Genomic DNA, 461,373 nt, shown 5'->3' on the forward strand with positions numbered 1-461,373 from the left:
ATTTCAGCCGAAACCGTCTGCTTCTTGTCGATCTCATAGGACAGGCCGGTGCTGCCCTTGACCGAGAAATGGTCGTAGGCATCGGGATGTTCGAGGACGGTCTTGACGCTGGCGATGAATTTCGAAGCCGGCCCGATCACGCCCGGCTTCTCGAACATGATGCCGGCATTGTAGTTGAGCTCGCTGAGATCGTTGCTGCCGATGCCGCTGATCTTGCCCTCGATGCGCAGCTTTTCGGCCCGGCCGAACAGATTTCGGTGGCCCCAATAGCCTTCCAGGCCTAGCCCTTCGGTGTTGGAGAAAGTGCCGCCGACGCCGAAATAGCGTGGTTTGCGCTCGCTGACCTGAACGCCGATCGGAATGTTGCCGTCGGCGTCGAGACTGTCGGCTTCCTTCAGCGTCACGCTGTTGAACACTTCGAGCCTCAGCAGCCGGTCGCGGGCATCGTCGATCTCGTCAGGCGAATATTGCCGGCCGCGTTTCAGCCCGGTCATATATTCGGTGAACTCGCGATCGACCTTCTCGGTGTCATCGACGGTGGTGTCGCCATAACCGGCAACCGGCCCGGCGGCCACCGTCAGCGTCACGTCTAGCGTCGAGGTGGTGTGCTCGGCCACGACTTGCCGGTCAGTGATCCGGGCCAGCGGCCGGCCCTCCTGCTTCAGCGCCCGCACGATCAGCGCCTCCGCCTTGAGCACGGCGCCCGAGCCGGCATCGCCGCCGGCTATCAGGCCGAAATCGGCGCTCGCAAGCCCGGCGGCATCGCCCTCCAGCCTGATATTGCCGAGTGTGAATTTGGGCCCGCTGGCGATGCTGACCACCACGGGGATCGGCTGCGGACCAGTGAATTCGGCATCGGGCGGCAAATCGTCGAGCGCCTTGCCCTGGATGGTGATGGTGACGACGCCTTCATAGCGGGCGTCGGCATAAAGCGCGGCGACCAGCTGTTCGCGGTCGCTACGCGCCTTGGCCAATAGGCCGAGCGAGCCGGAAACCGGGCGGTCCTCGTCGGATTTCAGCGACGAGGCGTTTTCGAGCTTCTTGACCAGGTCCTTGTCGGCATCGGGCGCTTCGATGGTCACCGCATAGCGCAGCGGGTCGACGATATCGGCGTCCTCGTCATTCGAAGAGCCCCACAATTTGATGCCGAAGAGCTCGAAGGCGGCTGCCGACCCTGATTCGGCAACGAGCACGCTCGAGCACGCCAACGCCACAATCAGCGCACGCGAAAGCGTGCGCCGTGGCGCACTTACCTTCGACATCTGCGCTTCATACGCCGGCATCAGGACAACCTAGGTTACAAAACTAAAATTGGAATGAAGTTTTGAAGCGCTCGTAAAGGGGCCACAATCCAATTGTCTGAAATAGGCAGGGCTTGGAATTCACACCTTCTGCGTTTTCGCAAGAATGCGTGATCCCTTTCCCGTGGATGAACTATCGGCATACCGGTCATTGGCCGGTTTGGGAACCGTTGGCGGGCGGAAACCTGCCCGTCCTCGTGTTGACAAGCTTGACTGAAGCTTGAACATGCCGCGGACGTAGCAGTGTCTGGAGGGTGTTATGGCGATGCGCGCGGCGGCTCGTGGTCTGTCGATCTTGATTCTTCTCATTTTCGCCTGGGGGTCTGTAGCGCAAGCGGCCGAAGCCCGCCGGGTGGTGACCTCAAATAATTCCGACTATTTCGGGTTCGATCTCAGATCGGACCAGAATGTCAGCCTCGATCAGTGCAAGACGACATGCCTCGGCGACCCCGCCTGCCGCGCCTTTACTTACAACAACAAGGCCAAATGGTGCTTCCTAAAATCCGACTATAACCAGTTGAAACCCTTCAGCGGCGCGGTCGCGGGCAAGGTCGTCAATGTCGATGGCGACCCCGATATCGGCGCCCCGCCGGAACTCGCCTTCTTCCCCAACTGGATGGCCGACCAGGCCCAGCAATACCGCAACAAGCTGACCGATCCGGCCTATGACAAGCCGACCGACGGGCTGGAATCACTCCGCGCCGCCGCCGAACAGGCTGCACTGACCGGCGACCATGGCCAAGCCATGAACAAATACGAGGCCGCGGTCTCGGTCCTGCCTGACGACGGCCAGCTTTGGCTCGGTCTGGCGCGTGAAACGCTTGCCATACAGCCGGCCAGCGGCACCTCCGAATCCTACAATCTGCCGGTCAAAGGCACCTCCGCCGCCATCAACGCCTACAAGTTGCTGCGCACCACCAAGACCCGCGCCGAAGTGCTGGCGCTGCTCGGCAACGGCCTCGACCGCCGCGATCTCTACCGTCCAGCCCTGCAGGCCTATGAAGCCAGCCTCGCGCTGGTCAGTTCGCCGGCGGTCAAGGCCGAATATGAGGATCTCAAGGCCCGCAAGGGCTTCCGCGTCATCGATCACTCGATCGACGCCGACACCAGCGCGCCGCGCATTTGCGCGCAGTTTTCCGAGGAGCTGGTGAAGACCGGCGTCGACTACGCCCAGTTCGTCACCGTCGACAACCAGCCGCCCAAGGGCGTCGAGGCCAAGGACAAGCAGATCTGCGTCGAAGGCCTGGAACACGGCCAGCATTACGAAGTGACCTTCCGCGCCGGCCTGCCGGCCGCAATTGGCGAGGTCACCGCCGCTCCGGTCGTGCTGTCGATCTATGTGCAGGACCGCGCGCCGTCCGCCCGTTTCACCGGCGACAGCTTCGTGCTGCCCGCCGGCGCCCGCCGCGGCATCCCGGTCGTCACCGTCAACATGAACGCCGCGCAGATGAAGCTCTACCGCATCGGCGATCGTTCGCTCGCGCAGCTTCTGTCCGGCTATCAGTTCCTGAAGCAGCTCGACGGCTATGATATCTCCAGCATTTCCGACCAGATGGGTGAGCCGGTCTGGCAGGGGCAGCTCGATATCGCCAACGACCTCAACAACGACGTCACGACTTCGTTCCCGGTCGACGAAGCCTTGCCGCAGCGCAAGCCCGGCGTCTACGTGCTGACCGCGCAAGCGGTAAATGAAAATGACGAGGACAATTACAATTCGCTTGCCACGCAGTGGTTCGTCGTCTCGGACATCGGCCTGTCGACCTATACCGGCCAGGATGGCCTCAATGTCTTTGCCCGCTCGCTCGGAACCGCCAAGCCGATCGCCGGCGCCGAACTGACGCTGCTGGCCAGGAACAATGAAATCCTCGGCACAGCCACGTCGGACGCCGAAGGCCATGCTGTCTTCAACCCCGGCCTGACGCGCGGCGACGGCGGCATGGTGCCGGCCGTTCTGATGGCCAAGCAGGGCGACAACGATTTCGTCTTCCTCGACATGGGCCGCGCTGGCTTCGATCTGTCCGATCGCGGCGTCGCCGGACGCGCCGCACCGGGCGCGCTCGATGTCTATGCCTGGACCGAACGCGGCATCTACCGCGCCGGCGAGGATGTGCATGTCGCAGCCCTTGCCCGCGACGGCGCCTCCAAAGCGGTGGAAAACCTGCCGCTGACCTTCATCTTCACCCGTCCCGACGGCGTCGAGAACCGCCGCATCGTTGCCGATGGCGTCTCGGCCGGCGGCTATGCCGTCGACCTGCCGCTGGAAGCCAACGCCATGCGCGGCACCTGGACGGTGTCGATCTATACCGATCCCAAGCAGGCGGCCGTTTCCAGCCAGATGTTCCTGGTCGAAGACTTCGTGCCGGATCGCATCGAGTTCGATATGAAGTCCGACAAGCAGGAGATCGCCCAGGGCGAAACCGCCAACATCGACATTGACGGCCGCTTCCTCTATGGCGCGCCGGCCGCCGGCCTCGCGCTCGAAGGCGAGCTGACGCTGTCGACGGCGCGCGACTGGGACCGTTTCGCCGGCTATTCGTTCGGCCTTGCCGACGAGCAGTCGGCCGAGCCTTCGGTCACCCCGTTCACCGGTCTGCCGGTGGTCGGCGACGACGGCAAGGCGACCTTCCCGGTCACGGTCGACCAATTGCCCGCGACCACCAAGCTGGTCGACGCCAAGGTCACGGTTCGCATGCGCGAAACCGGCGGCCGCGCCATCGAGCGCTCGATCAACATCGGCATCCGCCCGCAAGGCCACATGATCGGCATTCGTCCGGATTTCGCCGACAATGAGGTGCCGCAGGGCGGCACCGCCAAATTCAGCCTCATCGCGGTCGATCCCGACGGCAAGCGCGAGACGCTGAAGGGCGCGCAGTGGTCGCTGGTCAAGGTCGAACGCAATTACCAGTGGTATCGCAACAACAACTCGTGGAACTACGAACCGGTCACCTTCACCAAGTCGATCGCCAACGGCCAGGTCGATCTCAGCGCCGATGCCGAGGCGACCGTGACGATGCCGGTCGACTGGGGCCAGTACCGGCTCGAGATCGAGACTGCCGATCCCGAGGGCCCGGCGACCAGCTATGAGTTCGACGCCGGCTGGTATGTCTCCTCGACCTCCACCGAAACGCCTGACGGGCTCGAGATCGCTCTCGACAAGGACAGCTATGCCGTCGGCGACGTGGCCAAGCTGAAAGTGTCGCCGCATTTTGCCGGCGAACTGCTGGTCACCATTGGCGCCGACAAGCTGCTCAAGACCGTCACGGCAACCATGCCGGCCGGCGGCAGCACGGTCGATATCCCGGTCGGTGACGACTGGGGCGCCGGCGCCTACATCACCGCAACCCTGTTCCGGCCCGGCGATGCGCAGGAAACCCGCATGCCGGCGCGCGCCATCGGCGTAAAATGGCTGACGGTCGACCCAGGCTCGAAAAAGCTCGCCGTCACCCTGACGCCGCCGGTCAAGACGATGCCGCGCCAGCAGTTGTCGATCCCGGTTTCGGTCGCCGGCGTAGCACCGGGCAGCAATGCCTATGTGACGGTTGCTGCCGTGGATGTCGGCATTTTGAACCTCACCAACTACAAGGCGCCGGATCCGGAGGGCTGGTATTTCGGCCAGCGCATGCTCGGGCTTGAAGTCCGCGACATCTATGGCCGTCTCATCGACGGCTCGCTCGGCACCACCGGCAAGCTCAGGACCGGCGGCGACGGCGCCTCGATGCAGCCGCAAGGCAGTCCGCCGACCGAAAAGCTGGTCGCCTTCTTCTCCGGCCCGGTCCAGCTCGACGCCGACGGCAAGGCGAGGATCGACTTCGACATCCCGCAGTTCAACGGCACCGTGCGCGTCATGGCCGTCGCCTGGACCAAGGAGGCCGTCGGCCATGCCACGACCGATGTCATCGTGCGCGATCCGGTGGTGATCACCGCCGGCCTGCCCCGCTTCCTGGCGCCTGGAGATGCAGCGATCATGCGGCTCGATGTCGCCGACACCGACGGTCCGGAGGGCGACTATGCCCTGTCGATCGCCACGACCGGCGACCTCTCGACCGGCGACAAGCCGTTGCCCGAAAAGCTGACTCTCGCCAAGGGCAAGCGCCAGACGCTGACTGTGCCGCTGGTTGCACAGACGGCGGGTAATGCCTCGATCACCATCAAGCTCGCCCATGGCGACGGCACCTCCGTCGAGCAGACGCTGTATGTTCCGGTGCGTCCGGCGCAATTGCCGGTCACCACCCGTCTGGTCGTCGACCTCAAGGGCAATGGCGGCTCGCTGCGCGTCGACAAGGAGCTGCTCGCGGCAAGCCTGCTCGACGGCGCCTCGATCAGCGTCGGCGTTTCGCAGGCTGCCGCATTCGACGTGCCGTCGCTGCTGATGACGCTCGACCGCTACCCCTATGGTTGCGCCGAGCAGACCACCAGCCGCGCCATGCCGCTTCTCTACGTCAACGATCTGGCGTCCGGCGTCGGCATGCAAAGCGATCCCGAACTGCACGACCGCGTTCAGGCGGCCATCTACAAGGTGCTGAGCTACCAGGCTTCGGCCGGCAGCTTCGGCCTGTGGGGTCCGGGCTCCGGCGATCTGTGGCTCGACTCTTACGTCACCGACTTCCTGACCCGGGCGCGCGAGCAGAACTACGACGTGCCGGCCCTGGCGATGAGCCAGGCGCTGAGCAATCTGCAAAACTCGGTCGGTTACGACCAGGACGTCCAGGATCGCGGCAGCGAAATCGCCTACGCGCTCTATGTTCTGGCCCGCAACAAGAAGGCCTCGGTCGGCGATCTGCGCTACTACGCCGACACCAAGCTCGAAGCCTTCTCGAGCCCGATGGCCGTCGCCCAGTTGGCGGCGAGCCTGGCGCTCTACGGCGACGCGCAGCGTTCGGAAGCAACCTTCCAGACGGCGCTGCAGCTGGCCAAGTCGACCACCGAATACGACTACTACCGGTCCGACTATGGCTCGCGGCTGCGTGATGGCGCCGCGATCCTGGCGCTCGCCGCCGAATCGAAGCCGGTGCCGACCATCGTGCCGGAGCTGATCCGGCTGGTGGCAAGGGAACGCGCCGATGCCCGCTGGACCAGCACGCAGGACGAGTCCTGGATGCTTCTGGCGGCCCGCGCGCTGAAGTCGGGCAACGACTCGATCACGCTCTCGGTCAACGGCGCGCCGCATGCCGGTGGGTATTCCAACCACCTCAGCGGCACCGACATTGCCGACAGCCCGCTGACCATCGCCAACACCGGCGCCACGCCGCTGCAGGCGGTCGTCACCACGGTCGCCTCGCCGGTAGAGCCCTTGCCGGCCGGCGGCGACGGCTTCACCATCGACCGCACCTACTACAAGCTCGATGGCACCGAAGCCAACGTCACCGAGGCGACGCAGAACGAACGCTACGTGGTCGTGCTCAAGGTTTACGAGCAGAACCGCTGGCCTTCGCGCCTGCTGATCACCGACCTGTTGCCGGCCGGCTTCGAGATCGACAATCCGGGCCTTGTTTCCAGCGCCCAGCTGTCGAACTTCACCTGGCTGGCGCAAACCGACGCCGCCCATCTCGAATTCCGCGACGACCGTTTCGTCGCGGCATTCAATCCCAATGACGGCGATGGCGACCGCAACATCATGCTGGCCTATGTCGTGCGTGCGGTGACGCCGGGCACCTACGCCCATCCGGCGGCCACGGTGGAGGACATGTACCGGCCGCAATATTCGGCCCGCACCGCCACCGGTATGATGGAGATCAAGGCGCCGTAAGGCGCCTTGACGAAGATGAACACGCCGATGTCCGCGACCATCTCCTTCTTCCCGCTATGCGGAGAGAAGGAGCCGGCAGGCGGATGAAGGGCACCACCATGCTCTCCAGAAAATTTCTCCGTCGAACAGGCATCGCCGCCGCCTCCCTCGTCGGCTTTGCGGCGATCGCTGCCGCTTCTCTCTGGGAACTCGACCGCGCTTTTCCGCCGCCGCTGCCCGGAAGGCTCACCGTCTCCACCGAGGTCCAGGACCGCGACGGCCAGCTGTTGCGCGCCTTCGCCACGCCGGACGGTTACTGGCGGCTCGACACTCATCTCGACCAGGTCGACAAGCAGTTCGTCGACATGCTGGTCACCTATGAAGACAAGCGCTTCTGGGACCATGATGGCGTCGATGTGCTGGCGCTGGCGCGCGCCGCCGGCCAGTTCGCCACCAGCGGCCATATCGTCTCCGGCGGCTCGACCCTGTCGATGCAGCTTGCCCGGCTGATCGAGCCACGCGAAAACCGCAGCCTCGGCTCGAAGATCAAGCAGATGCTGCGTGCCATCCAGATCGAGCGGCGGCTGTCCAAGCAGGAGATCCTCGAACGCTACCTGACCTTGGCGCCCTATGGCGGCAATCTTGAAGGTGTGCGCGCCGCCTCGCTCGCCTATTTCGGCAAAGAGCCGAAGCGGCTGACGGTCTCGGAAGCAGCACTGCTCGTCGCCTTGCCGCAATTGCCGGAAAAGCGCCGGCCCGACCGCAATCTCACCATCGCTCATGCCGCCCGCGACCGCGTGCTGACCCGCATGGTTTCGGCAGGCCTGCTTGGCGAGCGCGAGGCCGCGCGCGCCGCCCTCGACGATGTCTCGGGCCTGCGCCGCAAATTGCCGGCGCTGGCGCCGCACGCCGCCTACGCCATGCTGCCCAAGGCTGTGCCCGGCAAGCCACTGCAGCTTACGATCCGCAAAAGCGTCCAGCAAGGGCTGGAACAGGTGGCGCGCGATGCCGCGATCAAGCTTGGCCCGCGCCTGTCGGTCGCCATGGTGATGGCGGACGCACGCACCGGCGACATTCTTGGCGAAGTCGGCTCGGCCGATTTCTTCGATGCCAGCCGCTCCGGCTGGATCGACATGACCAGGATCGTGCGTTCGCCCGGTTCGACGCTGAAGCCGTTCATCTATGGCCTCGCCTTCGAGCAAGGGCTGGTGGCGCAGGAAATGCTGATCGAGGACAGTCCGGTCGATTTCGGCGGCTACCGGCCAAAGAATTTCGACATGGGCTATCAGGGGGATGTCTCGATCCGCCAGGCGCTGCAGCTGTCGCTCAACGTTCCGGCGATCCGCGTGCTCGACTCGGTCGGCCCGGCACGGCTGATGGCGCGCTTCCGCCAGGCCGGCGTCAGCCCGGTGCTACCGGTCAACGAGGCGCCGGGCCTCGCCATCGGCCTCGGAGGCGTCGGCGTAACGCTGCGCGATCTCGTCCAGCTCTATACCGGCCTCGCCAATGGCGGCAAGGCAAACACGCTGCATGACGGCACCGAGCCGGCCAACCACGAGCGCGCCACCGCCACCATCCTCGACGCCCAGGCGAACTGGCAGATCACCGACATATTGTCGGGCGTAAAGCCGCCTGAGGGCGCCTTGCAGCGCGGCATCGCCTACAAGACCGGCACGTCCTACGGCTATCGCGATGCCTGGTCGGTCGGCTTCGACGGCCGCTACGTGCTGGGTGTGTGGGTCGGCCGCGCCGATGCCGGTGCGGTGCCCGGCCTGTCCGGCTATGTCTCGGCCGCCCCCATCCTGTTCGAGGGCTTCGTCCGTTCAGGCCTCACCGCCGTCCCGTTGCCCAGCCAGCCGGCCGGCGTCGTCAAGGCCAGGCGCGAAGACCTGCCGGTGACATTGGCGCGCTTCGGCGCCGGCGCCGACGGACTGGTGCAGGCAGGCCCGACGGAACCGGCGCCAACGATCATTTTCCCGCCCAACGGCGCCCGCGTCGATCTCGCCACCAATTCCGCCGAGGCCTCGCCGCTGGTGCTGAAACTGCAAGGCGGCCGCGCGCCGTTCCGCTGGCTGGCCAATGGCAAGCCGCTCGTCGGCATCGACCGCCGCCGCACCGCGACCTGGCTGCCCGACGGCGCCGGCTATTCGACGCTCACCGTCATCGACGCCGTGGGACGCGCGGCAAGCGTGAAGGTGTTCGTTGAATAGATGGCGCCAAGCGATTCAGGGGATTGGGCTTCTTCGCCCGAGACCCGGCGCGAGGCACCCCCCTCTGGCCTGCCGGCCAATGGCCGGCAGGCCAGAGGGGGGTGTGCCGAAGCGCTTGCATCGAGGATTGGCCTTAGCCCTATCCATGTTCGTTTCGACTTGCTCCCCCGCCTCCGCCGATCCCCTGCCCGCCGGCTTTGTCCGCCTGGCCGATGTCGATCCCTCGATCCGCCAGGACATCCGCTATGCCGGCCTGGAAAATTTCCTGCATCGCAAGGCCGATGGCTACGACGCCCCAGTCTGCATCCTCACGAAGCAAGCTGCGCAAACGCTGTCCGGCGTGCAGAAAGCGCTCGCCGCCGACGGCCTGACGCTGGTCGTCTTCGACTGCTACCGCCCGGCCCGCGCCGTTGCCGACATGGGCAAATGGACCAGAGAGGGCGGCCCGCCCGATCCGCAATGGTACCCTCAGGTGCAGCGCGGCGACCTCATCGCCAAGGGCTATATCGGCGAATTGTCCACCCATTCGCGCGGCTCGACCGTCGATGTCGCCATCGCCCGCAGCGACGGCAAGAACAAGTCATCCGCCGCTTGCGGCGCGGCCGGCGCCGGCACGCTCGACTTCGGCACCAGCTTCGACTGTTTCGACCCGGCGAGCGAAACCGCCCATCGCCCATTGGCGGCAGAAGCAGCGGCAAACCGCAAAAAGCTGCTCGACGCCATGCGCGCCGGCGGCTTCAAGAATTATGCGCGCGAGTGGTGGCACTACACGCTTCGGGATGAGCCGTTTCCAAAACTGCGCTTCGATTTTCCCATCACTGCGGGCTGAACCGCCCGGTGCTACAGCGAGCCTTCCCTCGCTCGGCCTTGCTTCTGCGCTGTCAGCTCCTAGATAGCGTCAAACCGGCCGGATTCGGGTTAGACCAATATGAGGAAAATATTTCCTTCCGAAACCCAATATCGGCGAAAATTTCCTTCGAGCGGACAAAAAATGCAACGTTGAATGCATCTAATTTCTATCAATTCGATAGAGTTCAGCCGTCATCAACGGAGGCGGGAATGACCAAACCTCATTTCAAGAAACTGCTCGGCGCACTGGTCGCCACATCGATCCAGTTCGGCACGCTCGGTTTCGCGTTTGCCGATACGACCATTCTGAACGTGTCCTACGACCCGACACGCGAACTCTACAAGGCCTATGACGAAGCCTTCGTCGCACACTGGAAGGCCGAGACCGGCGAGACGGTCACCATCCAGCAATCGCATGGCGGCTCCGGCGCCCAGGCCCGCGCCGTGATCGACGGCCTCGATGCCGATGTGGTGACGCTGGCGCTCGAAGGCGACATCAACGCCATCGTCACCAAGTCGAAGAAGATCAATCCGGACTGGCGCAAGAAATTCGAAAACAATTCGGCGCCTTACACCTCGACCATCATCTTCCTGGTCCGCAAGGGCAACCCGAAGGGCATCCACGACTGGAGCGATCTGGTCAAGGACGGCGTCCAGGTGATCACGCCGAACCCCAAGACCTCCGGCGGTGCGCGCTGGAACTACCTTGCCGCCTGGGCCTATGCCAACGCCAATGATGGCGGCGACGAAGCCAAGAACAAGGAATTCGTCGGCAAGCTCTACGCCAATGCTCCGGTGCTCGACACCGGTGCACGCGGCTCGACGGTCACCTTCGCGCAAAAGGGCATCGGCGACGTGCTGATCGGCTGGGAAAACGACGCCTATCTGGCGCTCAATGAATTCGGAGCCGACAATTTCGAGATCGTCTATCCCCCGACCTCGATCCTGGCCGAGCCGCCGGTGGCGATCGTCGACGCCAATGTCGATGCCAAGGGCACCCGCAAGGTCGCCGAAGCCTATCTCGGCTGGCTCTATTCCAAGGAAGCCCAGACGATCATCGCCAAGAACCACTATCGTCCGGCCAAGCCCGAGCTGGTGGATGCGGCTGACATTCCGAAGACGCCCGAAATCAAGCTGATCTCCATCGACGATCCGCTTTTTGGCGGCTGGAAGAAGGCACAGCCTTATCATTTCGGCGATGGTGGTATATTCGACCAGATCTACAAGCCGGCCCAGTAGGATTTAGATCAGGACGACATGACCATAGCACCCGCCAAGGCGGGGTGGCGATTCAGACAGCCGAGTGTCATTCCGGGTTTCGGATTGACGCTCGGCTTCTCGCTTGCCTACCTCACGCTCATCATCCTCATCCCCCTGTCGGGCCTGATCTGGCGCTCGGCAGCCCTCGGCTGGACCGATTTCTGGGCGATCGCCACCGACCGCCGGACCATCAACGCACTCGAAATCAGCTTCGGCACAGCCTTCATCGCAGCCGCCGTCAACGTCGTCTTCGGCACGCTCGTCGCCTGGGTGCTGGTGCGCTACCGCTTCCCCGGCCGCCGCGTCGTCGACGCCATGGTCGACCTGCCCTTCGCGCTGCCGACGGCAGTGGCCGGTATCGCGCTGACCACTCTTTATGCGCCCAATGGCTGGATCGGCCATCTCCTGGCGCCGCTCGGCATCAAGGTCGCCTACACGCCGCTCGGCATTGTCGTGGCGCTTGTCTTCATCGGCCTGCCGTTTGTCGTGCGCACGGTGCAGCCGATCATGGAGGAGATCGACAAGGAAGTGGAGGAAGCCGCCGCGACGCTCGGCGCCAACCGCTTCCAGATCATCACCCGCATCCTGTTTCCCGGCCTGGCGCCGGCCATCATCACCGGCTTCTCACTCGCCTTCGCGCGCGGCGTCGGCGAATACGGCTCGGTCATCTTCATCGCCGGCAACCTTCCCTACAAGTCGGAGATCGCACCGCTTCTGATCGTCATCCGGCTCGAGGAGTACAATTATCCGGCGGCCACCGCGATCGCGGCGATCATGCTTTTGCTGTCGTTCGTGATGCTGCTGGTCATCAACCTGGCGCAGTCATGGAGTCGCAAGCGCTATGGCTGACCCCGAGATCAAATCCTACGAACCGCATCACGAGAGCCGGTCGGCGGCGGTGACCGAAAGCCGGCCGGTGCGGCTGCTGCTGATGGCGGTGGCCTTCGCCTTCCTCGCCATCTTCCTGCTGCTGCCGCTGATCATCGTCTTCCACGAGGCGCTGGCGAAAGGCATTGGCGCCTACACGGAATCGCTCTCCAATCCCGATACGCGCTCGGCGATCCGGCTGACTCTGCTGGTGGCGGTGATCGCCGTGCCGCTCAACGTCGTCTTCGGCATTTCGGCTGCCTGGGCGATCGCCAAGTTCGAGTTCAAGGGCAAGGCTTTTCTAACCACGCTGATCGACCTGCCCTTCTCGGTCTCGCCGGTCATTTCCGGCCTGGTCTATGTGCTTTTGTTTGGCGCTCAGGGACTGTTCGGTGAATGGCTGAAGGCGCACGGCATCCAGATCCTGTTCGCCGTGCCCGGCATCGTGCTCGCGACCATCTTCGTCACCTTCCCCTTCGTTGCCCGCGAACTGATCCCGCTGATGCAGGAACAGGGCAACGGCGACGAGGAAGCCGCGCTCTCTCTGGGCGCCAATGGCTGGCAGACCTTCTGGTACGTGACGCTGCCCAACGTCAAATGGGGATTGCTCTACGGCGTGCTTCTGTGCAACGCCCGCTCGATGGGCGAATTCGGCGCGGTCTCGGTCGTGTCGGGCCACATACGCGGGCTGACCAACACCATGCCGTTGCATGTCGAAATCCTCTACAACGAGTACAACGCCGTCGGCGCTTTTGCCGTCGCTTCGCTGCTTGCCGGCCTGGCGCTGGTCACGCTGGTCTTGAAAACACTTCTCGAGATGCGCTACGGCGCCGAGATCGCCGCGACGCGCGGGCACTGACTAAATGCATGTCGCCCAAGACTGGGAACCGGTTTTGGGACAACGACATGCACCAAATTACTGAGGGATCTACATGGAAGTTCGCGTTGCCAACGTACGCAAGGAGTTTGACCGGTTTCCGGCCCTCCATGACGTATCGCTTGACATCAAGTCGGGTGAGCTGATCGCGCTGCTTGGGCCATCCGGCTCCGGCAAGACGACGCTGCTGAGGCTTATCGCCGGCCTGGAGCGGCCGACGCGCGGAAAGATCTTCTTCGGCGACGAGGACGCCTCGCACCGCTCGATCCAGGAGCGCAATGTCGGCTTCGTCTTCCAGCACTATGCGCTCTTCCGGCACATGACGGTCGCCGACAATATCGGCTTCGGCCTCAAGGTGCGGCATGGACCGTCGCGACCACCGGCGGCCGAAATCCGCCGACGCGCCTCCGAACTGCTCGATCTCGTTCAGCTTTCCGGCCTGGAAAAGCGCTATCCGGCGCAACTTTCCGGTGGCCAGCGCCAGCGCGTGGCGCTGGCGCGCGCCATGGCCATCGAGCCCAAGGTGCTGTTGCTCGACGAGCCGTTCGGCGCGCTCGATGCGCAGGTGCGCCGGGAACTGCGCCGCTGGCTGCGCGAGATCCATGACCGTACCGGCCACACCACCGTCTTCGTCACCCACGACCAGGAAGAGGCGCTCGAGCTTGCCGACCGCGTCGTGGTGATGAGCCAGGGCCGCATCGAGCAGGTCGGCTCCGCCGACGAGATCTACGACACGCCGAACTCGCCGTTCGTCTACTCCTTCATCGGTGAATCGAGCATGCTGCCGGTCAAGGTTGAGAATGGCGAGATCTGGCTCGCCGACCGTCCGATCGGCGTGTCGGCGCCGCACGCACCCGAGGGCGATGCAACGCTGTATTTCCGCCCGCACGATATCGAACTGCTCGACGGCTGCAGCGGCTGCATCGCCGGCACGGTCGCCGCCAGCCGCCGCGTCGCCGGCACAAGACGCGTCGAACTGGAAATCGGCGGCGAGCGCCAGCGCGTCGAGATCGAACTGCCTGTGGACCATCCTGCGGCGCAGAAGAGCCGGGTGGCGTTCAGGCCAAGGCGCTGGAAGCTTTTCCCGGCGGCATAGACATCGATCCGGCGCTACTCCAGCCAGTTCTCGACCGTCAGGCCCTTGATCCGACGGAACTCAGCGGTGTTGGCCGTCACCAGTGTCGTCCCCAACACACAGGCATGGGCAGCAATGAAAAGATCATTGTGGCCGATGACCTGGCCCCTTGCTTCCAGTTCGGCACGAAGTGCGCCGTATTCGGCATCCACCGGCACGTCGAGCGGCAGCACAGGTAACTCGGCGAGCAATTCCTCCACCTTGGCGAGCAGCTTGGCCGATCCCTTGCGGGCGCAGCCATAGCGCAGCTCCGAGGCGACAACGATGCTGGTGCACAGGGCACCGTCTCCCGCGCGAACCGCCGCACTGGCAGCCTTGCCGGCAGGGTTTCGGATCATGTCGCTGAGAATGTTGGTGTCCAGCATGAACCGCATCAAAAGATATCCTCAGGCCCCACGGGCGCATCATGGATCTCGGGAAAGTCGTCTTCAGGACCAAGCGGCGGCTCTTTCGCCCATTGGGTGAGCAAGGCGGTGAGGCCTGGTTGACGGACCGGCTCGATGATCAGCCGGTCGCCATCGCGGCTGATCAGGACCTTCTCGCCAGGCAGCTCGAATTCGACAGGGATGCGAACCGCCTGACTGCGGTTGTTGCGAAACAACTTCGCCTCCCTGGGCGGTGGTATTGAGTGACGGTGCTGCGGCATGGCAGCCTCCCCTGTCTGTTCCACTTGTATATGCCATTTGTATATGCCACTCGGCCTCGAGTTGCAAACCACAGAAAACCCCAACGCATCGGCATTTCGACTGGAATGAAATTTCGCCGATAACCTGCTTCAGCGATTTCTTTTTCGCTGTAACGCCATACGTCTGCCCCGTGTGCCTCGCAGTACACCCTCCGGCCCGGCTATGTTCTGGCAACGCATTGCACATCGGAGCCTGTTTTCATGAAGCGATTTTTCCTCAGCGTCGCCACTGTCGCCGGCCTGATCCTCGCCTGTTCGCAGGCCTGGTCGGCCGACAAATTGCTCAACGCTTCCTATGATGTCGGCCGCGAATTGTTCGCCCAGGTGAACAAGGCTTTCGTCGCCGGCCATCCGGGCGTCACCGTCGACCAGTCGCACGCCGGCACCTCGGCGCAGGCGCGCGCCATTGCCGAAGGCCTCGGCGCCGATGTCGTCACCTTCAACCAGGTCACCGACATCGACTTTCTGGTCAAGAAAGGCCTTGTCTCCGCCGACTGGCAGAAGGATTTCCCCGACAACGCCTCGCCCTTCTATTCGCTCCCATCCTTTCTCGTCCGCGCGGGCAACCCCAAGCACATCAAGGACTGGAACGACCTCGTGAGCGACGACGTGCAGGTGATCTTCCCCAACCCCAAGACCTCGGGCAATGCGCGCTACACCTATCTGGCCGCAACCGCCTACGCCAAGGAAGCCTTCAAGGGCGACGACGCCAAGGTGAAGGAGTTCGTCACCAAGCTGTTCAACAACGTGCCGATCTTCGACACCGGCGGGCGCGCCGCCACCACCACCTTCGTGCAACGCGAGATCGGCGACGTGCTGATCACCTTCGAGTCGGAAACGCGCGGCATCCGCAAGGAGTATGGCAACGACAAGTTCGAACAGGTCACGCCAGCGGTCAGCCTGCTCGCCGAATTCCCGGTGGCGATCGTCGACAAGGTCGCCGACGAGCACGGCAGCCGTGACCTCGCCAAGACCTATCTCGATTTCCTCTACACGCCCGAGGGCCAGACCATCGCGGCTGAAAATGGCCTGCGCGCCCGCAACGCTGAAGTCGCGGCAAAATACAAGGCCGACTTCCCCGATGTCCGCCTGCTGACTGTGGAAGACGTCTTCGGCGGCTGGGACAAGGTACAGAAGGAGCACTTCGCCGCCGGCGGTCTGCTCGACCAGACCTATGGCAGCCGCTGATATCAGCAGCGTTCGACCTCACCTCACAAGAAAGCCGGCGCTTTGCCGGCTTTTTTGATTTCGCGCGCCGACAAACGGCTTTCAGGCGGAATCTGTCGCGATCGGCGAAAACGTTACAAAGAATCAACGCCTTTGTGCCTAACATCTCAACCGGGCGGCTTGTTCTACGCGAAACCGGGTTGTTCAGGCGAAACGTCATGATTTGCACACAAACAACCGCCAGATGCGGGTGGTTGGGGTTTTCATGAACTGAAGCGGGCATGCTTACCAAAAAAGGCAAATACGGCCTCAAGGCCCTCGTGCATCTTTCCGGCCTGCCGGTCGGCCAGCTTGCATTCGTCAACGACATCGCGATCGCCAACAACATCCCGAAGAAATTTCTGGATGCCATTCTGGGCGAGCTGCGCAATGCCGGCTTCGTCCTCAGCCGCAAGGGCAAGGAAGGCGGTTATCGCCTCGCCCGGCGGGCTTCCGAAATCAAGATCGGCCACGTCGTGCGCGTGCTGGACGGCCCGCTCGCTCCCATACCCTGCGCCAGCCGCACGCAATACCAGCGCTGCGAGGATTGCGACGAGGCGACCTGCCAGGTCCGGCACATGATGCTGGAAGTGCGCCAGGCGATCGCCGAAGTGCTGGACAATCGCAGCCTCGCCGCCATGCGCGACGCCGACAATGATGATTTTCCGGTCGAGCTGACGTCGCAGATCTAAATTTTAGCATGATCCCGAAAAGTGGGAACCGGTTCGGACAAGATTATGCTCAAATGAGAGTACTCAGACCAGGCCGAGCTTGCCGGCCAGGCCGACGCGCTGGATCTTGCCGGTGGGACCCTTGGGTATCTCCTGGAGAAACAGGATGTGGCGCGGCACCTTGAACTCGACGATCCGGCTGCGCGCGAAATCGCGTATCTGCTCGGCATCGGCGGTGGCGCCCTCGGCCAGCACGATGGCCGCACCCACCTCTTCGCCGAGCATGGCGTGCGGCACGGCAAAGGTCACCGCCTGCGCCACCAGCGGATGATCGAGCAGGACATTGTCGACTTCGAGCGGCGAGATCTTTTCGCCGCCGCGATTGATGATCTCCTTCAGCCGCCCGGTGATCTTCAGATCGCCATCCTCGTCGATCAGGCCCTGGTCGCCGGTGCGGAACCAGCCATCGCTGAAGGCAGCTTCATTGGCCACCGGATTGTTGAGATAGCCATCATGGATGTTGGCGCCGCGCACCGCGATCTCGCCCTTTTCACCCGCCGGAAGGATCGTCCCCTTGTCGTCCAGGATCGTCACCTGCGGACCCGCAGGCAGGCCGACCGAGCCTGGCTTGCGGCGCGCAGGCGGCAGGCCGTTGGATGTCATCTGGTGCGCCGCCTCGGTCATGCCATAGGCCTCGACCACCGGACAGCCGAAGACGCGCTCGAGGTCGCGGAACACGGTGTCGGGAAGCGCTGCCGAAGACGAGCGGATGAAGCGCAGCCGCGCAGCCGCGATGGTTTTGCCATTGCGGGCGGCGCGCGCCAGGATCGCCTGATGCATGGTCGGCACCGTGCTGTACCAGCTCGGCCTGAAGTCGCCCAGCCAGCCGTAGAATTTGAGCGGGTTGAAGCCCGGCGTGCAGACAACAGCGCCGCCGACTGCCAGCTGTGCGCTGAGCGCCGCCATCAGCCCGTGAATGTGGAACAGCGGCATCACGTTGAGACAGATATCGTCTGCCGAAAGCGCCAAGGTGCGGGCGATGTTGGCCATTGATGCCTGCAGATTGCGCTGCCGCAAGCCGACGATCTTCGGCCGCGCCGTGGTTCCCGATGTGTGCAGGACAAGCGCGAAATCGTCCGGCCCGTTGAGCTGCATATCGTCGAGGCGAGCCTCGCTGGCAGCCTCCACCTCGGCGTCGCCCGCCAGCAGAAACTCGCCGGCCTTGGCGCCGTCAGTCACGACGACGTCGAGCACCGCAATGCCGAGCCCCTTTGCGGCGTTGCGCGCGGCATCGCCCATGCCTTGTCCGCACAGCAGCAGCTTCACATCGAGATCGCCGAGATAGAAGCGGAATTCGTCTTCGCCGTAAGCCGGATTGAGCGGCGCCGCCGTCGCCAACGCCGAGACCGCCAGGAAACAGGCCGCCATTTCCGGGCCGTTGGGCAAGACGATGCCGACGGCCGTGCCGCGGGCAACGCCACGCCTGGCGAGATCGCCGCAGAGCTTGTCGACAAGATTGGCGAGGCCGGCAAAGCTCAGGGATGGCCGGTCCGGCGCCATCAGCGCCACCGCAGCCGGCCGCCAGGGCGCCAGTTGGGGAAGTGCTACCGATAGGGCCTGTTTCAAGTTCGAACCCTGAATGGCGTTCACCATGGCCTTGCCGGCGCGATTGCGCGCCCGTGGCAGACGCAGTAAAGCGATTTCCGGACGCACGCAAGAACAGGTGGACACCGATCGGATGAGGCTGCCGTGGTTGGGAAAATCCCGGAAAGCCGACCGGACACCATCTTCCGCCGTCATTTATCATACGGAAATCATCGCCGACATCCTGGTGCCCGAACGCGCCGAGCATGTCCGCTTCTTCAGCCGCAAGCAGGTCCGCGCCGGCAAGTTGCGCACCTTCAACAACAGGGATCTCCGCGAGCTGCTGCTGGCCGCCTTCTACATCGGCGTCGCGGCATCGCTGCCGGTCGATTGGTGGGCCGCGGTCTGCAGCCGCGTATCGGGGCTGCGCCTCAAGCGCCATATCCGCAAGGATTTCGTGCGCTACGCCGCCGCGACGCGCGCCGTGCTCGGCAATGGCATCGATGCGCAAAGGCAGTTCAGGGCCTTGCGCTGCGCCAACCACCGCCGGCGTTTGCTGCTTGCCGCGCATCTCATCGGCCGCCGCTGGTCACCTGATATCCGGCTGGAGGGCCTGGAAGGCCTGCAAGCGGCGCTGAAGCGCGGCCACGGCGCTATCATCTGGTGCGATCAGTTCACGGCACAGACCATCATCGGCAAACGCGCTCTCCATGAGGCCGGTATCGAGACACACCAGCTCAGCGTCAGGGCTCACGGCATATCCGATTCGACCTTCGGCTTGCGCTTCCTGAACCCGCCGATGGTTCGGGTCGAGAACCGTTTCCTGAAAAGCCGGATCGTGTTCGACCGCAGCGACGCCTACCAGGTCACCGGCCGGATCCAGAAGATCCTTGGCAACAACGGCGTCGTATTGGTGACCAACACCGTGCATGCCGGCTCGACATTCACCGAAGTCGGCCTTGGCGAGAGCGGCTGGACTCACCTCGCCTCGGCGCCGACGAATTTCGCTGCCAGAGGCAAGGCGGCGCTGTTTTCCATGTCGACCTTCGAGACCGATCCGTTCCGCCAATACCGCGCCGTCCTAAGTCCCGAACTGGTGCCGGCCCCGGCAGAGGCCGGCGAGCGCGCGGCCAGAGCCGGCGCCAAGAACATGGCGCTGCAGGCCGAGTACATATTGCTCAAGCGCGACCGCTTGCTGGAGGCGCTGAAACTCTATCCCGAGCAAATGATGGTCTGGTCCGGCGCCGACCGGTTCACCGAACGGCCGGAAACCGCCTTGCCCGACGAGGGTGGTTCATGATTTTGCGCCGGCCAGCAGGCTGGCAACGGCGGTGACGATCTCAGCCACTGGAAGTGTGGCGTCGGCCGTCAGCGCCCGCTCGTCGGCGCCAGGCGGCTCAAGGATGGCGAACTGGCTTTCGACCAGGCTTGCCGGCATGAAATGGCCCTTGCGGTTGGCGACACGCTGCTTGGCGGTTGCGGGATCGATCTTCAGATAGATGAAATCGATATCCCGGCGGAAGCCACGCAGACGATCGCGGTAGCTGCGCTTCAGCGCCGAGCAGGCGGCAACCACGCTTTGGCCGCTGCCGGTCAGGTCGGCGATCCGCTCGCCGATGGCATCGAGCCAGCCCTCACGCAGTTGATCTGTGAGCGGCTCGCCGCTCGCCATGCGGGCGACGTTTTCGGGTGGGTGCAGCCTGTCGCCTTCGACAAAGACGGCCCCTTCCTCTGCTGCCAATGCTTTGCCGACAGCCGATTTTCCGCAGCCGGCGACGCCCATCACCACAATGGCCCGAGGCACTGAGCCGGTAGCGCCCATTGGCGCCTTTGCGGTCTTTTCGTCCATGGTCAGCGGCTTGCCGGCGCGCGGCCGTAGAGCAGGAGCATGGCAACGATGACCAGGCCATAGACGATCTGCCGCCCCGCCTCCGGCATCTGCATGACCGAAAGGATGGACTGCAGGAGCGTGATCAGGATGACACCGGCGACGGTGCCGAGATAGGAGCCGCGGCCACCCAGGATCGAGGTGCCGCCCAGAACCACGGCGGCGATCGACGGCAGGAGATAGGCATCGCCCATCGATTGCGCCGCCTTGGAGGCATAGCCGGCGAGAAGCACTCCGCCAAAGGCGGACAGCCCGCCTGAGATAGCGAAGGCGATCATCACCACGCGCCTTGTATCGATGCCGGAGAGATAGGCGGCACGCTCGCGGTTGCCGATGCCGTAGACGGTGCGGCCGAAGCTGGTGCGGGACAGCACGAACACCATCGCAGCGCCAATCAGCGCCCAGATGATGACGGCGTTAGGCACGCCAGGAATGGTAAAACCTGTCGCAAGATAGCGCATGGCGCCGGTGGCCGAATCCTGTGGCGAGTAGCCGCCGGTATAAACGACCATGAGCCCTTGCGCGACAGCGTTGGTGGCGAGCGTGATGATCATCGAGGGTATGCGCAGATAGGCGACGCCAAAGCCGTTGACGATGCCGATCAGCACCCCGCAGAAGATGCCGAACGGGATGGCCAGCGCCACACCGATCGGGCCATAGGCCGCAGCCGCACACGCCATCATCGCGCCCGCCGCCACCGCCCACGGCACCGACAGGTCGATCTGGCCTAGCAGGATGACCAGCATCATGCCTGTGGCGATGACGCCGAGGAACGAGGCCACCTTGAGCTGCTGCAAGAGATATTCAGGCGACAGAAAGCTCCTGGAATAGAGGCTGCCTAGGAACAGCAACAGCACGATGCAGGCGAAGGCCGTCAGCACCGCCGGATCGGCGCGGCGGATGAATTTCGGCATGCGGCCGGCTATGCCGCCCAACGTCGTTTCGCTCACAGGAACCACTCCAGCCGGTTGCGGACCCGAAACAGTGCGAAGGCGCCGAGGCTGACCGCAACCAGCAGGATAACGCCCTGGAACAGTGGCTGCCATAGCGGGTCGAAATCGAACACGAACAACAGGTCGCCGATGGTGCGGAAGGCCAGCGCGCCGAAGATGGCGCCGATGGCGCCGCCTTTGCCGCCGAACAGCGAGACGCCGCCCAGCACCACCGCGGCGATTGAAAACAGCGTATAGGCGTTGCCGCTGGCATAGGCTGCATCGCCCGTATAGGTGAAGAAGGTCAGGAACAGTCCGCCGATCGCGGCCAACAGGCCTGCGAGCGCGTAGGCAGCGAACTTGCCGCGCCTTATCGGCACACCGGACATGTAGGCCGCCGTCTCCGAGGACCCGGCCGCATAGGCCGCGCGCCCGAGCACCGAGCGGCTGAACGGTACCCAGACCACGAGCACGACGGCGAGCAGCACGACCAGGCTCGCCGGCACCACGCCCAACAGGCGTCCGGTCAGCGCGTCGGCGAGACCTTCGTTGACCGAACCGCCGGGAAACGGCCTCAGCAGCAGCGCGATGCCGAAATAGACCGCACCCGTGGCGATCGTGGCGACGATCGGCTGCAGGCGGCCGTAGATGACGATGGCGCCGTTGATCGCTCCGCAAAGGAGCCCGGTGCCGAGCACGGCGATGACGCCGAAAGCGGTCTCGAGGCCGGTGCCGATGACCAGCCAGGAGGCGAGGCAATTGGTCAGCGTGAAGATCATGCCGACGGAGAGGTCGATGCCGGCGGTGATCACGACCAGTGTCTGCGCCATGGCGACGAAGGCGAGCAGCACGCCCTTGTTGGACGCCGTCTGCACGACATTGGCGGTGAAGCCCGCCGGATGGTTCGAGGTGTAGATGACGAACATGACAATGAATATGCCGAGTGCCATCAGTGTTCCGCGCTGCTCGGCCAGCCGGTAGCGCCACTCTTTCACGCGTCCGCTCCCTGTCTTGCGCCGGCATCGTCTCTCGCGCCGGCGTCATCGCCGTGGATGTTGAGCGCGCTTGCAATGAGCGCCCGCTCGGTGATCTCGGCCCCGACCAGCTCGCGCTTGACCGCGCCGTCATAGAGCACCAGCACGCGGTCGCAGCAGCCGATCAGTTCGTCATAGTCGGTCGAATAGAACAGGATCGCCGCCCCCGCATCCGCCAGCTTGCGCATCAGTTGATAGAGTTCCTGCTTGGTGCCGACGTCGATGCCGCGCGTCGGATCGTTGAGCAGGATGATACGCGGCTGGCGCATCAGCCATTTGGCGATGACCACCTTCTGCTGGTTGCCCCCCGACAGCGCACCGACCGGAATGTCGAGGCCGGCCGTCTTGATCGCCAGCAGCCCGACCATGTCGTCGATCAGCCGCTGTTCGGCGGCGCGGTCGATGATGCCGGCCTTGGACAGCCGGTCTAGGGCGGCAAAGGAGAGGTTCTCGCGCACCGTCATCGGCAGCATCAGGCCTTCGGTCTTGCGGTCCTCCGGGATCAGCGCCATGCCGATGCGGTCGTCGCGCGCCGCTTGGGGGCTGGCGATCGAAACAGGCTTGCCGTCGATAAGGATCTGGCCGCCGAGGCCGCGCAGCACACCGAAAAAGGCAAGCAGCAATTCGCGCTGGCCCTGGCCGTCCAGGCCGCCAAGGCCGACGACCTCGCCTGCCCCGACCGTCAGCGAGACATTGTCCAGCCGGTCCGTCCAGGACAGCTTGCGCGCCTCCAGCACAGGAACGGCGGCGGCTGCGGTGCGCGCGGGTTTCGGCGGGAAAATATGGCTGTATTCGCGCCCGATCATCAGTTCGACGACTTCGTTGTCGCTCTTTGTGCCTGCCTTGTAGCTGGCGACATTGCGGCCGTTGCGAAACACCGTGCAGTGGTCGGCAAGCTCGGCGATCTCGTTCATGCGGTGCGAAATGTAAAGCAGCGCCAGCCCTTCCGAGCGCAATCGCTTGAGCACGCTGAATATCCTGGCGACGTCCGTCGCGGTCAGCGCCGAGGTCGCCTCGTCGAGGATCAGGATGCGCGGCTTCCTGGCCAATGCCTTGGCGATCTCGACCATCTGTCTTCTTGAAAGCGGAAGATCCTTGACCAGCGCCAATGGATGGATGTCGGCCGCACCTGCGCGTGCCAGCGCATCCTCGGCAATGCGGCGCTGCGCCTTGCGGTCGATCATGCCGAAACGCTTCGGCGGATCGGAGATGACGATGTTGTCGGCAACGCTGAGTTCGGGAACCAGCGACAGCTCCTGGAAGATGCAGACGATGCCGGACTTGTTTGCAGCAGCAGGCGAAGCGAACGTCACCTCGCTGCCGTTCAGCATCATGCGGCCTTCGTCGGGCGCGACGACGCCCGCCATGACCTTGATCAGCGTCGATTTGCCGGCGCCGTTTTCGCCGAGAATGGCGTGGATGCTACCGGACGAGACCGAAAGCTCGGCCTTTTCCAGCGCCCGCACACCACCATAGCGCTTGGATATGCCTTCCATCCGGAAGAGCGGAACCGCACCGTCCATCGGCCCTCCCGAGGCAGTTTGACTTCAAGGGATATCGAGTGGCCGGCGCCGCGGAGATCCCGCGGCGCCGGATATGCCGCCTATTGGTCAGCCCTATTGGTCAGCTTTGGTCTGGCCCATAATTTCCTGCGCGGTGAAATTGATGCCGCAGGTCGGGAAGGAATTGCCGACGAAGAAATTGTCGGACTGGTCGGGGAAGAAATCCTGACCGGCCTTGAAGTTCGGATCCTCGACGATCGCCAGTGGCAGTTTCACTGCCTGCGGCACGACGTTGCCTTCGAGCGCGGCAATCGCCGTCTTGATGGCGACCGCGACCTGCGCCGGACCGGTGCCGGCCGATGAGCATTTCAGCCCGTCGCCGGCATGTGCCGCGCAGAACTTGCGGAAACCGTTCTCGGTCTCCCCGCCGAACGGCACGAAAGCATGCTTGGCATCGATCATCGCCTGCACGATGCCGGTGTCGCCGCCTTGCCCGGTGATGCCGTCGAACGGGCCGTTGGTGGCAATGGCGTCGGCCGTGGCTTTCTGCGCCACGCCGTCGTCCCATTTGCCGACCACCTCGGTGACGTCCCATTTCTTGCCGGAGGCATCGAGCGCTTCATGGATGCCGTTGTGACGGTCGGTGTCCACGGAAGTTCCGGCAACGCCGCGCACTTCGAGCACCTTGCCGCCATTCGGCACATGGCCGACCAGCCATTTGCCCCACAATTCGCCAAGGCCCTTCTGGTCGACATTGACGTTGATGGCGTCCTTGGTGTCGAGAATATTGTCGAAGGCGACGAGGATGACGCCAGCTTCCCTGGCGCGCTTGATGACCGGCCCGAAAGCGGTCGGGTTCTGGGCGTTGACGACGATCGCGTCATAGCCGGAATCGATGAAGTTGTTGATCGCCGAAATCTGAGCCGGCACGTCCTCGCCGGTCGAGACGACCTTGAATTCCTTCAGTTTCGCGGCGACCTCCGGCTGGGCCGCATAGGCCTTGGCGGTCTGCACCATCTGGATGCGCCAGGTGTTGGCGATATAGCCATTGGCGAGCGCGATGCGGTATGGGCCGTCTTTCTTGGGGTACTTGAAGAACTGCGTATCGGCCGCCCAGGGCGCAAAGCAATCCGGCTCAGCCGACGGTCCCTTGACAACTTCCGGGTCGGCCATGGCCGACGAACTCAGCATGACGAATGCAGTGGCGGCAACGATGCCACCAACAAGTGACTTGATCATCGATATTCCTCCCAGTTGTAGTTTTGTTTGCTGCTGCTTGTTTATTTGATGCTGTTTGTCGTGGTGTGTTTTCCACGCCTGCCGAAGGCCCTCCAGCCTGGCCGGCGCCACGTCTCAAGGGCCCGAAGCCGGCCCGATCCCCTCCCCCTCGCCGCTTCACAGGCGAGAAACGAAACTAGCATATTATACATAATAAACAAGCATGAGCTGTTGCTTATGTATAATAAACAGGGGCGGCCTTTCATCAAAACGTCTGCCCGACGAAAATGGTAGCGCTACCATGACGTTGTGTAAAGCACCATTTGCTGAGGCAGCCAAAGCGTGTTCAGCGTGCGGTGCTCTCGCGGGGCTTGAGTTCGAAACCGAGATCGACGACCCGCTGCTCAGGCCTTCGTCCTGCGATCGCCGCCAGCGCCATGGCGACAGACCGACGGCCGATTTCATAGCGAGGGGTGCGGATACTGGTGAGCGGCGGGAACGCCGCCTGCATCATTTCGAGGTCGTTGAAGCCGACAATGCCGATTGTTTTCGGCACGTTGAGCGCGGCGCTATGGCATTCGAACAAAACGCCGAGCGCGATGTCGTCATTGTTGCAGAAAACGCCGTCGAGCGCCGGCATCTTGGCCAGCGCATCGCGAAGCAGCTCGCGGCCGAGCGTCACGCTGGACAGTAGCGGAGTGGTGGTGACGAGCCGCGGGTCGAACAGGCCGGCCTTCTCCATTGCCGCGCGATAGCCGGCAAGCCGCCGCTGCGAGCGCGGGTCCATGCGTGCGCCGATGAAGCCGATCCGCCGGCAGCCCGCCTCGATCAGATGCTCGGTCGCGGTGCGGCCGCCGTCGAAATGCGAGAAGCCGACCAGCATGTCGACCGGATCGGGCCCGGTCTCCATCACCTGCACCACCGGGCAGCCCGCGCTCTCCAGCAGCTTTCGCGAGGTCGGCGTCTGGTCGATGCCGGCCACGATCAGCGCCGCCGGGCGCTGCGGTGCGAACACCTGCAGCAGGCGCTCCTCCTCGAGGCCGGAATAATGGGTGTTGCCGAGCTGGACGCGGAACGGGCCGTCCGACAGGCTGTCATAGATGCCGCGCACCACTTCTGCGAAGACGTTGTTGGTCAGCGACGGCACCAGCACGCCGAACACATCGGCGCGCGCCGAGGCCAGTGCCCGTGCATTGGGATCCGGGACATAACCAAGTTCGTCGACAGCGGCCTGGATCTGGCGCCGCAGATCCTGGCTGACGCGTTCCGGTTCGCGCAGCGCCCGCGACACGGTAATGGCGCCGACGCCGGCCTTGCGCGCCACATCTGATAGGGTCGGGCGGCCGCCCCCACGACGCGAGCGCGGCTTGGTCATGGACATCCTCCACGTGCCAGGCCCCGGCCGCTGCGCCCTTGCGAAACCATGTTCAGCTTTTCCACTGCCACCATGCCAACCGGCTGCTGCCGCACCCACTCGCCTGCTGGCGTCGCGCAGCCAATCGCCCTTGTCAAGCAACAGGGCAATCCTGCCTTCCTAAGCCATCAGGGCAGCACTGCGTTTTGCTTTCCACAGCAGCAGCCCGATGGCCACTATGTTCAGCAAGTTCCACGCGATCCCGTTGAGGAACGCGGCGGCGTAAGAGCCGGTCAGGTCGTAGATCCAGCCCGACATCCAGCCACCGATCGCCATGCCGAAGATGGTCGCCATCATGACGATGCCGATACGCTGGCCGGCCTCCCTGGCGGGCAGGTATTCGCGCACGATGATGGCATAGCAAGGCACGATGCCGCCTTGCGACAGGCCGAACACCAGCGACACGACATAGAGCGAGGCAAGCCCATCGAACGGGATGTAAAACAAAAGCGACAGGCATTGCAGCACGGAACCGATAAGCAGGGTTTTCACGCCGCCGATGCGGTCGGCGACAAAGCCGGAGGCGAGCCGGCTGACGACACCCGCCGCCATCATGATCGACAGCATGTCGGCGCCATGCGCAATGCCGTAGCCAAGATCCATGCAATAGGCGACGATGTGCACCTGCGGCATCGACATCGCCACGCAGCAGCCGAGACCGGCAACGATCAGCAGCACCTGTAACGCCGCCGGCGACAGCGAAATCGACTGCACTGGCCGGCTTCCGGGCGAACCGGCGGCAGCCGCCGCCGGAGCAGCGCGCCGCAACAACAGCACCAGTGGCACCATGGTGACCAGGCAGAAGACACCGATGCCGGCATAGGTGAAGCGCCAGCCTTCCGCCTTGATCAGTGTCGGCATGATGGTTGGCCAGAGCGCTCCGGCGAGATAGTTGCCAGCCGCCGCAGCTGTGACGGCGACGCCGCGCCGACGGTTGAACCAGTGCGAGATGTCGGCGATCAGCGGCCCGAAGATCACCGATGTGCCGACACCAATCAGCACGCCCTGGGCAAGGGTGAATTGCAGGATAGAGGTCGACAGCGCGGCGAGCAGCAGGCCGGCGGCGAGAGCCACCGAGGATAGCAGTGCCGGGATCCAATACCCCATGCGATCGACCGCGCGGCCAACCAGCACATTGCCGGCGGCGAAGCCGACCATGGTTGCGGTGTAGGGCATCGATGCCGCGGCGCGGTCAACGCCGAACTCGGCCTGCACGGCCGGCAGCACGACGACGACGGCCCACATGCCGACCGCACCGATCGTCGCCAGCAGCATGGAGATGGCAAGCCGCATCCAGGCGTAGCTGCTGTCGATGCCGGGGCTATCCGCCTGATTGGCGACGATCGGGGTCAAGGCGTTTCCTGTTTACGGTCCTGGGAAGTCGACCGTTGTGTCGCCACTATCGGCGCATTCACCGCGACGGGCAGCGCCACAGGGCCATGATCCGTGGCTCCAGCGGCCCGGCGACTTTCTCGGGAACCGGCGGCGGCCTGCTCGAGTTTTTGCGACAGGAAGGAGTTTGTCATGACCGCGAAAAAGAAATGGTCGGCCGAGGTGACCGAGCACAGCGATGCGATGGACCTCGAGGACCACATCTTCGAAGCCGACGACGCCAGGAAGATCGCGGCCTCGCTCAAGCGCTCGGCCGAGCACAGCGACCGCCGCAAGGCCGAGCCGTTTCAGTCGGCCATGTCGATGCTGAATTTCTACATCAACCGCGCCGGCAAGAACCTGCCGCAGGCGCGCCGGAAAGTGCTCGAGGACGCCAAGGACGAACTGCGCGCGGCCTTCGGAAGGCCGCAGCAGGATTAATGCATGTCGCTCAAAAGTGGCGCCGGTTTTGAGACAACGACATGCAAAGACCTAAGCGCGTCGACTTAGTCCGTTCAAACGGGACGCGCTTTAGCGCTCCCGATTGGCTCTACCAAATTCACCTCAACTGGACCTAGTGACAGGTCCTCTTTCCCCTCAGTTTGCCGGCCTCGGCTTTGTGTTTCCCCGAGCCCTTTGAAGTAGCGGCATGACGGTCAAGATCGGCATCAATCCCATCACCTGGAGCAATGACGATGTTCCCGCACTCGGCGGCGATACGCCGCTCGCGACATGCCTGTCGGAAACCAGGCAGGCCGGCTATCGCGGCACCGAACTCGGCGGCAAATTCCCCAGGCGAAGCGACGAGCTTGGACCGATCCTGTCTTCTTACGGACTGGAACTCGTCTCCGGCTGGTATGACGGCCGCATTCTGGACCGCACGGTCGACGAGGAATTCGCCGCCCTCACCTCGCATCTGACCCTGCTGCGCGACCTCGGCGCCAAGGTCGTCGTCTATGCCGACACCTCGCGCGGCCGTCATGACGGCATTTTCGCGCCGATCTCACAGCGTCCGCGCCTCGCTGACGGCGAATGGACCGCCTATGGCGAGAAGCTGACCGAACTCGCCGACCGCATGGCTGCCTTCGGCGTCGGCATGGCTTTCCATCACCATATGGGCACGATCGTCGAGAGCGATGACGAGGTCGACAGGCTGATGGCCGCAACCGGCAAGAGCGTCGGCCTGCTGTTCGATACCGGCCATTGTCTGTTCTCAGGCGGCGACCCGGCCTCCCTCCTGAACCGGCATCTCGACCGCATCGTGCATTTCCATTGCAAGGACGTCCGCGCGGCCGTGCTGGAGAAGGCACGGCGCGAGGACATGAGTTTCATGGCGGCAGTGATGGAAGGAATCTTCACCGTGCCCGGCGATGGCTCCGTCGATTTCCTGTCGCTGCTGCAGCCTCTGGCCAGCCATGGCTTCGAAGGCTGGATCGTCGTCGAGGCCGAGCAGGATCCGGCCAAGGCACACCCCTTGACCTATGCCACGAAAGGTTACGCTTCGCTTCTCAAAACGGCCTGCGCGGCCGGGTTCGACGTGGCAATACGAGACATGGCCTAACCACCGCCGGGGGGCTGGTGGTTGGGCCGGTTGGGCGCGCGCCTCGGTAGGGGTAGCGACGCGAAAGCGCCCGGCGATCCGCGCCGCCGCCCTCCCTTGGCGGCGCGGATCGCACAGTTCTTGGCATCGAAATTTTTGCCCCCGAGTTGCCGGCCCGGCGTTTCCAGCTTGAGGCTGGGGACGAGGCATGCCTTGATGCAGATGGAGGAGCGACATGGCATTCGAGGCGGCACTCGGCATGGAACGGCTTTGCACCATCCGTGAGATCGCCGAGAAGGCGGAACTCGGCGCGGCAACCGTTCACCGCGCGCTGAAGAACAGCCGCGAGGTCCGTCCCGAAACCAGACGGCTGGTGCTGGAGACTGTCTGCCTGCTTAACGAAGAGAAGATCGCCCGCGCCGCCAGGTTGGTCGGAGACTAGCTTGGCCGACCATATGCGCCTTTCCCTCGACATCATGTCGGTCGACCGCGGCTCGGACGAACCGATGCACCGGCAGATCTACGGCGCCTTGCGGCGCTTCATCCTCGACGGCCAGATCCAGCAGAACACGCTGCTTCCTTCGACACGCTCGCTGGCCGAGGATCTCAAGGTCGGCCGCAACACGGTGATCGCCGCCTACGACCAGCTGCTCGCCGAAGGGTTTATAGAGGCGCGCGCCGGGTCCGGCACCTGGGTGGCGCCGATCCAGCAGAAACGCCCGCCGGCCGCGCTGCGCGCCGGCCTCGCCGCCCCGCAAAAACTCTCGCGGCGCGGTCAGACCATCGTCAACGGCCCGCAGCCGCCACGCAATGCCGGCGTCATCAACTTCCATCCGGGCGTGCCGGAATCGGCATCCTTTCCCTTCACCATCTGGTCGAGCCTTCTGGTGCGCAATGCGCGCAGCCGCGATGAGAATTTGCTCGGCTATATCTCCTTTGCCGGCCATCCCGGCCTGCGCCAGGCCATCGCCTCGACCATAAGCCTGTCGCGCGGCATCAATTGCACCGCCGACCAGGTCATCATCGTCACCGGCGCGCAGGCAGCACTCGACCTCGCTTCGCGCGTGCTGATGGACGAAGGCGACCATGTCTGGATGGAGGAGCCCGGCTATCTCGGCGCCAAGAGCGCCTTTCTCGCCAGCGGCGCGCAGCTTGCGCCCTTGAAGGTCGATCGCCTTGGATGGCATCTCGCAGACCCAGAGCTGCCGCCGCCGCGCCTGATCTATGTGACGCCATCCTGCCAGTGGCCGTTCGGCACCATCATGCGCATCGAGGAACGGCTGCAGCTGCTCGACATCGCCGAGCGCCACGGCGCCTGGATCGTCGAGGATGATTATGACGGCGAGTACCGGTACCGTGGCCGGCCGGTACCGGCGCTGCGCGGCCTCGATCACGCCGACCGGGTCGTCTATATCGGCTCCTTCGGCAAGACGCTGATCCCGGCGCTCCGCATCGGCTATCTCATCGTGCCGCGCGAACTGTCGGTCCCCTTCGACCGCGCCGTCTCGATCACCGGCCAGTTCGCGCCGCTGATCCTGCAGGCGACGGTCAACGACTTCATCACGCAAGGCTATTTCGCCACGCATCTGAAGCGTATGCGCCGGCTCTATGCGCGCCGGCAGGCCAATTTCGTAAAACTGTGCCAGGAGCATCTGGCCGAATGGCTGACTGTGACCGAGAACGATTCCGGCATGCAGCTGCTGGCCAGTTTTATCCGACCCTACAAGGACAGCGACGTCGTCGCCGCTGCCGTCAAGGAGGGCCTCGACGTGCAGGGCATCTCGATCAACTACCATTCGAGCGAGCCGGAACACGGCCTGCTGCTCGGCTATGCCGCGATGGACGAACGCCAGATCCTGCGCGCAGTGCTGGCGCTGCGCGCCGCCTTTATGCGACTGGACCGGCAATAAGCCGGTCCAACGCGGCTCTTCAATTCACGCTGTCGAATTTCTGCAGGTCCACCGGTGCTGCCTTGCGCACCTCGACATCGTCCAGCGAGGCATTCTCCAGCGCCACACGGGCCGCCGCATCGATGTTATGGATCATGTCGTCGATGTCGGCGTCGCCATGCGCCGGATTCATCGCGATCATCACCGTGCGGTTGAGGATGTCGAGAGAACCCTTGCCGAGGTCGTCGGCATAGGTCAGCCGCAGGCCCTTGTTTTCCGGCAGCGTGTACGGATTGAGCGCCGGATGATGCGCGCCCTCATGCATCAGCACCTGGTCCCACTGGGTGAAATTGTGGCGGCCGGTCTTGCCGGCAATGACGCTCGGAATGGTCTTCGAAAAAGTCTGCGCCGCCTGTTCGCTGGGCAGCAGATACATTACCTGTGCCGCGCAATCGTCGTCGGGGCTGTTCATCGGCGACGGCGTCAGGCCGAGATTGCCGAGATGGCGCGTGCCGGCCAGCACCTTCTTCTTCTCCGCCCGCATCGCCTCGATGATGCCGTCCAGACGGTCGAGCTGGACATTGAGCATTGCACCCATCAGTTCCGAGGCGCGCGCCCCGATGCCGGCGAACGGCTTGATGCTGTCGCTGCGGCCCTGCCAGTAGAAGTGGCAGGGGTCGATGGCGCAGCGCGCGCGCTCGGCCACTTTCGGATCGCTGGTGGCGATGCCGCCGCCCTCGCCCGACGTGATGTTCTTGAAGTAGTTGAAGGAGTAGGCGCCGGCATGGCCGATGGAGCCGAGCTTCTTGCCCTCATAGCCGCCGCCAATGCCCTGGCAGACATCTTCCAGCACGAGCAGACCGCGTTTTTTAGCGATATCCATGATCGCGTTCATGTTGCAGGCCGCACCCCACATATGCACCGGGATGACCGCCTTGGTGCGCGGGCCGATGGCGTCGCGCAGAGCGGCCGGGTCAATGGTCAGGCTCTCGTCGATGTCGACAATGACCGGAATGGCGCCGACCGACAGCACTGCCGTTGCGGTCGCCATATAGGTGTGCGCCGGCACCAGCACCTCATCGCCCGGGCCGATGCCGAGGCCGATCAGGCCGGCGGCGAGCCCATAGGTGCCGCTGGCGGCCAGCGCAAAATGCTCGACGCCGAGATGCCTGGCATAGCGGGCCTCGAAGCGGTTGCACTCGCTGTTCTCGCCATAGCGAAACAGCGCACCCGAGCGGATCACCCTGGCAATGGCTTCGATCTCTTCTTCGCCGGCAGTGTACATGGCAAGTCTCCACATCGCTGATGGTATGAAAGCAGTACGCCTGCGGCCGCTGTTTGAAAGAACCACTCCGCTGCGATCTGACCAAGCCATCCCGGTTGCTTGATGGCCGGGTTTGACGCCGAATGTGGGCATATCGAATGAAATCGACATTCCAGAATGCAGGCCCGCGGAAAAATCGTACCCATCCGAATTCGTCGAAGTGGCCCTGTCGGAAAGCCGGCATTGGGCGTTCCATCGCGTCCAGTTGGGCAAACGGTCGGTTCCATGCAGCACGGGACACACTTTGGAAGACCCTCGAAACCGGCGTGCCGGCAAGATGGTGGCCGGCAAGATGGTGGCCGGCAAGACGGTGGCCGTCCATGACGCGACAGCTCGTCCTGCATGAAGACGATGTCGGCATGTGCCATGGCGCCAACAGCGCCTTCCTCGAACTGACCGCACACGGCGCCTGCAGCTCCGGCGCCGTGATGGTGCCGTGCCCATGGTTCCCTGAGATGGCCGAAGCGGCAGCCGCCGATCCCCGGCTCGATCTCGGCGTCCACCTGACGCTGAACAGCGAAAAGCAGCACTACAAATGGCGGCCGCTGACGTCGCCGTCGCGCGCGGCCGGCCTGACGGACGAGTTCGGCTATTTCTGGCCCGATGTAGCGACCACCCGCCGCAAGGCAGCACCGCAAGCGGTGGAAACCGAGCTTCGCGCGCAGATCGACACCGCCTACCGCGCCGGCATCGACGTCACTCATCTTGACGCCCATATGGGGGCAGCGCTGTCGCCGGAGTTTTGCGACGTCTACATCAAGCTCGGCCTGGAATATCGGCTGCCGGTGCTGTTGACCAAAACGCTGTCGGCCTATTCGCCCAACGACAATCTGGTCGGCGTCACCGAAGCGGCGTTCCAGCGCGGCGTCACTGGAGCCCGCGCCAAAGGCTTTGTCATCTTCGACGCCGCCATTCAGACGACCTGGGGCCGTCCACGCTCCAAGCCGATAGAGCCAGCCTACAAGGCATTGGTCGAAGGGGTCCGTGAAGGCCTGACCTTCTTTTGCCTGCACTTCAACGCGCCGGGCGAGCTCGAACTGATCGAGCCGCGCTCCGCCTATATCCGCACCGAGGAATATGAACTCTTCCGCGACCAGGCTTTTCGCGACTGGCTCGGCGCGCAGGACATCGACATCATCGGCATGAAGCCGTTGCGCGAGGAACTGCGTGCACGGCTCGGGGCATCGACACCGGCAAAGGCCCGCAAAGCGGCCACCCGGTCAGCGCCGTAAGCCGATCCGTCGGCCAACAGCGCAAAGAGGGATTTGGAACTGCAACGACAATGGGAGAATGACATGAAGACTGTTCTGAAACTGGCGCTCGGCGCGCTTGTCTCGATGAGTATGCTGGCGGGCGTCGTGCAGGCCGCGGGCCTGAAGGACCCGAAGGATGTCCGCATCACCTTCGTGGTGCATGGCTCGGCCTCCGATCCCTACTGGTCGGTGGTCAAGCGCGGCGTCGACGATGCGGCGGCGCTCACCGGCGCCAAGGTCGAATATTATGCGCCGCAAGTGTTCGACGTGGTCGAACAGGCCCGCCTGCTCGACGCGGCCATCGCCACCAATCCCGACGGCATCGCCGTCTCCATTGCCGACGCCAATGCGCTTGGTAAATCGGTCAAGGCCGGCCTTGCCGCCAACATTCCGATGGTCGTCCTGGATTCCGGCGAGAAGGAAGGCGCCGAACTCGGCACCTCTCTCTACGTCGGCACAGTCTCCGAATATGATTCCGGCAAGAAGGCGGGCGAGCGGCTGGCCAAGGAAGGCACGCTCAAGGTCGTCTGCATCAACCACGAGGTCGGCAATGTCAGCCTCGACCAGCGCTGCCAGGGGTTGAATGACGGGCTGAAGCCGTCAGGCGGCGGCACCGAGGTGCTTACCGTGTCGCCCGATCCGGCCGACATCCAGCGCCGCACCGAGGCCTATCTGTCGGCGCATCCCGACACCCAGGCGGTGTTTGCGCTCGGCGCCACCGCCGCCAATCCGCTGATCCCGTTCTTCCGGCAGAAGGAACTGTTCGGCAAGATCAAGCTCTACACCTTCGACATCAGCCCCGAAGTCCTGGATTCCGTCGTCGCCGGCGAAATGGGCTTCGGCATGGACGCCCAGCAATATCTGATGGGATACCTGCCGGTGATCTATCTGGTCGAGCATGCCACACATGGCTTCTGGCCGCAGAACAACGCCTACACCGGGCCGCTGTTCATCGACTCGCCCGACAAGGCCAAGGCGATCCTGGCGCTCGCCAAGGACGGCATCCGCTAAGGCAAGACCAAAACGGATCGGGGAGCCGCCATGCGCTCCCCGTCTCTGGTCGAGATTGCGAAGTGAGCGATTGGGGAGCCTAATGGCTGTTGTGGAAGACAAGGCGATACCTCCAGAAGCGCCGGCCCCCGGGGTACTGGGCAAGGACCGTTTCGGCATGACGTCGAAACGGGCTGCCGGCACTGACGAGCGGCTGGCCAGCACCGGCCGGCTGACGCAATGGCTGCGCCGGCCCGAAGCCGGTGCCGCCGGCGGCCTCATCGCCACCGTCATCATCTTCGCCCTGCTGCCGGGTGCGTCGAACCTCTATTCGCTACAGGGGTCGATGACCTTCCTGACGCTGGCAGCCGAACTCGGCATCATCGCCACGGCCGCAGCCCTTCTCATCATCGCCGGCGAGTTCGATCTCTCCGTCGGCTCGATGGTCGGCTTCGCCGGCGTCGTCATCGGCCTGACCGTCAAATACTGGGGCTTGCCGCTGTGGGGCGGCATCGCCTGCGCCTTCGCTGTCGCCATCCTCACCGGCTACGTCAACGGCCTGATCGTGGTGAAGACCCGCCTGCCCTCCTTCATCGTGACGCTGGCGTCGCTCTACATCCTGCGCGGCCTGTCGATCGGCATCACCCGCGCCGTCACCGGCCGCACGCAGATCCCCTACATCCTCGACGGCGCGCCGGACCCGGCAACCGCGGGCCTGTTCAACGGCCATCTCCTGACCGGCTTCTTCCAATGGATGGGCACGCAAGGTTGGATCGCCACCCGCACCGACGGCATTCCCTTCGTCGTCGGCATTCCGATGTCGATCGTCTGGTGGCTCGGACTGACAGCGCTTGCCGGCTATGTCTTGACCCAGACCAAATACGGCAACTGGATCTTCGCCACCGGCGGCGACCTCAATGCCGCCCGCAATGTCGGCGTGCCGGTCGACCGGGTTAAGATCGCGCTGTTCATCTACACCGCCTGTGCCGCGACCTTGCTTGCCACCATCCAGGTGATGGAGGCCGGCTCCGCCGACACCACGCGCGGCCTGCTCAAGGAATTCGAGGCGATCATCGCCGCGGTCATCGGCGGCGTGCTGCTCACCGGCGGCTACGGCACCGTCTATGGCGTGCTGTTCGGCGCGCTGATCTTCGGCCTGGTGCAGATGGGCATCTTCTACACCGGCATCGACACCGACTGGTTCAAGGTCTTCCTCGGCATCGTCATTTTGATGGCCGTGCTGGTCAACAACTACATCCGCCTCAAGGCGCTCGGACGCGGAGGCGGCAAATGACCTACCCAAACCCGTCCCCGGCCATCCAGCCAGCCATGGAATTGCGTGGTGTGTCGGTCAATTTCGGCTCGGTGCGCGCGCTGCAGGATATCGACATCAAGGTCTATCCCGGCGAGGTGCACTGCTTGCTGGGCGACAACGGCGCCGGCAAGTCGACGCTGATCAAGGTTCTGTCGGGCGTGCACCGGCCGACCAAGGGCGAGATTTTCGTCGACGGCAAGCCCGTCACGTTCCGCAGCCCGCGCGACGCGCAGGACCTCGGCGTCGCGACGGTCTTCCAGGACCTCGGCATGATCTCGCTGATGTCGATCACGCGCAATTTCTTCCTCGGCCGCGAGCCGACCAGAAGCCGCCTGCCCTTCTCGCGCTTCGACAAGGAGCGCGCCAACACAATTGCCCGCCAGGCGATGGCCGATATCGGCATCGACGTGCGCGACCCGACGCAGGCCGTCGGCACGCTGTCGGGCGGCGAGCGCCAATCGGTGGCAATCGCGCGCGCAGTCCACTTCGGCGCAAAGGTGCTGATCCTTGACGAGCCGACCTCGGCGCTCGGCGTGCATCAGGCGGCCATGGTGCTGAAATTCATCATCGAGGCGCGCATGCGCGGGCTGGCGGTGATCTTCATCAGCCACAACATCCACCACGCCTACCCTGTCGGTGACACTTTCACGCTGCTCAACCGCGGCCGCAATCGCGGCACATACGCAAAGTCCGAGATCTCGCGCGACGAGGTGATTTCCATCATGTCGGGCGGCGAGGATCTGAAGGCGGTGGAAGCTGAGATTGCCGGGCTGTTGGCGCAGATCGGCAACCGGCCGGCCGCCGCACCCTGAGCCTGGAACACTTTTGCAGAGAGTATTAACAGCATGAGCAGGATACGCGTCGGCGTCATCGGCGCCGGCATGATTTCGCAGGTCGAGCATATTCCAAACCTGTTGCGGCTCGGCGACCTGTTCGAACTGGTCGGCGTTGCCGACCCGTCAAGGATTTCGCGGGAATATGTCAGCGAAATTCACGGCATCGCCAATTTCGAAACGCCGGAGCAACTGTTCGGCCAGAAGCTCGACGCCGTCGTCATCGGCTCGCCCGACCCGCTGCATCACGAGCAGGTACTGGCCGCACTCGGGCGCGGCCTGCATGTCTTCTGCGAAAAGCCGCTCTGCTATTCCCCGGCGGAAATCGCCGAGATCATCGCCGCGCGGGACAAGGCCGGCAAGGTCATGCAGGTCGGCTATATGAAGCGCTTCGATCCGAGCTACCGGCTGGCGCTGGCCTCGCTGCCCGGCACGGCAAAGACGTTGCGGTCCGTCTCGGTCGAGGTCAACGATCCCGATGCCTGGCCGTTCATCGCCCACCAGCGCTACAAGCGCGGCAACGACATTCCCGAGGAGCTGATTGCCGCCGCGCAAAGCAAGCAGAAACAACAGGTCGAGCGCGCCATCGGCCAGCCCATGACCGATCTGGCTTTCCGTGGGTTTACCGGCGCTTACAGCTCCGCCTTGATTCACGATGTGAATGCCGTGCACGGCCTGCTCGACGCGCTCAGCGTGCCGGAGGGCGAGGTTGTCGGCGCGCAGATCTTCGCCAATGGCGATGGCGGCCAGGGCGCGGTAAAACTGCTCGACGGCCAGGCGCTGTGGACGATGACGCATCTCACCGTGCCGAAGCTCGCCGACTACAAGGAACGCATCACGCTCTTCTTCGACGATGCCAGCCTCGAGCTCGAATTCCCCTCGCCCTGGCTCAACCATCATCCGACCCGGCTGACTGTGAAGACCTCGGACGGCCACACACTGTCGACAAAGGATCTGCGTGCCGGCTACGGCGAAGCCTTCGTCGAGGAACTGCGCGGCTTCTGGGGTGCGATCGTCAATGGCGACGAGGTGGTCAACCGCCCCGAGCACGCCGCCCGCGACCAGGCGCTGCTGGTCGCGCTGACCAGGCAGCACCTGGCCACTTCGCAGGCCGGCTGAGCGCTCGCAGGATGTGTTGAGATTCAGGTCAGGCCGCGCCGAAAACGTTGGATTTCGAGAACCGGAGCGGAGCGTACTTAAGTACGTGAAGCGCGCAAGCCGGCGTTTGCAGGCCGGCCTCACCTGAATATCAGCATATCCTACCGGGTGTTGATGACGCCGTCGGTATTGGCGAGCAGCTTGCGCACCACGTTGCGGGCCGCCTCCGGCCGCTGCAGGCGGATGGCCTTCTCGATCGCCTCGTGCAGTTGCTGTGCATGCTGCAGATCGTCGAGTTCGCGCGTCGTATAGGTGAACAGATGATCGAAGGCGGATTCGATCAGCACGCCGAGCGGCACCAGCAGATCGTTGCCGGAGGCGCGCAGGATGGCCAGATGGAAACGCGTATCGGCGCGCGTGCGCTCCTGCAGGCTCGGCGCCTCGCCCATCTCGCGGCAGGCCTGGCTGATCTCGGCCATCTGCTCCTCGGTGCGTCGCATGGCGGCGAAGGCAGTCGCTTCCGGCTCGATGATATGGCGGAATTCCTGCACCGTCTTCAGGAACACCTCACGGTCGGGCGCGGTCGCGTACCAGGCGAGCACATCGCGATCGAGCAGGTTCCAGCGCTCCCTGGGCTCCACCCAGCTGCCGATCTTGGGGCGCGATGCCAGAAGGCTTTTGGCCATCAGCATCTTGATCGCCTCACGCACCGCCGAGCGGCTGACGTTGAAGGTTTCGGACCATTTGGCTTCATTGGGCAGGATGGTGCCCGGCGGATAGTCGCCGCGCACGATCCGAAGCCCGATTTCGCTGGCCAGTGACGCATGCACGCTGGTGCCGGGCATCCGGGTCGCGTCAGCCCGGCGAAGGGCCGCCGGGCGCTCGGCGGATGCCCCCTTTTCAGGCTTCGTTCCCTTATTCGGCTTTCCGTCCCTCATGCCTCCACAAAGTCCGGATTTCGAAAGCTGTCAAGCAGAGTGCCGGGCGCAGACGGCAAAGCCTGCGCCTGTGCACAGATCAGGTTACAACCTTGCCCCAAAGCCCAATTTGCCAGCCCTATTTGACGTATTTGCGCCAGCTGTGCTCGGGACGGAAGCCGAGCATGTCCCTGGCCTTGCGGTTCGAGAGCAGCGTTTCATATTCGCCGAGATCCGCCTTGACCGGCACGTCGGGGTAAAACCGCTTCAAAAGTTCGGCCGTCGGCAGGTCGGACGAGGTGTCGTCATTGGCGGCGTTGAACACCTGGAAGCCGAGCCCGTCCGTTTCAACGGCGCGCAGCGTGATCTGGCCGAGATCGCGCGCGTCGACATAGCTCCAGGCGATGCGCTTGCGAAAGCCCGGATCGGCAAACCACTTCGGAAACAGCGAATATTCGTGCGGCTCGATGACGTTGCCGATGCGCAAGGCATAGATATCGGTGCCGTTGCGCTGCGCAAAGGCGCGCGCCGTGTGCTCGTTGACGACCTTGGACAGAGCATAGCTGTCCATCGGATCGACGTCGTATTCTTCATCGAGGGGAAAATATTTGGGGTCGCGCGGTTCATTGGCGAACACCACGCCGTAGGTGGTCTCGCTGGACGCGATCACCACCTTGGGGATGCCAAGCTTCACCGCCGCCTCGATGACGTTGTAGGTGCCCATCGCATTGATGCGGAACACCTCATTGTCGGTCGTGATCATGATGCGCGGTATGGCGGCGAAATGCACCACGGCATCGACCGGCTGCGGCCGCAGCGACGGGTCGAATTCATGCAGGCCCATATAGCTCGACAGCGCGTTGAACACCTGGCCGCTGTCGGTGATGTCGGTGATCAGCGTGCGCACCTTGGGATTGTCGAGCGGCTTGGTGTCGATGTTGAGCACCTGGCAGCCCTGTTCGACCAGATATTGCACGACATGGCGACCGGCCTTGCCGCTGCCGCCGGTGAACATGATCCGCTTCGTCATTTTCGTCTCCAATGCCTAGGATTTCCGTGTATTGTCAGACAATATGGCATTCCGCAACCACCCTCGCCCGCCAGACGGCGGCGCCCAATATCAATCATCGCAACAGGACTTCAAGACATGACCACGACCGCCGCGAGCGAAAAGATCGGCTTTATCGGCCTTGGCCTGATGGGGCACGGCATTGCCAAGAACATCGTCGACAAGGGCTATGGCCTGACCTTCCTCGGCCGCAAGAACCGCAAGCCGGCGGAGGACCTGATTGGCCGGGGCGCCAAGGAGGCGGCGACTTCGCGCGACGTGGCGGCGGCGTCCGACATCGTCTTCATCTGCGTCACCGGCTCGCGCGAAGTGGAAGCCATCATCCGCGGCCCCGGCGGCCTCAAGGAGGGCTTGAAGAAGGGTTCGGTCGTCGTCGACTGCTCGACCGCCGATCCGGTCTCGACGGTGGCGCTGGCGGCGGAACTGAAGGAGATCGGCGTCGACTTCGTCGATGCACCGCTCAGCCGCACCCCGAAGGAAGCCTGGGAAGGCACGCTCGACGCCATGGTCGGCGCGCCCGACGCGCTGTTTGCCCGTGTGAAGCCGGTCATCGAAACCTGGGCCGGCCGCATCGTCCATATTGGCGATACCGGTGACGGCCACCGCATGAAGCTGCTCAACAACTTCATCTCGCTGGGCTATGCCGCGATCTATTCCGAGGCGCTGGCGCTGGCCGAAAAGGTCGGCATCTCGCCACCGCGTTTCGACAGCGTCATCCGCAACGGCCGCATGGATTGCGGGTTCTACCAGACCTTCATGCGCTGGACGCTGGAGGGCGACCGCGACGCACATAAATTCACCATCGCCAACGCCTTCAAGGACCTGACCTATCTGGAATCGATGGCGGGTGCGGCCGGCATCGCCAACCCGCTCGGCAACGCCACCAAGAACTCCTTCGCCGGTGCCTATGCCACTGGCCCGGCCGAGCAATTCGTGCCGATGCTGGCGACATATATCGGCAAGGTCAACGGCGTCGACCTGATGCCCAGCAAGGACGGCAAGAAGCAGACGATTTGAAGGCGGCGAAAAGCCTGTGTCAGCGCCTCGACCGGCCGATAACATCGTCGGTGTTGGCGAGCAGTTTGTGCACCGCATTGCGCGCGGCCGCAGGGCGCTGCAGGCGGATGTTCTTCTCGATCGCCTCATGCAGCGCCTGCGCCCGCCGCTGATCGCTGGTCTCGCGTGTGACGAAGACAAAGAGATGATCGAGCGCCGACTCGATCAGAACGCCAAGCGGCACCAGCAGATCGTTGCCCGAGGCGCGTAGTATGGCGAGGTGAAAACGCGTATCGGCGCGGATACGCTCCTGCAGGTTCAGAGCCTCGCCCATCTCACGACAGGCCTGGCTGATCTCGTCCATCTGCTCGTCGCTGCGCCGCGTGGCGGCAAAGGCCGACGCTTCCGGCTCGATGATGTGACGGAACTCCTGCACCGTGCGCAGGAAGGCCTCCCGGTCCGGCCCGGTCGCGTACCAGGCCAGCACATCGCGGTCGAGCAGGTTCCAGCGTTCCCTGGGCTCGACCCAGCTGCCGATCTTGGGCCGTGAAGCCAGCAGGCTTTTGGCCATCAGCATCTTGATGGCTTCGCGCACCGCCGAACGACTGACATCGAAGGTCTCGGCCCATTTGGCCTCGTTGGGCAGAATGGTGCCGGGCGGATAGTCGCCACGCACGATTCTGAGGCCGATCTCGCCGGCCAGCGAGACATGGACGCTCGCTCCCGGAAAATGCGCGGCACCGGCCCTGCGCATGACAGCCGGACCGCGGCTGGCTTGTGCCTTGGCCCGCTCGGCTCGCTTCTTTGATTTCTCGTCCGGCATTCACGTTCCAATGCGTCGGCCGTCTGCGTCCGGACTGGTCCGAACCTGCACGGCGCGCCGATCTCGTTGCCGAAAATCCAAACTACAAGCGCGTCAAAGCCGGAGCCTGCTGCCCCAACCGTTGCGTCCGTTCGGGAAGAGACGGGGCGCCCGTCAAAGGGCGCCCCGAAATCGAGAACCTACTTCTGGATGCAGGTGTCGACCGTGTCCTTGGTGCATTCGTCGAGGCCGGTGAACACCGGATCGGCGACGGCCTTGCCTTCGACCAGATCGATCATCACCGATGGTGCCTTGTAGCCCATTTCGAACGGCCGCTGACCGACCAGAGCGGTCACAAGGCCGTCACGGGCGATCGCCACTTCATCGCCGATCGTGTCGGCGGCGCCGATGACGAAGTCGTTGCTGGCGATGCGGTCCTTGAGCGGCCCGAACAAGTCACGATAGGGCTGCGGTGCGCCAAACAGCGGCCAGCCGCCCATGATGCCGAAGGCGTCGAGCTTGGGGTTGGCGGCGAGGATGTCGGTCATCGCCTGCACGCCCTTGGCGCCGTCGTCATTGGTGAACACCGGGCAACCGGCAACTTCGGTCCAGCCGCCTTCGCCGGCAAGTGCCGCCAGGCCTTCCTTGCCCGACAGCGCGTCACGCATGCCCTGCGCCCGGCGCAGGATGTTGTCGGCCGCGGGATTGCCTTCGATGGTACAGATCGTGCCGCCGTTCGGCTTGCCCTTCTTGATGTACTCGCCGATCTTGTGACCCATCAAATAATTGTCGGTGCCGAGATAGGTCTTGCGCAGCGCGGCATCTTCCTTGCTGAGATCGGCGTCGAGCGTCATGATCGGGATCGTCGGATTGGCGGTCTTGATCGTCTGCGCGATCAGCGGCGCGTTGGATGGCGAAATCGCCATTGCCACCGTGTCGGCCTTGCTCAGCATGTCCTGAACGATCTGCGCCTCGCCGGCCTCGTCGGAGGTCGATGCCGGGCCGGTGTAGAAGCATTCATATTCCGAGCTGGCATTTTCCTTGTTCCATTTCTCGCAGCCCTGGTGGATGGCTTCGAAGAATGGATTGTCGAGACCCTTCACCACGATGACGAGCTGTTTCTTGGCCAAAGCCGGCCCGGCGCCCAGCGCCATGGCGGCGACGGCGGCGAGCAAAAGTGTTTTCCTCATGTCAGTCCTCCCTTGAAACAGACGGACACGGCGTGCCCGCCACACAGATCGACCGGATGCTTAATGACCGAGGTTCGTTTCACGAGCACTCGTGTCGCCAAGACAGATCGATAAGCATTTCCAGATGCGGCATTGGCCGGCTCAACACATGGGTGGCGCCGCAACCTCGACCGATAAACCTCCGCCGATTCCGCCCGGCTAACCGCCAGCGGCATCGGCATAATCTCCTCCGACGCTTAGCTAATATCGGCTTGCGGCCAACGTCAATGCTATTTGTCCTACAAAACGGATTTTTGGATAACCAAGGCTTCAATTCGTCCGACAATTGATTGACGAGCGCCGGCTTTTGCGTAAAAGAACGCTGACGCTGTTTCCGGGAGGAGATGGGGAGAGCGGGGCCAAAGCAGCGCCGGCATTCACGCCGGGAACAGCAGCGGGTCGCAAAACACGGGGAGGCAAAGACTGGTGGCGGTTCTCGAACTCACCAATATCTCGAGGCATTTCGGCGCCATCCAGGCGGTCAACGACGTATCGCTGTCGATCGAGCCCGGACAGGTGGTCGGCCTGATGGGCGACAACGGCGCCGGCAAGTCGACGCTGGTCAAGATGATCGCCGGCAATTTCCGCCCCAGCCATGGCGTCATGCGCATGGACGGCAAGGAGTTGATCCTGCACAAGCCGGCGGAAGCTCGCCAGCACGGCATCGAGATCGTCCACCAGGACCTGGCGCTGTGCAACAATCTGACCGCCGCCGCCAATGTCTATCTCGGCCGTGAATTGCGCCGCGGCCTCGGCCCTTTACGCATCCTCGACTATGCCGCCATGTACAAGCGCGCCGGCCAGCTCTTCGCCGAGTTGAAGTCCGAGACCCGTCCGCGCGACCTCGTCAAGCAGATGTCGGGCGGCCAGCGCCAGGCAGTAGCGATTGCGCGCACCATGCTGTCGCAGGCCAAGATCGTGTTGATGGACGAACCGACGGCCGCGATCTCGGTGCGCCAGGTCGCCGAAGTGCTGAACCTGATCCGCCATTTGCGCGACCAAGGCATCGCAGTGGTGCTGATCAGCCACCGCATGCCTGACGTGTTCACCGTCGCCGACCGCGTCATCGTCATGCGGCGCGGCCGCAAGGTCGCCGACAAGACGATTGCGTCAAGTTCGCCCGAGGAAGTCACCGGGCTGATCACCGGCGCCATCGAACAGGTTTGATCTCAGCGAATTTCACCACGCACAGCAGATGAAGGTCGACGATGGCACTGACAATTGACCAGCCGATCGAACAAAAACAGCAATCCTTGCCGGCAAGACTGTTTGCCAGCCAGACCTTCTGGGTGGTGATCGCGGTCATCCTGGCCTGCCTGTTCCTGTCTTTTGCCACCGACGCCTTCGCCACGTCGAAGAACCTTTACAACATTACCCGCAACATCACCTTCGTCGCCATCATCGCGCTCGGCATGACCTTCGTCATCATCACCGGCGGCATCGACCTGTCGGTGGGTTCGGTGCTCTGCCTGTCGTCGATGGTGCTGGCCGTCACCATGCATGCCGGCTACTCCATAGAAGTCGGCATCCTCGCCTCGATCGCCACCGCGCTCGCCATAGGCGCCTTCAACGGCATCATGATTGCCTATCTCGGCTTTCCACCCTTCGTGGTGACGCTCGGCATGCTGTCGATTGCCCGCAGCCTCGCCATGGTCGCCTCCAACAACACCGTCGTCTTCCAGTTCGGCCCGGATCACGACAAGCTTCTGGCGCTGGGCGGCGGCGCCTGGGTGTTCGGCATCGCCAATCCGGTCCTCTACATGATCCTTCTGGCGCTGATCACCGGATTCACGCTGCGCTGGACCAAGTTTGGCCGCCACATCTTCGCCATTGGCGGCAATGAGCACGCGGCGACGCTGACCGGCGTTCCCGTCAAGCAGATCAAGGTCGCCGTCTATATGATCTCGGCGCTGGCGGCGGGCATTGCCGGCATCATCCAGACCGGATGGCTGGGCGCCGTCACCACCAATCTCGGAACCGGCATGGAACTGCAGGTCATCGCCGCCACGGTCATTGGCGGCGCCAATCTCGCCGGCGGCGTCGGCACCGCCTTCGGCGCCATTGTCGGTGCCGCGCTCATCGAAGTGATCCGCAACAGCCTTGGTCTGCTCGGCATCAATGCTTTCTGGCAAGGCGTGTTCATCGGCGGCGCCATCCTGCTCGCGGTGCTGTTCGACCGGATCCGCAACTTCAGGCGCAATGACTGAATGTTTTTGGACTGAACCTTTCGGCTGGAAACCGTTGCCTTGACATCGAAATCCCTGTTCGAGCTCAACGGCCGGCTGGCGCTGATCACCGGCTCCGGCCAGGGCATCGGCCTGGCGCTGGCGCGCGGCCTTGCCGAGCATGGCGCAAGTGTCGTGCTCAACGGCCGCGATGCCGGCAAGGTTGCCGGTGCTGTCGCCGGCTTGCGCGACGCCGGCTTCAAAGCGCACCCCTCGACCTTCGACGTGACGGATTTTCGCGCGGTCGATGCCGATGTCGCCCGCATCGAGGCCGAGATCGGCGCCATCGACATCCTGATCAACAATGCCGGCGTGCAGTTCCGCGCTCCGCTCGAGGACTTTCCCGAGGAGCAGTGGGAGCGGCTGTTCAAGACCAATGTCTCCGGCGCCTTCCATGCCGGCAAGGCGGTCGCCCGCAACATGATCGCGCGCGGCAAGGGCAAGATCATCAACATCGGCTCGGTGCAGAGCGAACTCGCCCGGCCCAACATCGCGCCCTATACGGCCACCAAGGGCGCAATCCGCAATTTGACACGTGGCATGTGCACCGACTGGGCGAAATACGGCTTGCAGATCAATGCCATCGCCCCCGGCTATTTCCGCACCGAGATGAACCAGGCGCTGGTCGACAACCAGGAATTCTCCGCCTGGCTGGAAAAGCGCACGCCGGCCGGCCGCTGGGGGTATGTCGACGAACTGATCGGCGCCGCCGTGTTCCTCGCCTCCGACGCCTCGTCCTTCGTCAACGGCCATACGCTTTATGTCGACGGCGGCATGACGGCTTCGGTTTGACGGGAAACCCTATCGCTCAGTCTGAAAATCCGTCGGCATAAGCGGCCCCCCAAGCTCACCACACCTCCCAGCCTTGACGCGACCCCGAACTCAGCCGCACAATCCCGTTGCAGGCGAAGGGAGGCCAGTCGTCTGCGGGAGGTATACCCATGACGGACGCGATCAGGCTCTATTGGGGCCGGTTCGGACATGTTTCTGTCCTGAATGTCGCCAGCGACTTCGTCACCCATGCGCATGTCGAGGCCCACATCATCATCTGGCTGGAGGGCACGGCCGGCGAGATGACCGTCGGCCGCGAGACGGTGCCGCTGGGTCCCGGCACCGCCGCCGGCATCAATTCCTACCAGCCGCACAGCCACATTCTGTCGCAGAACGGCAGGCCCGGCCTGTTCCTCGCCTTCTACATCGATCCGGATTGGGCGCGCCGGCGCCGCGACCTGCCTTCGTCGGCGCCGTTGTTTGCACAGGCCGCAATCACGCTCGAACCATGGCTGCACCAGGCCGCCGCCAATCTGCTCGACCATTTGAGCGAAAATGAAAGCATCGACGACGTCGCCAATTACGAGATCGAGCGCTTCATCGATAGCGTGCTCGACGCCGCCGACGCCTCGGCGCCGCCGGAGGTACGCATCCGCATCAACACCATGCAGGACTTTCGCGTCCGCAAGGCAATCCAGCTGATGAAGGCCAATGTCTGCGAACGCATCTCGTTCGACGACGTCGCCCGCAGCGTTGGCTTGTCGCGGCCGCATTTCTTCGCTTTGTTCAAGGAACAGACCAATTTGACGCCCAATGTCTACTGGAACACGCTGCGCATGGAGGAAGCCGTGCGGCAGCTGCAGTGGTCGCAGGAGCCGCTGATCTCGGTCGCCTGCAATCTCGGCTTCACCACCCAGGGCAATTTCTCGCGCTTCTTCCGCGACCATGTCGGCGTGCCGCCGACGCTTTACCGCGAAGCGGCGCGTGCCATGGCCTGAACGGGCCGTTCTTTTTCAGACTCCTTGATAGGGCCGCAAGACCCATTGATAAGCGCAGCGCCGGCCGCCGCCCTACCCTGCAGCGTATCGAATTCGTAGGGGAATGATCATATGGCTGAAGTCACCGTCTCCAGCGTCATCGACGCGCCGGTCGAAAAGGTCTGGGCGCGCATACGCGACTTCAACGGCCTGCCGGGCTGGCATCCGCGCATGGTCAAGAGCCATATCGAAGACGGCAAGAGCGCCGAAACCATCGGCTGCGTGCGTAATTTCGAGCTCGCCAGCGGCGCGCGTATCCGCGAGAAACTGCTCGACTTCTCCGATTCGAATTTCCGCGTCAGCTACTCCATCCTGGAGACGCCGCAGCCGCTGACCAATCACAAGGCAACGCTGCAATTGCGCCGCGTGACCGACGGCAACCGCACCTATGCTGAATGGACCGCAACTTTCGACGCGGCGCCCGAAGAGGCCGACAAGATCGCCGCCGGCATGGCCGCCAATGTCTTCCAGGGTGGCTTCAATGCGTTGAAGAGCCATTTTTCTGGCCAGAGCTGAGTCAGGGGAGACTGCCATGGCGCTTGCCCTCCAGACCTTTTCGGCCGTCAGGGATGCCAACGCGGCGCTGAAGGCGCCCGGCACCCGCTATCTCGGCGGCGGCACGCTGGTCGTGCGCGCCGCCAATGAAGGCGATGTCTCCGTCACCGGCCTCGTCCGCTCGACCGATCCGACCCTCTCCGGGATCACCGTTGCCGGCGGCAAGGTCCGCATAGGCGCTTCGGTGACGATGGCGGCTATCGCCCGCCATCCGGAGCTTGCGGCGCTGTCCAAGGCCGCACGCGCCGTCGGCGGCCCGGCAATCCGCAATATGGCGACTGTCGGCGGCAATCTGTTCGCACCCGCGCCCTACGGTGATTTCGCTGTCGCCCTGCTGGCGTTGGATGCGACGGTCGGCACCGATGATGGGGAATTGCCTATCGAGGATTTTCTGGCCAGGCGGGACGACAGCCGCGCCATCGTCACATCAGTCGCCTTCGCGTTGCCGAAGGCCGAGAATTTCCGCTTCCTGAAAGTGTCGCGGGTCAAGCCGAAGGGCGTCTCCGTGCTCAGCATCGCCGCCGTTCTCGAACAGGCCGGCGACGGCACTGTCTCCTCGGCGCGGATCGCGCTCGGCTGCATGGCAGACCGGCCGATGCGCGCCCGTGCTGCGGAAAAGGCACTGATCGGCAGCAGGCTCGAGCAGGACGGCGTCGCAGCGGCGCTGGCTGCAGCCGGTGAAGGCACCTCGCCAATCACCGACCCGATCGCCAGCGCCTGGTATCGCGCCGAGGTTCTGCCGGTCCATCTCGGCCGGCTGCTGCTTACTTAACCACCGCTTGGGGGGCGCGCGTCTGTCCGATCAACCGGGCAGGCGCGCTGGGAGGAAAAACATGGCAAAGGTTCCGGTTCAGTTCACGCTCAACGGCTCGGAGAAGGCCGAATTTGTCGACAGCGGCACGACACTGCTGCACGCGCTGCGCGACAAGATCGGCGACACCTCGCCCAAGGGCGGCTGCCACCAGGGCACCTGCGGCGCCTGTTCGGTCATCATCGACGGCGAACTCCGGCTCTCTTGCCTGACCCTGGCCGAGACCTGCAGCGGCGCCGACATCCGCACCACATCGGGCCTCGCTGAGGCCGGCGTGCTGCACCCGCTGCAGCGTGCCTTCCTCGATGCCTTCGCCACGCAATGCGGTTTCTGCACGCCGGGCATGATCATGGCCGCCAAGGTGCTGCTCGACCACACGCCCAATCCGAGCCGCGAGGACGTGATCGAGGCGCTGTCCGGCAATATCTGCCGCTGCACCGGCCACGAGCCGATCATCGAGGCGGTGCTGACGGCGGCCCGAGCCAATTCGCAGAACGCGGCCTAAGGACAAAAAGAATGGAACTGCGCAAAAACTATTTCGCCGATCAGCGCAAGGACGGCCTGCACGAGATCGGCCATGGGCGGCCGCGGCTGGATTCGCCGGGACATGTGACGGGCAAGACCGTCTATTTCGCCGACCGCAACGTCCCGAATATGCTTCACCTGAAAATGGTGCGCAGTCCGCACCACCATGCCCGCATCCGTTCGATCGACACTTCCGAAGCGGAGAAGCATCCCGGCGTGGTGAAAATCCTCACCGCCAAGGATGTGCCGCACAATGTCTACACCATCCTGATCCTGATCCAGGTCGGACCGGAAGACGAGACGGTGCTGGCCGACGGCAAGGTACGCTGGAAGGGCGAGGCGGTGGTGGCGGTGCTGGCCGAGACCGAGCGCGCGGCTCAGGAAGCGGCAGCCAAGGTCAAGGTCGACTACGAGGTGCTGCCGGCCGTCTTCGACATGGAAGAAGCGCTGAAGCCTGGCGCGCCTTTGGTCAACGAATATCACGGCCAGAACTATTATCTCTATGACAGCGGCGAATGCCGCAAGGTGCGCTTCGGCGATGTCGAGGCGAGCTTCGCCGGCGCCGACCACATCCTCGAACAGAGTTATCAATCCTCGCCCATCGAGCATGCGCCGACCGAGACCACCGGTTGCGTCGTGGTGCCCGAAGGCAATGACCGCTTCACCTGCTACACCAACACCCAGGCGATGTTCTTCACCCTCGACAACGCCTCGATCATCCTGCAGATGCCCGGCTCAAAACTGCATTTCGTCGGCGGCACCGTCGGCGGCGGCTTTGGCGGCAAGGTCGACGTCATCGTCGAGCCGATCGCCATTCTTGGCGCCAAGCTCACAGGACGTCCCGTCTCCTTCATCTACAGCCGCGAGGAGGAGATGCAGATCTCGTCACCCCGAGCGGCCGAAAAGATAATCATCAAGGATGGCGTGATGAACGATGGCCGCATCGTGGCTCGCAAGGTGACCGGCTACACCGATGCCGGCGCCTATTCGCGCCACTCGCCTTATGGCGCGCAGAAGGGAGCGGCGCACTATCCCGGCCCCTACACCATTCCCAATGTCTGGATCGACACCTACTGCGTCTACACCAACCGCACCCCCTCCTCCGCGATGCGCGGCTTCGGCGTCACCATCGGCGACTTCGCGCTTGAGGTGCAGATGGACAAGCTGGCGCGGCTGATCGGCATGGACCCGCTCGAATTCCGCTTCATCAACGCCTATCGCGATGGCGACATGAAGGCGCATCGCCAGCCGACCGAAGGAGCGGCGCTGATCGAGTGCATGCAGGAGGCGTCGCGCGCCGCCAACTGGCCGGTGGCGGAGAAGTATATGGCGATGTCCTCCTACACGAAGGGAGCTTGAGATGGCGATAAGGCGCGGACGCGGCGTCGCCGCGATCAACTACCCGACGGGCATGAACCTTGGCGGCGACCCGACGCAGGCGCTGGTGCATTCGACGCCGACCGGCAATTTTATGGTCACACTTTCGTCGGTCGATCTCGGCCAGGGCCTGAAGCAGATCATGGCGCAGATCTGCGCCGAGACCATCGGCGTGCCGACCGACCGGGTCACCATCGACACCGCCGACACCGACACCGGCCCGCACTGCATGGGTACCTTCGCCTCGCGCGGCACCCACCGCGCCGGCAATGCCGTCATCCAGGCGGCCAAGGAAGCGCGCCAGGTGATGTTGGAAGTGGCGGCGGAAGAGCTGGAGGTCAACGCTTCCGACCTTGAGACTGACGGCCAGGGCAATATTCTGGTCAAGGGCGCGCCGCAAAAGTCGATCTCGATCTTCGATGTCGCCTTGTCGGCGCATTTCAAGCGCGGGCGCTCGATATCCGGGCGCGGCATGTTCCTGATCCCGCGCTCCTATCCGGAGAAAGAGACCGGCGCGATGAAGCCGTCGACCTGCTACGCCCATGCCTGCACGGTGGCCGAGGTCGAGGTGGATGACGAGACGGGCGAGGTTACGGTGCTGACCGTCAAGAACGTCTTCGAGATCGGCCGCGCGCTGAACCCGAAAATGGTCGAGCAGCAACTGGTCGGCGGTTCCTGGATGGGCATCAGCCACGCGCTCTACGAAACGACCGAGCCCTATTATCCCAACCGCGACCATGGCGGCACCGACTTCAACCAGTATCTGATGCCGGGACCGGGCGATCTCGCCCAAACCGAGATCATCGTGCTGGAGCGGCCTTCGGCCGACGGGCCTTATGGCGCCAAAGGGCCAGGCGAAATGTGCGCGAACCCGCAGATCCCCGCGGTTGCCAATGCCGTCTTCGACGCCGTCGGCGTGCGCATCGACACGCTGCCGATCACGCCGGAACGCATCTTGCGCGCGCTGAAAGCGCAAGCGGCGAACTGAGGATGCCAGAGGTGAACGCCGAGACTGTCGCGACCTCACCGGAGGCGGTGGCACGCCACCTCGCTGGATCGCGCTATCTCGCCGACGACAGCCTGGCGACTGCGATCTTCCTGGCCATACGGCTGGGCAAGCCGTTGCTGCTCGAAGGCGCGCCCGGCGTCGGCAAGACCGAAGCGGCCAAGGCGATCGCGCAGCTGCTGGGCCGCGATCTGGTGCGGCTGCAATGCTATGAGGGAATCGACGCAGCACACGCGCTCTATGAATGGAACTACCAGCGCCAGTTGCTCGCCATCCGCCATGCCGGCGAGCACGAGATCGACATCTATGACGACCGCTTTCTGATCGCGCGGCCATTGCTGCAGGTGCTGCGGGCGCCGGAGCAGCGCGTGCTGCTGGTAGACGAGATCGACCGCTCCGACCACGAATTCGAAGCGCTACTGCTGGAATTCCTCTCCGACTTCCAGATCAGCATTCCCGAACGCGGCACCATCCGCGCCGAAGCGCAGCCGATCGTCATCCTGACGTCGAACCGCACCCGCGAACTCGCCGAAGCGCTCCGGCGCCGCTGCGTCTATCACTGGATCGGCTATCCCGACGCCGAGCGCGAAGCCGCCATCATCATGCTGCGCGCCGGCGATGTCGCCGAGACCACCGCCCGCGCCGTGGCGGCCGCTGTGCAGGAGATCCGCGTCCGCCCGCTGGCCAAGCCGCCCGGCATCTCCGAGGCCGTAGAATGGGCCAACGCCGCCACCATACTGGAGAAAGGCGGCAGCCCATGGCCGCAAGCCTTCCGCCGAGCCATCGGTGTGCTTATCAAGGACGAGGAGGATTTGTCCGCGATCGCGCCGGAGCTTGGCCAGATTGTCGAGGAGGCGCTGGGGTGACGTGTGAGGTCAACAGCTCGTTCACAGCGAGGTGGCCTCACCTGGGCACTCTGCAACGCTGGCGGGACAGCGCCCCCCTCTGTCCTGCCGGACATCTCCCCCACAAGGGGGGAGATCAGCCGTCATCCTGGCTTTCGCCAATCTCCAGCGGCGCAGAAAGAACCGAAGCGCCAAAGCTGCTGATCTCCCGCCTTGTGGGGGAGATGTCCGGCAGGACAGAGGGGGGCGCGAAGGAATGATGCGTCAGGGAACCCTTCCTCTCGCCTCCGCGCCCTTCCTCGACTTCGCCCGGCTGCTGCGCCGCCACGCCTTTGCCGTCGCCCCCGAGCAGGTCTGCAGCCTCATGCAGGCCATAACCCTGCTCGGCCCGCGCTCCATGGCCGACATCCGCGAGGCGGCGCTCGCAACGCTTGCCCCCCCGCCCGACCGCCGCGGCGAATTCGAGGCGCATTTTCGCAATCACTTCCATGGCGATGGCCAACCCTCGATCGAAGGCGAGGAAGACGAGGAAACCCGCATCAAAGGCGATCACGGCACGCGCCAGGAGGAGAAACAGACGACGCGCCAGGAGAAAGGCGGCGAGCTGTCGTCGGGCCTGGAGCAACTGAGCACGCGCGATTTTCAGCGCGACGATGACAGGCTGACCGCCTTTCGCCGCAAGCTGTCGGCTGCCCTGCCCGCCCGCCGCTCCTTCCGCACCGTGCGCACCCATTCGCGCGGCAAGCTCGACCTGCGCCGCTCGCTCAGGGAAATCGTCAGCGCCGATGGCGATATCCCCTCGCCGCAGCTCCGCCGCCGCCAGACGGTGCCGCGCAAACTGCTGATCCTCATCGACGTCTCCGGCTCGATGAGGCTGCACACATCGGACTATCTCAAATTGGCGCACGCCGCCGTACAAGGTGCTGACCGTGCCGAAATCTTCACCTTCGGCACGCAGCTCACCCGAATCACGTCCGCACTGCGTATCCGCGATCGCGACCAGGCTCTCGCCCGAGCGGCGGCACTCGTAGACGACTGGGACGGCGGCACGCGCATGGGACCGACCCTGCTCGCCTTCCTCTCGGTGCCGCGGTTCTCGGCCTTCGCGCGCGGTGCCGCTGTGATCATCCTGTCGGACGCGCTGGAGCGCGGCGACCATGCCGATCTCGAGACCGCGATACGCCGCCTGAGCGCCCGCGCCTTTCGCCTGTCGCTGGCCACACCTTTGGCCGGCGATCCGCGCTTCCAGCCGGCAACGGCGGCGTTGCGCGCCATCTTGCCCGATCTCGACGATCTCATCGACGGCTCTTCGCTCGGGAGTCTCACCGATTTCATCCTGTCGCTCGCCCGCCCTGCCCCGGCGTCGTCGGCAATCTGGAAAAGGGTATCGTGATGCAGAAAGCCATCGACGCGCATTTCCACATCTGGCGCCAGCAGGATCAGCCCTGGCTGGTCGGCCCGATGGTGCCGCGCATTTTTGGCCCCTACGAGCCGATTCGCCGCGACTATCCGATCGAGGAATTTCTCGCCGATCAGCAAGGCGCAGGTGTCGAGAAGGCCGTCTATGTCCAGACCAACTGGGCCAAGGAGGATTTCGAAAAAGAAGTCGCCTTCCTGCAGAAGACTGCCGACGAGACCGGCTGGCCGCACGCTATCGTCGGCTATACCGATATGACTGTCGACGATGTCCGGCCCCAGATCGATCGATTGAAAAAGTACCCGCTGCTGCGCGGCGTGCGCATGCAGTTACACTGGCACGAGACGCCGGCCTTCCGCTTCGCTGCCTCGGCCGATCAAGTCATCGACCCCAAGGTACGCGCTAATGTGGCGCGGCTGAAAGACTATGGCTTGTCCTTCGACCTGCAGCTTTTCCCTGCCCAGATGAAGGATGGGCTGACGCTGGTCGGCGAGAATCCTGAGACCAACTTCATCCTCACCCATGCCGGCATGCTGACCGGCATGGAGCCGGAAACCACCGAGGCCTGGAAAGCCGGCCTGAGTACTCTATCAACAGCGCCGAACTTCTACGCCAAGCTGTCGGGCCTCGGCACCTTCGCCCACCGCAACGATCCGGCGTTGATTGCCTACATCGTCGACAATGCCATCGACATTCTGGGCGCTGACCACCTGATGTTCGGCTCCAACTTCCCGATCGAAAAACTCTGGACGACCCATGCCGAACTAATCAAGGCGCACCGCGCCGCGGTAGGCAAGCATGGCGCGGCCGCCGAGGCGGATATCTTCTGGAACACGGCGGAGAAGGTTTACAGACCGGCATAGCGCACGCTTCCCCTTCTCCCACAGGGGAGAAGGGAAATCCGCCCCTCACTTCACTTCAAACTCAGGATCGACCGGAATCTGCATCGCAGTCACCAGATGGTTGGTCTGCCCGGCCAGCCCGATGATCGACACCAGCTCGCCATGCTGCGCATCGGTCAAGCCTTTGGCGCGGGCGGCTGCCGTATGCGAATGGACGCAGTAGGAGCAGCCATTGGCGGTCGACACCGCGATATAGATCATTTCCTTGGTCAGCGGGTCGATGGCGCTCTCCGTGGCCATCACCACCTTCACCTGTTCCCATGTCCGTTTCAGCAAGGCCGGATCGTTGGCGAGCCCACGCCAGAAATTGTTGACGAAATCCGATTTGCGCGTCGCGCGGATGTCATCGAACACAGCCTTCGCAACCGGGATTTTTTCGACCTCAGCATCGCTGAGGAGTTTTGTGGCGGCCATGGCGTTTCCTTTCGTTGAATCGGTGGATCAGGTGGTTGAATCAGGTCTCGAGCAAGGGCGGCTAACCGGCTATTCCGATTCAGTTTTTGATGCTGACAGAACCATGGCGATTGGCCGAAGCATCTCAGCTTCGTCATTCACGGGCGAAGCAGGCGCGAAGCGCCGTCGCGGAGAGACCCGAGGATGACGAAGGCGCTGAGGCCTTCGCCAATTGGCGACGTATGCGCACCCTCAAACACCGACCAGAAACCTAATGAACCGCCGCATACATGATCTTCTCCTCCGTCGCCTCGGCGGGCGAAAACTCCTCGACCATGCGGCCCTGCCGGCACACCAGAATCCGGTCCGACAGGTTCATGATTTCCGGCAGGTACGACGAGATAACGACGACGGCCAATCCCTCGTCGGCCAGCCGGTTGATGATCTGGTGGATCTCGGCGATGGCGCCGACATCGACGCCGCGCGTCGGCTCGTCGAAGATCACGATACGCGGCTGCTGCACCAGCCCCTTGCCGATCACCACCTTTTGCTGGTTGCCGCCGGAAAGCTCGACCACGCGGGCATTGTCGTTGATCGCCTTGATGTTCAGCGTCTTCGTCCATTCAGCGGAAAGCGTGCGCATCTCCTGCTGGTTGATCACCCAGGCCTTTTCGCGGCCCGCCGCCAGCAGCCCGCCGAACAGGTTCTCGGCGATGCCCATCGTCTCGAAAATGCCCTCGCTCTTGCGGTCCTCGGTAACATAGACGATGCCGTCGGCGACCGCCTCACTGGGCACGAGATAGCGCACCGGCCTGTCGTCGAGTTCAATCGCGCCACCGCGCAAAAAATCGCGCTTGTAGATGCCGGAGACGATCTTGAAGGTCTCGGTGCGGCCGGAGCCGATCAGCCCGAACACGCCGGTGATCTGTCCCTCGAAGATCGAGAAGGAGGTGTTGCGCACGACATTGCTCATCGAAATGTCCTGCACCGACAGCACCTTCTTGCCGGCCTTGCGCAGCCTGGCCTCGTCGCGCTGGCGATAGATCTGTCCCGACAGTGTACGCCCGACCATGGCGGCGACGATCTTGTCGCGATCGAAGGCCGATGTGTCGTCGGTTATGACCAGCTCGCCATCGCGCAGGATTGTGATGCGGTCGGCGATCATCAGCGCCTCTTCCAATGCATGGCTGATGAAGACGATCGAGACGCCGTTCGCCTTCAGCCGCCGGATCAGTGCGAAAAAGTGCCGCTTCTCCTCCGGCGTCAGCGTCGCCGTCGGCTCGTCGAAGATGATGATCTCGGCATTGTGGTGAACGGCGCGCGCGATCTCGACCATCTGACGCTTGGCCGCGCCCAGCGTCGCCACCATGGCGTTGGGGTCGACCGGAAAGTTCAGCGACTGCAAAAACTGCTGCGCCGAAATGTAGGTGCCGCGCAGCCGGTTGAGGAATTTTTCGGTGCCGAGATAGAGGTTTTGCGCCACCGTCATCGACGGCACCAGGCTGGTCTCCTGGAACACCATGGCGATGCCGGCCTCGAGCGCCGCATGCGGCGAGGCGTAGGCGATCTCGCGGCCTTTGTGGAACATCTTGCCTGAGGTGGCGTCGACGACGCCGGCGATGATCTTGGTCAGCGTGGATTTGCCGGCGCCGTTCTCGCCGAGCAGCGCGTGGATTTCGCCCTTGCGCAGTTCGAAGCTGACTTGTCTGACCGCGGGCACGCCGCGATAGTTCTTGGTGACATTTTCCAGGCGCACGATCGGTTCCATCAGAGACCTCCTGCGTCGATGACCAGCACGCAATCGCCGCCCCTGGAGGCGATGAACAGGCGGCCGTCCGTTTCCGCCACGCTGCAGATGCCATGGCGCGTGCCGTCGGCGCGGCTGTGCAGGCTGAATTGCGGCTGCATGTTCTGATCGAGCCTGACCACCAGCCCATAGGAGCGGCTCGGCGACCAGGGCTTGTGGATGCCCATGGTGCGGATGCCGCCGCATTGCAGCGGTTCGAGGAAGCTGCGATTGGAGGCCAAAGCCGGCGCGATCCAGTAGGCCGGCGCCACCTGGTCTAGCATGTCGCGCCGATAGTGGGTTTCCTGGAGAACGAATTCGATCAGCCGGTTGCGTGGCGCGAACAGAGCCAGCCACGCGCCGCCATCGCCGGCCGGCGCGAGGCGCGCGGGATAGCCGGGCAGATGCGTCAGCACGGTCGAGCGGCTACCGGTCGCACCATCGAAGCGAACGAGCTGATGGCGCCAGCTTTCGCTGACCAGCACATCCCGCCCAATGGGATGCAGCCCATAGGGAAAGGCGATATCGCCGGCCACTTTGCGGAACTCGGCGGCGGCCGCGTCCCGCCTCCAAAGCGAACCGGACGCGCCCTTCTTCATCAGGTCGGCGGCCCATTGCGACGGCGTGTGCTCAGCCGAGCCATTGGCCAGCCACAACGTGCCGTCGTCTGCATAGGCAAGCGCGGTGATGCAGCTGACGCCAGACGGCAGCGAAACCTCCTTGCCGGCGACCAGCAGCTTGCCGCTCTCAAGTCCGACCGTCAGTTCTCCCGACAGTGATAGAGCCAGCGCAGTGATGGGGGAAGGAAAGGTCCCGACAACCTTCGGCCCCACTCCTGCGGCAAGCGAATAGATGGCGTTGCCGCTGGAAGCGAGCAGCCGGCCATCGGCAACCAGCAGATTGTCGGGTTCGATCAGTCCGGCAAAAACCGGCGCATCATCGAGCCGCGTGTTGGGCCGGAAGGCGCCGTCGAGCGGCGGGATGGTGACGGCCTTGCCGCGAAACATGTCCAAGATAGGATCGAGGATCATGGCTGCGTTCCCCAATAAGAAGCGGAGCTGGTCCAGGTCGGGTCCGCGCCCGCAATCTTGTAGCGGCCGATGCGGTTGTTGAGGATGCCGCCGACGAACAGGAAACCCTTGTGCTCGCGCATCGAGGTGACCATCGGATGCGCGCCGCCGGTGAGGTCGCCCATCGCCTCGATAATGCCGCCCTTGTCGTTGAATTTCACCACGCCGCCGGTGTTGATGTTGGGGAACAGCCACTCGTCCTGCGGCAGCCGGCGCGTCATGCGCTTGCGCATATCGGGATGGCGCAGCGACAGGTCGAAGCTCGGCGTGCGCATGCCGAGCCATGCCATCCAGTAATTGCCGTCGGAGGCGCGGTTGATGTTGTCGGGATAGCCCGGCATGTCGCGGATGACGCATTCGGCGGCGCCCGCCTTCGGCCCTTCCAGCCAGTAGCGATGCACGCGGCAGGCCCAGCTCTCAGCGAAGAACAGCGACTTGCCGTCATGCGCCATGCACACACCGTTGGTGTAGCGGTAGCCGTCGAGCAGTGTCTTCGTCGAACCGTCCTTCGGGTCATAGACCAGCAGCCGGCCGGTGGCGCGGTTCTCGATCGAGTCCAGTGCCCAATCGTGGGCGTCATAGCGCTTGGTGGAATCAGTGAAATAGATGCGCCCGTCCGGCGCGATGTCGCAATCATTGGGGTCGCGCAGCCGCGCATCGTCGACGATCGAGGTCCAGGAGCGCGACGTCTCGGCCGACAGGCGCTTCACTTCCCGATCCGGCGAGACGGAATAGAGCCCCATGGCGCCGACGCAGCTGATCAGATTGCCCGATTTGTCGAAGGCCAGGCCCAGCGGAAAGCCGCCGATGTGGGCAAACACCTCCGATTTCACATAGTCCGGCGCGAAGAAGCGGACGATCTCGCCATGGCGCGTGCCGCAATAGAGGTGATCGTCGCGGTCGAGGATGACGTCTTCCGGCCCTTCCAACTCGCCGAGCCCGATATGGTCGGCCGCCGACAGCCGGTTGTCGAGCGCGTAGGGCGTGCCTGAGCCCGGCACCGCAGACTGTGTCTCGCCCATCTTGAGATAGACCGGCGCGACATAGACTTCGTTGAGCACCTTATGGCGGTTCTTCAGCCAGCGGATGTCGATCGTCACCGCCACCGCCAGCATGATGCCCAGCACCATCTGGTTGGTGCCGGTGCCATAGCCCAGCCGGATCAGCCCGTTGGTCATGGTCAGCACGATGATGGCGCCCATCAGCCCCTTGATGACCGAGCCGCGGCCACCACCCAGGCTGACGCCGCCGACCACCGCCGCCGTCAGAGCCATGATCTCCAGGTTGAGGCCGGTGCCCGGCCCTGCCCCACTCAGGCGGCAAGCGATGAGGAAGCCGCCGATCGAGGCGCAGAAGCCGGAAAAGACATAGGTCATGAACACGGTGCGGCGCACGCGAATGCCGGCATTGTGCGCCGAGCGCCTGGAGCCGCCGACCGCCAGCACATGCCAGCCCGGCCGTGAGCGCGTCAGCGCGATATGCGTGACGATGGCAAGAATGATCGCCAGCCACACCGAGACCGAAAGCCCCCAGAAGGTGCTGTCGCCGATGAAGTCGAGCACATCCGATGTCGCCTGGGAAAGCTGCACGTCGGCGGCATAGGTGGTGACGAGAATATCGAACAGCGCCCGGCCAAAAATGAAGGTGACCAGCGTAGTCAGAAAGGCGCGCAGCCTGAGATAGCCGACGAGGTAGCCGTTGACGGCGCCGAAGATGAGCCCGGTGGCAAGCGATGCCGCCAGCGCCAGCCAGATAGACTGTTCGAGGATGAAGAAGACATAGACGGCGGAGAAGCAGGACAGCGCGAAGATCGAACCGACGGACAGATCGATGCCGCCGCCCAGCATCACCACCGTCATGCCGGTGACCACCATCGAGAACTCGCCGAGCTGGCGGGTCGATTCCTGTAGCGAGGTCAGCTTGAAGAAGCCGGGAATGATCGAGCCGAACACGCTGAGCGTCGCCACCAGCGCCAGGAACGGAATGGCGTTGTCGGTCCAGCGTTTTGTCAGGATTTCGCCGACCAGATGGTCGGGCACGAGATTGTAGCGCCAGGACTGGAGGCGTTCGCGAAAGGACATCGGCGGCTGCTATTCCATGAGGGAACGAGGTGACCGGATTGTCCAGCCACCTCGTTTATTTCAGTCGAAAAAGCGCGGCTTACTTCGCCGCCGCTTCGGCCTGCAGTGCCTTCAGGTCCCAGCAGCTGTCGGGCTTGAGGTCGGCCTTGGTCGTAGCCTTCTCCAGTGTGTAGATGTAGGTGTGCGACGTGCCGGCCGGCTGGCCGCTCTGCAGCAGGAACTTGATGATAGCGTTCATGTCGCCGGACTGGCGAGCCAGATCGGTCATCACCACGGCGCCGTAAGTTCCGTCCTGCAATTTGTCGCAATCGGCCGCCTTCTCGCCGCCGCCGGTGGTGACCAAAAAGACCTTGCCGTCGAGCTTGGCGTCGCGGATGGCGGCGGATGCGCCGGTGGCGTCACCATCCCAGAAGTCGATGATCGAGCAGATGTCGGGGTTCTGCTGCAGCATTGTCGTCGTCACGTTGCGCGACGTCGTCGGATCCCAGTTGGAGTCGGGCTTGGCCACGACTTTGAAGTCGGGGTGCTTCTCCAGCACCTTCATGATGCCGGCATACTGGTAGAGACTGGACGAGTTGGCCTGATCACCCTGCACAAGGCCGATCTTCTTCGACGAATTCTCGCCGCAGCCCTTGATCGCCGCTTCGGCCTCGAGTTGGCCGAGCCGGTCCCAGTCACTGCCGACAAAGGCGTCGGCCGGGAAGTTGGCGGGATTGTCGACCAGTATGACGTAGGTTCCGGCAGCCTGCGCCTTCTTCATCAGCTTGGAATAGGAGTTGAGATCCGGCGCATGGATGATCAGCACGTCCGGCCTTGTGTCGGACGAGATCGCGTCGGTGATCGCCTGTGCACCGGCATCGACGACCCAGTTCGGATCGCGTGTTTCGAAGGTGCCGCCCCAGGCCTCGACTTCCGTCTTCAGATAGTGCGACCAGCCCTGCGCAAGGTCGAAGCCCATCGCCAGCGGCACCAGCATGACGCGCTTGCCCTTGAGCGCCTGCGCGTATGCGGCCGGGCCCGGATCGTCGGCGGCGAAGGTCGGCGCGACGAAGGCGGTAGCGGCAAGCGCCGTGGCGGCCGCCATCAGTGTTCTGATCAGTTTCATGTCACATCCTCTGTTTTTCACTTATTGCCGGCCGGTCGGCATGACCCGGTCGGGTACCCCTTAGATGTCGCCCTGCTGCGCAGTCTGTTCGTCGCGCGGGTTGATGATGCCGTCGACGATGATGGCTCCGAGCAGGATCGCCGCCTTGATCAGGTTTTGATACAGCAGCGGAATGTCGATGATCGTCATCGCGTTCGACAGGATGCCGATCAGTGCAGCGCCCACCAGCACGTTGCGCACCCCGCCCCGCCCGCCGGAAAGGCCGATGCCGCCGATCACCGCCACCAGCACGATGTCATAGAGCAGCGTCGAGTTGACGACGCGGGTGTTGATCGAATGCAGGCTTGCCGCCGTAAGCAGGCCGGCGATCAGCGCGACAAAGGCCGAAACCACATAACGCAGCACCAGCATTGGCCGCACCGGAATGCCGATATTGCGCGCGGCGACCGGATTGTCGCCGGCGAAATAGATGTAGCGGCCCCATTTGGTGTAGCGCAGGAACACGAAGAACAGGAAGGCGAGCCCGGCGAAGACGAACACTTCGATCGGAATGTCGAGGAAACGCAGGCCGCCGAGCAGCTCCACCCAATGGCCCTGAGGCACCGGCACCGCATCCTGCGTGATCAGTTGCGAGCGGACATAGCCGAAGACAAAGGAGCCGGTCGCCAGCGTCACGAAGATCGCCGGCACGTCGGCATAAGCGACGAGAAAACCGTTGAGCAGGCCGATGGCGAGCACGCCTGCCAGCACATAGGCGAAGGCGAGCCCATCAGGCGTTCCGGCGTTGAGCAATTGTAGATACCAGGCGACCGACATCGCCATGATCGCCACCGCCGACAGGTCGATGCCCCTGCCGATTATGACGACCGCCATGCCGAGCGCCAAAATGCCCAGCACCGACACCGAGCGGACGATGGCAACGAGATTGTTGGCAGCGATGAAACCAGGCAGCCCAATGGCAGCGGCGACGAACAGCACCACGGCGATGGCAAAGACAATGCCTTCCTGATTCAGGCTCCTGACATTTGGCCAGCCAATCGTGTTCATGTCTGCATTCGCCCCGATGGCAGCTCTGCCACCCCTTCCGAAGAAAGCTAATCGGCTCGGCGCCGCTTCGTCAAATGAATCCGCGCTCGGAACGCCCGTTGGCAGTGATAATCTTCCAGTGGACGCACCGATTGCTAGAACTGGCGCAATCCTAGGAAAAGGCTGCGCTTTTGGCATTTGGTTGCGCCATTGCGTGTATGCGCGAAGGTGCCGTTCTGAGGCGAAAGCACGAGGCGGAATTAATTGCCGCCTGAGCGGCGAAAATTGCGAATTCAGGTCCTGGTCATGTGGCCTGAAACTTCGGCGCCTGCACCGGGCGGCAGCACGAGGAACCGCAACGCCGCCACCAGCCCGATGGCGCCGATGATCAGGAAGGCGATGCGAAAATCGACGAGGTCGAGCGCCGGCCGGTCCCTGACGATCTGCGACAGGTTGAGAATGGCAGCCGCCACCGCCACGCCGAACAGCATCGATATCTGCTGCAGCATGGACGACAAAGTCGCCGCCGAGCTGCGCTGCGCCGCATCGATATCGGCGAAGGCCAGAGTATTCAGCGCTGTGAACTGCATCGAGCGCGTCAGGCCGGCGATCAGCATCAGCGCTACCACCAGCGCCTGCGGCGTCTCCGGCGAGATCGCCGCGCAGGCCATGATCGAGGCCGAGGCGATCAGGCCGTTGACGACCATGACCGTGCGAAAACCAAAGCGCCGCAGCGTCGGCGTCGTCACCGTCTTCATGCCGAGATTGCCGAGGAAATAGGCCAGGATCATCAAGCCGGCATCGACCGGCGAAAGGCCAAAGCCGACCTGAAACAGCAGCGGCAAAAGGAACGGCGTGGCGTTGATCGCCACGCGAAAAATGGTGCCGGCGGCAAGCGTAGAGATGGCGAAGGTCTGCACCCTGAACGCGCTGAGATCGAGCAGCGGATGCGGCGCGCGCCGGAGATGCCGCACCGCCAGCCAGCCGATGACGATGCCGGCGGCAATCAGCAGCACGGCGGGCAAAGCGCCGTCTTCCGGATGTGCGATGCGCTCAAGGCCGTAGAGCAGCAGCGCGAGCCCCAGCGACGTGAGGAAAAACCCCGGCCAATCCAGCGGCTTGGGATCGGCCGCGCGGTCGCCCGGAATGAAGCGCGCGACCAGCGCCAGCCCGACCAGCCCAAGCGGGATGTTGATGAAGAAATTCCAGTGCCAGGAGAGATAGGTTGTGATGAAGCCGCCAAGCACCGGCCCGACCACGGGCGCAAACAACGCCGGCCAGGTGATCAGCGCCGTGGCGTTGAGCAGCTCCGACTTCGACGCATTGCGCAGCACCAGAATGCGCCCGACCGGCGTCATCAGCGCGCTGCCCAGGCCTTGCACGACACGGGCGGCAACGAACTGAGGCAGATTTTGCGAGAAGCCGCAGGCCAGCGAGGCCAGCGTGAACAGCACAATCGCCAGCAGGAAGATGTTGCGCGCGCCGAAGCGGTCGGCAAGCCAGCCCGACAGCGGCACGAACACCGCCATGGTCAGCATGTAGGCGGTGATGCCGATGCTCATCGCCACCGCCGTCACGCCGAAGGATTGTCCCATCTGCGGCAGCGAGGTCGAGATGATCGTCGAATCCAGCAGCTGCATGAAAAACGCGATGGCAACGATCAACGCCACGCGCCGCGCATTGCTGGCGGTTGCGGCGGAGGCCTCGGTGTCGGGAACGGCAGTCATAGCGAACCGCGTTGAACAGCATATGGCTGGCCCCGTCCAGAGCTTATCCAACAAACTTCCGTGTCGGCTCGCAGCCTGTTATGGATGGGCGGGCGGCCAAGGACATTGCATGAAGCCTATCTATATCGACTACCTCAATGCCCTAGATATCGAAGCCCTGGAGATGACCGACGGCGAAATCATTGCCGCTGTCGAAGCCGGGCTTATCGCGCAAGGCAATGGCCAGACGGTGATCGAGCCGCGCGTCCATCTTGAACCCGACCCTTCCTTCCATGGCCATTTCAACGTTCTGCGCGGCTACGTTGCGCCGCTCGATACGGCGGGCGTGAAAATCGTCGGCGACTATGTCGACAATTATCTGCACGGGCTCCCTTCAGAATTTGGCATTCTAAACCTGTTCGATCCGCGCACCGGCACGCCGCGCGCCATTCTCGACGCCACCGTCATCACCGACATGCGCACCGGCGCCGTCACCGCTATCGGCGCCAAACATCTGGCGCGCAAGAACTCCAAGGTGCTGGCCCATATCGGCGCACGTGGCACCGCCTATTGGAATGTCCGCCTGCTCGACCATCTCTTCGACTTCGACGAGATCCGCGTTCATTCGCGCCGCCCGAAAAGCCGCGACGGCTTCGCTGCCAAACTCTCGGCCGATCTCGGCAAGAAAGTTACCGCGGTTGCCGACTGGGAGAGCTGCGTCAAGGGCGCCGACATCGTCGTCGAGGCCTCGCGGCTGCCGGAGCCGCAGCCGCTGCTCAAGACCGAATGGATCAAGCCCGGTGCGCTGGTCGTGCCCTATGGTACGATGAGCGCGGTGGAGCTGTCATTGACCGACATCATGCAGAAAATGGTCGTCGACGACTGGGGCCAGTGCAAAGGCGGCAAGTTCGGCTCGCTGCGCGCCCATGTCGAGACCGGGCGGCTGGGCGAAGCGACGCTGCACGCCGAGCTCGGCCAGATCGCTGCCGGTCTCAAGCCGGGACGCCAGAGCGACGACGAGACGATCCTGTTCTGGCATCGCGGCCTGTCGCTGTCCGACATTGCGCTGGGCAAGGCGATGCTGGCCAAGGCTGCTGATAAAGGCATCGGCCAGAGGCTGCGCTTCGCATGAGCGCGCTCGTCCTCACCGGCGCCGGCGTCAGCGTCGAGGACGTTGCGCAGGTCGCCCGCGGCGGCCGCAAGGTCGAGGTTGAACCGACAGTCATCGAGAGGCTCGACAAAGCGCGAAAAGTGCTCGATCAGGTCGCCGCGTCCGGTCAGCAAATCTATGGGCTCAACACCGGGCTCGGCGCCAATCTCGGCACATCGGTCGAGGGCGATGCCAGCGCCTTCCAGCGCCAGTTGCTGGAAGGGCGAAGCGGCGCTGTCGGCGAACCGTTGCCCCAAGAGGCGGTGCGGGCGACCATGCTTGCGCGCGCAGCGATGCTGGCAGTCGGCGGCTCCGGCATTTCGCCGGCGGCTTTCACCGCCCTTGTCGATGCGCTCAATGCAGGCGTGCATCCGGTAATGCCGCAGTTGGGCTCGATCGGCGCCGGCGATCTCGTGCTGATGGCGGCGCTCGCCCGTCTGCTGACCGGCGACGGCGAAGCTGACTATCAGGGTCGGCGCATGCCGGCGGCCAAGGCGTTGATGATGGCGCGGTTGGCTCCGATCAGCCTGGCGCCGAAAGACGGCCTGTCGCTGATCAACGCCTCGGCGGTATCAGCCGGCACTGGCGCGTTGGTACTGGCCGACGCGCTGTCGGCCTTTGCGCAACAGCAGCAGGCCGGCGCGCTGACCATGGAAGGGTTTGGCGCCAACCGCACCATCCTCGATCCGCGCCTGCATCTGGCGCGGCCGGCAGCCTGCCAGCAACTCGCGGCCAAGGGCCTGCGCGACCTGCTTGCCCGTGACGAGGAGCCGGCGCCGACCACCTTGCAGGACCCGTTGTCGATCCGCTGCATGCCGTCGATCCATGGTGCATTGATCCAGGCGATCGATCAGGCGCGGCTGGCGCTGGAGATCGAACTCAATGCCGCCGCCGACAATCCGCTGGTGCTGGGCGATGACGGGCTGGTTCTGTCGACCGGCAATTTCCACACCGCATCGCTGGCGCTTGCCTTCGAGACGCTCGGCCTGGCGATCGCGCAATGTGCCGCGGCAAGCGTTGCCCGCTTCATCCAGCTCGCCGGCTCCGGCCGCAACGGCCTGCCAAAATATTTGTCACCGGTCGGCGGCGCCTCGGCCGGTTTCGTGCCGCTGCAAAAGACCGCAACGGCAATCCTGGCCGGCATCCGCCACAAGGCCAATCCGGTGATGCTGGATTTCCTGGCCGTGTCCGAAGGCGTAGAGGACCACGCCACGCAGACGCCGCTTGCCGTGTCGAAATGCGCCGGGATGATCGCGCTGTGGCGACGGCTGATCGCCTTCGAACTGATGGCCGCCGCACAGGCCGTGGACCTGCGCGACGGTCTCAAGCTGGCGCCCGGCACAGCAGCGGTCCATACCGCGGTGCGCGCGCATGTAGCGATGCTCAGGGAGGACCGGCCGCTGGGAACGGATGCCGAGGTGCTCCATGCCATGCTCGCTGACGGAACATGGCAAGGTGCAGCGATGATCGGCAAGGAGGCCGAGTAGTTAGCCCTTTGCGTCCACCCGTTTCATGAACAGGCTGAGCTCGGCCGGATCCATGCGCACGACATGCCTGTCTTCCGGATAGGCGCCGCTATCGACGTCGGCAACGTACTCGGAAAACGCCGCGACGCGTTCCGCCTGCAGACGATCGTACTCGGCGGCGAAGTTGCGGTAGACCTTGGAATGGCGCGGCATGTGGCCCCGGTTCTGGCCAAGAATATCGTCGGCAAACAGATATTGCGCGTCGCAGCCGGTGCCCGCACCCATCGACAGCATGATCAGCGAGGTCCGTTCCGAGATCGCCTTCGCCACCTCGATCGGCACCACTTCGATCTCGGCGCCGAGAGCTCCAACGGCCTCATACTGCTTGACCGCCTCAAAAATCTGCATGGCGGTGTCGGCGGTCTTGCCGACGGCCTTGAAGCCGCCGGTCCAGGTGGCGCGGGACGGAATGAGGCCGACATGGCCGATGACGGGGATCGCGTCGTCGGCGAGCCGCTTCACGGTGGCGAAACCGGCGCTGCAATAAACGGCGTCGGCGCCGGCCTTGTAGAGCCGGAACGCCCAGCGCAGGAAATCGTCCGCCGTGCCGATCTCATAAAAATTCTCGCCCGGCATGGTGAACAGGCTGGGCGCCGCATCGCGATACTCAGGGTTGAGCACCAGCTCGGGCGGCACCGAGACGATATCGACCCCTGCCCGCTCGGCAGCCTCGGCCTCGTCCATGGTCAGGACGCGCAGCATGGTCAGCTGGCGCTTGCCCTTCATGGCGCGCAGATCGGCGACGGTCGGTCTCTTTCGGCTCATCGGGATGTCCCTGTTGGCTGGTTGCTTTTCCCGGTCACCTTACCGGCCCCGTGACAGGCCGGATAGAAGGCGGGTGGTTTATTCGCTACTCGGCCGCCGCCGACATATCGAGCTCGTGAAATTCACCGCGATGGGCCGCGCCGTCGGCGGCAATTCGCGCTTGAGGAAATAATCCTCGTACCGCAGCTGCTTCAGCAGCACCGGCCAGACCTCGCGATAGGCATGCCACATGGACGGGTTCGCCGCCGGCAGGTCGTGCTTGACCAGCTCGTGCAGCCTCGGCAGCGCATGGTAGGGCACCATCGGAAACATGTGATGCTCGACGTGGTAATTCATGTTCCAGTAGATGAAGCGGCTGACCGGGTTCATGTAGACGGTGCGCGTGTTCAGCCGGTGGTCGACGACATTGTCGGCCAGGNTTCATGTTCCAGTAGATGAAGCGGCTGACCGGGTTCATGTAGACGGTGCGCGTGTTCAGCCGGTGGTCGACGACATTGTCGGCCAACCCGATATGCTGCAGCAGGCCGGTCAGAACCATGTGCCAGCTGCCATAAAAACGCGGCAGGCCGATCAGCACCAGCGGCAGCCATGAACCCAGCGCGATCGCGAGGGCGATCGTCGCAACGTACACGGCGACATGCCAGCGCGCCGCCGTGATGGCCTTGCCCTGTTCGGTCTCAGGAATGTAGCTCTTTTCGTCGTCCGACAGCTTGCCCAACGCCTGGCGCGCCAGGATCGGCAGCGAATAACGGAAATCGAGAATGCCGGTGAAGGCAAGCGCCGCCTTGACCAGATTTGGCGGCCGCATTACCGCGATCTCGGCGTCACGGCCGACGATGATCGTGTCGGTGTGATGCCGCGCATGGCTCCAGCGCCATTGCACCGGATTGCGCACCACCATGAAGCTGGCGATTTCGTAGATCGCATCGTTCATCCAGCGTGTGCGGAAGGCGGTGCCATGGCCGCATTCGTGCCAGCGCGAATCGCTCGACGATCCATAGAGCACGCCATAGACGAGCAGGAACGGCACCACCCACCACGTGCCCCAGAACCACACGATGCCGGCGGCCGAGCCCAGGATGGCTGCGATCCAGATCACTGTATCGCGGATCGCCGGCCCGTCGGAGCGCTGCATCATTTCCTTCATTGCCTTGCGCGGCACGTCGGTGTGATACCACTCGGCCGAGGCCAGCCCGGTCTCGATCGCCCGGCGGGTGCTTTCGCCGACCAGGCCGTAATCGCGCTTTGTCTTGGCCGCCGTCGCCATCACCGTCTCGCCTACCTCAAAGCCCGTTGGCGCGGAACTTCCCGTCGAGAAATGTTTTCGCCCGCGGCACGTCGTCCTCGGTCAGATGCTCGATGATAACAGGGATGTTCGGGTGCTTCTCACTGAGCCGCTGCAGATAGAGATCGTAATTCAGCGATCCCAGCCCGGGCGCCGGCAGCTCGATCTCGCCGACGCCGCGGAAGGTCAGCCCCTCATGCGCGTCCGCGTCGCCGATATCGGCATGCTTCTCGGTCTTGTCGCTGCCTGAGCGCTTGACGTCCTTGGCGTGCGCGATGCGGATCTTGTCGGCCAGCGTGTCGAACACCTGGTTCAGCACCTGGTCCATGCGGTCGATATTGTGCGCCTCGAAATAATTGGTCGGATCCATCAGCAGGCCGAGGCCCGGATGGTCGACCTGCGCGAACATTTTGACCGTCTCCTCGACCGAACCGACGACATTGTTGACATAGGTTTCGAGCAGGAACACCGCGCCATGGTCGTAAGCCGTCTGGGCAAGATCCGAGATCACCTTGCGGCATTCCTCGAAGCCTTCCTCGGTCTTGTTTTTGGGATGATGCACCCAGTCGGATTCGGTGTTGTAGGTGCCGGTCTCCGAGATCACGTAGGGCGAGCCGAAGTCGCGCGCATTGCGGATGATTTCCTTGAGATAGCCGACGCGCTTCTCGCGCTCGGATTTGTCGGGATGGATGATGTTGGTGTAGCCCGAGATGCAGCAGACCGGCAGATTGTGGTCGCGAAACGTGTCGCGCACTGTCCTCGCCTTGTCCCCGGTGATCTGCCCGGCCGTGAGATCGACATCCCTGAAATGCATGTCGAGCTGCACTGTGTTGAAGCCGAGTGCACGGATGCGGCGGGCGGCCTCCGCGAGCTCATAGGGGAAATAGCCGGTGAAGATACCTGCCTGCATCATGATGTGAACTCCTCCCGGTAAGCGATTCAGCCGCCACACTATTCGGCGGCATGTTCAGTCGATCGATATCTCGGACAGTTTGACGGTGCGGCCTTGCGCCATCGAGCGGTAGCCCGCCTCGACCAGTGCCATTGTCTTGACGTTATCGGCGACGGAGAGCGCCGGCGGCGCGCCTGTCTTCACCGCATGCTGCAATTGCTCCATCACGCCGATGAAGGCATGCGGGAACCACATCGTGTCCCAGCTCGGGCTGACCCATTCGCCGCCGGTCGTCTNCCATCACGCCGATGAAGGCATGCGGGAACCACATCGTGTCCCAGCTCGGGCTGACCCATTCGCCGCCGGTCGTCTTGGTCGACGCATAGGTCAGCGTCGAGGCCACGCCTTTCGGCCAGCCGATCGTGCCTTTGGCGACACCCTTGATGCCGTCGACGCGCCAGTTGATGTGCTGGTCGTCCTCATAGCCCTCCTGGCGCGGTCCGGACCAGACATCCTCCAGCGACACGGCGAGCACGCCGGAGGGAAAGCGCAGCGTCGAGACGGTGATGCCGTCNCCGGACCAGACATCCTCCAGCGACACGGCGAGCACGCCGGAGGGAAAGCGCAGCGTCGAGACGGTGATGCCGTCTGAATGGTCGAATGTCGTGCGCGGATCCTTGCGCGTCAGCGTGGTGATTTCCGAGGGATCGCCGAACAGGAAGCGCAGCACGTCCAGATGATGCACGCTCATATTGGCGAGCGTCAGCCGGTCGTAGTCCTGAAGGAAAGTCTGCCAGTGCGGGATCGCATGCATGTCGATCTGCGCAAAGACGATGTCGCCCAGNCTGCCTCGTCGCGCAGCTTCACGGCTTCATCGACCGACAGCGCCAGTGGCTTCTGCGCCAGGATCGCCTTGATGTGAGGCTGCTTCAGCGCATGGCGGATCAGCGCCGGCTGCTGGTCGGGCGGAAAGGCAAGGTCGACGATCTCGACCTCAGAATCCTCGATCAGCTGTTCCGGTGTGTCGTGGACGGTCGCAATGCTCCAGCGCTTCGCCACCTTCTCGGCGCTGGTCTTGGTGCGCGAGGCGATGGCGACGACTGGGAAACCGGCCTGCGCATAGGCGGCAAGATGGCATTCGGCCATGATCATGCCGGCGCCGATGCAACCGATCCGGTATTCGCTGGTGCGAACCCTCACATCCGGCTCGAAACCCTGGCCTGCCATCCATTCCTCCCTTGGACGACAGGATATAACGCCATGGCCGGCCCATCAGCCAAGGTCCGCTCCATCAATTCCCATCAGAACCATGCCGGGGTGACGGTGCGAACTAGTTTGCGGCAATCAGCACGGTGCTTTCCGGCGACCAGCTGAGCATTACATTCTGGCCCTCGGCCAGCCGGTCACTGCCGGTATTCTGGACGATGACTTTCAACGTCTGGCCGGCACGCTCGACGAAATAGGTGCTGTTGTTGCCGGCGAAAATGCGCTTGGAGATCTGGCCCTTCAGAGCGTTGGCATTGGCCGCATCCGCAACCCCGGCATCGGTCGCGATGCGAATGCGTTCGGGACGCACGGCGCAGCTGGCCTTCGTACCGGCGGCAAGCCGATCACCCACCCCGGCGGCGATCGCCGTGCCGTCAGGCAGCCGGATGCCGTTGCCGGTCGCATCGCCGCGAAAAATGTTTGCGTCGCCAAGGAAGGTGGCGGCGAATTCGCTCTTCGGCCGGTCGTAGATTTCCTCCGGCGGCCCTTCCTGCACGAGCCTGCCGTCCCGCAATATGCCGATGCGGTCGCTCATCGTCAGCGCCTCTTCCTGGTCGTGGGTGACGAAGATGGTGGTGATGCCGATCTCGCGCTGGATGCGCTTCAGCTCGATCTGCATGTCGACGCGCAGCGCCTTGTCGAGCGCGCCGAGCGGCTCGTCGAGCAACAGCACGCGCGGCTTGGTGACGATGGCGCGCGCCAGCGCCACACGCTGGCGTTGGCCGCCGGAGAGCTGGTGCGGCCGGCGCTCGCCGAGCTTGCCGAGCTGAACCAGATCGAGCGCGCGCTGCACTTCGGTGGCGATCGTCGCTTTCGTTTCGCCGCGCACCGACAGGCCGAAGGCGACATTATCGGCGACGCTCATATTGGGAAACAGCGCATAGTTCTGGAACACCATGCCGATGCGCCGCTTTTCGACCGGCACCCGTTCGACGCTCTCGCCGCCAATGGCGATGCGGCCGGAGTCGGGAAAGTCGAAGCCGGCGATTTGCCTGAGCACCGTGGTCTTGCCGCTGCCCGAGGGGCCAAGCAGCCCATAGAAACCGCCATCGGCGAAATCGATGGAGACGTGGTCCAGCGCCTTGTGCGCGCCAAAACTGCGGGAGACGTTCGATACCTGCACGCCGGCCATTATTTCTCTCCGCCGAATTTGAAGAAGCGCGCCGTGAACAGCATCAGCGCCATCGACACGACAATGATGATGGTCGAGACCGCGTTGATCTCGGGCGTGAACCCCTTGCGGATCGCGGCGTAGATTTCGACCGGCAGCGTCGTCTGCCCCGGCGTCGCCAGGAAGTAGGAGACGACAAACTGGTCGAACGACACGGCAAATGCGAACAAGCCGCCGGCAATGACGCCGGGCATGATCCACGGCAGCGTCACACGCGCGGTCACCTGCCACTGGTTGGCGCCGAGCGAGCGCGCCGCCTCTTCCAGCTCCGGTGCAAAAGTCTGCAGCCGGGCCGAGACGACGACGATGACATAGGGCAGCGCCAGCGCCACATGGCCGAGCAGGATGGCTAACAGGCCGCGGCCAATGCCGACGCCGAAGAAGAAGATCAGCATCGCCGTGCCGGTGATCAGCCACGGAATGGCGATCGGCGGAAACAGCAGCGCCTGCAGCACTTTCTTGCCGCGGAAGTCGTAGCGGAAGAGCGCCAGCGAAGCGGCCGAGCCAAGCACCACTGAGATGAGCGTGGTGATGACCGCGATCTCGAGGCTGTTCCAGGTCGCCGCGATCAGCTGGTCGTTCTGCCAGAGCGAGGCATACCATTCCGTCGTCCATTCGAACGGCAATTGGTAGAAGGGCGAGACGTTGAACGACATCAGCGCCATGATGATGATCGGCAGATAGAGGAAGACGAGCAGCAGTCCGATGTAGAAGCGGCCTAGTCCTTCGATTATGCGGGTCGTCATCATCAAGCAGCCCTCCGCAGCACCGGCGAGGCAACCGCCAGGATCACCAGCACCACCGCCAGCAGGATGAAGGAAAGCGCCGCCCCCAGCGGCCAGTTGAAGACGGCGACGAACTGGTCCTCGATCACCGTGCCATAGAACGTGCCGGTGCGGCCGCCGAGAATGCGCGGCTCCATGAACGAGCCGACGACCGGCACGAAGATCAGTGCCGCACCTGCCACCAGGCCGGGCATAGACAGCGGGATGATCACCCGCTTCAGCACCTGCAGCCGCGAGGCGCCCAGCGAACGTCCGGCCTCGATCAGCGAGTCGTCGATGGCCTGCAAAGTGAGGTAACAGGTCAGCACCATGTAGGGCACGTAGGAGTGCACCAGGCCGATGATGACTGCGGGGTAGGAATACATCAGGTCGATGTTGATATTGAACGGCAGCACGGCGTTGAGCGCCGTGTCGAGGATGCCGCCCTCGCGCAGCACCATCGCCCAGGAGAAGATGCGCACCAGCCCGTTCGACCAGAACGGCAGGATGACCAGCAGGAAGATCGCCTCGCGGCTGCGCCCCTTCAGCACCTTGGCCAACACATAGGCTGCGGGATAACCGATGACGACGCACCACAAAGTCACTTCGAGGCCGAGCCGCAGCGAAGCGAGCAGCAGCGTCAGGTACAGGCTCTGCGAGAAGAAGGCGGCGTAATTGCCAAGGGTCAAGGCCCACGGCTTTCCCGACAGCGGCAGGTCGGTCATGAAGGAGAAGAACACCATGGCCGAGAGCGGCAGGAAGATCGCCACCGTCAGCCAGAGATAGGCCGGCGCCAGCAGCGGCAGGGCCGATCTCAGCCCGCTGCGCGACGCGACCGCACCCTGTACCGCCATGATACCCTCCTCCCCAGGATTGAAGGCCAGCCGGCGCCAACCGCCGGCTGGTCCGGACGTGAGCGTTACTTCACGTCGACTTTGAGCTGCTGCCACAGCGCCAGATAGGCCTCGCGCTGCGCGTCGGTGATCGGCGCCTGGAACTGGATGCGCTTGGCCACCTCGGGATCGCCCATCACCTTGCGGTTGAAGGAGTCTTCAGGCAGCGCTTCCACCGCCTTGGTGTTGGCCGACACCGGAGCGCCGACCTTGGTGACCCATTCGACATAGAATTTCGGATCGATCATCCAGTTGATGAAGGCCTGCGCACCTTCGACATTCTTCGAGCCCACCGGGATCGAGAACGCGTCGAGCCAGGCGACGGCGCCTTCCTGCGGAACGACCAGCGAGACCGGCAGCTTGAAGTGGGTCTTGGCGCGATCGGCCGAGCCGCTCCAATAGGTGCCGATGTCGATCTGGTTGGAGGCGACCATCTGGTTCCAGTCGTTCTCCGAACTCCAGAACGTCTTGATCTGCGGCATCAGCGAGGTCAGCTTCGCCTTGACCGCTTCCATATCCTTGATGTCGTTGATATTCTGACCGGTGGCGATGGCGCCGAACTGCACCGCTTCGACAGCGTCGTCGCGAATGACGACCCGGCCCTTATGCGCTGGGTCCCACATTTCGGCGATCGAGGTCGGTGGCTTGTCGAAGGACTTTTCGTTGATTGCCAGCGCCGTCAGGCCCCACACCCACGGCACGCCATAGACCTTGCCGTCATGGTCGAGCATCGGCGATTGCGCCTTGTCCTTGCTGATGTCGGCATAGTTCGGCAGCTTCGAGACATCGATCGGCTGGATCAGCTTTTCCGCCATCGCCTGATCGTTGAAGGCGGCGTTGATCATGACCACGTCATAGAGGCCCGGATTGGTGCGGATCTTGGTCAGCATTTCCTGTTCGGAATTGAAGAAGTCGTTGACGACCTTGTTGCTGGTCGCCTTTTCGAAGGCTTCGATCGCCCACGGCTCGTCGGCGCCGTAGCCCTTCCAGTTGAGCACATGCACTTCGGCGGCACTGGCGGCCAGCGTGAGCGCGGAGGTGATGACGGCGGTCGCCGTCAGCAGGGCAGTCAGTCTTGGCATGCGCATGTTCGTTCCTCTCTTGTTTGCCCGCTTGGCGGGTCAGGCTGTCTGATGGGCCTTCTGGTTCTGGCCCGGCTCGCCCGTGGCGGCCTGGCTCAGGAAAGTCTGGATCTCGCTGTCGGTCGGCGCCGATGAGCCGCCATGGCGGGTGACGGAAAGTGCTGCCGCCGCATTGGCATAGCGCGCCGCCTCGAAGGGATGCACGCCGCGCGAGAGTGCACTGACGAAACCGCCGATATGGGTGTCGCCGGCGCCATTGGTGTCGATGGCATCGACCTTGAAGCCGGCAATGGTCTGCGTCTCGCCATTGACCAACCTCACGAAACAGCCCTTGGCGCCGGCGCGGATAACGACGCCTTCGGCCTTTGGGCAGTGGTCGGCGAGCAGCCGGGCGGCGAGTGCCTCGACATCGCCTTGCCCAGCGATCTCGACCGCTTCCGTCATGTTGCAGCTCAGCCATGTCGTACGGGCAAGCACCCGCGAAAGGATGGGACGTGGGATATCCGCGATGACCGGCGTTGGATCGAAAACGAAGGGAATGTTTTCTGGCAGCGCCTCGATCCAGTCGGTCAGCGCGTCGCGGCTGCCGGAATAGCTCAGCGTATAGCCCGACGTGAACACCCAATCATCAGGCGCGACCACCACGGGCCTCATCATCTCGAGGCTGAGAAAGCTCTCCGCACCGGGCCACGACACGAAGGTGCGCTCGGCATCCCCGGAGATCATGGCGACGCAATTGCCGCTGTCCATGACCGGCGATGGCGACGTCAGCGTTATGATGCCTTCGGCCGCAAACGCGGCGCGCAAGAAATCGCCATTCGGTCCGCTGCCGAGCTGGCCGCCGAACACAACCGTCATGCCGGTGCGGCTGGCCGCGACCATCATGTTGAAGCCGCCGCCGGCGACCTGCGCAAAGCTCGACGCGGTCTTCTCGCAGCCCGGCGCCGGCAAGGCGTCGATGCGGTAGACATAGTCGACGACGGCGCTGCCGATATGGACCAGACGCCCACTCATGCCGCGGCATCCTTGCTGGCCTTTGCCGTGCGCGCCGCGACGAGGTCTTCGGCAAGCGAGCGCACCTCCCCCATATCTATGCCGACGAGCCCGGCAATGTGTTGTTGCGGCAGTTGCGAAAAGCCGACGCAGGCGCCGGCCATGCCTGAGGCAATCGCGCCGATCGTGTCGGTGTCGCCGCCGAGATTGGCGCTGATGATTGCCGCTTGCCAGGGATCGCCCTGCGCGACTTCAAGCACGGCGAAAGCTGCCGGCACGGACTCCTGGCTGGCCACACCGGTGCCGACGAGATCGGTGATGAGCCCGATCGCATCCCGCGTGGTCTTGCCGCGCACGAGCTCCTGCGCCCAGGCGATACGCGCGGCGATATCGCCACCAGTCACCCAATGTCCGAGCCTGGCGCCTCGCCGCGCGGCTGCTACCGCGCTGTCGGAAGCGGCACGCCAGTCGCCGCCGGCGACGCCACGGCTGACGGCGGCGGCGACGGCGGCAGCCGTGGCAATGGCGATCGAGGTGTTGTGCGTCGCGCGGCAGGTCTCCGCCACCTTGGCGATAAAAGCGTCGAGCGGTTCCAGCGGCATCATGATGCCGACCGGCGCGATGCGCATGGCCGCGCCATTGGTGTCGCCCCGGCTTCCCGCCTCTTCCGCCGGCACGCCGTCATTGATGGCGTCGATGGCGCGCTTGGTCGATGGTCCCAGCAGGTCATAGCTGCCGCGCGCCTTGACCTCGCGCTCCCAGTCGAGCAGTGCGTTCACCCAGCGCGCATGATCGAAGCGGTCGCCGGACTCGACGAGAATGCGACCAAGCAGCAGCGCCTGTTCGGTATCGTCGGTGATGGTGCCGGCAACGAGCCCCTTCGACACCGGATGATCGGCAAACGGCGCCACGAAATCCTCGACATGGCCGTATAGCTCGGCGATCCGCGCCGGCGACAGAAGCTGCGTCGGCATGCCCAGCGCATCACCGAGCGCCCCACCGACAAGCGCGCCCATGGCGCGATCGAGCGTGTCGTTGGTTCTGTCCGGCATCGCTCAAAACCTCATATGCAGCGCGAAATGCGCCGGGTTGAGCAGGCTGGTTACATATTCGATCGGCCGGTCGTCAGCCGCACGCGTCAGCCGGCGTCCGCGCAGGAACGGCGTGCCTTGCGGGCAGCCGAGAATGGCGGCGTCTTCGGCATTCAGCATCTCGATGCCGACCCATTCCTCGCCATGGTCTGGGATGAGGCCGGCGCCGCGCAGCGTCTGGTGCAGCGAGCCTTCGCGCAGACCGCGCAGCGGCACGTCCTCCAGTTCGGGCGACAGCGGCAGGCGGCTGCGTTCGATGGAGATCGCATGGCCGTCGCTGGCATTGGTGCGCACCCGGTCGACGGCGATGAAGAACGGGCTTTCGATGCCAAGCAGCGCGGCAAGATCGGCATCCTCGATCACTTCAAGCCGCAGCGTCCGCGTCTCGGCATTGGCGCCGGCATTGGCCAGCGCCCGCGACCAGCCAATGCTGTCATCGACCGGCTTGCCGTCGAAAGTGACGAAGGAGCCGATGCCGACCTTGGTCGTGATCAGCCCACGGCTGGACAACTCCTCGAGGCCCTTGCGGACCGTGTTGCGGCTGACGGAAAAGCGCTGGACGAGTTCGTTCTCGCTTTGCAGGCGGTCGCCGAAGCCAAGCACGCCGGAGCGGATCTCATGTTCGAGAACGGTGGCGATCTGCTCGGGCTTGCCCGTGCCGGGAGAAAGTTGAACCGCGCGCCGCTTCATATGGGTACCTGTTCAGTAAACCTGTATAGTCCTGTTCGATATTGGAGTTGAAGGGCGACGTCAACGATATATTTGGATTCACGCATATGCGTTGTGCTCAGGTGCCCCAAGGCATCGTTTGTTCGCATGGCGACGCTAACCGCGTAGGGCGCTCCCGTCTCCGAGACAGAGCGGGGGCAGCGCTTCCCTCAGGCGATTAGCCTTGCGCTCACACGAAGAAAAATTCCTCGATCCGTTGCTTGGCCGTCCGCAGCGCTGGCAGGATATCCCGCTCCATCGCCTCGACGGAGAGCCGCGCCGACTGCGTCGAGACGTTGATCGCCGCCACGGTCTTGCCGGCGCGGTCATAGATCGGCACCGCTATCGAGCGCAGGCCAAGTTCCAGCTCTTCATCGACGACGGCAAAGCCATCCGCCCTCGCCGCGTCGATGGCCTTGGCCAGCGCGGCGCGGCTGGTGATCGTCTTCGGCGTGCGCCGCTCGATCCTCGCCTCTGCAAGCAAGGCCTTCAGCTCATCCGCGCCCAGCCCCGCAAGCAGGACGCGCCCCATCGAGGTGCAATGCGCCGGCAGCCTGGTGCCGACATCGAGCGAAACGCTGAGGATGCGGCGGCCAGGAATGCGCGCGACATAGACGACTTCCTCGCCCGACAGCACCGCCGCGTTACAGGCCTCGTCGAACTGGGCGGCCACGTCGCGCATGATGCGTGCGGCGAATGTCCACAGCGAGGCGCCGCCGAGCCAGGAGCGCACGATGGTGAGCAGGCGCGGCGATAGCGAAAACTGCCGGCCGGATTGCGTGGCATAGCCGGTCGCGGTCAGCGTCAGCAGGAAGCGACGCGCGCCGGCGCGGGTCAGCCCCGCCTCCTCCGCCATTTCGGTCAGCGTCATCCCGGCCGGATGCCGGGCCAGTATCTCCATGACTGCAAGGCCGCGCTCCAGCGAGCCGACATGGTCGCGTGTCGTTGCCTCGTCCTCCATGCGGCCTCCGCAAGACAATGCGCCGCCTTGACTCGTCTCGGCGGCGCGATGTAAAAATATCTCATACAAAACAAATGTTCGCAATACGAACTTTTTGAACTTCGGAGTTCTTGGCGATGGTCAATTTCCTGCCGCTCAAACAGGCCGTGGCTGAGAACCTGCATGATGGCGATACGGTCGCCTTCGAAGGCTTCACGCATCTGATCCCGACGGCGGCGGCGCATGAGGCCATCCGCCAGGGCTTTCGCGACCTGACGCTCATCCGCATGACCCCCGACCTGATCTACGACCAGATGATCGGCATGGGCATGGCCAAGAAGATCATCTTCTCCTATGTCGGCAATCCCGGCGTCGGCCTGCTGCGCCGCGCCCGCGACGCCATCGAGAACGGCTTCCCCCGGTCGATCGAGATCGAGGAGCACAGCCATGCCGGCATGGCCAACGCCTACGAGGCGGGAGCTGCCGGCCTGCCTTGCGCGGTGTTCCGCGGCTATCGCGGCGCCGGGCTGGCGGCAGTCAATCCCAACATCCGCTCGGTCACCTGCCCGTTCACCGGCGAGGTGCTTGCCGCCGTTCCTTCCATCCGACCGGACGTGACCTTCATCCACGCTCAGAAGGCCGACAAAAAAGGCAATGTGCTGGTCGAAGGCATTATCGGCATCCAGAAGGAAGCGGTGCTCGCGGCCAAGCGCGCCGTGGTGACGGTAGAGGAAGTCGTCGACAATTTCGACGACCTGCATCCCAACCTCACCGTGCTGCCGCGCTGGACCATCGCTGCGATCTCGGTGGTATCAGGCGGTTCGCATCCCTCCTACACGCACGGCTACTATGCCAGGGACAACGCCGCCTATCTCGAATGGGACGACATCGCCGCCGACCGTGAAAAATTCCAGACCTGGATGCAGGCCAATGTCCTTGAGCGCACGGCGGACGATTTCGCCGGCCGCGTAAAGCATCTGAGGAGCGCGGCATGAGCGGCTTTACTCCCAATGAGATGATGACGATTGCCGCCAGCCGAGCCCTGAAAAACGACGATGTCTGCTTCGTCGGCATTGGCGCGCCGTCGGCCGCCTGCAACGTCGCGCGACTGACGCATGCGCCCGACATCACGCTGATCTATGAAAGCGGCACCATCGGCACCGCGCCCGATGTTTTGCCGCTGTCGATCGGTGACGGCGAACTTTGCGACACCGCCGTCACGACCGTCTCGGTGCCGGAGATGTTTCGCTACTGGCTGCAGGGCGGTCGCATTTCGATCGGTTTCCTCGGTGCCGCCCAGCTCGACAAGTTCGGCAACATCAACACCACCATCATCGGCGACTATGCGCATCCCAAGACCCGCCTGCCCGGCGGCGGCGGCGCGCCGGAGATCGCCACCTCGTCGAAGGAGATCTACATCACCATGGCGCAGTCCAAGCGCGGCATGGTCGAGAAGATCGACTTCTTCACCTCCTTCGGCCATGGCAATGGCGGCGACCATCGCCAGCGCCTCGGCATCGAGACCGCTGGACCGACGCTGCTGATCACCGACCTCGCCATCTGGAAGCCCGACCCGATGAGCAAGGAATTCACCGTGGTGTCGCTGCATCCCGGCGTGACGCGGCAGCAGGTGCAGGACAGCTGCGGCTGGATCGTAAAGTTCGCCGAGGCGCTTGACGAAACGCCGGCGCCGACGGAACTCGAGCTGACGACATTGCGTGACCTGCAGGCCCGCACCAAGGCGGCGCATGAGGGAAGCGGAAAAGAAAAGGCCGCATGACATGACCGAGGCATTCATCTGCGATTACATCCGCACCCCGATCGGCCGTTTCGGCGGCTCGCTGTCGTCGGTGCGGGCCGACGATCTTGGCGCCATCCCGCTGAAGGCGCTGGTCGAGCGCAATGCCGGCATCGACTGGCAGGCTGTCGACGACGTCGTCTATGGCTGCGCCAATCAGGCCGGCGAGGACAACCGCAATGTAGCCCGCATGTCGCTGCTCCTGGCCGGACTGCCGAAGGAAATTTCAGGCTCGACCGTCAATCGCCTCTGCGGGTCCGGCATGGACGCGCTCACCATTGCCGCCCGCGCCATCAAGGCGGGCGAAGCCGAGTTGATGATCGCCGGCGGCGTCGAATCGATGAGCCGCGCGCCCTTCGTCATGCCCAAGGCCGAGACCGCCTTTTCACGCCATGCCGAGATCCATGACACCACCATCGGCTGGCGTTTCATCAACCCGCTGATGAAGAAACAATATGGCGTCGATTCCATGCCGGAGACCGGCGAGAACGTCGCCGAGGATTTTTCAGTGTCGCGCGCCGACCAGGACGCCTTTGCCGTGCGCAGCCAGGACAAGGCCGTCGCGGCACAGGCCAATGGCCGGCTGGCGAAGGAGATTACCCCGGTGACGGTCCCGCAGAAAAAGGGCGATGCGACTATCGTATCGAAGGATGAGCATCCCCGCGCCGGCACCACGGTCGAGTCGCTGGCCAAATTGCCGACGCCGTTCCGGCAAGACGGCACGGTCACCGCCGGCAACGCATCGGGCGTCAACGATGGCGCGGCGGCGCTGATCATCGCCTCCGAAGCGGCTGTGAAAAAACACGGCCTGACGCCGATCGCCCGCATCCTCGGCGGCGCTGCCGCCGGCGTGGCGCCGCGCATCATGGGCATCGGCCCTGCTCCGGCGACACAAAAGCTCTGCGCTCGCCTCGGCCTGACACCGCACCAATTCGATGTCATCGAACTCAACGAAGCCTTCGCCTCCCAAGGCATCGCCGTGCTCCGCCAACTCGGCATCGCCGAGGATGCGGAGCACGTCAACCCCAATGGCGGCGCCATCGCGCTTGGTCATCCCTTGGGCATGTCGGGCGCGCGCATTGCAGGCACGGCTGCGCTGGAGCTTCGCGAGCGCGGCGCCCGCTATGCGCTCGCCACCATGTGCATCGGCGTCGGCCAGGGCATCGCAGTGGCGCTCGAACGGGTTTGAGATCGCACTGCCCTTAATAGGGCAAACCGACATAGTTCTCCGCCAGCGCGGTCGACGCCGCCTGCGAATGCACGAGATAGTCGAGCTCGGCTTCCTGGATGCGCTGGCCGAACTCGCCCGTATCGGGAAAGCGGTGCAGCATCGTCGTCATCCACCAGGAGAAGCGCACCGCCTTCCACACCCGAGCCAGCGCTTTGGCTGAATAGGCGTCAAGCCCGGCCTGCGATTTGTCCAGATAGAATTCGCGAAGTCCGGCAAAGAGATAGCGCACGTCGCTGGCAGCGAGGTTGAGCCCTTTGGCGCCGGTCGGGGGCACGATATGGGCGGCGTCGCCGACCAGGAACAGCCGGCCGAAGCGCATCGGCTCGGCAACGAAGGAGCGCAGCGGCGCGATCGACTTTTCGAAGGACGGCCCGGTAACAACGGCGGCGGCAGTCTGCTCGGGCAGGCGACGGCGCAACTCATCCCAGAAGCGGTCGTCGCTCCAGGCCTCGACGCTCTCATCAACCGGAACCTGCACATAGTAGCGGCTGCGATGTGTCGAGCGCATCGAGCACAGCGCAAAGCCCCGCTCATGGTTGGCGTAGACCAGTTCGTGATCGGCCGGCGGCACTTCGGCCAGCACGCCGAGCCAGCCGAAGGGATAGGTCCGCTCGAAGGTTTTCAGCGCCCGCTCAGGCACCGATTTGCGGCTGACGCCGTGATAGCCATCGCAGCCGGCGATGAAGTCGCAGTCGATGCGATGGCCGACGCCGTCCTTGCTATAGGTGACGTAAGGCGCTTCGCCATCGAAACCATGCAGCGCGACGTTGGCCGCCTCATAGACGGTGGTCAGCCCGGCCGCCTCGCGCTTGTCCATCAGATCGTGCGTCACTTCGGTCTGGCCATAGACGGTGACATGCTTTCCCCCAGTCAGTGCCGTGAGGCCAAGCCGGTGCAGGCCGCCGCCGAAGGCAAGCGAGATGCCGGCATGCAGCAGGCCCTCGGCATGCAGCCTTGCAGCTGCGCCCGCCTCTTCGAGCAACTCGACGGTGCCTTGTTCGAGCACCCCTGCCCGCACCCGGCCAAGCACATGCTCCCGGCTCGAACGTTCGAGGATCACCGTCTCGACGCCAATGGTGCCGAGAAGCTGGCCAAGCAGCAGCCCGGACGGTCCGGAGCCGACAATGACAATCCGGGTGCGCATCAGTGTCCCAGGCTTTCGATCTGTCCGGCGAGTTCGGCGGCGAGCCGTAGCGCAGCCGCGGTCGCAACCGCCATCTGCGGCAAGAGCAGCCATTCCAGCGTCCAGGCAGCACCGGAGCGCTCCTGCTCATGCACCAGCGCCTGATGCATGCCGGAAAGCTGGGTGGCGTTGAAGCGCGCCAGCGTCACCAGCACTTCCGCCTTCACCGGGTTCTGCTTGTGCGGCATGGCCGACGAGCCGCCGCCGCCGGACAGCTTGATGTCGGTTCTATCTTGAGCCATCAGCGCAATGTCCTGGCCGAACTTGCCGAGGCTGCCGGTGATGAGCGATAGCAGCCCGGCGAATTCGGCCAGCGCATCCCGCTGGCTGTGCCATTGCGGCGCGTCGCCAAGGCCGAGCTTTGCGGCAAGGGCCGCGCGCACGGCAGGTCCTTTGTCGCCCAGCTTCTCCAGCGTGCCGGCGGCGCCGCCAAACTGCACCACGAGCAGACGCTTGGATTGCTCCGACAGTCTCTGCTGATGCCGTTGCAGCGGCGTGCGCCACACCGCCACGCGGTCCGACGCCTGAATTGGGATCGCCGGCTGCATGCGCGTCATCGCTGTCAATGCACGGCTGCCAAAACGTTCTTCCAGCCCCACCAGCCGCAGAATGTTTTCAGTCAGCAGCAGGTCGAGATGTTCAATGAGCCGGCGCAGCCGAAGCACCAGGCCAGTGTCGATGACGTCCTGGCTGGTTGCGCCGAAATGCACGCCGGCGTCGTGCGGCGCCCCGACCGCTGCCTTCAACTGGCGCACCAGTTCGGGCACGATCACGCCATCCTTCGCCACACCGGCCCGCAGCCGCGCGGTGTCCGGCTTGTATGACAACAGGACAGGTACAATCGCCGCGGCGGCATCCGTGCCGATAGTCCCGCTTTCGGCTTCCGCTTGCGCCAGCGCGCGCTCGAAATCGAGCATGGCGGCGATTTCCGCATCCACCGAAAAATGCCGAGCCGCCTCCTCGTCGCCGAGCAGGCCGGAGAGCAGCGGATGGTCGAAGGGCGATACGGTCATGTCATTGGTTTCCTGACCGTCAGCTGTCGAAGAAGACCGTTTCCTTCTCCCCTTGGAGATGGACGTCGAAAATATAGTTGTCGCCTTGCCGCTCGGCGATCAGCGTCGGCACGCGCACCTTGTGCTCGATGCGGGCCAGGATCGGATCCTCGGCATTGGCCTTGGCCTCGTCGGAGAAATAGAGCCGCGTGTGGAGGCCGATATTGATGCCGCGGGCGACGATCCACAGGCTGATATGCGGCGCCATCAGCCGGCCGTCGCCATACGGCACGCGTCCCGGCTTGATCGTCTGAAAACTGCACAGGCCGGTTTCCATGTCGGTCGGCTGACGGCCCCAGCCCTGAAAATCCGGATCGGCATCGCCGCGCAATTCGGCCGGCGAATTGTAGAAGCCATTGGCATCCGCTTGCCAGATTTCGATCAAGGCATCCCTGAGCGGCGTGCCGGTGCCGTCGAGCACGCGGATGCGCAAACCGATGCGCTCGCCCTTGGTCTTGTCGTTGAGCATCGTCGCGCCGAGGTCTGTCGGATAGACGCCGCCGATACCACCGAAATTCGGCGTCAGCCCGATATGCACGTAGGGCCCGGCGGTCTGCGACGGGCTCTCCTTCAGCCGGGTCAGCGATTGCGCCATCAATTGCCCTCCGGCCGGTTTTCGAACAGCGCGGCGCGGCGCCCGCGCAGCACGATGTCGAACTTGTAGGCGCGCGCGTCGAACGGGATCGTCGCCTGCATGTCGAGCGCCGCGACCAGCGTCTCAACGGCCGCCTTGTCACGGATACCGCGCACGATCGGGCACCGCCAGATCAGCGGGTCGCCCTCGAAATACATCTGCGTGATCAGCCGCTGTGCGAAGCCGTGGCCGAACACCGAGAAATGGATGTGCGATGGCCGCCAGTCATTGGGCCCGTTCGGCCAGGGATAGGGACCGGGCTTCACCGTGCGAAAGGCATAGCCGCCATCGGCATCGGTGATGGTGCGGCCGCAGCCGCCGAAATTCGGATCGAGCGGCGCGAGATAGCCGTCCTTCTTGTGGCGGTAACGGCCGCCTGAATTGGCCTGCCAGAATTCGAGCAGCGCGCCGGAGACGCCCTGGCCGCGCTCGTCGAGCACGCGGCCATAGACGATGATACGCTCGCCGATTGCGCTCTCGCCGGGCTTGGCGAAGTTGTGGATCAGGTCATTGTCGAGTTCGCCGAGCATGGCGTGGCCGAACACCGGACCGGTGATTTCGGACGCCGTGTTGTCGAAGGCCAGCAGCGCCTTTTGCGGCGAGCGCAACACCGACGTCTTGTAGTCGGGCGTCAGCGCCGGCGGATGCCAGCCACGGTCGCGCTGGAAGAAGGCTCCGCTCTCGGGCCTGCGGTTCGAGCCGGCATCAGCTGGCATGGCCAGCCCTGCTTCCGTCCATTTCCGAAAACACCTCCTTGGCGATCCTGAAGGCGCGGTTGGCGGCCGGCACGCCGGCATAGATCGCGACATGCAGGAACGCTTCGCAGATATCGTCGCGCGACGCACCGGTGTTGGCGGTGGCGCGCACATGCATGGCGACCTCTTCATCATGGCCAAGGGCGGCCAGCAGTGCCAGCGTCACGATCGAGCGTTCGCGCCTGCTGAAGCCCGGACGCGCCCACACAGTGCCCCAGGCTGCCTCGGTGATCAGCTCCTGGAACGGCCGGTCGAAATCGGTGACGGCATCCTCGCTGCGATCAACATGCGGGTCGCCGAGCACCGAGCGCCTGACGGTCAGCCCGGTCTGATATCTGGTTTCGTTTTTGGGCAGTTCATCCATGGGTCTGCTTTCTCAGGGGAAGCGCCGCGACGAAATCGCGGATCAGGGTGGTCAGCGCCTTGGGCTGTTCGACGCAAGGGATGTGCGCGGCGTCACGAATGATTTCGAAATGTGCGCCTGGGATCAGATCGGCCAGCCAGCGGACGAGATCCGGCGGCGTCGAGCCGTCCTGGTCGCCAACGACGCAAAGCGTGGGTACCGCGATCCCCTGCGCGGCCTCGGTGAAATCGGCATCGCGCACCGCGGCGCAGGTGCCGACATAGCCGGCGACGGCTTGCCGGGTCATCATGTTCCAGTAGCCGTCGAGCTCGGCGACACGGTCCGCGTGGAAGGCAGGCGTAAACCACATTTTGAGCACGGCATCGGCGATGGCCTGGATACCTTTGCTTTCGACCGTTTCGATGCGGGTGTTCCAGCTGTCGGCCGTGCCGATCTTGTGGGCGGTGTCGCACAGGATGAGGCCGTCGACGATTTCGGGGCGCCGGGCATAAAACCCTTGCGCAATCAGGCCGCCCACCGACAGGCCGCACAGCACCGCATTGTTCAGTTCGAAATGATCGATCAGGCCCGACAGATCATCGACATGCTCGTCGATCGAGCTGACGCCACCAATGTCGGACAGGCCATGGCCGCGCTTGTCGTAGACCAACACAGGCATTTCGCCACCCAGTTCGGACAACACCTCGTCCCAGACGCGGAAGTCGGTGCCCAGCGAATTGATGAACACGATCGGCCGCGCATTTCCCTTCGCCTTGATATGGCGATGGTGCAGCGTGATGCCGCCAATGTTGACGAATGGCACGATTTCGATCCTCCGTGTTCACATTGCACAAGGCATTTGGTTTGGTAAAATGATATTTTACGCCGTTTCATTAACTGCTAGGTTATGAGAACATGTCCGAAAGCCGCATAAGGTTCCGTCACCTGCAGGCATTCCTTGAGGTAGCGCGGCAAGGCAGCGTGGCGAGGGCGGCCGACTTTCTCCATGTCAGCCCACCGGCCGTGACCAAGACGTTGCGCGAATTGGAGGAGGCGCTTGGCATCGCTGTCGTCGAACGCGACGGCCGCGGCATCAGGGTGACACGGCTTGGCGAAATCTTTCTCGGCCATGCCGGCACGGCGATCACGGCACTGAAGCGCGGCGTCGATTCCGTCCGCCAGGACGGCGCCATCAACCGGCATCCGATCCGCATCGGCGCGCTCCCGACAGTGTCGGCCAAGGTGATGCCACGCGCCATAAGCCTGTTCCTGAGTGAAAATACCGGTGCTGCGATCAAGATCGTCACCGGCGAGAACGCGGTCCTGCTGGAACAGTTGCGCGTCGGTGCGCTCGATCTCGTCGTCGGCCGGCTTGCGGCGCCGGAAAACATGACCGGCTTCTTCTTCGAGCATCTCTATTCCGAACCGGTGCTGTTCGTGGTGAGGGCCGGCCATCCGCTGCTGCAGCCGGGCCAGGACATCTTCGCCCGGCTCGATGAATTCCCGGTGCTGATGCCGACGCGGGAGTCGGTCATCCGCCCCTTCGTCGACCGCCTGTTCATCACCAACGGCATGACGGCGCCTGCGACCGAGATCGAGACCGTCTCGGATTCCTTCGGCCGTGCCTTCCTGCGCCAAAGCAATGCGGTCTGGATCATATCGACAGGCGTCGTCGCCAACGAACTCTCCAGCGGCGCCTTCGTCGCCTTGCCCGTCAACACCGAGGAAACCAAAGGGCCGGTCGGCCTGACGATGCGGACCGACACTGCGCCTTCGCCGGCCTTCACCATCCTGCTGCAGACCATTCGCGAGGCGGCCAGCCAGAACGCCTGAGCACCTTTCGCCAATCTGGCGCAGAGCGGGCCTTCAGCCGTATTTCCATAACCTGTTGGTTAACGAAACACCGCAAAATATCATTTTACCAAACCAAACACCTAGGGCACTGTGACGATGGGAGGATCGAAATCGTGCCGTTATCGGCATTGGCGGCGTTCCGCTGCCGCCTCAAGGCCTGCCGGGGCGATCTCCGATCTTAAGAACGGGCGGCATCGATTTTGAGCAGGCCGGCGGTGACCTCCAGGTGCCGTCAGGAAAGGGAGGAATACCAGCATGACCTCAAGCAAATCCGGCGTCTCGCGGCGCCAGTTCATCGCCACATCGCTCGCCGGCGGCGCGGCACTTGCGCTCAGCCGCGGCCAGGCATTCGCGCAGGCCGCCGACACGCTGAAGGTCGGCTTTGTCAGCCCGCGCACCGGGCCGCTCGCCGGCTTCGGCCAGACCGACGGCTATGTGCTCGATCTCGCCCGCAAGGCGCTCGCCAACGGCCTCGACATCGGCGGCAAGAAATACAGTGTCGAGATCATCGACCAGGACACGCAATCCGACCCGTCGCGCGCCGGCCAGCTCGCCAAGGACCTCATCAACAACCAGGCCGTCGACCTGATGCTGGCGGTGTCGACGCCGGAGGTGATCAACCCGGTCGCCGACGCCTGCGAAGCCGCCGGCGTGCCTTGCCTCTCCACCGTTATGCCGTGGGAGGCCTGGTATTTCGGCCGCGGCGCCAAGCCCGGCGAACCCTCGCCGTTCAAATGGACCTATCATTTCGGCTTCGGCGTCGACGAGTTCTTCCGGACCTACATCTCGCAATGGAACCTGATCGAGACCAACAAGAAGGTCGGCGTCATGTATCCCAACGACGCCGACGGCAATGCCATCCGCACCCATCTGGCGCCGTTGCTGGCAAAGCAGGGTTTCACCATCGTCGATCCCGGCGCCTACGAGACCGGCACCACCGACTATTCCTCGCAGATCGCTCTGTTCAAGCAGGAAGGCGTCGAGATCTTCAACTCCTTCCCGATCCCGCCGGACTTCGCCGCCTTCTGGCGCCAGGCCGCGCAGCAAGGCCTGATCAAGCAGATCAAGATCTGCCAGGTCGCCAAGACCGGGCTGTTCCCGTCCGACATCGAGGCGCTCGGCGATCTCGGCAACAAGATTTCGAGCGCCGCTTACTGGCACAAGGCCTTCCCCTACAAGTCGCCGCTGACCGGCGTTTCGGGGACCGAACTGGCCGACGGTTATGAGGCCGCCAGCGGCAAGCAATGGACGCAGCAGCTCGGCGCCTCGATGTCGCTGCTCGACGCCGGCTTCGAGGCCCTGAAGGCAAGCACCGACGCCAAGGACAAGGCGGCCGTCGCCAAGGCGCTGAGCACGCTCAACACCGAGACCATGATCGGCAAGGTCGACTTCACCAGCGGCCCGGTCGCCAATGTCTCTCCCGGCCCGATCATCGGCACCCAATGGGTGGCGGCCAAGGAAGGCGGCAAATTCCCGCTCGACTACGTCGTGACCGAGAACGCCACCGACCCGAAGGTTCCGGTCGAGGCCAAGCTCCAGCCGTATAACGGCTGACGGACGGCTACGGGGGTCGCATCGTGAACGGTTCAGCAAACGCCGCGATCCTCCGCGCTGCCGGCATCCAGAAACGCTTCGGCGCGCTGGTGGTGCTCGACGATGTCGACTTCGCCATGAATGCCGCTGAGGCCGTCGGCATCGTCGGCCCGAACGGCGCCGGCAAGACGACGCTGCTCAGCATCTTGTCAGGCGCCTTCCCGCCGAGCGCCGGCACGGTCGCCTTCAAGGGCGGCGACGTGACGGCGCTGCCGGCCACGGCGCGCTGTCGTCTCGGCCTGGTGCGCACGCACCAGGTGCCGAAACCGTTCAGCGGCATGACCACGTTCGAAAACGTCTTCGTCGCCGCGTCGCATGGGGCGGGTCTCGCCCGCGACGAGGCCTATGAAGCGGCGTTGGCGTCGCTGAAACTGTGCGGCATGCTGGGCGTCGCCAACCGACGCGCCGAGACACTCGGCCTGCTCGACCGCAAGCGGCTGGAACTGGCCCGCGCGCTTGCCGCAAGGCCGACCCTGCTTCTGCTCGACGAGATCGGCGGCGGACTGACCGATGGCGAGGCGAGCGAACTCGTCGATACCATCAAGGAATTGCGCCGGCGCAAGATCGGCATCGTCTGGATCGAGCACATCGTCCACATCCTGCTGCAGGTGGCCGAGCGGCTGATCTGCATGGATGCCGGAAAGATCATTGCCGATGGCGAGCCGCAAGCCGTGATGGCCGATCCCGAAGTCGTGCGCGCCTATCTCGGTGGAGGCCCGAAATGAGCCTGCTCGCAATCGAGAATCTGGTCGTCCGCCACGGCCTGTTGCAGGCGGTGCGCGGTGTGAGCTTTACGATCGAGCGCCGCGAAACGCTGGCGCTGGTCGGCGCCAACGGCGCCGGCAAGACGACGCTGCTCAGGGCAATCGCCGGCGCGCATCAGCCGACTGCCGGCCGTGTGCTGCTGGACAGCGCCGACATCACCGGCGTGCCGTCGCACAAGCGCGTCGGCATGGGTGTGGCGCTGGTGCCGGAAGGACGAAAGCTGTTCGTGCAGATGACGGTCGAGGAGAACCTTCTGCTCGGCAAGACCGCCGGCCGGCCCGGCGACTGGAGCGTGGAAAGGGTGCTCGACACGTTCCCCAATCTGAAGCCGCGCCGCCACGCCAAGACCGGGCATCTCTCCGGTGGCGAGCAGCAGGCCACCGCCATCGGCCGCGCGTTGATGAGCAATCCGGAGCTGCTGCTGCTCGACGAGGTCTCGCTCGGCCTGTCGCCGCTGGTGGTCGATCGCGTCTACGCTTCGCTGCAAGGGCTGATCAGCTCCGGCACGACGATCATCCTGGTCGAACAGGACCTCAATCGCGCGCTCTCGGTCTCGGACAAGGTCATCTGCATGCTCGAAGGACGCGTCGCGCTGGAAGGCCCGAGCAAGGGCATGTCCCGCGATGAAGTGACGAAAGCCTATTTCGGCCTGCACAGAAAAAGCGCCGGGAGTGTGCCGGCATGAGCAACCAGATCGTCCAGGGCATCCTGCTCGGCGGCTACTACGCGCTGATCGCCTGCGGCCTCTCCTTCATGTTTTCGGTGATGCGCATCATCAACCTCGCGCATGGCAGCCTGGCCGTGTTTTCCGCCTACGCGCTGTGGTGGCTCGCCTCGCAATTCCATATCTCGCCCTTCGTCGGCCTGCTCATCGTGCTGCCGCTGATGGCGGCCATCGGCTGGGCGCTGCAGCGCTTCCTGCTCGAGCGCAGCGCCCGCGGAGGCGCGCTGCTGCCGATCCTGACCACGTTCGGCCTCGCCATCGTCATCGACAATGCGCTGTTCGAGCAGTTCGGCGCCGACACACGTTCGCTGGCGCCCTATATCGGCAGCCTCTCCTACGATTCCTGGGAATGGCCGGGCAGCATCTATGTCGGCAAGCTTGCCGTGATCATGTTCGCCGCCGCCGTCATATTGCTTGGCGGACTGCAGCTGTTCCTCACCCGCACGTGGCTTGGCCGCTCGATCCGCGCCACGTCGGAAGATCCCGACACGGCCGGTCTCGTCGGCGTCGATGCGCGCCGCGCCAACGCCCTCGCGGCCGCCATCGCCATGGTCACGGTCGGTCTTGCCGGTGCCTTCCTCGGCATGCGCGCCACCTTCGATCCCTATACCGGCGCACCTCAATTGCTGTTCGCTTTCGAGGCGGCGGTGATCGGCGGCGCCGGTTCGCTATGGGGCACGCTGGTCGGCGGCATCGTTCTGGCGCTCGCCCAGACGCTCGGCGCGCAGATCCATCCGCAAGGTTTTCTGATCGGCGGCCATGTCGCCTTCCTGATCGTGCTGTTCATCCGGCTCTCCACCTCCGGCCTCGGCCTGCGCGGCCTGCTGCGCCTGCCCGCGAGGAAAGCATCATGAGCTCGGTTTTAAACGCCCCCGTTATCGAGCGCGGCACCTCCGCCTCGCGCATCTCGGCGATTGCGGTTGTCGTCATCATCGCGCTGCTCGCTGTTGCGCCGCATTTCCTGTCGGCCGGCGCCGTCGACCGCATGACCGCCTTGTTCATCTATGTGATCCTGGCGGCGATGTGGAATGCGCTGGCCGGCTTCGGCGGGCTGGTTTCGGTGGGACAGCAAGTGTTCTTCGGCCTCGGCGCCTATTTCACCATCCGCCTGGCCGATGCAGGCCTCAACCCGTTCGCTTCTCTGTTTGTCTCGGCGATCATTGTCGGCGCGATCTCCTGGCCAATGTCGCTGTTCATGCTGAAGCTGAAGAACGGCGAGTTCGCCATCGGCATGTGGGTGATCGCGGCGCTCACCCATCTGCTGGTCAATCTCGACCGGCTGGTGCAAGGCGAGACCGGGACGTCGCTGATCTCGCTCAACATCTATGACGCCGGTTCCAGGCGGGCGACGATCTACTGGCTGGCGCTGGCCGCGATGACGGCGCTTCTTGCCATCCTGTTTAGCCTGCTGCGTGACAGCACGGGTGCGGCCATCCGCGCCATCAGGGACAATGAGGAGGCCGCGGCATCGGTCGGCGTGCGCGTCACCGGAACCAAGCGGCTGCTCTTCGTGCTCGCCGCCTTCGGCATCGGCATGGCCGGCGCGCTGTGGTTGGCCACGTCGATCACCTTCCAGCCGAAAACCTACTTCAACGTCCAGTGGACCGCCTACATGATCTTCATGGTGCTGGTCGGCGGCATCGGCACCTTCGAGGGCGCCATTCTGGGTGCGCTGCTGTTCTTCCTCATCGAGACCTGGTTCGGCGGCGCCGGCGTCTGGTATCTGATCGGCCTCGGCGCCACGGCGGTGCTGTTCTCGCTGTTCCTGCCGCGCGGCCTGTGGGGAACGCTGGAGGAGCGCTTTGGCCTGCGCCTGCTACCGGTCGGCTACCGGGTCAGGCTGCCGGCAAACGCCGGCGATAGTGACGCGGCGCCCTCGCCGCAACAGGCCGCAACGCATCCAGAAAAGGCGTGACCATGCTGTTCGGCAAGACCATCCTCATCACCGGTGTCGCCTCTGGTATCGGCGCTCTCACGGCCGAACTTGCCGGCCAACTGGGCGCTGACGTGATCGGCGTCGACGTGCGTGAACCGGCAGCATCGGCCGGCAGTTTCGTCAAGGCTGACATCTCATCCAAGGCCGGCGTCGACGATCTCCTCGGGCGCCTGCCGCAGCGCATCGATGCGCTCTGCAATGTCGCCGGCCTCCCCGGCAACACCGGTGCGGTGTCGACACTGGCCGTCAACTTCTACGGCCTGCGCGCGCTCTCGGAAGGCCTCGCACCAAGACTTCGTGAAGGCGGCGCCGTGGTCAACGTCGCCTCGATCGCCGGCTATGGCTGGCGCGCCAATCTCAACCGCGCGGCATCGATGGTCGGCATCGAAGGCTTTCCCGATGTGGCGAAGATGATCGCCGACCATCAGGTGAAGAACGAGGAAGGCTATCCCGTTTCCAAGGAGCTGCTGCTGTTGTGGACGCAGCGCGCCGCACATCAGGACCTGTTCAGGAGCCGCGGCATCCGCGTCAATGCAGTGAGCCCCGGCCCGGTCGAGACGCCGATCCTCAAACAGTTCCGCAATGTGCTGGGTGACGCCCGCGTGGACAGCGACATCGCCAGGGTCGGGCGCGCCGGAACCTCGGGCGACATCGCGCCTGTCGTGCTGTTCCTGTGCTCGGACGGCGCACGCTGGGTCAACGGCGTCAATGTGCCGGTTGACGGTGGGCTTGAAGCATCGATCAATGCCGAGGTACTCGGCTTCTAGACCATGATCCCGAAAAGTGGGAGCCGGTGTTCGGATCAGATCGTGGTCGATAATAGATAGAAAAGACGCTCGACGGCGAGCGAGGGAGAGAACAATGGACATCGGACTACTGATCGACGGCGACAAAAGGGATGCCTCCGGCTCAGCCTCTTATGAGCGCATGGACCCGTTCACCGGCAAGCTGGCGACCCGCGCTGCCGCAGCCAGCATCGCCGACGCCAATGCCGCGGTGGAAGCCGCGGCCGTTGCCTTCAAGAGCTGGTCGAAGACCGGACCGGGCGAGCGCCGCGCTTTGCTGTCCAGGGCAGCCGATGTCATGGATTCCAAGGTCGGCGAGTTCACCAAATTGATGATGGAAGAAACCGGCGCCACCGGCCCTTGGGCCGGCTTCAACGTCATGCTCGCCGCCAAAATGCTGCGCGAGGCAGCCGCCATGACGACGCAGATTTCGGGCGAGGTCATCCCCTCCGACAAACCCGGCACGCTCGCCATGGCGATCCGCCAGCCCGCCGGCGTCTGCCTCGGCATCGCGCCGTGGAATGCGCCGGTCATCCTCGGTACCCGCGCCATCGCCATGCCGATCGCCTGCGGCAACACGGTTGTGCTGAAAGCCTCCGAAATGTGCCCCGGCACACACCGGCTGATCGGGCAGGTGCTGGTCGAAGCGGGCCTGCCCAAGGGCGTCATCAATGTCGTCACCAATGACCCCAAGAACGCAGCGGCAATCGTCGAAACACTGGTCGCGCACCCGGCCGTAAGGCGTGTCAACTTCACCGGCTCGACCAAGGTCGGCAGGATCATTGCCGAACTCGCCGGCCGTCACTTGAAGCCGGCGCTGCTCGAACTCGGCGGCAAGGCGCCGCTGGTCGTGCTCGACGATGCCGACATCGACGCCGCGGTCAATGCGGCGACCTTCGGCGCCTACATGCATCAGGGCCAGATCTGCATGTCGACCGAGCGTCTGGTCGTCGATGAAAAGGTCGCCGACGAATTCGTCGCCAAGCTCGCCGTCCGCGCGGCGCAGCTGCCGGCCGGCGACCCGCGCGGCCATGTCGTGCTCGGTTCGCTGATCAGCGGCCAAGCCGCCGACAAGATGGAAGAAATGGTTGCCGACGCCGTCGCCAAGGGCGCCAGGCTTGTGGCCGGCGGCAAGCGCACCGGAACCGTAGTCGAGGCGACATTGCTCGACCACGTGACGCCGGCGATGCGCGTCTATTCGGAAGAATCCTTCGGCCCGGTCAAGCCGGTGATCCGCGTCAAGGGCGAGGACGAAGCGGTACGTGTCGCCAACGATACCGAATACGGCCTGTCTTCAGCCGTGTTCAGCCGCGACATCCGCCGTGCCATGGCGGTTGCCGCGCGCATCGAAGCTGGCATCTGCCACATCAACGGCCCGACCGTCGGCGACGAGGCGCAAATGCCGTTCGGCGGCGTCAAGGGTTCAGGCTACGGCCGCTTCGGCGGCAAGGCCTCGATTGCCGAGTTCACCGACCTGCGCTGGCTAACCATCGAGGATCCGGGGCAGCACTATCCGTTTTGACTGCACCTTCTCCGACAGGGGGAGAAGGGAAGGAGCCCTCAGGGCCGGTTGCCTGGCGAGCCAACGGATTCCCGCATCAAAACCCGGCAAGGCTCGAGCCGCGCGATCGGCGGCCCCTCCCGGAGTTGTAAATCGTTTAATGGTGGGTATTTTACCCCTCAAGCACATGCCGCCGGAAGGCGGCAAGCGGTTTTGGGGACTACCACAAGTGCAAAGCAAGAATACGCGATACGCATCGCGCCGGGGAGGAGTCGTTATGCCAAACAAAGCCCTGCCGCTGGTCATCAGCGCGCCGGAACCACGCACGCTCGACCTGATCTTCACCCCACCGCAGCTGGCGCGCCTCAAGGCGCATTACCGCGTCGTCGAGACGACGGCCGAGGGCGTGGCGAACTTGCCCGCCGACGTGCTGGCCGAAGCCCGCTATATTATCGGCCAGCCGCCGATCTCGCCCGAGACCTTGGACCAGATGCAGGCGCTGCGTTGCGTCTTCAATGTCGAGACCAACCTCATCAACAACATGCCCTATGAGACGCTGTTTGCGCGCGGCATCCATGTCGTCACCACCGGCCTCGTCTTCGCCGAGCCGGTGGCCGAGCTTGGCCTCGCCATGGCGCTCAACCTCGCCCGCAACATCGTCGATGCCGACCTCGCCTTCCGCAAAGGCGAGGAGCTGTGGGGCGGTGACGGCAATTTGACGGCGCGGCTTCTGTCCGGCGCCGATGTCGGCATCATCGGCTTCGGCGATCTCGGCCGTGCGCTCAACCGACTGCTGTCGGGTTTTCGCACCCGCACCAAGGTCTTCGACCCTTGGCTGCCGCCGTCGATCCTGATCGACAATGGCGTGAAGCCGGCTTCGCTGGACGAGGTGCTGACATCAAGCGATTTCGTCTTCGTCGTCGCTTCGGTGACCTCGGAGAACCAGGGTTTCCTCGGCGCTGAGGCCTTTGCAAGTATGCGCAAGGGCGCCGCCTTCATCCTGCTCAGCCGCGCCGGCGTCGTCGACTTCCCTGCCCTGATGGCGGCGGTGAAAAGCGGCCACATCGTCGCCGCCAGCGATGTCTTCCCTGAAGAGCCGCTGGCGCAGGACCATCCGGTCCGCACGATCCCCGGCTTCCTGCGCTCCGCCCACCGCGCCGGTGCGCTTGACATCGCCTTCAAGCGCATGGGCGACATGGTTCTGGAAGACATGGACCTGATCGACCGCGGCCTGCCGCCTCTGCGCTCCAAGCGCGCCGAGCGCGAGACGGTGTCAAGGATGCGTTCGAAGCCGGCGGACAGGAACTAGTTGTCGCGAGAAATCCGCCTGAGATGGATTTCGCAGTTGGCCAAAACCCCTTTGTCATCGCCGCTCAGGATGACCGGGAACCTTCCGGCATTGGCGTTTTTCAGCCGGATCGCTCCCATTCGATCCAGATCCTACTATCGATACCCCGCCAGGCGTAGCCGGCGGGGTATTGATTTTGAAAGCAATCGGGCTGTGGGAGGCCTGGCCTACTCCAAGGAGGCTCGTCACGATTCGCGTCGGTGGCGGGCCTTTTTATTCACTCCCGAGCAAAGCCGGAGGCGGTCTGCCCGCCTCGCTCTATCCGGCAGCAACGCCGGCTGCCGAGCGATTGGCCAGCACCAGCCCGACCTCGCCGACAACCTGATCGACGCGCTTCAGGATGGGTTCGGCCCGCAGCACGCCGTCGGAAAAGTCCTTGTCCGTGGCATAGACCCCTGTCGGCAGCGTCAGCGCCTCGAAGAAGCCGAACAACGGCCGCAACTGGTGCTCGACGATCAACGCGTGGCGATCGTTGCCGCCGGTGGCAAGCAGCACCACCGGCTTGCCGCGCAAGGAAGCGGGATCGAAGAGGTCGAAGAAGTGCTTGAACAGGCCGGTGTAGCTGCCCTTGTAGGTCGGTGACCCCACCACCAGCACATCGGCATTGACAACGCTGTCGAAGACTGCCCGGGCCTGGCCGTCGAGATCGCGCGCCCATTTGGCAGCGCCGAGCGACGGGCCGAGGTCTTCGATGTCATAGGTGCTCGCCGACAGGCCATGCTGGCGCGCAATATCCCTGACAACCTGGTCGACAAAACCACGCGTCTTGGACGGCCTGGTGAAATTGCCGGAAAACCCGACGACGGTTGGATTGGGCATGTTTCTCTCACCTCTCGCGGCGGGGTTTCATACCGCATATTTACAGGCTTGCGCCTGCCGCAAGAAGCAAATGACTGACCTTGCAGCACCATAGTGAGGAATTTTTTTCCGTTTGCCCGCTCGTCTCAGGCCGCGAGAAGCGGGCCATAGGATTCCAGGTAGAAGCCGGGCGACCTGGCGCAGGTCCGCACCGCCTCCCTGGCGGCAACCGTTTCCTGCCACCGCAGCAGGCGCTCGCATTCGGTCGGCATGACGAAGCCCAGATATTTCTCAAGCACGCACAGCTGTTCGAACCAGGGATAGAAGGCGATGTCGGCGGCGCTGAATTCCGAGCCCAGCAAAAACCGTTCGTCCGCCCCTCGCAGGGCGAAGGCATGCTGTTCCACAAAGCGCAGATCGTCGGCAAGCTGGGCCTTGATCCGCTTATGAACCATAGCGTCGGAACTGTGCATCATGGTTGCCGTCCGGGCGTAAAGCTGCGTGTCGGCGAAACTGATCCAGATGCGCGCCTCAGCGCGGGCATGAGCATCCCTGGGGAAAATCGGCCGTTCGGGGAATGCATCATCGAGATATTCGCAGATGATCGCCGACTCCCTGACATATTGCCCCTGATGGCGCAGCAGCGGCACCTTTCCCGTCGGCGTGAGTTTCAGGAACCACGCCGGCTTGTTGCGCAGATCGATTTCGATTTCCGTCGCCTGCAGGCCTTTCTCGGCAAGGGCGAGCCTGACACGGTGCGCATAGGGACAAAGCTGCGCGACAAAAAGCTCGATTGGCGGCATGAATAACTCCTGAGTTTCGTTATCGCCGACAAGCGGCCTGTCGGGCATAGCTAGGTCCAGTAAGGCCGGCGCGCTATTCGACAGCGTCTGGATTGATATATCGATCGTCTGTTTCTGGAGCAAAGCGTGGACCTCCTGGCTACCCTCATGCGCGAATTGCACTTCGCAGCCGCCGGGTACCGGCGCCTCGAACTGGCCGCGCCCTGGGCGATCTCGTTCAGCCAGGCTGGACTTCGCGGCATTCACGTCGTCATCAAGGGGCGATGCGAGGCGGTGTTCGGTGAGGAAGATGTCGAGCCTCTCGATGCCGGCGACCTGATCATTGCACCGCGCGCCGATCCGCATGTGCTGCGGTCCCCCGGCGCGCTCAAAAGCGCGAACGTCCCCGCCGCCGAACTGGCGACCCAAACCGCAGCCGGGCGTATTCGCAGCGGCGGCGAAGGCGAAAAGACCGTCATCCTGTGCGGCGCCTTCGCCTTTCGCGACGCCGACCATCCGGCACTTGCCGGCCTACCGCGCATCGTTCACATCCGGGGATCGAATGGCCGTCTGCCCAAATGGCTGCGTGGCTATGTCGAGGCCTTGCTGGTGGAAGCGACCGACGAAGGTCCCGGCAGCGACGCGGTCATGGCTCGCCTGTCTGGGGCCATCGTCACGCGCGCCTTGCGCTCCGGTCTGGAAAGCATGGACAATCCAGGTTGGCTGAGGGGATTGCAGGACCCCGCGATCGCCAGAGCGCTCGCGACCCTGCATGAAGCCTATGGCCACGACTGGACGATCGAGACCCTGGCACGCGCGGTCGGGCTCTCCAGGGCAACCTTTGCCGCCCGCTTTCGCGATCTCGTCGGCGAAGCGCCCATGGCCTATCTCTTCGGCTGCCGCATGCGGCAGGCCAGCCGGCTGCTGCACGAGGGCAAGAGCCTGGGCCAAGTCGCCGAGGCGGTCGGCTACAGCTCGGAAGCCGCCTTCTCCACCGCCTTCAGGCGCCACGCCGGCGTCTCGCCCGGCCAATTCAGGAAACGGAAGGATCTGTAAGGCAGAGCGATATTGGCGGCGGCCGCGCCTCGCGCTAGGGCTTTGCCAGCACTATGTCTGATCATATCCCGCCGCGGTTCGCCGCCGCTTTGCCCCAGGAGATGCTTCGTGCCCAAAGGTTCTGACCTGCTTGTTGCCGCCCTCGAGAATGAGGGCGTCGATCGCATCTTCGGCATTCCCGGCGAAGAAAACCTGGACGTCGTCGAATCCATCCGCAAATCCTCGATCCAGCTCATCCTCACCCGTCATGAGCAGGCGGCGGCGTTCATGGCCGCCACCCATGGCAGGCTCACCGGCAAGCCAGGTGTGTGCATCACCACGCTGGGACCCGGCGCCCTGAACCTGACGACGGGTGCCGCCTATGCGCTGCTCGGCGCCATGCCGATGATCATGATCACCGGGCAGAAGGGCATCCGCTCGTCGCGCCAGGCCCGCTTCCAGATCGTCGACATCGTCGCCGCGATGAAGCCGTTGACCAAGCTGTCACGTCAGATCATCTCGGCGAAGACCATTCCCGCCGTGGTGCGCGAAGCGTTTCGGATTGCCGAGGAGGAGCGTCCGGGGCCGGTGCATCTGGAACTGCCCGAAGACATCGCGGCCGAGGAGTGCGACGATGTCGCGCTGATCCCGCCGCATCCGGTCGAGCTTCCGCTGGCCAGCCCGCTGGCGCTCGACCGTGCCGCTGAGATGATCATCAAGGCGCAGCGTCCGCTGGCGATGCTGGGCGCCGCCGCGTCGCGGCCGCGCTCGACCTCCGATCTCGCCCAGTTCGTTATCAGAACCGGCATCCCCTATTTCACCACGCAGATGGGCAAGGGCACGGTGCCTGGCGGAACCGAGCTCTATATGGGCACCGCCGCGCTGTCCGAGCGCGACTATGTCCATGAGGCGATAGAGCAGGCCGACCTCATCATCACCATCGGCCACGACACGATCGAGAAGCCGCCCTTCATTATGGGCGACAAGGGACCGAAGGTGATCCATGTCGGCTACCAGCCGGCCAATGTCGAGCAGGTCTATTTCCCGCAGACCGAAGTGGTCGGCGACATCGGCGCTTCGCTCAGGCTGCTTGCCGACCGGATCGAGGGCAAGATCCCCAACGCGCAGGCGCTACTGCCGCTGCGCGAAGGGATTTTGAGCCGCATTGGCCACCCGCGCCACCGAAGACCGTTTCACGCCGCAGCGCTTGGTGCACGATGTGCGCGCGGTGATGCCGGCCGATGGCATCCTGGCGCTCGACAACGGCATGTACAAGATCTGGTTCGCGCGCAATTACCGCACGCGCGTCGCCAACACTTTGCTGCTCGACAACGCCCTGGCCACGATGGGCGCCGGCCTGCCCTCGGCGATGACGGCCGCGATGCTCTATCCCGGCCGCCGCGTCATGGCGATCTGCGGCGACGGCGGCTTCATGATGAACAGCCAGGAGCTGGAAACCGCCGTCAGGCTGAAACTTAACCTCGTCGTGCTGATCATCGAGGACAATGCTTTCGGCATGATCCGCTGGAAGCAGGCGGTCGACCAGTTCCCCGATTTCGGCATGACCTTCGGCAATCCCGATTTCGTCCGCTATGCCGAGGCCTATGGCGCCAAGGGAACCAGGGTCGGCGCCGTCTCAGAAATACAATCGACGCTTGAACAGGCTTTTGCCGGCGGTGGCGTCCATCTCGTCGTCGTTCCGATCGACTATTCGGAGAACGAGCGCGTGCTGGTCGAGGAACTGCGCCACCGGTTGCCGGCGCCACCGGAGGCCTGACGGTGGAGTAGATACCGCCGCAGCAGCGCTCAGGCGGCCCGGACCTTGGCGCTCCCACGCGCCCAGGTCGGCAGCCAGTCGCCATGTGTCGCCAGCAACTCATCGACCAGCGCCCAGATCTGGTCGAGATCGAGTTCGGCCGCCGTATGCGGGTCCATCATCGCCGCGTGGTAGATGTGCTCGCGGTTTTCGGTCATCAACGCCTGCACCGTCAGTTCCTGCACATTGATGTTGGTGCGTATCAACGCGGTGAGTTGCGGCGGCAGCTCGCCAATATAGGTCGGCTGGATGCCGGAGGCGTCCACCAGACACGGCACCTCGGCGGCGCAATTGTCCGGCAGCGAGGTGATGCAGCCATTGTTGCGGACATTGCCGTAGATCACCGAAGGCTCCCCGGTCCACACCGAGTTCATGATCGAGGACGCGTATTCCTTCGATTGCTCGACCTCGATGCGGTCGGCCGAGCGATAGGCCTCGGCCTGGCCCTTCCAGCGCTCGATCTGTTCGATGCAGCGCTTGGGATATTCGTCGAGCGGAATGCCGAACTTCTCGATCAGGTCGGGGCGGCCTTCCTTGATGAAATAGGGCGTGTATTCGGCGAAATGCTCGGAGCTTTCGGTGACGAAATAGCCGAGCCGCGTCAGCATCTCGTAGCGCACCTTGTTGGGGCAGCGCGGGTTCCAGCCCGGCTTCGGCGCCCTGCCCTCGCGATAGGCGCGGACCAGGTCCGGATAGAGGTTGCGGTAAGAGCCATCCGGCTGCCGGTGCTCGAACTTCAGGTAGAAGGCCATGTGGTTGATGCCGGCCGAGCGGTAGCGTATCTCCTCGTAGGGAATGTCGAGATCGTGCGCCAGTTCCATCGCCGTGCCTTGCACCGAATGGCAGAGGCCTACCTGTTTGATCTCAGGGTATTTCTCTGAGATCGCCCAGGTGTTGATCGCCATCGGGTTGACGTATTGCAGCATGATCGCGTTTGGGCAGACGGCCAGCATGTCCTCGCAGATCTTCCACAGATGCGGCACGGTCCGGAGGCCGCGCATGATGCCGCCGACGCCGAGCGTGTCGGCAATAGTCTGGCGCAGGCCGTATTTCTTCGGCACCTCGAAATCGGTGACGGTGCAGGGCTCAAAGCCGCCGATCTGGAAGGCGACGACGACGAAGTCGGCGCCGGCGAGCGCCCTGCGCTGGTCGGAATAGGTCTCGGCCTTCGCCTTCACGCCCAGCGTCGCGATCAGCTTGTTGACGACGATGGCGCTCTCTTCCAGCCGCTGCGGATTGATGTCCATCAGCGCGATCGTCGCGCCTGACAGCGATGGCCGCTGCAGCACGTCGCCGACAATGTTCTTCATGAACACGGTCGAACCCGCGCCAATGAAGGTGATCCTGGGATGTCTTGCCACTATTAAGCCTCCGGCACTTTGCTACGCCACGTCGAAGGCGGCCCTGACGAGCCGTTCGGTGTAGGCGGTCTTGGGATGGGTGAGGACCTCGTCGACGGGTCCCTGTTCGACGATCTTGCCGTTCTGCATGACGATGACGCGATGGCAGAGCGCGCGCACCACCTTGAGGTCGTGCGAAATGAAGAGATAGCTAAGGCCGCGTTCGTCCTGCAGCTTGCGCAACAAGTCGATGATCTGCGCCTGCACCGAAAGGTCGAGCGCCGATGTCGGTTCATCGAGCAGGATGAATTCGGGCTCCAGCGCGATGGCTCGGGCAATGGCGATGCGCTGCCGCTGGCCGCCGGAAAGTTCGTGCGGGAACCGCGACAGGATATCGCCGGGCATGCCGGCGCTGACCAGGGCGTCGCGAACCCGATCGATCCGCTCGCGCCGTGTCGCGCCGATCCTGTTGACGACCAGCCCTTCCTCGATGATCTGGCCGATCGTCATACGCGGGTTGAGCGACGAGAACGGATCCTGAAAAACGACCTGCATGCGCGAGCGCAGCGGCCGCATCTCGGCGCGCGACAGGCCGTGGATCGGCTGGCTGTCGAAGCTGACCTCGCCGCGCTTGGCCTCGGTGAGTCTGAGCAAGGCGAGACCGAAGGTGGTCTTGCCGGAGCCGGATTCGCCGACCAGCCCCAGTGTCTCGTGGCGGCAAAGCTTCAGGCCGAGATCGTCGACGGCGACCAGCTCGCGCCAGTCCGGCTTCAGGAAGCTGCCATGGCGCAGCATGAAGCAGACGCGCATATTGCGGGCCTCGAGGATGGTGCCGCTGTTTTCCGGCAGCGGCTGCGGCTTGCCGTGCGGCTCTGAAGCGAGCAGCCGCTTGGTATAGGCATGCTGCGGGTCGGCGAACAGCCGCTCGGTAACGTTGTGCTCGCACATCTCGCCATGCTGCATGACATAGACATAGTCCGAGAATTTCCGCACCACGGTGAGGTCGTGGGTGATCAGGATGACCGCCATCCTGAGTTCTTTTTGCAGATTGCGGATCAAATTGAGGATCTGTGCTTGCACCGTGACGTCGAGCGCTGTCGTTGGCTCGTCGGCGATCAGCACATCGGGGTCGTTGGCGAGCGCCATGGCGATCATCACGCGCTGGCGCTGCCCGCCCGACATCTGGTGCGGATACTGTTTGATGCGCGCTTCCGGCTCGGGGATCTGGACATGCCGCAAAAGCTCGAGCGCCCGCGCCCAGGCTTGCTTGCGGCTGACCTTTCGATGCACTCTGATCGCCTCGACGATCTGACTGCCGACCGTATAGATCGGGTTGAGCGAGCTCATCGGCTCCTGGAAGATCATCGAGATGCGATTGCCGCGCAACTTGCGCCGGGCGCTCTCGGGGAATTTCAGTATGTCCTGCCCGCAATAGTGGATGGTGGATTTCGGCGACACGGTGGCCCGCTTTGACAAGAGCCCCATGACAGCGCGCGCCGTCACCGACTTGCCGGAACCGGACTCGCCGACGATGGCGATCGTCTCCCCCCGATAGAGCTGGAACGAGACATCCTTCACCGCGTCGACGACGCCGTGCTCGACCTTGAAGGCGACCTCGATGTTGCGGGCATCGATGATGGGTTGGTCGTGGCGGCCGGCATGGTCGAACCGGACGGCTGGTGCGAAGGTGGCTGCGAGCGCTACAGTCATCCCGGCCACCTCAATAGGGATCGACGGCATCGCGCAGGCCGTCGCCCAGCGCGTTGAAGGCAAAGACGGTGATCAGCACGAAGCCGACCGGCGACAGGATCCACGGATAGGTGCCGATGACCGAATAGGTAGCCGTGTCCTGCAGCATCAGCCCCCACGAGATCAGCGGCGGCTTCACCGCGAAGCCGAGGAAGCCGAGAAAGGCTTCGAGCAGTACCACCGTCGGGATGGCGATCGTCACGGCGACGATGACGTGGCTCATCACATTGGGGAAAATGTGTTGCATGATGATGCGCATGTCGGTGGCGCCGACCGCCATGGCGGCGCGCACATAGTCGATCCGCGCCAGCGCCAGCGTCTTGCCGCGCACCTCGCGCGACATCTGCGCCCAGCCCAGCGCCGACATGACGATGATGACAAAGGCGAGGAAGACGTTGGTCGGCGCGGTCACCGGGATCAGCGTCGTCAGCGCAAGATAAAGCGGCAATTGCGGGAAAGCGAGCACCAACTCGACAAAGCGCTGCATCCAGACGTCGAAGCGGCCGCCGAAATAGCCCGAGACCATGCCGACCGTGGTGCCGATGACGGTGATGATGAACACCACCGTCAGCGCGATCATCAGCGAGACGCGCGAGCCCTGGATGGCGCGCGACAACACATCGCGGCCGAATTTGTCGGTGCCGAGAAAATGCACCGGCTGGCCGTCGGCCGAAGCGAAGAAATGCCGGTTGGCGGGGATCAGGCCAAGCAGCCGGTAGTCGGCGCCCTTGACGAAGAAGCCGAGCAGGCGCGGATGCTCGTAATCCGGCCCGACGACCGGCTGGAAGGTGACCGGGTCGAGGTCTGCAGAATCCGCCAGCGCATAGACCCGCGGCTGGAGCACGAAATTCCCGTCTCTGTCGTGAAAACTCATCACTTGCGGCGGGGCGAAAGCGACATCGGTCGCCTTGGGGTCCATCGGCGCGAAGAAATCGGCAAACAGCGCCATCAGCACCAGAAGCACGACCAGGATCAGCCCGGCCATGCCGGTCCAGGAGCGCCTCAGCCGGCGCCAGACCAGCGCCATATAGCTCTCATTGCCGCGTGGGGTCGCAATCGCGGTTGCTTCAGCCGGGGGCGGCGGCGGGGATGGGTCACGCGCCAGCATCTAGCTCTCCCTGAACTGGCGTACGCGCGGATCGAGCAGCGCGAGCAGCATGTCGGCGATGATGTTGCCGACGATCAGCGTTGCCGACAGCACCATCATGAAGGTCGCCGTGACATAAACGTCGCCGACCGCCATCGAGCCGACGATGGCGGGCCCGACCGTGGGCAGCGCAAAGATGATGCCCGTCTCGATCTCGCCGGTCAGCATGTAGGGCAGCACCACGCCCTGATACATGATGAGCGGGTGCAGTGCGTTGGGCACGGCATGGCGCATGACGACGGCGCTGCCGGTCAGGCCCTTGGCCTTGGCCGTCTCGACATATTGCGCGTTCAGCGTATCGAGCAGATTGCCGCGCATGACGCGCATATTGTAGGCGAGCCCGCCGAAGGTGGCGATCGCCACCACCGGCCAGACATGCTTGACGAGATCGGCGAATTTCGCCCACGACCACGGCGCGCCGCCATATTGCGGCGAGAAGAAGCTGCCGATCTCCGACACGTTGAACTGGAAGACCAGGAGATAGACGATGATCAGCGCCATCAGGAAGCGCGGCACGGTCATGCCGAGGAAGGAGATGGCCGACAGCGCCGAGTCGATCCATGTGTATTGCCTGGTCGCCGCCCAGATGCCGAAGGTGATGCCGAGCACCGACGCCAGCAGATGGCAGACCAGTGCCAGCAGCAGCGTGCGCGGCAGCCGCTCGCCGACCACGGCGGCGACCGGCTTGTTGTAATAGAGGCTGTAGCCGAAATCGCCGCGGGTGATGATGCCGGCGACCCAGTTCAGGTACTGGACGGGCAGCGGTTTATCGAGGCCGTGCTCGACCCTATAGGCCTGCGCCTGCGCGTCGGCTTCGGCAAAAGACGCCCCGCCCTGGTTGATAAGCTGCGAGCGGATATAGTCGGCATAGTCGCCCGGCGGCGCCTGGATGATGGCAAAGGTGACCAGGCTCAGGATGACCATGACCGGGACCGCCGATGCTATGCGCATGGCCAGGAATCGCAGCATCGGACCGTTTCTCCTCCTTTGATCTAATCTGTTGCCGCTGACCTTACTCCGTCCCGGCCGCGCGCGCAGCGCGGCCGGGCGTCAGCCAGGGGAGGAAACTCAGTTCGTCGGACCCTTGTCGCCGGGCTTGCCGGGAAGCTGGTCGGGAAAGAGTTCGTATTTTTGCTGCTTGTCGGCGGCGACGAAGACGCGTTCGCGCACGATCGAATCCTCGGCCCAGTTGAACATGAAGATCGGCGTTCCCTGCGGGATGTTGGAGAAGCGCTTGTTGATGATCAGGGCGCCGGGATATTCGGTCAGTCCGATATTGTAGACATGCTCCGTCGAGATCTTCTGGAACGTCTTCATCAGGCTGGCGCGCTCGTCATTGTCTGACGAGGAGACGAACTTGTTGACGATGTCGACAAGCTCCTTTTCGAACGGCATCAGGTCGACCACGCCGCTTTCGGGCGCGCGGTGATCCCAGCTGGTCTTGGGTCCGACGGGCGCGAGTTGCACGGTATTCTGCACGACGGAAGTCAGCTCCTGCTCGTTGCGCCTGATCAGCCAGTCGAAGCGGCCGGAATATTGCGAGGCATCACGCTGGGTGCCGTTGAGGCCGTTGAGCACGACCCTGATGCCAAGCTTTTCCATCTGGCCGACGACGCCTTCGGCGAGGCTCTTGTCAGTGCCGTAGTCATTGTTGACCAGCATCACGATCTCGACATTCTTGCCGCCGGCGGTCCCGGCCGGGAAGTTCACGAAGCCGTCGCCATCCGTATCCTTGAGACCAGCCTTGGCCAGTTCCGCCTTGGCGCCCTCGATGTCGAAGGGATAGTAGACGGTCGAGTTGCGGTCATAGAAGCTGGTGCCCGAGGAAAAGCCACCGGGGTAGATGGCGGTGAACGGCCCCTTGACCAGCGAGTCGCCGAGCGCCTTGCGGTCGAGCGCCATGGTGATGCCCTTGCGGAAGTCCTCATTGCGATTGAGCTCGCGGATCGCCTGGCCGCGTTCGTCGGGATTGCCCCAGCCATTGGCGGAAAAGTTCATGCGCAGATTGTAGCCGATCAGGCGCGGGCCAAAGGCGAGCCGGGCCGGCGCGTCCTTGTCCGCCGCTCGCTTCAGCGAAGCGACGAAATTCTCCGGCTGCTCGAGGTTGGAGAAGTCGGCGGCCCCTGCCACCGCCTGCACGTCGCGGTCGGCCCAGGTCGACAGCTTGTAGTGCAGTTCGTTGAGATAGGGCAGCTGGTTGCCCTTCTCGTCGACCTTCCAGTAGTAGGGATTGCGGCGCAAGACGATGATGTCGTCAGGCCTATACTCCACCGGCACCCAGGCGCCCATCACCGGAATGTTCATATATTCCGGCGGGAACGCGTTCTTGAACTGCTCGTAGGTATTCTTCGAGTACTTCGGATGCTGCGGCTTGAGGATATGCGCTGGGCCGGGGCAGAAGGTGCCATAGGCCATGGCGTAGAGATACTGTTTGGGGAAAGCGTCCTTGAAGGTCCACTCGACGGTGTAATCGTCGACCTTCTTCAGCGTCGTGCCGACACCGAAGGTTTCCGCTGTGGCGCCGTTCAACGGCGAGACATTGGGGTCGACGACCTCATCGTCCCAGTAGAACATGACATCGTCGGCATTGAAGGCAACGCCGTCAGACCATTTGGCGCCTTCGACCAGGTGCATGGTCAGCGTGTGGCCATCCTTCGACCAGTCCCAGCTCCTGGCGAGGTTGGGCAGCGGCTCGGTGTCCTTGGCCTCGACCTGGAACAAAGGCGCGGTGCGCGTCAGGCATTCCGAAAGGCCGATGTCGATGCCGCCCCATCCTTGGGTCTGGCCGGCGCCATAATTCCAGCCTTCCGGCCGGCCGCCAATGACGTGGCGCATGGTGTCGCCATAAACGCCGATGCCGTCCGGCATGTTGCCGGTCTTGAACACCAGCGGCTCCTTCGGCAGGCGATCCTTGACCGGCGGCAGCTTGCCAGTCTTGACGTATTTCTCGGTGACCCACTCGGGCTCGTGATATTCGGGCAGCGCCTTGAACTCCAGGATGGAATCGCGGGCGACGTATTTGATCTTGCCCTCGGCGGGAAACGCCGCCGGCGCCGGCGGCGTGGTCGGCTCGGACGCGTATGCACTGCCAAGCGCCGATGCCGAGACGCTCAGCGCCAGCCCGGCGAGAATGCCAATTCTTCGCCCGGCGAGAATGCCAATTCCACGAAAGTTCCTCATTGTGTTCCTCCCAGATGTTTCGACGTCTGCTGCTGCTCGCATCTATTCATGACGGCTGATTGGCGAACCGGCCTCCCGCTGTCCGCCTGCCAGCATTCTCAGCCGGCCTGTTTCAGAGCCGTTTTTTCGGCGCGCAGTTCCTCGATCGAGCGCACTTTGCGCCGCGCCGCACCCGCCCAGTCGCGGGTTTTCACCATCGATTTCGAAAGCCGCTCCTTGGCGGCCGGCACGGCATCGGCGTATTGCGGCAGCCAACGCGCCTGGGCGACGACCATCTCGTCGACCATCTGCCAGACCTCTTCCGGCGTCGACACCGCACCCACCAGCGGATCGTGCAGCACCGCGAGCTTGAGCAGGTCAATGTCGCCCGTAACAGCCGCATGCACCGACATGCGCTGAACGTTGATCGAAGCCATGCAGGTGGCCGCGCAGGCTTCCGGCAGCGTGATGCCTGACGCCATGTTGATGCCGAAGCGATCGACGAAACCGGGTGATTCGATGATCGCGTCCTGCGGCAGATTGGTGATGATGCCGGTGTTCTTGACGTTGAAGTGGCCGCGATAGACGCGGTTCGTCTCCAGCGCTTCGAGAATATGGCTGGCATGCTCGTTCGAGCGCTTCGATACGTCGAGCGGCTTCGACGCCGCTTCGAGGAATTGCGGATATTCCGTCTCGAACCAGTTGCGGGTTTCCGTGGAGTAGCGAAGATAGCCGCCGGTCTCGCCATGGATCCAGTCGGACATGTCGATCCAGCGGGTGATTTCGTCCGGCCGCTTGCGATACCAGGGCAGATATTCGGAGAGATGACCGTTGCTTTCGGTGGAGTAGACGCCGAAGCGCTTCAGCACGTCGATGCGCAGCTTTTCCTGCTGCGAATAGACCGGATGCGCCTCGAAGGCAGCCACCAGTTCGTCCTTGCCGATCTTGCGGCCGTTGAGCCGCAAATCGATGAACCAGGTCTGGTGGTTGATACCGGAGCAGACATAATCGAGTTCGCTGTGCGACTTGGCGCCGAGCACTTCGGCGATCTGTTCGGCGCCGTGCTGGACACCGTGGCAGAGGCCGACCGTATCGACCTTGCCATATTCGATCGCCGCCCAGGTGTTCATCGCCATCGGGTTGGCATAGTTGAGGAATTTGGCGCCTGGCTCGGCGACCTCCAATATGTCCTTGCAGAAGTCGAGGATGACCGGGATGTTGCGCTGGCCGTAGAGGATGCCCCCGGCGCAAATCGTGTCACCGACGCACTGGTCGATGCCGTATTTCAAGGGAATGCGGATATCGTCGGCATAGGCTTCGAGCCCGCCCACCCGCACGCAGCTGATGACGTAGCGCGCGCCTTCGAGCGCCTTGCGGCGGTCGGTCGTCGCCGTCACCCTGGTCGGCAGCTTGTTGGCCTCGACGATGCGGTCGAGGATCGCCTTGATCATTTGCAGATTGTGTTCGCTGAGATCGGTCAGCGCGAATTCGATGTCGCTGAATTCCGGGACGCACAAAATGTCGGTGAACAGCTTCTTGGTGAAGCCGACGCTGCCCGCGCCGATAATAGCGATTTTGAAACTCATCACCTTCACCTCGATCCATTCGAATGCCGGGTAAGGAGCAACAGGAAAGGGAATGGCGGCCCGCCTTGGCGCGCATGCCATTCGAGCCGGAATTCCGGCTCGTTCTCCTCCCCGCCCGCTCCTCGACCGCGGGTCTTTCGCGTTCTCAGGATTTGGATTATGCCGTTATTCCAGGGCGCGGCCAGAGAACGATTATGCTTTCGAGGGTAATTTTGTGCTGCATGATCTGATCGCCAACGGACAGTTGATGCGCACCATTTCGCTGCCGCGCGGCCGCCAGCGCCTGCATGCCATGCCGACCAGCACCGGCTATGAAGTACGCGAGGGCGTGACTTACGACTGGGATGGGCGCAAGCGCGGCCAGACGCCGTTCACCGTGCTGCAGCACACGATCAGCGGCACCGGCCAGCTGCGCTACGAGAACCGCAACTACCGCCTGCAGGCCAACGACACGCTGCTGGTGCTGGTGCCACACAACCATCGCTACTGGCTGGAGAAGGGCGACCGCTGGGAATATTTCTGGATCTCGATGAATGGCGAGGAGGCGCTGCGCGTCCACAAATCCATACTCAGCGTCTCCGGCCCGGTGTTTCGGCTGCAGCCGGAGACGATCGATCATCTCGCCGATTGCAGCCTGCGCCTGATCAAGGGCGGCGCTTCGCCTGGCGCTGCTTCGGCAATCGCCTATGAGGCGGCGATGGCGCTTTACGACGATGTCTTCGGCTCGCACGCCTTCACTGAGAAACAGAGCGTCATGCAGCCGGTCATCGATCATATCAACGCCAATCTCGACAAGCCCTTGCCCGTGGCCGAGCTCGTCCAGATCAGCGGCCTCAGCCGCGCCCATTTCTCGCGCTGCTTCGCCGAGAGCGAAGGCGTTCCGCCGGCCGAGTTCGTGCTGCAGCAGCGGCTGCAGCGGGCGGCGAAGCTGCTAACCAAAGCCGATTTCCTGCCGGTCAAGGAGGTCGCCATCCTGTGCGGCTTCGAGGACGCCAACTATTTCTCGAAAGTCTTCCGCCGGCTCTACGGCATCAACCCGACGCAGTTCCGCACCACCGGCATGTATGCCAGCCTGGGCAGCCTTCGATAGGATTACCCGATGCGGTTGCCGCTTGCGGGATCGAACAGATGCAGCGCCGCCGGATCGGCAGACAGCCGCACCTTATCGCCAGGCCGGATAGTGCTGCGTCCCATGACGAAGACACAAACCAGCTGGTTGGCGAGCCGGACATAGAACTGCGTCGACAGGCCGAGCGGCTCGACCACCTCGACCTCTGCCCTGAGCGGACCATCGTCGGCAAGCTGGATGTGCTCCGGCCGTAGCCCGACGGTGAGCACATCGCCATCCTTCAATGGCAAGCCATCAGGCAATCTCAGCTTCTGGCCGTCGGCCAGCACCGCGTCCACCTTGCCGCCCTTGGCCACTGTCGCCGGAAAAAAGTTCATGCCGGGCGAGCCGATGAAGCCGGCGACGAAGGTGTTGATCGGCCGATCGTAGAGTTCGAGCGGATGGCCGACCTGCTGGACGTAACCGTCATGCATGACGACGATGCGGTCGGCCATAGTCATGGCTTCGATCTGGTCGTGGGTGACATAGACTGATGTGGTCTTGAGCTGCTGGTGCAGCGCCTTGATCTCGGCGCGCATATGCACGCGCAATTTGGCGTCGAGATTGCTGAGCGGTTCGTCGAACAGGAACACTTTGGGATCACGCACGATGGCCCGGCCCATGGCGACGCGCTGGCGTTGGCCGCCGGACAGTTGCCTGGGCAGACGTCCGAGGAAACTGTCGAGGCCGAGCCGCTTTGCTGCCGCCCCTACCCTGCCGTCGATCCTCGTCTTCTCCGCCTTCTTCAACAGCAGGCTGAAGCCCATATTCGACGACACATCCATGTGCGGATAGAGCGCGTAGGACTGGAACACCATGGCAATATCGCGGTCCTTCGGCGCGACATCGTTGACCAGCCGATCGCCGATGTGGATCTCGCCGCCCGACACCTCCTCCAGCCCGGCAATCATGCGCAAAAGGGTCGACTTGCCACAGCCGGACGGGCCGACCAGCACGACGAACTCGCCATCGGCGATTTCGAGGTCGACGCCGTGCAGGATGCGCAGCGAACCGTAGTCCTTCTCGACGTTTTGCAGCGTGACGGAAGCCATCGATTATCCTTTGACCGCGCCGGCGGTGAGGCCGGTGACGAGATAGCGTTGCAGGAAGGCGAAGAAGATGCAGACCGGGATCAGCGCCAGGATCGACGCCGCCATCATCTGCCCCCAGTCGACGGCGAACTTGCCGATATAGGTGAGCAGGCCGACGGCAAACGTCTTCTGGTCGTCGCTGGAAATGAGCATCAGCGCGAACAGCAATTCGCTCCAGGCGGCGGTGAAGACGAAGCCAAGCGTGGCGCCCATGCCGGGCAAGGTCAGCGGCACGATCACCTTGCGCATCGCCTGCGCCCGCGTGCAGCCGTCGATCATCGCCGCTTCCTCCAGATCCTTCGGAATGCCGTCGAAGAAGGACTGCATCAGGAAGGTGGCGAAGGCGGTGTTGAAGGCCGTGTAGATGATGATCAGACCGACCAGGCTGTTGGTCAGGCCAAGCTCGCCCATGACGCGGTAGATCGGCGGAATGACCATCACCAGCGGAAAGGTTTGCGTGAGCAAAAGCATGATCGCCAGTGTCGCCTTGCCGCGAAAGGTGAAGCGCGACATGGCGTAGCCGGCGAGCGTGGCGATGACTGTCACCAGGGCCGCCGTCGACACCGAGACGATAACGCTGTTGAGGAAATAGCGGGGGAAGTCAGAGGCTTCCAGGACAGTGATGAAGTTGCGGAAGGTCGTCTGCGACGGCCACAGCGTGATGCCCTCGGAATAGAGCAGCCGCTCCGGCGTCACCGAAATCTTCAGCGTCCAGAAGATCGGGAACAGGGCGAAGATCATATAGGCGGCAATCGCCGCGTAGAGGCCGACGCCGCTGAAGATGCGCGAGGAGGTGGAGCGTCCGGCAATCATCAGACGTGCCTCACCAGCAACCGGCGGATGGCGATCAGCGCGATCGCATAGGCGATGAGCAGTACCAGTAGCAGCACCGCCACCGCGGAGGCATAGCCCTTGTCCAGCGACTTGAAGGCGCTGACATAGATGTAGACCGGCACCGTGCTGGTCGAGCCGGCCGGCCCGCCCTCGGTCATGACGAAGATCAGATCGGCGAAGGTCGCGATCCAGATCGTACGCAGCATGACGGTGATGACGATGGTCGGCGCCAGGAACGGCAGCGTCACCTTGGTGAAGCGCTGCCAAGGCGAAGCGCCGTCGATTGCGGCCGCCTCATGCAGTTCCGACGGGATCGACTTCAGCGCCGCCAGCAGCGTGATGGCGAAGAACGGAATGCCGAACCAGATGTTGGCGATGATCGGCCCCCACATGGCGGTCGCCGGATCGGACAGCACATTGGTCGGCTCGGCCTTCAGCCCGAGCGTGAAGAGCCAATGCGGCAGTGGTCCGATGATCGGATTGAACAGCCACGCCCAGGTCAGGCCCGACAGGAAAGATGGCACCGCCCAGGGCAGGAACACCACCGCCTGCACGAACTTGCGCCCGACAAACGGTTTGTCGAGCAGCAACGCCAGACCCAGGCCGAGGAAGAACTGGAAGAACAGGCTGGCGACGGTCCACCAGAGCGTGTTGACCAGCGCCTGCCCCAGCACCTGGTCGGTCAGCATCGCCTGGTACTGGCCTAGACCGACATATTCGGATTTGAAGGCGGAGAACTTCCGGAACGAATAGCTGATGCCGATGATCAGCGGCACCAGCAGCACCACGACCAGCAGAACGATCGCCGGGCTGAGATAAAGCCAGGGCTCGATGGCCGCATGCGTCAGCCGCTTCTTTCGCGGCCGGCCTGCGGATCGTATTTCGGACACGGCATAGGTCATTAGCGCTCAACAGTCATGGGTGGGTGCCGACAGCGGCAACAGCACCCTTCTCCCCGTTCACGGGGAGAAGATGCCGGCAGGCAGATGAGGGGCGGCGCCAGCTTGGGGTGCTCGCGCTGCCCCTCATCCGGGCCTGTCTGTGCATGTCGTTGTCCCAAAACCGCTACGCACTTTTGGGCGACATGCATTCGGGCCACCTTCTCCCCGTAAACGGGAGAAGGAAGAAGAACTACTTCTTGTTCTTGGCCAGCCAGTCCTGCTGCTCCTTGGTCAGGAACGCGGCCCATTGATCGGCGACGTCCTTGGCCGACTTCTGGCCGAGCAGCACTTCCTGGAAATTCTTGATCGCCACCTGGTCGACGAAATTGCCGAGGTTCTCCAGATGTGTCGGCGGCGTCACCATTTCATATTTGGAAGTGTCGCTGAGTTCGGTGAACCAGCCCTTGAACTGCTCGGTCTTGAAGTGGGCATCCTGGTCGGCGCCATTGTGGATCGGCACGACGCCGACTTCCTTGGCCCATTCCAGATTGTCCTTGGGCGACAACAGCGTCGCCATCAGCTTCCAGGCATCGTCCTTGTGCTGCGAGTTGGCAAACATCGCCCAGCCGGCATAGCCCAGCGTCGGGTAGGATTTGCCGCTCGGTCCGACCGGCAGCGGCGCCACGGCAAAATCGTCGGCGCTCATTTTGTCGGCAATGCCGATCAGCGCATCCGGATCCTGGTTGAGCATCGCGCAGGTGCCGGAATAGAAGCCGGTGACGGTTTCGTTGAAGCCCCAGCTCACCGCATCCTTGGGCGCCAGCCCGTCCTTGTACATGTCGGCCAGCATCTGCAGGCCCTTGACCGAGCCCTCCTCGTTGATGGTCGAGGTGCCGTCCTCGTTGAAGTAGCCGCCCTTGCCGGCGGCGATGTTCATGAACATGTGCATGCCGTTGAAGGCGCCGGGGCCGCCGCGCAGGCAATAGCCATACTTGCCCGGAATGGCCGAGATCTTCTTGGAGTCGGCGATGAAGTCGTCGAGCGTCGCCGGCGGGCCGTCGAGACCGGCTTCCTTGAACAGCTTCTTGTTCCAGAACAGCGCATTCACATAGTAGCCGTATGGGATCATGAATTGGGTATTGTTGACGGTCGAGCCGAACTGCTTGGCCCGATCGCCGAGTGTCTTGGCGTCGTCCCACTTGGCCATGAACGGCCCGAGATCCTCGAGCTGGCCGTTGGTGGCGTAGAGGCCCATCCAGCGCTCCGGCATCTCGACGATGTCGGGCGTATCGCCCGCCTGCACCATGGTCAGGAATTTCTCGAAGGCCTGACCCCAGGGCAGCGAGACCACCTCGACCTTGACGCCGGCATTGGCGGCCTCGAACTCGGCGATCTGCTTCTTCAGGAATTCGGTGCGCTGCGGGCTGGTGATGACCTCGACCAGCTTGAGCGTGGTATCGGCCAGCGCGCTGCTGGCGGAGATCGCCAGGCCGGCAGCGGTGGCAAGCATGATGCTCAGTCTTTTCATGTTCAGAACTCCCATTTTGAACCCAGTCATTTTTTTGCTTTGTCGAAGGCCTGGCCGATGTCGGCCCAGAGGTCCTCGACGCTTTCCAATCCGACATTGAAGCGGATGGTTCGGGGGCTGACGCCGAAGCGCGCCATCGAATTGAGACCCGGTGTCTGCTCGAGCGAGGCCTTTGCCGGCACGACGAGGCTTTCATGACCGCCCCAGCTGACGCCGATGCGGAAAAATTTCAGCGCATCGACGAAAGCGGGAATGTCGACATCCTCCGTCACCTCGAAGGAGAACAGCCCGGCATAGCCGGCAAGCGTCTTCTTGCCGGGATGGTTGGAATAGGCGGGATGATTGACCCGCTCGACCTTGTCATGCGCCTTCAAGCGCTCGGCGATGATGAGCCCGCTCTTCATGTGATGCGGCAGTCTCAGCGGCAGCGTGCGCAGGCCGCGCAACAGCAGCCAGCCCTCGAAAGGCGACAGCTTTGCGCCAAGCTGCGAGTAGGTCTGGTCGTTGATGTGCTTGATATGGGCGGCCGAGCCCGCCACCACACCGGCGACGGTATCGCTGTGGCCGCCGAGATATTTCGAGGCCGAGTGCAGCACCAGATCGACGCCGTGCAGGATCGGCTTCTGGAACACCGGCGTCGCCCAGGAATTGTCGATTGTGGTGACGATGCCCTGCTCTTTCGCCAGCCGCGTCAGATGTTCGAGATCCTGCAGCTCGAACATCATCGAGGTCGGGCTTTCCAGGTAGAGCAGTTTCGCACCGGGAAGTGCCGCGGCCACCGCATCCGGATCGGAGCCGTCGACATAGTCGACCTTGATATGCAGGCGCGGAAACAGCCGCTCGAACAGTCGGTAGGCGTCGCCATAGCAATTGCGCACCGCAAGGATGCGTTCGCCTGCGCCGACGAAAGCCAGCAACGTCGCGCTGATCGCAGCCATGCCGCTCGAAAAACCACGTGCGGCTTCAGCACCTTCAAGCGCTGCGACGCGCGACTCGAATTCCATCACCGTCGGATTGTCGCCGCGCGAATAGATCGGCTGTTTCCTGCGCCCGGCAAAGGTGTCGACCATGTCGGCATAGCTGGCGAAGGTGAACAGCGAGGTCTGGTAGATCGGCGGCACCACCGCATTGCCGGGGAACGGGTCGTCATGCGCCAGAAGCGTCGCCGCCTCGGCGAGATAGTCGCTGCCGGAAATGCCTGGGTCGAAGCTGTGCTCGTTCATGTGCGGACCGAAAGTTTGAGGTTGGCGGCGCCGCGCTTCAAATCGTCCTCGACCGTGGCGATCAGCTTCAGCGCTTCGGCCCGGGCGCCTTCCGGATCGTGCGCGGCGATGCAGTCGAACATGGTGCGGTGGTAGGGAAAGCTTGCGTGGCCGAAATCGCGCACGCCGAGCGGATGTTCCCAGAAGCGGTGGAACAGTTCGTGCATGGCGGCGATAATCTGCTCGAACAGCGGATTGCCGCAGGCGCGGTAGATCGCCTGATGGAATTCCCAGTCCTCTTCCGACGACATGCCGGCGCGGCTGAGAAACTCTTCCTCCATGATGTCGAGCTTGCGCTCGATCTCGGCGAGGTCGTCCTTGTCGGCACGAATGGCGCAAAGGGCGGCGGCTTCCGCTTCCAGCGCGCGGCGGATTTCCAGCGTGCGCATCAGGCCGGTGAAATCATTGCCGCCGGCAAGCGTCAGCGGCATGTGCAGCATGTCGAGCGAGACGGCGGCCTTGAGATAGGTGCCCGAGCCCTGCCGGCGCTCGACCAGGCCAAGCCCTTCCCAGCGCGTCAGCGCCTCGCGCACCGTATTGCGGCTGACCTTCAGACGCTCAGCGAGGATGCGTTCGGTCGGCAGCCTCTCACCGGGTTCCAGCTTCTCGCGCATGACGAAGCCGGCCAACGCCTTCAGCACCGCGTCGTCGCGGGCCGTCGTCTGGATCGGCGGAAGGCTGAATCCGGTCACCGGGGCTATTACCGAAGTGGTTCAATGGTCCAACCAATTTCTGCACAGACGAAGGGACCTGTCAACAGTGGAAACGCAGCGAGGCCGAAGGGCCAGGGGATGCACCTTCGGCCTTGCTGCTTCAGCCGTGGATGCGCGCCGGCGCAGCGGCGGCGCGAGCCTCGCGCCAGCGAGCGAAGATTGCCTCGCGAACCCGCCTCGAACCAGAGAGGCGCTTTTTTGCCTGCGCCAGCACCGCAGGCGACGCCTCGGCGGGCGTGCCGGACCGAAAGGGAGGAACCGGGGCGTATTCGAGCGAGAGCTGCACGATCTCGGCCTCCTCCTGTCCAAGCAGCCTCGCAACCAGCGCCAGGCCGAAGTCGATCCCCGAAGTGACGCCGCCGGCGGTGATGAGCTTGCCGTCTTCGACGATACGCTCGTCGACCGGGATCGCTCCGAACTCGTCAAGGAAATCATGCGCATACCAGTGCGTGGTCGCGCGCTTGCCCCTCAGCAGTCCGGCCGCCCCAAGCACCAGGGCACCGCTGCAAACGGAGGTGATGTAGCGCACCTGCCCCGCGCGCTCCCATACGAAATCGAGGACTGTCTGGTCCTCCAGCAGCGCGTTGACCCCACCCCCGCCCGGAATGCACAGCACGTCGAGAGGCCGGCAATCGTCGAAGGTCGCGGTTGGCGTCAGCGAGAGGCGCGTCGATGACGTCACCGGGTTGCGATCCTTCCAGATCAGCTCCACCTCGGCATCCTTGGCCGATGCCAGGACTTCGTATGGGCCGGTGAGGTCGAGTTGTTGGACGTTGGGGAATACGAGGATGCCGAAACGAAGGGGCATGGAAATCTCCGTGGGTTGACTTCGGGCAATCTACGGCATCATGTTTTGGCACGATTGCCATTCATCCCTCGCTTCGGGCCAAACCAATGCGCCGTATCGAAGTACTTGCCTATCCCGACATCCAGCTCCTCGACGTCAGCGGACCGCTCCAGGTCTTTGCCAGCGCCAACGACTTCAAGAGGCAGTCAGGTGAACCAGCGCCCTACGAGGTCGTGGTCGTCGCCGCCTCGCCGCGGATCAGGACATCGGCGGGTCTCGTGCTGGAGACCGCAGCGCTGCCGGCGCACGGAGGTGAGATCGACACGCTGGTCGTGCCCGGCGGATGGGGCGTCAACGCAGCCTGCGAGGATTCCGAACTGGTCCAATGGATCGCCGGTCGCTCGCGCGATGCCACCCGAACCGCTTCCGTCTGCAGCGGCGCCATGCTGCTGGCGACGGCTGGCCTGCTCGACGGCCGCCGCGCGGTGACCCATTGGGGACGCTGCGCGGAGTTCGCCCGGCGCTTTCCCGCGGTCCGGCTCGAACCCGATCCGATCTTCATCCGCGACGGCAATGTCTGGACATCCGCCGGCGTAACGGCGGGGATCGATCTCGCCCTCTCCCTCGTCGAGGCCGACCTTGGCCGGCACACGGCGCTCGGCGTGGCGCGCGAGTTGGTGGTCTTCCTGAAACGTCCCGGTGGCCAGGCGCAATTCAGCCAGACCCTCAAGCTGCAGCGAGGCGACGGGCGCTTCGACCGGCTGCATGGCTGGATCCTCGAAAATCTGGCCGGTGACCTGTCGCTCACGCAGTTGGCCGACCACGCCAATATGAGCCCGCGCAGCTTCTCGCGGCGCTATCGCGAGGCCACCGGCCGGACACCTGCCCGCGCGATCGAGGAGATCCGGATCGAGGCGGCGCGGCGGATGCTGGAGCGTGGCCAGCCCGTCAACCAGACGGCCCGCCGCTGCGGTTTCGGCTCGGAAGAAACCATGCGGCGCGGCTTTCTGCGCGTGCTGGGCACCAATCCGCGCGCCTATCGCGAGCGTTTCTGATCGCGACTGCTTGCTCCATTAGGCCGGCGGTCGATGCCGTAGAAATAGAGCCTCTCTAGCATTCAGGCGGGATGCTGTAGCTGGCTGAGCCCGCCATCGACGACGAGGGTCGCGGCGTTCATGAACGGGCACTCCTCGGAAATCATGAACACAGCGGCCAGCGCGATCTCGCGCGCCGAGGCGATGCGGCCGCCGGGATGCAGCGCCAGCGTCCTGGCGCGCGCCGCAACCGGATCGGCAAAACTGTTCCAATAGTCGGCTGCCTTCTGCGTCTCGACATAACCGGGCGCCAGCGCGTTCACGCGCACGCCCTGCCCGGCATATTCCAGCGCCAGCGACTTGGTCAGCCCAAGCAGCGCGTGCTTGGCCACGGGATAGGGGAAGGTATGAGGGATGATGGTGAAGCTGTGCGTCGAGGCGATGTTGAGGATCGCGCCACCGCCATTTGCGATCATTGCCGGCAGCACCGCCTTGGCGCAGTTCCAGGCGCCTTTGACGTTGACATCGAAATTGCGGTTCCACTCCTCCTCAGTCGCCTCGAGCGGCGTCGAGAACACATTCATCCCCGCATTGTTGATCAGCGCGTTGATCGGCCCGATCGCGTCGGTCGCCCGGCTGACGGCAGCGGCAATCGCGGCCCCGTCGCTGATGTCGGCTGAGACATGCCCGACATGGCCCTGCGGCGCTGCTAGGCCGGCGACCGCTTTGTCCAGCAGCGCGCCGTCGCGATCGACCAGGAACAGCCTTGCCCCTTCGGCGAGGCAAGCTTCAGCGATGGCAAGCCCAATGCCTTGCGCGGCGCCGGTGAGGAAGATGCGTTTGCCGGACAGGCGCTCAGCCATGGCTGTCACTCCACTGGAAGATGGTCAGCGCCGGCCCAGTGCCGACGAACGCAGATTGTCGAGCAAAACGGCAAGCAGCAGGATCACACCGCGCACAATGTATTGGTAGAACGCCGGGATGTTGAGCAGGTTCATGGCGTTTTCGGCGATGCCCATGATCAGCACGCCGACGATGACGCCCGACATGGTGGCGCGGCCGCCGGCAAGCGAGACGCCGCCGAGCACGCAGGCCGAGATGACCGAGAGTTCAAGCCCGACCGCGGCATTGGGCTGGCCCGACGTGATGCGCGAGGCCAGAAGGATGCCGGCGATGCCGCAGACCACGCCCTGCAGAGCAAAGATCCAGATCCGCGTCCAGTCGACATTGACGCCGGCCAGGCGCGAAGCCTCCGGGTTGCCGCCGATGGCCAGCGTGTTCTTGCCGAACACGGTACGATTGAGGACAAAACCGAAGATGCAGAACAGCACGGCCAGGACCCAGACCGGCGTCGGAATGCCGAACAGCTTCGACAGCGCCAGTTGGTAGAAATCCGGGCTGTTGATGCCGACGGCGCGGCCGTCCGATGCGATCAGCGCAAGGCCGCGCACGATCTGCATGGTGGCAAGCGTCGTGATCAGTGCGTTGATGCGGAATTTGGCGATGACGACGCCATTGATGAAGCCGACTAAGGCGCCGCAGGCGATTGCCGCGAGAAGCCCGAGCAGGATCGAACCGGTATAGTTCGACGCCATCACCGCGACCATGCCGGCAAAGGCGACGATGGAGCCGACCGAGAGGTCGAAGTCGCGCGCGGCAAGGCAGAACATCATGGTGCAGGCGACAATGCCGACGGTGACCACCGACTGCAGCAGGCCGAGCATGTTGCGGTCAGTCAGAAAATTCGGCACCAGCAGCGACACCAGCGCGAAGGCGACGATGAAGATCACGACGAGGCCCTGTTCGCCGAGCAGGATCTTCTTCAACTGATCGGTCATGGCAAAGATCCTCAGGATGCGATCGCGTCGGGGGTTTTCTGATCGGGAAGAGCGGCGGCCAGGATCGCTTTTTCGGCGAACTGGTCGCGCGCGAGTTCGGCGCTGACCCGCCCGCCGCACATCACCAGGATGCGGTCGCAAATGCCCATCACTTCCGGCAATTCGGACGAGACGACGACGATCGCCATGCCGTCTTCGGCAAGCTGGTAGAGCAGTTCGTAGATTTCCGCTTTGGCGCCGACGTCGATACCGCGTGTCGGCTCGTCGACGATAAGCACGCGCACGCCCTGCTCCGACAGCCAGCGGCCGAGAATGACCTTCTGCTGGTTGCCGCCGGAGAGGTTGATGATGTCCTGCTTGCGCGACGGCGTGCGCACCTTGAGCTTCTTGATGAAGGTCTCGGCGGTGGCGATCTCGCTGGCGCGGTTCAGGATTCCGAAGCGCGTGTGATGACGCCGCGACGAGATGTTGATGTTCTCCTCGATCGAGCGGCCCTGGATGATGCCGTCATGCTTGCGGTCTTCCGAGCACAAAACGATGCCGGCGCGGATCGCGTCATGCGGATCGGTGGCATGAACGACCTTGCCATCAACGGTAATGGTGCCGCCTGAGCGCGGGTCGGCGCCGAAGACCAGCCGCATCAGTTCGGAGCGGCCCGCGCCGATCAGACCGAAGAAGCCGACGATCTCGCCCGCCCTCGCCTCGAAGCTGGCGGGCGTCGTCAGTTTTACTCCGCAAACAGCGTCGACCTTCAGCCGGACATCGCCAGCCGGGCGTGGGCGAAACCCCCAGATGTCGGAGATTTCGCGGCCAACCATTTCGGCGACGACCTGATCGCGCGTGACGTCTTTCAGTGACGCATGGTGCGCCGCGAGCTTGCCGTCGCGCAGCACGGTCAGGCTGTCGCAGAGGCGGAACACTTCGTCCAGCCGGTGCGAGACATAGATGATGACCTTGCCCTCGCCGCGCAGGCGGTCGATCAGGGCAAACAGAATTTCGCTTTCGCGCGACGACAATGACGAGGTCGGCTCATCCAGAGCGATGACGCGCGCGTCGAGCATGATCGCCTTGGCGATCTCGACCATCTGCCGTTCGCCGATGGACAGCGTCTTGACCTTGCGGCTGATATCGATGTCGATGCCCGCCGATTTCAGCTTGGCGCCGACGTCTTCCAGCATTCTGGCGCGGGCGATGATGCCGGCGTTGGTGGGGAAGCGGCCAAGGCTGAGGTTTTCGGCAACAGTGAGCTCAGGAACCAGCTGTAGCTCCTGGTGGATGACGATGACGCCATTGTCGAAGGCATCTCGCGTCGTTGCATAGGCTTGCATCTTGCCGTCGATGAGGATCTCGCCGTCATCGGCATGCTGGTCGCCCGACAGGATCTTGATCAGCGTGGATTTGCCGGCGCCGTTCTCGCCCATCAAGCCATGCACGGCGCCCTTGTCGACGCTGAACGAGACGCCGGACAGCGCCTTGACGCCCGGATAGGTCTTGGTGATTTCCGAGAAGTCGAGAAAGGACATGGGGCGCCTATCCTTTTGCCATGCCAAACAGGCGGCGACTGTGAGCCGCCGCCTGTTTGTACAGGGAGGATTATTCGATGCCGAGACCCTTGCGGACCGTCTGGTAGTCGTCGCGCTTGGCCAGCGCACCGGCGGTCAGGATGAGCTTCTCGGGTTCCTTGTTGTTGGCGACCCAGTCATACATGTTGAGCGCAGTCTCGTAGCCGTGACGCTTCGGCGAGATGATCACCGTGCCGACGAAGCCGGTGGCGGTCGGCTTCTTGAACTCGTTGATCGCCGAATCCGCGCCGCCAATGCCGACGCCGATCACGTTTTCGGCCGGGATGCCGACGCTTTCGGAAGCGCGCACGGCGCCGAGAACGGCTTCGTCGTTGAGGCCGAAGGAGACCCACTTCTTGATGTCGGCATGGGCGTTGAGTACCACCGTCGCCGCATTGAGCGCAGCCTCGGTATCGGTCTTGGCCTGCGGCGCGTCAAAGATGATTTCGGCCTTGAAGCCGTTGGCCTTGAGCACCGAAATGGCGCCTTCGACCCGGTCGACGGCGGTCGGCAACTGATCATAGGAGACGCGGATGGCGCCAACCTCGTCGGCCTTCCAGCCGCGCGCCTTCATTTCGTCGACGATCGCCTGGCCGACGGCCTCGCCGATCTTGGTCGCCGAAATGCCCATATGCGGCACGTCTTCCAGCGCCTTCCCGTCTGCGCCGACCAGACGGTCATCAACCGTCATCAGCTTGAGATTGTTGGCGGCGGCCTTGGCGACGATGCCGGGGCCGAGCTTCACATCAGGCGTGCAGACGATGAAGCCTTGCGCGCCCTGCGCGCCGAGATTGTCGATCGCCGACATCAGCTTCTCACCGTCCTCGGCGCCGATCTTGACCAGGGTAAAACCCTTCTCCTTGGCGGCCTGGTCGGCGAACTTCCATTCGTCCTGGAACCACGGCTCCTCGGGCTGTTTGACGATAAAACCTATCTTGGTGTCCTGAGCATATGCAGCGATGGTCGTGACGGACAGCACGGCAAGGGCGCCCGCGACGAGCGCGGTCTTCAGAAGTCGCATGATTACCTCCCAGCGATGGCCGGGCGCTCAGCCCGGATGCAGAGTCTCTAATTCTTTTTATCATACTCGTCAATTGATCTGGTATGATAATTGAGCTACATGCTCTGACCAGGGATCGCTGGCGCAAATCATCCGCATCCGGTAAGGCCGGGGACGCGAGATCAGTGGTTTCGCCGCCTTGGAGGAGGGCTGAGGTGACCGACACTTCGAAGAAGGCATCAGGCGACACCCGCCGCCCGCGCGTCATGCCCGATGTGACCAAGGCGCTTGCCTCAGACATCTTTTCCGGACGCTATCCCGCCGGCTCGTCCCTGCCGACCGAAAACGAACTCGGCGTCGAATATGGCGTCAGCCGCACCGTCATCCGCGAGGCCTTGAAGGTGCTGGCCGCCAAGGGGCTGGTGCTGTCGCGGCCCCGCATCGGCACGGTTGTATGTGAACAGGACAACTGGAACATCATCGACCCGCAGGTGCTGGCCTGGCACGCGCCGCATGCACTGGACGACAAATTGTTCGACGCCATCCTCGAGACGCGCCGCGCCATCGAGCCGCTGGTAGCTGAACTGGCGGCGACTCGTGCGACGCTGCAGGAGATCGCCGATCTCGAAGCCGCCTGGCGCGGCATGGCCAATGCCGGCGAGGATCTCGCCGCCTTCTCGCGCTCGGACATCACTTTCCACCAGATCGTCTATGCCGCGAGCCACAACCCGATCTTCCGCCAGATCGGCAATCTTATCGACACCGGGCTGAAATTCTCGCTCGAAGCAACTGCGACCATTTCGCTCGCCCGGCGCATGGAAGCGGTGGCGGCGCACCGTGAGGTGGTCGAGGCGCTGCGCATGCGCGATGCCGCGGCGGCGCGTGCGGCGGCAGGCCGGATCCTCGACCTTGCGGCGCGCGACCTGGTCAGCGCCAAGAAACTCAAGAACAACTGAGACCAGCATGAAAATCATCTCGCTCACCACCTACATCGTCCCGCCGCGCTGGCTGTTCCTGAAGATCGAGACTGATGCCGGCGTTACCGGCTGGGGCGAGCCTGTGGTCGAAGGCCGTGCGCTGACGGTCGAGGCAGCGGTCAAGGAACTTGGCGATTATCTGATCGGCAAGGACCCGCGCCTGATCGAGGACCATTGGACGGTGATGCATCGCGGCGGCTTCTACCGCGGCGGGCCGATCCTGATGAGCGCCATTGCCGGCATCGACCAGGCGCTGTGGGACATCAAGGGCAAGGCGCTCGGCGTGCCTGTGCACGAACTGCTCGGCGGCAAGCTGCGCGACAGCATCAAGGTCTATTCCTGGATCGGCGGCGACCGGCCGGCGGAAGTGGCTGATGGCGCCAGGGAAGTGGTGGCGCGCGGTTTTCAGGCGCTGAAGATGAATGGCACCGAGGAACTGCAGATCGTCGACAGCCATGACAGAATAGATGCGGCTGTCGAACGAGTCGCCATGGTGCGCGAGGCCGTTGGGTCCAACATTGGCATCGCCGTCGATTTCCACGGCCGCGTCCACCGGCCGATGGCGCGCATGCTGGTCAAGGAGTTGGAACCCTACCGGCTGATGTTCATCGAGGAGCCGGTGCTGAGCGAAAATCGCGAGGCGCTGAAGGAGATCGCCGCCCTCGGCTCGACGCCGATCGCACTCGGCGAGAGGCTCTACAGCCGCTGGGATTTCAAATCGGTGTTCGAACAAGGCGCCGTCGACATCATCCAACCAGACCTGTCGCATGCCGGCGGCATCACCGAATGCCGCAAGATCGCGGCGATGGCCGAGGCCTATGACATTGCGGTGGCGCCCCACTGCCCGCTCGGCCCGATCGCGCTCGCCGCCTGCCTGCAGCTCGATGCCGTCAGCTACAACTGCTTCATCCAGGAACAGAGCCTCGGCATCCACTACAACGCCGCAAACGATTTGCTCGACTATGCCGCCAACAAGGACGTCTTCCGCTACGAGGATGGCTATGTCGCAATCCCCGATGGTCCCGGCCTCGGCGTCGAAATCGACGAGGACTACGTCAAGGAAAGGGCCAGGGAAGGCCACCGCTGGCGCAACCCGGTCTGGCGTCACAAGGACGGCTCCTTCGCCGAGTGGTAGCTCGGCCGACCTTGCGGCCAGGCCTTCAGGACCTCGGGTTCGATTTCGCGGTGGCGCCAGCGTAACGCAGGCCTCTGATGGGCCGCAGCGCCGAGCACCAGCGCATGGGAACCGTCGGCGCCGGCAAGCCGCAACTCGCTGACCGCCTGGGTTGCCGCAAGCGATCGAAAGCAGTCGCTATCCATGGAACATGGCGGATGTCCTGTTCTCATCGACCTTTTCTTGGCCCGCCAGCCGCGTCACCTGCCCGCGGCGTGCCGGCCTGCGTTCCTGCCGGAGAAGATGCAGCTGCCGAGAAATGTCCCTTCCAGCGCATTGTAGCCGTGATAGCCGCCGCCACCGCCGCCGGCCACCTCGCCTGCCGCATAGAGCCCGGCAATGGGTTCGCCATTGCCGTCGAGAACCTGCGAATTGAGATTGGTGTGCAGGCCGCCAAGCGTTTTGCGCGTCAGGATGTTGAGGCGCACCGCGATCAGCGGCCCGTGCCTGGGATCGAGTATCTTGTGCGGCTTGGTCACCCGGAAGATCTTGTCGCCAATGTAGTTGCGGGCGCCGCGGACGGCTGTGACCTGCGCATCCTTGGTATAGGCATGGTCGACCTCGCGATCGCGCGCCACGATCTGCGCCTTGAGCCGGTCGTAGTCGAGCAGATTGTCGCCTGACAGCGCGTTCATGCCGGCGACCAGGTCGGCCAGGTTGTCGCGGACGACGAAGTCCTCGCCCTTTTCCAGGAACGCTGCCACCGATGGTGGCGCCTTGCCGCCGCGCCGGTTCTTCAGCACGGCCCGCCAATCCTTGGCCGTAAAGTCTAGGTTTTGCTCCGAACCCGACAGCACGAACTCCTTCGAAGCGATCGTCTTGCTCAGCACGAACCAGGAATAATCGTGTCCCGTCGACAGGATACGCTTCAAGGTGCCGAGCGAATCGAAGCTCGGGAAGAACGGCGCCTCCATGCGTTGTCCCAGAGCATCGAACCATAGCGGCGACGGCGCCGACAGGATGCGGATGCCGTGGTTCGGCCAGATCGGATTCCAGTTCTTGATCCCCTCGACATAGTGCCACATGCGGTCGGCGTTGATGACGGCCCCGCCGGCGTCCTGGGTGATCGCCACCATGCGGCCGTCGACATGGTGCGGCACGCCGGCAACCATACGCTTCGGCGCTGGCCCCAGCCGCCCGACCGGCCAGACCTTGCGAACCAACTCATGATTGCCGCCGATGCCGCCCGAGGTGACGATCACGACACCGGCCGAAAGGTCGAAATCGCCGACGGCCGTGCGGCTCGACTGCTTGCCGCGCTCGACATCGGATGCCTCCAGGATTTCGCCCGCGACGCCGGTGACCGCGCCGTTGGTCTTGATCAGCCGGCTGACCTGATGACGGAATTTCAAAGTGATCAGCCCTTTGGCGACGTGCTCGCGCACGCGCCTTTCGAACGGCGCGACCACGCCCGGCCCAGTGCCCCATGTCAGGTGGAAGCGCGGCACTGAATTGCCGTGGCCATTGGCCAGCGCGCCGCCGCGCTCGGCCCAGCCGACCACCGGCCACCAGCGCATGCCCATGGCGTAGAGCCACGGCCGCATCTCGCCGGCGGCGAAATCGACATAGGCTTCCGCCACTTTCCTTGGCCAATGGTCCTCGGGCCGGTCGAACTGGGCAGAACCCAGCCAATCCTGCCAGGCGAGGTCGCGGCTGTCCTTGATGCGCAGGCGGCGCTGCTCGGGCGTGTTGACCAAAAACAGGCCGCCGAGCGACCAGAATGCCTGGCCGCCGAGAAAACCGCCACCCTCTTGCTCGACGATGATCACGCGCTTTCCGGCATCGCCGAGTTCCGCGGCTGCGGCCAGGCCGGCCAGCCCGCCGCCGACGATGATTGCATCCGTGTCAGCCATTGTCGTAACTCCTGTCCCGGCTTGTTGTTTTTGACATCGGATGCTCGTTGCTAGCCGCGCAGCGCGTTCCAGATGATGCGCGGCAGCTTCAGGAAGCTCGGCCGGTAGTTGAACTCGGTGATCAAGCGGCCGACCATGTGTGCCCTTTTGTGGGTCAGGAACCAGGCCGGCTTCGGCATGATGCGGAACGGCGCTTCGAGCACGCTGCGCTCCGGTCTGTCGAACAAATAGGTGTTGTGGACGACGCCGATGCCGCTCTGCACATCGTCGAGCGTGTGGCCAGGGAAAGCACCCCAGGTCGGGCGCAGCAGCGCGAACAGAACGCCGCTCCAGGAATTGATGCCGATGCCGCCATAGCGCAGTTCGGCAATGATTTCCTCGAAGCGCTGCCGGCCGATCTCGGCGATCGTCCTGGGATGGATGAGGATGTTGGCGGCAAGCGTGCCGTGCAGCTTTTCATTGGCGTAGGCGACAGCGGCGCGCAGATAGGATTCCGCATTGCCCGCCGGCAGCCGCATGACGCTGAGCGCCGGCGCGAACACCTCGGCATTTTCGAGATAGGCGTCCGTGCCCGGCCGGAACGGCACCACAACGCAGGCGGGCCCGCCAGGCCGCTCGAATTTTTGTGCCGTGTCGGCGTGCGCCTCGAAGGCGGCGAGGCGCTCGGTCGCGCCGGGATAATAGGCCGGGCGCGACGGGGCTTTCTGCATCACCTTTTCGAGTGCTGCCAAAAGCGCATCGGATTTGCCCCAGCCTTCGGGCAACACGAGCATTTGGCAGGCGATGCAGTTGAAACCGGAATTGTTGAGCTTTTGGGTAGCGATCAGTTCGGCGTGGTAGGTGATATCGGCATCCGACCACGGACCGGGCACCACGATGGTGGGTGCCACGCCGCCAAGCTCCGAGGTGATACGCCGGCTGTTGCGCGGCGTGCCCGCCGCCTTGTTCTTGCGGCCCTCCTCGCCAGGCCCCCAGACGATCGCGTCATGCGAGGCGGCGGCACCGGTGATGTGGATGTCGTCGACGAGATCGTGGTTGCACAGATACGCGCCGACATCGGCGCCACCGCGCACGATGCGCAGCGCTCCGAATTCGATCAGCGGCCGCAGCGCCGGCCGCAGGAAATCGATCAGATAGTCGTTGACCGGGTTCATCTTGAGCAGAACCACCTGGTGCTCGACCAAAAGCTTGTGCAGGCAGTCGAGCGGCGCGATCGAGGCGACATTGCCGGCGCCGAGCACGAGGCCGATCTTGCCCTTGCGGCTGGTGCGCGGCGCGTCATAGGCCGATGCGGTGTTTGCGGCGAGGTTCGCCTTGGTCACGCCGGGCTGCATCCAGATCTCGGCCTTCAGCCCGGTGAACAACACCTTGTCCCAGAGCGAATTCGGAACCACCGTTACCGCCACCTGTCCGCTAGGCAAGGTGCGGACCGGCAGTCTGTCGAGAAACTTCTTGCCCTCCATCAGGCTGAGCGTGTGGATGAACTGGTTGCAGCCATCCATCAGCGCCGCCGGGCCAGCCAGCCATTCTTCGCCTTCCAGCGGCGAGCCGGTCGGGATGCCCTTCTTGCGCGTCGCGGTTTTGACCCACGCCTCGGCGACCTCGCGGATGTGATCCTTGACCTGCCGCAGCAAGGCGATCCGCTCGCCATTCGAGGTCTGCGCCCAGTCGTCCTTCCTGGCGTCGAGATCGGTGAGGGCGAGGTCGAGTTCGGCTGCCCATTCAGGCTGCACGGGCTGAGTTTTGACTGCCTTGGCGACCATCCTATCCTCCTCCACTTCGGTCTCTTTGTTTGACGCAACTCCGGACGGAACCGCTTCACACTTTTCCTGGAATTGCTCTACGAAAACGGCAGTGCGGCCCATTGCTCGACGAATTTCCCGCCGGAATAGACCTGGATCGAACCGAACTGCTGTAGCACGAATTCGCTCTGGGTCGGACGCAGGAAGGCGTAGTCGTCAGGCCCGACATTGACGTTGTCGGGCAGCGCCATGAATTGCTGATTGGTCGAAAAGCCGAACGTCTTGTGGGTCTTCATCCCCACGGGATGGACGGGCTTCGCCATCCATTTTCCGCCATAGAGAAAACAGCCGCGCCGCGGCAACAGCCCGAGCTTCTGCAGCAGCCAGGAGCGCTGGTCGAGGCCCGGCACCTGGACATCGACCACCTTCATGATCGGCGTCGCGATGAATGCGGCAGGCCGCAATTGGCTGAGGCTCGGCACATCGAAATCGGTCGGCAGCATAAAAGCCGATCCGATGGACAATTCATTGGCGCCGACCCAGCTGTCATAGAGCAATGCGGTGCTGCTGCCGCCAAGATTGAGGATCTTGCGCTGGTCGGCGGCAAGGCAAGCGACATACTGGCGAAACAGGCTGATCGCCTTGACGCGCGCCTTGGCCGGTCCTCCCAGCAGTTTGGGGATATGGCCGATATGCGCCTCGTAGGCCATGACGCCTTCGCATTTCAGCCGCGGGTAATTCGCCAACGCGGAAACTGCCCGGGCCAGTGAGTCGGGATCGCTGATACCGCCGCGATGAAGGCCGACATCGACCTCGAAGCAGACGCGCAGCTCGCGGTCGAGCTCGGCGGCAAGCGAGCCATAGGCGGCCAGCCGCTCCTCGGTATCGATCAGCCAGACGATGCGCGACGTAGCTTCGCCGAGCCCGGCGAGAACGCCCTTCGTCAGCGCGTGCCTGGCGCCGGCAACCGGCATCGGCTTGCCCAACAGGAGATCGACTTGGGGAAACACTTTCAGCATCTCGGCGCTGATCGGCAGATGAAAGGTCATCAGCCTGTCGGTCGCAAACGCAGCGCGGATATGGTCGATCAGCGGCAGGCATGGCAGCGACTTGTCGACGAGGCGCAGATCGAGGCCCGTGGCGAACTTCGCCTTGATCGCAGCGATGTTGTGATCGAGCCGGTCGAGATCGAGCACCAGGCAAGGCTGAAAGATCCCGGCTGCCCTGAGCGCGCCCGACATTTCCGCGAAATAGGTGTCGGTCAAGCTCATGCCGCGACGCCGAGCAGCCTGGCAATATAGGGCGACACGAAGCGGTTGTCCGGGTCCATCTCGCGGCGGACCGCCATCGCATCGTTCCAGCGCGGATAGAGCGCGCTCAATTCCCTTGATGTCAGGCTGTGCATCTTGCCCCAATGCGGGCGGCCGCCGCGCTTCCTGAAGATCGGCTCGGCGGCGTTGAAGAACGCCATCGGATCGCGCTCGACGCCGTGATGGATGGCGATGGAACAGGTTGGGCGCTTGTAGAAGGGGCTGAGCCAGACATTGTCGGGCGCGACGACGCGCACCTCCATCGGAAAATAGACCTCTGGAAACCGCGTCTCGAGCAGCGCAATGATTTCGCTGAGTGCGGGCGCCCCTTCCTCGAACGGCAGGTGGTATTCCATCTCGTTGAACTTGACGTTGCGCTCGGAGGTGAAGACCTTCAGCCACTCCTCGACATAATCCTCGGCCGGCACCTTGGCGAAGGCCGAGCCGATGAGACGGCGGCGCAGCCAAGGGAGCCAGCTGAGATAGTCGCGCAGTTTTCTCAGCGTCGTCACCGCATCGTCGTCTTCCGTCGGCGGACGCACCGTCGCCGGCGCCTCGGTGATGTCGCTGGCAATCAGCAGCGCCTGGCCGGAAAACGGCACATAGTAGAACTCGGCCGAACGATGCGCCGTCATGGTGCTTTCGAATTGCGCAAGCACATCGGCAATCGGCGCCGTCCAGCGGCGGTGCCGCATCCGGTAACTCGCCACGTTGCGGATCGTCACTTCGGTGACGGCGCCGAAAGCGCCGAGCGAAGCGCCCATGGCTTCGATCATGTCGGGGCTCTTGGCACGGTCGAACTCTTTCACGGCGCCACGCCCGTCGACGATCTGCATCGCCTCGAGCTGGGTATGGTAAGCGCCGAGCGTGATGCCCGAGCCGTGGGTGGCGGTGCCCAGCGCCCCGCCGAACGCCTGCTTGTCGATGTCGCCCATGTTCGGCAGCGCCTGGCCGACGCCGTGCAACAGCTTTGCCAGCGCGCCGATCTTGGTGCCGGCGCCGACCCGTGCTGTCAGCCTTTCGGGATCGTGCGACCTCAGGCCCTCGAAGCGATCAAGCGACAGGATCGTCCCGTCATTCTTGACCAGAGGCGTGAAGGAATGGCCCGTGCCAGCGAATCGAACTGGTCCCGGCGCGTTGCGAATGGCACCACTCAGCTCATCGAGACTCTGCGGTTCGGCAAAAGCCTGCGGCGTGGCCGTGACATAGCCCGACCAATTGCTCCACTGGCTGATAGCCTCTCCCACGATCCCTCCCTGGGGCGCCGGCTTTGCCGGTCTTTCTCCTAGCGCTAGATAATATGATACATAGTCAGCTTTTCCGGATATGATACATTGTCAGCTTTCTGTCAACCTGGCAATCGGAGGTGTCTTGCGTCCGCGCCGGCCGCATTATCTACAGCGACGCACGCTGAGCCGGCGTCGGCATTGAACGCAAGTTCGTTGCCCCTTCAAGCCAGCCCAAACGTTTCCACGGCCCGCATGATGCCGCGCAATTCGGCCAAGCCCTTCAGGCGGCCGATCAGCGAGTAGCCGGGATTGATCCTTGTCTTGCCGATATCGTCGGCGAGCAGGTGGCCATGGTCCGGCCGCATCGGGATTTGCCAGTCGGCGCGGCCCTCCTTGCGGCGGCGCGCCTCCTCCTGCATCAGCGCCAGGATGACATGCGCCATGTCGGTGCCGCCTTCGAGATGCTCGGCCTCGTAGAACGAGCCGTCATCCTCGATGGTGATGTTGCGCAGATGGGCGAAGTGGATGCGGTCGGCGAATTCCTTGACCATGGCGACGATGTCGTTGTCGGCGCGCGTGCCGTAGGACCCGGTGCAGAACGTCAGCCCATTGGCCTGGCTGTCGACGGCATTGAGAATGAAACGCGCATCCTCGGCGGTCGAAACGACGCGCGGCAGGCCGTAGAGCGAAAACGGCGGATCGTCGGGGTGGATACACATGCGCACCCCCTCCTCTTCCGCCACCGGAATGATCTCGCGCAGGAACCACGCGAGGTTGCCGCGCAACTCCTTCGGCCCGATTCCGTCATAGTCCGCAAGCGCCTCGCGAAAACTGTCGCGGTCATACTTGCGCTCTGTAGCCGGCAGGCCGGCGATCAGATTGCGCTCGATCTGGTCGATCTTCTCGGGCGGCAATTCCTTCAGCCGCGCTTCCGCCTGCGCAATACGCGCCGGCGTGTAGCTGTCAGCTCCGTTCTTGCGCTTCAGCACGAACAGATCGTAGGCGGCGAAATCAACGGCATCAAAACGCAGGGCGTAGCCTGTCGTCGGCAGACGGTAGGCTAGATCGGTGCGGGTCCAGTCCACCACCGGCATGAAATTGTAGCAGATCGTGGCGATGCCGGCCTTGGCCAGCGCGCGGATCGAATCGCGGTAATAGCCGGCATAGCGCTCGCGTTCCTGCGCGCCGATCTTGAAGGAATTGTGGACCGGAATGCTCTCGACGACCGACCAGGTCAGTCCTGCTTCCTGGATAATGCGCTTGCGCTCCAGCACTTCGGCCTCAGGCCACGCCCGGCCGTCATAGATATGGTGGAGCGCCGAGACCACGCCGGTGGCGCCCGCCTGCTTGACATGATCGAGCGTCACCGGATCATCAGGCCCATACCAGCGCCAGCATTGTTCCATTTTCGGCTTTCCTTCTGCGAGAGGTTGGCAACTTATTGTTGGACCCCGATGGGAGTCGATAGAAAATGGAGGAGTTTTTAGAAATGATGGATTTCGACGGCAAGGTCGCCCTGGTGACGGGGACGACCGGCATTGGCCTGGCAACCGCCAGACGCCTTGCGGCCGGTGGCGCCGCAATCATCGCCTGCGGCATCGACCGCGCCGCCAATGCGGCGATGAAAGCGCAACTGGAAAGCGCTGGAGCAGCGGTGCTGGTCATCGACACCGACGTCTCCGTTTCCGACCAGGTGCGCGACGCGGTGGCGGCTGGCGTCGCAAGGTTCGGCGGCCTGGATGTCATCGTCAACTCAGCCGCCGTCCATCCCTATGGCACCGCGACGACGACCGACTGGGAAACCTGGAGCCGAACGATGACGGTCAATGTCGGCTCGATCTACCTGACCGCGCATTTCGGCATCCCCGAAATGATCAAGCGCGGTGGCGGCGCCATCGTCAACGTCGCCTCGGTGCAGGGTTTTGCCTGCCAGCAGAACGTCGCCGCCTATGCCACGACCAAAGGGGCCATCCACACGCTGACCCGCTCGCTGGCGCTCGACTATGCGGCATCAGGCATCCGGGTGAATTCGGTCAGCCCGGGCTCGATCCGCACGCCGATCCTGGAGAAGGCCGCGCGCGGCGACGGCGGCAGCGATGCCGATGTCGAAGAGGCCTACAAGCGCTTCGGCGCGGCGCATCCGCTCGGCCGCATCGGCGAACCGGAGGAAGTGGCGGAACTCATCGCCTTCCTTTGCTCGTCGAAGGCCGGCTTCTGCACCGGCGCGGACTACAGGATTGATGGCGGACTGACCGCCGGCATCGGCGTCAGATAGAGCACTGATCGTGCTCTGCACGCTTGCCGGCGATCTCGAGCGCTATGTACCGCCTCTATAGCTTCCACGTCCGCCTGGCATTGCCCGAAAGCAGCTTCGCCCGTTCGTCGGGACTGGCTCCCGCGATCAGCGCATGCGTCGCTGTCACCCAGGTCGCAAGGCCACCGCCAAGCGTGCACACCGGCCAGTCGCTGCCCCACACGACGCGGTCCCAGCCGAAGCAGCCGATCGTGTGTTCGACATAGGGGCGCAAGGTCTCGACGGTCCATGAGCCGGCATCGGCATAGGCGACGACGCCGGAGATCTTGCCGATGACATTGGGACGCCGCGCGATCTCGGTCATATGCTCGCGCCACGGATGCTCGTTGCTGCCCTTGATGTCGGGCACACCGCAATGGTCGAGCACGAACTGTACGTCCGGCGCGAGATCGGCAAGCGCAATCGCTAGCGGAATCTGATGCGGCAGCACGACGAGGTCGAAGGTCAGGCCGGTGCCGGCAAGCCGCTTGATGTTTTCGCGAAACAGCGCGCTGTCCGAAAGCTCGTCCGGCATGACGTGCAGCACGCGACGGAACCCCTTGACGAAGGGATCGGCCTGCTGGCGCTCGAGATAGGCGGCGAAACCGGCCTCCTCCGGGCGGCAGGAGGCGATCGCCCCGCGCAAGAGACTGCCCTTCTCCAGCGACTGCGCCTTCACATGGCTGGTCTCGGCCTGGATGTCGGCTTCATCGACGTCGACCTCCATATGCAGCGCGGCCTCGATGCCGGCCCGGCGGGCCTGGATCGCATATTCTGCGTGCGGGAAATCGCGGTTGAGCGCCGGCTCGCGGCTGAGCCAGGGATAGCGCAGCGCCGACAGGTCGATCAGGTGCAGATGAGTGTCGATGATCATGGCTGTCCTCCTCGGTGATTTCAGATCATCGCCAAATGCCTAAACCCAGCGCATGACACAAGCTTTGGCTCAGGCCCGCTTCGGGATCTCTTTGTCCTCGAGCAGCAGCGTCAGCCCCATGGCGACGAAATAGAGCGCCGCCACCCAGATGAACATCACGTTGAAGCCACTGGAGTAATGGTCGAGCACCACTTCGCGGATCGCGCCCGGCAGGCTCGATGCGAGGTGCGGCGTCAACCCGTTCAGGCCACCCGGCAGCCGGGCGGCGGCGTCTGCAGGAAGCTCGGCTGTCTGCCGGTTCAGCGCCCAGATCATCACCGCGCCGTTCAGCGCCAGACCCAGCGATGCTCCGAGCGTCCGCGCCTGGGTGATCAGCGACGTCACCGCGCCGATATCCTGCAGCGGTGCCGCCGCCTGGATCGCCACGATCAGCACCTGGAACTGCAGGCCCATGCTGATGCCGAACACAGCCATCATCGTTGCCAGCACCCAGATCGGCGTGTGCTGGTTGGTGAGGACAAAGCCCAGCATCAGAAACCCGCCAATACCCATGGCGACCACCGGCATCCATTTGTAGCGTCCGGTTGCGGCAATTACCCGCCCGGCGACGATCGAGATGACCATCGATGTCAGCGACGCCGGCAGGAACAGGAAGCCGACTTCGGCCGGGCTGAGACCCGTCAGCGTCTGCATGTAGAGGGCGAAATAGAAGAACATGCCCAGCGTCACCGTTCCGGCGACCAGCGACACGCCCGAGACGATGCTGACCGTCGAATTGCCGAACAGCCGCAACGGCACGATCGGCTCTTCGGCCCGGCGCTCCACCATGATGAACAAGGTGATGGCGACCAGCGCGAGGAGTGGCAATACGAAGGTGAGCAGGTCCGGCCCGCTGGGGTCGAGCACATGATAGCCCCAATAGACGATCGCCGTCGTGCCGGTGGCGAGCAGCACGCCGCCGAGATAGTCGATGCGGTGCCGCTTTTCGTTGAACCGGCTGCGCATGGCGAAGGCCAGCACCGCCAGCACGATGATGCCTATCGGCAGATTGACCAGGAACACCCAGCGCCAGCCGAACAGGCTGGTGATGTAGCCGCCGGCCAGCGGGCCGAGCACTGATGACAGCGCGAACACCGCCGAACTGTAGCCCTGATATTTCGCGCGGTCGCGCGGCGAAAACAGTTCGCCGATCATGGCGAAGGCCGAGACCATCAGGCCGCCGCCGCCGATGCCTTGCAGCACGCGCGCGGCGATGAGGCTCTCCATCGACCATGCCATGCCGCAGACCAGCGAGCCCAGCAGGAACAGGCCGATCGCCGTCAGCACGACATTCTTGCGGCCATACATGTCGCCGAGCTTGCCGTAGAATGGCGAGACCGCGGCGGTCGAGAGCAGGTAGGCGGCACCGACCCAGCCGAACAAATGCAGATTGCCGAGTTCGCCGGCAATGGTGGGCAAGGCGGTGACGACGATCTGCATGTCGATGGTTGCCATGAACATGGCGATCAGCGCGCCGAAATAGACGATCAAGGTCGTAAGGTCGGGCCTGACTTGGGCCTCAACGGGCCGCGCGTCCGGCAGCGTCTGCTCGACAGTCATCGGTGTCTCCGTAGCTTGGGGCGCGATTTATGTGCCCACAGCCGAGAGGTGTCAACCAGATATGTGCGCTCAGCATATAATTGACATCAGCATATATTCTTGCTAACGCGCTATGGATGAGCAGCAACGCATCCAGCAGTCCGGACCGATTTCCATCCCTGTTCCAGACGCGCGGCGATCGGGACCTCGCCGGTCTGGCGCGCGGCAGCGGCCTGTCCGAACCGGCGGCCGAGGCCGTGGCCGCCATCGATGCGGTAATGAGCAAGGTGCGCCGCTCGATCCAGCGCCGCGACTTCGGCCGCATGATCCTGGCGCGCGTAGACCCTTCGCTGGAAGTGAGCCATCTCGATGCGATCAGCGCCATCGCGAACAATCCGGTTTTCAGCGCTACCCAGCAGGATGAGGTGACGGTTGGCGTCATCGCCGAGCGCCTCGAGATCGATCCGTCGCGCGCCAGCCGCATCGCGGCCGACCTCGTCGAACGCGGCTATGCCTGCCGTGTCGCATCGCAACGCGATGCCCGCCGCATCTGCCTCAAACTCACCGCCAAGGGTGAGCGCCTCGTGGCGGCGGTGCGCCAGACCAAATGGCGGATTTTCGCCGGATCGCTGGCACAGTGGGATGAGCAGGACCTAGTAAGGTTCGCCACCTTGCTGGAACGCTTCGCCGGTTGGGCCATGGACGAAGCCGGGATGAAAAGATCCGCCGAGGCCGTCAAGCAGTTGATGGACGAGATGCTGCCCGAAACGAAATAGGCGGCACGGCGTGGACGCTCACCCATGTGTGCGAGCCGTTCGATAGCCCTTGACGCTCAGGTCGCCTCGGATCGTTATCGGTCGAAGAAACCGGCGTCCTCTTCCGACAGGTATTTCTTCGCCGCTTTGGCATCGATGTCGAGGCCGAGTCCCGGAGCTTCGAGCAGGTCGACCATACTGTCCCTGACGATCTGCCCCTTGGGCAGGCCGATGACGATGTCCTCCCACCACGGGTCGGAGGCGCTGGGATATTCGAAGGCGATGTAGTTGGCCGGCAGCGTGGCGCAGACATTGATCAGCGCGCCGAGGCCCAGCAGACCGTTCGCCGTGCCGTGCGGCGCCATCATGATCGAGTGCATATAGGCATGCTCGGCCACCCATTTGAGCTCGGCGATACCGCCTATATCGGCAGGATCCGGGCCGATGACGCGCACCGCCTGTGTTTCGATCAGTTCCTTGAAATTATGGCGCAGATAAATCTGTTCGCCCGTATGGATCGGGGTGGACGTCGATGTCGTGAGTTCGCGGTAGGCCTGCGGATTGACCCACGGCACGTAGTCGCCGGTCAGCATATCCTCCAGCCACATCAGATTGTATTTTTCGACGGCCCGCGCGAAGCGGATGGCGTCGGGCAGGAACCAGCCGGGGCCGCAATCCAGCGCCAGCGAGACCTTGTCGCCGAGCACATCCTTCATGGCGATGACGCATTCGATCATATGCGCCATGCCGCGCTCGCTGATCTGCCCCTGGTCCATCGCGCCGTGATAGGTCGGCGGCTGACGCACGCCGTAGTGGAAGTCGGGGACGCTGGTCTTCATGTTGGAATGAAAGCTGATGCCTTGCTTGACCATGAAGAAGTTTTCCGGCCGCTCCATCATCCATTTGACGTCGGCCGCGTAATCCTCCGGCCTGTCGCCGGTGCGCTTCTTGCGGATGGAACCGTTATAGACCCGCACCTTGTCGCGCACCTTGCCGCCGAGCAGCTTGTAGACCGGAACGCCTGCCGCCTTGCCGGCGATGTCCCACAGAGCATGCTCGATAGCGCTGACGGCGGCGCCATAGGGCTTGAACGAGCCGCGCTGGCGGATTTTCAACATCACGCGTTCGACATCGGTCGGGTCCTCGCCGATCAGCGCGTCGCGGAAATGCAGCACCCAAGGCTTGAGATAAGGCTTGGTGTACTCAACCTCGCCGAGGCCATGGAGGCCTTCGTCGGTGACGATGCGCACGATGGGATGCTTGCCGATGACGGCGCACCTGAGATCGGTGATCTTCATGATGTCCTCTATTTCACCGACGAGAAGGCGGTTGGCGCGAGAAACTGGCTGGAAATATTGGCCAGGATCGGGCCATCGCGCTCGGACTCGTCGCGGGCCTCGAGCCATGCCCGATCGGTGGTGAAGGCCTTCCATTTCACTTCGCGCTCGGCAAGGGATTCCCAGGCGATGAAATAGGTCAGTCGATTGCTGCTTTCGCCGACCACCGTGGTGAAGAACCCGGCCTGGCGGATGCCGTGCTTGTCCCACAGCGCCAAGGTATGGTCGTTGAAACGCTTGAGCAGCGCCGGCAGCTGGCCCGGCACGCAGTCGTAAATGCGAAGTTCGTAGATCATGGTCCATCCTTCTGTTTACCTCTCCCTCCGAGGAGAGAAGTGTAGAGTCAGCTCCAGGTGCGGTCCCAGGAATATTCGTCGTCCCAGTGATCGGTCGGTTGCCAGATGCCGGTGACGCCGGGCTGCAGGTGCTGGCTGATCACTTCGTCGACGATGTCGTCGATGCCCAGACCAGGCTTGTCGGGCACGGTGATGAAGCCGTCCTTGACCAGCGGCTTGGGCAGGCCGGTGACGATATCGTCCCACCAGTCGACTTCGACGCTGTGATATTCGAGCGCCATGAAGTTTTCCGTGGCTACAGCGACATGCGCGGCGGCCATTGCCGCGATCGGGCTTTCCGCCATGTGAATGGCCATGGCGACGCCATGCTCCTGCGCTGCGTCGCCGATCTTCTTGGTCTCGAGAATGCCGCCGGTGGTCAGCAGATCCGGATGGATGACCGAGATGCCGGCGTTGAGCAGCGGCTGGAATGCTTCCTTGAGGTAGATGTCTTCACCGGTGCAGATCGGCACGGAGGTCGCCTGCTGCAACTGCCGATACTGCTCGGTGTACTGCCAGGGGATCACGTCCTCGAGCCAGGCCGGTGCATACTTCTCGATCCGCCGGGCCAGACGGATGCCGTCCTGCAGCGAGATGTGGCCGACATGGTCGATGGCGAGCGGGACCTCGTAGCCGATCACCTCGCGGACCTCGTGAATATATTGATCGAGCAGGTCGAGGCCCTTTTCGGTGAAATGGAGGCTGGTGAAGGGATGCGGCACGTTCTGCGCATCATAGGCGGCGTTGCGCGCCCGGCGCTCGTCCAGCGTGCGTGCCGGACCGCGCGCGGCATGGCTGCGGAAACCGTCGAGCACGCCGGCCGGCGCCACCACTGCGCCCGATATGTGCGCGATCTGCGCCAGACCGAGATCCATCTTGAGGAAGGTGAAGCCAAGATCCATCCGCGCCTTGAGCCGCTTGCCGGTCTCGGTGCCGCTGGGCTTGTCCGCGTCGGTGTCGCAATAGACCCGCACCTTGTCGCGGAACCGTCCGCCAAGCATCTGGTAGACCGGCACGCCGTAGGCCTTGCCAGCGAGATCCCACAGCGCGATCTCGACTGCCGAGACACCACCACCTTGCCGTCCATGGCCGCCAAATTGCTTGATGCGGCGGAACAGCCGGTCGACGTCGCAAGGGTTCTCGCCTAGCAACCGGCTCTTCAACATCAGCGCATAGGTCGCGCTGGCGCCGTCGCGCACTTCGCCCAGGCCGACAATGCCTTGATTGGTGTAGATCTTGATCAGCGCCGAGGTGAACGGCGCGCCGACGATCTCGGCGACCCGCAGGTCGGTGATGCGCAGGTCGCTCGGCCTGGAGTTCGTATTTACCCGATTGAGCGCCTCGCCGGCGCTACCCGTCTTTGCCATGGCTTATCCTCGTTCTGATGGTGGCGCCCCGCACCCCCGGCCTGCATAAGCGTTGCTAGCCAAGCTCTATCTCGTGGGCCTGCAGGTAGTCTCGGTTCATCTCGACGCCCAGACCCGGCTTCGACGCCAGCTTGAGGCTGCCGTTCGAAACATCGAGTGGCTCGTCGATGAGGTGGTTGTATTTATCGAGATTCCACTCCGACGTTTCGAGCTTGTAGAAGTTGGGAACCGTCATCATCACCTGCGCTCCCGCAACCACATTGATCGGTCCCGCGGCGTCATGGGGCGAGACCGGGATGTAGTAGGCTTCGCACAGGGCGGAAATCTTCTTCAGTTCGGTAATGCCTCCGGTCCAGGTAACGTCCGGCATGATGTAGTCCGCAAGCCTGTTCTCGAGCACCGGCACGAAATCCCATTTGGTGTGGCCGCGCTCGCCCCACGAGATGGCGGCACTGACCTTCTCACGCACTTGCTTGAGAGCATTGAGGCTTTCTGGCGGGCATGGCTCCTCGAACCAGTCGATCTGGCCGGCTTCCTCGAGGCTTCGGCAGAGGCGAATGGCGGTGGGGACGTCGAAGCGGCCATGCGCGTCGATGAGAATGTCGACATCGGGCCCCGCCGTTTCACGGATCAAAGCCGTTAGTTCGGCAGCCTCGCGCTCGTCCTTGCGGGTCATGCTGCCATCGAGGTAGCCGTCCCGCTGTTCGCGCGCCAAGCCATCGGCGATGCGGCCCTGGTGGGGGAAAGGATCGAACTTCAGCCCGGTGTGTCCGGATTCGACGATGTCTCGAATTTCGCGGACCACAGCCTCCTTGCTGGTAAACTTGGCCTGGTTGGGGTGGGTATAGAGCGCGATTTCATCGCGTACCGGACCGCCCAGCAGCTCGTAGATCGGCTTGCCTAGAACTTTGCCGCGAATGTCCCAGAGCGCTATGTCGATAGCGCTCACGCATTCGACTGCGGCGCCGCGGCTGCCCATATAGGTGAAGCTGCGGAAAATCTTGTGCCAGAGATGCTCGATGCGCGCCGGATCCTCACCTGTGACGGCAACACCGATCTGCCGCAGGATCGTGCACAGCGCGCGGTTGGCGAGCCTTGTGGTGGTGGTGATTTCCCCCCAGCCACTGACCCCTTCGTCGGTCGTCACCTCGACGAACAGGAACTCTCCCCAATAGGAAGCATCGGACTTGATCAGCCACGGCCGAACGCTCGTGATTTTCATCTCTCAACTACCTCTGTCTGATGGCCGGACCAATGATTTTCTGGGCTGGAAGTTCTATCCGGCCCGAGCGGCGTTGCGCGCACGCATCTGTTCGAGAACGTGCCGGCCGGAACCCTCGACATGGCGGGCAATGAGTTCGGCCGCCTCGTCGGCATTTCCCGCTTTGATATGCGCGATGAGCTCGCGGTGTTCACGCATGATGGCGGCCCGCCGCGCGAGCGTGAAATTGAAACGCCGGCTCACCGCCCGCAGCACTTCGCGATGCTTCCACCAAAGCTCGGCGGCATGGCGGTTGTAGTGGCGCTGGTACATTACGGTGTGGAAGGCGGTATCAAGTTCACTGTGCCGCAATGTGTCGGTGAAGTTGTTCTCTTCGATCAGAGCCTGGATGCGTTCGAGTTCGGCGATGTCCTCGCCGGTCGCCATGTTCACGAACCATCGCGTCAGGGCCGGCTCGATCAGGACGCCGATCTCGTAGATATCCCGGACAAAATCCTGGTCTATGGGCCGGACGCGCGCGCCACGGTTGGCGACAAAGGTGACGAAGCCCTCCCCTCGCAACAGCTGCAGCGCCTCGCGTACGGGGTTGGTCGAGGTGCCGTGACGCCGGGCGAGATCGGTAACCACAAGTCGTTCGTTGGCGGCGAGCCGTCCCTCGATGATGTCTTCCCGGATCAGCTCATAAAGCGAGGCGCCCTCGCTGGACGCCGCGATGGGATCAATCCCCGCGGGTGGCTCTGCTTTGAAATCACTTGTTTCGGCCAAAGCCGGCTCCCCCGATTAGTACATCACATGCTCGATATCATACACGCGTTTTGCAAACAATGTACGATCGGGTGCGTTGACAGGCAATCCACGATCTGAAAACGTACCAGATGATCGAAGGGATACATTGAGCAGAAGGACACATCCCGCACGGTCGAACGAGCCCTTGGCGCACGGCGGCATGGGAGAATCTGGGAGGATACTATGACGAGGATTACACTCGGCGGTGCCGTCCTGCGCGGCACAATCGCCACTGCTTTGATGGCGTCGCTCATGTCGGGATCGGCGCTGGGTTCGCCGCCAGTCGATTTGAGCAAGTGGTCGCCGGAATATGTGCGCTCCATCGCCGGCACACAGGATTTCGACACGGCCGCCGATTGCGGCAAGGTCACTCCGCTCGACTACAAGGGGCGACTGACGTTCTGGTATCAGGGCGTGTTCGAGGGCGACCCCGACCTGCTGCGTCAGTACTACAAGGATTTCTTCGAGACCTTCCGCAAGACCTATCCGAACATCCAGCTCGAGGATCAGGCCCTCACCTACAACGACCTTCTCGACAAGTTCCGCACGGCGCTGCTGGGCAATGCCGCGCCGATGGCGGTCCGCCTGCAAATCCTGGGCGGAACCGAGTTCGCCTCGAAGGGTTATCTGCAGCCGCTCAAGCCGGAAGATGTGGGCTATCCCACAGAGGATTTCTGGCCCGGCGCCATGAAGGCGGTAACCTGGGATGGCGTGACCTACGGCATTCCCACCAACAATGAGACGATGGCGTTCATCTGGAACGCCGACATTTTCAAGCGTGCGGGCCTCGATCCGGACAAGGCTCCAGCGACCTGGGACGACGTCGTCAAATATTCCAAGCAGATCCATGACAAGCTCGGCATTGCCGGCTACGGCCTCGTGGCGCGCAAGAACGCCGGCAACACGCCGTACCGCTTCATGCCGCAACTATGGGCCTATGGCGGCGGTGTCTTCGACGAAGCCTCCGCGAACCCGACCTATAAGGAGGTCGAGCTCAATAGCCCGCAGAGCAAGGCGGCGTTGCAAGCCTCCTACGACATGTATGTTCGCGACAAGTCGGTTCCGGTCTCGGCCCTCACCAACCAGCAGGCCGATAACCAGCCCCTGTTCGTCGCCGGCCAACTCGGCATGATGGTCTCGCACCCGTCCGACTATAACGTCATGCTCGACCTGCAGAAGAAGGCAACGGGCGCCGACAAGGACAAGGCGCAGACCGTCATCGACAACATGCGCTATGGCCTGATTCCGACCGGCCCCGACGGCAAGCGCGCCGTCGTGTTTGGCGGCTCGAACATTCACATCCTGAAGCCCGAATATGTCGAGGGCGGCAAGGTGGACGAGCCGGCTGCAAAGGCCATCATCTGCATGTGGACGAGCCCTGAATGGTCGCTGAAGATGGCGTATGCCGGCTCGAACCCGGGCAACCTCAACGGCTTCAAGACCAAATGGATGAAGGAACGTCTGGACAACATCAAGTTCCTCGATGTCACGACCTCGATGTTGCCATACGGCATCCCGTTCCCGGCGCTGCCGCAGTCGCCCGAGATCATGAATATCATCGTCCCGGACATGCTGCAGAACGCCCTGACCGGAGCGATGACCGTCGACCAGGCAGCGGACGACGCGGCCGAGAAGGTGAAGAACCTGATGGACGGACTCTAGTCCGGGCCTGACCTGCGATCCGACCGGCTGTGCCGATAGTGCGTGCAGCCGGTTTGCTCCGAAGAACAAGGGCACGCCATCGTGACGATCGTGACCGGCAAGGCCGAGGCTCGCCAAAGATTGCAACCCGGTAGCTCCGGGGCGCTGCGGAATACCTGGGAGCACCGTGCCGACTACGCATACGTGCTTCCAGCGATCGCCGTGATGCTCATCGTCATCGCCTATCCGATCTACTACACGGTCGAGCTGTCGTTCTTTAAAACGCCGCCTGGCCTGCAGCTCCGCGACAAGACCTTCATCGGATTGGACAACTACACGGCCATCCTCACCAGTCAGGTGTTCTGGAAAGTCACCTTGAACACCCTGATCTGGACGATCGCATCCACCTTCGTTGCCTTTGCCTTGGGATTTGCCGCTGCGCTGGCCCTCCACCGCGAGTTTATCGGCCGGGGTGTCCTGCGCGCTATCCTGATCATTCCCTGGGTCATCAGCGCGGTTGCCGCCTCCTATATCTGGAAGTGGATTTACCATTCGGACTTCGGCATCATCGGCGCGGTGCTGGTCGGCCTCGGATTGGCTGACCGGCCGCCGAACTTCATCGACAACGTCAGCACGGTGCTGCCCTCCTTGATCGTCGTCAACATCTGGCGCGAGTTTCCGTTTGCCATGATCATGATGATGGCCGGTTTGCAGACGGTCCCCGACCAGTTGCTGCGCGCCGCGGAAGTCGACGGGGCCAATGCATGGCAGCGTTTCTGGCACGTCACCTTCCCGCATCTGCGCAACGTCTCTACGGTGACAATTCTGCTGCTAGCAGTGGCCAATTTCAATTCCTTCATCATCCCGTGGATCATGACCGGTGGCGGGCCGTCGAACGCTTCGCACATCTGGATCACCCACATTTATGAGCTCGCCTTCGGCCGGCAGCGATGGGGCGTCGCATCGGCCTATTCGGTGCTCCTGTTCCTCATGCTGATGGTGCTGGGCTACTTCTACGTTCGTGCGCTGGCCGGCAACGAGCGCAAGGAGGGCGGCGCATGAGCACGATTGTCGAGACAGTCCCTCAACGTCCGGCCCGGCGCCGCATGCGCATCGACGGATGGCGTTGGGCCGGGCGCATCTTCCTCGTGTTCATGCTGCTTTACACCGCGTTGCCGATGATCTGGATGCTGATCACCTCGATCAAGTCCGGCTTCGCGGCGATGCAGTTCCCGCCGCAATGGTGGCCGGAAGAGCCTACCCTGGCCAGCTACCAAAAGCTGCTGGATCCGCAAAACAGCGTCGGCCAGGACTTCCTGCGTTTTTTCTGGAACAGCCTCTACGTGTCCACGGTCACCACAATCCTTTCGGTGATCGTGGCCGTTCCTGCGGCGTACGCGTTTTCGCGCTTTCGTTTCCCCGGTCGAAACTTCCTGTTCTTCACCGTGCTTTTGCGCAACATGTTCCCGGCGGTGATCTTTCTCGTGCCGCTCTTCATCCTGATGCGCGCGATCGGGCTGGTGAACACGCATGGCTCGCTCATTCTCACCTATCTCACCTTCGGCCTGCCGCTGGCGATCTGGCTGCTCAAGGGCTTTTACGACAACATTCCGGTGCAGCTCGAGCAGGCGGCGCGGATCGATGGGGCGACCCGGTTCCAGGCCTTCATCCTGATCGTGATGCCTCTCTCGACGCCCGGAATCATCGCCACAGCTATCTATTCCTTCATTGGCGCCTGGAACGAGTACATCTATGCCTACACCTTCCTTTCCAAGAACGAGCAGTTGACCCTGCCGGTCGGCATACAGCGTTTCTTCTCGGAGAATACGACGGACTTTCCGGGCCTGATGGCGGCCAGCTTCATGATGAGCGTGCCCGTCGTGGTGCTGTTCCTCCTCCTGCAACGATACTTCGTACGCGCCCTTACAGAAGGCGCGGTCAAACACTAGAGCCGGATGATTTCAGGTCTGTTCGACCTCAAATCTGAATCCGCCTCTAAATCAAAGAGATAGAGCATGATGTCGTCCGAAAACCGCTTCACACTTTTCGGCATCATGCCGTAGGGAGTTGCCGATGGCCCACGTGGTCCTGAGAGATCTCGTCAAGACCTATGGCGGCTTCAAAGCTGTCAACGACGTTTCGCTGACGGTCAATGACGGCGAGTTCGTTGCGCTCGTCGGCCCTTCGGGCTGCGGCAAGACAACCACGCTCAATCTTGTCGCGGGATTGATCCCGGTCACATCGGGCGACATCGTCATCGGCGACCGCGTGGTCAACGACCTCGACCCCAAGGACCGGGACATCGCGATGGTGTTCCAGAACTACGCGCTCTACCCGCAGAAATCGGTCTACAAGAACCTGGCGTTCCCGCTGCAGATGCGCAAGCTGCCCAGGGACGAGATCGACAGGAAGGTCAAGGAAGCGGCGCGCGTGCTCGACATGACGCACCTGCTCGAGCGCAAGCCGCGCGAACTTTCAGGCGGGCAGCAGCAACGTGTCGCCTTGGGGCGCGCCCTCGTCCGCGACCCTGCCGTTTTCCTCATGGACGAGCCGCTCTCCAACCTCGACGCCAAACTGCGCGTCCAGATGCGCTCGGAGATCAAGCGCTTCCACCAGGACCTCAAGGCGACCATCATCTATGTCACGCACGACCAGCTCGAAGCCGTGACCATGGCCGACAAGATGGCGGTGATGAACGGCGGCTACCTGTTGCAATACGATTCTCCGGCGCAGGTCTTTGCCCATCCGGTGAACATGTTCGTCGCCAGCTTCATCGGCAGCCCGGCGATGAGCCTTGTTCCACTGGAGGCATCGACAGCAAACGGCAACACTGCGTTGACCGGCGCGGAGGGCTGGAGCCTTGAGCTCTCGCCGCTCAACGCCCGGAAGGTTGCGGGGGCAACGTCGAGGAAAGTCGTGCTCGGCGCACGTCACTCGACCATCAGGCTGCACAAGAGCGCGGTGCCAGGCAGCGTCCCGGCCAAGGCCTATACAGTGGAGCCGACCGGAGACGTCACCTTTGTGCAGGCGTTGCTGTCAGGCGCCATCGTCAACATCAGCGTGTCCCCCAACATCGCGGTCGCACCTGACGAGCAGATCTGGCTCGAGTTCGACCAGGAGCGGCTGCATCTGTTCGATGGCGAAACTGAACTGGCCCTCAAGGCCGGCTGAGACAAGACGGGGTTCATTGGGAACGTTGGGGATGGCTGAAAAGCTCAAGATCACCGCGATCAAACCCTATCCTGTGTGGGTTGGAACGCGCAATCAGATGCTCGTCAAGATCGAGACCGACCAAGGCGTCTTCGGCTGGGGCGAGAGCGGCTTGAGCGGGCGCGAAAAGGCCGTTGCCGGCGCGGTCGAGCATTATCGCGAGTTTCTCATCGGCCGCGACCCGATGCAGATCGGGCGGATCTGGCAGGAGACATATCGCAGCCAGTACTTCGAAGGCGGGCGCGTTCTGCAGGCGGCGATTTCCGCCATCGACGTCGCCCTGCACGACATCAAGGGCAAGGCGCTGGGGGTGCCTGTCTACGAACTGCTGGGCGGCAAGCAGCGCGACCGCATCCCCACCTTCGCCTCGACCGGAGACGAGGCCGAGGGCGACGTCGCCATCGAACGAGCCCGGGAGCTGCGCGCACGGGGGTGGCAGGCGATCCGCTTCTTCCCCGCAGGGCAAAGCAGCAGGGACATCTTCGAACCCCGCGAGTCGATCGGCGCTACCGCGAGCATGCTGAACAAGGCGCGCGAGGCGCTTGGCGACGACGTCGTTCTCGGCATCGACTATCATCATCGGCTGTCGGTGGCAGAGGCGGCGAGCTTCTGCAACAAACTCGGCCGCGGCGTGCTGGATTTCCTCGAGGAGCCGATACGAGACGAGACACCTGAAGCCTACGAATCCCTGCGCAGGATGACCGACATTCCCTTTGCCATCGGCGAGGAATTTGCCAGCAAGTGGCAGTTCCTGCCCTACATCGAGCGCGGCATCCATCAGTTCAACCGTCTCGATGTCTGCAATGTCGGCGGGCTCACCGAGGCGATGAAAGTCGCCGGCTGGAGCGAGGCGCACTATGTCGACCTGATGCCGCACAATCCGCTTGGTCCGGTGTGCACGGCCGCGACCCTGCATCTCGCCGCCGCCGTACCCAACTTCGCGTGGCTCGAGACCAGGGAACCCGAGACGAAGCTGGGCTTCGACAATTCCGACTTCTTCCCCGTGCAGCCACGGCTCGACGGTCCCGACTATCCGGTCAGCGACCTGCCGGGCCTCGGCGTCGAGGTCAACGAAGCGGCGGTCCAGGCGGAGGCTTTTCGTTTCTGGGAAGCGCCTCACCTCAGGCGCCGCGACGGGTCTGTTACGAACTGGTAGTCCCCTTTTATCCGGAGTCCACAATGACGCATACCCCTGACATCACGCGACCGCCCAAAGACCTCATTGACGCCCTGAGGGAAATCGGCGCCGCGACGGTTGCCGGCACGCTAGGCCACATGGGTTTCCGCAATCCGCACATGGTCGGTCCGGTGGCGCAGAACCATGGGAAGTCGATCGTCGGGCCGGCGCTGACGCTGCAGTTCCTGCCGCAGCGGCCGGACCTCTTCAGCGAGGGAGAATACGCCGACCCGGAAACGCAACTGCACCGGCACGTGCTCTACCACGCGCAGGAAGGCGATGTGGTCGTCGTCGACGCGCGCGGTGACATGAGCTCGGGCGTCTTCGGCGATATGATGTCGACCTACTTCAAGGGCAGAGGCGGCGCGGGCATCGTCATCGATGGATGCATGCGCGACCGGCCGAATGTCGAAAAGCTCGATCTGCCGCTATGGCTGCGCGGCTGGACGCCCAACTACCATGTGCAAACCAGCATCTATCCGAACGCCGTCAACGTTCCGATCGCCTGCGGCGGTGTCACAGTGATCCCTGGCGACATTATCATCGCAGACGACGACGGGGTGGTAGTGCTTCCCGTCGCAATGGCCGCAAAGGTGATCGAAGAATCCCGGAAGCATCACGATTGGGAAGAGTTCTCGCGAGAGAAGCTGATGCAGGGCGCACCGCTGCAGCGCTACTATCCGCTGCATGACGATGCCCGCGGCGAATATGAGGAGTGGCGCAAGGCCAACCGCCCGGCGGATTGACGCAGGCATTCAAGACGATCCATATGTGCGGTGAAATTCGATGTGCCCCCCGGCAGACTACTGGGGGGCCGTCTCAGCCGGGACCGCGCCGCCGACGAACGTCCCGATCAAGAAAGGCGCTTTCGTCTGGCGAGGCGGCGGCTCCGACACGGAAGGCGAACGACGTGACCCGCGTCGCATTGATGTCGATACCGCACCGAAAGCTCAGATGGTACCATGTCGTTGCCGTACGGAAAGCGGTGTCTGGGGCGTCAAGAACATTGCCGGCCTTGAGCGGAATGCTTGGGATCAGTTGGGGAGAATAAGAGGCGTCGTTCAACTCTTGCTCAAGAACGCTGGCGCAAAGTCTGGCGGCCCGTTGATCGCGAGGCACGTCGGCCATCGAGTTCGTTGCGAACACATCACCGGTAGCGCCTTGCGAAAAGAGTTTGCGAACGCCCGGAAGGCCCGAATATGGCCGCGGTGTAGCCGAGGCCACGTCGATGGAGTTTGGCTCTTCGGTGATTCCGCGTCCTGACTTCGTAGCCTTTGCGGGGCGGCGTTTCGGCACGTTTTCGGGTCTGGTCCGAGGCGCCTGAGCCGACGCGGGAAGCTCGATCTCACCGTCGTCCCCATGGGCAGCCAAAGGCATTGCGGCCGCGGATGCCTCTTTGTCAGCGGGTGGGGTCGCAGCCTCCTGTTTGTCCGCTTCCGGCTTCTCATTAATCTTGGCTGACTCTGCCGGCTCTCCGGCGTCTGGCGCTGAGGCGGGTTTACTCTCCGCATTCTTTGGCGCGACAGCCGACTGTGGCTCGTTATCCTTGGGCGGCGATGGCGCATTGTCTTGAGCGCTGCCTCCATCCAAGGATTTTTTGGGGCCAGTGTCTTTGTCGCCGAACTGAAAAACAGGCCTCAGGACCTCGATTGGCGGCAGCTTTTCCGGTGCCTGCTTTTCAACCTTCTGCTCCGAAGGATTTCCGGGTGGCGGTGGCGGCGGCGCGGGAGCGGGTTTCGGTTTTGGCTGTTCGGGCGGCGGCACGAGCGCGACGTTCACCGCTTGCTCCTCCTGCGGCTGCTGGGCAGGAACGGGCAGGCCATAGACCAGGAACGCGGTGATGAGCGCATGCAGGACCAGCGATGCGGGCAAGGCCCACAGCAAAGTCCGCCGCCGCTCGGATGTCTCGGTCTTCATCCCTCACGATGTGGAGCGAAACTGCGGCGGCATCAAGCGTGGCAACCGTATTGGCGCATTCAGCCGCAGCTCAGCAGTGAGGAGACGACGCCTGATTGCTTCTCGCCGCCGGCTCCATTCTCTGCATGCCCGCCACCAATCTCAGCGACGCAGGCTGGCGTCGCGGGCACGCTCGCGGAGCTCTTCGCGAGAAAGGCCCGCATCCGCCAATATGCTGTCTGGAAGCCGCCTCAAGTTCGCAAGCGTCTGGCGATAGGCAAGCCAGCGGGCGAAACGGTGTCGAAGTTCATGCAACATGATCGTCTCCTTGGCGAGCGGGATACCCACGCTCTTGGTCGAAAACGCAAAGCAATCGCGCAAAGCGTATGCACGATCGAACGGATTGGGCTGACTTCCTGGCCACCGAGGCGTGCCTGTCATTTTCCTGCCAGGGCAGGATTATCCAACGCCTCCAATGGCTGCATACTTGCGCATGATGTCCGCTTCGCGCTACAGCCACGGTCGCAAGGAGTTTTTCATTTCTGCAAAATGGATATTGGCTGGGACGATCTGAGGTTGTTTCTCGACGTTGCGCGGCTGGGTGGCCTGAGCGCGGCGACGGCAACCACGCGCCTCAGCGCAGCCACACTCGGACGACGCGTCACCGCGCTCGAAAAGCAGATCGGCGAAGCGCTGTTCGTACGTCAGCAGACCGGCTACCGACTAACCCCGGTCGGTGAAGAACTGCTGCGGCGCGCCGAAGACGTCGAAGCAGCAATGCAGTCGCTAACCCGCTGGCGCGAGGGAAACCTGCCCGACCGCATTGTCCGCGTCTCGGCCGGGCCATGGACCTCGGCCTTCGTTTCGGCCCATATCGGCGAAATCTGGACCGTCGATGACGGCATCAGGGTGGAACTCGTCACCACCACCGACCGGGTCGACATCGGTCGCCGCGCCGCCGATATCGGCATCCGCAGCGAGCGCCCGACCGAACAGTGGCTGGCCGGCCGTCAGAGCGGCAAGGTCGCGTATGCCATCTATTCCGGACGCCACCTGATCAACGGCATCGCCGCCGGGTTGTTCGTCGGCGTCACCGGCGAAGGGGCAAACATTGCCTCGGCGCGCTGGCTGCAAGCCCATCACGGCGACCGCATCGCCGTGCGCGGCAACAACACCCATTCAGTGCGCGAATTGGTGGCCGCAGGCGCCGGCCTTTCGATCTTTCCGTGCTTCGTCGGTGACAGCGATCCGCGGCTGGTTCGCGTCGCTCAGCCTATCCCCGAACTCGAAACCGACCAGTGGATCGTCACCCATCATGAGGAACGCCACTCCCCGCCAGTACGAAAGATTGCCGACCGGATTGCCGCTCTGATGCGGGCCCATCAGCCGTTGTTTCGCGGCAAGATGCCGATCCGCTAAGCGTCAGGCGTCGATCGGCCGCCAGATTCTCAAGGTTCTCGCGCGTGAGGCGGGCGCGTGAAGCTTGAAGGGGTTGGATCCCGGATTGTGGATTTTCGCTGGCCAGAAGCCGAGCGAATTCCGGAACATTGGACTAGACCCATTCAAAAGGTCGGCTCATTCAGGCGTATATGATACAAGTCCCACATCTTGTCTTGCCGCAAAGTTCACCCTCTGATTCCCTGTGCCAAGGCGATAGAACCTGATTCTTGCACCTGGCGTGTTCAAGCGGCGCGTTCCGGGAACTTTTTTATCGATCAATTCCAAGGAGACAAGACGATGAGCACCGCGGCAAGGCCCGTCATCTCGGAAATGCGGCCGAAGATAACCGTCATCGGTGTCGGCGGTGGCGGCGGCAACGCGGTCAACAACATGATTGCCGAAAATCTGCAGGGTGCGGAGTTCATCGTCGCCAACACCGATGCCCAGGCACTGACCATGTCGAAAGCATCGCGGCTGATCCAACTGGGTGCCCATGTCACGGAAGGCCTGGGCGCCGGGTCCCTGCCGGCGATCGGCCGCGCGGCAGCCGAGGAATCGATCGACGAGATCAGGGACCACCTTGCGGGAACCCATATGTGCTTCGTGACCGCCGGCATGGGAGGCGGAACTGGAACCGGTGCCGCGCCCGTCATAGCGAACGCTGCACGGGCAGCCGGCATCCTGACGGTGGCGGTCGTCACCAAGCCGTTCACCTTCGAAGGGAAGCGCCGTATGCAAGCCGCCGAAGAGGGCATCGAGCAGCTTCGCGAATGCGCCGATACCGTGATCGTTATTCCGAACCAGAACCTCTTCAGGATCGCTGACGCAAAGACGACTTTCGCGGACGCCTTCGCCATGGCTGATCGCGTCCTTTATTCCGGCGTCGGCTGCATAACCGATCTCATCGTCAAGGAGGGGCTGATCAATCTCGACTTCGCTGACGTGAAGTCGGTGATGCGCGACATGGGCCGCGCAATGATGGGTACCGGGGAAGCCACGGGCGAGGACCGCGCCAGGAAGGCCGCCGAAGCGGCGATAGCCAACCCGCTTCTCGACGAAGCCTCGATGATCGGCGCCAAGGGCGTCCTGGTCTCGATCTCGGGCGGCATGGACATGACGCTGTTCGAAGTCGATGAGGCCGCCACCCGCATCCGCGAGGAGGTCGACGCCGACGCCGACATCATCGTCGGCGCCATATTCGACCGGGCACTCGCCGGAAAATTCAGGGTCTCAGTCGTCGCGACAGGATTGCGGCAGGGCCTGGAGATACCGCAGTAGGCAGGATCCGGGCTGCTGATTTATGAGTCTGGTGGACCGTGGTCATGGGCTTCGCCACCGAAAAGTCGGCCCGCAAGCCCGCACCATTGAACTTGCCGGTGAATTTGCGTTGCCGGCCTAGAGACCGAATTTGTTTCGAGGCAGCTGCCACGAATGCGCGAACTCGCGTCAGCGCCGCCGCGGAACCGCTCCAACTGCAACCGCGCCGCGAATGCGCTTCGACCACGATCCCCAACAGGAGGCCATACAGATTGACCACGGCAGACATTTCGCCTGCGATATGGCCAGCATCTGCTGACCACATGATCGGCACTTTCTGATCGGTGATGCGGGCTCGCTGGATATGGCACAATAAACCGGCATGGGTCAGGCGTCGGGAGCATCCAGTGGCGGCCAGCCTCGCAAGCACTATATCGAAGAAAAACTCAGGTCGACCCGACAGGAGCATACTCCATGGCTGACACGCCGATACCCGATGCTTCGTTTCTCGCGGCCCTGACGACAGAGCATTTCGTGCAGCAGACAGCGATCAGCACGTCCATAAGTGAAATGGCGTCGCGAACGACCATCTACATTATGTCTCTGTCGAGCGCTCTGGTGGCAACGGGCTTTGTTACGCAGTCCTCCGAGTTCTTCCTGCCGTTTGTCGCGGTTGTGCTGCCATCGGTCTTTTTACTGGGTGCCTTTACCGTCTTGAGGTTGGTCGACATCGCCGCTGAGAACATGCAGGCCCATATCGGCATTGCCCGGATCAGAGCCTACTATCGAACTTTGGGCGACGAGGCTGCCTTCCAGTTTTCCAAGGAATTCGGTCGCTGGCCCGAAAATGACGCCGAACCTTCTCTTCGTACTGGGCCTCTCCTGGCGTACCTGACCACTGCAGCGACTATGATCGCATTCATAAATGCCATCGTCGCTGCGGCCGGCGTTACTCTGCTTGCGTTTCGTGTCGGTGCAGAACTATTGCTCGCGCTGTGTCTTGGTGCTGGAACAGCAATCGGCTTGATGACGATTTTCTATTTATACCAGCGCCTCCGGACGAAAGGCATGGTCCGCATTGCCAAACCCTATGGTTCTGAAAAGAGCGTGCTTTGAGCGGGTAATGAATGTGGTGTTTGTCTGAACGCCACCGGCATGGCAATTCCGGTCTCATTGACGACCAATGCTCCACGCTCCTCGCGGGCTGTTCGCAATGGCGAGCCCTTTCGGGATCGAGATATTTGCGCAAACTTTTTTGCCCGGCATGCGTTGTTCGTTCTCCGAGCACAGGAGAAAGCCATGCAGACTAAGTCGCAGACTTCAGCTGAAGCCGCCAAGCAACGCCATATCCAGCGTGGTATCGACGCCAAAGACGAGACGAAGAGCAATGGCAAAATGCAACAAGCGATGCAAGCCGGCGCCCGCAAATATCCCGAGCCGCCTTTTCCCGAGCAGCATCAACCCAAACCGGGGCATGAATGGGCGATCGAGCCCGCTCCGCTCTACGATGCGCCTTACTACCTCGGATCGAAAAAACTCGACGACAAGGTAGCGCTTATCACGGGTGGTGATTCCGGCATCGGCCGTTCCGTGGCAGTCTTGTTCGCCCGCGAGGGCGCCGACATTGCGATCGTATACTTGAGTGAAGACAGGGACGCCGAAGCGACCAAAAACGCCGTCGAAAAGGAAGGCCGGCGTTGCATACTGATAAAAGCCGATGTCAGTGAACGCGAGCATTGCCGCAACGCCGTGGCGCTGACGGTCGAAAAATTCGGCAGGATCGACGTGCTGGTCAACAACGCCGCTTTTCAAATCCATTCCAGTGACTTCAACGACCTGACCGAGGAACATTTCGACACGACGCTGAAGACCAATCTTTACGGCTATTTTCATATGGCGCAGGAGAGCGTGCCGCACATGGAGCCGGGCTCCGCGATCATCAATACCGGTTCGGTGACCGGCATCGACGGTTCCAAGCAACTGGTTGACTATTCGATGACCAAGGGCGGCATTCATGCCTTCACACGAGCGCTTTCGGGCAATCTGATCGGCAAGGGCATCCGGGTAAACGCGGTCGCGCCAGGTCCGGTGTGGACGCCGCTCAACCCTTCGGACAAGGAAGCCGACGAAGTCTCGAAATTCGGCGCGGATACGCCGATGAAACGGCCAGCGCAACCGGAAGAACTTGCCCCGGCTTACGTGTTCCTCGCCTCGTCGCATTGCTCGAGTTACATCACGGGAGAGATCCTGCCGGTGGTCGGTGGCTACTGAGGTCGCGGAACGTATTTCGTTGCATTGGGCTACCGAGTAGACGGCACGCGACGACGTCGTCTCCAGGGAGACGCTTGCCGCGCTCGATCGCTTCAAGAAACGCGTGATCGGTGCCGTGCGCCGCCGCGACACGGCACCCGCCACGGCTCCGGAGCAATAGCGCTCCGTGTTGGTCGAAATCCTCGCTCGCGTTTTCAATTTTCTGAATTTCCGCTTGGAACTCTCCCGCCGGCATACCGTTCAAACATCATTGAGCCAGGAGAACGACCATGCCACGAGGCGACAAATCGAAATACAGCGACAAACAGGAACGTAAAGCCGACCACATTGCCGCAGGCTATGAGAAGCGCGGTGTTTCCGAGAAGGAATCCGAGCGCCGGGCATGGGCGACCGTCAACAAGGACGATGGCGGCGGCAAGAAAGAAGGCGGCTCGGGTCGTGGTAAACACACCGGACACCCCGCGGCCCACAAGGGTGGGAAAAGCGGCGGCAAGGCATCGGCTTCACGGTCAGCCGCAAGCCGATCGGAATCGGCAAAGAAGGCAGCGGCAACACGCAAGCGGAATGCCGAGCACCATGCCCATTAACTGCCCCGCAACAGGTTCGGAACGCCATGAAACCCAAGCTCGTCAATCAGGTCAGCGGGCAAAGAATTTTCGTCGTGGTGCTCGACCTCGGCGACGAAGGCTTCGCCGCGCTGACCGCCTTCGCAACCGACAAGAACATCGCCGACAAGAACATCGGCAGTGCCTCTTTGACTGCGATCGGAGCGTTCGGCGCCGCCTTGATCGATCTTAATGCGTGAGGTTGGCAAGCGCCTACCCGGCTCCTTGGCCATCAAGGGCGGATGTCTCTGTGGCAGGATCCGATTCAGCGCCGGGATCGAACCGAGGGTTCACTACTGCCACTGCGATATGTGCAGACGAGCGACCGGCAGCGCGTTTGCAGTTCTTGCCTGGATGCCCTGCCAAAGCCTGACCTGGAATTCCGGAACGCCAACATATCGAAGGTCTTCGCCGATCGCGCAAAGAGGCTTCTGCCCAGAATGCGGGTCGCCGCTCAGCCTTTGCTACGACGCGTCGCCGACCGAGATCGCGCTGCACGTCGGTACCTTCGATGATCCGGCTCACCTGATGCCTCGGTACAACTACGGTTCAGCGCAGCGCCTTGGTTGGGTGTGCTGCGGAATAGACCTACCGGACCGCGACACCGAGGAGCGCTGGTAGCGCCGCCTGTTGCGAATGACCAAGATTGCCGATCAGGAATGCGGCCCTTTGCGACGTGGCCAGACCGTTGACAACCCCTAAGCGCTAGCCGGTTTTGATCCTTTGGGGGGCCGCATTCTCTATCGCGAGGAAAATCGCTTCGAACAGATCCTCGTCCCGGAAGGGCTTGCCGAGCAAGGGCACGTCGGCTGGCCGATCGGCAATCTCCCGGGCATCGGCATAGCCCGTGATCATGACCGCTGGCCAGTCCGAGCGCAAATTGCGCGCGAAGCGGATCACGTCGACGCCGGATACGAGTGGCATGGCGAAGTCGGTGATAATGACGTCGAACTGGTTGGGAGTGCGCTCCATCATGGCCAGCGCCTCCGCCCCTCCTCCCGCGCAGGTCACCTCGAAACCACGCTGGCGAAGGGACTCGGCGGTCAATTGCCGCAAAACATGGCTGTCGTCGATCAGGAGGATTGATGGGTGCTCCATTCCGGCATCGGCGAACGCTCGTTCAATGCCGGGTTCCACCACAGGATCGACCGGCTGTTCGGTCGAACGTGGCAGCCAGAGTTGCATGGTAGTTCCGCGGTTGACGACGCTTTCTATGCGAAGTGTCCCACCTGACTGCTTCATGAAGCCGTAGACCGTGCTGAGGCCGAGGCCCGTTCCCTTACCGACCGGCTTGGTGGTGAAGAACGGTTCGACGACCTTGGCGACAAGATCGGGGGGTATGCCGGATCCGGTGTCCTTGACGGCGATCATGACATAGTCGCCCGGCGGAATATCCTCTGTTGGCGTCCCGATCGATCGATTCTGCGCATGCACGGTTATTGTCCCGCCAGAGGGCATGGCGTCACGCGCGTTGAAAACCAGATTCATCAAGGCCAATTCAAGTTGGCCTGCATCGACATGCACCGGCCAGATCGTGTCATCGATCTGCCAGTCGAAACGGATCAACCCCCCCAGCACGGGCGCCACCAATCCGTTCATCGTGTCGTTCAGCGCAGCAAGGCGCACCGCTTCCGGCTTCAGGGTCTGGCGCCGCGAGAATGCCAGCATTCGCGCCACAAGGTCAGCGCCTTGTTTTGCAGAACGCCGCGTCAGGTCGAGTACCTGTTGCGCCTGATCATCCAACGTGGCTCGGCGTTCAAGCAGCCCTAACCCACTGAGAATTGCGGCGAGCAGGTTGTTGAAATCATGCGCCAGGCCGCCGGTTAGCTTGCCGATAGCGTCGATGCGCTGGGATTGAAGCAGCTGATCCTCAAGACCGCGCCGCTCGGTGATGTCAAGCAATGTGCCGATGATTTCCGGTTCACGGCCATCTAAGCCGTCCGACATCACCCCCTGGTCGAGAAAAATGCGATACTCGCCATTGGCGCATTGCCAGCGGAACTCGCACGTATAGGAGCCGGTGGTTTTTGCCGCCAGCAGCGCTTCCCTCAATCGCGGCAGGTCGTCCGGATGAACGCGGCTGAGACCGAACTCTGGATCCGATGTCAGGTATTCAGGCGCAAAGCCGGTCAAGCGCTCGACGCCCTCCGTAACAAAGCGCGCCGCAAAGGGCGGCTCGGCTGCCCGAGCATGAAAGCAGACCGGCAACGAATTCAGGATGGCGTCCTGCCGTTGCTCGGCGCTGCGCAGCGCGCGTTCGGCCTGAAGCTTGTCCTTGTGCGCCTGCAACGCCTGCGCCAATAGTCCCTGCTCGACCTCCGCCTTGCGCTGGATCTCGAGCGTCTTCTCGTGGAGTTCGACGAAAACCGCGACTTTCGAACGCAGCATGATCGGATCGAATGGCTTGAACACATAGTCGACTGCGCCGGCGTCGTAGCCGCGCAGCATATGCGCATCCTCCTTGTTGATGGCGGTCAAGAAGATGATTGGGGTGCGCTTGGATTGCTCGCGCTGGCGGATAAGTGCGGCCGTTTCATACCCGTCCAACCCTGGCATGAGGACATCCAGGAGAATGACGGCGAACTCCTCTTTCAGCAGAAAGCGCAGAGCCTCTTCGCCCGATTGGGCGCAGATGACCTCTCCGATAGTCGCGAGCACTTCGCTGATCGCCAGCAGATTGCGCTCATCGTCGTCCACCGCCAGGATGCGGGCTCTTGCCGGCCCTTCGGCAAGAGCTGCCACCTCAAGTTTCCTTACCCTGTTTCTTGCCACCTTTTGCATCGAACGGCCGTCAGTTCGCTGCCAGGAGAATTTTTTCCGGGCTCTCGACACGGGATCGGGCACGCCCGATCCAGACACGAAGCAGCGCCAGCAGGAGATCCAGGTCGACGGGTTTGGCGATGTAGTCGGAAGCCCCGGCATCCAGACATTTTTGCCGATCCCCCTTCATCGCCTTTGCGGTGACGGAAATCAGCGGGATATGAGCAATCGCCGGTGTGCCGCGAATCCGCCGCATCGTCTCGTAGCCGTCCATCTCCGGCATCATGATATCGATCAATGCCACGTCGACATCGGGCGCCTGTTCAAGAAGCGCGATGCCATCACGGCCCCGCTCGGCATGCAGAACCTGTATGTCATAGGTCTCCAGAACACTGGTGAGCGAATAGATGTTGCGAATGTCGTCGTCGACGATGAGAACTTTCGCCCCGGCGAGATCGGACTTGCCGTTATGTTCAGTTCCTGCCCAGGCCTCTTGACGACCTTCTCCCGGCAGCGTTGCCGAAATATGCAGCGCCAATTGAGCGAAGTTCTCCGCCCGCGGTGCTTCCGCCAAGGCCGGGTTCAATGCCAGTACCTGTTCAAGCGCGTCCGGGTGAGGCGTAAAGAACAGCAGCTGCGGCAAGGCTTCGCCGAATTGGCCGGTGATCTCGTCCAGCGCCTTTGCGTTGTCCTTGGCGGAGCGTCCAAAGCCGAGCACGACGGCATCATAGGAGGCGAGGCCAACGTCTTCTGCATTTGCCGCAACACGACCGATCGCGGTGACCGACGTTACGCCGTCGCGGATTGCCTCGACCAGCGCCAGACGCCGCTCCGGGTCAGGGTCCACGACCAGAACGCGGCGCTGAACGCGGAGCTTCTTCGAGTGGATATCCTGAAACACCTTCATCAGCTCGTCCGAGGAAACGGGCTTGGTGGAAATGCTGGACGCCCCCTTGCGTGCGAGACTGTCGATGTCTTCGGCACCCGAGATGACATGGATGGGAATTCCCCTCGTCTTCTGGTCATGCCGCAGCAGATCGAAAAGCACCCAGCCATCGATATCCGAAAGTCCGAGATCAAGTGTGATTGCGTCGGGAACGAGCTTGCGGGCCAATGCCAGCGTGCCGGAACCTGCAGTCGACAGAACGCCTTTCAGCCCGGCCGACCGGGCGAGGCCAAGCAGCAACCCGCCAAAGGTCGGATCGTCTTCGACGATCAACACGATCCGATCGGTGGGTAGGATTGAATCGCGGTCGTCGATCAGCTCTGCCGAGGGCGGACTGCTGAGCAGAGCTGTCGCAGCAACTGCCTCCGCCGCCGGAGCCAAGGTCGACTGTACTGTCGTCACGCGGGGGCCGTCGAACGGGATGATGAGGGTAAATGTCGACCCCTTACCCGGCGTGCTTTCGACCCGCAATTCGCCGCCAAGCAAGCGAGCGATCTCGCGGCTGATCGAGAGCCCAAGGCCGGTGCCGCCATACTTGCGGCTGGTGGTGCCGTCGGCCTGCTGGAAGGCCTCGAAAATCAGCTTCTGTTTGTCTTCTGGAATGCCAATGCCCGTGTCGGTGACGGCGATCGCGAGAGCCTTCACCGGCTGCGTCGCGCCATTGCGGCGGCCGGCCTTTTCAACCCGGAAGTTCAGGCTGACCTCGCCTTCCGAGGTGAATTTGAATGCGTTGGAAAGCAGGTTGAGGACAATCTGCTGCAAGCGTTTCTCATCTGTGCGGACCGTGTCGGGAAGCGCCGGATCGACCTTGATGGTGAAGCCAAGTCCCTTGTCGGCTGCCAGCTGACGAAAAGTTCGTTCCATATGCTGGCGAAGATGCGTCACCGGCATATCGTTGATGTCGATGGAAACAGTGCCCGACTCGATCTTCGACAGATCGAGGATATCGTTGATGAGGCTGAGAAGATCGGTTCCTGCCGAATTGATGGTGCGGGCGAACTCTACCTGTTTTTCGTTGAGGTTGCCGTGCTGATTGGTCGCCAGCAGGTTTGACAAAATGAGCAGCGAATTGAGCGGCGTGCGCAGTTCGTGGCTCATATTGGCCAGGAATTCGGATTTGTATTTCGACGTGAGCGCCAGTTGCTCGGCTTTTTCCTCCAGCGCGCGTCGCGCCATCTCGATTTCGAGATTCTTGTTTTCGACCTGCTTCTTTTCGTTCTCGAGCAGCTGCGCCTTTTCCTGCAGCTCCTCGTTCGTCGCATGCAGCTCTTCCTGCTTTTTTGTCAGCTCGGTTTGACGCGCTTGCAATTCCGACGTCAGCAGTTGCGACTGCTTGAGCAGGCCCTCCGTGCGCATCGTCGCAGCGATTGTGTTGAGAACGATGCCGACGGATTCCATGAGCTGGTTGAGGAACGACTGGTGTGTGTCACGAAACTCGCCGAACGAGGCGAGCTCGATGACGGCTTTGACTTCATCCTCGAACAGAGCAGGCAGGATGATGACATTGGCTGGCGAGGCGCTGCCAAGACCAGATGTGACCCGAAGGAATTCTGGCGGCACATTGTCCAGCATGATGGCGCGCTTGTCGGCGGCACTTTGCCCAACCAGGCCCTCTCGCAGATCAAGCCGCTGCTTGATGGCAGCTTTGCTCTCGGCGCCATAGGAAGCCGCCAGCTCAAGATAGGATTCCTCCTCGTCGCGATTGGTGACGTAGAACACCCCATACTGGNATAGGAAGCCGCCAGCTCAAGATAGGATTCCTCCTCGTCGCGATTGGTGACGTAGAACACCCCATACTGGGCGTTCACCAGAGGAGCGAGTTCGGACATGATGAGCCGCGAGACGGTGGCAAGGTCGCGCTCGCCTTGCAGCATGCGCGAAAACCGGGCGAGATTGGTCTTCAACCAGTCCTGCTCGGCATTCTTCAGCGTCTGATCCTTCAGATTGCGGATCATTTCGTTGATGTTGTCTTTCAGCGCGGCGACCTCGCCGGAGGCTTCGACGCTGATCGAACGGGTAAGATCGCCCTTGGTCACCGCCGTCGAAACCTCGGCGATGGCACGCACCTGGGTGGTCAGATTGGCAGCGAGTTGATTGACATTGTCGGTGAGGTCGCGCCAGAGGCCGGCGGCACCTGGCACACGCGCCTGACCACCGAGCTTGCCCTCGATGCCCACCTCACGGGCGACGTTGGTCACCTGGTCGGCAAAGGTGGCAAGCGTCTCGATCATGCCGTTGATGGTGTCGGCCAGCAGGGCGATCTCTCCCTTCGCGTCGACCGTCAGTTTGCGCCTGAGATTGCCTTGCGCGACCGCCGTCACGACATCGGCGATGCCGCGCACCTGATTGGTCAAGTTCGTCGCCATCAGGTTGACGTTGTCGGTCAGGTCCTTCCAGGTCCCGGCAACACCTTCGACGCGCGCCTGGCCACCAAGCTTGCCCTCGGTGCCAACCTCACGCGCGACTCGGGTGACCTCGCCGGCGAAGGAGTTCAACTGGTCCACCATGGTGTTGATGGTCGACTTGAGCTCCAGGATTTCGCCCTTCACATCGACGGTGATCTTCTTCGACAGGTCGCCGCGCGCCACGGCGGTCGTGACTTCGGCGATGTTGCGCACCTGGCCGGTCAGATTCTCGGCCATCGAGTTCACATTGTCTGTGAGATCCTTCCACGTGCCGGCAACGCCGCGCACCTGCGCCTGGCCTCCCAACTTGCCTTCCGTGCCGACCTCGCGTGCCACGCGCGTGACTTCCGAAGCGAAGGAATTAAGCTGGTCCACCATTGTGTTGATGGTGTCCTTCAGCTCCAGGATCTCGCCGCGGACATCGACGGTGATCTTCTTCGAAAGGTCCCCGAGCGCCACGGCGGTGGTTACCTCGGCGATGTTGCGCACCTGGCCGGTCAGGTTGGCCGCCATGGCGTTGACGTTTTCGGTCAGATCCTTCCACGTGNACTTCGGCGATGTTGCGCACCTGGCCGGTCAGGTTGGCCGCCATGGCGTTGACGTTTTCGGTCAGATCCTTCCACGTGCCGCCGATGCCGCGCACCTGGGCCTGGCCGCCGAGCTTGCCATCGGAGCCGACCTCGCGCGCCACACGTGTCACTTCCGAAGCGAAGGAATTGAGCTGGTCGACCATCGTGTTGATGACGTCCTTGATCTGCAAGATCTCGCCCAGCGCGTCGACGGTGATCTTCTGGGTCAAGTCGCCGGTCGCTATGGCCGTTGCCACCTTCGACACGTCACGCAACTGCACCGTCAAATTGCCGGCCATGGCGTTGACGTTGTCGGTCAGATCCTTCCAGGTGCCACCGACGCCTTCGACATGCGCCTGGCCACCAAGCTTGCCTTCCGATCCCACTTCGCGGGCCACACGCGTGACCTCAGAGGCGAAGGAGTTCAGTTGGTCGACCATCGTGTTGACGGTGTCCTTGAGCTCCAGGATCTCGCCTTTGACGTCGACGGTGATCTTCTTCGACAGGTCGCCGCGCGCCACGGCGGTGGTGACTTCTGCGATGTTTCGAACCTGGCCAGTCAGGTTGGCGGCCATGAGATTGACGTTGTCGGTCAAATCCTTCCATGTGCCGCCGACGCCCCTCACCTCTGCCTGGCCGCCCAGCTTGCCTTCGGTGCCGACCTCGCGTGCCACGCGCGTCACTTCCGAGGCAAAGGAGTTCAGTTGGTCGACCATCGTGTTGATGGTGTCCTTGAGTTCCAGGATTTCGCCTTGCACGGCGACCGTGATCTTCTTGGACAGATCGCCCGACGCGACCGCCGTGGTCACCTCGGCGATATTGCGCACCTGACCGGTCAGGTTCTCGGCCATCGAGTTGACGTTGTCGGTGAGGTCCTTCCAGGTGCCGGCGACGCCGCGCACCTGCGCCTGGCCGCCAAGCTTGCCTTCGGTGCCAACCTCGCGTGCCACGCGCGTGACCTCGCCCGCGAATGAATTCAGCTGGTCCACCATCGTGTTTATCGTGGATTTCAGCTCGAGAATCTCGCCCTTCACGTCCACCGTAATCTTCTTCGACAGGTCGCCCAAAGCCACCGCGGTCGTCACTTCGGCGATGTTGCGCACCTGGCCAGTCAGGTTCTCGGCCATGGAATTCACATTGTCGGTCAGATCCTTCCACGTACCACCAACACCCTCAACGCGCGCCTGGCCGCCAAGCTTGCCTTCAGTGCCGACCTCGCGCGCCACGCGCGTCACTTCCGAAGCGAAGGAATTAAGCTGGTCCACCATCGTGTTGATGGTGTTCTTCAGTTCTAGGATTTCGCCCTTGACATCGACTGTGATCTTCTTCGACAGGTCGCCCGACGCGACCGCCGTCGTAACCTCCGCGATGTTGCGCACTTGCCCGGTCAGGTTCGTGGCCATCGCGTTGACGTTGTCGGTCAGATCTTTCCACGTGCCGGCGACGCCCTTGACCCGGGCTTGGCCGCCGAGCTTGCCTTCCGTACCGACCTCGCGCGCCACGCGCGTCACCTCAGAGGCGAAGGAGGCCAACTGGCCGACCATGGTGTTGACGATCTTGCCGATGCGCAGGAATTCGCCGCGCAGCGGTCGGCCATCAATTTCGACCATCATGGTCTGCGAAAGGTCGCCCTTGGCGACGGCGCCGATAACGCGCGCAACCTCAGCCGTTGGCTGAACCATGTCTTCGATGAGATCATTGACTGAACGGACACTGGATTCCCAACTGCCGGTGGCATTGCGAACCCGGCCGCGCTCGCCTATCCGCCCCTCCTTGCCGACGACCCGGCTCAAGCGCTCGAACTCGCGCGTCACTTGGTCGTTGAGGTCAGCGATCTCGTTGAAAGTCTCAGCTATCTCAGAATCGAGGCCTTCATAAACATTGTCGATGCGGACGGAGAAATCGCCGCGCCGGAAGGCTTTCAGAGAATTCAGGATGCTTCGACGGTCCAATTGCTTCTTGGATGCCTGCACGGTCACAGCGCCACTCCCAGCCCTATGGATTTATACGGATAAAGTTGCCCCCGCGGCCAATGGTGGATCGCGCCGCAAGACCCCAAACGCGGCATCTTCAATTTTGTTCCATCGTGCCGTGAATTCCAGGCCGACGGTTGCGCCTTGGTTTGAACGCCGGATTTTCATGATGCGGTTGTGGATTTATCGTGCTTCAGCCGACCACGACACGTCATAGCCGTTTGCCATTGCCAGAGAGGCATGAATTGCGTTGCGCAACTCGGAAGGCGAGGCAGCCACCCGGTGGTCGAAGCTCACGGCAATTTTCTTGCCGGACATGGCATGGACCATAAGCCCGACAATTCCTCGTCGTCGCAGCGACACTCAGGAAACTTGCGCGGATTCCATCGACCGCAAACGCCGTCGACACAATGTCGTCAGCGCGATTGCCAGCGACTAGGTTTCAAGGTCAATGACTTCGCTTTTCAGCAAATCACCCTCCCAGCGGAAGGCCGACGGCAGAGGCGCCGGATGTCTCGCAAAGATTGCTAGATGCCGGCATCGAGTCTTCGGCGCTGTATCCTGTCCATTCTATGACGGTTGGCCGCGCTGTCGATAGCTCTGCAAGGCTTTGTACGCTTCCAGACACTGATTCACGCGAGCGAGCAGATCAGGCAATCGTGCCGTTCATATACGTTTTCCGGTTCACTGTAGTGCCGTCCGCCAACTGAAACAGTCCGCCCGACCAGAATGACGATTGTCGGCCCTTTCACTTGAAGCCCCCCAGATCAGCGAGTGAGTTGTGGCCAACACTCCAACACCTCCGCCATGCTGGCCGCCTCAATCTGCTCACTGAAGCGGGAATGGTAGACTTCCATCAGTGCGTCATGGGTCTGGTCGGCAGAGCTGCAGATGGCATCGGTGACGAGAATGACGCGAAAGCCACGATCGATGGCGCCAAGCACGGTCGCGAGAACGCAAACGTCGGTTTCGCCACCGGTGATCACGAGCGCACGCACGCCGGAGCCACTCAGCAGCGCGTCGAGCCGCCCCTCGGTCCAGGGCGAATAGACATGTTTGTCGACCACCGTCGCCGGCGGTACAAATCGTGCAAGTTGAGGCATCAGCTCGATCAGGCGCGGATCGATGTTGGAAAGGGTTACCTCCGCCCACCGACGATAGTAGTTTGCCCACATTCCCGGCGCCTCGCCCGGGCGGGCGGCAGGAATGAAGCGCGTGAACAGGGTACGGCTGGCATGTCTGGCGACCAGTTCTTCGATCGCCGGGACCACCTTTTCAGCCCACGGCACGGGCCAAGGTCCACCCGGCGCAAACAGGCGCTGCATGTCGACGCACAGATGCAGGCCATCGTCGCCTATTGGTCCGTGAATCAATCCTTGGGCGGCCACTGGTGGATTCCGTCGGGTTTGGGTTACTGGCCTGCCTGCCGCGCTGCATCGGCCTCAGCCACATCAACAGTGTAAAGCAATTCACCGTTTTCGTTGGATACCCTCACAAGCCAGCCGGACAGAGCGTCCGTGCCAGGCTGCAGGTCGGCGAGAAGATCGATTGCGCAGCGGATAGCTTCGGACCGGGCCGCCTCAAGGCTCGCCATCCTCGACGGCGGTATGCGTCGGCTGGTTTCGCCATCGCGATACTCAAAGACATATACGTCGCCGGCGCCGTCGCTTGCAGAGGTTATCTCGACCTGGTCGAAATTGCCGTTGCTGCTCGCGTCATATTCATTGGCTGCGAGATCAAAGGTCGCTGTCTGGACCAGGATTGCCTTTGCGCGGGCAAGCACGTCATCTTCAGCTTGTATCCCGACGTTTGCCATGTCCACCGTAACGCAGTCGCCGCCCTCGCCGCAAAATATCACCCGGCGAACCGACTGCCCGTCTGGCGCCCTGGCATTCACCACTTCGGTCCGAACGACTTGCATGACACTCTCCTGCCTGTGTCTGACAATGTTCATGGTGCGCTTTCGGTTCCTGCGGATGCAGGCGCCGGCCCGGCTGTCGAGACCGACAGGACTTCCCCGCCGGACATTGACGTGCACCGAGCCCCCGCCGCAGGAACAATTCGAACGGAAACGCGTTGCCCTAGCTGGAAACGGGATAAGCGCAAAATGGCCGCGCCACGTGCTGCCTGGAAGGGCTTCTTGAAGGTTGGTTCGGTTACTTGCGGCGTGAAGATTGTCGGCGCAACCAGCGAAGCATCCAAGATCCATTTCAAGATTTTGAACCGCAAGGACGGTCTGCCGGTCAGGAGCGTCTACGCCGACGAGGAGACCGGAAAGCTGGTGGATGCAGCGGATCAGGTGAAGGGTTTCGAGATCGAAAAAGACGAATTTCTCCAGATCGAACCTGACGACATAAAGGCGTTGAAGCTGACGTCGAAGCACACGCTCGAAGTCGGCGAATTCGTATCGATTGACGATATCGATACGCGCTATCTCGAGAAGCCCTACTATCTGATCCCGGCCGACGGCGCCGCAATCGAAGCATACGGAGTGATCCGCGATGCCATGAAGAACAAGGGCGTGGCCGCTCGATCCTGCGTGGTGCTCTACCAGCGCGGCCGCGAAGTGCTGATTCAGCCCTATGGCAAGGGCATGGTGATGACCGAGCTTCGCAACCACAACGAAATGGTTTCGGAAAGCACTGTGTTCGATGGATTGGCCAAGCAGAAATACGACCCCGATCTGCTCGAAATCGCCGGCATGCTTATTGACAAAAAAGTGACGACCTTCGATCCCTCGAAATTTGAAGACACCTATGAAGACGCGCTGATCGCCATGATCGATGCAAAGCGCAAAGGCAAGAAGCTGCCGAAGCCCGCACCAAGGCCACAGGAGAATGTCATCAACCTCGCTGAGGTGCTGAAGAAGAGCCTCAAACAGGAAGGGCTGGCGAGATCCACAAAGAGAGCCTCACCGAAACGCAAGACAGCATAGTTGATAACTGCCCAGCCAGAAGGTCCGCACAGCAGCTCCAGCCGCCCTTAATAGCTCGGAACAATTCTCGCGGTTGCCCGTTGGCCACCAAGGACGATGCCTTATGGCCGAGATCAAGAACGTCGACAGGGCAGTCCTCAAAGAGCCAGAGGCAGCGGATGCCAACATTGCGCTCAAAGGAGCCGGAACGCAGGACTCTGATCGGGCGCCGACAAGCCCCAGGACCGCTGGCCATCGGTAAAAATACATGGGGTGTGAAAAGACCCTTTCGCCTCCAGACGCGGCGACGCGCGACCTGTGGCGGGCCGAACCCCACGCCCAAGCGAAACCCGGAGAATAGATGTGCCCCCCAAACCAGAGCCAACCGAAGAGCCGCCAGTGGATGCGCCGACGTGGACGCCGGACATACGCGAGCCTGAGCCGGATCTTCTTCCCGACGAAGTGCCAGTTCCTAATCCGGACGAGAACCGTGATCCGCCAAAGCGAGGCGTGGTGACAGACTGAACAACGAGTTTGGTCCGGCATCCTCCTGCAAAGGCGTTTATCTCGCCGCCGGGTTCAAGATCGCCAGTGAAATGCGACTGGATTTGGCTGCGCCGAATGCTTGACGGATTTGGTCTCGATGGTGTGGACCTGTCGACGCCTCGCCAAGCCTCATTTTCCAAGTATCTGTTCGAACGTGCATTGCTTCGGGCTTTTGTCAGGACGCCATCGCAGAAATTTGGTGCCATGACGGAAACGATCGCCGGTGACATGATCGAACCGCACCTCCGCCACCAGTTCGGGCCGCAATGGCTCCCATTGTCCGCTTCTTTCCGTGCTCCACCGACTGGGACCGCCCGGCGCTTTTCCCGTGAAGCCAGGAGCCGATCGCAAAGCTTCAAGTTGTCGCGTAAGCTTGGCCCTGTCCTCCCGGGCGATCGTCGAAGTGAACCCGACATGGTCGAGTTGCCCCTGGTCATTGTACAGGCCAAGCAACAGGGAGCCGACTTCACGCGAATTCGCCAGGTAGCGGAACCCTCCGACGACACAATCGGCCGTGCGCAGGCGCTTGACTTTGACCATGGCGCGCTCGCCGGGTCGATATTCGTCATCGAGAAGCTTGGCAACGACCCCGTCGGTCGAACCTTGTCCGGATTGGCCAAGCCATCTGCCTGCCGCCGCCAAATCACGCGTCGCCCGAGACAGTTCGAGATCCTTTCGCGCGGCCGACTTTACGAACAGTTCGAGTGCAGCGCGCCGAACCGAGAGCGGCTGCTGCATCAAGGCGCCCTCGGAGGTCGCCAACATGTCAAAGAGGATCAGCTTTGCCGGCGTCGCGACCGACAGTTTCCGGATCCTGCTTTCCGCCGGATGCAGCCGCATCTGCAAGGCGTCGAAAGAAAGAGAGCCTGCAATTTCGATGACGATCTCACCATCGACCACGAACTCTTTTGTTTTCAGTTCATGCAACATCGCGACGACTTCCGGGAAATACCGCCCTAACGGCTTGCCGGATTTTGCACGCAACTCCACGGCCGCGCCGGATTTAAAGGCCAGGCAGCGGAACCCGTCCCATTTGGGTTCGTATTGCCATCGGCCAGCATCGGCCGGCAACGTGTCGGCAGCCTTTGCTTCCATCGGCGCCGTGCTCAACGCCACGCCGAAAGACGATTTTACACTCGTCGGCAGATCGCGAGAGATGGCAGATTCGCCCGTCATGAAAGTTCCGTGGACAACGATGGAGATCGACTCAACGCAGCACTGGTGCCGGCTTTGGAAAAAATCATGCTCCAACAGGGTTAGGTCATGATGAGATTTCAACCAATCTCATCATGACCTGGGACGGTCTACTCGGCAGCCTGCATGTTGATCTTGCTTTCCGCCATTTCGGTGAGCTTGCGATCGGTCGCCTGCTCTTCTTTCAGGTTCTTGGCCAATACGTTGGCGCAGTCACTGCGGCCAAGCTGCTTGGCCCAGGCGATGAGCGTGCCATATCTGGTCATCTCATAGTGTTCGACCGCCTGCGCCGACGCTATCAGCGCCGCGTCTAGAACCTCCTTGTCGTCGACGTCGCCGCTCACATCGTCGGCTTCCTCCAGAATGCCGTCTATCGCCGGGCAGTTGACCTCCTTGGCCTTGACGCCATGCAATTCGAACACCTGTTCGACGCGCTCGATATGGCCTTTGGTCTGCTCGAGGTGTTTTTCGAATCCGGCCTTCAATTGCGGATCGGTTGCCTTGCCGATCATCTTCGGCAGCGCTTTCTCGATCTGCTTTTCGGCGTAATAGATGTCGCGCAGCGTGTGCACGAAGAGATCGTCGAGTGTCTTGATGTCCTTCGAAAAGAAGCCCATGGCCTTACCTTTCATTGTGCAGAAGTTCGGGTTCGGCGGCGGCTTGCCCGCCACCCGCGGAGGCCGGGAACTCGTCCCGGCTTGCTGGTCAACGCACCGGTGCCGGAGGAGTTCCTGATTCCGAGCCGGCCGTTACTCCTTTTCGGGACGCTGCGATCCATCTCCGGAGGAGCTTTGACCCGATCACACGTTCCATGGTCCAGACGAGGACCCTCAGGCGCACGCCGGCGCGGAAAAACTGACGGCCAGGAGAGCCGAAACGTGCTGTGCGCCGCAAGCTCTCGCAGGCGATGGCTGCTTCGGCAGATGCAATGCCAGCGCCGGGCGCGCACTATTGTCGGGAGAACTCTTGGTCAAGTATGCGAAGGCCCTCTTCATATTTGGCCGCCGACGCTCCGACCTGCCTCGACTGCCAGATGTTGTCCTCCAGATCGGCGCGTTTTACGGGGAGCGCCACTGGGTTCGACGCAGCCCGCCGGACAAAGGCGAAATACTCCTCATCCGGACTGCGCGACATGGCATCGACCGCCGCGGCAATTGTCGGTCCGAAGCCTGCTTCTTCGAGCTTGGCGCGGGTCCAGCCTTCGCCTTTCTCCAGAACGTCATGAAGGTAGGCAACAGTCTTCTGATCGATTGTCTCGACAGCGTCGACGACACGGCGGCAATGCTCGATATAGGGCCGCCCGGTCTTATCGCGCTGCGACGCGTGAACCTCCTCCGCAATCTTTGCCGCCTGGTAGAAAATGCTCATCGCGCCTGTCCTTACCGTGATTGTCTCTGCCTGATGAAACCTATTCGACGATATGTGGCGTGTGTCGCTTGTCCTCGGCAGGGTCGACATCGATACGGGCCTTTTCCGGATCGAAAGCGCCGTGACCTGCAATAGCCAGAGCGGCCGCATCGGGCGTTTCGTAGGCCCACATGAAATCGTCGGAAGAACTGCCGACGGCGTGGACACGCCAGTAGCTTGCGGTGCCTTTAAGCGGGCACCGGGTGGTGGTGTCGGTCTTTTCGAAAAGATCGAAATAGATGTCCTCGAAGGGGATATAGAAAACGGGCTCGTGCCCGTCTTCACGCAGGACCTTCGCCCGCTCCGTAGCTGCGACGATGGCGTCGGAAAACCGCACCGTCACCGTGCCGGAAAACGGTTCTATGGCCAATCGGCCAAGGTTTTGCTGTGAAGTTGCGCCTGAAGTTTGCATCTGAATTTCTCCCTGGCGATGACCGCAAGATGCCTGGAGACGAAATGCGCGGCGGCGCTTCAGGTTCCGGCATGTCCGATGAAGCTGAATGGCGGGCCGGACTTAAAGCGCCTACCGGTTTCCGTATCCAGCAGTTCTCGTTGGTAAGGCGCGGTGAAATGCTCGTCCAACCCATTCGAAGACTTTGGAAGGACGACACGGTCGTCGCTTCCGTGGAGCGTCAGGGCTGGCACCGAAATGATCTTCGCCGCTACTTGCCGGCGGGCGAGTTCGTGGCTGGAGATGCTCCAGCTGTTTGGCCGTCGTCAGCTGCCGCCTCATGTACGGGCTCCGGGGCGGCCTCAGTTGCTGCCAAGTGGGCCGCAAGGTCCCTATAGACCTTGTCCCTGCCGCCATCGTGTTTAGCGATCAGGCCAAGTAGGTCATGACGGCTTAGCTTTGCAATCTTCATTAGGAATTCGAATTCGTGCTTCGGAATCGAGGCTGCTAGGCGATCGAGTTTGGCCCGCCGGGTCTCTTTGGACACATGTGCTCCTATGTATCCACCCATGCGAGGTACGTACTCGGAGGCCCGCCATTGTCTTGATGGCGGGCCTTCGGGCGGCCGAAGCCGCTAGGTCCATTGGCTACTTGTTGCAATTTTGCACGGTCGAGGTCGTTGCGCCACTTGCAGTGTTGTTATCGATGTCATTGCCTGCGGCGTCCTTGCAACGGTCGGTCATGCCGTTCGATTTTGTAGTCGAGTTTGTGGAATTCGGATCGGTTGGCACGGCCGCATTTCCGCTGCCAGTGCCATTGCCAGCGGCGCCGCCGCTGCCAACAGTTCCAGTACCAGTTCCATTACCCGTGCCAGCCGTGCCGCCAGCACCCGTTCCATTTGTCTGCGCCAGGGCGGAACCGGCCAAGGCAATAGTTAGCACCGACGCGGCTAGAATTTTCTTCAACATTGGAGTCTCCGTGTTTGAATCGCCGAATTGCGATCGCTTTCCCAACGACAGGTTTTTCTCATTGTTCCCGGCGTAATGGATTGTGATCCGCAGCAGCCTTCGTCGAGGTGGATACTCTTGCCGGCGCACGAATTGTGATGAGACCTGACAAGGCAGGATGGGCTTTGTTCAACACCAAAGCGATATGTTGGGCGCGGCTGCATGCATCCGACGCGATCGCGATGCGGAATGTGGGCAAGACGGGTTACAACAGAAGCGGCGATCAGAGCTGCGAGCGAACCGGCCGCCTTGATGTTAATCTGATGGTTGAATCTCAAGACCATTCCGACGCAGGAGCAGAACGCATGCCGGCTCGATCCGAAGGATTTACAATCGCTCTGGCTCACAACGGGGATGCACGAACGCAGGCGGCCGCTGCGCTCTATCGACACAACATCGAACAAACCGGAATCGATGACCGGGCAGTGATCGGCGCGGAGCTTACCGACCCCTCGGAAAAGTTCTGGGGTGGAATTTGGGGCAGAACGGAACTGGGGCTCCTGTTTCTCGACATGTTCTTCTTGCCTGAAAAATTGCGTGGCCGATCCTATGGATCACAGCTTCTTATGGCGATTGAGGAGGAAGCCATTAGGCGTGGATGCAAGAGAGCCGTCGTCGAGACGAGCAGTTTCCAGGCGCCTCAATTTTACCGGCATCATGGGTTTGAGGAATTCGGCAAGGTCGAATTCGTTATTCCAGGACACGCCCGCATCTTCCTTCGCAAGAACCTGCAGTAATCTTTGCGGAGGCGCCATCTGCACGAACGGCTGTTCGCCGGCAAAACGCCGGCGCCTTAGCCCTCCCAGCCGTAGCCATCTACTCCCGAAGGTCCTTTTGCCCTTTCCATCCGGGAAGCTCGGTCATCGGGCATAGCAGCCGCGGTCGCGCCGGATCGGAGATATCGAGTTTATCCCAGGGAATGCGGTACAGGCCGTCGCGGCGGCGCAGCCGAAACAGGTCGAGCATCGCGATGCCGATGGTCGAGGCCGACAGACGCTCGAACGCGGCGTAGATGCCAACGTGGAATTCAGTAACGACGAGCTCGTCGCCACGCTGTTCGGCGAGAATCTCTTCGATGTGACCGATGCTCTTTCCGCGCTGCGAGAGCACGCGTCGCCCGGCAAGATGTTCGAGGTTGACTGTCCTCATCATCACGCTCCTGGGATGCGCCCGATGACATGATCGCGCAACCAGTCCTGCCAGGCGAAAATCGACGTCTCGCCCACCTCGATGTCACATTCGATGTCGAGCCCGTTGTCCTGCACCTTTTTCCACGCAATCCTGTGTGGCACGGCGTGGCGTTTGCCACCCACCCTCGTCGCCAGTTGCGCCATCCATTCCCCGGGCCGCGCGCCAAGGCGGCGCGCCAAAGTGATGGAGCCGAGTTCTATCGCGACAATCCTTGGTGGTTTGCCCCGCCGCAACTCGGCCACCACTCCGTCGACCTTGCCGATCTTGACCCGCCGGCGGTCGAACACCTGCTTGTCCAGGAGATCACGCATCAATTCCATCATGTGCCTCCGAATATCTGCAGCGGAATCGTCACCACGGCGAGCACGAAGGCAAGCGCGATAATGAAGACAACGGCGGCATTCGAAATGATGCCGTTGCGATGTTCGCCGACATAGCGTTCGTCATTCAGCAGGAAGAGAAATGGAACTACCGTCAGCGGAAGGCTCGCCGCCGTTACCGCCATGGAAAAGATGGTCAGCCTCAGTGGGTCGAGGCCAAGCATGATCGGAATGGCGGCCAAAAACAATGATGCCGTATAGACGGCACTGAAGCCCGGATCATCGCGCGGCTTGCGATCCTCGCCCCAGGTCCAGCCAAAGCCCTGTGCCACCAGATATGCCTGTTGCAACCCTACTTCGAGTGCGGCGCCGAAACAGGCAATGGCGAGCGAGGCAACGAATAGAACGAACCCCCAGAAGCCGAATATAGGGATCAGCATCAACGGCAGTTGGTGATAGTCGTCCACCTGGTCGATGCCGCGCGTCGCGAGAACGAGAGCAGCGACGATCAACACGCCGATCGAAATGGTCCCACCGAAGGTCATGCCCAGCCCGGCGATGGCACGATTGGCTCCCAGGTGGCTTTCATCCCATTTGTCCTCGATAGCTCCCGAGGAATAGAACATGAAAAGATAAGGCGATATCGACGCGCCGAGAATGCTGGCCGCCATGAACCAGTAATTGATGGCATCGTGAGCCGGCAGCGAAGGCACGGCGCTGCCAGCGACCGCTGTCCAGTCGGGCTTTAACAACACCGCACCAACCACGAAGCACAGCGTCACGAGGCCGAGGACCGAAACGCCTTTCTCGATAAAGCCAAACGTGCCTTTCCACAGCAGCAGCCATGCCAGCAACGCCACCGGCAGTGCCCACCACTGGAAGCCTATGCCGGTGGCAAGTTCGAGTGCGATGGCCACACCGCCGATCTCAGCGGACAGCACCATGAAATTGACGAGAAGGACGACGAGCAACGGCCATAGGAAGACGTTGAACCCAAATCTTTCACGAATGCCCTCTGAGATCGTGTGATGGCTCATCGCGGCGAACCGACCGGCCATTTCAACCAAAAAGATGATGCATATGGTGCCGAGAACTATGGCCCAGATTAGCTGGAATCCGAAGGCGGCACCCGCCTGCGCCGCCGTAGCCATCGACCCGACTTCGAGGAAACCTCCGACACTGGTGACGACGCCAAGCGATATTTCCAGAAGCTTCTTCACGGCTTTGGTCCGAAAGCGCTGGTGTAAGCGGCGGCGAGCGAGCGCATGGCCGCCCGAAGATCCTGTTGTGCGCTTTCCACCTCAGTGCGATTGTTCACCCGCAATCCCGCCTCGGCATGCGCCACCGCCACCGACAAACTGTTGACTGCTGCCGTCAGTCCTGCTCGCCCGGCTGGTTCAGCGGTCTCGGCCGATCGAATTTGCGCCTCGACATCGGCCAGCGTTTTTCCGACCGAGTGCAGTGCGGCCGTGGCATAGGCGGACGGTGCCGCTCCCTCCACCCAGGCATCCAGCACCATCGATACGGTCTGTGCCGCGGAGGCCGCTGTTCGTGATTGCTGCGCCACCTGATTGGAAGACGAGCATCCGGCCAACCCGGCTAGAATCAGAAGCAAGCACAGGCAGCCAACCGGAAAATGACGGTCGTTATGGGGTACAGCGCGCGTTGGATGCGCCACTCGGATTTCCTCCCCGGCCCGAACCAACTGCGTCCGGCATCAATGATCTAGAGCGCTCGGAGAGCTCGTCAAACGAAACCGACGACGAGCTTGTGAGGTCGGCTAGTCCCACGTAACAAAACGCTCCATCCCGGACAGCCGTGAAAGTGGGGGGGCCCGCGCTTCTCTTTGGCGCGGAGAAGCGCGGGCAGATCGGGCTGAGGGGATGACCCGATCGCGCAGCATCAACATGGGAGGGCAACAACGCTGCACGGTTCGAACTTCCAACTGGGCCACTTGTTCCAACTTCAACTGATCCGTTCTGAGTACTCAATCCATGCGTTCGGGGGGCCTTTTTTGAAGGTAGGCCATCGCGAGTTCTCATGGCGTAGAACGGTTTTTGTCGCAACGGCCCATCCATGAATGCGCGCGACGACCGCGATGACGACCGTCGCCTGACCGTCATGACAGCGCACGATCAATCCAGCCCAAACGCCGCGGAACAATTGTGCCCGCTCGTGGTTCCGATGGCACGAAGATGGAGGATATGATGACGGACGCCAAACTCGCTGTGGTGACCGGCGCCTCGAGTGGCATCGGAAGGGAACTCGCAAAGCTGTGCGCTAAAGACGGTTACGACCTGATCATCGCCGCCGACGAGCCGGCTATCCGGCAGGCGGCAGAGGCACTAGAGACCCACAATGTAACGGTCGAAGCCATTGAGGCCGATCTGGCGACCGTCGAGGGCGCCGATCGGTTGATCTCCCAGATCGGCGATCGCGATATCGACCTGTTGTTTCTCAATGCGGGACGCGGGCTCGGCAACGGCTTCGTCGACCAGGACTGGCGAAAAGTCCGCCGGATCATCGACACCAATGTCACCGGAACGGTCTATCTGGCGCATGAACTCGGCGCCAAGATGGCCCGGCGAGGTCGCGGGCGCATCCTGTTCACCGGGTCGATCGCCGGCTTCATGCCCGGAACATTCCAGGCCGTCTACAACGGCACGAAGGCGTTCATCGATTCCTTCTCGATCGCGCTCCGCCATGAGCTGAAAGATAGCGGCGTGACGGTCACCGTGCTGATGCCTGGCCCCACGCAGACGCGATTCTTCGAGCGCGCTGAAATGATGGATACCAAGGTCGGCTCCGATGAAAAGGACAATCCGGCCGATGTCGCCAAGACGGGTTACGAGGCGATGATGGCCGGTGATGAACAGGTCGTCAGCGGTTGGAAAAACAAGCTGCAGGTCGCCGCCGCGCATGTCACGCCGGCAGCCACTTTGGCCGAACAGCACCGTAGGATGGCCGAGCCGGGGTCGGCGTCCAGCGACTGAGCTGATATTTCGCGTCATCAAACGGGCTGGCATTCGCAGAGACCGCATGTGCTGCGCGAGGCAATCTATCGCTGCCGCAGGGGCGGCACAATCTCGGTTCCCGGCGTCTGTGTTGGCCTGGTCGATCACATCCCGTTTGGCGGCGATGAATGAGGGACCGGCTTTCCGGATGGGCCAGACGCATACGCAACGCTACCTGGAACCTTTATTGGCGATGGTCCAGAACGGCGAAATCGATCCCTCCTTGTGATTACCCACCGGACAGATCTGAAAGCAGGGCCGGATCTCTACAAGACGTTCCGCGACAATCAGGAGGTTGTGTCAAAGTGGTGATGCGGCCTCACGGCCGAGACGGGCAAAGGCGACCCACACCTCACTGCAATCACAAGGGAACATTCGCGTCGACGGCCGGTTAGGTGCCACTTCCGTAACGGTCACCTGCCGTCAAAGCGAGCCCATGATGAACCACGACCAGCATGACAATGTACCAGATGCAGCGCGTAGACTTGTCGTCGGAAGCATGGCAGGAGGAATTCTCGCCGCTTATGCTTCCACGGCGTCAGCCGATACGGGAACAGTGCCTGCTAAAGCAGGCCCTGCGAGTCCGATGCTCAAACAGAATCCGGTGACGCAATATCCCCAGCCGCCGTTCAAGCCACAGGAACAGAAGTGGCCGGGGTTGGCGAGCAAGATGGTGCCGCGCCCGGATCACGGCGAAACGACCTACAAGGGATCAGGCAGGCTTGCCGGTGGCAAAGCGCTGATAACCGGCGGCGATTCCGGTATTGGTCGTGCGACGGCGATTGCATTCGCGCGCGAGCGTGCGGACGTTGCTTTCGGCTACCTCCCCGAAGAACAGGAAGACGCCGACGAACTGGTGGACCTAATAAAAGCGGCAGGTCAAAAGGCTTGCCGGCGATATCCGCAATGAGGCCTTTTGCAGAAAGCTGGCCGATGAAGCAGCAACGCCCCTCGGCGGTCTCGACATCCTGGTCAGCAACGCTGCCCGCTCACTAGAGTCCACGGTCCTCAAAAAGGGGCGCCGAGCTCACCGCTCCTTAGGCGTGGTGGGCTTTCAGACTGTCTACAGGAGGAACCAATGGCTGGCGATGAAATAGAAAGAAGGCGACTGCAGATGTTGATCGAACAATATCTGGAGACCCGTAAGCGACGGCACGATTTCGTGTCGATCGCGAATGCCGAACTCGCGATCAAGGCGGTCATGCCGCATTGCCCGGTGTCAAGCGCAGCGTTGGCAGAAATGATAGCCGCTGGCGCCGTCACTTACGGCCTTGGCGTCCTATTCGACGCGAGGCAAACCGAGGGCGAACTGCCCGTCGTTTGATAGGCTCATCGCCTGACCAATCGTCGCGCGGTCGCCAAGCCCAGCTCTGGAATACGCCAGACCGGGAGCATGTCAATCGTGCCGGCCGGATCGCAGGCACCTGCTGGCGACGCCGTCTCGGGCCTGGACCCGAATGTCGTCGCATATCTGGTGAAAAACCAGTGTCTTTGTCACACGAGAAGTGCGTTACCGGGCTTCTCGTTGGGTTGGCACCGTTCCGCTGTCCTGGCGTCTTGCCAAAGACGTCGGTTGAACACCGAGCATATTTCGCACGGCCTCGACCAGCGCGGCAGCCCACACGGGTTTTGACAGCATCTTGTGATGACGCAAATCCTGCGGAATGTCGGATGTTGTGTACCCACTGACGAAAACAAACGGAATTCCGCGTTGCGCTAGAAGAGGGACAAGGGCAGCGCTGGTCTCGCCGCCGAGACCAATGTCCAGGACCGCGGCAGATATGACTTCACTCTCGATCAGCTTTTTCGCGCGAGCAACGGACGGCACTGGCCCGGCGATGGCGAAGCCGGCCTCTTCCAGAATTGCGCGGTGCTCCTCCGCGACCAGCCATTCATCTTCGACGATAAGGATACGAGATGCAGTCACGTTTCGCTCTCCCGATGATCAAACGGAAACTCAATCCGCAAGCTCAAACCATCGGAACCGAAAGATGTTTCAAAATTTCCGCCAAGCCGATACTCAATTTCGCCCTTCACCAGCGAAAGACCAAATCCCGTCTTCTCAGGCGGACTGACAGCGGGACCGCCGCTTTCTAACCATTCGAGCTGAAAACCGTGATCCGACGCCGACCAAGTCACGGACACCACGCCGTTTGGCACGGACAAGGCGCCATATTTTCCAGCATTCGTGGCAAGTTCATGGATCACCATGCCAAGCGACAGGCCCTGCTGAGGCTTGAGGCGAATGTCCTCGCCTGTGGTGTTGATGCGTTCCAGCCCGAACGGCTCGACTTCCTGCCGCACGATTTCCTCGACCGAGACCTCTTTCCAGCTTTCGCGCGAGAGCACTCCGTAGGCCCGCGCCATGGCGCGCAGGCGACCGATGAGCGCTTCGGCGAAAGCCTCCGAAGAGGGAGCATTTTTCAGGGTCTGACTGGCAATGCTGACCGTAACAGCCAGCATGTTCTTGACCCGATGGTTGAGTTCCGAGATCAATACCCGCTGGTGGGCTTCGGCTTCAGCCATGGTCGTCACATCGACAAAGGTCACCACCACGCCCTGGATTTTCCGCGCGCTGTCGCGGTAGGGGATCAGCCGCACGAGATAGTGGATGCCGTTGCTATCGCGCGGCAGCTGGTGCTCGATCATCTCGCCGGCCCTGAAAACCTGGGCAATATGGTCGCGCAGGTGCGGATAATCGAGCCGGCTGGCAAGATCGGTCAGCGGTCTTCCGATGTCGGTCGGCAGCAAGTTGAAGAACGAAGACGCCGCCGGCGTGAAGCTGCGGATAACCAGCTTGGTATCGAGAAAAACAGTCGCGATCTGTGTGCTCTCGAACAGGTTCTTCAGATCGCTGTTGGCACGATCGAGATCCTCGATCTTGGAAACCAGTTCGGCATTGATGGTGTTCAATTCCTCATTGAGGGACTGCATTTCTTCCTTGGAGGCCTCGAGCTCCTCATTGGAGGACTGGGCCTCTTCGTTGACCGAGACGAGTTCCTCATTGGAAGATTTCAACTCCTCCAACGCGGTCTCATATTCTTCGATCGTCGATTGCAGGCGCTCGCGCGTATCGCGGAGCTCGCGTTCGAAATCAGCAATCCCAGATGCCACCGGCTGTCGAACCTTTAGAGCCTCCAGCCGGGGCTGCGGCTGGCCCACCGGCTCGAACAGGACGAGAAACAGCGGCTCGCCGCTGCCGCGATCAGTCAAGGGCTCGATCGTCAATGTGACGAATTGGACACGATCTTCATCTTCTTCAATGGCTATCGCTTCGCGCACAACCGTGCGCCGGCCCTCGGCGGCTTCCCGCAAAGCGCCGCGCAATTCCAGACGCAGGCCGCTGCGTGCCATTGTGAGCAATTGTCTGCTCGGCACCCCTTGCGGCGGCTCGAGATATTTGCCGGTTCGGACCGAGTAATAGACTACATCTCCATCACCATTGACGACGACGTGAGCCGGAGCGAAGCGTTCGAGAACCTGCGCTTCAACGGTTTGCCTTAGGGAATAAGACAAGCCGCGGCGGGCATGTGTGTCATTGGCGCTGGAAAAGTTGGTTGCAGGCGCAGCATTCAACAAGATCGGCAGCCGCGGCGGCGCCGAATGTTCTCGTGCCTTGAAGATCCGTTGTTTCTTGTCGACCGGTGCAAACAGGTCGGCATGCTGGCTTATGCTTTCGGAGGTGCCAAGGAACAGATAGCCACCGGGCTTCAGCGAATAGTGGAAGGTCGGAATAACCTGCTTTTGCACATCGGGGCCGAAATAGATCAGGAGGTTCCGGCACGACACCATGTCCATGCGCGAGAAGGGTGGATCGCGGATGACGCTGTGCGCCGAGAAGATGCAGAGATCACGTACGCTCTTGCTCAAGATGAAACTTGTGCCGTCATTGCTGAAGAAGCGTTCGCGACGTCCAGGCGAAACGCCCGCAAGCAATGACTCCGGATAGCGCGCCGAACGTGCGATGCCCAGCGCCGCGTCATCGATGTCCGTGGCGAAAATCTGGATGCGCGGCACAGCCGAAAGTGTATCCATATGCTCGCGCATCAGCATTCCGATCGAGAAGACTTCCTCGCCGGTTGCGCAGCCGGGCACCCAGACGCGGATCGTATCGTTGGCGTCCTTGCCTTCGAAAAGTTTGGGGATGACGGTTTCTTCCAGGGTCTTGAAAGCGTCCGTGTCGCGGAAGAAATTTGTCACGTTGATCAGCAGGTCGCGAAACAGCGACCGCACTTCCTCCGCATTTGAACGAAGCAACTCTATATAGGCATCGATCGCGGTGTTCTGTGTTATTTGCATGCGTCGCCTGACGCGACGCAAGAACGTCTTGGCCTTGTAGCCCGAGAAATCATGTCCCGAATGGCTGCGCAGGATCGCGTAGATTTCCTCCTGGCCCTTGCGGAGTTTCAAAGCACTGGCCTTGCCATCGTCAGCTTCAAGCTCGTCGAGCAGTTCAAAGCTGTGGGCAAATTCCATGAGTTTCGCACCCATCTCATCGGCTGGGATGGCGATATCGATCAGACCGGAACTGATCGCGCTGCGCGGCATGTCGGGATTGCTCGGACCCGACTCGTCGGAGAGTTGCGCCAGCGTCAGGCCGCCATGCTCCTTGATTGCCTTGATGCCCAACGTACCGTCGGAATCGCCGCCCGACAGGACGACGCCGACGGCGTATTCGCCCTGATCCTCGGCCAGCGCGCTGAAAAAGATATCGATGGGCTTGCGCTCCCTGGACACCGAATTCGGTTGGCGCAGCTTTAGGCTGGAATTTTCGATGGTGAGGATCGCGTTGTGCGGCATCACGTAGACGGTGTCAGGATGGATATCCATTGCATCTTCAGCGACACGAACCGGAATTCCGGTGTAAAGCGCAATCACTTCGTGCAGCAGACTTTCCCGTTCCGGGCTGAGATGCGTGACGATCACGAACGCCATCCCGCTCGAAGACGGCATCCCGCGAAAAAATCCCTCCATGGCGGCAATGCCGCCCGCAGAGGCGCCAATACCGACTATGGGGAACCTCGGCAGCTTTTGCATCAATTGTCCTGCTTCAGTGAAATGCAACGCGGCAGCGCTGATTTCGATCCAATGTGTAAACCGTTCCTGGTCGAATTCCCATCCCGCACCGCCGATAGCCACGGAACCGATGGACGCGATCGCCGTTTAAAGCCCGGAGGGCTGCTATGTTATTAGGCATGCGAATTCTGCTCGTCGAGGACGAATTCTTGCTGGCAAGCGAACTTGCCTCCTATTTCAGCGATTGTGGGGCGACCGTTTTGGGGCCGGTGTCGTCAGTCAGCCGGGCTCGACGATATATCGATTCAGCGGATGGGGCGGTGCTGGACATCGACCTCAACGGTGAGACTGTTTTTCCCCTCGCCGATGAGCTGACGGACAGAGGCATCCCGTTCGTATTCTTCTCCGGAAACGATCAGATCACCCTGCCGGAGCGGTTCCGGTACACCCAAAACCTCTCCAAGCCGGCCGGATTCAGGACGGTTGCCGGGATCCTCGCCGCGCAATCAACAGCGCTTGGCGAAGACAACGTTTTCCGCGCTCTTCCAAAACTGAGGCTGTCCGCGCGGCTGCTGCTGGGCGACCCACAGGCGGCCGATCGCCTCGTCGAACGGACATTGAAGGCGGCGCTGGAGGAGCGGTTGTCGACGCGGCATGACCTTCCCTTGAGCGAATGGCTCAATACGCTCATGGAGGAGGTGCTCCGCAACGACAGGTCTGGAATCATGAATTAAGATTGTCCGATGGTTTGCCGCAGGCCGCCCTGTCGACCGCCCCCGCTACGGTACCCCTCCCCAAGAGCGCTTCGCTTCGTCTTGCAAATACGGCCGCATTCCTGCTAGAAATCGTCGTGGCCAAACCTCCGCAAACCAAACCTGACTCATTCCGCGATCCTGTTGAGGGCGACGCACTCGCAGCGTTGCTCGACGAAATCGCGGAAGAGGAAACACCTGAACGGCTGTTGAAACTCGCCCTTGAGCTGCAGCAGCAACTGCTGTTGTCAAAGCAGCTGAAAAACCCCAACTGAACGGCCTGCAGCTAGGCATCTTGATTTGCCTCGAGTTCCACGATGGCGTCATCGCCTCGTTCGCCAGACCCCTGGTGCGGTAATCTTTCAGCGCTCGATGTGGGCGAAAGCCAGTCTCAATAGCTCAGCCGTTCTGCGCCCAGAAAGCCCTGATCCCATCATGGCGCCGATGAGACGACCTGGAAAATCAGGGCCGACTTGGGTCGCAGCCCGAGGTCGATCACTGCTGCCCTGGCATCTCGGTATTTTCTTGCGGGCTCTTTTTGACGCCGGCCGCGGGTGATGTCTCGGCGGGGGCATTGCCGCCTTGGTTCTGTTCCGGGGTGCGCTTTACCGGCGATGTCTGCCACGATCCGCCTGAAAGGGGTATGAACACAAAGAAGGCTAGCAGGGCGACGAAGATCACAGCCGCAATGACGACGCCCCACCCGAGTACATTTCGGGTGCCACGCTGTTCTTCCTTCCGGGACACATGCTCCGTCATCACTGGACTCCTTTGTGTCATTCGACGAAGTACAAATTTATCGTGCAGATCGACCGCACGGTCTGCTCTTCCCCGACGCGTGCCGCCGGCACAGCCGAAGAAGCTGAAGCTAATCTTCTCCAGCTTTTCGGCTGCCTGGTTTGGCGGCCCGCTTTGGGGCTTTCGGCACTGCCGGTTTCCGCTCGGGTGCAGGCGGATTGATCGCCTCGTGCGCCAAACGGGCTTTGCGCAATCGCGCCGTTTTCTCTTCCCGCGCCTTGCGCTCGGCTTCCATTACGCCTTGTGCGTAGAGGGTGGCTCGTGCGTCTCTGTCATTTGCGGATCCACTGGCCGCCATAGTCAGCCCTCCGCCTTGTAATTTCTTGCTTCCTTCTTGGCGCCGTCTTTGCCGTGCTCGGCTGCAAGCTCTTTGGCCTGCCCGGGTGACACGTCGGTGGCTTCGGCCAACTTGATTGCCTCTTGTTCAGAGAGATCTCTGTCCTTTCGCGTGGGGTTCTTTGTCATCACAGATCTCCTATCAGAGCCCAAACGACCGGACCGGCGGTGTGTTCCCTGGAGCCTTCGATAGTCCACCGATTGAGGCGGGCTATCGCGCTTCCGTCAATGAGCGAAAAGTTTTGATGCGGACGACAAGATACACGATCAGCTTCAAGGCCTTTCGAACTGCTCCGGCCAGCCGGGTTATGGCCGGGCTATGGCCGCGTGGGAATGCGTGACACACGGACGGATTCAGGCATCGATGCCAAGCGCTAGTTCTCGCCCGCGAGCGTGGCGAGAAATGACCGCCGCCATTCTGCTGCGTCATTGCGCGTGATGCGCTTGAGCAGTGCACTATGCCTTGCAATTCTTTCCTCAAGCGGCATCGCGAGCGCTTTTGCGATCGCATCGGCAACCTCGTCGACCGCATACGGGTTTACGATCAAGGATTCGGCAAGTTCTTCGGCCGCACCTGCAAAACGCGACAACACCAGCACTCCGGGATCGGCTTCGTCCTGCGCGGCTATGTATTCCTTGGCGACGAGGTTCATTCCGTCACGCAGGGGCGTGACCAATCCGACCTGGCTAGCGCGCAACAGGCCAGCAAGCCGAGAGCGTGATACGGCACGGTGGATGTAGCGGATCGGGGTCCAAGCCAAATCCGCGTATCTTCCGTTGACCGCGCCGGCGGTTGCCTCAAGCTGGGCCCGGATGTCGGCATAGGCGCTGACCTCCTCGCGCGTCGGCGACGCAATCTGCAAATAGGTTGCCGCCCGCTCTTGTTCCGGATGCCTTTCCAAAAGACGCGCGAAAGCCTGCATGCGGCCGGGGAGACCCTTGGAGTAGTCCAGCCGATCGACGCCGATGATTTGCTTGAGGCCCAGAATCTGGCGGCGCATGGAATCGATCTGCACATCCTCCGCCGCCTCATTGGCCATGCGTGCGATTGAATCGACGTCGATGCCTATCGGAAAACACCTCGATAACACCGTGCGGCCGTTCATCTCAGCCGAACCATTGATATCAAAAGTAGTGGAGTTGGCCGCCTGCACTGAGCGCCGGAAATTCCCCACGTCCGTTTCGGTCTGGAATCCCACGACGTCATATTGAAGCAGATCATCGATGAGTTCTTCATGGTCGGGCGTGGCTACAAACAAGTCAGGCGGCGGGAACGGTATGTGAAGAAAGAAACCGATCCGATTCCGGACTCCCAGCCGCCGCAACTGGGCGGCCAAGGGGATAAGGTGGTAGTCGTGAACCCACACCAGGTCGTCGTTGCCCGACAGCAGTCCTGCGAGCGCCTTCGCGAACCGCGCATTGATCTGCCGGTAGGCGTGTAGAAACTCTGCCCGGTGGTTCACCAGGTCGAGTCGGTAATGAAAAAGCGGCCACAGCGTGCTGTTGGCATAGCCATTGTAATAGAGCGAATACTCCTCATACGGCAGGGTAAGCGCAGCCGTCTCGATCTTTCCCACGCGTTCCAAGCGGATCAGCGGTTCGTCGCTCGCGGCGTAGTCCTGATACTCGGCGCTTGCTCCCAGCCACAGGCCTCCACGCTCGGCCAACGCATCCCCGATGCCTACAGCCAGTCCGCCGGCTTGCGACGGATCGCGAATGTTTCCCAGTCTATTCGAGACGACAACCAGACGACGCGGGATGGCGCGATCACCAGTTAGCTCAGCCTCCCCACCTAAGGCGTCGCGCTCAAGAGGATCACCAACCGTTTGCGAGGCCTCGTTGAAAATTTCATCCGGTCGCTGCAACAAGAGCAAATCCTGAGCGTGAAGATCGCTTGGGGAACGGTCCGCGCGTGCGATTGTTCCCGACGTAAGTGTCCAGCCGGATTCGCTGGATCGCATTCTCGGCCCGCTCGGGCGCCTTTTTCAGCGGCTCTCGCAGGATCGTCGTCGGACACACCGGTGATGAGACCCGATCCAGCACGCCGAGCAGCCGCTTTGGCGACGGCCGGGATTACCGCTTTGGTATTCATGCTGCCGGATCCCCTGCCCTGTCATATCAACTCCCCCACCTTGGCAAAAGCCCCAACTGACCAAACCGTCAGTCCACCTCGATTACCTTGCGCGTCGGCTTTCGTTGGCGGGGCGGCGGCTTTACCGCTGCAGGCGCGGGCGGGGTCCGCGCTGTCGATGCCTCCAATAACTGTCGCTGTTCTCTAAGCCGCGCCGTCTTGGCTTCCCTGGCATGCCGCTCCGCTTCCAACAGCAACTTGGCTTCTCGATCCGCCCTCTCGATCTTTTCCCTGTCGATGCGTCGTGTTTTCAAGGTCGCCTCCTTTGGTCAGACGGCGAACAAAGTGCGGACCTGAAAAAATGTTCCCAACAATTGACGAGCGGCCCGCCGGTTGCGCGCATCTGCGGCTCTGTGACGTCCAAAGGAACTGCTTGCCGTCCGCGGCGTTACGCCACCAAGCTGACCGGAAGATTACCATGGACGACAAACCCCGAACGACGATTAGAAAACCGGCCCGGATTGATCGAGGGCATTGCTTTTGCGGAGTCATCACAGCTGAATTCAGTGGCGATCCCTTTTGGATTTGTTTCGACCACGACGATGACTGCCGACGAGCGATCGGCAGCCCACTGACGATCTGGATTGGCTATCGTCCAGATCAGGTCCATTGGCTCGGCCCAAAACCAAAAACATTTTCGAAAACCAGGGGCGTCGTGCGCTCCTTCTGTTCGGAATGTGGCACCTCGATTGGGTACACCGATGAAGGCTTGCCAAACGAGTTCTACATCTCGATCGGATTCATGGACGCGCCCGAGAAGTTCCATCCCCAAGCCCAGGCCTATTGGGAAATGCGACTGCCGTTTATCAGGATGGATGACGGTTTGCCTCGCGTCGAGGGCTACACCCGAGCGCGCGACCCCACCCTGGGCAATCCCAGAGACCGGTGAGGCAGGAGGTTGGACTTTGGGCCTCGTACCTGCAAGCCAGCGCGAACCGACGTCGTCATGCGGCGAGCTTTGCTGAACCAATCCGTTTGATGGCACTGCTGATCGACCGTTCGCCGTCATCGTAGTCAGCCCAGGCGACGGTCTTTTTCAGGTGGCCCGGGACCGTGCGAACGGTGTATTTTTTCGGATCGAGATCCGCCTTCACCTGACTCCAGGTCAGCGGCATGGATACAGTCGCGCCTTCCCTGGCGCGAGGGGAGAGAGGGGCGACGGCTGTCGCCATGCGATCATTCCTGAGATAGTCGAGAAAAATCCGGGATGTCCGCAGCTTCTTGGCCATGTTGACGAGGTAGAGATCCGGGCTGTCTGCCGCCATCTGGATGCAGACGGCCTTTGCGAAGGCCTTGGCCTCGGCCCATGTCGTCTTGCTGCGTTCGGCCGCCAATGGCGTCACGACATGCAAGCCTTTGCCGCCCGTGGTTTTGCAGAAGCTCACCAAGCCCAGATCTTCGAGACGATCGCGCATTTCCTTGGCTGCCGCGACCACCTTCGCAAAAGGGACTTCCGGACCGGGGTCAAGGTCGAAGACAAGTCGGCCAGGTATTTCGGGATGACCCGGCTGGCAATTCCAGGGGTGAAGCTCAAGGCCGCCTATCTGGGCGATCGCGGCCAGACCCTCGACGCGGTCGATTTGCAGATACGGTTTGTGGTCGCCGAAGACTTTTACCAGTTCCAGCAGATTGGATGTGCCTGGCATTGCGTGGCGCTGGAAAAACTGCTCGCCGGCGTAGCCATCCGGCGCACGCACGAGTGAACAGGGACGACCTTTGATATGTCTGATCATCCAGGGGCCAACGGTCTCGAAATATTCTGCAAGATCGAGCTTGTCAACGGGCTGACCGTCGCCGGCATTCGGCCAAAGCGGCTTGTCCGGCTTGGAAATGATGACGCCCATGACAACCGGGCTTTTTCCTGTCTTGCCAGTCACCTTGGCAGGGTCGGCAATCGGCGTCTCTTGAGGATCGGCTGGACGCTCGGCCTCGACGTCTTTTGCGGGCTTGTCTTCACGCAGGCCTTTGAAGGCGGCCTGCCGGATATTGCCACCCCCGGTCCAGCCGGCGAACTCGATTTCCGCGACCAATTCCGGCTTCGTCCAGAAGACGGTTGAATTCCTTTTCGGTGCGCCATCGCCGGTAAACGGCGACGTCGCGGCTTTCATCTCCTGCAGCCTGGGCATCAGCTGCTTGACCTTTGCCTCGCTGAATCCGGTCCCCACACGGCCGATATAGGCGAAATGTTCACCGCGATTGACGCCGACGAGCAATGACCGGAATTTGCCGTTGGTCGTCGACCAGCCGCCGATGACCACCTCATGCCCGGCGCGGCATTTCGATTTTGCCCAGGTGTCGGTCCTCCCCGAAACATAGGTCGCATCGGCCTTTTTGGAGACAATCCCCTCAAGCGACAGGCGACAGGCAGAACGCAGCACCGCGTCGCCGCCATTGCTGAAGTGCTCGACATAGCGGATGAGATTTTGCTCGCCGCGATCGACTTCGCCGAGCATCTCGCTCAGACGTTCCTTCCGTTGTGAGAGAGGCATCTTTCGCAGATCGACGCCATTTGCGAAGAGCAGGTCAAAGGCAAAGTAGATCAGATCCTTCGTCCGGCGCTCCGACAGCGCTGCCTGCAGTGCGGCAAAATCGGGCGCGCCGTTCTCGCCAAGCGCTACGATCTCGCCGTCGATGATGACGTTGGGAAGACTGGCGGCCTCCTTTGCGATGGCGCCAAATTTCTCCGTCCAGTCAAGACCCTTGCGGGTCTTAAGGGCAATGTCCTTGTCTTTCACGCGCAACTGGACGCGATAACCGTCAAACTTGATTTCGTGAACCCAGTTCGTCCCGGCCGGCGGCCGGGAGAGCGTCGCGCAAAGCTGTGGTGGGATGAAGTCGGGCATCTTCGCCGCTGAGGCACCAGCGGCTCGCTTCGGCCGCGGAGCAGGCCTTGCCGACCTGGCGGCGCGCTTGTCGGCATGGCCGCGCTTGCTGTCCCAAACGGCATCCGCATCGGCCAACGATGAACCTTTCATCATAAACGGCTTCGGACCTGCCCCCTTCCCCGCTGCAATCTTCTCCATGCTCCGACCCGAGGCGACGGATCGATCCTGAGCCAGCACCGCATCGCCATTGCCCTCTGTCGCGTATTTGTCGCGGTGTTTGATCAGCAGCCAGTTGGTCCGCTTCCCGCCATTGCGGTCATGCTTCATGCGCACTAGGACGAAACTTCCATGCAGGCGCTTGCCCTGCAGCGTGAATTTCAGGTCGCCTTTTTCCAACGCCTTTTCGGGAGACATGGCGCCTTCCGGTTCCCAATATCCGCGATCCCACAACTGCACCGTGCCGCCACCATATTGTCCTTTGGGAATCGTGCCTTCGAAGTCGCCGTACTCCAGCGGGTGATCCTCAACCTCCACGGCAAGTCGTTTGTCGTGAGGATCCAGTGATGGACCTTTGGTCACAGCCCATGATTTGACGACCCCGCCAAGCTCGAGGCGAAGATCATAGTGCAGCCGCGTGGCCGCGTGTTTTTGGATGACGAACCGGAGTCGGTTCGAACCCGCAATCGAGCTTTCGCCGCTGGGCTCTTTCGTCTTCGCGAAATCCCTTTTGGCCCGGTAGGTTGAAAGCTCGCCCGTTTTCATGGAAGTGCCCCGACTATGACGCAACGCCGGGACTCAACGCAGTGGGTGAGATTTGGTTCGGTTCATAGCCGAGACGACGCCGATGCTGCTTTTCCGCTTCAGAGTGGCATCGGCGTCAAATGAGGCCTTCACGGAGACTACAGGTGTCGTCACCGCTGACGTTAAGGTTCCTTGGTTTGCCCAACCATTTTTGCAAGCTCTGAAAATGGTGGGATGTCCAGTTCGCCTTGCGCGTTGTTTGCGATCTGCAGAAGCCGGATCGGGAAGCAGATCGCGTCACGGTTGGCCGGTGACATGTCTTCGTAGGTCCGCTCGTCACCTGTCATGGACGCCTCTGCCTTTCGCAGGGCGGTATCGATCTCGTCAATTGACAGCAGACCTTTGTGAACGAGCAGGTTGTTGATTGACGCGACCGCCATCATCAACCCTTCAAGCTGAAGATTGGCAACGTTCATGGCTTGACCGTGTTTCCGCCGCCCGGCCTCGCCGGGGCGTTCTGGCCATCGGATTGGTGCGTCTTGTCATCCACCTCATTGACTGGCCGCGTCAGACCGACCCCACTCTTGGGTTTCTTGTTGCCGGCCGCATCCTGAGAGAACGCATCCGAAGGATCAGGACCAGTTCTAGCCGGGTACTTCGTTGCGCCGGTCTCGCGACGGTTTTCATTATCAGGCATTTTTGATCACTCCAATCGGATGACCGATAACCATTACGAGCCCGGCGAGTTCCGGCGCCGCATGGAACATTTCTGGCCGTTCGTGCAGAGACAAGCGGGCGTGTCTCGGCAATCGCGCCTCGCGCACTGGCGGCAGGTCTCGCTTTCGTTGCCGACAGCACTAGGTTGCTTGTTGAGGTAAAAGGAATTCCCCATGCGGGTGGCACGCGAAGCCTGGGTTCTTGGCAAGGAGAGCATCCTCGGATTCATCAACGACAATGCCCTCAGCCACGGTGCGGCGATGGCGTTCTATGCCGTTACGTCCCTGGCCCCGATCTTGTTGATCGTTGTTGCGATTGCTGGACTTGTCTTTGGGCATGAAGCAGCTCAACTCGCTCTGTCGGCCGAAATCGCAGGCGTGATGGGATCGCAAACCGGCGACCTTCTGCGCAGCACCATCGAAAGCGCTTCTCACAGAACCGCCGGCACTCTTGCCACCTTGGTGGGCATCGTCACCCTCTTCGTGACAGCCTCCGGGGTGTTTGGCGAAATGCAGCTTTCGCTCAACACAATCTGGAAGATTGACCCACCACCCATGTCCGTGTCGCGATTGGTGCGGGCGCGGGCGGCCAGCCTGGGTCTGGTTGCAGCGTTGGGATTTCTACTGCTTGTGTCGTTGGCGGCGAGTGCCGCCATTTCCGCGCTTGGCGCTGTCATCAACGCCCATCTGCCGTTCGGCACGATCATTCTCGCGTCGATAAACGGCATTGTATCATTCGTGCTGATTTCCGCTCTGTTCGCGGCGATCTTCAAGATCCTGCCGGACCGGTCGCTCGCTTGGCGCGATGTCGCAATTGGCGCGGCAGTGACCGCTTTGCTCTTCACCATCGGCAAGTCGCTGATTGGCTGGTATATCGGAACCAGCGCGATCGCATCCTCCTATGGCGCGGCGGGTGCACTGCTGGTCGTGCTGCTTTGGGTTTACTATTCGTCTGAGATATTCCTGCTCGGCGCCGAGTTCACGCGGGCCTATTCCGTCCGTCTCGGCAGTCGGTCCGACCTTCAACCGATAGTGGAGGCAGAGAGCCCGTCGCGACAGACATCGAACCCTGGGCCAACTATCCAACGCGAGGTGCAGGCCTGGATTGTGATCACGGGTTTGCTGACCTTCGTGGCGACACGGGTCTGGCCATCGCGGCGATCTTAGCTGCTTCCCACCAATTCTGTTTCTTTGGAACGCAACCCGGACACCGGAATTGCATAGGAACAGGAGGTTGCCCATGCCAAAATTCCGCTTTGAGACGACAGTATCCGGCCAGACTACCGTTCTCGAGGAAGAGCTAGCGAGTGCGGAGATGGCCAGTCCGAGAGCAATAGAGATGGCGCGCGTGGCGGTGGCGGCGGATCCTGGGTCAGGAACCAAGCAATCGGGATCGACTGTCAAGGTCTACGATGAAGCCGGATACCTGGTCGCCACAGTCAATTTTTCCGACGTGTTGCCGAGTGATCCGGACGCCGGACAGCATGGGATTGGCTATGCGGTTGTCGAAGAACCGGGTGTGATGCGGTCTGGCTGACCCGTGGTAGATCAGGGTTTCACGTTTCGCTCACGTGATCCCCGGCAGGGCAATTTGCTGAGATCGCGAGGTCCTCGGCCATCGTCGGATGCTAGAGCTGAGATTCGATCGGGAGGTGACGGACGAAGACCGCCAGGATACGGCGAAAAAATCCGGCTTCTGGTTCATGCGTATAGTCCTGAATCTTGCCTTCGCCGCATCCATGCCAATGCAGGACATTGTGTTTCAGTTCGAGCCGATAGCTTGTTTCCGGAGATATTTCCGATTGGAATCGATGCCGCAGCTCGGCGACCATTTTCGGATCCTCAAACAGAACGCCCATTTCCGAATTCAAGGACACTGACCGTGGATCGAAATTGAAGGAACCAACAAAGCCGATATTGTCGTCGACGGTGAAAGCTTTCGTATGCAGACTGGCGCCCTTCGAGCCAAACACCGAGATTGCCGAGCGCCGGATGAACGGCTGAAGCTCGAAAATTTTGACGCCATTCCTCAGCAGCCGCTTGCGATAGTTTGCGTAAGCGCCATGGACTGCGGCCACGTCGGTAGCGGCCAGGGAGTTGGTCAGAACCGAAACGTCAACACCGGCGCCGACAAGGTCCAGCAAGATCGCTGTGCCCCTTTTGCCGGGGATGAAATAGGGCGACACAATTTCCAGACACCCGCGGGTGGATTGGATGATGGGACGCAGCTCTTTCATAAGCCAGCTGCGACGTCTCCAACCACGAACCTTCTCCGGCGGATCGGAAATGACCCGCACGCCATCCACCCAATGAACGTCGTTGCTGGCCGCAATAAACTCCGTGATCGAGCCCCGGTTGCCGATGCCGTTCAGGAATTTGGGATCGGGGCCGGTATCGCTTCCTTCAAGCCATTTGGCATGCTCATGCTCAGCCACTGATCCCAAGGTTTTGATTGGCTTGGCTTCATTGCAAGCCCAGAAGGCATCGAATATCGCCGCGGTTTGCCGTACCGCAGGCCCCAGGAGCAGCAGATCGAGGTCCCGGAAATTGGTTTCTGCCGCATCGAAATAGGCATCGCCAACATTCCGACCGCCGACAATGGCAAATTTGTCGTCGACGATCCAAGCCTTGTTGTGCATCCGTCGCGTCAATGCAAAGAGCCGCAACAGCACTTCCACACCACGCATGATCCGGCCGCGCCTGATACCGCTCGGATTGAACAACTTCAGTTCGATGTTTGGATGGTGGTTCAGCGCCAGATATGCCGCATCATTTTTGCGCGGATTGACGTCGTCAAGGAGCATGCGCACCCGAACACCGCGCTCAGCAGCTCGAAAAACCTCGCGAAGCAGCAAGCGGCCGGTGTGGTCATCGTGCCAAAGGTAATACATCAGGTCGAGGCTGCGCTCAGCGCTCCTTGCCGCCAGCACGCGCACAGCGAAAGCGTCATAATTGTCCGAGACAAGCAGCAAGCCGCTCTTGCCGGTTTTGATGTTGTCGTCTGCGGTTCGCGAAAGTGATACGTCCATAAAAATTGCCACCTTTGGACGGCGCTCGCTGCCATCCCGCTCAAATCATAGCTAGAACCATTCTGAGGTATTCTGGTTGCATACGCAGCGTCCAATCACCCAATTGCTGGATGCAAGCAGGGCCAGCAATCAAGCGGCTGCAGAGCGGTCAGGAGGCTTGAGAGGCGTTGCCCCGACTGCTCTGCTGCCGCCGCGGAACTTGCGTCTCCTGCAGTCCCAGCCCCTCACACCGTGAACTGTTGGCGGGAGCCCGATGGCGTGCGCCCCGCCGCGGCTCTTCGACGAGAATGACGTGGTCGTTGTTCTCAGTGAAGCGCAGGACCCTTTAAATTTAGATATCTCCATTATCCCGGAACCGGGTTCGGGTTTCCGAGTTAAGAAAATGCTCGCGACGGGCAATTTTCAACAGAGGAGACGGCACAATGCCCACTGCCAAGAAAGCCAATGGCAACAACAAGGACCTGGAGGACCTTTTCCTCGATGGCCTCAAAGACATCTACTATGCCGAGAAGAAAATTCTGAAAGCCTTGCCGAAGATGGCCAAAGGCGCATCCGAAGAGCAAGTTTCGGCAGCATTCGAGAAGCACCTCGCTGAAACCGAGGGGCAGGTCGAACGTCTGGAGGAGGTCTTCGAGATTCTCGGCGCGGCCGCGCGCGGCAAAACCTGCCCGGCGATCGACGGCATCCTGGAGGAAGGATCTGAAATCCTTCAGGAGTACAAGGGTTCGACTTCGCTCGATGCAGGGCTCGTCGGTGCCGCGCAAGCCGTGGAGCACTACGAGATCGCCAGGTATGGAACCCTGATTGCCTGGGCTACGACGCTCGGCAAGGATGACGTGGTTGCGCTCCTCAATGCGACACTTGAAGAGGAGAAGGCCACCGACGAGGCGCTGACTGCCCTCGGTGAAGCCGGCGTCAACGAACGAGCGGCAGAACGGAAAGCGGCTTGATTGATCGCCTACCCAACCGCCTCGGCGACCCATGTGCCGAGGCGGTCGCGGGAGATGAAGGACATGGTCACGCATATCTACAAAGGACTGGAATGTTTCCTGCTTGAGTGTTCGGCCGCGCTGGTCAGGCGCCGCGCCCTTGGTGGTTCGCGCAGCGATCCTCGGCAGTTGCGAGAACAGCGCAGAGATGAGTTCAGGGCCCGCAAAGTCGCCGAATGAGCGCCAAGATGGAGAGTCGGATGGGCTTCTTTGGAAAATATTTCTCAGGACTGTTGAGCAAGAAATCGACTGACGGCAAGGGGAGCGGCGATATGCGTAAAGCTACCGGCGCGGGTCCGGCGATTGCCGCGCATTCCAAAGATGCAAAGACATCCGCTGCTTCCGGTCAAAGCACCAATGCTTCGAGCAAAAATGCAGATGGACGATGACAAAAGGCAAGATTTGGCTACCGACCCTATGTCGCATCGAAGCGGCGCAAAGACGTTAAATCGTCGAGATGACCCGCATCGCAACCTTCAACGTCAATGGCGTCAACGGCCGACTGCCAGTGCTTCTCAAGTGGCTTGGCGAAACCGGCTATGACATCGTCTGCCTTCAAGAACTGAAGACCTCTGACGAAAAATTTCCCGTCGATCCGATTAGAAACGCCGGCTATGGCGCAATCTGGCACGGACAGAAGTCCTACAATGGCGTGGCAATCCTCGCTCGCGGGATTGAGCCGCTGGAACGTCGTCGAGGTCTGCCGGGCGATCCCGACGATTCGCACAGCCGCTACATCGAGGCAGATGTGAATGGGCTTGTTGTCGGCTGCCTGTATTTGCCTAATGGCAATCCAGCGCCGGGGCCGAAGTTCGACTACAAACTTCGCTGGTTCCAACGTTTGATCACCTATGGCCAGGTGCTGCTCGGCGATAGCTCACCGACCATCCTGTGCGGCGACTATAACGTCGTTCCAGGCTCGATCGACGCGGCGATGCCGGGGCGCTGGGTTGGCGATGCCGTTTACTTCCCCGAGAGCCGGAGCGCGTACGCCGAAATGCTTGCTCAGGGCTGGATCGATGCCGTCCGTCGCATTCATCCAGAAAAGGGAATTTACACCTATTGGAACTTCTCCTACCGCGGCGGGTACGATCGGAGTTCCGGGCTCCGGATGGACCATCTCTTGCTGAGTTCATCCCTATTGGATCGCCTGAAGAATGCCGGAGTAGATGCCGAAACGCGTGCATGGGACAAGCCGAGCGATCATGCGCCAGCCTGGATAGAACTTGATTGAGCTTCCTCGGCAAGGAGCCTGAAGACCTGGTGGCGCTCCTTCGTGATTAGATTTGGCCGCATCTCTATCGCCAACAATGAGGACTGCCGGCGCCAAGCGATTCAAAGGACGCAATGATGACAAACACTCAAAAGGAAGCTGAACTGATTGCGCGCCTTGCACGCCAGCATGGCGTCACTGATGGCGCTGTCATGGCTGTCCTTGAGGCGTTGCGGCGTGGTGGTGGAACCATGGCCCAGTTCAGCCACGTCGACTTCGGAGGAATGTCACAATGGTCCTCCGGCATGACGATGGTCGGCGACATGTTCGATGACAGCCTCAAGGCGAAGCTCAACACTATCGCGGCGGAGCTCTCGGCCTACCTGCGCGATCATCCCGCCAAGCCACAACGCGACGACACGAGCTATCGTTCTGCAGCTATGGCCCACGCCGGCTCATGGTGGCCTGAGGAGTTTGGGAGCCCGTCTGCCGCTGGTTCTCAAAACAATATGCGCTACGCAGCGTTTCCTGAGCGAAGCCGCCTGGTCATCGACGATCATGGAAAGATGGAGATTTATGACACAGGCGACCATCGCATATCCGGTGTTTCGCAGAGCCAGAGCACGGACTCCACCCTGACCTTTGTCAGCCAGCACGGCGTGGTCCGCGTATCTGATCTCAAGCGCGTATCTGCGACGTAGGGCAGGCCGCTTCCATGCAGACAGTCACGCTCATCGGCTATCTCGCGACCGTCTGCTCGATGAGCAGTTTCACGCCGCAAGCCTGGAAAATCATCAGGACACGAGAGACAAGCGGCATCTCCGCACCGACGTATGCCATCACTGTGTTGGGGTTCGCCTTGTGGCTGGCCTTCGGCATCATGAAGGCAGAGTGGCCGATCATAATCACGAATGGCGTTTGTCTCCTGCTGTCAGCGTTCATTCTCACAATGACAGTCCTGCCGCAGGCTGAGAAAGAGGCGGTTGCCAAGGCTTTCAACCCCGACGACTAAATTAACGCTTCCAACTTTTCAGAAGCGGACCTTGGCTACCATATGCAGGATCCTTGCGCGGACGCCCCACCTTGGGGATGGTTGCGAGCGCATCGCTATGCTGATCCTTGCTCCTACATTCGTCATAAGTCCCAAATGGAGGATACGCGCCGACAACCAAAAAGTCATCGGATGCCGAGAGACATTGGTGCCCGGTGCCTGCCGGGAGGACCGCGACGTCGCCAGCCTTCAGCGACAGCGTTCGTCCTTTCTTGCCCCCAAACCGGACTTCAGCATTTCCGCGGGCAATGCCCAGAACCTCGTGTATTTGCGAATGATAGTGAACGTAATCATGGATGCCGTTTCGCCAGCTATCGCCCCATCCGTTTGCATCGAAAAGCACCTCCATGACGGCTGCTGGATCAAGTCCTTCGGGCAATTCGACGGCGCCTCGATAAACGACGAGCGGCCATGCTGGATGATTGGGTACAAGTCCATCATCCTTGAACCAGAACTCATTCGACTTTCGCTGCCTCACAAATCCGGCGACAGCTTGCTTGCGCGGTCTTGCGAAACCGGTGACGTTCTCGATCACTTTCTTGCTGGTTTCCAAAATGCTCATCGACGCCGCCTCTAAAGCAGAGGTTAGTTTAGCCGCTCGCTCAGAGCTCGACCTTTGCGTTGTCGCCCACATTCGGCTTGGCGCCGGTAACGGCCGCAAACACCATGGTTGCGGTAGCCATCATTAGCCCCGGGCTGTCCCACAATTCGCCTTCGTCGGGTTTGACCGTTATCAGACGAATCTCGGGATCATCGGCATTATCCCACCAGGCTGAGTCAGTTTTCTCCCAGAGCTCGGCGATCTTTTCCCTGTCATTTGTCACTGTGGCCGGGCCTGACATCGTGACGTATTTGTAGTGGCTGTTGTCACTCCAGGCCAATGTGACCTTGGGATAGGTCGACAGCTGCTTGCTCTTGGCGCTGTCGTCATTGACGAGGAAGTATATGGCGTTTTCCTCACGGACCACACGCGCAGATAGCGGACGGGCTCGATTGTACTCGCCGTCCCAGGTCACAAACATGCAGACGTCGATGTCCTCGGCGAGTTCCCAGATGCGGTCTGTCGCCTCGGCGGGCGTGAGGTCCGTCTGCTGCTCTCGGCGGTTAGCCATAAGCGTCCTCCTGCGGGTGAATATCCTCGCTTACAACTCACGTCCCGCCACGACGTTCCAACTCACTGGGTCCTTCGGCTTGCTAAAGCGGTGGAACTTTCGAAATTGCCGGAAGTTTGGATGGCAAACGCGAGGCCATGATGGCGGACAAGACGCTTCGAACATCAAGACGGACACCCGAGCAGGACGCTAAGGGTCAGTCGGAAAAGGACCACAAGGGCGGCGGAAACGATGGCGTCGCCAGCGCCGATCCGCGGGTGATCTCCGGCAAAAAAGACGGCGACGCGACATTCCCTGTCAAGGGACCGAAGAAATAGCTATGAGCCCATTAGTCGGGCATCTGGCGGTGTCATCGATGCGCGGAGACAATTGACGAACGGGCTGAAATCATTTCGCGATGACACTTTGCTACCGTCACCGACGCGGATCACCTTCAACCCTCCGGAGTTCCATGGCCGCATGACGTGCATCCGCCTCAAGGCGCTAATGGCAGCCTGGAATCACGCGACCTTTGAAAAGAGAGCGACGTCGCATCTGGCCAAACCATAGCGCCATCGGTGATCGGTTGTGGCAACCCGGCTCTGGTAGAACAGTGAAAGCTGACTGCCATCGATCATCACCGTCGAGTGGCCGTTCTCGCCCGGTTGACCTGGCTCCAACACCGGGCCGATCGAAACGTAAGGCCCGCTGACCTCGTCGGCGATGGCAAAAAACACCCGTTGCCGGTTTCCCCGAAGGCCATTCGGAAGAAAGCAGGTGGCGTTGAGAAGCACCCGGCCGTCCGGCAGCTCGATCAGTTGCGCGCCCTCAATGCCCCATTCGTAGTCGGGATCATCTCTGGTGTTATGGTGGGGAACATCGTTGTGGTCGAGGATTTTGCCGATCCGCTTCCACGGACCGAACCACGAGTCGGACTGGCTACGTGCCAGATAGATGTCGGGCTGAGGCACCCTGGTGAATTTTGGCATAGCCGAATAAACCAGGTAGCGCCCACCGCCAATGACTGCTGGATGCGGATCGTAAATGCCGTCCTCTTCTGTGTCCGGGATGGCCAGAATGGCCGGACTGAGGACTACCCAATGGAACCCGTCGTTGGAAACCGCATGCTCGCAACGGCCACCCGACTTCATGAATTCCGTCTGGATGAACATGTGGAAGACGCCGCACTCGTGGGTCACACCGGGAGCCGCAACACCAGTACCGTTGATTGGAAGTTCGATCGGCTCATGCTCGGCCCACGGCCCATAAAGATCGGGCGCCGTGGCATGCAAGATTCTCCACGTCTCGGTGGTGACCGTGCCGCTTGACCCGAAGACGTGCCAGACACGGCCATCGAAGACAGGACACGGGTCCTTGAGATCATCCACGCTTTGCGGATGAAACAGTGGAAAAACGTTGGTTTCAAAGTTGATGTTCATGTCAGCCCCGGAATTCGCCTCGGCAGTCGGAGACGCGCAGAGATACAGGCGAATCATTGATGTTAGGCACATTCTATAGCCAACGAGTTCAACGCAAATACGGCAATGCCGCTGTCCACCAGCATTCCTCGTTCAACCACGCTTTCAGTGGCGGCCGGGTTCCGACAGCCGCCCTCGCCTCCGCACCCAGATCCCGCTTCGTGCGTGGACCAAGCGGGCGACCGGGCCTTCTTCATTTCAGTTGGAACAACTCACCTGATCGAAAGTTAGGAGCTGGAACTAAGTAGTTCTCTCCATTCGCGATTAACAAATGTTAATCGTAACATAAATAGTGTCACAGAGGAGTATGTCAATGGAAGCGGCCTTTGGCGGGGTAACCGGCAGTCAATATGTTCGTCGCGAAAATATACTGGTTTGCTTCTCCCACTTACGATGGAATTTTGTTCACCAGCGTCCGCAGCATCTCCTCACCCTTGCATCCGCTCAGCAGCGAGTGGTCTATTTTGAAGAACCCGTTTTCGAAGAATTGCCGCAGCCGCTGATGCGGACGAGCGTGGGATCGGAAAACATTCTGATTGTCACACCAGTGCTGCCGCTTGGCACGTCGGCCGCGAAAGCAGATGCCGTCCAGCGGAGATTTGTGCAGCAGACCATCGCTTCTATGCCGCATAACCGGCTGATCGCCTGGTACTACACCCCAATGGCTCTTAGCTTTACGGAATTCCTCGACCCAGACATATGCGTCTATGACTGCATGGACGAACTCTCTGCGTTCAGGAATGCGCCCCCCGAGCTGGGCCAGATGGAAAAGGCGCTTCTGCGCCGCGCGGATCTCGTTTTCACCGGTGGTCTAAGCTTGTTCGAGACCAAGCGTCACCTCCATCCCGCCATCTTTCCATTTCCGAGCAGCATCGATGTGAGGCACTTTCACACCGCAAGACGGCCAGGAAGGGACCCAGCCGACCAGGCGGGCATTCCTTCCCCGAGGGTTGGATATTTCGGCGTCATCGACGAGCGGCTGGACGTCGATCTCGTGGCGCTAGCGGCAAAGACAATGCCGGACGTGCATTTCGTCATGCTCGGTCCGGTTGTCAAGATCGACCCTGCAAGCCTGCCGCAAGCCGAAAACCTGCATTGGCTTGGCCCGAAAGCCTACTGCGATCTGCCCGACTATCTGCGCCATTGGGACGCCGGATGGATGCCGTTTGCCCTCAACGAGGCGACGCGTTTCATCAGCCCGACCAAGACGCCGGAATTTCTCGCTGCGGGTCTGCCGGTGATCTCGACGGCAATCGTCGATGTGGTGCGCAGTTACGGTGCTGCCGGGCTGGTGGAAATCGCCGACTGTGACGATCTGGAAATCAAGCTGCGCTCCGTTCTTTCGCGACCGCGTCAGATGCTCCTGCAGCAGGTCGATGCCTATCTTGCGGACATGTCCTGGGAACGGACATGGAATGCCATGGCAGCTCACATTGAGCGCGCCTACCAACGCAAGAAGATCGTGCCCCTTCGCAGGAGTGCATAGCCATGTTCGATTGGCTGATCGTCGGCGCGGGTTTCGCCGGCAGTGTGCTTGCCGAACGGATAGCGTCGCAGCGTCAGGAAAGCGTTTTGCTGATCGATCGCCGCAGCCATGTGGGAGGCAACGCCTACGACTGCTACAATGAAGCCGGCATCCTCATCCATCGCTACGGCCCGCACATCTTCCACACCAACAGCCAAACGATCGTGGACCACCTTTCGCAGTTCACGCAATGGCGGCCGTACGAGCACAGGGTGTTGGCGGCCGTGGACGGGCAACTGGTTCCCATCCCGATCAATCTCGACACCATCAACCGGCTTTACGGGCTGGACCTGACCTCGGCACAGCTGGAGGATTTCTTCGCGTCGCGACGCGAAACGGTGGAGGACGTCCGAACGGCTGAGGACGTCGTCGTCAGCACCGTGGGGCGCGAGCTCTATGAAAAATTCTTCCGCGGCTACACTAGAAAGCAATGGGGCGTCGATCCCAGTCAGCTGAGCAAATCCGTCACGGCACGAGTGCCGACCAGGACCAACCGTGACGACCGCTATTTCAGCGACAGCTTCCAGAAAATGCCGGCCGGCGGGTACACGCGGATGTTCGAACGCATGCTCGATCATCCAAACATCAAGATCATGCTGCAGACCGACTTCCGTGAAATTCGTGAGAAGATACCGTTCAGGCGCATGGTTTATACCGGCCCGATCGATGAATATTTCGGCTGGCAGCTCGGGCACCTTCCGTACCGTTCGCTTCGTTTCGAGCACGTTACACTGGATTGCGAGCAATTTCAGCCGGTTGCCGTGGTCAATTATCCCCAGACGGAGGATTACACGCGCATTACCGAGTACAAACATCTGACCGGCCAGCAGAGTTCGCGGACCAGCCTGACCTACGAATACCCCACGGACATCGGGGACCCGTACTATCCCGTGCCCCGGCCCGAAAACGAAGTGCTCTATAAGCGCTATGAAGCGCTCGCGGCAAGCTGCTCAGACGTGTGGTTTGTCGGTCGGCTTGCAACTTACCGCTATTACAACATGGACCAGGTAGTCGGACAGGCTCTGGCCACTTTCGCGCGCATCCAAAAAAGCCTCCCGGCCTGGGCACGCACGGAGGAGCCGTTGTTGGCCGAGCCGAGAAGATAGTTTCTTCCAAGACGGAAGATCGGGCGGGTATCAGAAGGAGAAACTCGATGGATACAAACTTCAACTCGGAAAGCCGTGAGATATTTATCGTCGGCTTGCGCAACGCGCACGCCATGGAAAATCAAGCGCTGTCGATCATGAAGCCTCAGGTCGAGCGTATAGAGAACTATCCGGAGGTGGCCGATCGCTTGCGCCGGCACATTCAGGAAACCGAAGGCCAGATCACGAGACTCGAGTCCGTCCTGGAGGGCCTTGGCGAGGAGCACTCCACCCTCAAGGACACTGCCTTGTCTATGGTTGGCAGCGTGGCCGCCATTGGACATTCGATGGCTGGCGACGAGATCATCAAGAACAGCCTGGCGAATTTCGCATTCGAGAACTACGAGATTGCTGCCTACAATTCGCTGCTGGTACTGGCCGACGCCGGGGGCTTCCAGGATGCTGAAAGGGCCCTCAAGCAGAACCTGAACGAAGAGGAAGCCATGGCCAATTGGCTCAAGGAAAATCTGAGCGACGTTACCATGCGGTATGCCAGGTTGCGCGAGGCTGGGGCGACTGCAAAAAGCTGATGCACCGCACCGGCGCGGGCGGCGTTTCAAAAACAGACGCTCGCCCGCCCCTCCCTCGTTGAGGCCTCTTCAAGGCGTCGTGTTCGCCACGAGAAGAGCTTGCTGACGGGCCAGTTCATCTGCTGTGGGTTTGCGCAGGTGTCGCCTGCCATCAGCCTGGATGACGGAAAACAAACCAACCTCGGCATGTCGCGAATTGTCCCAGCCCGGGTAGGCCGTTATCGGGTACAGGCAAATACCCTCGACCGGCGCTCCGAGACTGATTGCGGAACGCACCTCGTCGCAGACATAGTGGAGCCAAGCCGGCCCGCCGGATCCCTCGGAACCGGTCTCCGCAATGAACATCGGCTTGCCGTAGCGATGAGCAACTTCTAGCAACATTTCCGACAGGGCGCGGTACTCGTGGTGTCCCATCGGAATCGTCGGCCCGTTTACGTACCATTGATTGTGCGGGTAAAAATTCAAGCCCACGACATCGACAACATCTTCGCTCCCGCCCAACTCAGGTTCGACGCGGCCCAGCAACATGTCGTAAGCTTCGAACTGCCCCTGTCGGGCGTTTTCGGCCCGGCGCCGTTCGCTGCGGGTCCGGTCACGAGGGGCGATATGGATAAGCGGCTCGGCCCAGACAAATCTGCAGGCGGGATCGATCTCCCGCATTGCACGAACACCCGCGATGGCGGCCTTCACGAGGTGCCGCTTGAACCATCCACGTTTGTTCGGCCCCACACGCGGGAAATAGCCGACCTCAACAGCCCATGCGAAAAAGGAGATTTCGTTGATGGGACACAACAGAGGCGATGTTCCGGTGATCGAACGGTGTACCTTGACGGCTTCTGCCGCGAACGAGGCATAGGCGTCGATGAAATGCGGCGAGCCCTGATCGACATGGTCCGGAGATCCGTAGTGAAAGATGTCCCAGATTACCTGAACACCTGCCGATCGGGCTGCCTCAACCATTGGCGCCCAACTTGACCAGTCATAGGTTCCGGGAGCGGTTTCGATCAAATGCCAACGCAGGCCGTCGCGGATGGTGCGAAGGCCGAGTTCGGCGCAGCCGCGGTAGTCGCCCAGGGCATGCAAATTATGCGAGGTCGCACGAATAAGATCGAGGCGAACGCCGTCCTTGCGCCGGTGCGAGGAGCATTCAAAGCCTGCCATGAAAAAACTGGCGAAGCGCGAAGCTTCCGGAACCGAGGCCTCCGTCTGGCGTCCCACTTCGCTCATTTTTCGAAGTCTCCTTTGGGCAATCGGCTTCGAACTCGGCCGCCTTGTCCGGACCGGGAACCGCGTTGGCGAAATACCGAATTCAGTCGGGCGCGCCCCATGTTCGTTGCTCAGTCCAGCTCGTCCTTGCGTGGCCGGGTAGTGCCGAACCCATTGGTAGAGCCTTTGTTCCGGTGGTGAACTGTCCGGGCGCCGCGTGCAAATGAGGAACAAGGAGGCCCGTCCCAAGTTCGGGGCGATGTACAGCCGCCGTCATCCACTCGAGCGGCTGCTCGGCAACAACAGAGGCATGGGATCACATGACCGTTCAGATTCGACTTTCCGAGATCGACCACGCCAGGCGCGAGGATCGTGGCGACGGCGCTTGGAGCATCGCACCGGACCTGGGTTACTTGCGGCTAGCAATCGTCAATGTCGTGTTCTTCGGCGCACCGGGCAGCGGAGATCGGAACTGGGTGCTGATCGATACCGGGTTGCCGACGTCTCGCAGCAGCATTCTAGCGGTCGCGGAAAAGCGGTTCGGCGTCAACGCACGGCCGGCTGCAATCATCCTGACCCATGGCCATTTCGACCATGTGGGAACGGTTCTAGAACTCGCAAATGGCTGGGACGTGCCTGTCTTCGCCCATCCACTCGAGCACCCCTATTTGGACGGAACCACATCCTATCCGCCACCGGATCCCTGGGTTGGGGGTGGACTGATGGCGCTGCTTTCACCGCTTTTTCCACGCGGGCCAATCGATCTTGGCAGCCGTTTGCAACCCTTGCCCGCCGATGGATCGATCCCCGGAATGCCCGGATGGCAATGGCTGCACACACCCGGACATGCCCCTGGGCATATCTCGCTCTGGCGCGAGCAAGACCGCTCGCTCATCGTAGGAGACGCTTTCATCACCACCGGTCAGGAGTCGGTCTATGAAGTCGCCATTCAGGATCTCGAGATGCACGGTCCGCCGCGCTATTTCACGCCAGACTGGGATGCAGCGGAAAGGTCCGTGAAGCATCTGGCTGCCTTGGGCCCCCAGATGGTCATCAGTGGACACGGTGCGGCTGCTGCGGGAGTGGGCATGCGTCAGGCTCTCGATAATCTGGCTGAGCGATTCAGGGTATTCGCCGTCCCGCCGAAATTGAAATTCGTGCGGGAGCCAGCGTCGCCGATAGCTAGGCCAATCGAGCCGCCATCGTTCTGAATGGCCAGATTGGGCCAAGGCGGGACCATCGGACAGAGTAACTCGGTCCAGCGGAACAAACCCGGCCGGCGACAGTTGGGGCACTCGCTCAGGTGGCGACACCCTGCGAAGTGCCGCGAGGTTCCGCGCCATGGGGAGGCTCAGATGGAAACCCGACGAACGCATGCCTCTAGCCCGCGTTCCCGCAAAGAGAGATTGCAGAGCCGGTGTTCTTGCCATCCAGCCCTAAGTTGACACGCCAACTGCTCTGGATCGTCGGAGGCGCATTCTTGCCCGGTTGCGCGGGGGGAGTGCTCGATCCCCAAGGACCAATTGGTGTCGGTAATCGCACGATCCTTTTGAACTCGCTGGCGGTGATGCTGGTGATCGTTGTTCCCACGCTTGTTGCGCTTCTGGCATTCGCCTGGAAGTTCCGCGCCTCGAACAGCAACGCCCGCTATAACCCGGAGTTCACCTATTCGGGACGCGTGGAGTTGATCGTCTGGTCGATCCCGACGCTCACCATCCTGTTCATTGGCGGTCTGATCTACTACGGATCGTATCAGCTCGATCCGCGCAAACCGATCCCTTCTAGCCAGCCGCCGCTCGACATTCAGGTGGTGGCGCTCGACTGGAAATGGCTGTTCCTATATCCCGAGCAGGGCGTGGGCGCTGTCAATCAACTGGTTATCCCCGCCGGTGTTCCAGTGCGTTTCAAGTTGACCTCGGCCAGCGTGATGAACACGTTCTTCGTGCCCCAGCTTGGCAGCATGGTCTACGTCATGAACGGCATGCAGACCGAATTGCATCTGCAGGCCGACCGCGAGGGCAGCTTTTTCGGCCAGTCGGCGCACTTCAGCGGCGACGGCTTCTCGGATATGAATTTCAGTGTGAGCGCGGTTTCAGCCGATGCCTTCACCCGCTGGGCGTCATCGCTGCGTGGCGGGGGCGGCGTGCTCAACGCCAACGCCTATCGCGAACTCGCCCGGCAAAGCACAAATGTGGCGCCGGCTTCCTTCGGTCATGTCCAGCCTGGGCTGTTCGAAGCGGTCGTTCAGCAGACGCTCCCACCGGGTCCGGGGCCTGCTGAGAGCGCAGCCAGCGGCGAGCCACAGGTGAGCCCAAGGGCATTACCCGCGGCGGCGGCAACGATGACCCATCATCCACAAGGCGCAGAATGACGATGCTGGGCAAGCTCGACTGGTCGGCCGTTCCTTTCGATCAACCCATCCCCCTCGGCGCAGCCCTTGGCGTCTTTCTGGCAGCAGCCGCCGTGCTTGGCTGGATAACGGTGAAGGGGTACTGGCCATATCTGTGGAGCGAGTGGATAAGCTCGGTCGACCACAAGCGCATCGGCGTGATGTACATTGTGCTGGCGATGCTCATGCTTCTTCGTGGTTTTATCGATGCTATCATGATGCGCACACAACAGGTGCTGGCGATTCACGGGCCGGGCTACCTCCCGCCGGAGCATTACGACCAGATCTTTTCCGCGCACGGCACGATCATGATCTTCTTCGCCGCGATGCCGTTCATGATCGGCCTGATGAATTTCGTCGTGCCGCTGCAGCTTGGCGTACGCGATGTCGCTTTTCCGACGCTCAATTCCGTCAGCTTCTGGCTGACGGCTTCCGGAGCCCTGCTGGTCAACATCTCGCTTGTGATCGGCGAGTTCGCGCGCACCGGCTGGCTGCCCTATGCCCCTTTGTCGGAAACCACCTACTCGCCGGGCGTCGGTGTCGATTATTATCTGTGGGCGATCCAGATCTCCGGCGTCGGCACGCTGCTCACCGGTGTCAACCTGGTGACGACCATCCTCAAGATGCGGGCGCCGGGAATGGGCTATCTGCGAATGCCGATGTTCTGCTGGACCTCGCTCGCGTCCAACCTGCTCATTGTCGCAGCCTTCCCGATCCTTACCGCCACGCTCGCAATGCTGACGCTGGACCGGTACCTCGGCTTCCACTTCTTCACCAACGAAGCCGGTGGAAATCAGATGATGTTCGTCGACCTGATCTGGGCGTGGGGCCATCCCGAAGTATACATCCTGGTGCTTCCCGCCTTCGGAATCTTTTCCGAGATTTTCTCGACTTTTTCATCGAAGCCGCTGTTCGGATACCGTTCGATGGTCGCGGCCACGATGTTCATCTGCATCGTCTCGTTCATGGTCTGGCTGCATCACTTCTTCACCATGGGTGCCGGAGCGGACGTTAATGCCGCCTTCGGCATCGCCACGTCGGTCATTGCCGTGGGAACCGGTGTGAAAATCTACAACTGGCTCTTCACCATGTATGGCGGGCGCGTTCGTTTCGACACGCCGATGCTTTGGGCACTGGCTTTCGTGACCACCTTCACCGTCGGCGGCATGACTGGCGTCCTGCTTGCCGTCCCGCCGGCCGACTTCGTGCTACACAATTCCCTTTTCCTCGTCGCGCATTTCCATAACGTCATCATCTCGGGCGTGTTGTTTGGAGCATTCGCCGGCTTCACCTACTGGTTCCCCAAGGCGTTCGGCTTCCGTTTGCACGAAGGCTGGGGAAAGGCGGCATTTTGGGTCACCTTGGCCGGCTACATGCTGGTCTTCGTACCGCTCTATATTGTCGGTCTGCTCGGCATGACGCGGCGCCTGCAACATATCGATATGGACCTTTGGGCACCGTGGCTGGTGGTGGCCGCTTTCGGCGTGGTGGTGATGATCGCCGGCGCGGCGCTGCAGATCACACAGCTTTTCGTTTCGATCCGGCATCGCGACAAGTTTCGCGACGAAACCGGCGACCCGTGGGACGGGCGTTCGCTGGAGTGGTCGACATCTTCTCCTCCTCCTGTCTTCAATTATGCACGGCTGCCTCACGTGGAAGACGAAGAGCCCTACTGGAGCATCAAGCAACGAGGGATCGAACAGAGCTCGGACGAGGAAAAGGCATATGAGCCGATCGAGATGCCTCGCAACAGCCCGACTGGCTTCGTCACCGCCTTCTTCAGCACACTGATCGGCTTCGCGCTGATCTGGCATATATGGTGGCTGGCGATCGTCGGCTTCATCGGCGCCTACGCAACCTTCGTCGTATTCGCCTGGCGCGATCATGGAGACTACGAGATCCCTGTCGACGAGGTCGCCCGCATCGATCATGACCACAAGGCAGCCCAGTTTGCCTGGCTGCGCGGGTGGGAGCGCCCGGCATGAGCGATCATGCATTCTCCAGCGTCGGCACCCACGCACGGGACCCGTATCGGCTTAATCACACCGGTCGGCATGCGGTGCGCTCTGCGACGGGCCACGGAGAAGGCGGCCCGGCCTCAAAGTTCGTCACGGTGACCTACGGCTTCTGGATCTTTCTCCTGTCCGACATCATCATGTTCTCGGCATTTTTCGCCGCCTACGCCGTGCTCGCCAAGGCAACCGCCGGCGGACCGACAGGCAAGGATCTGTTCGAACCGACACGGGTTGCGGTCCAGACGGGCCTTCTGCTCACTTCGAGCTTCACCGGCGGCGTGGCAACACTCGCCACCCGTCGCAGATCAATGGCTGCCACGCAGTTCTGGCTTCTCGTCACGGGGTTGCTCGGGGCAGCGTTCCTGTTCCTGGAACTACAGGAGTTCGCGGCAATGATCGGCGAGCAGGCAGGCCCCTCGCGCAGCGCATTTCTTTCTGCCTTCTTTGCGCTCGTTGGCTGCCACGGTGCCCATGTCGGTCTCGGCCTGCTCTGGCTGGGAACGATGATGGCGCAGCTGTGGGTCAAGGGCTTTCGGCCCGACATTTTGCGGCGGCTCCACTGCTTCGGGCTCTTCTGGCACGCCCTCGACATCATCTGGGTTGCCATCTTCACCCTGGTCTATCTGCTGGGAGCATCGTCATGACCGAGTTCGAGAGCAAGACCGGCGAGTTGCAGGACCGCCGCGATTCAGCGCCGGGCGAGGAACACATAAGCGAGCACGAAACGGCTGGGGGCCTCTCGGGCTATGTGCTCGGCTTCGGGCTGGCCATCCTGCTCACGATCGCGTCATTCCTGGCGGCGCGAACCGACCTGATTTACCAGCCCGCGGTCATCTCGGCCCTGGTGGTGCTCGCCGTTGCGCAGATGGGCGTGCATCTTGTCTTCTTTCTGCACCTGACCACCGGGCCGGACAACACCAACAACATCCTGGCCCTGGCCTTCGGCGTGCTGATCGTCGCGCTGGTGGTTCTGGGCTCTATCTGGATCATGGCCCATCTGAATGAAAACATGGCTGCCATGACACCCCATCAAGCCGGAACGATGCCTTGAACGCTGCCCTGCGAACGCACAGCCGCCACAGTGCACCATTCGCACCGTGGGCCGAGGAGACAAAAGGCTCGTCAGATCTCGTGCTTTGGCTGGGCTGCACGTAGGGCATCAAGCGCTAAGCGGACCGCATCGATGCCTGAGACGCCGGGCGGGATTGGCCTGAAAATCAGGCGGCCGTTCCGGTACTCCAGGCCCAAAGCCTTGCTGTTCCGCCATCGGGACGCCGACGGCTTGTTCCTAGGGGTGATCGCGATGGCCTCGGGACCCACATCGACTTTGCCGACGCCCAATTCCGACGCTGCTATTCGCAACCTGGTAAATTCCAGCAAAAGGGTTACTTCGCCAGGCATGTCTCCAAAGCGGTCCTCGAGCTCTTCGCTGAATGTATCGAGGTCCGGCTCCGAACGGATGCGGGAGAGCCGCGCATAGAGGCCAACGCGCACCGTAGGCTCGTCGACATAGCTCTCGGGAAAAGCCCCCTTTCCCGAGCCATTGATCTCGGCAAGTTGCTTGCCGAAGTTGGCCCCTCCGCCAGCCGCCGAGACCGCCCGCTCCAGCAAGTGCTCGTACAAGCCCACTCCGATCAGCTTCATATGCCCGGCCTGGTCTTCGCCGAAAAGATCTCCGGCGCCACGCAGGTCGAGGTCTCTTTGACTGATTGCCAGGCCGGAGCCGAGCCGATCGAGCGCAAGCATCGTCGAAAGCCGGGCCTTGGTGCCTTCGGCCAGTTCAACGCCAGGTTGGGTCAGAAGAAACGCTATGGCCTGCACCGCCCCCCTTCCGACCCGGCCCCGCAGCTGGTGCAACTGCGCCAGACCGAACCGGTCGGGGCGCCAAACGATGATGGTGTTGGCCCGCGGCACATCGAGGCCGCTCTCGATGATGTCGGTGCTCAACAAAATGTCGCCATCACCGTCGGCGAATCCGACCATGACTTCGTCCAGCTGTCTCCCTTTCATTTCACCATGCGCCGTCTTGACCCCGAGTTCCGGCACCAGTCTGTTCAGCTGGTCACAGGCCGGGGCAATATCCTCGATACGCGGGACCACGAAGAAGCTCTGTCCACCCCGGTGAAATTCACGCAGGAGGGCCGCGCGCACCGATGCTGGATCGAACGCTGCCAAGATCGTGCGAACGGGACGTCTTTTGGCGGGCGGAGAGTTTAGAACGCTGACGTCCTGGATGCCTGACAACGCCGATTGCAGCGTCCGGGGTATCGGTGTGGCGCTCATGCTCAGCGTATGGAGGCGAGGCGCCATGGTCCGCAGGGCCCGCTTCAACTTGACCCCGAACCGGTGCTCCTCGTCGATCACCAGCAGTCCAAGATTGGCGAAGGTGACGCTCCTGGACGCCAGGGCCTGAGTACCCACAACGACCGCAACCTGGCCGCTCCGCAGACCCTCTTTTGCCGCTCTCGCGTCCGCTGCCCCGACCATTCTTGAAAGGTGGGCGACCTGCAGCCCGGTTCCTGCGAAGCGGCGGCTGAACGTCTCATAGTGCTGTCGTGCCAACACCGTTGTCGGCGCTATGATAGCAACCTGTTTCCCGCAGAAAGCCGCGGCGGCGCAAGCACGCAGGGCGACCTCTGTCTTGCCGAAGCCGACATCGCCGCAGACGAGCCGGTTCATTGTTCTTCCCGACGAAAGATCATCGAGCACAGCGCGGATGGCGGCCGCTTGGTCGGGCGTCTCCGTATAGGGAAATCTCGCCGCAAAACGGGCCAAGTCCGTGCGGGAGGGCTTTATGATCTCGGCAGGCTGGCTGGACCTGATTTTGGCAAGACTCAAGAGGCGTTTGGCCAGCCTGTCGATCTCGCGCAACGCAGCTTCGCGTCGCTTCGGCCAGCCCTCGCCTTTGAGGCGATCAAGCGACACTGCCTCCGGTTCCGAGCCGTAGCGCCATATTCGTCCAAAGTCGTCGACCGGAACCAGCAAGGAAGCCCCGCCATGATATTCCAGTCTGACGACATCCTGTTGCTGGCCAGCCAACTCGACCTGTTCGACCGCGGCGAGCACGCCCAGGCCATGGTCTTCATGGACGACGACATCGCCAATGCGCAACTCGGGTTCGAGTATGCCCGTGGTCGCGCTCCCGCTCGCCTTTAACGCGGGCCCAAACAGGTCGGATGCGGCCACCACGGCGATATTGGATTGCGCGTCGACAAACCCTTCGTCGAGGACGAATTCAGCCTTGAGAACAGAGCCCCTCGCGGCCGAAAGGATTTGCGGCAAGTCGGCCGCTTCCTCTGCCCGCCGGCCTAGTCTCCTATCGAGCAGGCGATCTGCTCGCTGCAGTTCAGAGGCATCGCCGGTGAACACTACTCTGACTCCGGCACTCGTCTGCCCTCTGATGAATTCCGCGAAATCATACCCGGGTCGGGCCTGGCGGAAGAATTTGGGAACTCCCACGGCAGAAACGGCTAGTCTCACGCAGCAGCGGTTAAGCAGAGCAGCGTCCCACTCTTCACGGGATAGGTAAAATCGTCCCGGCAAAGGTTTTTTCGTTCCGGCTGCCTCCTGCCTGGCACGACGTGCATCCTCGACCAGATCCAGAATTCTGCCGAGCGGCTGCCCGTCGGTCCCTTCAAGGAAGGAGATCGAAGCGCTGGAAGCCGCATCGAAGACGGATGGCATAGCGCCATACGATGCGACCAGGCGCTCCTCCATCGACGTCGTGCGCATCGCTGTCAACTCAGGATGCTCACCAGCTTTAAAGATCAGCTCGGATGCCGGTCCGACCGTAACCGAGTCTCGAACCTGATCGCTGAGCTGACTGAGCGGGTCGTAGGTCTTGAGCTGCCGGATGCAGGCATCGGGATCAACGATGACGCGAACGGGGCCATCCGCGCCAGCAGGGAAAATATCGATGAGATCGCCCCGAAAGGCTATCTCACCCGGTTCGTCGACCCTCTCGTCGACGACATAGCCAATGGCTTCGGACCAGGTTCTGAAATCGTCACGGTCGAGCTTTTGTCCCACCTCCAGAATTGTGAAACCGCCAGCGATGACCGGAGCAGGCGGCACCCGCTGCAGAATGGCTTCGAGCGACATTACAGCGATGCGCGGGCGATCCGGCTTCGTTGCGATCTCACGCAACGCACGAAGCCTTCGCCCCATATTGGCGCGTGTGGGCCACACCCTGTCGTAAGGCAGGCAATCCCAGGACGGCAGCAAGATTATATCCGCGTCAGGCAGGAACTGACGCAAGGCGCCGGCGATCTCCTCGGCACTGCGTTCCGAGGGAGCTATATGGATGATGTGCTTGTCCCGACTGGTCTCCAGGCCACGGGCCAGCGCTACCGCGATTGCTGAGGATGGCGGTCCGCCGTGCTCTATCGCAAACCCGCTGTCATCCGTGTGATCGATTTGTTCGACATCCGTCCGCGAAATATGCCTGTTCACTGAAATCTCACCTTGCCACTGAGACAACGTCAGCGGAGCCACCCCGTTCCTGGCGGCGCATCAAAGAGTTCCAGGACGGGCTGCGGGTGCAGCCCTTGAATGGGCGGAGCGACAGGGTCAAAGCTGCGCCGTGATCGGCGAACTCCTGGGGCTGGCTGCCCAGCGGGAAAATTTCTAGCCGAGCCTATGTCATAGGTTAATGCATTGCTGCCTTGCTCACCTATGGCTGTCCTAAAAAACTGGTGCTTCGATCATTCCGGGATCTCCAACCACGCTCGACGCTGGCAAAACGCTCCAGGCATGGGATCATGCCGCACGGCGGCGCCTTCTGCCGCCGCGCATATGTCCCCATGCCAGTCGGAACTTTTGGCGCGGATAATAGTTCGATCACCAACATCAGCCAGGTAGTCAATTTGTTCCCCACCTCATCCTCGGATGTACTCATTCGCAAGCTTCAGACCATCTCGGATCTTCGAGAGGCCGACATCGGCGTTCTGAAAGGCATTCCGATCCAGGAGAAGGAATATTTGGCCAACCACGATCTGGTGCGTGAGGGCGACCGTCCTGTTTACTCGTTTATCGTTCTTGATGGCTTGGTCGGTTCCACCAAACATACGGGCGAAGGAAAGCGACAAATCACATCATTCTTCGTCGCCGGCGACATTCCTGATCTGCATGGGCTGCATCTGTCGGTCATGGATTGTAACTTCTCGACCCTTACGCCGGCGCGAATAGGTTTCATGCGGCATGACACTCTGCGCGCCGTTTGCGACCAGCACCCTCGCATCGCCACCGCTTTTTGGCGGTCGACGTTGATAGATGCCGCGATTTACAGGGAGTGGGTCATCAATGTGGGAAGACGCGAGGCATACACCCGCATGGCTCACATCCTGTGCGAACTGATTTTTCGCTTGCGCTCCATGGGGCGCATTGAGGATCACGTGGCGGATATCCCCATTACACAGGCGGCCCTAGGCGATGCACTGGGTTTGTCCACGGTCCACGTCAACCGGATGCTCCAGGAACTACGACGCAGAGGCCTCATTGCCACCTCGGGATCAAAAGTTCACGCACTGGACTGGGCTGGCCTCACTCACGCAGGAGATTTCGACACGACCTACCTGCACCAAAGGAACCCCGCAGATTAGCAGTGACGGAAGCTCTCCGATGGCACGATTTTTCTTCGACAGCGGCGATGGCGATCTCATCTTCGAGGACGAAATAGGTGTCGAATGCGCTGGCCTCGAGGAGGTCCGCCGCGCGGGATTCGAGGGCCTTGTCGACCTCACAAGAGAGTCACTGAAGAGCGTCGACGGGCAGCAATTGTTTATCGAAGTGCGCGATGAAAATGGCGCCAAGATTTTGCGGCTGAGCCTCTCGCTTCGGGTAAAATCGAACGTATAAATTTGCACTCTACGCGCAGCGTTAGGCGAGCGGACTGGGACTGCAAACATCCACTGGCATGTCGTGTCTCAAAACCAGGGCCACTTTTAAGCGACATGCATTAACCCATAGATTGTGCCTCGATTTGTGTACAGGACGGGGAACCATCAAAGAGCCGCCGAGTTCGTCCAACGGACAAGCTCGGAATCTAACATGGAAGAAATCGGCAAGGCACAACAAAAGGTCATAGCCCGCCTCATACGGGAGTGGATTTCATCGGACGCCAATCGTCGCCAGCTTCGCCAGTTGCTGGATCTGCCGACAGACGCGGACATGCCTAGCGAGCATCGGTCATTGCTTGACGAACTCGACCGAAAGCTCAACCAATGAGCGCCCCTGCTTTCGGGAGGGCTCCCGAGTGGATGCGAGCCGGTGGCGAGGGGAAAGGAGCTGAGGTCGACATCTGGTTGAGGTCGCCGACATTTGACCCAAGCAGACGCGAACGCTTTACGCCGGACGGCGCCGATTGGCCGAAGAAGAATGTTCGGTGGTGTTCGCGGAGCCGCGGTCCGATTCCTAGAGGTGAGTTTCTGCACCTTGCTGCGCGTTTAAAAGTTGAGAAACGGCAGTTATGATCTGCGGCAGAAAAAAGGGCTTGGTGATCATTATGCTGTTGGGCACGCCTTCCGCTCCCCAGTGTACCGCGCTGTCGCCACTGATATAGACAACCGGGATGGTCGAGTTGGACCTTCGCAAGTGCCGAGCGACCTCCCACCCCGACTGTCCTGCTCCCAGACGGATGTCCGTGAGCACGGCCTTGAACTTGGTCGGATCGGGGTCGAAAGCCGCCAGCGCCTCGGCGGCACTCCGAGTGCCGACCACCTGGAAGCCGGCCTCCTCCAAAGCTGACTCGAGGTCGAGCAGGATCATTGTCTCATCTTCGACGATCAGAACAGCACCTTCGCTCATCCGGAATCTCCCCAAGCCGCCCGCTAATACGATTTCGGCGTCAACTTGGTTCCATCTGACGCGCAGCAGCCTGTTGGTTATCGAAGCTCTACGCTGCCTCGGTTGCGCGGCGGACTTGTGACGTCGGGAAGCCGCCGTGGAGAACGCCGACGCCGGCTTAGCTGCGTCCACAGCCTTGGACAACGAGGCTGATTACAGGCTGTAGCCGACGCTGAACCGTTGCCGACGAGGTCGCTTTGATCAAGCGTTCTCCTGATCTCCAGAAGCTTGCTGGATCTGCGTCATCACCTTTTGGGGATCGACATTCTCGGCGAGTTCCGGCAGCTCTTTGTCGGCCGGGGTCGAGATATTCAGACGCGCCGTCAAGGCAGCCACCATCTCGATCAGCCGCGTGGTTTCATGTTCGTTTAGAAGGCTGATCTGCAAATCCAGTTCGGCTCGGCGCTCGCTGTGGGCGGCCATTCTGTTCTGATTGATCAGCACAAAGGTAGACAGGAAGATTGCCTCAACCGAGGCGACCATGGCCAGGATCACGAAAGTCGGGTCCCAGGCTGGGACGGCTGGTATCTCGCCAAGGTTTGCGAGGACCCAGACGACAAGAATTGCAAGGTGCAGATAGACGAAAGTCATGCTTCCCGCGAAGCGCGAAACAGCGCCGGCGACCCACGCTTGAACGCCTTGGTGCTCTTCTTGCTGCCGCCTGTGCTCGACCAGCGCCTGTATGTTCTGGTGGAGCACCGACTGCATGTCGGCTGGACGTTGGTCGCTCATTTGAAAGCCCCGTTGGAGATCATTCCGTGCAAGCGGCGTCGCTTATCGCCGGTGGCTCCCGCGAGGCCGGATCTACCTTGAACTCGTCGGCACGCGACTTGGGTCGCTGCCCACGGCCCGCTTGGAACAAGGCGTGCCGCCCTGCAATAGTGTGCACCATGCCGACCACTGCTTGCGGGGCGCTCTGATGAACCATATGGCCGGCGCCCGGAACCACCTCGAGGAGAGACCCACCGACTTCCGCGTGCAAGCGTCGTGCATCGCGTTGCGCGTCGAACAAACGATCCCCGGATCCCGCCATGATGCCGGTGGGCACGGCAATGTCCGTATAGTTGGCTTTTCCCAACAGGGACGCGGCCAGCATCGATGCTGTCTCCAGAGAAACCGCCCGCAGTTGGGAAGGGCGGCTGGCGACATCTTTGGCAAGTGCGGCGAACTCGCCGGCGACGACGGCGGGTTTAAAGATCTTCTCCATTGCCCAATGCCAAGCAAGCCTTACAAGCGGCGGCAGCAAGGTGTGACGAAACGCGGTGCCGATCACAGGCAGTGCAGGGAGTGCGGCCAGTGCAAGATCCAGCCGCGGTGGCGGATAGTAGTAACCCGAGACCAGCACGATGCCGGCGACCGATGGAGAATGCCTGCGCGCCAATTCGAGGGCGATCCAAGCTCCCCAGGAATGTCCAAGCACGAGGTATTTCTCTATACCCAGCCCGCAGGCGGCGGCATGTATAAGGTCGGCTTGGTCGCGAGCGGACCAACGCCGGCCGCGCGGCCGTGAGCTTCGCCCAAAACCGGGACGATCAAATGCAAGCACCCGATAGGTCTTTGCCGCCTCATCGAAGATGCCGCTCGACTTGAAATCCTCCGCCATGGATCCATTGCCATGCAGGAGAAGCAGCGGCATGCCGGTTCCGGCTTCGATAAAATGCAGGCGCAGACCATCGATCTCCATCACACGTCCGCATGCCCGGCCGGCAATCGCACGTTTGGCGCGGATGGCGTTGTATGCCGCCAGCGCCGCCAATGAGGCCGCGAGCAACCCGGTCGCGAGTTTCGGTCCATCTCTGTCGAACGCCATGCCGTGCCTGTTGGAAACCATCTGCCGAACCCAACTCTCGGGGCGAAAGCTTGTTCCGCCAGACAAGACACGCTGTACAACCGGCTCAAGCGTCTTGGAAAGTAGGCCCATGGAGTTGGGACCGTTAAGCCTGGGCAGCGCTGCTGCCTCCCAGTTTCCAATCACCCTGCCAACGTGCGCGCACGGCAATCATCAGCATGGCCGCTTCCGTCATCCCGGTCTGGAAAAGTCTGACCAGCTCTCTCGCGATGGATTCTGCCGCGGTAGTGTCCGACGAAATCTCAAATTCCTCACACAGCGCGTCGAAAACCGACCGAAGCGTTTTCAGGTCGTCTGGATAGAGAGCGTCCGTATTCGTAAGAATGGGTCGGTCAAGCATCAAAACGTCTCCAAACGAGTGAAGTGCGGTTCGGGCACCCAGCCAGCGGGAGCTCGTCAAGTGCCCGCTGGTTTCCCCTTTATCCGCCACAGCGCGCCAAGCTGTCATTAACCTATGACCGCGGTGCGGCGTGTTCGGCTGACCGGCCCGCCAAACAAACTGCCGTCCTGCGGGGAACTCTTGGCCGCAGACTGCATTTAAGTCCGGGCAAAACGGGGGCGAAATGGGGGCCACTTCAAGCAATCCGCGATCTGAACTGCAGCGCTTCGAGCTTTTGGCAGCGTTGGGCGACCGTATCCGCGAGATTACGGATCCCGCAGAACTGGCCTACGCAGCCGCGGAACTGCTGGGGAACCATTTTGGCATCAGCCGAGCCGGATACGGCACGATCGATCTAGAGAAAGAAACGATCACCATCGACAGGGACTGGAACGCGCCAGGCATCAAAAGCCTGGCTGGGACGCTGAATTTCAGGAACTACGGCTCGTATATCGAGGATTTGAAGCGAGGCGAAACCGTTGTCTTTGAAAACGCCGAGACAGATCCGCGAACCAGCAGCCATGCGGAGGCACTCAAAGCCATCAGCGCCCAATCCGTCATCAACATGCCCGTTACCGAGCATGGCGGGCTGGTGGCGCTGTTATACCTGAACCACTCCGCGCCCAGACGCTGGGCGACGGAGGAAGTAGCCCTCATTTCGGCAGTCGCGGACCGGACGCGTACGGCGATAGAACGCCTTCGCGCCGAACTGGCCCTGCGTGAGAACGCCGAACGCCTTGCTTTTCTCGACCGCCTCGGCAGGGAGATAGCCCTCGCGGCCGACGCCGATGCTGTCATGCAGATCACCACTCGGCTCCTCGGCGAACATCTTGGCGTCTCGATTTGCGCCTACGCCGACATGGAGCAGGACCAAGACCATTTCACCATCCGCGGCGATTGGAGCGCACCTGGCTCGCCCAGCATCAGGGGATATTACAGTCTTGCCGATTTCGGTCGCCTGGCTGTCACCAACCTCAGCGCCAACAAGCCGCTTATCATCAACAACAACCTTGAGGAAATTGCTCCCGAGGAAGCGAAGACCTTTCAGGATATCGGGATAACGGCAACCATCTGTATGCCTTTGGTCAAACAAGGCCGACTGACTGCCCTGATGGCCATCCACGACAAGCAGCGCCGCGTCTGGTCGCAACGCGAACTGTCCTTGCTGACCGAGGTGACGGAGCGGTCCTGGGCTCACATCGAGCGCGTTCGCTCGGAACAGGCGGCACGGGCCAGCGAGGAGAGGCTGAGGCTTGCCACCGACGCGGCCGCTATTGGCACCTGGGATTACGATCCCATCAGCGGAGTGCTGCGTTGGGACGACCGGTGCAAAGCCCTTTTTGGTTTGCCGCCGGACGCGGAGGTGACATATGAAAGCGCCTTCCTGGCGGGCCTCCACCCGGAAGATCGCGCACGGGCCGACGAGGCCGTACGCCAGTCGCTCGCGCCGGGCACCCCCTCCCGCTACGACATCGAATACCGGACGATCGGCCTTCGGGATGGCAAGGAGCGCTGGATTGCCGCAACGGGGGAAGCGCTTTTCCAGTCCGGCCGTGCGATCCGCTTCATCGGCACCGTGGTTGATGTCACCGCGCGAAAGCGGGTGGAGCATCAGCTTCAGTTGATGAACGCCACTGCGGCAGCCGTGGCGGCCGAGCTTGACGTGGAGCGAATTGTCCAGACGGTAACCGACGCCGGCGTGGTGCTGTCGGGCGCACAATTTGGAGCTTTCTTCTACAATGTGATCGACGACAAGGGCGACAGCTATGTGCTCTACGCCCTTTCGGGGGCACCTCGTTCTGCTTTCGAAAACTTTCCGATGCCGCGCAACACCGCGGTGTTCGAGCCCACTTTCCGCGGCACAAACGTGGTGCGTTCCGACGATATCCTCACCGATCCGCGTTACGGAAAGAACTGGCCCCGCAAGGGAATGCCGGAGGGCCATCTGCCGGTGCGTTCCTATCTCGCCGTGCCGGTCGTCTCGCGTTCGGGCGAGGTCCTGGGCGGCCTCTTCCTTGGTCATTCAGAGACCGGCGTGTTCGCCGAACAGCAAGAAGCGGCCTTGCTGGGGCTTGCCGGCCATGCCGCGACAGCCATCGACAACTCCCGGCTGTTCAAGGCGCTGCAGACACTCAACGGCACGCTCGAACAACGTGTCAAAGATGAAGTTGCGGAACGCGCCAGAGCAGAAGAGCACCTGCGCCAAGCCCAGAAGATGGAAGCTGTCGGACAGCTCACCGGTGGCATCGCGCACGACTTCAACAATATGCTGGCCGTCATCATCGGCGGCCTGAACCTTGTGCAGCGCAAGCTCAGAAACGGCGATACCAACGTCCACCAATTCGTAACCGGCGCGATCGATGGAGCACAACGTGCCGCAGAACTTACCAGGCGACTGCTCGCCTTTTCCCGCCAGCAACCACTGGCGCCGAAGCGGCTGAATCCAAATCGCCTCGTCTCCGGCATGAGCGAATTGCTGAACCGGACGCTTGGCGAGACCATCCAGATCGAGACCGTGCTCGCTGCGGGCCTATGGCATGTCGAGGCCGACGCAGGGCAATTGGAAAGCGCGCTGCTCAACCTCTGCGTCAACGCAAGGGATGCCATGCCTGCTGGCGGCAAGCTGACGATCGAGACATCAAACGCCCACGTCGACGATCGCTATGCCAGGGAGAACGCGATCCCCTCCGGCCAGTATGTGATGATAGCGGTCACCGATACAGGAACGGGCATGACTGCTGATGTTGTCGCAAGAGCCTTCGATCCGTTCTTCACCACCAAGGGGGTCGGCAAAGGCACCGGGCTGGGACTCAGCCAAGTCTATGGGTTTGTTCGCCAGTCCGGCGGCAGTGTGAAGATCTATTCCGAGCAGGGCATCGGAACCACCTTGAAAATATATTTGCCGCGCTCGCACCATGGCGTGCTCGACAGCCAAATCGACGTCGTGGCAGGCGAGCACCCCGGCTGTGCAGACGAGATCATCATGGTTGTCGAGGATGAAGATCGCGTCCGGCTGATGGCCGCGGAAGCGCTGCGGGAATTGGGCTACTCCGTGCTGGAAATGCAAGGTCCACGCGAAGCGCTGGTGGCCGTCGAAAGCGGGCAAGTGCCGTCGCTTCTGTTCACCGACGTGGTGATGCCGGAGATGTCGGGCCGGGAGCTGGTGGATCAGGTCAAGACAATGCACCCGTCGCTAAAAGTGCTCTACACCACCGGCTACACACGAAATGCGATTGTCCACAACGGCACGCTCGATTTCGGAACCGAACTTTTGACCAAGCCCTACACGATCGACGAATTGGCAGAGAAAGTCCGGAAGGTGCTGGATCGAAAGTGAACGGGCAACAGCCCGCGACGCTCGCCGTGTGACCAAACCCGGCGTTTGCCGCGTAAGGTGTGCGGCGAAACGGGCCGAAGGTGTCGACACCGACATCGTATTAATATGGCCCGGCTTCACTTTTCCGAGCCAGTATCCCTCCAGATTTTGTCTACCTCTTGCCCATCCGCGGCCTTGCTCATTGCTGTGATGGCGCAGCACGATCGAAATCTCGTTGCCGCCGGTCACCGGTCGGAGAAATAAATGCCGCCTCTGGCTCCCTGCGATGCTCAACACTGAAGTTACCGTAAAAATGCTCGCTGGCCGATGGCCGGATGGAACAATCAACTTGCCGGGATGTTCGGATGATCTAACCGGAGAGATGTCCATGTTCATGCACAACAAGCGCCTGCAATACACCGTTCGCGTCTCGGAGCCGAATCCTCGCCTGGCCTGCATGATCATGGAACAGTTCGGCGGCGCCGATGGCGAGCTTGCAGCGGCCATGCGCTATTTCACGCAAGGGCTTGGCGAGGACGATCTTGGCCGTCGCGACATGTTGCTCGATATTGCGACCGAAGAACTCAGCCATCTCGAAGTGGTGGGATCAATCGTCACCATGCTCAACAAGGGGCTCAAGGCACAGCTGGCCGAGGGCCAAATGAAGGAAGCCGACCTTTACCTGATGATCGGCGCCAGCGGCACAACAGCCAAGGAATCAATTCTGTTCGGCGGCGCTCCCGCGCTGTGCGACTCAGCCGGCGTTCCCTGGACCGCGGCCTATGTCGACTCGCGCGGTGAACCTACGGTGGATTTGCGGTCGAATATCGCCGCCGAAGCCCGCGCCAAGATCGTTTACGAACGCCTCATCAACATCACCGACGACCCGGGAATCAAGGACGCGCTCGGCTTCCTGATGACCCGCGAGATCGCGCACCAGAAGTCGTTTGAGAAAGCACTCTACGCGATCGAAAACAATTTCCCTTCCGGCAAGCTCCCAGGCGTAGAGAAGTACGCCAGCATGTATGTCAACACCTCTCAAGGCGACGGCGATGTCGCTGGCCCATGGAATTCCGGCGAAGAGTGGGATCGGATCGATGACCTTGAAGAGGTGATGCCCGTCGACGGCGGAGACGGCCTGGCAACTGTCAAGCTGGGGGCCAAAGACATGAAGGTGGTGGCCAGGATGGCCGACCGTACGCTTTCCGATCCGGCTTCCGATCCGACAACAGGCGCTGATCTAGGAGCGGGCCCGGGAGCTGGCCGTACCAAGAACGCCGATTTCGGCGGCGCGGCAAGCATTCAGGAGGCCCCGGCCGTGGCAGAGGCTGCCGTCAAACGCGCACGTAGGCGTTAGTACAGAGCCGACATCATTGCGGGCATCTATGTTCCGCGATGCGGCCGGAAGCTGACACCGACGAAGGCAGGGCGCCCGACCAGCAACGGACTGGCCGGAGCGCTCGCATCGACATCTGTGCTGAATGTGGGTGAAGCAACCATGGCCACCGCCGCACCACGATCAGATTCGGAGCGTGCGGGCCAGCCGGACAAGGTCCGTCCCGACGGTTGCGAGAACCGGTGCATCGTGACAATCGGAGCATCGGCCGGCGGCGTCGACGCGCTGAAGAGACTTGTCCGCGATCTTTCGCCGGACATCCCGGCGGCTCTCCTCGTCGTACAGCACGTTGGTCCCACGAGTTACCTCGGCGACATTCTCGGTCGCGCTGCCAACATGCCCGTTGCAAATGCCTCCAACGGCATGAAGGTTAAAAACGGGCACATCTTCGTTGCACCGCCGGGAGCTCACCTTCTGTTACACGACGATCATATGCTGCTGCGGCGCGGGCCGCGCGAGAACCTGGCGCGCCCCGCCATCGACCCCCTGTTTCGATCGGCGGCCTGCAGCTTTGGCGGCAGCGTGATCGGCGTCGTGCTCACAGGCAGCCTCTCCGACGGCACCGCCGGCCTGCACGCAATCAAGATGTGCGGAGGCGTCAGCGTAGTCCAGGACCCCGGCGACGCCGCAGTACCCGACATGCCGCTGAGCGCCTTGCAGAATGTGGAAATCGACCATTGCGTCCCTCTGTCCGAAATGGCTGGCCTGTTGCACAGGCTTGCTTCCGAAATCGCAGGACCGACACCAGAAATCCCGTCCGGCATCCGCCTTGAGGCAGCGATTGCAGCTCAGGAGCACAGCACAATGGAATTGACCGAAGGCCAGCTTGGCACCCCCTCGACATTTGTCTGCCCCGAATGTCATGGCCCCCTATGGGAGATAGAAGACGGGCCGATTACCCGTTACCGCTGCCACACCGGACATGCGTTCGGAGCAGACGTTTTGATGCAGGCCCAGGCTGACGATGCGGAGCAGGCTCTTTGGAGCCTTTTAAGAGCGCACCAGCAGCGGGCTGAGTTGGCGAAACGTACGGCAAAACGCGAAGCCGCGCGGGAAAGACACAGCCTGGCCAGTCAAATGGCTGCGCGGGCCGCGGAATACGAAGCCGACGCGAAACTTATTGAAGAGATCATCCATCGTCGAACGCCGTGACAAGGCAACAGGGTTTGTCAGGGCGGGTACGTCTGCGCTGTCCCGATCGCGGTTTTCCCGGATCAGCCGCGTTGCCTCATTGCTTGGCATGTGGCCACGGGTGTCCAGGTCCCATGCTTTGATTGAACACCTGCACCCAAATCCAACTGCATGAATTTTATGCAAAGCAGGAACATAGAAGCACTACGCGAGTTAGGCACTGACGCATTGGACGTATCCTCGCATTCTGCGGTCTGCCGGGGTGGTCCTTGTTATGTAAACGAATGCCAGGACAATGTATCGCTATCAGCTTTTCGTACCTCTTTTTGGCCCGCTGTTGCTGATGGGTGGCCTGTTCCACGGGCACGAGGCCATGGCGCAGGAACCCTGTCCGGCCGACCACGACAAGCTGCTTGCAGCCCTCAAAGCCAACGTGAAGGCAAGCGGCGGACCAGCCAATGGCGGCTTTGAAACCAACGAATGGGCAGCCATCGTTGCCCGTGACGGCACTGTCTGCGCGATTGCGTTCAGCGGCCCCACCCCCGACTCGCAATGGCCGGGAAGTCGGCTCATAGCAGCGGAGAAAGCCAACACGGCCAACGGTCTCAGCCTGGCTCAGATGGCCCTCTCTACGGCCAATCTCTATGCGGGGGTGCAGCCGGGCGGGCCGCTATTTGGCCTGCAGGAGACCAATCCCGTCAACCAGGCCGCGGCCTATACGGGCGATCCCAAAACGTTCGGAAGCGCCGGCGACCCGCTCGTCGGCAAGCCGATCGGAGGCGTCGTGGTGTTTGGCGGCGGGCTTGCCCTCTACGACGGCAAGAGCATTGTCGGCGGCCTCGGCGTTTCAGGCGACTCCTCATGCGCCGATCACAATGTGGCCTGGCGTATCCGCGCGGCGCTCGGCTTCGACAAGGTCCCGGCAGGCGTCAATCCAAATCGCAAGGATGCCATTGTCTACGATCTGGACCCCGGCGGCAAAAGCGCTTCGGGCTGGGGCCATCCGCTTTGTGCCGGAACGGAGGCCGACATCGCGGCCGAACTCGGCGCCGGCGTGGGAGGCTCGATCAATAAATGAAAGCTATGCCGCAGTTGGCATTAACGCGCGTTGACGTAGAACGCCATACCCGCAAATTGGCTGCCGGGAATTCCTTTGGCGCTATCCTTCTGGTGACGCTGCTCGCCTGCCTGCCGCTTTTGGGCGCTGCGTCCGAGCCACCTAAAACACCAGCGATCGTACCACCAGCCGCAGCCTCGCCACCCGATGACGGCCAATGGACGATGCCGGCCAAGAACTACGCGTCGACGCGCTTCAGCGAACTCTCCGAGATCAACGAAGGCAACGTCAAGAACCTGCAGGTCGCGTTCACGTTCTCGACAGGCGTGAACAAGGGCCAGGAAGCAGCGCCGCTGGTCGTCGGCAACACCATGTATATCGTGACGCCCTTTCCCAACTTCGTCTATGCGCTCGATCTCTCCAAGCCCGGCGCCCCGATGAAGTGGAAGTACGAACCCAATCCCGAGCCGGCGGCACAGGGGGTGGCCTGCTGCGACGTCGTCAACCGAGGGGTGGCATTCGCCGACGGGCGCATCTTTTTCAATACGCTGGACGGCCACACGATTGCCCTTGATGCGAACACGGGCAAGCCGATCTGGAACACTCATGTCGGCAACATCAACATCGGCGAGACCATCACCATGGCGCCGCTTGTGGTGAAGGGCAAAGTGCTGGTCGGCAATTCCGGCGGCGAGATGGGCGTTCGCGGCTGGGTAAAGGCGCTCGACGCCGGCGACGGTCATGTCGTCTGGATCGCCTATAGCACCGGGCCGGACAAGGACGTGCTGATCGGATCGGACTTCAAGCCGCACTACGACATGGACAAAGGCAAGGATCTTGGCGTCACGACGTGGCCGCCGGAAGCCTGGAAGATCGGCGGCGGCAACATGTGGGGCTGGATTTCCTATGATCCCGATCTGAACCTGATTTTCCACGGCACCGGCAATCCCGGACCATGGAATCCGGATTTGCGGCCGGGCGACAACAAGTGGACGTCTGGCATTTTCGCGCGCGATCCCGACACCGGCGCGGCGAAATGGTTCTATCAGTGGAGCCCGCATGACCTCCACGATTATGACGGCATCAACGAGCAGATCCTGCTCGACATGACCTGGCAGGGCAAGCCGCGCAAGGTGCTGATCCGGCCGGAGCGCAACGGCTATCTCTACATCCTCGACCGGACAACCGGCGAGGTGCTGTCGGCAAAACCGTTTGGTCCGGTCAACTCCAGCAAAGGTGTGGATCTGAAAACCGGTCGGCTGATCGTAAACCCGGACAAGAAGACCGGCACCGGCAAGGTCGTTCGCGATATCTGTCCGACGGCGTCGGGCCTCAAGGACTGGCAGCCTTCCGCGTTCTCGCCGAAGACCGGCCTGCTCTACATCCCGCACAACAATCTGTGCATGGATGAAGAAGGCGTCGAGGTGAACTACATCGCCGGCACGCCCTATGTGGGCATGAACGTCCGCATGATACCAGGGCCCGGCGGTAATCGCGGCGCCTTCACCGCCTGGGACATCGCCGCGGAGAAACCCGCCTGGAGCCTCAAGGAGAATTTCCCGGTGTGGAGCGGCGCGGTGGTGACCGCCGGCGACGTTGTCTTCTATGGCACGATGGAAGGCTGGTTCAAGGCGGTTAGCGCCAAGACCGGAGACCTGCTTTGGCAGTTCAAGACCTCGTCCGGGATCATCGGCCAGCCCATCACCTATCGCGGTCCCGACGGGCACCAATATGTCGCCATCCTCTCAGGTGTCGGCGGCTGGGCCGGCGCCATTGTATCGGGCGATCTTGACCCGCGTGACGCCACCGCCGCGCTCGGTTTCGTCAATGCCATGAAGGATCTGAAGAACGCGACAACCTCGGGAGGCACGCTTTATGTGTTCCGGCTGCCTTGATGGATTGTACTTGACCGTAGGTCCGGCGCGAAAGGGGTGTCAACGGCTGGCGATCGGCATGGCCGCGATCGCCTTCGTTTTCTTGACGGCCACAGCCGACGCACGTGAGCTGAGGGTCTGCGCCGATCCGAACAACCTGCCGTTCTCCAACGCGGCAGGTCAGGGCTTCGAGAACAGGATCGCCGAAATCGTTGCGTCCGATCTCGGCGCCAAGCTGACCTATACCTGGTGGGCGCAGCGTCGCGGCTTCATCCGCAACACGCTGAAGGCGGGCCTGTGCGATCTCGTGCCGGGCACGCCGAGCAACCTCGAAATGCTGCGCACCACCACGCCCTACTACCGATCGTCCTATGTCTTCGTCACCCGCAGGGACGGCCCCGACGTAGCATCGTTCAATGATCCGCGGCTGCGCGACATGCGGATCGGTGTTCAGCTCATCGGCGACGATGGCGCCAATTCGCCTCCGGTCCAGGCGCTTGGCCGCCGCGGTATCGTCGGGCACCTCGTTGGCTATCCCGTGTATGGCGATTATTCCGCCCCCAACCCGCCGGCGCGCATCGTCGAAGCGGTGGCGAGTGGCGAGATCGACCTTGCGGTGGTCTGGGGCCCCCTCGCCGGCTACTTCGCCGCCAGGCAGAAGGTGCCGCTCCGCATCACGCCGGTTGCGCCCCGCATCGACGGACCGCAACTGCCGATGATCTACGACATCTCGATGGGCGTCCGCCGCGAAGACGATGCGCTGCGCGGGGACGTCAATGGCGCCCTGTCCAGGCACAAGGTCGAGATAGATGCCTTGCTGTCACAATATGGCGTGCCGCGCCTCGATGCCTCGGGGAGCCCGGTGCGATGAGAGCCGCTGTGGCCATGCTCCTGTTTCCAATCCTTGCACTCGCTGCCTGCCAGCGCGAGGAACGTGACACGCGCCCGCAATCGGCGCTCGGATCGGGCGAGCAGCCGACGCCTGTGACCACGCTGGAGCCCGGCGGACAGCGGCCCCCCGCCAGCGACAACAAGGCGGCGAGCTTCGAGGCCAACGCCTTCCACATGAGCGAAGGGAAACGGCTTTTCGGCTGGTTCAACTGTTCGGGATGCCACGCCAATGGCGGCGGCGGCATGGGGCCGGCCCTGATGGACCAGAAGTGGCTCTATGGCAGCTCGATCGAAAGCATCCATGCCACGATCCGCGACGGTCGGCCAAACGGCATGCCGAGCTTCCGCGACAAGATTCCCGACGACCAGATCTGGGAGCTTGCGGCTTTCGTGCGCTCGCTGAGCGGCAACGCGCCGTCTTCCGCCGCGCCGCAACGCAATGACGACATGATGGCGCATCCGTCGGAAAACCGCATGCCGGACGCGGCCACGCTGGGGAAGTCGCCGTGAAACGTCTCGTCTCGATGGCGTTCGCCACCGCCGGCGCTCTGTTGCTCCAGGGATGCGCGGGCTGGCAATCCGCCCTCGACCCGAAAGGTCCCGCGGCGAGCGAACTGGCATGGCTGATCTGGTTCTTCACCGCGCTCTGCGCCGTGGTGTGGGTGCTGGTGATGATCGCCCTCGTCGTGCCCTTGATGATGCGGTCGCGCGCGCAGGCGGAGCCGCTCGCGATCGAGGCCGGCGCCGACGACCGGAAGCTGCGCGCGGTGATGACCGCCGTCGGGTTGACCGCCATTGTCCTGATCGGACTGACCTTGCTGAGCTTCTTCGCCAACAGGACGCTCGCCGCGATCGGCTCGGATGCCGCGCTGACCATTCGGGTCACCGGCCATCAATGGTGGTGGGAGGTGCGCTATGAGGATGCCACGCCAAGCCGCATCCTGACCACGGCGAACGAGATTCATATCCCCGCCGGGGAACCGGTGCGGCTTCTTCTGACCTCGACCGACGTCATCCATTCCTTCTGGATTCCGAGCCTTTCGGGCAAGCTCGACCTCATTCCCGGCCACATGAACGTGCTCGACCTCAAGGCCGACAAGCCTGGTGTTTACCGAGGTCAATGCGCCGAGTTCTGCGGGGCGCAGCACGCAAACATGGGTACCTTCATCATCGCCGAGCCGCGTGCGAAGTTCGACGCTTGGTGGAACGACCAGTTGCAGCCGGCAGCTACTCCGACGGGGGACGAGGCCAAGGCCGGCCAGGATCTGTTTCTGAAGCGCCCTTGCGTGATGTGTCACAGAATAGGCGGCACGCCTGCCGGAGGAACGGTCGCCCCCGACCTCACCCATATAGCCAGCCGGCAGACGCTTGCCGCCGGGACATTGACGATGAGCCGCGGCAACCTCGCCGCCTGGATAGCCGACCCACAGGGCATCAAGCCCGGATCCCACATGCCGGTGGTGGAACTCAGCGGCGACGAACTCAACGCCATGGTCGCCTATCTCGAGGCGCTTAAATGAGCAGCGCGGATCTCACAAGCGAACGCGACCTGCCGCGCGAAACGCCCGCCACAGGCGACGTCGCACCCGAGCATGACGGACCGCGCGACACCGGCATGGACGATGCCAGCCTGGATCGCTGGCTGGCGCGGACATGGCGCACGCCCCCCGGCATCATCGGCGCGCTGTCGAGCGTCGACCACAAGGTCGTCGCACGGCGCTATCTGATCACCGCCTTCGTGTTTCTGTGCCTGGGCGGGCTCAACGCTGTCGCCATGCGCATCCAGCTCTCAGGGCCGCAGCGCGGTCTGATCGGCCCGGACCTCTACAACCAGCTGTTCACGATGCATGGTGTGACCATGATGTTCCTGTTCGCCGTGCCCATCGTGCAGGCGACAGGCATCTATCTCGTCCCGCTGATGGTCGGCAGCCGCAACATCGCCTTTCCCCGCCTGAATGCGTTCAGCTACTGGATCTATGTTTCGGGCGGCATATTCGCCTGGGTGTCTTTCGCGCTCAACATGGCGCCCGACGTCGGCTGGTTTGCTTATGTGCCGCTGTCAGGCCCCGAATTCGCGCCGGGCAAGCGGGCCGACGTCTGGGCCCAGATGATCACTTATACAGAAGTATCCTCCCTGGCCGTCGCGGTGGCAACCATCGTCACCGTGTTCAAGCAGCGAGCCCCCGGCATGTCGCTGGACAGGATTCCGCTCTACGTCTGGGCAATGCTGGTTACCTCCTTCGTCGTCGTCTTCGCCATGCCCGCGGTGATGATCACCTCGACCTTCCTGATCCTCGACCGGCTGGTCGGCACACATATCTTCAACCCGGCCGAGGGCGGCGACGCACTGCTCTTCCAGCATCTGTTCTGGTTCTTTGGCCATCCCGAGGTCTACATCATCTTCCTGCCGGCGACGGGCATGGTCTCCGCGATCATTCCGGTCTTCGCCCGGCGTCCCGTGTTCGGGCATCTCGGGCTGGTCTTGTCGCTGATCGCCGTCGGCTTCCTTTCGTTCGGCCTCTGGGTCCATCACATGTTCGCGACGGGACTACCCAAGCTCGGCGCCAGCTTCTTCACCGCGTCGAGCATGCTGATCGCCATCCCCAATGGCGTTCAGATCTTCTGCTGGCTGGCGACCTTGTGGGACGGCAGGCCGGTGATCCGCACGCCGCTGCTGTTCGTGTTCGGCTTCTTTTTCATCTTCGTCATCGGCGGCCTCACCGGCGTCATGCTCGCTTCGGTGCCGCTGGACCTCCAGGTGCACGACACCTATTTCGTCGTCGCCCATTTCCATTACGTGCTGATCGGCGGTTCGGTCTTCCCGCTGCTGGGCGCGGCCTATTTCTGGTTCCCCAAGATCAGCGGCCGCATGATGAGCGAGCGTCTCGGGCGCTGGCATTTCTGGCTGGCTTTCATCGGCTTCAACGCGGCTTTTTTCCCAATGCATCTCGTCGGGCTCTGGGGCATGCCACGCAGGGTCTACACCTATCCGGCCGAGCTTGGCTGGGGCAACATCAACCTGTTCATCAGCGCCGGCGCGGTGCTCTTTTTCCTCAGCTTCGTACTGTTCACTTTCAATCTTGTACACGGCGCGTTGAAGGGCGCGCTGGCCGGAAACAATCCCTGGGATGCCGGTACGCTCGAATGGGCGACGTCTTCGCCGCCGCCAAGCTATAATTTCGCGCGGATACCGATTGTCACACATGTCGAGCCGCTCTGGGCCGAACGCGAGGCGCTGCCTGTGGCGACCGGACTCCGCGTCGATGTCCGTGAGTTGTTGATCTCAACCGTGGCGGAAGCCCATCCCGACATTCGCGAGAAATCGGCGACACCGTCGATCTGGCCGCTGCTGGCGGCAATCGCCGTCGGCGGTACGTTTGTCTATTCGATCTTCACGCCCTGGGCGATCGTCTGGGGCGCCGCGCCGATCGCCATCACCTTGATCGGCTGGTTCTGGCCCAAGGACGACCCGGAGGATGAGGGATGAGTGAGCGTCCCAGCTTGGATCTTTCGGACCTCCCAACCTTTGGACATGGTCCGCGCAGCCCGACCTGGTGGGGAACGCTCGGCTTCATGGCGCTGGAAGGCATGGGCTTTGCGTTGGCCGCGGGCGCTTATCTCTATCTCGCCACTTTGTGGCCCAACTGGCGTCTAAGCGCCCCGCACCCCGACCATTGGCCCGGGACGATCGTCACCATCCTGTTTATCATCAGCGTGGTGCCGAATCACATCCTCCACGGCCATGCCAAGCAATGCGCGATCGTTCCGGTGCGGATCGGGCTGGTGGTGATGTCGCTGCTCGGTCTGGCCCCGCTTGTCGTGCGCTGGTTCGAATTCCCCGCGCTGAACATCTACTGGGACACGAACGCCTACGGCTCGATGCTCTGGGTGCTGCTCGGGCTGCACACCACACACCTGATCACCGATGTCGGCGACACCATCGTTTTGACGGTGCTGATGTTCACACGCCATGGCTATAGCGGCCGGCGCTTCGGCGATGTCGGCGACAATGTCTTCTATTGGGATTTCGTGGTGCTGACCTGGATCCCGATCTATCTGCTCATCTACTGGATGCCGAGGCTAGGCTGATGCGTGCGTTGAAAATGGGAACGTCCTGGGGTGGTCTTCTGTCGGGGCCGATGGCTTGGGCAATCTCGACGCAGCTGAACTACGCACTCGTACCATGGCAGTGCAACCGCCAGGTGCCGGTGGTGCTTCCCGTGGCACTGGTGCTCGCCGTGCTTTCGCTGCTCGGCGGTGCCTTGTCATGGCGGGCGAAGCGGCAGGGCGGCGCCGCCTTCAAGCCTGAGCGCACGCGCAGCACCGAGCAGTTCGTCGCCGATCTCGGCATGCTTGCGGCATTGCTGTTTGCCCTCGTCATCATCATGCAAGGCAGCGCGGCTCTCATTCTCGACGAGTGCATGCGATGAGCTTCGACGCGTTCTTCTCGACCTCGATCTGCTACGGCGCCGGCGCGCCCGAGGCCGGATGGACGCTCGCATTTCCCATCACGTTTCCGCTGGCCGCGATTGCCTTCCTTTATTCCATCGGAGCGACTCGGTTGTGGCGCCGCAGCAGCCGAGGCCGTCCCGAGCGGATGCGGCAGGCGTTGTTTTTCGCCGCCGGTTGGGGCGTGCTGACGGCAGCACTGGTCAGCCCCATCCACGCGCTCGGCGAGCGGGTGTTTGCCGCCCATATGATCGAGCATGAACTGCTGATGGCGGTGGCGGCGCCCCTCCTTGTCGCCGCTTGCCCAGGCGCAGTCCTGCTCTGGTCCTTGCCGGCCTCACTTCGCCGCGGAACGGGCAAGCTCACGCGCGCAAAGACGCTGCAATCGGTTTGGGCCCTGGTGATCCGCCCCCTCAACGCGACGATCATTCACGGCGTCGCCATCTGGATCTGGCACATTCCGGCGTTGTTCCAGGCAGCGCTCCAGCAGGGCTTTCTTCATTATGCCCAGCATGCGAGCTTCCTCGGCACAGCCTTGCTGTTCTGGTGGGCGCTCCTTCCGCGCCCCGGTCGACAGCAGACCTATGGCAGCTCCGTCATGCATCTTTTCTTCACCTCGCTTCATACCGGCCTGCTCGGTGTCCTGCTGCTGATGTCGCCCAAACTCTGGTATCCGGAGAATGGCGCCGGCGCCGCGTTGTGGGGAATGACCGCGATCGAGGACCAGCAGCTCGCCGGATTGGTAATGTGGGTTCCGGCCGGCTTGATCTATGGCGGCGCCGCCCTGCTGCTCGCCGGCCTTTGGATAAGCAGCAGCGCAACCAGGGAGGCAACACATGCGCTCCGACCTGGGTAGGCTGATCGGGGGCGCCCTTGCCGCAATCCTGCTGCTGACCGCGGCTGTGGCAGCGGCGACCTTGTGGTCCGACCGGCGCGACCGTGTCCGGCACGAGTCGGATGCGGCGACCGGGGGCGTAGGCGCTCGCGCCATTCCGATCATGACGGCGAATGGCTGCTCCGGCTGCCATACGATACCCGGCGTGCCGGGTGCGCAAGGCCAGGTCGGACCCCGCCTGGACGGTGGCCTTGCCGACAGGGTCTTTATCGGTGGCCTGCTGGCAAACAATCCGGAGAACATGATCCGCTGGATACGCTCGGCGAGGGAAGTCAATCCGCACACGGCCATGCCGTCGACGAGGATCACCGAGCAACAGGCGCGGGACATCGCCGCTTATCTCTATGCTTTGAGGTAAATCAGCCCTCGCCGCCGCGCCGGGACCACAAGCCGCGGCCGGGATCGTAGCCGATGACCGCCGCGAGGAAGAAGGCGATGAGGCAGCCAAGGACCACAATCGCCGCGACAGGATCGAACCGCAGATAGAGCGCGAAGCGTATCAGCTCGACCGCCGAGCTGAACGGGTTCCAGGCGGCGATTGTTGCCAGCACCGGTCCCGCCTCGGCAAGCCGCCACAGCGGATAGAGCGCCGTCGAGGCAAAGAACACCGGAAAGATGACGAAATTCATGACACCGGCAAAGTTCTCCATCTGTGTCGAAACCGAGGAGACAAGCAGGCCGAACGCGCCAAGCATCAGGCCCGCCAGCACGAGCGCCGGAAATACCGCGACGTAGCCGAGAACGGGCGGCCGCACATCCCAGAAACGCGCGATCAACAGAAACAAATAGACCAGCGGCACGCCGACGATCACGCTGGCCAGCAGGCGCGCCGCAAGCAGGTACCAGCGCGGCAATGGTGCGGTCAGCAACAAGCGCATGCTGCCCATCTCGCGATCGTAGACCATGGCCAGCGAACTCGCCATGGCATGGAAGAGCAGCATCATGGCCGCTAGCCCGGGCACCACATACACGTCATAGAGAACATAGGTCTGGTAGGGTGGCGTGATCGACAGACCGAGAACGGAGCGGAAGCCAGCGGCAAAGATTGCCAGCCAGACCAGCGGCCGTACCATCGCCGAGAGCAGCCGGCCGCGTTGCCGCAACGTGCGCAGCATCTCCCTGCGCAGGATGCCGTTGAGCGCGCGCACCGCGTGAGACGTTTTCATTCGGACTCCGTCAGCGACGCGAAGGCCTCGCCCGTGCTCGCTACACCGAGATCGGTAGCCAGGCGATCGGCGCGGCCGGCCCACCGCATGGTGCCTCGATGCAGCACCACCACATCGTCATCCGCCGTTAGTTCTTCCAGAAAATGTGTTGCCCACAGAACGGCAATGCCGCGCTGGCGGCAAAGCTCCCGCACGTGCCGCTCGAGCGCGCGGCGGCCCGGCACGTCGAGCCCGGTGGTCGGCTCATCCAGCAGCAAAAGGCGTGGGCTATGCATCAGAGCACGTGCGATCTCGACACGGCGACGCTGCCCCCCGGAAAGCGCTCGGGCAGGATCGTCGATCCTGTCCAGCACGTCCAGCCGGCCGAGTTCGTGGATGGAGCGCTCCTTGCTCAAGGCCTGGCTAAGCCCATGCAAGGCCGCGTGGTAACGCAGGTTCTCGCCGGCCGTCAGATCGAGGTCGAGGGTCGGCAACTGGAAGACGACGCCCATCTGCGCCAACGCGGCGGACGGGTTGACATCCATCGCCTGGTCGAAGACATGCACCGAGCCGGAGCGGGCGTGATAAAGACCGGTGATCAGCGAGAACAACGTCGTCTTGCCGGCGCCATTGCGGCCTAGCAAGATGCACATCCTGCCTTGGGCCACAGAGAAAGAGACGCCGTCGAGAACCCGCCGGTTTCCGAAGCTATGGCCCAGATTCTCGACCGACAAGGCGTTCATGGCCCGATCACGACGCCCCACGGCCCCCGCCCCACCGGCAGCGATTTCACCACCTCCTGGTTTTCCAGATCGATAAACGAAATATCGCCGGAATTCCCGTTTGCGCTGACCAGGCGCTTCTCGTCGCCGGAGAGCGCAACGTGCCAGGGTCGTTGACCAACAAGGTAGAGCCGACGGACCGCCAGCGTTTTCACATCGAGTTCCGCAATCCTGTTGGCGGGGCCGAGCGCCACATAGACGGTCGTGCCATCGCGGGACGTCGCCATGCCGACCGCCTGCACACCCTCGCGTCGTATACCCGGCACCTCGAACTCGACTTTGCCGGTCTGCGCGCGCGTTGCCGTGTCGAAGACGGTGACGGTGCCCCGGATCTCCGAGGACACCCAGAATTGCTTACCGTCCGGCGAGAATAAAGCCGCGCGCGGCCGGGTATCGACCAGCAGATTGTCGACGAGTTCAAGCGTGCCTGCGTCGATCAGATGCACCATGCTGGTGGTCTCCGAAGTGCAGGCGACATAGCGGCCGTCGGCGCTGGCCGCCATTCCTTCCGGTTCGACGCCGACATCCACGGTGCCGATGACCTTGGCCGCGGCGATGTCCACCACCGACACCAGATTGTCATTCTCGTTGGCGACGAACAGCCGCTTGCCATCGGGATGGACTGCGAAGAATTCCGGATCGGCTCCCGAAGGCAGTTCCCCGACGACCCGCCGCTTCGCGACGTCGACCACGTCGATGCGGTTGTCGTCGCCTTCCGCGACGAAAAGCATCTTGTTGTCGATCGACAGCGCCAGCCCGCGCGGACGGCGGCCGACATCGATCGTCGCCAGCAAAGTCATTGTCACGCCGTCGACGACCGCGACGGTATTATCCTGCTCATTGGAAACGTAGATGGTCTCGGTGGCGGCGGGAGCAGCAAGAGCGAACGCCGCCAACAACAGCGTCATCAGAACTTGCATGTGCTCTCCTCCAGGTCGATGCCCAGCGTGTCGAGCGGCGTGCGCTGATGCAGGAAGCCCGGTTGCGGTGAGCTGGAAATCAAGAGGCGAGGCCCGGCGATCAAAATGGGCTGGCGCATCTGTCCGTCCCAGGGACGGAAACTAAGCCCCTGCCCCTTGAAGCCAGCGAGAAGAAACGCGTCGCCGCGTATATATCTGCCGATTGCCGCGGGATCGAGACTGTGCAGGCGCGTCGCCGCTTCGCCGGTACTGCGCACAGCGAGCCAGGCCGCGTAGTCGCTGGGCAACATCCAGCGCCCTGCCTGCCTGTGGAAACGGTCCTGCAATTGCGTGGCGCCCCATTCCTCGCTGACAGCGCTCCAGCCTGTGGTGACCAGCCCTTGCGTGCCGGCGACGATTCTCGGCAGCGCAGTGCGGCCCTCCAGATAGGCGCCGAATTCATCCGCCTCGTCGGCGACCACGAGCACATCATAGTCGCTGACCTGCGTGACCGCGGGTATTTCGGTCTGCAGCGTGACATGCCCTGTATCGGCACGTCCGTTGGCGGGCCTGAATGTCCACGGCTGGTCGATCGTGATCTCGGCTCCGAAGCGAGCCGCCGCCCGTCGAAAGGCCGCCGCCATCGCCTGATCCTGCGAATGCGGCCCCACAAGCAGGAACCAACGCTGCCAGCGCTTCCAGGCGAGATATTGCGCCAGCCCGTCGGCGAGCATGGCGCGGCTCGGGATCGTGTGCAGCACGTTCCGACGGCAGTCCTGCTGGCGAAGCTCGTCGTCCGGCGCCCGGCTGTTGAACAACGTCATCTGCTCGGCACCGGGCGCGGCACTGGCCTGTAGAAGCTGACGGGCGTCGAGATCGGCGATGACAAAGGCGATGCCGGCATCGGCGAATTGTCTTACCGCGTCGTCCGGCGTTTCGGTTGGTTTCAATATCCTTTCCTCCAGCCGAAATTTCTGCCCAAGAAACCGGCCGGTGCTTTCGTCGTCGGCAATGCCGAGCCGTGCGCCTTGCAGGCCGTCGTCGGTGACGGTTTCATCAAGGGGTCCAAGGGGCAGAGCCGGTTTGCGCTCCTGGCCGATATACCCGATCACCATCGTCTGTTGCTCGGTGACGCCAGGGCCGGTGATCAGCAAAAGAAAGAGAAGGCCCAGCAACAGTCTCATTGTGTCGCCCCCAGCCCAAAGCGCGACGATCCCGCTTCATCGCCACGAGAGATTGCGACATCGCGCACGATGCGCGCCGGCGATCCCTCCAGAACAATAACCCGATCCCCCAGCGACGAGGCATAGGCGAGATCATGCGTAACCAGCAGCGTGGTAGTCCGCCGACTGGCGAAACAATCCTGCAGCAGGCGGCGCATGGCTTGCGCGGTCGCCTCGTCGAGTGAAGCGAATGGCTCGTCGAGGAGCAGGAGCGCAGGCTCCACGGCGAGCGCCCGGGCAAGCGCTACGCGCCGCGCCATACCGCCCGAGAGTCGCTGCGGATAGCTCTTCTCATTGCCTTTCAGGCCGACAGCGGCAAGCCACCGGGCCGCATCGGGCGCGCGATCCGGGATGGCCAGCTCTACATTGCGCAAGGCGGTGAGCCAGGGCAGCAGCCTCGGTGTCTGGAACAGCATGCCTATCGGAAGCGGTCGTCCGCTCACGCTGCCGCGAAATTCGCGGTCGACGCCCGAAACGATCGACAGCAGCGTCGACTTGCCGACACCGGAAGGGCCGGTCAGGACGCAGACCTGTCCGTCGGCTATATCAAGCGACAGCGCGCGAAAGATCGTCCGGCGCTGGCCGTCGTCACCGGGGAAAGTCTTGTCCTCGATCCTGATCCTCAGCATCAGCGTCGCCAGGCGAACAGACGACGTTCCAACGGCACAAGCAGTCCATACTCTATGGCAAGCATCACAACGCCGAAGCTGATCGCATAGGCAAGGATGTGGGTGACGTCGAAGTTCTGAAAATAGACCTGTAGCTGGAACCCGACGCCGTTGGAGCGGCCGAGCAGTTCGGCGAGCAACACGATCTTCCACGTCAATGCCAGCCCGCTGCGCAGGGTGACGAGAAAGAACGGCGCCAATTGCGGCAGCACGACATGCCGCAGCTTTGCAGCACGCCCGAAGCGATAGAGCTCAGCCATTTCGGCAAAGTCCTTGTCCAGCCGGCTGGCGCCTTCACGAATAGTCACCACGACATTGGGGATCTTGTTGAGCGCGACCGCAAGGACAAGCGCAGTCTCGGCAAGACCAAGCCAGATATAAATTAGAATGACCGTGATCAGCGCCGGCATGTTGAGGAGTAACACGATCCAAGGCCTCATCCATATGTCGGCTCTGTGCGAGCGGCCTGCCGCGTAGCCAAGGGCCGCGCCAATGACGATTGCCGACCCGAGGCTTGCCACGACGCGCGCAAGCGAGATGCCCAAATGGTATGGCAGCTCGCCCCGAACCACTTCGTGCAGGAGAACCGAAACAACCTGGACCGGACCAGGAAACAGGCGATCGGCGGCGATCGATGATGCAATCTGCCAGACGAGCACCATGGTCAGCAATGCCGCAGTGGATTGCGAACGCTGCATTGTGATGGGGAACGCTGGGACATCGGTCATTGGCGCGAGCTCAAGCCGGTATGGCCCGGAAGACACCAGGATCGAGGCTCGTCGCCTTGCCGACCAGATCCTCGCCGCCCAATTCGGCCAGGATTGCAAACAACCGGGCCGCGCCATCACGTTCGTCTTTGCCGAACCGACGAGGGATTCCGGCTCGATAGGCGGCGCGTAACGCCGCCTGTAGGTGAGGATCGTCCGTGCCCAATTGGGGCGCGAGCACCCGCCATTCGTCGTCCGAAGACTCGAGCAGCGACTTCGCTGCCGCGGTCGCGCTCGTGAATCGCGCGAGGGCTATCGGGTTGGCCCGCGCCCAGCTTTCATGGAAGACGTAGCCGAGCATCGGCAAGTCCACGGATACGCCAAGCCCCTGCAGGATTTGCGCGACACTGAGCAGAGGCCTTGCCCCCTCTGACTCGAGACGGGCGGCGAAATTCCAGAACGTCAGCAGTGCATCCAGTCGCCCCGCCAGAAATTCCTGCTCCAACAAAGGCGGCGCGCCGAACACTGGCTCCACCTCTTCAGCAAGATCGCGCTTCACCTGACGGAGGCCGAGCGCGCGCAACAGGATCCAGCTTTTGTCCAGCGGACCACCTGCGATCCCCAGCCTTTTGCCCTTGAGGTCCGCAAGAGTTCGAATGGGCGAGCCTTGCGGCAGTTCCAGCGCGCCGACGGCACGAGAATAGGGATAGAAGACCAGATCAGCGCCTTCGCTGCGCTGGCGCATGACCCACACCCAGTCCGAAACGATGACGTCGACGCTGCCCGCCAGCAATGCGGTCTTACCGGCTTCGGTACCGGCAAGCCGCTGAGCCTCGATTGATACGCCGTGCATAGTGTCCAACGCATGTCGCCGCATGACGTCAACTTCCCAGGCGGCGGTGCCAAATCCCAGCACGCCAAATCGCACGAGCGGCGATGGCTGTGGCGCGGCTTCTGCGGAAGCACCCAATAGCCAGCAACAAATACCCGCAAGAGCGGCCCGCCGCGAGATGTGACCCTGATCATGCCGGGTCAGCCATTCGCCTGGAAGGGTAGCAGTCAGCACGGGCGCACCGGGTGTGAAGGAACTTTCCTAACGCCGTGGCGGCAGGAATGTTCCTCAATGGTGCATGGAACTAACGGGAAAGCACCTAAGGTCCGTTTTTCAGCTCGTATGGCAGCCCGGGGGGCTTGTTCAGGCGAACAGAAGAAGGTGTCAGGGGCTACGGTCCGCTCTTGGCATCATCGACCTCCAACGCGTCCATTACAGGTGCCGGATCGCTCTTTTCGGAGCTCGGGCTCTGCACCCCGGACCCGGCGTTCTCGATCGCTTGCACGATAGCATCTTCGATGTTTCCGAGTTCGTCCTCCCTTACTTCACGCCCATAACCAGCCACCTCGGCATCCTGCTCGAATTGCTGAGCGAGCACCGCGACGCTGACTTCCTCTCGACCAGGAAGTGTGCCGACATTCTCCTGTAGCCAGTTTTGAAAAAACTCTCTGGTCGCGCTCATCTCAGACCACCCTTTCGCCAAACTAAGCGCGACGGTGAGCCGAAGTTCCATGATGCGTTCACTTTCCCAGTGGTGCTGTACTCACAGCGTTGGGAGCCACGAGGTTTTTGCAGGCTTGATGAGGCAGTGGCCTTTCTCTTCACGACTCGATTGGAGTTCACTCTTATTGTGCAGTGTGCATCCTGATTGCGTCCATTTCGACCCTGTGGAACAAGCTCGTTGAGTTGAAGTTAGGCCCGATGCCAAGCTTTTCGGGCGAACCAAGCTTTTCGGGCGCACAAGTTTTTGACGTTGCCATCGTCGGCGGCGGCCCCGCGGGGCTCGCTGCAGCCATGTATTTAGCCAGGTTTCTGCGTTCGGTGATCTCGCTCGACGCGGGGCATGCGCGTGCCAAGCTCATCCCAAAATCCCGCAACTGTCCCGGCTTCCCCGACGGCATCAGCGGGGAAGAACTGCTCGGCCGCCTACGAGCCCAGGCACAGCTATACGGCGCGAGCCTTGTCCATGGTTGCGTAGGCCACGCCGAAAAACGCGAGGTTTTTTTTGTCCTGACGACCACCTGCGGGATTGTCCAAGCAAGGCGCGTGATTCTGGCAACGGGCATTGTGGACAAGGCACCTCCCATTGAAAGACTGGAGGAGGCGATCGCAACCGGCATTGTCAGACTGTGCCCGGTTTGCGATGCATATGAGGCCCGGGGTAGCCGCATCGGCGTTGTTGGTCCGGAGCATCTCGCCGTCAGGGAGGCTCTGTTCCTGAAGGGATATGGCAGTCAGGTCGCCTTGCTCGCCAATAACCAGGATGATGTTTCCGAAGCTGCCCGCGGCGCCGCCTTGGCAGGCGGAGTTGAAATCTGGGACGCTGTCGATGACCTGATCCCTCGACGAACCGGGTTCGATGTCGTCATGGCCGAGGGCGCCCCGATGCGCAACATCGATGTGGTGTACCCTTCGATGGGCAGCGACGTACGCTCCGAACTCGCGGTTGCTCTGGGGGCTAACTGTGACGCAGAAGGCTATGTCCTGGTCAACCGACACCTTGAGACTTCAACGCCAGGACTCTATGCCATTGGCGACGTGGCCGAGGGGCTCAATCAAATTGCTGTTGCGTTCGGAGACGCCGCCAAGGCTGCAACTCACATTCATAACGACCTCCGCGATTGCGCCGAGCCGGCGACGAACTTCCGGCGAAGTTGACCTGCAGATGCGAACGCACCGTACCGGCTCACCTTTGGCTGCGTTGATGCCCGGAACCTGTTCCACCCGGCGTGAGACTACCGGCTTCGGCTTTGCTAGAGTTCTCCCAGGCGCAGCCGCTGGGTTGATGGACGGGCACGCGCTGGCGAACGGCTGGAGGAAGGAATGAAAATTCTCGTCACCGGCGCGTCAGGTCTGATTGGAGCCGCGCTTTGCGCGCGCCTGGCCGGCGAGAGTCATGAAGTGGTCCGCGTGCTTCACCACGCAGACACTGGCGTCCACCCGGAGATCCAAACCGTTTCCCTGGATATGGCGCGGGCCTTGCGACCTCAGGACTGGACCCCCTATCTCGCCGGTGTGGACGCCGTCGTAAACTGTGCCGGCGTCCTGCAGGATAGTGCCCGGGAAAACACCCGGCATGTCCATTCTACCGGCGCCTCGGCTCTCTTCACCGCGTGTGAGCACGCAGGTGTGAATAAGGTGATCCACTTTTCTGCCATCGGGGTCGATCGCCAGCAGCCGTCCGCCTTTTCCGCCAGCAAGCTCGCCGGCGATGAGGCACTGATGGCACGTAGCCTTGACTGGGTCATCCTGCGCCCCTCCGTAGTACTGGGAAGGCCGGCCTTCGGCGCAAGTGCACTTTTTCGCGGCCTCGCGGCGTTGCCGCTCTTGCCGTTGATGCCCGACACGGGCCGTCTCCAAGTCGTCCAACTCGATGACGTGATCTCCACCGTCCTGTTCTTCCTCAAACCCGGCAGCCCATCGCACCTCACGCTGGACCTGGCTGGGCCCGAGGCACTTTCGATGAGCGAGGTCGTGGGTCGCTATCGCCGCTGGTTCGGATGGAGCAGTGCTCGGGAGTTCATCTTGCCCAATTGGGCCGCAGCTATTTTGTACAGGTTCGGGGATGCCGCGGCTCAGCTGGGCTGGCGCCCGCCGATGCGCAGCAATGCAGCAAAAGAGATTGCCCGTGGCGCTGTCGGCGATCCCCAACCCTGGATGACGGCGACCGGCATTCAACCATCAAGTCTTACATCTGCACTGCGTTTAAATCCTGCGGCGGTGCAGGAGCGATGGTTCGCCGGTCTTTACTTCGTCAAGCCGGCGCTCTTTGTCATCTTGCCGCTCTTCTGGATCATGACGGGCATCATTTCCCTCACTGCCGGCTGGCGCAGCGGAGTTGATTTGCTGATTGGCACTGCTGCCGGCCCCTTGGCCGAACCGGCGGTAGTCGCCGGCGCGCTGGCTGACATCGCCGTCGGGGCGCTTATCGCCTGGCGCCCAACCAGCCGGCTTGGTCTTTTCGGCGCAATCGCGGTATCGCTTTTCTATGCGATCGCTGGGAGCATTCTGCGGCCGGATCTTTGGCTTGAGCCACTCGGGCCGTTGATCAAAATCCTCCCGATCCTCGTTCTGCATTTTGCAGCGCTGGCCATTCTGGAGGAACGCTGATGACGTACTTCGTGCTTAAATACCTGCACGTGATCGGCGCTGCTGTGCTGCTCGGAACTGGTGCCGGCATTGCTTTTTTCATGCTTTTGGCACACCGGACCGGGAATGCCGCGACGATCGCAGCCGTCGCCCGCATTGTCGTGCTGGCTGATTTCCTGTTCACGGCTACGGCCGTTATCGCACAACCTCTGACCGGACTGGGCCTCGCTAGGGTTGCGGGGTATTCGCTGTCCGAAGGATGGATCGTTCTCTCGATCCTGCTCTACATCTTGACGGGCCTGTTCTGGCTGCCTGTCGTGTGGATGCAGATCGAGATGCGAAATCTAGCCACACAGGCCGCACTCTCCAACCAACCTCCTCCCGAGCGCTACCATCAGCTGTTCAGACGCTGGTTTGTCTTCGGCTTCCCAGCTTTCGGCGCCGTGCTCGCCATTTTCTGGCTGATGATTGCGCGCCCGGCAATCGAGTGGTCATCGTTGTAGCTGCGATCGGCAAGCACTGCGCCGTGAATTCATCCGTCGCGCCTAGCTGGTTCGTGCCGGCGCGATGCACTGCGGTCGGGAACCACGGTCACTGCCGCGAGTTCTTTCGCATGGCCAATCATCCCGTCACCGGCGTGCTTACCTCAATCGGCACATTAACCTCCCGCCCCGCGGCATTCCTGATCCTGTTGGTCTACGCAATCCTTTGGATGATCTTCGAGCGACAGACCCTGGACTGGCATGGAGCGGCTACCTTGTTTACGTGGGCCATGACGCTGTTCATCCAGCGTGCCGAGCACCGCGACACTCAGGCCATTCACGCCAAACTGGATGAGATCCTGCGATCAGACCACAATGCCTCGAACATCACGCGGATCGACGATGAAGAGCCCGAGGAAATCGAAAAACACCGCCACCGCAGGCAGCAGGACGACTGATGAGCGGCGTTTTGGTTTCACGGCAGGACGAGTAGCGGGTTTCCAGCTTTTGACGCCTATCCAGCCTCGCCGCCTCCTGCGCTCAGGCCCAGGCCTTCGATCCTTGCTGCGGCTGTGGTTCAGCGACCGAAGGATCGGAGCCTCTATTGTTCCACCGCATCCAGAAATTGGCCCGAGAACCAGGTCGGGCAAATCGGCCGGCTCGAAATGTGTCATTCGCCTTTCTGGTTGCGCTCGACGAACTTGTTGAAACGGCTGGTTTGTCCGTCACCAGTCTTGGACTGGTAAAGAAAGGCCAGATCGTTCTCGTCGAATATGCGGAAGAACTCGTCCCATTCGACCGGCTCGAATGCTTCCTCGGGTTTGCCGAAGTCGATCCGCAGGATGCCGCCCGCCCCTTTGGTGCGAACCACTGCCGGCCGTCCATCCCGCTCCTCGGCCCATTTGCGGATTTCGTCGTGATTGGTGGTCGTTTGCGACTGGGACATTGAAATCTCCTTTGATCATCGGCGTTGCCAACATCGGGCATCGTCGGGGCTGCCGGCGTCCTAACAGCACAAGGGCGGCAATGTTCCGGCACGGCGCGGCGAGCGCGATGTGGCTGCTTCCGAACGAAGCCGGCCAAAGGAACTTTGTTGAAGCCAAGGGAACAAACCTTTTGCCGAAAAGTTCGGGTCGCCAAGATTACCTGTCTGAGGAGTGGTCGTGAAACGGATATTGGTTACAGGGGGCTGCGGCTTCATTGGCCGGCATGTCGCCCAGGAACTCATCGAGCAGGATTATTCGGTTCGCATTTTGGATGTGCTGCTGGAGCAGGTGCACGCAGGCGAAACAGTCGCCCTTCCCGCCGGGGCCGAGCTGATCAAGGGCGACATTCGGGACCGGGAGGCGGTCGCCAAGGCGCTGGAAGGCATTGACGCGGTCATTCATCTGGCCGCGGAAGTCGGCGTCGGACAGTCGATGTACGAGATCGCGCGCTATGTCGGCACCAACGATCTCGGCACCGCGACGCTGCTCGAGGCGCTGATCAAACACCCGGTCGAGCGCATTGTCGTCGCCTCATCGATGAGTGTCTATGGCGAGGGCCTCTATGCTACATCGGACGGCCGGCGCATCGACAATGCCCGGCGCAAGGCGAGCGACATCAAAAACGGGCAATGGAATCCGCTGTCGCCGGAAGGCGAGCCCCTCTCCCCCCTGCCGACGGACGAGGAAAAGCCGGTCGATCTCGCCTCTATTTATGCACTGACGAAATACGCCCAGGAACGCGCCGTGCTGATCTTCGGCGAAGCCTATGGCATCGATGCGGTCGCGCTGCGCCTGTTCAACGTCTTCGGCGCCGGCCAGGCGTTATCGAACCCCTATACCGGCGTGTTGGCCAATTTTGCTTCGCGTCTCGCCAACGGCCAACGTCCAATGATCTTCGAGGATGGCGAACAGAAACGCGATTTCGTCCATGTGGATGACGTCGCCCGCGCCTTTCGTCTTGCGCTGCAGCAACGCCAGGCAAGGGGTCACGTCATCAACATCGGCAGCGGCCGAGCCTATGCCATCAGCGACGTCGCGCGGGTACTTGCCGAGGCCATGGGAACGCCGGACCGCTCGCCAGAGTTGCTCGGCAAGGCGCGCTCCGGGGATATCCGCAACTGCTTCGCCGATATTTCCAAGGCCCGTGAGCTGCTCGGTTTCGAGCCGAGGCAACAACTGGAGAATTCCCTCGCCGATTTCGTTTCCTGGGTGCGCAACTCGTCCGCCATCGACCGCGGCGCCGACATGAAACGCGAGCTTGAAGAACGTGGGCTGGTGTCATGAATACGCGCAATCGACGCGACGCGCCCGTCGCCATTGTCGGCGGCAGCGGCTTCATAGGATCGAACCTGGCCGACAGCCTGTTGTCGGATGGCGAGCCGGTGCTGGTGATCGACAATCTCAGCCGCCCCGGCGTCGAACAGAACCTTGAATGGCTGGTGCAGAAACACGGAAGCCGCCTCATGGTCGAAACGATTGACGTGCGCGACGCCAACGCGCTTGCGCCCGTTCTGAAGAGTTCCAAGGCGATCTTCCACCTGGCCGCGCAAACCGCCGTCACAACGAGCCTGGTCCAACCGGACGAGGATTTCGACATCAACCTTCGAGGAACGTTCAATGTCCTCGAGGCGGCGCGGCTGAGCAGTGAGTTTGTTCCGGTGGTCTTCGCCAGCACCAACAAGGTCTATGGCAGCCTGCCCGACGTCGCGGTGCGCGAGGACGGCGATCGTTACCTGCCTTGCGACGGCATCATCCAAGCGAATGGCATCGACGAGACCCACGGCCTGGATTTCTGCACGCCCTATGGCTGCTCCAAAGGCGCGGCGGACCAATATGTGCTCGACTATGCCAAATCCTACGGCATGCCCACGGCGGTGCTGCGGATGAGCTGCATCTACGGGCCGCGCCAGTTCGGAACCGAGGATCAAGGCTGGGTCGCGCACTTCCTGCTGAGTGCGCTGACGGGACGTCCAATCACCATTTACGGCGACGGCAGACAAGTGCGCGATATACTGCATGTCTCCGATGCGGTCGCCGCCTACAGGGCCACGCTCGATCGTATCGAGACGACCAAAGGCCAGGCATTCAATCTTGGCGGCGGCCCCGATAATGCGATCAGCCTGCGCATGCTGTTGAGCGAGATCCGTAGCTTGACCGGCCGTGAGCTTTCGATCCGCCATGATGACGAACGCACCGGCGATCAGCCCTTCTTCGTCGCCGACACCCGCAAGATCAAAGCGATGCTTGGCTGGAAAGCTCGTGTTTCATGGCGCGAAGGCATTCGCGATCTCGCAGACTGGCTGCAACAACACCGGCTCCAGCCTCGCCCCGAAGTCGTGAGGTACGTCGCATGAAAATCGCCTTGGTAAACCCGTTCTGGACCTATGACGACAGCATCTATTTCGGCTGCCGCCAACCACATCTCCCGCTGGAACTCGGCTATTCGAAATCCCTCCTCGAAACAGCCGGCCATGAGGTGTTGATGCTGGATGGGCAATTGCAGAAGCTCGACAACTCGGACCTCTCCGAGCGTGTGGCTGATTTCGCGCCTGCAATGACGGTCGTCACTACCGCCCCGACTTATCTGTTCTGGCGCTGCGCACCACCCGAGTTGCGCGTGCCGGCCGATTTCCTCAACCGTCTCGCCGGGCGCGGTGGACGCACAGTCGCGGTCGGGCCGCATGGCTCGGCTACGCCCGCGCCAACCTTGCGCAAGCTTGGCGTCGACATTGTTGTGCGCGGCGAATGCGAGGAAATCGTCGCGGAACTTGCCCGGCGCGACGACTGGAGCGCGGTCCCCTCGACCGCTTACCTGCGCGACGCCAAGGTGGTTTTGAACGGCGGCGTCCACGCCAGCTCGTTTGTCGATCATCCGCCACTCCAATGGCCATCAGACTGGATCGCAGCCCATTCGCATCACCATCACAGGTTCGATGACAAGCAGGTTGGGTTCGGCGCGGAGGTCGAAGCATCGCGCGGCTGCCCCTACAATTGCAGCTTCTGCGCCAAGATCGATTTCCGCGATGCCTATCGCCGCCGCAACCACGAGGCGGTCATAGCGGAAATCGATCGGCTGATTGCCCAGGGCGTCGGCTACATTTATTTCATCGATGAAATCTTCCTGCCGCAAAAAGCGCTGTTGGAAGCGTTGATCCATCGCGACGTGAAGTTCGGTGTGCAGACCCGCATCGACCTTTGGAAGCCCGAGCTGCTGGAATTGCTTGGTGCGGCCGGCTGCGTCTCCATCGAGGCCGGTCTCGAAAGCCTGACCGTGGAAGGTCGTGCGATGCTCGCGAAGCGCTGCCGGCTGGGTACCGAGGAACTCGCCGCGCTGCTCGTCAATGCCAGGCGTCACGTTCCATTCGTACAGGCCAATCTGATCGGCGTCGTCGAGGATGACCCTGCCCTCGTCGATTACTGGCGAACGCACCTCATCGACAACGGCGTATGGGCCAATGAACCCGTACCGCTTTATCCATATCCGAGTTCGCCAAGCTATCGCGAGCTTTGGGGCGAACCCGATGACCTCGCCTGGGAGCGCGCCCATGATCACTATCTCGCATCATTCCAGAAGTTCAGCGATATCCAGGAAAGGCGCCCGCGTCCGCTGGCGGAACTGGAGGCGACATGTTGCGGACACTGACGCCGCGCTCGCGGCGCATCCTGATGACGGTCGATGCCGTGGGCGGCGTGTGGCGCTATGCGCTCGACCTGGCCAGGGAACTTGTCAACGGCGGCGATAGCGTAGTGCTTGCCGGTCTCGGTCCGCCACCGTCCAGGCACCAGGCCGACGAGGCGGAGGCTTTCGCGAAGCTGATCTGGCTGAACACGCCGCCGGATTGGATGACCCGCAACGGCGGTGATCTCGACGCGCTGCCGCGGGAGTTGCATGCGCCCATGCGCGACCACGCCATCGACCTTGTCCATTTCAACGCGCCTTCGCAGGCGGCGGGATTCGACGCGCCATGCCCGGTCGTGGTGGTCTCCCATTCCTGCGTGACGACCTGGTTCCATGCGGTCAGAGGACAGGCGGCGGATGGGGCATGGGCCTGGCAGAAGGAGCGCAACAGACGCGGCATGGATCGGGCCGACGCGGTCATCGCGCCGAGCCGCAGCCATGCCGACATGCTAGAGACCTGCTACGGCCCGATCGCGCGCTTGAGTGTGGTCACAAATGGTGCCCGTCCTCTGCCGAAGGCCGAAAAGCATCAACCGCTCGTCTTCGCCGCTGCCCGCTGGTGGGACGAGGGCAAAAATGCGGCGGTGGTCGATCAGGCGGCGTCCCTGACGCGATGGCCTCTGTTTGCCGCCGGTTCGACGAACGGCCCAAACGGCGAGCATGTCAGCTTCAGCCATGCTGTTCCTCTGGGAGCAGTGCCGTCCGATGAGGTGCGTTCGTTGATGGCTCGCGCGGGTATTTTCGTATCGCCATCGCTCTACGAGCCATTCGGCCTGGCCGCGCTGGAAGCCGCCATGTCGGCTACGCCCCTGGTGCTTTCCGATATCGCCACCTATCGCGAACTATGGGACGGGGCCGCGATATTCTTTGACGCGCGCGATCCGCACGATCTCGCTGCCTGCCTCAACCGTCTCTCCAGCGATGCCGAGCTCCGGCGAGAGCTTGGCCAGGCAGCCATCCGACGCAGCCGCAGGTTTAGGCTGACAAAGCAGACAGCGGCTATGCGCGGCGTCTACGACAAAGCGGCCTTAGCGATGGCGGAGCGCTGATCATGCGCTTTGTGTTTTACACCCACTCGGTCGTTTCCGACTGGAACCATGGCAATGCCCATTTCCTGCGCGGCGTCATGCGAGAGCTGGTCCAGCGCCGGCATCAGACTATTGCGCTGGAGCCGGCGAATGGCTGGAGCCGGTCGAATCTGCTGGCTGAGAAGGGGTCGTTCGCCATCGAACGCTTCCGCAAGGATTTTCCCGAACTGATGCCGGTGACCTACGACGCCGGATTTGATCACGAAGCCTGGATTGCCGAGGCCGACGTTGTGATCGTTCATGAGTGGACGGATCCGGAGCTTGTCGCACGTATTGGCCGTGCCCGGGCCGCCGGCGGCAACTTCATCCTTCTTTTTCACGACACCCACCACCGGGCCGTGTCTGCGACCGAGGCACTCTCGGCGCTCCGGCTGGAGCACTATGACGGCGTTCTCGCCTTTGGCGAAACCTTGCGCGAGAGCTATCTGCGCGCCGGCTGGGGCAAGCGCGTCTTCACTTGGCATGAAGCGGCGGACGATCGCCTGTTCAAGCCGCACCCGGAGATCCACCCCACCTCCGATCTGGTCTGGATCGGCAACTGGGGCGATGATGAGCGGACCGCCGAACTCAAGGAGTTTCTGATCGAGCCGGTGCACGATCTCGGCCTTCATGCCGCTGTTCACGGCGTACGCTACCCCAAGACCGCACTTGCGGATCTGGCCACCGCAGGACTGCGCTATGAGGGGTGGATCGCCAATGCCGACGTGCCGAAGGCCTTCGCCGCGCATCGTGTCACCGTTCACGTTCCACGGCGCCCCTATCGCGAGAGGTTGCCCGGAATCCCGACGATCCGCATGTTCGAGGCACTCGCCTGCGGCATTCCGCTGATTTCAGCGCCATGGTCCGATGTCGAGCAGCTTTTCAGGCCCGGTGTCGACTTCCTGTTTGCCGAGAATGGCTCGCAAATGCGGCAACAGCTTCGGACGGTGTTGTCCGACGAGGACTTTGCGGCCTCCCTGGTGACCTCGGGTCTCGAGACCATCCGCTCGCGGCACACCTGCCGCCACCGCGTCGACGAGTTGCTCGGCGTGCTCACGCAATGCGCGAACCGACACACCGCCGTCCCGACAGCCGCAAAGGAAGCCGTCGCATGAAGATCGCATTCTATGGATCGAGCCTTTTGTCGTCCTACTGGAACGGTGCCGCGACGTACTATCGCGGTTTGCTCAAGGCACTTTCGCAATTGGGTTACGAGATCACGTTCTACGAACCCGATGTCTACGACCGGCAGAAGAACCGCGACATCGAAGCTCCCGACTGGTGCACTGTCGTCGTTTATGAGGCGACCCAGCATGCGCTGATGCAGGTCGCGGCACGTGCCGCCGGCGCCGACATCGTCGTCAAGGCGAGTGGCGTCGGTTTCGAAGACGAGGCGCTGCTTCGCGCCGTTCTCGACCACGCCCGCAGCGACGCGCTTGTCGTATTCTGGGACGTGGATGCGCCAGCCACGCTTGCCCAGTTGCGCGACGAGCCGGACCACCCGCTCCATCGTGCACTGCAGGAGATCGACCTCGTGCTGACCTATGGTGGCGGCGATCCCGTTGTCTGGGCCTATCGTGCCATGGGCGCCAAGGAGTGCGTGCCCATCTACAATGCGCTCGATCCCGAAACGCACCATCCGGTCGCCAGCAAAGCGCGTTTTGCCTGCGACCTGGCGTTCCTCGGAAACCGGCTGCCGGACCGTGAAGCGCGTGTCGAATCGTTTTTCCTCGATCCCGCCAGCCAGCTGCCGAAACAGCGTTTCCTGCTCGGAGGCTCGGGTTGGGGCGACAAGCCGCTCCCCACCAATGTAGGCTGGCTCGGCCATGTCGGCACCCGCGATCACAACGCCTTCAATGTCACCCCAAAAGCCGTGTTGAACATCAGCCGCGACAGCATGGCCGCCAACGGTTTTTCACCGGCCACGCGAGTGTTCGAGGCGGCCGGCGCGGGCGCCTGTCTCATCACGGATGCATGGCTGGGCGTGGAACTGTTCCTGAAACCAGGCGAGGAGATCCTGGTCGCGCGTGACGGCGGCGATGTCGCCGAAATAATGCGCTCGCTGACCCCCGGGCGGGCCAAGGCAATCGGCCAAGCCGCACTTCACCGCGTGCTGGCGGACCATACCTACGCGCTTCGGGCGGATGTGGCGGATGCCGTCTTCAAACGTCATTTCGAGCACGGGGCCGTGGAGGCAGCGGAATGACCAAGAAACTGGACATCGTCTTTCTCGGCCTGTCGCTGTCCTCATCCTGGGGAAACGGCCACGCCACGACTTTCCGGGGTCTTTTGAAAGGCTTGCACGGACTCGGTCACCGGGTGACTTTTCTGGAGCGCAACGTGCCCTGGTACGCCAATCACCGCGATCTGCGCGATCCGGAGTTCTGCGCCTTGCGCTACTACGAAACCACTGCGGAGCTGCAACGCGACTACGCACAGTGCCTGGAGCAGGCCGACATCATCGTCATCGGATCCTTTGTTCCAGAAGGACGCCAGGTCATCGACATCGTCGCCTCGCTTTGCAAGGGGCAGCTCTGCTTTTACGACATCGACACCCCGGTGACCCTGGCCAAGCTTTCAGCCGACGATTGCGATTATCTGAGTTCGCGGCAAATTCCGTATTTCGATGTCTATTTCTCCTTCACTGGCGGACCAACGCTCAACCATCTGGCGCAAGACTTCGGCGCGCGTCATGCCGAACCTCTCTATTGTTCGGTCGATCCAGAACGGCATCACCCGACAGGAGATCCGATCCGCTGGGATCTCGGCTATCTCGGCACCTACAGCATGGACCGGCAGACAACGCTGAACGCTCTGCTGCTCGAGCCCGCACGGCATATGCCGAACCTCCGTTTCGTCGTGGCCGGCTCCCAATATCCATCCGACATCATCTGGCCGGACAATGTCGAACGCATCGAACATTTGCCGCCAGCCGATCACGCCGCGTTCTATAGCCGTCAGCGCTACACGCTGAATGTCACACGCAGTTCCATGATCACCGCAGGATGGTCGCCCAGCGTGCGCCTGTTCGAAGCGGCGGCTTGCGGCACGCCCATCGTCAGCGACCACTGGCCAGGGCTCGACAGCTTCTTTCCCGCATCGGCGATCCACACCGCCGCGGAGACGGACGAAGTCATCGATATCCTCGTTGGCGAGTCCGAGCGCGCACGCCTGGCCATGGCCGGCCGGGCTCGCAAACTCGTCCTCGCTTCCCACACCGGTGGGGCCAGGGCTCGCGAATTCGTGGCGGCGCTGACCCAACCAACGGCGACGGCCCTCGATCTCGACATTGGAAGTGCAGCATGAACGGCAGACAGGAGAAAACAGCGATGCGACAGACAAGAAAGGCGCACAGGGCAAAGACGGTGCTTGTTGCCGGCGGCGCGGGTTTCCTCGGTTCGCATCTTTGCGAAGTATTGCTCCGCAACGGCTGGCGCGTGATCTGCGTCGACAATTTTCTGACCGGGCGCATGGAAAACATCATCTCGATCATGGACCGGCCGGGTTTCCGGTTGATCGAGCAGGACATCTGCCGGCCATTGGATCTCGGCGAGCCCGTGGATCACATCTTCAACCTGGCCTGCGCCGCCTCACCGCCGCGTTATCAGGCCGACCCGATACACACCACGCGTACCTGCGTGATAGGAACCCTCAACCTGCTCGAACTCGCTGTCCGCAATGACGCGCGACTGCTGCAGGCCTCGACGAGCGAAGTGTATGGCGATCCGGAACAACACCCGCAAAGGGAGGATTATGTCGGCCATGTGAACTGCACCGGCCCACGCGCCTGCTACGACGAGGGCAAGCGCACCGCCGAAACGCTTTGCTTCGACTATCTAAGGGCCGGCAAGGCCGACGTCCGCGTCGCGCGCATCTTCAACACCTACGGTCCGAGAATGGATCCGGCCGACGGTCGCATCGTCTCGAATTTGATCATGCAGGCGCTCGAGAAGCGTCCGCTGACGATATTCGGCGACGGCCAGCAAACGCGATCCTTCTGCTATGTCTCCGACTTGATTGATGGATTGATGCGCCTGATGAACATCGACCCCAATCCGGGCAAGCCGGTCAATCTGGGCAATCCCGGAGAATTCACCATCGTGCGACTGGCGGCATTGGTGAAGGCGATGACCGGCACCAAGTCGGATCTGAAATTTCTGCCCCTGCCGCAAGACGATCCTCGGCGCAGGCAGCCTGATATTACGCGTGCGAAAACGCTGCTCGGCTGGTCGCCGAGAGTGCCGCTCAACGAAGGGCTCAAGCTGACGATCGATTATTTCGCGGCGCTCGAAGGCACCGGCATCGGCGATCAGATGACAGGCCTTGCCAAAAGGAGACCCGCAGGCGGGCTGCAGAACCTTCCTGCATGACGTGGGCCGCGGCCGGACCTGCCCGGAGATCGTGCGGAACATCCATCCAACCTTGTAGTTTGGCGGGAGGGACCCGATACGGAGGATCATCCTCATGCAACCCAAGCGACCCGCGAAGGATGTCGACAAGATTGCCGAACGCGAGGCGGCTGCCTATTTGCGGCGCTCCTCGATCACCTATCTCGAGTGCTGCGTCAGCTTGATGATGACGCATCTGCAGCGCGAGGAAGTGGCCGCTATTCTTGAGCAGGAAGCAGACATGCTGCGAAGGCTGGATTGATCGAAACGTTACACCTGAGATTCGTCCAGGAATCGTATCAGCCCCGCCCTGTATCGGTCTGCCGTCCCGGCCAGCCTTGCTTTTTCCTGGCCATTTTCGGATTGCGCAGCCGTGCTCCAGAGCCCGATTTGGAACGCCAAATAGCAGGGTTCGAAAAAATCGATGTGGCCATTGTCAATATCGAGCCCCATCCCCTCGACCAATGTCGTCACATCGCTGTCGGATAGTCCATATTCGACACGGGCGCCGGCAATGTCCCACTCTATCGGCTGGCAGCCAATCAAATCGTGTGCCCGGCAATGGTCGACGGCATCTGTCTTGAGCACCGTGCCGTCGGCACAAACGAGAAACTCCCACGCGTGAAGCTTTCCGTCGATTTCCACCCGCTGCAGAACATACGCAGGGGTTTTTTTCGAGAGCCAACGGCGCAACGTCGCCGCTCGGTTCTCGCCCAGGGCTTCAGATGTATTGGAAACAGCCATTTCCGCGAGTGCGAGCAATGATGCACCCGGTTCGCAGGTTCGGAGATTGAGCGCCCGCCAGGTTAGATAGCGCGCCAACTCCGCGACCAGCCTTCCTCTTGGCAGCGGCGCCTGGTCCATCGTGGTGCCGTCAATCCACCGTTCGACCAGAAAGCCGTGGCAAAGCCCGACCACTTGCGATCCGAACCCGGCTTTCCCCAACATTTCCGCGGCTCGTCTCTTACGCCGTCCGGTTTCGCCGAGGCCGGCGAATTTGACGAGCCAGCGACCACACCCCGCGGACGCCAGGAATTTACGCCGCTCGATGCCGCGCGGGCTCGGCGGCCAATGCTTTTCGTCGACGTAGTGGACGCTCCTCCATTCGCCACCAGACAGTTCGGTCAGGCGTAATTCGGGGCTGCCGACCGCCTCGGCCACCCATTCGCTAAGCGTGGGAATGTTCGAGCTTTCGGGGAAGGTGCATTCGAGCGCCGTCGCCACATGTTTCGGACAGCGCGACCATGTCTCCCTGGCCTCCCGTGACGCTTCGATGCCCGGGTTGCCAGGATGGCTGGGAAACAGGTGAATGCGGTCCATACCAATACCCAGTTCCCGCAGCCACGCGACGACGGCGTGCATCGAACTGCCGGACAGACCGGGACCTTCGTCTACAACGGCGAAGCGTGCCGATGGATTGTTCTTCCAGGAAGCGATCGAGCGCGGATCGGCATTGATGTGCCTGCGGAAAGGATGGCCGACCGGACGAACGCTGAACGGCGCCGGCGCGCCAATCGCGGCAGCCACTATGGCGGCAAGCCCCAGGCCGATGCTGCGGATGCCGATCACGCATGTGTTCGCATCGAGACCTGACTCCTGCGCCGCTCCCAAATAGCTTTCGGGATAAAGCGCGTAATGCGCGTAACCCTCGGCAGAACCGGTCAGAACCTCAGCCTCGCAATCCAACCCGTCCAGCAGTTGGAGAAGTCCTGGGTCGATGCCACCGCCCACGGCGAAACCGCTTCGCCACGACTTCGCCACCTCGGCCGCAAGACCAACCAGCAATCTCGCGCCTTGCTGTTGCCGCGGCGAAAAGATGTCGATGCCGCTGGTCTCGAAATCGACATCGGCAAGCGCCCGAACCAGTTCCGATACGCTGATGAATAGTCCAACCAACGCGGCATGGCGTCGGAGGCCACGAGCCATGCGGTCCAGACTTTGAGCAATCTCGCTGGCAGCTTCGCGAAGCCGTTCTGCGCTCTGCCTCCGCTTCTGGTCGCCGTAAACGATCATCGATCGGTTTTCCAATGCTTTGCCTTCCGGCAACGCAGCGAGCGCTGCTTCGATCCATGCTGTCTTGCGCAATTTTTCGGCAGGCCAAGGAACATTCCGGCACGCTGGTGGTTCGGCGGCAGGAACTTACCTTTGAACAGCATAGGGCGGCAGTTTCGTGGGATCGAAAAAGGTTCGTGTCGGTATCGTCGGGGTCGGCAATTGCGCATCCTCCCTGGTGCAGGGCCTCTCCTATTATCGTCACGCAAAAAGCAACGAACCAATCCCAGGGCTGATGCATGCCGACCTCGGCGGCTACCATGTCGACGACGTCGAGATTGTCTGCGCGTTCGACGTCGCCAGGAGCAAGGTTGGCCTCGACGTCGCTGAAGCAATCTACGCCGCCCCCAACAACACGTTCCGCTTTGCCGATGCGGCGGCAAACGGCGTTCGCGTCGAGCGCGGACCGACACTTGACGGCATCGGAAAATACTTGCGCGACGAAATCGAGGAGGCGCCGGAGCCGGTTGCCGACGTCAGCGAAATCCTGCGCAACAGCGGCGCCGACGTGCTGGTCTCTTACCTGCCGGTGGGCTCCGAGGAGGCGACGCGCTTCTACGCCGAATGCGCGCTCGAGGCCGGCTGCGCCTTCGTCAACTGCATACCCGTTTTCATCGCCTCACGTCCGGAATGGCGCCGGCGCTTCGAGCAGCGAGGGCTGCCGCTGGTCGGCGATGATATCAAGAGCCAGGTCGGGGCGACCATCGTTCACCGCCTGCTGGCCAATCTCTTCCGCGAGCGCGGCGTGCGCATCGATCGCACTTATCAGCTGAATTTCGGCGGCAACACCGACTTCCTCAACATGCTGGAACGCGAGCGGCTGGAATCAAAGAAGATTTCCAAGACCCAGTCCGTGGCCAGCCAGTTCGATGTTCCCCTGGAGCCGGGCAATATTCATGTCGGACCCAGCGACCACGTACCGTGGCTGACCGATCGCAAATGGGCCTATATCCGGGTGGAAGGGACGACCTTCGGCGGCGTGCCGCTCAACGCCGAACTCAAGCTGGAAGTCTGGGATTCTCCAAATTCAGCCGGCGTGGTGATCGATGCGATACGCTGCGCCAAGCTTGCGCTCGATCGTGGCATAGCGGGAGCACTGACCGGCCCCTGCAGCTATTTCATGAAGTCGCCTCCCGAACAGTTCACCGACGCCGAAGCGCGGCAGCGCACGCTCGCTTTCATCGCCGGCAAGGACGAGCCTTTGCTGGATGCCGCGGAATGACGACAACGTTCTTTTTGATCCGTCATGCAGCGCACGACAATGTCGGCTCCTATCTTGCAGGACGGATGGACGGCGTTTGCCTTGGCGAGGCTGGGAAGGCGCAGGCCGCGCATCTTGGTGGCCGCATGGCCCGGGAGCCGATTGAAGCCATCTTGTGCAGCCCGCGTGAGCGTACGCAAGAGACGGCCGTGCCGATCGCGCTTGCCTGCGGCGTCGGCGAAATCGCGATCTGCGCCGAACTCGACGAGATCGATTTCGGCGATTGGTCGGGAAAGACTTTCGACGAGTTGAATGGCGATGCCGGTTGGCGGGCGTGGAACGACCAGCGGCAGGAGGCCAGGACACCGAGCGGCGAGACCATGCTGGATGTCCAGGAGCGGATCGTCGCACTGATGAACGCAGTGCGCGAGCGGCATCCGAATCAGTGTGTCGCCCTGGTCAGCCACGCCGACGTGATCAAAGCCGCCGTCTGCAAGGTGCTTGGCTTGCCGGTCGGCGACTGCTTCCGCTTCGACATCGATCCAGCCTCGATCACGACGATCGTGTCGGGTGACTGGGGCTCCAAGCTCCTGCGAATGAACGAAGCTGCCTGACGAGGACTTTCCGGATGCAGATGGTCATTTTCGGTCTCACCGTTACATCATCATGGGGCAACGGCCATGCCACGCTCTGGCGCGGACTGATCCGCGCCCTGGGTCGGCTGGGATGGTCCATCACCTTCTTCGAACGCGATACCCCCTACTATGCCGGGACGCGTGATCTCGATCGGCTCGATGGCGGCAACGTCGTCATTTATCCGGACTGGGAAGACATCCGTCGCGTTGCGGAGCGGGCAATGAAGCAAGCGGATGTCGTCGTCGTTACCTCCTACTGTGCCGACGCCGTGGAGGCCTCGCGGCTGGCGCAGCAGACAGGTCGCGGATTGCGTGTCTTCTACGATCTCGACACTCCGGTCACGCTTGCCCGCATCGAGCAAGGCGAGCGTCCGCCCTATTTCGGACCTGAGGGTCTTGCCGATTTCGACCTCGTTTTGAGTTACACCGGCGGCTCTGCGATCGAGGCGCTTAAGTCGGTTTTAGGCGCGCGTCACGTGGTGCCTCTCTATGGGCATGTCGATCCCGACCAACACCGGCCGGCAGAGAAGCGGGCCGAATTCGCCGGTGATCTGTCCTATCTCGGAACTTACGCGGCGGATCGCCAGGCCGGCGTCGAAAAGCTGCTGGTCCGCCCGGCCGCGCGCCTGCCCGACCACCGTTTCATCATTGGCGGCGCGCAATATCCGCAGGAATTCCCATGGAGCGACAACATCTTCTTTGTCAGGCATCTTCCGCCAGCCGACCATCCGGCTTTCTTCTCATCATCTCGCCTGACACTGAACGTCACCCGGGAGGCGATGGCGCAAAAGGGCTGGTGCCCGTCGGGACGGCTCTTCGAAGCGGCCGCGTGTGGGGCTGCCATCGTCACCGATGCATGGCCGGGCCTGGCCGAATTTTTCGAACCCGGCCGCGAAATCTTGTTGGCGCATGACACCGATGATGTGGTCGCCGCATTGCGATTGCCGGAGCGCGAGCTCGACGGCATTCGAAGGCGTGCCCGCGACCGGGTCTTGGGCGAACACACTTCCGCACGGCGCGCGGCGGAACTGGATCGCATCCTGAACGAGGCCTTTCAAAGATCTCCCGGCGAACCGATGAGGGAAGCGGTCTAATGTTGGGCATCGTACCCGCTGCCGGGCGCGGCAGCCGCATTCAGCCGCTCGGCTTCTCGAAAGAGCTGCTGCCGGTCGGTAGCCGGATCGATGGACAGACCGAGCGTCCATGCGCCGTGAGCGAGTATCTGGTACGGCGCATGGTGCAGGCCGGCGTCGACAAGATTTGCTTCATCATCGGATCGGGCAAATCCGACATCCTTGAATACTACGCCGCCGGCTACGGTGACGCGGCGGCTCTCTTCGTGGTGCAGCCGAACCCCGTCGGTCTGTGCGATGCGATCTTCCGGGCGGCGCCCCTCGTCGCGCCCGACGAGGTCGTCCTGGTCGGCCTTCCCGATACGATCTGGTTTCCCGAGGACGGTTTCCGCCATTTGCCCGACGATCAGCTCTCATTTCTGCTTTTCCCGGTGGATCAGCCGGAATTCTTCGACGCCGTCGTCACCGACGTCCACGAGCGCGTGATCGAAATCCAGGTCAAACGACAGGATGCCGCCACGAACTGGGTTTGGGGTGCGTTCAAGATGCCGGGCCATATCCTGCATCAGCTTGCGGCACTCTGGCGTGAGCGCGAGCGCAGTGACGAATATATCGGCACTTTGGTCAACGCCTATATTGCGGCCGGCGGTACAGCTTTTGGTGTCAGGGCTGGGTCGGACTATGTCGATGTCGGCACTTTCAACGGCTATCGAACAGCTCTGCGGTTGCTTGAAAACGACGCCTCATCCGCGCAGCGCCGGCCCACCATGATCATGCCCGGCGCGCAGTCGCATGTACCCGTCGTTCCTGGCGAAGGAGCCTGAGCCATGCTGCATTCCCATGCCGAAATCCGCCGCCGCATCGATGCGCTCGGCCCGTGGTTCCACAACATGGAACTTGCCGGCGTCGAAACCGCTCCCAACCATTTTCTGGGCAACTACCCGCTGATCAAATGGCGCAAATTTGCCAATGCCATTCCTGCTGATCTGACGGGCAAGGCGGTACTCGATATCGGCTGCAATGCAGGATTTTACTCCATCGAGATGAAGCGGCGAGGTGCTGACCGTGTCCTCGGCATCGATTTCGATGACGCCTATCTGGCCCAAGCTCGCTTTGCCGCCGAGGTTGCCGATTGCGAGATCGAATTCCAGAAGCTTTCGGTCTACGATGTCGGGTCGCTGCGCGAGACGTTCGATGTCGTGCTGTTCATGGGGGTGCTTTACCATTTGCGCCACCCCTTGCTCGCGCTCGACCTGATCCGCGAACATGTCGCCCGTGACCTGATGATCTTCCAGTCCATGCAGCGCGGCAGCGCGGATCTGCCCGAGTTGGAGGAAAACTATCATTTCTGGACGCATGACCTGTTCGACCAGCCGCAGTTTCCCAAGCTGCATTTCATCGAGCACCGCTATGCCGACGATCCCACCAACTGGTGGATTCCAAACCGCGCCTGCACCGAAGCGATGCTGCGCAGCGCCGGTTTCGAGATCGTTCTGCACCCCGAGCAGGAGGTCTATTTCTGCCGCGCAGCCGGGGACCCGGCCGGCGGCGGCGCCATCTACCCCTCGAAAGGACAGCTCCATGATTGAAGCCGCCATGATCTGGAACGAGCCCAACAACAAATCGCATTGGGACCCAGAGCTCGATCCCGATTGGAGCCGCTTTGCCAGGATGGCGATCTTGTCGGCTGACGCAATCGCGTCGGAGAACCCGTCTTTGACGAAAGTACTCGGTGGCATCTCGCCGATAGATCCGGGCTTTATCACCCGCATGAAGGAATTCGGCGTGCTGGACCATGTCGATGCCGTCGCCGTGCACGGCTTTCCGCTCGACTGGAACCTGTGGCAGATCCACGAATGGCCACAGAAGATCGGCGAGATCGCGACCGTCACCAACCTTCCCATCTGGGTCAGCGAAGTCGGCGTATCGACCTTCGGCGCGGAAGAAATCCAGGTTTGGGGGCTCAAGCGCACCGCCGAGTTGCTGATTGGCAACGCACCACGCATCCAGTGGTACAGCCTCTACGATCTTCCGCGCGAATGGGAAGCAACGACGCGGCATCGCGAGGCGGAGGGCTCTTCTTACTATCGACATTTCCACATGGGGCTGCTGCGCCAGGACGGTACGCCAAAACCTGCGCTGGAGGAGTTCCTGCGCTACACGCCCGCAATGGGGCTGGTGCAGTGGTTTCATTTCGAGGACCCCCGGCTGGACGATGCCGTCGCCTGGATGAAGCGGCTGGGCGTCACCAATATGCGCACGGGGCTTTCCTGGGCAGACAGCTTCCGGCCGAACGCGCTGGACTGGTTCGACCGGCAGATGGAGGCACTCGCCGATTTCGACGTGACGGTCACCTTTTGCTTTACACCGCAGCATCGCGGAATGATGCCCCACCACACCAGCCCGCCACTGGCGCCGGAGGAGTTCGCGGAATTCTGCGCAACCATGATCCGCCGCTATGCGCCCGGCATGACGTCCGCTTCGCTCCCGACGCGGCGGGCCTCGGCAGCGTGAAAGTGTCATGCTGCCAATGCATCAGACGCCTGACACATTGGACGAATTAGCGGCATCATCGGCAGGTGGTGCGGCATACGGGACCGAGGCGCAACCAGCCGCGGCGCTCACTGTCCTCAATGTCGCCTACCCTCTCGCACCCGTCGGACCCGATGCTGTCGGCGGTGCCGAACAGGTTCTGTCGATGCTCGATCGGGAGCTGGTTCGCGCCGGCCACCGCTCTATCGTCATTGGCTGCCGCGGCTCCAGCGCGAGCGGTACCCTTGTGGAAATACCGGCTGAAAACGGCGTGCTCGACGAGGCGGCGAAGAGCCGCGCGCAGCAGGCTCATCGCAAAGCGATCGCCGCTGCCCGCGCCCGATGGCCGATCGATGTGGTTCATCTGCACGGCATCGATTTTCATGCCTATCTGCCCGACGATGGTCCGACCCTGGTGAGCCTCCACCTGCCCTTGGACTGGTATCCGGCCGAGGCTCTGCGACCGACGCGCGACGACCTGTGGCTCCATGCGGTCTCGCCCACCCAGCAGCAAACGGCGCCACCAGGGGCCAGACTGGTGGCGCCGATTCCCAACGGCGTTGACATCGAAGCACTGAGCCTGGTGCAGCCGAAGCGAGACTTTGCCCTGGTTCTCAGCCGGGTCTGCCCGGAAAAGGGCATTCACCTGGCCCTGGACGCGGCCAAACAGGCGCGCGTGCCCCTGGTCATCGGCGGCAAGGTCTATCCCTACGAAACACATACGCGCTACTTTCGCGACGAGGTCCAATCCCGTCTTGATGCTCGCCGCCGCTTCCTGGGCCCGCTCGGCTTTAACGCCAAGAGGCGCTTTCTCAACGCAGCCCGCTGTCTGGTCATTCCAAGCCTCGCCGCCGAGACAAGCTCGCTTGTCGCCATGGAGGCCCTCGCCTGCGGTACCCCGGTGGTCGCATTCCCGAATGGTGCGCTTGCGGATGTCATCGAGCACGGCAGGACGGGCTTTCTCGTCAACACAGTCGACGAGATGGCCCAAGCCATTCTTGCGGCGCCCAGCCTGGACGCCGAGGCGTGCCGGGTGGAGGCGCGACGGCGGTTTTCGCTGGAACGGATGATCTCGTCGTATATGGCTGCCTATCAGGCGCTGGCACAACTTGGCACAGATTGCCGGCGCTTCGCTGCGGCACCGTGAGAAAAGCAGTGTTGCGCAGCGAAATCATCGATGACCCCGTAAAATTCGATGCCTTGACGCCGCACTGGTGGAAACTGTGGGAGCAGAGTTCCTCTGCGACGCCGTTCCAATCCCCCGCCTGGCTGGTGCCATGGTGGCGCGCATTCGCACCCGGTGAACTGGCGACAGTCGCGGTCTGGCGTGGCGGCGATCTGGTCGGGCTGGCGCCACTCTATCTCGAGCATGGAACGGCCGGTTCGAAGCTGCTTCCGGTCGGCATTTCGCTCAGCGATTATCTGGACATCCTGGCTGTCCAGGATATCGAGGCGGCGGTCGTGTCCACAATTGCCGAAACGATCTGCTCGGTCGGGTGGTCACAATGGATCTTGTCTGATCTGCCGCAAAACAGTGCCGGTCTTACGATCGCGCATCCCGGTTTAACGGTCGAGAGGCCGGTAATTCATGCAGCCTGCCCCGTGCTTGCTGTTGCCGGCGACGAAACGTTGGCCGGCTGCGTTCCCGCTCGGCGCAGGCGCCAGTTGCGCCGGGCGCGCCAAGCGGCGTCCAGACGCGGCCGGCTCGCGTTGGCGTCAGCTCGGGGTGATCACCAGAACTTCCTGAATCAATTGATCCGCCTGCACCATGCACGCTGGGTTGGACATGGAGGTGGTGTATTGGCCGACCCCGCCGTGCAGCACTTCCATGAGCTTTCACTTCCCTTGCTCGATGCTCACGGTCTGGTCCGATGCTGGTTGCTCGCGATCGATGGCACGACTGTCGCCGCCTATTACGGATTTCACCACCGCGGCCGCGCCTATGCCTATCTCGGCGGCCTAGATCCTGCATATGCCGAGGAGAGCCCAGGGGCGATCCTGATCGGCCACGCGATCGCGGAGTCGATCCGCGAGGATGCGCGCGAGTTCGACTTCCTGCGCGGCCAGGAGGCCTACAAATATGGCTGGGGCGCCGTCGACAGGTGGACGATGCGGAGGATCTGGACGCGGAGTTGATGTCATGAGTGTGCACGCGCAGCGCCGGACATCGGTCAGACGGGCGGTCGAAGATTGCATGGCCGATGGTGCCTGCGCCGAAGCTGTTCTCGTCAGGCTGGCGCTTCACCTGCCGCCCACAATTGAAGCGGCGGAATTGGCGGAGTTCGTGCTGAAAGTCCGTCCGGCGGATACCGGCGATGCTGAAAGACTGCGAAAGGTCGCTGGACTGCTGCGCCACAGACCGGGCGTCCTTGCCACTTTGCGAGCGACAGGCGGCGCCGTTCGGCATGAACGCGGTAACGGCGAGACGGATATTGCCGTCGTCACGCGGCTGGCCTCGAGTTTTGATGCCGCGGCAGCAATTTCGACAGCCGCAAGTGTCCAGTTAGGATCCCTTGGCGATGACGAGCGGCTGACAGCCATGACCGACGAAATCGTTGAATGGCTCGAGGCGCGAGAATTCACCGGAATTGAACGAGACATTCTCGACATCGGTTGCGGCATCGGACGTTTCGAGCGCGCGCTGTCCAATTCCTTCAAGCGGATGGTCGGCATCGACATATCATCGCGGATGATCTCTATCGCCTCCGAGCAATGCGCAGCGCTCGGCAATGTCGAACTGCGCCAAACCTCCGGTCTCGATCTGGCCGACTTCGACGACGACAGTTTCGATTGCGTGTTGGCGGTCGACAGCTTTCCCTACCTGGTCCTGGCCGGCATGGCTGAGCGGCTTTTCGATGAAATTGCGCGCGTTCTCAAACGGCCGGGCCGGCTCGCATTGCTCAACTATTCTTATCGCGGATCGCTTTCTTTGGACCGGGCCGACATCGGCCGTCTTGCGCAAGCTCACCAATTGCGGGTCGTCATCGACGGCGAGAAGCCGTTTGGGTCATGGGATGGCGACGCCTTCCTGCTTGCTGGGTGAGACGGAACATTACAGCGCGATGCCGGTTCGGGCGTCGGCACCGATCGGTGTCCTGGATTCGAAGGAGGAGATCATGGCATCCGGCGGCAAAAAGCATTTCGGCCAAGGCAGCCAAGGCAAAGGTGCCGGCGCCGGCGCAATGACCACCTTGGACAAGGACAAGATCGAAGAAAACGCGGTTTTGTCCAACCGCGACAGGAAGCAACATAGCCGAGAGCGCGGGCTGGACGGCAATCGAATCAAGTCCGATCAATTTCAGGATCACGCCGCAAACCGGTTGCTGAAGGACTGACGCCACCGCGCCGCGTCTTGCCGCGGCACGGAGGAAAACTGTGCAAGGGCCGCCGGTGAGCCTCTCGGCGGTCGACAACGCCTTGTAGTGCCGAGCGCTCATCATCAGACTTGGATCTAGGGATGCTATCAAGAGAACGTGATGTCTCATTCGAGCGACGATACCACGGATCTGCTTGTCGAGATGGCAGTGGATCAGGAGATTGCTTCCCTGCTGGCCGCCATAGAGCAGGAAAAGATACCAGACCGCCTATCCAAGCTGGCGATCCAATTGCAAAATGCTCTCGTCGAGAAGCGTCGGCGAGACGTGAAGAGCTGATTATCTGCGGCTGTCGACCTCTATATCGAGCTGACCATCCGACAGCTGATTTCGCCTTTCTATCAATGTCTGCAACGAGCTCTCCCCGAGTAGCTCAAGGATGTTGGCGCGGGCACGGTTCAGCCGGCTCTTGACCGTCCCTACCGCGCAGCCGCAGATTTCGGCGGTTTCCTCGTAGCCCACTCCTAAAACGCCGATCAGCATCAGCACCTCGCGCTGATGTTCGGGCAGCTTTTGGATGGCGCCGTGAACTTCCTTGCTCTGAACGGTCCATTCCTGGGTAGCTTCCGAAATCGGTCTCGAAGACGCGCAGTCGAGAAGGCCTGGCGCTTCCCGTGCAGCGATCTTGATCCGGGTGTAGTAGGTGTTGCGCATGATGGTGAAGAGCCACGACTTCATGCGTGTACCAGGTTCGAACTTGTCGATGTTGGCGAGCCCTTTGGTCAACGTTTCCTGCACCAGATCGTCGGCATCGTCTGGAACGCGGCAGAAGGTGCGCGCGAAAGCCCGCAGGGCAGGTATCAGATCAACGATGGAAACGTCATTGGTTTGTTGGTCGGCCAAGAGATAGCCTCCGGATGACAATGGTCCAGCTCCCAGAAGAAAGAGTGAATGAACGAAGCCAGAGCTAAATGCATGGAAGTTTGGTTCGTTCCCGCCGTTGGAAACAACTCTTCGAAAATTCCACCGGGCGCGAACACGCCGACTACGGTCTTCCCCCAAACACGCCCACTTCAAAGGAACGAAACACCATGCCGAGCTTCATTCCCGGGAACCTCGCCGGTGCGTTTGGCTGTGCAGGGCATGGACCGAGTCGTGCGGCTGGTAACGCGCAAACCACTGCCTGACAAACCTATTGGCGAACCACGTGGCGAACTCGGCTACCATCGATACATAGCGATAATGGTTGGCCCGGAGGACATGTTAAAGTCGTTGATTTTATCGATTTGTCGGCGCGGGTGAAATCCAGCAATCGGTCGAAGTTGCCGGGCAGTCGGCCAACGACCATGCTCGTCCAGCACTTGCTCTATTCTGCCCTCCGATGGGGCTAAGCCGATGAAATACCGGGTTGATTCACCCTTGACGGCGTCGCCGAACGGCGTGCTGTGGCGTACAATCTGCAGCTGCTCTCCGAAGCTGGCTGTTGCGGTGCTGTGCAACTCGCTTTGGCGAAAATCACGGATGACGATCAGCGCTTGAGTGAGCGCCCGAACCGGTCCTCGATCCGCGACTGCAGGAACTCGAGCCCCATCGAGAGCAGCCAATAGATCATCGAGGCGGTGATGAGCATCTCGATGTGGCGGAACTCGGTCTGGCCCTGCGTGCGTGCGAGATACATGATCTCCCAGACCCCGACCACCGAGACCAGCGAAGAATCCTTCAGCATCGCAATGAACTGGTTGCCGGTTGGCGGCACGATGACCCGCATCGCCTGCGGCAGGATCACCAGGAACATCGTCTGGTTAGCGCTAAGGCCGAGTGCCGTAGCACCCTCGGTCTGGCCGCGCGAGATGCTTTCGATGCCGGCCCGGAAGATCTCGGTCATGTACGCGCCGTAGCAGAGCGACAGCGCCATGATACCGGCCGGCACGGCGCCGATCACATAGCCAATCTGCGGCAGGCCGAGATAGATGATGTAGATCTGCATCAGCAACGGCAAGCCACGAAACAGAGAGGTATAGAAGGTCGCCAAGCCATAGACCACGCCGTTGCGGGAAAGTTTGGCGATGGCGCCAACGAAGGCGATGAGGGTGGCAATGGCGATCGAAATGGCCGAAATGTAGAGGGTCGTCACCACACCCTTCGAGACGAGGAAGCCGATCTTCTTGGCGATGAACGCGAAGGACAAGTCGAAGGAATAGAAAAACAACATTAGCAACACGAACAGCTCTATCCAGACTGCCACAATCTGCTGTTTGCGGCTGAGATACCGCAGCGCGTTCCAGTTCGCCACCAAGATCAATGCGATCAGCACCGCCGAGACCGCCCGCCCGACGTCCGGGTTGGCGGCGAGCCACTCGACCGACCCCGGAACGAGCTTGCCGAGCCAACTCGCTTTGATGCCGAGCCCATACAGGCCGGCGGCGATGGCGGCGAGCACGAAGAACACGCCAACGCGGCGCGCCGCGTCCGGGTGGTTGAGCAATAGTCGGCCGATCACGTCTTCGATCTCCCTGCGGTCAGCGGGCCCGCTCGCGCCACCAATCCTGCGCCTGCAGCTTCCAGTAGGTGAGTTGCGCAACCGCAAGTCCAGCCGGGCCGCCCGCCCAGGCAAGGCCGAAGGGTGCGAACAGCCGGTACCGGTCCGATTGTCCCAGTATGGCTTCGGCGATCAACTTGCCGGCGACCGCCGTGGTGTTGATGCCATGGCCACCAAAAGCCGTGAGGTACCAGACGCCCGGCTGCAACGGGCCTATCTGGGGCATCATGTGCCGGGCATAAGACATGAGCCCGGACCAGGCGAGTTCGGTCTTGAGGTGTTCGAGCTGCGGATAAGTGGTGACCATCTCACGGCGCAATTGCCTCGCCAACACGCCCGATGAGGCTGCCCGGGTGGTGATGCGCCCTCCCCAGAGCAGCCGCCTGCCGTCTTCGACAACACGGTAATAATCGCCTGCGCGACGGTTATCGCCGACGGCGTCGGTCGTCGTAATCGCCTTGGCGATGAGGTCAGGCGCCTCCTCGCTCACCATAACGTAAGTGGCGATAGGCAGGAATGCCCGCTGCAGCCGACCGACCAGTGGCCCCGTATATCCGCCGGTGGCAACTACGGCCTGGCGGGCGCGCACTTCGCCGCTGTCGGTACGCAAGATCTTTTCGGCGCCGTCAAGGTTAGCTTCAACGGCAGCCGTTCTCTCGTATATCCTGCCGCCCAGCCGTTCGATTTCGCCCGCAACGGCGCGCAGATAGTTAAGCGGATGCATGTGGAAGGCGCTGGGATCGCGCAGGCCTTGGTGGTAGCGATCCGAATGCAGCACCGCTCGCACCTGGTCGCGATCGAGATAGTCGAGCCGATAGTCGAAATCCCGCGCCAGTTGCTCCGCATATGCCTTGAGCGCGGCGCCGCCATCGTGGCGAAGCACGCTCAATATACCGGAGCGCGGCTCTGCCGCCTTGATGTCTAGATCGCGGATCGTCTGCCGCACGAAGTCGACGCCTTCGATGGACAGGCGGTGCAGTTTTTGTGCCGCGTCGACGCCGGCCATCGCGGCGATGTTGTCGGTGCCGGTGGCGAAACCGGGATTGACGAAGCCGCCATTGCGACCGGAGGCGCCGAAGCCTATCCGCTGCGCCTCAAGAACGACGACCTGCTGGCCGGCGCGAGCCAGCTGCAACGCCGTCGTCAGGCCGGCCAGTCCGCCGCCGACAACGACTGTCTCGCACTCGGAAACGCCGCTCAGCGGCGGCCTGATGGTGTTGTCGGCAAGCGTGCGTCGGTAATAGGTGTCAGGACATGTCATGATCAATATGATGAGGTGGCAGCACTAGAGCATTTTGCAGGCAGGCGGAGCCGCCCGGTGTCGTGGAAATGCGGCTGAAACAAAACAGATGGAGCGGGATGTTCAATTGAATGCATCCCGCTCAAGCTTTATCCACGACGCTCCTCAGTCGGCGCTGTAATCCTTGCCGTACCACTTGGTGGTCAGTTTCGCGAGGGTACCGTCCTTCTTCATCTCGTCGAGAATGCCGCCGATCTTGGCATTCCACTCGGCATCACCTTTTTCCGCGATCACCACCAGCGGCTCACGGAAGGCATAGCCGCCTTCCAGGACACGCAACGGGTAGCCGTTCTTTATCGCGTTCTGAGCCGTCTGTTCTGGTGCGATGACCGCGTTGAGGCGCACGCCGTCGCCAAGCCTCAAATCGTCGAACGGCAGCATTGAGTCGGCGAAAGTCCTGATCTCACCTGGCTCCAGCTTGTATTCGATGGGCGGCAGGCCGGGAGCATCGATCTCGAGTTGTCTGCGGATGAAATCCTCCGACGTGGTGGCGGTCTCGACGCCGATGATCTTACCGTTCAGGTCGGCGACCGATTTGGCCGGGCTGTCCTTGTGAACCACGTAAACGTAGGGGCTATAATAATAGATGCCTTCGAAATCGATCACCTTGGCCCGCGCTTTGGTCGGCGTCACCGAGCCGACACCCAGATCGTAGCGTCCCTGCCAATGGCCGCCCGTCATCGTCGCCCAGTCCGGCGTGTCGAAACTGACCTCCACACCGAGGCGCCTTGCGATCTCCTTCGAGACGTCGATATCGAAGCCGACCAACTGATTACTGTCGTCGAGGAAACTCTGCGGCGGCCAACCGCTGTTTGTGGCGACCACCATTGCCTTCTTCGAGGTAACCCGGTCGATGGTTTCACCCGCCGACGCCGCAGACGCGAACGCGAGCGTGGTAGTGGCCAAGGCCAGCCACGCGATCAATTTCCTCACTTGAACCTCCCTCTTCATCGTCATTCAGACATATGCTTCCCAGAGCGCGCTCCCGTAGAGAAACAGCAATTGAGAGCGCGGCATGAGATCGATCTCATATCAGCACACATATCGACGAGGGGATCAAGTCCTTTTTCAAGTAGCCAGTTGTCCTCCGGGGGCGCAAGCATCGGCACCCGCACGGTGCGGCGGAACCCGCGTTTGATGTGACGCGCGTGACTTTCAAGACAGAGGAACGAAGGTCTACTTCAACCTACACAGCATCATAGACAGATGGCGGCACAGGATGGCTTGCTGTCTACGAGTTTCCGATGTTCCGGTTAAGCATGGGTGCGCGGCACACCGGCAGCAGCACCAGCAGGATGATGGCGGAGTCGACCCAGAGGACCCTGTTCACGCCCATCGTGTCGACGATCTGACTGGTCGCTAGGGTACCCACGGAGATGGCAAGATTGAAAGTGAAGCAGTAGATGGCCGTCGCGGTCTCCGCGCTTTCTGGTGCTGCACTCAGCACCCACGTCTGCAGCGTGATGGGCGCCGCGCCATACGCGAAGCCCCACACCAGCAGCAGGATGGTTCCTGTGAGCGGCGTGACCCCGAGCAAAGGGAAGAGAGCCAGCGTGGCGCCGAGCCCAATGACGATGCAGGCCAATGTGCGACCGACGGATTTGGCGGCCCAGACGCCTGCGACGGCGTTGCCAATCATTCCGAGAATGCCATACCCCAACAGTAGCCAGCCTATGCTCCCTGCAGTGACGCCCGAGACCTCCAGCAACACCGGGCTCACGAAGGTGTAGGCACCGTAGTGAGCAGCCACCAGCAGTGCGGTCGCAACCACGCCCGCCAGAAGGGCGGGATTGCGCAATTGCGCACGCAGGGCTTTCACCTCCACAGGCTGCGCCGCCTCCAGCTTCGGAAGCACAAGCAGGGCGGCGAGCAGTATGGCAAAGCTCAGACCGGCGAGAGACCAGAACGCGCCGCGCCAGCCGACTAGATCACCGATGATCGTGCCGGCCGGCACGCCCAGCACCGCAGCGGCACTTACACCGCCGAAGACAATAGTCATGGCGCGCGGCACGGACGGTCCAGGAACAAGGCGTACTGCGATGCTCCCGGCTATCGCCCAAAAGCCACCGATGGTGATCCCGACGAGCAGCCTGGACGCGAGCAGAACGGGAAAGTTCGTTGCAAGCGCTGAAATCACGCTCGCCGCAGCCATTGCCGCGAGCAGGCCCGCCATCAGAATACGCCGGTCGAGCCTCCCCACTGCCAACGGCAAACCGATAGAAGCGAACGCCGCAATTACGCCGGGTATCGTCACCGTGAGACCGCCACTCCCAATAGAGACATTCAACTCGGAAGAAATTGCCGGAATCAGCCCCACAGGGAGTTGCTCCGCAGTGATCATCGAAAAAATACCCAGCGATACGGTGAGCACGGAGAGCCACATGCGAACAGTGGCTCCCTGTTTCTCCTGAAGGGCTGCTTTGGTCAGAGACATGATCACCTCCAGCCCGCAAGAAGGCACTCGACGCCGACGTTTCGGGCAAATGTTAGAGAGACGGATCGGGCAATTGATCCCGGCCTGACTTCAGATAATCTGTCCACCGTGGATTGATAATGGAGGGAAATATGGATGGTGAATTCACGAAACGTGAATGAAAGAGGTGATTGCAGTTGGACCGGCTGACCAGCATGACCGTGTTTGCCAACGTCGTCGGTGAAGGCAGCTTCGCTGGAGCGGCCAAGCGGATGCGACTATCGCCAGCGGCCGTGAGCAAGCATGTCCAAATGCTGGAAGAGTGGCTTGGCGCACGCCTTCTCAACCGGACGACCCGGCGCATCAGCCTGACAGAGGTCGGCGCCTCCGTCTACGAGCGCAGTCTGCGCATAATCGAGGATGTCGAGGAAGTTCGTACGAGCGCGGCCGAGAGCAAGACACGTCCGACCGGCTCACTGCGTGTCAGCGCGCCGATCTCCTTCGGCGCGATGCACCTTGGGAGAGTCGTTGCAGAATATCTCGCGGTCTATCCGGAGGTGTCGGTTGAGTTGGTGTTGGACGACCGTGTGGTTGATATCGTGGAAGAGGGCTTGGATGTCGCGGTACGCATCGCTCCACTCACGGTTTCCAATCTGGTTGCTCGCCGAATCGCGCCCTCACGCGAGGTGGTCTGCGCTTCGCGCGACTATCTGGACAGACGCGGGCGTCCCACAAAGCCGTCGGATCTCCACGACCATGATTGTCTGGACTACGCGTTGCGCGCCAGCCGCGGAAAATGGCGGTTCGACGGACCAAAGGGGGAAGTGGCGGTAAAAATCACTGCACGGATGACGGCAACGAACGGGCAGCTCCTGCGCGATGCGGCGCTGGGTGGAGCAGGCATAGTACTTTGCCCCACTTTCCTTGTTGGAGAAGCCATTCGTTCGGGCCAGCTGGAGACAGTGATGCCCCAGTTCAAGCCGGTAAGCCGGTCGATATACGCGATGTACCCGTCAAGAAGGCATCTTTCCGCCAAAGTTCAAAGCTTCGTGACGCTTCTCGCCGCCCGCTTTGGTGAGAACCCACCTTGGGACAACTTTGGACCATGACGACTGGAATGTTGAGCCCAGAGGCCGCGCGCACTTGCACGGCCTTACTGTGCATGGGACCAGCACCCTGGGCCAAGGGGCGGTGCATATCGAGCCGTCCAGCACCTTTTCGAGACTGAAGCATCCGCTATTTGCCGACGGTCAGTCGCTGAGGCTCAATCCACCGCCCATCCTAAGCGCCGCCACAGCGCAAGTTGTAGCATCTGCGGTGTCTCCGGTTCTCTGCGGCCACCGGCGGAACGGGTTGTAAGCAGGCGCGTTCCTCCAGCGTCAAGCTTGGAGAACATACATGGATGACGAGCTGCGCCTGAAGTTACAAGAGCTGAGCCAAAGCATGCAAACGCGAGCGGCCGAACTTTCGACGCTCGGCGGCAGCGCAGACATAAGTACGGTGATGTCGGGGATCGCCGTCGCTCTGGAGGCGCTACTGGTGATTGCCGAAGAGATGAAAACGCCACGTTCCGGCCCTTCGGTCCTGCCCGACGCTACATGAACATCTCCGATCGTTTGGGAGAGGCTCCAGAGCGAGAGCGCCTACCGCTCACCAGCAAATCGCTCGCCGAGGAACTGGCTTTAATCCACATTCTGGGTTGGAGAGTGGAGAGCGCAATCTACTCGGTGGAGTACTCCAGGTGGGGTGAGCGTCGGCAGAAATGGATTTTGCACTCGACGATGCCTTTTGGGTAATCGAGGACGGCCTTAGGACGGAGGACCACGATGGCTTGGATGGCCGCAATTTGCCCGATTACAGATGAGCAGGCGCTCGTTAATTCGGAGACAGTTGGTGACATCCGGGAGTTTCGCTGTCCGAGTTGCGGCGACTTCAAAATCACGAACTCGGCCACCGCGATGTTCAAAGGCCTATCGGCAGAACAGAAGTTGGAGCGCTTCGAATACGCTAGAGCAATCGCGGGCGACAACGCGATCACAGTGACGACGGAACATGGATCTATCGATACCGAAGATCAATAGAATACCCGCCCGATAAGCCGGTTCCCAGCGCATCTCCTCACTTGCTGCCCTGAGACCATTTGACTGCCGGTCCAGGTAGTGGGCAGTTTGAAGGTAGAAGCTCACGTCAACATGGCCAGACCATTTTTACACTGCCGATCTGCGAGGCCAGCAACGCCTCTCGTGAGGGGCAAGGCATTGGGCATCGAACGTCTCGGACCGGTCGGCGGCGTAAGGCTGGTTGCCTATGATCCTCCTACCGGCGAATGGAACCAGATCTGCCACAGCGCGTCATAGAAGCAGATCAGGTGCGATTTAACGCAAGGAGTGACATCGATGATCAGGCTCCTTCTCCTCCTCGCCATTGCATTCGCCTTCGCATGCGGCGGGACGGAGGCGGCCAAGCTGGATCTAGCCGCGGTAAATCAGGCGCAATTCTCCGCCGGCGACCCGAAAGGGCTCGATCCTGCCGTGCTGAAGGCGCAAATTTTTTTGGATCGTGCGCGCTTCTCACCGGGGCTTATCGACGGCCGCCTTGGAGAGAACTTCGCCAAGGCGGTCAAGGCCTTCCAGGCGTCGAACGGACTGGCGCCAGATGGCAAGCTCACCCAGGCGACTTGGGACAAGCTGATGGCAACCTCCACCAGCCCAGCTCTGGTCACCTATGAACTGAACCGCAAAGATGTACGCGGCCCCTTCACCAAACGCATTTCCGGGGCGCATGGAGAGGATGGCTCGCCTGAGAAGGCTTGGCTATCACGACTCGATCGAGAAGCTGGCGGAGCGCTTCCATGTGAGCGAACCATTGCTCAGGAGGCTAAACCCAGGCACCGGATTCAGGAAAGCTGGAACCACGCTGCTGGTACCAGATGTTGGCCGAGGTGAACCTCCCGCCACCATTGCCGGCGTGGAAGTCGACAAAGGCGCTCATCAGGTGCGCGTGCTCGACCCCTCCAATAAAGCGCTTGCCGTCTACCCTGCGTCGATCGGGAGCGACGAGAAGCCGGCACCAAGTGGGCAGGCAGAGATCCAAAGGGTGGTGCACAACCCGACCTATCACTACGATCCCGATTTTGCATTCAAGGGAGTCAAAACCAAGCGGCCCTTCACCATTGCTGCCGGCCCTAACAATCCCGTGGGATCAATCTGGATCGACCTCTCCATCGAAAGCTACGGCATTCACGGCACGCCCGAACCCGGCAAGATCGGGAAGACCTTCTCTCACGGCTGCATTAGGCTAACGAACTGGGATGCCGAGGACCTCGCCTCAATGGTGCACAAACATATGAAGGTGACTTTCAAGGACGAGTGACGCAAGCCGTCGCATCCCTCGATGGTCGCCGAAACGAGATGTCCGTCTGTGCCCGTGACAATCGCATCTTGCGATCCGCTGGATCCGATCAGCGGATGCTCCGGGTTCGGGGTGTCAGGTCAAGCGGCGCCATTTGCACGGATGGCGGCGAACCAACCACCATGGCGGGGGCGCCAGATTGCTCACCACGTTGGCTCTCTACTTCGCGGCTCATACCTTGTTGAGCAGCTTGCATCTCCGGAACGGTGAAAACCGGCACCTCGCCCTTGAAACCCTGGAGCTCAAAGGCGCCCGCCTGGACGACCGGCATCGATGCTCCTGCCGCAAAGCCGGGTCCAAGCACCAGGGGGATGCCCAGCTTCTTGGTCGTCGATTCGAGCCGTGCCGCGCGGTTCACGGGGGAGCCGATCGCGGTGTAATCGAAGCGCCGTTCGGAGCCGAAATTGCCTACCGAGCAGATGCCGGTCTCGATGGCGACGCCGATTTCGATGGAGCGATGGCCATCCGCGGTGAAGGCGGCGTCTTCGCGCCTCACCCGCTCGATAAGGGCCAGGCCCGCGTCGAGCGCACGCTCACGATGATCGGGTTGATCTAGCGGTGCGTTCCAGAAGGCCAGCACCGCATCGCCCATGAACTTGTCGATGGTGCCGTCGCGCTTGAGGATCTCATCGGTCGCAATGCCGAGGAAATGGTTGACCACCTTGGCGATCTCTTGGGTGTCGAGCTGTTCGCTCATGGTCGTGAAGCCACGTATGTCGCTGATCAAAATGGTGATCTCGCGCTTCTCGCCGGACAGGATTGCCTCGGTGTCCGAGCTTGCGAGGCGCTGCACCACGGAGGGCGACAGATATTGGGAGAACTGTCGCGTCAGGGTGGACCGGCGCTGCTCGCTGCGCCTGTAGAGGACATAGCCTTCGAAGCCCGCAACCATGATGGTTGCAAGCGCCGGCTGCAGCGGGTCATAGAGTGCACCCTGCAGGCTGTACTCGAGAGCGCCGAACACGAACGGCGTGACGGCCAGCAGCGCCAGGGAGAGGGCGCCAAGCACGACACGCCCGGCGAGCACTCCGGAAACCCCGATGAAAACGACGGCACTGAGGAGAAACCAGAGCCGCTCGAGCATACGCGCGTGCGCTGGCTCTGCCAGGAAGCGCCCGGCAAGCATCTGGCCGATCGCATCGGCGTGGATCTCCGCTCCTGGTCGCGCTGGACTCGTCGGCGTGGGCAGGTACTGCGTCAGGCCCACAGCCGACAGGTCGACAATGGCGATGGCGTCCCGCAGCCGCGGATCGCCATGGCCCGAAAGGATAGTGCTGGCAGACAGGCGAGGCGTGTCCGTGGCGGTTTCCCAGAGGCGGATGCTCCCCTCCGGCTCGAGCGGCACAATGGCGCCTGCCATCCTGAGTGCGTCGAACCCGGCTGCATTCATCCGGGCTGTGTAACCGTCCTGTCCAGCGTAAAGGCGCAGGAGCTCGAGTGCGAAAGACGGCCACAGCTGCGCGCGTTGAGGGGTATTGCGAAGCCAGAGCAGCGGCACATGGCGCAGTACGCCGTCGGGATCGGGCAAGGTGCGAATCACGCCGAGGCCTGCGGCGGCGTTCGAGAATTCGGCAAGCGACCCGGTAAGACCGGTGAAGCCGGGAAGTGTATCGGGTACTTGCCCGACGATCGACCAGCCGGCTTTGGGTTCTGCTTCTGAAACCGTCGCTTCATTGCCCAGGCTGACGGCAAGCGCCGTTCGATTTTTGGACAGCGCCGCTGCCAGGCGCTTGTCTCCGGCCATGCCCTCAGGCGAGGTGTCAGCCTCGGGGAGTACCAGCGCAAGCCCGACCACCGCCGCGCCGGATTGCGTGATGCCATCGACCAGATCGGCCAAGAGGCCACGGTTCCAGGGCCATCGCCCATGTGCCTTGAGGCTGTCGTCGTCTATCGAGACGATCACGACAGGATTGCTCGTCGCCTGACGTGGGGCGAGAAACTGATAGAAGTCGTACGTCCGCTCACGCAGGCGCGACAACGGCCCGTCAAAAGCCAAATGGCAAGCGAGCAGCAGGAGCACGACCACAAGGCCGGATATTTTGCGTCTGCCGGCTTGCCGCCAATCAGCCCAGCGCCTACCGACCGAGTGGCTCATCTCGTGCAGCCAGGCCTAATCGCAGTTGTAGTAGTAGCAGCAACCCTCACCCTCACACTCGCCCCGCCGCCCCCCGCTGCCCGCAGGTGGCGTTGGGCTGTCAGGGAATTCCATGACCACTCCTGGCAGTGCGCCGTCCCTGGACCCGCAGACTTTGAGCGAGGAGCCTAGAGCCGACGCACAAATTGCGCTTACGTCCAACCCAGGACCCGGTGCGCCCGGCAGGCCGGTTCCCGCTATCCGGTCGATACTGTCCAAGATCGGGAAGGCGTCGATGCCGCCGTAGCCGGCCAGAAGCTTGCCATCGTCCGACGTGCAGGCGTAGCCCGGGTTCGTGATGACCAGCCGTTTGCCATTGATCGTGCAGGTCATGCGGCCGGCGCGCAATATGCCGACGGTCTGGCCGGCTGCCACCAGCACTTCGATGATGCCGCCTCTCGCTCCGAGCACCATGTGCGGCGTCGCAACCTGCATGACGCCCCCTTTCGAAACCTGGCCGCCATAAAAACGGGCCAGGCCGCTGTTCATCCCGATGTCGATCTTTCCCGACCCGGAGCCCGGATTGTAGACGAACTCATCGATCGTCAGGCTGGTGTTTGGACCAATTTTGGCGCTCGATTCATCCCGGAACACCAGCATTCCGAGACCGGTGGGATTGCTGCGCAACTGGTCGCCGAGTTCGACGCCGGCGCCAACGTTCATCGTCCCGCCGTTATTGCGGACGATGATGGTCTGGTAGGCCGTCATCGACCCGACCGTCTCAGCAGCGGATGGTGCCGCGAAGGCGAGGCAGGCGACAAAAATGACGATCTGATGATACCTCATCGCGGCCTCTTTCAATTGAGCGTCAACGTATAGCTCATGAGCATTTCGAACGATTTTCGGTCGCGGTTGGCGAGGGCGAAGTTGGTTTTGCGGTAGGCGAGATCGACGCTGATCTTCTGCGCTTCCGTCAGCTGAAAATCGCTTTCCGAGGCAATGCGCCAGAAGTCGCTCTTGATATTTGTGCCGATGCCGACGGACAGATCGGGAGTGTCGCTGTGGCCGGCCGATAAGGCGATCTGGTGCGACCATGCGAAAAAATCCGGTACGTTCATCAACAGGCCGCCATAGCGGACCTCGCCCGTATAGCTGCGGCTGATTTCGCCCGATCCGGAAGCGAAGTCATTCGAGCCGACAAAGCGCAAGCCGAGCGCCTGGCCATTGCGGAAGCGGTAGCTGCCGCCTGCCTCATAGAAGACCCTGCTATCCGCGAAAATGCCTTGCGAGGCGCTTAGATCGATGTAGCCGCCACCGGCGAAGAGCGTCGTCTCGACCGTCGGGCGAACGACGAAACGTCCACTGAGGCCGATACCGGTTTCGTAAATGTCGCTGTCGAAACGATCCGTAACGGTGAACGCGGAAAGCAGCAGGCGCAGCGAATCGATCCCGCTGTTGGGCAGTCCCTTGTCCCAGGTTACCGCTGCGTTGCCGTGGATAAAAGTCTTCTCGCCACCCGGAACCGACAGGTCTTCCGTGAAAAGACGCTCAGTCGCGGTCAACGACCCCGAAAGAACGAGCGCGTCGGCACTTGGCGTGCCGAGGTCCCACCGCACAAAACCTTCCGCCTGCCCGTAAGGCGAGACGAAGCTGTCGTCGTCCTGCGCCCCGCCTGGCTCAAAATCGGTGAATGCGCTGAATACGCCGCCGGTCAGGGCGAGTTCCCAGGTGACGCCACGCAACGCGCGCTCGATGCGGGCGAGCAGGCGAACAGCTTCCTGTTGCTCACTTGCGGTCAGACCTCCGACTTCGATGCCGTACTGCACCTGCCGCCGGGCCAATTCATAGGACCCGACATGATAATATAACCGGCTGGCCGCAAGCCGGGCGCGCGCATCGCGCGGGTATTGGATCAGATACTGCTCGATCGAGGAGATCGCCTGATCGTATTGCCCAGCGTTGACCGCAACCGTGACGAATTGGGCGAGCGTCCCATTGTCGGCCGGACTGGCGATGCGGGCCGCAAACGCATCGTCATAGGCCCCAAAAAGACCTTGTGCGCCGGCCGGCAACACGCCGGCACAAAGCAGCGCTGCGGCGACGCCGAAGATCGTTCGAAACGAAGATTGCATGCCGAGAACCCACCCCAAACCCGACTAGTGCGAGAGATTTAGCACGACTGCAAGAAAAAGGCGACTGAACGGTCGCCGGACTTATGCGAGTCCTCAGCAGCTGTTGCAGCTGCGCAACAAGATATCGGGTTTATTCCTATTTCGGATGCGCTGATTGTCAAAAACTCTTCTCGACATTGCTGCACGTGATTGAAGTATTTGGCCCAAGGCTTAACAAACTCAAATCTCATCAGTAGTGGATCGCACAGCCGACAAGATTAATATTGGGTGGGCGATTCTGCGTATCTGGTCACCAGGCTTCAAGGTCACCCACGGCTTCTCCAAAGGCCTTCCGTCGCGTTTCGCAAGAGGCCGGAGAGCTGCCGGAAGGTGCTTCTCACGAGGCGTGTGCGATTCGGCCCGGGTCTTGCAATTTCTTTGAACGCGAGGTCAGCTCATTGCCCGGACTCCCAGGGACGCGTCACCGCACGCAGCTTGCTAGTCTAGAGCACGAGCATGGTTGCCAGCCCCAGCATCAGGCCCATGCCTACAATATCGGTCACGGTGGTGAGGAAGATCGCCGAGGCGACCGCCGGATCGGCGCCTACCCGGCGCAGGCCCAACGGGATCAGCACGCCGGAGATGCCGGACATGAGGCACGATCCGGACATGGCAAGCAGGATCACAAGTGCCAGCATCGGCGCCTGCGCCGCCGACGCCGGTTGCCTCGAGGCATAGAACCACATCGCCGCAGCCGCAACAACGCCGACGAGCGCGCCGTTGGCGGCCGCGAGCGCGCCTTCTCTCATCACCAAGTGCAGCTTCGGTCGTTTGTCCACATCCCCCAGGGCAAGGCCACGCAGCGTCATAGCCAGTGCCTGGCAGCCGGTGTTTCCGCTCTGCCCGGCCAAGACTGGGAGAAACGCCGCCAGAGCGACGATCTTCTCGATCGTGCCTGTGAACGAACTGACCACGAATGCGGCCATGAAGGCCGTCAGGAGATTCAACTGCAGCCACGGATGACGCTTCAGGAAGGCTGAAAACAGCGGCGTAAAAGAGCGCTCCTCCTTCTGGAGGCCTACCATCTGTCCAGACTGGGCGGAAATCTCGATGATTTGCTGCTCGAACAATCGCCAGCCGCGAACCTGCCCGAGCAGCCGGTTCTCCGCATCCACCACCGGATAGACAGGATAGTGACGCCGTACCGCCGCTTTGCATGCGTTACTCAAAGAGAGACCGACATCAAGAGCGAACGGCCTGGGCAGCATGATGTGATCGACAATCGCGTCTGGTTCGCTCAGCATCAGATCGCGCAGGACCGCCAGGCCAACCAGTTTATTGCCCTTGTCCGTAACGTAGAGATAAGTGAGCTCGGTCGGCACCTGGGCGCCTCTGACAGCTTCCACTGCGGCAGCAACCGTCGTCCCGACAGGAACGCTGGCGGGGATCGGGTCCATCACCTCGATGAGCGACTCGGGGATCGCGAAACCCATCTCACTATCATGAGAGCTGATGGGCCGCATATGCTGTGGCAAATGCTCGGCCACCTTACGGGCGTGCCCGTCAGGCAACAGCTTTAGTGTGTCGCGGATGAACTCGGGAGACTCTTTAGCGAGCAATTCAGCTGCGTCATCAGGTGCTCGAGCACGCAGCGTGCGCACCAACTTCTGAACGCCGGTCTCTTCGTTCATTATGATATGGCCCCGCAATTGAAAGTGAAAAAGTAGTGAAGTATCGGATCGCACCGGGGCGGAAATACGACAGCTTCTTCCGGCCCCAGCAGTCCGCCTTGTGGTTCTCGCAAGCGCCGCCTGCACCCTCCTAGCTTGAGAAGGCAAAGCAGACGTCTACATTTTGGGCGTGCCTTCGGTCAGATCAGCACGCGAGTGTCCGCGCTATTTCCCTCGCTTTTCAACCTTTAGATTTGGGAGGTCGGGTCGCTTGGATACCACACCGGCCTCCTTCAAGGCGGTGTATCCAACCTTTTTGAGGAGCTTCTCTGTTTTGGCGCGCTCCTTGTCCAGAGCGGTATCACCTTTGACCTTGGGCATCCGTCCTCCATTTGGTCGTTGTCGTTCGCCGGTAAATGAGATTGCCGGAAATGTCCCGCAGTGTCGTGCTTTGCCCCCTGGCCGAGGACTGAATTGAGGCGCTTTGCCGCCCGGCAGCCTTTGGCGGGAAGCGGACGGGCGGGCTATTCCTGCTGGAATTGACAGGGCCAATCTTCTGGCCTCGTCATGCCAGAAGGCAACTCGGTCCGGGCGTCCCCGCAAGCCATGTTGAGCTGCCACTGGGACAGACCCGCCGAATTGGATAGATCGAGGCCCTCGATACGGGTCAGAAAGAAAAAAGCGCCGTCAAAGTCTATCGGTGCGGTGAACTTCGCTCCTCGGAAGTCCGCCCGCGCGAGATTGGCAAACGAAAAGTGGCTGCCGCTGACATCGGCGTCATGGAACTGTGCACGCCCCAATTCCGCCTTTGTGAAATCAACATTGACCAGATTGGCGTCCTGGAAATTCGAGCGCTGCACTTCCGCGCCCGTAAACACGGCGCCCTGCGCGTCCATATGGCTGAAGTCGGTCCTGTACGCCTCGATTTTGTCGAACCGGGCGCCTTTGGCGGTCGAGCCGGCCAGGGAAGCGCGCACAAGCGTTGCCTTCTCAAAATTTGCCGCAAGGAGATTGCTGTTCCTGAGGTCGGTCGAAGTGAAATCAACACCGAACAGGTTTGCCCCGCTCAGGTCCTGTCCTTCTAGGATGAGAAGCTTTTTGTCACACTCCTGCCAATTGACGCCAGGCGTCGCGGCTGCGTAGCAATCTTGAGCGGCGGTGGCGTTTTGCCAAGCCAATACAGTGCAAACCGCCAGAACCAAGCCGGATCCGCCGTAAGCTCTGGTTCGTCTCAAAGTCATTGTCGCTGGACCCCTCTGCTACTCGTCGACAATCAGCCTTACCACATCTGCTGACACTCGAGCCACGGTAACGACCGCCGTCACAGTTGCGCATCAACGATCCGCCGATAGCCAGCAGCAGCTTGCGGAACTCATCGAGAGGTGGGGAAAGGCTTTGACGGCAGAGCGCTTTTTCGCGGATGCGATCACAAAACAAAGAGTTCGGCGTAAGCCGTGAGTTATTGGTGGGCCCGGAGGGCGAACGGAAATTGTTGATTTTGCTGAATTTTGGTGGGCCAAAATCTGAAAGGTTCCCGTGTCATTCCGTATGCTCCCGCGACCCCAAACTGCCGACCATAGCTGACCTCGTTTTGCAAACGTTGGGAGATAGGGTCCAGAACCGCGGAAATGGGGGCGGTTGCAGATCGGCAGCTGTGGCAACAGCGCGCGACCAGCTGACGGTCTAGCGCCTCGATATGGCCGATGAGACTCGGGAAGTAACAAACAAGCGGCAGCTTGCAGGCAGTTGTAATCGGTGGAATGGATTTACGAGTCGAGGCGCCGGACCAGGACGGGCTCACTTGCCTCGAAGTTCAGCCTGTTGGAATGGCGCGGAAGAACGAGTAGCGGTATCTAACGAGCCGGCGGCCCCTCGATGTTTGACCGCTCGTCCTGCAACTCTCGTATGTCGTCCCGCAAAGTGGTGGCGCTACCGACCACTTCGTTCCGCATTGTTTAAACAGCGTATGACTCGTTACAGTCAAATTTTTTTCTGAGCTGCGAAAGGCCGACACTAGAACCGTCAAAAAAATTACGCTTTTGATTTTAACGGAAAATCGCCGCAAGAAATATTTTGAGGTTTCACCAGCTATGGGCTCAATCGAGCGATTTGTGGACCTTGCGGCATTCGATGGCCTACAGAACCGCCTCAAAAAGTACCGTCACCTCTTCGGTTGACCCAGTCGTTGATCGGCCGTCATACGAGCCCTATGCTGGCACGCTGGCCAGTGAAGCAGTCGCCGGCGTTTATTCGCCGGCTCAGGGATTTATGCCCACGCTTCAGGTCGAAGAAAGGCAGGGGTGTCCGTTCCAGGCTCTTGGCAGGCGGGCTAAGATTATCCTGCCGATTGTAGCTGCCACCAAGATGTTGTCGGTCACCTCGCTGAAAAAGTACACCCAGAAATAGTCAAGCCATCAGGAGCAAATAGGTCATAAGGTGGCCTTGCGGTCCTCCTTCCCGGAGCGGTTTCGCTTGCCTGTTCAAACTCGGACGGCTGTTACTCAAAAACCGCAGTGGGTATTTTATGTGCCATTTTTGCGACATTCTATAGAATTTTGCTTGAATTTAGCGTTTTAGCGGTCACTAAATCAATAAGTGCTCCCATATTTTGCAAATTTGTGAACAATCACGGTTGAGTTGTAACGCCTGGCAATAATGGCGCAGGGGAACGTTGGGGTGGGGTGAAATGAATACGACATCTATGTCGGCGATAGGCAAGCGCCTCGGCCTGCTGACGACGGTCGCCATATTGAGTTGTGGGAATGCTCACGCGCTCACTCTCCAGGAGGCGATGGCGGTTGCGGTGGAGTCCAACCCCGAAATTGGCCAAGCGATCGAAAACCGCGAAGCAATCGAATTCGAGCTACGCCAAGCGAAGGGACTTTATCTTCCCAGCGTCGATGTCGAGGCGTCGGCGGGGGTTCGTCGTCTCGACAATTCCTCCCGGCGTTCGCTGTCCATAGAGGATGACGCGCTCTATCCGGCGGAAGCCGATGTCGTTGTCACGCAGACGCTTTATGACAGCGGCGCAAGGCGGGCGGAACTGAACCGTCAGGCGTCGCGGGTCGACGGCGCATCGTTCCGGGTGCTGGAACGGTCTGAATTCATTGGACTGTCTGTCGTCCAGGACTATCTCGAATACATGCTGCAGGCGTCGATCGTTTCAGAAGCGAAGAAGAATCTGGGCTTTCACCAGGCAATCCTCGGCGACATCCGGCAAGGTATTGCAGGCGGCGCGTTGAACGAGGCTGATCGCCAGCAGGCCGAGGAGCGGCTGTTCGCTGCCAAGGCACGTATGCAGGAGGCGACCGAAGAACTGGAGGCTTCCAAGATACGGTTCTTCAAGACGGTCGGTAAGCCGCTGACCAACGCGTCAAGGCCGAGCGATGTCTCGAGCGCGCTGCCAAGGTCGCTCGACGACGCGCTAGGGCTGGCGCGACAGAACAATCCGCGCGTCCACATGGCCAACAGCGATATCGACGCCGCCGCCTCCCTGGTGGATGCGGCGCGGGCGAAATTCGGGCCCTCCGTCATCGCCGAAGGCCGCGCCCGCGGCGGCTATGACATCGACGGCGACGATGGCGACGCTAGCGACCTGCAGGCGCGGCTGGTGCTGCGCTGGAACCTCTATCGCGGCGGCATCGACAAAGCCAACGAGCAAGAGCAGGTCCGCCGCACCAGCGAGCAGCGCCTTGTGCTGCACCAGGTTCTGCGCGAGATCGAGGAAGCCGTCCGTACGTCATGGGATCGCCGCTTCCGGCAGGCCGATCTGGCAAAGACATTGAAGCTTCAGGCTGCCGCCAACGAAAGGCTGGTGGCGTCCTATCGCGAGCAGTTCAAGGTCGGACAGCGCTCGCTGCTCGACGTGCTCGACGCGCAGAACACGCGGTTCAACACAGCTACGCTTGCCGACACCGCATCCTACGCGTCGCTTTTCGCGCAGTACCGGCTGCTGGCGGCAACCGGGCAGTTGCTGAAGACCATGAATCTTCAGCCGGCAAAACAGGCCACCGCCTATGCCAAGGCCGAGTTCAATGCGCCTGAAACGGCCGACACCGAAACCTATGCGCGCACGCCGTCGGAGCAGACGAACGATCTGCCTTTCGACATCCTCGCACCGGTAAGAAAGAAGTAGGAAGGTCAAGGACGAACGATAGTCCTGCGGGCCGATCGTGAACCCACAACCCAAAATCCTCTCCCCAAAAGAGGCGTTCAAGGCCTGCTTCTCCGCTGTTGCCGGGTACCTCGGCAGGCCGAGTTCCGAGACCGTGCTGTTTGCCGGCGTGCCGCTGTCAGACACCCGCATCGATATCGACGCCATCCGGCATCTTGCCGAACGCATCGGTCTTGAAATCACGGAATTCAGCCATCGCGACTTTCTTCGCGGACGCATCGACCTTCCCGCCATTCTGTTTCGCGTCAGCCAGTTGCCGGTTGCGCTGCTTGCCCAGACCGAGGACGGTGGATTTACGACCGCTCCCCAGGAAGACGGGCGCACGACAATCAGCAAATCCGAGTTTTCCGGAAGTTATATTAGTGGCGGCGTTTCCTTCTCGATAACCTATGCCAACGCAGTAGAGGCAATGAGCGTCGGTTCGGCGGCCAAGATCGAGCGGCGACATTGGCTGACCGGCACGATGGGGCCGTTCTGGCGCACCTATTCGAAGGTCATCCTGTCGGCGGTATTCATCAATCTGCTGGCTCTTGCCTCACCGATCTTCACCATGAACGTCTACGACAGGATCTTGCCGAACAAGGCGATATCGACGCTCTGGGTGCTGTCGATCGGGATCGGCGCGGTCATTCTGTTCGACCTGCTCTTGAAGACCGCCAGAGCGTCACTGATCGACTATGCCGGGCGCAAGGCCGATCTTCGCATCTCCTATATGCTTTTCGAGAAGGTGCTGAACTCGTCCTTGTCGGCAAGGCCCGGCTCAACCGGCGAATATGCAAATCGGGTGACCCAGTACGAGTTCGTGCGCGAGTTTTTCACGTCGAACACCATCAGCGTCTTCATCGACACAGCCTTCGTCTTCGTCTTTCTTCTTGTCATCTATGCGATAGGCGGTTGGCTGGTCGTCATACCGGCCATTGCCTTTGTCGCCTCGGTGATCGTCGGGCTGATCACGCAACGGCGCATCGGCAAACGCGTTGCCGCTTCCATGAACGAGGCTTCGCAGCGCCAGGCCCTGCTGGTGGAATCCATCTCCACGCTGGAAACGATCAAATCGCTGCGGGCAGAGGCGTACCTTCTGCGAAAATGGGCGGAGCATTCCAAGAACGCATCCAACACGTCCGAGAAGATCAAACAGCTTTCGGCTGCCGCCGGCAACATAACGCAAGCCATCCAGCAGATGGTCACCGTCGCTTTGATCGTGGCCGGCGCCTATGCCTTTTCGGAAGGGCATGTCTCGACCGGCGCCATCATCGGCACCGTCATGCTGGCGGGCCGGGCGGTGGCCCCGCTTGGGCAGATTGCGATCACCTTGTCCAGACTTCGCCAGGCGATGCTGTCCCTGCGAATGGTGAATTCGATCATGGCGCAGCCTGAGGATCGGCCGGACACGGTTGGTTTCGTCAACCGCCCCATTCGCAACGGTGCAATGGCATTCAGGAATGTCGGCTTTGTCTACCCGGGTTCCGAAAACGAAGTGCTGACCGGCCTGAATTTCTCGGTGAAGCCCGGTGAGCGGATTGGCATCATCGGCCGCATAGGCTCGGGAAAGACGACCATGGGGAGGCTGATCGGCAGGCTTTTCCTGCCGACCTCCGGCGAGCTGCTGCTGGACGGGATCGACATCCGCCAATACCACCCATCTGAGGTTCGCGCCGCGGTCGGGATCGTCGCGCAAGCCAACGATCTGTTTTCCGGCACCATCAAGGAAAATCTCCTGATGGCGTGCCCGGAGGCGACCGATGAGCAGATCGTCGAGGCGGCCAAGGCTGCCGGCGTCGACGACTTCGTCTCCCGCCATCCGCGAGGCTACGACATGAATGTCGGCGAGCGCGGCACCAATCTCTCGGGCGGTCAGAGGCAGACAATGGCAATTGCCCGCCTGTTGCTGACCAAACCTAAAATCGTGTTCCTGGACGAGCCGTCCGGCTCGATGGATCTGGCTTCCGAGCGCCAGCTGATCAAGCAGCTCAAAGTGGCTTTCGATCGCAACACGACCCTGATCGTATCGACGCACCGCTTCAGCATGCTCGAGCTGGCCGACCGCCTGATCGTCATCGAGCAGGGCAAGATCGTTGCCGATGGACCGAAAGACCAGGTGATACAGGCGCTGCAGAAAACAAGCGCCTGACGAACAGAATTATGCGTGAACACAGCACGTTGGGACGTGGTAAATGCTAGCCAGGGAAGACCGTCCGCCGCTTTTTGCGTCGGCTTCGATATTCATTATCGGAGCGCTTTTTGCGAGTTCGGTAGCCTGGGCATCCTTCGCCGAGGTCGATGAAATCGCACGCGGCGACGGCAAGATCATACCGGCGTCGAAGACCCAGATCATCCAGGCCAGCGAGCCGGGCGTGGTTCAGGAAATCGCCGTGACGATCGGTCAGGTCGTCAAGAAGAATGACCTCATCATTCGTCTCGACAACACCTTCAACACTTCCAGCCTTGGCGAGCAGCAGGCCAAGGCGCGGGCGCTGCAGACGCGCATTGCACGGCTCCAATTCGAACAGACCGGCAGCCTCGAGGGCGCGTTTCCCTGTCCGTCCGAGATCCAGAAGGTGGCGCCGGAAATCTGCGACAACGAGCAGAAGCTGCTAATCGCGCGGCGCGATAACTTCGAAGTCAAACTGTCGGTTCTAAAGTCGCGGCTCGATCAGCGTGAGAAGGAACTCGACGAAGCCAACGCCAATGCCGATCGCCTCACCAAGAACCTGGCCGTCAGCGACCAGGAGGCGAAGCTGGTCGAAGCGATGGTCAAGAAAGGCCTGATGGCGCGAACCGAGCAGCTCCGCGTAGAGCGCGAGCAGACCGAGCTCAATGGTCAGCTGACGCTTGCCGGAGAGACCATCAAGAAAGCCAGGTCTGCCATCACGGAAGCCAAGCTTCAGGTCGACGAACTTGGCCTCCAGCTGCAACAGGAAGCGCTCAGCGATCTGACGCAGGCGCTGGCCGATCTCTCGGTGGTGGACGAGACGATACGCGGTGCCACCGACAAGGTGGCGCGTACCGATATCCGTTCGCCTGTCGATGGTATCGTCAACACGCTTGACATCAACACGGTCGGCGCCTTCGTCCAGCCCGGCGCGGTCGTCGCGGGTATCGTGCCGACGTCCGAGACCCTGCTGGTCGAAGCCCGGGTCTCACCGCGGGACGTCGCCTTCATCCGGCCGGGCCAGGATGCCCTGATCAAGGTGACCGCCTATGACTTCTCGATCTTCGGCGGCATCGAAGGCAAGGTGTCGAACATCACTGCCGACAGCCTTGTCGACCAGAAGACCGGCGAACCGTACTATCAGGTGCGTGTCGCCACCGACAAATCGACCCTGACACGGGACGGCAAGACCTATTCCATCATCCCCGGCATGATCTGTTCGGTCGACATCAAGACCGGACGCAAAACGATTCTCACCTACCTTCTGAAACCAATCAACAAGGCGCGGGAGGAGGCAATGAGTGAGCGATAGTGCGATCTCCCGCCCGGTCGATCGCGACCGGCTGCTGCCACCGCTGGCGAGTGAGGATTTCGGTCTCGAGTTCCGGGTTGTGGCGCGTGGCGGCACGCGCCGCGGCATTCGTCTGGAACGGGCGTTCTGGACATCGCTGAAGCAGATGGCGGAAAGCCGCAAATGCACGATCGGCACACTGATCGAGGAAATTGCAGAGAGCCACGCCAACGCCGGAAACCTGACATCGGCAATTCGCGTAGCCTGCATGCGTGGATTGGCCGACCAAAACCTCACCTTGCAGAGGCTCGCGTCGATCAAGACCATCAGCGCCATTCTCGTCGCCTGTCCCTCGCCGGCCTTTGCCCTGGCATCGTCGAAGAAGATCCTGACCTTCAATGCGCCGTTCCAGCAACTGGTGCGGCGGCAATTGCCGGTGGCGCCGAACGAGGACGCGCGCCAGGATCTCAAGCTGGCGCTGGACCTCAATGTCGCCGACATATTCGCCAGGCTCGACGCCAATGGCGAGACGCCGGTCGCGACCGGTTTCGTCATAGGCGCCGGCGACCGCCGCTACCGCGGTCAACTGAGCGCGGTGCGGGCGCCGGTGGTCGAGCCGGAACTGCTGATGGCGTTCGTCTTCGGCGGCTAGAGCAATTCCGGGAAAAATGTGAGCGGTTTCCGTGGAAAATTGCGTCAAACAAGAGATAGAGCGCTCAAGACTCTCTGATGGGAGCTTACGGCTGCACACCTTCACCAGGCGCGACCGTCGAAAGGCCGCCCTTGATATCAGCTATTTGAGCAGAACCGGTCTTCGCGCCATGGATCCACGCGCGATCGGTGCTGAACGAATACAGCGGCACGTAGGTCGGCAGGTCTGTGTCGCGGGAAACTACATTGCTCAAACTGTCGAGAATGAAGACGCCGCTGCCGGTGCTGACCGACAGCACGGCATGAAAGAAACCGCGCTTGCGATCCTGCAAGACGACCAGCGACATGCTCTGCGCCGGGATGCCTGCATGCAGCAGCGCGGCCATCTTGAGGATGGCGAAATCCTCACAGTCCCCTGCCCGCCGCTCAAGGATTTCCCGGGGCTTGGCCCAGTAGTCGAGCTTGCCGTAAACCACGCTGTCCTTCTTGTAGGCGATGGCGCGATTTATACTTGAGTTGACGAAGGACAACTTATCGATGAAGCGCTTGTTCCCGGCTGCCTTGACGATCTCGGCAAAGGCGCTGTTCTTGCGTTCGCACGCGCTGCTCGCGGTACAGTCGACAATTGCCTTGTAGACCGGCGCCCAGCGCGCCGAAACGGGGAAATTGCGCATCGACAGGGCAACAGAACCGAACACGCCGGGAATGATCGCCGCCGTCTGGATCGGGTCGATCCCGGTGTCGTCCTGCGCAAGCGCAGAATCACGCTTTTCATCAACGGCAACAGGACCATAGCTGCCAAAAACCATACCGATCCGGTAGGCTGAAACGGGCTGCACTGGTTGCGGCCGAGCCAGCGAAACGCCGCCGAGACTGGACGGGGTTTCGACAGCCGCCAGCACCCCAGCGACAGCGCCGGCATTCACGGCAACTGCTCTCGCGGAGGATGGCTGCGGCAGGCCTGTGATCGCCACTGCCAGCAGGAAGAGTTTGAGCCCGGTTATTCCCAGGGCAGATTTTTCTTTTTTCATAGCGCCCACCTTTGACTGCGGACGCTACCAATCTTGTCTCAAATTACTGGAAAGGAAGGTGGATAAGTTTCCTGCAATCGAGAACGTCTATTTTGCGTAAAATTTTATTCAAATTTATACTTCTGCTTACCAACCCAGCTCAACCGGCGTATATCAAACGAGACGCGGCGCGGCCAATGTATATCAGGTTATATCTTTCGGGTTTACCACGTGTAAAAAATGCCGAGACGTGCATATCCGAATATATGAAATTGATTGCGGGATAGTTGCAAAACAGAAGTCGTCGCTGTCTCTATCCGGGAAATGCCGGAGGGGTTTGGCGATGACGATCAGTAACGATTTGGATACCGTCTCGAATTCTTGGGACGAGCACTCTTCACATGAACATGGCGGCTCGCCAGCGCAGGCAGGCATCCAGGTAGCGCAGGCCGCTCAGGCGACGCCTGCCGAACCGGTGCCGGTCGATGTCGGCAGCGGCGCACCCGTTAAACCGGAAGCACCCGCGGAGGCGAAGGTGCCGGCGGCAGCCGCGCCGCATGAATATGTCGCCGACGCCAGCAATGTCGTAAAACTTCCGGCCGATGTCTCCATCGACAATATCAAGGTCGACGGCCACAATCTGTTGCTGGAACAGGCCGACGGTTCAGTCATCCTCATCAAGGATGGCGCGCTCAACGTGCCGACCTTCATCATCGGTGATGTCGAAGTTCCGCGCGTGGCCTTGCTGGCCGCTCTTGAAGCGAGCCACGTCGATGTCGCCTTCGGTGCCGATGGTTCGATCTCGGCCGGCCCGGGCGGTTCGAACCCAAGCGCCGGCGCAGACTTCTCGGTTCCCCCCGGTGGCATCGGCGACGGGTTCGGTCTTTCGGCACTATTGCCTCCGACAGACCTGGCGTTCGGCCAGCCGGATCATCGCGAGCTGTTCCCAAGCCTGCGGCCGGATTCCACACCGTCGATCATCGACCTGACGCCTTCCGTCGAGGGCGGCGACACCATCGTCAATGAAAAGGGCCTGCCGGAAAGCCCTGGGCCGGAAGGTTCGGGCGAAGCGTCGGCGCCAGGCGTTGACGGCGACATCTCCGAACACAACACCGGCACCTTCACCATCGCCTCTCCCGACGGTGTCGGCTCGCTGACCATCGCCGGCCAGGTGATTTCGGGCGCGGCTCTTGCCAACAGCGCATCGACGCCGATCGACATCATCACGCCGCTCGGCAACACGCTGACCGTCAACGGCTACGACGCCAGCACAGGCCAGGTGAGCTACAGCTACACGCTCGTCCATAGCGCGACTCACCCCGACGCGGGGACAGATTCCATCTTCGACGACATGACGATGACGGTTACCGACACCGACGGAGACGTGTCCCTTCCGGGCACGCTGTCCGTCAACATCGTCGATGACGTGCCGACCGCGGTTGCCGACATCGACAGCATCGGGGCCGGCCNTTCGAGAACCTTGCCGTCTCGCTCACCGACCAGGACGGCCAGAACGCCACAGGCACGCTGTCCGTCAACATCGTCGATGACGTGCCGACCGCGGTTGCCGACATCGACAGCATCGGGGCCGGCCTGTTCGGCCCGGCCACCGGCAATGTGCTGGTTGGCGGAACCGATGCCCTCGACGGCAACACGACCGACGGGGTTGCCGATACCAAGGGCGCCGACGGCGCTGCCGTGGTCGGCGTCGTCGCCGGCGACACCAATGCCGCCCTCGACAATACCGCAACACTCGGCGTGCAGATCCAGGGTCTCTACGGCAAGCTGACGCTGGCCGCCGACGGCACCTACACCTATACCCGCGATGCCGGCTCCGCCGGTGGCCATGACGACGTCTTCACCTACACCATCAAGGACGGCGACGGCGACACCTCGCACACCACGCTGACCATCTCGATCGGCAACTCGCCGCCGGTGATCACCGACCTGACGCCGGCCGCCAACGGCGGCGANCACCACGCTGACCATCTCGATCGGCAACTCGCCGCCGGTGATCACCGACCTGACGCCGGCCGCCAACGGCGGCGATGTCACCGTCAACGAGGATGACCTCCTGGCCAGCCGCGGCGTTGGCGAATCGGCCGGCTCCGACACCTCGAAGGAAAGCACCACCCAGGGCGGCACCTTCACCATCTCCTCGCCCGACGGCATCGCCTCGCTGACCATCGACAGATCGGAAGAGCGTCGTGTANTCGGCCGGCTCCGACACCTCGAAGGAAAGCACCACCCAGGGCGGCACCTTCACCATCTCCTCGCCCGACGGCATCGCCTCGCTGACCATCGACGGCCATGCCTTCATCACCAACGGCGTGTTCACCGCCAGCTCCTTCACCACCGCGCTCGGCAATACGCTGAACGTGACCGGCTACAATCCCGCAACCGGCACCGTCAGCTATACCTACACGCTGCTCGACAACGAGGCCCATGCTACCGGCGCCTCCACCAACAGCCTGTTCGAGAACCTTGCCGTCTCGCTCACCGACCAGGACGGCCAGAACGCCACAGGCACGCTGTCCGTCAACATCGTCNTTCGAGAACCTTGCCGTCTCGCTCACCGACCAGGACGGCCAGAACGCCACAGGCACGCTGTCCGTCAACATCGTCGATGACGTGCCGACATTGGGAACCGTGCAAAGCCAGCAGGCAAGCACCGATACGTCGCAAACGCCGGCCGTTGGAACACTCCACTTCGTCCCCGGCGCCGACGGCGCCGGGGCCACCATGACGGTCACTGCCAACACAACAGGCATCACTTCGGCCGGCCACAACCTCATCACGGAGCAGTCCGGCAGCGTGTTGACCGCCTATGCCGACAACAACAACAACGGAAGCCATGATGCAGGCGACACGGCGGTCTTTACCATCACCGTTAATCCGAATGCCGGTACGTCGGGGCAGTACACGTTCGACCTTTTGGCACCTTTGGACGGCACTGTCAGTAATGTCTCCGTTGCATCGAGCGGCGCCTTCGGCTCCGGCCCCAGCAATTCCATCGTGGTGACGGCGGGCGGTCAGAATGTCGTGATGGTGACCGGATGGGCGCCAACGGATGCCGGCGGCTCCTTCACCTCACCACACGAGACGGCATGGCTGGCCGGCGGCATGCCATCGTTGACACAAACAAGCAACGTCAACGGTTCGTCAGCAGGTTGGGGCCTCGGCAACAACAATTTCGACGGAGGCGAGTTCATGCGTTTCGATTTCGGGACGCCGGACGACTATGACGGCCCGGGCGGCTATACGGCTCCGGCCATCACCCTCGCGACTGTTAGCTATGCCAAGTTTTCGTTCGATGCGGTTACCGCCGGCGACAAGATCGAGTTCGTCGCCCACTACACCAACGGAACCACGGCTTCCTTCACTCCGGCGGTCGGTGCGACGTTGCTGACGATCACATCGCCTGCCGGAACGCAGATCGCATGGGTCGACGCCTATGAGTCGTCGGGCAAGACCAAGCTGAACCTGACGGATGTCGGGGTCACGAGCACCACGGTCGACCATACAATTCCGGTCGCGTTGCAACTCACGGATGGCGACGGGGACACAACAACGACGGCGAATTTCACTGTCCACGTGGCGGCCGGACTGATACCTTTTGCCATTGCCGCTCCGGTCGTACTCGACCTCAACCATGATGGAATCCACACCACCGATCTGACGCACTCCACCGTTTCGTTCGACTATAACGGCGATGGCGTCGCTTCGAAAACCGCCTGGGTCGATACGCATGACGGTATCCTGGCGATCGATCTCAATGGCGACGGCAAGGTGAACAACGGTTCGGAGATCGTGTTCACCCAACATGCCGCCGGCGCTGCGACCGACCTTGCCGCGCTCGAGCAGCTCTATGACACAAATCATGATGGCAAGCTGACTGCCGCCGACCACGACTTTGCGCAATTTGGTGTCTGGCAAGATGCCAACGGCAACGGCGTGTCGGATTCGGGCGAGTTCAAATCTCTGGCCGCCTTGGGTATCGTCGAGATCGGCCTCGATAGCAACAATCAGCACTCGGTTTCGGCGGACGGCTCGGTCTTGACCTATGGCGAAGCCACCTTCACGACCGCCGACGGTCAGATAGCCGCGGTCGGCGACATCGGCTTCGGCAACTACGATAACGCTAGCTCCGGAAGCACGGCCGCCATCGCCGGCACTTCGGGAGCCGACACGTTCAAGATCGACAATCTAAACATCAAGGATCTGATCGCCGACTACCATGCCGGTGAAGGGGACAAGATCGACTTGAGCGCGTTGTTCGACAAGGCGCCGGCCGGCAACATGGCCGACTATGTGCATTACGACACCGCGACCAGCACCGTGAGCGTCGATACCAGCGGCTCGGGCAACGCGGCCAACTTCGTGGATGTCGCCGTTCTGCAGAATGCGCCTGCCACCGGCACGATCAACATCCTCTACGACGACACACAACATCAACAGCACACGGCCACGATTTAGCACTTATGCGTGGCCGTACTCTCATGCTACATATTAGCGAAACATAAAACCGCAGTTTGGAGAGGGACTTAAATGAAGCGTTGTGCAAGATTGCTGGCTTCGGCCGCGGTGCTGCTGTTGGCTGGATCGACGGGCTATGCCGCCGACATCATCGACGGGCCGGTGGCCGACTATTGCCGGTCCGTCGGCACATCGAACCTGGTGTTGAACGACAACATCGTCGATCTCAAGGTCCAGGTGGTCAAGCTGATGGACGAGTCGGTGGCCGTCGCCAACAGCTCGGAATGGATCAATTCGTCCCGCCCCGCCTTCGTCTGGGCGTCGGAAGCCAAGGTCGCCTGCGGCATGGCCTATGGCTACCTCAAGACGAACTACAAGGACGAGGACACGCTCAACAAGTGCGAGTGCTTCCACGACCGCATGGTCGAGTACATGAACTGACCGAAAGGGATCAAGTCGCGCCGACAGGCTGACGATGATCGCCCGTGGAAGATTGTCGAGAGCGATTGCCGGAGCGATCGCACTGGCCGTTTTTGCCCCTGAAGCCCGTGCCAACTGGCTGGAACGACCTGCCCTCGAGCAGCAAGCTCCGTCCGGCTTGACGCGGCCGGTTCGCTGCGATTTCGCTCCGGAATGGACGCGCGAGACATTCAAGGCGTTCGCGACGTGCCAGGCATCGCTCTACGGCCTGGAGCCGGTGCTGGCGCACGCGGTGATGGAGATCGAAAGCGGATTCGATCCCGATGTGCACGGCGCCGATGGTGAAGTCGGGTTGATGCAAGTGATGCCGGCGACGGCGCGAATGCTTGGCTTTCGCGGTTCGCTCGACGAACTCGCGGTCCCTGCGACCAACATCGCGCTCGGCGTCAGATATCTGGCGCAGGCAAACAGCCTTGCCGAAGGCGATCTTTGCACGACCGTCATGAAATATCGCGCCGGGCACGGTGAAACCCGGTTCTCCGAACTTTCGGTCCGCTACTGCCGGCATGCGCGCGCAATCCTGGCGAGAGAAGGTTTTGCGGTGGCCGGCCCGCTACCGGTGGCGACGTTCGGATTCTCCGCATTCCCGACAGCAGGAGACGATGGTGCCCCTGCCCCGGCGAGGCGGATTTGTGTGCGCCGACTGTTCGTGCCGGGCCCGCGATACATGAAATGCACGGACTATCGAAGCGCCGGGCAAGCCAGAATGATCAAGGCGCTCCGGGCAAAACTTTTCGACGGCTGAGCCATAATCCAGCAATTGCAAAGACGGCGAGGCAAGTCTGCCGTAAGATGAACGGATGAGACCGGGACAAATACCCGGCGGGATATGAGGGAGGCATCATGGATTCTGGCCGGCAGCGACACGGTTCGTGGACGTGGGCGATCGTCTTTGCGTTAGCGGGCATAGTGTCGGGCTGCCAGTCGAAAGGCAGCGTCTCGGACGCGCTCGACCAGGCGGCGATCGCCGCACCCGGAGCGCCGGCCGCCGGCACCGCTGCCAGCCCGGCCCAAGCCACGCGATCGCTCGGCACCGGGTCGACGAAGGTCACGATGCTGCTGCCTTTGTCGGCCCCGGGAGTCGCCGGCGAAAACGGCCGGAAGATGCTCGATGCGACCAAGCTGGCGATGGCCGACCTTGGAAATGTCCTGCTCACGGTCACGGTCGAGGACACCAAGGGCGACAGCGCGCACGCCAGCGAATTGGCTGTGAAGGCGATCACCACTGGAACCAAGATCGTCATCGGCCCGGTCGAACTCGCGGCCGCGCAGCACATAGCCAAGCTCTCGGGATCGAAGCGACCGCCGGTGCTGGCGCTGGCCGACAATTTCGCCGGCGGCCCGGGCGTCTATGCGGTGCGCCTCAACGAGGCCGACAGCGCGGCCGCGGGCGCAGCCGGCCTGGCGGCCAAAGGCAGCAAGAAGTTCGTGTTGCTCGTCGCGGCAGGAGCGAATGCCGGCGCGGTTGAAACGCGGGTCGCCAACAGCCTCAGCATCTATGGCGCGACGCTCGCCGTCACCATTCCGTATCCGGCCGGCGATGGCGGCACCAAAGTGGTCAATGATATGGGCTCGCTGGTCGAGGCTCCCGATGCCATCATCATCGCCAGCGGCGACGACAATCCGGCGCAGATCCTTGCGGCGCTCAAAACGAAAGGCATTCCTGGAAAAGCAGTCGCCGTCATTGGAACCAACCGCTGGCTGGAACATCCGATGGAGCCGCTGTTTGAGAGCTCCTACATCGCCACGCTCGACCCAACCGAAACCGGCCCGATCGCCGACCGCTTCAAGACGACCTACAATTATCCAGCCGACGCCAATGTCGCCTACGCCTATGATATGGTCGCCCTGACAGCAGGAATTGCAAGTTCGGCCGGGCCTGACGGCTTCAGCAAGCAGGTGCTCGAAAATCGGAGCGGATTTCGCGGATCGACCGGCCTGTTCCGGTTTCGGGCGGATGGCTCCAGTGAGCGATCCATGCCCTTCTACCAGGTTCGAAAAGGTGCACTCAAGCTGGTCGCCAAATCGACATCGGGGTATTGAGGGGCAAGGAACCTTGCTTGAGTTGATGGGCTGGCTGAGGCACAATCGCTTGATATTGCTCGGAAGCCTGCTGCTCCTGTCCGGGGTCTTGTTGATAATCCGGGCCGCCGATCTGCTTCCCATCGATCGGCCGATACCAGCGCCGCGTCAATCCATCGACGATAGCCAGCCAATGCGACCAGTTGCGACCGTCGCCAATACGCCATGGCGAGGACGGGCACGCAAGATTGCTCAGGACCTTATCGCGCCGCCACAGCTTGATTCGGCGCAAATCGAACGGGTCGAGCCGCGCCCGCCGCTCAGCGACCTTGGTCTGGCCGCGCCTGCAGGGATGCGAATGCCAAAGGATTGGCCAGGGGTCTTGCTTTACCAACCGGTTGCCACCTCGTCGGCAACCTTCGAATCCATGGGGCGCAAGGTAGTCATCAGCGGGATCCAAGGCATTGACCTGGATGAGACCTGTTCCTTTCGTGGCATCGCCTGGCCTTGCGGCCAGCGTGCGCGCGCGACGTTCAATTCCTGGCTGCGCGGCCGGGCGCTGAAATGCGTCGTGCCGCCGGAAATCGATCGTTTTGCCATTGCGGCACCGTGCAGCTTGGGCAAGCAGGATGTCGGCGCGTGGCTTGTTTCCAATGGCTGGGCGACGGCCTTGGCGAGTGGCATCTATGGCAAGGCGGAGGCAGTGGCCAGAGACGCGCAGATGGGGATATTCGGCCCGCCGCAATAGCCGATAATTCGGTGTCGTTGCTTTTGCCGCCGTAGCCTTGCTTTTGAAGGGCTGATTTCGGGCCGATGGTAGGTGATTGCGCCATTACTAAAATTGTATGTTTCCTCGAAACTGAAAGTGCAGCACCTTGGCCTTATGACAGCCGATCAGGCGGGAGATTGGCTAATGATGACACCAATGGCGAATAGCTCGCCCCGGCAATGGAAAGATATCGCATGGCTGACTGCCCTGGGATCGGCGGGAATTCTGCTCCTCTCGGTTGGCCTAAATTATCTGCTTCTGTTCTCGGAAGCCTTGACGCCCTTCGGCCGCAGCATGGTCACAGCGATCCTCTTGCCGGTCATCGTCGGTGGCCCACTTTTCCTGTTCATTGGACTGCAGCGGACCGAGCTCGTCCGTTATCGAAGAGAACTCAACAAGTCGGCGACCTTTGACAGCCTGACAGGCTGCCTCAACCGGACAGTCTTCACGTCGATGGTCGAAAGGAGAGCAACCAGGCCGGAATCGTCTGGTCCAAGATCTGGCGCCTTCCTGGTCATTCATCCCGAACACATCAGGTCCATCAATCTGCGCTTCGGCCTTGGCTGGGGTGACGAAGCCTTGCGGCTCATAGCCTCGACCATCCAGTCATCGGTACGCAAGGAAGATCTGGTGGGCCGGATCGGAACCTCCATGTTCGGGGTCTTTCTGCCCGGTGCGACAGAAGACGACGCCAGGGAGATCGGCGACCGTATCCGGGCGCGCGTGGCCCAAGCCTATTTCGCGCCAAAAGGAACCGCGGACACGCTGACCATCAGCGTCGGCGGCGTGGTGTTTGAAAACGAGTTGGAATTCGAGGACATGTTCCGATCGGCGGAATCGCTGTTATCCGGCGTCGAACGCCAGCCCGGATTTCAATTGTCGCACCTCCACAACTAGCTGAAACAAGTCGTTGCCGGAGGAACACCGCCGCAAATGTCTTGCCGCACGGCTGCGGCAGCGATCATCTTGGCCCTTGTTGCCAAACCGGACGATTGACCCATGGGCGGTTTCAACCCGTGGGAGGTCTGGTTCCTGACGGTGCTGACGGCATCGCCGCGCATCGCTGGCAGTATTTGCCGGACCGACCAAGTTCTGGTTGCCGCTGGTTGCAGCAACCTTGATCGCCTTGATGGCCGGCTATCGGACCATGCTGCTGCCGCCGAACTCCTGACAGGTCGAGACACCCGCCGCGCGAGTAGCATCAGGTTCGGCGCTCAGGGTACGAGCGACAAAGCTTGAGGCACACAGATGCTGGATCCCCACGGCTCTCTCTTCATCGGTGGGGATCACAAGCGCGTCGACGTCGGAACCAGCAAGGCTGATGACCTCGTCGCCTCGCCCATTCAGCTTGTGGTCGATATTAACCGCAAGCCAGCCGGCCACAGCCCCGGCCCTCTCTCGAATATATGGCGCGTTTTGGCGTGTGCCTGCCTTGAACACCAGCGTGTCCAGTCCGCCTATCGCAGCGGCCAGCGACCCGATCTCGCGTGCGATACGATAGACGAAGAGATCGACTGCTTCGGCGGCAAGAGGATCATCGGAGTCGATTAGCGTCCGCATATCACCGGATATCCCCGACACTCCGAGCAGGCCGGATTGCTCGTAGAGAAGGGTGACCAATCGTCCGTCTGCAGCTTCCGGTCATTCAGCAAATGGAGGGTGACGCCAGGATTGAGCGCGCCGCAACGCGTGCTCATGACGAGGCCGTCCAATGTCGAAAACCCAACACTTATTCCAGCATTCATGGCGCACAGACTGGCACCGCTGCCGAGATGGGCGACGATCACCTTGCCGCCAGCTGCGGGTCCGTAGCGGGTCCGAAGCTGCGAAGCGATATGGCTATAGGTAAGCCCGTGAAACCCATAGGAAATGCCGGCATCGGTCATCGCATGCGGAAGGCCATAGATCTTGGCGATCCGAGGCCGAGCGTATTCTTATGGATGACGATCTGGATGCGCCCAGGTAGTCGTCTTCATACGTGTCCTCGCCATACGGAGTTCAGAACCCGCCTAATTGCACGTGGTTGCCGCCGATTACCGCACGCATCGTTGCAGGTTCTTTCGAGACCGGGAGGCTTAGCTACTGTGACAGGCGCCAACGAAAGACCGACAAATTGACGAACAGGCCCAAAGCCATTTCACTCTAGCGGAAAGACTTAGCCAATAACGCTCAATTCAAACTTTGAGAATTAAGCGTAATCCATTGATGTAGTAAGTTTGTGGGCCCGGAGGGTCAGCGTTTTCTACAGGAAATCAGTACGTTAGTGGATGGTTCGCCAAGCCGTTTCTCTCGTATTCTCTCGTATGGTCTGGCGAACCAAAGGCCCAAGAAGACAACTAGTTCCATGCGAGCTGTATTTGAGCATGGTAGTATGAGCGCTGCCGCATTTGGCCGGAAGCTGACTGGCCGCTTCTGGCGCAAAACGATAACGGACGTTTAACCTGGTCTGGTTCAAGTACCGTTGTCGGGTTCAAATCGCGTGACCACGCCAATGGTACTCCAGTATGGCGCTTCGGAACCTCCAGGTTGCGGGGCCTTGTGATCGCAAGTAAACAGTCGCGGAATTTGGTCACACGAAATGCCAATCGCCGGTTTCGAACGTCCGCAATTCGTGGCGTCAACGATATATTGCACACCGACGGGACCTTACTGACCGATGCCGGCCTGCTCGCCTGGAGGCTGGGGAGGAGCGGCCCGGGGAGTCTCTGGGCCGGCGTCGGTCACCGCTGGCATTACGCTGTTGCCGGCGGAAGCTGACAGTCATTGTGATAAGGGCAATTCGCCCACCTCGTGGTCAAACTGCGCGGCCGTGAATGACCTACTGCATTCCGCGGAGGGAATTCACGTCGGCGCAGAACTCGGCGTAGGGCTTGCTCATTGCCGCGTCATTGCATTCGCGCATGATCATTTCGCGCATGGCCTTAGGCTTGGCCATGAAGACCGCCTTGAACTCGGGCATGGACTTCAGTGTCTTCATCGAGGCATCGGTGTAGAATGGCACGATATTGTCGACGACATCAACCGCGCCGGCAACTGCCATGCTCCCCAGATTGCCGGCCGAGCACCCGCCGCGTGAACGTGCTGCTCAGGGAGAACAATAGCGAACGCGCTCATTGCCTCTCCCTTCGCTGCCCCAGCCAGGCCACGCGCCTTTCTCNGCTCAGGGAGAACAATAGCGAACGCGCTCATTGCCTCTCCCTTCGCTGCCCCAGCCAGGCCACGCGCCTTTCTCGTTCGCCGGGCTTTGGGCTTACAATTCCAATCTCGACATAACCAGCTGCACCATCATCACAGAGCCTGCCGCAGAACCGATGAAGCAGTTGCATGATCAACAGCCTCTCATTCTCTACCAGGCATACTATGACGTCTGGCTGGACCCGGGGACCAAAGGACCAGCCTCAAGGACATTCTCAGCCACGACATCGACGGTCAGCTGCAGTTCAACCGCGTTGGACGTGAGGTGAACACGAGCGCCGTCAACAAGTTGCCCAACGACCATCCCGGCCTGGTCGGGCCGATCAACCCGTTATGAGCGACGAACCGAGCCGGCTTGCCGAAGGGATGACAGCGATTTCGCGCGGCCGAGAGCCGATCGAAAATCGCTTTGCGAGCATTCTGGCTGCTGCAAGCTCGGCGGGTTTGGCTTTTCGAGGCCTGGACAGAAGTCACACTGGTTCTGTTGTTTGCATCCCGGCGACGGCGATCGGTTTCTATAGGAGTTGACGTCCGACCATCTAGCGCCCCTGTTCGAGGCATGGCATCGAGAAGCTGTGAAACTCTTCAAAATGCCCCGGAAAGGTCCGGGCGAGATACCGCACCACTCTGGAATTATCCATCAACCGGTCGAAAAAGCGGTTGGCTGCGACAAGCTCCAGGCCCACCTGGCCATGACGTTCCGCGGCGCTGAGAACCGCAAGGCTTACCGCGCCGACATCGAGCACCATCGCGCCGCGCTGGTCTTCCGCTTGTGTGGTGATCGTTGAGAGATTAAAACCCTCGACCAGCAGGGCTTGCGGTGTCAGAGCGACGAGTAGTCTCGCGTAGGTGATCCTGACCCGGTCCATCGCCACCATCAGCCGGGCAATCTCCAATTGCCTAGCTGGCAGCACCTTCTGGAGCAACCCGAAGATTTTTGTTTTTACCGGCGCGTCCCGAAGCAGGTCGAGGACATCAGGGCAAATTCCGTTAACGGCTTTCCGGTTCTCGCCTGTCTCGGAAGCGGGTTTTCCGGGAGAGCAGAACATTTGCGGCTCGCGGGTCGCGCCACGCAACCTATGTGCCAGTAGGCTTGGCATTGTCCTGAAGCCCTCGGACACCAGCGTGGCGCAGAATTGCTTGTCGCGCATCATCAGGTGGAGCGCCGCTACTATCCGGTCTAGGCTCTGTTCAGACTTTGCCGCTTGCGTGACGAAATCGCGCATGCGTTTGCATTCCGTATCGTAGGTCGCCAAAAATTCGTGTGAACGAAGCCTCTTCTTGGACCCTAATGCGCCAGCAACAATATTGCTCGCATGTCTGTCGCCACCGTTTTCCAACGCACGGTAGGCGGCGTCCTTGGCTAAGCGCTTGACTACCAAGCCACGCCTCCGACAGGCTCTCGCTCTGCCAACCTGATAATCGGGTCGAGCGTGGGAAAAATATAGCTGTCCAGCGGTATCCCATTGATGGCATGCAGTTCCGATTTACCCGCGATCTCGTGGGCAGGCGCAATCAAATAGTCCCGAATGGTCAGGTCGCCGGGATTCATACGGATCAGGACGAAAATGTCGGGTAGTGGCCGTTTATCGGCCTTGGAAAACCAGCGTGGATAGCCGAAGCCGGAAACCCTGCATCGGCCCATTGTAATCGCCACCGTGATCTCCTCGTTTATCCGCAGGAGGTCCATCGCCATGTCATGGGCAGCAACCCCGCCCTGCTTATCAATCGCGCCCACAAGATCCCGGATAATCTGCAGCCTCATTGATTCCAGGTGCCGGTTCACGCCGATGAAGCGGTAGTTTTTGGATGGCTCGTATCCGATCAGTTCATAGGCTTTGACAATGGTTCCAAAACGCCACTGGTAGCGTTGGGCCGGCGGGCACCCGGGATCCGCGTCGATCATGGCCAACGACAAGGCGCCACGGCGAGCCAGAAGTGCCCTAAGAGCGGCCAGCATCTCGTCGTTGGTCATGTGGCGATAGATGGTCTTGAGCACGATCTGCGCCCGGTCGAACAGTTTGCGGTCGACGATCGGCTCCAGGACGTTTTCCACCCGCACCCACTGTTCCGGGGGATTTCGGACTTGATGGCTTCTCAGCCGGGCCGAATGCTTGTTCCAGACGCTGTTGCCAATGTAGTTTTCGTTGGTCAGCACCGAGTGGACGGATTCCCGCGTCCATGGTCGCCGCAAATCGCTGAGCACGCCGCGCTTGTTCAGCAGTCTTGCCATCTCCAGCTCTGTCTTGCGTGTTCTGACAAAGTGACTGAAGATCCACTTCACTGTCGCAACCTCGTCAGGCGGGCCGAGCACCAGAACTATTCGATCCGTCTGCTGGCTCTTGTATTCGTGGGATGAAAGGATGCCTTTTGAACGGCCGTGTTGATCGACAAGCAGGCGCCGCAGGCCAAAGGCGGCCTTCCCGCCCTGCCGGAAGCCCAGCCGGATCAACCTAGCCTGGCCGATGAAGACTTTTTGCGAGAGCATTCTGCTCTGCTCGGCAGCCATGCTCCGTTTGATTGCTTTGAGGACGTCTGACCCGATGCTGCCGTCGTTTGCGAATTGCTCGGCGCAAAATTCGATACGGACGCCGGCCATCTGGCATCGGTATTCGTAGGCTGCGCTTTCATCAATGTTCTGAAAACGCCCCCAACGGCTTACATCATAGACCACAACCGTCTCAAAATCGGCTCGCCCACTTTCGACATCGGCCAACAGCTTCTGAAGACCGGGGCGCCCTCCAAGGTTTAAGCCGCTGCGACCGAGGTCCTCGTAAGTGGCGACAATCTCGTAAGCCATGAGATCGGCATAGTCGCGAATGGCATCCGCTTGGTTGTCGATCGAGTAGGTCTGGTGTTCCGTCGACATGCGCACGTACTGCGCGGCGCGAACTCTAGGCACAGTCTGGTTCCCGCCATCTAACTTTGGCACTTTCCCCACACTCTCGACCGTTGCCTAGGCAATGTCTGCCTGCGGCATGCCCAACCTACTAGGCAGCTTCCTACGGTCCCATTAGGAATACCTCGACAGTTTGTGTCGAATGGCTCGATAGTCTGATCGAGCCTCGAAGCCGCTCGTTGGGGGAACCGACCCGTGCGTCACTATATCGGACTGATCCACAAGCAAGCGGACAGCGACTTCGGCGTATCCTTTCCCGATTTTCCGGGCGTGGTCACCGCCGGCACCAGCCTGGACGACGCCCGCGCCATGGCCGAAGAGGCCCTGGCCTTCCATCTCGAAGGCCTTGTCGAGGATGGCGAAGCCATTCCCGAGCCATCATCCCTGGAAGATGTCGTGTCGAACAATGACAATTTCAGCCGGGTCGCCGTCCTGGTAGCGCTCAAAGCCGAGACCACAAAGGTGGTGCGCGTCAACGTCACCATTCCCGAAGATGTCCTCGACCAGATAGATCGATATGCGGAATGCGATGGCTATAGCCGGTCCGGATTCCTAACCGCCGCCGCGAAAAAGGCGATTACGCGACGAGCCAGCCTAGCTGCTCATCAACGGATTCAAACCGATGCGCTATTGACCTGTTCGCGCAGGCCGTTTCCGCTTTGGCAACCATTGTCTTCAAGGCCCGAGAAACCACGTCTCATTTCGTGAGCGGGCGTGCCGCCGTTTGGCCGCAATGCGCCAGCAACTGGCAACCATTCGCCCCGATCCGCGTTTGGGGCTCCAAAGGAGTTCCAAGATGATCATCAGACAAACCATTGCCGCCGTGCTCATGACTGCAGCACTTGCAGGCTGCGCGACGCAGACGGAACAGCAGCAGAGGGCAACCACAGGCGCACTCATCGGCGGCGGTGTCGGCGCCCTCGCCGGCCAGGCACTGGGCGGCAACACCGAAAGCACGGTCGTGGGTGCCGCCGGCGGCGCCTTGCTCGGCGCAGTCATCGGCCAGTCGACCACGCCGCAGCGCCGCGGCCAACAGCTTTGCCGCTACCAGGACCGCCGCGGCCGGATCTACACGGCGCCTTGCGATGATCGCTATTACAACAACGACTATTGATCCAGCCTCCCTGGAAGTGCGGCTCTCTTACCTTTGCTGCCGCCCTTCCAGGGACCCGGGATCCGTTCGGCGTTTCACAATATGAGAACGCCCGCTCAGTCCATTTACACCCTCTGCCTCATGAGCTTGCGCTCGGTGCTTGCAAGGATCCCATTTCGCGGAAGCGAAGTGAAGCGGTGGTTTTTGGCGCCAACAATGACATCGCATTGCGTCTGAAAGTGTCGACAGCGACCATCGGCTGCGGCCGAAGAGCCGGGGTGATGGTCACGCTGCCAAGCAGCATCAAGGCGCCAAGCGCGCCTTGGCCAAGCGAACGGCTTGCGCTGCATGCACAAAATGTGGATAATTTGTTAGGTGGAGATTCTCGCTCACACCATCCAAAGGCCTCCTTCGGAGGCCTTTTTCATGTCATGTTGCTTGGCAACTGAGTGCCACAACGAATGGGTGGCAGTCCTCGCCTAAACTAGGCGAAGGAGCACTGCCGCCCCGGTCCTTCGACCGCTTTCACGTCGTAAGCTTGGAGAACAATCCCGATGCTCAAAAGCATTGCGGGCTGGCTCGATGCTGCAACTGCGATTGCCATTGTTCGGCTCCTGATTGACCTCATGAACCTGTACCGCTCCGCCGCCGCCAAGAAGGCGCCGGACGGCAGGCGCGCGAGTACAAAGCCGATACGCAAGCGCCGTCCGCGTCGCCGCTGAACCGCGTCTTTCGCAACTCAAACTGTGACCCTCATGGTTTGACCAACCAGCGCACTTGCACTCATTATATGGTGTCGACCGTATCCAGATATGGTGTCGACCGTATCCAGCTCGCGTGCCCTGCTCGGTGATGCGGTCGGCGCCGATGGGTGATGTGGCGAAGCCCCGGCCGGTGCGCCGCGCGCCTAGTCGATTTGGTGGTTAGTGGCATGTGTTGCAGTCAAGCACTGTGAAGCACAGCATCCAGATCGGACCTGCTGCCGTGTCGAATGGAATAGGCGCGAGTGATTTCCGCACCAAAAAGAAAAATTTCCGCCGAGTAGTAAGCCCACAGCAGGATGACGAGCAGCCCACCGGCGGCCCCATATGAGGCCGCGACCGCGCTGGAGCCTATATACCAACCGATAAGCGATTTCCCGAGCGTGAACAGGGCAGCGGTTACAACAGCGCCAATCCAGACATCCCGCCATTCCAGGGTTCGATCAGGCAAGATCTTGAAGATGGCGGCGAAAATAGCTGCGAGGAGGACAAAAGAAACGACCGCGTTGATAACGGCCAGGACAAGTGTCCCGAACGGCAACTGTGCGTTGATGAGGTTGCCTAGGGCCGAAATCGCCGTGCTCGCGACTAGAGAGACGAGCAACATGAAGCCAAGTGCGGTGACCAGTCCCAGACTTACCGCACGTGCGCGCACCAGGCGCGACAACGAACTGCCCTGCGCTTCGACCTTCCATATTATGTTCAAAGACTGCTGTATTTCGCCGAAGACCCCGGAAGCGCTCACAAGCAAGGTGATGATGCCAATCACCGCCGCCCAGGTGCCGCCGGATGGCTTTTCGGATGCGCTCTTCAGTGCGGTTTGCAGGATATTTGCGCTTTCTGTACCCATCATCCCTGTGATTTGGGCGGACAATGCCGCTTGGGCTGCCTCGTGACCGAATGCGAGACCCGCAATCGCAACCACGATGAGCAGAATTGGCGCCAACGATGTTGTGGCATAAAAAGCGATTGCCGCGCCATGGCTGAGAGCATTGTCGTTGACGAACCCAACGATGGCTTCTCGCACCATTGCCCATGCATTTGTGATCGCGCGATGCATTTTGCGCCCCAGTCGAATTGGCGTTCACTAGCAATGCACCAGCACATGTGATGTTCCGGTTGCGGGCTACTAACGCCCTCAGGGGGAGCAGGCGACGTCAGTGATGCGGCCTATGACGGTCCGCGACCGTGCCAGCCAAACGCGAGCACCCCGGCCGAGCACGAACTTGAACGCCTCGTCCTGCTTCTCGAAGGTCTGGAGGATCGCGCTGCCGTCGAGGACCTGAAAGCCGCGTTGATAGGCGAAGCGGACGGTAAGGCGAGTCTGCTGCTGGCATGGCTCCGATATAGCGTTCAATCTTCCTCGCGGAAATCCTGCAGTGAGGCATGACGCAGGTCATCCTCGCCGCGCAGGTGCTTCACGCGTCCAATGACGCCCGGCTTTACCCATTGCGTGGCCGGCCGCTTCATGATGCCCTTGGGCGCCGTGCCAGAGTGCTCCTGGACGCGTTTCCATAGCCGGCTTGCCCGCTTCACGCTCGACGCCGAGCAGATCGAAGTCGTCGATCGCATAGCACTTTGCCTTCAGCCAGTTGGTCGACGGACCGCTGCGGTATTTGCTGTCGCGGCGCTTCGAGAAAAGCATGCCAACAAGACCGCGCATCTCGTCATGTGCCACGATACGGGTTTCAGCAGGGCCGTCATTTACCCGAGAGGCGACGCGGGTGCTGAGGGTCACCACGTTCGGGGATGTCTTCCCGAAACATCACAACCGCGCTCGTAATCTTTCGGTCAGGTAAATCCGAGAATGTGTCACTGCGGGCGTGGTGGCGCTCCTGCAAAGACCTCAAGAATGGTGCAGTCCTTAGTGGTCAATTGGCAACGATCGAAAGTGGGCACGGCACGTTTCCAGCCGGCCTCTGAAACAATCCGGCGTCAAGCAGTTGAGCGGGCGGGAAACCTACCTGCGCCGGGCAAGGACACCCGGCACAGGGTTACACTCCCGCGACCGGGCTGCCCGCGTGAGTGAGCAGACGGATCGAAACGCCCATGTCTAGCCCGCCGCAATGGTCGAAGGCGCCGGCGCGCGCCGATCGGCTACATCGATTTCCGGAGGGGGCTGGCCCACCTCAAGCACCAGCAATTCGTGCCGACGCCCGTCCCGGGCGGTCCACATGATGGACTGCCCAGCCGAAAGGCCGATCAGAGCCGTGCCGATCGGCGTGAGTATCGAAACCTTGCCTTCGGAGATGTCCGCATCGCCAGGGAAAACCAGCGTCACCGTTTTCGGATCGCTGGTGTCGGGCTTGAACGTTACAGTCGAGCCCATCCGGACCGCGCCGGCGGAGACCCAACCGTCGGCCACGATGCGAGCCCGCTCGAGTTCGGCGAGCAACTCATCCGACGCCTCCGGGGTTCGTGCGGCAACGGTGTTCGCGAGGGCCGACAAACGTGCGTGATCCGACTGCGTGATTCGGATGTTCGGCTTGCGCCGGATTTTCTTGGTAACTTGCATTTGAACACTCATGTTTCTGCCTGGTCGGACCTGCCAAGGGATCGCCAACGATTTTCAGTGCGACGGAAATCTATCCTGAACGCGCCGATGTTGCAGGGCCGATGCGGCCCTGCGCCAATGTCACATGTCGATTTTACATGTTCACCCCTCGGCTGGGGGCGCGCATGGCAGCCGAGCCGAGGGTTACGATCCCGCTATGGGGCAAACCCGGAAAAGGAAATCCCGACGGATTTTGGCAGCGGCGCACATAGCCCTATAGTTGGTAAAGTAATCTGCGGAGTCAAGGCGGCCACGCGAGCCTGAACCCAGATGCCGGCAGATCGATCTTGATCTGGGGGAGTACGACACCGTTCACCGCTAACAACGGCAGGAGTCCGCACCCCCCTTCTGAGAGGAGGCGAAATCAGCAGCGTCAATCCACTAGCGCGGCGGTTGATGTCTCGAGCGCCGCTCTTCCGGCCAAAGCGCTGGGGCAGCACCACGAGCACGACGGCCGCGAAGCGGAAAGGTCGCCTAAACGTAGCCGAACTCGCTGATGTGAAGACCGCGACAGGTGCAGCACCAGAAAGGCGCGTGAGCGCAAGGCTCAGGCGCCTGAACCAGAATGTTTCAAGGTCGAGTGGTCGCTAGCGTCTAACCATTCGGCCCACGGCAATCAAAATACATGCACCGATGAAGCCGGCGGCAAGATAGCCAAGCCAGCCGGTCAACGATATCCCCACAAGTCCGAGAAGGACGTTGGCGAGGATGGCGCCGACGATCCCCAAAATGATGTTCATGAGCACGCCCATATTGCTTTTCATGAACATCTCGGCGAGCCAGCCGGCGATACCGCCGATGACGATCGCAGCTATCCAACCGACACCTGGATTTTCCATAGTTCCCCCTTTTCCTTGAACCTAAATTGGTTCGGCGGGGAAACGTCCCATAAGTCAATAAAGTTCCGCGACTGTCTGAGCTAGACTCAGCAGTCGCGTCGCCGGGCCACTGCGCGCGATTTGCGGGCTATCGCCACTACCGCCCCAGCAGACGGCAGCTCTTGCATCGGTTCCGTGGTCATTGCCCCGGCCTCGCATTCGAGACCCAAGACTGGTGCACATGGATCATGACATTCAATTCCGCTCTCTACACGAACAAGTGCCTTTCCTCGAGATTAGGATTCGACGCCGCAACGGCGTCGAACCCCAAAGGAGACTCACATGAAACGTAAGATTTTGACAGCTACAGCGATCTCTCTCTGTCTCGCCANCAGGATGAGATCCGCAAGAACTGGTCGTCCCTGAGCTCTGAACAGCAGGCACAGGTTCGCTCCGACTGCTCGAGGATGACGGCCAGTAACGGCACTGGCTCTGGCACAATGACCGGCACGTCAGGTAGCTCGGCTTCGACCGGCAGTGATACAACGGCGAGTATCGGCACCGGCTCTGGCACAGCCACCGGCACTTCAGGCAGCTCTGGTTCGACCGGCAGTAACACCACGGCCAGCAACAGCACTGGTTCGGGTACAACCACCGGCACGTCGGGATCCTCGAATACAGCTGGCGATACGACCGCCAGAACCAGCACGGGTTCGGGCGCAAACTCGGCTGCTCAAATGGCTTCGATGCAGCAGCTCTGCACTCAGGTTCAAGGGATGTGAGTGAATGCGGCGCTCCGGGCCGGCTTGGCCGGAATAAGAAGAGGCCTTGAAGGCCCGGGCATCGCTTTGGTTTGGTAGCCATTTCGGCGCTGAAGTCGGCCGGAGACCGGGGTGACAACTCGGCGCTTGTCGCGCTGCTTTTCTATCGCCGGCGACCGTCACTCGCCAATAGCGCGCTTCGCGTCGAGACACTTCTCCCGGCTGAGGCAAGCGAGATTCCGTCCCGTCCATACCTGCCAAGATAGAGCGTCTCGCGGCCTCCGTTGAGCCTGTAATCCAGCCGAAAGGAGATCGCGCCACTAGGCATGACGCGAACATACATGCCGTCACGGTCCGCAATCTTGTAGATTTCTCTTTTGGTTCAGGGCTTTAAGGGCGACGTCCGTCAGCATTCCCCGGTACCTCCTGAAAAGTACCGTCAGTACAATTTCGAGGCTCTTCGGCAGAACATTCGTTTTATCTCCAGTGCCTTAAGGCATCAAAAAACACCGTCAGAGCCTCATTGGATCTGACGGTACTTCGAAAAATCTGAGCTAGCAATTTGCGGAAGGTCCGTCAGCCGGTCCGTCAAATCCAATCTCCGCACCGATTGTCGCTGATTGTCTCCGAATGGATTTATACGTGTTATCAAATGGTTGTGGCGTACAATGGCGTGTTTTCGGCGGCGTTTGAGTGGGCCTGAATCACTCCCACTCGATGGTGCCTGGCGGCTTTGACGTCACGTCGTAGACGACGCGGTTGATGCCGCGGACTTCGTTGATGATGCGGGTGGCCGCCGCGCCGAGGAAAGCCATGTCGTAGTGGTAGAAGTCGGCGGTCATGCCGTCGACGGACGTCACGGCGCGCAGGGCGCAGACGAATTCGTAGGTGCGGCCGTCGCCCATCACACCGACGGTCTGCACCGGAAGCAGCACGGCGAAAGCCTGCCAGATGGCGTCGTAGAGGCCGGCCTTGCGGATCTCGTCGAGATAGATGGCGTCGGCCTCGCGCAGGATTTCGAGCTTTTCGCGGGTGATACCGCCGGGGCAGCGGATGGCAAGGCCTGGTCCGGGGAACGGATGGCGGCCAATAAAACTTTCGGGCAGGCCGAGTTCCTTGCCCAGTGCCCTCACCTCGTCCTTGAATAGTTCGCGCAGCGGCTCGACCAACTGCATGTTCATGCGCGCCGGCAGGCCGCCGACATTATGGTGCGACTTGATGGTCACCGACGGGCCGCCGGTGAAGGAGACGCTCTCGATGACGTCGGGATAGAGCGTGCCTTGCGCCAGGAAATCGGCGCCGCCGAGTTTCTTGGCCTCTTCAGATCGTAAGAGCGTCGTGTAGGGNTCACCGACGGGCCGCCGGTGAAGGAGACGCTCTCGATGACGTCGGGATAGAGCGTGCCTTGCGCCAGGAAATCGGCGCCGCCGAGTTTCTTGGCCTCTTCCTCGAACACTTCGATGAACAGCCGGCCGATGGTCTTGCGCTTCTTCTCGGGGTCGGACTCGCCTTCCAGCGCCGAGATGAATTTTTCCGACGCGTCGACCAGGATCAGCGGCAGATTGTAGTGCTGGCGGAACATCGCCACCACGCCGGCGGCCTCGTCCTTGCGCATAAGGCCATGGTCGACAAGAATGCAGGTCAGCTGGTCGCCTACCGCTTCGTGGATCAGCAAGGCAGCGACCGATGAATCCACGCCGCCCGACAGCGCGCAGATCACCTTGCCCTTGCCGACCTGTTTGCGAATTGTCTCGACCGCGTGCTCACGATAGGCGCGCATCGTCCAGTCGCCTTCGATGCCGGCGATGATGTGCACGAAGTTTCTCAGCAGCCTGGCGCCATCCGGCGTATGCACAACTTCCGGGTGGAACATGATGCCGTACATCTTGCGCGCGACATTGCCGAAAATGGCGAAGGGCGAGCCTTCCGACTTGCCGAAGACCTCGAACCCCTTGGGCAGCGAGATGACGCGGTCGCCATGACTCATCCACACCTGGTGACGCTGGCCGGGCGCCCACAGGCCTTCGAACAGCGGGCTGTCCTTTTCGATCTCGACGAAGGCGCGGCCGAATTCGCGATGGTTCGAGCTTTCGGCGACGCCGCCCATCTGCACGCACATGGCCATCTGGCCGTAGCAGATGCCGAGCACCGGCACGCCGGCATCGAAGACGATCTGGGGCGCGCGTGGGCTGCCGATGTCCGATGTCGAGGCGGGACCGCCCGACAGGATCACGGCTTTCGGATTGATGCGCTTGAAGGCAGCTTCGGCCGATTGGAACGGCACGATCTCGGAAAACACGCCAGCCTCGCGGATGCGGCGGGCGATGAGCTGCGTAAACTGGCTGCCGAAATCGACAATCAGGACTGTATCGGGATGATTGGCTGTCGTCATGGCGAGCCTTTAGAGAAAGAAACGAGTCGGCGCAATGGGGTGCGTAGCCCGACTTTCAGAGCGCTGCCGGCTCTTGCCCAGGCTGCTCCTTGTGTAGCGTGCCGGAGCCGATGGCCTGTTCGAGGCGCACGACTGCATCCGCCAGCTTCTCGTCGATGACATGCAGATATTCGGTCCAGTCGCCAACGTGGCGCAGATCGGCTGCACCGTCTGAAATGCCGCGCAGGCCGATAAGCGGGACATCGAACAACTGGCAGGCGCGCAGGCAGGCGAAGGTTTCCATGTCGACCATGTCGGCGGCGATGGCGTCATAGGCGGCACCGGTGATGATGGCGCCGCCGGTCGACAGGCTGGCTTCTTTAATGCCCGGAATCCTGAATGATAGCGGGAGGGTCACCGGCAGGTCGAGGAACGGCGTCGCGCCTTTTTCGAAGCCTAGCGGCGAAGCGTCGATGTCGCGATAGCTGACCGAGACCGCCTGGTAGATTTCCGTCTGCTCTAGTGTGCGGCTGCCGGCGGAGCCGAGCGAGACGACGAGATCGGGCAGCGTCTTCTCAGACTTCAGCCATGATAGTTCGGCGCCGAGCCGCACACCTGCCTCTACCGGGCCGACGCCCGTCATCAGCGGCGTGAACAGTTTTTGCAGATGCGGACCGTACTCGGCCTGCGCCGCCATGACGAAGAGGACGTCCTTGCCACCAATTCGCGTAATTTTGGCCATCAGCCTGCTATCCCGTCACGGCCAACCACCGTCATCATCGTGCCGGTCATGGTCGCGATCAGCTTGGCCTCGCCATCGGCGGCAAAGGCGTAGGCCTGGCCGTCGGCGACGATGATGGTGCGGCCGGGCTTGGTCACCGAGCCGCGGAACAGGAAGCGTTCGCCCCGGCCGGGCGCCAGGAGATTGACCTTGAACTCGATGGTCAGCACGCCGGAATTTTCCGGCATCAGCGAGAACGCGGCGTAGCCGCAAGCCGAGTCCAGTGCGGTCGAAATCACGCCGGCATGCAGGAAACCATGCTGCTGCGTGAGTGCGGCCGAATAGGGCATTTCGATCTCGATGATGCCCGGCGTCACAAGCGTCAGTTCGGCGCCGATGGTCGCCATCGCCTGCTGGCGCGCGAACGACGCCCTGACGCGGTCCTCATAGTCGGGTGCGGGTACGATCTTTGCTGCCATGGCCATCGCCCTGATTTATCTGCAAAGCTTATCGCAGACGCCTGAACGCCACGCAAATGCTTTTGCTGCACTGCAGCAAAGCACTCAGTTCAACAGGAGCAGCGACGCGTTGAGCAAGGTGGCGAAGGCTACCCACGCGGCATAGGGCGCAAACAGCCAGCCGGAAACCCGGTCGCGGTTCCACACCGTGGCTATGAACAGCGCAATGCTGGCGAGAAGAGCCAGGATCACGACCAGTGCCGGCCCCATCTGTTTGGCGCCGAAGAAAGTCGGCGACCACGCGAAGTTCAGAACAAGCTGGAGGGCCCAGATCTTCATCGCGGCGGCTGCTCGTTCCCGCTCCCATGTCCGCCAGCCGGCCACGGCGATCAGCACATAGAGGAGCGTCCAGGCCGGCGCGAAGACCCAGTTGGGCGGGTTGAAGGGCGGCTTGGCGAGCGAGGCATACCATTCACCCGGCAGCGTCGCATAGCCGATCAACAGGCCGCCGCCGAGCACCAGAAGGAGGAAAAGCAGAAGCGACACATATCTTTGCAAGAATTCTACCCCGTCTGGCGGCCGACGCCGCGCATCTGCAACTGGCGCTATGTCAGCCTGTCAATCGCAGCGTCAATTCGCCCGACGCAGCGCACAGAAATGGAACCCGTCGGTGCCGCTCAGAGCCGGCGACAGCGAGATATCGCTTGTCTTGCCGATCCGGGCGGCCGCTGCGTGACCGGGGAAGCTGGCATCCCAAAGCGCGCGATGATCGACCGGAACGAAGCCCTTGTGGCGTTCGCGAAAGGCGGCGACCTGCTCGCCATTCTCCTCGTCGAACACCGAACAGGTGATGTAGACCAGCAGGCCGCCCGGTTTGACATAGGCCTTCGCCGCGTCGAGGATCGCCGACTGCTCGCCCTTGCGGGCATCGAGCTGTCTCTGCGTCAGCCGCCATTTGGCGTCTGGACGGCGCCGCCAGGTGCCGCTGCCGGTGCAGGGCGCATCGACCAGCACGATGTCCATGTGGCCTGCGAGGGGGCTGAGCTCAGCCGGCTTGGTGACAACCTGGACGTTGCGGTTTTCCGAACGGCGGAGGCGGTCGAAGATCGGCGCCAGCCGCGCTTTTTCGGCATCATGGGCGAAGACCTGGCCTTTGTTGGCCATCGCCGCCGACAACGCCAGCGTCTTGCCGCCGGCGCCGGCGCAGAAATCGAGCACCTGCATCCCGGCTTGCGCGCCGGCAAGGGCGGCAACGATCTGCGAGCCTTCGTCCTGGACCTCGAACCAGCCTTTCTGGAAGGCCGGCTCGGCCTGTACGTTCGGGTGCCTGCCGTCGCCGTCGATGGGCGGGATGCGAATGCCTTGTGGCGCGATAGCGGCTGCCGTGGCGCCGGTTTCGGCGAGTTCCGCCAGCACTTTGGCGCGGTCGGACTGCAGCGTATTGACCCTGATGTCGAGCGGCGGGCGGGTCGCCAAAGCCGCCCCTTCCGCAACCCAGTCTGCGCCAAAGGATCGTTCGAAGAGCGGCGCGCACCAGTCGGGTATGTCCGCCCGCACCGCCTCCGGCGCGTCTTCAGGCCGGCGCTCGGCCAGCGCCTGCAACTCGGCGGCGCTGAGCAACGGCGGCGCGAACTTGTCACCTTCGAGCGCATCGTTGAGCGATTGCGGCGTCTGGCCCCATTCGATGAGCAGCGCGCCGAAGCCGATGGCGCGGGGCGTGTCTTCACCCAAAAGCCAGCCGGCGGAACGTTTGTGGCGTAGCGCGTCGTAGACGATGTTGCCGATCGCCGCGCGGTCGCCGCCGCCCGCAAAGCGATGCGACAGGCCCCAATCTTTCAGCGCATCGGCCACCGGCCGGTGGCGCCGGCCAATGTCGTCCAGCACTTCAATGGCTGCCGCCAGCCGTCCGCCCAGTCGCATTCGTCATTCCATCTATCGAGCACAGTATCTTTCGGCCTGCTCTTAGAGCGTTTCGCGTCGAGATTGAACCCCGCTTGAATTTCGCGGCGACGAGGCCTTCCGCTCGCGGCCGACGATTTTCCCCGCCGGCAAATGTCCGCCCGCCGGCGATAACAAATCTCAAATATATGCAAGGTCTCTAATGTTGGTAACTGGCCGCCGTAAGCACGATCTGTGGCGCAATTGCTCTGCTTTCCAAGCTTTTGCGTTGGGAATACTCTTTGCGCCATGATTCGCGGCGCGGAAAAGCGGACCGGCGGATCGATACGAGGAGAGGGCAATGAAAACGTATCTTGCGGAAGTTCTAGGGACATTTCTATTGGTGTTTATCGGCACGGCGTCGGTGGCGACGGGTGGCTTTCTTGCCGACTTGCCGCTGGGCCAGGAAGCCATCGGCCTGGCGTTCGGCATCGGCCTGATTGCGGCGGCCTATGCGGTCGGCCCGATCTCGGGCGCGCATCTCAATCCGGCCGTCACGCTCGGCGTCTTCCTTGCCGGCCGGCTGCCGGCCAAGGATGTCATTCCTTACTGGATTGCACAAATCATCGGCGCCATCCTGGCCTCGCTGGCGCTGTGGATCATCGTCTCCGGCCAGACCGGCGGGCACACCACCGGTTTCGGCGCCAATGGCTGGGACGTGGCGAAGTGGGGGACGAGTTCGGCCTTCCTGTGGGAGCTGATCGGCACCTTCACCTTCGTCACCGTCATCCTCGGCGTCACCGCCGAGAAGCACTCGACGGCGTTCGCCGGCCTTGTCATCGGCCTGACGCTGGCCGGGCTGCATTTCGCCATGATCCCGGTGACCGGCACCTCGCTCAATCCGGCGCGTTCGATCGGCCCGGCGCTGTTTACGGGCGGCACAGCCCTCGGCCAGCTCTGGCTGTTTATCGTTGCGCCGCTGATCGGGGGCGCGATCGCCGGCGTCGTCGCCAAGGCGCGCATCTTCGAAAAGGACTGATTTCGAAGCCTGCATAACAAAAAGGCGCGGGCCTCGGCCCGCGCCTTTTTGCTTGGGAGGCACTGCTATCAGGCGGCGATGTCGAAACGGTCGGCGTTCATCACCTTGGTCCACGCCTTGACGAAATCACCGACGAATTTCTGCCCGGCATCCGCCGACCCGTAGACCTCGGCCAGCGCGCGCAGCTGCGCATGCGAGCCGAAGATCAGGTCGGCGCGCGTGGCGGTCCACCTGACCGCCCTGGTCTTGCGGTCGCGTGCTTCGTAGACCTCATGCGAGCCCGGCTCGGAGGCCGGATCCCAGATGGTGCTCATCGAGAGCAGGTTGACGAAGAAGTCGTTCGTCAGCGTGCCCGGCCTGTCGGTCAACACACCATGCTTCGAGCCGCCGGTGTTGGCGCCGAGCACGCGCAGGCCACCAACCAGCACCGTCATCTCCGGCGCCGTCAGGTTGAGCAGTTGCGCCCGGTCGACCAGCATGGCTTCGACCGACATGGGCGGTTTGCCACTGACATAGTTGCGGAAGCCGTCAATTTTCGGCTCGAGCGCCGCAAAGGAATGGACGTCCGTCTGCGCCTGCGAGGCGTCGGTGCGGCCGGGCGTGAAGGGGACCTTCACCGCATTGCCGCAATCCGTTGCGGCTTTCTCGACCGCGGCGACGCCGCCGAGCACGATGAGGTCGGCCAGCGAGACCTTCTTGCCGCCTGCGTTGAACTCGTTCTGGATGGCTTCGAGCTTCGCCAGCACGGTAGCCAGTTCGACAGGCTGGTTGACCTCCCAGTCCTTCTGCGGCGCCAGGCGAATGCGCGCGCCATTGGCGCCGCCGCGCTTGTCGGAGTTGCGGAAGGTCGAGGCCGAGGCCCAGGCGGTCGAGACCAATTGCGAAACGCTGAGGCCCGAAGCCAGGATCTTGGCCTTCAGCAATGCGATGTCCTGGTCGCTGACCAGCTCATGGTCGACGGCCGGAACCGGATCCTGCCAGATCAGCTCTTCCTTCGGCACCAACGGGCCGAGATACCGCACGACCGGCCCCATGTCGCGATGGGTGAGCTTGTACCAGGCACGGGCGAAGGCATCGGCGAACTGCTCCGGATGCTCATGGAAGCGGCGCGAGATCTTCTCATAGGCGGGGTCGGCCCGCAGCGCGAGGTCGGTGGTCAGCATTGCCGGCGCATGACGCTTCGAGGGATTGTGCGCGTCCGGCACCGTAACCGCGCCAGAGCCGCCCTTCGGCGTCCACTGATGGGCCCCGGCCGGGCTCTTGGTCAGCTCCCATTCGAAGTTGAAGAGATTGTCGAAGAAGTTGTTGCTCCACTTGGTCGGCGTCGTCGTCCAGGTAACTTCGAGGCCGGACGTGATGGCATCGCCGGCAATGCCGGTGGCATGCTTGCTCGACCAGCCGAGGCCCTGCGCCTCGATGCCCGCGCCTTCCGGCTCGGCGCCGACCAGTGTTGCATCACCGGCGCCATGGGTCTTGCCGAATGTGTGGCCGCCGGCGATCAGCGCCACGGTTTCCTCATCGTTCATTGCCATGCGCGCGAAGGTCTCGCGGATGTCGCGGGCCGAGGCCAGCGGATCCGGCTTGCCGTTCGGCCCTTCCGGGTTGACGTAGATCAGGCCCATCTGCACCGCGCCGAGATGGCCGTGCAACTCACGGTCGCCGGAATAGCGCTTGTCGTCGAGCCACTTGGTTTCCGAACCCCAGTCGACATCCTGCTCGGGCTCCCAGACATCGGCGCGGCCACCGGCAAAGCCAAAGGTCTTGAAGCCCATCGATTCCAGCGCGACGTTGCCGGTGAGAATCAACAGGTCGGCCCAGGAGATCTTGCGGCCGTATTTCTGCTTGACCGGCCACAGCAGCCGGCGCGCCTTGTCGAGATTGGCGTTGTCCGGCCAGCTGTTCAGCGGCGCGAAACGCTGCTGGCCCGCACCGGCGCCACCCCGGCCGTCGCCGATGCGATAGGTGCCGGCGCTGTGCCAGGCCATGCGGATGAACAGCGGCCCGTAATGGCCGAAATCGGCCGGCCACCAATCCTGCGAATCCGTCATCACCTTGTGCAAATCCTCGATCACCGCGTCGAGGTCGAGCGTCTTGAACTCCGCGGCGTAGTCGAAAGCTTCGCCCATCGGGTCCGAAAGGCTCGACTGCTGGTGGAGAACGCCGATGTCGAGCTGGTTCGGCCACCAGTCGCGGTTGGTCCTGGCGGAGGTTCCATGCGCGACCGGGCATTTGCCCGCGCTGTTGTCGTCGGTCATCGCGTCCATCTTGGCCTCCGAATTGCTGATTTATGTGTTGTTTTTTCCGGGCCGGCCGGGAGCCGCGCCATTCTGGAATGGTTCCAGACTAAGCCGTCTCTTCGATAAAAACAAATTGCCTTTCCTGTTTGTTGCGATAGGCTTTCCTTATGATTGGCTTGACCGTGCGGCAGATGCAATATTTCGAGGCTTTGGCGCAAACGCTGCATTTCGGCCGCGCAGCAAAACTCGCCGGCGTCAGCCAGCCGGCGCTGTCCGCGCAGATCGCCGAGATGGAGCAAAGGCTGAACTGCCGGCTGTTCGAACGCGGCGGCAAGACGGTGCGGATGACCGAAGAGGCGCAAGCGCTGCTGCCACGCATCGAGCGCATCCTGCGCGATATCAGCGAAGTCGAGACGACAGCGCGGCGCGGCCGCCCGGCCATGGAAGGGCGCTTCCGGCTGGGTATCATCCCGACGGTGGCGCCCTATCTGTTGCCGTACGCACTGCCGGAGCTGAAGCGGCATTTTCCCGCTTTGCAGCTCGAACTGCGCGAAGCGGTGACCGCGTCGCTGGTCGAAGACACGGCAACGGGACGGCTCGACGCCTTCATCGCCGCGCTGCCGCTCGACCAACCCGGCCTGGTTACCGAGGCGCTGTTCGCCGACCGCTTCTTCCTCGCCGTGCCGTCAGGCGACCCGGCCTTCGCCTCGCCGCCGGTGCCGCCGGAAAGCCCGGCGCTGGAGCGGCTGATGCTTTTGGAGGAAGGCCACTGCCTGCGCGAACAGGCATTGGCACTGTGCGGCAGCGTGCGCCCGGTGGCGATGGCAAGCTACGGCGCTACCAGCCTGACGACGCTCTTACAGATGGTGGCACATGGGCTCGGCGTCACGCTTATCCCGGAAATGGCGGCAAGGCCGGCCAGCGCCATGCCGGACCTCAAGATCGTGCCGTTCCAGGAGCCGATGCCGCAACGCACGATCTGCCTGGCATGGCGCCGCAACAAGGTGCGGCATGATGAGTGCGTGGAGCTGGCCAAGATCATTCGTGGGTTGGATGCGGCGGTGCTGGGGGCGTGAGAGTTAAACTCTTGATCCATCCCGACAGTTGGTGCGCTCCTGGTTGATGCGCCTGGCTCTTTTGACTTCGTCGGCGATATGCAGCGCATAGCCGTCCGCTGATGGCAGCGGCAGCGATGTTCTGCCAATCGAAGCCTTCAGAAAACCTTTGCCGGCTGTTCTCCCTGTAAGGCGACGGCGCAGCGCCGTTGCATCGATACCGCTCGAGCGGTAAAGCGCGGCAGAAATACGGTCCGGTTTGCGCCGATCGGGTTGGGGGTCATTGGCCGCGGCCATCGCGATTTGGCGCTGCTCATCCGCATCCTTGCCGGATAAAAGGATCTCCAACGCCTGATGCTGGCGGCTTGCGACCGCGTAAGTACCGCCTGGAGAGCCTCCTCCACGATAGGTCACGATCTTCAACACTGTCGGTGTATCTCCGAATGCGAAATGTGCGCCGGCACGCCAGGCTCGCATCACGAAGTCCTGCAACGGTGGACGATAGAGCGTCAACGGGTGCGCCCACAAACCTATTCGGTCGACAATGCCGCGGTCGAAAATCCAGGCGCTGGCGGGCTCAAACAAATAGTAGTTGCGATCGCAGACGTCGTGGTCCACCCGGTCAGCGCGGGATATTCGTGCAAAGAGCGGCACTGGCGAATCCATCGCCTCGCTGGAGGTACCTTCGGCGTAAAGGGCTGCGCCAACGAAGAAGTCAGAGCGCGCGTGAAGTTTCGCCCTTGCCCGCGCTATGTGATCTGGCAGCAATATGTCGTCATGGTTGAGGTAGGCAAGGAGCGGTGTCGAGGCGACGAGACTGCCTACCGAGTTCGGCCCGGATTGATGCCCGAAACGCCTTTGGAGGTTGAGATAAGAGAAACGCGAATCGGCCATCGAGCGCACCACAGCTTCGGTCTCCGGCGCGCAATTGTCGCCGACGACGAGCACCCGCCAACCCTGATCTGTCTGGCGTTGGACTGAGCGCAAGGCGATTGCCAATGTGTCGGGGCGATTATACGTCGCCACGACGAAGGTTATCTCATCGTCACGCATCGCTCCTTCCAGACCAGACATCATTCTTGTTCCCGTATCTCTCAGTGTGGTAACCAGCGGCTCGGGGGATTGGGAAAATATGCAGGACAGGCTGGATTCGGTTGAGCAGATTCTCGACTGGCGATCAAAGCAGCTATCCCTGAGTGCTTTTCACTATGAACGCATCCCGCTTTCCCAGTGCCGCGCTTGGCGCTTGGCGGACGGACGCATCGAGCATTCCACCAGGCGATTTTTCAGCGTCGCCGGCATAGCAGCCGCATCTGCCTCCCCTGCCGTCAACACCCAAAGCCAACCTATCATCGACCAGCCCGAGGTGGGAACGCTTGCTTTCCTGTTGCGACACCTGGATGGGCAATGCGACGTCCTCGTTCAGGCCAAGACAGAGCCTGGAAATGTCGGCGCGGCGCAACTGGCGCCAACCGTCCAGGCGACGCTCAGCAATTACAACAGGCTCCATGGTGGGGCGCCGACACGCTATCTCGAGTATTTTGACATCACGACCGACACGACCAGCGATCAGCTGCAGTCCGAGCAAGGAACGCGTTTTCTGGCAAAATACAACCGCAATGCGACGCGCGAAATCGTCGGCTCCGGTCCTGAGCCGGCCGGCGAGGCATGGCGATGGTGTGGCATGGAGCCTTTGCTCGCGTTGCTCCACCATGACTACGTCATCAATACAGACGCACGCTCGGTGCTGGTCGCCAGTCCGTGGGAATCGCTTGGCCCGGACGGATCGCCGTTTTCATTCGCGCGAGGTGCCTGCAATTTCGGCGCGGATCTCTTCACCTCGCATGGGACGCAAGACGACAAAGCCGTGCATAATTTCGTCGACCTGCTGGACAGGCTGTCTGCCGCCCGCTTGTCCGCATCGATTGTTCTGTGCCCTGTCCCCATCGACAGCATATCCGGCTGGATTTTCGAAGACAGCGAGATCGCCGACGAAGGTCGTAGCCGGTTCCGTGTCGGATATCATCGCATCCAGGCACTCGACCGCGAGGTGCCGCGATGGGATCAGCCGCTGCTATCGGACTTCCATGCCGTGAATGTCGTGCTGGTCTGCCAGCGGCGCGGCGGTGTGCTGCACTTCCTGTTGCGGCATGCCGTGGAGATCGGTTTTCGTGAAGGCGTTCAATTCGGCCCGAGCCTGCAATTGACCGCAACGGAGCATTTGCGCGACCCTTTTCAGCGGCCGCTCGTCGATCTCATTGAAGAGGGCATCGTTCACGCTGACGTCTGGGCATCAGACGAAGGCGGCCGTTTCGACCACAACCGTGTGCGCTACCGCATCGTCCAGCTACCTGACGGGTTGGAATGCTCCGATGGCCCGGCGGCCTCGTGGGCGACGCTGTCGCAGATACGCAAGCTTCTGAAGATTTCCGGCGCATTGACCAATGAAGCGCGCAGCGTCCTGTCCCTGCTGCTGCCGTATTTGTGGAAGGCTTGAGTCACGTTGTCTTCTGCGCCACCAATCCGAACTCCTCCACCATCGTCTCGCGCATCGAGAACTTCTGCGGCTTGCCGGTCACCGTCGTTGACCAAAAGAACCCCGTTATCGCTTCGAGGTGATCCGCCCTTCCATTCGGTATTTCGCTCTTCCAGATAGTCTATCTCTGGAACGCGCGGTTGCCGGCAGCGTTGCATCCCAACCAATTCCGTAACCGGAGGATGCGATATGGAAGGATTCAGGCCTGAAGACAGCTTTCGCGGTGACGTTGCAAGGCGTTACGACGATGAGCTGCGCGGCGATGAGGACGAGACGGTTCTGTTCCTGCAGGAGATCGCTGCCGGACGGGATTGCACGGAATTCGCGGTCGGCACGGGGCGAATTGCCTTGCCGCTGGCGGCCACCGGTCTGCGCGTCGACGGCATCGAGCTTTCGCCCGACATGATCGACATGCTGAAGGCCAAGCCCGGCGGATCGAAGATCGAAGTCGTCAATGGCGACATGACGGCGGTGGAAACGGGCCGGCGATACGGGCTGGTCTATCTGGTATTCAATTCGATCGGCAACGTGATCACCCAGGATGGCCAGGTCAAGTGCTTCGAGAATGTGGCCCGGCACCTCGATAAGGATGGCGTTTTCCTGCTCGAATGTCGCGTCCCCACGGCGCCAATGCAGGCCGACAACGGCTTTGTCGAAATTTCCCATCCTGGAACCGGGTCGGTGCACATCGCGGCGTGCAGATATGATCCGGTCAGTCAGGTGCTCGATCTGTCACATATCGATATCGGCAACGACAGTGTCCGCATGGTCCCGCTGAGGCTGCGGCTGGCAAATCCTCCCGAGTTCGACCTGATGGCGCGTTGCGCCGGCCTGCAGCTCGACCAGCGATACGGCGGCTGGAAGCGCGAACCCTTCGATGCCCGCAGTTGGCGCCACATCAGCATCTATCGGAAGAGGTAGGCTCGGCGTCACGCTTATCCCTGATATGGCGGCCAGGCCGGCCAGCGCCATGCCGGACCTCAAGATCGTGCCGTTCCAGGAGCCGATGCCGCAGCGCACGATCTGCCTGGCCTGGCGCCCAACAAGGTGCGGCATGATGAGTGTGGGGAACTGGCGAAGATTATACGCGGCCTGGATGGCGGTGCTGGGGGTGTGAGGCGCTTGGGTCTCAGATGTCGCCTTGGGAACACCGGGAAAAGAAACTCAACCCAAGCGCGTTCGAGAGTATCCGCCTTGATGGGCTGATCGCCAGATCGCACCAAAGCCTCAAGGTATAAATATCAGAAATACATACGTAAAAAAAACAACAGCATGGACCATTCCGGTCAGGAACGTCGTCCTTTCGTTACTAAAGCTTACGCCGCATATGAAAAGCGCTAAAACCAAAAGTACTGCGTCGGCCTCCGGTAGCCCCAAGGTCAACCCTCGTCCCGTCAGCAGGCTGGCTGCTGCGACCGCCGGTATTGTCAAACCAATCGTGGCGCAAGCCGAACCCATTGCGACATTCAGGCCGCGCTGCAGCTCATTGTTGAGTGAAGCACGAACCGCCGAAATGGCCTCCGGCATCAAAACCAGACCCGCGATCATTGCCCCCACAATGCTGTCAGCCTGGCTCACCTGGTAGGCAACGAGCGCATCTTCAACACTTGCGGCGACCTGCTCGGCGAGCATGACAATTCCGATCAGCCCGATAACCAGGAGCAGAGCGCTGGAAGAGACGCTTGCGTGAGGGGTGGTTCGCGCCGAAACGTCATGTGCCAGTCCTTCGATGAAATCGTCCCGGTGCCGGACTGTCTGCGCGAACACAAAACTTGCATAGAGCAGCACAGAAAGAACGCTTACAAGGCCAAGCTGAGCTGCTGAAAATGTGCCGGGATCAGTGGTCCGCGTGTAGGTCGGCAGGATAAGCGTCATGACGGTCAGTGCGACCAGAACCGCCAGATATGCGCTGGTCCCCTGCCGGACAATTGCCTGCTTGCGGTGACGCCAGCCGCCCAACGTGAGACACATTCCGACAACGCCGGTGGAGGCAATCATCACCGTCGAGAAGACGGACTCACGCGCAAGCGTGGGGTTGTTCTCTCCATGCAGCATCATGGAAACGATGATCGACACTTCGATTGCCGTTACGGCAAAAGTCAGCACCAATGTGCCATAGGGCTCGCCCACACGGTGGGCCACCGCCTCGGCGTGATCGAGCACCACAAAAATGGTGATAAACATGATCGCACTCGAAAGCGCTCCGACGAGGATCCTGACGCTCGGCGAACCTTCGTCCACCGATAGCCCGCTGGCTCTGACCGCAACGGCCATTGCCAGGGCGGCCAAAGGCATCGCATAGGAAATCGCCGATCGTGCGAAACCAGTCATTCAAGCCCCCATGCGTCTCTGCAACCCGTGCGGAAAGCCTGTGCGAAGTACCCCAATGTCATTGCGAAGCCGGCAATCCCCATCAACCGGCACCAGCCCCCTCAAGCCGTCTTCTGCACCACCAGCCCCAGTTCCTCCACCATCGCCTCGCGCATCAGAAACTTCTGCGGTTTTCCCGTCACCGTCATGGGCAGTTCGGTGCGGAAGCGGATGTAGCGGGGGATTTTGTAGTGGGCGATCTGGCCGGCGCAGAAATTCTTGATCTCCTGCTCGGTGGCGATCTGGTTGGGCTTCAGCACGATCCAGGCGCACAGCTCCTCGCCATATTTGGCGTCGGGAATACCGAACACCTGCACCTCCTTGACCTTGGGATGGCGATAGAGAAATTCCTCGACCTCTCTGGGATAGACGTTTTCGCCGCCGCGGATGACCATGTCCTTGACCCGGCCGACGATGTTGCAATAGCCCTCGGCGTCGATCGTGGCGAGGTCGCCGGTGTGCATCCAGCCATCGCTGTCGATCGCCTCGCGGGTTTTTTCCGCGTCGTCCCAGTAGCCTTTCATGACGGAATAGCCGCGGGTGCACAGCTCGCCCGGCGCGCCGACGGCGACGGTGGCGCCCTCGGCGTCGATGGCCTTGACCTCGACATGCGGATGGATGCGGCCGACAGTGGAGACGCGTTTTTCCAGCGGATCGTCGACGCTGCTCTGGAACGAGACCGGGCTGGTCTCGGTCATGCCGTAGGCGATGGTCACCTCTTCCATATGCATCAGCGTCACCACCTTCTTCATCACCTCGATCGGGCATGGTGAGCCCGCCATGATGCCGGTGCGCAGGCTGGAGAGATCGAAGCTGGTAAAGTCGGCGTGGTCAAGCATGGCGACGAACATGGTCGGCACGCCGTAGAGGCCGGTGCAGCGTTCCTGCGCCACCGCCTTCAGCGTGGCGCCGGCGTCAAAACCCTCGCCCGGGAAAACCATGGTCGCGCCCTTGGTGACGCAGCCCATCGTGCCCATCGACATGCCGAAGCAGTGATAGAGCGGCACCGGGATGCAGAGCCGGTCGTCGACGGTGAGCCTGATTGCCGCGGTGACGAAATTGCCGTTGTTGACGATGTTGGTGTGGGTCAGCGTCGCGCCCTTGGGCGCGCCCGTCGTGCCTGATGTGAACTGGATGTTGATGGCTTCGCCCGGCTTCAGCCCTTCGGAGATGCGGTCGAGGCTGTCATGCTCGTCACGGCCGGCCATCGACAGCACGTCGGCGAAATTGAACATGCCGGGCGAGTTGTCATCGCCCATGCGGATGACGATCTTCAGCGCCGGCAATTTCTGCGCCTTGAGCTTGCCGGGGGTGGCCTTGGCGAGCTCCGGCGCCAGCGTCTCGATCATGCCGAGATAGTCGGAGGTCTTGAAACTGGCGGCGGTGACCAGCGCCTTGCAGCCGACCTTGTTGAGGGCATATTCCAGCTCCGTCAGCCGGTAGGCCGGGTTGATGTTGACCAGGATCAGGCCGATGCGAGCGGTGGCGAATTGGGTGACCAGCCATTCCCAGCGGTTGGGCGACCAGATGCCGACACGGTCGCCTTTTTCGAGGCCGAGCGCCAGGAAGCCGGCGGCGAGCGTATCGACCGTGTCCGACAATTCGCTCCAGGTGAAGCGCTTGTCCTGTCCGACGAAGACGGCAGCATCCTGCGTGGCGTATTTGCTGACCGTGCCGGAGAAAAGCTGAGGGATCGTCTTGTCGAGCAGCGGCACCGAACGGTCGCCCGACACATGTGCCAGGCCGTCGAGCGGAGCGATGAACGCCCTGCCGCGCCCGCGCAGATTGGTGGCGTTCTTGAGCTCGTCGAGATTGATCGCCATCGCCGTTTCCTCCCGGGATATGGCGAGCCTATCAGCCTGATGGGATGGTGGAAAGTAGAGGCGGTTCCCCTCCCCCTCGCGGGGAGGGTGCCTCGCGAAGCGAGGCGGGTGGGCTCCTCGGCGAAGTGCTCGACTTCCTTGGTCACGGTCGACCCGGCTTGGGTCGTCTCGCGTCGAGCACTGCCGGAGCGACCCCACCCGTCCATCCGCCTTTGGCGGCTGTCCACCCTCCCCTCAAGGGGGAGGGAGCGCGCTCATCTTCGCGGCTATTTCCCGCACTAGCGCCTCATCCGCAGCAGCACGATCTTTCCTGGCAGCCACGAGGCAGGCCTGCGACTTCAGCACAACCCCATCGGCCAGCACCTTGAGATGGTTGGCGCGCAGGGTCGAGCCGGTGGTGGTGATGTCGACGATGACATCGGCAAGGCCTGCCGCCGGCGCGCCTTCGGTGGCCCCGAGGCTTTCGACGATGCGGTAGACCTGGATGCCGTGCTTTTGCGAGAAGAACTGCTGCGTGAGCCGCCAGTATTTGGTTGCGATCCTCAGTCGCCTGCCGTGGCGCTGGCGGAAATCGGCGGCGACATCGTCGAGATCGGCCATAGTATCGACGTCGAGCCAGATGCCGGGCACCGCGACCACGACATCGGCATGGCCGAAGCCGAGGCGAGCGACGATTTCGGCGCGCGCCTCCCAGTCGGCGAGGTTTTCGCGCAGCAGATCCTCGCCGGTAATGCCGAGGTCGACCGAACCTTGCCCAATCTCGCCGGCGATTTCGGACGCCGACAGGAACGCCACCTCGATGCCCTCAGTGCCGTCGATGCGGGCGCGGTACTGGCGCTCATCGCCGGGCAGGCTGACGGCAAGCCCGGCCTTGGCCAGTACCTCCAAGGCCTGCTCCTTGAGCCGGCCTTTCGATGGGATCGCCAGCGTGATCATTGCGGCTCTCCCCGCAGCGCTTCGATGCGGTCGAGCCAGACGGAGAAGCCGACGCCGGGGATCGGCGTCTTGGCGCCGAGCAGGGTCAGCAGCCGGTCGTAGCGACCGCCGCCGGCCAGCGGCCGCTCGCCACCAAGTGCTGCGATCTCGAAGACGATGCCGGTGTAGTAATCCAGCGGACGGCCGAAGGCGGCGTCATAGCGGATCGTCTTTGCGGGCAGGCCATGCGCCTCGATGGCTTTGGCGCGGGCGGCGAATTTTTCCAGCGCCGCGCCCAGCGAAAGCCCGGCACCAGCGGCGAAGCTTTCGAGCGCAGCGCTGGCGCCGTCGAGCGGCACGTCGATGGCGAGAAAATCCCTGAGTGCTGCAAACGCTTCGTTCGACAACCGCACGCTGCGCAGTTCGGCCTTTTCGATCAGCCGCCGGGCAATGTCGGCGGGCGCGCGTCCGCCGGATGCCAGCAGGCCGGCCTCTTCCATGCCGCCGGCAATGTGGGCGGAAAGCGCTTCGAGATCGCCATCGAGGACAAGGGCCGCGACTTCGCCGTCAAGCTGACCGTTGCGTGGCGGATTGGCGAGATCGGACAACGCTGCCTGCAGCATCGGCCCCGAACCGAAGGCGCGCGCAAGTCGCATGCGCCAGCCGCGCGGCAGGCCGAGGGCCGCCAGCACCGCCTCGAAGATGGTCTGGTCGCCGAGCGTGATCGCAAGAGGTTGCGCCGGCAGCACCAGCTGCAGCAGCGCATGCGCATCGGCCAGCGAACGCGCATCGGCCTTGGCCGTATCGCGGTCGCCGAGATCCTCGATGCCGGCTTGGAAAAACTCGTTGCCGCCCTCGCGGCGCTGGCGGAACACTTCGCCGAGATAGGAATAGCGGCGCGGCGTGCCGGCCTGCGAGGCGATGTGGTCGAGGCAGACGGGGATGGTGAATTCGGGACGAAGGCACAGCGTCTTGCCGGTCTCGCTTTCGGTGAGGAAGATGCGGCGGCGCAGATCCTCGCCGGCCATGTCGAGGAATGGGTCGGCCGGCTGCAGCACCGCGACCTCGACCGCATGGGTGTTGCGGGTGGCGAAGAGTTTGGTGATTTCGGATGCGATGGCGGGATAGCGGGAGGTCATGCGTGGCGCGAGGCACCCCCCTCTGGCCTGCCGGCCATCTCCCCCTCAAGGGGGGAGATTGGCAGCTCGGAGCGCAGCGCCTCTTCTTCAACGCCGGAGATTGGCGAAACCATGCGCGACATCCAATCTCCCCCCTTGAGGGGGAGATGGCCGGCAGGCCAGAGGGGGNCACCTCGGCGACCAGCTCTCCCTCCGCCACCGTCACCTGCGCCGGGCGGGCAGCCCGCCATTCAGCGTTGTCGGCGATTTCAGCGGACATGCGCGCGCCTTCGATCAGATCCTTGATCTGCAACTCGCCCTTGGCGCGCTCATCGCCGCCCTGGATGATCGCGACCGGGCTACCGCGGCGGTCGGCGTATTTCAGCTGCGCCTTCATGCCGGCGCCGCCGAGATACATCTCTGAGCGGATGCCGGCGGCGCGTAGCTCTGCGACCATCTTCTGGTAGCGGCCAAGGCTTTCCGTATCCTTGTCCATGACCAGCACGACGACCGGCGCGATGACATCGGTGGTGTCCAGCTTGCTGAGGTTCTTCAGCGCCGTCATCAGGCGGGAGACGCCGATCGAAAAGCCGGTCGCCGGCACCGGCTCGCCACGGAAGCGCGAGACCAGCCCGTCATAGCGGCCGCCACCACCGACCGAACCGAAGCGCACGATCTGGCCGTCTTCGTTGGGGATTTCGGCCAGAAGCTCGGCCTCGAAAACCGGGCCGGTGTAGTATTCGAGGCCACGCACGACGGAGCGGTCCATGGCGATACGATCTTCGCCGTACCCTGCCGCCCTGACCAAGGCTTCAATCGTGGAGAGCTCGCCAACGCCTTCCTGATAGATCGCGTTCGCATCGACATTGGAATCCTGGCGGGCCTGTTCCCTCGCTGTCGCGAGAAGAACGGCCTCGGCTTGCGCCTCATTCAGTCCGGCACCCTTGGCAAAGTCACCCTCGCCTTCCTTGCCGCCATCCCAGCGCCCCGGACCAAGCAGCAGTCTCACGCCTTCCGGTCCGAGCTTGTCCAGCTTGTCGATCGCGCGCAGCACCGTCAGCCGACGCCCTGCATTCTCATCGCCGCCAAGGCCGATCGCTTCCAGCACGCCATCGAGCACCTTGCGATTGTTGACGCGGATGACGTAGTCGCCGCGCTTGATGCCGAGCGCTTCCATCACGTCGGCCATCATCATCGCCATTTCAGCATCAGCCGCGACGCCCGGTGTGCCGATGGTGTCAGCGTCGAACTGCATGAACTGGCGGAAGCGGCCGGGGCCGGGCTTTTCGTTGCGGAACACCCAGCCGGAGCGGTAGCTGCGATAGGGCTTCGGCAGTCGCTCAAAATTCTCGGCGACATAACGCGCCGTCGGCGCGGTCAGGTCGTAGCGCAACGACAGCCACTGCTCGTCATCGTCCTGGAAAGAAAATACGCCCTCATTAGGCCGGTCCTGGTCGGGCAGGAATTTGCCCAGCGCATCGGTGTATTCGATCAGCGGCTGGTCGGCCGGCTCGAAACCATAGAGCTCATAGACCGAGCGGATCGTCGCCATCATCTTCTCGACGGCGCGGATGTCTTCCGCACTGCGGTCGGCAAAGCCGCGCGGCAGCCGCGCTTTCGTCTTTTCCGATTTGTCGGCCATGGGATGGGTCTTTTCGCTTAGTAATCGATGACTTGTTTGGAGTGGGCGTGTCCTAACCGAAGCGGCTTGGTGCGGCAAGGGTTTGCGCTTTTTCCTTCTCCTCCGAAACAAAACGCACCAAAAGGAAACAATTCCGCCATCGGCGCGGCATCGTGCCGACACAATCAGAGCCGATAAGCGCGCCGAAACAAAGGGTTGGGGCCATGACTGCGGCACACAAGTTCGACATCAGAGACGACGGCCTGCATGAAGTCCGGCTGCGGCCGGCCGAGAGCCGTGCGCAGGTGACGGCGAGCCTCGGTCCGTTTGAGGTCACCGCCGACGAGCGCAAGGGTTCCACCATGCGCGAGGCGCTGATGACCGGATTGCTGGTGATTTATCCGGCCTTTGCGGCACTGGCGGCGATTGTGGCGGGATTGTTCCTGACTGGCGCCAGCGGGACGTGAGTTCCTTACCCTCCCCTTGTGGGGAGGGTCGACGCGTAGCGTCGGGGTGGGGGTGCGGCGCCAAGATACCCCCACCCGCGCCTTCGGCGCGACCTCTCCACAAGGGGGAGGTAGGGGGACAGCGCCCTACTTCGGCCTCTTAAAGGCCTTGCGTTCCTTCTCCACCTGCTCCCGGCAAACACACCCCTCGAGATGGTCGTTGACCAGACCCATCGCTTGCATGAAGGCATAGACCGTCGTCGGTCCGACAAAGCTCCAGCCGCGCTTTTTCAACTCCTTCGAAATCCTGATCGAGACCGCTGTCGTCGGGTTGGCCCGCAGGTGGGCGAGGTCGACGATCTCCGGCCGCTCCTCCGACCCCGGCTCGAACTTCCAGAACCAGGCGGCCAGCGAGCCGAATTCATCCACCATTTCGCGCGCGCGTTTGGCGTTGTTGATGGTCGAGACGATCTTGCCGCGGTGGCGGATGATGCCGACATTGGCGACCAGGCGCTCGACATCCTCGTCGGTGAAGGCAGCGACCTTGTCGAAGTCGAAACCGGCGAAGGCCTCGCGGAAATTCTCGCGCTTGCGCAGAATGGTCAGCCAGGACAGGCCGGACTGAAAGCCTTCCAGGCAGATTTTTTCGAACAGCCTGCGGTCGTCGGCGACCGGCCGGCCCCATTCATGGTCGTGGTAGTGCAGATAGTCCGGCAGATTGCCGTGCCAGAAGCAGCGCGTGATCCCGTCGGAGCCGGTAAGCAGTCCGGTGTTGTCTTGCGCCATGGCCAATCCATCCGTTAACGCGCTTTCGCGCTGCATTTACCGCGGCTTTACCAGATTCCTGAACCCGGCGGTAACCACACCAAAAGGTTTACTGACAAAGCGGCATTTTACGCATTCCGATTCATGTTTCGGTTGCCGCTTCGCGCCAAGGATCGCGCAACCGGGGGCAAGTTCCGCCTCCGTCCGTTCGACGATCAAGGTGCGTTCCGATGAAGATCTTTTTGCGTTCCGTGCTCGGCGCCGTGGCCATTCTGGCCGCCGGCGTCACCTCCTCTGCCGCCAACGACCGCTATGCCGACAGGCCGCCGGTGATGGTGAGCCCCGACCTTTCCGCACCCTGGGTGCTGCAGCTTGGCCGGGCGCCCGGCATCGTGCGGCAGAGCCGACAGGTGGTCCAGCAGCCGCGACTTCGCTATGCGCAGCCGGCGCGACCCGATCGGGTGCGCACTGCTTCCGTGCAGGCGCCGGCCAAGCGCGTGGTGATGCGGCCGCAGATCAATCCGCTCTACCTGCCGCAGGAAGTCGCCTATGACGGCCCGCAGAAGCCGGGCACGATCGTCATCGATACGACGCAGAACTTCCTGTTCCTGGTCGAGAAGAACGGCAAGGCGCGGCGCTATGGCGTCGGCACAGGCAAGCCTGGCTTCGAATGGTCTGGCACGCACAAGATCACCAACAAGCGCGTCTGGCCGGACTGGCGCCCGCCAGCGGAGATGATCAAGCGCGAGGCCGCCAAGGGCCGCTACCTCCCGACCTATCTGGCCGGCGGCGAGGAAAACCCGCTTGGCGCCCGCGCGCTCTATCTCGGCACGACGGAATACCGCATCCACGGCACCAACCAGCCATGGACCATCGGCGGCTCGGTGTCTTCCGGCTGCATCCGCATGCGCAACGAGGACGTGGTTGACCTTTACGAGAGGGTCAATGTTGGAACGACCGTGGTCGTGATATAATCGGCTACCGAATCATCTGATCCAGAAGGTTAGACCTTCAGGATCGGGAAGAGTTTGCGGGGGACGGGCCGTGTGGGGATGCGGCCAGTCAGGAAAGGGCAGCCCGGGAAACCGCGCTGCCCTTTCTCTTTGCGGCTATAGCTGAGCCAGGCTGCGCCAGAACGTCGCGCCAGGGGGATGACGGTTCGCTTTCACGCTGCCTTGCCGCATTTCCCCTGCTATAGGGACGGCCAAACTCCCCTGCGCCAAACTCCGCTGCAAAGGTCCAGCCATGTCTCCGCCAGACGATAGCCGTTATCTCCGGGGCGGCCCGGTCGCCCAGCGCATCATGGCATCCGTGCGCGAGGATGCCGCCATCGCTACCGCCGAAGGTTTTCCGCCCAAGCTGGTGTCGATCACCGTCGGCGATACCGCTGCCGTAGATGTCTATGTGCGCAACCAGCGCGCCAAGGCCGCCCTTGCCGGCATCGGTTTCGAGGAGCGGCGGTTCCCCGCCGACATCAGCGCCGGCGAACTCGAGGCGGCGATCCACGGCCTGAACGCCGACCCGCGCGTCACCGGCATCATCATCCAGCGGCCGGTGCCGGCGCATATCCCGATCAAGACGCTGCAAGCGGCGGTGCATCCACTGAAGGACGTCGAGGGCATGCATCCGGCGTCGATCGGCAATATCGTCTACAATCAGCTCGACCTCGCGCCTTGCACGGCTGCGGCCTCGGTCGAGCTGCTCAAGGAAACCGGCCTCGACCTCAAGGGGCTCGAAGTCGTCGTCGTCGGCCATTCCGAGATCGTCGGCAAGCCGATTGCCTTCCTGCTGATGAGCGAAGGCGCGACGGTGACGGTGTGCCATCACATGACGCGCTCGGTGGCGGCACATGCGCGCCGCGCCGATGCGCTGTTCGTCGCCGTCGGCAAGCCGCGGCTGATCAAGGCCGACATGGTGAAGCCCGGTGCGGCCGTCATCGACATCGGCATCAATTCCGAGATCGGCCCGGACGGCACGAGCCGCATCGTCGGCGACGTCGACACCGAGAGCGTGAAGGAAGTCGCGTCCTGGATCACGCCGGTGCCGGGCGGCGTCGGCCCGATCACTGTGGCGATCCTCTTGCGCAACACAATGGTCGCGCTCAGCCGCCAGCGCGCGCGCTACCAGGCGACGTATGGCGTGGTGGACCGGCTGGCAGCGGAATAGCTGCTTACTCGGCGGCGACCAGGTTTCCTTCGGAGACGCCCTCCGGCTTCGGACCACCATAGGCCCAGTCGAGCAGCTTGATCGTGTGCACCACCGGCAGCTTTGCAGCCGAAGCGATCTGGGTGATGCAGCCGATATTGCCTGTGGCAACGATCTCCGCGCCGGTGGCCTCGATGTTTTTCACCTTTCGGTCGCGCAGCTTCTCCGAAATCTCCGGCTGCAGGATGTTGTAGGTGCCGGCCGAGCCGCAGCACAGATGGCCCTCGCGCGGCTCGCGCACGACGAAGCCGGCCTTGGCCAGCAACTCCTTCGGCTGGCGGGTGATCTTCTGGCCGTGCTGCATCGAACAGGCGGAGTGGTAGGCAACGACCGTGCCGGGCTTGCGCACCGGCTCCGGCAGGTCGAGGCTTGCGAGATATTCGGTGATGTCCCTGGCCAGCGCCGAGACCTTTGCAGCCTTGTCGGCATAGGCCGGATCGAGGCGCAGCATGAAGCCATAGTCCTTGATGGTGGTGCCGCAGCCGGACGCGGTGATGACGATGGCATCGAGCCCACCCTGGTCGATGGCGCGTGTCCAGGCATCGACATTCTGCCGGGCCGAGGCAAGGGCTGCTGCCTCGCGGCCCATATGATGGACCAGCGCGCCGCAGCAGGCCTCGCCCTCAGGCACCACGACCTCGACGCCGAGCCTGGTCAGCAATGCAATCGTCGTCACGTTGATGGCGGGATCGAGCACCGATTGGGCGCAGCCGGTGAGGATGGCGACGCGGCCCTTTTTCGCTCCCTGCCCGGCATGGACGCCAGGAGAGGCCATTGGCGAGGCGGCGGGAATAGAGGCCGGCGCCAGCTTCAGCATAGCACCGAGCGGCTTCAAGGCTGGGACCTTTTCGAACAGGCCGATGAACGGCTTGCCCAATCTCGCCAGCTTCAGCGCGGCGCGAAAGCGCGCGGGGTAAGGCAGCACTAGGGCCAGCAGGGCGCGGGTCAGCCGGTCGAGCAGCGGCCGCCTGTAAGTCTCCTCGATATGGGCGCGGGCATGGTCGACCAGATGCATGTAGTTGACGCCCGACGGGCAGGTCGTCATGCAGGCGAGGCAGGACAGGCAGCGGTCGATATGGGTGACGATCTCCTTGTCGGCGGGACGGCCGTTCTCCAGCATATCCTTGATCAGGTAGATGCGCCCGCGCGGTGAATCCAGCTCGTTGCCGAGTGTGACATAGGTCGGGCAGGTGGCGGTGCAGAAGCCGCAATGCACGCATTTGCGCAGGATCTTCTCCGATTCCGCGACATGCGGATCGGCGAGCTGGGCAAGGGAGAAATTGGTCTGCATCGCGTTAGCCCTGGGCCATGCGGCCGGGATTGAGGATGGCCTTGGGATCGAACTCGGCCTTGAGCCTAGCCGACAGGGCGGCCAGATGCGGCGCCTGTGGCTCGAACACCGGCACGGCGGCGCGATGCGCGGGCGCGGCGCGCACCAGCGTCGCGTGGCCGCCGCCATGTTTTCTGATCAGCCCGCGCAGCAGGGCGGCCTCGGGATCGCCCTCCTCCATGCGCAGCCAGACCAGCCCACCCTGCCAGTCGTAAAAGGCGCTGACGCCGATCTGCATGCGCAGCGTCAGTACCATCTGGTGGGCCTGGGACGGCGCCATCGAAACGCGCCAGACCGGCTTTTCACTGCCGTCGGCGAAGGGAGCGCAATCCCTGATATCACGCCAAAGGGCATGCGAGGCCTCGCCGGCAATGTCCTGCAACGGGCCGGCATTTTTCAGCAGGGTTTTCAGTGCCTCGATGCGATAGGCGACCGAAGGGCCGAACCCTTCGACGCGCAGCAGCGTCGCGGCGTCAGTGCCGAGCGCGCCGTCGGCGACACGCGCGGCGATCCGCTCCGGCAGATGCGCGGCGCTCGACACTTCGGCGCTGGAGCCGAGCGCCAGCGCCATGGCGGCGGCCGCCGCATCGTCGAGCAGGCCACGCACGGCAAGCGTGACCTCGGTCTCGGCCGCCGGCAACACCTTGAAGGTGACGTCGGTGAACACGGCCAGCGTCCCCCAGCTGTTGGCCATCAGCTTCGACAGGTCGTAGCCGGTGACATTCTTGACGACGCGGCCGCCGGACTTGAAAGCCTCGCCGCGGCCGGCAACGGCGTTGATGCCGAGGATGTGGTCGCGCGCGGCGCCCGCCTTCAGCCGGCGCGGGCCGGACAGGTTCGCGGCAAGCACACCGCCGATCGTGCCTCTTCCCTTGATGCCGCCGAACAATGGGCCGTAGTCCATCGGCTCGAAAGCAAGTTGCTGGCCGTTTTCGGCGAGTAGGCTTTCTATATCGGAAAGCGGTGTGCCGGCCTTCGCCGACAGCACCAGTTCGGCCGGCTCGTAGAGCGTGACGCCGGTGAGTTTTGAGAGATCGAGCGTGTGCTCGGTTTGCGATGGCCGACCGATGCCGCGCTTGGAGCCGTGGCCGATGGTCTCCAGCGGCGATTCCTCCGCAGCCGCCCATTGGACGGTGGAGAGGACTTCGGTGGACGAGGTGGGAGTGAAGGTGGTCATGGCGACGCGCCGCTTGCGAGTGCAGAGACGTCGAGTTCCTTCGTGCCCCCCTCTGTCCTGCCGGACATCTCCCCCACTTGGGGGGAGATTAGCAGCTTTGGCGACCGCGCCTCTCTAGCAACGTCGAAGATTGGCGAAGGCAGAGATGACTGGTGATCTCCCCCCTTGTGGGGGAGATGTCCGGCAGGACAGAGGGGGGCGCGAAGGATCGCCGACGTGAGATATTCCGCCCCCATCAAAACCTCGGAATATCCGGAAACGCGACCTGCCCGCGATGCACATGCATGCGTCCAAGCTCCGCGCAGCGGCGCAGTTGCGGGAACACTTTTCCCGGGTTGAGCAGATGGTTGGGATCGAAGGCGCATTTGACGCGCATTTGTTGGTCGAGGTCGATCTGGTTGAACATCTCCGGCATCAAATCGCGCTTCTCGACGCCGACGCCGTGCTCGCCGGTCAAGACGCCGCCGACCTTGACGCAGAGCCGCAAGATGTCGGCGCCAAAACTTTCCGCCTTGTCGAGTTCGCCCGGCACGTTGGCGTCATAGAGGATCAGCGGATGCAGATTGCCGTCGCCGGCGTGGAAGACATTGGCGACGCCGAGGCCGTATTTCTCCGACAGTTCGCGCATGCCGGCGAGCACACCCGGCAATTCCTTGCGCGGGATGGTGCCATCCATGCAGTAATAGTCGGGCGAGATGCGGCCGACCGCCGGGAAGGCCGCCTTGCGACCGGCCCAGAAGCTCAGCCGCTCCTGTTCGGATTGCGAGACGCGGCATGTGGTGGAGCCGTTCCTGTAGGCGATCGCTTCGACGAGACCGATCAGGTGATCGACCTCGACGCCCGGCCCGTCGAGTTCGACGATCAGCAGCGCCTCGACATCAAGGGGATAGCCGGCGTGGACGAAATCTTCCGCGGCATGGATCGCCGGCCGGTCCATCATCTCCATGCCGCCAGGGATAATGCCGGCGCCGATGATGTCGGCGACGCATTGGCCGCCCTGCTCGCTGGTCGGAAAGCCGATCAGCAGAGCACGGGCCGTCTCTGGCTTTTTCAGGATGCGCACGGTGACCTCGGTGACGACGCCGAGCAGGCCTTCGGACCCCGTCATGACGCCGAGGAGATCATAGCCTTCCGAGTCCAGATGATTGCCGCCAAGCCGCACCACCTCGCCGTTCATCAGCACCATCTCAATGCCCAGCACATTGTTGGCGGTCAGGCCGTATTTCAGGCAGTGCACGCCGCCGGAATTTTCAGCGACATTGCCGCCGATCGAGCAGGCGATCTGGGAGGATGGATCGGGCGCATAGTAGAAGCCCTCCTGCTCGACGGCGGTGGTGATGCCGAGATTGGTGACGCCGGGCTGAGCGACGACGACGCGATCGGGATAGTCGATGGCAAGGATGCGGTTGAAGCGGCTCATGACCAGCAGCACGGCATCCTCGAGCGGCAACGCGCCGCCGGAGAGCGAGGTGCCGGAGCCGCGCGGCACGACACGGATGTTGCGGTCGTTGCAGTATTTCAGCACCCGCGACACCTGCGCCACCGTTTCCGGCAGCACCACGACCAGCGGCAATTGCCGGTAGGCGGTGAGACCGTCGCTTTCGAAGGCGCGCATTTCGTTGGTGGCGTCGACGACGCCCTCGCCCGGCACGATGATGCGCATATCGGCGACGATCTCTGCGCGCCTTCGCATCGTGGCGTCGTCTGGCTTGGGCATGACAAGGCCGGACATTGGCGGCGTCCTCCGCTTGGCTGGTAAAAATCTTTTACCAGTTACATCCGGATGTTGCAAACACCGCGTCGGGCAAAGAGCGTACTGCCAGCCTTCCGCAGCGGCAATCTGCCGCTATTCACCCTCCCCCTTGTGGGGAGGGTCGCGAACGCAGTGAGCGGGGTGGGGGTCCGCGCGACGAAGCTCTTTACGAGCACCCTCACCCCGATCCGCTATGCGGATCGACCCTCCCCACAAGGGGGAGGGTAAAGTGCGCTCCTACTCCCCCGGATGTTTCGCCGGCTCGGAGTGCATCCGCCTGACTCGCCGCACGCCCCACCAGACCAGCAGGATGGCGACCGGCACCGCGACGGCCGTGACGACTTCCGGTGCAAAGGCATGGCCGAAGATCGAGGCGCCCTTGGCGAGATAGGAGATCAGGCCGACGACATAGTAGGACACTGCCGCCACCGACAGGCCTTCCACCGTCTGCTGCAGCCGCAGTTGCAGCCGGGCACGGTTGTTCATCGACGCCAGCAGATCGCGGTTCTGCTTCTCGACCTCGACATCGACCCAGGTGCGCAGCAGCGTGGTGGCGCGGGTTAGTTTGCGCGACAGGTTGGCCTGGCGCTCCTCGACCGAACGGCAGGTGCGCATGGCGGGTGCCNGCCGCTCGACAACGATGCCGTCATAGGCGCGGCTGGCGCCGAAGCGATAGAGGCTGGAGGCGGCATCAGCCTCGAGTTCAGCGGCAAGCTCGGTCAGGTCGGCGAGCAGCGTCTGGCTGTCGCGGGTTTCAGCGACCTTCATTTCCAGCGTGGTCTGCGCCAGCCGGTCCTCGATGCGGCGGGCGCGGCCCGACAGCGTCAGCGCCAGCGGCAGGCCGAGCATGGCAAGCGTGCGATACGTCTCGACGTCGATCAGCCGCTGCGACAGCGCGCCGGTCCGCGCCGGCGTCAGGCCGCGATCAAGCACCAGGATGCGGGTCAGGCCGTCGCCGTCCTGGCGGAAATCGGTGACGATGGCCGCATTGCCGCGCTCGACCAGCGAATAGCAGAGGCTCGTCGGGTCGAAGGCCGCAATCAGCTTCTCGCTTGCCGGCGTCCATTTGCGGATCTCCAGCCTTATGCCTGAGATCACCGTTCCCGGCGGCGAGAACCCGTTGCCGAAAGGAGAATCCTCCTGCGCCCTGCCGCTTTCGGCAAGCGGCCCTTCCCAAAGATAGGTCGAGAATTCCGTATGCCGCTCCCAGCGCAGCGTACCCTTGCCCCACTTCATGGCGTGGTGGCGGGCATGACGGTCGGGCGCCGCGATGCCGAGGCGCCGCGACAGTTCGGAGAGCACGGCCATGTCGACGCTGGAGCCGCCCTCGGTCATGAAGGCGAGTTGCACAAGCACGCGCGGCTTCTCGATCAGCGGATGCGGCCGGGCATGGACCTCGCCGATCGCGCCGGGCCGTCCCTCATGCGCGGGAAAGCCCATCACGCTGCCCTGGGCGCGCGGCTGGAATTCGAGGTTGGACGTCTCGTCCGACACGGTGGTCCCCCTGTTCTCGACCCTTCGTGTGATGGCGTCCTCTAAAGGCAATCCATGAGGCGCGTAAACACCAAAGTCTAGCATCGTAGGTCCTGCCGGCGCGACGCGCAGACCGACCCGATTGGGCAAATTGGATAAATAATTTGACCAGTTGGCGACGCTGGCTTTATCTTGCGCGACGCCGGTTCAATTTCCCAGGCCCCCGTTGAGCGATATTTTCTCCAGGATCGAGCATTCGCGCACCGCCGACGAGGTGGTGCAGCAGATCGAAAGCCTGATCCTTGAAGGCGTGCTGCGCACCGGCGACCGGCTGCCGGGCGAGCGCGAGCTGGCGCGCCAGTTCGACGTGTCGCGGCCGATCCTGCGCGATGCGCTGAAGGCGCTGGAAGGGCGCGGGCTGCTGATCACCAAGGCCGGCGGCGGCACCCATGTCGCCGACGTCATCGGCCAGTTGTTCACCAAGCCGGTGACCGACCTCATCTCGATGCACCGCAAGGCGGTGACCGACTATCTGGAATACCGCCGCGAGATCGAAGGTGTTGCGGCCGAATATGCGGCGCGGCGCGCGACAGCGGACGACATTGCGCTGCTCGACCGCATCGTGGCGCGCATGGACGAGGCGCACCGCACCGGCGATTTCGACGACGAGGCGGAAATCGACGTCGAGTTCCACCATGCTGTGTGCGAATGCGCGCACAACATCATCCTCTTGCACACGCTGCGCTCCTGCTACCGGCTGCTGTCTGAAGGCGTGTTCCAGAACCGGCTTCTGGTGTTCAGCGTGCCCGGAGCGCGCGAGGCGCTGCTGGCCCAGCACGGCGCGATCTACAAAGCCGTGAAGGCCGGCGATCCCTCAGCTGCCCGCCAAGCGGCGATGGACCATATCTCCTATGTCGAGCGCTCGATGCTCGAGGCCGAACGCAGCGGCGACTGGCAGCGCGTGTCGCGGCTCAGGCTTAAGCAGCGCTCCGACGCCGACGACGGCTTCAAGACGACTGGCTAACGAGGAACCACCATGAGCGACATCCTCACCATTGCCGATCTCAAGGACCTGGCGCGCCGGCGGGTGCCGAAGATGTTCTTCGACTATGCCGATTCCGGCGCCTGGACCGAAAGCACCTACCGCGCCAACGAAGAGGACTTCCAGAAGATAAAATTCCGTCAGCGCGTACTGGTCGACATGAGCAACCGCTCGCTGGAATCGACCATGATCGGCGAGAAAGTGGCGATGCCGGTGGCGCTTGCCCCAACTGGAATGACCGGCATGCAGCATGCCGATGGCGAGATGCTGGCCGCGCAGGCGGCAGAGGAATTCGGCGTGCCGTTCACGCTGTCGACGATGAGCATCTGCTCGATCGAGGATGTCGCGTCGGTGACCAAGAAGCCGTTCTGGTTCCAGCTCTACGTGCTTCGCGACAAGGATTTCGTGCTCGACCTGATCGACAGGGCGAAGGCTGCAAAATGCTCGGCGCTGGTGTTGACGCTCGACCTGCAGATCTTGGGGCAGCGCCACAAGGATGTCCGCAACGGGCTGTCGGCGCCGCCCAAGATGACGCTGGCCAACATTGCCAACATCGCCATGCGGCCACGCTGGCTGATGGGCATTGCCGGCACCAAGCGCCGCACCTTCCGCAACATTGTCGGCCATGCCAAGGGCGTCGGCGACGTCGCTTCGCTGACATCGTGGACGACGGAGCAGTTCGACCCGCATCTGTCGTGGAAGGATGTCGCCTGGATCAAGGAACGTTGGGGCGGCAAGCTGATCCTGAAAGGCATTCTCGACAAGGAGGACGCGCTGATGGCGGTCGAGACCGGCGCCGACGCCATCATCGTTTCCAACCATGGCGGGCGCCAGCTCGACGGCGCATCGTCGTCAATCATGGCGCTGGAAGAGATCGCCGATGCCGTCGGCGACAGGATCGAGGTGCATATGGACGGCGGCATCCGCTCGGGCCAGGACGTGCTGAAGGCGCTTTGCCTCGGCGCCAAGGGCACCTATATCGGCCGCCCGTTCCTGTACGGATTGGGCGCTATGGGCAAGCAAGGCGTGACCCTGGCGCTGGACATCATCCGCAAGGAGATGGACATCACGCTGGCACTGTGCGGCAAGCGGCTGGTGACCGACATGGGCAAGGACCAGTTGCGGCGCTAGGGTCTTGTTCACCGATTAGACCCTAGCCTCGCTGGATCACGGAGACGAAGCCGCCTTGACCGAGACCGGCATCCACTACCTCGACGCGCGCGCACCCGATGGCATGCGCCTCTATGCGATCGGCGACGTGCATGGCCGGCTCGATCTGCTCGCCGCCATGCATCGCCGCATCGAGAGCGAACTCGAATACAAGCCGACCAGCGATTGGCGCGTCATCCACCTCGGCGACTATGTCGACCGCGGACCAGAGTCCAAGGGCGTCATAGACTTCCTGATCGAGGCACAGAAACGCGATCCGCGGCATCTGATGCTCGCCGGCAACCACGATATCGGCTTCCTCGACTTTCTCGACGAGCCTGACCCGGAAGGGCTGTTCATCCGTTATGGCGGCGTGCAGACGGCACAATCCTATGGTGTCGACTTAGCGGGACACGCAAGCTGGTTCGGCAAGGCCGAGGCGTTACGGCGGGGACACCAGGCACTGGTCAATGCTGTACCGCAAGCCCATGTCGACTTCCTGCGGTCGCTGCAATTGTCACTGATATCAGGTGATTTCTTCTTATGCCATGCCGGCGTCAGGCCTGACGTGCCGCTGGCGAGCCAGAGCCCGCAGGATCTGGTCTGGATCCGCGACGTCTTCCACAACCATCCAGGGCTTTACCCGAAGGTGATCGTGCACGGCCACACACCGGTGCCGCAGGCGGAGGTGATGCCGAACCGCGTCAATGTCGACACACTCGCCTGGCAGTCAGGCATGCTCAGCGCGCTCGCCGTGGACGGCGCGGACAAGCGTATCCTGACTGTGCAGGGAAAAGCGTTTTAGCGAAGCGCGGCGGTGACGCCGTAGCCGTCGACGGCCTGATGGTTGTTGGCTGCATCGGCGGAATAAATGCCGAGACCGCACAAAACGATGGCAGACAGCATGACAAAGGACAGAAGCGCTGCTTTCACGGACGTCATCTCTAGTTGAGCTTCCTGCATCTGGGCACGAGGCGGTTACCAATGGGTTGAAACCGAGAATTCGTCTCAAAGTTTCGACGATTTCGCGCTTGTAGGTCGATTCTGTATCGGCGGTGTGTCGCGCGGATCACACAGAAGGTTCATCGCGGTTGCATTGCCGTTGCATAGCGCGCGCCTTGTAGGATAGCGTTCGGCCACAAACCAAGGACGAAAGAAGTTGTCCCCGGCAGATTCCCCGCCGCGTGCCAATTATGCAACGGATAGAGCGGTTCGCCGCTACGGCGAACCGCTCTATCTTTTTATCTGACGCAATTCCGGACGGAAAACCGCTTCACACTTTTCCTGGAATTGCTGACTGCGCGCGGCCAGTCTCAGATCGTCGCCACCCAGGCGCGGGCAATGGCCAAGCCCGCGGCGTCGGCCTCGGGGCCGTTGCGTGCCATTTCGCTGTCGAGGCGATCCTGCCAGTCGGGATGGCGATCGGCAATCAGCGGCGCGAAGGATGTGCTCCAGTCCCTCACCATCGGCTGGTCGGCCTCGAAATGGAACTGGAAGCCGTAGACGGCGCGGCCGATACGGAACGCCTGGTTCTCGGCAATTTCGCTGCCGGCAAGCCGCACCGCATTTGACGGCAGCGCGAAAGTGTCGTCGTGCCATTCGAAGATGGGGAAATCCTGGGGAAGTGCGCCAAGCACCGGATCGGTTCTGGCGTCCGGCGTCAGCGATACCTTGTGCCAGCCGAATTCCGAGGCGCCGCCGATCTGGTTCTCACCGCCGAAAGAGCGGGCAACCAACTGGCTGCCTAGGCAGATACCGAGAACCGAGCGATCCTTGGCGGCGAAATCGCGGGTCAGTTCGAGCAGCACCGGGAAATACGGGTAGTCATCGTCGGCCAGCGCATTCTGGCCGCCGCCCAGCATCACCATGGCATCGTGTCCGGTCGCGTCGTCCGGCAGCGCATCGCCCTTGTAGGGCCGGCGCAGGTCGAGATCGGCGCCGGCTTCGGCGAGCGCGGCACCAACCTGGCCAAGGCCGGTGTTGTCGTAGTTCTGGACCACCAGCACCCGCATCGCAAAACCCTGCTGACATGAAATGACGCGACGAGCGATATCATGTCGCCAGCATTGCAGCCAAGATGCGTATTCGGGAGAGAGCTATGCCACTGCAGAACCGGGTCGATCCGTTCGGCGCCATCCATGCCATATCCGAGCGCGGCCTGTTCACCGGCAATCGCGGCATCATCCACGATCCTGAGACCAAGACGCTGCTGAAAAAGCGTTGGGCCTTGCCGGCCTGGATCATCTGCGTCTGCCAATTCCGCAATGTGCGGCGCGAGCCGATGGGCAGGAATCGGCCGGGCGGCAGGGCCGGCTGGACCGAGTTGTTCTTCCTCGACGAGGTGACGGCGCTGGCCGCCGGGCACCGTCCCTGTTTCTATTGCCGGCGTGAGCGAGCCACGGATTTTGTCGGGCGTTTCGGCAAAGTCTTCGGTGTAAACGAACCGCGCGCGCCAATGGTGGACAAGCGGCTGCACAAGGAGCGGCTGGCTTCGGGCGGCAAGCCACCTGATGTCACCATGGGAGAGCTTGCCGAATTGCCGGACGGAGCGATGATCGCGGATGGCGGCTCGGCCTATGCGCTGCGCGGCGGCAACGCGCTGCCCTGGTCGTTCGCAGGCTATGGCGATGCGGCGGCCTTCGACAGCCTTGCCGGCCGTTCGCTGCGCCTGCTCACACCGGCCACGACCGTTTCGGTGCTGCGGCACGGTTTTGAACCGGTGTGGCATCGTTCCGCCGAGACTTGACGCCAGGCACCGCCTCGCCCATTCCTCGGCGATGCGCGCCAATTACAAGATGCAGCGGCTGTTCTTGGCCGACGATCTCGCAGCCGACATCGAATTCGATGCCGGCCAGCAGCAAAGCCATTACCTCATGCATGTGCTGCGGCTGGGCGAAGGCGCCGAGATTCTGGTCTTCAACGGCCGCGACGGCGAGTGGTCGGCGGCGATCGCTTCGAAGTCGAAGAAGGCGGTGCGGCTGAGAGTGCTCAGCCAACAGCGGCCGCAACCGCCTTTGCCCGATCTAGTTTATTGCTTCGCGCCGCTGAAGCAGGGGCGGCTCGACTATCTCGTGCAGAAGGCGGTGGAGATGGGCGCCGGCATCCTGCAGCCGGTGATCACCCAGCACACGCAATTGGCAAAACCCTCCATCGACCGGCTGCGCGCCAATGTCGTCGAGGCGGCCGAGCAATGCGGCATACTGGCGGTGCCGGAAGTGCGCGAGGCCGAGAAATTCGAGCGCCTGCTCTCCGGCTGGGACAAGGAACGCCGGCTTATCTTCTGCGACGAGGATGCCTCGACCAACAATCCACTGCCAGCGCTGCAGGGGTTGAGGGAAAAGAAACTGGCGCTGATGGTCGGACCGGAAGGCGGCTTTTCCGACGAGGAACGCAAGATGCTGCGGGCGCTCCCCTTCGTCACCGCCATCCCGCTCGGACCGCGCATCCTGCGCGCCGATACGGCAGCGGTGGCGGCGCTTGCGGTGATGCAGGCGACGGTCGGAGACTGGTAAGAAGCGTAAAGATCAATTCCTGTTGACCTGTGGCTCAGGATTTTTCGCTTGATCGGCTGCTGACATTTCGTCCATTTAGCGCCGGCGGGCTCCGAGAGCCGCAGAGGGGGCCCCATGGCGCGCGACACAACCGATTTCCGGGCAATCGAAGGCATCGACGAACTGGTCGAGCATCTGGCCGAAGGCAACAAGCCGCGCGACAAGTGGCGCATCGGGACCGAGCACGAGAAGTTCCCCTTCTATGTCGACGGGAACGCGCCGGTGCCCTATGGCGGCGAGCGCGGCATCCGCGCCATCCTCGAAGGCATGCAGCAAAAGCTCGGCTGGGACCCGATCATCGATGACGGCCGCATCATCGGCCTGGTCGAGCCGACCGGACAGGGCGCGATCTCGCTGGAGCCTGGTGGCCAGTTCGAGCTGTCGGGCGCGCCGCTGGAAACGATCCACCAGACCTGTCGCGAGGGCAATGCGCATCTGGCGCAGGTCCGCGAGATCGCCGAGCCGATGGGCATCCGCTTTCTCGGCCTCGGCGGCAGCCCGAAATGGTCGCTGGCCGAGACGCCGAAAATGCCGAAATCGCGCTACGAAATCATGACCCGCTACATGCCCAAGGTCGGCACCAAGGGTCTCGACATGATGTATCGCACCTGCACCATCCAGGTGAACCTCGACTTCGAAAGCGAAGCCGACATGCGCCGCAAGATGCAGGTGTCGCTGAAGCTGCAGCCACTGTCGACGGCGCTGTTTGCCAACTCGCCCTTCACCGACAGCCGGCCGAACGGGCTGCAGAGCTGGCGCGGCGACATCTGGCGCGACACCGACAACCAGCGCTCGGGCCTGCTCGAATTCTGCTTCTCGCCCGAGTTCGGCTTTGCCGACTATGTCGAATGGGCGCTCGACGTGCCGATGTATTTCGTCATCCGCGACGGCCACTATCACGACATGACGCACATCACCTTCCGCCGGTTCATGGCCGGCGCTGCCCGCAATGAAGTACCAGACGGACTGCCGACCATGGGCGACTGGGCGAACCATCTGTCGACGCTGTTCCCCGACGTCAGGCTGAAGCGCTTCCTCGAAATGCGCGGCGCCGATGGCGGGCCGTGGCGCCGCATCTGCGCACTGCCGGCCTTCTGGGTCGGGCTGCTCTATGACGAGGCCGCGCTCGACGCCGCCGAGGCGCTGACTTCGAGCTGGACGTATGAAGAAACGCTGGCGATGCGCAATGCGGTGCCGGAACAAGGCATTTCCGCGCCGTTCCGCAACACGACGCTGCGTGAGATCGGCCGCGATGTAATGACGATTTCGCGCCTTGGGCTGAAAAATCGCGGCAGGAAGAACCGCGACGGCTATGACGAGACCTCGTTCCTCAACACGCTGGACGAAGTCGTGGCGCGCGGTACCACCAGTGCCGAGGAAATGCTGTCGGCCTACCACACGCGCTGGGGCGGCTCGATCGAGCCGGTGTTCATGGAATATGCGTATTAGCGTCGCGCCTTGAGCAGCGGCAAAAGCCGCTTCAATCGAACATCGAAACGAACTAGGTTCTCCCTCGAGGATTTCCCGGAGGAGAAACCGATGCCTACCTTGTTCGACATATTGGCGCAGGCGCAGAACGGCAACGGCATGCAGGCGCTTGCCCAGCAGTACGGGCTTTCCATGCAGCAGACGCAGGCGGCTGTCGCCGCTCTGCTGCCGGCCTTCTCGCAAGGGTTGCAACGCAACACCGCCGATCCCTATGGGCTAGGCGCCTTCATGACGGCGATGGCGAGCGGCCAGCACGCGAAATATTTCGAGGACGCGACCAGGGCTTTCTCACCGCAAGGCGTCAATGAGGGCAATGGCATTCTGGGTCATCTGTTCGGCTCGAAGGAGCTGTCGCGCGCGGTGGCCAGCCAGGCCGCGCAGGCGACCGGCGTCAGCCAGCAGATCCTGCAGCAGATGCTGCCGGCCATCGCTTCGATGGTGATGGGCGGATTGTTCAAGCAGACGACAAACCAGTTGACCGGGGGTCAGATGCAGGCCGCCGGTGGCTTCGGCGGCGGCAGCAATCCGCTCGGCGAGATCATCGAACAGATGATGCGGCAGGCGGGCGGCGGGGCACAGCCTCCGCCGCAGCCAGCACCCAATCCTTACGGTGAGAACCCGCTGGGCAAAGTGCTGCAGGACATGTTCGGCGGCGGCGCCCAACAGCCGCAAAGCCAGCCGCAACAGGCGCCCAACTCCTATGGCGACAATCCGCTGGGCAAGGTGCTGCAGGACATGTTCGGCGGTGGCGCGGCACAGCAACCGCAGGGCCGGCCGCAGCAGCCAACACAGCCGCAACAGACGCAGAGCCCTTACGGCGACAACCCGCTGGGCAAGATTTTTGAAGAGATGATGCGGCAAGGCGGTGGTGGCGGCTTCGGCCTGCCCGGTGGGCAGCCGGCGCCGCAGCAGCCGCAAGCACCCCAGCCGCGACAGGCACCGCAGGAGCGCGAGGCGCCGCAACCGCAGGCCAATCCGAGCGGCAGGCCACGCAATCCGTTCGACGATATTTTCGGCAAGATGTTCGAGACCGGCGCCCAGCAGCGCGACGACTATCAGAAGGGCGTGGAAACGATCTTCGACCAGTTCAAGCGGGACATGGACCGGCGGTAGTTGGCGGTAGTTGGGCGCTGACCTTCGCGGCTTCGGAGCAAGGAACGAAGCGAGCGGCGCAGACCGCACGATGACGACGGAGCTTTAAAAGAAAAGCCCGGTCCTGGAGGAGGACCGGGCCAGTGTGCAGGCTGGCCGGCGGGGAACCGGCAGGGAGTGGGGAGCCTGCTATACTCGTTGGTCGCAGCGAGCCTGAGAAAGGTTCACGGCAACCGAAACAATGCGCCCGATATCACGCTATCTGGCGGGCGAGATCTTCGATCGTATCGGCACGATCGCTCGCAATCGCACGCAGCTTCACGGTCGGATCGGCGCCGAACGGCACATCGATGGCGACATGGAGGTCCGAGCGCGTCAGGCCGATATCGGCGAGTTCGGCGTCCGACATCTCGCCAAGGCGATAGAAGGCGCGGCGATTTTTCCAGGCCTGGTAGGCATTGAGAAGAGTGTTGGCCACGCGCGTCGCAACGGCCGGACGCGAGGTGATGCGCGAGGTCTCGGTGGCGAAATCAAACGTGGTCATGTCGGTCTCCTTCAGACTCGAACTGGACAAGACCAGGCGATCGGCGCTGGGGACAGCGGCCGTTCCGGTCTCGATTCACATGCTTTCATGTGGACAAATGTGAATTTGCCACGCACCGATTGATTAATCCAACGAATGTTTCTAATCTTTAGCATCAACGCTAGTGATGGATTGGACCGATGAAAGCGCCACTCGATCTCGACCAGTTGCAGACCTTCATCTCGATTGCCGATACCGGCAGCTTCACCCGCGCGGCCGAGGAAGTGCTGCGCACGCAATCGGCGGTGTCGATGCAGATGCGCCGGCTGGAAGAGCGGATCGGCAAGCCGCTGTTCGAAAAGGACGGCCGCACCAACAGGCTGACCGAGGAAGGCGACAAGCTGCTCTCCTACGCGCGCCGCCTGCTCTATCTCAACCGCGAAACGCTGGCCGCCTTCGATGACCAGCGGCTCGAAGGCACCATCCGAATCGGCACCCCCGACGACTATGCCGACCGGTTCCTGCCCGAGATCATGGCGCGCTTCACGCGCTCCAACCCACGCGTCGAGCTGACCGTGATCTGCGAGCCGACACCAGGCTTGGTCGAGCATATCAAGCGCGGCAATCTCGATCTTGCGCTGGTGACGCACAACGATACGCGCGGCCAGTCGGAAGTGGTGCGGCGCGAGCCGCTGCTATGGGTGACCTCGGCCAACCATGCCACGCACGAACAGGAAGTGCTGCCGATGGCCTTCGGCCGGCCGAACTGCATCTGGCGGCGCGCCGCCGTCGATGTGCTCGACCGGCAAAACCGCGACTATCGAATCCTGTTCACCAGCTTCTCGGCCACCGTCATCACCGCCGCGGTGCTGTCGGGGCTGGCGATCTCGGTGCTGCCGGAATGCGCGCTGCGGCCCGGCATGCGAGTGCTGGGCGAAGCCGACGGTTTTGGCGCCCTGCCCGACTGCCGCATCGGCATCATGCGCGGCCAGACCTCGCGTCCCGAAATCGTCGACGCTCTGGCCCGGCACATCTCGGAAAGCCTCGACAATATTTCCGTGCCGCTCGGCGAAGAAACGGGAAGCTTCGATTTCGCCTCGCTCGCCTTCGCCAAGATGAAGCGGGGCAAGCCGAACCAGATCCTGCCTGGCTGGTAGGAACGATCAGGCCGACGCTGCCGCCTCCGTCGTTGCGTTGGCCGACGACAGGCCGGGCAGCGCCACCAATTGCGCCGGCTCCAGCGGCGGCGACAAGAGGTAGCCCTGCAGCTGCTGGCAGCCCATGGCGACCAGCAGCGCCTTTTGCACCTCGGTCTCTACGCCCTCGGCGGTGACCTCGACCTTGAGCGCGCCGGCGAGATCGATCAGCGCCTTGACGATGGCGCCCGAATTGCCGTCGCCGTCGAGAAGCCGCACGAAGGAGCGGTCGATCTTGAGCTTGTCGATGGCATGGCGGCGCAGATAGCTCAGCGACGAATAGCCGGTGCCGAAATCGTCGAGCACAATGCCGACGCCCGACTGGCGCAAGGCTGCCAGAGCCGCTCTGGTGGTGTCGTTGTTTTCCAGGAGAACGTTTTCGGTGATTTCGAGCTGCAGGCGCTTCGGCGCCAGTCCGGTTTCGGCGAGGATCGAGGCAACCTCTTCGGCAAAGCCGGCGTCGCGCAATTGCAGCGGCGAGACATTGACGGCGAGCCACGGCAGTTTGGTCTTCACGGCGAAGCGGCAGGCTTCCAGCAGGGCCCATGCGCCGAGCTGCCCGATCATGCCGCGTTCCTCGGCGATGGCGATGAACTGCGCCGCCGGCAGTGCGCCATGGACCTCATGCGCCCAGCGGATCAGCGCCTCGGCGCCGACAATGGTCTTGCCGTCGCTGGCAAAGACCGGCTGGTAGGCGAGCTTGATACCGGTGCCGCCATTCAGCGCGCTGCGCAGCTCGCTCTCGACCTTGCGCTTGCGCAGCAAAAGGTCGTCCATGTCGCCGGCGAAGACCTGGTAGCGGCCACGGCCGTTCTTCTTGGCTTCGTAGAGCGCGATGTCGGCCTTGCGCAGCAGATCGTCTGCGTCGGCATCAGGGCCTGTCGACAAGGCTATGCCGATGCTGGCGCTGATAAAGACCTGATCGTCCATCAGCTTGAACGGCTCCTGCAGTTTCTGCAGCACCCTCTCGGAAATATCCTCGGCGTTCCTTACGTCGCGGACATCGATCAGGATCACCGCGAATTCGTCGCCACCCAGTCTTGCCACCGTGTCGACGTCGCGAACCGTATGCTGAAGCCTGGCCGCCGTCTGGCGCACGAGTTCGTCGCCTGCCGGGTGACCAAGCGTGTCGTTGACATGCTTGAAGCGATCTAGATCGAGATAAAGCAGCGCGACCTTGCTTTCATTGCCGGAGGTAAGCAAGGCACGCCGCAGCCTGTCCTCGAACAGTGCCCGGTTGGGCAGGCCGGTGAGCGTGTCGTGAAAGGCGAGATATTGCGCCTGGGCCTGGCTGGTCTGCAGCGCCGATGACGCACGGCGCAGACGCCGGAGCAGAAAGGCGAGCACGCTCGCCGCAACCAGCGCGGCCAGAGCCAGGGCCGGGCTGGCCTTGCCCACCAGCGTCAGGCCGGGCCGTTCCTGGTCCCAGGCAATATAGCCGAGGATGACACCCTGTTTGTCGATAAGCGGAATGGCAGCCGAGCCAAGCGGCTGAGCCATCGGCAGGAGATGCGCCCCCGCCAGCAGATATTTCTGCGCGATCTTGCCGATCACCGCGTCGTTGATGAACTCTATGGAGACATGCAGATATTCGCTGCCGGATGCCTGGGTGACGCGATCCGAACTCGGCACCAGAGGCATGACGCTGAGTATGGCAGGCTGACCGCCAAGCGAGACCAGATCGTCGGCAACGAATTTTGCGCCGGCCTGGCTTGCGTCCTTGCTCATCATCTGGCGCAACCTGGCGATGGTCGGCCGCAAAGCGGGTTCGTCCTCGCCAAAGACGGCAGGCGACACGACCTTGCCTTCGCGCATGGCGTGGACCGGCCGGTTGGCGTTGTCCAGCACATAGACCCGGTTGTGGCCGTAATACGAGTACATCCAGACGCTGAAATTCTCGGCCATCCAGGTCTGGTTGCCGGCCTTGGCGTTTATAACGGAATCATCCCAGACGGCGACGCTTTCCTGCTCGCGCTTTACCGCGGCGATCTGGTCCTGCAGGCCGTTGGCAAGGAAAACCTTCTCCCGCTCGAGCGAGACCCGGTCGGCCTGCATGGTGGCGTAAAGGCCGAAGCCGACAACGATGGCCAGTGCAAAAACGGCAAGCGTCAGCACCGTCAGGGTGACCTGGAACGTCAACGGGCTGCGTTGTTTGCGGGCGCTCATGCGTCCTCCTTGGCCCAGAGTCAATCAGGCCAGGCTTAAGATCAAGTTATGGAATCTTGACGCGGAGCGACAACAGCCGCTCAATCGGCCGATGAGCGACGCAGAATCCGAATCACGAACCAATGCCACCGAATACACGGTGAGCGAGATTTCCGGCGCGCTGAAGCGCACGGTCGAGGATGTCTTCGGCCATGTGCGGGTGCGCGGCGAAATTTCCGGCTATCGCGGGCCGCACTCTTCCGGCCATGCCTATTTCACCCTGAAGGACGACCGCGCGCGGCTCGATGCCGTGGTCTGGAAAGGCACGATGAGCCGGCTGAAATTCCGTCCCGAAGAGGGGATGGAGGTGATCGCCACCGGCAAACTCACCACCTATCCCGGCAAATCCAACTACCAGATCGTCATCGACAATCTAGAACCCGCCGGCGCCGGGGCGCTGATGGCGCTTTTGGAAGAGCGCAAGCGGCGACTGCAGGCCGAAGGACTTTTCGATGCCGGCCGCAAGCGGCGGCTGCCGTTCATGCCGCGCACCATCGGCGTCGTCACCTCGCCGACCGGATCGGTGATCCGTGACATCATCCATCGCATCAAGGACCGCTTTCCGCTGCATGTGCTGGTCTGGCCGGTAAGAGTCCAGGGCGAGACGGCGGGGGCGGAAGTGACGGCCGCCGTCAACGGCTTCAACGCGCTGGCCTGGGATGGCGCGATTGCCCAGCCCGACCTTCTGATCGTGGCGCGCGGCGGCGGCAGCCTCGAGGACCTCTGGGGGTTCAACGATGAAGGGCTGGCGCGCGCCGTCGCCGCCTCGCGCATTCCGGTGATTTCGGCCGTCGGGCACGAGACCGACTGGACCTTGATCGACCTCGTCGCCGACATGCGCGCACCGACGCCGACAGGTGCGGCGGAGATCGCGGTGCCGGTGAAAGCGGACCTCGAAGCGACACTAGCCAGTCTTGGCGCACGGCTCAAAGCAGCTACCTTGCGCAATTTCGAACGCAAGCGGCAGGCCTCGCGTGCGGCCGCCCGCGCGCTGCCCTCGCCCGACCAGTTGCTGGCGCTGCCGCGACGGCGGCTGGACGAGGCGGCCAGCCGGCTTAGCCGGGGGCTGATGGTCTCCACCGAAAGAAAGCAAGCTCGGTTCTTCGCCGTGAAGCTCACTCCGGCAACGCTGTCGCGGCGAATTGCCGAGGCGCGACGCACCAACGACCGCAACCTTTTGCGCGCTCAAGGGGCGCTGCGCGCATTGGCGAGAGCCCGGCGCGCGGAGTTGAATCGTGCGGCGGATCAGTTGCCAAAATGTGCGAAAGCATCCCTGCAACGGCACAGGCAGCAACTGGCTTTGCTGCAAGGCCGCATTACGATCGAGCCAACGGCACGGCGGCAAACCGTGCAGAGGGATCTGCTGACAGCTTTGACGAGACGCGGCACGCAAGCGGTACTGCTCAGGCTGGAGCGACTGCGCGGCCGCATCGTCCAATCCGAGAGGCTGATGGCAACGCTGTCGCACAAGGCTGTGCTGGCCCGCGGCTTCGCGCTGGTCAAGGATGCCGACGGCGCGGTGATCAAACTGGCAGTTGATGTGGCGCCGGGCGCTGGCCTGCAGCTGGAGTTCGCCGACGGCATCGTAAATGCAGTCGCGACCGGCGACGCCGAGCGGGTGCAGGCCGTTGCCAAACCAGCGGCCACGCCGCCCGCCAGCAAACCCGCTGCAAAGCCGACGGCCAGCAAACCGAAAGAGCCGGGCAATCAGGGCTCGCTTTTTTAGAGGACCGCATGACCGGACATGACCCGCATCTTCAAACGCCGGCGGGCAAGCCGCGCGCGCGTGCTTTCGGCATTGCCTTCGAGGGCACGCCGGGCGGCTTCAACGCCATCACCGATGTGCTCGGCGTATCGGTCGGCTATGCGACGCTGATTTCCGGCGAGGGTCTGCTCAAGGTTGGCACGGGGCCGGTGCGCACCGGCGTCACCGCCATCCTGCCGCGGCCGTTGGCTGAGCTCGCCACGCCGGTGTTTGCCGGTGTCTTCAGCCAGAACGGCAATGGCGAGTTGACGGGGTCGCACATTATCGAGGAAGTCGGCGCCTTCAACCTGCCGGTCACGATCACCAACACGCATTCCTGCGGCGTTACCCGCGACGGCACGCTGCGCTGGATGCAACGCGTGCTGTCGGCGGCGCTCGACAGCGGCTGGGGCCTGCCGGTTGCGGCGGAGACCTATGATGGTTTCCTCAACGACATCAACGGTCATCACGTCGGCTTCGAACATGTCGAAGCCGCGCTCGACGGTGCCGCCGGTGGAGCGATCGAGGAAGGCAGTGTCGGCGGCGGCACCGGCATGATTGCCTTTGGCTTCAAGGCCGGCTCGGGCACGGCATCGCGCATCGTCGAGTGGCAGGGCATCAGGCATACGGTCGGCGTATTCGTGCAGGCGAATTTCGGCAAGCGGCGCAATTTCACACTGCGCGGCGCCCGCGTCGGGCCCGATCTGGTAGAGCCGGCGATGCGCGAAGGCACGCCGCGTGCCGAAAAGGGCTCGATCATCGCCATCGTCGCCACCGATGCGCCATTTCTGCCGCACCAGATGAAGCGGCTGGCAAAGCGCGTGCCGCTCGGCATCGCCATGACAGGCGGCTTCGGGTACCACAGTTCGGGCGACATTTTTCTGGCCTTCACCACCGCCAATCCGCAAGCAGCACTTGCACCATCGGGACGAACCGCAAACGTCGCTTACATCCCGGACGTCGATATCGATCCGTTCTTCGATGCGGTGGCGCAAGGCGTAGAGGAGGCGATCCTCAATGCAATGGTCGCCAATGAGGATATGAGCGGACGCGACGGCAATTTCGTGCCGGCGCTGCCGAAGGCCTGGCTGAAAGATCGATTTGGATAGAGGACAAGGCCTGGCGGCACCAGGCCTGTTGCGTCACGGTTTGGCCGCGTTGCTCTGGTCGGCCTCGGCCGCCTCTTCGAGCCGCGATGCGATCAGTTCCTGGATGTCGCCGACTTCTTCCTGGATATCTTCCAGCGGAATGCCGACCTCAGCGGCCTTGGCCGCGCACTCCTTGGCGAGGGTCTCGGCCTGCTTCTCGATCTTTACCGGCGAGTGCTGGCAGTGGACCTTTTCACCGATCCATCCGCGCAAGAACTCGATCGCATGTTCACTCATACTGCTTTTCCCTGGCGGCTATGCCGGTTGGTAACCGTAAACGTCCGCACCCGGTAAAGGATGCATGCTGCCATTCGAACCGAATCGGCTTCGCCCGGCAAGTTGATCTTGTCGGAGGTCCGAAGAGCCGAATGAAGGGAAGGGTTCAATGAGCACGTTCTGATTGTTTGATAGAGTGGTACGTTGGCCGGGATCGGCTTCGGCTCTATGCTATTGTTCTTACGATCTTTTCCTGCTGTCGACGGCCGATTTGTATCACAATAGGGATCACAACGCGTAACACATTTTCTGCTGCTTCGTGGTACACCGCCACAGCTACACGGTCGAAGCCGCCGCTATATAGTGACATCATTATGCGATGTCGACTCTATCAGCCATCCTGCTTCCTTCCGCCGCGCTGTGTCAAACGTCATCCCCGTCCAGTATGGAGATCGGATGGCCCCGGAGGGCGTATGAAGATGTTGATTTTATTGCGTTTCGTGAGCCAAAATCAGAAAGCTCTCGTCAGCGTCACCCCGCTCGACTGCCTCCGCCACACTCAGCGCCTCCGACGTCGATTCCTTGCACGTAACGCGCGGGCCGGATGAACGACAACATTGGCGCTTTGGCAGCGCGCTCCTGCTAAGGACGATGTCTCGATGCGACAAGCTCTGCCTTGCGCTGCGCCGTCTCCAGCCCGATTGAGATGAAGGCGCGCGCATGCCGGGCCAGTTCCATATTGTCGGCCCACAGATTGCGCCAGATCGCGGTCTTCCGTGAGAGGTTCTCGTCGACGATCTTCGACGAGAAGGATTCAAAGCTGAGGTCGTCCCTATAGCCGATTGCGGTCAGCGCATCGAAGATGGCGGCAAAGTCGATATTACCGGTGCCGAGGAAACCGCGATGGCTCTCGCCGATATGGACATAGCCGATCTTGTCAGCGGCATGGCGGATAGCCAGTCCGACATCGGCCTCCTCGATGTTCATGTGGAAGGTATCGAGATGCAGGAAGATGTTGTCGGAGCCGGTGTCCGCGATGAAGGCCAGGCCTTGTGAAGCGGTGTTGAGCAGATTGCTTTCGAAGCGGTTGACGATCTCCAGATTGAGCGTGACGCCGGCTGCCTTGGCCGTCTCCGCAACCTTCGCAAGTGTCCCCGCGCTGCGGTTCCACTGATCGCGCGTCGGCGCCTGCGTCTGCAAGCCGTGGCTGGTGCTGAGGATGCCGCCAATCTTCTGGCCGCCGAGATCGCGGGTGAGCGCGATCGTCTCGTTGAGGATCTCGACGCCGCGCGCGGCAACCGCCTTGTCGGCACTCGAAATGTCGCCGTCGGCCGGCAGGCCGATGCTGATCGCGACGCCGAGCTTGAGGTCGGCGATGCGCCTGGCCAACCCGCCAACGTCGACATTGGCCGGGTCAAGATAGGAGAACTCGATCAGGTCGAAGCCGGCCTCTCTGGTGTTGGCCAGCGTGCGTTCGAGGTCGCCTTGCGCCGAACTCGCCGACCAGACGAAGGAATGAATACCGATGCGCGACATGATCGTCTCCCGTTTCTGGAATTGAGCTGCGGCCGGGTTGCCCCGGCCGCATCGGCCTTGGGAGGCTTAGCGGGCTGCGGTCCAGCCCTTGTAGTCTTTCAGGTTCTCGGCCGTGATCAGCTTCGGGTCGAGCAGCACGGTCGGCTCCGCCGGCTTCTTGCCGGCAAGCAGCTCAGCCGCCATCGTCAGCGACTGGCCAGCCATCACGTAGGGATCCTGCGAAGCCGAGGCCTTGATCATCGAGGTGCCGGAAGCGAGTTCCTTCTCGATATCGGGAGCGCCATCCACTGCGGTGAAGATGAACTCCGAGCGATTGAGCTGCTTGGCCGCAAGCTGGGCGCCGATCGCCGTCGGATCGTTGATGGCAAACACCGCATCGATCTTGTCGAAGCGGGTGAGCAGCGACTGGAAGACCTTCAGGCCGCCGTCGCGCGAGCCTTCGGCATTCTGGTCGTCGGAGAGGATCTTGATGTCGGGGTGTTTTGCAAGGACGTCCTTGCAGCCCTTCACCCGCTCCAGGATCGACGACGACGCCGGGCCGTTGAGGATAACGTAGTCGCCCTTGCCGCCGGTGTGGTCGACCAGATACTGGCAGGCCTCTTCGCCGGCCTTGACGTTGTTGGTCATCACGGTGACGTCGGCGCCTGGCGCCGAGACGTCGAAGGCGGCAACGACGATGCCCGCTGCTTGCGCCTTCTTCACCGCCGGGCCGATCGCCTTGGCATCGACCGCATTGAGCATGATCACGTCGACCCCGGCGGCGATGAAGGAATCGACCTGAGAGACCTGCTTGTTGAGGTCGTAGTCGGCCGACACTGAGGTTACCTCGACCTTCGGGTTGATCTTCTTGGCTGCGTCCTCGATGCCCTTGATGGTGGCGACGAAGAAGGGGTTGCCGAGCAGGCCGACCGAGATGCCGACCTTGTTGAGGTCCTTGGCCGATGCGGGCGCGATGGCGGCGGCCGCGAGTGCGACGCCGCAGAGCAGTTTAGCGATGGTCTTCATTGCTTTCCTCCAATTGCCCCGCGCCTCTCACGGTGCGTTACACAAACCGGTCGTTTACGCCGGCGACCAAGGTCAATCACGTTCTCGCTCCTGCCTGGAGCCTGTAGCGGTCGAGGGCGACTGCCACGATGATGACCAATCCCTTGATGATGTACTGCCAGATGTCCGAGACACCGGCCAAGATAAGCCCGTTGGAGAGCACCGCTATGATCAGGCCGCCGATCAGCGTACCCCAGATCGAGCCGACGCCGCCGACGAAGCTGGTGCCGCCGAGAATGACCGCGGCAATGGCGTCGAGTTCGTAAGACTGCCCAAGCTGCAGCCCGTTGGCCGCATAGAGCCGGGCCGCTGACATGGCGCCGCCAAGGCCGGCCAGCAGGCCGGAAACGCCATAGACAAAGAGCAGCACCAGCGGCACCTTGATGCCGGTCAGCCGCGCCGCTTCGGCATTGCCGCCAACGGCATAGATCCAGGTGCCGAGCACGGTGCGCTTGAGAACCAGCCAGGACAGCACCACGATCGACAAGGCGATGATGACCAGCCACGGAATGCCGAACAGCGAACCGTTGCCGATGAAGTCGAACGGCAGGTCCGAGTTGAACACCGTGGTGTCCTGGCCGAGCAGGCGGGCGACGCCGCGCACAGCGGTCAGCGACCCCAGCGTGACGATGAAGGGCGGCAGTCTGATATAGGCGATCAGCAGCCCGTTGATGACGCCGAAGCCGAGGCCGACGAGAATGGCCGCCGGCACGCCCAGCAGTCCCCAATCGGGCACCAGCGACACCATCACCGCCACCATCGCCGAGGCGGCAAGTATCGAGCCGACGGACAGGTCGATCCCGCCGGTCAGGATGACGAAGGTCATGCCCGCTGCCAGCACGATGTTGATCGACGATTGCTGCATGACGATCAGCAAATTGGTCTGGGTGAAGAAGCGCGCGTTCATCAACTGGAAGCCGACCGCCAGCAGGATCAGGATCGGCAGCATGCCAAGGGCGGCGAAGGCGGTGCGCAACCGCCGGCTCCTGCCGACAACCTGGCCACTGATCTCGGTCGCCTTGTCGGTCATCCCTTGGCCGCTCCCGTTGCAAGTTCCATGATTGCTTCCTGGCGCAGCGGCTGGTCTTTGGACGCCGTAACCTCGCCGGCAATCGTGCCGTCGCGCATTACCAGCACGCGGTCGGCAACGCCGATCACCTCCGGCAGTTCGCTGGAGATCATCAGGATGGCGATGCCCTTTTTGGCGAGATTGTCGATCAGCCGGTAGATTTCCGACTTCGCTCCGACATCGACGCCGCGCGTCGGTTCATCCAGGATGACCACTTGCGGCTCGGTCTCGAGCAGGCGGGCAAGCAACACTTTCTGCTGGTTGCCGCCCGACAGCGAACCGGCATTGGCCTGTACCGACCTGGTGCGGATGGAGAGATCCGAAACGGCCGTGGCAGCACGTCTCTCGGCGGCTTTGAAATCGCGCAAGCCGCCGGGCCGCGCATCCCTGGCCAGCACGCCCATGCTGATGTTGTCGGATATCGACATGTCGAGAAACAGGCCGAGTTCCTTGCGGTCTTCGGTGAGATAGGCGATGCCGGCATTCAGTGCCTCGCTTGGCGAGCCGATGGTTACTGGCTTGCCGTCGAGTTCCAGCGTGCCGGCGATGCGTCTGTCGGCGCCGAAGATCAGTCGCGCGAGTTCGGTGCGGCCCGAGCCGACAAGGCCAGCCAGAGCCAGCACCTCGCCCTTGTACAGTTCGAAGGAGCAGTTCTTCAGGAGATTGCCGTCCGCCATGCCGCGCACCGACAAGGCGACCGCGCGCTTGCTGTCCGGCGGGCGATGATCCTTCCTGTAAAAAGCCGACAGGTCGCGGCCAACCATCATCGAGACGAGGCGCGAGGCGTTCAGCTCGGCGCGCTCGAGTGTGCCGACATAGCCGCTGTCGCGCAGCACGCTGACACGGTCGGCCAACTGGTAGACCTCTTCCATGCGGTGGCTGATGTAGATGATGGCGATGCCTTGCGACTTCAGCGTCGCGATGACCTCGAACAGACGGTCGGTCTCGCGCGAGGTCAGCGAGGTGGTTGGCTCGTCCATGACGATGATGCGCGCGCTGGTCGAAAGCGCGCGGGCGATTTCGACCAGCTGACGCTCGCCGAGCGACAGGCTGGAAACCTGGGCCCGTGCGGAGAAGGACACGCCGAGACGCTTGATGATCTCATTGCTGCGCCGGTAGCATTGGTCGCGGTCGACGATGCCGAAACGCCTCGGCTCATTGCCGAGGAAGATGTTCTGCGCGACCGTCAGGTTGGGCGCCAGCGACAGTTCCTGATAGATAACCGCAATGCCGTGAGCCCGCGCCTTGATCGGGTCGCCGGTGGCGACCGGCACGCCGTCAATCAGTATCTCGCCGCCGGCATCAGGCCGATAGGCGCCGGACAGCACCTTCATCAAAGTCGACTTGCCGGCACCGTTTTCACCCATCAGCGCATGGACTTCGCCGGCATGGACGGTCAGCGACACGTCCTGCAAGGCGCGGACTGGCCCGAACGTCTTCGAGATGTGCCGCATTTCCAGCACTGGCTGGCGCGTGACTTCGGCCTGAGCAGCGACGATCACCGTGCGCCTCCCGCTGCCGCGCGGGGGATGCCCTGCTCGCCGATGAGGCCACGCCATGTGTCGCGATATCGGGCAAGTCCGGTGAAGCTTGCGGCACGCACGGGCTCCGGCACTTCCGCGGCAAATTCGCGGCCGACGGTCTCGAAGGCAAGCGCCGCCGCCCCGGTGGCGCTGCCCTCCAGTGTGGCGCCTTGCAGGAAGGCCTGGCTGGGACGCAGTTGCGCCACTAGCCCGGCGAGCAGGCCGCCAGCGTTCAGTCCGCCATCGACGATCACGGTGTTGTCCGAATTGATCTGGTCGAGGCAGAGGTCGACCATCAGCGCGACGTAGAGCAGCGCCACGGCTGCGCGTTCCTCGGCGCTTGGCATGCGGCCGACCAATTTGCCGGCGCGGCCGGGCATTGGGCCGCCCGGCGCGAAGCTCGGCAGCGCCATGCTGCCGGCGTTGATCACCCGCTGCACTGCCGCCGGCGCGATCGCGCCTTGCCAGCCGTCGCTGATCGTGGCGAATTCGCGCCCGCCCATAAAGCGGATGGTCGGCACAGGGCCGCCGTCGACATCGACATTGACCAGCATGTCGCGCTGGCCATCGAGCGCGTCGAGCAGGCAATCCGGATTAAGCACGACGACCCAGGTGCCGGTCGAGACGACGGTGACCGGGCCAAGCTCCTGCCGACGATAGGCATGGAGCGCGGCATTGCTGTCATGGACACCATTGTGGATGGCGATCCGCCGCTTCGTATCGCCGAGGCGTTGCTCGCCGATAACCGAGCCCGCCCGCTCGAAAGCGGGCATCCGGTCGCGCCAGCCCTCGATGTCGACCAGCGAACTGAAGTCGCGCTTGCGCGGCGCCCATAAATGCGAGTGGCAGCCGAGATAGGACACTTCCGAGACCGCCCGGCCGCCAAACCGCCAGCTCCAGTATTGTGGATAGCCGAGGATCGATTTCGCCGCCGTGAATGCACCGGGTTGCACCGCCTGTAGCCACAGCATGTGGCGGCCGTAGTTGAAGCCGAGCGGCAATCGCGGCGAGAAGGTCTCGGTGAAATCCGGAACGAGGCGATCAATTTGCGCGGCAATATCAGCCGGCGGCTCTTGCTCGTAGTCGAGTATCGGATGCGTCAGCGCCGCCTCGTCGACCAGGGCAAAGGTGCAGCCATGGCCCGACACCATCACGCCCTCTACGCCATGGATGTCGGCGGCCTCGCTAACGGCGCGAACCGCCCAATCGTGAAGTGCTGCCTCATCAAGCACGCTGAAGCCATCTTTGCGCATCCAGTTCGGCCGGGTCCGGCGCTCGTCGACGATGCGCCCGTCCTGAGCGAAGACGAACAGCTTCGAATTGGTCTTGCCGAAATCGAGGACGGCCATCTTCACTGGATGGCTCCCGAAGCCGAGGCGATGCGCACCATGACGCCCGCGTCTTCCAGCATGCGCGCGTCGACGTCGGACAGGCCGTCATCGGTCACCAGCGTGCCGATGCGCGACAAGGGCAGCGCGATGTTACGGGCGTGGATCGACAGTTTGCGGCTGTCGGCCAGCACCACGATCTGGTCGGCACACAGGCTGAGATCGGCGATGGAGCGGACCAGCAGCGGGTGCGATTCCAGCACGCCCTCCTGGCCAAGGCCTTGGGCGCCGAGAAAGAACTTCGATGCGTAGAACGGCTCCGCCTGGGTCGGTGAATGGATGATCCCCGGCTCACGATGCAGATCGCCGCCGGCAACGGTCAGGCTGCAATGGCCGTGGTCGCTCAGATAGGCCGCGAGCGGCATCGAATTCGTATAGAGACGGATGCTGCGCTCGGCGAGCTTGACCCCGAGGTGGAAGCAGGTCGAACCGCCATGCACGATGACCGCATCGCCGTCGCGCACCATCGTGGCCGCGAGAGCGGCGATCTGCCGCTTGGCCTCGACCGCGAGGTCGCGGTTCTCGTCATAGGGCCTGGCATAGGCAACACCCGCCTGTGAAGCACCGTCGAGCGCCGAGATGCCGCCATAGACCTTCCGTGCTTCACCGGCCTCGTCGATCTTGTCGATGTCGCGCCGCACCGTCGCCGCCGACACGCCGAGCTGCTCCTGCAGTTCGCGCACCGACGCGAAGGGGCGATCCCGCAGCAACTCCACGATCTGACGCTGGCGGCCGGAGTCGCTCAATCGTTTTTCCTCCCAGGAGCCGTTTTTGCCACGGCATTTGACGTAACTTACTCAACATCTTTCCGATTGCAAGAACCTTTGATGACATTAGATCACTATTGACGTAAGTCGCTCGCATCTGCGATACACATCAACATCCCACGACGGGTATCCGAAGCTGCGAGGCTGGCGGAGCTGATAGAGGAAATGCGCCATGGCGACCTATGCGGATGCGCAGGAAATGGCTGCCTTGCGGGCGCTTTCAGCCAGCATCGGGCGCAATCCAAATCTGACCCAGGCCGCCGGCGGCAACACCTCGTTGAAAGCCGGCGACACGCTGTGGATCAAGGCTTCCGGCACATGGCTGAAGGATGCGCTCTCCGAAGATATCATGGTGCCGGTGGCGATGACGCCGCTGCTCAGGGCTGTCGAACAGCGCGACAGCGCCGCCGACCAGCCGCAGATCTTCGCCATCGAGACACTCAACGCCCGGGGCCTGCGCCCTTCGATTGAAACTACCGTTCATGCTTTGATGCCGCAGCGCGTCGTCCTGCATGTCCATTGCGTCGAAACCATTTCGCTGGCGGTACAGGCCGATTGCGAGGTGGAAGGCGCCAGACGCCTTGATGGTCTCAAATGGGTGTATGTTCCTTATTTCCGGCCAGGCCTGCCGCTTGCCCAGGGTATTGCCGAGCGGCTTCGGGCTGGGGTCGACGTGCTGATCCTTGCCAATCACGGGCTGGTCGTCGCGGCCGATACCGTCGCCGAGGCCGAAGTGCTGCTGCGCCGCGTCACGCTGCTTCTGGCGCGGCCGGCGCGCCAAGTGGCGGAACCGGATGTTGCGGCATTGGCGGCGCTGGCCGGGAAAACCGGTTACAGGCTGCCGGCGGAAATCGAGGCGCATGCGGTCGCCCTCGATCCCGAAAGCCGCCGCATGGCGTCGGGGGGCAGCCTCTACCCCGATCACGTCATCTTTCTGGGTCGGGGGTCGGTGGTGGCAAAGCCCGGTGAGGATGTGCCGCGCGTCATCGAGCGGTGCGGTACAAACCCCGTGGCGATCCTGTTTCCCGGGCTGGGCGTGCTGATGCGCGGCGATGCCAGTGCGGGCGCCGACGCCATGCAACGCTGCCTTGCCGACGTGACGGCACGCATCGACATTGCAGCGCGGCTGAACTACCTCACCGCCGCCGAGAACGATGAACTGGTCAACTGGGACGCCGAGAAGTATCGCCAGAAACTCAATGCCGCCAGCCGCTGACACGCCGCTTGCCATAGGCATCGACATCGGCACGTCCGGCGCGCGCGCGGTCGCCATGCGTCCGGATTTTTCCATTGCCGCGCGTTCCGCCGTTTCGCTCGAGTTGTTTGGCCGGAATGCCCGCGACCCTGCAGTGTGGTGGTCAGCGGTCGGCGCAGCGCTGGCGGAGCTGCTTTCGGGCATCGACCGAACAGCGGTCCGATCGATCGCTGTTGACGGCACTTCAGGTACGTTGCTGCCGGTCGACGCCGCCGGGCGGCCGCTGGCCGAGCCGCTGATGTACAACGATACGGTCGCCGACAACGCCATTCTGGTCGCGATCGCTCGCGAAGCCCCAGCGACCAGTGCCGCACTTGGGGCGACGTCCGGTCTCGCCAAGGCGCTCTGGTTCCAGCGCACGCCCGGTGTTGCCGCGGTGCTGCATCAGGCGGACTGGATCGCGGGACAATTCTCTGGTCGCTTCGATGTCAGCGACGAGAACAATGCCTTGAAAACCGGTTACGACGCCACGGCCCGCTGCTGGCCGGACTGGATTGCGGCGACCGAAATGCGCATGGAGTTGCTGCCCGGTGTCGCCAGGCCGGGCGATGTCGTCGGCAAGCTCACCGCGGATGCCGCGGATATGTTCGGCTTACCGCGCGAAATCGCCGTCGTCGCCGGAACGACCGATGGCTGCGCCTCGTTCCTGGCGACAGGTGCTGCCGCAATAGGCGACGGCGTCACCGTGCTGGGGTCGTCGTTGACCGTCAAGATCCTGTCCGACCGGCCTATCTCGGCGCCACGCTTCGGCATCTACAGCCATCGGCTTGGAGATGTCTGGCTGGCGGGCGGCGCATCGAACTCCGGCGGCAAGGTGCTGACACAACATTTCCCTCTGGCGCGCATCGTCGAGCTGAGCATGGCGATCGACCCGATGACCGAGACCGGCCTCGACTACTATCCTCTTGCCACTGCAGGCGAACGCTTTCCGATCGCCGATCCGGCACTGCCGCCGCGTCTTGTGCCGCGACCGGTGGAGGACGCCGACTATCTGAAAGCCATGTTGGAGGGTATCGCCGCGATCGAGGCGCTCGGCTATGACAGGCTCGCAGAGCTCGGCGCGCCGCGGCTGACGTCGGTCAGAAGCGTCGGCGGCGGTGCGGCGAATGCCGCCTGGACGGCGATCCGGCAGCGCAGACTTGGTGTTGATTTCCTGCCGGCGCTTTCGCACGAAGCCGCCGCCGGCACGGCGCGGCTGGCGCTGACGGGCGCAAGCGCGGCGGGGCTTCTATGAGCGCGAAAACAGTCGAACACCTCAACGGCGTCAACCAGCTGGCCGAGCGCTATGATTTTTTCCTGCTCGATCAGTTCGGCGTGCTCCATGACGGCGCCAGCCCCTATCCAGGGGCGGTGGAAGCACTGTCGGCGCTGAAGCGCGCCGGCAAGACCATTGTGCTGATCTCGAACTCCGGCAAGCGGGCGGGGCCTAACGAGAGCCGGCTGCTAAAGCTCGGCTTCCAACCGGGAAGCTGGGACCATTTTGTTTCTTCCGGCGAGGTCGCGTGGGAGTTCTTCCACGACATGGCGGTATCCGGAAAGCTACTGCCAAACACGAAATGCCTGTTGATAAGCCGCGACGATGACCGCTCGGCGATCGAAGGTCTGCCCTTCGCATTGACCAAGGACGGTGACGATGCCGGGCTGGTGCTGATTTCGGCCAGCGAGGGCGACCGCTACGATCTTGAGCACTATCGCCGGCTTCTTGCGCCGGCTGCGGTGCGGCAGGTGCCATGCTTTTGCACCAACCCTGACAAGATCATGCTAACGGCAGTGGGGCCGCGCTTCGGCGCCGGCCGGCTGGCGGATCTCTACGAGGACCTCGGTGGTAGCGTCACGCGTATCGGCAAGCCTTACCCCACTATATTCGGCGCTGCGCTAGCGGTGGCAGGCAATCCAGACCGCAGCACTGTGGTCTGCGTCGGCGACAGCGTCGAACACGACATCGCCGGCGGACTTGCTGCCGGCGTGGCCACGGTGCTGGTTCTGTCAGGAATATTGGCGGACACACCTGACCTGTTCGACCTATTAGACACGATGGACGCCTACCCGGATTACACCATGGATGGCTTCAGGTTTCGCTGATTTGATTAACCCGGCAGCGCTCGCGCCCGAATCCGGCCTCAACGCCTCGTGGCCACGAGCATTGGCCGGCTGGCTCAAGACTGCCGAACAGCGCGGATCCAGTCGAGCCGCGCGGCTGGAATGAGGCCGTAATTGTAGAAATTGACGCCGTCCACACCGGGCGCCAGCGCCGGCTTCACCTTGGCCGCGAGGATGTCGGGGCGGGCCATTTCCGGATAGAACAGCCGGTAGCCGGCGCCGAGGAATTTGTCCGCGCCCAGTGCCGCACGGCCGGCCGCCATCAGGCTGGCGACATCGCCGGCCTGCATGTCGTAGGCGCACAGGATCGCCCCGTCGCAGACCTTGCCCAGCGCTGCCAGATCGCAACCGCCAAGCCAGCCGTCTTTCAGATCGATAATGACGACCCGCGTCGTGGGATCGGCTACCTCGCGCAGTTCGGCGACCAGGCTGGTCACTGGCTCGAATCGCCACAAGAGATAGGCATGGAGCTCCGGCCACGGCGCAAAGGCGTCGAGGCCGCAGGCGGGGAAATCGGGAAAGCGCCGCTCAGGCACCGCACGCTCGCAGGTCTCGACGATCCATTGCCTGGTGAGCTTACGCGCCGCCTCGGCATCGATGCCGGCTTTTGCCGCACGGGCGACGCAGGACGGACAGAAGCACAGAGACAAAAGAAAATCGTCTTCCGGCGTCAGCCCGACACCGTCCTTCTCGTGATGGTATTCATGGGCAAAGCCCATGAAGGACGGGCTTTCAAGTTCTATCCGGTCCGGCCGATAGCTGTGCGAGATGTCGGCGATCAGCGCGCGGACATAGGCGCGCGCATCGGGATGGGACGGGCAGAGATTGTAGTAGTTGGCGTCGCCGAAGGCGTTGCGGGTGACGGCCTGCGGATGCAGCATGCCCAGGCGGGTGTTGTGCAGGCAGACCGTCCAGCACGAAACGCCTAGCCCGCCCGCGCCGCGACGGCGGATGAGCTGACCGAGCACGTCGCCGCCCTCGGTGATCACGTCAGCCACCTTGGGTTGGATGGCTAGACTTCCCCAGCGCGCAGCGGTCGGCTTGAAATAGATGGTGCCGTCCTCAGGGAAATAGGCCTTGCGGCGCGGACTGCGCGGCTGCAGGAAGCGCCCGGCATGATAGGATGTCGCCAGGCTGATCATGTTGAGCCCGGCGCGCTCGACAAGATCACGTTCGACCGTCTCCAGGCCGAGATCCTGGATGTCCCAGGGATAGGTCCACATGGACAGTTGCTGCATGGAATATCCTCTGCCTTTGGCTCAGCCGTCGACCGGCTCTGCGACCTGCATTAGGCAGTCGCCCGCCTCACACATCGTGTGCAGCCGGCGCGACAGCACCAAGCCGCTTTCGGCGAAATGCAGGGCCTCCTCGGCAACATCGAGCCGCTCGAGATCGTGGTACCAGCCGGCCAATTGTCCTGAAGTGACACTGTCGCCGAGCCTGGCGGCGGGCTCGAACCAGCCGCGGCGGGTGGCATAGAGGCCCTGGCTGTGCCTGGACAGGGACAGCAGCCTTGTCGGCGCCGAAGGCTTTTCGCCCGCGCCAAGAACCGGCGCGTCGACCACACCCATTGCTATCATCAGACGGTCGAGCGCGCGGGCCGTGATCGCCATCGAATCGACCGTTGCGGTGCCACCGCCGCCGAACTCGCCGCTGACGCCGACGGCGCCGGCGCGGCGCGCTGCGCCCATCGAGGTTGGCGAGGCCTGGCCGTTGTCAGCGATAAAGCCGTAGGGCATGCCCAGCGTGCGCATCAGCTCGACGCCACGCCGGTGGCGCTCGGGATCGGCGTTGCGTTCGACCAGCGCGGTCGGCAGATGCTCCATCGACGTGCCGCCCGAATGGATATCGAAGACGACGTCGTGACGAGGAAACAGCTCCGTCTCAAGGAAATTGGCGAGCCGGCTTGTCGGCGTTCCCGAGGGATCGCCGGGAAACGCCCGGTTGAGATTGCCGCCGTCGAGCGGCGAGCAGCGCTTGGCGGCCATCACCGCAGGGGCGTTGGCCATCGGCATGATGGTGATGCGGCCCTTGATCCGCTTCGGATCGAGCCGGCGCGCCAGTTTTGCCAGCGACAGCTCGCCCTCATATTCGTCGCCGTGATTGCCGGCCATCAAAAGCAGTGACGGGCCGTCGCCATTGCGGATGAGGCAGATCGGCACCTTGACCTGAAAGTAGGGCGAGCGATCGATCGAGAACGGAATGCTTAGATGGCTGAGCGTCTTGCCGTCGCGGTCGAAATCGAGCGTGTGGGCGAGGCCGGTGTGCATGGTCAGACCGCCGCGACCGCGGTGATTTCGATGCGCAGATCAGGGTCGGCAAGCCGCGCCTCGACGCAGGCCCGCGCCGGCAGGCGGGCAGGATCGATCCAGGCATCGTAGATGCTGTTCATGGCCTCGAAATCACCGATCTGCGGCAGGAAGATGTTGACCGCCACCAACTTCGACTTGCTGCTGCCGACCTCGACCAGCAGCGCCTCGACTTTGGCAAGCACGTCGCTGGTCTGGCCTTCGATGCCGGCCTTGCGATCGTTGGCCACTTGGCCGGCTATGTGAACGAGGCCGCCATAGACGACTGCCTGCGACATGCGCGAGCCGGACTGAAAATACTTGATCATATCGGATCCTTTCGAGGTTCTCTTTTTGGGGGATCTGGTCAGCCGAACCAGGTGGGGAAAGCGTGGCGGACGTGGCCGGTCGCGTCGACGCCGAAGATCACGCGATAACGGTCGAGGCAGGTGCAGGGATGCGAGATGCCGAATTCGACGACGTCGCCGACGGCCACGTCGTCGCTCGGTGCAATCGACAGGAAGGAATGCTGGTCGTTGAGCTTGACCACCTCGGCGCGCGCCGCCGGCATCGGCAGCGGCTTGCAGGCACGAAAGACGGTGAGCGGCGTTGGAAAGCCCTGGTCGAACGACACGTCGCGCATGCCCATGCCGCAGATGACAAGGCCCGGCTCCGGACGCGACAGCACTTCGGCCCAAAGGCGTAGCGCAGGGCGAAAGGAATGCCGCGCCGAAGCGCTGATGCCGCCTATGGCAAAACCTTTGCGGGCATCGAGGGCGCCGAGCGAACGGTCATAGGTGCCGTGGTCGTGGAAGAAGATGGCGCCGCTGCGCAGCACCAGCGTTGCGTTGCCGTCGCTGGAAACGAGGGGTGCAAGCGCCGCGACCACCTGGTCGAAGAAGGCGGAGCCGCCGGCTGTGACGATCAGCGGTGCGTCGCCGCCGACGCGGGCACGCAGCCGCAGGAACATGTCGGCGGTCATTGCCAGCAGGCCGGATATCACCTCATCGGTGCGACCGGGCTCGGGTTGCGCCGCCGCCCCTTCATAGGTCGCAACGCCGGCGATCAGCAGCCGCCCGCCGGCAGCCGTGATCGCATCGGCGATGGCCTCGGCTTGCGCGGTGGTGCGGGCGCCCGCCCTGCCCGCACCAAGTTCGACCAGCACGCGCAGCGGCGGCAGCGCCGCATTGGCGCGCCAAGCCTCGGCAAGCGCGTTCACGGCGTCGACCGAGTCGGCAAAGACATAGAGCTCGGCATCCGGCCAGGCACCAGCAAGCACGGCCAGCCGGTTGGCGCCGCCGGCTCCTCCAACCTCATTGGCGATGATCAGCCGTGTCAAGCCGGCCTTCAGCATCACTGTCGCTTGCCTGATGTCGGCGACCGTCGTGCCCCATGCGCCGGCCTCGACCAGCGACCGGGTAAGATCGGGCGCCATCGGCGTCTTGGCATGCGGAGCGATCGCAACATTGTGTTCGCGCGCATAGCGCAGGAACAGGTCGCGATTGGCGGAGAAGGCCGCCTCGTCGAGGGTCAGCACCGGAAGCGCCATGCGTCCATCGGCCGGATGCCAGTGCTCGGCCGCGACAAGGCTGCTGTCCAGCCCGGTTGTGCCGGGAGGCACGCCGCGGATGCGGTCGTCGAGCCGAAAATTTTCGCGCACCGAAAGGGCTGGAACCGGTGAGTTTTCAGTCATGCGATGCTAACCCTTTTACCGTCGCAGAACGAAGCCAGGATCGATCGCCGGTCACAGCCTGAGAGAGATACGTGCCAGAACCTTACGCCGGACCGATCATCGACGCCCATCATCATCTTTGGGATCTCAGACTGGGACGGCATCCCTGGCTCGCCGCCACGGCCAGCGAGCGCGGCGGCCTCGGCGAGCTTGGCCCCTTGCGGCGGAACTATCTGCCCGGGGATTATGCGCGCGATGCCATAGGGCATAATGTCGTCGCCACCGTCCATGTCGAAGCCGGCTGGGCGAGTGGCGACTGCATCGGAGAAACGCGCTGGCTTGAAACACTCGACAAATCGCGCGGCGTCGCCGCCCGCTATGTCGTTCACGTGCCGCTCGCCGATCGCCAGGCGCCTGCGCTGATCGAAGCGCAAGCCGCGTTCGAGCGCGTCGCCGGCGTGCGCGACATATTGAGCTGGGATCCCGACCCTGCCCGCCGTTTTGCGGCCCGTGACGGCATCATGGACGATCCGGCCTGGCGCGCCGGGCTTGCCTTGCTTGGCCAGCATCGGCTGGCCTTCGACCTGATGGTGTTTCCGCGCCAGCTCGCCAGCGCGGCTCGCCTTGCGGCTGCCTTCCCCGATCAGCAATTCGTGCTCAACCATTGCGGCAGTCCAATCGACCGCGACGCCGATGGCATGCAGGTGTGGCGCGACGGGCTGCGGCTTCTGTCGCAATGCGACAACGTCGCCATCAAAATATCGGATCTGGTCGCCTACGATCATGACTGGACGCTCGACAGTCTGGAGCCCGTCGTCCTGCATTGCATCGATTGTTTCGGCACCGGTCGCGCCATGTTCGGCAGCGACTTTCCGGTCGCCGGCCTGCATGCCTCGTTCGATGACATATATGACGGCTTCAAAACCATCACAGCGGACTTTTCCGCCGACGAGCAGACGGCGCTGTTCTTCGGCAACGCAAGGCGCATCTATCGGCTCGACGATGTGTCATCGGCGCGCCTGCTCCCGGCCTGAGAGCAGCAGCAGGCCGAGGATCAGCGAGCCGAACAGGATGCTGCGCCAGCCGGGCGATGCGTTGACGACGGTGATCAGCGCGGTGATGGTGACCAGCAGGATGGCGCCGGGGATGGTGCCGGCATAGGTGCCGAGCCCGCCGAGGATCGAGGTGCCTCCGAGGACCACAGCGGCAATCGAGGCGAGCAGATAGGGATCGCCGATGCCGACATAGCCCTGTCCGTTCATGCCCAACACGAGCACGCCGGCAAGTCCCGAGCAGAAGCCGCTGATGCCGTAGACCGCAAGCGTCGTGGACGTGACCGGAACACCGGACAATGCCGCGGCAAGTGGGTTGGCGCCCATGGCGAAAATCCGGGCGCCGAGCGATGTCGCATGCATCGTGGTCAGCACGATCACCGAGACGACCACCCACAACAATACGCCAGCGGGAATGCCGGCCGGCCGGCCATTGCCGAGCCAGTGGACCAGCGGGTTCTCGGCGGTCACGGCGCTGCCGCCGGCGATGATGATCAACAGACCCTGCAAGAATGTCGCCATGGCCAATGTCATGATCATCGGGTGGACGCGCAGCAAAGCGACGCCGAGCCCGTTGACCAGGCCGATTGCCGTGGTCAGCACCAGAACGGCAAGAATGGCGGTGATGCCGGTCGGATCCACCTGCCACGACAGCAGCGGCAGGCTGACGGCGCTGACCGTGACGATGGCCGCGACGGAAAGGTCGATGCCGCCGGCGATCACCACAAAAGTCTGGCCCGCGGCAACCAGGCCGATGACGGCGCCGAGCTCCACCAGATAGCGCAGATGGCCATAAGCGCCGAAGCCGCGCGAAACGAAGCTCGCCACGATCCAGACCGCGGCAACGATGGCAACGGTGAGAAACGGCCGGCTGCGCAGGACCGTCAGGGCGCGTTTGCCGCCCGCGCTGTCATTCCATGCTGTCATTGCTGTGCCTTGCGGAATTGCGGGATGGCGACCGCGCCGATGATGATCAGGCCCTGGGCCACGTATTGTGCGACCGGCGTGAAGCCGAGGAAGAACATGACGCTGATCATCAGGCTGAGCAGCAGGCTGCCGGCAAGCGCGCCGCGCATCGTGCCCTGGCCGCCGAGGAAGCCGATGCCGCCGAGCACCGCAGCGGCAATCGAGTTCAGGGTAAAGGCGGCGCCGATGACCGGGTCGCCCGAACCGGTCTGTGCGGCGACGAACAAGCCGGCGCCAGTGGAGAGCAGACCGCTGATCGCATAGGCCGCAATGCGCGCGCCGTCGACCGGCACGCCGGAGCGATAGGCGCCGACCGGATTCTCGCCGGCGGCATAGAGGCTCAAGCCAAGCGGCGTGGCGAGATAGAGCTTCCACAGGAGAATGATGACCACCAGCAGCACGAATGCCGCCGGTGTGTTGCCGGCAAGCAGGTCGGACAGCCACGCCGGGATTGCGCCGCCGGGCCGCGGCAGGATCAGCAGTGCGGCGCCGCCGATGATGAACGACCCGGCAAGCGTCACCACGATGGCCGGCAGCCGAAGCCGTACCACGATGAAGCCGGTCGCCGCCCCGATGCCGAGGCCCGTCAGCGCCACTGCGGCAGTGCCCCCGGCGACGCCCAGCGGCCCGGCCATCGTCGTCGCGGCGATGACCGCGCCCAAGCTGACCGTCGCGCCGATGGCTAGGCTGATGCCGCCGGTGAGCATCAGGATCGCCTGCGCCATGGCGACCAGCGCCAATGGGAACCAGCTCTGGGTGAATTTGGCGAAGCCGGACGCCGTGAACAGGCCCGGAAAGAGGACGCCATAGGCGATGAGAAACACCAGGACGACGGCAAACAGGCTGCGCACGCCGACATTGCGACGCATCTGCACCGGCCAGTAGAGCGCATCGGTCTGCCGGGCGGAGGAAGATGTGTTCATGCCGCAACCTTCCGCTGTTCGGCGCCCATCGCCGCGGAGACGATGGCTTCCTCGCTCAGCGCTCCACGCGCCAGCATGGCGACGATGCGGCCTTCGCGGACGATGGCTACACGGTCGCAAAGGTGCACGAGTTCGGGCGTGTCGGAACTGAGCAGCACGACCGCCTTGCCGGCGGCGGCGAAATTGCGAAGCATCATGTAGATCTCACGTTTTGTTTCGACGTCGACGCCGCGCGTCGGATCGTTGAGCAGAAGCACCAGCGGGTCGTGCGGCATCCATTTCGCCAGCGCCACCTTCTGCTGGTTGCCGCCCGATAGAGCCTGCGCCGCCCGCCCGAGGTGACCCTTGATGCCGAGTTGGGCGGCAAGGCTTTTGGCCGTCTCGCGCTCTGCGCGGCGGCTGCGCAGCTTCAGCGCCGGCAGCCTGGCAAAGGCGGGCAGCATCATGTTGGTGATGATGGGATGGATCAGGTGCAGGCCCTCGCGCTTGCGATCCGCGGGCACATAGGCCAGCCCCAGCGCGTTGGCTTTCGGCACGCCGCCGGGCAGGCCGGAGGCGCCGTTGACGGTCGCCGACGCCGTCCGTGCCGGAATGGCGCCGTAGAGACCGAGCAGCAGATCTTCCTGCCCTTGCCCGACCAGGCCGCCAATGCCAAGCACTTCGCCCGTTTTGATATCCAGATCGACGTCGCGCATCAGGCCGGCCGAAAGATTTCGGACAGAGATAGCGTCGGCAGGCAAACTGGAAGGCTGCCATTGCGGAAAAAGATCACCGGGATCGCGGCCGACCATCAGCCGAACCAACCCGGCGGCGTCGGTGCCTTCCAGGGTGCGGTCGGCCGTGCAGGTGCCGTCCTTCAGAACGGTGACGTGCTGGCACAGCGCCATGACTTCGTTCAGTCGGTGCGAGATGTAGAGAATGGCGATGCCTTCGCCGCGCAACCGCTGCAGCAGATCGGTGAGGATTTTGGTTTCGGTTGCCGATAGCGACGATGTCGGTTCGTCGAGAATGAGCACGCGCGGCCGGCGGTAGAGCGCCTTGGCGATCTCCACCATTTGGCGGCGGCCGAGCGACAGATGCCCGACCGGCGTCGACAGCGGCTCGTGCAGCCCGACAAGTTCGCATGCGGTCCTCGCCCGCGCAGCGAGTTCGCGGTAGTCAATCAGGCCGAACCGTTTGGGATAGGCGCCGAGACCAATATTTTCGGCGATGGAAAGACTGGCCGTCAGGCTGAGTTCCTGCTGGACGACGGCGATGCCGGCCTGCCGCGCAACAGCCGGCGTCATGCGTGAGACCGCGCGTCCATCGACCTCGATCGTCCCGCCATCCGGTCTCAAGGCGCCGGACAAAAGGTTGATCAAGGTCGACTTTCCGGCGCCGTTCTCGCCGAGCAGCGCATGCACGCGGCCCGGCTGGAGAGCGATTGAAACGTCGCGCAGGACGGGGTTGCCGAAGAAGGACTTCGACACACCCCGCGCCGCGAGCAGCGGAGCCATGGTTGTCAACGCTACAACCCTTCAGGCTTATTTCTGAGCCAGCAGCTTCTTGAACAGCTCCTCATCGTAAGGAGAAAAGATGTAGCCGTCAGCCGGGAAGTCCTTGGCCCGGGCGAGGTATTCGTCGATGTTGGAATTGTCGATTACCGGCAGCGGAATCTTGACGAAAGCCGGCACATCCTTGCCTTCCAGCGCCTGGACGGCAGTGTAGGTGGCGAAGGCGCCGAGCCAGTTCGGCTGCATCGTCGCCCAGCTCTTCAAGCCCTTTTCTTTCCAGAGTTCCAAAAACTGCCGGGCGTTCTCACCGGTGATCGGCACCTGTTCACGGCCCTGCTTGTCGAGGGCCAGCACGGCGCCTGCCGACAGAGCGCCGCCGAGCGACAGGATGCCGTCGATCTCGGGGTTGGCGAAGAGGAGGCTGGTGACGGCTTCCTGTGCCGGCGCGACGTTGTAGGGCGTGTTGGTCTCGGCAAGCACCGTCACGTCGGGATGGGCCTTGAGCTCAGCGTCGGCGCCTTTGCGCCTGTCATCGCTGACCGAAACCCCGGCCGGGCCGTTGAGGATGAGAATCTTGCCCTTGCCGCCGATAGCGTCGATCAGGAACTTGGCCGCCTGGTCGCCCCACTGCGAAGAATCGGTATTGACCTTGGCGGTGACCTTGTCGGTATCGACGAGGCTGTCGAAGTTGATGATGGCGATGCCCTTGGCGCAGGCATCGGCCAGAACGCGTGCAGGTGCGGTCGACGAACCGGCGATCAGGATGATGGCGTCGACATCGGAATCGATCATCGACTGGATCTGCTGGATCTGGACGTTGGCATCGCCCTGAGCGTCGGTGACGACGAGCTTGTCGACCAGTCCCTGCTTCTTCAGGGTCTCGACTTCGGCTTCGATCGTGCCTTGGGTCTGCTTCATCCAGGTCGGCACGGAATAGATGTTGGCCCAGCCGATCGTGTACGGCGCCTTGCGGTCGCCCTTGATGCAGTTGGCGGCGGCATTGGCTGCCGAGCCGGCGCCAAAGCTCAGCACGAGACCGAGGCAAAGCGCGCTGGCGGATGCGAAAAACGGTGATTTCATCATGACTGTTCCCTTCAGAGGTTGTGGCCTCGACGTGCAGAACAAGGGCGAGGAAACCCGTCGGTCGCCGGGTCTTGGAAACCGTGTGTCCTCTCGGGATTTGTCTGCGTCAGGCTCGTTAGTTTGTCTGGTATTTCAGACAATGTGTCTGTATATCGGACAAATTGGATGCTAGACCGAGCCTTGACATCTTTCAAGCGCCTTGAGACGAGAACCGAAATGATTTTGGCGGATGGTCATGAGCGACGGCACTAACGATGCGATCGGGAAGGAAGCCGGCGCGGAGCCGCGCAACGGCGAACGACGACGCGGCATTGACCGCGTCATCATGCTGCTCGAGGCGTTGCTGCGGCACCGCGCGCCAATGCGCGTCGGCGACATCGCCAAGATGATCGGCGCGCCGCGTTCGACCACCTACGAGATCGTCAACAGCCTGCTCGACGCCGAAATGCTCGAAAACGTCGGCGGTGAAGGTTACGTCTATTTCGGACGCGCCATGCATCTGTTCGGCTGGGCCTACTCACATCACAACGCCCATTACCGTCGCATCATCGAGACCTTGGATAAGTTGGCCGCCGAGACAGGCGAGACGGTCCAGCTATGCGGCCTGCGTGGCAACAAATACGTCGTTCTGGACTGCCGAGATTCGCCGGGCCCGTTCCGGATCTCAAGCGATGTCGGGGTCGAGGTGCCGATCCCATGGACGGCATCCGGACGGCTGCTCCTCGGCCATATGAACGAGCAAGAGTTGAGGGACTTCATCCCATCTGGCGACTACAAGCTTCCCGACGGCCGCATCATTGCACCAGCCGAATTCTTTGCCGATGTTGCCCTGGCCCACCGGCAGGGTTTCAGCGAGACCGCCGCTCTGGCGGACCGCTTCACCTGGTGCATGGCAGCGCCCATCCATGACGGCCACGGCGCCATCAAAAGGACCTTGTGTCTGGTGTTACCCGTCGACACGCCGGAGCCACGGCGCGACGAACTGCTTGCGTTGCTGCGCGAGCGCGCCCGTGGACTGTCTCTGGCGGGAGGCTGACGATCAGCCGTCGTGCCCTCTGGTTGAAGCCTCTTAAGGCACATGGATTCCGCTCTTCCCCATTGGTTCCATTTAGGTTCGGGACCTTAGTCCCATAGTCGGTGGATAAGGTCCGAACCAGGGAACACGCAACCGGAAGCCACATTAGGAGAAGACCGTCGATCAAAGTCCCTTCATCCCCGGTTGAGGATCCCGCCGCTCTTACTGTCGAGAGCGCGGCGGGATCCTTACGCGCGGAGCGAGCGCATGAGATTTGTCGAGATTTTCACAGATGTGCTTACGGCCCTGCTTCTCGCTTTATTCGTGTGCGGGATATTCGCTGTTTTCGGAGGCCATTTGGTTCCTCCACGCTACGCAAAGATGGTGTTGCTGCCGGACCTGGATAAGATGACGACTGCATCATCTACACCCAGCTTGCCCGATTCCATCGACTTGCAACTCCAAAAGCGCCCAGAGGTGCAAAGGTCTGCCGGCGTGACACAGCGCGCAGTCGGTCTGGAGCCGCCAGTGCCATCCAGCAAGCGGTAAGAATCAGCGGAGGTTTTGTGGCTCCCCAGCTATCAGAGAGCGCCGGCGATTATTGACAGACCCGGCTCTTGAAATTGGCTGAAATCGCCGCTCCACATTTCCGCATCTGTTTGAATTGTGTTTATCAACTAGTGCGAACGCTATGGCGAAGCAGGTTGAGCTGGCGGCGTTCCTGGCTGATCCCCGCCAGTGCTTGATCGCGGCGTGGGATCCTTGTCGAGCTTGGGATTTCGGTCCACCGGTTCGCCATTCACATCATCGGCCTTGGAGTTTGCAGGGTCCGTTCGGCCAGGATTTGGGCTGTAAGTATCTGGCGATGGAACCCGGCTGTTTTGCTGTGTCGCCGGTGTCTTAGCCTGCTCGCCATAGATTTCAGCGATCCCCCAGGCAACGAGCGCCAAGACAAGGCCTGCCAAGAGCACGCCAAGGACCGGTCGCCCCAAGCCACCCTGCCTGGCCCGCTTTTCCGGAATGTTTCTGCTCATGATCGCAACCCTGGGCTAAGAGGAGTGGCCCGCGCTCCAGGAGCGAAGACGCGGGCAGTCAAGAGCTCCGGATGTTGGCCATGCGGCGAACAGGGAACTCGCTGCACATACCGAACTCGCTGGCGCTGTTGATGTTCCCACGGAATCCAAACAGCGCGCCGCCGGGAGCCGGACTGGCAATTTGGGTTGGAGTGGCTGGAACGAGCCAGCTCAAGGTCAACGAGCGGCGGTGTGCGTAAGCGGGCATTGCGAGCCAGACTGGAACTTTGCCGAATCTGCCGCGTTGCCGACCATGGCCGACTACAACGAGACCACCAATCCGGTGCTGACCGGTTGCAAGGCCCGCGTTGCCACCAGGGACATCTGTTTGAAGGCTATCTGAATTTGCTCCTCGTTGTTGGCGATTCCGCCCGATGGAACATCCTGATCCGCTCGCGGTTGGGGAAGCCCGGGCCAGCGGCAGGAGCATCATCATGAACGTCGAACGTAACCCGGCCGAAGACAGAGGCGATATTCAGTCTGGGGTGACAGAGGACAAGACGCCGGGATTCGACCCGGCGGCGGCGCCTATGGAAACCGATGCCGAAGCAGCAGACACCTGCGCCGTGCCGGTTCCCGCAGCGACGGGCACGCCGGCTTTCGCTAATCAAGCAAGCTTCGCCAATGCGATGCGGCGGCCGGACGACGAGCGCGCCCCGGCCCCGAGTAAAAACGGCCCGGTGCTGGCCATTGTCGCGCTTGTCGTCGTTGCCGCCGTCGTTTTCGTTGTCGCCGCGATTCTGGCGCGATAGCAGATCCTGCGCTTGCGCCAAACCTCTGCCCTGCGAAGCGATCAGGGATGCGGTCGTGGCAGCAGGCGATCAGCGGCTGGAAAAACAAGCTGCAGGTTGCAGCGGCGCATGGCACGCCGGCCGGCACCCTGGCCGAGCAGCATTGCGGCATGGCCGAACCCGGCTCGGCCGCCAAGGGTTGAGGCCGGATGCTCGTTCGAAGCGGGAACATTTCACATCAAGCCAAGTTCGGGCTCGCAGAGCTTGTCGTCAAGGAACAGCACATGAAGGCCCTCACATGGCACGGCAAAGGCGACATACGTTGCGAACAGGTGGCCGATCCGACGATCCAGGATGAACGCGACATCGCTGCAGAAAGTTCGGAACGGCGATATCGACCCGTCATTCGTGATCACCCATCAGGCTGGCCTCAAGGCCGGGCCCGCACTTTACAAAACCTTCCGCGACAAGGAGGACGGCTGCATCAAAGTCGTGATGCGCCCGCACGGCAGACCGTTCTGTCCAATGGCCCGACTTTGTTGTCCGGCCGTCTGCATGCTGAAAAGGCGAGAGTTGAAAATGGCCAAGGACAAACCCGCATCGACAAACCCGGCCGCCACACCTTCGGTCGGATCGCCTGACGCCGCCGGCCTGCCACATCCCCGTCGCGACGCTGAAGACAGCGATTCCGGCGCCAGGCCGACTGTGCCCAAGGCCGCTGGCGCCCAGGAAGCGTCCAGATCGCCACTCGACAGCCGCGTTGCAAATCGCAATGCCGGCCGTCCTCGTCAGGCAGGCACGACGCCTCGGCCGACCGACGAACCGCTGGAGTAAAATGAAACCTTAGATGCGGCGCGGGTATCTGCACCGCGGTGTGTGTGCAGTCAGGGTCTTCCTGCCTGCCGACAGCGCCATACAGGTCTTGATCTCCCGTGGATCGCCGGGATCGGCAATCAAGACTTTAGCGGGAAATTCGATGGTACCGTTGGCTGGATCGGCTTCGGCTCTACACGATTGTATTTACGATGTTTTTCCTAGCGTCGACAGCCGATTTGTATCACAATAGGTATCACAACGCGTAACACATTTTTTGCTGCTTTCATGGTACATAACCAGCTGGCGCTACGATGCCGCTTCTCGGCCGCTTTCATCAATTGATCTGCCAAGTCGCTGGCGGCGATCGGATCGTCTCGCGCCGCAATGGGGAGTTGCTCGGCAACCCACCCTGTCCAAAAACTTCAGTCCGGGAACACTCAACCCGTCAATCCCGCGTAGTGATGGCATCGAGTATCTTACTACCCACGCAGCTTGGCGTGTCCACGAACCTCCTGGCCACCGGCGCGACGCAATGGCTCCTCGTGTATGAAGGCCTAGTAGGTCGAAACGTTAACTGCCGCCGCAGCCTTAGCACCGTCGTGACGAGGGCAAGGGTGCGAGCGAGCAGTCCCATTCCCAAACCAAGGAATCCATCCCATGGCCCGAATTCCGGATCGTACAGTTGGCCGTCGCCGCAACCTGTGTACTCAAGCCCCTGCCCCTTTTGCCCGGTGCAGATCGCTTGCCCAGTACCAGGGGCGAGCGGCTCGCGTACGAGCAGTTACCAAATTCGACACGTTGTTGCTACAATCCCGCGCAAAAACGTTTCGGCCGTTCCATGCCGCTCTCAATCACGGAGTCGGCACCACCCCAGCAAGGTTGGAGGCAGTCTAAGCTCGTGACCTAGGCCGCGATCTGGTTCTTGCCAAAGCTGTTTCGAACATCCCTCGCGGGTGATAAGCGCGACGGCCGGCGCGATGGGCTTGCATGGCTGTCGGTGATTCCCGAGCGCGTGGATGCCTGCACCGTGGCGACCTGTCAGCAGCCAGTAGTGCATCTCACGAATAAGCTGGTTCTGCAGGATTGGGATTGACGCCGGACGATCGAGTAGTTTCATCAAACGCAATGCCAAAACCAGGGCGCCCGGACCAATCACATCGCCGAGAAAGAATCACGCTGTCCGGGAATAAAAAGCCGCTTGCCCTGGTCCTCCATGCATGAGCTGCTGATTGACCTTGAAGGGACGCCGCACTGCAAACCCACACATTGCCGAGCACGACGGTATCGGTCGACGAGTTCCAGGACCTCTGGAAGGCGATAGGTCGGCCGCCTGCGGCCGGCTGGCTCACCTGTCTGCCGAAGGTGCTGCCGCGGTCGGGATCGGGAAAGCTCAGGTGCCGCGCATGCGAAATGGGTCGTGAATTCGGCAATGCTTGTGCTCGAGAAGCATCCATCTGGATGCATGTTTGCGGTCCAGTGNAAGCTCAGGTGCCGCGGATGCGAAATGGGTCGTGAATTCGGCAATGCTTGTGCTCGAGAAGCATCCATCTGGATGCATGTTTGCGGTCCAGTGCGTGATTGACACCGATGCGACGTTTGCCCTCACATTCAACGCAGTTGGCGACCCGGGATGTTTCCTCTGGGTTCGATCGCAACGCAGAACCATTCTCGCCCCATGAGCACTCAAGGCGAGGCGCATGTGACGGTGTACCGATGCTGAGCAGCAATGCGCGAGCCGACCGCTTCGGCGAAGTGGTAATGCCCCATCTCGCCGACGCGCTTTCGCTGGCCCGCTGGCTGACCGGCAATNGCCGACCGCTTCGGCGAAGTGGTAATGCCCCATCTCGCCGACGCGCTTTCGCTGGCCCGCTGGCTGACCGGCAATGCCACCGACGCCGAGGATGTCGTGCAGGACGCCTGCATGAAGGCACACGCCAACATCGCAAGCTATGCCGGCGGCAATGCACGTGCCTGGCTGCTCACCATCGTTCGCAACTCGTGTTACACATGGCTGGCGCGCAATCGCCCGCGCAGCATCGTCTCGGTGGGCGACCTCGGTGATCTCGACGAGGTGAGCGCCGCTCACGCAGTCGATCTGAGTGAGAGCGAAAGCCCGGAGGCGAGCCTGATTGCCAGGGCAGACGTGGCGGCCCTGGAAGCGGCGATCGCCGCTCTGCCGCAACCATTTCGAGAAACGCTCGTGCTGCGCGACGTCAATGGCCTCGCCTACCGCGATATCGCAGCCATGCTGGGCGTGCCGATGGGCACGGTGATGTCGCGGCTGGCGCGGGCGCGTGGCCTGCTGATCTCTGACCTTGGGAGGGCGCAATGAGTGCGCACAACGATGGATTGCCCGAGGACGCCGCCGGCATGAACCTGATGCTGCACGCGCTGATAGATGGCGAGCTTGACGCCGCCGCGGCCATGGCTGTCGAGCGGCGCATCGCCGCCGATCCCAAGCTGGCGGCCGAACATGCCCGCATCATGGTCTTGCAAGGGGCTGTGGCCAGGCTGACGAAGCCCCAGGTGAGCGACGAGTTCAGCGCGCGCATTGCAGCCATGGCAGCATCCGGCAGCGTCGAGGTGCTGCGGCCCAGAGCGCCGATACGGGCGAAGTCCGCTCGAACGTGGTGGTCGGCGCGCAACTTCGGATCATTCGACTGGCGCGCCATGGCGGCCTCGATCATGATCAGCGCTGTTCTGGCCAGCGGCGCGACGCAATGGGCGATGCAGCCTAGCGTAGCCGATAGCTTTGCCGCAGGCGTGGCCAGCGGCCACCAACGCAGCCTGCTGGCGACCAGCCCCGTCGATGTAGTCTCGTCGGACCGGCACACCGTAAAGCCATGGCTCGATGCAAGGCTCGGCCTTTCGCCGCCGGCTCCTAATATGGTGAAAGACGGATTTGCGCTCATCGGTGGCAGGGTCGAGGTCATCGGCGGCCGGGCAATGCCGGCGCTGGTTTATCGCCACCGCGAGCATTTGATCACCCTTGTCGCCGAGCCGCAAAATGCCGGGGCGGTGACCGACCCCGTCGATCTCTCGGAGGGCGGCTTCTCGCTGGTGCAATGGAGCGACGGCGCCTTCTCCTACTGGGCGATTTCCGACATGGAGCGGCCGGAGCTCGACGACTTCGTGGCGCGCTTCCGCGCCGCGGTCGTCCCCGGCTGATAACCGACCGTCGGCACTCCAACCGATATCGAGTGCCGACCTGCGCTAGCCTTGACGTTCCTGCCCGGGTGACAGACCACGGCAGCAGCATGGCGCCGACGTCGAACGCGTCCTCGTGCAGCGTCGGCTCCAGTTCGGGGCGGACGCCGGCCCCTGTTTTCGGGAAATCTCAAAAGAATTTCGCGCCGCCCGGGAATAAAGGGATGTCCTGATGGGTCTTGTTGTTAGCGGGGCCAATTTCCCGGCACGCACCCAAGAAACGAAAAAAGGATCTACCGAAATGACCAAGCTCGCTCTCAGCGTGGCTGCCATGCTGCTTGCCTCAACCGCTGCCTTTGCCGGCAGCGACCATGGCGGCAACAACTCCAATCAGCCGGTCGCTACCGTTGACACCAATGCCACTGCTTCCATTTCCCCCTCCCCGCGCCAAGCCGGCGTCGACACCATGGTGACGACCGGGCCGCGCCAGGGGTCGGTTCAGGACATCATCACCAGGCACAACAACGACGGCATCTGGGGCCGCTGAAGGCACCCTTCCGAACATCTTCTCTTACCACTCACGATGGAGAGCCAAACCTTTGGCTCTCCATCATCACCCCATAAGGCTGCAGGAGATCACCTATGTTCATGATGACACGTCGCACGTTGCTTGGAACCACGCTCGCCGCGACCGCCTTCGGTCTGGCCGGCAAGCTGGAATTCACCCGTCCCGCCTTCGCCGAAACGTCGGTCGAGCCGACCGTCGGCTTCTACAAATACAAGGTCGGTGATATCGAGGTCACCGCCATCTATGACGGCATCTGGCGCAAGCCGCACGACCCGGCCTTCATCAAGGATGTTTCCGTCGAGGACACCAAGGCAGCGCTTGCCAAGGCCGGCCTGACGACAGACTTCATGCCCATCCCGCTCACCGTCATCGTCCTCAAGATGAACGGCAGGCTGATCATGATGGATGCCGGATCGGGCGTCGGCCAATGGCAGACCAATGCCACCCATCTGCCGGCCAACATGGCCGCCGCCGGCATCGACTATAAGACGATCGACACCATCATGATCTCGCATTTCCACCCCGACCATGTCTGGGGCCTGATGGAAAAGGGGACCGATGCACCGGTGTTCCCCAATGCCGAGCTGATCGTCAACGCCACGGAATACAATTGGTGGACCGACCCCAGCCGGCTGGCCAAGCTGCCGGAAGGCCGCAAGCCGGCGGGCAAGCGCGTCGCCGAAAATTTTCCGAAATGGAAGAACTGGAAGCTGGTCAATGACGGCGCCGAAGTCGCACCCGGCATCCAGATCATCGCTGCGCCCGGCCACACGCCGGGACATTCGGTCTACCTCGCCAACTCCGGCAAGGAACAGCTGATGATCTCGGCCGACACCATGTATGTGCCCGCCCTTCTGGCGCCGCATCCGGAGTGGCAGGGCAGTTACGACCAGGACGGGCCGATGGCGATCACCACGCGGCACAAGCTGATCGATCGCGTGATCGCCGACAACATCCGGATCTCGGGTTCGCATTTCCCGTTCCCCGGCACCGGCGTCTTCGTGAAAGACGGCAATGCCTATGGTTTCACCCCAGTTCAGATTTGAGCGCGAGCTCCCAACCCAAGCGAGAAAGATGATGAAGCAATCCTATCTGGGCAAGCACGCCCTGTTTGGCCTGCTCGGCGCCATTGCCGTGCTGACCGTCGTTCCCGTGGCCACTATCATGCCGGCCTATGCGGTCGACGACCTCGAAGGCACCGATGCACCCGACCTCACCGCCGTCCAGGCCAAGATCGCCGTCAAGGACTACAAGGGCGCGCTGGCCGATCTGCGTGATCTCGCGCAGGACAACCAGCAGGCCGACGTCTACAACCTGCTCGGCTTCACGCTGCGCAAGACGGGCGATTTCACCACGGCGCTGACCTACTACAACAAGGCGCTCGAGCTGAAGCCCGACCACAAGGCCGCCCGCGAATATCTGGGCGAACTCTATGTAGAGACCGGCGACATGGCCAAGGCCAACGAGCAGTTGGCGTCGCTGCAGAAGCTGTGTCCCGCCGGCTGTGAAGAACTCGAAGACCTCCACAAGGCCATCGACACCAAGGTGACAAAGTAAACCAGGCAGGTGCTGCAAGGCGCCTGCCCCTTTCCCATTGCCTGGAGCCCATCGTGACAACGACACAAACCGCCTGGAAACCACATCTCACCGACTTGACCCTGCTGACGGGTCGCCTGCTGCTCTCATTGCTCTTCGTGCATGAAGGCCTGGAGCTGGCGACGCATTTCGCCGGTGCAGCCAAGGCGATGGCGGCGCTCGGCGTCAGCCTGCCGCTTTTAATAGCCACCATAGCGCTGCAGCTGGGAGCTGGCTTTTCGGTCGGCCTTGGTCTGCTGACGCGTCTGGGCGCGGTGGCGCTCGGACTGTTCTGTTTGGCAACGGCAGCTTTGTTCCACACCAATTTCGCCAACCAGAACGAATTGCTGCATCTCGAAAAGGATCTCGCCATAGCGGGCGGCATGTTCGTCCTGGCCGTAGCCGGCGCCGGGGCGATATCTCTCGACAGGGTGCTGAACGGCCTCGTGAAGCGCCGGCAACAGGACAGAGAGACGGTTGCGGCGCTCATAGCGGCCGGTAGGCCTCTCTCGTTGGGCGAAATCAAGCTTCCATTCTAAACCGGCCAACACGCCGGGCATCATACAACCCGCCCGCCCGGTCGGCGCCCGCAAACTGCCTCGGGGGGTGACGCAAGCCGTTCCTGGCGTGTCCTCCATTTTACGTCCGCTTATCGGCGCGGATAGTAATGCCCAGGAAGGACCTGCGACGATTCCGATCAGCAAGCCTCTTAATCGTTGTTGCAGTCGGCGATCTGCAGAGGTTCAAGGCATCCGTTGTTTGAATTACGTGCTCCCGCGCCGCGGATCATTCGCGGTTCTGGTATGCCAGAAGGCCAAGCATCGCGAGCGTCACTTTTCCGAGATTTGCATGGCTGTCAGAAAACGACACGTACCAACCCGCTCACGACGATCCATAGGCGCCGCGATGATAGATCAACGCCGGGCCAGGCTCTCCGCTCACCACATGCCGGACGCTGCCGAGGATTAGCGCATGGCTATGGCGAACTATCGTATCCTCGACGGTGCAATCGACTGCGGCAAGCGCACCTTCGAGCGCCAATGCGCCGCTTGCAAGGGTGGACCAGCGTGCACCCTCGTAGCGAGCCTGCCCCTTGAGGCCGCCTCGACCAGCAAAACGGTCGGCAATCGCGATCTGGTCGGCGCGTAGCACATTCACGCAGAAGTGCCGATGCCGGTGATGGCTGCCCATGTCGACGAGCTCAGGTTGATGCTGACGACCATCACCTCCGGTTCGACCGACAAGGAATGGGCTGTGGTAATTGTTGCGCCCGTCCGCTCGTCGCCGATGCCTGCGGTGACCACGGACACGGCTCCGGCCAGGTGTCGCATCGCAAATTTTAGGGAGATCCGGGTTTCATCCGGCAGAATGCGTTCGGTTAGTGTCATCTGGATAGCCTCATCGTGTTTGCACCTTCACGACGCCCTGCGACGCAACGCCGTCTGGTAACCCAACCATTGGTGAATTTCGGTGGCGATGCTCTCGGCATGGGCGGTGACTTCAGGGATGCCCATCAGCTCGCCGACGCTGCCGCGCGCCAGCGGTCCGCTGATGAAAATATTGTCGGCCGGGTGACCTGACTTACCGACCGCGCGGCCGTGGCTGTCGGTGTCGAGACCAAGGCCGGTTGGGTCAAGACGGACCAGGCCCAGATGTCCAAGGGCGGCAATCGCCGTGTTGGTGCGAAGAATGTCCGCATGCGCCGGCCCGGTCGTCACGATCACGCTGTCGAACGTCTCAACGATGAGGTCGTGTCGGCGCCTTGACCGCTGCGTGACGCGGATACGTCCGTCGGCCTCTTCGGCCTCGACAATCGATCCGGCGCGATAAGCGAGCGTCCCCTCGTCAAGGCGGCGATCCAGCACGACTGCTACCTGTGGCGCGATGCGGAAACGATGCACGTCCCAGAGCGCGCGAAGATGGCGCACCACGCGGCGCTGCTCGGCGAGCGGCAAGGCCTGCCAGATCAACTGCCCCTGACGCCGGACAGCGTCGAGGACCGGATACCCGTCTTCGCCCTGTCGCGTCGCTGCCGCGATCGTGGCCCGGATGCGCCTGAGCAGCACCGTGGCGCTGCGTAAAGGCAGGCTGGTGAAGTCGCCTATCGGGTCGCCCTGCATGGCGGCCTGCACATGCGAGCGATAGCCATGGCGCGACAGTGCCGTGATGCGGCCGCGATGACCTCTACGGTCGAGGGCTGCAATGACGTCGGCCGAGGTCAGACCGGTGCCAACAATGAGAACACGGTCGTCGCGGCCGATCGCCTGCAGCCGTTCGAGATCGTAGGGATTGGCCACCAATCCGGCGACTGAGGCCACGCTGCGCAGCGGCGCCGGGAGGGCCGGCAATGGATGCGTCGCCGCGATCACCACAGCATCGGTGGAAAGCGTTGCGCCATCGGACAGGACAAGCCGGTAGCCCTCGCCACTGCGCTCGACCCAAGCAACTTCGGCCCTGACATGGCGGATCGCCTTGCTTTGCAGGAAAGGCTGCAGGTGGGATTCGACATAGCGGCCGAAGACCCGACGCTGCGGGTAAATCGCGCCGCTGGCGGCGATGGCCTGCGTATCGTCCAGAATAGCGCCGGTCTGCTCCAGCCAGTCGGAAAAATGGCCCTCCTCACCTGAGATCAGCGTCATCCTGGACGCCCGCACGTTGATGCGGTGCGAGGGATCGGCCGTCGAATAGGCCAGACCATAGCCGAGCGCCTCGCGGGGTTCGACGACCACGATATCGGCTGCATCGGCGGGCAGCAGCCGCGCCAGGTGAAACGCGGTTGCGGCGCCGGAAAAGCCGCCGCCAATGATGGCGACCGTCAGTTTCCCAGCCCTGCGGGAAGCGCTCAAGACTGGCTCGCGCGCAGCGCCGATGGTCGATGATCTCCGGCCACCGTTTCGCCGAACGGTCCCATGTTCACCGTCGTCGGCCGGGTCGAGATTTCGTGATCGAGCGGCAGCAGCGGCAGCACCAGTTCGCCGAAGCGATAGGCTTCCTCCAGATGCGGATAGCCGGACAGGATGAAGGTATCGATGCCAATCCTTCGGTATTCGTCGATCCGTTCTGCCACGGTCGCCGCGTCACCGACCAAGGCGGTGCCGGCGCCGCCGCGCACGAGGCCAACGCCGGCCCAAAGGTTCGGGCTGATTTCGAGCTTGTCGCGGCTGCCGCCATGCAACCGGCTCATGCGCGACTGGCCAACCGAATCCATGCGGGCGAAAACCTTCTGTGCCTCGGCGATCGTCTTGTCGTCGAGGCGGCTGATCAGCCGATCGGCATCGGCCCAGGCCTCGTCATTGGTCTCGCGAACGATGACATGCAATCGGATGCCAAAGCTCACTTCGCGGCCGGCTTTTTCGGCAAGGCCCCGCACATGCTCGACCTTGGCGGCGACGTCCGCCGGCGGCTCGCCCCAGGTGAGGTATTTGTCGATCTGCTCGGCGGCGACTGCATTGGCTACCTCCGACGAGCCGCCGAAATAGAGCGGCGGGTGCGGCGTCTGCACCGGCGGAAACAGCAGCCTTCCATCCTCGATGCGGAAATGCTTGCCTTCGAAGGCGACGGTTTCGCCGCGCAGCACCGCCTTGTAGATGTCGAGAAATTCCCGCGTCACCTCATAACGCTCATCATGGCTGAGGAAGATGCCGTCGCCCTTGTTCTCGACCGGATCGCCGCCGGTGACCACGTTGATCAGCAGCCGCCCACCGGAGATGCGGTCGAGTGTCGAGGTCATGCGCGCGGCGAGCGTCGGCGATTGCAGACCCGGCCGTACGGCGACGAGGAAGCGCAACCGCTGCGTCAGCGGCGCCAGCGCCGACGCCACCACCCAGCTGTCTTCGCAACTGCGCCCGGTCGGCAGCAACGCGCCATAATAGCCGATGGCGTCGGCGGCCTTGGCGACCTGGGTGAGATAGGGCAGATCGACCGCCCTGCCGCCCTCGGAGGTGCCGAGGTAGCGGCTGTCGCCATGCGTCGGGAGAAACCACAGGACCTTAATCCTGGAGGGGGTGGCAGCGCTCATGAATAGTCCTTTGTGACTTTACGGCGTTCCCGCTCAGCTCCAGGCGTGGAGCGGCGGGTTCACCTCGTTCAGGTAATAGTTCCCCAGGATCGCGTATTTCCAGCGCACCGGATCGTGCAGCGTGTGGGTGCGGGCATTGCGCCAGTGGCGGTCGAGATTGTGCTCGGCCAGCGTGGATCGCGTGCCGGCAAGTTCGAACAGTTTGTTGGTGGCGTTTATGGCGATCTCGGTGGTGAGGATCTTGGATTCGGCGACCGCGATCTGCGCTTCCGCGACCGTCTGCGCGTTAGGATCGGCCACGGCGCGGTCGACCGCAAGGCCGGCCTTTTCCAGAATAGCCTCGGCCGCATTGGCGCGCAGGCGAAGGTCGCCGATCGCCTGGATCGTATAGGGATCCTGCCAGGCATGATCGACGCCGCTGTCGATCCACGCGCGCGACCTGGTACGCACGAAGCTGACCGTCTCGTCGATCGCCGCCTTGGCGATGCCGAGATCGACCGCCGCCTGGATGATCTGGAAGATGGGTCCGTCGGCTGTCGGTTTGTCGTACCCCTTGTAGCCGGGGACGAGATGCGTCTTCGCCACCTTCACATTGTCGAGCAGGACCGTGCCGGAGAGCGTCGTCTTCTGGCCGAAGCTCGACCAGTCATCGATGACGGTCAGTCCGGGCGCGCCGCGATCGGCGATGGCATACCAGGCGCGCCCCTCGTCATCGAGCGCCACAATCGGCACCAGATGGGCGAGCAGGGCGCCGCTTGAATAGAATTTCTGGCCGTTGACCACGACATGGTCACCGGCATCGACGAACTTGGTCTCGAAGTCGGCGGCACGCTTGGAGCCGAACTCGGAAAACGCGTTGCCAAAGCGCGTGCCGGACAGTGCCTCGGCGAAGAGCAGCTTTTTCTGCGCCTCGTCCGAAACCGTGCGGATGGCGGCGACCACGCCGAGATGGTTCTGCGGAATCTGGCCAAGCGAGGGATCAGCCGTCGAGATGATGGTGATCACCTTCGACAGCGTCACATAGGACACCTCCGGCCCCCCATAGGCCTTCGGCACATTGATCGACCACAAGCCGCTCTGCGAAAAAGCATCGAGCTCTTCCTTCGGCCAGATGCGCTCGCGGTCCCGCTTCGAGGCTTCCCTAGCGAATTCAATGGCAAGTTTTTCGGCGATGGCGATCGCCTCGGCATCGGTCTTGATGATATGCGCCTTGGCCGACGGGCGCTCGACCGGAGGCACGGCGACGCGCGCGTCGGACGGCTGCTTGGATTGGATGGTCATGCTGCAGTCTCCTGGGGAAAGTGTTGCGATGGAAGCGGCGCGCCGCCGAGATAATAGGTCTTGATGTCGTCGCGCTGGCGCAGGTCGGCAGCCGACCCTTCCAGCACGCTTTTGCCGTTTTCGAGGACGGTGGCACGATCAGCATATTTCAGCGCCACCGCCGAATTCTGCTCGGCGACAAGGATCGAAAGACCCTCGTCCCGATTGAGCCGCTTCAAGGCGCTGAAGATCTCGTCGACGATCAGCGGCGCGAGCCCCATCGAGGGCTCGTCGAGCACGAAGAGTTTCGGCCGCGACATCAGTCCGCGACCGATCGCCGTCATCTGCTGCTCGCCGCCGGAGGTGAGGCCGGACCGCGTGCGCCGTTTCTCGAGAAGCCTCGGAAACAGCGCGTAGACACGCTCAAGGTCGGCCTTCACGCCAACGCGCGAGGATGAACGCCCGAGCGCCCCGGTCAGAAGGTTCTCCTCGACCGTCAGCGAGCGAAAGCAGTGCCGGCCCTCGAGAACCTGGACCAGGCCCTTGCGGACGAGGTGCGAGGGACTTGCCCTAGAAACATCCTCGCCATCGAAAATGATCCGGCCGGCAGTGACGGAGCCGCGCTCTGCCGGCAGAAGATTGGATGCGGCGCGCAACAGCGTCGTCTTGCCGGCGCCGTTGGAGCCGAGCAACGCCACGATCTCGCCCTTGCCGACCGAGAGGTCGACGCCATGCAGGGCGGCAATGGCGCCGTTGTAGACGGCCTCGACGCGGCTGATCGACAGGATCGGATTTTCCGGGCTGGACATCGATAACTCCGCTGCGAAGATGGATGGCACGGCCGGCCCGCGGGCCGGCCGTGAGCTCTTCAAACTCAGTTGCTGACCACCGCATCGGCGTCTTCGGCCGTGCGGATCTTGAGGCCCTTTTCCTTGGCATAGGCCTCGGACGACTTCTCGATGATCGGGCGCAGCAGCTTCCAGTCCGGCGCGATCCAGTCGGACACGACGTTCCACTTCTTGCCGTCCCACTGCTGGAAGGTCACGTAGCCGTCACCTTCGTGATTGTCCCAGGAGACGTTGATCGAGTGGAACAGGTCCTTGGCACCGAGCGCCTCGACGCGCGCCGGGTCGAGCTTGAGGTGTTCGAAGCCCCAACGGACCTCATCGCCGGTCAGCGTGCGATTGCCGAATTTGGCCTGCGCGATGCGGATGGCTTCGACATTGAGGATGCCGTTGACGATGCCGAGATTGTGGTAGACCGAGCCGATGCGGCTCTTGTCCTCGAGATTGCCCTTGCCGGCGTCGTAGACCGTCTTGACGATCTCCTTGACGACCGGGTAGTCGGCGCCAGACGCCTGGGTGGTGATGGCGGTGTAGCCCTTGGCGGCGTCGCCGGCGGGGATGACGTCCTCTTCAGAGTTGGACCAGACATTGCCGACGATGTGATCGGCCGGGAAGCCGGTCTTCTGCGCGGTCTTCAGCGCAACCGGGTTCATCACGCCCCAGCCGCGCAGCACGACATAGTCGGGACGATCGCGACGGATCGTCAGCCACTGTGCCTGCTGCTCGTTGCCGGGGTGCGGAACCTCGATCTGCGACAGTTCGAAACCGTATTTCTGCGACAGCAGCTCATAGATCGGGATCGTCTCCTTGCCGTAGGGCGAGCCGTGATAGAGCACGACGATCTTCTTGCCCTTGAGCTTGTTGAGGCCGCCTTCCTTGGAGGCGATGTAGTTCACGATGCCCGATGTTTCGCTGTAGGGGTTGAGCAGCAGCGGGAAGACGTAAGGGAATACCCGACCGTCGGTGGTGTCGGTGCGGCCGTGATTGATGGTGATAAGCGGCACCTTGTCGTCGGTGATGCGGTCGATCATGGCGTAGGCGATGCCGACCGAGAGCGGGTTCCAGGCGGCGATGCCGGGATTGCTCTTCAACCGTTCGTAGACCTCGACGCCCTTCTCGACCTCATACTGGGTTTCGCCCTCGCTCCAGGTCAGCTTGACGCCATTGACGCCGCCGTCGCGGATGTTGATCAGGTTGAGATAGTCGATGAAGCCGCCGAAGAAGCCGGTGCCGCCCGCGGCATAGGGGCCGACGCGGTAGCTCTGCAGCGGGAAATATTGTTCGTCGGCATGGACGGCTGTCGCGCCGAGCACGAAAGCGGTGGCGATCGCCGCTTTCTTGAGGTGACTGAAGAAGGTCATGAGTTGCGTCTCCTGAGGTTTTGGGTCCGTGAGAGAATGTCGAGCGGCGCTCAGCTGGACCTTGAGCCGATCCGTCGTTTCAGGCGGTCGAAGAGGGCCGACAGCCCGTTCGGTTCCGCGATGAGGAAAATGATGATGAGCGCGCCAAGCACGATGCGCTGGCTCATGTCGAGCACACCAGAATCGAACAGGCCGCCAAACACGAAGGCGCCGAGCCGAGACAGAAAGAGCGGGAAGACGACGATGAATGCGGCGCCCAGAAACGCACCGCGTATCGAAGCCAGCCCGCCGATGATGATGATGAACAGGATCTGGAACGAGCGGTCGAGATTGAAGCCGGCCGGCTCGACCGTGCGCAGATAGGTGAAGGCCCACAGCACGCCGGCGACGCCGATGATGAAGGATGAAATGGCGAACGCCAGCAGCTTGGTCGTAAGCACCGGGACGCCTATCACTCGCGCGGCGGTTTCGTTGTCGCGCACCGCGATGAAGTTGCGGCCGGTGGCGCTGTTGACCAGCCGCCAGACCAGCGCCGTCAGCACGATGACGGTGGTGACGGAAAGCAAATAGCGGCCGGTGGCGCCGTCGAGCGAAAAACCGGCTACGGCAAGGTGCGGTGCAGAAATCACCCCGGACGGATTGTCGTTGGAGAACCAGCCGAACTTGGTCAGCGCCCACTGCACGAAAAACTGGGCGGCCAGCGTCGAGACAGCGAGATAGAAGCCGCGCAGGCGCAGGCTCGGCAATCCGAAGATGACGCCGATGCCGGCGGCCGAAATTCCCGCCAGGATCATGGTCGCCGCCAGCGGCAGTCCTTCCACCCGCAGGTTGAAATTGTATGCGGCGAAGGCGCCTACCGCCATGAAAGCGGAGGAGCCAAGCGAAAGCTGGCCGCAATAGCCGGTCAAGAGGTTGAGGCCGACTGCCGCCAGGCTGAGCGCCAGGAACGGCAGCAGGATCGCCTCAACCAGATAGCTCGAGGCATAGGCCGGGATCAGGCCGTAGGCGACGACGATCAGCACGGCCGGCAAAGCGAATTTCCGGGCGAACTTCTGCCAGTCGATTGGAAGCCTGGCGGCGTCGAGCGCTTGCACGGCCATCGGTCAGACCCTTTCGACGGTTTTCTGGCCAAACAGGCCGGAGGGACGCACCAGCAGCACGACCAGCGCCAGCGCATAGGCGAACCAGCCTTCGATGCCGCCGCCGACGAAGGGGCCGAGATAGACCTCGGCGAGCTTTTCGCTGGCGCCGATGATCAGGCCGCCGACGATGGCGCCAAGGATGGAATCGAAGCCGCCAAGCACCAGCACCGGCAGCGCCTTCAACACGATCAGTGACAGCGAGAACTGGACGCCGAGGCGGGCACCCCACAGCAGTCCCGCGACCAGCGCCACGAAGCCCGCGGCCGTCCACACCGTTCCCCAGATCCGCGGCAGCCGCAGTCCGACGGCAAGGGCCGCGAACTGGTCGTCGGCGACGGCGCGAAACGCCAGCGCGATCCGGGTCCAATAGAAGAAGGCGCTCAAGCCCGCCACCATCGCTGCGGCGATGCCAGCTGCCAGAAGGTCGAACGACGAGATCAGGATGCCGCCGACCTCGAAGGGCGTGTCGTCGATGCCGAGATCAAGCCCGTGCACCTGCGTGCCCCAGATCAGTTGGGCAGCGCCCTCAATGATGTAGGACAGGCCAAGCGTGGCCATGAACAGTGTCATCGGCGAGCGGTTCACCAGCGGCCTGAGCACGGTTCGCTCGATGGTGAAACCCAGCGCGACCATGACTGCGAAGGTGATGAGCAGCGCAAGCGCAAACGGGATGCCGCGTTCGACCAGGCTGACAAAGGTGAGTGCCGCAAACAGCACCATCGACCCTTGCGCGAAGTTCAGCACACCCGACGTCTTGTAGATCAGCACGAAGCCGATGGCGACGAGCGAATACATGACTCCCGACAACAGGCCGCCGACCAGCACTTCGACAACGAAGAGAAAATCATAGTAGCTCATCAGATGCCCTCGCCATCCTCGCCCTCGGCGGTGCCGAGATAGGCCCGGATCACGTCCGGATCGGCGCGCACTTCGGCCGGCGTGCCGTCGGCGATCTTGCGGCCGTAATCGAGCACGGCGACGCGGTCGGATAGGCCCATGACGACCCCGATGTCGTGCTCGATTAGGATGATGGTGACGCCATGCCGGTCGCGCGCGGCGCGCACGAACCCGGCCATCTCGGCTTTCTCGGTCGCCGTCATGCCCGCCATCGGTTCGTCGAGCAGCAGGATCTTCGGCTCGGCAACCAGCGCTCGCGCCAGTTCGACCCGCTTCTGCAAGCCGTAGGGCAGCGTCGCAACCAGCCGATCGGCGACCGTTTCCAGATGCAGGAAGGCGATTGTCTGGTCGACCTTTTCGGCAATCGCAGCGTCTTCGCGCCTGGCGCGTGGCAGGCCGGCAATATGTTCGACGAAACTGGCGCGCCTGGTGTGGACGCGGCCCGACGCGATGTTGTCGTGCACGGAAAGCCCGGGAAAGAGCGCCAGGTTCTGGAAGGTGCGCGCGACGCCCAGACGTGCCAGACGGTTCGCGGGCACACGGGAGAATGACTGGCCGGCGATCGCGATCTTGCCGTGGTCGGCGTGATAGAGGCCGCTGATGATGTTGATCAGCGAGGATTTGCCTGCGCCGTTGGGGCCGATCACGGCGCGGATTTCGCCGCTCTTGACCTCGAGATCGACATCGCTCAGCGCCGTGACGCCGCCGAACGAAATGCCAATCCCGCTCAGAGTCAGGATCGCATCGACCTTTGCCGACAGGCGCGCCGGGCGCGTGTCCGTGAGTGGACCAGCGCCAGCAAGAATGCCGGGGATTTCGGGCGCACGCTCGTATGCGGCGGCTCCCAGCGAAGCACCAATCATGACACGTTCCTGATTTTGAAGGAGTGCGCGGCCCGCAGGCCACGCCCTGGCCTATTCGGCGGCGACAAGCTCCCTGTCACGCGCCGCTTCCAGTTCGCGCACCAGCGGGATGATGCGCTTGCCGAAGAACTCGACCTCTTCCTGGAAATGCAGGAAGCCGAGCAGGATCAGATCGGCGCCGGCATCCTTCAGCTTGAGGATGCGTTCGGCGATCTGTTCCGGCGTGCCAATCAGATTGCTGCGGAAGCCGTCATTGTATTGCACCAGATCCTCAAGGGACGACTTCGCCCAGTTTCCCTCGCCTTCCGGCGAGGCCTTGCCGGCATTCTTGACCTGGTCGGCAAAGCCCTGCACCGCTTCGGGATTGGCCTTGGCGACGATCTCGTCCAGCACGGCGCGTGCTTCCGCCTCGGTTTCGCGAGCAATGGCAAAGGCGTTGACGCCGATCTTCACCTTGTGGCCATTCGCCTTCGCCTTGGCCTGGATATCGTCGACCTGCTTCCTGATCTCTTCGGGCGTGTTGCCGTTGGTGAAATACCAGTCGGACACCCGCGAAGCCATGTCACGCGCGGCGCGCGACGAGCCGCCCTGGAAGATCTCGGGCTGCGGATCGATCGGCTTCGGCTTCATCGAGTAGTTGGTGAAGCGATAGAAGTCGCCCTTCAGCGTAAAATTGTCCTCGGTCCAGATGCCGCGCAACGCGCGGATGAACTCCTCCGAGCGGCGGTAGCGCTCGTCATGGTCGAGCCACAGCTCGCCGATGGCGGCGAACTCGCCACGGAACCAGCCGCTGACGACATTGACGGCCACGCGGCCATTGGTCAGGTGGTTGATGGTGGCGATCTGCTTGGCCGCCAGCGCCGGGTTCCATGGACCGGGCAAGACGGCGGCAATCACTTTCAGCGTTGTGGTGGCGGCCAGCAGTGCGTGGCTGAACGACACGGATTCGTGCTGGTTGTCGGCGCCGTAGCCGGCGGTGAAGCGGATCTGGCTCAGTGCGTAGTCGAAGCCGTTGGCCTCTGCGATCTGGGCGAGCTTGCGGTTGTAGTCGATGTCCCAACCGGTCCGCTGCTCGATGTTGGAGATGACCAGGCCGCCGGAGACGTTCGGAACCCAGTAGGCGAATTTCAGGCCGTCGGAATGAGACGTCATGTCGTTGTTCCCTTTTTGGTTGGCTCAGCCGACGCGCGCTGCGGCGGCGGCATTTGCATGGTTGGAATTGAGCAGTGAAACCGCTTCGGATGCGGCCCGTGAAATGCGTTCGCGTATCGCCTCGCCGACGATTTCGGCGCCGATGAAATCGTCGGGCGCCCCATAGACGCCGGTCGGTACGGTGACGGCGCCGAAAAAGCCGAATAATGGCCGCAACTGATGTTCGAGAACCAGGCCATGGTATGGACTTCCGCCTGTCGCCGCGAGAAGCACGGTCTTGCCGGCGAGCGCGCGATAGTCGACGAGGTCGAACAGGTGCTTGAGGGCGCCGGTGTAGGAAGCCCGATAGACAGGCGTTCCGACCACGAGCAGATCGGCCTCCTCGACACGCTGGATAATCGCTTCGCCGGACGCGCCGAGGGCGCCACGGGACAGTCCGACAAAAAGCGAAGGCGCCGCCTCGGTGATTTCGATCAGGCCCGTGTCTGCCGGGACGCGCAGCGCGACGTCCTTGACCAGCGCGTTCACCACCGCGGTTGTTCGCGATGGCGTGCTTACGCCGCCGGATATTCCGAGAACCGATAGCCTTGCCAACTCGTCAATCTCCCAGACCCTGCATGCGCATCGGTCATTTCCAAACCGGGGCAGACGATATTCGACAAAATCTATAGAGATAAGGAACGACGTTTCGATTTTTCGCCTTTGGCGAGAAAAATCCGGTTCTGCTAATGTGCGGTAGCAACGTCCATCTGGCGATGGCCGGGAAGGATCAAAACGGCTCGCAGTCATCTATCGACATTTTTGAAAGCGCCGATGCCGGGCAATAAGGATCGTTGCCATGATGCCTGGCGTCGCCGTCGCGCAATACTACGAAGCGGCTTCCCTTGCCGGCGACATCACCAGTTTCTGGGTGCCCAATCGGGATTGTCTCTTTCCATGGTGTGCGACATTGGCTTTAGGATTAGCCGCAGCGACAGTTGGGACACAGGCATCCTTGTGGACGCCTCGAGTGCGACAACGTCCAGCAGCGCTGGACGGCTGGACGGCGCCAGTTGCTCGCGATCGACACGGGCAAGCTCTATGGCGGGCGTGGGGATTTCCTGCCGGTGGCCGAGGCGATAGCCAGCAGATCGTCCATCTCGGTAAGTCGACGAGATCGTCACCGCCTATCACCCACGGCGTCAATGACGGCCCAGGGATCTGGTGGGCTTTTCTGCTGGGTCAGGTGTTGAATGTGGGCCGATCGTACGTCCGCGATCAATCCGCCGCAGCTCGGCGGCCTTGACCACCCGTTGCAGCCCGCCGACGTCACGAAATGACGGACGGGCACCAGGAAGTCCCACGGGTTGCCTCTTCACGCCAGCACGCCTGTGCCACCGTCGCTGCCTAAGAGGCGGCGACGGTGGCCGCTTGAAGCAGAACCCGCGCGCCGGTAACCGCGTGGGCAGGCTCCACATATTCCGCCTCGTTGTGGCTCAGCCCGTCACGGCACGGCACAAAGATCATCACGGCAGGCGCCACCCGGGCGAGGAACAGCGCGTCATGGAATGCACCCGAGATCATCTGTTTGTGCGGCAGCTTTAGGGTATTGGCGGCCTCCTCGACGGTTTTGACCATATCGGGAGAGAATGCCGCCCCCGGCATGTCGAACGACCGACTGATCGTTACCGTGCAATGCTGAGCTTCTGCCTCCGCCGCGCACACCTGGCGCAGTTCTGCTTCGATGGCATCGAGCCGCTCTACCCGCGGATGCCTGATATCGACGGCGAAGACCACAGACTGCGGTATGGCGTTGATCGATCCCGGCTGGGCGGTCACCCGGCCCACCGTCAGCCTTGCCCTGCTGTCGAACGGCATGATCGTCGTCTGGAGCTTGTGAATCGCGGCAACGGCCGCGACCATCGGATCCCTACGGTAGGCGAGGCCGGTTGTACCGGCGTGACCGGCGGCGCCCTCAATGCAGACCTCCAGCCAGCGCGTACCTTGCACGGCTGTGACGATACCGATCGGCAACCGCTCCTTTTCCAGCGATGGTCCCTGTTCGATATGCAGCTCGATGTAGCCGGATATCGGCATGCCGAGGGGGCGAAGGGTTGCCTCTGGCAAGGCGGAGATCGTTGCCCCGAGCTCCTCTGCGAGGGACGCACCGTCGCTACCGACTATGGACTGCCATGCGCAAATGTCGGCTCCGGTGAAGGCCATGGAGCCCATGACACCCGGCGTAAACCGGCTGCCCTCTTCATTGGCCCAGGCGACGACCTCCATCGGCATCCGAGTCTCGGCCCTCGCGTCCTCCAGCGCTTCGAGCGCCTCGAAGGCGGAAAGCGTGCCGAGCGCTCCATCGAAGCGCCCGCCGGTCGGCTGGCTGTCGAGGTGGCTGCCGATAAGCAGCGGCGGCAGGGTGGCATCCGTGCCCTCGCGGCGGATGAAAAGGTTTGCCATGGCGTCCTGGAAAACCGCGAAGCCGCGCGCGAGCGCCAATTCCGCCAACAGGCGCCGGGCGCCGCGATCCTCGATGCTGAACGCCTGTCGGTTTACGCCACCGGCTGGCGTCGCGCCGATCCGGGCGAAGGCATCGAGCCGGCCCAGCAGCCGCTCGCCGTCGATCTCCGGCACTAAAGTCACCGCTTGAGGCTGCGGATGAAGGCCTTCACCCGTTGCGGATCGACCTGATTCCACCACACTCCATCATGTTTCAGCGAGCTGGCGACAATGACGCCGTCGACGATGTCCAAGATATCATTGGCGTTGTCGGGTGTCACCCCGCTGCCGACAAGCGTCGGCAGTCCCGCGGCGTCCTTGATCATCCTGATGTAGCTGAGGTCGGCGGCGTGGCCAGTGCGCTGGCCGGTGGCGATCACCGCGTCGGCATCGAAGAACACGAGGTCCTTGACCTGCTCCTCGATCGGCCGGTCGCCGACGATCGCGTGGGCGCCATGCTTGACATGCGCGTCGGCGAAGATGCGGATACCGTTGGCCCGAAGCCTAGCGCGGAAACGCATGGCGCGCGCCGCTTCGCCTTCGATAAAGCCCTCGTTGGCGACATAGGCGTTGGCCCATTGATTGACGCGCACGAAGGAAGCACCGGAGGCACTGGCGATCGAAAGCGCGGGAATGGAGGCATTGGCAAGCACATTGATGCCGATCGGCCGGCCGAGTTCTCTGCGGATCCGGTCTGAGACGACAGACATGTAGGCGGAGGTTTCCGGCCCGATATCATCCGGCTTGGAAAACGGCACGTCACCATGGTTTTCGGCGATCACGCCGTCACACCCTCCCTGCAAATAGGCTTTGGCGTCGTCGAGGCCGCGTTGATAGATGGCCTCGATCGCCTCGCCATGGTAGCGCGGCGCCCCCGGCAGGGGGGCGAGATGAACCACGCCGATCACCACCTTGCTCCTGCCGAAGATCGACTGCAGCACATCATCCGCGACCTGGCCAATGGGTTTGGAGTTAGGGGAATTTGTCATGCGGTTTTCGCTTCCGTCGTTTCCATAAGCACTTTCATTTCCCGTCTGTCGGGGCAGGAACCGAGCGTGCCGGCGCGCCCGACCGAGATGGCTGCGGCGCGGACCGCAATCCGCGCTGCCGCGGGGAGCTCCATGCCGGCCGCAAGGCAACCAGCGAGGCAACCGCAAAAGACGTCGCCCGCGCCGCTGGTGTCTAGCACGGCCACCCTGGGCGCCGCGATCCGGTCGATCCGTCCTTCGCCATCGGCGACAAGGCAGCCGAGTGCGCCAAGCGTCACGATGGCAGCGCCGGCGCCCTGACGGATCAAGTCGCGGGCCGCCATGGCAGGGTCGCCAGCCCCGGTCAGTTGCGCCGCTTCGCCCGCATTGGCGATGACGACGCTGACGTCGCTCAAGCCCGGTGTGTGGTCGGCCGCAAGCGGGCTCGGATTGAAGATCGTCATCGCTCCCGCGCCCCGCGCCACCTTCAGGCAAGTGGCCGTCATATCCGGAGCCAGATTGCCCTGAAATACCACGATATCGCCGCGTTCGATCGCTCGGGTAAAACCGCTGTCGGCCATAGGATTGTACGCGGCGGCGCAACTGGCTCCGGTGACGATCAGGTTCTCGCCCCGCGCATCGACCATGATCGTTGACCGATCGCTGGGCAGTGGCAGCACCGCCAGATGGCTGGCATCGAGATCGCGGCTCAACTGCTCTGCGATCCAGGCTCCGGCGGGATCGTTGCCGATCGCGGCACGGAAGCGAACATCGGCTCCGGTGCGCGCCGCGGCCACCGCCTGGTTCGCACCCTTGCCGCCAAGTCCGTCAGCATGTTCCGATGCGTTCAGCGTTTCGCCCGGCTGGGGAAACCGCTCTAGCCGAAACGTTGTATCGACACAGACATTGCCGACGACATGGACGCTCATGGCTTGCTAGTCCTTGGCCGTAGCCCAGCCCAGCATCTGTTCGAACAATGTCTTGTAGCCATTCCAGGCGATGAAGCCCGGCGGCAGCCAATGCGGCCCTACATCCGAGGTCCAGGCGACAGTGCGGCCCCGGCCATATTTGCCGGTCACCAGCAGTGGCAGCGAACGGTAGTCGGAGGACACGGTGGCGAGAACTTCCGAACCATCCTTGACCGTGACCTCGTTGAAGCCAAGCAGGATTGGCCAGTCCTTGCCGAGGCCCTTGAGGATCGGATGGGTCTGCGGTCCGACGACAACCGGCGCATAGCCCTCTGGAACCTCGACACGGTCGTCCACCGGCAGGCAGATGACCGGCAGAACGTCCTCAACCGGCGTCTTGTGATAGCGCGCGCCGCCATTGATGCCCTGGAAGCTGTAATAGCCGCCGAACATCAACAGACCGCCGCCATTGCCGACATAGTCGCGCAACAGGCGCAGCCGGTTCGGCGTCGGTTTGGAGTGGATCCAGGTATCGGGGTGAAGCAGCAGCGTGTTGGCCCCCAGATCGGAGAGCACGACCGCGTCATAGGCCGAAAGCGCTTCCATGGTCTGCGGGAAATTCCGCTGTGCCTCATGCGCTGGCATGAAGGTGACGTCGAACAGGCTGTCCTTCATCGCGGCCAGCAACTCATCGGCACCGGTGTGATAGGTCACGGTGGGAAACTGATCGAAGCCTTTGATGTGGGTCGCGGTCGAGACCCAGGACTCGCCTGCGAGAAGAACCTTCTTCCTGGACATGTAGTCTCCCTATCTTGTTTTGGAGCGGCTCAGAGGCCCTCGGCGAACACAGTCTTTGGATTGTCGATGAGCATCGTGTCGATTGCCGACTGCTCGACACCATGGCGTTTCAGTCTCGGCACGAAATGCTTGAGGATGAAGCCGTAGCCGAAACCGCCGAAGCGGGTCAGCATGATCTTGAGAAAGACGTCCTGCGACAGCAGAATCCTGTCGAGCAGTCCCATATCGATCAGCGAGCGGATCGCCCGCGCATTCTGCTCGTCGGACGGCGACTGCGCATCCTGGTCGGCATAATAGAAATCCATGCCGATCATGTCGTATTCCAGGAAGGCGCCACGCGCGGCGAGGCTTTGCTGGTAGGCAAGATCGTTGTGGCTGGGGTTCATGTGGCAAAGCACCGTATGCCGGAGATCGGCGCCTTCTGCCTCGACCACGTCAAGCACATCATGCGCCAGCCGCTCCCAGCCGGGCAGATGAATCGTCAGCGGCACGCCGGTCATCTTGGCCGCACGGGCGGAGGCCCGCAGCGACTTGCGCTCCTCGTCGGTAAAATCCTTGCTGACGCCAACCTCACCGATAATGCCGGCAATGATTTCGGGCTGCGCCGACCCGCCGCCGACATCATTGACGAGGAATTCGGTGACGTCGTCAACGTCCATCGCTTTCAGCCAGACGGGATGGGTGTGCTGCAGGTAGAAGCCCGTCCCCATGACGATCCGCAATCCAGAGGCGCGGGCGATGCGCGCCAGCTTCACCGGATCGCGGCCAATGCCAATGTTGGTCGCATCCACCACGGTATGGCCGCCGAGCGCCCGGTATTTCGCCAACTCCGAAAGGGCTAGGTCGCTGTCGTCGAGCGAGACGTTGTCGCGGTTCATGTAGGGGTTCATCCGCAACTCGCCGATGATCTCCATGCTGACCGGCTGCTCGCCGATCTTCTTCTCGTCGGGATGGCAAGGGCATTTCCACGACGTCGCGCCATCGAGCAGTATGTGTTCATGCATCAGCGTCACGCCCATATCGGCAATCGCAACCGGGCCGGTAACGGTCATCACCGTGCCGGAGCGAACACCGATCGGTGGCCGTTCCCTTGGCTTGTCGTCGAACAGATGATCCATGTCAGCGGCTCCGCGTTGCGCCCTTGAACAGCCGGAAATTCAGCCAGATGGCAACGAGGATGATCGTGCCGGTAACGATCGGCGTCAGGAAGGGCGACATATGCGCAAGGATCAAGCCGTTGCCGATGACCGCGACGGTCAACGCGCCGAGCACAGTGCCGATGATCGTACCGCGCCCGCCGAACAGACTGGTGCCGCCAAGCACCACGGCGGCGATGACATCGAGCTCGAAACCCTGGCCGGCATTCGACGAGCCGGAACCGAGCCGGGCGGCGAGGATGATGCCGGCCACCGCCGCCGCCATGCCCGACAGGATGTAGACGAAGAGCGTCATGAAGCGCGTATCGACACCGGCTCGGCGCACGGCCTCTGTATTGGCGCCGATGCCGGTGACATAGCGGCCGAACGGCGTCTGGTTGAAGGCGAGATAGGCAATGATCAGCACGACAAGGGCGAGCAGCGCCGGTACCGGCACGCCGAGAAACCAGGCCCTGCCGATGTTGACGAAGAAGCTGGTCGGTTCGACCGGGATCGAATAGCCGCCGGTGATCAGCAACGCCACGCCGCGGATGACGGAGAGCCCGGCAAGGGTGACGATGAAGGGCGGTATCCGCTCGTAGGCGATGAAGAAGCCGTGCAAGGCGCCGATCGCAGCACCAAGCGCCAGCATGGCGATGACGACCAGCGGCCATGGCAGGTCGGCCTGCAGGAAAACCGCCGACAGCGTTGCCGTCAGCGCCAGCACGGAGCCGACCGAGAGGTCGATGCCGCCGGTGGTGATGACGAAGGTCATCGCGGCCGCAACGATCAGCAGCGGCGCCGACTGGCGCGCGATGTTGAGCAGATTGGGCGTCGTCAGGAAGGAACCGGTGATCAGCGAGAAGACCACGCAGACGACGATGAAGAACAGCGCAATCGAGACGACGCTGCCATTGGCTAACGCCACATCCTTCCACGTGCTGTTGTGAGCGCGTTTGGGCGAGGCGCCAACACCGGCGGAGGTAACGTTCATGGTTGGACCCCCTCATCGCGGCTTGCGCGGGCCGAGCGCGCGGTGAATTTGCGGCCGACGATCAGGTTGACGACCTCCTCGATGCTGGTCTCGCCGATCTTGCGCTCGGCGACATTGCGGCCTTCGTACATGACCTGGATACGATCGCAGACCAGGAACAGGTCCTGCAGGCGATGGGTGATGAGGATGACGCTGACACCACGGGCGCTGACGGCGCGGATGAGTTCCAGAACCGCCTCGACTTCCGCCACCGCAAGGGCGGCCGTCGGCTCGTCCATGATCAGCACCGAGGGGTCGAAAGAAGCGGCGCGGCCGATGGCGATCGACTGGCGCTGGCCGCCGGAGAGGTTTTCGACCTTGAGCTTGGTATCGGCAATGACGATGCCGAGCCGGTCGAGCATCTGGCGCGTCTCGCCATGCATGCGCTTGTTGTCGAGAAAGGGGACGCCGAGAACGCGGCGACGCGGTTCGCGGCCGAGGAAGAGATTGCCCGCCACATCCACCGTGTCGCAGAGCGAAAGGTCCTGGTAGACCATCTCCACCCGTGCGGCGCGGGCATCGGCCGGCGACGAGAAAGACACCGCCTTGCCATCGATCTCGATGGTGCCGGCATCAGGAATTACCGCACCGGACAGGACCTTGCTCAAGGTGGATTTGCCGGCGCCATTGTCGCCGACCAGGCCGAGCACTTCGCCAGGCTTCAGGTTCAGCGAGACATCGTCCAGCGTCTGGATAGGGCCGTACCGTTTGGAAATACCGGTCATCCTGACGCGGTAGGTCTCGCCATCGCTCATCATGGTCCAATTCTCTGGGCGCGACATGTTCAATCGGTCGCCGGGCTGCGCAGGCAACCCTCGGGTCAATGCGCAGCCCAGCGGTCCGGGGAGGATACTACTTGAACATGTCCTTGAACTGGCCGACATTTTCCTTGGTCACGATGGTGATCGGAACGTTGATGATCGGGTCGATCTTCTCGCCCTTCTTGAGCTTGACGAAAGCTTCGATGGCAGCCTTGCCTTCACCGGCCGGATCCTGCTGGACGACAGCGACCACCCAGCCCTCTTCGAGACCCTGCACCGCCGACTTGGTCAGGTCCCAGCCGAACACCTTGACGTCGCCCGTACGGGCCTGGCTGGAGACGGCGGAAACCGCGCCGAGCAGAGCCGGCTCGCCGGTCGCGTAAAGCGTCGTCATGTCAGGATTGGCGGTCATCAGGTTTTCGGAGGCGGACAGGGCGACGTCCTGGACGTTCTGGCCGTCGACCGTGTCGAGGAAGGTGACCTTCTGGCCGCTGTCGGTGACAGCCTTCTTGAAGCCGTCGAGGCGCTGGTTCTGGATAAACGAATTGAGCGCGCCAACGACGCCGATCTCGGCGGTGCCGCTCAGCTTAGTCTTCACGTATTCGGCGTAGGACTTGCCGATATCCTCGCCTGCCTTGGTGTTGTCAACGCCGACGAAGGCGACGTTGTCGCCATTTGGGATCTGCGCGTCAATGGCGATGACCGGAATGCCGGCGGCTTTGGCCGCGGTGATGGCCGGCTTCACACCGTTGACATCGATGGCGACGAGAATGATGCCGTCGACCTTCTGGGTGATGTAGTTCTCGATGGCGTCGTTCTGCGCGCTTGGTACATTGTTGGCGTTGAAGATGACGAGGTCCACGCCGGCAGCCTTTGCGGCAGCCGTTGCGCCGTCATTGATCTGGTTGAAGAACAGGGCCTGCTGGTTGATGGTCACCAGCGCATAGGTCTCGGCCATGGCGGAAGCAGAGCCGAGGGCGAGGGTCATGGCGATGGCTGCGGCGCAGCCTGAAAGGATCTTGGTAAGACGCATTCCGGTTCCCCTTGGTTTTCTCGAAAAGGCCCTTGATCGGGCTCACCTGGCGCCTGAGCGCAGAGCATATTTCAAGATGCTTGATTTCTTGTCAAGTGACTTGAATTGGCATCAACGAAGACAAATGAGGGACTCGCCCGATCAGAATGTTGCCGGCGTGTTCACCCAGAAAATGCTGGCGCGTTCGTCGCCGACATTGCGGTACCAGTGCGGCAGTTCGGAATTGAAGACGAAGGAATCGCCGGCCGACAGGCGAAACGTCTTTTCGCCGACCATCAATTCGATCGCACCTTCCAGGAGGTAGCCGACTTCCTCGCCAGCGTGCTGGATCGGGCCGGCGCTCTCACCTCCCGCCTCGATGTGATGGATGTTGCACTGCAGGAGATGGCCGGGCGAATACGGAATGACGCGCTCGAGCGAAATGCCTTCGCCGCGCCGAAGCGGATCGAGCGCGATCAACGGCCGCGATCCAGCCCGAAAGACGATGCCTTCCTCACCATCGGATTCCTCGAACATCCAGCCAATGTTGGTGCCAAGCACCTCGACAAGCCGGTGCAGCATGGGAAGCGAGGGCGAGACCTTGCCGTTCTCGACCTTGGAAAGCAGGCTTTCAGAGCAGTTCGCGGCGGCAGCTAGCGCCTTCAAGGTCAGCCCACGCGTCTGCCGGGAGAGTTTCAACCGTATGCCGAGCCGCAGAAGGCTGGTGGCGGTCGAGCGCTCGTCGCCGCCCTTGCTGTTTTGGGTGTCCATCTTGTTCATTTGGGGACGCGAACATCTCCGCTGGTTGGGCTGACTCGTAAAACTGATCCCAGGCGTTGTCCATCCTGTGAAAAACGGACGATGCATCCAATCGACTCGGCTGGGCTTTTCAAAACCATCATCCCCGACCAAACGCTACGACGCCTTCGTGATTCATTGCGGTTGAAAGGAGACCGCGATGGGCAAGCCGCTACCGCTTGAGTTGCGTCAGCGCGTTGTGCGTATGTCGATGAGGGGCATGGTCACCGCGAGGCAGCGCGCCATTTCCGCGTTTCGCCTCGCTTGTGAACAAGACGCACTCTGCCAAGCACTCGGCGATATCTGCCACCTGTTCGAGCCAGCTGAATGCAGAAACTTCTTCAAGGTTGCCGGATACGAGGCTAATTAATCGTGACACGCTTTAGCTGAGCGTGAGCAAGGACGGAGGCTGGTTCAACCCATCGGGACGGCGGCGACCACCCATCTCCTGAAGCCGCAGATCGGCCGGCTGCCGAACGGCATCGATCTCTCCAACAGCGTCGAGAACGAGTATCTGTGCCTTAAGCTACTGCAAGCGTTTGGCGTTTCCGCCGCCCAGGCGCAGATCGCTGACTTACCGATGGTGACGTGGCGGGTGCTCCGATCGTGCGCTCGACCCTCTGCAGGATCGTGTCGAGCGGCTCGGCGACCGGAATCTCGGCAAGCGGCCGATAAACGAACCCCAGCGATTCGGCGCGCTTGATCGCTTGGCGGTATCGGGCGCGCGCCCCGTGTGGATTTTCGCCCAGCATCAAAGCGCAACCAGGACGAAGCGTTCGCCAAAGTTTTCCAGTGATTCAAACAATCGGGAAGGTCGGTGGTACCGTTGGCTGGGATCGAACCAGCGACCTCCGGATCCACAATCCGGCGCTCTAACCATCTGAGCTACAACGGCACGTTCGCCTGAGCCAGATCGTGGTGAAAATTCATTCTCCGAGATCCGCTCTGTCGTTCGGCGATGCGTCCAATACGGTCTATCAGAGACTAATTCAAGGCCTTTGATAAGGCAAAGCCGGTTCCGCCAACAGGCGCCGGTTTCTTCGGCAAAAGAAAAAGGCCGGCGGGAGGAGGTGCCGGCCTTTTCCTGTTACGAGCCAGCGGGAGGAGGTGCTGGCTGGTCACCCCGGAGAGCAGAGGGAGGAGGTTCCACTCGCCGGGTATTCCTTTGGACAACTCTATCGCACACCTATTTGTCTGACGAAATGCGACGTTTTGATGCATCGCAGAGTTGTGCGCAATTATTAGGCGGCCTTGATGTCCTTCAGGGCCTTCTCGAAAGCGGTCTTGACCGGCTTGGAGACGTCTTCGGCAGCCTTCGAAGCAACAGCCTGGAAGTCCTTGGCCTGCTCGACCGTGGTCTCGACGCGCTTGCGCAGGAAGGCGGTCTGCAGTTCGACCACTTCCGACAGCGACTTGGCGCCGATGAGGGCCTCGAGATGCGAGAAGCCGGCTTCGGCATTGGCGCGCAGAGCGGCGATGGTCTTGAGCGACAGGTCGCTGGAAACGGTCTTGGCAGTCTCGAAGGTCGATTCCAGGACTTTCTGGGTCTCTTCGGCGCCGGTCTTCAGCTTGGAGTAGGCTTCCTTCGACTGCTCGACGCCCTTTTCGGCGAAAGCGCGGATCTGGTCGGTTGCCTTGGAAGCGTCGAAGCTCGGGAATTCGACGCTTTCGATGGTCTCAGCGGTCTTGGCCTTGGTCATTTTCCATCCTTTCGGGGTAGCGGCTTTGACAAAAAGCCGTCTCGTTCATGTATGATGGCAATATAGCGGTTTTTTTGTGCGATGCAATATGTTTGTTGCAGTGCACCATAAATTTCTTCCCATGCGTCACCCAAGAGGTTATCCAAGGACATTCCGAGAGGCTGTTAACCAAGTGGCCAGAGATTCCACCTGCTTCCCGCCATGGCTTGTGGACCTTCGCCGCGCGGGCTTTTATTAACAAAGCGTTAACTGCAAATTGCCCGCCTTGTAGGTTCGCCAAGAGGGGTTCGCCAAGAGGTTTCACCGAAAGGGTCCGCCAAGCGCATGCCTTCCGAGAACTACTCTTTCCTCGATGTCACCGTGCTTGATGCGGTTCGCCAGCGCTTCGCCGCCGGCGACGCGATCGCGATTCTGTCGGCCGACCTCGAACAGGTGATCTGGGCCAACGGCCCGGGCGCTGCGGTGTTCGGCTATCCCGATATCGAGGCCATCATCGGCGCCTCGGCTCAGCTGCCGCTGATCGCCAGGCGCCAGATCATGGCGACCGCGGGCTTCCCGCAGATCGGCAGCGACCGCGCCATTACGGTACGGCTGGCGACCGGCATCACCAGCCGCGCCGTCGGCTTCCTGGCCAGTGCGGTGACTATGCCGGACGGCGAAAGCGCCATTATGCTGGTGGTGCCGGCAGCGCAGGCCGGCTCGCGCAGTGCTGCCGACATTGCGGCCCGCGCCATCAGCGGCTTTACCGAAGACGGCCATTTCATCGCCTTTGTCGACGCCGCCGGCACTGTCGAGGCGGCTTCGGATGGCTTTGGCGCGCTCGCCATCCGGCCTGAGACGCTGGCCGCGCTTGTCGCCGACGTGGCGAGCCAGGACGACCGCATCGTCAAGCGGCTGGTCCCCGGCGGCGCCACGTCCTATCCGGCCGGCTTCGCGCGCCTGACCGAGTCCAGGCATCTGCTGGTGGTCATCGACGAGGATCAGCTCGGCGAGGAAAATCCTGTCGGCGAGCTGGATGCCGAACCTGCTGCAGCGCAGGTCGACGATGGCCCGGCGCAAGCCGCCGCGGAGAACGCGGTAACGGTGGATGCGGTGGCTGACCACCCCACCGCAAGCGGGAATCAGGGCGCCCCACTCGCGGCCGCGCCTGATGTCGGGGAGACAGGTCCGGCTGCCACCGAGCATGATGCTTCGGCGTCAACCGATACAAAGGCGGACCATCGCGAGCAGACGACCGGCCGCGAGCAGGCGGCGAATGACAGCGCGCCGGCGCAACATGATCATTGGTACTTCCATGCCGGTGAAGAGCCGCAGGCGGGCGAGCCGGACAGCCCGGCGCAGGCCGAGCCGGACTCTGTTTCCCCGGCCGAGAGTGCGCAGTTGGACAGCAGTGCCGCTGCGCCCGCCCTGCCGTCTGACGCAGCCCCACCGGCTACGCCTCCCGCCAAACGTGAGGTCGACCGCTCGGCGCCGCCGCTGCGCTTCGTCTGGCGCACCGACGCCGACGGCAAGTTCAGCGCGCTGTCGCCGGAATTCGGCGACATTGTCGGCAAAGCCGCCGCCGACGTGATCGGGCGCCGCTTCAAGGACGTCGCGACAACTTTCGGCCTCGACGCCTCGGGCGAGATCGCGGGCCTGCTTGAACGGCGCGACACCTGGTCGGGCCGCTCGGTACTGTGGCCGGTTGCCGGCTCCGACCTGAAGATACCGGTCGATCTGGCAGCACTGCCTGTCTATGGCCGCAGCCGCGCCTTCGAAGGTTTTCGTGGTTTCGGCGTCGCCCGCGCCGGCGATGCGGTGGTCGATCCGGAAGCAATCGGCATGGCGCTGGTCCCCAATGGCGCGCCACCGGCAGCAGCCGAGCCGGCCCCGGAACAGCCCGTGGCGGAAGCTCCCAAGGCGGCCGATCCGTTCGAGGGCGAAGTGCCGGCACTGACCATCGTGCCGAAGCAGGAACGTCGTTTTGCCGACAAGGTCATCCGGCTGGCCGAGCATCGGCAGCCCGCCAACGACAAGCAGCCGACAAGCGAGAGGGGCCTGTCGACGCTGGAGCGCAGCGCTTTCCGCGAAATCGGCGAGCGGCTGAAGAAGGACAATCCCCCGCCGGAGCAGCCGGAGACTGCCAAGCAGGCCGAACCGGCCAATCCGGATCAGGTAACGCCAGACCAGGCCAAGGCAGATGAGCCCAAGCCGGATCATGTCGAGGCGGACCAGCCTGAAACAGCCGCGCCAGCCCGACAACCCGCCGAGGTCTCGAGTCCGGACGAAGCCGGTCCGGCTGCCGTGGCTGAACCATCGGCAGCCGCACCCGAAAGCGAAACGGCTGTGGCCGAACCGCCGGAAAGCGATGCCGAGGACGAAAAGGACCTGACGCGGCTTGACGGCGAGCAGCCGGACGACGGCCTTGCGGACAGCGAAGCAGGCGAGGCGAAGGCGCCGACAGTGTCGCGCTCCCTGCTCGACTATGCCGATCCCGAACCAGGCTCCGTCACCGAAGACAGTACGGAAGCAACGTCGTCCAACGACGAACTTGCGCCGGCTTCCGAACCGGATGATACGCAAGCCCAAGAGATCGTCGAGGCCGCAGAGCCACAGCCGGTTGTTGCCGAGACGCCGGCCAATGCCGGTGAAGACGACAGCATGACGTCGGCCGACTTCCGCGATGCCGAGGACAATGAGGATTGGGCGCCGTCCGACGAGGCGACCGATTCCGCCGTGGAAGACGGGGACAAGGCCGGCGATGCGGACACAGTGCCGGCAGAACCACAGCGCCTGAAAGTGCCGCCGCTCAAGCTTGAGGGGTTCATGCCTTCGGCATTCTCGGCCGGAGATGAACACAAGGCCCCTGACACGTCGATCCTCGGCAAGCTGCCGGTGCCGCTGCTCATCCATTCGGGCGACGAGCTTCATTACGCCAATGAGGAATTCCTCGGCCTGACCGGCTATGACACGCTTGAGGACCTGAGCGACGCCGGCGGGCTCGACGCGCTGTTTGCCGATCCCTATTCAGAAATGGCCGGCGAAAGCGACCACACACTCAAACTGAAGACGCGCGAGGGCCAGGAATTTCCGATCGAAGCCATTTTGCGTTCGGTGCCGTGGCGCGCCGGCAAGGCGCTGATGCTGGTGGTGCGACGTACCGGCGACAACGAGCCGCCGATGGTTGCGCATCTCGCAGCCGACGAGCAGACGCAGCCCGATGTCTCCGAACTCAAAGCGCGCATTGCCGAGATGCGCACCATCATCGACACCGCGACCGATGGTGTGGTGTTGATCGGCCGCGACGGCGACATCCGCTCGATCAGCCGGCCGGCCGAGGCGCTGTTCGGCTTCGACAGCGACGACGTCACCGGTAAACCGTTCGCCTCCCTGTTTGCCATCGAAAGCCAGCGCGCGGCGCGCGACTATCTGAACGGCCTGTCCGAGCCCGGCGTGGCGAGTGTGATGAACGATGGCCGCGAGGTGATCGGGCGCGAGGCGCAAGGGCGCTTCATCCCGCTGTTCATGACCATCGGCAGGCTGCCCAATGACAGCGGCTTCTGCGCCGTGGTGCGCGACATCACGCAGTGGAAGCGGGCCGAAGAGGATCTGACCCAGGCGCGCGCGGTGGCCGAGCGCGCCTCCTCGCAGAAGACCGATTTCCTCGCCCGCATCAGCCACGAGATCCGCACGCCGCTCAACGCCATTATCGGCTTTTCCGAGCTGATGGTGGACGAGAAGTTCGGCCCGGTAGCCAATGACCGCTACCGCGACTATCTCAGAGACATCAACCGCTCGGGCAACCATGTGCTCGATCTCGTCAATGACCTCCTCGACATTTCGAAGATCGAGGCCGGCCAGCAGGAAATGGACTACGAGGCGGTGTCGCTCAACGATACGCTGGCCGAGACGGTGGCGATGATGCAGCCGCAGGCCAACCGCGAGCGTGTCATCATTCGCTCCAGCTTCGCCTCGCGACTGCCGGAAGTCGTCGCCGACCTCAGAAGCGTGCGCCAGATCGCGCTCAACATCCTGTCCAACGCCATTCGCTATACGCAAGCCGGCGGACAGGTGATCGTGTCGACCGCCTATGAAACCTCCGGCGACGTTGTCATGCGGGTGCGCGATACCGGCATTGGCATGAGCCATGCCGAGATCGAGCAGGCGCTGAAGCCATTCAAGCAGATCAATGCGCTGAAGCGCGGGCGTGGCGACGGCACCGGTCTCGGCCTGCCGCTGACCAAGGCGATGGTGGAAGCCAACCGCGCCCGCTTCACCATCACCTCGACGCCGGGCGAAGGGACGCTGGTCGAGGTCGCCTTCCCGTCGACGCGGGTGCTGGCCGAATAGAGCCGGCCATTCCCGGGCGAGAATCCCGGACAAAGAAAAGGCGTCCAACAGGACGCCTTAAATGGGATTTGCTGTCACAACGGGGGCTTGAGCGAATCTGATCCTCAGGGGACGAGGAACGGGATTTCTCCCTCAAGTTACGTGCGACTATCGACGCCGGGCCTTAACAACTCCTTACCGGCCGTCCAAAAAATTTACGAATGTGTACCACTCATGAAATCTAGGTAAATTCGACCGACATATCTGGTTAACCATCCCGGCCGCGTCACTCAGCCAGCTGCGGCAGGTTCCTGAACAGCTCCAGCGCCTCTGGATTGGCCAACGCTTCCTTGTTCTTGATGGCGCGGCCATGCACCACGTCGCGCACTGCAAGCTCGGTGATCTTGCCCGATTTGGTGCGCGGAATGTCGCTGACGGCGACGATCCTTGCCGGCACGTGGCGCGGGCTGGCGCCGCTGCGGATCTTGGAACGAATGCGCTTTTCCAGATCCTCGTCCAGCGTCACGCCGGCGGCCAGCCGCACGAACAGCACGACGCGCACGTCATTGTCGAAATCCTGGCCGATGCACAGCGCCTCAAGGATTTCCGGCATCTGTTCGACCTGATTGTAGATCTCCGCCGTGCCGATGCGCACACCGCCCGGATTGAGCGTCGCGTCGGAACGGCCGTGGATGATCATGCCGCCATGCGCGGTCCATTCGGCGAAGTCGCCGTGGCACCAGACATTGTCGAAGCGCTCGAAATAGGCCGCATGGTATTTCTTGCCCTCAGGATCGTTCCAGAAGCCGATCGGCATCGACGGAAACGCCTTGGTGCAGACCAGCTCACCCTTTTGCTCGCGGATCGGCTTGCCGTCATCGTCCCATACATCGACAGCAAGGCCGAGGCCGGGACCCTGGATCTCGCCGGTCCAGACCGGTTGCGTCGGTACGCCGAGCACGAAACAGGAGACGATGTCGGTGCCGCCGGAAACCGAGGCCAGATGCACGTCCTTCTTGATGCCGTCAAAGACGAAGCGGAAATCCTCCGGCGACAACGGTGAGCCGGTCGAGGAAATCGCCCGCACACTCGACAGATCATGGCTGCGGATAGGCTTGAGCCCGGCCTTGCGTACGGAATCGATGAATTTGGCCGAGGTGCCGAAAAAGGTCATCTTCTCGGCATCGGCGAAGCTGAACAGCACATTGCCGTCGGGGTGGAAGGGTGAGCCGTCATAGAGCAGCAGCGTGGCGCCCGAGGCCAGGCCCGACACCAGCCAGTTCCACATCATCCAGCCGCAGGTGGTGAAGTAGAAGAAGCGGTCGCCTTCGACGAGCCCGGCATGCAGCCGGTGTTCCTTGACGTGCTGGACCAGCGTGCCGCCGGCCGAATGGACGATGCATTTGGGAATGCCGGTGGTACCTGACGAGAACAGGATGTAGAGCGGATGCGCGAACGGCAGCCGCTCGAACGTGACCGCTTTGGCGGTAAAGGGTGACAGCGCCTCTTCGAGCGCCACGGCCTTGTCGATGATCGCTGCGATATCGCGCGAGGTACCGAGATAGTCGACGATCAGGACCTTGCGGACGGTTTCGAGCTTCGCCGCAACGGCAGCGATCTTGTCGGCTACCTCGATTGCCTTGCCATTGTACCAATAGCCGTCCGGCGCAATGAATATGACCGGCTCGATCTGGCCGAAACGGTCGAGCACGCCCTGCTCGCCGAAATCGGGGGAACAGGACGACCAGACCGCGCCGATGGAGGCGGCCGCCAGCATGGCGGCGACGGTTTCCGGCATGTTGGGCATCATCGCCGCGATGCGGTCGCCCTTTTTCACCTTGAGCGACAGGAAAAGCTGCTGAAAGCGCGAGGTCAGTTGGTGCAGTTCGCTCCACGACAGCCGCCGCTCGATCTTGTCCTCGCCGCGAAAGACGATCGCGTCACCGGAACCGGTCTTCTTCAGCAGGTTCTCGGCGAAGTTCAGTGTCGCATCGGGAAAGAACGATGCGCCGGGCATCTTGTCGCCATCGACGAGCACCGTCCCATCGGTCCCTTTGTCGCCGACAATGCCGCAAAAGTCCCACAGCAGGCTCCAGAAGCCTTCGCGATCCTCGACCGACCAGCGGTGCAGTTCGGCGTAGGAAGCGAAGGATGTGCCGCTTTTGGCCGCTGCTGCCTTCATGAAGGCGGTCAGTGGTGCTGCGTCGATCTGGTCTTGCGTCGGGGTCCAGAGCGGTGCTTCGGCAGCCATGATCGATCCTCCTTGAAGCCCGTCGCGTCGCAAGATAGATATGCTTTTGTTTTGATGCACGTCGTTGTCCCGGAACCGCTGCACTCTTCCGGGCGACATGCACTAGCCTCAGCTTTACAGGCGTCGCTGCCCCAAAAACGCCGCGCCTCGTAGCAGGCTGAAGCTGCATCGCTTATGCCTACCACCGTGCGGCAGAGCAAGATTTTGTTCCGCTAAACTCGGCCATATGTGCGCAATTGCCATCGCCGGGCCATAAAGACTTGAAATGCCTCAGCCCTAAGTCGTAGTGACGGCTGGAAGGCGTGGTGACGACTGGCGGTTACACCCGTCAGGCGTTATCGGAATGAAAGCAACCGGGGCAATATGCCATCACCTTTGATCCGGCGCGGAATATGGGCGATCGGCGTTGCCGTGCTCGTCATCGCGCTGGTCGTCGCCGCTCTGCCGCTGTTTGCCTCGACCCGGATCGTGCGCGATCGCATCGCCTGGGAAATGAGCGCGTGGAGCGGTTTCAGGGTCACCATCGCCGGTTCGCCGCGCATCGAGGTGTGGCCGAAGTTCCGCGCCATACTGAGCGACGTCACGCTGTCGCAGTGGACCGAGACCGACGCGCCGCCGGTGATCGAGGCCGAACGGGTCGAGGTCGACCTTTCGGCCATGGCGGCGCTGCAGGGCGATGTGGTGTTTTCGACGGCGCGGCTGGTGCGGCCGACGATCCGGGTCCAGCGCGCCGCAAACGGCATATTCCTGCCCGCCATACCAACGGGCGGACGCATCACCCGCTCCATCGACACGGCGCGCGGCGTGGTCAACGCCGATCCGACGAAGCCGGATCTGAGCAAGCTGCCCGCCGATCCGTTCGGCACCGTGGAATTCAGGGACGGCCGCATGGTCGCCTCCGTCGGCGGCAAGGACGTCGAATTGCTGACCAGCCTGTCCGGCCAGGCGAGCTGGGCAGCGATGAACAGCAACGCGACCTTGTCGGCGACCGGAATCTGGCGCGGCGAGAGCGTCACCGTCGATGCCGCCTCGCCCAAGCCGCTGGTGCTGTTTGCCGGCGGCGCCGCACCGGTCACGTTTTCGTTCAAGGCAGCGCCGGCCAGCTTCTCGTTCGACGGCACGGCCAGCATGTCGCAAAACGCCTATTTCGATGGCCAGGCGAAATTCGCCGCGCCCTCGCTGCGGCGCGTGCTGGAATGGTCGCAGGCCGGCATTGCTCCTGGTACGGCGATCGGTTCGGTCTCGATTTCGAGCAAGATCACGGCGACCGCCGGCCGCGTCAAATTCGAAAACACCGCGGTGACGCTCGACAACAACCCGGGAATGGGGGCGCTGGATTTTTCGTTCGGCGACGCCTTGCCGGTGATATCAGGCACACTCGCCTTCGACACGCTCGACCTCAGGTCGCTGTTTTCGGCCTTCACGCCGCTGGCGCCGACCGGCGAGACCGGTCCCGGCGAAATCGACACCAGCTTCGCCGACCGGATCAATCTCGATCTGAGGCTGTCAGCGGCGCATGCCTCGGCCGGCGCAATCCAGCTTGCCGACGTCGCCGCCACGGCGCAGGTGAAGAACGGGCTTGCCGTCTTCGATATCTCCGATGCGTCGGCCTTTGGCGGCAACGTGCAAAGCAGCCTGCGTTTCGACCGTAAACCGGAGGGCTCGCAGGTCGAGATCCGGCTGCTCGCCTCCGACATTGACGGCGCCGCTTTCGGCACCGCGGCCGGAATGACGCGGCTGGTGCCGGCCAGCACCGGCACTGTCTCGGTCATTCTCAAAGGGCCGGGCAAATCCTGGGACTCGATCTTCGAGAACGCCGACGGCTCGGTCTCTGCGACGTTCGGGCCGGGCGCGCTGAGCGGGCTCAATTTGCCGGCATTTCTGAAGCACACGGAACAGGGCGGCTTCTTCGCGCTCGACGACGTCTCGGACGGGACACTGCCGATGGACGGCGCCGAGCTCAAGGCCACCATCTCGAAGGGTGTGGCAAGGCTGGACAAGGCCGAGGCCAATTCGGCGAAATACAAGGTCTGGCTGTCCGGCATCGCCTCTTACGGCGGACGCGGGCTGGCGCTTTCGGGGGGTGTCACCCAGGCCGACCCGGCAGCGGCACCGGTCAATGGCCAGCAGGGATCCAACCAGTCGTCATTCTTCGTCGGCGGCACCTGGAGCACGCCGTTCATCTCGCCGATCAGCCGCGGCGTCTCAGGCGAATAGGCGGACCCTTACCGGGACCGCCCTATCCCTCGTTTGACGCAATCAACCGCGCTGCGCGGCCTGTTCGTCGAGCTGGCGTTGCACCTCACGCCGCTTGTTGGCGACCGAAGCGATGATGACGCCTACCGCCACGACGGCGATCAGGATGGTGCAGGCGGCGTTGATTTCCGGCGTCACGCCGAGACGCACCTGGCTGTAGATCTTCATCGGCAGCGTGGTGGCGCCAGGCCCGGAGGTGAAGGAGGCGATGACCAGGTCGTCAAGCGACAGGGTGAAGGCCAGCATCCAGCCGGAGACGATGGCCGGCATGATGACCGGCAGCGTGATCTGAAAGAAGGTCTTTACCGGCGTTGCGCCGAGGTCCAAGGCAGCTTCTTCCAGCGAACGATCGAACGACACCAGGCGCGACTGCACGACGACAGCCACGAAGCACATGGTCAAGGTGATGTGAGCAAGCGTCACGGTCAGGAAGCCACGGTCGAGACCGACGGCAACGAACAGCAGCAACAGCGACAGGCCGGTGATGACTTCCGGCATGACCAGCGGCGCAAACACCATGCCGGAAAACAGGATGCGGCCGCGGAAGCGGGTGTAGCGGGTCAAGGTCAGTGCTGCCAGCGTGCCGAGCACGGTTGCCACAGTGGCGGAGATGACACCCACACGCGCGGTCACCCAGGTGGCGTCCATCAGCCCCTGATTGTGGAACAGCGAGGCATACCATTTGGTCGAGAAGCCGCCCCAGACGGTGACCAGCTTCGACTCGTTGAAGGAGAAGACGATGAGCAGCACGATCGGCAGATAGAGAAAGGCAAAGCCCAGCACGACCGAGGTGACGTTGAAGCGGCTCCAGGTGGCGTTCATTTGTCCTGCTCCTGGGCGCGTGCCTGGGCCTGCTGGAAGAGCATGATCGGCACGATCAGGAGCAGCAGCAGGATGACGGCGACGGCCGACGACACCGGCCAGTCACGGTTGGCGAAGAATTCATTCCACAAGGTCTTGCCGATCATCAGCGTCTGCGAGCCGCCGAGCAGATCGGGAATGACGAACTCGCCAACCGCTGGAATGAACACCAGCAGGCAGCCGGCGATGACCCCGGGCAGCGACAGCGGGAACGTGATCTTCCAGAAGGCTGATGTCGGCGGGCAGCCGAGATCCTTTGCCGCCTCGATCAGCGAGTAATCCATCTTTTCCAGCGACGAATAGAGCGGCAGCACCATGAATGGCAGGTAGGAATAGACGATGCCGATGAAGATCGCCGTGTAAGTGTTGAGGATGATCAGTGGCTGATTGATGATGTGCAGCGACAACAGCAGCTGATTGAGCAGACCCTCGGGCTTGAGGATGCCGATCCAGGCATAGACGCGGATCAGGAACGACGTCCAGAACGGCAGGATAACCAGCATCAGCAAGGTCGGACGGATCGTCGCCGGCGCGCGGGCCATGCCGTAGGCGATCGGGAAGCCGACGAGCAAGGTCAGGATCGTCGAGACAGCAGCGATGATAACACTGGTCACGTAGGCTTTGAAGTAAAGCGCGTCCTGCGTTAGCCAGACATAATTGTCGACGCTGAGTTCGCGGAAGCGGACAAAGAACCCGGACATGCCGTCCCTGAAATCGAGCGCCGGCGTGTAGGGCGGCATGGCGATCGCCGACTGCGACAGCGAAATCTTGAAGACGATGATGAACGGGATGAAGAAGAAGAACAGCAGCCAGAGATAAGGCACGATGATGACGAGCCGGCTGACAAAGCCGGCACCGAGCCGCATCAGGAACGGTTTGGCCGCGGCCGATGGACCGGCGTCGGTGAGTGCAATGTTGGACATGGCCGCCCCCTACCGTGTCAGCACGACGCCGGCATCCGGCCGGAAGGAGACCCAGGCGCGGTCGTTCCAGGTCAGCGGGTCCTCGGTGACTCGCGCCGCGTTGAGCGCGCTTGCCCTGATGATCTGCCCGTCATCCAGCCGGATGTGGTAGACGGTCATGTCGCCGAGATAGGCAACGTCGTAGACCTCGCCCTCAAGCGCATTGACGGCGTCGGCCGGTTTCGTCGACGACACCTTGATCTTCTCCGGCCTGATGGCGAAGACGATGTCGGAACCGGCCTTTGTATCGGTGCTGTTTTCGACGACGATCTGGGCCCCTGTCGCGCCGGTGATGCGCGTGGTGTTTGCCGCACGCTCGGCGACCTTGCCCTCGAACATGTTCACATTGCCGACGAAGTGGGCAACGAAGCGCGAACTGGGGGCTTCATAGACTTCCGCCGGCGTCGCCACCTGCATCACCTCGCCCTTGTCGATGATGGCGATGCGGTCGGCCATGGTCATCGCCTCTTCCTGGTCGTGGGTGACGACGACGAAAGTGAGCCCGAGATTTTGCTGCAGGTCCATCAGCTCGAACTGCGTTTCCTCGCGCAGCTTCTTGTCGAGCGCGCCGAGCGGTTCGTCGAGCAGCAGCACTTTCGGCCGCTTGGCGACCGAGCGGGCGAGTGCGACGCGCTGGCGCTGCCCGCCGGAGAGCTGGTGCGGCTTGCGCTTGGCGAACTGCTCGAGCTTGACCAGCTTCAGCATCTCGGCGACGCGCTTTTCGATATCCGGTCCCGGCATGCCTTCCTGCTTGAGGCCGAAGGCAATGTTCTTTTCCACCGTCATATGCGGGAACAGCGCATAGGACTGGAACATCATGTTGACCGGGCGGCGATAGGGCGGGATGCCGCGCAAATCCTGGCCGTCGAGAAGGATACGGCCGGCGGTCGGCTCCTCAAAGCCGGCAAGCATCCTGAGCAAAGTCGACTTTCCGCAACCGGACGCGCCGAGCAGGGCGAAGAACTCGCGCTCGAAAATGGTCAGCGATAGATTGTTGACGGCTGTGAAGTCACCGAACTTCTTGGTGACGTTCTCGAACTGAATGTATGGCTTGGCATTCGGATCAGTCCAAGGCGCAAAATCCCTGCGGATGCTGCCAAGCGATTTCATGTCCCACTCCGTCCTGTTTTTTTGCTTCTTGCCCCAGAGAAGAATGGTCCCGGCAGATGACTGCCGGGACCAGTCGCGTTGCTTACTGGCCGGTGACGATCTTGGTCCAGCTGCGCGTGATCAGGCGCTGGGTCTTGGGATCGTAGGGCTGGACCGTATAGAGTTTCTTCAGGGTCTCGGCGTCCGGATAGACAGCCGGGTCATCCAACAGTGCCTTGTCGACGAACTGCTGCGAAGCCTTGTTGCCGTTGGCGTACAGCACATAGTTGGACGACTTGGCGATCACTTCCGGCTTCATCATGTAGTTGAGAAATTCGAGTGCCTCGGCGGCATGCGGCGCATCGGCGGGAATCGCCATCTGGTCGAACCACATCTGGGCGCCTTCCTTGGGCACGGAATAGCCGATCTCGACGCCTTGCTTGGCCTCGACCGCGCGGTTGCGCGCCTGGAAGACGTCACCCGACCAGCCGACCGCCAGGCAGATGTCGCCGTTGGCGAGCGCGTTGATGTATTCGGACGAATGGAATTTGCGGATATACGGCCGCACCTTCAGCAACGTCTCCTCGGCCTTGGCGATGTCGTCAGGTGAGGTGCTGTTCGGATCGAGGCCGAGATATTTGAGCGCCGCCGGGATGATGTCGGCCGGCGAGTCCAGCACATAGACGCCGCAGTCCTTCAGCTTGGCCAGGCTGTCGGGATTGAAGAAAACATCCCAGCTGTCGATCTTGTCGGTGCCGAGTGCAGCCTGCACCTTCTTGATGTTGTAGCCGATGCCGACCGTGCCCCACATGTAGTTGATCGAATATTCGTTGCCCGGATCGTATTTGGCGGTGCGCTCCGAAACCGTGTCCCACATGTTGGAAATGTTGGGCAGCTTCGACTTGTCGAGCTTCTGGAACACGCCGGCCTGGATCTGGCGGGCCAGGAAGTTGCCGCTGGGCACGACGACGTCATAGCCGCTGCCGCCGGCAAGCAGCTTGGTTTCGAGGATTTCATTGGAATCGAAGGTGTCGTAGACGACCTTGATGCCGGTTTCCTTGGTGAAGTCGTCAATGATCGAACTGTCGATGTAATCCGACCAGTTGAAGACGTTGACGACGCGGTCCTCGGCATGGCCGCCGACGGCGAAAAGCGTCAGAAATGCCGAGGTTGCCGAAAGCCAGAGCGCTTTGCGGATCATGCTGTTCTCCTTTGATGAGTGTTCCTTCGCCAAGTCGTCGCTGTTCGAGCGCGATTGGGCATTTGCTTCAGAGTATTGAGCTTTCCGGGCAGCCACAAGCATGAACTGCCGGCGCCATCCGGGCGGTTCGACGAGCGGCAGATGATGGCTCTGTGTGCCCGCATGGCGGGCGCGCTGACGCCGTCAGAGGCTTTCGCCGCGGCGCGGGCAGGGATACGACGCTGTGGTCCGGTCTTGGTCCGACCGGCGGGGACACTTGGCAAGATAAGCCTGTCTTGTTGTTGCCTTGCCCCCAGCCTGCCCGTGCCGCAGCAAGGTTGTCAATGGCCCGCGCGGGGAAGCTCGGTCAATAGGGCGTGCGGCTTCGCTAATTGGGGAAAGGCGGGCGTAATTAGGGAAGACGGGCTCAACCAAGGGAAAGGCGGGTCAATTAGGGGATGGCAGGCCGGTGGTCCCCGGCCGTGCAGGTCTCGCCTGGCGCTTGAATTCAAGCGCGATATGGACGAGCAGCGCGGCGACCACCACCGCGCCGCCGATGATGGTGCGCACCGAGGGCACCTCGCCATGAACGAGCCAGACCCAGATCGGTCCGAGGATCGGCTCGAACGTGCCGAGGAGTGCTGCGATCGCCGCCGGAACCAGCCTCGCGCCGGTGGCGAAGAAGGCAAGGCCCAGGCCGAGATTGATGACGCCGAAGGCAAACAGGAAAGCCATGTCGTGGGCCGACGTGGCAAACTGCGTGGCTTGCGATGCGGCGAAAGCCGCTGCCAGCATCGTGCCGAGGCACGTCGCCGGCGTCATGCGCACATGGGCGAAGCGCCGGGTGATGACGGTGGCAATCGAGAACATGACGGCGATCAGCAGCGACAGCCCGTCGCCGATGGGCGATACGGCGCCGTCGAGCGATTCCGACACCATGATGGCGACGCCGGCGATGACGGCGGCGATCGCCACCCAGGTCGCGACGGCGACGCGTTCGCGAAACAGCACCCAGGCAAGCAATGCCGCCAGCAGCGGCACACCGGCCTGCATCAACAGGATATTGGCAACGGTGGTGTAGGCGAGCGCGACAACGAAGCACGTCGACGCCGTGGCGAAACAGACGGCCACGGCAAGGCCGGGCAGGCCCATGTCGCGAAACAGCCGCAACATGCCGCGCCAGCCGTCGCGCCAGGCCATGAAGCAAATCAGGAACACAGCCGCCCACAGCGAGCGCCAGAACACCACCGTCCAACTGTCAGCGGTGTCGATGAAGCGGGCGATGGTGCCGCCAAAGCTCCACATCAGCGCCGACAGGAACACCAGCAGCAAGCCGACCCGCTCTTCGCGCGGCGAGACGATCGGCGATGCGGCGATTGGAGAAGATGCGGTATCGGTCATGGGGCGCGACTGTCGGCTATCTCGGGGCGGCATGATGCACAATGGACGACAGAAACGTGCCGCATTCTCTAGCGCATAGGCTACCGCCGGAGGTGATCCAGCCCGGCATTCCCTTTGGCGCACCGCCAACCGGCAGCCATACGGGCAAACACCGCCGTTTCTAGGACGTGCCCTTGTTGCCGCGGATAAAGCGCCAAAGACCGGCCAACGGTACCAGCAGCAGAATGCCGAACTTTTTCAGGGCGATGAGCGCGACCGCAATCAGGCCGGCCTTTGCCGCGAGTTTTCCGGCGATGAGGCCGCCAATGCCAACCGCGGCGACCGTGTCGGTGCCTGGCAGAAAATCGGTGTATTTCTTGCCGGTGTTGAAGTCCGCCACGCCCAGCACTTCGTCCAGGCTCTGCTTGATCTCCGGCAATTGTTCAACCGTAGCGATGTAGCTCATCACGAAGACGCCTTCCCGGCCGAGGAAACGGACGTCGTAATTGAGCGTGTGGACGGTATCGTCTCCGAACTGCAGTTCCTTGGCCCAGTGCAGCCGCTTGTGGACGAAATCATAGACCGGCGGCGAGGCCCAGCCGATCAGCTTGATCGGGGGAAAGCCGTCCTTCACCCGCTGATCGTTGGCCGACAATGTGTCCGCCTGCATGCTGCTCAGCAATTCGGTGTAGTCGATGGATGCGGCGTCGGCGTCATCGACATGGCCGATCTTTTCATAGCGCAATTCGATGCCCCAACCGTTGCCGGCGATGGGCTCGTACTTGGCCGGGAAGATCATGCCGATTGCTTCGGACGCGGTATCAGGCGGATTGCCCCAGGCCTCGGTCAGGACGGACGTCGCGTCCTTCTTGCCCAGAAAATAGAACTTGTCCTTGAGATCGAGATGGATGCCTTCGGGAAGGTCGACCGCGCCGGTCTTTGGATCGATTTTGTCCAGGAATGCCTTGCCGTCGTCACTATACTGTTGATAGTCCTTGAAGAATTCCGAGGATTTTTCTGCCAGAACAGGCCCCGCCAAAAGGGCAAGCGCCACGCCAAGCCACAAAGCTTTCCTGTTCATAAGCCGTCCCCCCTTGGCTGCCCTGCAGCTCACCTTCGATAGCGCAGCGCCGATGCTTAATCAATATTTGGTTCTGCGATGGTTCGGGCCGCGCTCTATTGCTTAGCGCAAACAGCTGCGGTCTTCCGCGACCTCCTGCCCGAGAAGCATCACTGGAAATCGAAGGCGCTCAGGCCCGTCGCCATCTCGTCCAGGCCCAGCGGACGGGTCACCGGCGGCTCGGCGCGGGCGAGGCAGCCGATGCGTTCGCACAGCCGGCAAGCGGGACCGACCGGCGTGGCGGCGCCCTGTCCGGCCTTTGCCGGCAGCCCGGCGCCATAGACGATCTCGTCGCGAAAGCCGATATCGCAGCCCAACAGCAGCGCGGTGCGGCGCGGGCGCTCGGAGAACGAACCCTGCGGCCCCTCGAGCGTGCGTGCGATGCAGAGGAACTCGGCGCCGTCGGGCATTTCCACCGCCTCGACCAGTATCTGGCCAGGCGAAGCGAAAGCGGCATGGACCGGCAGTTTCGGGCAGCCGCCGCCAAAGCGGCTTTGCGGAAAGCCCTGGCCGCCGGCCTTGCGGAAGCGGTTGCCGGCATTGTCGACCTCGAGCATGAAGAACGGCACTCCGGACAAGCCAGGGCGCTGCAGCATGGTCAGGCGGTTCGCCGCCTGTTCGAAGGAGACGCCGAAACGCGAGCGCAGCACATCGATGTCGTAACGAGCCCGCACGGCGGCGGCATGAAATGCCTGATAGGGCATCATCAAGGCATTGGCGGCGTAGCGGCCGAACTCGAAGCGGGCGAGCCGACGGGCTTCGTCCGTACCGAGCTTCAGCGTCTGAATTTCGCCGGCGACAGCGACCGTCATGCGGATCAGGCAGGCCTCCATGGCGACTTCGCGCAACTGGTCGAACGGCGACAGCCGCTCCGATAGAAAAAGACGCTGCGAATGACGGTCATAACGGCGGCGCCAGTTCGGCATGGTGGCGACCGGCAGCACCTTGACGACGATGCCATACTCGCGCTTCAGCCACGCCTTCAGCGCGCCGAACAGATCGTCGCCGGGGTCGAGCACCGAGGTGAAGGCCTCGGCCTCCTCCTCGAGTGCTGCAAAATGGTTCGGCCGGCGCTCGAAAATCTCGTGCACTTCGTCGATCGGCAGCCGCGCACCGGACAGCGCCGTGGCGCGGCCCTCGCGCGCCAGAAGCTCGTTGAGATCGGACAGCCGCTCGGCCTGCTCGCGGTAAGCGCGAAACAGTTTTATCATCGCAGCCGATGCGTTGGGGGCGGCCTCGGCCAGTTCGATCAGTTCCTGGTCGCTCGGCAGCTCACCGGCAAGCAGCGGGTCGCCGAACACTTCCTTCAAGGCCGAGATCGACCCTCTCGCCTCACCCTGCAATTCATGCGGGTCGACCTTGTAGACAGAGGCCAGCTTCAGGATCAGCTGCACCGTCAGCGGCCGCTGGTTGCGCTCGATCAGGTTGAGATAGGACGGCGAGATGCCGAGCCCCTCGGCCATCGCCGTCTGGGTCAGGCCTTTGGCGATGCGGATGCGGCGGATGCGCGGCCCGGCGAATATCTTCTGGTCGGCCATCGGCTTTCCTTGACAGGAATTTACACGACTTGCGAGCGATGAACGGCGCACCATCTTTTTACAATCATGACAGATTTACAGCGTCAAGCAGTCACACACAACACAGGTTTTCTCTTATTTTCCACCGGAAATAGCGGTTTCCCTCGCTCTCGTCGCGGCGCAATGTAAATGATGTCACACACAGACGACGCACACTATCCCAGGGCGCGGCGTTTCAAGACACTGGCATCGATTGATCTGGAGTGACCAATGACTGATTTTTACAATCTTGTCCCATCCGCGCCCGAAGGCCGCTTCGACAGCATCGAACGAGCCTATTCGCCGGACGATGTGAAGCGGCTGCGCGGGTCGGTCCAGATACGCCAGAGTCTTGCCGAAATGGGCGCCAACCGGCTGTGGAAGCTCATCCACGAGGAAGACTTCGTCAATGCACTCGGCGCCATGTCGGGCAACCAGGCGATGCAGCAGGTGCGTGCCGGGCTGAAGGCAATCTATCTCTCGGGCTGGCAGGTCGCCGCCGACGCCAACACCGCGTCGGCCATGTATCCGGACCAGTCGCTCTATCCCGCCAATGCGGCTCCCGAACTGGTCAAGCGCATCAACCGCACGCTGCAGCGCGCCGATCAGATCGAGACCTCGGAAGGCAACGGCCTGTCGGTCGACACATGGTTCGCGCCGATCGTCGCCGATGCCGAGGCCGGCTTCGGCGGACCGCTCAACGCCTTCGAGATCATGAAGGCGTTCATCGAGGCGGGCGCTGCCGGCGTCCACTATGAGGACCAGCTGGCCTCTGAGAAGAAGTGCGGCCATCTCGGCGGCAAAGTGCTGATCCCGACCGCCGCGCATATCCGCAACCTCAACGCGGCGCGTCTGGCGGCCGACGTGATGGGCACGCCGACGCTAGTCGTGGCACGCACCGATGCGGAAGCGGCAAAGCTTCTGACCTCCGACATTGACGAGCGCGACCAGCCTTTCGTCGACTACGATGCCGGCCGCACGGCTGAAGGCTTCTACCAGGTCAGGAACGGCATCGAACCGTGCATCGCGCGCGCCGTTGCCTATGCGCCGCATGCCGACCTGATCTGGTGCGAAACATCCAAGCCCGATCTGGCGCAGGCCAAGAAATTCGCCGAAGGCGTGCGCAGGCATCATCCGGGCAAGCTGCTCGCCTATAATTGCTCGCCGTCGTTCAACTGGAAGAAGAACCTCGACGACGCGACGATCGCCAAGTTCCAGCGCGAGCTCGGCGCCATGGGCTACAAGTTCCAGTTCATCACGTTGGCCGGGTTCCACCAGCTCAACTTCGGCATGTTCGAGCTGGCCCGCGGCTACAAGGCGCGGCAGATGGCCGCCTATTCCGAGCTGCAGGAAGCCGAGTTCGCGGCCGAAGTCCACGGCTACACCGCGACCAAGCACCAGCGCGAGGTCGGCACCGGCTATTTCGACGCCGTCTCAATGGCGATCAGCGGCGGCCAGTCCTCGACCGCCGCCATGCATGAATCGACTGAGCACGCCCAGTTCAAGCCGGCAGCGGAATGAACCGATCGACATAACCAACAGAGGAAACGCCCGAAGGGCAAGGGAGAAGAAAATGGCATCCATAAGCCGCGTCAAGGAACGTGCAGAAGAGCAGTCCACCACGATGAGTGTCGACCAACAGGCGACCATCCGCATGCTGGCCAACGACCTGCACCGGCTCAATCAATCGGTGATGAAGGCAGTGGAGGCCGGCGTCTCGGTGGAACTGGTGCGCTCGGCCCGGCATCATGGCGGCGACGGCAATTGGGGCGACCTGCTGATCCCGGTGATCGTCACGCAGAAGAGTCACGGCTGATCTTCCCTAACGGAAGCTTTGTGCTTGTGGAACCTATGGGCCCCGCCGCTCACTGGCCGATTTCAACGTCACCCGCGGGTTTTCAGCGCGGGTGACTTTCGCTTTTGAGCGTAAACTTAACTACAGTTCGAAAACAGACCTTGTCTCCGGGTTTTAATATTTCCGGCTATATTTCGCAGGTCCGTCATTTCAGCTTGACATGGCGGGCGATCTCACGCCAATTGGCTCTCGGATTTCGACCCTGCATTGAAGCAGCGCCGAGTGCCCGCCCCGCCCATGTGCCCTGTGAACCGCGAGACCGACACCGCCAAACATCTGAATTCGTCAAGCAGGGATGCGAACTCCGAGATATCAACGGATTTCTCCCACGTGCTGGTCGTTGGAAAATCGCCGATCAACCGGGTGGTGGTGTCGAAGATCGTCGAGAAGTCCGGACTGAAGCCGATCTCCGAGTCGCCCGAAATGGCGGCCAAGACATTGCGAACCCTCATTCCGGGCGCCGTCGTTCTCGATGGCGGCCCCGACAACGAGGACTGCCGCGCGCTGATTGCGGCCATCGACGCCTTGCGGCGGACATCTGGGCGGTCGCTCCCCAAGGTGATCCTGCTTTCAACCAAGACCGGCACGCCCGACAGCCTGGGTCTGTCGAGCGTGGTCGATGTGGTGGTAACCAAGCCGATCACCACCGAAAGGCTGCAGCCGGTGGTCGACCGGCTGATCAGTCTCGGGCGCGGCTGATCGCAATCCGCCCGAACGCGTGCGGGCGGTCAGCCTTCCTTGCCGATGCTCTCGATCAAAGCCGGCAGTTCGCCAAGATCTACAAGCTGACGAAAACGCGGTGCCTCGACCGGCGGCTCGACGTGTTCGAGCACCCAGGTCAGCTCGTGCGGCACATACACACCCCAGCTGCCGGCCTCGATGGCCGGCACCACGTCCGACTTGAGCGAATTGCCGACCATCATGCTGGTCTGCGGGCTGCCGTGACGGCCAAAGATCCTGGCATAGGTGGCGGCGCTCTTGTCGCTGACGATCTCGACGGCATCGAACAGGTCGCCAAGGCCGGACGCCGCCAGCTTGCGCTCCTGGTCGAACAGATCGCCCTTGGTGATCAGCACCAGATGGTAGGCGCCGGCGAGCTTTTCGACTGTCTCGCGCGCATGCGGCAGCGCCTCGACAGGATGGCCGAGCATGTCCCGGCCGGCGGCAAGGATTTCGGCGATCGTCGAGGCCGGCACACGGCCCTCGGTCACTTCTATCGCCGTTTCGATCATCGACAAGGTAAAGCCCTTGATGCCGAAGCCGTAGACGGCAAGGTTGCGCTTCTCGGCCTCCAGCAGCCGTGCCGAAATGTGCTCGGCCTCGCCATGGTCGGCGAGCAGGGTTGCAAAATGCTTCTCGGTCAGGCGGAAGAACTGTTCGTTCTGCCATAGGGTATCGTCGGCGTCGAAGCCGATAGTGGTCAGGGGCATGGTCGACTGTCCCGTTCAAGTGAAGGCAATGATGTAGACGTTGTCGCCGCACACTGCTAGCTACGGCAAGGGAATGGTGGGAAGCAATGCCGGAATTGGGCGCCTGGAAGCGTGAACTGGAGCAAATTGTGGGCTCCTTGCCAGGGCGTACTCCGACTGAACTCATAAATGCCATCCGAGATCTTGGCATCGCCATGGGACACGATACCGGCGAGGCGTTGCTTGAAAACTACCCGGAGATCCTTTCGTACCGACCGGCGCTGACCGCCGCATTCGGCAAGATGGTGCAGGAGCAAGATACCGCCGAGATCAGGCACATGCTGGATCAGGATCTGAGCGGTCCGGCATCCTTCGGGCAGATCGCAGCGGGAAAAACAAGCATCGGCGTGCTGTCATCCAGGGATGCGTATAATCGCCTGAACGAAGTCTTCGATCACGTCGATTTCGGCAGCTGCTGCCGCGCTGTCATGGTCGGCTGCGGAGGGCGTCCGTTTACGATGTTCCGCATACACGACCAGACTGTCGTCCCCGAAATCATCGGTCTCGATATTGTGCCTGAAGCGGTCGAAACGGCAAACAGGCTTGCGGCCAAGCTCGGCTATGTGCGGATGCGGGCCGAGCTTTGCGACGGCCGCGACTATGACTATGGCGAGGCGCAGGTCGTTTACGTCGCCAGCATGGTATCGCCCAAGGCAGCGGTGGTTTCTCGCATAGCCGATACCGCGCCTCAAGGTGTGCAGATCGTCTTGTGGGAGCCGGTCTCGCTTGGCAGGCTGTGGGCGGAAAGCGTAGAAAGAACGCTTGATCCCCGGCTTGCGGTTACCGGCCGCACGAGCATCCATCGAAATATGACGCGGGACGTGTTCGTTGCACGCGGGAGTGTTCCCAGGCCAGCAAGCTGATCATGCCAGGGCTGCGGATGAGCGACCGCGTGCTGCTTACCCTGGTACAGGCATGGTGCCTTGTCCGCCATCCGATGATTTGCGCCCGCACCTTCAATCATAGCGGCGTGCTGCCCGATCCGGCAAGGCCCGCTTCCTATGCAGACAAGTTCCTGTGGCGCAAGATTTTCGACCACAATCCCTTCTTCACCACGGCTTGCGACAAGCTCGCCTCGAAAGCCTACGCTCTGTCCACCTGTCCAGAACTCAAGACCGCTGCGGTTCTGTGGTCCGGATATGACGCGGCAGAACTTCCGGCGGAGCTGCTCACCGGCAATGTCATGGTGAAGGCCAATCATGGCTGCCGCTGGAACATGATGGTCCGCAACGGTGAGGTAGACAGAGCTAGGCTGCGCCGGCGTACGGCACGCTGGATGCGCCACCGCTACGGCAGGAAGCTCGGCGAATGGGGCTACAAGCACGCCAGCAGGCGCATCCTCGTGGAAGAGATGCTCCTCGAGGACGGTCAGCCCGTTGCTTTGGAGTACAAATTCCACGTGTCTAACGGGACGACGGCCTATGTCTATGCCGCGCGTCGGGATGAGCACGGCAACGAACAGAAATGTCATTTCGACCGTGACGGAACCTACGCGCCGCCACCGCCAGGCAGCGGCCCCCAGTGGGTCCGGATCGACCTGCCGGCATCCTTCCCGCGCATGCTTGCCATCGCCGAGCGGCTGACCGCGCCGTTCGATCACATGCGATGCGATTTCTACGAAATCGAAGGCGCGATCTTCTTTTCCGAATTCTCGGTCTATCCGCTATCCGGCAAAGGCATCATCAACACAAGGCTCAGGGATCTGTGCGCAGACAGCTGGAACCTCAGCCAATCCTGGTTCCTGACCGCGCCGCAAAGCGGATGGCGCAGGCGCTATGCCGGTGCCTTGCGCAGATGGCTGGGCGCAAATGCGCCGCCCGGCAAGGCCGTCTGACATAGGCCGTTCAGCCTCGTTGCCGCACCTATCGGGCCGGCTCCCCTTCCCTTCCATCACCGGCAACGGCTATACTCCCAAATCCGCAACCCAAACTGGTGAATGATGCCGCCTGCGAAAAAGGAAGTCCGTCCGTCGACCCGCGGAGGACGCGTCCGAACGCCTGCCTTCGTGAAAAATCAACGCGGCGTGAAGAACTGGAAGGAAGTCAGCGCTTGGCTGGAATGGCGCGGCATCGAAGACATAGAATGCATCACGCCTGATCAGGCTGGCGTCGCGCGCGGCAAGATGATGCCTTCGAAGAAATTCACTTCCAACACCTCGCTGGCGCTGCCATCGGCAGTGTTCATGACGACGATTTCGGGCGGCTATCCCGAGGATGGCAACGGTTTCCACTATCCGGAGGATGATGGCGACCTAAAGCTGATGCCGGATCTGTCGACGTTGACCGTCGTGCCGTGGGAAGAAGACCCGACGGCCGCCGTCATCTGCGACCTCGTCCATCAGGATGGCCGTTCGGTCGAGTTCACGCCGCGCAACGTCCTGAAGCGCGTGGTAGCAGCCTATGACAAGCGCGGGCTGAAGCCGGTGGTGGCGCCCGAGATCGAATTCTATCTGGTGCGCAAGAACCCCGACCCGGATTATCCGCTGACCCCACCCGTCGGGCGTTCCGGACGGGCAATCGGCGGCGGCGCCGGCTATTCGATCGCCGGCGTCAACGAGTTCGACGAACTGATCGACGACATCTACCATTTCTCCGAAAGCCAGGGCCTGGAGATCGACACGCTGATCCACGAGGAAGGCGCCGGCCAGCTCGAGATCAATCTGCGTCACGGCGATCCGGTCGAGCTCGCCGACCAGGTGTTCATGTTCAAACGCACCATTCGCGAGGCAGCGCTGAAGCATGAGATCTATGCCACCTTCATGGCCAAGCCGATCCAGGGCCAGCCAGGTTCTGCCATGCACATCCACCAGTCGATCATCGACAAGAAGACCAGGCTGAATATCTTTTCGGGGAAGGACGGCTCGGAAACCGACGACTTCTTCCATTTCATCGGCGGCATGCAGAAGCATGTGCCGAACGCGCTGGTGATGTTTGCCCCTTACGTCAATTCCTACCGCCGGCTGACGCAGTCGGCCTCGGCGCCGGTCAACAACAAATGGGGCTATGACAACCGCACCACGGCGTTCCGCGTGCCGCGCTCGGATCCGGCGGCGCGGCGTGTCGAAAACCGCATCCCGTCTTCCGACGCCAACCCCTATCTGGCGCTGGCGGCCTCACTTGCCTGCGGGCTGATCGGCATCACCAACAAGATCAAGGCCGAGCCTCCGGTGCTGACCACCGCAAACGCCGATGAGATCGACCTGCCACGCGGCCTGCTCGAAGCCGTCGATCTTTTCGAAGGCGACGAGGAACTATGCGCTCTTCTGGGCAAGTCCTTCGCCGCAACCTATGCAGCGATCAAGCGGGCGGAGTTCGAGACCTTCATGGAAGTGATCAGCCCGTGGGAGCGGGAGTATCTGTTGCTCAACGTGTGAGCGGCGACTTCGTCGTGTGAATGGTGAATAGTGAATGGTGAGTAGTTTCATATTGGATGGATGAGCGCAGACGTCGTGCGTCTCGCAGCCATTCACCATTCACCATTCACCATTGGCTGGTGTCCCCATGCCTTACCAATCACCTATCTCCCCCGGTCGCTCCTGGTACGAAGACACAGCCGGACCACGCCCTGAGTACCCTGCCCTGGACGGCGACCGCAGCTGCGACGTCGTCGTCGTCGGCGGTGGCTTCACCGGGCTGTCGGCGGCCGCTCATTTGGCGAAGGCGGGAGCCCACGTCGTTCTGATCGAGGCGCATCGCTTCGGCGACGGCGCTTCAGGGCGCAATGGCGGCCAGCTCGGCACGGGCCAGCGCGCCTGGGCCGAAGAGATGGAGGCCGAATACGGCTTCTCCCGCGCCAAGGCGCTGTTCGACCTTGCCGAGGAGGCGAAAGCGCACCTGCTCGAATTCGCCGCCGTCAACCAGATCGACATCGACTATATGCCCGGCCAGTTGTCCGTGGCGCACAAGCCGCGTTATCTCGACGACTACAAGGCGCATGCCGAGATCATGGCGGGCCGCTTCAATTATCCGCACATCGCCTTCATGGATGCCAGGGAAACGGCCGAACGGCTGGGCTCCACACGCTACTTCGGCGGCACCCGCGACACCGGCACCGGACACATCCACCCGATGAAGCTGGTGATCGGCACGGCAAAGGTGGCGGCAGCGGCCGGCGCGCACCTGTTCGAGCAGACACTATCGACCGGTGTTACCTCCAGCGGCGGCAAGGTCAGGGTGACGACTTCGAGAGGAACCATCACCGCCCAGAAATGCCTGATCGGTGTAAATGCCTATGGCGGCACGCTCGAGCCGGTGAGTGCCGCGCACATCATGCCCATCGGTTCCTTCATCGGCGCGACGGTGCCGCTGGGCGTCGATTCGAAAGTGCTGCCGGGCGGCGAGGCGGTCGACGATTCGCGTTTCGTCGTGCGTTATTTCCGCAAATCCAGGGATGGAAGGCTGCTGTTCGGCGGGCGCGAGGTCTATGGCGTCAACGATCCGAAGGACATCCATGTCCATATCCGCCGGCAGATAGCCGAGCTTTATCCGGAGCTGAGCGATGTCGAGATCACCCATGGCTGGGGCGGCTATGTCGGCATTACCATGCCCAGGAAACCGTTCGTGCGCGAGGTGATGCCCAATGTGATCTCGGCCGGAGGCTATTCCGGCCACGGCGTGATGCTGTCGAACTTCTTCGGCAAGCTCTATGCCCAGACCGTCGCCGGCAACCGCGACAGACTGAAGCTGATCGAGGACCTGAACATCCCGGCTTTTCCCGGTGGCCGGCGCTTTAGAACACCATTATTGTTCCTGGCACTGAACTGGTTTGCCCTGAGGGACCGAATATAGGGACAGTATCTCATATCAGCCGGGGCTGGTACTGAGCCGATTCTATTGAGCTGTTGGTTGCCGCAACGAGACGTTGCAGAATCCTTAACAAGAGCGCACAATTCCCCTTGAGGGCGCACTGATGCCACAATCAAGGGCAAAGGATGCCGGTTCTGGGCGATTAAACGGGGACTTCTGCGGGCCTGCCCGCTTTGTTGTTGGGACCGATGCCGATCGAATGCCGGGCTGCCGGCGCCGATCGAAAGAACACCGGCTCATCTTTTGGAGGTGGCAAGAGTGAACGAGCCCTTCAGTTTCGGCGCGCCGGAACGTCGGCGCTTCGCCATGCAATTCGGTTATGACATGCGGCCCTCCTTCTGGCAGGGGGTGCGCACGAATTCGCATCTGGTGATCGCCGCGGTCGGCACCGCAGCGCTGCTTGGCGTGGCGGGCATAGCGCTTTGGCTGGCGTTGCCGGCCAGCGACCGGCAAGCGATCGCCAGCACACAGCAGAACGTTCCGACTTTTCCGGTCAAGACGACCAAGATTGCCCCGGTCGCGGCCACGGCTGCCGCGGTAGCGGCGCCACAAGCCGCGCGCAAGGGCGATGCGGTTTCATCGACGGTCGCTGCCGCTGGGGCTGCCATGCCGCCGCTGTCGGCGAACGATCCGCGCTGGACTGCGGCGCAATCCAACAGCGACCCTGCCGCGACGCCATCCGACCAGGCGCCTGCCGAGCAGGCTGCCGCCAAACCGTCCGATGCCGCGGCATTCGAAGAACCGGCGGCGCAGAGCGACGCCACGACGCAGCTGTCAAAGGTCGCTGCTCCCGCCAATGACGACGACGCCGAGACCGCCGCCATACCGACGCCAAAACCGCAACTTCCAGACGAGCAATCTTCCGCCGCAACGGACGATACCCAGGCCAAGGCCAAGCCACAGAAGGTGGCTGCTGCCGCCGGCACCGGACGCATCCTCAGGGCGGTGACAATGCGCAGCGGTCCGCAGAAAAACGCCGCCGCCATGGGCACCGTGCCCGCCAAGTCGTCGGTGCAGGTGATGAGTTGCAAGAAATGGTGCCAGATCGTCTACAACGGCAAGCGCGGCTGGATCTACAAGAACTACATCAAGACCGGGGATTGAGACAACGACGTCGTCGAGCCTGCCCAAGACGAAGCCGCCAAATTCTGGTCAGCCGCCGAGCAGCCATCTGAAACGGTGTCTTCTGCGAGCAAGTTTGCGCTTCGCCAGGAAATCCCGCTGTTCCTCGAACGGCACTTCGTAGAGGCCGCACATTTGGCAGCTTTCCGACTTGCGGCATATCGGGACCCAGCATTTGACGTCGTGTGTCCAGGCGAGCGCGATCCTTTCCAGATGAAGGTTGGACGAACTTTTCAGCAGAATCAGTTCTCCTGGGACTGCCGTCCGTTTGATATGATCCGAAACTTCCTTGGCAGTGCGAAGCTCAATGAAACGGCCGCTGTCGCGGTCGGCCTGGCTGGCGCGCGAGCGATGCGCATTGTCGCCGGTATAAATGACCTCATCGGCGATTTCGCGCGCGATGTTGTAGGCGGCGCCGTATTTCCTCGACGAGCCGGCGTAGTCGGATATCTGCCCCAGCACAATGCGCTTGCGAGCACCCTTGGCCTTTGCAATCATCTCCAGAGCAATGTTGAGCGAATGCCAGGGCGCTTTGGCCGTATCGACCAGGAATTTCGGACCCGCGGATACCTCTTGCACCGTAGAGCGGTTGGGCAGTGGTGCAAACGATGCCGTTCTCGCTACGACTTGCTCTGGCGGGACGCCAAGTTCCAAGGCGGCGGCAACAGCCGCTGCAGTCGGCAGCCAGAATTGCTCGCCGGGAAAAGGCGCTTGAATATTCAGGCTGCCACCGCGCCAATGAAGGGTGAACCGCAGCAATTCCGGATACGCGGCATGCACGTCACTCACGCGGTAGTCTGCCTCGCCGGACTGGCCGAAGGTCGCAATCCGGCATTTCGCGCCAGACGCCATGCCGATCACCAGTGGGTCATCGCAATTGAGAACCGCAAGTCCATCGGGTTGGAGTGCCCCGACCAGCGCCCGCTTCTCTCCCGCCACAGCTTCCAGAGTCTTGAACTTGCCGAAATGCTCCAGACGGATCATCGTAACCACCGCCACACTCGGCTTCAGCATCTGCGCCATGGCGCTGATCGTGCCGAAGTCGGAAGCGCCGGCTTCGAAAACGACGTAATCGACTTTGCCGGCCTTCCTCAGGCGCTTGTAAAGCGTTCGGATGAGCGCAGGCATTGTATTGGCCTGGGCCTGTAGATGCACCTTGCCTTGGGCGGCCAGTATGTGTGCAAGCAGGCTGGTGGATGTGGATTTGCCGGAGCTGCCGGTAATGCCGATGAACGTCGCCTTGTTACGCGCCCGCACCCAGCGCGCCTGCAGCCGTCGCAGCGCCCAGCCCAAGTCCTTGCGAATTTTCAGCAATTCCAGTTTCACACCCCGCCAGCTTTTAGCCCAGCCTAATATGCGTCGTGCCAAGTTCCAGAGTCAAACGGGCGCTGGCGTGCTTCAGCCAAAGATTCTAGCGGCCGAGGAGCCGCAGCAGTCTGTGCTTGCGGCGCTTCGATTTTCTCTGCGCCACAAACTCACGGTGCTGCTCAAACGGCACTTCATAGAGGCCGCACTGCTCGCATCCCTCGGTTTTGCCGCATACCGAAACCCAGCACTTGACGTCGTGGGTCCAGGCAAGTGCGACACGCTCGAGGTGCAGATTGGACGAGCTCTTGAGCAGGATCAACTCGTCAGGCTGCGCGGTTTGGGCGATGTAGTCCGACACTTCCCTGGCCGTGCGCAATTCGATGAAGCGGCCGCTGTCGCGATCTGCCTGGTTCGCCTTGGAGCGATGGGCATGATCGCCGGCATAAATCACCTGGTCTGCAATCTCGCGCGCGCTGCTGTAGGCTTGGGCATATCTGTTATTCGAGCCGGAAAAATCCGATAGCTGGCCAAGAACGATACGTTTTCGCCCGAATGTCGATCCGGCTACCATGTCGAAGGCAAGGCTCAGCGAATGCCAGGGCGCCTTTGCGGCATCCACGATGAAGTGGGGGCCACCCGCGGGGACGAGCACCTGGCCGCGATTTTCCAGAGGCTGGAACGTCGCGATCCTGTGCTTGACCATCTGCGCAGGCACGCCCAGCTCAAGAGCGGTTGCCACCGCCGCTGAAGTCGGCAGCCAGAAATGCTCGCCGGGGAACGACGTCTCGATATCGAGCACACCGCCGCGCCAGTGGAGCGAGAACCGCAACGGCTTGGGATAGGAGGCCTCGATATCGCTGACGCGATAATCCGCCTGCTCCGATGTGCCGAATGTGACGGAACGGCAATCGCTCGCCGAGGCCATGCCCATCACAAGTGGGTCATCGGCATTGAGCATCGCGAAGCCGCCCGGCTCCAGCGCCGCGACCAGGGCGCTTTTTTCTCGTGCGACGTTTTCGACAGTCTTGAAACTGGCGCGATGCTCCAGCCGGACCATTGTGACAACAGCCACGTTGGGGCGAAGCAATTCGGCCATGGGCTTCATTGTATCCGGGCCGAATGCAGCAGCCTCGAAGACGACGTAGTCGGTTTTGCCGCCCTTTCCCATTCGCCTGGATAGCGTCGAGACCAACAGTTTCATCGTGTTGGCCAGAACCTGTGTATGGACCGAACCATGACCGGCCAGGATGTGTCCAAGCAGGCTTCCCGCCGTCGTCTTGCCGGAGCTTCCGGTAACGCCGATGAAAATTGCCTTGCTTCGCGCCCGCGCACGCGTGGCCAGGTAAAGCCGCAGCCGCCATCCCAGATCATAGCGACTTTTCTGCTGCCTGATCTTCATCACCCGCCAACACTATCCACGATCCCGTTATGCCTTTCGGGTGATCGAGAAGTCAAACCGGGGTCCGGCGTGACGACGTCAACTGTTCGTTCCTCGGCCGGCCGGCGCACCGATGCGAACTTTTGCCGACGTTGCTCTGTCTGCCGTGCATTGCGAACAGCGAGGTACTTCCCGAATTGCTCAAATGCAGCGGCCGCCGTCGACCTCCAGCGCCACGCCGGTGATGAAGGCGGCTTCGTCCGACGCAAGCCAAAGCGCAGCGTTGGCGATATCGAGCGGCGTCGACAGACGGCCGAGCGGTATCGAGGCACGGAATTTCTCGCGGATCTCGGGCGTGTCAGTGCCCATGAATTTCTCCAGCATGCCGGTCTCGCCGGCGACCGGGCAAAGGCAGTTCACGCGGATGTTCTTGGGCGCGAGTTCGACCGCCATCGACTTGGTCGCGGTGATCGCCCAGCCCTTCGAGGCATTGTACCAGGTGAGCCCCGGACGCGGCCGCAGACCGGCGGTCGAAGCCGTGGTCAGGATGACGCCGCCGCCCTGCCGCTCCATGATCGGCACCACGGCAAGTGCGGCGTGGTAGATCGCCTTCATGTTGACTGAAGTGATCAGGTCGAAGGTCGCCTCGTCGACGTCGAGCATGTCGCCATTGCGATGGGTGTAGCCGGCATTGTTGACCATGATATCGATGCGGCCGAAGGCGCTTTTTGCGGCATAGACCATCTCGTCGAATTCGGAACGCTGCGAAACGTCGGTCTGGGTCCAGATCGCGGCCTGGCCGATCTCTGCTGCAACGCGCTCCGCGCCCTTGGCGTTGAGGTCGGCGACGACGACCTTGGCGCCCTCTTCGGCAAAGCGCCTGGCCATGCCTTCGCCGAAACCTGACGCAGCACCCGTGATGACGGCAACCTTGTTTTCCAGACGCATGCTTTTTCCGCTCATTGAAGACCCACCTCGCAAGCGCATTTTTCTTTTTTGTTTGATGCGTGTCTGTCTCCCAGAACCGCTTCGCACTTCTGGGCGACACGCATTAGCTTTCGTCACATTCCCGCTTTATGTTGCAGGCGCGAAAGCCCCGGGACCATCGCTTGACGAAAAGCCTCCGGGTGGCAGCCAGTGTCAAGGCACATTTGGAGCGAATCAATATGCAGTGATTTGGCCTTGATGTGACACCATGGCACTGGATAGTTTAAATCGATTAGATTATATCCTGCCGCGTCACAGCGAGCGGCGTCAAAGCGGACAGACCATGACCAGCCAGATCATTCCCGTCGAGCCTTTCGACTTCATCATTTTCGGTGGCACCGGCGACCTGTCGGAACGCAAGCTGCTGCCCTCGCTCTACCACCGCCAGCGCGACCACCAGTTTTCCGAGCCGACCCGCATCATCGGCACCTCGCGCTCCAAGATGAGCGACGAGGAATTCCAGGCTTTCGCCAAGCAGGCGATTTCCCAGCATGTGAAGCCGGCCGACATCGACGCCGAGGAACTCAAGACATTTCTTGCCCGGCTGTCCTACGTATCGGCCGACGCGACGACGGGTGCCGGCTTCGACAAGCTGAAAAAGGCGATCGGCGAAAGCGACCGCATTCGCGCTTTCTATCTGGCGGTTGCGCCGGCGCTGTTCGGCGACATCTCGCACCAGCTGAAAGCCCACAATCTCATCACGCCGAATTCACGCATCGTGCTGGAGAAGCCGATCGGCCGCGACCTCGATTCGGCGCGCAAGCTCAACGACGTGGTTGGAGACGACTTCCACGAAAGCCAGATCTTCCGCATCGACCACTATCTCGGAAAGGAGACGGTGCAGAACCTGATGGCGCTGCGCTTTGCCAACGCGCTCTATGAGCCGCTTTGGAATTCTGCCCATATCGACCATGTGCAGATCACGGTGGCCGAGACCGTCGGTCTTGAAGACCGCGTCACCTACTACGACAAGGCCGGCGCGCTGCGCGACATGGTGCAGAACCACATGCTGCAGCTGCTCTGCCTGGTTGCCATGGAGGCGCCATCGTCGATGGATGCCGATGCCGTGCGCGACGAGAAGCTGAAGGTGCTGCGGGCGCTGAAGCGCATCAACGGCAATGAGGCACCCAAGCACACCGTGCGCGGGCAGTACCGCGCCGGCGCCTCTGCAGGCGGCGCGGTGAAAGGCTATGTCGAGGAACTCGGCAAAGACAGCTCCACCGAGACCTTCGTCGCCATCAAGGCCGAGATCGGCAATTGGCGCTGGGCCGGCGTGCCGTTCTATCTCCGGACCGGCAAAAGGCTGGCGACCCGCGTTTCGGAAATCGTCATCGAGTTCAAGCCGATCCCGCATTCGATCTTCGGCGACAGCGCCGGGCCGATCTCAGCCAACCAACTGGTGATCCGGCTGCAGCCCGACGAAGGCGTCAAGCAGTTCATCATGATCAAGGATCCAGGCCCGGGCGGCATGCGGCTGCGCCAGATCCCGCTCGACATGAGCTTTGCAACATCTTTCGACGGTCGCGCGCCGGACGCCTATGAACGGCTGATCATGGATGTTATCCGCGGCAACCAGACGCTGTTCATGCGCCGCGACGAAGTCGAGGCGGCATGGAAGTGGATCGACCCGATCCAGAACGCCTGGGAAAGCGCCAGGCAGGAGGCGCAAGGCTATACGGCCGGCACATGGGGTCCCTCGGCCTCGATTGCGCTGATCGAACGCGACGGGCGGACATGGCACGAAAGCAATTGAGCGAGCCCGTCTATAACTGGAACGGCTTTGCCGGGCGCCAGGATCTGGCGGCAGCCCTTGCCGGCAATGTCGCGGCGCGCCTGACCAAGGCCATCGACGAGCGCGGCACGGCCCTGCTTGCCGTTTCCGGCGGCACCACGCCGGCAAAGTTCTTTGCAGCACTTTCGGCCATTCCGATCGCCTGGAACAAGGTGACGGTGACGCTGGTCGACGAACGGTTCGTGCCGGCCTCCTCGCCGCGCTCGAATGCGGGGCTGGTGGCGGCCAACCTGCTGCAGAACAAGGCGGCTGCCGCGCACTTCGTGCCGCTCTACCATGAGGCGGCAAGCATCGAGACCGCCGCGGCGGCCGACGATGCGGCGCTGAAGGCTCTGCCCTGGCCCCTCGATGTCGTCGTGCTCGGCATGGGCGGCGACGGCCACACCGCCTCGTTCTTTCCCGACGCCGAGAATCTCGGCGATTTGCTCGACCCAGCCTCATCAAGGATCGTGCTGCCGGTTCACGCGGCAAGCGCCGGCGAACCCCGGTTGACGCTGCCGCTGGCGCGGATCGTCGACGCCGGCTTCATCGCGCTGCATATAGAAGGCGAGGACAAGCGCACCGCCTTCGACGATGCGATGGGACCGGGCGCGAAAAAGCCCATCCGCAAAGTGCTCGAAGCGGCACCCACCCCGGTAGAGGTGTTCTGGGCACCCTGATTTCACGCAAAGTAGTCCCGGCAGACGGTGGAGGACGTTCTTCCGGGGCTCGAAAGGACCGACCATGACAGCCAGACGCGACATCGAAGCCATCACGGAACGCATCCGCCAACGCTCGAAAGCCGGCCGCGAGCGCTATCTCGGCCGCATCGCCGAGGCCTCCAGCCGCACCGCCAACCGCGGCGTCCTGTCTTGCGGCAACCTCGCGCATGGCTTTGCCGTCTGCAGCCCGTCTGAAAAGCTGGCGCTCGGCGCCGACAAGGTGCCGAACCTCGGCGTCATCACCTCCTACAATGACATGCTGTCGGCGCATCAGCCCTTCGAAACCTTCCCGGCGCTGATCAAGGAAGCCGCGAAGGAAGTTGGCGGCATCGCGCAAGTGGCCGGCGGCGTGCCCGCCATGTGCGACGGCGTGACCCAGGGACAGCCCGGCATGGAGCTGTCGCTGTTTTCGCGCGACGTCATCGCCATGTCGGCGGCGATCGGCCTGTCGCACAACATGTTCGACGCCGCCGTCTATCTCGGCGTCTGCGACAAGATCGTGCCGGGGCTGGTGATCGCGGCTCTCACCTTCGGCCATCTGCCGGCGGTGTTCGTGCCGGCCGGGCCGATGACGACGGGCCTGCCCAACGACGAGAAGGCCAAGGTTCGCCAGCTCTATGCCGAGGGCAAGGCCGGACGCGCAGAACTGCTCGAAGCGGAGTCCAAATCCTATCACGGGCCGGGCACCTGCACGTTCTATGGCACCGCCAATTCCAACCAGATGCTGATGGAGATCATGGGCCTGCATACGCCCGGCGCGTCCTTCGTCAATCCAGGCACGCCGCTGCGCGACGCGCTGACGCGCGAGGCGACCAGGCGAGCCCTGGCGATCACCGCGCTCGGCAACGCCTACACGCCGGTCGGCCGCATGATCGACGAGCGCTCTTTCGTCAATGGCGTCGTCGGCCTGCACGCCACCGGCGGCTCTACCAACCACACCATCCATCTCATCGCCATGGCCGCGGCGGCCGGCATCACGCTTACCTGGCAGGACATTTCCGACCTGTCGGAAGCGGTGCCGCTTCTCGCGCGCGTCTATCCGAACGGGCTTGCCGACGTGAACCATTTCCATGCCGCCGGCGGGCTCGGCTTCCTGATCCGCGAATTGCTCGACGAAGGCATCCTGCATGAGGATGTGCAGACGGTATGGGGCGAAGGCCTGAGGCCCTATGCGGTCGAGGCCCGGCTCGGCGAAGATGGCGGCGTCGTGCGTGAAGCCTCGCCGCTGCAGAGCGGTGACGAGAAGGTGCTGGCGCCGTTCAAGAAGGCCTTCCAGCCGACCGGCGGCCTGAAAGTGCTCGCCGGCAATCTCGGCCACGCCGTCATCAAGACGTCCGCCGTGAAGCCGGAACGCCGCGTCATCGAGGCGCCGGCCAAGGTGTTCGACAGCCAGCAGGGACTGAACGAAGCCTTCAAGGCCGGCACGCTGACCGGCGACTTCATCGCCGTCATCCGCTTCCAGGGCCCAAAGGCAAACGGCATGCCGGAACTGCACAAGCTGACCACCGTGCTCGGCATCCTGCAGGATCGTGGCCAGCGCGTCGCGCTGGTCACGGACGGGCGCATGTCTGGCGCTTCCGGCAAGGTGCCGGCGGCGATCCATGTAACGCCGGAAGCGGTCGAGGAAGGGCCGATCGCCAGGATCCATGACGGCGACATCATCCGGCTCGACGCCGATGCCGGCACGCTGGAAGTGCTGGTGCCGGGGCCCGAGCTCGCGCTGCGCCGCACGGCCGACATTGATCTCATCGGCAACGAGTTCGGTTTCGGCCGCGAGCTGTTCGCCGGTTTCCGCCAGCTGGTCGGCCGCGCCGACCACGGCGCCAGTGCTTTCGGCACGGCCTGAGGCATCATTGCCTATTTTGTAAAAAGGGCGGCTCGAGCTCGGTTTGAGGCCGCCCTTTGGTGAGGGATGGATGGCGATTACGGCTGAACCGTAATCTCGCTCCGTTCGCCGGCCTTGACCGTCACCGGCATTTCCTTGTCATGGCCTTGATCGGGCATGTGGCGGAGGACGACATAGTCGCCGGCCGGGATAGTCTGCTGCCAGGTGTCGCCATAGTTCAGGCCGAGCGCCTTGCGGTTGCCCTGGATATCCTTCTTCGACGACAGCACCTCGATCGAATAGGCGCCCGGCGCCGACATCACCAGCACGCCGGCATCGAGCGTCACCTTGACGTCCTTGACGTCGCCAACCTTGACGCTGAAAGGCTGCTCGACGGTTGCGAGCTCAAGCGAGGTGACCGCGACATAATCGTCCGGCGGCAGCCAGAATTTGCTGTCGGGCCCATAGGAGTGGGCGACATCGTCACGCGAGCCGTCGATCTTTTTCTTGGCCTTGACGATCTGGACGCTGATGCCCGAGGAGTCGGCCTTGTCGCCACCTGCAGTGTAGTAGGCGTTGACGGCGGCATGGCCGACGCCGACGACTATGTCTTTTTCCACAGTCTGCCCGGCGGCGAGCTGGATGTTCTCGGTCACCGAGCCGCTGCCGATCGCAACCGTCACCTTCTGCTCACCAGCCGGCACGATGATCCTGGTGTCGCCATAGTGGGTGGTGCTGCCGCCCGGGAAGGCGAAGTCGACATCGGCTTCGTCACTGATCTCGGCGCCCTGGCTTGGCTTCGGATGGATGAGCATGGTGCCGGCGTTCAAGGTGAAGAGCGGCTTGTAGACCTGGCCCGCCTCGATCTTGACCTTCTGTTCCGCCCGAGCTTCGTCGGCGCGCGCGACGACGACATAGTCGCCCGGCTCGAGATTGGCCTCGTAGTTGTTGTACTGGGTGGTGACGGCCTCGCCGTGCGTGCCATCGGCCTTGGCCTTGTAGACCTCCCAGGCATTGCCGTCGGTGATCGGATCGCCGCCTTCGGCCATGACCACGCTCGGGATGAAATTGAATTCGGGCTTTGCCGGTTCAGGGGCTGGAGCTGGGGCTGGCGCCGGTGCGGGTTCAGGTGCCGGAGCCGGCGCGGCGACGGTTTCGACCAGTGCTTCCTGCAGCGCCTTCTCGTCCGAGGCCTGGATATATTTGCCGCCGGTGTTGTCGGCAAGGCAGGCGATCTGCTTGCCCTCGTCAGCGGTCAGGCCGAAGCCGACGACGTCGACTGTGAAATCGACGCCTGAGGCCTCCAGTTCCTTGCCCAGCGCGCACGGGTCACCTTCGCAGGTTTCAAGCCCATCGGTGATGAGGACCACGGTCGCCTTGTCCTCGGTGTATTTCAGAGCTTCGGCCGCCTGCTTGACGGCTGCGGTCAGCGGCGTCTTGCCGAGGAATTTCAGGCTGTCGGCAGCGGCCGAAATGGCGCTAGCCGAGCCGGCTTGCGGCGGCACGATCAGTTCGATGTCGTCGCAGCTGCCCTTTTCGCGGTGGCCATAGGCCATGAAGCCGATCTCGTCGTCGCCCGGGACCGACTGCAGCACGGTCCTCAGCGATTCGCGCGCGATCTCGAGCTTCGGCTTGCCGTCGATCTGGGCCCACATCGAGCCCGAAGCGTCAAGAATGATGATGACCTTGTTGGCGGCAAAGCCGAGCGAAGTCATCGACAAAAGGAGCAGCGCCGCAGCGACGCTCCGCAAAAGTCCCGCCATGGAAATCTCCTTGAGACCGCCCTCTGATCCGCGCCGGAAGCTATTTGACGGCGCGTCCGGGCACAAGCCCCGGAGCGGGTTACGAACGGTTGCCGTGTAACAGGATCGGCGCCGGCCGAGGCCTGTTCCGAGGCCGGCTCAGCACCGCGTCAGTACGTGGTGCGCCGCTCTTCGGAAGGCGGACGGCCGAACTGCAGCCGATAGCTCTGCGCGAAATAGGAGTGCGAGGTAAAGCCGGTGGCAATGGCCACGTCGAGGATCGGCATGTTGGTCTGGCGCAGCAGTTCGCGCGCCCGCTCAAGCCTGAGCCGCATGTAGTAACGACCGGGCGTGACGCTCAAATGGCGCAGGAACAAGCGCTCGACCTGGCGCACCGACAGGCCCGCCGATTTGGCAAGCTGCACGGCTGATAGCGGCTCGTCGAGATGGTCGGCCATCAGTTCGACGATGCGCCTTAGCTTCTCCGACTTGCCGGTCAGGTCGCGCTCCGGCCCGACGCGCTGGCGGTCGCCGGCGGAGCGGATGCGCTCATGCTGGAACTGGTTGGCAACGCCGTTGGCGAGGTTCGAGCCGAAGTCGCCACGCACGATCTCCAGCATCAGGTCGATCGAGGTGGTGCCGCCGGCGCATGTGTAGCGCTTGCGGTCGATCTCGAAGACGTTGCCGGTGCAATTGATGTCGGGAAAGCGCTCGACGAAGCCGGCGCGGTTTTCCCAATGGATGGTGCAGCGATAACCTTCGAGCTGACCGGCTTCGGCCAGGAGGTAAGAGCCCACCGACAGCGCGCCGAGCGCATTGCCGCGCCGGCCCCAGCTGCGCAGCGCCGCCAGCACCTTGCTCTTGCCGGGGAACTCGACCGACAGGCCCACCGACACGAACAGGATATCGACCGGCGGCAAATCGGCGACGGCATAGTCGATCTTGAGCGGCAGGCCGTTGGAGGCCATGACGGGATCGCCGTCGGCCGAGACCGTCGTCCAGCCATAGAAATCGCGGCCGAGCAGGCGGTTGGCCGAGCGGAAGGTATCGATCGCCGCTGCCAACGAAAACATCGAAAACTTGTCGACCAGCAGGAACGCGAATTGCCGGCCCCCTTGAACGGGATCATCCACGACCGGCCGTTCAGAGGGAATAGTAAGGTTCGGCAAAGAAGCTGCTTTCTGGGTCAGAAGGAAGGCCGCTTCAAGCCGGCCGCAAGGTAGGCTGAGGCTAACGTATTGGCCATCAGCATGGCAATGGTCATCGGTCCGACACCGCCGGGCACGGGGGTGATGGCGCCGGCGGCCTTGGCCGCTTCGGCATAGGCTACATCGCCGACGAGGCGGGTTTTGCCTTCGCCTTTCTCGGGTGCGGCAATGCGGTTAATCCCGACATCGATCACGGTGGCGCCGGGTTTGACCCAGTCGCCCTTGATCATTTCGGGCCGGCCGACGGCGGCAACCAGAATGTCGGCTGTGCGGGCCAGCGCCGGCAGATCCTTGGTGCGGCTGTGGGCAATGGTGACGGTGCAGTTGGCGGCAAGCAACAGATTTGCCATCGGCTTGCCGACGATGTTGGAGCGGCCGACGACGACCGCGTTGAAGCCGGAAAGATCCTTGCCGCGCACGCGTTCGATCAAAAGCATGGAGCCAGCCGGCGTGCAGGGCACGAAGGCTGTTTCGAGTTCGCCGGTGCCGAGCTTGCCGACATTGATGAAATGAAAGCCGTCGACATCCTTTTGTGGCGCGATGGCCTGGATGATCTTGCCGGCATCGATATGGGCGGGAAGCGGCAGCTGCACCAGAATGCCGTTGATGGCCGGATCGGCGTTGAGTTCGCCGATGATCTTCAGCAGTGCCGCTTCGGACGTGTCGGCCGGCAGTGTGTGCTGCAGCGAATGAAAGCCGCATTCCTTGGCGGTGCGCGACTTCGACGCGACATAGACCTGGCTTGCCGGATCCTCGCCGACGATGACCACCGCCAAGCCGGGCTGGGCCTTTCCCTTGGCGACCAGGTCCTCGGTCAAGGCCTTGACCTTCTGAACCACGTCTGCGGCGACGATCTTTCCGTCAATCACTTCGGCCATGAACCATCCTCGACATCATTCCAGCCAAGGCGCGGCGCGCGCCTTGAACGTTGCTTCGTGCATGTCGTTGTTCCAAACGTTCCGCCCATTCGGGTAAAGCCCGACGGCAGCGTTTTTTGGGCGCCATGCTGCGCGGCATTGTCACGAAATTTGGCCTAAGCAATCCCGTCAAAGCGCCGTCACATGCCGTAAACTCGAAACCGGCAGCTTTTATTCTGTGCTGACGGGCTCAGAGCGACTCATCCTTTCACGGAAAGGCTGAACCGCTCTATTTCTTGTTTTGACGCAATTCCCAAGGGAAAGCGCGCTACGCGCTTTTCCCGGGAAAACCGTTTCACACTTTTCCTGGAATTGCTCAGAAATAGCGGCGGTGCGAACGGCTTTCGGTGAGTTCGCGCACCGCTTCGCGAAATTCGCGCAGGCTGGCGCGGATATCGTCGATTTGCGCCTGCTGGTCTTCCGGCGCCGCCCCAGCGGGCTGCGGAGAAGACCACGGCCCGGACGCCGCGGGCATCGGCTGAGCCTGCGAATAGGCATAGTCAGCCGGCTGACGAGGCTGCGCGTAGCCAGGCTGCTGCGCAGGGGAATTGGCGTGCGGAACCTCGTTCCGGAAGTCCGGCTGGCGATAGCCCACAGGCTCCTGCACCGGCCTTGTATATTCGGCGGCTGGTTGGGCGCGGTAGGTCTCGACGGGTTCGCCTGACGTCCCGCTACCCGGCGCGGCTTTGCGCATCGCCGAGAACAGTCCGTCGAACAGACCTGGGCTCCGGGCGGGAGCGGCCGCGGTCGGCAACACCGGAGGTGCTGCCGGTGGCGGCGCCACAGGCAGCGGCGCGCGATAGACCTTGTCCTCGACCGGAGGGGGGCGCTCGTCCATTCTGCCGCGCGAACGCGAATTGGCAGCGCCGCGCAGGCTGGCAAACGCGCCGCGCATGGCGCCGACACCGATGCCCGAAGCAAGCCCGAGCAGCAGGCCGGCCATCGCTATTACAGCCCGCGACGGTCCGTTGGGTTCGAGCGGCGGTTGCGCGGGGGTCATCAGATTGATGTTGGTGGTGTTGATGTTTTGCTGTTCGCCGGTCTCCTTGGCGCGCAGAAGGTACTGTTCGTAGACGGAGCGTTTGGCCGTGGCGTCACGCTCCAGTTCGCGCAGGCTGACCAGATCGCTGTTGACGTCGCCGCTCTGGACCTTTGCCTGAGCCAGGCGGGAAGCGAGATCCTGCTCAAGCTGAACCGAGCGCTTCAAATCGACCTGCAGCGACGAGGCGATGCGGCGCAGTTCGCCTGCGATGCGCTCGCGCGAGCCGTCGAGCTGGGCGTTGAGCGCCTGGTATTCGGGATGACGCGGTCCCAGACGCACGGCGGCGCGGTCGGCCTCCTGCTTCAAAACTGCATATTGCGCGCGCAGTTCGCTCATCGTGTTGGAATTGATTTCTTCCGGCAAGGTGCCGTTGATGACCGAATTGACGTCCAGCGAACGCGCCGACGCGGCCCGGGCATTGAGTTCCAGCGTACGGGCCCGGGTGACTGAGAGCTGCTCGTTGAGCTTCAGCATCTGGTCGTCGCTGATCAGATGGCCCTGCGCGTCGACGAGATCATGCGTGGCCCTGAAATCCTCGACCTTGCGCTCCGCTGTCTCGACATTCTTGCGCAGGTCATCGAGCTTGGCCGTCAGCTGGTCCGTCGCGCGCCCGGCCATCCCGAACTGGTATTGGGCCGCCTCCTGCTGGAAAACGTCCCTGGTCGTATTGGCTATCTTCGCCGATTTGTCGGCGCTTTGAGTGGTGGCGCTGATGGAAACGACAAAGCTCTTGCCGCTGCGCTCAACCGACAGGCTCTTGGCCAGATTGCCGACCGCCAGCGCCTGGCGGCGCACTTCACCGCCGCCGCCAGGGCCATCCTGGCGCGACAGTATCGAGCGAATGAGCGACAGGACGCCAAGGCCGCCAGAGCCCTGTCCGTTGAATTCCGGATCGTCGACGAGATTGAGATCGGCCACGACCTTGTCGAGGACCTTGCCGGATGTCACCATCTTGATGCGGGTTTCGACAACAGCCAGCGCCGCATCGGGCTGCCCGACCGGTTGGGTGAGATCGTTGTCGGAAAGCTTCAGGTCGCCTGGCTCGATGACCATCTGTGTGGTGGCTTCGTATTTCTTCGGTGTCGAAACGGCGACGGCGACGCCGAGCACCGTGCCCAATATCGTAGTCGAGACGATCAGCAACTTGGAACGACTAATGCCGCGGACGACCTGGAGCGGATCGATCAGCGGCTTCCATTCCTGCCCGTCATCGTCGTCGCGGTCCGGTCGCTGCTCGTGGAAAGAGCGGAGCTCATAGGCGGCGTGCTGCTGACGCCGGCCGGAAACAGGCTCCTCACGCGCGCTGGCGGCCGAAACGGGTTCGCCGTCGGCCTGGAACTGCGGCGGCTCGGGCGGTGACGTTGGCGCCGGATTCGACCGCGCCTCGCGTTGCGAGCGGGCTATGCGGTGACGCGTGGCGGCGTCCTCGCGCCATGACGGATCCACCCGGTCACCGATCGAGACCGCCGACGCATCCGCCGCCTCATCGCCGCGCACGGCTTTGCCGAGCGCCAGGAGGGAGCGCTCGCGCCTCCAGTCTTCACGGTTTTCCCTGTCGACCATTGTCTCGAAACTTTACCTTCGACGGCGCAGGAGCGGCGGTCGGCCAATCGTTAAGTCACGCTAAACAGGCATGGGAAACAAAAGGTTAATTTCCGAAGTCTGCAAGTGAAAGTTTCTCGCTTCGCCACGCATTGCCGGGATCTGTAAAATGGCGTCAGAACCGCACGTTAAGCTTTGCGGCTTACGGCTTTCCTCGATATGACGCAGGCCAGCGACATACCGCAAAGGCGGACACTCGCCCGCATCGGCACCTTCCTCGCCGAAAGACGGGGGCTGGTTCGCGACTATCTTTCAGCCATCAGCGGCGCCGGCGGGCGGCTGGTGTTCTCGCTTGCCTATTTCATCGCACTTGCCAACACGCTGTCGATTGCCGAGTTCGGCATGTTCGCCACCGCCTCGGCGGCCGGCGTCATGCTGTCGCGCATCCTCGCTTTCGGCTTCATCTCGGCGCTTTACCGCACAGCCACCATCCGCCCCAATCTGATCGGCACCTTCACCGCCGGCTTCCTTTTGCTTGGCGCCGTGTCCTTACCACTGCTGGCGGCGGCCTCCTGGGGCGTCTACCTGATCTTCTTCGCCAGCACCGTTCCGCTGGCCGTCTTTGCCGCAATCGTCTTTGCAGAGGCGCTTTTGTGGCGGCCGGTCGAGGTGGTGCTGATCGTCAACAACGGGCTCGGCAAATTCGGCCGCGCCGCCGTGCTGTCGATCGTGGCCACGGCGTTCCGCGCGCTGGGCGCCGTGCTGTTCATGCTATCGGGCCAGCACAGCGTCTGGATCTGGTCGTTGTTCTACATCGGCGCCAACGCCGCCTCGCTGCTGCTGGCCTTCGGCTTCTATTATCCACGCCAGCGGCTGAGGCTGCGCACCGAGCTCTATCTCAGGCGGCTTGCCGATTCGATCTATGTTGCAGGAGCCGAAGTGCTGTTCTACCTGCAGTCGGAATTCGACAAGCTGCTCGTGCTGGCGATCGGCGGGCCGCATCTGGCCGGCATCTATGCCATCATCATGCGGCTGGTCGACCTGACGGCAATCCCGATCCGCACCTTCTCGATGATGCTGGTGCAGAGGATGATGCGGGCGCCGGAGCTGTTGTCGCGACTGCGGGTCAAGAGCGGTATCGAAGCCGGCGTGTTCCTGGTGTCGACATTGGCACTGGCCGCACTCGGCATCGTGCTGCATTTCTTCCCCAATGCACTTGGCCGGAATGTCGCCGAGGCGGCGCCCTTGGTGGCGTTGGCAATCGGCGTGCCGGGACTGCGCAACCTGGTCGAATACCAGGCCGAGCTGCTGTTCGCGCGCGGCCAGACCGCGCTCAGGGCGCTCAACCTCGGCCTGCTGGCGGGGCTGAAGGCGGTGCTGTTGACCTATGTGCTGACCACGATTGCCGACACGCCCAGGCTTGTCGTATCGCTCAATGTCGTCTTCCTGCTGCTCTATCTCGCCTCGGCGCTGCTAACCTATTCGGCGCTGCGCAAGCCCGCCAAGGCAATCTAAGCCAATCCGATCAGGCGGCGGATGCGGCCGATATCGGTGCCGATGAAGGATTGCATGCCGATCGCCACCTGCCCCGGTGCCATAGCGGCGACGAAGCTGCGGAATTCGTCATCCGACAGCGCCTCCCCGGTCCAGTGCACGCGGCAGAATTCCTCCGAGCCGTGGAAATGGCCGGCGCCCCCCAGCACATCGTCGACATAGCGGCCATAGATCATGCATTCGGAGAACCGGCGCACTGAAGCGATGACCTCGACCCAGCCGCGCGCGTGCACCTTCTCGATCTCGGCGCACATCGCCGTCACGGTCTGACGGCGCCAGGCGATCAGCGTCGAAATATAGTCGTGGTTCGAAACCTCGGATGCATCGATACCAATCGCCGAGGCCGCATTGCGCGACCAGATGCGATGCTCGTCGTGACCGTCGCTCGACAGCACGCCGTCGCGCCGGAACAGCCGCACCTTGCCGTCGCGCCAGAAGGCGCTCAGATCGAATGGCTTGAGGAAGGCGACGTCGGAATCGCAGAAGACCAGCACGTCTTCTCCAGCATGCGCAGCGATGGCGATGCGGCGCAGCTGCTGCACATGCCAGCCGCGCAGCGGCTGGGTCTTGAGACTGAGCCAGATGCGACGGCGAAAGAGGCTCATCGGATCGTCGAACACACGCAGCCAGCGCGGCAGCAGGTCGCGCTCGTCGACAACGCTGCGGCGGTCGTTTTCCAACTGGCGAAACAGCGCCACGTCGCGGTGCTCGACCAGAATGTAATGATGCGCCAAGCCGGAGACATGGCGGTCGAGGGTCTCGCACAACAGGCGGCAGCGTTCGAAATCCGGCGCATAGCTGGCGGTCACCACCGCCGCCGTCGGCGTTTGCGGCAGGGCACCGGTCTCGGCTGCAGGGCTCGGCACGACGCGGCTGTTCACCGCAACTCTCCGGCGGGCTCGGGCCGACGCGAGAATTTCTGCCTGACGACACGCAGCAGGAACACCGGATTGCCGACGACGTAGCGGCGCCACAGCCGGCCGGGCTCGATGCACAGACGGAACAACCATTCGAGCCTCAGCTGGCGCATCCACAGAGGCGCCCGCGGCACCGTGCCGGAGAGAAAATCGAGCAGCGCGCCGACGGCGATCGGCAGCGTGCAGTGGCGGGCATCGATATGACGGGCGATCCACAATTCCTGGCGCGGCACGCCCATGGCCACAAGCAGCACGTCGGGCCGCAATGCCTCGATGCGATCGACGATCGCCTGCTCTTCGGCGGGGGAGAAATAGCCGTCATGGATGACGACGAATTCGTGCTGCACCGCCAGAGCGGCTAGCCTGACCGACGCCGCCTCGGCGTTGGCGCGGGTGGCGCCAAGCAACCCGACGGTCAGCGGCCTCGCCGATGCCTGCAGAAAGGCCGGAATGAGATCAGTGCCGTTGAGATTGTCCGGGAACGGCGCGCCGTAGAGCAGCTTTGCCGCCAGATCGACGCCAACGCCGTCAGGCAGGATGAGGAAATCGTCGAGCGCCTCGGCAAAGACCGGATCGGTAGAGGCGATGTTGGCGTTGTGAGCGTTGAGAAAACTGACCTTGGTGAAGCGCCGCTCGGCAATCAGACGAGCGAGCAGCGCGATCGCGTCATCCCAGCCGATGGCAAGGACCGAAATGCCAAGGATCGTCTTCAGCGTATCGAGCCCGAAGGCGGCGCGGGCGGTGTGCATGTTCATGCAAACACCTCCTCCCCCACCGACCCGAGCTTTTCCAGGCCGAGCCTGATGGCGGCATCCAGTGCCTTGATCTGCCGGCGGTGAAAGGCGCTGCCATCGACATCCTTGACATCGGCCGCCGCTGCCTCCAGCGCGCCGGCGAAGGCGGCCGGATCGTCGGTGACGAAACAATTTGCCGGGCGATGATCGATGCCGCGCAGCGAACGGCTGGTGGCGACCGACGGCAGGCCGAGTTCGAAGGTTTCGATGGTCTTGAGCTGAACGCCGCTGCCCGCGGTGCTGATCAGTGGGATGACGGCGGCGCCGCGCACGAAATCCTGGGCGTCGGGCACGCGGCCGACAAATTCGACACCGGGATGGGCAGAGGTGATATCCGACGGCATGTTGCCGGCGACCCTGATGCGAAAGCTCCGGCGAAGATGCGGCACGACTTTTTCCAGGAACCAGTCGAGGCCGATGCGGTTCGGCTGCCAGGTCCAGGTGCCGATCAGCGCCGCGTCGCAATCGATGCGGCGCGGCTTGACCGGCTTTGGCGCCGTGGCAGTGGTCACCAGCGGCAGCACCGCCGAGCGGTCGTCGCTGGCAACGCCGAGTGCGGCGCGGTCTTCCTCGGCCAGCGTGAAGACGAAGCGAGCCCGGCGGCAGAGCCGCTCCTCCATGGTCTTGAGCAGCCTGGCCTCGCGGGCAAACAGCAGGCGCTGGAAGCGACTGTTTGCTGCTGCCGCATTCTCTTTGGCCGAACCATGTTCGACATTGTGGGCGACGAAAATCGAGGGACGGTCGGCGAACAGTTTTTCAAAGGCGCCGGCGAACTGCACCGAATTCAGGACATAGCCGTCGAAGGGACCGGCGCGCTCGATCGCGGCACGGACTTCGCTGTCGGAAACCGCGCGCAGCTTCACGGAAGCGAAGGTGAGCCCTGACAGCACCGCCTTGCCAAGCCAGGCGAGCTTCTGCCGCGCCGAGGCGCTTTCCGTGCGCACGTCGACGGCGCCGAGCACGAAGGTGTTTTCGGGGTCGCTGGGCGCCTTGCCCGGCCAGATGAAGCCAATGACGGTGACGCGCACGCCGGCGCGCCGCAAGGCGGCGATGATCGCAGCATTGGCGATCTCATAGCCCGAAGCGAGAGCGCCGTCGGGCACGATCGATGTGGCGAACAGCAGATGCATCTCACCTATCCAGGCGTCAGCCACTAGCAAAGCTGGGTGAACCCTTGATTAAATCACGCAACGCAACGGCTGAAAGGCGCGGACCGGCAGGCGCCGCTGCGAAAGGTGATTAACGAAACGTTATCGTCGCGGTGTTATCGAAAGCCAGATTCAAAACATGCGGCTGGAGCGGATGATCCCTTTGCCATCGGACGGTTCGGTTTCGATTGCGGGACGCTCTCCGGGGCTCGCCGCAGAGACGATGGAAGCCGTCGTCACGCTGCCGACCTTCAAGCGGCCGCAACTGCTGCTCGAAACGCTGGCGTCGCTCAAGGCACAGCAAACCAGCCGGCGCTTCGCCGTCATCGTCATCGAAAACGAGGCCGAGGCGCGTGAGGGCGCCCAGGCGGCCGTGCCGCTGTTCGAACGCGACGATATGAAGGGCATGGTCATCATCGCGCATGAGCGGGGCAATTGCAGTGCCTACAATGCTGGCTGGCAGACGGCGATCCTGCATTTTCCGGATTTCCGCCACCTGCTGGTCATCGACGATGACGAGATCGCCGACGCGGACTGGCTGGAGCGCATGTGCAGGACGGCGGAGACGCTTGGCGCCGACATTGTCGGTGGCCCGCAAGTGCCGGTGTTTACCGATCCTGCTCACGCCAAATGGGCCGAGCACCCGGTGTTTGCGCCGCCCTATCGCCAGACCGGGCGCGTGGCCGCACTCTATTCCTCGGGCAACCTTCTGGTCGGGCGCAATGTGCTCACCATCATGGGGCCACCCTTCCTCGACCTGCGGTTCAACTTCATGGGCGGCGGCGATTCCGACTTCCTCAGCCGCTCGGCGCAGAAAGGTTTCGTGCTTGGCTGGTGCGCCGAGGCAAAGGTGCGCGAAGGCGTTCCGGCCCGGCGCGTCGAGGCTGACTGGATCCGCGCCCGATCCTTACGCAACGGTGTAATCTCGACGCTGGTCGAAAAGAAGAAGCGCGCCGGCACGCCATTCGCCGGCGCCAAGGTGTTTGCAAAAAGCCTGGCGCTGCTGATAGCCTCGCCCGTGCGCGGCGCAATCAAATTGGCGCGGACAGGATCGCTGTCGACGGCGCTTTACCCCGTCTATGTCTCGCTCGGCCGCGTGCTTGCCGAATTCGGATACGCCAATGAGCAATACAGGCAGCCTGAGAAGAACTGACGAGCTGCTGCTGGGCGGCATCGTCACCCGCGACGGCGTGGCGACGGCGATTGCCGCGCTGTTGTTTGCCGTCGTCATCGTGTCGTTCCGGCCGTTTCAGCCGGCAGGCGCGGAACTGACCGGCGACGGCGGCGACATCGTCAACCAGCTCGGCTTCAGTTCGCTCGGCGCCATTTCGACCTTCTCACTGCTGACGTTCGCCGACCCCAAGATGGTGCGCTCGCTGCTCAGCCCGTCCTGGATCCTGATGCTCGGCTTTTTCATGCTTTCGGTCATCAACGCGACCGACCCGTCCTCGGCCATGCGCGCGGCCTTCTTCACGCTGCTTGGCGTTCTGACGATAGCGACGGTCCTGGTGCTGCCGCGCGACGCCGACAGTTTTTCGAAAGTCATCATATTCTGCGCGATCGTCGTTATCGGCCTGTCCTATATCGGCCTCATCGTCTTTCCGCATGAGGCCCTGCATACGGCCGATTCGCAGGAGCCCGAACATGCCGGCCTGTGGCGTGGTGTGTTCGCCCACAAGAACATTGCCGGACCAATCATGGCCTGCTTCAGCTTCGCCGGCCTCTATCTCTTCCGGCGCGGCCAGAAGTTCTGGGGCGTGGCGATCTTCGGCGCGGCGATGATCTTCATGCTGCACACCGGCTCCAAGACGACGGCCGGCCTGGTGCCGTTCTCGATCCTGATCGTCGTGCTGCCGGGCCTGATCGGCATGCGGTTCGGCACGCCGATCCTGTTTGCACTGGCGATCATTGCGACGGCCATCGGTACCTTAGGCATCGTCTTCATCCCCCCGGTGAAAGAGCTGGCGGCCACCTATTTCCCCGACCTCACCTATACCGGACGCACGACGCTGTGGGAGTTCTCCGGCGAGATGCTGGCGAAGAAGCCCTGGACCGGCTACGGCTATGAAAGTTTCTGGGGCACGCCGCTGCTGCTCAGTCAGGACCAGCCCTTCGACCGGGCCTGGGACATCCGGACCATCGTGCATGGCCATGACGGCTATCTCGACATTGCGGTGCTGATGGGCATCCCGGCGCTGTGCGTTGCCGTCTACACTTTCGTGATCGCGCCGCTGCGCGACTACATGCGCATCCCGCCGCGCAAGGAGAACATCTATCTCGGTGACTTCTTCATGATGGTGGTGCTGTTCACGGCGCTGAACGCGTTCCTGGAAAGCTTCTTCTTCCATCGCGGCGACCCGGTGTGGCTGTTCTTCGTGCTCGGCGTGCTTGGCTTGCGGCAAGTGTCGCTGCGGCCGATCGCGGTGCGCCGGCGACCTTGACCGGCTGGCCTGAGCACCCCTTGAGGGGCTTTCCCGTCTGCCCGCTAGCGTCTAAGGAGAACCCTTGTCTCGGAGGGCTCTCAATGACGATCAGGCTTGTTCTCGCCGGTTGCGGCAATATGGGTTACGCCATGCTTGCGGGCTGGCTGAAATCCGGCAAGCTTGCCCCGCAAGCCGTGTTCGTGGTCGAGCCCAATGCCGAATTGCGCAAGCGCGCCGAGCACCTCGGTTGCAGTGTCGCCGCGGACGCGAACGGGATCCCCGCCGACGCAGAGCCCGACCTCGTCGTCATCGCCGTCAAGCCGCAGGTGATCCGCGACGTCGCCGCCGCCTACAAGCGCTTCGGCGACGGCAGGACCACCTTCGTCAGCATCGCCGCGGGCACGCCGGTCGCCACCTTCGAGCACATACTCGGCCATCTCGCGCCTGTTATCCGCTGCATGCCCAACACGCCGGCCGCGATCGGCAAGGGCATGATGGTGGTCTATTCCAACCCGCTGGTGACCGACGACATCAGGCGTTTCGTTGCCGAGCTGCTGTCGGCGAGCGGTGTGGTGACGACGATCGACGACGAAGGCCTGATGGACGCGGTGACGGCGGTTTCGGGGTCCGGTCCGGCCTACATCTTCCATTTCATCGAGGCGCTTACGGTTGCAGCCGAGAAGGCCGGGCTGCCGGTCGAGACCGCCAGGCTGCTGGCCATGCAGACCGTCTATGGCGCTGCTGCACTCGCTGCCGAAAGCGGCGAGAAGCCCGGCGTCCTGCGCCAGCAGGTGACCAGCCCCAACGGAACCACGGCAGCCGCCCTTGCCGTGCTGATGGGCGAAGACCGGCTGACGAAGCTGCTGACCGAGGCGGTGGAAGCCGCGCGGCTGCGGTCGGTGGAATTGGGGAAGTAGCCGAGGCGCTCGCGGGGCCGTATCAGCCCCACTTCATCTCACCCTTGGCGACCTTTGCGCCCAGTTCCAGGGACGAGACGTCAAGAAGATCGGGATAGCGCCGCTTCATCGCTGCAATCAGCTCGACGCTGGATTTCGCTTTTTCGGCTTCCTTATTGAAAGCTTCGAGGTAGGCGCGGGTGAATTCCACGGCCGCCAGACCGTCCGGTGCACCGGCTACCTGATGGGACGGCACCACGATGTTTGGTTTGCGGGACGCGATTTCGTTGAGCGCGGCAATCCATTTCTTGCGGTCGTCTACGGTTGGCTCGTCGGCAACCCAGACATGTACGCCGGACGAGATCAGCACGCCGCCGAACACCGCTTCAAGGCTGGGCACCCAGAGATACCGCCGGTCTTTCAGATCGGCGACGGTGACGATCTCGATCTTGTTTCCTTCGATTTCAAGTGAGGTGATATCGGAAGCCTCGGGAATGACGACATCCGCCAGGACCTTCGGTCCATTGTCCTTGAGCTGTGGGCTCCAGACATCCAGCTTGGCTTGCACATTGGCTTTGATGGCCGCAACCGTTGCGCCGGCCGCGATGATCTTGGCGCCGGGGAAAGCATCCGCGACGGGACGGAGGCCAAAATAATAGTCAGGGTCGCTGCAACTGACATAGATCGTCGTCAGGGTCTTGCCCGTCGCCTTGATCGCATCCGCGACCGCACGGCCATCGGACAGGGTAAATCCGCCGTCGAGGAGGATGGCTTCTTTTTCCCCGGTCAGCAGCACCGGCGTGCGGCGGAAACCATTCTCGTCAGCCTGAAAATGGGTCCATTCCAGCTTGGCGGCGGCCTTGGCTGCAAAAGCCAGAGGCTGAAGCATGGCAACCATGCCCGTTGCCAGAAGGGTTTTCATCGTCTCGCGTCTTGTCCAAATGGTTTGCAAGATTTCAATCCTCAATGGGGGTTCAACTGATCGAGATTGGCATCTCGGCATGGTTTGAAAAACCCGGATCAAAAAGACAGACTGTATGAATGGATCACACAATGGCAGCCGATGGTCTGCGTCGTCAGCACGAGCGCAATGATCAGGCGTGTTGCGCGACCAGGTCAACAGCCCATGGCGCGAGCGCGGCAGCATTTGGCCTGCTGGGCGGGAGCGGCTGACGAAGCTGCTGGCCGAATCGTGGAACTGGGGGAGTAGGATCAGGCCAGATCGGTGTGGGAAAAGTCTTTCCCTTTGTAGAGTAAGGGCATCCCACAGCTTTTTGCCGAGGCATATGACAGGCAGTCAGCGAGATTGAGCTGAGCCGGGTGGCCGCGACGTTTGCCATAGTTCGAAAAAGCCTGGATCGCGAGCTTGGCATCACCGATTTCGATCGGAACCACCTCGATCTCGGCCTCACGCAGGAAGTCCTCTATCGCCTTTTCGGCGAAGAGCGGCTCCACCACCAACTTCGATGAAAGCCGCATCGCCGCTTCGAGCACGACCAGCGGAGATGTTATCCGTATCGAGGCCTGCCCGATCCGGCGGCTCCAATCGGCGGCGTCTTCCTCTCCGGCGAGGACAGCGATCACCACCGAGGTGTCGATGAACATCAGGAATGTCCCCACATCTCGTCGATCTCATCCTTAGTCAAATCCCTGCCGCCGCTTCCCGCCTTGGCCTTCAGATCGTTCGATATGGCGGCCAGCCGCTCAGCCAGCGGAACTCGTTCACGTTCGCGCTGAAGCTCGGATTCGAGCGCCTCGATCACCGCCTCGGTCATTGAAATCTTTCGCTTTTCGGCAAGCTGCCGGGCGAGGTCACGGGCGCGCGGGTCTCTGATCTGGAGATTCATCCTGAGCCTCCGTTCGGTGCCACTACAACATAGGGAGTTGTCATGACAAGGCCAGCCCGACTGGCCTGTCATCCAATCTCAGCTCCCGTACAGCATCTCATCCTGCAGCTTGCGCAAAGCGAACAGCCTGGTCGTGCGGTCGGGTGTGGCGTTGTCGGTGGTGATGAGCTCGCCCTTCCTGACCGGCTTCAGCACCTTGCCGCCTTCGAGCAGGCCGACCGGCACTGCCAGATTGGCGCGCGCCTCTTCGACGGTCATGGTCCAGGAGCGGTAGCAAGTCTCGCCGATGGCATCGAAGGTCTCGCCCGTGGCGAGATCGCGCTTGGCGACCGCGCAGACCTCGGCCACCGGCTTCGGCAGCGGCACCATGTCGGGGCGGCCGTAGAGCATGATACGCGCTGCCGTCAGCGGCACTTCCAGCGAGGTCAGATGGTAGGGCCGGAAGAAGCTGTAATAGGGGCCGTGGCCGATATGCAGATCGTCCATGCGCTCGACGATGCGCGGATGCGTCGCCTCGACGATGACGAAGACGCCCGGCGCCACACCCTTGCCGATCGTGTAGTCGACAACACCCTTCTTCGACAGGATGCCGCCATCGGCGCGCGGTATCAGCACCTTGGCCAGCTGGTCGCGGTCGGCCTTGGGCCCGTGCATGCCCGGCACATCGGGCACCAGCCCGGTGGCGTTGGCGATGGCGCACATCTCGACCATGGTTTTCGAGCCGTCGACGAACTCGACCAGCATGCGCGGGTTCATGTTGCGGCGAAGGGCTTCCTCGCGATAGTCATCCGGAACGGCATCGTGGTTGAGCGGGTTGTTCTTGCCCTTGCCAGCCGAGACGATGGTGTAGCCGAGCGCGGAGGCAAACTCGATCAGCTCCATGCAGCTCGACGGCTCGTCGCCGGCGCCGACCGAATAGACGACGCCGAGCCGGTCTGCCTGCTGCTTGAGGTAGCAGCCGATCGTGACGTCGGCCTCGACATTCATCATCACCAGGTGCTTGCCGTGCTCCATCGCCTTCAAGTCGAAATCGGCGGCGACACCAGGCTTGCCGGTGGCGTCGATCACGACGTCGATCAGCGGATTGGTGACCAGCATCTCGTTCGAGGTGATGGCGATTTTCCCGGCCTCGATCGCCGCGGTGACTTTCGAACCCATGTCGGCCTCGACCGCCATCGCCTCGTCGCCATAGGCGATGCGGATGGCGTCGCGCGCCGTGTGCGGACGCCGCGTCGAGATGGCGCAGATCTCGATACCGGGCATCAGCATGCCTTGCGTGACCAGGTCGGTGCCCATTTCGCCGGAGCCGATGACGCCGATGCGCACCGGGCGGCCCTCGGCGGCGCGCCTGGCGAGATCGCGGGCCAGTCCGGTCAGGGCGACATTGGTCATGCAAGCGTGTCCACGGCTTCTTGATTGCAGGCGGGAATAGCAGGGAACGGCCCCGCTTTGCCAACGAAACCAGCGGACGGCGGCAATTTCTCCGGCAACAGGCCCGGCAGGTGAGGCCAACCCCAGTAGAGGCTGATTGACCCGCCTCGGCGTCAAACCACCCTGATATAGCTCGTCATGCCGGTTTTCTGATGTTCGATGATGTGGCAGTGCAGCAGCCAGTCGCCGGGATTGTCCGCGACGAAACCGAGCTGAACCTTCTCGTTGGGCTGCATGAGATAGGTGTCGGAGATGACCGGCTGAACCTGGCGTGTCGACGACGACAGCACCTTGAAGCTCATGCCGTGCATATGCATCGGATGCGATTGCGGCGTCAAATTCTCCATGTCGATGACATAGCTTTTGCCGAGCTTCAGCTCGGCCAAAGGCGCGGTCGGGTCCGGCGTGTCGCCCGGCCACGGTACCTTGTTGATGGCCCAGAAGGAGTAGCCTAGCGTGCCGCATATGCTGTCGCTCGGCACGTTTTCCGCCGTGGCGCTGAGCGAGAGCGCGATGTGTTTCGCGCTGGCGAGATCCACCTCCGGCACCGGGTTGGCTTCCAGCGGTGCGAGGTCGCGCAGGTCGCGCTTGAGCGAGCTGCCGGTGGCGCGCAAGGTGGCGAGGACCTTGGGTTTGGTGCCCCTGATGTCGCCCAGGCTGACGATCGCGCCCTCCTGGTCAGGCATGCGGATGGCGAGCTCCATGCGCTGCCCCGGTCCGAGCAGCAAGGCATCGGGCGCAAAACGCTGCGGCACCGGATTGCCGTCGAGCGCGATGACCGCGGCCTCCGCACCCTCGACGCGAAACGCGTAGATGCGGGTGACATCGGTGATGGCGACCCGCAGCCGCACCAACCCGCCGGCCGGCGCGTCGAATTGCGGCTGGTCGAGCCAGTTGGCGGTGCGCACCGTGCCATAGGTTCCGGTTTTTGCGGCATCGCGCGGCCGGAATTGCTGGATGAACTGCGCGTCGTCGCCGAGGCGCCAGTCGCGCAGATTGACGATTGCCTCGGCGTCGAATTTGGGATCGTTGGGGTTTTCGACCACGATCACGCCGGTGAGGCCATGGCCCATCTGCTCCAGCGTGTTGCAATGCGGGTGATACCAGAACGTGCCGGCGTCGGGCGGCGTGAAGGCGTAGTCGAAATGATCGCCGGTATAGACGTAAGGCTGAACTAGGAAGGGAACACCGTCCATCTTGTTTGGAACGCGAATGCCGTGCCAATGGATGGTCGTCGGGTCGTCGATGGCGTTGACGAGACGCGCGGCAAAGGGCTCGCCTTTTTTCATCCGCAGTACAGGCGGCATGCCTGATTCACCATACGTCAGGACATCCCGGGTCTCGCCCGCATCCATGAACCTGGCCTGGATCTTTGCCGTCTTGAGCACCACCGGCTCAGGTGTGACAGCTGCCCAACCGCTGAGCCTGGTCATTGCTGCCAGCCCGACGCCGCCACCGCCGGCAACCGCAGCCGTTTTCAGAAGCCCGCGGCGGGTGAATAGGGTCATCTGGCGCTCCAACGGAATATGATTACCTGTCGTCCTGAATGACGGGTGGCGACCGGCGCACAAGCCGATACTGCCACATCGCATCTCTGTCATGCCATGGCGAGCCGGTGACATCTGCTTGCGCAACAGCGTGAACGCTGGGCGTGCCCACCATTCGCCCGCATCCGGGAGCGCGGGCTCGGATTAATGCAACTCGGCCAGCAACGCCTGTGCCTCGGCGAGGTTCTTTTCGGAACCGGCGGCGAGATCGTCCATCTTCTTGTCACGGAAGATGACGAGCGCGTCCTGGCATGCGGCGATCGCTTCCTGTGCCATCGCCTTGTCCTTGTGGGCGGCGCCCAGATCGACCAGCACGTCGCACAGGCTGTCCTGCGTGAAGGCGACAGCCGGCACCGAATTGATCTTCTTTTGCACCACGATCGCCTCGCGCAGGACCAACACCGCCTCCTCGAAATGCGCGACATTGTTTTCGGCGCGGCCGGCCATGGTCAAGGCATAGCCCATCTCGTTGCGCGCATTGGCCCAACGTTCGGGATCGCGGTCGCGACCGAGCTGCTCGGCAAGCGCCCGGTTGACGACAATCGCCTCCTCGTACAATTCAGCCGAAGGCTCGCGGGCCGCGATCATGCTCAGCGTCTGCGCGAGACTGGTCTGGTTGGTGATCCAGAGATCGGGATCGCGGGCGATCGTTCGCACCGTGGCGAGGTCGCGGTAGATCTGAGCGGCTCGTTTCAGCTTGCCGACATCGTTCGCCCAGTAACCAAGACTCGACAGCCCGCCGGCGAGATTGTTCTGATTGTTCTCCCAGACAGCCAGCGCATTCTCGCGCGTTACCACGCTGAGCGCTGCGTCATAGGCGGCAATCGCGCGGGTGAGCAACTCGACGTCCTTGCCGTCCGCGGCCATCAGCAAGGCATTGCCGATATCGCCCTTGGTGCGCGCCCATTGCATGCGGTCGGGAAAACCGTCGTAGATCCGCGCTGCCGTCTCGAAGCTCTCCACGGCCTTGGCGTAGAACGTGGCGTCGCCACCAATCCGGCCCTGGCTGTAGCGGGCAAAGCCGAGGTCGTAGTTGATATTGGCCCACTCCTCCGGGTCGGCGTCCTTGGAGTAGGCGGGGAGCGCGGCTTCCAGCATGTCGGCTGCTTGCGCCAGCAAGTCCAGGTTGGATGTATTGTCGCCCAGGATCGACAGGGTCTGGCCGAGCACGCGCCGCGTCTGGCCGATCTCCGTGACATCACCGCCTTTCGTCTGCCCGTCGAGCGCCGCCCGCAGCGCGTCGACCGATTGCTGCAGCAGTTGATCGTCAGAGGCCAGCTTGCCTGACATCATCAACGCGCAGCCGAGGCGGAATTCCGTCTTGGCCCAATTGACTGGGTCCTTGTCGCGGGTGCGAACCCTGAGCACCTGACCGTAGACATCGATCGCCTGCCGCAGGATCGAGATGTCCCCCGCGCGTTCGCCCCAGTTCGATAGCGTGCCTGCAAGGCTGTAACCAATCGAAGCGAACTCGCCCGGCGCGGCGGTTGCGGTATAGACCTCCCATGCCTGACGATACGCGGTCACCGCCTGCATGTAGTAATCGGTTCCCGTATCGAGATCGCCGAGCGTGTCGTTGACCGATCCCAGATTCTGCTGCAGCGAAGCCCAGTCAAGCGGCAGTTTCTCACGCGGATATTCGGACAGAGCGGCCTGGTACGCGGTGGCTGCCTGCATCAGCAGTTCCTTGTTCTTCTGCTTGGCGCCGAGGCGCTGCAATGCGTTGCCGAGCGTCAGCTGGCCGTTGGCCCAGCTCGCCGCGGCGTGCTCGCGCGTCCAAACCGTAAGCGATGCCAGGGCGGCGTCGCGCGCCTGCTCAAGCGTGGCGACATCGCCGTTAATGGTTCCGATCGATTCCAGCGCCGTGCTCAGATTATTCTGGATTGTCGCCCATTGCGCCGGCGCGCGTTCCCTGGTCATTTCGCCGGTCGCCGCCTGATAGGCAGCAACCGCCTGCTGCATGGTCGCGATATCCTTTTCGCGCTCACCAAGGCGATAGAGCGCTGCCCCCAGATTGACCTGGCTCAGCGCCCAGTCGAGCGGTACGCGCTCCCTGCTGTATTCCGTCAATGCCGCACGATGCGCCTCGATCGCCGCGCGGAAACTGTCCGATGTGGTCTGGCGGTCGCCGATTTCGGACAGCACGATGCCGAGATTGTTCTGCGTCGCCGCCCATTCCAGCGGCAGTTTCTTCAACGACTGCACCTCGAGCGCCGAGCGGAAGGCCGCGACAGCCCGCTCCAGAAGCGCCGTCCCGTTCTCGCGCTGGCCGAGCCGCCAGTAGACCGTGCCCAGATTGCCATAGGTCGATGCCCAGTCGTCGGGGTAGGCGTCATGCGTATAGACGGTCAGCGCCTGCTCATAGGCGGCAGCTGCCTTGTCGAGGTTTTCGCGGCCGGCTTCCCGTTCGCCCAACGTAGCAAGCGTGGCGCCCATATTGTTCTGGGTGGCCGCCCAAAGCAGCGGCAACTTTTCGCGGGTGACATAGGTCAATGCCTGTTCATAGGCTGTCAGGGCCTGGGCGAGATACGCATTGTCGCCGGAGAAGTCCCCTTGTTCCGACAGAGCGTTGGCCTCTGCCGCCTTGTAGTAGAACGCGTCTTCGTCGCTCCATTTGGCAGCCTGCTCGAAGGCCTTGGCGTAATCTTGCGCCGCCTCCTTGAAGTTGAAGGAGATTTCATAAGTCCTGGCACTGCTGGCGAAGACCTTTGCGAATTCCAGCCGCTTTGCCTTCAGCTCGGCCTCGGCCTGGTCGACCGTAGACGAAAGTTCGCCGATGCGGGCCTTGGCCTGTTCGTTGAATTTCTGCGCCGCTTCAAGCGCGCCTTCCTGAACCGCCTGTTCGGCGAGTTTCGATAGCCTGGCAATTTCGGGGTCCGGGTTTTTCAAAGTCTCGCGTTCAGCCAACACGTGTTTCAGCCGTTCGGTCTGGCCACGCAGCAGCTTGTCGAGCTCAGCCGGATCCTTGGGTATGTCGACCCCGAGCGCCTTCAGCATGGCGTAGAGCCCATCCATCGGCACCTTGCCGTCACGCGATATGGTTTCGATCTGGCGGCGCTCCGGATCGGGTAGCGTCGAGATGGTCAGCAGGAGCTGGCGTCGCTCCCTGAGGATTTCGCCCTCATCACCTTTCGGCGCCTCGGCGGGGGTGCCGAAATAGAGCAGCCGGCGCAGGCTCTCATTGACCCAGGGCCGCTGCTGGCCGTTGGTCTTGAGATAGACCTCCTCGCCGATCATGCGCAGAACGGTGCCGAATTCCTCGCCGCCCACCGTGTCGATGTGGCGCAGGATCGCTGCCGCATAGGGGCTGTTGCCATCGGCCGGACCGTCCAGCGCAACCTTGCCGGGCTCGGCGGCAAAGGCGATGACCTGGCCGAGGCTGTCGTCGACCGAGCCCTTGGCCTCGGCGCCGCCTTTCAGGGAAACCACGCCGCGCGTTTCGCCGAGACCGCCGGCGCCGATCGGCTTGCCTTCGTCGCCCTGCGCCAGCTTCAAGAGCGTGCCCGGCGGGAACGGATCGTTGCGGCAGGCGTCCAGCAGAACGATGGTGACCGGCACCTTGGCCTTCAGTTCGGCGACGATGGACGACAGCGGCACCAACTTTTCGCCGGCATTGTCGAGTGCCGAAATATCGGCATCGACAGGGACCAGATAATTCTCGCCACCGGCTTCGATGCCGTGGCCGGAATAGTAGATGATGGCGACATCGGCGCCCTCGGCATCGTCGACGAAGCCTTCGAGATCGCGCCGCAATTTGCGTGCGTCGCGATTGGTGGCGACATTTGTCTCGAAGCCGAGCTTGTCGAACATCTCCTCGATGGCGCGGGCGTCGTTTTCCGGATTGGGCAGTTTGCCGACATGCTGGTAGTCGGACTGACCGATGATGAGCGCGACGCCTTTCAGCGCCTTCGGCTCTTCAGCCAAAGCGGGGCCAAACGCGCATAGGCACACCAGTGCCGCGGCAAGTGCCGCGCACATGCGCCCTGTCGCACCTGCCGTTCGCCCAAAGAGCATTCTCTACCCCAAAACCCAACGCTATCTTCCGCAGGCGAGATGGCATCATGATGGCCGGCCGATGGCAAGTCCTTGGGCGAGCTGTGTTCTTGTCGTGGATATGCGTACGAGGCGGCTGGCTTTCAGCGTGCGAGCGGTAGTGTTCAGCATGCCGGATACGGCCAGTCCGGCCTGTTCATGAGTTGACAGGTCCGGACTTGTTGAGCAGTCGTCCGGCCCCGTAGAGCCTCTTTCTCTCAATGTTTCCGGGCGAGGGGGGCCACGGCTGGATGCGCGGGATTGGCACTTTTACGTCAGCCGGCTTTTTTGGTCCGCAACGAGACCCCGACTTCGCGACTGCATCTTTTTAAAATCAAAGGAATGAACTGGTGCTGCGAGAGAGGATTGAACTCTCGACCTCTCCCTTACCAAGGGAGTGCTCTACCACTGAGCTACCGCAGCCGCTGATGGCGGGGCTTCTGCCATATAGAACCGGCAAGCGCAAGGCGTCTGTGAAAGGCTTTGCCAGACAAGTTTCGCTGACATGGCGGCGCCACAATGCTAGCTATCCCTTGAACAGCAGGCCCTGCCAGTTGCGGGCGGGACGGAACGATGGACGAGAAGACAATTCCACCGAAAAAGGCTGATCCGGCAAAAAAGGGCGGGACCACCCGCAAGGATCGGCTGGCCGAGCAGTTGCGCGCCAATCTCATGAAGCGCAAGACGCAAGCGCGTTCGCGGCGCACCGGTGACGCTGACCAGCGCCCGGAAGGCCTGGCGGCTGCTGAAAAAATGCACAAGGACTGACCGATATCGGCCACACTGGCCGGCCAACTTGGCCAACGGGCTCAGGAATCTTGAACCAAGCCGGCCAATGGTCTAGACGGGCCGATACGCAAACTGACGAAAACCGGCCTTTCGGGCCGAGGGGACATTCTCTCATGGATCGCATCAGAATTGTCGGCGGCAACAAGCTCGCCGGAAG

At 62.4% G+C, this 461,373-nt stretch carries 411 protein-coding genes, 2 tRNA genes and 15 pseudogenes (2 of these 428 cut by a window edge); 205 read left to right on the forward strand and 223 right to left on the reverse strand.

Annotated features, from left to right (window positions below):
* Window positions 1–1,283, reverse strand: a pseudogene (locus X727_RS01000000164480) (autotransporter assembly complex family protein); it reaches 612 nt to the left of the window's first position.
* A gap of 277 nt (window positions 1,284–1,560) precedes the next feature.
* Here X727_RS01000000164480 and X727_RS156270 point away from each other — a divergent pair.
* The 7 genes from X727_RS156270 to X727_RS156240 all read left to right on the forward strand — a co-directional run bounded on the left by X727_RS156270 (window position 1,561) and on the right by X727_RS156240 (window position 14,185).
* Window positions 1,561–7,047, forward strand: coding sequence for an alpha-2-macroglobulin family protein (locus X727_RS156270; RefSeq protein WP_023833931.1), 5,487 nt, complete (start codon window positions 1,561–1,563; stop codon window positions 7,045–7,047).
* Between the two features lie 83 nt (window positions 7,048–7,130).
* Window positions 7,131–9,236: a penicillin-binding protein 1C gene (gene pbpC / locus X727_RS156265; RefSeq protein ID WP_031204055.1), complete on the forward strand. Its 2,106-nt coding sequence runs from the start codon at window positions 7,131–7,133 to the stop codon at window positions 9,234–9,236.
* Between the two features lie 145 nt (window positions 9,237–9,381).
* Entirely contained in the window at window positions 9,382–10,065 is a 684-nt protein-coding gene (locus X727_RS156260; protein ID WP_023833933.1) for a M15 family metallopeptidase, read from the forward strand.
* Between the two features lie 230 nt (window positions 10,066–10,295).
* Window positions 10,296–11,324 carry a sulfate ABC transporter substrate-binding protein gene (locus X727_RS156255; protein WP_023673082.1) on the forward strand — a complete coding sequence of 343 codons (1,029 nt, stop codon included), beginning with the start codon at window positions 10,296–10,298 and terminating at the stop codon, window positions 11,322–11,324.
* Between the two features lie 18 nt (window positions 11,325–11,342).
* Window positions 11,343–12,194, forward strand: a complete 852-nt coding sequence (cysT, locus tag X727_RS156250; protein ID WP_023687973.1) for a sulfate ABC transporter permease subunit CysT — start codon at window positions 11,343–11,345, stop codon at window positions 12,192–12,194.
* Window positions 12,187–13,071: a sulfate ABC transporter permease subunit CysW gene (gene cysW / locus X727_RS156245; RefSeq protein ID WP_023690809.1), complete on the forward strand. Its 885-nt coding sequence runs from the start codon at window positions 12,187–12,189 to the stop codon at window positions 13,069–13,071. The genes cysT and cysW overlap by 8 nt, the downstream gene beginning before the upstream one ends.
* Window positions 13,072–13,144: 73 nt before the next feature.
* Window positions 13,145–14,185: a sulfate/molybdate ABC transporter ATP-binding protein gene (locus X727_RS156240; RefSeq protein ID WP_023673079.1), complete on the forward strand. Its 1,041-nt coding sequence runs from the start codon at window positions 13,145–13,147 to the stop codon at window positions 14,183–14,185.
* A gap of 14 nt (window positions 14,186–14,199) precedes the next feature.
* On the opposite strand, the gene X727_RS156235 is transcribed toward X727_RS156240, so the two are convergent.
* A complete protein-coding gene (locus tag X727_RS156235; RefSeq protein WP_023699656.1) occupies window positions 14,200–14,598 on the reverse strand; it encodes a type II toxin-antitoxin system VapC family toxin in 399 nt (132 codons plus the stop codon).
* Window positions 14,598–14,870 carry an AbrB/MazE/SpoVT family DNA-binding domain-containing protein gene (locus X727_RS156230; RefSeq protein WP_023682213.1) on the reverse strand — a complete coding sequence of 91 codons (273 nt, stop codon included), beginning with the start codon at window positions 14,868–14,870 and terminating at the stop codon, window positions 14,598–14,600. Before X727_RS156230 ends, X727_RS156235 begins: the two co-directional genes overlap by 1 nt.
* 240 nt (window positions 14,871–15,110) lie before the next feature.
* Between X727_RS156230 and X727_RS156225 the strand changes: the two genes are divergently transcribed.
* Window positions 15,111–16,097: a sulfate ABC transporter substrate-binding protein gene (locus tag X727_RS156225; RefSeq protein ID WP_023833934.1), complete on the forward strand. Its 987-nt coding sequence runs from the start codon at window positions 15,111–15,113 to the stop codon at window positions 16,095–16,097.
* A gap of 260 nt (window positions 16,098–16,357) precedes the next feature.
* Window positions 16,358–16,807 (forward strand): Rrf2 family transcriptional regulator, encoded by a 450-nt coding sequence (locus X727_RS156220; RefSeq protein WP_023833935.1) that lies wholly within the window; start codon window positions 16,358–16,360, stop codon window positions 16,805–16,807.
* Window positions 16,808–16,870: 63 nt separating this feature from the next.
* Here X727_RS156220 and X727_RS156215 read toward each other — a convergent pair whose 3' ends face one another.
* The gene (locus X727_RS156215; protein ID WP_023833936.1) at window positions 16,871–18,439 is read right to left on the reverse strand and encodes an acyl--CoA ligase; all 1,569 of its coding nucleotides are present in this window, start codon (window positions 18,437–18,439) and stop codon (window positions 16,871–16,873) included.
* An 85-nt stretch (window positions 18,440–18,524) separates the two neighbouring features.
* Here X727_RS156215 and X727_RS156210 point away from each other — a divergent pair, with 85 nt between their 5' ends.
* Complete coding sequence (locus X727_RS156210; RefSeq protein ID WP_023833937.1) at window positions 18,525–19,670, forward strand: hypothetical protein; 1,146 nt, start codon at window positions 18,525–18,527, stop codon at window positions 19,668–19,670.
* Here the strand turns inward: X727_RS156210 and X727_RS156205 are convergent.
* From X727_RS156205 to X727_RS156175, 7 genes are all read right to left on the reverse strand, one after another.
* Complete coding sequence (locus X727_RS156205) at window positions 19,665–20,219, reverse strand: gluconokinase (RefSeq protein ID WP_023673072.1); 555 nt, start codon at window positions 20,217–20,219, stop codon at window positions 19,665–19,667. The genes X727_RS156210 and X727_RS156205 overlap by 6 nt on opposite strands.
* A 2-nt stretch (window positions 20,220–20,221) precedes the next feature.
* Window positions 20,222–21,208 (reverse strand): ABC transporter permease, encoded by a 987-nt coding sequence (locus tag X727_RS156200; protein ID WP_023673071.1) that lies wholly within the window; start codon window positions 21,206–21,208, stop codon window positions 20,222–20,224.
* Entirely contained in the window at window positions 21,205–22,185 is a 981-nt protein-coding gene (locus tag X727_RS156195; RefSeq protein WP_023687964.1) for an ABC transporter permease, read from the reverse strand. The genes X727_RS156200 and X727_RS156195 overlap by 4 nt, the downstream gene beginning before the upstream one ends.
* Window positions 22,182–23,747 (reverse strand): sugar ABC transporter ATP-binding protein, encoded by a 1,566-nt coding sequence (locus X727_RS156190; protein ID WP_023687963.1) that lies wholly within the window; start codon window positions 23,745–23,747, stop codon window positions 22,182–22,184. The genes X727_RS156195 and X727_RS156190 overlap by 4 nt, the downstream gene beginning before the upstream one ends.
* A 93-nt stretch (window positions 23,748–23,840) precedes the next feature.
* The gene (locus tag X727_RS156185; protein WP_023833938.1) at window positions 23,841–24,965 is read right to left on the reverse strand and encodes a sugar ABC transporter substrate-binding protein; all 1,125 of its coding nucleotides are present in this window, start codon (window positions 24,963–24,965) and stop codon (window positions 23,841–23,843) included.
* Between the two features lie 325 nt (window positions 24,966–25,290).
* The gene (locus X727_RS156180) at window positions 25,291–26,319 is read right to left on the reverse strand and encodes a LacI family DNA-binding transcriptional regulator (protein WP_023712085.1); all 1,029 of its coding nucleotides are present in this window, start codon (window positions 26,317–26,319) and stop codon (window positions 25,291–25,293) included.
* 159 nt (window positions 26,320–26,478) lie between these two features.
* A complete protein-coding gene (locus tag X727_RS156175) occupies window positions 26,479–27,651 on the reverse strand; it encodes an MFS transporter (RefSeq protein ID WP_050587434.1) in 1,173 nt (390 codons plus the stop codon).
* Between the two features lie 231 nt (window positions 27,652–27,882).
* Between X727_RS156175 and X727_RS156170 the strand changes: the two genes are divergently transcribed.
* The 4 genes from X727_RS156170 (at window position 27,883) to X727_RS156155 (ending at window position 31,179) form a co-directional block, all read left to right on the forward strand.
* Window positions 27,883–28,170 (forward strand): DUF3175 domain-containing protein, encoded by a 288-nt coding sequence (locus X727_RS156170; RefSeq protein ID WP_023673065.1) that lies wholly within the window; start codon window positions 27,883–27,885, stop codon window positions 28,168–28,170.
* 208 nt (window positions 28,171–28,378) lie between these two features.
* Window positions 28,379–29,290 carry a myo-inosose-2 dehydratase gene (gene iolE, locus X727_RS156165; protein WP_023673064.1) on the forward strand — a complete coding sequence of 304 codons (912 nt, stop codon included), beginning with the start codon at window positions 28,379–28,381 and terminating at the stop codon, window positions 29,288–29,290.
* 214 nt (window positions 29,291–29,504) lie between these two features.
* Window positions 29,505–29,711, forward strand: coding sequence for a LacI family DNA-binding transcriptional regulator (locus tag X727_RS156160; RefSeq protein ID WP_023673063.1), 207 nt, complete (start codon window positions 29,505–29,507; stop codon window positions 29,709–29,711).
* A gap of 1 nt (window position 29,712) precedes the next feature.
* The gene (locus X727_RS156155; protein WP_023673062.1) at window positions 29,713–31,179 is read left to right on the forward strand and encodes a PLP-dependent aminotransferase family protein; all 1,467 of its coding nucleotides are present in this window, start codon (window positions 29,713–29,715) and stop codon (window positions 31,177–31,179) included.
* A gap of 19 nt (window positions 31,180–31,198) precedes the next feature.
* Here X727_RS156155 and X727_RS156150 read toward each other — a convergent pair whose 3' ends face one another.
* Window positions 31,199–32,443 carry an aminotransferase class I/II-fold pyridoxal phosphate-dependent enzyme gene (locus tag X727_RS156150; RefSeq protein WP_023673061.1) on the reverse strand — a complete coding sequence of 415 codons (1,245 nt, stop codon included), beginning with the start codon at window positions 32,441–32,443 and terminating at the stop codon, window positions 31,199–31,201.
* A 359-nt stretch (window positions 32,444–32,802) separates the two neighbouring features.
* Between X727_RS156150 and X727_RS21060 the strand changes: the two genes are divergently transcribed.
* The 5 genes from X727_RS21060 to X727_RS156130 all read left to right on the forward strand — a co-directional run bounded on the left by X727_RS21060 (window position 32,803) and on the right by X727_RS156130 (window position 37,992).
* Window positions 32,803–33,714: a polysaccharide deacetylase family protein gene (locus tag X727_RS21060; RefSeq protein ID WP_023673060.1), complete on the forward strand. Its 912-nt coding sequence runs from the start codon at window positions 32,803–32,805 to the stop codon at window positions 33,712–33,714.
* A gap of 63 nt (window positions 33,715–33,777) precedes the next feature.
* Entirely contained in the window at window positions 33,778–34,746 is a 969-nt protein-coding gene (locus tag X727_RS156145; RefSeq protein WP_023687959.1) for a sugar ABC transporter substrate-binding protein, read from the forward strand.
* A gap of 82 nt (window positions 34,747–34,828) precedes the next feature.
* Window positions 34,829–36,019 (forward strand): ABC transporter permease, encoded by a 1,191-nt coding sequence (locus tag X727_RS156140; RefSeq protein WP_023829208.1) that lies wholly within the window; start codon window positions 34,829–34,831, stop codon window positions 36,017–36,019.
* On the forward strand, window positions 36,016–36,852 hold the full coding sequence (locus X727_RS156135) for an ATP-binding cassette domain-containing protein (RefSeq protein ID WP_023712088.1): 837 nt from the start codon (window positions 36,016–36,018) through the stop codon (window positions 36,850–36,852). Before X727_RS156140 ends, X727_RS156135 begins: the two co-directional genes overlap by 4 nt.
* A gap of 33 nt (window positions 36,853–36,885) precedes the next feature.
* On the forward strand, window positions 36,886–37,992 hold the full coding sequence (locus tag X727_RS156130) for a Gfo/Idh/MocA family oxidoreductase (RefSeq protein WP_023833939.1): 1,107 nt from the start codon (window positions 36,886–36,888) through the stop codon (window positions 37,990–37,992).
* A gap of 140 nt (window positions 37,993–38,132) precedes the next feature.
* Here X727_RS156130 and X727_RS156125 read toward each other — a convergent pair whose 3' ends face one another.
* A complete protein-coding gene (locus X727_RS156125; protein WP_023833940.1) occupies window positions 38,133–38,909 on the reverse strand; it encodes a FadR/GntR family transcriptional regulator in 777 nt (258 codons plus the stop codon).
* Window positions 38,910–39,027: 118 nt separating this feature from the next.
* A complete protein-coding gene (locus tag X727_RS156120; RefSeq protein ID WP_023744557.1) occupies window positions 39,028–39,918 on the reverse strand; it encodes an NAD(P)-dependent oxidoreductase in 891 nt (296 codons plus the stop codon).
* Between the two features lie 117 nt (window positions 39,919–40,035).
* On the opposite strand from X727_RS156120, the gene X727_RS156115 reads away from it, so the two are divergent.
* On the forward strand, window positions 40,036–40,974 hold the full coding sequence (locus X727_RS156115; protein ID WP_023756378.1) for an NAD(P)-dependent oxidoreductase: 939 nt from the start codon (window positions 40,036–40,038) through the stop codon (window positions 40,972–40,974).
* A gap of 19 nt (window positions 40,975–40,993) precedes the next feature.
* Here the strand turns inward: X727_RS156115 and X727_RS156110 are convergent, their stop codons facing one another.
* Both X727_RS156110 and X727_RS156105 read right to left on the reverse strand, forming a co-directional pair.
* A complete protein-coding gene (locus X727_RS156110) occupies window positions 40,994–41,776 on the reverse strand; it encodes a FadR/GntR family transcriptional regulator (RefSeq protein ID WP_023712091.1) in 783 nt (260 codons plus the stop codon).
* Between the two features lie 179 nt (window positions 41,777–41,955).
* A complete protein-coding gene (locus X727_RS156105; protein ID WP_023673050.1) occupies window positions 41,956–42,945 on the reverse strand; it encodes a sugar-binding protein in 990 nt (329 codons plus the stop codon).
* 414 nt (window positions 42,946–43,359) lie between these two features.
* On the opposite strand from X727_RS156105, the gene X727_RS156100 reads away from it, so the two are divergent.
* The 12 genes from X727_RS156100 (at window position 43,360) to X727_RS156045 (ending at window position 54,416) form a co-directional block, all read left to right on the forward strand.
* Complete coding sequence (locus X727_RS156100; protein WP_245259973.1) at window positions 43,360–44,151, forward strand: ATP-binding cassette domain-containing protein; 792 nt, start codon at window positions 43,360–43,362, stop codon at window positions 44,149–44,151.
* 41 nt (window positions 44,152–44,192) lie between these two features.
* The gene (locus tag X727_RS156095) at window positions 44,193–45,191 is read left to right on the forward strand and encodes an ABC transporter permease (RefSeq protein WP_023673048.1); all 999 of its coding nucleotides are present in this window, start codon (window positions 44,193–44,195) and stop codon (window positions 45,189–45,191) included.
* 39 nt (window positions 45,192–45,230) lie between these two features.
* The gene (locus X727_RS156090; protein ID WP_031194897.1) at window positions 45,231–46,001 is read left to right on the forward strand and encodes an SDR family oxidoreductase; all 771 of its coding nucleotides are present in this window, start codon (window positions 45,231–45,233) and stop codon (window positions 45,999–46,001) included.
* Between the two features lie 149 nt (window positions 46,002–46,150).
* A complete protein-coding gene (locus X727_RS156085) occupies window positions 46,151–46,978 on the forward strand; it encodes an AraC family transcriptional regulator (protein ID WP_023696208.1) in 828 nt (275 codons plus the stop codon).
* Between the two features lie 111 nt (window positions 46,979–47,089).
* A complete protein-coding gene (locus X727_RS156080; RefSeq protein ID WP_023833941.1) occupies window positions 47,090–47,533 on the forward strand; it encodes an SRPBCC family protein in 444 nt (147 codons plus the stop codon).
* Window positions 47,534–47,549: 16 nt separating this feature from the next.
* Window positions 47,550–48,344 (forward strand): FAD binding domain-containing protein, encoded by a 795-nt coding sequence (locus tag X727_RS156075; protein WP_023687950.1) that lies wholly within the window; start codon window positions 47,550–47,552, stop codon window positions 48,342–48,344.
* A gap of 61 nt (window positions 48,345–48,405) precedes the next feature.
* Window positions 48,406–48,888 carry a (2Fe-2S)-binding protein gene (locus X727_RS156070; protein WP_023833942.1) on the forward strand — a complete coding sequence of 161 codons (483 nt, stop codon included), beginning with the start codon at window positions 48,406–48,408 and terminating at the stop codon, window positions 48,886–48,888.
* An 11-nt stretch (window positions 48,889–48,899) separates the two neighbouring features.
* Window positions 48,900–50,267: a xanthine dehydrogenase family protein molybdopterin-binding subunit gene (locus X727_RS1000000169555; RefSeq protein ID WP_023833943.1), complete on the forward strand. Its 1,368-nt coding sequence runs from the start codon at window positions 48,900–48,902 to the stop codon at window positions 50,265–50,267.
* Window position 50,268: 1 nt separating this feature from the next.
* The gene (locus X727_RS1000000169560) at window positions 50,269–51,273 is read left to right on the forward strand and encodes a molybdopterin cofactor-binding domain-containing protein (protein WP_023699673.1); all 1,005 of its coding nucleotides are present in this window, start codon (window positions 50,269–50,271) and stop codon (window positions 51,271–51,273) included.
* Window positions 51,274–51,275: 2 nt separating this feature from the next.
* Entirely contained in the window at window positions 51,276–52,157 is an 882-nt protein-coding gene (locus tag X727_RS156055) for a MoxR family ATPase (protein ID WP_023714817.1), read from the forward strand.
* Window positions 52,158–52,392: 235 nt separating this feature from the next.
* Complete coding sequence (locus tag X727_RS156050) at window positions 52,393–53,529, forward strand: VWA domain-containing protein (RefSeq protein ID WP_023833944.1); 1,137 nt, start codon at window positions 52,393–52,395, stop codon at window positions 53,527–53,529.
* Window positions 53,529–54,416, forward strand: a complete 888-nt coding sequence (locus X727_RS156045) for an amidohydrolase (protein ID WP_023714819.1) — start codon at window positions 53,529–53,531, stop codon at window positions 54,414–54,416. Before X727_RS156050 ends, X727_RS156045 begins: the two co-directional genes overlap by 1 nt.
* A 45-nt stretch (window positions 54,417–54,461) precedes the next feature.
* Here X727_RS156045 and X727_RS156040 read toward each other — a convergent pair whose 3' ends face one another.
* From X727_RS156040 to X727_RS156010, 7 genes are all read right to left on the reverse strand, one after another.
* Window positions 54,462–54,869: a carboxymuconolactone decarboxylase family protein gene (locus X727_RS156040; RefSeq protein ID WP_023699677.1), complete on the reverse strand. Its 408-nt coding sequence runs from the start codon at window positions 54,867–54,869 to the stop codon at window positions 54,462–54,464.
* A gap of 250 nt (window positions 54,870–55,119) precedes the next feature.
* On the reverse strand, window positions 55,120–56,616 hold the full coding sequence (locus X727_RS156035) for a sugar ABC transporter ATP-binding protein (protein WP_023714820.1): 1,497 nt from the start codon (window positions 56,614–56,616) through the stop codon (window positions 55,120–55,122).
* Window positions 56,616–57,665 (reverse strand): hypothetical protein, encoded by a 1,050-nt coding sequence (locus X727_RS156030; protein ID WP_023833945.1) that lies wholly within the window; start codon window positions 57,663–57,665, stop codon window positions 56,616–56,618. Before X727_RS156030 ends, X727_RS156035 begins: the two co-directional genes overlap by 1 nt.
* Complete coding sequence (locus X727_RS156025; protein ID WP_023714822.1) at window positions 57,662–59,785, reverse strand: SMP-30/gluconolactonase/LRE family protein; 2,124 nt, start codon at window positions 59,783–59,785, stop codon at window positions 57,662–57,664. Before X727_RS156025 ends, X727_RS156030 begins: the two co-directional genes overlap by 4 nt.
* A gap of 79 nt (window positions 59,786–59,864) precedes the next feature.
* A complete protein-coding gene (locus X727_RS156020) occupies window positions 59,865–60,890 on the reverse strand; it encodes a sugar ABC transporter substrate-binding protein (RefSeq protein ID WP_023668177.1) in 1,026 nt (341 codons plus the stop codon).
* Window positions 60,891–60,950: 60 nt separating this feature from the next.
* A complete protein-coding gene (locus X727_RS156015; RefSeq protein ID WP_023699681.1) occupies window positions 60,951–61,937 on the reverse strand; it encodes an ABC transporter permease in 987 nt (328 codons plus the stop codon).
* Between the two features lie 272 nt (window positions 61,938–62,209).
* Complete coding sequence (locus X727_RS156010) at window positions 62,210–63,643, reverse strand: DHA2 family efflux MFS transporter permease subunit (protein WP_023833946.1); 1,434 nt, start codon at window positions 63,641–63,643, stop codon at window positions 62,210–62,212.
* Window positions 63,644–63,752: 109 nt separating this feature from the next.
* Between X727_RS156010 and X727_RS156005 the strand changes: the two genes are divergently transcribed.
* Both X727_RS156005 and hutH read left to right on the forward strand, forming a co-directional pair.
* The gene (locus tag X727_RS156005) at window positions 63,753–64,754 is read left to right on the forward strand and encodes an ornithine cyclodeaminase family protein (protein ID WP_023829197.1); all 1,002 of its coding nucleotides are present in this window, start codon (window positions 63,753–63,755) and stop codon (window positions 64,752–64,754) included.
* Window positions 64,751–66,259 (forward strand): histidine ammonia-lyase, encoded by a 1,509-nt coding sequence (gene hutH, locus X727_RS156000; RefSeq protein ID WP_023815628.1) that lies wholly within the window; start codon window positions 64,751–64,753, stop codon window positions 66,257–66,259. Before X727_RS156005 ends, hutH begins: the two co-directional genes overlap by 4 nt.
* Here hutH and X727_RS155995 read toward each other — a convergent pair whose 3' ends face one another.
* The 12 genes and pseudogenes from X727_RS155995 to X727_RS155950 form a co-directional block, all read right to left on the reverse strand.
* Window positions 66,260–67,063 carry a 3-methyl-2-oxobutanoate hydroxymethyltransferase gene (locus X727_RS155995; protein WP_023682254.1) on the reverse strand — a complete coding sequence of 268 codons (804 nt, stop codon included), beginning with the start codon at window positions 67,061–67,063 and terminating at the stop codon, window positions 66,260–66,262.
* Window positions 67,064–67,148: 85 nt separating this feature from the next.
* Window positions 67,149–68,330: pseudogene (locus X727_RS01000000164485) on the reverse strand (fatty acid desaturase family protein).
* Window positions 68,331–68,346: 16 nt separating this feature from the next.
* On the reverse strand, window positions 68,347–69,261 hold the full coding sequence (locus X727_RS155990) for a sugar phosphate isomerase/epimerase (RefSeq protein ID WP_023705643.1): 915 nt from the start codon (window positions 69,259–69,261) through the stop codon (window positions 68,347–68,349).
* 54 nt (window positions 69,262–69,315) lie between these two features.
* Window positions 69,316–70,467, reverse strand: a pseudogene (locus X727_RS01000000164490) (Gfo/Idh/MocA family oxidoreductase).
* A gap of 103 nt (window positions 70,468–70,570) precedes the next feature.
* Window positions 70,571–71,638: an ABC transporter ATP-binding protein gene (locus tag X727_RS155985; RefSeq protein ID WP_023833947.1), complete on the reverse strand. Its 1,068-nt coding sequence runs from the start codon at window positions 71,636–71,638 to the stop codon at window positions 70,571–70,573.
* Entirely contained in the window at window positions 71,638–72,426 is a 789-nt protein-coding gene (locus X727_RS155980) for an ABC transporter permease (protein ID WP_023712104.1), read from the reverse strand. Before X727_RS155980 ends, X727_RS155985 begins: the two co-directional genes overlap by 1 nt.
* Window positions 72,426–73,295, reverse strand: a complete 870-nt coding sequence (locus X727_RS155975) for an ABC transporter permease (RefSeq protein ID WP_023712105.1) — start codon at window positions 73,293–73,295, stop codon at window positions 72,426–72,428. The genes X727_RS155980 and X727_RS155975 overlap by 1 nt, the downstream gene beginning before the upstream one ends.
* 65 nt (window positions 73,296–73,360) lie before the next feature.
* Complete coding sequence (locus X727_RS155970; RefSeq protein ID WP_023668165.1) at window positions 73,361–74,422, reverse strand: ABC transporter substrate-binding protein; 1,062 nt, start codon at window positions 74,420–74,422, stop codon at window positions 73,361–73,363.
* A 33-nt stretch (window positions 74,423–74,455) separates the two neighbouring features.
* Complete coding sequence (locus tag X727_RS155965) at window positions 74,456–75,430, reverse strand: PfkB family carbohydrate kinase (protein ID WP_023714831.1); 975 nt, start codon at window positions 75,428–75,430, stop codon at window positions 74,456–74,458.
* Window positions 75,427–76,461 (reverse strand): ADP-ribosylglycohydrolase family protein, encoded by a 1,035-nt coding sequence (locus X727_RS155960; protein ID WP_023714832.1) that lies wholly within the window; start codon window positions 76,459–76,461, stop codon window positions 75,427–75,429. The genes X727_RS155965 and X727_RS155960 overlap by 4 nt, the downstream gene beginning before the upstream one ends.
* A gap of 3 nt (window positions 76,462–76,464) precedes the next feature.
* The gene (locus X727_RS155955) at window positions 76,465–77,190 is read right to left on the reverse strand and encodes a GntR family transcriptional regulator (protein ID WP_023687928.1); all 726 of its coding nucleotides are present in this window, start codon (window positions 77,188–77,190) and stop codon (window positions 76,465–76,467) included.
* A gap of 208 nt (window positions 77,191–77,398) precedes the next feature.
* Window positions 77,399–78,169 (reverse strand): IclR family transcriptional regulator C-terminal domain-containing protein, encoded by a 771-nt coding sequence (locus tag X727_RS155950; RefSeq protein WP_023833948.1) that lies wholly within the window; start codon window positions 78,167–78,169, stop codon window positions 77,399–77,401.
* Window positions 78,170–78,285: 116 nt separating this feature from the next.
* Between X727_RS155950 and X727_RS155945 the strand changes: the two genes are divergently transcribed.
* Genes X727_RS155945 through pcaF form a run of 3 tightly spaced genes read left to right on the forward strand, consistent with a single transcriptional unit; the run spans window position 78,286 to window position 81,135 of the window.
* Window positions 78,286–79,143 carry a CoA transferase subunit A gene (locus X727_RS155945; RefSeq protein WP_023685266.1) on the forward strand — a complete coding sequence of 286 codons (858 nt, stop codon included), beginning with the start codon at window positions 78,286–78,288 and terminating at the stop codon, window positions 79,141–79,143.
* On the forward strand, window positions 79,140–79,928 hold the full coding sequence (locus X727_RS155940) for a CoA-transferase subunit beta (protein WP_023685267.1): 789 nt from the start codon (window positions 79,140–79,142) through the stop codon (window positions 79,926–79,928). Before X727_RS155945 ends, X727_RS155940 begins: the two co-directional genes overlap by 4 nt.
* 1 nt (window position 79,929) lies before the next feature.
* The gene (pcaF, locus tag X727_RS155935; RefSeq protein WP_023687925.1) at window positions 79,930–81,135 is read left to right on the forward strand and encodes a 3-oxoadipyl-CoA thiolase; all 1,206 of its coding nucleotides are present in this window, start codon (window positions 79,930–79,932) and stop codon (window positions 81,133–81,135) included.
* A 13-nt stretch (window positions 81,136–81,148) separates the two neighbouring features.
* Here the strand turns inward: pcaF and pobA are convergent, their stop codons facing one another.
* From pobA to pcaD, 6 genes are read right to left on the reverse strand one after another with little or no spacing between them, the layout of a single operon-like run.
* Entirely contained in the window at window positions 81,149–82,321 is a 1,173-nt protein-coding gene (gene pobA, locus X727_RS155930; protein ID WP_023833949.1) for a 4-hydroxybenzoate 3-monooxygenase, read from the reverse strand.
* Window positions 82,321–83,373: a 3-carboxy-cis,cis-muconate cycloisomerase gene (locus X727_RS155925; RefSeq protein ID WP_023685270.1), complete on the reverse strand. Its 1,053-nt coding sequence runs from the start codon at window positions 83,371–83,373 to the stop codon at window positions 82,321–82,323. The genes pobA and X727_RS155925 overlap by 1 nt, the downstream gene beginning before the upstream one ends.
* Window positions 83,374–83,392: 19 nt before the next feature.
* Window positions 83,393–84,007 (reverse strand): protocatechuate 3,4-dioxygenase subunit alpha, encoded by a 615-nt coding sequence (gene pcaG, locus X727_RS155920; protein ID WP_023685271.1) that lies wholly within the window; start codon window positions 84,005–84,007, stop codon window positions 83,393–83,395.
* Window positions 84,007–84,762: a protocatechuate 3,4-dioxygenase subunit beta gene (gene pcaH / locus X727_RS155915; protein ID WP_023685272.1), complete on the reverse strand. Its 756-nt coding sequence runs from the start codon at window positions 84,760–84,762 to the stop codon at window positions 84,007–84,009. Before pcaH ends, pcaG begins: the two co-directional genes overlap by 1 nt.
* Complete coding sequence (pcaC, locus tag X727_RS155910; protein WP_023685273.1) at window positions 84,752–85,165, reverse strand: 4-carboxymuconolactone decarboxylase; 414 nt, start codon at window positions 85,163–85,165, stop codon at window positions 84,752–84,754. Before pcaC ends, pcaH begins: the two co-directional genes overlap by 11 nt.
* Window positions 85,158–85,967 carry a 3-oxoadipate enol-lactonase gene (gene pcaD, locus X727_RS155905; RefSeq protein WP_023687922.1) on the reverse strand — a complete coding sequence of 270 codons (810 nt, stop codon included), beginning with the start codon at window positions 85,965–85,967 and terminating at the stop codon, window positions 85,158–85,160. The genes pcaC and pcaD overlap by 8 nt, the downstream gene beginning before the upstream one ends.
* Window positions 85,968–86,059: 92 nt before the next feature.
* On the opposite strand from pcaD, the gene pcaQ reads away from it, so the two are divergent.
* The 9 genes from pcaQ to X727_RS155860 all read left to right on the forward strand — a co-directional run bounded on the left by pcaQ (window position 86,060) and on the right by X727_RS155860 (window position 95,611).
* Window positions 86,060–86,977, forward strand: a complete 918-nt coding sequence (gene pcaQ / locus X727_RS155900) for a pca operon transcription factor PcaQ (protein ID WP_023685275.1) — start codon at window positions 86,060–86,062, stop codon at window positions 86,975–86,977.
* 276 nt (window positions 86,978–87,253) lie between these two features.
* Window positions 87,254–88,552 (forward strand): ABC transporter substrate-binding protein, encoded by a 1,299-nt coding sequence (locus tag X727_RS155895; RefSeq protein WP_023739488.1) that lies wholly within the window; start codon window positions 87,254–87,256, stop codon window positions 88,550–88,552.
* Window positions 88,553–88,575: 23 nt separating this feature from the next.
* Window positions 88,576–89,316, forward strand: a complete 741-nt coding sequence (locus X727_RS155890; protein ID WP_023696243.1) for an ABC transporter ATP-binding protein — start codon at window positions 88,576–88,578, stop codon at window positions 89,314–89,316.
* On the forward strand, window positions 89,313–90,041 hold the full coding sequence (locus tag X727_RS155885) for an ABC transporter ATP-binding protein (RefSeq protein ID WP_023696244.1): 729 nt from the start codon (window positions 89,313–89,315) through the stop codon (window positions 90,039–90,041). The genes X727_RS155890 and X727_RS155885 overlap by 4 nt, the downstream gene beginning before the upstream one ends.
* The gene (locus X727_RS155880) at window positions 90,038–90,934 is read left to right on the forward strand and encodes a branched-chain amino acid ABC transporter permease (protein WP_023829185.1); all 897 of its coding nucleotides are present in this window, start codon (window positions 90,038–90,040) and stop codon (window positions 90,932–90,934) included. Before X727_RS155885 ends, X727_RS155880 begins: the two co-directional genes overlap by 4 nt.
* Window positions 90,931–91,995, forward strand: a complete 1,065-nt coding sequence (locus tag X727_RS155875; RefSeq protein WP_023829184.1) for a branched-chain amino acid ABC transporter permease — start codon at window positions 90,931–90,933, stop codon at window positions 91,993–91,995. Before X727_RS155880 ends, X727_RS155875 begins: the two co-directional genes overlap by 4 nt.
* A 2-nt stretch (window positions 91,996–91,997) precedes the next feature.
* Window positions 91,998–92,783, forward strand: coding sequence for a coniferyl-alcohol dehydrogenase (locus X727_RS155870; RefSeq protein WP_023833950.1), 786 nt, complete (start codon window positions 91,998–92,000; stop codon window positions 92,781–92,783).
* A gap of 94 nt (window positions 92,784–92,877) precedes the next feature.
* Entirely contained in the window at window positions 92,878–94,323 is a 1,446-nt protein-coding gene (locus tag X727_RS155865) for an aldehyde dehydrogenase (RefSeq protein WP_023833951.1), read from the forward strand.
* A gap of 256 nt (window positions 94,324–94,579) precedes the next feature.
* Complete coding sequence (locus tag X727_RS155860; RefSeq protein WP_023729450.1) at window positions 94,580–95,611, forward strand: hydroxyacid dehydrogenase; 1,032 nt, start codon at window positions 94,580–94,582, stop codon at window positions 95,609–95,611.
* 297 nt (window positions 95,612–95,908) lie between these two features.
* Here the strand turns inward: X727_RS155860 and msuE (X727_RS155855) are convergent, their stop codons facing one another.
* Window positions 95,909–96,469: an FMN reductase gene (gene msuE / locus X727_RS155855; RefSeq protein ID WP_023685284.1), complete on the reverse strand. Its 561-nt coding sequence runs from the start codon at window positions 96,467–96,469 to the stop codon at window positions 95,909–95,911.
* Window positions 96,470–96,594: 125 nt separating this feature from the next.
* Window positions 96,595–97,299 (reverse strand): glutathione S-transferase family protein, encoded by a 705-nt coding sequence (locus tag X727_RS155850; protein ID WP_155923542.1) that lies wholly within the window; start codon window positions 97,297–97,299, stop codon window positions 96,595–96,597.
* 99 nt (window positions 97,300–97,398) lie between these two features.
* Here X727_RS155850 and X727_RS155845 point away from each other — a divergent pair, with 99 nt between their 5' ends.
* Complete coding sequence (locus X727_RS155845; protein ID WP_023833953.1) at window positions 97,399–98,286, forward strand: AraC family transcriptional regulator; 888 nt, start codon at window positions 97,399–97,401, stop codon at window positions 98,284–98,286.
* Window positions 98,287–98,394: 108 nt separating this feature from the next.
* Window positions 98,395–100,042, forward strand: a pseudogene (locus X727_RS01000000164495) (acetolactate synthase large subunit).
* Between the two features lie 29 nt (window positions 100,043–100,071).
* Here the strand turns inward: X727_RS01000000164495 and X727_RS155840 are convergent.
* The 6 genes from X727_RS155840 to X727_RS155815 all read right to left on the reverse strand — a co-directional run bounded on the left by X727_RS155840 (window position 100,072) and on the right by X727_RS155815 (window position 109,062).
* A complete protein-coding gene (locus tag X727_RS155840) occupies window positions 100,072–101,442 on the reverse strand; it encodes an alpha-glucosidase/alpha-galactosidase (protein ID WP_023833954.1) in 1,371 nt (456 codons plus the stop codon).
* Between the two features lie 21 nt (window positions 101,443–101,463).
* Window positions 101,464–103,131 carry an ABC transporter ATP-binding protein gene (locus X727_RS155835; protein ID WP_023833955.1) on the reverse strand — a complete coding sequence of 556 codons (1,668 nt, stop codon included), beginning with the start codon at window positions 103,129–103,131 and terminating at the stop codon, window positions 101,464–101,466.
* Between the two features lie 10 nt (window positions 103,132–103,141).
* The gene (locus tag X727_RS155830; RefSeq protein ID WP_023696252.1) at window positions 103,142–104,278 is read right to left on the reverse strand and encodes an ABC transporter permease; all 1,137 of its coding nucleotides are present in this window, start codon (window positions 104,276–104,278) and stop codon (window positions 103,142–103,144) included.
* Window positions 104,279–105,286, reverse strand: a complete 1,008-nt coding sequence (locus tag X727_RS155825; RefSeq protein ID WP_023833956.1) for an ABC transporter permease — start codon at window positions 105,284–105,286, stop codon at window positions 104,279–104,281.
* A 99-nt stretch (window positions 105,287–105,385) separates the two neighbouring features.
* On the reverse strand, window positions 105,386–107,497 hold the full coding sequence (locus X727_RS155820; protein ID WP_023691352.1) for an ABC transporter substrate-binding protein: 2,112 nt from the start codon (window positions 107,495–107,497) through the stop codon (window positions 105,386–105,388).
* A gap of 98 nt (window positions 107,498–107,595) precedes the next feature.
* Window positions 107,596–109,062, reverse strand: a complete 1,467-nt coding sequence (locus X727_RS155815) for an alpha-glucosidase/alpha-galactosidase (protein WP_023687911.1) — start codon at window positions 109,060–109,062, stop codon at window positions 107,596–107,598.
* Between the two features lie 214 nt (window positions 109,063–109,276).
* On the opposite strand from X727_RS155815, the gene X727_RS155810 reads away from it, so the two are divergent.
* Window positions 109,277–110,152 (forward strand): AraC family transcriptional regulator, encoded by an 876-nt coding sequence (locus X727_RS155810; protein ID WP_023687910.1) that lies wholly within the window; start codon window positions 109,277–109,279, stop codon window positions 110,150–110,152.
* A 2-nt stretch (window positions 110,153–110,154) separates the two neighbouring features.
* Here the strand turns inward: X727_RS155810 and ugpC are convergent, their stop codons facing one another.
* The 7 genes from ugpC to X727_RS155775 all read right to left on the reverse strand — a co-directional run bounded on the left by ugpC (window position 110,155) and on the right by X727_RS155775 (window position 117,287).
* Window positions 110,155–111,222, reverse strand: coding sequence for a sn-glycerol-3-phosphate ABC transporter ATP-binding protein UgpC (ugpC, locus tag X727_RS155805; protein ID WP_023691353.1), 1,068 nt, complete (start codon window positions 111,220–111,222; stop codon window positions 110,155–110,157).
* A 3-nt stretch (window positions 111,223–111,225) separates the two neighbouring features.
* Window positions 111,226–112,074, reverse strand: a complete 849-nt coding sequence (locus X727_RS155800) for a carbohydrate ABC transporter permease (RefSeq protein WP_023691354.1) — start codon at window positions 112,072–112,074, stop codon at window positions 111,226–111,228.
* Window positions 112,074–112,997, reverse strand: coding sequence for a sugar ABC transporter permease (locus tag X727_RS155795; protein ID WP_023685296.1), 924 nt, complete (start codon window positions 112,995–112,997; stop codon window positions 112,074–112,076). The genes X727_RS155800 and X727_RS155795 overlap by 1 nt, the downstream gene beginning before the upstream one ends.
* 229 nt (window positions 112,998–113,226) lie before the next feature.
* Window positions 113,227–114,504 carry a sugar ABC transporter substrate-binding protein gene (locus X727_RS155790; protein ID WP_023815853.1) on the reverse strand — a complete coding sequence of 426 codons (1,278 nt, stop codon included), beginning with the start codon at window positions 114,502–114,504 and terminating at the stop codon, window positions 113,227–113,229.
* Window positions 114,505–114,530: 26 nt separating this feature from the next.
* On the reverse strand, window positions 114,531–115,727 hold the full coding sequence (locus X727_RS155785) for a PLP-dependent transferase (RefSeq protein ID WP_023733169.1): 1,197 nt from the start codon (window positions 115,725–115,727) through the stop codon (window positions 114,531–114,533).
* Window positions 115,724–116,458 carry a FadR/GntR family transcriptional regulator gene (locus X727_RS155780; protein ID WP_023833957.1) on the reverse strand — a complete coding sequence of 245 codons (735 nt, stop codon included), beginning with the start codon at window positions 116,456–116,458 and terminating at the stop codon, window positions 115,724–115,726. Before X727_RS155780 ends, X727_RS155785 begins: the two co-directional genes overlap by 4 nt.
* Window positions 116,459–116,579: 121 nt before the next feature.
* Window positions 116,580–117,287: a DJ-1/PfpI family protein gene (locus tag X727_RS155775; protein ID WP_023833958.1), complete on the reverse strand. Its 708-nt coding sequence runs from the start codon at window positions 117,285–117,287 to the stop codon at window positions 116,580–116,582.
* Between the two features lie 86 nt (window positions 117,288–117,373).
* On the opposite strand from X727_RS155775, the gene X727_RS155770 reads away from it, so the two are divergent.
* Entirely contained in the window at window positions 117,374–118,321 is a 948-nt protein-coding gene (locus X727_RS155770) for a GlxA family transcriptional regulator (RefSeq protein WP_023833959.1), read from the forward strand.
* Window positions 118,322–118,383: 62 nt separating this feature from the next.
* Here the strand turns inward: X727_RS155770 and X727_RS155765 are convergent, their stop codons facing one another.
* The 4 genes from X727_RS155765 to X727_RS155750 all read right to left on the reverse strand — a co-directional run bounded on the left by X727_RS155765 (window position 118,384) and on the right by X727_RS155750 (window position 122,721).
* Window positions 118,384–119,163: an SDR family oxidoreductase gene (locus X727_RS155765; protein ID WP_023691358.1), complete on the reverse strand. Its 780-nt coding sequence runs from the start codon at window positions 119,161–119,163 to the stop codon at window positions 118,384–118,386.
* A 24-nt stretch (window positions 119,164–119,187) separates the two neighbouring features.
* A complete protein-coding gene (araH, locus tag X727_RS155760; protein WP_023824822.1) occupies window positions 119,188–120,138 on the reverse strand; it encodes an L-arabinose ABC transporter permease AraH in 951 nt (316 codons plus the stop codon).
* Between the two features lie 11 nt (window positions 120,139–120,149).
* A complete protein-coding gene (araG, locus tag X727_RS155755) occupies window positions 120,150–121,661 on the reverse strand; it encodes an L-arabinose ABC transporter ATP-binding protein AraG (protein ID WP_023833960.1) in 1,512 nt (503 codons plus the stop codon).
* Window positions 121,662–121,731: 70 nt separating this feature from the next.
* Window positions 121,732–122,721, reverse strand: coding sequence for an arabinose ABC transporter substrate-binding protein (locus X727_RS155750; RefSeq protein WP_023833961.1), 990 nt, complete (start codon window positions 122,719–122,721; stop codon window positions 121,732–121,734).
* A gap of 245 nt (window positions 122,722–122,966) precedes the next feature.
* Between X727_RS155750 and X727_RS155745 the strand changes: the two genes are divergently transcribed.
* Both X727_RS155745 and dgoD read left to right on the forward strand, forming a co-directional pair.
* Window positions 122,967–123,656, forward strand: a complete 690-nt coding sequence (locus X727_RS155745) for a FadR/GntR family transcriptional regulator (protein ID WP_245259915.1) — start codon at window positions 122,967–122,969, stop codon at window positions 123,654–123,656.
* A gap of 7 nt (window positions 123,657–123,663) precedes the next feature.
* The gene (gene dgoD, locus X727_RS155740; RefSeq protein WP_023702126.1) at window positions 123,664–124,812 is read left to right on the forward strand and encodes a galactonate dehydratase; all 1,149 of its coding nucleotides are present in this window, start codon (window positions 123,664–123,666) and stop codon (window positions 124,810–124,812) included.
* Window positions 124,813–125,051: 239 nt separating this feature from the next.
* Here the strand turns inward: dgoD and X727_RS155730 are convergent, their stop codons facing one another.
* From X727_RS155730 to uxuA, 5 genes are all read right to left on the reverse strand, one after another.
* Window positions 125,052–126,704, reverse strand: coding sequence for an FAD-binding dehydrogenase (locus X727_RS155730; protein WP_023826422.1), 1,653 nt, complete (start codon window positions 126,702–126,704; stop codon window positions 125,052–125,054).
* 50 nt (window positions 126,705–126,754) lie between these two features.
* The gene (locus X727_RS155725; RefSeq protein WP_023826421.1) at window positions 126,755–128,467 is read right to left on the reverse strand and encodes an aldehyde dehydrogenase family protein; all 1,713 of its coding nucleotides are present in this window, start codon (window positions 128,465–128,467) and stop codon (window positions 126,755–126,757) included.
* Window positions 128,468–128,544: 77 nt separating this feature from the next.
* Window positions 128,545–129,717, reverse strand: coding sequence for an alanine racemase (locus X727_RS155720; RefSeq protein ID WP_031204067.1), 1,173 nt, complete (start codon window positions 129,715–129,717; stop codon window positions 128,545–128,547).
* Window positions 129,714–131,003: a D-arabinono-1,4-lactone oxidase gene (locus X727_RS155715; protein WP_023815861.1), complete on the reverse strand. Its 1,290-nt coding sequence runs from the start codon at window positions 131,001–131,003 to the stop codon at window positions 129,714–129,716. The genes X727_RS155720 and X727_RS155715 overlap by 4 nt, the downstream gene beginning before the upstream one ends.
* Before the next feature lie 203 nt (window positions 131,004–131,206).
* A complete protein-coding gene (gene uxuA, locus X727_RS155710; RefSeq protein ID WP_023744517.1) occupies window positions 131,207–132,391 on the reverse strand; it encodes a mannonate dehydratase in 1,185 nt (394 codons plus the stop codon).
* Window positions 132,392–132,474: 83 nt separating this feature from the next.
* Between uxuA and X727_RS155705 the strand changes: the two genes are divergently transcribed.
* Entirely contained in the window at window positions 132,475–133,260 is a 786-nt protein-coding gene (locus X727_RS155705) for a glucose 1-dehydrogenase (RefSeq protein WP_023833963.1), read from the forward strand.
* 55 nt (window positions 133,261–133,315) lie between these two features.
* Here the strand turns inward: X727_RS155705 and X727_RS155700 are convergent, their stop codons facing one another.
* Together X727_RS155700 and X727_RS155695 are read right to left on the reverse strand one after the other, a co-directional pair.
* The gene (locus X727_RS155700) at window positions 133,316–134,152 is read right to left on the reverse strand and encodes an amidohydrolase (protein ID WP_023744515.1); all 837 of its coding nucleotides are present in this window, start codon (window positions 134,150–134,152) and stop codon (window positions 133,316–133,318) included.
* A 69-nt stretch (window positions 134,153–134,221) separates the two neighbouring features.
* Complete coding sequence (locus tag X727_RS155695) at window positions 134,222–135,751, reverse strand: MDR family MFS transporter (protein ID WP_031204068.1); 1,530 nt, start codon at window positions 135,749–135,751, stop codon at window positions 134,222–134,224.
* 116 nt (window positions 135,752–135,867) lie between these two features.
* Between X727_RS155695 and X727_RS01000000164500 the strand changes: the two genes are divergently transcribed.
* Window positions 135,868–136,506 carry a MarR family winged helix-turn-helix transcriptional regulator gene (locus X727_RS01000000164500; protein WP_023744514.1) on the forward strand — a complete coding sequence of 213 codons (639 nt, stop codon included), beginning with the start codon at window positions 135,868–135,870 and terminating at the stop codon, window positions 136,504–136,506.
* Window positions 136,507–136,580: 74 nt separating this feature from the next.
* On the opposite strand, the gene X727_RS155690 is transcribed toward X727_RS01000000164500, so the two are convergent.
* Genes X727_RS155690 through X727_RS155670 form a run of 5 tightly spaced genes read right to left on the reverse strand, consistent with a single transcriptional unit; the run spans window position 136,581 to window position 141,511 of the window.
* Window positions 136,581–137,783, reverse strand: coding sequence for a mandelate racemase/muconate lactonizing enzyme family protein (locus tag X727_RS155690; protein WP_023833965.1), 1,203 nt, complete (start codon window positions 137,781–137,783; stop codon window positions 136,581–136,583).
* A gap of 8 nt (window positions 137,784–137,791) precedes the next feature.
* On the reverse strand, window positions 137,792–138,118 hold the full coding sequence (locus tag X727_RS155685; protein WP_023702115.1) for an NIPSNAP family protein: 327 nt from the start codon (window positions 138,116–138,118) through the stop codon (window positions 137,792–137,794).
* A gap of 47 nt (window positions 138,119–138,165) precedes the next feature.
* Entirely contained in the window at window positions 138,166–139,524 is a 1,359-nt protein-coding gene (locus tag X727_RS155680) for a mandelate racemase/muconate lactonizing enzyme family protein (protein ID WP_023833966.1), read from the reverse strand.
* Between the two features lie 55 nt (window positions 139,525–139,579).
* Window positions 139,580–140,746, reverse strand: a complete 1,167-nt coding sequence (locus X727_RS155675) for a mandelate racemase/muconate lactonizing enzyme family protein (protein ID WP_023681194.1) — start codon at window positions 140,744–140,746, stop codon at window positions 139,580–139,582.
* A gap of 54 nt (window positions 140,747–140,800) precedes the next feature.
* Complete coding sequence (locus tag X727_RS155670) at window positions 140,801–141,511, reverse strand: GntR family transcriptional regulator (protein WP_023833967.1); 711 nt, start codon at window positions 141,509–141,511, stop codon at window positions 140,801–140,803.
* Window positions 141,512–141,715: 204 nt separating this feature from the next.
* On the opposite strand from X727_RS155670, the gene X727_RS155665 reads away from it, so the two are divergent.
* The 6 genes from X727_RS155665 (at window position 141,716) to X727_RS155640 (ending at window position 148,306) form a co-directional block, all read left to right on the forward strand.
* A complete protein-coding gene (locus X727_RS155665) occupies window positions 141,716–143,194 on the forward strand; it encodes a sugar ABC transporter substrate-binding protein (protein WP_031204070.1) in 1,479 nt (492 codons plus the stop codon).
* A gap of 81 nt (window positions 143,195–143,275) precedes the next feature.
* Entirely contained in the window at window positions 143,276–144,235 is a 960-nt protein-coding gene (locus tag X727_RS155660) for a sugar ABC transporter permease (RefSeq protein WP_023729477.1), read from the forward strand.
* Window positions 144,232–145,122, forward strand: a complete 891-nt coding sequence (locus X727_RS155655; RefSeq protein WP_023729478.1) for a carbohydrate ABC transporter permease — start codon at window positions 144,232–144,234, stop codon at window positions 145,120–145,122. Before X727_RS155660 ends, X727_RS155655 begins: the two co-directional genes overlap by 4 nt.
* Window positions 145,123–145,246: 124 nt before the next feature.
* The gene (locus X727_RS155650) at window positions 145,247–146,344 is read left to right on the forward strand and encodes an ABC transporter ATP-binding protein (protein ID WP_023729480.1); all 1,098 of its coding nucleotides are present in this window, start codon (window positions 145,247–145,249) and stop codon (window positions 146,342–146,344) included.
* Window positions 146,345–146,375: 31 nt separating this feature from the next.
* Window positions 146,376–147,539 (forward strand): mandelate racemase/muconate lactonizing enzyme family protein, encoded by a 1,164-nt coding sequence (locus tag X727_RS155645; protein ID WP_023729481.1) that lies wholly within the window; start codon window positions 146,376–146,378, stop codon window positions 147,537–147,539.
* A gap of 23 nt (window positions 147,540–147,562) precedes the next feature.
* Complete coding sequence (locus X727_RS155640; RefSeq protein WP_023833968.1) at window positions 147,563–148,306, forward strand: ribonuclease activity regulator RraA; 744 nt, start codon at window positions 147,563–147,565, stop codon at window positions 148,304–148,306.
* Between the two features lie 73 nt (window positions 148,307–148,379).
* Here the strand turns inward: X727_RS155640 and X727_RS155635 are convergent, their stop codons facing one another.
* Complete coding sequence (locus X727_RS155635; protein WP_348524522.1) at window positions 148,380–149,432, reverse strand: DUF930 domain-containing protein; 1,053 nt, start codon at window positions 149,430–149,432, stop codon at window positions 148,380–148,382.
* Here X727_RS155635 and X727_RS1000000168920 point away from each other — a divergent pair.
* The 7 genes from X727_RS1000000168920 to X727_RS1000000169565 all read left to right on the forward strand — a co-directional run bounded on the left by X727_RS1000000168920 (window position 149,409) and on the right by X727_RS1000000169565 (window position 155,650).
* Complete coding sequence (locus X727_RS1000000168920; protein WP_245274133.1) at window positions 149,409–150,875, forward strand: LysR family transcriptional regulator; 1,467 nt, start codon at window positions 149,409–149,411, stop codon at window positions 150,873–150,875. The genes X727_RS155635 and X727_RS1000000168920 overlap by 24 nt on opposite strands.
* Window positions 150,876–151,193: 318 nt before the next feature.
* Window positions 151,194–152,174, forward strand: a complete 981-nt coding sequence (ftsZ, locus tag X727_RS0133595; protein ID WP_023696303.1) for a cell division protein FtsZ — start codon at window positions 151,194–151,196, stop codon at window positions 152,172–152,174.
* A gap of 453 nt (window positions 152,175–152,627) precedes the next feature.
* Window positions 152,628–153,269 (forward strand): hypothetical protein, encoded by a 642-nt coding sequence (locus X727_RS155625; protein WP_023687857.1) that lies wholly within the window; start codon window positions 152,628–152,630, stop codon window positions 153,267–153,269.
* A gap of 183 nt (window positions 153,270–153,452) precedes the next feature.
* A complete protein-coding gene (locus X727_RS155620; RefSeq protein WP_023817849.1) occupies window positions 153,453–154,424 on the forward strand; it encodes an SDR family oxidoreductase in 972 nt (323 codons plus the stop codon).
* 269 nt (window positions 154,425–154,693) lie between these two features.
* Window positions 154,694–155,011, forward strand: coding sequence for a hypothetical protein (locus X727_RS155615; protein WP_023687854.1), 318 nt, complete (start codon window positions 154,694–154,696; stop codon window positions 155,009–155,011).
* A gap of 26 nt (window positions 155,012–155,037) precedes the next feature.
* Window positions 155,038–155,229, forward strand: a complete 192-nt coding sequence (locus X727_RS155610; protein WP_023815879.1) for a hypothetical protein — start codon at window positions 155,038–155,040, stop codon at window positions 155,227–155,229.
* On the forward strand, window positions 155,222–155,650 hold the full coding sequence (locus tag X727_RS1000000169565) for a GFA family protein (protein ID WP_081726065.1): 429 nt from the start codon (window positions 155,222–155,224) through the stop codon (window positions 155,648–155,650). Before X727_RS155610 ends, X727_RS1000000169565 begins: the two co-directional genes overlap by 8 nt.
* 84 nt (window positions 155,651–155,734) lie before the next feature.
* Here X727_RS1000000169565 and X727_RS155605 read toward each other — a convergent pair whose 3' ends face one another.
* The 4 genes and pseudogenes from X727_RS155605 to X727_RS155600 all read right to left on the reverse strand — a co-directional run bounded on the left by X727_RS155605 (window position 155,735) and on the right by X727_RS155600 (window position 165,070).
* Window positions 155,735–157,771 carry a response regulator gene (locus tag X727_RS155605; RefSeq protein ID WP_245274134.1) on the reverse strand — a complete coding sequence of 679 codons (2,037 nt, stop codon included), beginning with the start codon at window positions 157,769–157,771 and terminating at the stop codon, window positions 155,735–155,737.
* A gap of 49 nt (window positions 157,772–157,820) precedes the next feature.
* A pseudogene (locus X727_RS01000000164505) lies at window positions 157,821–163,682 on the reverse strand (HAMP domain-containing protein).
* A 183-nt stretch (window positions 163,683–163,865) separates the two neighbouring features.
* Window positions 163,866–164,000: a hypothetical protein gene (locus tag X727_RS1000000169570; protein WP_280790991.1), complete on the reverse strand. Its 135-nt coding sequence runs from the start codon at window positions 163,998–164,000 to the stop codon at window positions 163,866–163,868.
* A 449-nt stretch (window positions 164,001–164,449) separates the two neighbouring features.
* On the reverse strand, window positions 164,450–165,070 hold the full coding sequence (locus tag X727_RS155600; protein WP_023687850.1) for an isochorismatase family cysteine hydrolase: 621 nt from the start codon (window positions 165,068–165,070) through the stop codon (window positions 164,450–164,452).
* Between the two features lie 2 nt (window positions 165,071–165,072).
* Between X727_RS155600 and X727_RS1000000169780 the strand changes: the two genes are divergently transcribed.
* Window positions 165,073–166,617 (forward strand): Ku protein, encoded by a 1,545-nt coding sequence (locus X727_RS1000000169780; protein ID WP_348524523.1) that lies wholly within the window; start codon window positions 165,073–165,075, stop codon window positions 166,615–166,617.
* A gap of 654 nt (window positions 166,618–167,271) precedes the next feature.
* Here the strand turns inward: X727_RS1000000169780 and X727_RS155585 are convergent.
* From X727_RS155585 to X727_RS0133605, 5 genes are all read right to left on the reverse strand, one after another.
* The gene (locus X727_RS155585) at window positions 167,272–168,318 is read right to left on the reverse strand and encodes an ATP-dependent DNA ligase (RefSeq protein WP_023815880.1); all 1,047 of its coding nucleotides are present in this window, start codon (window positions 168,316–168,318) and stop codon (window positions 167,272–167,274) included.
* A gap of 128 nt (window positions 168,319–168,446) precedes the next feature.
* On the reverse strand, window positions 168,447–168,953 hold the full coding sequence (locus X727_RS155580) for a ferritin-like domain-containing protein (protein ID WP_023668075.1): 507 nt from the start codon (window positions 168,951–168,953) through the stop codon (window positions 168,447–168,449).
* A gap of 331 nt (window positions 168,954–169,284) precedes the next feature.
* Window positions 169,285–169,704, reverse strand: a complete 420-nt coding sequence (locus X727_RS155575) for an HD domain-containing protein (protein ID WP_023744501.1) — start codon at window positions 169,702–169,704, stop codon at window positions 169,285–169,287.
* A 40-nt stretch (window positions 169,705–169,744) separates the two neighbouring features.
* Complete coding sequence (locus tag X727_RS155570; protein WP_023704637.1) at window positions 169,745–170,155, reverse strand: DUF427 domain-containing protein; 411 nt, start codon at window positions 170,153–170,155, stop codon at window positions 169,745–169,747.
* Window positions 170,156–170,781: 626 nt separating this feature from the next.
* Complete coding sequence (locus X727_RS0133605) at window positions 170,782–171,102, reverse strand: hypothetical protein (RefSeq protein WP_031195797.1); 321 nt, start codon at window positions 171,100–171,102, stop codon at window positions 170,782–170,784.
* A 137-nt stretch (window positions 171,103–171,239) separates the two neighbouring features.
* Here X727_RS0133605 and X727_RS0133610 point away from each other — a divergent pair, with 137 nt between their 5' ends.
* Window positions 171,240–171,878, forward strand: a complete 639-nt coding sequence (locus X727_RS0133610; protein WP_023744499.1) for a GNAT family N-acetyltransferase — start codon at window positions 171,240–171,242, stop codon at window positions 171,876–171,878.
* A gap of 79 nt (window positions 171,879–171,957) precedes the next feature.
* Here the strand turns inward: X727_RS0133610 and X727_RS155560 are convergent, their stop codons facing one another.
* The 4 genes from X727_RS155560 to X727_RS155545 are packed head-to-tail and all read right to left on the reverse strand — an operon-like array spanning window position 171,958 to window position 174,330.
* Window positions 171,958–172,290, reverse strand: a complete 333-nt coding sequence (locus X727_RS155560; RefSeq protein ID WP_023681169.1) for a hypothetical protein — start codon at window positions 172,288–172,290, stop codon at window positions 171,958–171,960.
* Between the two features lie 2 nt (window positions 172,291–172,292).
* A complete protein-coding gene (locus X727_RS155555; protein WP_245260609.1) occupies window positions 172,293–172,655 on the reverse strand; it encodes a hypothetical protein in 363 nt (120 codons plus the stop codon).
* Window positions 172,652–173,872: a divalent metal cation transporter gene (locus tag X727_RS155550; RefSeq protein ID WP_023681168.1), complete on the reverse strand. Its 1,221-nt coding sequence runs from the start codon at window positions 173,870–173,872 to the stop codon at window positions 172,652–172,654. Before X727_RS155550 ends, X727_RS155555 begins: the two co-directional genes overlap by 4 nt.
* Window positions 173,869–174,330, reverse strand: a complete 462-nt coding sequence (locus X727_RS155545; RefSeq protein ID WP_050586847.1) for a hypothetical protein — start codon at window positions 174,328–174,330, stop codon at window positions 173,869–173,871. The genes X727_RS155550 and X727_RS155545 overlap by 4 nt, the downstream gene beginning before the upstream one ends.
* Before the next feature lie 529 nt (window positions 174,331–174,859).
* On the opposite strand from X727_RS155545, the gene X727_RS155540 reads away from it, so the two are divergent.
* The 3 genes and pseudogenes from X727_RS155540 (at window position 174,860) to X727_RS155535 (ending at window position 176,990) form a co-directional block, all read left to right on the forward strand.
* Window positions 174,860–175,645: an SDR family NAD(P)-dependent oxidoreductase gene (locus X727_RS155540; protein WP_023736051.1), complete on the forward strand. Its 786-nt coding sequence runs from the start codon at window positions 174,860–174,862 to the stop codon at window positions 175,643–175,645.
* A gap of 607 nt (window positions 175,646–176,252) precedes the next feature.
* Window positions 176,253–176,655 (forward strand): annotated as a pseudogene (locus X727_RS1000000165520) (SDR family NAD(P)-dependent oxidoreductase); the annotation flags it as partial.
* An 89-nt stretch (window positions 176,656–176,744) separates the two neighbouring features.
* Window positions 176,745–176,990 (forward strand): hypothetical protein, encoded by a 246-nt coding sequence (locus tag X727_RS155535; protein ID WP_023687844.1) that lies wholly within the window; start codon window positions 176,745–176,747, stop codon window positions 176,988–176,990.
* A gap of 186 nt (window positions 176,991–177,176) precedes the next feature.
* On the opposite strand, the gene X727_RS155530 is transcribed toward X727_RS155535, so the two are convergent.
* Together X727_RS155530 and X727_RS155525 are read right to left on the reverse strand one after the other, a co-directional pair.
* Window positions 177,177–177,593 (reverse strand): response regulator, encoded by a 417-nt coding sequence (locus X727_RS155530; protein ID WP_081726066.1) that lies wholly within the window; start codon window positions 177,591–177,593, stop codon window positions 177,177–177,179.
* Window positions 177,590–180,703 carry a CheR family methyltransferase gene (locus tag X727_RS155525; protein ID WP_023736052.1) on the reverse strand — a complete coding sequence of 1,038 codons (3,114 nt, stop codon included), beginning with the start codon at window positions 180,701–180,703 and terminating at the stop codon, window positions 177,590–177,592. The genes X727_RS155530 and X727_RS155525 overlap by 4 nt, the downstream gene beginning before the upstream one ends.
* A 146-nt stretch (window positions 180,704–180,849) precedes the next feature.
* Here X727_RS155525 and X727_RS155520 point away from each other — a divergent pair, with 146 nt between their 5' ends.
* Entirely contained in the window at window positions 180,850–181,416 is a 567-nt protein-coding gene (locus X727_RS155520; RefSeq protein WP_023668059.1) for a response regulator, read from the forward strand.
* 2 nt (window positions 181,417–181,418) lie between these two features.
* Window positions 181,419–181,709, forward strand: a complete 291-nt coding sequence (locus X727_RS155515) for a hypothetical protein (protein WP_031204075.1) — start codon at window positions 181,419–181,421, stop codon at window positions 181,707–181,709.
* 220 nt (window positions 181,710–181,929) lie between these two features.
* Here the strand turns inward: X727_RS155515 and X727_RS155510 are convergent, their stop codons facing one another.
* From X727_RS155510 to X727_RS1000000167820, 4 genes are all read right to left on the reverse strand, one after another.
* Window positions 181,930–182,193, reverse strand: a complete 264-nt coding sequence (locus X727_RS155510; protein ID WP_023736053.1) for a hypothetical protein — start codon at window positions 182,191–182,193, stop codon at window positions 181,930–181,932.
* A 339-nt stretch (window positions 182,194–182,532) separates the two neighbouring features.
* Window positions 182,533–182,697 (reverse strand): hypothetical protein, encoded by a 165-nt coding sequence (locus X727_RS1000000168460; protein WP_023681158.1) that lies wholly within the window; start codon window positions 182,695–182,697, stop codon window positions 182,533–182,535.
* 245 nt (window positions 182,698–182,942) lie between these two features.
* Entirely contained in the window at window positions 182,943–184,436 is a 1,494-nt protein-coding gene (locus tag X727_RS155505) for a trehalose-6-phosphate synthase (RefSeq protein WP_023833975.1), read from the reverse strand.
* A 292-nt stretch (window positions 184,437–184,728) separates the two neighbouring features.
* Entirely contained in the window at window positions 184,729–184,953 is a 225-nt protein-coding gene (locus X727_RS1000000167820) for a hypothetical protein (protein WP_155923544.1), read from the reverse strand.
* Between the two features lie 164 nt (window positions 184,954–185,117).
* Between X727_RS1000000167820 and X727_RS0133620 the strand changes: the two genes are divergently transcribed.
* Window positions 185,118–185,588 carry a GFA family protein gene (locus tag X727_RS0133620; RefSeq protein WP_050591282.1) on the forward strand — a complete coding sequence of 157 codons (471 nt, stop codon included), beginning with the start codon at window positions 185,118–185,120 and terminating at the stop codon, window positions 185,586–185,588.
* 55 nt (window positions 185,589–185,643) lie between these two features.
* Here the strand turns inward: X727_RS0133620 and ligD are convergent, their stop codons facing one another.
* Window positions 185,644–188,286, reverse strand: coding sequence for a DNA ligase D (gene ligD / locus X727_RS155500; protein WP_023833976.1), 2,643 nt, complete (start codon window positions 188,284–188,286; stop codon window positions 185,644–185,646).
* A 161-nt stretch (window positions 188,287–188,447) separates the two neighbouring features.
* Complete coding sequence (locus X727_RS155495; RefSeq protein WP_023687836.1) at window positions 188,448–188,741, reverse strand: hypothetical protein; 294 nt, start codon at window positions 188,739–188,741, stop codon at window positions 188,448–188,450.
* Between the two features lie 414 nt (window positions 188,742–189,155).
* Here X727_RS155495 and X727_RS155490 point away from each other — a divergent pair, with 414 nt between their 5' ends.
* Entirely contained in the window at window positions 189,156–190,148 is a 993-nt protein-coding gene (locus X727_RS155490; protein ID WP_023681152.1) for a YihY/virulence factor BrkB family protein, read from the forward strand.
* A 73-nt stretch (window positions 190,149–190,221) separates the two neighbouring features.
* Window positions 190,222–190,518, forward strand: a complete 297-nt coding sequence (locus X727_RS20400) for a hypothetical protein (protein WP_023833977.1) — start codon at window positions 190,222–190,224, stop codon at window positions 190,516–190,518.
* Between the two features lie 91 nt (window positions 190,519–190,609).
* Here the strand turns inward: X727_RS20400 and X727_RS155485 are convergent, their stop codons facing one another.
* Window positions 190,610–192,010 carry a phospholipase D family protein gene (locus X727_RS155485; RefSeq protein WP_023833978.1) on the reverse strand — a complete coding sequence of 467 codons (1,401 nt, stop codon included), beginning with the start codon at window positions 192,008–192,010 and terminating at the stop codon, window positions 190,610–190,612.
* A 422-nt stretch (window positions 192,011–192,432) separates the two neighbouring features.
* On the opposite strand from X727_RS155485, the gene X727_RS155480 reads away from it, so the two are divergent.
* The 6 genes from X727_RS155480 to X727_RS155460 all read left to right on the forward strand — a co-directional run bounded on the left by X727_RS155480 (window position 192,433) and on the right by X727_RS155460 (window position 195,224).
* A complete protein-coding gene (locus tag X727_RS155480; RefSeq protein WP_023681150.1) occupies window positions 192,433–192,960 on the forward strand; it encodes a ferritin-like domain-containing protein in 528 nt (175 codons plus the stop codon).
* Window positions 192,961–193,023: 63 nt separating this feature from the next.
* Entirely contained in the window at window positions 193,024–193,179 is a 156-nt protein-coding gene (locus X727_RS155475; RefSeq protein WP_155923545.1) for a hypothetical protein, read from the forward strand.
* A complete protein-coding gene (locus X727_RS1000000166200) occupies window positions 193,176–193,388 on the forward strand; it encodes a hypothetical protein (RefSeq protein ID WP_245259911.1) in 213 nt (70 codons plus the stop codon). The genes X727_RS155475 and X727_RS1000000166200 overlap by 4 nt, the downstream gene beginning before the upstream one ends.
* Window positions 193,389–193,456: 68 nt before the next feature.
* A complete protein-coding gene (gene xth, locus X727_RS155470) occupies window positions 193,457–194,233 on the forward strand; it encodes an exodeoxyribonuclease III (protein ID WP_023754455.1) in 777 nt (258 codons plus the stop codon).
* Between the two features lie 116 nt (window positions 194,234–194,349).
* Window positions 194,350–194,913 carry a hypothetical protein gene (locus X727_RS155465; protein ID WP_032888719.1) on the forward strand — a complete coding sequence of 188 codons (564 nt, stop codon included), beginning with the start codon at window positions 194,350–194,352 and terminating at the stop codon, window positions 194,911–194,913.
* Window positions 194,914–194,927: 14 nt separating this feature from the next.
* Window positions 194,928–195,224, forward strand: a complete 297-nt coding sequence (locus tag X727_RS155460; protein WP_023833980.1) for a SemiSWEET transporter — start codon at window positions 194,928–194,930, stop codon at window positions 195,222–195,224.
* 1 nt (window position 195,225) lies between these two features.
* Here the strand turns inward: X727_RS155460 and X727_RS155455 are convergent, their stop codons facing one another.
* Window positions 195,226–195,825 (reverse strand): cupin, encoded by a 600-nt coding sequence (locus X727_RS155455; protein ID WP_023833981.1) that lies wholly within the window; start codon window positions 195,823–195,825, stop codon window positions 195,226–195,228.
* A gap of 40 nt (window positions 195,826–195,865) precedes the next feature.
* A complete protein-coding gene (locus X727_RS155450) occupies window positions 195,866–196,375 on the reverse strand; it encodes a pyridoxamine 5'-phosphate oxidase family protein (RefSeq protein WP_023712198.1) in 510 nt (169 codons plus the stop codon).
* 140 nt (window positions 196,376–196,515) lie between these two features.
* Here X727_RS155450 and X727_RS155445 point away from each other — a divergent pair, with 140 nt between their 5' ends.
* A complete protein-coding gene (locus X727_RS155445) occupies window positions 196,516–196,692 on the forward strand; it encodes a hypothetical protein (RefSeq protein WP_155922451.1) in 177 nt (58 codons plus the stop codon).
* A gap of 183 nt (window positions 196,693–196,875) precedes the next feature.
* Here the strand turns inward: X727_RS155445 and X727_RS155440 are convergent, their stop codons facing one another.
* Window positions 196,876–197,793, reverse strand: coding sequence for a hypothetical protein (locus X727_RS155440; protein WP_023700021.1), 918 nt, complete (start codon window positions 197,791–197,793; stop codon window positions 196,876–196,878).
* 352 nt (window positions 197,794–198,145) lie between these two features.
* On the opposite strand from X727_RS155440, the gene X727_RS155435 reads away from it, so the two are divergent.
* Genes X727_RS155435 through X727_RS155425 form a run of 3 tightly spaced genes read left to right on the forward strand, consistent with a single transcriptional unit; the run spans window position 198,146 to window position 201,032 of the window.
* Complete coding sequence (locus tag X727_RS155435) at window positions 198,146–199,318, forward strand: glycosyltransferase (protein ID WP_023833982.1); 1,173 nt, start codon at window positions 198,146–198,148, stop codon at window positions 199,316–199,318.
* Window positions 199,319–199,320: 2 nt separating this feature from the next.
* Window positions 199,321–200,463, forward strand: coding sequence for a UDP-galactopyranose mutase (gene glf / locus X727_RS155430; protein WP_023815893.1), 1,143 nt, complete (start codon window positions 199,321–199,323; stop codon window positions 200,461–200,463).
* Between the two features lie 47 nt (window positions 200,464–200,510).
* Window positions 200,511–201,032 carry a ferritin-like domain-containing protein gene (locus X727_RS155425; RefSeq protein WP_023687824.1) on the forward strand — a complete coding sequence of 174 codons (522 nt, stop codon included), beginning with the start codon at window positions 200,511–200,513 and terminating at the stop codon, window positions 201,030–201,032.
* 69 nt (window positions 201,033–201,101) lie between these two features.
* Here X727_RS155425 and X727_RS155420 read toward each other — a convergent pair whose 3' ends face one another.
* A complete protein-coding gene (locus X727_RS155420) occupies window positions 201,102–202,259 on the reverse strand; it encodes a hypothetical protein (RefSeq protein ID WP_023739556.1) in 1,158 nt (385 codons plus the stop codon).
* Between the two features lie 299 nt (window positions 202,260–202,558).
* On the opposite strand from X727_RS155420, the gene X727_RS155415 reads away from it, so the two are divergent.
* From X727_RS155415 to cyoD, 5 genes are all read left to right on the forward strand, one after another.
* The gene (locus X727_RS155415; RefSeq protein ID WP_023668030.1) at window positions 202,559–203,449 is read left to right on the forward strand and encodes an MBL fold metallo-hydrolase; all 891 of its coding nucleotides are present in this window, start codon (window positions 202,559–202,561) and stop codon (window positions 203,447–203,449) included.
* A gap of 194 nt (window positions 203,450–203,643) precedes the next feature.
* On the forward strand, window positions 203,644–204,609 hold the full coding sequence (cyoA, locus tag X727_RS20320; protein WP_081726068.1) for a ubiquinol oxidase subunit II: 966 nt from the start codon (window positions 203,644–203,646) through the stop codon (window positions 204,607–204,609).
* 2 nt (window positions 204,610–204,611) lie between these two features.
* Window positions 204,612–206,612, forward strand: coding sequence for a cytochrome o ubiquinol oxidase subunit I (gene cyoB, locus X727_RS155410; protein WP_023704618.1), 2,001 nt, complete (start codon window positions 204,612–204,614; stop codon window positions 206,610–206,612).
* Window positions 206,609–207,286 carry a cytochrome (ubi)quinol oxidase subunit III gene (locus X727_RS155405; RefSeq protein WP_023739558.1) on the forward strand — a complete coding sequence of 226 codons (678 nt, stop codon included), beginning with the start codon at window positions 206,609–206,611 and terminating at the stop codon, window positions 207,284–207,286. Before cyoB ends, X727_RS155405 begins: the two co-directional genes overlap by 4 nt.
* Window positions 207,283–207,693, forward strand: a complete 411-nt coding sequence (gene cyoD, locus X727_RS155400; protein WP_023668026.1) for a cytochrome o ubiquinol oxidase subunit IV — start codon at window positions 207,283–207,285, stop codon at window positions 207,691–207,693. The genes X727_RS155405 and cyoD overlap by 4 nt, the downstream gene beginning before the upstream one ends.
* Window positions 207,694–207,764: 71 nt before the next feature.
* On the opposite strand, the gene X727_RS155395 is transcribed toward cyoD, so the two are convergent.
* Window positions 207,765–211,094: a DEAD/DEAH box helicase gene (locus X727_RS155395; protein WP_023833983.1), complete on the reverse strand. Its 3,330-nt coding sequence runs from the start codon at window positions 211,092–211,094 to the stop codon at window positions 207,765–207,767.
* Window positions 211,095–211,306: 212 nt separating this feature from the next.
* Here X727_RS155395 and X727_RS155390 point away from each other — a divergent pair, with 212 nt between their 5' ends.
* The 3 genes from X727_RS155390 (at window position 211,307) to X727_RS1000000167825 (ending at window position 212,867) form a co-directional block, all read left to right on the forward strand.
* Window positions 211,307–212,242, forward strand: coding sequence for a Crp/Fnr family transcriptional regulator (locus tag X727_RS155390; RefSeq protein ID WP_245274135.1), 936 nt, complete (start codon window positions 211,307–211,309; stop codon window positions 212,240–212,242).
* A 19-nt stretch (window positions 212,243–212,261) separates the two neighbouring features.
* Entirely contained in the window at window positions 212,262–212,498 is a 237-nt protein-coding gene (locus tag X727_RS155385) for a hypothetical protein (protein ID WP_023668023.1), read from the forward strand.
* Between the two features lie 192 nt (window positions 212,499–212,690).
* Window positions 212,691–212,867 carry a hypothetical protein gene (locus X727_RS1000000167825; RefSeq protein WP_023687819.1) on the forward strand — a complete coding sequence of 59 codons (177 nt, stop codon included), beginning with the start codon at window positions 212,691–212,693 and terminating at the stop codon, window positions 212,865–212,867.
* A gap of 186 nt (window positions 212,868–213,053) precedes the next feature.
* Here X727_RS1000000167825 and X727_RS155380 read toward each other — a convergent pair whose 3' ends face one another.
* From X727_RS155380 to X727_RS155365, 4 genes are all read right to left on the reverse strand, one after another.
* Complete coding sequence (locus X727_RS155380) at window positions 213,054–213,446, reverse strand: response regulator (RefSeq protein WP_023687818.1); 393 nt, start codon at window positions 213,444–213,446, stop codon at window positions 213,054–213,056.
* A gap of 240 nt (window positions 213,447–213,686) precedes the next feature.
* Entirely contained in the window at window positions 213,687–214,217 is a 531-nt protein-coding gene (locus tag X727_RS155375; protein ID WP_023687817.1) for a DUF1003 domain-containing protein, read from the reverse strand.
* Between the two features lie 19 nt (window positions 214,218–214,236).
* Window positions 214,237–215,406, reverse strand: coding sequence for an alpha/beta hydrolase (locus X727_RS155370; RefSeq protein WP_245274136.1), 1,170 nt, complete (start codon window positions 215,404–215,406; stop codon window positions 214,237–214,239).
* A 13-nt stretch (window positions 215,407–215,419) separates the two neighbouring features.
* The gene (locus X727_RS155365) at window positions 215,420–215,674 is read right to left on the reverse strand and encodes a hypothetical protein (RefSeq protein WP_023696347.1); all 255 of its coding nucleotides are present in this window, start codon (window positions 215,672–215,674) and stop codon (window positions 215,420–215,422) included.
* A gap of 223 nt (window positions 215,675–215,897) precedes the next feature.
* On the opposite strand from X727_RS155365, the gene X727_RS155360 reads away from it, so the two are divergent.
* The 13 genes from X727_RS155360 (at window position 215,898) to X727_RS155300 (ending at window position 231,080) form a co-directional block, all read left to right on the forward strand.
* Window positions 215,898–219,050, forward strand: coding sequence for a GAF domain-containing protein (locus tag X727_RS155360; RefSeq protein WP_023815898.1), 3,153 nt, complete (start codon window positions 215,898–215,900; stop codon window positions 219,048–219,050).
* 367 nt (window positions 219,051–219,417) lie between these two features.
* Entirely contained in the window at window positions 219,418–220,386 is a 969-nt protein-coding gene (locus X727_RS155355; protein ID WP_023681124.1) for a manganese catalase family protein, read from the forward strand.
* A 141-nt stretch (window positions 220,387–220,527) separates the two neighbouring features.
* Complete coding sequence (locus X727_RS155350; RefSeq protein WP_023815899.1) at window positions 220,528–221,577, forward strand: chemotaxis protein CheB; 1,050 nt, start codon at window positions 220,528–220,530, stop codon at window positions 221,575–221,577.
* Window positions 221,578–221,851: 274 nt separating this feature from the next.
* A complete protein-coding gene (locus X727_RS155345; protein ID WP_023833985.1) occupies window positions 221,852–222,634 on the forward strand; it encodes a heme-binding protein in 783 nt (260 codons plus the stop codon).
* Window positions 222,631–224,508 carry a methanol/ethanol family PQQ-dependent dehydrogenase gene (locus tag X727_RS155340; protein ID WP_023681121.1) on the forward strand — a complete coding sequence of 626 codons (1,878 nt, stop codon included), beginning with the start codon at window positions 222,631–222,633 and terminating at the stop codon, window positions 224,506–224,508. The genes X727_RS155345 and X727_RS155340 overlap by 4 nt, the downstream gene beginning before the upstream one ends.
* Before the next feature lie 58 nt (window positions 224,509–224,566).
* Complete coding sequence (locus tag X727_RS155335; protein ID WP_023826386.1) at window positions 224,567–225,358, forward strand: substrate-binding domain-containing protein; 792 nt, start codon at window positions 224,567–224,569, stop codon at window positions 225,356–225,358.
* Entirely contained in the window at window positions 225,355–225,888 is a 534-nt protein-coding gene (locus X727_RS155330) for a c-type cytochrome (RefSeq protein ID WP_023833986.1), read from the forward strand. Before X727_RS155335 ends, X727_RS155330 begins: the two co-directional genes overlap by 4 nt.
* The gene (gene coxB / locus X727_RS155325; RefSeq protein WP_023729516.1) at window positions 225,885–226,898 is read left to right on the forward strand and encodes a cytochrome c oxidase subunit II; all 1,014 of its coding nucleotides are present in this window, start codon (window positions 225,885–225,887) and stop codon (window positions 226,896–226,898) included. Before X727_RS155330 ends, coxB begins: the two co-directional genes overlap by 4 nt.
* On the forward strand, window positions 226,895–228,865 hold the full coding sequence (gene ctaD / locus X727_RS155320; RefSeq protein WP_023681117.1) for a cytochrome c oxidase subunit I: 1,971 nt from the start codon (window positions 226,895–226,897) through the stop codon (window positions 228,863–228,865). The genes coxB and ctaD overlap by 4 nt, the downstream gene beginning before the upstream one ends.
* Window positions 228,862–229,467, forward strand: a complete 606-nt coding sequence (locus X727_RS155315; protein WP_023712215.1) for a cytochrome c oxidase subunit III — start codon at window positions 228,862–228,864, stop codon at window positions 229,465–229,467. The genes ctaD and X727_RS155315 overlap by 4 nt, the downstream gene beginning before the upstream one ends.
* Complete coding sequence (locus tag X727_RS155310; protein ID WP_023833987.1) at window positions 229,467–229,808, forward strand: hypothetical protein; 342 nt, start codon at window positions 229,467–229,469, stop codon at window positions 229,806–229,808. Before X727_RS155315 ends, X727_RS155310 begins: the two co-directional genes overlap by 1 nt.
* Complete coding sequence (locus tag X727_RS155305) at window positions 229,805–230,683, forward strand: cytochrome c oxidase assembly protein (RefSeq protein ID WP_023833988.1); 879 nt, start codon at window positions 229,805–229,807, stop codon at window positions 230,681–230,683. The genes X727_RS155310 and X727_RS155305 overlap by 4 nt, the downstream gene beginning before the upstream one ends.
* Window positions 230,664–231,080 (forward strand): c-type cytochrome, encoded by a 417-nt coding sequence (locus X727_RS155300; protein WP_023712217.1) that lies wholly within the window; start codon window positions 230,664–230,666, stop codon window positions 231,078–231,080. The genes X727_RS155305 and X727_RS155300 overlap by 20 nt, the downstream gene beginning before the upstream one ends.
* A 1-nt stretch (window position 231,081) precedes the next feature.
* Here the strand turns inward: X727_RS155300 and X727_RS155295 are convergent, their stop codons facing one another.
* The 8 genes from X727_RS155295 to X727_RS155260 form a co-directional block, all read right to left on the reverse strand.
* Window positions 231,082–231,888 (reverse strand): ABC transporter permease, encoded by an 807-nt coding sequence (locus X727_RS155295; protein ID WP_023681112.1) that lies wholly within the window; start codon window positions 231,886–231,888, stop codon window positions 231,082–231,084.
* Entirely contained in the window at window positions 231,885–232,610 is a 726-nt protein-coding gene (locus tag X727_RS155290) for an ATP-binding cassette domain-containing protein (protein WP_023824782.1), read from the reverse strand. Before X727_RS155290 ends, X727_RS155295 begins: the two co-directional genes overlap by 4 nt.
* Window positions 232,607–233,557, reverse strand: a complete 951-nt coding sequence (locus X727_RS155285) for a PQQ-dependent catabolism-associated beta-propeller protein (RefSeq protein WP_245274137.1) — start codon at window positions 233,555–233,557, stop codon at window positions 232,607–232,609. The genes X727_RS155290 and X727_RS155285 overlap by 4 nt, the downstream gene beginning before the upstream one ends.
* Window positions 233,557–234,732, reverse strand: a complete 1,176-nt coding sequence (locus tag X727_RS155280) for a branched-chain amino acid ABC transporter substrate-binding protein (RefSeq protein WP_023833990.1) — start codon at window positions 234,730–234,732, stop codon at window positions 233,557–233,559. Before X727_RS155280 ends, X727_RS155285 begins: the two co-directional genes overlap by 1 nt.
* Window positions 234,729–235,400 carry an ATP-binding cassette domain-containing protein gene (locus X727_RS155275; RefSeq protein WP_031204093.1) on the reverse strand — a complete coding sequence of 224 codons (672 nt, stop codon included), beginning with the start codon at window positions 235,398–235,400 and terminating at the stop codon, window positions 234,729–234,731. The genes X727_RS155280 and X727_RS155275 overlap by 4 nt, the downstream gene beginning before the upstream one ends.
* Window positions 235,400–236,167, reverse strand: coding sequence for an ABC transporter permease (locus X727_RS155270; RefSeq protein WP_023833991.1), 768 nt, complete (start codon window positions 236,165–236,167; stop codon window positions 235,400–235,402). The genes X727_RS155275 and X727_RS155270 overlap by 1 nt, the downstream gene beginning before the upstream one ends.
* A 10-nt stretch (window positions 236,168–236,177) precedes the next feature.
* A complete protein-coding gene (locus X727_RS155265; protein ID WP_031204096.1) occupies window positions 236,178–237,212 on the reverse strand; it encodes an ABC transporter substrate-binding protein in 1,035 nt (344 codons plus the stop codon).
* A 157-nt stretch (window positions 237,213–237,369) separates the two neighbouring features.
* Entirely contained in the window at window positions 237,370–237,711 is a 342-nt protein-coding gene (locus X727_RS155260) for a DUF768 domain-containing protein (protein WP_023696361.1), read from the reverse strand.
* A 188-nt stretch (window positions 237,712–237,899) separates the two neighbouring features.
* On the opposite strand from X727_RS155260, the gene X727_RS155255 reads away from it, so the two are divergent.
* The 4 genes from X727_RS155255 (at window position 237,900) to X727_RS155245 (ending at window position 241,227) form a co-directional block, all read left to right on the forward strand.
* Window positions 237,900–238,856: an NAD(P)/FAD-dependent oxidoreductase gene (locus X727_RS155255; protein WP_031201448.1), complete on the forward strand. Its 957-nt coding sequence runs from the start codon at window positions 237,900–237,902 to the stop codon at window positions 238,854–238,856.
* A gap of 165 nt (window positions 238,857–239,021) precedes the next feature.
* A complete protein-coding gene (locus X727_RS0133635) occupies window positions 239,022–240,308 on the forward strand; it encodes an SDR family oxidoreductase (protein ID WP_031204098.1) in 1,287 nt (428 codons plus the stop codon).
* Entirely contained in the window at window positions 240,308–240,790 is a 483-nt protein-coding gene (locus X727_RS155250; protein ID WP_023741841.1) for a DUF2269 domain-containing protein, read from the forward strand. Before X727_RS0133635 ends, X727_RS155250 begins: the two co-directional genes overlap by 1 nt.
* A gap of 110 nt (window positions 240,791–240,900) precedes the next feature.
* Window positions 240,901–241,227 carry a low affinity iron permease family protein gene (locus X727_RS155245; protein WP_023681103.1) on the forward strand — a complete coding sequence of 109 codons (327 nt, stop codon included), beginning with the start codon at window positions 240,901–240,903 and terminating at the stop codon, window positions 241,225–241,227.
* Between the two features lie 212 nt (window positions 241,228–241,439).
* Here X727_RS155245 and X727_RS155240 read toward each other — a convergent pair whose 3' ends face one another.
* Window positions 241,440–241,715, reverse strand: coding sequence for a hypothetical protein (locus tag X727_RS155240; protein WP_023667991.1), 276 nt, complete (start codon window positions 241,713–241,715; stop codon window positions 241,440–241,442).
* A 217-nt stretch (window positions 241,716–241,932) separates the two neighbouring features.
* Between X727_RS155240 and X727_RS155235 the strand changes: the two genes are divergently transcribed.
* The 9 genes from X727_RS155235 (at window position 241,933) to X727_RS155195 (ending at window position 251,151) form a co-directional block, all read left to right on the forward strand.
* Window positions 241,933–243,039: an SDR family NAD(P)-dependent oxidoreductase gene (locus X727_RS155235; protein WP_023833995.1), complete on the forward strand. Its 1,107-nt coding sequence runs from the start codon at window positions 241,933–241,935 to the stop codon at window positions 243,037–243,039.
* Entirely contained in the window at window positions 243,036–244,109 is a 1,074-nt protein-coding gene (locus X727_RS155230; protein ID WP_023833996.1) for a GDP-mannose 4,6-dehydratase, read from the forward strand. Before X727_RS155235 ends, X727_RS155230 begins: the two co-directional genes overlap by 4 nt.
* Window positions 244,106–245,398 carry a TIGR04295 family B12-binding domain-containing radical SAM protein gene (locus X727_RS155225; RefSeq protein ID WP_023833997.1) on the forward strand — a complete coding sequence of 431 codons (1,293 nt, stop codon included), beginning with the start codon at window positions 244,106–244,108 and terminating at the stop codon, window positions 245,396–245,398. Before X727_RS155230 ends, X727_RS155225 begins: the two co-directional genes overlap by 4 nt.
* Entirely contained in the window at window positions 245,383–246,483 is a 1,101-nt protein-coding gene (locus X727_RS155220) for a glycosyltransferase family 4 protein (RefSeq protein ID WP_023744470.1), read from the forward strand. The genes X727_RS155225 and X727_RS155220 overlap by 16 nt, the downstream gene beginning before the upstream one ends.
* A 2-nt stretch (window positions 246,484–246,485) precedes the next feature.
* Window positions 246,486–247,616 (forward strand): glycosyltransferase, encoded by a 1,131-nt coding sequence (locus tag X727_RS155215; RefSeq protein WP_023744469.1) that lies wholly within the window; start codon window positions 246,486–246,488, stop codon window positions 247,614–247,616.
* Complete coding sequence (locus X727_RS155210; RefSeq protein WP_023667985.1) at window positions 247,613–248,707, forward strand: glycosyltransferase; 1,095 nt, start codon at window positions 247,613–247,615, stop codon at window positions 248,705–248,707. Before X727_RS155215 ends, X727_RS155210 begins: the two co-directional genes overlap by 4 nt.
* Complete coding sequence (locus tag X727_RS155205) at window positions 248,704–249,807, forward strand: glycosyltransferase (protein ID WP_023681097.1); 1,104 nt, start codon at window positions 248,704–248,706, stop codon at window positions 249,805–249,807. Before X727_RS155210 ends, X727_RS155205 begins: the two co-directional genes overlap by 4 nt.
* 23 nt (window positions 249,808–249,830) lie before the next feature.
* Complete coding sequence (locus tag X727_RS155200) at window positions 249,831–250,871, forward strand: UDP-glucuronic acid decarboxylase family protein (protein ID WP_023744467.1); 1,041 nt, start codon at window positions 249,831–249,833, stop codon at window positions 250,869–250,871.
* Between the two features lie 94 nt (window positions 250,872–250,965).
* Window positions 250,966–251,151 (forward strand): hypothetical protein, encoded by a 186-nt coding sequence (locus X727_RS155195; protein WP_023667982.1) that lies wholly within the window; start codon window positions 250,966–250,968, stop codon window positions 251,149–251,151.
* 8 nt (window positions 251,152–251,159) lie between these two features.
* On the opposite strand, the gene X727_RS155190 is transcribed toward X727_RS155195, so the two are convergent.
* Entirely contained in the window at window positions 251,160–252,974 is a 1,815-nt protein-coding gene (locus tag X727_RS155190) for a hypothetical protein (RefSeq protein WP_245274138.1), read from the reverse strand.
* An 85-nt stretch (window positions 252,975–253,059) separates the two neighbouring features.
* Here X727_RS155190 and X727_RS155185 point away from each other — a divergent pair, with 85 nt between their 5' ends.
* The 11 genes from X727_RS155185 to X727_RS1000000166205 all read left to right on the forward strand — a co-directional run bounded on the left by X727_RS155185 (window position 253,060) and on the right by X727_RS1000000166205 (window position 262,035).
* Window positions 253,060–254,163, forward strand: coding sequence for a myo-inositol-1-phosphate synthase (locus X727_RS155185; RefSeq protein ID WP_023736084.1), 1,104 nt, complete (start codon window positions 253,060–253,062; stop codon window positions 254,161–254,163).
* On the forward strand, window positions 254,160–254,756 hold the full coding sequence (locus X727_RS155180; RefSeq protein WP_023667978.1) for a histidine phosphatase family protein: 597 nt from the start codon (window positions 254,160–254,162) through the stop codon (window positions 254,754–254,756). Before X727_RS155185 ends, X727_RS155180 begins: the two co-directional genes overlap by 4 nt.
* Window positions 254,757–254,770: 14 nt before the next feature.
* Window positions 254,771–255,871 carry a glycosyltransferase gene (locus X727_RS155175; protein ID WP_023699986.1) on the forward strand — a complete coding sequence of 367 codons (1,101 nt, stop codon included), beginning with the start codon at window positions 254,771–254,773 and terminating at the stop codon, window positions 255,869–255,871.
* Window positions 255,871–256,674 carry a sugar phosphate nucleotidyltransferase gene (locus X727_RS155170; protein WP_023667976.1) on the forward strand — a complete coding sequence of 268 codons (804 nt, stop codon included), beginning with the start codon at window positions 255,871–255,873 and terminating at the stop codon, window positions 256,672–256,674. The genes X727_RS155175 and X727_RS155170 overlap by 1 nt, the downstream gene beginning before the upstream one ends.
* A 3-nt stretch (window positions 256,675–256,677) precedes the next feature.
* The gene (locus tag X727_RS155165; RefSeq protein ID WP_023687791.1) at window positions 256,678–257,439 is read left to right on the forward strand and encodes a TIGR04290 family methyltransferase; all 762 of its coding nucleotides are present in this window, start codon (window positions 256,678–256,680) and stop codon (window positions 257,437–257,439) included.
* Window positions 257,432–258,364, forward strand: a complete 933-nt coding sequence (locus X727_RS155160) for a beta-xylosidase (protein WP_023699985.1) — start codon at window positions 257,432–257,434, stop codon at window positions 258,362–258,364. Before X727_RS155165 ends, X727_RS155160 begins: the two co-directional genes overlap by 8 nt.
* 7 nt (window positions 258,365–258,371) lie before the next feature.
* The gene (locus X727_RS155155; RefSeq protein ID WP_023744465.1) at window positions 258,372–259,529 is read left to right on the forward strand and encodes a glycosyltransferase; all 1,158 of its coding nucleotides are present in this window, start codon (window positions 258,372–258,374) and stop codon (window positions 259,527–259,529) included.
* 8 nt (window positions 259,530–259,537) lie between these two features.
* Window positions 259,538–260,518: a GNAT family N-acetyltransferase gene (locus X727_RS155150; protein ID WP_245274139.1), complete on the forward strand. Its 981-nt coding sequence runs from the start codon at window positions 259,538–259,540 to the stop codon at window positions 260,516–260,518.
* 4 nt (window positions 260,519–260,522) lie between these two features.
* The gene (locus X727_RS155145; RefSeq protein WP_023691450.1) at window positions 260,523–261,425 is read left to right on the forward strand and encodes a class I SAM-dependent methyltransferase; all 903 of its coding nucleotides are present in this window, start codon (window positions 260,523–260,525) and stop codon (window positions 261,423–261,425) included.
* A 73-nt stretch (window positions 261,426–261,498) separates the two neighbouring features.
* A complete protein-coding gene (locus X727_RS155140; RefSeq protein ID WP_023691451.1) occupies window positions 261,499–261,717 on the forward strand; it encodes a hypothetical protein in 219 nt (72 codons plus the stop codon).
* 141 nt (window positions 261,718–261,858) lie between these two features.
* Window positions 261,859–262,035 carry a hypothetical protein gene (locus X727_RS1000000166205; RefSeq protein ID WP_023667969.1) on the forward strand — a complete coding sequence of 59 codons (177 nt, stop codon included), beginning with the start codon at window positions 261,859–261,861 and terminating at the stop codon, window positions 262,033–262,035.
* On the opposite strand, the gene X727_RS155135 is transcribed toward X727_RS1000000166205, so the two are convergent.
* The 5 genes from X727_RS155135 to X727_RS155115 all read right to left on the reverse strand — a co-directional run bounded on the left by X727_RS155135 (window position 262,036) and on the right by X727_RS155115 (window position 267,969).
* Window positions 262,036–262,599 carry a sigma-70 family RNA polymerase sigma factor gene (locus X727_RS155135; protein WP_023667968.1) on the reverse strand — a complete coding sequence of 188 codons (564 nt, stop codon included), beginning with the start codon at window positions 262,597–262,599 and terminating at the stop codon, window positions 262,036–262,038.
* A 625-nt stretch (window positions 262,600–263,224) separates the two neighbouring features.
* Window positions 263,225–264,196 carry an amino acid ABC transporter permease gene (locus X727_RS155130; RefSeq protein ID WP_023687785.1) on the reverse strand — a complete coding sequence of 324 codons (972 nt, stop codon included), beginning with the start codon at window positions 264,194–264,196 and terminating at the stop codon, window positions 263,225–263,227.
* 19 nt (window positions 264,197–264,215) lie between these two features.
* Window positions 264,216–265,496, reverse strand: a complete 1,281-nt coding sequence (locus X727_RS155125) for an FAD-binding oxidoreductase (protein WP_023833999.1) — start codon at window positions 265,494–265,496, stop codon at window positions 264,216–264,218.
* A 144-nt stretch (window positions 265,497–265,640) separates the two neighbouring features.
* The gene (locus X727_RS155120) at window positions 265,641–266,468 is read right to left on the reverse strand and encodes a transporter substrate-binding domain-containing protein (RefSeq protein ID WP_023736090.1); all 828 of its coding nucleotides are present in this window, start codon (window positions 266,466–266,468) and stop codon (window positions 265,641–265,643) included.
* A gap of 298 nt (window positions 266,469–266,766) precedes the next feature.
* The gene (locus X727_RS155115) at window positions 266,767–267,969 is read right to left on the reverse strand and encodes an MFS transporter (RefSeq protein ID WP_023712240.1); all 1,203 of its coding nucleotides are present in this window, start codon (window positions 267,967–267,969) and stop codon (window positions 266,767–266,769) included.
* A gap of 176 nt (window positions 267,970–268,145) precedes the next feature.
* Between X727_RS155115 and X727_RS155110 the strand changes: the two genes are divergently transcribed.
* From X727_RS155110 to X727_RS1000000168465, 5 genes are all read left to right on the forward strand, one after another.
* Window positions 268,146–269,057, forward strand: coding sequence for a LysR family transcriptional regulator (locus X727_RS155110; protein WP_023744461.1), 912 nt, complete (start codon window positions 268,146–268,148; stop codon window positions 269,055–269,057).
* A 289-nt stretch (window positions 269,058–269,346) separates the two neighbouring features.
* On the forward strand, window positions 269,347–269,550 hold the full coding sequence (locus X727_RS155105; protein ID WP_023667962.1) for a hypothetical protein: 204 nt from the start codon (window positions 269,347–269,349) through the stop codon (window positions 269,548–269,550).
* 224 nt (window positions 269,551–269,774) lie between these two features.
* Window positions 269,775–270,029, forward strand: coding sequence for a hypothetical protein (locus X727_RS155095; RefSeq protein ID WP_023699977.1), 255 nt, complete (start codon window positions 269,775–269,777; stop codon window positions 270,027–270,029).
* Window positions 270,030–270,344: 315 nt separating this feature from the next.
* The gene (locus X727_RS1000000168925; protein WP_245274140.1) at window positions 270,345–270,893 is read left to right on the forward strand and encodes a peptidoglycan-binding domain-containing protein; all 549 of its coding nucleotides are present in this window, start codon (window positions 270,345–270,347) and stop codon (window positions 270,891–270,893) included.
* A gap of 22 nt (window positions 270,894–270,915) precedes the next feature.
* Window positions 270,916–271,320 carry a L,D-transpeptidase gene (locus X727_RS1000000168465; RefSeq protein WP_245274141.1) on the forward strand — a complete coding sequence of 135 codons (405 nt, stop codon included), beginning with the start codon at window positions 270,916–270,918 and terminating at the stop codon, window positions 271,318–271,320.
* A gap of 88 nt (window positions 271,321–271,408) precedes the next feature.
* On the opposite strand, the gene X727_RS155090 is transcribed toward X727_RS1000000168465, so the two are convergent.
* The 6 genes from X727_RS155090 to X727_RS155070 all read right to left on the reverse strand — a co-directional run bounded on the left by X727_RS155090 (window position 271,409) and on the right by X727_RS155070 (window position 278,455).
* The gene (locus tag X727_RS155090) at window positions 271,409–273,379 is read right to left on the reverse strand and encodes an adenylate/guanylate cyclase domain-containing protein (RefSeq protein ID WP_196814981.1); all 1,971 of its coding nucleotides are present in this window, start codon (window positions 273,377–273,379) and stop codon (window positions 271,409–271,411) included.
* A 90-nt stretch (window positions 273,380–273,469) separates the two neighbouring features.
* A complete protein-coding gene (locus X727_RS155085) occupies window positions 273,470–274,294 on the reverse strand; it encodes a FecR domain-containing protein (protein ID WP_031247047.1) in 825 nt (274 codons plus the stop codon).
* Window positions 274,291–275,505, reverse strand: coding sequence for a tetratricopeptide repeat protein (locus X727_RS155080; protein ID WP_198022435.1), 1,215 nt, complete (start codon window positions 275,503–275,505; stop codon window positions 274,291–274,293). The genes X727_RS155085 and X727_RS155080 overlap by 4 nt, the downstream gene beginning before the upstream one ends.
* Before the next feature lie 542 nt (window positions 275,506–276,047).
* Entirely contained in the window at window positions 276,048–277,235 is a 1,188-nt protein-coding gene (locus tag X727_RS155075; RefSeq protein ID WP_023744457.1) for a magnesium transporter, read from the reverse strand.
* 204 nt (window positions 277,236–277,439) lie between these two features.
* Complete coding sequence (locus X727_RS1000000167830) at window positions 277,440–277,595, reverse strand: hypothetical protein (protein WP_023681074.1); 156 nt, start codon at window positions 277,593–277,595, stop codon at window positions 277,440–277,442.
* Between the two features lie 143 nt (window positions 277,596–277,738).
* Entirely contained in the window at window positions 277,739–278,455 is a 717-nt protein-coding gene (locus X727_RS155070; protein ID WP_023744456.1) for a pentapeptide repeat-containing protein, read from the reverse strand.
* A gap of 889 nt (window positions 278,456–279,344) precedes the next feature.
* On the opposite strand from X727_RS155070, the gene X727_RS155065 reads away from it, so the two are divergent.
* From X727_RS155065 to X727_RS155045, 5 genes are all read left to right on the forward strand, one after another.
* Window positions 279,345–279,620 (forward strand): hypothetical protein, encoded by a 276-nt coding sequence (locus X727_RS155065; protein ID WP_023744455.1) that lies wholly within the window; start codon window positions 279,345–279,347, stop codon window positions 279,618–279,620.
* A 280-nt stretch (window positions 279,621–279,900) separates the two neighbouring features.
* Window positions 279,901–281,349 (forward strand): TolC family protein, encoded by a 1,449-nt coding sequence (locus X727_RS155060; RefSeq protein WP_023744454.1) that lies wholly within the window; start codon window positions 279,901–279,903, stop codon window positions 281,347–281,349.
* A gap of 37 nt (window positions 281,350–281,386) precedes the next feature.
* Window positions 281,387–283,519 (forward strand): type I secretion system permease/ATPase, encoded by a 2,133-nt coding sequence (locus X727_RS155055; RefSeq protein ID WP_023691465.1) that lies wholly within the window; start codon window positions 281,387–281,389, stop codon window positions 283,517–283,519.
* A gap of 43 nt (window positions 283,520–283,562) precedes the next feature.
* Complete coding sequence (locus X727_RS155050; RefSeq protein WP_023667951.1) at window positions 283,563–284,852, forward strand: HlyD family type I secretion periplasmic adaptor subunit; 1,290 nt, start codon at window positions 283,563–283,565, stop codon at window positions 284,850–284,852.
* Window positions 284,842–285,483, forward strand: a complete 642-nt coding sequence (locus X727_RS155045) for a ribbon-helix-helix domain-containing protein (RefSeq protein WP_023667950.1) — start codon at window positions 284,842–284,844, stop codon at window positions 285,481–285,483. Before X727_RS155050 ends, X727_RS155045 begins: the two co-directional genes overlap by 11 nt.
* 85 nt (window positions 285,484–285,568) lie before the next feature.
* Here X727_RS155045 and X727_RS155040 read toward each other — a convergent pair whose 3' ends face one another.
* The gene (locus X727_RS155040; RefSeq protein WP_023834002.1) at window positions 285,569–286,513 is read right to left on the reverse strand and encodes a transglutaminase-like cysteine peptidase; all 945 of its coding nucleotides are present in this window, start codon (window positions 286,511–286,513) and stop codon (window positions 285,569–285,571) included.
* 1,530 nt (window positions 286,514–288,043) lie between these two features.
* Here X727_RS155040 and X727_RS1000000168470 point away from each other — a divergent pair.
* The 7 genes from X727_RS1000000168470 to X727_RS154995 all read left to right on the forward strand — a co-directional run bounded on the left by X727_RS1000000168470 (window position 288,044) and on the right by X727_RS154995 (window position 295,136).
* On the forward strand, window positions 288,044–288,562 hold the full coding sequence (locus X727_RS1000000168470; protein WP_196814983.1) for an Ig-like domain-containing protein: 519 nt from the start codon (window positions 288,044–288,046) through the stop codon (window positions 288,560–288,562).
* Window positions 288,563–289,141: 579 nt separating this feature from the next.
* Entirely contained in the window at window positions 289,142–290,968 is a 1,827-nt protein-coding gene (locus tag X727_RS155020; RefSeq protein WP_245274150.1) for a type I secretion C-terminal target domain-containing protein, read from the forward strand.
* A gap of 72 nt (window positions 290,969–291,040) precedes the next feature.
* Window positions 291,041–291,409 (forward strand): hypothetical protein, encoded by a 369-nt coding sequence (locus X727_RS155015; RefSeq protein WP_023834007.1) that lies wholly within the window; start codon window positions 291,041–291,043, stop codon window positions 291,407–291,409.
* 34 nt (window positions 291,410–291,443) lie between these two features.
* Complete coding sequence (locus X727_RS155010; RefSeq protein ID WP_023699960.1) at window positions 291,444–292,193, forward strand: transglycosylase SLT domain-containing protein; 750 nt, start codon at window positions 291,444–291,446, stop codon at window positions 292,191–292,193.
* A 98-nt stretch (window positions 292,194–292,291) separates the two neighbouring features.
* The gene (locus X727_RS155005; protein WP_023736104.1) at window positions 292,292–293,491 is read left to right on the forward strand and encodes an ABC transporter substrate-binding protein; all 1,200 of its coding nucleotides are present in this window, start codon (window positions 292,292–292,294) and stop codon (window positions 293,489–293,491) included.
* Between the two features lie 13 nt (window positions 293,492–293,504).
* Complete coding sequence (locus X727_RS155000; RefSeq protein ID WP_245260260.1) at window positions 293,505–294,218, forward strand: thermonuclease family protein; 714 nt, start codon at window positions 293,505–293,507, stop codon at window positions 294,216–294,218.
* Between the two features lie 165 nt (window positions 294,219–294,383).
* Window positions 294,384–295,136 (forward strand): GGDEF domain-containing protein, encoded by a 753-nt coding sequence (locus X727_RS154995; RefSeq protein ID WP_023687765.1) that lies wholly within the window; start codon window positions 294,384–294,386, stop codon window positions 295,134–295,136.
* A 240-nt stretch (window positions 295,137–295,376) separates the two neighbouring features.
* Here the strand turns inward: X727_RS154995 and X727_RS1000000169785 are convergent, their stop codons facing one another.
* On the reverse strand, window positions 295,377–295,859 hold the full coding sequence (locus tag X727_RS1000000169785; RefSeq protein ID WP_023834008.1) for an acetate/propionate family kinase: 483 nt from the start codon (window positions 295,857–295,859) through the stop codon (window positions 295,377–295,379).
* Between the two features lie 1,198 nt (window positions 295,860–297,057).
* The gene (locus tag X727_RS154990) at window positions 297,058–297,279 is read right to left on the reverse strand and encodes a hypothetical protein (protein WP_023744445.1); all 222 of its coding nucleotides are present in this window, start codon (window positions 297,277–297,279) and stop codon (window positions 297,058–297,060) included.
* Window positions 297,280–297,427: 148 nt separating this feature from the next.
* Between X727_RS154990 and X727_RS1000000166220 the strand changes: the two genes are divergently transcribed.
* On the forward strand, window positions 297,428–297,703 hold the full coding sequence (locus tag X727_RS1000000166220) for an SOS response-associated peptidase family protein (protein ID WP_245265753.1): 276 nt from the start codon (window positions 297,428–297,430) through the stop codon (window positions 297,701–297,703).
* Window positions 297,704–297,973: 270 nt separating this feature from the next.
* On the opposite strand, the gene X727_RS0133655 is transcribed toward X727_RS1000000166220, so the two are convergent.
* Together X727_RS0133655 and X727_RS154985 are read right to left on the reverse strand one after the other, a co-directional pair.
* Window positions 297,974–298,816: a plasmid partitioning protein RepB C-terminal domain-containing protein gene (locus tag X727_RS0133655; RefSeq protein ID WP_023731574.1), complete on the reverse strand. Its 843-nt coding sequence runs from the start codon at window positions 298,814–298,816 to the stop codon at window positions 297,974–297,976.
* Window positions 298,810–300,375, reverse strand: a complete 1,566-nt coding sequence (locus X727_RS154985; protein ID WP_348524524.1) for a recombinase family protein — start codon at window positions 300,373–300,375, stop codon at window positions 298,810–298,812. The genes X727_RS0133655 and X727_RS154985 overlap by 7 nt, the downstream gene beginning before the upstream one ends.
* Window positions 300,376–300,528: 153 nt before the next feature.
* Here X727_RS154985 and X727_RS0133660 point away from each other — a divergent pair, with 153 nt between their 5' ends.
* The 3 genes from X727_RS0133660 to X727_RS1000000167840 all read left to right on the forward strand — a co-directional run bounded on the left by X727_RS0133660 (window position 300,529) and on the right by X727_RS1000000167840 (window position 302,148).
* Window positions 300,529–301,041, forward strand: a complete 513-nt coding sequence (locus tag X727_RS0133660) for a type II toxin-antitoxin system HicB family antitoxin (RefSeq protein WP_023834010.1) — start codon at window positions 300,529–300,531, stop codon at window positions 301,039–301,041.
* Window positions 301,042–301,129: 88 nt separating this feature from the next.
* A complete protein-coding gene (locus X727_RS154980) occupies window positions 301,130–301,447 on the forward strand; it encodes a YMGG-like glycine zipper-containing protein (RefSeq protein WP_023834011.1) in 318 nt (105 codons plus the stop codon).
* Window positions 301,448–301,980: 533 nt separating this feature from the next.
* Window positions 301,981–302,148, forward strand: coding sequence for a hypothetical protein (locus X727_RS1000000167840; RefSeq protein ID WP_023834013.1), 168 nt, complete (start codon window positions 301,981–301,983; stop codon window positions 302,146–302,148).
* 220 nt (window positions 302,149–302,368) lie between these two features.
* Here the strand turns inward: X727_RS1000000167840 and X727_RS154970 are convergent, their stop codons facing one another.
* The 12 genes and pseudogenes from X727_RS154970 to X727_RS154930 all read right to left on the reverse strand — a co-directional run bounded on the left by X727_RS154970 (window position 302,369) and on the right by X727_RS154930 (window position 311,790).
* Window positions 302,369–303,247, reverse strand: coding sequence for a YihY/virulence factor BrkB family protein (locus tag X727_RS154970; protein WP_023834014.1), 879 nt, complete (start codon window positions 303,245–303,247; stop codon window positions 302,369–302,371).
* Window positions 303,248–303,325: 78 nt separating this feature from the next.
* On the reverse strand, window positions 303,326–303,544 hold the full coding sequence (locus tag X727_RS154965) for a hypothetical protein (RefSeq protein ID WP_023834015.1): 219 nt from the start codon (window positions 303,542–303,544) through the stop codon (window positions 303,326–303,328).
* A gap of 39 nt (window positions 303,545–303,583) precedes the next feature.
* The gene (locus tag X727_RS1000000165530) at window positions 303,584–303,865 is read right to left on the reverse strand and encodes a hypothetical protein (protein ID WP_245274142.1); all 282 of its coding nucleotides are present in this window, start codon (window positions 303,863–303,865) and stop codon (window positions 303,584–303,586) included.
* 375 nt (window positions 303,866–304,240) lie between these two features.
* The gene (gene rnk, locus X727_RS154960) at window positions 304,241–304,702 is read right to left on the reverse strand and encodes a nucleoside diphosphate kinase regulator (protein WP_023834017.1); all 462 of its coding nucleotides are present in this window, start codon (window positions 304,700–304,702) and stop codon (window positions 304,241–304,243) included.
* Window positions 304,703–305,328: 626 nt separating this feature from the next.
* Complete coding sequence (locus X727_RS154955) at window positions 305,329–305,580, reverse strand: GlsB/YeaQ/YmgE family stress response membrane protein (RefSeq protein WP_023699916.1); 252 nt, start codon at window positions 305,578–305,580, stop codon at window positions 305,329–305,331.
* Between the two features lie 922 nt (window positions 305,581–306,502).
* Window positions 306,503–306,733: pseudogene (locus X727_RS1000000166225) on the reverse strand (Arm DNA-binding domain-containing protein); the annotation flags it as partial.
* A gap of 291 nt (window positions 306,734–307,024) precedes the next feature.
* Window positions 307,025–307,642 (reverse strand): annotated as a pseudogene (locus X727_RS0133665) (GMP synthase (glutamine-hydrolyzing)); the annotation flags it as partial.
* 26 nt (window positions 307,643–307,668) lie between these two features.
* Window positions 307,669–308,712, reverse strand: a pseudogene (guaA, locus tag X727_RS0133670) (glutamine-hydrolyzing GMP synthase); the annotation flags it as partial.
* A gap of 55 nt (window positions 308,713–308,767) precedes the next feature.
* Window positions 308,768–309,433 carry a 5'-methylthioadenosine/S-adenosylhomocysteine nucleosidase gene (locus tag X727_RS154945; RefSeq protein ID WP_031204112.1) on the reverse strand — a complete coding sequence of 222 codons (666 nt, stop codon included), beginning with the start codon at window positions 309,431–309,433 and terminating at the stop codon, window positions 308,768–308,770.
* Entirely contained in the window at window positions 309,433–309,891 is a 459-nt protein-coding gene (locus X727_RS154940) for a PaaI family thioesterase (protein ID WP_023686843.1), read from the reverse strand. Before X727_RS154940 ends, X727_RS154945 begins: the two co-directional genes overlap by 1 nt.
* Window positions 309,892–309,975: 84 nt before the next feature.
* Window positions 309,976–310,428, reverse strand: coding sequence for a TspO/MBR family protein (locus X727_RS154935; protein WP_023704461.1), 453 nt, complete (start codon window positions 310,426–310,428; stop codon window positions 309,976–309,978).
* 72 nt (window positions 310,429–310,500) lie between these two features.
* Window positions 310,501–311,790 (reverse strand): RsmB/NOP family class I SAM-dependent RNA methyltransferase, encoded by a 1,290-nt coding sequence (locus tag X727_RS154930; RefSeq protein ID WP_023834019.1) that lies wholly within the window; start codon window positions 311,788–311,790, stop codon window positions 310,501–310,503.
* Window positions 311,791–312,109: 319 nt separating this feature from the next.
* Here X727_RS154930 and X727_RS154925 point away from each other — a divergent pair, with 319 nt between their 5' ends.
* Window positions 312,110–312,787 (forward strand): MIP family channel protein, encoded by a 678-nt coding sequence (locus X727_RS154925; RefSeq protein ID WP_023834020.1) that lies wholly within the window; start codon window positions 312,110–312,112, stop codon window positions 312,785–312,787.
* Between the two features lie 68 nt (window positions 312,788–312,855).
* On the opposite strand, the gene katG is transcribed toward X727_RS154925, so the two are convergent.
* Window positions 312,856–315,051, reverse strand: a complete 2,196-nt coding sequence (gene katG / locus X727_RS154920) for a catalase/peroxidase HPI (RefSeq protein ID WP_023834021.1) — start codon at window positions 315,049–315,051, stop codon at window positions 312,856–312,858.
* Between the two features lie 140 nt (window positions 315,052–315,191).
* On the opposite strand from katG, the gene X727_RS154915 reads away from it, so the two are divergent.
* Window positions 315,192–316,100, forward strand: a complete 909-nt coding sequence (locus X727_RS154915; RefSeq protein WP_023834022.1) for a hydrogen peroxide-inducible genes activator — start codon at window positions 315,192–315,194, stop codon at window positions 316,098–316,100.
* A 3-nt stretch (window positions 316,101–316,103) separates the two neighbouring features.
* Here X727_RS154915 and X727_RS154910 read toward each other — a convergent pair whose 3' ends face one another.
* Complete coding sequence (locus X727_RS154910) at window positions 316,104–317,132, reverse strand: glycosyltransferase family A protein (protein ID WP_023834023.1); 1,029 nt, start codon at window positions 317,130–317,132, stop codon at window positions 316,104–316,106.
* A gap of 79 nt (window positions 317,133–317,211) precedes the next feature.
* On the opposite strand from X727_RS154910, the gene X727_RS154905 reads away from it, so the two are divergent.
* The 3 genes and pseudogenes from X727_RS154905 to X727_RS1000000169790 all read left to right on the forward strand — a co-directional run.
* Window positions 317,212–318,576: an NDP-hexose 2,3-dehydratase family protein gene (locus X727_RS154905; protein ID WP_023834024.1), complete on the forward strand. Its 1,365-nt coding sequence runs from the start codon at window positions 317,212–317,214 to the stop codon at window positions 318,574–318,576.
* A 228-nt stretch (window positions 318,577–318,804) separates the two neighbouring features.
* Window positions 318,805–319,536: a class I SAM-dependent methyltransferase gene (locus tag X727_RS154900; RefSeq protein ID WP_023834025.1), complete on the forward strand. Its 732-nt coding sequence runs from the start codon at window positions 318,805–318,807 to the stop codon at window positions 319,534–319,536.
* Window positions 319,475–319,713, forward strand: a pseudogene (locus tag X727_RS1000000169790) (LysR substrate-binding domain-containing protein); the annotation flags it as partial. The gene X727_RS154900 and the pseudogene X727_RS1000000169790, both read left to right, overlap by 62 nt.
* Window positions 319,714–319,842: 129 nt before the next feature.
* On the opposite strand, the gene X727_RS154895 reads toward X727_RS1000000169790, so the two are convergent.
* The 5 genes and pseudogenes from X727_RS154895 to hisS form a co-directional block, all read right to left on the reverse strand.
* Window positions 319,843–320,946 carry a calcium:proton antiporter gene (locus tag X727_RS154895; RefSeq protein WP_023834027.1) on the reverse strand — a complete coding sequence of 368 codons (1,104 nt, stop codon included), beginning with the start codon at window positions 320,944–320,946 and terminating at the stop codon, window positions 319,843–319,845.
* Between the two features lie 101 nt (window positions 320,947–321,047).
* On the reverse strand, window positions 321,048–322,808 hold the full coding sequence (locus tag X727_RS154890) for an AMP-binding protein (RefSeq protein WP_023834028.1): 1,761 nt from the start codon (window positions 322,806–322,808) through the stop codon (window positions 321,048–321,050).
* 234 nt (window positions 322,809–323,042) lie between these two features.
* Entirely contained in the window at window positions 323,043–323,744 is a 702-nt protein-coding gene (hisG, locus tag X727_RS154885; RefSeq protein WP_023834029.1) for an ATP phosphoribosyltransferase, read from the reverse strand.
* On the reverse strand, window positions 323,741–324,862 hold the full coding sequence (locus X727_RS154880; protein ID WP_023834030.1) for an ATP phosphoribosyltransferase regulatory subunit: 1,122 nt from the start codon (window positions 324,860–324,862) through the stop codon (window positions 323,741–323,743). Before X727_RS154880 ends, hisG begins: the two co-directional genes overlap by 4 nt.
* Before the next feature lie 169 nt (window positions 324,863–325,031).
* Window positions 325,032–326,483, reverse strand: a pseudogene (gene hisS / locus X727_RS1000000166235) (histidine--tRNA ligase); the annotation flags it as partial.
* A gap of 203 nt (window positions 326,484–326,686) precedes the next feature.
* Between hisS and X727_RS154870 the strand changes: the two are divergent.
* Window positions 326,687–326,929: a hypothetical protein gene (locus X727_RS154870; RefSeq protein ID WP_023681830.1), complete on the forward strand. Its 243-nt coding sequence runs from the start codon at window positions 326,687–326,689 to the stop codon at window positions 326,927–326,929.
* 126 nt (window positions 326,930–327,055) lie between these two features.
* Here the strand turns inward: X727_RS154870 and X727_RS154865 are convergent, their stop codons facing one another.
* Window positions 327,056–327,694, reverse strand: a complete 639-nt coding sequence (locus X727_RS154865) for a DNA-3-methyladenine glycosylase I (protein WP_023686832.1) — start codon at window positions 327,692–327,694, stop codon at window positions 327,056–327,058.
* A 209-nt stretch (window positions 327,695–327,903) separates the two neighbouring features.
* Between X727_RS154865 and X727_RS154860 the strand changes: the two genes are divergently transcribed.
* Together X727_RS154860 and X727_RS154855 are read left to right on the forward strand one after the other, a co-directional pair.
* Window positions 327,904–328,647, forward strand: a complete 744-nt coding sequence (locus X727_RS154860) for a L,D-transpeptidase (RefSeq protein ID WP_023686831.1) — start codon at window positions 327,904–327,906, stop codon at window positions 328,645–328,647.
* Window positions 328,648–328,918: 271 nt separating this feature from the next.
* Entirely contained in the window at window positions 328,919–329,839 is a 921-nt protein-coding gene (locus X727_RS154855; protein WP_023670547.1) for a bifunctional 5,10-methylenetetrahydrofolate dehydrogenase/5,10-methenyltetrahydrofolate cyclohydrolase, read from the forward strand.
* Window positions 329,840–329,843: 4 nt separating this feature from the next.
* Here the strand turns inward: X727_RS154855 and glcF are convergent, their stop codons facing one another.
* From glcF to X727_RS154835, 4 genes are all read right to left on the reverse strand, one after another.
* Window positions 329,844–331,169: a glycolate oxidase subunit GlcF gene (gene glcF, locus X727_RS154850; protein ID WP_023745707.1), complete on the reverse strand. Its 1,326-nt coding sequence runs from the start codon at window positions 331,167–331,169 to the stop codon at window positions 329,844–329,846.
* 4 nt (window positions 331,170–331,173) lie between these two features.
* Window positions 331,174–332,385: an FAD-binding protein gene (locus tag X727_RS154845; protein WP_023732344.1), complete on the reverse strand. Its 1,212-nt coding sequence runs from the start codon at window positions 332,383–332,385 to the stop codon at window positions 331,174–331,176.
* Window positions 332,386–332,620: 235 nt separating this feature from the next.
* Complete coding sequence (locus X727_RS154840) at window positions 332,621–334,117, reverse strand: FAD-linked oxidase C-terminal domain-containing protein (RefSeq protein WP_023686828.1); 1,497 nt, start codon at window positions 334,115–334,117, stop codon at window positions 332,621–332,623.
* 258 nt (window positions 334,118–334,375) lie between these two features.
* Window positions 334,376–335,632 carry a DUF3422 family protein gene (locus X727_RS154835; RefSeq protein ID WP_023834034.1) on the reverse strand — a complete coding sequence of 419 codons (1,257 nt, stop codon included), beginning with the start codon at window positions 335,630–335,632 and terminating at the stop codon, window positions 334,376–334,378.
* A gap of 205 nt (window positions 335,633–335,837) precedes the next feature.
* On the opposite strand from X727_RS154835, the gene X727_RS154830 reads away from it, so the two are divergent.
* Genes X727_RS154830 through X727_RS154820 form a run of 3 tightly spaced genes read left to right on the forward strand, consistent with a single transcriptional unit; the run spans window position 335,838 to window position 338,607 of the window.
* Window positions 335,838–336,635, forward strand: coding sequence for an FCD domain-containing protein (locus X727_RS154830; RefSeq protein WP_023692349.1), 798 nt, complete (start codon window positions 335,838–335,840; stop codon window positions 336,633–336,635).
* A 12-nt stretch (window positions 336,636–336,647) separates the two neighbouring features.
* Window positions 336,648–337,784: an alpha-hydroxy acid oxidase gene (locus X727_RS154825; protein WP_023745710.1), complete on the forward strand. Its 1,137-nt coding sequence runs from the start codon at window positions 336,648–336,650 to the stop codon at window positions 337,782–337,784.
* 55 nt (window positions 337,785–337,839) lie between these two features.
* Entirely contained in the window at window positions 337,840–338,607 is a 768-nt protein-coding gene (locus X727_RS154820; protein WP_023681837.1) for a metallophosphoesterase family protein, read from the forward strand.
* Here the strand turns inward: X727_RS154820 and X727_RS1000000166245 are convergent.
* Both X727_RS1000000166245 and X727_RS154815 read right to left on the reverse strand, forming a co-directional pair.
* Window positions 338,604–338,744, reverse strand: a complete 141-nt coding sequence (locus X727_RS1000000166245; RefSeq protein ID WP_006206855.1) for a hypothetical protein — start codon at window positions 338,742–338,744, stop codon at window positions 338,604–338,606. The genes X727_RS154820 and X727_RS1000000166245 overlap by 4 nt on opposite strands.
* Before the next feature lie 371 nt (window positions 338,745–339,115).
* Window positions 339,116–339,814, reverse strand: a complete 699-nt coding sequence (locus tag X727_RS154815) for a type 1 glutamine amidotransferase (protein WP_023681838.1) — start codon at window positions 339,812–339,814, stop codon at window positions 339,116–339,118.
* Between the two features lie 86 nt (window positions 339,815–339,900).
* Here X727_RS154815 and X727_RS154810 point away from each other — a divergent pair, with 86 nt between their 5' ends.
* The 4 genes from X727_RS154810 (at window position 339,901) to X727_RS154795 (ending at window position 343,954) form a co-directional block, all read left to right on the forward strand.
* Window positions 339,901–340,548, forward strand: a complete 648-nt coding sequence (locus X727_RS154810) for a hypothetical protein (RefSeq protein WP_023692351.1) — start codon at window positions 339,901–339,903, stop codon at window positions 340,546–340,548.
* 31 nt (window positions 340,549–340,579) lie between these two features.
* On the forward strand, window positions 340,580–341,314 hold the full coding sequence (locus tag X727_RS154805) for a 16S rRNA (uracil(1498)-N(3))-methyltransferase (protein WP_023745711.1): 735 nt from the start codon (window positions 340,580–340,582) through the stop codon (window positions 341,312–341,314).
* A gap of 114 nt (window positions 341,315–341,428) precedes the next feature.
* Window positions 341,429–342,802 (forward strand): glutamate--cysteine ligase, encoded by a 1,374-nt coding sequence (locus X727_RS154800; protein WP_023692353.1) that lies wholly within the window; start codon window positions 341,429–341,431, stop codon window positions 342,800–342,802.
* A gap of 90 nt (window positions 342,803–342,892) precedes the next feature.
* A complete protein-coding gene (locus tag X727_RS154795; protein WP_023692354.1) occupies window positions 342,893–343,954 on the forward strand; it encodes a DUF937 domain-containing protein in 1,062 nt (353 codons plus the stop codon).
* Between the two features lie 232 nt (window positions 343,955–344,186).
* On the opposite strand, the gene X727_RS154790 is transcribed toward X727_RS154795, so the two are convergent.
* On the reverse strand, window positions 344,187–344,477 hold the full coding sequence (locus X727_RS154790) for a DUF1127 domain-containing protein (protein WP_023692355.1): 291 nt from the start codon (window positions 344,475–344,477) through the stop codon (window positions 344,187–344,189).
* A 179-nt stretch (window positions 344,478–344,656) separates the two neighbouring features.
* Here X727_RS154790 and X727_RS154785 point away from each other — a divergent pair, with 179 nt between their 5' ends.
* On the forward strand, window positions 344,657–345,613 hold the full coding sequence (locus tag X727_RS154785; RefSeq protein ID WP_023692356.1) for a LysR substrate-binding domain-containing protein: 957 nt from the start codon (window positions 344,657–344,659) through the stop codon (window positions 345,611–345,613).
* Window positions 345,614–345,619: 6 nt separating this feature from the next.
* Here the strand turns inward: X727_RS154785 and X727_RS154780 are convergent, their stop codons facing one another.
* Window positions 345,620–347,818: an EAL domain-containing protein gene (locus X727_RS154780; protein ID WP_023723354.1), complete on the reverse strand. Its 2,199-nt coding sequence runs from the start codon at window positions 347,816–347,818 to the stop codon at window positions 345,620–345,622.
* Between the two features lie 91 nt (window positions 347,819–347,909).
* Between X727_RS154780 and xseA the strand changes: the two genes are divergently transcribed.
* Both xseA and X727_RS154770 read left to right on the forward strand, forming a co-directional pair.
* The gene (gene xseA, locus X727_RS154775) at window positions 347,910–349,583 is read left to right on the forward strand and encodes an exodeoxyribonuclease VII large subunit (protein ID WP_023686817.1); all 1,674 of its coding nucleotides are present in this window, start codon (window positions 347,910–347,912) and stop codon (window positions 349,581–349,583) included.
* 8 nt (window positions 349,584–349,591) lie between these two features.
* Window positions 349,592–350,710: a P1 family peptidase gene (locus X727_RS154770; protein ID WP_023710136.1), complete on the forward strand. Its 1,119-nt coding sequence runs from the start codon at window positions 349,592–349,594 to the stop codon at window positions 350,708–350,710.
* A 33-nt stretch (window positions 350,711–350,743) separates the two neighbouring features.
* On the opposite strand, the gene X727_RS154765 is transcribed toward X727_RS154770, so the two are convergent.
* The 7 genes from X727_RS154765 to X727_RS154735 form a co-directional block, all read right to left on the reverse strand.
* Complete coding sequence (locus X727_RS154765; RefSeq protein ID WP_023670565.1) at window positions 350,744–350,986, reverse strand: DUF768 domain-containing protein; 243 nt, start codon at window positions 350,984–350,986, stop codon at window positions 350,744–350,746.
* A 621-nt stretch (window positions 350,987–351,607) separates the two neighbouring features.
* The gene (locus X727_RS154760) at window positions 351,608–352,501 is read right to left on the reverse strand and encodes a sugar phosphate isomerase/epimerase (protein WP_023681847.1); all 894 of its coding nucleotides are present in this window, start codon (window positions 352,499–352,501) and stop codon (window positions 351,608–351,610) included.
* A gap of 66 nt (window positions 352,502–352,567) precedes the next feature.
* Complete coding sequence (locus X727_RS154755; protein ID WP_023670567.1) at window positions 352,568–353,506, reverse strand: ABC transporter substrate-binding protein; 939 nt, start codon at window positions 353,504–353,506, stop codon at window positions 352,568–352,570.
* A gap of 76 nt (window positions 353,507–353,582) precedes the next feature.
* The gene (locus X727_RS154750) at window positions 353,583–354,575 is read right to left on the reverse strand and encodes a ribose ABC transporter permease (RefSeq protein ID WP_023701287.1); all 993 of its coding nucleotides are present in this window, start codon (window positions 354,573–354,575) and stop codon (window positions 353,583–353,585) included.
* Window positions 354,572–356,068, reverse strand: a complete 1,497-nt coding sequence (locus X727_RS154745; RefSeq protein ID WP_050587408.1) for a sugar ABC transporter ATP-binding protein — start codon at window positions 356,066–356,068, stop codon at window positions 354,572–354,574. The genes X727_RS154750 and X727_RS154745 overlap by 4 nt, the downstream gene beginning before the upstream one ends.
* 44 nt (window positions 356,069–356,112) lie before the next feature.
* A complete protein-coding gene (locus X727_RS154740; RefSeq protein ID WP_023834035.1) occupies window positions 356,113–357,492 on the reverse strand; it encodes an FGGY-family carbohydrate kinase in 1,380 nt (459 codons plus the stop codon).
* Window positions 357,489–358,271, reverse strand: a complete 783-nt coding sequence (locus X727_RS154735) for a DeoR/GlpR family DNA-binding transcription regulator (protein ID WP_023701285.1) — start codon at window positions 358,269–358,271, stop codon at window positions 357,489–357,491. Before X727_RS154735 ends, X727_RS154740 begins: the two co-directional genes overlap by 4 nt.
* Window positions 358,272–358,464: 193 nt before the next feature.
* Between X727_RS154735 and X727_RS154730 the strand changes: the two genes are divergently transcribed.
* Genes X727_RS154730 through X727_RS154720 form a run of 3 tightly spaced genes read left to right on the forward strand, consistent with a single transcriptional unit; the run spans window position 358,465 to window position 361,629 of the window.
* Window positions 358,465–359,508, forward strand: a complete 1,044-nt coding sequence (locus X727_RS154730; RefSeq protein WP_023834036.1) for a class II aldolase/adducin family protein — start codon at window positions 358,465–358,467, stop codon at window positions 359,506–359,508.
* Entirely contained in the window at window positions 359,492–360,781 is a 1,290-nt protein-coding gene (locus tag X727_RS154725) for an FGGY-family carbohydrate kinase (RefSeq protein ID WP_031204117.1), read from the forward strand. The genes X727_RS154730 and X727_RS154725 overlap by 17 nt, the downstream gene beginning before the upstream one ends.
* Complete coding sequence (locus X727_RS154720; RefSeq protein ID WP_023834038.1) at window positions 360,778–361,629, forward strand: TIGR01459 family HAD-type hydrolase; 852 nt, start codon at window positions 360,778–360,780, stop codon at window positions 361,627–361,629. The genes X727_RS154725 and X727_RS154720 overlap by 4 nt, the downstream gene beginning before the upstream one ends.
* Window positions 361,630–361,703: 74 nt before the next feature.
* Here X727_RS154720 and X727_RS154715 read toward each other — a convergent pair whose 3' ends face one another.
* The 4 genes from X727_RS154715 to X727_RS154700 are packed head-to-tail and all read right to left on the reverse strand — an operon-like array spanning window position 361,704 to window position 365,628.
* The gene (locus tag X727_RS154715; protein WP_031204118.1) at window positions 361,704–362,885 is read right to left on the reverse strand and encodes a hypothetical protein; all 1,182 of its coding nucleotides are present in this window, start codon (window positions 362,883–362,885) and stop codon (window positions 361,704–361,706) included.
* A gap of 21 nt (window positions 362,886–362,906) precedes the next feature.
* A complete protein-coding gene (locus X727_RS154710; RefSeq protein ID WP_023686805.1) occupies window positions 362,907–363,917 on the reverse strand; it encodes a succinylglutamate desuccinylase/aspartoacylase family protein in 1,011 nt (336 codons plus the stop codon).
* A 2-nt stretch (window positions 363,918–363,919) separates the two neighbouring features.
* The gene (locus X727_RS154705; RefSeq protein WP_023686804.1) at window positions 363,920–364,264 is read right to left on the reverse strand and encodes a RidA family protein; all 345 of its coding nucleotides are present in this window, start codon (window positions 364,262–364,264) and stop codon (window positions 363,920–363,922) included.
* Between the two features lie 38 nt (window positions 364,265–364,302).
* Window positions 364,303–365,628: an alanine racemase gene (locus X727_RS154700; protein WP_023686803.1), complete on the reverse strand. Its 1,326-nt coding sequence runs from the start codon at window positions 365,626–365,628 to the stop codon at window positions 364,303–364,305.
* 71 nt (window positions 365,629–365,699) lie between these two features.
* Between X727_RS154700 and X727_RS154695 the strand changes: the two genes are divergently transcribed.
* Entirely contained in the window at window positions 365,700–366,641 is a 942-nt protein-coding gene (locus X727_RS154695; RefSeq protein ID WP_023834040.1) for an amidohydrolase family protein, read from the forward strand.
* Here the strand turns inward: X727_RS154695 and X727_RS154690 are convergent.
* Genes X727_RS154690 through X727_RS154675 form a run of 4 tightly spaced genes read right to left on the reverse strand, consistent with a single transcriptional unit; the run spans window position 366,615 to window position 371,124 of the window.
* Window positions 366,615–367,586: an ABC transporter permease gene (locus X727_RS154690; protein WP_023748645.1), complete on the reverse strand. Its 972-nt coding sequence runs from the start codon at window positions 367,584–367,586 to the stop codon at window positions 366,615–366,617. The genes X727_RS154695 and X727_RS154690 overlap by 27 nt on opposite strands.
* Window positions 367,583–368,548 (reverse strand): ABC transporter permease, encoded by a 966-nt coding sequence (locus X727_RS154685; protein WP_023834041.1) that lies wholly within the window; start codon window positions 368,546–368,548, stop codon window positions 367,583–367,585. Before X727_RS154685 ends, X727_RS154690 begins: the two co-directional genes overlap by 4 nt.
* Window positions 368,545–370,044, reverse strand: a complete 1,500-nt coding sequence (locus X727_RS154680) for a sugar ABC transporter ATP-binding protein (RefSeq protein ID WP_196813807.1) — start codon at window positions 370,042–370,044, stop codon at window positions 368,545–368,547. Before X727_RS154680 ends, X727_RS154685 begins: the two co-directional genes overlap by 4 nt.
* 27 nt (window positions 370,045–370,071) lie before the next feature.
* Complete coding sequence (locus X727_RS154675) at window positions 370,072–371,124, reverse strand: ABC transporter substrate-binding protein (RefSeq protein ID WP_023723360.1); 1,053 nt, start codon at window positions 371,122–371,124, stop codon at window positions 370,072–370,074.
* A 235-nt stretch (window positions 371,125–371,359) separates the two neighbouring features.
* Between X727_RS154675 and X727_RS154670 the strand changes: the two genes are divergently transcribed.
* The 4 genes and pseudogenes from X727_RS154670 to X727_RS1000000168940 all read left to right on the forward strand — a co-directional run.
* The gene (locus X727_RS154670) at window positions 371,360–372,160 is read left to right on the forward strand and encodes an IclR family transcriptional regulator (RefSeq protein WP_023686799.1); all 801 of its coding nucleotides are present in this window, start codon (window positions 371,360–371,362) and stop codon (window positions 372,158–372,160) included.
* Between the two features lie 1,486 nt (window positions 372,161–373,646).
* Window positions 373,647–373,964, forward strand: coding sequence for a hypothetical protein (locus tag X727_RS154660; protein ID WP_031195897.1), 318 nt, complete (start codon window positions 373,647–373,649; stop codon window positions 373,962–373,964).
* A gap of 68 nt (window positions 373,965–374,032) precedes the next feature.
* Window positions 374,033–374,146: pseudogene (locus X727_RS1000000167845) on the forward strand (oxidoreductase); the annotation flags it as partial.
* Between the two features lie 166 nt (window positions 374,147–374,312).
* Window positions 374,313–374,447: pseudogene (locus X727_RS1000000168940) on the forward strand (glutathione-dependent formaldehyde dehydrogenase); the annotation flags it as partial.
* Window positions 374,448–375,783: 1,336 nt separating this feature from the next.
* Here the strand turns inward: X727_RS1000000168940 and X727_RS1000000167850 are convergent.
* Window positions 375,784–375,888 (reverse strand): annotated as a pseudogene (locus X727_RS1000000167850) (AraC family transcriptional regulator N-terminal domain-containing protein); the annotation flags it as partial.
* Window positions 375,889–376,593: 705 nt separating this feature from the next.
* On the opposite strand from X727_RS1000000167850, the gene X727_RS154650 reads away from it, so the two are divergent.
* The 6 genes from X727_RS154650 to X727_RS19540 all read left to right on the forward strand — a co-directional run bounded on the left by X727_RS154650 (window position 376,594) and on the right by X727_RS19540 (window position 380,588).
* Window positions 376,594–377,091, forward strand: a complete 498-nt coding sequence (locus tag X727_RS154650) for a sigma-70 family RNA polymerase sigma factor (RefSeq protein WP_050591279.1) — start codon at window positions 376,594–376,596, stop codon at window positions 377,089–377,091.
* Entirely contained in the window at window positions 377,088–377,927 is an 840-nt protein-coding gene (locus X727_RS0133685; protein WP_031204120.1) for an anti-sigma factor, read from the forward strand. Before X727_RS154650 ends, X727_RS0133685 begins: the two co-directional genes overlap by 4 nt.
* A 280-nt stretch (window positions 377,928–378,207) precedes the next feature.
* Window positions 378,208–378,453, forward strand: coding sequence for a DUF680 domain-containing protein (locus X727_RS154645; RefSeq protein ID WP_023670610.1), 246 nt, complete (start codon window positions 378,208–378,210; stop codon window positions 378,451–378,453).
* A gap of 95 nt (window positions 378,454–378,548) precedes the next feature.
* Window positions 378,549–379,520, forward strand: coding sequence for an MBL fold metallo-hydrolase (locus X727_RS154640; protein ID WP_023834044.1), 972 nt, complete (start codon window positions 378,549–378,551; stop codon window positions 379,518–379,520).
* Window positions 379,521–379,551: 31 nt separating this feature from the next.
* Window positions 379,552–380,031: a tetratricopeptide repeat protein gene (locus X727_RS154635; protein ID WP_023670612.1), complete on the forward strand. Its 480-nt coding sequence runs from the start codon at window positions 379,552–379,554 to the stop codon at window positions 380,029–380,031.
* Window positions 380,032–380,084: 53 nt separating this feature from the next.
* Entirely contained in the window at window positions 380,085–380,588 is a 504-nt protein-coding gene (locus tag X727_RS19540; protein ID WP_023834045.1) for a DoxX family protein, read from the forward strand.
* Window positions 380,589–380,931: 343 nt separating this feature from the next.
* Here the strand turns inward: X727_RS19540 and X727_RS01000000164530 are convergent, their stop codons facing one another.
* From X727_RS01000000164530 to X727_RS154545, 21 genes are all read right to left on the reverse strand, one after another.
* On the reverse strand, window positions 380,932–381,240 hold the full coding sequence (locus X727_RS01000000164530; protein ID WP_280806236.1) for a flavin reductase family protein: 309 nt from the start codon (window positions 381,238–381,240) through the stop codon (window positions 380,932–380,934).
* The gene (locus X727_RS1000000169580) at window positions 381,204–381,437 is read right to left on the reverse strand and encodes a flavin reductase (protein ID WP_023834046.1); all 234 of its coding nucleotides are present in this window, start codon (window positions 381,435–381,437) and stop codon (window positions 381,204–381,206) included. The genes X727_RS01000000164530 and X727_RS1000000169580 overlap by 37 nt, the downstream gene beginning before the upstream one ends.
* A gap of 27 nt (window positions 381,438–381,464) precedes the next feature.
* Window positions 381,465–382,895 carry an FAD/NAD(P)-binding protein gene (locus X727_RS154630; protein ID WP_023746468.1) on the reverse strand — a complete coding sequence of 477 codons (1,431 nt, stop codon included), beginning with the start codon at window positions 382,893–382,895 and terminating at the stop codon, window positions 381,465–381,467.
* The gene (ssuD, locus tag X727_RS154625) at window positions 382,892–384,067 is read right to left on the reverse strand and encodes an FMNH2-dependent alkanesulfonate monooxygenase (protein ID WP_023746467.1); all 1,176 of its coding nucleotides are present in this window, start codon (window positions 384,065–384,067) and stop codon (window positions 382,892–382,894) included. The genes X727_RS154630 and ssuD overlap by 4 nt, the downstream gene beginning before the upstream one ends.
* Window positions 384,068–384,100: 33 nt before the next feature.
* A complete protein-coding gene (locus tag X727_RS154620; RefSeq protein ID WP_023834047.1) occupies window positions 384,101–385,348 on the reverse strand; it encodes an SfnB family sulfur acquisition oxidoreductase in 1,248 nt (415 codons plus the stop codon).
* On the reverse strand, window positions 385,345–386,136 hold the full coding sequence (locus X727_RS154615; RefSeq protein ID WP_023746465.1) for an ABC transporter ATP-binding protein: 792 nt from the start codon (window positions 386,134–386,136) through the stop codon (window positions 385,345–385,347). The genes X727_RS154620 and X727_RS154615 overlap by 4 nt, the downstream gene beginning before the upstream one ends.
* Before the next feature lie 65 nt (window positions 386,137–386,201).
* Window positions 386,202–387,533, reverse strand: a complete 1,332-nt coding sequence (locus X727_RS154610; protein ID WP_023746464.1) for an ABC transporter substrate-binding protein — start codon at window positions 387,531–387,533, stop codon at window positions 386,202–386,204.
* Window positions 387,534–387,583: 50 nt separating this feature from the next.
* Window positions 387,584–388,633, reverse strand: coding sequence for a branched-chain amino acid ABC transporter permease (locus tag X727_RS154605; protein ID WP_023746463.1), 1,050 nt, complete (start codon window positions 388,631–388,633; stop codon window positions 387,584–387,586).
* Window positions 388,634–388,636: 3 nt separating this feature from the next.
* Window positions 388,637–389,533, reverse strand: coding sequence for a branched-chain amino acid ABC transporter permease (locus X727_RS154600; RefSeq protein ID WP_023746462.1), 897 nt, complete (start codon window positions 389,531–389,533; stop codon window positions 388,637–388,639).
* Window positions 389,533–390,435, reverse strand: a complete 903-nt coding sequence (locus X727_RS154595; RefSeq protein WP_023746461.1) for an ABC transporter ATP-binding protein — start codon at window positions 390,433–390,435, stop codon at window positions 389,533–389,535. Before X727_RS154595 ends, X727_RS154600 begins: the two co-directional genes overlap by 1 nt.
* A gap of 51 nt (window positions 390,436–390,486) precedes the next feature.
* Complete coding sequence (gene sfnG, locus X727_RS154590) at window positions 390,487–391,587, reverse strand: dimethylsulfone monooxygenase SfnG (protein ID WP_023739635.1); 1,101 nt, start codon at window positions 391,585–391,587, stop codon at window positions 390,487–390,489.
* A 24-nt stretch (window positions 391,588–391,611) separates the two neighbouring features.
* Entirely contained in the window at window positions 391,612–392,181 is a 570-nt protein-coding gene (gene msuE, locus X727_RS0133700; RefSeq protein ID WP_031204125.1) for an FMN reductase, read from the reverse strand.
* Window positions 392,182–392,973: 792 nt separating this feature from the next.
* Entirely contained in the window at window positions 392,974–394,212 is a 1,239-nt protein-coding gene (locus X727_RS154585; RefSeq protein ID WP_023834049.1) for a Zn-dependent hydrolase, read from the reverse strand.
* Window positions 394,209–395,057, reverse strand: coding sequence for a BtpA/SgcQ family protein (locus X727_RS154580; RefSeq protein ID WP_023746260.1), 849 nt, complete (start codon window positions 395,055–395,057; stop codon window positions 394,209–394,211). Before X727_RS154580 ends, X727_RS154585 begins: the two co-directional genes overlap by 4 nt.
* Window positions 395,054–395,965: a ribokinase gene (locus X727_RS154575; protein ID WP_023746259.1), complete on the reverse strand. Its 912-nt coding sequence runs from the start codon at window positions 395,963–395,965 to the stop codon at window positions 395,054–395,056. The genes X727_RS154580 and X727_RS154575 overlap by 4 nt, the downstream gene beginning before the upstream one ends.
* A 6-nt stretch (window positions 395,966–395,971) precedes the next feature.
* Window positions 395,972–396,742, reverse strand: a complete 771-nt coding sequence (locus X727_RS154570) for a glutamine amidotransferase (protein ID WP_023672474.1) — start codon at window positions 396,740–396,742, stop codon at window positions 395,972–395,974.
* 29 nt (window positions 396,743–396,771) lie between these two features.
* Window positions 396,772–397,860: a phosphotriesterase gene (locus X727_RS154565; RefSeq protein ID WP_023746258.1), complete on the reverse strand. Its 1,089-nt coding sequence runs from the start codon at window positions 397,858–397,860 to the stop codon at window positions 396,772–396,774.
* Between the two features lies 1 nt (window position 397,861).
* Window positions 397,862–398,872, reverse strand: a complete 1,011-nt coding sequence (locus tag X727_RS154560) for an ABC transporter permease (RefSeq protein ID WP_023746257.1) — start codon at window positions 398,870–398,872, stop codon at window positions 397,862–397,864.
* On the reverse strand, window positions 398,869–399,666 hold the full coding sequence (locus tag X727_RS154555; protein WP_023686756.1) for an ATP-binding cassette domain-containing protein: 798 nt from the start codon (window positions 399,664–399,666) through the stop codon (window positions 398,869–398,871). The genes X727_RS154560 and X727_RS154555 overlap by 4 nt, the downstream gene beginning before the upstream one ends.
* Window positions 399,667–399,763: 97 nt before the next feature.
* On the reverse strand, window positions 399,764–400,705 hold the full coding sequence (locus tag X727_RS154550) for a substrate-binding domain-containing protein (RefSeq protein WP_023834050.1): 942 nt from the start codon (window positions 400,703–400,705) through the stop codon (window positions 399,764–399,766).
* Window positions 400,706–400,846: 141 nt separating this feature from the next.
* Window positions 400,847–401,464: a cupin domain-containing protein gene (locus tag X727_RS154545; protein ID WP_023672469.1), complete on the reverse strand. Its 618-nt coding sequence runs from the start codon at window positions 401,462–401,464 to the stop codon at window positions 400,847–400,849.
* Window positions 401,465–401,642: 178 nt separating this feature from the next.
* Between X727_RS154545 and X727_RS154540 the strand changes: the two genes are divergently transcribed.
* Window positions 401,643–401,852, forward strand: a complete 210-nt coding sequence (locus X727_RS154540; RefSeq protein WP_023701801.1) for a hypothetical protein — start codon at window positions 401,643–401,645, stop codon at window positions 401,850–401,852.
* A gap of 448 nt (window positions 401,853–402,300) precedes the next feature.
* On the opposite strand, the gene X727_RS154530 is transcribed toward X727_RS154540, so the two are convergent.
* Window positions 402,301–402,377: transfer RNA gene (locus X727_RS154530), tRNA-His, on the reverse strand.
* Window positions 402,378–402,723: 346 nt separating this feature from the next.
* Window positions 402,724–403,182 carry a phasin gene (locus X727_RS154525; RefSeq protein WP_023834051.1) on the reverse strand — a complete coding sequence of 153 codons (459 nt, stop codon included), beginning with the start codon at window positions 403,180–403,182 and terminating at the stop codon, window positions 402,724–402,726.
* 324 nt (window positions 403,183–403,506) lie between these two features.
* Between X727_RS154525 and X727_RS154520 the strand changes: the two genes are divergently transcribed.
* Window positions 403,507–407,511 (forward strand): PAS domain S-box protein, encoded by a 4,005-nt coding sequence (locus X727_RS154520; protein WP_023834052.1) that lies wholly within the window; start codon window positions 403,507–403,509, stop codon window positions 407,509–407,511.
* A 265-nt stretch (window positions 407,512–407,776) separates the two neighbouring features.
* Here the strand turns inward: X727_RS154520 and X727_RS154515 are convergent, their stop codons facing one another.
* Complete coding sequence (locus X727_RS154515; RefSeq protein ID WP_023834053.1) at window positions 407,777–409,741, reverse strand: acetoacetate--CoA ligase; 1,965 nt, start codon at window positions 409,739–409,741, stop codon at window positions 407,777–407,779.
* Between the two features lie 363 nt (window positions 409,742–410,104).
* Between X727_RS154515 and X727_RS154510 the strand changes: the two genes are divergently transcribed.
* Window positions 410,105–411,958, forward strand: coding sequence for an AsmA family protein (locus X727_RS154510; RefSeq protein ID WP_023753890.1), 1,854 nt, complete (start codon window positions 410,105–410,107; stop codon window positions 411,956–411,958).
* A 42-nt stretch (window positions 411,959–412,000) separates the two neighbouring features.
* Here the strand turns inward: X727_RS154510 and X727_RS154505 are convergent, their stop codons facing one another.
* The 7 genes from X727_RS154505 to X727_RS154475 form a co-directional block, all read right to left on the reverse strand.
* Window positions 412,001–412,819 carry an ABC transporter permease subunit gene (locus X727_RS154505; RefSeq protein ID WP_023669326.1) on the reverse strand — a complete coding sequence of 273 codons (819 nt, stop codon included), beginning with the start codon at window positions 412,817–412,819 and terminating at the stop codon, window positions 412,001–412,003.
* A complete protein-coding gene (locus X727_RS154500; protein ID WP_027049422.1) occupies window positions 412,816–413,781 on the reverse strand; it encodes an ABC transporter permease subunit in 966 nt (321 codons plus the stop codon). The genes X727_RS154505 and X727_RS154500 overlap by 4 nt, the downstream gene beginning before the upstream one ends.
* Window positions 413,782–413,790: 9 nt before the next feature.
* On the reverse strand, window positions 413,791–414,930 hold the full coding sequence (locus X727_RS154495) for an ABC transporter ATP-binding protein (protein ID WP_023729070.1): 1,140 nt from the start codon (window positions 414,928–414,930) through the stop codon (window positions 413,791–413,793).
* A gap of 82 nt (window positions 414,931–415,012) precedes the next feature.
* Window positions 415,013–416,110, reverse strand: a complete 1,098-nt coding sequence (locus tag X727_RS154490) for a polyamine ABC transporter substrate-binding protein (protein WP_023669323.1) — start codon at window positions 416,108–416,110, stop codon at window positions 415,013–415,015.
* Between the two features lie 426 nt (window positions 416,111–416,536).
* Window positions 416,537–417,490, reverse strand: a complete 954-nt coding sequence (locus tag X727_RS154485) for a DMT family transporter (protein ID WP_023689324.1) — start codon at window positions 417,488–417,490, stop codon at window positions 416,537–416,539.
* 160 nt (window positions 417,491–417,650) lie between these two features.
* The gene (locus X727_RS154480; RefSeq protein WP_031204129.1) at window positions 417,651–418,550 is read right to left on the reverse strand and encodes a DUF2167 domain-containing protein; all 900 of its coding nucleotides are present in this window, start codon (window positions 418,548–418,550) and stop codon (window positions 417,651–417,653) included.
* Window positions 418,551–418,699: 149 nt separating this feature from the next.
* The gene (locus tag X727_RS154475; protein WP_023815096.1) at window positions 418,700–420,127 is read right to left on the reverse strand and encodes a helix-turn-helix domain-containing protein; all 1,428 of its coding nucleotides are present in this window, start codon (window positions 420,125–420,127) and stop codon (window positions 418,700–418,702) included.
* Between the two features lie 249 nt (window positions 420,128–420,376).
* On the opposite strand from X727_RS154475, the gene aceA reads away from it, so the two are divergent.
* The 3 genes from aceA to X727_RS154460 all read left to right on the forward strand — a co-directional run bounded on the left by aceA (window position 420,377) and on the right by X727_RS154460 (window position 422,699).
* Window positions 420,377–421,666, forward strand: a complete 1,290-nt coding sequence (gene aceA, locus X727_RS154470) for an isocitrate lyase (RefSeq protein WP_023806622.1) — start codon at window positions 420,377–420,379, stop codon at window positions 421,664–421,666.
* A gap of 52 nt (window positions 421,667–421,718) precedes the next feature.
* Window positions 421,719–421,961: a hypothetical protein gene (locus X727_RS154465; protein ID WP_023669318.1), complete on the forward strand. Its 243-nt coding sequence runs from the start codon at window positions 421,719–421,721 to the stop codon at window positions 421,959–421,961.
* A gap of 276 nt (window positions 421,962–422,237) precedes the next feature.
* The gene (locus tag X727_RS154460) at window positions 422,238–422,699 is read left to right on the forward strand and encodes a response regulator (protein WP_023751977.1); all 462 of its coding nucleotides are present in this window, start codon (window positions 422,238–422,240) and stop codon (window positions 422,697–422,699) included.
* A 29-nt stretch (window positions 422,700–422,728) separates the two neighbouring features.
* Here X727_RS154460 and X727_RS154455 read toward each other — a convergent pair whose 3' ends face one another.
* Window positions 422,729–423,430 (reverse strand): HAD family hydrolase, encoded by a 702-nt coding sequence (locus X727_RS154455; RefSeq protein ID WP_031196692.1) that lies wholly within the window; start codon window positions 423,428–423,430, stop codon window positions 422,729–422,731.
* Window positions 423,431–423,516: 86 nt separating this feature from the next.
* On the opposite strand from X727_RS154455, the gene X727_RS154450 reads away from it, so the two are divergent.
* The 5 genes from X727_RS154450 to X727_RS154435 all read left to right on the forward strand — a co-directional run bounded on the left by X727_RS154450 (window position 423,517) and on the right by X727_RS154435 (window position 429,378).
* Complete coding sequence (locus tag X727_RS154450; RefSeq protein WP_155923548.1) at window positions 423,517–424,332, forward strand: class I SAM-dependent methyltransferase; 816 nt, start codon at window positions 423,517–423,519, stop codon at window positions 424,330–424,332.
* Window positions 424,333–424,334: 2 nt separating this feature from the next.
* Entirely contained in the window at window positions 424,335–425,303 is a 969-nt protein-coding gene (locus X727_RS1000000165535) for an ATP-grasp fold amidoligase family protein (RefSeq protein ID WP_050588078.1), read from the forward strand.
* A 102-nt stretch (window positions 425,304–425,405) separates the two neighbouring features.
* A complete protein-coding gene (locus tag X727_RS154445) occupies window positions 425,406–426,842 on the forward strand; it encodes a glutamine synthetase family protein (RefSeq protein WP_023834055.1) in 1,437 nt (478 codons plus the stop codon).
* Between the two features lie 127 nt (window positions 426,843–426,969).
* Entirely contained in the window at window positions 426,970–428,256 is a 1,287-nt protein-coding gene (locus X727_RS154440) for an FAD-binding oxidoreductase (RefSeq protein ID WP_023711780.1), read from the forward strand.
* Window positions 428,257–428,532: 276 nt separating this feature from the next.
* Complete coding sequence (locus X727_RS154435) at window positions 428,533–429,378, forward strand: SH3 domain-containing protein (protein WP_023834056.1); 846 nt, start codon at window positions 428,533–428,535, stop codon at window positions 429,376–429,378.
* 48 nt (window positions 429,379–429,426) lie between these two features.
* Here X727_RS154435 and X727_RS154430 read toward each other — a convergent pair whose 3' ends face one another.
* The 3 genes from X727_RS154430 to X727_RS154420 all read right to left on the reverse strand — a co-directional run bounded on the left by X727_RS154430 (window position 429,427) and on the right by X727_RS154420 (window position 433,030).
* Window positions 429,427–430,722 (reverse strand): Mur ligase family protein, encoded by a 1,296-nt coding sequence (locus X727_RS154430; protein WP_023697307.1) that lies wholly within the window; start codon window positions 430,720–430,722, stop codon window positions 429,427–429,429.
* Window positions 430,723–430,807: 85 nt separating this feature from the next.
* Complete coding sequence (locus X727_RS154425; protein ID WP_023834057.1) at window positions 430,808–432,103, reverse strand: Mur ligase family protein; 1,296 nt, start codon at window positions 432,101–432,103, stop codon at window positions 430,808–430,810.
* Window positions 432,104–432,283: 180 nt separating this feature from the next.
* On the reverse strand, window positions 432,284–433,030 hold the full coding sequence (locus tag X727_RS154420) for an SDR family oxidoreductase (protein ID WP_027049416.1): 747 nt from the start codon (window positions 433,028–433,030) through the stop codon (window positions 432,284–432,286).
* 322 nt (window positions 433,031–433,352) lie between these two features.
* On the opposite strand from X727_RS154420, the gene zwf reads away from it, so the two are divergent.
* The 3 genes from zwf to edd all read left to right on the forward strand — a co-directional run bounded on the left by zwf (window position 433,353) and on the right by edd (window position 437,408).
* Window positions 433,353–434,822: a glucose-6-phosphate dehydrogenase gene (zwf, locus tag X727_RS154415; protein WP_023669307.1), complete on the forward strand. Its 1,470-nt coding sequence runs from the start codon at window positions 433,353–433,355 to the stop codon at window positions 434,820–434,822.
* Window positions 434,804–435,520, forward strand: coding sequence for a 6-phosphogluconolactonase (gene pgl, locus X727_RS154410; protein WP_023701816.1), 717 nt, complete (start codon window positions 434,804–434,806; stop codon window positions 435,518–435,520). The genes zwf and pgl overlap by 19 nt, the downstream gene beginning before the upstream one ends.
* A 64-nt stretch (window positions 435,521–435,584) precedes the next feature.
* A complete protein-coding gene (edd, locus tag X727_RS154405) occupies window positions 435,585–437,408 on the forward strand; it encodes a phosphogluconate dehydratase (protein WP_023747208.1) in 1,824 nt (607 codons plus the stop codon).
* Window positions 437,409–437,485: 77 nt separating this feature from the next.
* Here the strand turns inward: edd and X727_RS154400 are convergent, their stop codons facing one another.
* The 4 genes from X727_RS154400 to X727_RS154385 form a co-directional block, all read right to left on the reverse strand.
* Complete coding sequence (locus tag X727_RS154400) at window positions 437,486–439,150, reverse strand: VWA domain-containing protein (protein WP_023697312.1); 1,665 nt, start codon at window positions 439,148–439,150, stop codon at window positions 437,486–437,488.
* 149 nt (window positions 439,151–439,299) lie between these two features.
* Window positions 439,300–440,298, reverse strand: coding sequence for a GlxA family transcriptional regulator (locus X727_RS154395; RefSeq protein WP_032888631.1), 999 nt, complete (start codon window positions 440,296–440,298; stop codon window positions 439,300–439,302).
* Window positions 440,299–440,315: 17 nt separating this feature from the next.
* Entirely contained in the window at window positions 440,316–441,215 is a 900-nt protein-coding gene (folD, locus tag X727_RS154390; RefSeq protein ID WP_023834058.1) for a bifunctional methylenetetrahydrofolate dehydrogenase/methenyltetrahydrofolate cyclohydrolase FolD, read from the reverse strand.
* A gap of 355 nt (window positions 441,216–441,570) precedes the next feature.
* Entirely contained in the window at window positions 441,571–443,859 is a 2,289-nt protein-coding gene (locus X727_RS154385) for a GumC family protein (protein ID WP_023692390.1), read from the reverse strand.
* 198 nt (window positions 443,860–444,057) lie between these two features.
* On the opposite strand from X727_RS154385, the gene X727_RS154380 reads away from it, so the two are divergent.
* Complete coding sequence (locus X727_RS154380; protein ID WP_023669300.1) at window positions 444,058–445,353, forward strand: lipopolysaccharide biosynthesis protein; 1,296 nt, start codon at window positions 444,058–444,060, stop codon at window positions 445,351–445,353.
* Here the strand turns inward: X727_RS154380 and X727_RS154375 are convergent.
* The 3 genes from X727_RS154375 to X727_RS154365 are packed head-to-tail and all read right to left on the reverse strand — an operon-like array spanning window position 445,350 to window position 448,233.
* Entirely contained in the window at window positions 445,350–446,273 is a 924-nt protein-coding gene (locus X727_RS154375) for a DUF6492 family protein (RefSeq protein ID WP_023669299.1), read from the reverse strand. The two genes, X727_RS154380 and X727_RS154375, sit on opposite strands and share 4 nt — an antisense overlap.
* Window positions 446,270–447,064 carry a WecB/TagA/CpsF family glycosyltransferase gene (locus X727_RS154370; protein WP_023669298.1) on the reverse strand — a complete coding sequence of 265 codons (795 nt, stop codon included), beginning with the start codon at window positions 447,062–447,064 and terminating at the stop codon, window positions 446,270–446,272. The genes X727_RS154375 and X727_RS154370 overlap by 4 nt, the downstream gene beginning before the upstream one ends.
* On the reverse strand, window positions 447,061–448,233 hold the full coding sequence (locus tag X727_RS154365) for a glycosyltransferase family 4 protein (RefSeq protein WP_023834059.1): 1,173 nt from the start codon (window positions 448,231–448,233) through the stop codon (window positions 447,061–447,063). The genes X727_RS154370 and X727_RS154365 overlap by 4 nt, the downstream gene beginning before the upstream one ends.
* Before the next feature lie 172 nt (window positions 448,234–448,405).
* Here X727_RS154365 and X727_RS154360 point away from each other — a divergent pair, with 172 nt between their 5' ends.
* From X727_RS154360 to proC, 3 genes are all read left to right on the forward strand, one after another.
* Entirely contained in the window at window positions 448,406–449,404 is a 999-nt protein-coding gene (locus X727_RS154360) for a glycosyltransferase (protein ID WP_023692395.1), read from the forward strand.
* Window positions 449,373–450,692: an O-antigen ligase gene (locus tag X727_RS154355; protein WP_023746238.1), complete on the forward strand. Its 1,320-nt coding sequence runs from the start codon at window positions 449,373–449,375 to the stop codon at window positions 450,690–450,692. The genes X727_RS154360 and X727_RS154355 overlap by 32 nt, the downstream gene beginning before the upstream one ends.
* Window positions 450,693–450,775: 83 nt before the next feature.
* Entirely contained in the window at window positions 450,776–451,591 is an 816-nt protein-coding gene (gene proC / locus X727_RS154350; RefSeq protein WP_023832763.1) for a pyrroline-5-carboxylate reductase, read from the forward strand.
* Window positions 451,592–451,613: 22 nt separating this feature from the next.
* Here the strand turns inward: proC and X727_RS154345 are convergent, their stop codons facing one another.
* From X727_RS154345 to X727_RS154320, 7 genes are all read right to left on the reverse strand, one after another.
* Window positions 451,614–452,513: an MBL fold metallo-hydrolase gene (locus tag X727_RS154345; RefSeq protein ID WP_023740456.1), complete on the reverse strand. Its 900-nt coding sequence runs from the start codon at window positions 452,511–452,513 to the stop codon at window positions 451,614–451,616.
* Window positions 452,514–452,782: 269 nt separating this feature from the next.
* Window positions 452,783–453,175 (reverse strand): type II toxin-antitoxin system VapC family toxin, encoded by a 393-nt coding sequence (locus X727_RS154340; protein WP_023738240.1) that lies wholly within the window; start codon window positions 453,173–453,175, stop codon window positions 452,783–452,785.
* The gene (locus X727_RS154335; RefSeq protein ID WP_023669292.1) at window positions 453,175–453,417 is read right to left on the reverse strand and encodes a type II toxin-antitoxin system VapB family antitoxin; all 243 of its coding nucleotides are present in this window, start codon (window positions 453,415–453,417) and stop codon (window positions 453,175–453,177) included. The genes X727_RS154340 and X727_RS154335 overlap by 1 nt, the downstream gene beginning before the upstream one ends.
* A gap of 78 nt (window positions 453,418–453,495) precedes the next feature.
* Complete coding sequence (locus X727_RS154330; protein ID WP_023834060.1) at window positions 453,496–454,809, reverse strand: NAD(P)H-dependent oxidoreductase; 1,314 nt, start codon at window positions 454,807–454,809, stop codon at window positions 453,496–453,498.
* A 152-nt stretch (window positions 454,810–454,961) separates the two neighbouring features.
* Complete coding sequence (locus X727_RS154325) at window positions 454,962–456,356, reverse strand: multicopper oxidase family protein (RefSeq protein ID WP_023832766.1); 1,395 nt, start codon at window positions 456,354–456,356, stop codon at window positions 454,962–454,964.
* A gap of 183 nt (window positions 456,357–456,539) precedes the next feature.
* Entirely contained in the window at window positions 456,540–460,373 is a 3,834-nt protein-coding gene (locus X727_RS1000000165540) for a caspase family protein (RefSeq protein WP_023834061.1), read from the reverse strand.
* A gap of 402 nt (window positions 460,374–460,775) precedes the next feature.
* Window positions 460,776–460,850: transfer RNA gene (locus X727_RS154320), tRNA-Thr, on the reverse strand.
* A gap of 150 nt (window positions 460,851–461,000) precedes the next feature.
* Here X727_RS154320 and X727_RS154315 point away from each other — a divergent pair.
* On the forward strand, window positions 461,001–461,195 hold the full coding sequence (locus X727_RS154315; RefSeq protein ID WP_023701829.1) for a hypothetical protein: 195 nt from the start codon (window positions 461,001–461,003) through the stop codon (window positions 461,193–461,195).
* Window positions 461,196–461,329: 134 nt separating this feature from the next.
* Window positions 461,330–461,373, forward strand: a pseudogene (locus tag X727_RS01000000164535) (UDP-N-acetylglucosamine 1-carboxyvinyltransferase); it runs 1,322 nt beyond the window's last position.

This window comes from Mesorhizobium sp. L103C105A0, from assembly GCF_000502215.1.
Lineage (GTDB): Bacteria > Pseudomonadota > Alphaproteobacteria > Rhizobiales > Rhizobiaceae > Mesorhizobium.

Coding starts and splice junctions, on each gene's coding strand:
- X727_RS156270 (WP_023833931.1), top strand. CDS start 1,561: ATGGCGATGCGCGCGGCGGCTCGTGGTCTGTCGATCTTGATTCTTCTC.
- pbpC (WP_031204055.1), top strand. CDS start 7,131: ATGAAGGGCACCACCATGCTCTCCAGAAAATTTCTCCGTCGAACAGGC.
- X727_RS156260 (WP_023833933.1), top strand. CDS start 9,382: ATGTTCGTTTCGACTTGCTCCCCCGCCTCCGCCGATCCCCTGCCCGCC.
- X727_RS156255 (WP_023673082.1), top strand. CDS start 10,296: ATGACCAAACCTCATTTCAAGAAACTGCTCGGCGCACTGGTCGCCACA.
- cysT (WP_023687973.1), top strand. CDS start 11,343: ATGACCATAGCACCCGCCAAGGCGGGGTGGCGATTCAGACAGCCGAGT.
- cysW (WP_023690809.1), top strand. CDS start 12,187: ATGGCTGACCCCGAGATCAAATCCTACGAACCGCATCACGAGAGCCGG.
- X727_RS156240 (WP_023673079.1), top strand. CDS start 13,145: ATGGAAGTTCGCGTTGCCAACGTACGCAAGGAGTTTGACCGGTTTCCG.
- X727_RS156235 (WP_023699656.1), bottom strand. CDS start 14,598: ATGCGGTTCATGCTGGACACCAACATTCTCAGCGACATGATCCGAAAC.
- X727_RS156230 (WP_023682213.1), bottom strand. CDS start 14,870: ATGCCGCAGCACCGTCACTCAATACCACCGCCCAGGGAGGCGAAGTTG.
- X727_RS156225 (WP_023833934.1), top strand. CDS start 15,111: ATGAAGCGATTTTTCCTCAGCGTCGCCACTGTCGCCGGCCTGATCCTC.
- X727_RS156220 (WP_023833935.1), top strand. CDS start 16,358: ATGCTTACCAAAAAAGGCAAATACGGCCTCAAGGCCCTCGTGCATCTT.
- X727_RS156215 (WP_023833936.1), bottom strand. CDS start 18,439: ATGGTGAACGCCATTCAGGGTTCGAACTTGAAACAGGCCCTATCGGTA.
- X727_RS156210 (WP_023833937.1), top strand. CDS start 18,525: ATGAGGCTGCCGTGGTTGGGAAAATCCCGGAAAGCCGACCGGACACCA.
- X727_RS156205 (WP_023673072.1), bottom strand. CDS start 20,219: ATGGACGAAAAGACCGCAAAGGCGCCAATGGGCGCTACCGGCTCAGTG.
- X727_RS156190 (WP_023687963.1), bottom strand. CDS start 23,747: ATGGACGGTGCGGTTCCGCTCTTCCGGATGGAAGGCATATCCAAGCGC.
- X727_RS156185 (WP_023833938.1), bottom strand. CDS start 24,965: ATGATCAAGTCACTTGTTGGTGGCATCGTTGCCGCCACTGCATTCGTC.
- X727_RS156180 (WP_023712085.1), bottom strand. CDS start 26,319: ATGACCAAGCCGCGCTCGCGTCGTGGGGGCGGCCGCCCGACCCTATCA.
- X727_RS156175 (WP_050587434.1), bottom strand. CDS start 27,651: ATGCGGCTTGCCATCTCCATGCTGCTGGCGACGATCGGTGCGGTCGGC.
- X727_RS156170 (WP_023673065.1), top strand. CDS start 27,883: ATGACCGCGAAAAAGAAATGGTCGGCCGAGGTGACCGAGCACAGCGAT.
- iolE (WP_023673064.1), top strand. CDS start 28,379: ATGACGGTCAAGATCGGCATCAATCCCATCACCTGGAGCAATGACGAT.
- X727_RS156160 (WP_023673063.1), top strand. CDS start 29,505: ATGGCATTCGAGGCGGCACTCGGCATGGAACGGCTTTGCACCATCCGT.
- X727_RS156150 (WP_023673061.1), bottom strand. CDS start 32,443: ATGTACACTGCCGGCGAAGAAGAGATCGAAGCCATTGCCAGGGTGATC.
- X727_RS21060 (WP_023673060.1), top strand. CDS start 32,803: ATGACGCGACAGCTCGTCCTGCATGAAGACGATGTCGGCATGTGCCAT.
- X727_RS156145 (WP_023687959.1), top strand. CDS start 33,778: ATGAAGACTGTTCTGAAACTGGCGCTCGGCGCGCTTGTCTCGATGAGT.
- X727_RS156140 (WP_023829208.1), top strand. CDS start 34,829: ATGGCTGTTGTGGAAGACAAGGCGATACCTCCAGAAGCGCCGGCCCCC.
- X727_RS156135 (WP_023712088.1), top strand. CDS start 36,016: ATGACCTACCCAAACCCGTCCCCGGCCATCCAGCCAGCCATGGAATTG.
- X727_RS156130 (WP_023833939.1), top strand. CDS start 36,886: ATGAGCAGGATACGCGTCGGCGTCATCGGCGCCGGCATGATTTCGCAG.
- X727_RS156125 (WP_023833940.1), bottom strand. CDS start 38,909: ATGAGGGACGGAAAGCCGAATAAGGGAACGAAGCCTGAAAAGGGGGCA.
- X727_RS156120 (WP_023744557.1), bottom strand. CDS start 39,918: ATGACGAAGCGGATCATGTTCACCGGCGGCAGCGGCAAGGCCGGTCGC.
- X727_RS156115 (WP_023756378.1), top strand. CDS start 40,036: ATGACCACGACCGCCGCGAGCGAAAAGATCGGCTTTATCGGCCTTGGC.
- X727_RS156110 (WP_023712091.1), bottom strand. CDS start 41,776: ATGCCGGACGAGAAATCAAAGAAGCGAGCCGAGCGGGCCAAGGCACAA.
- X727_RS156105 (WP_023673050.1), bottom strand. CDS start 42,945: ATGAGGAAAACACTTTTGCTCGCCGCCGTCGCCGCCATGGCGCTGGGC.
- X727_RS156095 (WP_023673048.1), top strand. CDS start 44,193: ATGGCACTGACAATTGACCAGCCGATCGAACAAAAACAGCAATCCTTG.
- X727_RS156085 (WP_023696208.1), top strand. CDS start 46,151: ATGACGGACGCGATCAGGCTCTATTGGGGCCGGTTCGGACATGTTTCT.
- X727_RS156080 (WP_023833941.1), top strand. CDS start 47,090: ATGGCTGAAGTCACCGTCTCCAGCGTCATCGACGCGCCGGTCGAAAAG.
- X727_RS156075 (WP_023687950.1), top strand. CDS start 47,550: ATGGCGCTTGCCCTCCAGACCTTTTCGGCCGTCAGGGATGCCAACGCG.
- X727_RS156070 (WP_023833942.1), top strand. CDS start 48,406: ATGGCAAAGGTTCCGGTTCAGTTCACGCTCAACGGCTCGGAGAAGGCC.
- X727_RS1000000169555 (WP_023833943.1), top strand. CDS start 48,900: ATGGAACTGCGCAAAAACTATTTCGCCGATCAGCGCAAGGACGGCCTG.
- X727_RS1000000169560 (WP_023699673.1), top strand. CDS start 50,269: ATGGCGATAAGGCGCGGACGCGGCGTCGCCGCGATCAACTACCCGACG.
- X727_RS156055 (WP_023714817.1), top strand. CDS start 51,276: ATGCCAGAGGTGAACGCCGAGACTGTCGCGACCTCACCGGAGGCGGTG.
- X727_RS156050 (WP_023833944.1), top strand. CDS start 52,393: ATGATGCGTCAGGGAACCCTTCCTCTCGCCTCCGCGCCCTTCCTCGAC.
- X727_RS156045 (WP_023714819.1), top strand. CDS start 53,529: ATGCAGAAAGCCATCGACGCGCATTTCCACATCTGGCGCCAGCAGGAT.
- X727_RS156040 (WP_023699677.1), bottom strand. CDS start 54,869: ATGGCCGCCACAAAACTCCTCAGCGATGCTGAGGTCGAAAAAATCCCG.
- X727_RS156035 (WP_023714820.1), bottom strand. CDS start 56,616: ATGGAACCGATCGTGCGCCTGGAAAATGTCACCAAGAACTATCGCGGC.
- X727_RS156030 (WP_023833945.1), bottom strand. CDS start 57,665: ATGATCCTCGATCCTATCTTGGACATGTTTCGCGGCAAGGCCGTCACC.
- X727_RS156025 (WP_023714822.1), bottom strand. CDS start 59,785: ATGTCCTTTCGCGAACGCCTCCAGTCCTGGCGCTACAATCTCGTGCCC.
- X727_RS156020 (WP_023668177.1), bottom strand. CDS start 60,890: ATGAAACTGATCAGAACACTGATGGCGGCCGCCACGGCGCTTGCCGCT.
- X727_RS156015 (WP_023699681.1), bottom strand. CDS start 61,937: ATGAACACGATTGGCTGGCCAAATGTCAGGAGCCTGAATCAGGAAGGC.
- X727_RS156010 (WP_023833946.1), bottom strand. CDS start 63,643: ATGACTGCCGTTCCCGACACCGAGGCCTCCGCCGCAACCGCCAGCAAT.
- X727_RS156005 (WP_023829197.1), top strand. CDS start 63,753: ATGAAGCCTATCTATATCGACTACCTCAATGCCCTAGATATCGAAGCC.
- hutH (WP_023815628.1), top strand. CDS start 64,751: ATGAGCGCGCTCGTCCTCACCGGCGCCGGCGTCAGCGTCGAGGACGTT.
- X727_RS155995 (WP_023682254.1), bottom strand. CDS start 67,063: ATGAGCCGAAAGAGACCGACCGTCGCCGATCTGCGCGCCATGAAGGGC.
- X727_RS155990 (WP_023705643.1), bottom strand. CDS start 69,261: ATGATGCAGGCAGGTATCTTCACCGGCTATTTCCCCTATGAGCTCGCG.
- X727_RS155985 (WP_023833947.1), bottom strand. CDS start 71,638: ATGGCCGGCGTGCAGGTATCGAACGTCTCCCGCAGTTTTGGCGCGCAC.
- X727_RS155980 (WP_023712104.1), bottom strand. CDS start 72,426: ATGATGACGACCCGCATAATCGAAGGACTAGGCCGCTTCTACATCGGA.
- X727_RS155975 (WP_023712105.1), bottom strand. CDS start 73,295: ATGGCGGTACAGGGTGCGGTCGCGTCGCGCAGCGGGCTGAGATCGGCC.
- X727_RS155970 (WP_023668165.1), bottom strand. CDS start 74,422: ATGCGCATGCCAAGACTGACTGCCCTGCTGACGGCGACCGCCGTCATC.
- X727_RS155965 (WP_023714831.1), bottom strand. CDS start 75,430: ATGAGTGGGCGTCTGGTCCATATCGGCAGCGCCGTCGTCGACTATGTC.
- X727_RS155960 (WP_023714832.1), bottom strand. CDS start 76,461: ATGCCGGACAGAACCAACGACACGCTCGATCGCGCCATGGGCGCGCTT.
- X727_RS155955 (WP_023687928.1), bottom strand. CDS start 77,190: ATGAAGCGGCGCGCGGTTCAACTTTCTCCCGGCACGGGCAAGCCCGAG.
- X727_RS155950 (WP_023833948.1), bottom strand. CDS start 78,169: ATGGAGGACGAGGCAACGACACGCGACCATGTCGGCTCGCTGGAGCGC.
- X727_RS155945 (WP_023685266.1), top strand. CDS start 78,286: ATGGTCAATTTCCTGCCGCTCAAACAGGCCGTGGCTGAGAACCTGCAT.
- X727_RS155940 (WP_023685267.1), top strand. CDS start 79,140: ATGAGCGGCTTTACTCCCAATGAGATGATGACGATTGCCGCCAGCCGA.
- pcaF (WP_023687925.1), top strand. CDS start 79,930: ATGACCGAGGCATTCATCTGCGATTACATCCGCACCCCGATCGGCCGT.
- pobA (WP_023833949.1), bottom strand. CDS start 82,321: ATGCGCACCCGGATTGTCATTGTCGGCTCCGGACCGTCCGGGCTGCTG.
- X727_RS155925 (WP_023685270.1), bottom strand. CDS start 83,373: ATGACCGTATCGCCCTTCGACCATCCGCTGCTCTCCGGCCTGCTCGGC.
- pcaG (WP_023685271.1), bottom strand. CDS start 84,007: ATGGCGCAATCGCTGACCCGGCTGAAGGAGAGCCCGTCGCAGACCGCC.
- pcaH (WP_023685272.1), bottom strand. CDS start 84,762: ATGCCAGCTGATGCCGGCTCGAACCGCAGGCCCGAGAGCGGAGCCTTC.
- pcaC (WP_023685273.1), bottom strand. CDS start 85,165: ATGGATGAACTGCCCAAAAACGAAACCAGATATCAGACCGGGCTGACC.
- pcaQ (WP_023685275.1), top strand. CDS start 86,060: ATGTCCGAAAGCCGCATAAGGTTCCGTCACCTGCAGGCATTCCTTGAG.
- X727_RS155895 (WP_023739488.1), top strand. CDS start 87,254: ATGACCTCAAGCAAATCCGGCGTCTCGCGGCGCCAGTTCATCGCCACA.
- X727_RS155885 (WP_023696244.1), top strand. CDS start 89,313: ATGAGCCTGCTCGCAATCGAGAATCTGGTCGTCCGCCACGGCCTGTTG.
- X727_RS155880 (WP_023829185.1), top strand. CDS start 90,038: ATGAGCAACCAGATCGTCCAGGGCATCCTGCTCGGCGGCTACTACGCG.
- X727_RS155875 (WP_023829184.1), top strand. CDS start 90,931: ATGAGCTCGGTTTTAAACGCCCCCGTTATCGAGCGCGGCACCTCCGCC.
- X727_RS155870 (WP_023833950.1), top strand. CDS start 91,998: ATGCTGTTCGGCAAGACCATCCTCATCACCGGTGTCGCCTCTGGTATC.
- X727_RS155865 (WP_023833951.1), top strand. CDS start 92,878: ATGGACATCGGACTACTGATCGACGGCGACAAAAGGGATGCCTCCGGC.
- X727_RS155860 (WP_023729450.1), top strand. CDS start 94,580: ATGCCAAACAAAGCCCTGCCGCTGGTCATCAGCGCGCCGGAACCACGC.
- msuE (WP_023685284.1), bottom strand. CDS start 96,469: ATGCCCAATCCAACCGTCGTCGGGTTTTCCGGCAATTTCACCAGGCCG.
- X727_RS155850 (WP_155923542.1), bottom strand. CDS start 97,299: ATGCCCGACAGGCCGCTTGTCGGCGATAACGAAACTCAGGAGTTATTC.
- X727_RS155845 (WP_023833953.1), top strand. CDS start 97,399: ATGCGCGAATTGCACTTCGCAGCCGCCGGGTACCGGCGCCTCGAACTG.
- X727_RS155835 (WP_023833955.1), bottom strand. CDS start 103,131: ATGACTGTAGCGCTCGCAGCCACCTTCGCACCAGCCGTCCGGTTCGAC.
- X727_RS155830 (WP_023696252.1), bottom strand. CDS start 104,278: ATGCTGGCGCGTGACCCATCCCCGCCGCCGCCCCCGGCTGAAGCAACC.
- X727_RS155825 (WP_023833956.1), bottom strand. CDS start 105,286: ATGCTGCGATTCCTGGCCATGCGCATAGCATCGGCGGTCCCGGTCATG.
- X727_RS155820 (WP_023691352.1), bottom strand. CDS start 107,497: ATGAGGAACTTTCGTGGAATTGGCATTCTCGCCGGGCGAAGAATTGGC.
- X727_RS155815 (WP_023687911.1), bottom strand. CDS start 109,062: ATGAGTTTCAAAATCGCTATTATCGGCGCGGGCAGCGTCGGCTTCACC.
- ugpC (WP_023691353.1), bottom strand. CDS start 111,222: ATGGCTTCCGTCACGCTGCAAAACGTCGAGAAGGACTACGGTTCGCTG.
- X727_RS155800 (WP_023691354.1), bottom strand. CDS start 112,074: ATGATTGCCGGACGCTCCACCTCCTCGCGCATCTTCAGCGGCGTCGGC.
- X727_RS155795 (WP_023685296.1), bottom strand. CDS start 112,997: ATGACCTATGCCGTGTCCGAAATACGATCCGCAGGCCGGCCGCGAAAG.
- X727_RS155790 (WP_023815853.1), bottom strand. CDS start 114,504: ATGAAAAGACTGAGCATCATGCTTGCCACCGCTGCCGGCCTGGCGATC.
- X727_RS155785 (WP_023733169.1), bottom strand. CDS start 115,727: ATGAACGAGCACAGCTTCGACCCAGGCATTTCCGGCAGCGACTATCTC.
- X727_RS155775 (WP_023833958.1), bottom strand. CDS start 117,287: ATGCCCCTTCGTTTCGGCATCCTCGTATTCCCCAACGTCCAACAACTC.
- X727_RS155770 (WP_023833959.1), top strand. CDS start 117,374: ATGCGCCGTATCGAAGTACTTGCCTATCCCGACATCCAGCTCCTCGAC.
- X727_RS155765 (WP_023691358.1), bottom strand. CDS start 119,163: ATGGCTGAGCGCCTGTCCGGCAAACGCATCTTCCTCACCGGCGCCGCG.
- araH (WP_023824822.1), bottom strand. CDS start 120,138: ATGACCGATCAGTTGAAGAAGATCCTGCTCGGCGAACAGGGCCTCGTC.
- araG (WP_023833960.1), bottom strand. CDS start 121,661: ATGTCCTTTCTCGACTTCTCGGAAATCACCAAGACCTATCCGGGCGTC.
- X727_RS155750 (WP_023833961.1), bottom strand. CDS start 122,721: ATGCGACTTCTGAAGACCGCGCTCGTCGCGGGCGCCCTTGCCGTGCTG.
- X727_RS155745 (WP_245259915.1), top strand. CDS start 122,967: ATGCCCGATGTGACCAAGGCGCTTGCCTCAGACATCTTTTCCGGACGC.
- dgoD (WP_023702126.1), top strand. CDS start 123,664: ATGAAAATCATCTCGCTCACCACCTACATCGTCCCGCCGCGCTGGCTG.
- X727_RS155730 (WP_023826422.1), bottom strand. CDS start 126,704: ATGGCTGACACGGATGCAATCATCGTCGGCGGCGGGCTGGCCGGCCTG.
- X727_RS155725 (WP_023826421.1), bottom strand. CDS start 128,467: ATGGTCGCCAAGGCAGTCAAAACTCAGCCCGTGCAGCCTGAATGGGCA.
- X727_RS155720 (WP_031204067.1), bottom strand. CDS start 129,717: ATGAGCTTGACCGACACCTATTTCGCGGAAATGTCGGGCGCGCTCAGG.
- uxuA (WP_023744517.1), bottom strand. CDS start 132,391: ATGGAACAATGCTGGCGCTGGTATGGGCCTGATGATCCGGTGACGCTC.
- X727_RS155705 (WP_023833963.1), top strand. CDS start 132,475: ATGATGGATTTCGACGGCAAGGTCGCCCTGGTGACGGGGACGACCGGC.
- X727_RS155700 (WP_023744515.1), bottom strand. CDS start 134,152: ATGATCATCGACACTCATCTGCACCTGATCGACCTGTCGGCGCTGCGC.
- X727_RS155695 (WP_031204068.1), bottom strand. CDS start 135,751: ATGACTGTCGAGCAGACGCTGCCGGACGCGCGGCCCGTTGAGGCCCAA.
- X727_RS01000000164500 (WP_023744514.1), top strand. CDS start 135,868: ATGAGCAGCAACGCATCCAGCAGTCCGGACCGATTTCCATCCCTGTTC.
- X727_RS155690 (WP_023833965.1), bottom strand. CDS start 137,783: ATGAAGATCACCGATCTCAGGTGCGCCGTCATCGGCAAGCATCCCATC.
- X727_RS155685 (WP_023702115.1), bottom strand. CDS start 138,118: ATGATCTACGAACTTCGCATTTACGACTGCGTGCCGGGCCAGCTGCCG.
- X727_RS155680 (WP_023833966.1), bottom strand. CDS start 139,524: ATGGCAAAGACGGGTAGCGCCGGCGAGGCGCTCAATCGGGTAAATACG.
- X727_RS155675 (WP_023681194.1), bottom strand. CDS start 140,746: ATGAAAATCACGAGCGTTCGGCCGTGGCTGATCAAGTCCGATGCTTCC.
- X727_RS155665 (WP_031204070.1), top strand. CDS start 141,716: ATGACGAGGATTACACTCGGCGGTGCCGTCCTGCGCGGCACAATCGCC.
- X727_RS155655 (WP_023729478.1), top strand. CDS start 144,232: ATGAGCACGATTGTCGAGACAGTCCCTCAACGTCCGGCCCGGCGCCGC.
- X727_RS155650 (WP_023729480.1), top strand. CDS start 145,247: ATGGCCCACGTGGTCCTGAGAGATCTCGTCAAGACCTATGGCGGCTTC.
- X727_RS155645 (WP_023729481.1), top strand. CDS start 146,376: ATGGCTGAAAAGCTCAAGATCACCGCGATCAAACCCTATCCTGTGTGG.
- X727_RS155640 (WP_023833968.1), top strand. CDS start 147,563: ATGACGCATACCCCTGACATCACGCGACCGCCCAAAGACCTCATTGAC.
- X727_RS1000000168920 (WP_245274133.1), top strand. CDS start 149,409: ATGCAGGACCAGCGATGCGGGCAAGGCCCACAGCAAAGTCCGCCGCCG.
- ftsZ (WP_023696303.1), top strand. CDS start 151,194: ATGAGCACCGCGGCAAGGCCCGTCATCTCGGAAATGCGGCCGAAGATA.
- X727_RS155625 (WP_023687857.1), top strand. CDS start 152,628: ATGGCTGACACGCCGATACCCGATGCTTCGTTTCTCGCGGCCCTGACG.
- X727_RS155620 (WP_023817849.1), top strand. CDS start 153,453: ATGCAGACTAAGTCGCAGACTTCAGCTGAAGCCGCCAAGCAACGCCAT.
- X727_RS155615 (WP_023687854.1), top strand. CDS start 154,694: ATGCCACGAGGCGACAAATCGAAATACAGCGACAAACAGGAACGTAAA.
- X727_RS155610 (WP_023815879.1), top strand. CDS start 155,038: ATGAAACCCAAGCTCGTCAATCAGGTCAGCGGGCAAAGAATTTTCGTC.
- X727_RS1000000169565 (WP_081726065.1), top strand. CDS start 155,222: ATGCGTGAGGTTGGCAAGCGCCTACCCGGCTCCTTGGCCATCAAGGGC.
- X727_RS1000000169570 (WP_280790991.1), bottom strand. CDS start 164,000: ATGTCCGGCAAGAAAATTGCCGTGAGCTTCGACCACCGGGTGGCTGCC.
- X727_RS155585 (WP_023815880.1), bottom strand. CDS start 168,318: ATGACGGGCGAATCTGCCATCTCTCGCGATCTGCCGACGAGTGTAAAA.
- X727_RS155580 (WP_023668075.1), bottom strand. CDS start 168,953: ATGGGCTTCTTTTCGAAGGACATCAAGACACTCGACGATCTCTTCGTG.
- X727_RS155575 (WP_023744501.1), bottom strand. CDS start 169,704: ATGAGCATTTTCTACCAGGCGGCAAAGATTGCGGAGGAGGTTCACGCG.
- X727_RS155570 (WP_023704637.1), bottom strand. CDS start 170,155: ATGCAAACTTCAGGCGCAACTTCACAGCAAAACCTTGGCCGATTGGCC.
- X727_RS0133605 (WP_031195797.1), bottom strand. CDS start 171,102: ATGTTGAAGAAAATTCTAGCCGCGTCGGTGCTAACTATTGCCTTGGCC.
- X727_RS0133610 (WP_023744499.1), top strand. CDS start 171,240: ATGAGACCTGACAAGGCAGGATGGGCTTTGTTCAACACCAAAGCGATA.
- X727_RS155560 (WP_023681169.1), bottom strand. CDS start 172,290: ATGAGGACAGTCAACCTCGAACATCTTGCCGGGCGACGCGTGCTCTCG.
- X727_RS155555 (WP_245260609.1), bottom strand. CDS start 172,655: ATGATGGAATTGATGCGTGATCTCCTGGACAAGCAGGTGTTCGACCGC.
- X727_RS155540 (WP_023736051.1), top strand. CDS start 174,860: ATGACGGACGCCAAACTCGCTGTGGTGACCGGCGCCTCGAGTGGCATC.
- X727_RS155535 (WP_023687844.1), top strand. CDS start 176,745: ATGGCTGGCGATGAAATAGAAAGAAGGCGACTGCAGATGTTGATCGAA.
- X727_RS155525 (WP_023736052.1), bottom strand. CDS start 180,703: ATGCAAAAGCTGCCGAGGTTCCCCATAGTCGGTATTGGCGCCTCTGCG.
- X727_RS155520 (WP_023668059.1), top strand. CDS start 180,850: ATGTTATTAGGCATGCGAATTCTGCTCGTCGAGGACGAATTCTTGCTG.
- X727_RS155510 (WP_023736053.1), bottom strand. CDS start 182,193: ATGACGGAGCATGTGTCCCGGAAGGAAGAACAGCGTGGCACCCGAAAT.
- X727_RS1000000168460 (WP_023681158.1), bottom strand. CDS start 182,697: ATGACAAAGAACCCCACGCGAAAGGACAGAGATCTCTCTGAACAAGAG.
- X727_RS0133620 (WP_050591282.1), top strand. CDS start 185,118: ATGGACGACAAACCCCGAACGACGATTAGAAAACCGGCCCGGATTGAT.
- ligD (WP_023833976.1), bottom strand. CDS start 188,286: ATGAAAACGGGCGAGCTTTCAACCTACCGGGCCAAAAGGGATTTCGCG.
- X727_RS155495 (WP_023687836.1), bottom strand. CDS start 188,741: ATGAACGTTGCCAATCTTCAGCTTGAAGGGTTGATGATGGCGGTCGCG.
- X727_RS155490 (WP_023681152.1), top strand. CDS start 189,156: ATGCGGGTGGCACGCGAAGCCTGGGTTCTTGGCAAGGAGAGCATCCTC.
- X727_RS20400 (WP_023833977.1), top strand. CDS start 190,222: ATGCCAAAATTCCGCTTTGAGACGACAGTATCCGGCCAGACTACCGTT.
- X727_RS155485 (WP_023833978.1), bottom strand. CDS start 192,010: ATGGACGTATCACTTTCGCGAACCGCAGACGACAACATCAAAACCGGC.
- X727_RS155480 (WP_023681150.1), top strand. CDS start 192,433: ATGCCCACTGCCAAGAAAGCCAATGGCAACAACAAGGACCTGGAGGAC.
- X727_RS155475 (WP_155923545.1), top strand. CDS start 193,024: ATGGTCACGCATATCTACAAAGGACTGGAATGTTTCCTGCTTGAGTGT.
- X727_RS1000000166200 (WP_245259911.1), top strand. CDS start 193,176: ATGAGCGCCAAGATGGAGAGTCGGATGGGCTTCTTTGGAAAATATTTC.
- xth (WP_023754455.1), top strand. CDS start 193,457: ATGACCCGCATCGCAACCTTCAACGTCAATGGCGTCAACGGCCGACTG.
- X727_RS155465 (WP_032888719.1), top strand. CDS start 194,350: ATGACAAACACTCAAAAGGAAGCTGAACTGATTGCGCGCCTTGCACGC.
- X727_RS155460 (WP_023833980.1), top strand. CDS start 194,928: ATGCAGACAGTCACGCTCATCGGCTATCTCGCGACCGTCTGCTCGATG.
- X727_RS155455 (WP_023833981.1), bottom strand. CDS start 195,825: ATGAGCATTTTGGAAACCAGCAAGAAAGTGATCGAGAACGTCACCGGT.
- X727_RS155450 (WP_023712198.1), bottom strand. CDS start 196,375: ATGGCTAACCGCCGAGAGCAGCAGACGGACCTCACGCCCGCCGAGGCG.
- X727_RS155445 (WP_155922451.1), top strand. CDS start 196,516: ATGGCGGACAAGACGCTTCGAACATCAAGACGGACACCCGAGCAGGAC.
- X727_RS155440 (WP_023700021.1), bottom strand. CDS start 197,793: ATGAACATCAACTTTGAAACCAACGTTTTTCCACTGTTTCATCCGCAA.
- X727_RS155435 (WP_023833982.1), top strand. CDS start 198,146: ATGGAAGCGGCCTTTGGCGGGGTAACCGGCAGTCAATATGTTCGTCGC.
- glf (WP_023815893.1), top strand. CDS start 199,321: ATGTTCGATTGGCTGATCGTCGGCGCGGGTTTCGCCGGCAGTGTGCTT.
- X727_RS155425 (WP_023687824.1), top strand. CDS start 200,511: ATGGATACAAACTTCAACTCGGAAAGCCGTGAGATATTTATCGTCGGC.
- X727_RS155420 (WP_023739556.1), bottom strand. CDS start 202,259: ATGAGCGAAGTGGGACGCCAGACGGAGGCCTCGGTTCCGGAAGCTTCG.
- X727_RS155415 (WP_023668030.1), top strand. CDS start 202,559: ATGACCGTTCAGATTCGACTTTCCGAGATCGACCACGCCAGGCGCGAG.
- cyoB (WP_023704618.1), top strand. CDS start 204,612: ATGCTGGGCAAGCTCGACTGGTCGGCCGTTCCTTTCGATCAACCCATC.
- X727_RS155405 (WP_023739558.1), top strand. CDS start 206,609: ATGAGCGATCATGCATTCTCCAGCGTCGGCACCCACGCACGGGACCCG.
- cyoD (WP_023668026.1), top strand. CDS start 207,283: ATGACCGAGTTCGAGAGCAAGACCGGCGAGTTGCAGGACCGCCGCGAT.
- X727_RS155385 (WP_023668023.1), top strand. CDS start 212,262: ATGGCACGATTTTTCTTCGACAGCGGCGATGGCGATCTCATCTTCGAG.
- X727_RS1000000167825 (WP_023687819.1), top strand. CDS start 212,691: ATGGAAGAAATCGGCAAGGCACAACAAAAGGTCATAGCCCGCCTCATA.
- X727_RS155380 (WP_023687818.1), bottom strand. CDS start 213,446: ATGAGCGAAGGTGCTGTTCTGATCGTCGAAGATGAGACAATGATCCTG.
- X727_RS155375 (WP_023687817.1), bottom strand. CDS start 214,217: ATGAGCGACCAACGTCCAGCCGACATGCAGTCGGTGCTCCACCAGAAC.
- X727_RS155370 (WP_245274136.1), bottom strand. CDS start 215,406: ATGGGCCTACTTTCCAAGACGCTTGAGCCGGTTGTACAGCGTGTCTTG.
- X727_RS155365 (WP_023696347.1), bottom strand. CDS start 215,674: ATGCTTGACCGACCCATTCTTACGAATACGGACGCTCTCTATCCAGAC.
- X727_RS155360 (WP_023815898.1), top strand. CDS start 215,898: ATGGGGGCCACTTCAAGCAATCCGCGATCTGAACTGCAGCGCTTCGAG.
- X727_RS155355 (WP_023681124.1), top strand. CDS start 219,418: ATGTTCATGCACAACAAGCGCCTGCAATACACCGTTCGCGTCTCGGAG.
- X727_RS155350 (WP_023815899.1), top strand. CDS start 220,528: ATGGCCACCGCCGCACCACGATCAGATTCGGAGCGTGCGGGCCAGCCG.
- X727_RS155345 (WP_023833985.1), top strand. CDS start 221,852: ATGTATCGCTATCAGCTTTTCGTACCTCTTTTTGGCCCGCTGTTGCTG.
- X727_RS155340 (WP_023681121.1), top strand. CDS start 222,631: ATGAAAGCTATGCCGCAGTTGGCATTAACGCGCGTTGACGTAGAACGC.
- X727_RS155335 (WP_023826386.1), top strand. CDS start 224,567: ATGGCCGCGATCGCCTTCGTTTTCTTGACGGCCACAGCCGACGCACGT.
- X727_RS155330 (WP_023833986.1), top strand. CDS start 225,355: ATGAGAGCCGCTGTGGCCATGCTCCTGTTTCCAATCCTTGCACTCGCT.
- ctaD (WP_023681117.1), top strand. CDS start 226,895: ATGAGCAGCGCGGATCTCACAAGCGAACGCGACCTGCCGCGCGAAACG.
- X727_RS155315 (WP_023712215.1), top strand. CDS start 228,862: ATGAGTGAGCGTCCCAGCTTGGATCTTTCGGACCTCCCAACCTTTGGA.
- X727_RS155310 (WP_023833987.1), top strand. CDS start 229,467: ATGCGTGCGTTGAAAATGGGAACGTCCTGGGGTGGTCTTCTGTCGGGG.
- X727_RS155305 (WP_023833988.1), top strand. CDS start 229,805: ATGAGCTTCGACGCGTTCTTCTCGACCTCGATCTGCTACGGCGCCGGC.
- X727_RS155300 (WP_023712217.1), top strand. CDS start 230,664: ATGCGCTCCGACCTGGGTAGGCTGATCGGGGGCGCCCTTGCCGCAATC.
- X727_RS155295 (WP_023681112.1), bottom strand. CDS start 231,888: ATGAAAACGTCTCACGCGGTGCGCGCGCTCAACGGCATCCTGCGCAGG.
- X727_RS155290 (WP_023824782.1), bottom strand. CDS start 232,610: ATGAACGCCTTGTCGGTCGAGAATCTGGGCCATAGCTTCGGAAACCGG.
- X727_RS155285 (WP_245274137.1), bottom strand. CDS start 233,557: ATGACGCTGTTGTTGGCGGCGTTCGCTCTTGCTGCTCCCGCCGCCACC.
- X727_RS155280 (WP_023833990.1), bottom strand. CDS start 234,732: ATGAGACTGTTGCTGGGCCTTCTCTTTCTTTTGCTGATCACCGGCCCT.
- X727_RS155275 (WP_031204093.1), bottom strand. CDS start 235,400: ATGCTGAGGATCAGGATCGAGGACAAGACTTTCCCCGGTGACGACGGC.
- X727_RS155270 (WP_023833991.1), bottom strand. CDS start 236,167: ATGACCGATGTCCCAGCGTTCCCCATCACAATGCAGCGTTCGCAATCC.
- X727_RS155260 (WP_023696361.1), bottom strand. CDS start 237,711: ATGGAACTTCGGCTCACCGTCGCGCTTAGTTTGGCGAAAGGGTGGTCT.
- X727_RS155255 (WP_031201448.1), top strand. CDS start 237,900: ATGCCAAGCTTTTCGGGCGAACCAAGCTTTTCGGGCGCACAAGTTTTT.
- X727_RS0133635 (WP_031204098.1), top strand. CDS start 239,022: ATGAAAATTCTCGTCACCGGCGCGTCAGGTCTGATTGGAGCCGCGCTT.
- X727_RS155250 (WP_023741841.1), top strand. CDS start 240,308: ATGACGTACTTCGTGCTTAAATACCTGCACGTGATCGGCGCTGCTGTG.
- X727_RS155245 (WP_023681103.1), top strand. CDS start 240,901: ATGGCCAATCATCCCGTCACCGGCGTGCTTACCTCAATCGGCACATTA.
- X727_RS155240 (WP_023667991.1), bottom strand. CDS start 241,715: ATGTCCCAGTCGCAAACGACCACCAATCACGACGAAATCCGCAAATGG.
- X727_RS155230 (WP_023833996.1), top strand. CDS start 243,036: ATGAATACGCGCAATCGACGCGACGCGCCCGTCGCCATTGTCGGCGGC.
- X727_RS155225 (WP_023833997.1), top strand. CDS start 244,106: ATGAAAATCGCCTTGGTAAACCCGTTCTGGACCTATGACGACAGCATC.
- X727_RS155220 (WP_023744470.1), top strand. CDS start 245,383: ATGTTGCGGACACTGACGCCGCGCTCGCGGCGCATCCTGATGACGGTC.
- X727_RS155215 (WP_023744469.1), top strand. CDS start 246,486: ATGCGCTTTGTGTTTTACACCCACTCGGTCGTTTCCGACTGGAACCAT.
- X727_RS155210 (WP_023667985.1), top strand. CDS start 247,613: ATGAAGATCGCATTCTATGGATCGAGCCTTTTGTCGTCCTACTGGAAC.
- X727_RS155205 (WP_023681097.1), top strand. CDS start 248,704: ATGACCAAGAAACTGGACATCGTCTTTCTCGGCCTGTCGCTGTCCTCA.
- X727_RS155200 (WP_023744467.1), top strand. CDS start 249,831: ATGCGACAGACAAGAAAGGCGCACAGGGCAAAGACGGTGCTTGTTGCC.
- X727_RS155195 (WP_023667982.1), top strand. CDS start 250,966: ATGCAACCCAAGCGACCCGCGAAGGATGTCGACAAGATTGCCGAACGC.
- X727_RS155180 (WP_023667978.1), top strand. CDS start 254,160: ATGACGACAACGTTCTTTTTGATCCGTCATGCAGCGCACGACAATGTC.
- X727_RS155175 (WP_023699986.1), top strand. CDS start 254,771: ATGCAGATGGTCATTTTCGGTCTCACCGTTACATCATCATGGGGCAAC.
- X727_RS155170 (WP_023667976.1), top strand. CDS start 255,871: ATGTTGGGCATCGTACCCGCTGCCGGGCGCGGCAGCCGCATTCAGCCG.
- X727_RS155165 (WP_023687791.1), top strand. CDS start 256,678: ATGCTGCATTCCCATGCCGAAATCCGCCGCCGCATCGATGCGCTCGGC.
- X727_RS155160 (WP_023699985.1), top strand. CDS start 257,432: ATGATTGAAGCCGCCATGATCTGGAACGAGCCCAACAACAAATCGCAT.
- X727_RS155155 (WP_023744465.1), top strand. CDS start 258,372: ATGCTGCCAATGCATCAGACGCCTGACACATTGGACGAATTAGCGGCA.
- X727_RS155145 (WP_023691450.1), top strand. CDS start 260,523: ATGAGTGTGCACGCGCAGCGCCGGACATCGGTCAGACGGGCGGTCGAA.
- X727_RS155140 (WP_023691451.1), top strand. CDS start 261,499: ATGGCATCCGGCGGCAAAAAGCATTTCGGCCAAGGCAGCCAAGGCAAA.
- X727_RS1000000166205 (WP_023667969.1), top strand. CDS start 261,859: ATGTCTCATTCGAGCGACGATACCACGGATCTGCTTGTCGAGATGGCA.
- X727_RS155125 (WP_023833999.1), bottom strand. CDS start 265,496: ATGACATGTCCTGACACCTATTACCGACGCACGCTTGCCGACAACACC.
- X727_RS155115 (WP_023712240.1), bottom strand. CDS start 267,969: ATGTCTCTGACCAAAGCAGCCCTTCAGGAGAAACAGGGAGCCACTGTT.
- X727_RS155105 (WP_023667962.1), top strand. CDS start 269,347: ATGGATGACGAGCTGCGCCTGAAGTTACAAGAGCTGAGCCAAAGCATG.
- X727_RS155095 (WP_023699977.1), top strand. CDS start 269,775: ATGGCTTGGATGGCCGCAATTTGCCCGATTACAGATGAGCAGGCGCTC.
- X727_RS1000000168925 (WP_245274140.1), top strand. CDS start 270,345: ATGATCAGGCTCCTTCTCCTCCTCGCCATTGCATTCGCCTTCGCATGC.
- X727_RS155075 (WP_023744457.1), bottom strand. CDS start 277,235: ATGAACGAAGAGACCGGCGTTCAGAAGTTGGTGCGCACGCTGCGTGCT.
- X727_RS1000000167830 (WP_023681074.1), bottom strand. CDS start 277,595: ATGCCCAAGGTCAAAGGTGATACCGCTCTGGACAAGGAGCGCGCCAAA.
- X727_RS155070 (WP_023744456.1), bottom strand. CDS start 278,455: ATGACTTTGAGACGAACCAGAGCTTACGGCGGATCCGGCTTGGTTCTG.
- X727_RS155065 (WP_023744455.1), top strand. CDS start 279,345: ATGGCCTACAGAACCGCCTCAAAAAGTACCGTCACCTCTTCGGTTGAC.
- X727_RS155060 (WP_023744454.1), top strand. CDS start 279,901: ATGAATACGACATCTATGTCGGCGATAGGCAAGCGCCTCGGCCTGCTG.
- X727_RS155050 (WP_023667951.1), top strand. CDS start 283,563: ATGCTAGCCAGGGAAGACCGTCCGCCGCTTTTTGCGTCGGCTTCGATA.
- X727_RS155040 (WP_023834002.1), bottom strand. CDS start 286,513: ATGAAAAAAGAAAAATCTGCCCTGGGAATAACCGGGCTCAAACTCTTC.
- X727_RS155015 (WP_023834007.1), top strand. CDS start 291,041: ATGAAGCGTTGTGCAAGATTGCTGGCTTCGGCCGCGGTGCTGCTGTTG.
- X727_RS155010 (WP_023699960.1), top strand. CDS start 291,444: ATGATCGCCCGTGGAAGATTGTCGAGAGCGATTGCCGGAGCGATCGCA.
- X727_RS155005 (WP_023736104.1), top strand. CDS start 292,292: ATGGATTCTGGCCGGCAGCGACACGGTTCGTGGACGTGGGCGATCGTC.
- X727_RS154995 (WP_023687765.1), top strand. CDS start 294,384: ATGATGACACCAATGGCGAATAGCTCGCCCCGGCAATGGAAAGATATC.
- X727_RS154990 (WP_023744445.1), bottom strand. CDS start 297,279: ATGGCAGTTGCCGGCGCGGTTGATGTCGTCGACAATATCGTGCCATTC.
- X727_RS154980 (WP_023834011.1), top strand. CDS start 301,130: ATGATCATCAGACAAACCATTGCCGCCGTGCTCATGACTGCAGCACTT.
- X727_RS1000000167840 (WP_023834013.1), top strand. CDS start 301,981: ATGCTCAAAAGCATTGCGGGCTGGCTCGATGCTGCAACTGCGATTGCC.
- X727_RS154970 (WP_023834014.1), bottom strand. CDS start 303,247: ATGCATCGCGCGATCACAAATGCATGGGCAATGGTGCGAGAAGCCATC.
- rnk (WP_023834017.1), bottom strand. CDS start 304,702: ATGCAAGTTACCAAGAAAATCCGGCGCAAGCCGAACATCCGAATCACG.
- X727_RS154955 (WP_023699916.1), bottom strand. CDS start 305,580: ATGGAAAATCCAGGTGTCGGTTGGATAGCTGCGATCGTCATCGGCGGT.
- X727_RS154945 (WP_031204112.1), bottom strand. CDS start 309,433: ATGGCCAAAATTACGCGAATTGGTGGCAAGGACGTCCTCTTCGTCATG.
- X727_RS154940 (WP_023686843.1), bottom strand. CDS start 309,891: ATGGCAGCAAAGATCGTACCCGCACCCGACTATGAGGACCGCGTCAGG.
- X727_RS154930 (WP_023834019.1), bottom strand. CDS start 311,790: ATGCGACTGGGCGGACGGCTGGCGGCAGCCATTGAAGTGCTGGACGAC.
- X727_RS154925 (WP_023834020.1), top strand. CDS start 312,110: ATGAAAACGTATCTTGCGGAAGTTCTAGGGACATTTCTATTGGTGTTT.
- katG (WP_023834021.1), bottom strand. CDS start 315,051: ATGGACGCGATGACCGACGACAACAGCGCGGGCAAATGCCCGGTCGCG.
- X727_RS154915 (WP_023834022.1), top strand. CDS start 315,192: ATGATTGGCTTGACCGTGCGGCAGATGCAATATTTCGAGGCTTTGGCG.
- X727_RS154910 (WP_023834023.1), bottom strand. CDS start 317,132: ATGCGTGACGATGAGATAACCTTCGTCGTGGCGACGTATAATCGCCCC.
- X727_RS154905 (WP_023834024.1), top strand. CDS start 317,212: ATGCAGGACAGGCTGGATTCGGTTGAGCAGATTCTCGACTGGCGATCA.
- X727_RS154900 (WP_023834025.1), top strand. CDS start 318,805: ATGGAAGGATTCAGGCCTGAAGACAGCTTTCGCGGTGACGTTGCAAGG.
- X727_RS154895 (WP_023834027.1), bottom strand. CDS start 320,946: ATGACTGGTTTCGCACGATCGGCGATTTCCTATGCGATGCCTTTGGCC.
- X727_RS154890 (WP_023834028.1), bottom strand. CDS start 322,808: ATGGCGATCAATCTCGACGAGCTCAAGAACGCCACCAATCTGCGCGGG.
- hisG (WP_023834029.1), bottom strand. CDS start 323,744: ATGATCACGCTGGCGATCCCATCGAAAGGCCGGCTCAAGGAGCAGGCC.
- X727_RS154880 (WP_023834030.1), bottom strand. CDS start 324,862: ATGACCTCCCGCTATCCCGCCATCGCATCCGAAATCACCAAACTCTTC.
- X727_RS154870 (WP_023681830.1), top strand. CDS start 326,687: ATGACTGCGGCACACAAGTTCGACATCAGAGACGACGGCCTGCATGAA.
- X727_RS154865 (WP_023686832.1), bottom strand. CDS start 327,694: ATGGCGCAAGACAACACCGGACTGCTTACCGGCTCCGACGGGATCACG.
- X727_RS154860 (WP_023686831.1), top strand. CDS start 327,904: ATGAAGATCTTTTTGCGTTCCGTGCTCGGCGCCGTGGCCATTCTGGCC.
- X727_RS154855 (WP_023670547.1), top strand. CDS start 328,919: ATGTCTCCGCCAGACGATAGCCGTTATCTCCGGGGCGGCCCGGTCGCC.
- glcF (WP_023745707.1), bottom strand. CDS start 331,169: ATGCAGACCAATTTCTCCCTTGCCCAGCTCGCCGATCCGCATGTCGCG.
- X727_RS154845 (WP_023732344.1), bottom strand. CDS start 332,385: ATGACCACCTTCACTCCCACCTCGTCCACCGAAGTCCTCTCCACCGTC.
- X727_RS154840 (WP_023686828.1), bottom strand. CDS start 334,117: ATGTCCGGCCTTGTCATGCCCAAGCCAGACGACGCCACGATGCGAAGG.
- X727_RS154825 (WP_023745710.1), top strand. CDS start 336,648: ATGAGCGACATCCTCACCATTGCCGATCTCAAGGACCTGGCGCGCCGG.
- X727_RS1000000166245 (WP_006206855.1), bottom strand. CDS start 338,744: ATGACGTCCGTGAAAGCAGCGCTTCTGTCCTTTGTCATGCTGTCTGCC.
- X727_RS154815 (WP_023681838.1), bottom strand. CDS start 339,814: ATGCGGGTGCTGGTGGTCCAGAACTACGACAACACCGGCCTTGGCCAG.
- X727_RS154810 (WP_023692351.1), top strand. CDS start 339,901: ATGCCACTGCAGAACCGGGTCGATCCGTTCGGCGCCATCCATGCCATA.
- X727_RS154805 (WP_023745711.1), top strand. CDS start 340,580: ATGCGCGCCAATTACAAGATGCAGCGGCTGTTCTTGGCCGACGATCTC.
- X727_RS154800 (WP_023692353.1), top strand. CDS start 341,429: ATGGCGCGCGACACAACCGATTTCCGGGCAATCGAAGGCATCGACGAA.
- X727_RS154795 (WP_023692354.1), top strand. CDS start 342,893: ATGCCTACCTTGTTCGACATATTGGCGCAGGCGCAGAACGGCAACGGC.
- X727_RS154790 (WP_023692355.1), bottom strand. CDS start 344,477: ATGACCACGTTTGATTTCGCCACCGAGACCTCGCGCATCACCTCGCGT.
- X727_RS154785 (WP_023692356.1), top strand. CDS start 344,657: ATGAAAGCGCCACTCGATCTCGACCAGTTGCAGACCTTCATCTCGATT.
- X727_RS154780 (WP_023723354.1), bottom strand. CDS start 347,818: ATGAGCGCCCGCAAACAACGCAGCCCGTTGACGTTCCAGGTCACCCTG.
- xseA (WP_023686817.1), top strand. CDS start 347,910: ATGAGCGACGCAGAATCCGAATCACGAACCAATGCCACCGAATACACG.
- X727_RS154770 (WP_023710136.1), top strand. CDS start 349,592: ATGACCGGACATGACCCGCATCTTCAAACGCCGGCGGGCAAGCCGCGC.
- X727_RS154765 (WP_023670565.1), bottom strand. CDS start 350,986: ATGAGTGAACATGCGATCGAGTTCTTGCGCGGATGGATCGGTGAAAAG.
- X727_RS154760 (WP_023681847.1), bottom strand. CDS start 352,501: ATGTCGCGCATCGGTATTCATTCCTTCGTCTGGTCGGCGAGTTCGGCG.
- X727_RS154755 (WP_023670567.1), bottom strand. CDS start 353,506: ATGAAGACCATCGCTAAACTGCTCTGCGGCGTCGCACTCGCGGCCGCC.
- X727_RS154750 (WP_023701287.1), bottom strand. CDS start 354,575: ATGACCGACAAGGCGACCGAGATCAGTGGCCAGGTTGTCGGCAGGAGC.
- X727_RS154745 (WP_050587408.1), bottom strand. CDS start 356,068: ATGCGGCACATCTCGAAGACGTTCGGGCCAGTCCGCGCCTTGCAGGAC.
- X727_RS154730 (WP_023834036.1), top strand. CDS start 358,465: ATGGCGACCTATGCGGATGCGCAGGAAATGGCTGCCTTGCGGGCGCTT.
- X727_RS154725 (WP_031204117.1), top strand. CDS start 359,492: ATGCCGCCAGCCGCTGACACGCCGCTTGCCATAGGCATCGACATCGGC.
- X727_RS154720 (WP_023834038.1), top strand. CDS start 360,778: ATGAGCGCGAAAACAGTCGAACACCTCAACGGCGTCAACCAGCTGGCC.
- X727_RS154715 (WP_031204118.1), bottom strand. CDS start 362,885: ATGCAGCAACTGTCCATGTGGACCTATCCCTGGGACATCCAGGATCTC.
- X727_RS154710 (WP_023686805.1), bottom strand. CDS start 363,917: ATGCACACCGGCCTCGCCCACACGCTCGATTTCGACCGCGACGGCAAG.
- X727_RS154705 (WP_023686804.1), bottom strand. CDS start 364,264: ATGATCAAGTATTTTCAGTCCGGCTCGCGCATGTCGCAGGCAGTCGTC.
- X727_RS154700 (WP_023686803.1), bottom strand. CDS start 365,628: ATGACTGAAAACTCACCGGTTCCAGCCCTTTCGGTGCGCGAAAATTTT.
- X727_RS154690 (WP_023748645.1), bottom strand. CDS start 367,586: ATGACAGCATGGAATGACAGCGCGGGCGGCAAACGCGCCCTGACGGTC.
- X727_RS154685 (WP_023834041.1), bottom strand. CDS start 368,548: ATGAACACATCTTCCTCCGCCCGGCAGACCGATGCGCTCTACTGGCCG.
- X727_RS154680 (WP_196813807.1), bottom strand. CDS start 370,044: ATGGCTCCGCTGCTCGCGGCGCGGGGTGTGTCGAAGTCCTTCTTCGGC.
- X727_RS154675 (WP_023723360.1), bottom strand. CDS start 371,124: ATGATGAAATCACCGTTTTTCGCATCCGCCAGCGCGCTTTGCCTCGGT.
- X727_RS154670 (WP_023686799.1), top strand. CDS start 371,360: ATGAGCGACGGCACTAACGATGCGATCGGGAAGGAAGCCGGCGCGGAG.
- X727_RS154660 (WP_031195897.1), top strand. CDS start 373,647: ATGAACGTCGAACGTAACCCGGCCGAAGACAGAGGCGATATTCAGTCT.
- X727_RS154650 (WP_050591279.1), top strand. CDS start 376,594: ATGCCCCATCTCGCCGACGCGCTTTCGCTGGCCCGCTGGCTGACCGGC.
- X727_RS0133685 (WP_031204120.1), top strand. CDS start 377,088: ATGAGTGCGCACAACGATGGATTGCCCGAGGACGCCGCCGGCATGAAC.
- X727_RS154645 (WP_023670610.1), top strand. CDS start 378,208: ATGACCAAGCTCGCTCTCAGCGTGGCTGCCATGCTGCTTGCCTCAACC.
- X727_RS154640 (WP_023834044.1), top strand. CDS start 378,549: ATGTTCATGATGACACGTCGCACGTTGCTTGGAACCACGCTCGCCGCG.
- X727_RS154635 (WP_023670612.1), top strand. CDS start 379,552: ATGAAGCAATCCTATCTGGGCAAGCACGCCCTGTTTGGCCTGCTCGGC.
- X727_RS01000000164530 (WP_280806236.1), bottom strand. CDS start 381,240: ATGGGCAGCCATCACCGGCATCGGCACTTCTGCGTGAATGTGCTACGC.
- X727_RS1000000169580 (WP_023834046.1), bottom strand. CDS start 381,437: ATGACACTAACCGAACGCATTCTGCCGGATGAAACCCGGATCTCCCTA.
- ssuD (WP_023746467.1), bottom strand. CDS start 384,067: ATGAGCGCTGCCACCCCCTCCAGGATTAAGGTCCTGTGGTTTCTCCCG.
- X727_RS154620 (WP_023834047.1), bottom strand. CDS start 385,348: ATGACCATCCAATCCAAGCAGCCGTCCGACGCGCGCGTCGCCGTGCCT.
- X727_RS154615 (WP_023746465.1), bottom strand. CDS start 386,136: ATGTCCAGCCCGGAAAATCCGATCCTGTCGATCAGCCGCGTCGAGGCC.
- X727_RS154610 (WP_023746464.1), bottom strand. CDS start 387,533: ATGACCTTCTTCAGTCACCTCAAGAAAGCGGCGATCGCCACCGCTTTC.
- X727_RS154605 (WP_023746463.1), bottom strand. CDS start 388,633: ATGGCCGTGCAAGCGCTCGACGCCGCCAGGCTTCCAATCGACTGGCAG.
- X727_RS154600 (WP_023746462.1), bottom strand. CDS start 389,533: ATGAGCTACTATGATTTTCTCTTCGTTGTCGAAGTGCTGGTCGGCGGC.
- X727_RS154595 (WP_023746461.1), bottom strand. CDS start 390,435: ATGATTGGTGCTTCGCTGGGAGCCGCCGCATACGAGCGTGCGCCCGAA.
- sfnG (WP_023739635.1), bottom strand. CDS start 391,587: ATGACGTCTCATTCCGACGGCCTGAAATTCGCCTACTGGGTTCCGAAC.
- X727_RS154580 (WP_023746260.1), bottom strand. CDS start 395,057: ATGACAAATTCCCCTAACTCCAAACCCATTGGCCAGGTCGCGGATGAT.
- X727_RS154575 (WP_023746259.1), bottom strand. CDS start 395,965: ATGAGCGTCCATGTCGTCGGCAATGTCTGTGTCGATACAACGTTTCGG.
- X727_RS154570 (WP_023672474.1), bottom strand. CDS start 396,742: ATGTCCAGGAAGAAGGTTCTTCTCGCAGGCGAGTCCTGGGTCTCGACC.
- X727_RS154565 (WP_023746258.1), bottom strand. CDS start 397,860: ATGGATCATCTGTTCGACGACAAGCCAAGGGAACGGCCACCGATCGGT.
- X727_RS154560 (WP_023746257.1), bottom strand. CDS start 398,872: ATGAACGTTACCTCCGCCGGTGTTGGCGCCTCGCCCAAACGCGCTCAC.
- X727_RS154555 (WP_023686756.1), bottom strand. CDS start 399,666: ATGAGCGATGGCGAGACCTACCGCGTCAGGATGACCGGTATTTCCAAA.
- X727_RS154550 (WP_023834050.1), bottom strand. CDS start 400,705: ATGCGTCTTACCAAGATCCTTTCAGGCTGCGCCGCAGCCATCGCCATG.
- X727_RS154545 (WP_023672469.1), bottom strand. CDS start 401,464: ATGAACAAGATGGACACCCAAAACAGCAAGGGCGGCGACGAGCGCTCG.
- X727_RS154540 (WP_023701801.1), top strand. CDS start 401,643: ATGGGCAAGCCGCTACCGCTTGAGTTGCGTCAGCGCGTTGTGCGTATG.
- X727_RS154525 (WP_023834051.1), bottom strand. CDS start 403,182: ATGACCAAGGCCAAGACCGCTGAGACCATCGAAAGCGTCGAATTCCCG.
- X727_RS154520 (WP_023834052.1), top strand. CDS start 403,507: ATGCCTTCCGAGAACTACTCTTTCCTCGATGTCACCGTGCTTGATGCG.
- X727_RS154515 (WP_023834053.1), bottom strand. CDS start 409,741: ATGGCTGCCGAAGCACCGCTCTGGACCCCGACGCAAGACCAGATCGAC.
- X727_RS154510 (WP_023753890.1), top strand. CDS start 410,105: ATGCCATCACCTTTGATCCGGCGCGGAATATGGGCGATCGGCGTTGCC.
- X727_RS154505 (WP_023669326.1), bottom strand. CDS start 412,819: ATGAACGCCACCTGGAGCCGCTTCAACGTCACCTCGGTCGTGCTGGGC.
- X727_RS154500 (WP_027049422.1), bottom strand. CDS start 413,781: ATGTCCAACATTGCACTCACCGACGCCGGTCCATCGGCCGCGGCCAAA.
- X727_RS154495 (WP_023729070.1), bottom strand. CDS start 414,930: ATGAAATCGCTTGGCAGCATCCGCAGGGATTTTGCGCCTTGGACTGAT.
- X727_RS154490 (WP_023669323.1), bottom strand. CDS start 416,110: ATGATCCGCAAAGCGCTCTGGCTTTCGGCAACCTCGGCATTTCTGACG.
- X727_RS154485 (WP_023689324.1), bottom strand. CDS start 417,490: ATGACCGATACCGCATCTTCTCCAATCGCCGCATCGCCGATCGTCTCG.
- X727_RS154480 (WP_031204129.1), bottom strand. CDS start 418,550: ATGAACAGGAAAGCTTTGTGGCTTGGCGTGGCGCTTGCCCTTTTGGCG.
- X727_RS154475 (WP_023815096.1), bottom strand. CDS start 420,127: ATGGCCGACCAGAAGATATTCGCCGGGCCGCGCATCCGCCGCATCCGC.
- aceA (WP_023806622.1), top strand. CDS start 420,377: ATGACTGATTTTTACAATCTTGTCCCATCCGCGCCCGAAGGCCGCTTC.
- X727_RS154465 (WP_023669318.1), top strand. CDS start 421,719: ATGGCATCCATAAGCCGCGTCAAGGAACGTGCAGAAGAGCAGTCCACC.
- X727_RS154460 (WP_023751977.1), top strand. CDS start 422,238: ATGTGCCCTGTGAACCGCGAGACCGACACCGCCAAACATCTGAATTCG.
- X727_RS154455 (WP_031196692.1), bottom strand. CDS start 423,430: ATGCCCCTGACCACTATCGGCTTCGACGCCGACGATACCCTATGGCAG.
- X727_RS154450 (WP_155923548.1), top strand. CDS start 423,517: ATGCCGGAATTGGGCGCCTGGAAGCGTGAACTGGAGCAAATTGTGGGC.
- X727_RS1000000165535 (WP_050588078.1), top strand. CDS start 424,335: ATGCCAGGGCTGCGGATGAGCGACCGCGTGCTGCTTACCCTGGTACAG.
- X727_RS154445 (WP_023834055.1), top strand. CDS start 425,406: ATGATGCCGCCTGCGAAAAAGGAAGTCCGTCCGTCGACCCGCGGAGGA.
- X727_RS154440 (WP_023711780.1), top strand. CDS start 426,970: ATGCCTTACCAATCACCTATCTCCCCCGGTCGCTCCTGGTACGAAGAC.
- X727_RS154425 (WP_023834057.1), bottom strand. CDS start 432,103: ATGAAGATCAGGCAGCAGAAAAGTCGCTATGATCTGGGATGGCGGCTG.
- X727_RS154420 (WP_027049416.1), bottom strand. CDS start 433,030: ATGCGTCTGGAAAACAAGGTTGCCGTCATCACGGGTGCTGCGTCAGGT.
- zwf (WP_023669307.1), top strand. CDS start 433,353: ATGACCAGCCAGATCATTCCCGTCGAGCCTTTCGACTTCATCATTTTC.
- pgl (WP_023701816.1), top strand. CDS start 434,804: ATGGCACGAAAGCAATTGAGCGAGCCCGTCTATAACTGGAACGGCTTT.
- edd (WP_023747208.1), top strand. CDS start 435,585: ATGACAGCCAGACGCGACATCGAAGCCATCACGGAACGCATCCGCCAA.
- X727_RS154400 (WP_023697312.1), bottom strand. CDS start 439,150: ATGGCGGGACTTTTGCGGAGCGTCGCTGCGGCGCTGCTCCTTTTGTCG.
- folD (WP_023834058.1), bottom strand. CDS start 441,215: ATGGCCGAAGTGATTGACGGAAAGATCGTCGCCGCAGACGTGGTTCAG.
- X727_RS154385 (WP_023692390.1), bottom strand. CDS start 443,859: ATGGTCGACAGGGAAAACCGTGAAGACTGGAGGCGCGAGCGCTCCCTC.
- X727_RS154380 (WP_023669300.1), top strand. CDS start 444,058: ATGACGCAGGCCAGCGACATACCGCAAAGGCGGACACTCGCCCGCATC.
- X727_RS154370 (WP_023669298.1), bottom strand. CDS start 447,064: ATGAACATGCACACCGCCCGCGCCGCCTTCGGGCTCGATACGCTGAAG.
- X727_RS154365 (WP_023834059.1), bottom strand. CDS start 448,233: ATGCATCTGCTGTTCGCCACATCGATCGTGCCCGACGGCGCTCTCGCT.
- X727_RS154360 (WP_023692395.1), top strand. CDS start 448,406: ATGATCCCTTTGCCATCGGACGGTTCGGTTTCGATTGCGGGACGCTCT.
- X727_RS154355 (WP_023746238.1), top strand. CDS start 449,373: ATGAGCAATACAGGCAGCCTGAGAAGAACTGACGAGCTGCTGCTGGGC.
- proC (WP_023832763.1), top strand. CDS start 450,776: ATGACGATCAGGCTTGTTCTCGCCGGTTGCGGCAATATGGGTTACGCC.
- X727_RS154340 (WP_023738240.1), bottom strand. CDS start 453,175: ATGTTCATCGACACCTCGGTGGTGATCGCTGTCCTCGCCGGAGAGGAA.
- X727_RS154335 (WP_023669292.1), bottom strand. CDS start 453,417: ATGAATCTCCAGATCAGAGACCCGCGCGCCCGTGACCTCGCCCGGCAG.
- X727_RS154330 (WP_023834060.1), bottom strand. CDS start 454,809: ATGACCAATGTCGCCCTGACCGGACTGGCCCGCGATCTCGCCAGGCGC.
- X727_RS154325 (WP_023832766.1), bottom strand. CDS start 456,356: ATGACCCTATTCACCCGCCGCGGGCTTCTGAAAACGGCTGCGGTTGCC.
- X727_RS1000000165540 (WP_023834061.1), bottom strand. CDS start 460,373: ATGTGCGCGGCACTTGCCGCGGCACTGGTGTGCCTATGCGCGTTTGGC.
- X727_RS154315 (WP_023701829.1), top strand. CDS start 461,001: ATGGACGAGAAGACAATTCCACCGAAAAAGGCTGATCCGGCAAAAAAG.